Origin of the sequence: Streptomyces sp. NPDC047525 (assembly GCF_040643025.1) — a bacterium.
Classification (GTDB): Bacteria; Actinomycetota; Actinomycetes; order Streptomycetales; family Streptomycetaceae; genus Streptomyces; species Streptomyces durmitorensis.
This window is the reverse complement of the sequence record NZ_JBEYTL010000002.1, coordinates 113,484-574,856: the sequence shown is the minus strand read 5'-3', so window position 1 is coordinate 574,856 and position 461,373 is coordinate 113,484. Positions and strand designations below refer to the sequence as shown.

At 71.1% G+C, this 461,373-nt stretch carries 305 protein-coding genes, 6 pseudogenes and 1 riboswitch (2 of these 312 running past the window's edge); of the genes and pseudogenes, 143 read left to right on the top strand and 168 right to left on the bottom strand.

Features of this window, described 5'->3' with window-relative positions; all coding sequences use genetic code 11:
* The 3 genes from ABZ833_RS07440 to ABZ833_RS07430 all read right to left on the bottom strand — a co-directional run.
* On the bottom strand, window positions 1-339 hold the 5' portion of the coding sequence (locus tag ABZ833_RS07440) for a hypothetical protein (protein ID WP_361042374.1). It extends 21 nt beyond the left edge of the window; only the first 339 of its 360 coding nucleotides appear in the window; it begins with the start codon at window positions 337-339; its stop codon lies beyond the left edge, outside the window.
* Between the two features lie 360 nt (window positions 340-699).
* Window positions 700-4,089 carry a thioester reductase domain-containing protein gene (locus ABZ833_RS07435; RefSeq protein WP_361042371.1) on the bottom strand — a complete coding sequence of 1,130 codons (3,390 nt, stop codon included), beginning with the start codon at window positions 4,087-4,089 and terminating at the stop codon, window positions 700-702.
* Between the two features lie 529 nt (window positions 4,090-4,618).
* The gene (locus ABZ833_RS07430; RefSeq protein WP_361043143.1) at window positions 4,619-6,442 is read right to left on the bottom strand and encodes a non-ribosomal peptide synthetase; all 1,824 of its coding nucleotides are present in this window, start codon (window positions 6,440-6,442) and stop codon (window positions 4,619-4,621) included.
* A 662-nt stretch (window positions 6,443-7,104) separates the two neighbouring features.
* Between ABZ833_RS07430 and ABZ833_RS07425 the strand changes: the two genes are divergently transcribed.
* Entirely contained in the window at window positions 7,105-8,316 is a 1,212-nt protein-coding gene (locus tag ABZ833_RS07425) for a cytochrome P450 (RefSeq protein ID WP_361042369.1), read from the top strand.
* 516 nt (window positions 8,317-8,832) lie between these two features.
* Here ABZ833_RS07425 and ABZ833_RS07420 read toward each other — a convergent pair.
* The 3 genes from ABZ833_RS07420 to ABZ833_RS07410 form a co-directional block, all read right to left on the bottom strand.
* A complete protein-coding gene (locus tag ABZ833_RS07420) occupies window positions 8,833-9,684 on the bottom strand; it encodes an AraC family transcriptional regulator (protein WP_361042367.1) in 852 nt (283 codons plus the stop codon).
* Window positions 9,685-10,252: 568 nt separating this feature from the next.
* The gene (locus tag ABZ833_RS07415) at window positions 10,253-10,774 is read right to left on the bottom strand and encodes a DUF4232 domain-containing protein (RefSeq protein ID WP_361042364.1); all 522 of its coding nucleotides are present in this window, start codon (window positions 10,772-10,774) and stop codon (window positions 10,253-10,255) included.
* Window positions 10,775-11,563: 789 nt separating this feature from the next.
* Window positions 11,564-11,899, bottom strand: coding sequence for a hypothetical protein (locus tag ABZ833_RS07410; protein ID WP_361042361.1), 336 nt, complete (start codon window positions 11,897-11,899; stop codon window positions 11,564-11,566).
* Between the two features lie 898 nt (window positions 11,900-12,797).
* On the opposite strand from ABZ833_RS07410, the gene ABZ833_RS07405 reads away from it, so the two are divergent.
* Complete coding sequence (locus tag ABZ833_RS07405) at window positions 12,798-13,799, top strand: AraC family transcriptional regulator (protein ID WP_361042359.1); 1,002 nt, start codon at window positions 12,798-12,800, stop codon at window positions 13,797-13,799.
* Window positions 13,800-14,277: 478 nt separating this feature from the next.
* Here the strand turns inward: ABZ833_RS07405 and ABZ833_RS07400 are convergent, their stop codons facing one another.
* From ABZ833_RS07400 to ABZ833_RS07390, 3 genes and pseudogenes are all read right to left on the bottom strand, one after another.
* A complete protein-coding gene (locus tag ABZ833_RS07400) occupies window positions 14,278-15,909 on the bottom strand; it encodes a M4 family metallopeptidase (protein WP_361042356.1) in 1,632 nt (543 codons plus the stop codon).
* Window positions 15,910-16,238: 329 nt separating this feature from the next.
* Window positions 16,239-16,432: pseudogene (locus tag ABZ833_RS07395) on the bottom strand (proprotein convertase P-domain-containing protein); the annotation flags it as partial.
* Window positions 16,433-16,534: 102 nt separating this feature from the next.
* On the bottom strand, window positions 16,535-19,078 hold the full coding sequence (locus ABZ833_RS07390; RefSeq protein ID WP_361042353.1) for a discoidin domain-containing protein: 2,544 nt from the start codon (window positions 19,076-19,078) through the stop codon (window positions 16,535-16,537).
* A gap of 620 nt (window positions 19,079-19,698) precedes the next feature.
* Between ABZ833_RS07390 and ABZ833_RS07385 the strand changes: the two genes are divergently transcribed.
* Window positions 19,699-21,903 (top strand): Ig-like domain-containing protein, encoded by a 2,205-nt coding sequence (locus tag ABZ833_RS07385; protein ID WP_361042350.1) that lies wholly within the window; start codon window positions 19,699-19,701, stop codon window positions 21,901-21,903.
* Window positions 21,904-22,335: 432 nt separating this feature from the next.
* On the opposite strand, the gene ABZ833_RS07380 is transcribed toward ABZ833_RS07385, so the two are convergent.
* On the bottom strand, window positions 22,336-22,575 hold the full coding sequence (locus ABZ833_RS07380) for a hypothetical protein (protein ID WP_361042346.1): 240 nt from the start codon (window positions 22,573-22,575) through the stop codon (window positions 22,336-22,338).
* A gap of 61 nt (window positions 22,576-22,636) precedes the next feature.
* Window positions 22,637-23,536 carry a hypothetical protein gene (locus ABZ833_RS07375; protein ID WP_361042343.1) on the bottom strand — a complete coding sequence of 300 codons (900 nt, stop codon included), beginning with the start codon at window positions 23,534-23,536 and terminating at the stop codon, window positions 22,637-22,639.
* A gap of 118 nt (window positions 23,537-23,654) precedes the next feature.
* Here ABZ833_RS07375 and ABZ833_RS07370 point away from each other — a divergent pair, with 118 nt between their 5' ends.
* From ABZ833_RS07370 to ABZ833_RS07320, 11 genes are read left to right on the top strand one after another with little or no spacing between them, the layout of a single operon-like run.
* Window positions 23,655-24,248, top strand: coding sequence for a DUF4255 domain-containing protein (locus ABZ833_RS07370; protein ID WP_361042341.1), 594 nt, complete (start codon window positions 23,655-23,657; stop codon window positions 24,246-24,248).
* On the top strand, window positions 24,245-25,189 hold the full coding sequence (locus ABZ833_RS07365; protein ID WP_361042339.1) for a hypothetical protein: 945 nt from the start codon (window positions 24,245-24,247) through the stop codon (window positions 25,187-25,189). The genes ABZ833_RS07370 and ABZ833_RS07365 overlap by 4 nt, the downstream gene beginning before the upstream one ends.
* A 46-nt stretch (window positions 25,190-25,235) precedes the next feature.
* On the top strand, window positions 25,236-27,098 hold the full coding sequence (locus tag ABZ833_RS07360) for a phage tail sheath subtilisin-like domain-containing protein (RefSeq protein ID WP_361042337.1): 1,863 nt from the start codon (window positions 25,236-25,238) through the stop codon (window positions 27,096-27,098).
* 32 nt (window positions 27,099-27,130) lie between these two features.
* Entirely contained in the window at window positions 27,131-27,592 is a 462-nt protein-coding gene (locus ABZ833_RS07355; protein ID WP_361042334.1) for a phage tail protein, read from the top strand.
* Window positions 27,589-29,538, top strand: a complete 1,950-nt coding sequence (locus ABZ833_RS07350) for a phage tail sheath C-terminal domain-containing protein (RefSeq protein WP_361042331.1) — start codon at window positions 27,589-27,591, stop codon at window positions 29,536-29,538. The genes ABZ833_RS07355 and ABZ833_RS07350 overlap by 4 nt, the downstream gene beginning before the upstream one ends.
* On the top strand, window positions 29,525-30,034 hold the full coding sequence (locus tag ABZ833_RS07345; RefSeq protein WP_361042329.1) for a phage tail protein: 510 nt from the start codon (window positions 29,525-29,527) through the stop codon (window positions 30,032-30,034). Before ABZ833_RS07350 ends, ABZ833_RS07345 begins: the two co-directional genes overlap by 14 nt.
* Entirely contained in the window at window positions 30,034-31,395 is a 1,362-nt protein-coding gene (locus ABZ833_RS07340) for a hypothetical protein (protein ID WP_361042327.1), read from the top strand. Before ABZ833_RS07345 ends, ABZ833_RS07340 begins: the two co-directional genes overlap by 1 nt.
* Window positions 31,392-31,565: a hypothetical protein gene (locus ABZ833_RS07335; protein WP_361042324.1), complete on the top strand. Its 174-nt coding sequence runs from the start codon at window positions 31,392-31,394 to the stop codon at window positions 31,563-31,565. Before ABZ833_RS07340 ends, ABZ833_RS07335 begins: the two co-directional genes overlap by 4 nt.
* Window positions 31,558-32,643, top strand: coding sequence for a contractile injection system protein, VgrG/Pvc8 family (locus ABZ833_RS07330; RefSeq protein WP_361042322.1), 1,086 nt, complete (start codon window positions 31,558-31,560; stop codon window positions 32,641-32,643). Before ABZ833_RS07335 ends, ABZ833_RS07330 begins: the two co-directional genes overlap by 8 nt.
* Window positions 32,643-33,317: a phage baseplate assembly protein V gene (locus tag ABZ833_RS07325; RefSeq protein ID WP_361042319.1), complete on the top strand. Its 675-nt coding sequence runs from the start codon at window positions 32,643-32,645 to the stop codon at window positions 33,315-33,317. Before ABZ833_RS07330 ends, ABZ833_RS07325 begins: the two co-directional genes overlap by 1 nt.
* 7 nt (window positions 33,318-33,324) lie before the next feature.
* Window positions 33,325-34,920, top strand: a complete 1,596-nt coding sequence (locus tag ABZ833_RS07320; protein WP_361042316.1) for a hypothetical protein — start codon at window positions 33,325-33,327, stop codon at window positions 34,918-34,920.
* Between the two features lie 233 nt (window positions 34,921-35,153).
* Here ABZ833_RS07320 and ABZ833_RS07315 read toward each other — a convergent pair whose 3' ends face one another.
* Entirely contained in the window at window positions 35,154-39,026 is a 3,873-nt protein-coding gene (locus ABZ833_RS07315) for a DUF4157 domain-containing protein (RefSeq protein WP_361042314.1), read from the bottom strand.
* Window positions 39,027-39,319: 293 nt separating this feature from the next.
* Between ABZ833_RS07315 and ABZ833_RS07310 the strand changes: the two genes are divergently transcribed.
* From ABZ833_RS07310 to ABZ833_RS07275, 8 genes are read left to right on the top strand one after another with little or no spacing between them, the layout of a single operon-like run.
* Entirely contained in the window at window positions 39,320-39,976 is a 657-nt protein-coding gene (locus tag ABZ833_RS07310; protein ID WP_361042312.1) for a hypothetical protein, read from the top strand.
* Window positions 39,973-40,359, top strand: coding sequence for a GPW/gp25 family protein (locus ABZ833_RS07305; RefSeq protein ID WP_361042310.1), 387 nt, complete (start codon window positions 39,973-39,975; stop codon window positions 40,357-40,359). The genes ABZ833_RS07310 and ABZ833_RS07305 overlap by 4 nt, the downstream gene beginning before the upstream one ends.
* Window positions 40,360-40,373: 14 nt before the next feature.
* A complete protein-coding gene (locus ABZ833_RS07300; protein WP_361042307.1) occupies window positions 40,374-42,581 on the top strand; it encodes a putative baseplate assembly protein in 2,208 nt (735 codons plus the stop codon).
* Window positions 42,581-44,818: a phage tail protein gene (locus tag ABZ833_RS07295; protein WP_361042305.1), complete on the top strand. Its 2,238-nt coding sequence runs from the start codon at window positions 42,581-42,583 to the stop codon at window positions 44,816-44,818. The genes ABZ833_RS07300 and ABZ833_RS07295 overlap by 1 nt, the downstream gene beginning before the upstream one ends.
* The gene (locus tag ABZ833_RS07290) at window positions 44,815-46,521 is read left to right on the top strand and encodes a hypothetical protein (RefSeq protein ID WP_361042302.1); all 1,707 of its coding nucleotides are present in this window, start codon (window positions 44,815-44,817) and stop codon (window positions 46,519-46,521) included. Before ABZ833_RS07295 ends, ABZ833_RS07290 begins: the two co-directional genes overlap by 4 nt.
* Window positions 46,514-48,508 carry an AAA family ATPase gene (locus ABZ833_RS07285; protein WP_361042300.1) on the top strand — a complete coding sequence of 665 codons (1,995 nt, stop codon included), beginning with the start codon at window positions 46,514-46,516 and terminating at the stop codon, window positions 48,506-48,508. The genes ABZ833_RS07290 and ABZ833_RS07285 overlap by 8 nt, the downstream gene beginning before the upstream one ends.
* Entirely contained in the window at window positions 48,492-49,730 is a 1,239-nt protein-coding gene (locus ABZ833_RS07280) for a hypothetical protein (protein WP_361042297.1), read from the top strand. Before ABZ833_RS07285 ends, ABZ833_RS07280 begins: the two co-directional genes overlap by 17 nt.
* On the top strand, window positions 49,727-51,427 hold the full coding sequence (locus tag ABZ833_RS07275) for a hypothetical protein (protein WP_361042295.1): 1,701 nt from the start codon (window positions 49,727-49,729) through the stop codon (window positions 51,425-51,427). Before ABZ833_RS07280 ends, ABZ833_RS07275 begins: the two co-directional genes overlap by 4 nt.
* A 31-nt stretch (window positions 51,428-51,458) precedes the next feature.
* On the opposite strand, the gene ABZ833_RS07270 is transcribed toward ABZ833_RS07275, so the two are convergent.
* Window positions 51,459-52,274 (bottom strand): BTAD domain-containing putative transcriptional regulator, encoded by an 816-nt coding sequence (locus ABZ833_RS07270; RefSeq protein WP_361042293.1) that lies wholly within the window; start codon window positions 52,272-52,274, stop codon window positions 51,459-51,461.
* 60 nt (window positions 52,275-52,334) lie between these two features.
* Window positions 52,335-52,541 carry a hypothetical protein gene (locus ABZ833_RS07265; protein WP_361042291.1) on the bottom strand — a complete coding sequence of 69 codons (207 nt, stop codon included), beginning with the start codon at window positions 52,539-52,541 and terminating at the stop codon, window positions 52,335-52,337.
* A gap of 451 nt (window positions 52,542-52,992) precedes the next feature.
* Between ABZ833_RS07265 and ABZ833_RS07260 the strand changes: the two genes are divergently transcribed.
* The 6 genes from ABZ833_RS07260 to ABZ833_RS07235 all read left to right on the top strand — a co-directional run bounded on the left by ABZ833_RS07260 (window position 52,993) and on the right by ABZ833_RS07235 (window position 58,109).
* Window positions 52,993-53,349, top strand: coding sequence for a patatin-like phospholipase family protein (locus tag ABZ833_RS07260; protein WP_361042289.1), 357 nt, complete (start codon window positions 52,993-52,995; stop codon window positions 53,347-53,349).
* 232 nt (window positions 53,350-53,581) lie between these two features.
* A complete protein-coding gene (locus ABZ833_RS07255) occupies window positions 53,582-53,725 on the top strand; it encodes a hypothetical protein (RefSeq protein ID WP_361042286.1) in 144 nt (47 codons plus the stop codon).
* Between the two features lie 306 nt (window positions 53,726-54,031).
* On the top strand, window positions 54,032-54,916 hold the full coding sequence (locus ABZ833_RS07250) for a hypothetical protein (protein ID WP_361042283.1): 885 nt from the start codon (window positions 54,032-54,034) through the stop codon (window positions 54,914-54,916).
* A 1,192-nt stretch (window positions 54,917-56,108) separates the two neighbouring features.
* A complete protein-coding gene (locus ABZ833_RS07245; protein WP_361042280.1) occupies window positions 56,109-56,573 on the top strand; it encodes a cyclic nucleotide-binding domain-containing protein in 465 nt (154 codons plus the stop codon).
* Between the two features lie 42 nt (window positions 56,574-56,615).
* Complete coding sequence (locus ABZ833_RS07240) at window positions 56,616-57,278, top strand: CBS domain-containing protein (protein WP_361042277.1); 663 nt, start codon at window positions 56,616-56,618, stop codon at window positions 57,276-57,278.
* 129 nt (window positions 57,279-57,407) lie between these two features.
* Entirely contained in the window at window positions 57,408-58,109 is a 702-nt protein-coding gene (locus ABZ833_RS07235) for a response regulator transcription factor (RefSeq protein WP_361042274.1), read from the top strand.
* Between the two features lie 57 nt (window positions 58,110-58,166).
* Here the strand turns inward: ABZ833_RS07235 and ABZ833_RS07230 are convergent, their stop codons facing one another.
* The 5 genes from ABZ833_RS07230 to ABZ833_RS07210 all read right to left on the bottom strand — a co-directional run bounded on the left by ABZ833_RS07230 (window position 58,167) and on the right by ABZ833_RS07210 (window position 64,425).
* Window positions 58,167-59,912 carry a GAF domain-containing protein gene (locus ABZ833_RS07230; RefSeq protein ID WP_361042272.1) on the bottom strand — a complete coding sequence of 582 codons (1,746 nt, stop codon included), beginning with the start codon at window positions 59,910-59,912 and terminating at the stop codon, window positions 58,167-58,169.
* Window positions 59,913-60,039: 127 nt separating this feature from the next.
* Window positions 60,040-60,549 carry a flavodoxin domain-containing protein gene (locus ABZ833_RS07225; RefSeq protein WP_361042269.1) on the bottom strand — a complete coding sequence of 170 codons (510 nt, stop codon included), beginning with the start codon at window positions 60,547-60,549 and terminating at the stop codon, window positions 60,040-60,042.
* A 121-nt stretch (window positions 60,550-60,670) separates the two neighbouring features.
* A complete protein-coding gene (locus tag ABZ833_RS07220) occupies window positions 60,671-63,364 on the bottom strand; it encodes a GNAT family N-acetyltransferase (protein WP_361042266.1) in 2,694 nt (897 codons plus the stop codon).
* 291 nt (window positions 63,365-63,655) lie between these two features.
* Window positions 63,656-63,844, bottom strand: coding sequence for a hypothetical protein (locus ABZ833_RS07215; protein ID WP_361042264.1), 189 nt, complete (start codon window positions 63,842-63,844; stop codon window positions 63,656-63,658).
* A 5-nt stretch (window positions 63,845-63,849) separates the two neighbouring features.
* Window positions 63,850-64,425 carry a DUF5994 family protein gene (locus tag ABZ833_RS07210; protein ID WP_361042261.1) on the bottom strand — a complete coding sequence of 192 codons (576 nt, stop codon included), beginning with the start codon at window positions 64,423-64,425 and terminating at the stop codon, window positions 63,850-63,852.
* A 296-nt stretch (window positions 64,426-64,721) separates the two neighbouring features.
* Here ABZ833_RS07210 and ABZ833_RS07205 point away from each other — a divergent pair, with 296 nt between their 5' ends.
* Window positions 64,722-65,207 (top strand): DUF5994 family protein, encoded by a 486-nt coding sequence (locus tag ABZ833_RS07205; RefSeq protein ID WP_361042258.1) that lies wholly within the window; start codon window positions 64,722-64,724, stop codon window positions 65,205-65,207.
* A 117-nt stretch (window positions 65,208-65,324) separates the two neighbouring features.
* Here the strand turns inward: ABZ833_RS07205 and ABZ833_RS07200 are convergent, their stop codons facing one another.
* The 4 genes and pseudogenes from ABZ833_RS07200 to ABZ833_RS07185 form a co-directional block, all read right to left on the bottom strand.
* Window positions 65,325-65,741, bottom strand: a complete 417-nt coding sequence (locus ABZ833_RS07200) for a universal stress protein (RefSeq protein ID WP_361043140.1) — start codon at window positions 65,739-65,741, stop codon at window positions 65,325-65,327.
* Window positions 65,742-65,820: 79 nt separating this feature from the next.
* Window positions 65,821-65,877, bottom strand: a pseudogene (locus ABZ833_RS07195) (hypothetical protein); the annotation flags it as partial.
* Window positions 65,878-65,899: 22 nt separating this feature from the next.
* On the bottom strand, window positions 65,900-68,545 hold the full coding sequence (locus ABZ833_RS07190; RefSeq protein WP_361042256.1) for a cation-translocating P-type ATPase: 2,646 nt from the start codon (window positions 68,543-68,545) through the stop codon (window positions 65,900-65,902).
* 82 nt (window positions 68,546-68,627) lie between these two features.
* Window positions 68,628-71,012, bottom strand: a complete 2,385-nt coding sequence (locus tag ABZ833_RS07185; RefSeq protein WP_361042253.1) for a phosphoketolase family protein — start codon at window positions 71,010-71,012, stop codon at window positions 68,628-68,630.
* A 316-nt stretch (window positions 71,013-71,328) separates the two neighbouring features.
* Between ABZ833_RS07185 and ABZ833_RS07180 the strand changes: the two genes are divergently transcribed.
* The 7 genes from ABZ833_RS07180 (at window position 71,329) to ABZ833_RS07150 (ending at window position 79,462) form a co-directional block, all read left to right on the top strand.
* On the top strand, window positions 71,329-72,219 hold the full coding sequence (locus ABZ833_RS07180; protein ID WP_361042251.1) for a universal stress protein: 891 nt from the start codon (window positions 71,329-71,331) through the stop codon (window positions 72,217-72,219).
* 350 nt (window positions 72,220-72,569) lie between these two features.
* Window positions 72,570-73,211, top strand: a complete 642-nt coding sequence (locus tag ABZ833_RS07175; protein ID WP_361042249.1) for a hypothetical protein — start codon at window positions 72,570-72,572, stop codon at window positions 73,209-73,211.
* Between the two features lie 249 nt (window positions 73,212-73,460).
* A complete protein-coding gene (locus tag ABZ833_RS07170; RefSeq protein WP_361042247.1) occupies window positions 73,461-74,207 on the top strand; it encodes an HAD-IA family hydrolase in 747 nt (248 codons plus the stop codon).
* Entirely contained in the window at window positions 74,204-76,624 is a 2,421-nt protein-coding gene (locus ABZ833_RS07165; protein WP_361042244.1) for a glycosyl hydrolase family 65 protein, read from the top strand. The genes ABZ833_RS07170 and ABZ833_RS07165 overlap by 4 nt, the downstream gene beginning before the upstream one ends.
* A 189-nt stretch (window positions 76,625-76,813) precedes the next feature.
* On the top strand, window positions 76,814-77,680 hold the full coding sequence (locus tag ABZ833_RS07160; protein ID WP_361042241.1) for a universal stress protein: 867 nt from the start codon (window positions 76,814-76,816) through the stop codon (window positions 77,678-77,680).
* 97 nt (window positions 77,681-77,777) lie between these two features.
* Window positions 77,778-78,506 (top strand): pyridoxamine 5'-phosphate oxidase family protein, encoded by a 729-nt coding sequence (locus ABZ833_RS07155; protein ID WP_361042239.1) that lies wholly within the window; start codon window positions 77,778-77,780, stop codon window positions 78,504-78,506.
* Between the two features lie 569 nt (window positions 78,507-79,075).
* A complete protein-coding gene (locus tag ABZ833_RS07150; protein ID WP_361042236.1) occupies window positions 79,076-79,462 on the top strand; it encodes a VOC family protein in 387 nt (128 codons plus the stop codon).
* 86 nt (window positions 79,463-79,548) lie between these two features.
* Here ABZ833_RS07150 and ABZ833_RS07145 read toward each other — a convergent pair.
* The 6 genes and pseudogenes from ABZ833_RS07145 to ABZ833_RS07120 form a co-directional block, all read right to left on the bottom strand.
* Window positions 79,549-79,893, bottom strand: a pseudogene (locus ABZ833_RS07145) (alpha/beta hydrolase); the annotation flags it as partial.
* A 52-nt stretch (window positions 79,894-79,945) separates the two neighbouring features.
* Complete coding sequence (locus ABZ833_RS07140) at window positions 79,946-81,238, bottom strand: MFS transporter (RefSeq protein ID WP_361042233.1); 1,293 nt, start codon at window positions 81,236-81,238, stop codon at window positions 79,946-79,948.
* On the bottom strand, window positions 81,222-82,103 hold the full coding sequence (locus ABZ833_RS07135) for a TauD/TfdA family dioxygenase (protein ID WP_361042230.1): 882 nt from the start codon (window positions 82,101-82,103) through the stop codon (window positions 81,222-81,224). The genes ABZ833_RS07140 and ABZ833_RS07135 overlap by 17 nt, the downstream gene beginning before the upstream one ends.
* 55 nt (window positions 82,104-82,158) lie before the next feature.
* On the bottom strand, window positions 82,159-83,130 hold the full coding sequence (locus ABZ833_RS07130) for a quinone oxidoreductase (RefSeq protein WP_361042227.1): 972 nt from the start codon (window positions 83,128-83,130) through the stop codon (window positions 82,159-82,161).
* A 79-nt stretch (window positions 83,131-83,209) separates the two neighbouring features.
* On the bottom strand, window positions 83,210-84,268 hold the full coding sequence (locus tag ABZ833_RS07125; protein ID WP_361042225.1) for a 3-keto-5-aminohexanoate cleavage protein: 1,059 nt from the start codon (window positions 84,266-84,268) through the stop codon (window positions 83,210-83,212).
* A 170-nt stretch (window positions 84,269-84,438) separates the two neighbouring features.
* Window positions 84,439-85,458, bottom strand: coding sequence for an AraC family transcriptional regulator (locus tag ABZ833_RS07120; RefSeq protein WP_361042223.1), 1,020 nt, complete (start codon window positions 85,456-85,458; stop codon window positions 84,439-84,441).
* A gap of 283 nt (window positions 85,459-85,741) precedes the next feature.
* Here ABZ833_RS07120 and ABZ833_RS07115 point away from each other — a divergent pair, with 283 nt between their 5' ends.
* Together ABZ833_RS07115 and ABZ833_RS07110 are read left to right on the top strand one after the other, a co-directional pair.
* Window positions 85,742-86,791, top strand: coding sequence for a TauD/TfdA family dioxygenase (locus tag ABZ833_RS07115; RefSeq protein WP_361042221.1), 1,050 nt, complete (start codon window positions 85,742-85,744; stop codon window positions 86,789-86,791).
* Window positions 86,742-88,244: a long-chain fatty acid--CoA ligase gene (locus ABZ833_RS07110; RefSeq protein ID WP_361042218.1), complete on the top strand. Its 1,503-nt coding sequence runs from the start codon at window positions 86,742-86,744 to the stop codon at window positions 88,242-88,244. The genes ABZ833_RS07115 and ABZ833_RS07110 overlap by 50 nt, the downstream gene beginning before the upstream one ends.
* A 285-nt stretch (window positions 88,245-88,529) precedes the next feature.
* On the opposite strand, the gene ABZ833_RS07105 is transcribed toward ABZ833_RS07110, so the two are convergent.
* Window positions 88,530-89,177, bottom strand: a complete 648-nt coding sequence (locus ABZ833_RS07105; RefSeq protein ID WP_361042216.1) for a class I SAM-dependent methyltransferase — start codon at window positions 89,175-89,177, stop codon at window positions 88,530-88,532.
* 255 nt (window positions 89,178-89,432) lie between these two features.
* Between ABZ833_RS07105 and ABZ833_RS07100 the strand changes: the two genes are divergently transcribed.
* On the top strand, window positions 89,433-90,089 hold the full coding sequence (locus ABZ833_RS07100) for a response regulator transcription factor (RefSeq protein ID WP_361042213.1): 657 nt from the start codon (window positions 89,433-89,435) through the stop codon (window positions 90,087-90,089).
* 68 nt (window positions 90,090-90,157) lie between these two features.
* Here ABZ833_RS07100 and ABZ833_RS07095 read toward each other — a convergent pair whose 3' ends face one another.
* The 6 genes from ABZ833_RS07095 to ABZ833_RS07070 all read right to left on the bottom strand — a co-directional run bounded on the left by ABZ833_RS07095 (window position 90,158) and on the right by ABZ833_RS07070 (window position 179,900).
* Window positions 90,158-90,928: an alpha/beta fold hydrolase gene (locus ABZ833_RS07095; RefSeq protein WP_361042211.1), complete on the bottom strand. Its 771-nt coding sequence runs from the start codon at window positions 90,926-90,928 to the stop codon at window positions 90,158-90,160.
* A 94-nt stretch (window positions 90,929-91,022) separates the two neighbouring features.
* Window positions 91,023-102,335, bottom strand: a complete 11,313-nt coding sequence (locus ABZ833_RS07090) for a type I polyketide synthase (protein ID WP_361042208.1) — start codon at window positions 102,333-102,335, stop codon at window positions 91,023-91,025.
* Window positions 102,336-102,386: 51 nt separating this feature from the next.
* A complete protein-coding gene (locus tag ABZ833_RS07085) occupies window positions 102,387-122,468 on the bottom strand; it encodes a type I polyketide synthase (RefSeq protein WP_361042205.1) in 20,082 nt (6,693 codons plus the stop codon).
* A 77-nt stretch (window positions 122,469-122,545) separates the two neighbouring features.
* Window positions 122,546-147,313: a type I polyketide synthase gene (locus ABZ833_RS07080; protein ID WP_361042202.1), complete on the bottom strand. Its 24,768-nt coding sequence runs from the start codon at window positions 147,311-147,313 to the stop codon at window positions 122,546-122,548.
* Window positions 147,314-147,405: 92 nt separating this feature from the next.
* Entirely contained in the window at window positions 147,406-166,707 is a 19,302-nt protein-coding gene (locus tag ABZ833_RS07075) for a type I polyketide synthase (protein ID WP_361042199.1), read from the bottom strand.
* 53 nt (window positions 166,708-166,760) lie between these two features.
* A complete protein-coding gene (locus tag ABZ833_RS07070; protein WP_361042197.1) occupies window positions 166,761-179,900 on the bottom strand; it encodes a type I polyketide synthase in 13,140 nt (4,379 codons plus the stop codon).
* Window positions 179,901-181,531: 1,631 nt separating this feature from the next.
* Between ABZ833_RS07070 and ABZ833_RS07065 the strand changes: the two genes are divergently transcribed.
* From ABZ833_RS07065 to ABZ833_RS07030, 8 genes are all read left to right on the top strand, one after another.
* Window positions 181,532-182,761, top strand: a complete 1,230-nt coding sequence (locus tag ABZ833_RS07065; protein WP_361042195.1) for a hypothetical protein — start codon at window positions 181,532-181,534, stop codon at window positions 182,759-182,761.
* Between the two features lie 60 nt (window positions 182,762-182,821).
* The gene (locus tag ABZ833_RS07060) at window positions 182,822-183,031 is read left to right on the top strand and encodes a hypothetical protein (protein WP_361042193.1); all 210 of its coding nucleotides are present in this window, start codon (window positions 182,822-182,824) and stop codon (window positions 183,029-183,031) included.
* A 354-nt stretch (window positions 183,032-183,385) separates the two neighbouring features.
* Entirely contained in the window at window positions 183,386-184,444 is a 1,059-nt protein-coding gene (locus ABZ833_RS07055) for a beta-ketoacyl-ACP synthase III (protein ID WP_361042190.1), read from the top strand.
* 89 nt (window positions 184,445-184,533) lie between these two features.
* A complete protein-coding gene (locus ABZ833_RS07050; protein WP_361042187.1) occupies window positions 184,534-184,782 on the top strand; it encodes a phosphopantetheine-binding protein in 249 nt (82 codons plus the stop codon).
* A complete protein-coding gene (locus ABZ833_RS07045) occupies window positions 184,779-186,008 on the top strand; it encodes a beta-ketoacyl-[acyl-carrier-protein] synthase family protein (protein ID WP_361042185.1) in 1,230 nt (409 codons plus the stop codon). The genes ABZ833_RS07050 and ABZ833_RS07045 overlap by 4 nt, the downstream gene beginning before the upstream one ends.
* A 63-nt stretch (window positions 186,009-186,071) precedes the next feature.
* Complete coding sequence (locus ABZ833_RS07040) at window positions 186,072-187,067, top strand: 3-oxoacyl-[acyl-carrier-protein] synthase III C-terminal domain-containing protein (protein ID WP_361042183.1); 996 nt, start codon at window positions 186,072-186,074, stop codon at window positions 187,065-187,067.
* Window positions 187,068-187,143: 76 nt separating this feature from the next.
* On the top strand, window positions 187,144-188,055 hold the full coding sequence (locus tag ABZ833_RS07035; protein ID WP_361042180.1) for a ferredoxin: 912 nt from the start codon (window positions 187,144-187,146) through the stop codon (window positions 188,053-188,055).
* Window positions 188,056-188,094: 39 nt separating this feature from the next.
* On the top strand, window positions 188,095-189,309 hold the full coding sequence (locus ABZ833_RS07030) for a cytochrome P450 (protein ID WP_361042178.1): 1,215 nt from the start codon (window positions 188,095-188,097) through the stop codon (window positions 189,307-189,309).
* Between the two features lie 18 nt (window positions 189,310-189,327).
* Here the strand turns inward: ABZ833_RS07030 and ABZ833_RS07025 are convergent, their stop codons facing one another.
* Window positions 189,328-190,491: a TetR family transcriptional regulator gene (locus ABZ833_RS07025; protein WP_361042175.1), complete on the bottom strand. Its 1,164-nt coding sequence runs from the start codon at window positions 190,489-190,491 to the stop codon at window positions 189,328-189,330.
* Between the two features lie 177 nt (window positions 190,492-190,668).
* Between ABZ833_RS07025 and ABZ833_RS07020 the strand changes: the two genes are divergently transcribed.
* From ABZ833_RS07020 to ABZ833_RS06985, 8 genes are all read left to right on the top strand, one after another.
* Window positions 190,669-191,868: a lipid-transfer protein gene (locus tag ABZ833_RS07020; protein ID WP_361042172.1), complete on the top strand. Its 1,200-nt coding sequence runs from the start codon at window positions 190,669-190,671 to the stop codon at window positions 191,866-191,868.
* Window positions 191,865-192,251 carry a MaoC family dehydratase N-terminal domain-containing protein gene (locus ABZ833_RS07015; RefSeq protein ID WP_361042169.1) on the top strand — a complete coding sequence of 129 codons (387 nt, stop codon included), beginning with the start codon at window positions 191,865-191,867 and terminating at the stop codon, window positions 192,249-192,251. The genes ABZ833_RS07020 and ABZ833_RS07015 overlap by 4 nt, the downstream gene beginning before the upstream one ends.
* On the top strand, window positions 192,248-192,613 hold the full coding sequence (locus ABZ833_RS07010) for a MaoC/PaaZ C-terminal domain-containing protein (RefSeq protein WP_361042167.1): 366 nt from the start codon (window positions 192,248-192,250) through the stop codon (window positions 192,611-192,613). Before ABZ833_RS07015 ends, ABZ833_RS07010 begins: the two co-directional genes overlap by 4 nt.
* Window positions 192,610-193,401 (top strand): SDR family oxidoreductase, encoded by a 792-nt coding sequence (locus tag ABZ833_RS07005; protein ID WP_361042164.1) that lies wholly within the window; start codon window positions 192,610-192,612, stop codon window positions 193,399-193,401. Before ABZ833_RS07010 ends, ABZ833_RS07005 begins: the two co-directional genes overlap by 4 nt.
* On the top strand, window positions 193,394-194,491 hold the full coding sequence (locus ABZ833_RS07000) for an acyl-CoA dehydrogenase family protein (protein ID WP_361042162.1): 1,098 nt from the start codon (window positions 193,394-193,396) through the stop codon (window positions 194,489-194,491). The genes ABZ833_RS07005 and ABZ833_RS07000 overlap by 8 nt, the downstream gene beginning before the upstream one ends.
* On the top strand, window positions 194,482-196,020 hold the full coding sequence (locus tag ABZ833_RS06995; protein WP_361042160.1) for a long-chain fatty acid--CoA ligase: 1,539 nt from the start codon (window positions 194,482-194,484) through the stop codon (window positions 196,018-196,020). The genes ABZ833_RS07000 and ABZ833_RS06995 overlap by 10 nt, the downstream gene beginning before the upstream one ends.
* A gap of 105 nt (window positions 196,021-196,125) precedes the next feature.
* Entirely contained in the window at window positions 196,126-198,219 is a 2,094-nt protein-coding gene (locus ABZ833_RS06990; protein ID WP_361042158.1) for a DUF6351 family protein, read from the top strand.
* Window positions 198,220-198,455: 236 nt separating this feature from the next.
* Window positions 198,456-199,970 carry a hypothetical protein gene (locus ABZ833_RS06985; protein WP_361042156.1) on the top strand — a complete coding sequence of 505 codons (1,515 nt, stop codon included), beginning with the start codon at window positions 198,456-198,458 and terminating at the stop codon, window positions 199,968-199,970.
* Between the two features lie 39 nt (window positions 199,971-200,009).
* On the opposite strand, the gene ABZ833_RS06980 is transcribed toward ABZ833_RS06985, so the two are convergent.
* The 6 genes from ABZ833_RS06980 to ABZ833_RS06955 form a co-directional block, all read right to left on the bottom strand.
* Window positions 200,010-200,588 carry a dihydrofolate reductase family protein gene (locus ABZ833_RS06980; protein WP_361042153.1) on the bottom strand — a complete coding sequence of 193 codons (579 nt, stop codon included), beginning with the start codon at window positions 200,586-200,588 and terminating at the stop codon, window positions 200,010-200,012.
* 81 nt (window positions 200,589-200,669) lie between these two features.
* The gene (gene xdhC, locus ABZ833_RS06975) at window positions 200,670-201,479 is read right to left on the bottom strand and encodes a xanthine dehydrogenase accessory protein XdhC (protein ID WP_361042151.1); all 810 of its coding nucleotides are present in this window, start codon (window positions 201,477-201,479) and stop codon (window positions 200,670-200,672) included.
* Window position 201,480: 1 nt separating this feature from the next.
* Complete coding sequence (gene xdhB / locus ABZ833_RS06970; RefSeq protein WP_361042149.1) at window positions 201,481-203,928, bottom strand: xanthine dehydrogenase molybdopterin binding subunit; 2,448 nt, start codon at window positions 203,926-203,928, stop codon at window positions 201,481-201,483.
* The gene (locus ABZ833_RS06965; protein ID WP_361042146.1) at window positions 203,925-205,406 is read right to left on the bottom strand and encodes an FAD binding domain-containing protein; all 1,482 of its coding nucleotides are present in this window, start codon (window positions 205,404-205,406) and stop codon (window positions 203,925-203,927) included. The genes xdhB and ABZ833_RS06965 overlap by 4 nt, the downstream gene beginning before the upstream one ends.
* A 416-nt stretch (window positions 205,407-205,822) precedes the next feature.
* Entirely contained in the window at window positions 205,823-206,359 is a 537-nt protein-coding gene (locus ABZ833_RS06960) for a hypothetical protein (RefSeq protein WP_361042143.1), read from the bottom strand.
* A gap of 91 nt (window positions 206,360-206,450) precedes the next feature.
* On the bottom strand, window positions 206,451-207,029 hold the full coding sequence (locus ABZ833_RS06955) for a helix-turn-helix domain-containing protein (RefSeq protein ID WP_361042140.1): 579 nt from the start codon (window positions 207,027-207,029) through the stop codon (window positions 206,451-206,453).
* A gap of 273 nt (window positions 207,030-207,302) precedes the next feature.
* Here ABZ833_RS06955 and ABZ833_RS06950 point away from each other — a divergent pair, with 273 nt between their 5' ends.
* Window positions 207,303-208,460: an agmatine deiminase family protein gene (locus ABZ833_RS06950; protein WP_361042137.1), complete on the top strand. Its 1,158-nt coding sequence runs from the start codon at window positions 207,303-207,305 to the stop codon at window positions 208,458-208,460.
* A gap of 90 nt (window positions 208,461-208,550) precedes the next feature.
* Window positions 208,551-211,019 carry a SpoIIE family protein phosphatase gene (locus tag ABZ833_RS06945; protein ID WP_361042135.1) on the top strand — a complete coding sequence of 823 codons (2,469 nt, stop codon included), beginning with the start codon at window positions 208,551-208,553 and terminating at the stop codon, window positions 211,017-211,019.
* Between the two features lie 31 nt (window positions 211,020-211,050).
* On the opposite strand, the gene ABZ833_RS06940 is transcribed toward ABZ833_RS06945, so the two are convergent.
* The gene (locus ABZ833_RS06940) at window positions 211,051-211,878 is read right to left on the bottom strand and encodes an aldo/keto reductase (protein ID WP_361042133.1); all 828 of its coding nucleotides are present in this window, start codon (window positions 211,876-211,878) and stop codon (window positions 211,051-211,053) included.
* A 179-nt stretch (window positions 211,879-212,057) separates the two neighbouring features.
* Window positions 212,058-213,512 carry a hypothetical protein gene (locus ABZ833_RS06935; RefSeq protein WP_361043138.1) on the bottom strand — a complete coding sequence of 485 codons (1,455 nt, stop codon included), beginning with the start codon at window positions 213,510-213,512 and terminating at the stop codon, window positions 212,058-212,060.
* 330 nt (window positions 213,513-213,842) lie between these two features.
* Between ABZ833_RS06935 and ABZ833_RS06930 the strand changes: the two genes are divergently transcribed.
* Complete coding sequence (locus ABZ833_RS06930) at window positions 213,843-214,031, top strand: hypothetical protein (RefSeq protein ID WP_361042130.1); 189 nt, start codon at window positions 213,843-213,845, stop codon at window positions 214,029-214,031.
* Between the two features lie 112 nt (window positions 214,032-214,143).
* Here the strand turns inward: ABZ833_RS06930 and ABZ833_RS06925 are convergent, their stop codons facing one another.
* The 3 genes from ABZ833_RS06925 to ABZ833_RS06915 form a co-directional block, all read right to left on the bottom strand.
* Window positions 214,144-217,272, bottom strand: coding sequence for a family 78 glycoside hydrolase catalytic domain (locus ABZ833_RS06925; protein ID WP_361042127.1), 3,129 nt, complete (start codon window positions 217,270-217,272; stop codon window positions 214,144-214,146).
* A 338-nt stretch (window positions 217,273-217,610) separates the two neighbouring features.
* Window positions 217,611-218,714 (bottom strand): serine hydrolase domain-containing protein, encoded by a 1,104-nt coding sequence (locus ABZ833_RS06920; protein ID WP_361043135.1) that lies wholly within the window; start codon window positions 218,712-218,714, stop codon window positions 217,611-217,613.
* A gap of 207 nt (window positions 218,715-218,921) precedes the next feature.
* Window positions 218,922-220,193 (bottom strand): alginate lyase family protein, encoded by a 1,272-nt coding sequence (locus ABZ833_RS06915; RefSeq protein ID WP_361042124.1) that lies wholly within the window; start codon window positions 220,191-220,193, stop codon window positions 218,922-218,924.
* A gap of 238 nt (window positions 220,194-220,431) precedes the next feature.
* On the opposite strand from ABZ833_RS06915, the gene ABZ833_RS06910 reads away from it, so the two are divergent.
* The 6 genes from ABZ833_RS06910 to ABZ833_RS06885 all read left to right on the top strand — a co-directional run bounded on the left by ABZ833_RS06910 (window position 220,432) and on the right by ABZ833_RS06885 (window position 226,269).
* Entirely contained in the window at window positions 220,432-220,989 is a 558-nt protein-coding gene (locus ABZ833_RS06910; protein WP_361042122.1) for a DinB family protein, read from the top strand.
* A 180-nt stretch (window positions 220,990-221,169) separates the two neighbouring features.
* Entirely contained in the window at window positions 221,170-222,690 is a 1,521-nt protein-coding gene (locus tag ABZ833_RS06905; protein ID WP_361043133.1) for a carotenoid oxygenase family protein, read from the top strand.
* A 232-nt stretch (window positions 222,691-222,922) separates the two neighbouring features.
* Window positions 222,923-223,879, top strand: coding sequence for an SDR family NAD(P)-dependent oxidoreductase (locus ABZ833_RS06900; RefSeq protein WP_361042119.1), 957 nt, complete (start codon window positions 222,923-222,925; stop codon window positions 223,877-223,879).
* Between the two features lie 87 nt (window positions 223,880-223,966).
* Window positions 223,967-224,509: a GNAT family N-acetyltransferase gene (locus ABZ833_RS06895; RefSeq protein WP_361042117.1), complete on the top strand. Its 543-nt coding sequence runs from the start codon at window positions 223,967-223,969 to the stop codon at window positions 224,507-224,509.
* A 68-nt stretch (window positions 224,510-224,577) separates the two neighbouring features.
* Window positions 224,578-225,492, top strand: coding sequence for an alpha/beta hydrolase (locus tag ABZ833_RS06890; RefSeq protein WP_361042114.1), 915 nt, complete (start codon window positions 224,578-224,580; stop codon window positions 225,490-225,492).
* Between the two features lie 39 nt (window positions 225,493-225,531).
* Window positions 225,532-226,269, top strand: a complete 738-nt coding sequence (locus tag ABZ833_RS06885; protein WP_361042111.1) for a MerR family transcriptional regulator — start codon at window positions 225,532-225,534, stop codon at window positions 226,267-226,269.
* Window positions 226,270-226,327: 58 nt separating this feature from the next.
* Here the strand turns inward: ABZ833_RS06885 and ABZ833_RS06880 are convergent, their stop codons facing one another.
* The 3 genes from ABZ833_RS06880 to ABZ833_RS06870 all read right to left on the bottom strand — a co-directional run bounded on the left by ABZ833_RS06880 (window position 226,328) and on the right by ABZ833_RS06870 (window position 230,087).
* Complete coding sequence (locus ABZ833_RS06880) at window positions 226,328-227,455, bottom strand: S1 family peptidase (RefSeq protein ID WP_361042108.1); 1,128 nt, start codon at window positions 227,453-227,455, stop codon at window positions 226,328-226,330.
* A 144-nt stretch (window positions 227,456-227,599) separates the two neighbouring features.
* Window positions 227,600-228,892, bottom strand: coding sequence for an alpha-L-fucosidase (locus tag ABZ833_RS06875; RefSeq protein ID WP_361042105.1), 1,293 nt, complete (start codon window positions 228,890-228,892; stop codon window positions 227,600-227,602).
* 196 nt (window positions 228,893-229,088) lie between these two features.
* On the bottom strand, window positions 229,089-230,087 hold the full coding sequence (locus ABZ833_RS06870) for a YafY family protein (RefSeq protein ID WP_361042103.1): 999 nt from the start codon (window positions 230,085-230,087) through the stop codon (window positions 229,089-229,091).
* A 62-nt stretch (window positions 230,088-230,149) separates the two neighbouring features.
* Between ABZ833_RS06870 and ABZ833_RS06865 the strand changes: the two genes are divergently transcribed.
* The 3 genes from ABZ833_RS06865 (at window position 230,150) to ABZ833_RS06855 (ending at window position 231,137) form a co-directional block, all read left to right on the top strand.
* Window positions 230,150-230,362 carry a hypothetical protein gene (locus tag ABZ833_RS06865; RefSeq protein WP_361042100.1) on the top strand — a complete coding sequence of 71 codons (213 nt, stop codon included), beginning with the start codon at window positions 230,150-230,152 and terminating at the stop codon, window positions 230,360-230,362.
* Entirely contained in the window at window positions 230,359-230,820 is a 462-nt protein-coding gene (locus tag ABZ833_RS06860) for a VOC family protein (RefSeq protein ID WP_361042097.1), read from the top strand. The genes ABZ833_RS06865 and ABZ833_RS06860 overlap by 4 nt, the downstream gene beginning before the upstream one ends.
* Window positions 230,821-230,954: 134 nt before the next feature.
* The gene (locus ABZ833_RS06855; protein WP_361042094.1) at window positions 230,955-231,137 is read left to right on the top strand and encodes a CsbD family protein; all 183 of its coding nucleotides are present in this window, start codon (window positions 230,955-230,957) and stop codon (window positions 231,135-231,137) included.
* A 78-nt stretch (window positions 231,138-231,215) separates the two neighbouring features.
* Here ABZ833_RS06855 and ABZ833_RS06850 read toward each other — a convergent pair whose 3' ends face one another.
* The gene (locus ABZ833_RS06850; protein WP_361042091.1) at window positions 231,216-231,998 is read right to left on the bottom strand and encodes a uracil-DNA glycosylase; all 783 of its coding nucleotides are present in this window, start codon (window positions 231,996-231,998) and stop codon (window positions 231,216-231,218) included.
* Between the two features lie 206 nt (window positions 231,999-232,204).
* Here ABZ833_RS06850 and ABZ833_RS06845 point away from each other — a divergent pair, with 206 nt between their 5' ends.
* Entirely contained in the window at window positions 232,205-233,776 is a 1,572-nt protein-coding gene (locus ABZ833_RS06845; protein WP_361042089.1) for a carboxylesterase family protein, read from the top strand.
* A gap of 3 nt (window positions 233,777-233,779) precedes the next feature.
* On the opposite strand, the gene ABZ833_RS06840 is transcribed toward ABZ833_RS06845, so the two are convergent.
* Window positions 233,780-234,307: a YceI family protein gene (locus ABZ833_RS06840; RefSeq protein ID WP_361042086.1), complete on the bottom strand. Its 528-nt coding sequence runs from the start codon at window positions 234,305-234,307 to the stop codon at window positions 233,780-233,782.
* 24 nt (window positions 234,308-234,331) lie between these two features.
* Here ABZ833_RS06840 and ABZ833_RS06835 point away from each other — a divergent pair, with 24 nt between their 5' ends.
* Window positions 234,332-234,604 (top strand): putative leader peptide, encoded by a 273-nt coding sequence (locus tag ABZ833_RS06835; protein ID WP_361042083.1) that lies wholly within the window; start codon window positions 234,332-234,334, stop codon window positions 234,602-234,604.
* A gap of 164 nt (window positions 234,605-234,768) precedes the next feature.
* Window positions 234,769-235,878, top strand: coding sequence for a dimethylsulfone monooxygenase SfnG (gene sfnG, locus ABZ833_RS06830; protein WP_361042080.1), 1,110 nt, complete (start codon window positions 234,769-234,771; stop codon window positions 235,876-235,878).
* Window positions 235,879-235,895: 17 nt separating this feature from the next.
* Here the strand turns inward: sfnG and ABZ833_RS06825 are convergent, their stop codons facing one another.
* Window positions 235,896-237,401 carry a SulP family inorganic anion transporter gene (locus tag ABZ833_RS06825; protein ID WP_361042077.1) on the bottom strand — a complete coding sequence of 502 codons (1,506 nt, stop codon included), beginning with the start codon at window positions 237,399-237,401 and terminating at the stop codon, window positions 235,896-235,898.
* 256 nt (window positions 237,402-237,657) lie between these two features.
* Here ABZ833_RS06825 and ABZ833_RS06820 point away from each other — a divergent pair, with 256 nt between their 5' ends.
* Window positions 237,658-238,086: a MerR family transcriptional regulator gene (locus ABZ833_RS06820; protein ID WP_361042075.1), complete on the top strand. Its 429-nt coding sequence runs from the start codon at window positions 237,658-237,660 to the stop codon at window positions 238,084-238,086.
* Here the strand turns inward: ABZ833_RS06820 and ABZ833_RS06815 are convergent.
* Window positions 238,059-238,829 (bottom strand): annotated as a pseudogene (locus tag ABZ833_RS06815) (FAD-dependent monooxygenase); the annotation flags it as partial. The gene ABZ833_RS06820 and the pseudogene ABZ833_RS06815 overlap by 28 nt on opposite strands.
* 225 nt (window positions 238,830-239,054) lie before the next feature.
* On the opposite strand from ABZ833_RS06815, the gene ABZ833_RS06810 reads away from it, so the two are divergent.
* Together ABZ833_RS06810 and cpt are read left to right on the top strand one after the other, a co-directional pair.
* A complete protein-coding gene (locus ABZ833_RS06810) occupies window positions 239,055-239,465 on the top strand; it encodes a hypothetical protein (protein ID WP_249591962.1) in 411 nt (136 codons plus the stop codon).
* 50 nt (window positions 239,466-239,515) lie between these two features.
* Window positions 239,516-240,058 (top strand): chloramphenicol phosphotransferase CPT, encoded by a 543-nt coding sequence (gene cpt, locus ABZ833_RS06805; RefSeq protein ID WP_361042073.1) that lies wholly within the window; start codon window positions 239,516-239,518, stop codon window positions 240,056-240,058.
* A gap of 161 nt (window positions 240,059-240,219) precedes the next feature.
* On the opposite strand, the gene ABZ833_RS06800 is transcribed toward cpt, so the two are convergent.
* The gene (locus ABZ833_RS06800; protein ID WP_249591960.1) at window positions 240,220-240,570 is read right to left on the bottom strand and encodes a PRC-barrel domain-containing protein; all 351 of its coding nucleotides are present in this window, start codon (window positions 240,568-240,570) and stop codon (window positions 240,220-240,222) included.
* Between the two features lie 424 nt (window positions 240,571-240,994).
* Between ABZ833_RS06800 and ABZ833_RS06795 the strand changes: the two genes are divergently transcribed.
* Genes ABZ833_RS06795 through ABZ833_RS06785 form a run of 3 tightly spaced genes read left to right on the top strand, consistent with a single transcriptional unit; the run spans window position 240,995 to window position 243,108 of the window.
* Entirely contained in the window at window positions 240,995-241,711 is a 717-nt protein-coding gene (locus ABZ833_RS06795) for a HemK2/MTQ2 family protein methyltransferase (RefSeq protein ID WP_361042071.1), read from the top strand.
* The gene (locus ABZ833_RS06790) at window positions 241,695-241,991 is read left to right on the top strand and encodes a CDGSH iron-sulfur domain-containing protein (RefSeq protein ID WP_361042069.1); all 297 of its coding nucleotides are present in this window, start codon (window positions 241,695-241,697) and stop codon (window positions 241,989-241,991) included. Before ABZ833_RS06795 ends, ABZ833_RS06790 begins: the two co-directional genes overlap by 17 nt.
* A gap of 13 nt (window positions 241,992-242,004) precedes the next feature.
* Window positions 242,005-243,108 (top strand): iron-containing redox enzyme family protein, encoded by a 1,104-nt coding sequence (locus ABZ833_RS06785; protein ID WP_361042067.1) that lies wholly within the window; start codon window positions 242,005-242,007, stop codon window positions 243,106-243,108.
* On the opposite strand, the gene ABZ833_RS06780 is transcribed toward ABZ833_RS06785, so the two are convergent.
* On the bottom strand, window positions 243,074-244,096 hold the full coding sequence (locus ABZ833_RS06780) for a MerR family transcriptional regulator (protein ID WP_361042064.1): 1,023 nt from the start codon (window positions 244,094-244,096) through the stop codon (window positions 243,074-243,076). The two genes, ABZ833_RS06785 and ABZ833_RS06780, sit on opposite strands and share 35 nt — an antisense overlap.
* 154 nt (window positions 244,097-244,250) lie before the next feature.
* On the opposite strand from ABZ833_RS06780, the gene ABZ833_RS06775 reads away from it, so the two are divergent.
* Window positions 244,251-244,841: a sigma-70 family RNA polymerase sigma factor gene (locus tag ABZ833_RS06775; protein ID WP_361042062.1), complete on the top strand. Its 591-nt coding sequence runs from the start codon at window positions 244,251-244,253 to the stop codon at window positions 244,839-244,841.
* A 242-nt stretch (window positions 244,842-245,083) separates the two neighbouring features.
* Here ABZ833_RS06775 and ABZ833_RS06770 read toward each other — a convergent pair whose 3' ends face one another.
* The 4 genes from ABZ833_RS06770 to ABZ833_RS06755 all read right to left on the bottom strand — a co-directional run bounded on the left by ABZ833_RS06770 (window position 245,084) and on the right by ABZ833_RS06755 (window position 248,407).
* Window positions 245,084-245,794, bottom strand: coding sequence for a C39 family peptidase (locus ABZ833_RS06770; protein WP_361042059.1), 711 nt, complete (start codon window positions 245,792-245,794; stop codon window positions 245,084-245,086).
* Between the two features lie 66 nt (window positions 245,795-245,860).
* Window positions 245,861-246,544, bottom strand: a complete 684-nt coding sequence (locus ABZ833_RS06765; RefSeq protein ID WP_361042056.1) for a peptidoglycan-binding protein — start codon at window positions 246,542-246,544, stop codon at window positions 245,861-245,863.
* A gap of 184 nt (window positions 246,545-246,728) precedes the next feature.
* Window positions 246,729-247,712 (bottom strand): winged helix-turn-helix domain-containing protein, encoded by a 984-nt coding sequence (locus tag ABZ833_RS06760; RefSeq protein ID WP_361043130.1) that lies wholly within the window; start codon window positions 247,710-247,712, stop codon window positions 246,729-246,731.
* Window positions 247,713-247,840: 128 nt separating this feature from the next.
* Window positions 247,841-248,407 (bottom strand): hypothetical protein, encoded by a 567-nt coding sequence (locus ABZ833_RS06755; RefSeq protein ID WP_361042054.1) that lies wholly within the window; start codon window positions 248,405-248,407, stop codon window positions 247,841-247,843.
* Between the two features lie 144 nt (window positions 248,408-248,551).
* On the opposite strand from ABZ833_RS06755, the gene ABZ833_RS06750 reads away from it, so the two are divergent.
* Window positions 248,552-249,142, top strand: a complete 591-nt coding sequence (locus ABZ833_RS06750; protein WP_361042051.1) for a TIGR04222 domain-containing membrane protein — start codon at window positions 248,552-248,554, stop codon at window positions 249,140-249,142.
* Window positions 249,143-249,223: 81 nt separating this feature from the next.
* Here the strand turns inward: ABZ833_RS06750 and ABZ833_RS06745 are convergent, their stop codons facing one another.
* The 3 genes and pseudogenes from ABZ833_RS06745 to ABZ833_RS06735 all read right to left on the bottom strand — a co-directional run bounded on the left by ABZ833_RS06745 (window position 249,224) and on the right by ABZ833_RS06735 (window position 252,643).
* A complete protein-coding gene (locus ABZ833_RS06745) occupies window positions 249,224-250,747 on the bottom strand; it encodes an FG-GAP-like repeat-containing protein (RefSeq protein WP_361042049.1) in 1,524 nt (507 codons plus the stop codon).
* A gap of 174 nt (window positions 250,748-250,921) precedes the next feature.
* Window positions 250,922-251,488: pseudogene (locus tag ABZ833_RS06740) on the bottom strand (dioxygenase); the annotation flags it as partial.
* Window positions 251,489-251,671: 183 nt separating this feature from the next.
* Window positions 251,672-252,643 (bottom strand): AraC family transcriptional regulator, encoded by a 972-nt coding sequence (locus ABZ833_RS06735; protein WP_361042046.1) that lies wholly within the window; start codon window positions 252,641-252,643, stop codon window positions 251,672-251,674.
* Between the two features lie 178 nt (window positions 252,644-252,821).
* Between ABZ833_RS06735 and ABZ833_RS06730 the strand changes: the two genes are divergently transcribed.
* Window positions 252,822-253,580 carry a PP2C family serine/threonine-protein phosphatase gene (locus ABZ833_RS06730; protein ID WP_361042044.1) on the top strand — a complete coding sequence of 253 codons (759 nt, stop codon included), beginning with the start codon at window positions 252,822-252,824 and terminating at the stop codon, window positions 253,578-253,580.
* Window positions 253,581-253,645: 65 nt separating this feature from the next.
* Entirely contained in the window at window positions 253,646-254,266 is a 621-nt protein-coding gene (locus ABZ833_RS06725; RefSeq protein ID WP_249591949.1) for an L-threonylcarbamoyladenylate synthase, read from the top strand.
* A gap of 48 nt (window positions 254,267-254,314) precedes the next feature.
* Here ABZ833_RS06725 and ABZ833_RS06720 read toward each other — a convergent pair whose 3' ends face one another.
* The 8 genes from ABZ833_RS06720 to ABZ833_RS06685 form a co-directional block, all read right to left on the bottom strand.
* Entirely contained in the window at window positions 254,315-254,974 is a 660-nt protein-coding gene (locus tag ABZ833_RS06720) for an alpha-ketoglutarate-dependent dioxygenase AlkB (RefSeq protein ID WP_361042041.1), read from the bottom strand.
* A complete protein-coding gene (locus ABZ833_RS06715) occupies window positions 254,971-255,534 on the bottom strand; it encodes a hypothetical protein (protein ID WP_361042039.1) in 564 nt (187 codons plus the stop codon). Before ABZ833_RS06715 ends, ABZ833_RS06720 begins: the two co-directional genes overlap by 4 nt.
* Complete coding sequence (locus ABZ833_RS06710; RefSeq protein ID WP_361042036.1) at window positions 255,531-255,833, bottom strand: metal-binding protein; 303 nt, start codon at window positions 255,831-255,833, stop codon at window positions 255,531-255,533. Before ABZ833_RS06710 ends, ABZ833_RS06715 begins: the two co-directional genes overlap by 4 nt.
* The gene (locus ABZ833_RS06705) at window positions 255,830-256,564 is read right to left on the bottom strand and encodes a 2OG-Fe(II) oxygenase (RefSeq protein ID WP_361042034.1); all 735 of its coding nucleotides are present in this window, start codon (window positions 256,562-256,564) and stop codon (window positions 255,830-255,832) included. Before ABZ833_RS06705 ends, ABZ833_RS06710 begins: the two co-directional genes overlap by 4 nt.
* Before the next feature lie 28 nt (window positions 256,565-256,592).
* A complete protein-coding gene (locus tag ABZ833_RS06700) occupies window positions 256,593-257,096 on the bottom strand; it encodes a methylated-DNA--[protein]-cysteine S-methyltransferase (protein WP_361042031.1) in 504 nt (167 codons plus the stop codon).
* A gap of 169 nt (window positions 257,097-257,265) precedes the next feature.
* The gene (locus tag ABZ833_RS06695; RefSeq protein WP_361042028.1) at window positions 257,266-258,171 is read right to left on the bottom strand and encodes a PhzF family phenazine biosynthesis isomerase; all 906 of its coding nucleotides are present in this window, start codon (window positions 258,169-258,171) and stop codon (window positions 257,266-257,268) included.
* Window positions 258,172-258,208: 37 nt separating this feature from the next.
* Complete coding sequence (locus ABZ833_RS06690; RefSeq protein WP_361042026.1) at window positions 258,209-259,705, bottom strand: leucyl aminopeptidase; 1,497 nt, start codon at window positions 259,703-259,705, stop codon at window positions 258,209-258,211.
* Window positions 259,702-260,682, bottom strand: a complete 981-nt coding sequence (locus tag ABZ833_RS06685; protein ID WP_361042024.1) for a DMT family transporter — start codon at window positions 260,680-260,682, stop codon at window positions 259,702-259,704. Before ABZ833_RS06685 ends, ABZ833_RS06690 begins: the two co-directional genes overlap by 4 nt.
* A 144-nt stretch (window positions 260,683-260,826) precedes the next feature.
* A riboswitch (ZMP/ZTP riboswitch) is annotated at window positions 260,827-260,912 on the top strand.
* A gap of 21 nt (window positions 260,913-260,933) precedes the next feature.
* On the opposite strand from ABZ833_RS06685, the gene ABZ833_RS06680 reads away from it, so the two are divergent.
* Window positions 260,934-261,794, top strand: coding sequence for a tetrahydrofolate dehydrogenase/cyclohydrolase catalytic domain-containing protein (locus ABZ833_RS06680; RefSeq protein ID WP_361042022.1), 861 nt, complete (start codon window positions 260,934-260,936; stop codon window positions 261,792-261,794).
* Window positions 261,795-261,820: 26 nt separating this feature from the next.
* Here the strand turns inward: ABZ833_RS06680 and ABZ833_RS06675 are convergent, their stop codons facing one another.
* The gene (locus tag ABZ833_RS06675; protein WP_361042019.1) at window positions 261,821-262,705 is read right to left on the bottom strand and encodes an EamA family transporter; all 885 of its coding nucleotides are present in this window, start codon (window positions 262,703-262,705) and stop codon (window positions 261,821-261,823) included.
* A gap of 103 nt (window positions 262,706-262,808) precedes the next feature.
* Between ABZ833_RS06675 and ABZ833_RS06670 the strand changes: the two genes are divergently transcribed.
* The gene (locus ABZ833_RS06670) at window positions 262,809-263,660 is read left to right on the top strand and encodes a LysR family transcriptional regulator (protein ID WP_361042016.1); all 852 of its coding nucleotides are present in this window, start codon (window positions 262,809-262,811) and stop codon (window positions 263,658-263,660) included.
* 113 nt (window positions 263,661-263,773) lie between these two features.
* Here the strand turns inward: ABZ833_RS06670 and ABZ833_RS06665 are convergent.
* From ABZ833_RS06665 to ABZ833_RS06635, 7 genes and pseudogenes are all read right to left on the bottom strand, one after another.
* A pseudogene (locus ABZ833_RS06665) lies at window positions 263,774-264,205 on the bottom strand (PPOX class F420-dependent oxidoreductase); the annotation flags it as partial.
* Between the two features lie 142 nt (window positions 264,206-264,347).
* Complete coding sequence (locus ABZ833_RS06660; RefSeq protein ID WP_361043127.1) at window positions 264,348-265,520, bottom strand: ABC transporter permease; 1,173 nt, start codon at window positions 265,518-265,520, stop codon at window positions 264,348-264,350.
* Window positions 265,521-265,612: 92 nt separating this feature from the next.
* On the bottom strand, window positions 265,613-266,347 hold the full coding sequence (locus ABZ833_RS06655) for an ABC transporter ATP-binding protein (RefSeq protein ID WP_361042013.1): 735 nt from the start codon (window positions 266,345-266,347) through the stop codon (window positions 265,613-265,615).
* Complete coding sequence (locus ABZ833_RS06650) at window positions 266,344-267,741, bottom strand: peptidoglycan-binding protein (protein WP_361042010.1); 1,398 nt, start codon at window positions 267,739-267,741, stop codon at window positions 266,344-266,346. The genes ABZ833_RS06655 and ABZ833_RS06650 overlap by 4 nt, the downstream gene beginning before the upstream one ends.
* A complete protein-coding gene (locus tag ABZ833_RS06645; protein WP_361042008.1) occupies window positions 267,741-268,313 on the bottom strand; it encodes a hypothetical protein in 573 nt (190 codons plus the stop codon). Before ABZ833_RS06645 ends, ABZ833_RS06650 begins: the two co-directional genes overlap by 1 nt.
* A gap of 124 nt (window positions 268,314-268,437) precedes the next feature.
* Window positions 268,438-269,412: a prephenate dehydrogenase gene (locus ABZ833_RS06640; protein WP_361042006.1), complete on the bottom strand. Its 975-nt coding sequence runs from the start codon at window positions 269,410-269,412 to the stop codon at window positions 268,438-268,440.
* Entirely contained in the window at window positions 269,409-270,782 is a 1,374-nt protein-coding gene (locus tag ABZ833_RS06635; protein ID WP_361042003.1) for a PLP-dependent aminotransferase family protein, read from the bottom strand. Before ABZ833_RS06635 ends, ABZ833_RS06640 begins: the two co-directional genes overlap by 4 nt.
* Window positions 270,783-270,992: 210 nt before the next feature.
* Between ABZ833_RS06635 and hppD the strand changes: the two genes are divergently transcribed.
* Together hppD and ABZ833_RS06625 are read left to right on the top strand one after the other, a co-directional pair.
* Window positions 270,993-272,096, top strand: a complete 1,104-nt coding sequence (gene hppD / locus ABZ833_RS06630; RefSeq protein ID WP_361042000.1) for a 4-hydroxyphenylpyruvate dioxygenase — start codon at window positions 270,993-270,995, stop codon at window positions 272,094-272,096.
* Window positions 272,083-273,195 (top strand): alpha-hydroxy acid oxidase, encoded by a 1,113-nt coding sequence (locus tag ABZ833_RS06625; protein ID WP_361041998.1) that lies wholly within the window; start codon window positions 272,083-272,085, stop codon window positions 273,193-273,195. The genes hppD and ABZ833_RS06625 overlap by 14 nt, the downstream gene beginning before the upstream one ends.
* Window positions 273,196-273,226: 31 nt before the next feature.
* Here the strand turns inward: ABZ833_RS06625 and ABZ833_RS06620 are convergent, their stop codons facing one another.
* From ABZ833_RS06620 to ABZ833_RS06545, 16 genes are all read right to left on the bottom strand, one after another.
* On the bottom strand, window positions 273,227-273,439 hold the full coding sequence (locus ABZ833_RS06620) for a ferredoxin (RefSeq protein ID WP_361041995.1): 213 nt from the start codon (window positions 273,437-273,439) through the stop codon (window positions 273,227-273,229).
* Between the two features lie 23 nt (window positions 273,440-273,462).
* On the bottom strand, window positions 273,463-274,680 hold the full coding sequence (locus ABZ833_RS06615) for a cytochrome P450 (protein ID WP_361041992.1): 1,218 nt from the start codon (window positions 274,678-274,680) through the stop codon (window positions 273,463-273,465).
* A 66-nt stretch (window positions 274,681-274,746) separates the two neighbouring features.
* Window positions 274,747-275,919: a cytochrome P450 gene (locus ABZ833_RS06610; protein WP_361041989.1), complete on the bottom strand. Its 1,173-nt coding sequence runs from the start codon at window positions 275,917-275,919 to the stop codon at window positions 274,747-274,749.
* A 14-nt stretch (window positions 275,920-275,933) separates the two neighbouring features.
* Complete coding sequence (locus ABZ833_RS06605; RefSeq protein WP_361041986.1) at window positions 275,934-277,445, bottom strand: tryptophan 7-halogenase; 1,512 nt, start codon at window positions 277,443-277,445, stop codon at window positions 275,934-275,936.
* 107 nt (window positions 277,446-277,552) lie between these two features.
* Complete coding sequence (locus ABZ833_RS06600) at window positions 277,553-278,839, bottom strand: cation:proton antiporter (RefSeq protein ID WP_361041984.1); 1,287 nt, start codon at window positions 278,837-278,839, stop codon at window positions 277,553-277,555.
* Window positions 278,840-279,067: an MbtH family protein gene (locus ABZ833_RS06595; protein ID WP_249591926.1), complete on the bottom strand. Its 228-nt coding sequence runs from the start codon at window positions 279,065-279,067 to the stop codon at window positions 278,840-278,842. It abuts the gene before it with no gap.
* Window positions 279,068-279,070: 3 nt separating this feature from the next.
* On the bottom strand, window positions 279,071-285,640 hold the full coding sequence (locus ABZ833_RS06590) for an amino acid adenylation domain-containing protein (RefSeq protein ID WP_361041981.1): 6,570 nt from the start codon (window positions 285,638-285,640) through the stop codon (window positions 279,071-279,073).
* A gap of 35 nt (window positions 285,641-285,675) precedes the next feature.
* A complete protein-coding gene (locus ABZ833_RS06585; protein WP_361041979.1) occupies window positions 285,676-299,691 on the bottom strand; it encodes an amino acid adenylation domain-containing protein in 14,016 nt (4,671 codons plus the stop codon).
* A 90-nt stretch (window positions 299,692-299,781) separates the two neighbouring features.
* Window positions 299,782-304,407 carry an amino acid adenylation domain-containing protein gene (locus ABZ833_RS06580; protein ID WP_361041976.1) on the bottom strand — a complete coding sequence of 1,542 codons (4,626 nt, stop codon included), beginning with the start codon at window positions 304,405-304,407 and terminating at the stop codon, window positions 299,782-299,784.
* Window positions 304,404-311,012: an amino acid adenylation domain-containing protein gene (locus tag ABZ833_RS06575; RefSeq protein ID WP_361041973.1), complete on the bottom strand. Its 6,609-nt coding sequence runs from the start codon at window positions 311,010-311,012 to the stop codon at window positions 304,404-304,406. Before ABZ833_RS06575 ends, ABZ833_RS06580 begins: the two co-directional genes overlap by 4 nt.
* Window positions 311,013-311,035: 23 nt before the next feature.
* On the bottom strand, window positions 311,036-312,982 hold the full coding sequence (locus tag ABZ833_RS06570; protein ID WP_361041971.1) for an ABC transporter ATP-binding protein: 1,947 nt from the start codon (window positions 312,980-312,982) through the stop codon (window positions 311,036-311,038).
* A gap of 418 nt (window positions 312,983-313,400) precedes the next feature.
* Window positions 313,401-314,348, bottom strand: a complete 948-nt coding sequence (locus ABZ833_RS06565; protein WP_361041968.1) for a ParB/RepB/Spo0J family partition protein — start codon at window positions 314,346-314,348, stop codon at window positions 313,401-313,403.
* A gap of 422 nt (window positions 314,349-314,770) precedes the next feature.
* Window positions 314,771-315,826 carry a 3-deoxy-7-phosphoheptulonate synthase gene (gene aroF, locus ABZ833_RS06560; RefSeq protein WP_361041966.1) on the bottom strand — a complete coding sequence of 352 codons (1,056 nt, stop codon included), beginning with the start codon at window positions 315,824-315,826 and terminating at the stop codon, window positions 314,771-314,773.
* 105 nt (window positions 315,827-315,931) lie between these two features.
* Window positions 315,932-317,215, bottom strand: a complete 1,284-nt coding sequence (locus tag ABZ833_RS06555; RefSeq protein WP_361041963.1) for an ATP-binding protein — start codon at window positions 317,213-317,215, stop codon at window positions 315,932-315,934.
* Window positions 317,216-317,222: 7 nt separating this feature from the next.
* Window positions 317,223-317,876 (bottom strand): response regulator transcription factor, encoded by a 654-nt coding sequence (locus ABZ833_RS06550; RefSeq protein WP_361041961.1) that lies wholly within the window; start codon window positions 317,874-317,876, stop codon window positions 317,223-317,225.
* A 355-nt stretch (window positions 317,877-318,231) separates the two neighbouring features.
* Window positions 318,232-321,141: an AAA family ATPase gene (locus tag ABZ833_RS06545; protein WP_361041958.1), complete on the bottom strand. Its 2,910-nt coding sequence runs from the start codon at window positions 321,139-321,141 to the stop codon at window positions 318,232-318,234.
* Window positions 321,142-321,620: 479 nt separating this feature from the next.
* Between ABZ833_RS06545 and ABZ833_RS06540 the strand changes: the two genes are divergently transcribed.
* The gene (locus tag ABZ833_RS06540) at window positions 321,621-322,406 is read left to right on the top strand and encodes an SAM-dependent methyltransferase (protein WP_361041955.1); all 786 of its coding nucleotides are present in this window, start codon (window positions 321,621-321,623) and stop codon (window positions 322,404-322,406) included.
* A gap of 3 nt (window positions 322,407-322,409) precedes the next feature.
* Here the strand turns inward: ABZ833_RS06540 and ABZ833_RS06535 are convergent, their stop codons facing one another.
* Window positions 322,410-322,811 carry a helix-turn-helix domain-containing protein gene (locus ABZ833_RS06535; protein WP_361043125.1) on the bottom strand — a complete coding sequence of 134 codons (402 nt, stop codon included), beginning with the start codon at window positions 322,809-322,811 and terminating at the stop codon, window positions 322,410-322,412.
* Between the two features lie 144 nt (window positions 322,812-322,955).
* Here ABZ833_RS06535 and ABZ833_RS06530 point away from each other — a divergent pair, with 144 nt between their 5' ends.
* Window positions 322,956-323,840 carry an alpha/beta hydrolase gene (locus ABZ833_RS06530; RefSeq protein ID WP_361041953.1) on the top strand — a complete coding sequence of 295 codons (885 nt, stop codon included), beginning with the start codon at window positions 322,956-322,958 and terminating at the stop codon, window positions 323,838-323,840.
* On the opposite strand, the gene ABZ833_RS06525 is transcribed toward ABZ833_RS06530, so the two are convergent.
* Together ABZ833_RS06525 and ABZ833_RS06520 are read right to left on the bottom strand one after the other, a co-directional pair.
* Window positions 323,837-324,994: an NAD(P)/FAD-dependent oxidoreductase gene (locus ABZ833_RS06525; protein ID WP_361041950.1), complete on the bottom strand. Its 1,158-nt coding sequence runs from the start codon at window positions 324,992-324,994 to the stop codon at window positions 323,837-323,839. The genes ABZ833_RS06530 and ABZ833_RS06525 overlap by 4 nt on opposite strands.
* 44 nt (window positions 324,995-325,038) lie before the next feature.
* On the bottom strand, window positions 325,039-325,737 hold the full coding sequence (locus tag ABZ833_RS06520) for a TetR/AcrR family transcriptional regulator (RefSeq protein WP_361041947.1): 699 nt from the start codon (window positions 325,735-325,737) through the stop codon (window positions 325,039-325,041).
* A gap of 249 nt (window positions 325,738-325,986) precedes the next feature.
* On the opposite strand from ABZ833_RS06520, the gene ABZ833_RS06515 reads away from it, so the two are divergent.
* The 6 genes from ABZ833_RS06515 (at window position 325,987) to ABZ833_RS06490 (ending at window position 329,940) form a co-directional block, all read left to right on the top strand.
* On the top strand, window positions 325,987-326,403 hold the full coding sequence (locus ABZ833_RS06515; protein ID WP_249591911.1) for an ATP-binding protein: 417 nt from the start codon (window positions 325,987-325,989) through the stop codon (window positions 326,401-326,403).
* Between the two features lie 7 nt (window positions 326,404-326,410).
* Window positions 326,411-326,545, top strand: coding sequence for a hypothetical protein (locus tag ABZ833_RS06510; protein ID WP_361041944.1), 135 nt, complete (start codon window positions 326,411-326,413; stop codon window positions 326,543-326,545).
* Between the two features lie 17 nt (window positions 326,546-326,562).
* The gene (locus ABZ833_RS06505; protein WP_249591910.1) at window positions 326,563-326,919 is read left to right on the top strand and encodes a DUF779 domain-containing protein; all 357 of its coding nucleotides are present in this window, start codon (window positions 326,563-326,565) and stop codon (window positions 326,917-326,919) included.
* A gap of 100 nt (window positions 326,920-327,019) precedes the next feature.
* Window positions 327,020-328,333: a phosphodiester glycosidase family protein gene (locus tag ABZ833_RS06500; protein WP_361041940.1), complete on the top strand. Its 1,314-nt coding sequence runs from the start codon at window positions 327,020-327,022 to the stop codon at window positions 328,331-328,333.
* 132 nt (window positions 328,334-328,465) lie between these two features.
* Window positions 328,466-329,020, top strand: a complete 555-nt coding sequence (locus ABZ833_RS06495; protein ID WP_361041937.1) for an RNA polymerase sigma factor — start codon at window positions 328,466-328,468, stop codon at window positions 329,018-329,020.
* Window positions 329,017-329,940 (top strand): CU044_5270 family protein, encoded by a 924-nt coding sequence (locus ABZ833_RS06490; RefSeq protein WP_361041935.1) that lies wholly within the window; start codon window positions 329,017-329,019, stop codon window positions 329,938-329,940. Before ABZ833_RS06495 ends, ABZ833_RS06490 begins: the two co-directional genes overlap by 4 nt.
* 29 nt (window positions 329,941-329,969) lie before the next feature.
* Here the strand turns inward: ABZ833_RS06490 and ABZ833_RS06485 are convergent, their stop codons facing one another.
* The 12 genes from ABZ833_RS06485 to ABZ833_RS06430 form a co-directional block, all read right to left on the bottom strand.
* Window positions 329,970-331,550, bottom strand: a complete 1,581-nt coding sequence (locus ABZ833_RS06485) for a hypothetical protein (protein WP_361041932.1) — start codon at window positions 331,548-331,550, stop codon at window positions 329,970-329,972.
* Window positions 331,551-331,620: 70 nt separating this feature from the next.
* On the bottom strand, window positions 331,621-331,815 hold the full coding sequence (locus tag ABZ833_RS06480) for a hypothetical protein (protein WP_160503040.1): 195 nt from the start codon (window positions 331,813-331,815) through the stop codon (window positions 331,621-331,623).
* A 134-nt stretch (window positions 331,816-331,949) separates the two neighbouring features.
* On the bottom strand, window positions 331,950-332,807 hold the full coding sequence (locus tag ABZ833_RS06475) for a phosphatidylinositol-specific phospholipase C/glycerophosphodiester phosphodiesterase family protein (RefSeq protein WP_361041929.1): 858 nt from the start codon (window positions 332,805-332,807) through the stop codon (window positions 331,950-331,952).
* 194 nt (window positions 332,808-333,001) lie between these two features.
* Window positions 333,002-333,673: an ATP-binding cassette domain-containing protein gene (locus ABZ833_RS06470; protein WP_361041926.1), complete on the bottom strand. Its 672-nt coding sequence runs from the start codon at window positions 333,671-333,673 to the stop codon at window positions 333,002-333,004.
* A complete protein-coding gene (locus ABZ833_RS06465) occupies window positions 333,666-334,580 on the bottom strand; it encodes an ABC transporter ATP-binding protein (RefSeq protein WP_361043123.1) in 915 nt (304 codons plus the stop codon). The genes ABZ833_RS06470 and ABZ833_RS06465 overlap by 8 nt, the downstream gene beginning before the upstream one ends.
* 71 nt (window positions 334,581-334,651) lie before the next feature.
* Window positions 334,652-335,530: an ABC transporter permease gene (locus ABZ833_RS06460; protein ID WP_361041923.1), complete on the bottom strand. Its 879-nt coding sequence runs from the start codon at window positions 335,528-335,530 to the stop codon at window positions 334,652-334,654.
* On the bottom strand, window positions 335,523-336,488 hold the full coding sequence (locus tag ABZ833_RS06455) for an ABC transporter permease (RefSeq protein WP_361041920.1): 966 nt from the start codon (window positions 336,486-336,488) through the stop codon (window positions 335,523-335,525). The genes ABZ833_RS06460 and ABZ833_RS06455 overlap by 8 nt, the downstream gene beginning before the upstream one ends.
* A 32-nt stretch (window positions 336,489-336,520) precedes the next feature.
* Complete coding sequence (locus tag ABZ833_RS06450; RefSeq protein WP_361041918.1) at window positions 336,521-338,116, bottom strand: ABC transporter substrate-binding protein; 1,596 nt, start codon at window positions 338,114-338,116, stop codon at window positions 336,521-336,523.
* A 121-nt stretch (window positions 338,117-338,237) separates the two neighbouring features.
* Window positions 338,238-339,365 (bottom strand): acyl-CoA dehydrogenase family protein, encoded by a 1,128-nt coding sequence (locus ABZ833_RS06445; protein WP_361041916.1) that lies wholly within the window; start codon window positions 339,363-339,365, stop codon window positions 338,238-338,240.
* The gene (locus ABZ833_RS06440) at window positions 339,362-340,543 is read right to left on the bottom strand and encodes an acyl-CoA dehydrogenase family protein (RefSeq protein ID WP_361041914.1); all 1,182 of its coding nucleotides are present in this window, start codon (window positions 340,541-340,543) and stop codon (window positions 339,362-339,364) included. The genes ABZ833_RS06445 and ABZ833_RS06440 overlap by 4 nt, the downstream gene beginning before the upstream one ends.
* On the bottom strand, window positions 340,540-341,508 hold the full coding sequence (locus tag ABZ833_RS06435) for an NADPH:quinone oxidoreductase family protein (protein WP_361041912.1): 969 nt from the start codon (window positions 341,506-341,508) through the stop codon (window positions 340,540-340,542). The genes ABZ833_RS06440 and ABZ833_RS06435 overlap by 4 nt, the downstream gene beginning before the upstream one ends.
* Before the next feature lie 79 nt (window positions 341,509-341,587).
* Window positions 341,588-342,247, bottom strand: a complete 660-nt coding sequence (locus tag ABZ833_RS06430) for an XRE family transcriptional regulator (RefSeq protein WP_361041910.1) — start codon at window positions 342,245-342,247, stop codon at window positions 341,588-341,590.
* 77 nt (window positions 342,248-342,324) lie between these two features.
* Here ABZ833_RS06430 and ABZ833_RS06425 point away from each other — a divergent pair, with 77 nt between their 5' ends.
* Together ABZ833_RS06425 and ABZ833_RS06420 are read left to right on the top strand one after the other, a co-directional pair.
* The gene (locus ABZ833_RS06425) at window positions 342,325-343,314 is read left to right on the top strand and encodes an NAD(P)/FAD-dependent oxidoreductase (protein ID WP_361041907.1); all 990 of its coding nucleotides are present in this window, start codon (window positions 342,325-342,327) and stop codon (window positions 343,312-343,314) included.
* Window positions 343,315-343,379: 65 nt separating this feature from the next.
* Complete coding sequence (locus ABZ833_RS06420; protein ID WP_361041904.1) at window positions 343,380-344,321, top strand: SDR family oxidoreductase; 942 nt, start codon at window positions 343,380-343,382, stop codon at window positions 344,319-344,321.
* A gap of 62 nt (window positions 344,322-344,383) precedes the next feature.
* Here the strand turns inward: ABZ833_RS06420 and ABZ833_RS06415 are convergent, their stop codons facing one another.
* From ABZ833_RS06415 to ABZ833_RS06380, 8 genes are all read right to left on the bottom strand, one after another.
* A complete protein-coding gene (locus tag ABZ833_RS06415) occupies window positions 344,384-345,220 on the bottom strand; it encodes an enoyl-CoA hydratase/isomerase family protein (protein ID WP_361041901.1) in 837 nt (278 codons plus the stop codon).
* Window positions 345,221-345,294: 74 nt separating this feature from the next.
* Window positions 345,295-346,047, bottom strand: coding sequence for a PIG-L deacetylase family protein (locus ABZ833_RS06410; RefSeq protein ID WP_361041898.1), 753 nt, complete (start codon window positions 346,045-346,047; stop codon window positions 345,295-345,297).
* 38 nt (window positions 346,048-346,085) lie between these two features.
* A complete protein-coding gene (locus ABZ833_RS06405; RefSeq protein ID WP_361041896.1) occupies window positions 346,086-347,390 on the bottom strand; it encodes an alpha/beta fold hydrolase in 1,305 nt (434 codons plus the stop codon).
* A gap of 66 nt (window positions 347,391-347,456) precedes the next feature.
* Complete coding sequence (locus tag ABZ833_RS06400; RefSeq protein ID WP_249591897.1) at window positions 347,457-348,473, bottom strand: LacI family DNA-binding transcriptional regulator; 1,017 nt, start codon at window positions 348,471-348,473, stop codon at window positions 347,457-347,459.
* A 57-nt stretch (window positions 348,474-348,530) separates the two neighbouring features.
* Window positions 348,531-349,622: a rhamnose ABC transporter substrate-binding protein gene (gene rhaS, locus ABZ833_RS06395; protein ID WP_361041892.1), complete on the bottom strand. Its 1,092-nt coding sequence runs from the start codon at window positions 349,620-349,622 to the stop codon at window positions 348,531-348,533.
* A gap of 38 nt (window positions 349,623-349,660) precedes the next feature.
* On the bottom strand, window positions 349,661-350,677 hold the full coding sequence (locus ABZ833_RS06390) for an ABC transporter permease (protein WP_361041890.1): 1,017 nt from the start codon (window positions 350,675-350,677) through the stop codon (window positions 349,661-349,663).
* Window positions 350,670-351,710: an ABC transporter permease gene (locus ABZ833_RS06385; RefSeq protein ID WP_361041888.1), complete on the bottom strand. Its 1,041-nt coding sequence runs from the start codon at window positions 351,708-351,710 to the stop codon at window positions 350,670-350,672. The genes ABZ833_RS06390 and ABZ833_RS06385 overlap by 8 nt, the downstream gene beginning before the upstream one ends.
* Window positions 351,707-353,203 (bottom strand): sugar ABC transporter ATP-binding protein, encoded by a 1,497-nt coding sequence (locus tag ABZ833_RS06380; protein ID WP_361041886.1) that lies wholly within the window; start codon window positions 353,201-353,203, stop codon window positions 351,707-351,709. The genes ABZ833_RS06385 and ABZ833_RS06380 overlap by 4 nt, the downstream gene beginning before the upstream one ends.
* Window positions 353,204-353,504: 301 nt before the next feature.
* Between ABZ833_RS06380 and ABZ833_RS06375 the strand changes: the two genes are divergently transcribed.
* The 8 genes from ABZ833_RS06375 (at window position 353,505) to ABZ833_RS06340 (ending at window position 366,054) form a co-directional block, all read left to right on the top strand.
* Window positions 353,505-356,702, top strand: coding sequence for an alpha-L-rhamnosidase (locus ABZ833_RS06375; protein ID WP_361041883.1), 3,198 nt, complete (start codon window positions 353,505-353,507; stop codon window positions 356,700-356,702).
* 33 nt (window positions 356,703-356,735) lie between these two features.
* Complete coding sequence (rhaI, locus tag ABZ833_RS06370; RefSeq protein ID WP_361041880.1) at window positions 356,736-357,905, top strand: L-rhamnose isomerase; 1,170 nt, start codon at window positions 356,736-356,738, stop codon at window positions 357,903-357,905.
* A 5-nt stretch (window positions 357,906-357,910) separates the two neighbouring features.
* Window positions 357,911-359,950, top strand: a complete 2,040-nt coding sequence (locus tag ABZ833_RS06365) for a bifunctional aldolase/short-chain dehydrogenase (RefSeq protein ID WP_361043121.1) — start codon at window positions 357,911-357,913, stop codon at window positions 359,948-359,950.
* A 415-nt stretch (window positions 359,951-360,365) separates the two neighbouring features.
* Window positions 360,366-361,853, top strand: a complete 1,488-nt coding sequence (locus tag ABZ833_RS06360) for a rhamnulokinase family protein (RefSeq protein WP_361041877.1) — start codon at window positions 360,366-360,368, stop codon at window positions 361,851-361,853.
* 83 nt (window positions 361,854-361,936) lie between these two features.
* Window positions 361,937-362,698: a (Fe-S)-binding protein gene (locus tag ABZ833_RS06355; protein ID WP_361041874.1), complete on the top strand. Its 762-nt coding sequence runs from the start codon at window positions 361,937-361,939 to the stop codon at window positions 362,696-362,698.
* Window positions 362,695-364,218 (top strand): lactate utilization protein B, encoded by a 1,524-nt coding sequence (locus ABZ833_RS06350; protein WP_361041872.1) that lies wholly within the window; start codon window positions 362,695-362,697, stop codon window positions 364,216-364,218. Before ABZ833_RS06355 ends, ABZ833_RS06350 begins: the two co-directional genes overlap by 4 nt.
* Window positions 364,215-364,868: an LUD domain-containing protein gene (locus ABZ833_RS06345; RefSeq protein WP_361041870.1), complete on the top strand. Its 654-nt coding sequence runs from the start codon at window positions 364,215-364,217 to the stop codon at window positions 364,866-364,868. Before ABZ833_RS06350 ends, ABZ833_RS06345 begins: the two co-directional genes overlap by 4 nt.
* A gap of 22 nt (window positions 364,869-364,890) precedes the next feature.
* Window positions 364,891-366,054 (top strand): betaine/proline/choline family ABC transporter ATP-binding protein, encoded by a 1,164-nt coding sequence (locus tag ABZ833_RS06340; protein ID WP_361041867.1) that lies wholly within the window; start codon window positions 364,891-364,893, stop codon window positions 366,052-366,054.
* A gap of 45 nt (window positions 366,055-366,099) precedes the next feature.
* Here ABZ833_RS06340 and ABZ833_RS06335 read toward each other — a convergent pair whose 3' ends face one another.
* Genes ABZ833_RS06335 through ABZ833_RS06325 form a run of 3 tightly spaced genes read right to left on the bottom strand, consistent with a single transcriptional unit; the run spans window position 366,100 to window position 368,398 of the window.
* A complete protein-coding gene (locus ABZ833_RS06335; RefSeq protein WP_361041864.1) occupies window positions 366,100-367,044 on the bottom strand; it encodes an ABC transporter substrate-binding protein in 945 nt (314 codons plus the stop codon).
* Window positions 367,041-367,721 (bottom strand): ABC transporter permease, encoded by a 681-nt coding sequence (locus ABZ833_RS06330; protein WP_361041862.1) that lies wholly within the window; start codon window positions 367,719-367,721, stop codon window positions 367,041-367,043. The genes ABZ833_RS06335 and ABZ833_RS06330 overlap by 4 nt, the downstream gene beginning before the upstream one ends.
* Window positions 367,718-368,398, bottom strand: a complete 681-nt coding sequence (locus ABZ833_RS06325) for an ABC transporter permease (protein ID WP_249591883.1) — start codon at window positions 368,396-368,398, stop codon at window positions 367,718-367,720. Before ABZ833_RS06325 ends, ABZ833_RS06330 begins: the two co-directional genes overlap by 4 nt.
* A 300-nt stretch (window positions 368,399-368,698) precedes the next feature.
* Here ABZ833_RS06325 and ABZ833_RS06320 point away from each other — a divergent pair, with 300 nt between their 5' ends.
* The 3 genes from ABZ833_RS06320 to ABZ833_RS06310 all read left to right on the top strand — a co-directional run bounded on the left by ABZ833_RS06320 (window position 368,699) and on the right by ABZ833_RS06310 (window position 371,601).
* Window positions 368,699-369,142 carry an NUDIX domain-containing protein gene (locus ABZ833_RS06320; protein ID WP_361041859.1) on the top strand — a complete coding sequence of 148 codons (444 nt, stop codon included), beginning with the start codon at window positions 368,699-368,701 and terminating at the stop codon, window positions 369,140-369,142.
* 122 nt (window positions 369,143-369,264) lie between these two features.
* Window positions 369,265-371,034, top strand: coding sequence for an ABC transporter ATP-binding protein (locus tag ABZ833_RS06315; protein ID WP_361043119.1), 1,770 nt, complete (start codon window positions 369,265-369,267; stop codon window positions 371,032-371,034).
* A gap of 114 nt (window positions 371,035-371,148) precedes the next feature.
* Window positions 371,149-371,601 carry an SPW repeat protein gene (locus ABZ833_RS06310; RefSeq protein WP_361041856.1) on the top strand — a complete coding sequence of 151 codons (453 nt, stop codon included), beginning with the start codon at window positions 371,149-371,151 and terminating at the stop codon, window positions 371,599-371,601.
* 83 nt (window positions 371,602-371,684) lie between these two features.
* On the opposite strand, the gene ABZ833_RS06305 is transcribed toward ABZ833_RS06310, so the two are convergent.
* The 4 genes from ABZ833_RS06305 to ABZ833_RS06290 form a co-directional block, all read right to left on the bottom strand.
* The gene (locus ABZ833_RS06305; protein WP_361041853.1) at window positions 371,685-373,049 is read right to left on the bottom strand and encodes a GH1 family beta-glucosidase; all 1,365 of its coding nucleotides are present in this window, start codon (window positions 373,047-373,049) and stop codon (window positions 371,685-371,687) included.
* Window positions 373,050-373,138: 89 nt separating this feature from the next.
* Window positions 373,139-374,035, bottom strand: coding sequence for a carbohydrate ABC transporter permease (locus tag ABZ833_RS06300; protein WP_249591879.1), 897 nt, complete (start codon window positions 374,033-374,035; stop codon window positions 373,139-373,141).
* Window positions 374,028-374,984, bottom strand: coding sequence for a sugar ABC transporter permease (locus tag ABZ833_RS06295; protein ID WP_361041850.1), 957 nt, complete (start codon window positions 374,982-374,984; stop codon window positions 374,028-374,030). The genes ABZ833_RS06300 and ABZ833_RS06295 overlap by 8 nt, the downstream gene beginning before the upstream one ends.
* A 68-nt stretch (window positions 374,985-375,052) precedes the next feature.
* Entirely contained in the window at window positions 375,053-376,375 is a 1,323-nt protein-coding gene (locus ABZ833_RS06290) for a sugar ABC transporter substrate-binding protein (protein WP_361041848.1), read from the bottom strand.
* 188 nt (window positions 376,376-376,563) lie between these two features.
* On the opposite strand from ABZ833_RS06290, the gene ABZ833_RS06285 reads away from it, so the two are divergent.
* On the top strand, window positions 376,564-377,853 hold the full coding sequence (locus tag ABZ833_RS06285) for an ROK family transcriptional regulator (protein WP_361041846.1): 1,290 nt from the start codon (window positions 376,564-376,566) through the stop codon (window positions 377,851-377,853).
* Window positions 377,854-377,882: 29 nt separating this feature from the next.
* On the opposite strand, the gene ABZ833_RS06280 is transcribed toward ABZ833_RS06285, so the two are convergent.
* On the bottom strand, window positions 377,883-378,797 hold the full coding sequence (locus tag ABZ833_RS06280) for a helix-turn-helix transcriptional regulator (protein WP_361041844.1): 915 nt from the start codon (window positions 378,795-378,797) through the stop codon (window positions 377,883-377,885).
* A gap of 138 nt (window positions 378,798-378,935) precedes the next feature.
* On the opposite strand from ABZ833_RS06280, the gene ABZ833_RS06275 reads away from it, so the two are divergent.
* From ABZ833_RS06275 to ABZ833_RS06265, 3 genes are read left to right on the top strand one after another with little or no spacing between them, the layout of a single operon-like run.
* Window positions 378,936-379,877, top strand: a complete 942-nt coding sequence (locus tag ABZ833_RS06275; RefSeq protein WP_361041841.1) for an MBL fold metallo-hydrolase — start codon at window positions 378,936-378,938, stop codon at window positions 379,875-379,877.
* Window positions 379,874-381,400: a carboxylesterase family protein gene (locus ABZ833_RS06270; protein WP_361041839.1), complete on the top strand. Its 1,527-nt coding sequence runs from the start codon at window positions 379,874-379,876 to the stop codon at window positions 381,398-381,400. Before ABZ833_RS06275 ends, ABZ833_RS06270 begins: the two co-directional genes overlap by 4 nt.
* A 53-nt stretch (window positions 381,401-381,453) precedes the next feature.
* The gene (locus tag ABZ833_RS06265) at window positions 381,454-382,143 is read left to right on the top strand and encodes a YoaK family protein (RefSeq protein WP_361041837.1); all 690 of its coding nucleotides are present in this window, start codon (window positions 381,454-381,456) and stop codon (window positions 382,141-382,143) included.
* 36 nt (window positions 382,144-382,179) lie between these two features.
* Here the strand turns inward: ABZ833_RS06265 and ABZ833_RS06260 are convergent, their stop codons facing one another.
* Both ABZ833_RS06260 and ABZ833_RS06255 read right to left on the bottom strand, forming a co-directional pair.
* The gene (locus tag ABZ833_RS06260) at window positions 382,180-382,641 is read right to left on the bottom strand and encodes an SRPBCC domain-containing protein (protein ID WP_361041835.1); all 462 of its coding nucleotides are present in this window, start codon (window positions 382,639-382,641) and stop codon (window positions 382,180-382,182) included.
* A gap of 29 nt (window positions 382,642-382,670) precedes the next feature.
* Window positions 382,671-383,258, bottom strand: a complete 588-nt coding sequence (locus tag ABZ833_RS06255) for a TetR/AcrR family transcriptional regulator (protein ID WP_361041832.1) — start codon at window positions 383,256-383,258, stop codon at window positions 382,671-382,673.
* Between the two features lie 68 nt (window positions 383,259-383,326).
* Between ABZ833_RS06255 and ABZ833_RS06250 the strand changes: the two genes are divergently transcribed.
* Window positions 383,327-383,512, top strand: a complete 186-nt coding sequence (locus tag ABZ833_RS06250; protein ID WP_361041830.1) for a hypothetical protein — start codon at window positions 383,327-383,329, stop codon at window positions 383,510-383,512.
* A gap of 33 nt (window positions 383,513-383,545) precedes the next feature.
* Here the strand turns inward: ABZ833_RS06250 and ABZ833_RS06245 are convergent, their stop codons facing one another.
* The gene (locus ABZ833_RS06245; protein ID WP_361041827.1) at window positions 383,546-384,106 is read right to left on the bottom strand and encodes an NAD(P)H-dependent oxidoreductase; all 561 of its coding nucleotides are present in this window, start codon (window positions 384,104-384,106) and stop codon (window positions 383,546-383,548) included.
* A 135-nt stretch (window positions 384,107-384,241) separates the two neighbouring features.
* Between ABZ833_RS06245 and ABZ833_RS06240 the strand changes: the two genes are divergently transcribed.
* Entirely contained in the window at window positions 384,242-384,895 is a 654-nt protein-coding gene (locus ABZ833_RS06240; RefSeq protein ID WP_361041825.1) for a TetR/AcrR family transcriptional regulator, read from the top strand.
* 18 nt (window positions 384,896-384,913) lie between these two features.
* Here ABZ833_RS06240 and ABZ833_RS06235 read toward each other — a convergent pair whose 3' ends face one another.
* From ABZ833_RS06235 to ABZ833_RS06225, 3 genes are all read right to left on the bottom strand, one after another.
* Entirely contained in the window at window positions 384,914-385,573 is a 660-nt protein-coding gene (locus ABZ833_RS06235; protein ID WP_361043117.1) for a M15 family metallopeptidase, read from the bottom strand.
* Between the two features lie 67 nt (window positions 385,574-385,640).
* The gene (locus tag ABZ833_RS06230; RefSeq protein ID WP_361041823.1) at window positions 385,641-386,192 is read right to left on the bottom strand and encodes a DinB family protein; all 552 of its coding nucleotides are present in this window, start codon (window positions 386,190-386,192) and stop codon (window positions 385,641-385,643) included.
* Window positions 386,193-386,253: 61 nt separating this feature from the next.
* Window positions 386,254-387,960: an ABC transporter ATP-binding protein gene (locus ABZ833_RS06225; RefSeq protein ID WP_361043115.1), complete on the bottom strand. Its 1,707-nt coding sequence runs from the start codon at window positions 387,958-387,960 to the stop codon at window positions 386,254-386,256.
* 318 nt (window positions 387,961-388,278) lie between these two features.
* Here ABZ833_RS06225 and ABZ833_RS06220 point away from each other — a divergent pair, with 318 nt between their 5' ends.
* From ABZ833_RS06220 to ABZ833_RS06210, 3 genes are all read left to right on the top strand, one after another.
* Window positions 388,279-390,315 (top strand): AAA family ATPase, encoded by a 2,037-nt coding sequence (locus tag ABZ833_RS06220; protein WP_361041821.1) that lies wholly within the window; start codon window positions 388,279-388,281, stop codon window positions 390,313-390,315.
* A 172-nt stretch (window positions 390,316-390,487) separates the two neighbouring features.
* On the top strand, window positions 390,488-391,798 hold the full coding sequence (locus ABZ833_RS06215) for a hypothetical protein (RefSeq protein WP_361043113.1): 1,311 nt from the start codon (window positions 390,488-390,490) through the stop codon (window positions 391,796-391,798).
* A gap of 2 nt (window positions 391,799-391,800) precedes the next feature.
* Window positions 391,801-392,214 carry a hypothetical protein gene (locus ABZ833_RS06210; RefSeq protein ID WP_361041819.1) on the top strand — a complete coding sequence of 138 codons (414 nt, stop codon included), beginning with the start codon at window positions 391,801-391,803 and terminating at the stop codon, window positions 392,212-392,214.
* A 103-nt stretch (window positions 392,215-392,317) separates the two neighbouring features.
* Here ABZ833_RS06210 and ccrA read toward each other — a convergent pair whose 3' ends face one another.
* On the bottom strand, window positions 392,318-393,592 hold the full coding sequence (gene ccrA / locus ABZ833_RS06205) for a crotonyl-CoA carboxylase/reductase (protein ID WP_361041816.1): 1,275 nt from the start codon (window positions 393,590-393,592) through the stop codon (window positions 392,318-392,320).
* Between the two features lie 122 nt (window positions 393,593-393,714).
* Here ccrA and ABZ833_RS06200 point away from each other — a divergent pair, with 122 nt between their 5' ends.
* Window positions 393,715-394,698: a fatty acid desaturase gene (locus tag ABZ833_RS06200; RefSeq protein WP_361041814.1), complete on the top strand. Its 984-nt coding sequence runs from the start codon at window positions 393,715-393,717 to the stop codon at window positions 394,696-394,698.
* On the opposite strand, the gene ABZ833_RS06195 is transcribed toward ABZ833_RS06200, so the two are convergent.
* Genes ABZ833_RS06195 through ABZ833_RS06185 form a run of 3 tightly spaced genes read right to left on the bottom strand, consistent with a single transcriptional unit; the run spans window position 394,640 to window position 401,656 of the window.
* On the bottom strand, window positions 394,640-395,662 hold the full coding sequence (locus ABZ833_RS06195; RefSeq protein WP_361041810.1) for an alpha/beta hydrolase family protein: 1,023 nt from the start codon (window positions 395,660-395,662) through the stop codon (window positions 394,640-394,642). The genes ABZ833_RS06200 and ABZ833_RS06195 overlap by 59 nt on opposite strands.
* Window positions 395,663-395,717: 55 nt before the next feature.
* The gene (locus ABZ833_RS06190; protein ID WP_361041808.1) at window positions 395,718-399,830 is read right to left on the bottom strand and encodes an acyltransferase domain-containing protein; all 4,113 of its coding nucleotides are present in this window, start codon (window positions 399,828-399,830) and stop codon (window positions 395,718-395,720) included.
* On the bottom strand, window positions 399,827-401,656 hold the full coding sequence (locus ABZ833_RS06185; RefSeq protein WP_361041805.1) for a fatty acyl-AMP ligase: 1,830 nt from the start codon (window positions 401,654-401,656) through the stop codon (window positions 399,827-399,829). Before ABZ833_RS06185 ends, ABZ833_RS06190 begins: the two co-directional genes overlap by 4 nt.
* 225 nt (window positions 401,657-401,881) lie before the next feature.
* Here ABZ833_RS06185 and ABZ833_RS06180 point away from each other — a divergent pair, with 225 nt between their 5' ends.
* Window positions 401,882-403,333, top strand: coding sequence for an MFS transporter (locus tag ABZ833_RS06180; protein WP_361041803.1), 1,452 nt, complete (start codon window positions 401,882-401,884; stop codon window positions 403,331-403,333).
* Here ABZ833_RS06180 and ABZ833_RS06175 read toward each other — a convergent pair.
* Window positions 403,299-404,108 (bottom strand): MerR family transcriptional regulator, encoded by an 810-nt coding sequence (locus ABZ833_RS06175; RefSeq protein ID WP_361041801.1) that lies wholly within the window; start codon window positions 404,106-404,108, stop codon window positions 403,299-403,301. The two genes, ABZ833_RS06180 and ABZ833_RS06175, sit on opposite strands and share 35 nt — an antisense overlap.
* Before the next feature lie 122 nt (window positions 404,109-404,230).
* On the opposite strand from ABZ833_RS06175, the gene uvrA reads away from it, so the two are divergent.
* Entirely contained in the window at window positions 404,231-406,801 is a 2,571-nt protein-coding gene (gene uvrA / locus ABZ833_RS06170; protein ID WP_361041798.1) for an excinuclease ABC subunit UvrA, read from the top strand.
* Here the strand turns inward: uvrA and ABZ833_RS06165 are convergent.
* A complete protein-coding gene (locus ABZ833_RS06165; protein WP_361041796.1) occupies window positions 406,769-408,115 on the bottom strand; it encodes an AMP-binding protein in 1,347 nt (448 codons plus the stop codon). The two genes, uvrA and ABZ833_RS06165, sit on opposite strands and share 33 nt — an antisense overlap.
* A 168-nt stretch (window positions 408,116-408,283) precedes the next feature.
* On the opposite strand from ABZ833_RS06165, the gene ABZ833_RS06160 reads away from it, so the two are divergent.
* The 5 genes from ABZ833_RS06160 to ABZ833_RS06140 all read left to right on the top strand — a co-directional run bounded on the left by ABZ833_RS06160 (window position 408,284) and on the right by ABZ833_RS06140 (window position 412,543).
* Complete coding sequence (locus ABZ833_RS06160; RefSeq protein WP_361041794.1) at window positions 408,284-409,597, top strand: lipase family protein; 1,314 nt, start codon at window positions 408,284-408,286, stop codon at window positions 409,595-409,597.
* A 139-nt stretch (window positions 409,598-409,736) separates the two neighbouring features.
* Window positions 409,737-411,017 (top strand): helix-turn-helix domain-containing protein, encoded by a 1,281-nt coding sequence (locus tag ABZ833_RS06155; protein WP_361041791.1) that lies wholly within the window; start codon window positions 409,737-409,739, stop codon window positions 411,015-411,017.
* 122 nt (window positions 411,018-411,139) lie between these two features.
* Complete coding sequence (locus ABZ833_RS06150) at window positions 411,140-411,775, top strand: hypothetical protein (protein WP_361041789.1); 636 nt, start codon at window positions 411,140-411,142, stop codon at window positions 411,773-411,775.
* A gap of 5 nt (window positions 411,776-411,780) precedes the next feature.
* Window positions 411,781-412,227 carry a hypothetical protein gene (locus ABZ833_RS06145; RefSeq protein ID WP_361041786.1) on the top strand — a complete coding sequence of 149 codons (447 nt, stop codon included), beginning with the start codon at window positions 411,781-411,783 and terminating at the stop codon, window positions 412,225-412,227.
* A gap of 124 nt (window positions 412,228-412,351) precedes the next feature.
* Window positions 412,352-412,543, top strand: coding sequence for a DUF5999 family protein (locus tag ABZ833_RS06140; RefSeq protein ID WP_361041783.1), 192 nt, complete (start codon window positions 412,352-412,354; stop codon window positions 412,541-412,543).
* Between the two features lie 14 nt (window positions 412,544-412,557).
* Here the strand turns inward: ABZ833_RS06140 and ABZ833_RS06135 are convergent, their stop codons facing one another.
* Window positions 412,558-413,172, bottom strand: a complete 615-nt coding sequence (locus ABZ833_RS06135; RefSeq protein ID WP_361041781.1) for a DUF2867 domain-containing protein — start codon at window positions 413,170-413,172, stop codon at window positions 412,558-412,560.
* Entirely contained in the window at window positions 413,169-413,810 is a 642-nt protein-coding gene (locus ABZ833_RS06130) for a TetR/AcrR family transcriptional regulator (protein WP_361041779.1), read from the bottom strand. Before ABZ833_RS06130 ends, ABZ833_RS06135 begins: the two co-directional genes overlap by 4 nt.
* A gap of 90 nt (window positions 413,811-413,900) precedes the next feature.
* Here ABZ833_RS06130 and ABZ833_RS06125 point away from each other — a divergent pair, with 90 nt between their 5' ends.
* Entirely contained in the window at window positions 413,901-414,179 is a 279-nt protein-coding gene (locus ABZ833_RS06125; RefSeq protein ID WP_361041776.1) for an antibiotic biosynthesis monooxygenase, read from the top strand.
* 15 nt (window positions 414,180-414,194) lie between these two features.
* Here ABZ833_RS06125 and ABZ833_RS06120 read toward each other — a convergent pair whose 3' ends face one another.
* Window positions 414,195-414,806: a helix-turn-helix domain-containing protein gene (locus ABZ833_RS06120; RefSeq protein ID WP_361041774.1), complete on the bottom strand. Its 612-nt coding sequence runs from the start codon at window positions 414,804-414,806 to the stop codon at window positions 414,195-414,197.
* Between the two features lie 109 nt (window positions 414,807-414,915).
* On the opposite strand from ABZ833_RS06120, the gene ABZ833_RS06115 reads away from it, so the two are divergent.
* Both ABZ833_RS06115 and ABZ833_RS06110 read left to right on the top strand, forming a co-directional pair.
* Complete coding sequence (locus tag ABZ833_RS06115) at window positions 414,916-416,451, top strand: cytochrome P450 (RefSeq protein ID WP_361041771.1); 1,536 nt, start codon at window positions 414,916-414,918, stop codon at window positions 416,449-416,451.
* An 89-nt stretch (window positions 416,452-416,540) separates the two neighbouring features.
* The gene (locus tag ABZ833_RS06110) at window positions 416,541-416,828 is read left to right on the top strand and encodes a hypothetical protein (RefSeq protein WP_361041768.1); all 288 of its coding nucleotides are present in this window, start codon (window positions 416,541-416,543) and stop codon (window positions 416,826-416,828) included.
* Here ABZ833_RS06110 and ABZ833_RS06105 read toward each other — a convergent pair.
* Together ABZ833_RS06105 and ABZ833_RS06100 are read right to left on the bottom strand one after the other, a co-directional pair.
* Window positions 416,803-417,093 carry a hypothetical protein gene (locus ABZ833_RS06105; protein WP_361041765.1) on the bottom strand — a complete coding sequence of 97 codons (291 nt, stop codon included), beginning with the start codon at window positions 417,091-417,093 and terminating at the stop codon, window positions 416,803-416,805. The two genes, ABZ833_RS06110 and ABZ833_RS06105, sit on opposite strands and share 26 nt — an antisense overlap.
* A 65-nt stretch (window positions 417,094-417,158) precedes the next feature.
* Window positions 417,159-417,728, bottom strand: a complete 570-nt coding sequence (locus tag ABZ833_RS06100) for a TetR/AcrR family transcriptional regulator (protein WP_361043110.1) — start codon at window positions 417,726-417,728, stop codon at window positions 417,159-417,161.
* Between the two features lie 214 nt (window positions 417,729-417,942).
* Here ABZ833_RS06100 and ABZ833_RS06095 point away from each other — a divergent pair, with 214 nt between their 5' ends.
* Together ABZ833_RS06095 and ABZ833_RS06090 are read left to right on the top strand one after the other, a co-directional pair.
* Complete coding sequence (locus ABZ833_RS06095; protein WP_361041763.1) at window positions 417,943-419,472, top strand: cytosine permease; 1,530 nt, start codon at window positions 417,943-417,945, stop codon at window positions 419,470-419,472.
* A gap of 64 nt (window positions 419,473-419,536) precedes the next feature.
* Window positions 419,537-421,189 (top strand): amidohydrolase, encoded by a 1,653-nt coding sequence (locus tag ABZ833_RS06090; RefSeq protein WP_361041761.1) that lies wholly within the window; start codon window positions 419,537-419,539, stop codon window positions 421,187-421,189.
* Between the two features lie 38 nt (window positions 421,190-421,227).
* Here the strand turns inward: ABZ833_RS06090 and ABZ833_RS06085 are convergent, their stop codons facing one another.
* The 9 genes from ABZ833_RS06085 to ABZ833_RS06045 all read right to left on the bottom strand — a co-directional run bounded on the left by ABZ833_RS06085 (window position 421,228) and on the right by ABZ833_RS06045 (window position 432,312).
* Entirely contained in the window at window positions 421,228-422,436 is a 1,209-nt protein-coding gene (locus tag ABZ833_RS06085; RefSeq protein WP_361041759.1) for a glycosyltransferase, read from the bottom strand.
* Entirely contained in the window at window positions 422,433-423,221 is a 789-nt protein-coding gene (locus ABZ833_RS06080) for a MerR family transcriptional regulator (RefSeq protein ID WP_361041756.1), read from the bottom strand. Before ABZ833_RS06080 ends, ABZ833_RS06085 begins: the two co-directional genes overlap by 4 nt.
* A gap of 73 nt (window positions 423,222-423,294) precedes the next feature.
* Window positions 423,295-425,178: a DUF2264 domain-containing protein gene (locus tag ABZ833_RS06075; RefSeq protein ID WP_361041754.1), complete on the bottom strand. Its 1,884-nt coding sequence runs from the start codon at window positions 425,176-425,178 to the stop codon at window positions 423,295-423,297.
* Window positions 425,175-426,191, bottom strand: coding sequence for a hydroxyacid dehydrogenase (locus ABZ833_RS06070; RefSeq protein ID WP_361041752.1), 1,017 nt, complete (start codon window positions 426,189-426,191; stop codon window positions 425,175-425,177). The genes ABZ833_RS06075 and ABZ833_RS06070 overlap by 4 nt, the downstream gene beginning before the upstream one ends.
* Before the next feature lie 45 nt (window positions 426,192-426,236).
* Complete coding sequence (locus ABZ833_RS06065; RefSeq protein WP_361041749.1) at window positions 426,237-427,100, bottom strand: carbohydrate ABC transporter permease; 864 nt, start codon at window positions 427,098-427,100, stop codon at window positions 426,237-426,239.
* Complete coding sequence (locus tag ABZ833_RS06060) at window positions 427,097-428,068, bottom strand: sugar ABC transporter permease (protein WP_361041746.1); 972 nt, start codon at window positions 428,066-428,068, stop codon at window positions 427,097-427,099. Before ABZ833_RS06060 ends, ABZ833_RS06065 begins: the two co-directional genes overlap by 4 nt.
* Window positions 428,069-428,172: 104 nt before the next feature.
* A complete protein-coding gene (locus tag ABZ833_RS06055; protein ID WP_361041744.1) occupies window positions 428,173-429,504 on the bottom strand; it encodes an extracellular solute-binding protein in 1,332 nt (443 codons plus the stop codon).
* A gap of 91 nt (window positions 429,505-429,595) precedes the next feature.
* Window positions 429,596-430,690, bottom strand: a complete 1,095-nt coding sequence (locus ABZ833_RS06050; RefSeq protein WP_361041742.1) for a substrate-binding domain-containing protein — start codon at window positions 430,688-430,690, stop codon at window positions 429,596-429,598.
* A 101-nt stretch (window positions 430,691-430,791) separates the two neighbouring features.
* On the bottom strand, window positions 430,792-432,312 hold the full coding sequence (locus ABZ833_RS06045; RefSeq protein WP_361041740.1) for a membrane-associated oxidoreductase: 1,521 nt from the start codon (window positions 432,310-432,312) through the stop codon (window positions 430,792-430,794).
* 167 nt (window positions 432,313-432,479) lie between these two features.
* On the opposite strand from ABZ833_RS06045, the gene rpmF reads away from it, so the two are divergent.
* On the top strand, window positions 432,480-432,650 hold the full coding sequence (gene rpmF, locus ABZ833_RS06040; protein WP_249591829.1) for a 50S ribosomal protein L32: 171 nt from the start codon (window positions 432,480-432,482) through the stop codon (window positions 432,648-432,650).
* Between the two features lie 18 nt (window positions 432,651-432,668).
* On the opposite strand, the gene ABZ833_RS06035 is transcribed toward rpmF, so the two are convergent.
* Window positions 432,669-432,905 (bottom strand): hypothetical protein, encoded by a 237-nt coding sequence (locus ABZ833_RS06035; RefSeq protein WP_361041736.1) that lies wholly within the window; start codon window positions 432,903-432,905, stop codon window positions 432,669-432,671.
* Window positions 432,906-432,912: 7 nt separating this feature from the next.
* Window positions 432,913-433,581: a TNT domain-containing protein gene (locus ABZ833_RS06030; protein ID WP_361043108.1), complete on the bottom strand. Its 669-nt coding sequence runs from the start codon at window positions 433,579-433,581 to the stop codon at window positions 432,913-432,915.
* 298 nt (window positions 433,582-433,879) lie between these two features.
* Between ABZ833_RS06030 and ABZ833_RS06025 the strand changes: the two genes are divergently transcribed.
* Window positions 433,880-435,703 (top strand): choice-of-anchor A family protein, encoded by a 1,824-nt coding sequence (locus ABZ833_RS06025; protein WP_361041733.1) that lies wholly within the window; start codon window positions 433,880-433,882, stop codon window positions 435,701-435,703.
* Between the two features lie 49 nt (window positions 435,704-435,752).
* Here ABZ833_RS06025 and ABZ833_RS06020 read toward each other — a convergent pair whose 3' ends face one another.
* Both ABZ833_RS06020 and ABZ833_RS06015 read right to left on the bottom strand, forming a co-directional pair.
* A complete protein-coding gene (locus tag ABZ833_RS06020) occupies window positions 435,753-436,439 on the bottom strand; it encodes a L,D-transpeptidase (protein ID WP_361041730.1) in 687 nt (228 codons plus the stop codon).
* Window positions 436,440-436,467: 28 nt separating this feature from the next.
* Entirely contained in the window at window positions 436,468-436,854 is a 387-nt protein-coding gene (locus ABZ833_RS06015) for an STAS domain-containing protein (protein WP_361041727.1), read from the bottom strand.
* Between the two features lie 409 nt (window positions 436,855-437,263).
* Here ABZ833_RS06015 and ABZ833_RS06010 point away from each other — a divergent pair, with 409 nt between their 5' ends.
* Window positions 437,264-438,457, top strand: a complete 1,194-nt coding sequence (locus ABZ833_RS06010; RefSeq protein WP_361041724.1) for a lactonase family protein — start codon at window positions 437,264-437,266, stop codon at window positions 438,455-438,457.
* Here ABZ833_RS06010 and ABZ833_RS06005 read toward each other — a convergent pair.
* Complete coding sequence (locus ABZ833_RS06005) at window positions 438,454-439,122, bottom strand: hypothetical protein (RefSeq protein ID WP_361041722.1); 669 nt, start codon at window positions 439,120-439,122, stop codon at window positions 438,454-438,456. The two genes, ABZ833_RS06010 and ABZ833_RS06005, sit on opposite strands and share 4 nt — an antisense overlap.
* 191 nt (window positions 439,123-439,313) lie before the next feature.
* Between ABZ833_RS06005 and ABZ833_RS06000 the strand changes: the two genes are divergently transcribed.
* Genes ABZ833_RS06000 through ABZ833_RS05990 form a run of 3 tightly spaced genes read left to right on the top strand, consistent with a single transcriptional unit; the run spans window position 439,314 to window position 442,455 of the window.
* Entirely contained in the window at window positions 439,314-440,924 is a 1,611-nt protein-coding gene (locus tag ABZ833_RS06000) for an alpha-amylase family glycosyl hydrolase (protein ID WP_361041720.1), read from the top strand.
* Between the two features lie 53 nt (window positions 440,925-440,977).
* A complete protein-coding gene (locus tag ABZ833_RS05995) occupies window positions 440,978-441,652 on the top strand; it encodes a helix-turn-helix domain-containing protein (RefSeq protein ID WP_361041718.1) in 675 nt (224 codons plus the stop codon).
* A 17-nt stretch (window positions 441,653-441,669) separates the two neighbouring features.
* Window positions 441,670-442,455, top strand: coding sequence for an SDR family NAD(P)-dependent oxidoreductase (locus ABZ833_RS05990; protein ID WP_361041715.1), 786 nt, complete (start codon window positions 441,670-441,672; stop codon window positions 442,453-442,455).
* A gap of 18 nt (window positions 442,456-442,473) precedes the next feature.
* On the opposite strand, the gene ABZ833_RS05985 is transcribed toward ABZ833_RS05990, so the two are convergent.
* Together ABZ833_RS05985 and ABZ833_RS05980 are read right to left on the bottom strand one after the other, a co-directional pair.
* A complete protein-coding gene (locus tag ABZ833_RS05985; RefSeq protein ID WP_361041712.1) occupies window positions 442,474-443,055 on the bottom strand; it encodes an isochorismatase family protein in 582 nt (193 codons plus the stop codon).
* The gene (locus tag ABZ833_RS05980; RefSeq protein ID WP_361041709.1) at window positions 443,048-444,247 is read right to left on the bottom strand and encodes an amidohydrolase family protein; all 1,200 of its coding nucleotides are present in this window, start codon (window positions 444,245-444,247) and stop codon (window positions 443,048-443,050) included. Before ABZ833_RS05980 ends, ABZ833_RS05985 begins: the two co-directional genes overlap by 8 nt.
* 195 nt (window positions 444,248-444,442) lie before the next feature.
* On the opposite strand from ABZ833_RS05980, the gene ABZ833_RS05975 reads away from it, so the two are divergent.
* Window positions 444,443-444,733 (top strand): YkvA family protein, encoded by a 291-nt coding sequence (locus ABZ833_RS05975; protein ID WP_361041707.1) that lies wholly within the window; start codon window positions 444,443-444,445, stop codon window positions 444,731-444,733.
* On the opposite strand, the gene ABZ833_RS05970 is transcribed toward ABZ833_RS05975, so the two are convergent.
* The 3 genes from ABZ833_RS05970 to ABZ833_RS05960 all read right to left on the bottom strand — a co-directional run bounded on the left by ABZ833_RS05970 (window position 444,704) and on the right by ABZ833_RS05960 (window position 447,306).
* The gene (locus ABZ833_RS05970) at window positions 444,704-445,423 is read right to left on the bottom strand and encodes a DUF2470 domain-containing protein (protein WP_361041705.1); all 720 of its coding nucleotides are present in this window, start codon (window positions 445,421-445,423) and stop codon (window positions 444,704-444,706) included. The genes ABZ833_RS05975 and ABZ833_RS05970 overlap by 30 nt on opposite strands.
* Before the next feature lie 168 nt (window positions 445,424-445,591).
* Window positions 445,592-446,221 (bottom strand): MBL fold metallo-hydrolase, encoded by a 630-nt coding sequence (locus ABZ833_RS05965; protein WP_361041701.1) that lies wholly within the window; start codon window positions 446,219-446,221, stop codon window positions 445,592-445,594.
* Window positions 446,221-447,306: an S-(hydroxymethyl)mycothiol dehydrogenase gene (locus ABZ833_RS05960; RefSeq protein ID WP_361041698.1), complete on the bottom strand. Its 1,086-nt coding sequence runs from the start codon at window positions 447,304-447,306 to the stop codon at window positions 446,221-446,223. The genes ABZ833_RS05965 and ABZ833_RS05960 overlap by 1 nt, the downstream gene beginning before the upstream one ends.
* Before the next feature lie 150 nt (window positions 447,307-447,456).
* Here ABZ833_RS05960 and ABZ833_RS05955 point away from each other — a divergent pair, with 150 nt between their 5' ends.
* Window positions 447,457-448,257 (top strand): ABC transporter permease, encoded by an 801-nt coding sequence (locus ABZ833_RS05955; RefSeq protein WP_361041696.1) that lies wholly within the window; start codon window positions 447,457-447,459, stop codon window positions 448,255-448,257.
* A gap of 16 nt (window positions 448,258-448,273) precedes the next feature.
* Window positions 448,274-448,765 carry a glutathione peroxidase gene (locus ABZ833_RS05950; RefSeq protein ID WP_361041693.1) on the top strand — a complete coding sequence of 164 codons (492 nt, stop codon included), beginning with the start codon at window positions 448,274-448,276 and terminating at the stop codon, window positions 448,763-448,765.
* Between the two features lie 45 nt (window positions 448,766-448,810).
* On the opposite strand, the gene ABZ833_RS05945 is transcribed toward ABZ833_RS05950, so the two are convergent.
* Window positions 448,811-449,680, bottom strand: coding sequence for a helix-turn-helix domain-containing protein (locus ABZ833_RS05945; RefSeq protein WP_361041690.1), 870 nt, complete (start codon window positions 449,678-449,680; stop codon window positions 448,811-448,813).
* Window positions 449,681-449,777: 97 nt separating this feature from the next.
* On the opposite strand from ABZ833_RS05945, the gene ABZ833_RS05940 reads away from it, so the two are divergent.
* The gene (locus ABZ833_RS05940; RefSeq protein WP_361041688.1) at window positions 449,778-450,572 is read left to right on the top strand and encodes an NAD(P)H-dependent oxidoreductase; all 795 of its coding nucleotides are present in this window, start codon (window positions 449,778-449,780) and stop codon (window positions 450,570-450,572) included.
* 81 nt (window positions 450,573-450,653) lie between these two features.
* Here ABZ833_RS05940 and ABZ833_RS05935 read toward each other — a convergent pair whose 3' ends face one another.
* Window positions 450,654-451,355 carry a restriction endonuclease gene (locus ABZ833_RS05935; protein WP_361041685.1) on the bottom strand — a complete coding sequence of 234 codons (702 nt, stop codon included), beginning with the start codon at window positions 451,353-451,355 and terminating at the stop codon, window positions 450,654-450,656.
* A 150-nt stretch (window positions 451,356-451,505) separates the two neighbouring features.
* On the opposite strand from ABZ833_RS05935, the gene ABZ833_RS05930 reads away from it, so the two are divergent.
* The gene (locus ABZ833_RS05930) at window positions 451,506-452,696 is read left to right on the top strand and encodes a serine hydrolase (RefSeq protein WP_361041682.1); all 1,191 of its coding nucleotides are present in this window, start codon (window positions 451,506-451,508) and stop codon (window positions 452,694-452,696) included.
* On the opposite strand, the gene ABZ833_RS05925 is transcribed toward ABZ833_RS05930, so the two are convergent.
* Window positions 452,672-453,406 (bottom strand): siderophore-interacting protein, encoded by a 735-nt coding sequence (locus ABZ833_RS05925; protein ID WP_361041680.1) that lies wholly within the window; start codon window positions 453,404-453,406, stop codon window positions 452,672-452,674. The two genes, ABZ833_RS05930 and ABZ833_RS05925, sit on opposite strands and share 25 nt — an antisense overlap.
* Window positions 453,407-453,497: 91 nt before the next feature.
* The gene (locus ABZ833_RS05920) at window positions 453,498-453,911 is read right to left on the bottom strand and encodes an SsgA family sporulation/cell division regulator (RefSeq protein WP_361041678.1); all 414 of its coding nucleotides are present in this window, start codon (window positions 453,909-453,911) and stop codon (window positions 453,498-453,500) included.
* Window positions 453,912-454,117: 206 nt separating this feature from the next.
* Here ABZ833_RS05920 and ABZ833_RS05915 point away from each other — a divergent pair, with 206 nt between their 5' ends.
* The 5 genes from ABZ833_RS05915 to ABZ833_RS05895 all read left to right on the top strand — a co-directional run bounded on the left by ABZ833_RS05915 (window position 454,118) and on the right by ABZ833_RS05895 (window position 459,453).
* On the top strand, window positions 454,118-455,587 hold the full coding sequence (locus ABZ833_RS05915; protein ID WP_361041675.1) for a sigma-70 family RNA polymerase sigma factor: 1,470 nt from the start codon (window positions 454,118-454,120) through the stop codon (window positions 455,585-455,587).
* A gap of 162 nt (window positions 455,588-455,749) precedes the next feature.
* On the top strand, window positions 455,750-457,291 hold the full coding sequence (locus tag ABZ833_RS05910) for an ATP-dependent DNA ligase (RefSeq protein WP_361041673.1): 1,542 nt from the start codon (window positions 455,750-455,752) through the stop codon (window positions 457,289-457,291).
* A 108-nt stretch (window positions 457,292-457,399) separates the two neighbouring features.
* On the top strand, window positions 457,400-457,885 hold the full coding sequence (locus tag ABZ833_RS05905; protein WP_361041670.1) for a TrkA C-terminal domain-containing protein: 486 nt from the start codon (window positions 457,400-457,402) through the stop codon (window positions 457,883-457,885).
* 4 nt (window positions 457,886-457,889) lie between these two features.
* Window positions 457,890-459,140 carry a cation:proton antiporter gene (locus ABZ833_RS05900; RefSeq protein ID WP_361041668.1) on the top strand — a complete coding sequence of 417 codons (1,251 nt, stop codon included), beginning with the start codon at window positions 457,890-457,892 and terminating at the stop codon, window positions 459,138-459,140.
* A gap of 130 nt (window positions 459,141-459,270) precedes the next feature.
* Window positions 459,271-459,453: a DUF1272 domain-containing protein gene (locus tag ABZ833_RS05895; RefSeq protein ID WP_249591801.1), complete on the top strand. Its 183-nt coding sequence runs from the start codon at window positions 459,271-459,273 to the stop codon at window positions 459,451-459,453.
* Window positions 459,454-459,532: 79 nt separating this feature from the next.
* On the opposite strand, the gene ABZ833_RS05890 is transcribed toward ABZ833_RS05895, so the two are convergent.
* A protein-coding gene (locus ABZ833_RS05890) for a gamma-glutamyltransferase (protein ID WP_361041666.1) crosses the window boundary here: on the bottom strand, window positions 459,533-461,373 show its 3' portion. 16 nt of this gene lie beyond the right edge of the window; the window shows 1,841 of its 1,857 coding nt (coding positions 17-1,857); its start codon lies off the right edge, out of view; it ends in the stop codon at window positions 459,533-459,535.

Genomic DNA, 461,373 nt, shown 5'->3' with positions numbered 1-461,373 from the left:
GCGTTTCGCGTGGTACGGGGAGGTGTCCAGCTTGGCGAGGACGCCCATGGTGGCGATGTTCGGCAGGATCAACTGGTAGAGCCGCGCCATCTCCTCGGACAGGCCCGGGCTCTCCGGCCGCGCCTCGGTCACCAGTTGCACTCCGGTCCAGGCACCCACGATCAGCCGTGCGATCTCCGCGTGGACCGCGTGCGGCAGCAGCTCGCCGCGCTCCTCGGCCTCCACGAGCAGGTCCTCGAACAGGCTGATCCAGTCCGGCCAGCGCGTGCCGCGCATGCTGCGTGCCTTGGGGTAGACGGACAGCTGGACAGCCGCACGCAGCATCGGTTCCTGGGGCATCCGGTGTGCGAGCGGGAGCCCGAGGTCGACCCATTCCTGGAGCTTGTGCGTCTGCGGAACGAGCCCCTCGGCCCGGTCCGTTCGACGAATGCGGCGATGGTGGCGGCTTCGTACCCGACCTCGATGAACAGGCGCGCCATGGCTTCCATGGATGGCCTCACGCGTACGGATCTCACGCACCTGACGCGCCACTCGGCCGCACCCAGTCTCTCTTGCCCTGCCTGAACATCGAACCGTCGACCATGGGCCCACCGAAGTTTCGGTATGGCACCAAGGCCCTCCGGCCGTCCCGGGGGCTGTACTGCGGGACGCGGAGCCGGGGACGGGGGATGATCCCGGCTCCGCGTCCCGGGCGGCACGTCAGTGGTTGACGTGGCCGCCGTCCATGGGGCGCCCCGCTGTCATCAGGTACTTCAGGTCCCGGGCGTACTTGGCGACGAGGTCGCGCGTGAGGCTCGGGATCTCCCCGTGCCCGGCGATGGCGCCGGCCCGGACTGCGGCGCGGAACCGGTCGGAGGGGATGACGGATCCGGGTACCGGGTCCTCGGGCTCCTTGAAGGAGTGCCGGATGGGCAGCGCCGCGTACTGCCGCTGTGCCTCGGGCAGGGCGCGCATCGCCGCCTCGAACCGCAGGTACCACTCGGCGTAGTCGTCCACCCGCTCGATGGCGTGGCCGTCCTGGGCGAGCCAGTCGACGATGGCATCGAGGGAGACGCCGTCGTCGTGGGGGTTCACGATGCTGAACGTCCGGTATCCGGAAGGGACTTCAGAGGTCACGCGGCCCCCCAGCGCCACCACGGCGGCGGCGGTGAAGTCGACCGGCAGGCCGTCGTAGTGGGCGCGTTCGCCGTCCGCACGGTAGAAGCTGCGCGGCGCGACCCCGGTAGCGAGCACGCTGAACAGGAGGCGACTGAAGACATCGGCGACGTTGAGCTGTCCGCCGTACCGGCTGTGCGCGAGGATCATGCTGGACCGGATGGTCGTGACCGGCAGCCCGCACAGGTCGTGCGCCTCCCGCAGCAGCACTTCGCCGGCCCATTTACTGGTCGCGTACCCGTTGGCGTAGCCACCGTCGACGTTCAGGACCGGTAGGGCGACGCGGACGTCGGTGTCCTCGTCGAGGGCCGGCCGGCAGGAGTCGGCGACCCCGACGCTGGAGATGTAGGTGATCGGCTTCGTCCGGCGGGTGAGGGCCAGCCGGACGAGTTCGGCGGTGCCGACGACGTTGGCGTCGAAGAGGTGCGGGTACGGCAGGAGGTGGTTCACCAGCGCACCGGCGTGGACGATCAGGTCGACCTCGTCGGCCAGCCGGTCCCAGGCCGCCTGGTCCAGGCCGAGCCGCGGTTCCGCCATGTCACCCGCCACGACCTCGAGATGGACCGCGGCCAGTTCCTCGTACGTCCGCACCAGCTCCGGGTCGCCGGCGTCGAAGGCCGCGTCCAGCCGCTGCCGGGCCGCGGCGGCGTCCTTGCCGCGCACCAGGGCGATCAGCCGACCGCCGGCGGGCGCCAGGGTGCGCAGCCATTCCAGGGCGAGGAAGCGGCCGAGGTAGCCGTTCGCGCCGGTCAGCAGCACGGTACGCGGCGCCCGCTCGGCGCGGGGCAGCGCGGGGGCGTCGGCGAGGAGGTGTGCATCGAGGAACTTGTCAAGGGTGAGGTCCTTCGCGTGGACCTCGGTCACGCCCTCGCCGTGCACCGAGGCGAAGGTGGGCCGCCGCACGGCCGCAACTCGGCGAGCAGGGCGCCCGGCGCCCTCGCCGCCTTCCTTGATCTCCAGGATGCGGATCGTCATCTCCTTCAGCGTGACCGGTTCCAGGAACAGCTCGATCGGTACGTCGATGTCCAGCTCGTCGCGGAGCCGTCCGGCCAGATGCACGGACGTCAGCGAGTCGCCGCCCGCCTCGATGTACGTCTTCTCCAGACCGGCGGGCCCGTCGAGATCCAGCGCCTCGATCACCAACTCGGCGACCCTGGCCTCCAGTTCACTCCCCAGTGCGGGCGCCGCGCCTTCGGCCGGCGCCTGAGCGGCCGGGCCGCGCAGCGTCAGGGCGCCGTAGCTCTCGCCCGCGAACGGGTACGACGGGAGCCGTACCCGGCGCACCTCGCCGTCGAGCGCCGGCCAGGCCACCTCCTCTCCGCGCAGCCACGCCTCCCCCGACGGGTCCCGCACCGGATCCGGGTGGCCCTCGGCCAGTGCCATGAGCTTGTCCGACGCTTCCTGCACGCCGGCGGCGACCACGTAGGCACGCACGGGCATCCCGACCCGGCCGGTGCGCAGGGTGTGCGCGACATCGGCGAGGGCGGGGGCGTCGGCCTCGCGCAGACGTGCCACCAACCGCGACGCCACGAGAGCGAGTTGATGCTCGGTGCGGGCCGACAGCGGCAGGACCATCGGGCGGGCGTCGGCCTTCGCGCGCGGCTCGCGTGGCGGTGCCTCCTGCACCACCACGTGCACGTTCGTGCCGCCCATGCCGACCGACGTCACGCCGGCCAGCCGCGGCAGGTCCGGCCTGCGCGGCCAGTGACGGGTCTCGGTCACCAGCCGCAGCGGCGAGTCCCGCAGGGCGGCCATCGGGCTCGTGACGTTCACCGTCGGAGCCAGGGTGGCGTGCTCCAGCATCAGGACCGTCTTGATCAGCGCCGCCACACCGGCCGCCGCGTCGGCGTGCCCGATGTTCGACTTCACCGAACCGAGCGCGATGCCGACGCCACCGTCGAGGCCGGCTCGGGCGGTGAACGCCGCGCTCGCCGCCGCCAGTTCGATCCGGTCGCCCAGCTCGGTCCCGGTCCCGTGCGCCTCTACGTACTGCGCCGCTGACGGCTCCAGCCCCGCCGCAGCCCACGCCTCGGTGATCGCGGCCGTCTGCTGGTCCACGCCCGGAGCGGTGAAGCCGACCTTGCCGGCCCCGTCGTTGGTGACTGCCGTGCCCCGGATCACCGCGCGCACCGGGTCGCCGTCGGCGAGCGCGTCCTCCAGCCGCCGCAGCACCAGCACGCCCACCCCGCTGCCCGCCACCGTGCCGGCCGCCTTCTCGTCGAAGGGGCGGCAGCGGCCGTCGGCGGAGGAGGTCCCGCCCTGGTAGTAGACGTAGCCCTCCTTGCGTGGGGCGCCGATGGCGACGCCGCCCGCGAGCGCGGTGTCGCACTCGCCGAGCAGCAGGGCCTGGACGGCAACATGGACCGCCGTCAGCGAGGACGAGCAGGCCGTCTGCACCATCATGCTCGGCCCGTCCAGGCCCAGCCGGTAGGAGATCCAGGGCGCCAGGAACTCGCGGTCGGTGAGGAGACGCACCTGGATCGCGCCGATCGACGCGGCGAGCGCCGGGTCCGTCTCGGCGGCCAGCGCGTGCTCCGTCGAGCTGCCGCCCATGTAGACGCCGGTGCGGGACGGTGCGTTCAGCGGGGCGTACCCGGCGTCCTCCAGCGCCGACCAGGCGGTCTCCAGGAGCACCCGGTGCTGCGGGTCCAGGGCGGCCGCCTCGGTGCGGTTGAAGCCGAAGAGCTCGGCCTCGAAGCGGTCCGCGTCAGCTAGATGCCCCTGCACCGGGACGAATGCGGGATTGCGCAGCTCGGCCGGGTCCGCCCCGTCGGCGAGCAGTTCCTTCTCGGTGAACTCGGACAGCGAGCAGACGCCGTCGCGCAGGTTGGCCCAGTAGGCGTCGAGGTCGGGGGCGCCGGGGAAGCGTCCACTCATCCCCACGACGGCCACCGTTTGCTCAAGGTCGTGCTGTGCGGCTTCCTCGGTCGTCATCGCGTCGTGCCCTTCCTGGAACGGAGCTTGTGCAGGTCGGGGCGCGCGGAGGGGGGATCGGGCAGCGCAGTATCGTCCACCGTCCCATTCGTCGTCATGGGCATGCGGTCGAGGACAACGATGGCCGACGGTATCAAGTGCGCGGGCACGGAATCAGAAAGTGCCGATCGAATGCCTTCCTGCGTCACACCAGCCCCCGGTTCCCTTTCCTCGTACCCCACTACGGATTTTCCCATGTCAGGGTTACCTCCCTATTAGCCTGCATGAGACGAGTCCTTCCGGCTGGTTATCTTGACGTTGCGGGATTTCCGGATCAGAGCGTATGGAGGTTCTGAATGAAGGTAGAAATGATCTCCCCTCACCAGGTGCTCGAAGAATGCCCCCATGCTTAGCAAGTGCCAGGGTCGGCGGTCCGCATGCTCGTCTTCGTCGCCGACGATTGTGGGAACGGGGCAGTGCAACTGCGGCTCCATGCTGAAGTCATAGGTGTCCAACATCAGGGCATCGCTGCGGACGTAGGGAAGAACCGTCACCGCCGTTCCCCTTCCTCTAAACGCCGGCGCCGTGCTCGCAGCGCGCGAGCGCGCCTGGCCGATGCCGCTCGCCCGACCACAGCCGAACCATCGTCCGAGGGCACGCCGTCACGGATCAGCGTTGCCTGCGCCGCCACCGTGGTACGCGAGAACAGAGCAACAACCGAGAGCCGAACTCCCGTATGCCGCTCAAGGGCGTTCTGCAGCTCAAAGAGCTTGACCGAGTGGCCGCCCAGATCGAAGAAATTCACCTCGATCGGAACGTCTTTCCGCTTCAGTACCTCGGCCCACGCGGCGGACACCCGTCCAGTCGTGTCGTCCGTGGGGGCGGCGGCTACATTCTCTGTCCGGGAGTCCGGATAGGTTTCTGCCAGAGCACCAAGGCGTTTTCGGTCGATTTTGCCGTTGACAGTCACAGGAAACCGATCGAGCACGTGAATCCAGTTCGGAACCATGGCTTGCGGCAGCTTGCGGGCCACATGCTCGCGGATTGGTTCTGGAGAAATGTCAGGAGGCGACAGGACGAACCCGACAAGCTGGGTCTGTTCCGCGTTCGTCACCACGACGGCGTCGCTGACCCCTGGTGCAGTACGCAGATGAGCCTCGACTGCGCCGAGCTCGATCCGATGGCCACGAATCTTGACTTGTTGATCGCGGCGGCCGAGGAATTTCAACTCGCCATCGTCGTTCCACAGGGCGAGGTCCCCCGTGCGGTACATCTTGGCGCCCTCGACGTCGGTGAAAGGGTCGCCGATGAAAGCCTGGGCAGTCGCTTCAGGGCGGCCGAAGTATCCTCGCGCTACCCCTGTGCCGCCGATGAACAGCTCGCCGCGTACACCGCGCGGGACCGGCTCCAGCTCCTCATTCAGCAGGTATAGGCGGACACCAGGCACCGGCCCGCCGATGGATACCGGTCCAGGGGCCTCATAACGGCGGAAGCTGGCCCATACAGTGGCCTCGGTCGGGCCGTACTCATTGACCAGGGCGACTGTGCGGCCGAGCAAGGCGAAATGGCGTTCCACCAATGCCTCAGCCAGCGACTCGCCGGCCACGATCACCGTATCCAGCGCATCCAGCCGCGTGCCCTGCCGTGTCGCCGCGTCCAGCAGTGCGCTGTAGAGGAGCGGTACACAGAGCAGCCGGGTCACCTGCCAGCGTTCCACCAGGCGGGCCAGCCGCTCAGGATCGCGGATTTCATCAGATGCAGCTACGACTAAGCATCCCCCCGCGGTCAAGGTCCCCCACAATCCGGCAACCGAGGAATCGAAGGCCAAGGGGGACACAAGCAAGAAGACTGGAGCGCCGGGATACACCGCGCGGCGTGCCCAAGTGGAAGCGGACAGCTGACTGTGCTCGACCAGGACGCCTTTGGGCTCGCCGGTGCTGCCCGAGGTGTAGATGATGTAAGCGGCGTCATTGGGTGTCACCGCGACTGCCGCCGCCGTGGTCTCTTCTCCTTCTCGGGCGTCCTCCGCTCGAATGACCGGGCATGTGAGCGTGGGCAGTCGGCCAGACGTGCCGTCTGCGACGATCACGGCAGACACGCCCGCGTCAGCGAACACATCGGCGATCCGCTGATCAGGGTGGGCCGGGTCTGCCGGGACGTACGCGGCACCGGCGTAGAGGATTCCGAGCACGGCGGCGATCATCGCGTTCGAAGGTTCAACGAGCACACCGATTCGCTCGCCTCTGCCCGCACCTGCCGCACGGACAGACGCCGCGATGCGCCTGGCCCAAGCGTCGAGCTCGCCGTAGCTCAGCTCGGTGCCCCTGCTCCGAACGGCGACCCTCAGTGGATCACTGCTGGCTATCCGGGCCACGACTGCATGGACTGGGCTGAGCTCCTCGTGTGGAGCGTTCGACACAAAGTTCTGTTCTGGCAAGGTCATCAAAATTCCCACACTAATTCTCGGCTGATGCTGCTCGTTTCATGGCGTGAGACGCTGGTCGAGCTGGCGGGGAAGGAATGTGATCAGCAGTGGATCTCCCCCAACTCGAAGAAGTCGGAGTCGTCACGGAGATCGGTGTGTCCAAGCAGTCCAGTCCACAACCCGGCTAGCGTTGCCAACGGATCAGGTACTACCGGTATCAACTCCCGAAAACAGACTGCATTCCTAAGGACAGAAAGTGGCGGGCGAACATGAGCAGTACACGCTCATCGGAAGGCCACTGAACTCCACTCAGACCGGCGAAGATTCACTCTGGCATCCGTTCACCCCAGCGTCAATGCCGCAAGAAGGGCTGGCGAGGCGGCGCGCAATATGTGTCCAGAAGAACGCAATAACTGTCAGCCGCGCTTTGCTGGCGACACTTGACGTCAACTCGCGGACATGGCTAGCCTGTCTCGATATTCCAATACCGGCGCAGTGCTTAACTCCCGTATATTATTCATGATCCGGCGGGCCCGAATTCTATCGATCTATACCCCCGCTAGAAGCCTCGGGTTTCGACTTCTTCGATGCGGTGGACTGGAGGATCTTCCATGCACACTCCCCCTACGACGAATCTTTCTCACCTGCTCGATCCCGAACATGCGGCGGAGCCATACTCATTCTATGCCGAGTTACGTACAAAATCACCGGTACAGTGGGATGAATGGATGCAGACCTGGGCGGTGTTCGGCCATCCGGAAATACTCGATCTCTCGAAGGACAGACGTCTTTCTGTGGCCAGAATATCGGATTTCTACGAGAGCTTCCCCGAACAGGCCCGTGGCGATGTTGCACTGCTGGCTCGCACACTGTCAGACATGATGCTGTTCAATGATCCGCCGCATCACACCCGGCTACGCCGACTGATCAGGCCGAGCCTTTCTCCCCGCCTCGCCCGGGAACTACGCTTTCATGTCCAGGAGTTGGCCGACGAACTGCTCGACAAGGTCCTGCCGACCGGGCGCATGGACATCATTCACGACTTCTCGGAACCGCTCAGCCGTGGCGTCATCGCGAAACTGGCAGGCGTATCCGACGACGCCACCCACCTTCTGGAGAGCTGGCAGGGGCTGTTGCATGAGTTCTTTACCCAGTCCGACTCCCAGAACGCGCGGATACAGGAACTGAGGGAGTCCTTCGACCGCACTGCCACCGCTCGTCGAAACAGCACGGCCGACGACTTCTTCAGCCGGATGATCAGTCCCCAGCTCCGGGCAGCCGACTACACCGAGGACGAAGTCTTCGCCAACCTCCTGCTGCTCATCGACGCGGGGCAGGCGACTACCACACATCTGATCGGGAACGCGGCCCTCGCCCTGTTGAACAACGACGAGCAAACTCAGCGGCTGCGCAGAGATCCTGAGCTGATTACACCCGCCACGCACGAACTGATGAGATACGACAGTTCGGTCCAGTTCACCACTCGGAAGGCGCTCGCCGACATCGACCTCGGTGAGCACCTGATCCGAGCCGGCCAGTCGGTGACCCTGGTTCTTGGTTCAGGGAATCGTGACCCCCGCCGCTACACCGACCCTGACGTACTGGATGTCTCCCGACCGGCCGCTGATCACCTGTCGTTCGGGCACGGCATCCACTACTGCCTGGGCGCCTCACTAGCTCTCACCGAGATCGACGTCGCACTCCGGGCGCTGCTGCGTCGGACCACCAACTGGAAGTGCGAGGTGGCGCAGCCTGAGTGGCTCGAAAGCATCAACTTCCGCTTCCTTGCATCCCTTCCGATCACCTTTGAGGCAATCGCCTGAATGTGGCATTCGCCTCGGCCGAAGGAGAGCTCCTTGGGACATGATGTCGGCGCATTACCGCTGCCGGAGCAGCAGCTCGCGTTGGTGCGGAGTTGTGAGCTGGGCGACAGCGGGCCGACCCGTTACGCCGTCGGACGGTTGACCTGCGGGCTGCCTCTCTGAGAAGAGAGCATTTCCTCCGCGCCCTCTCCGTCGTTCTTGCCGCGCATCCGGTGTTGCACAGTTCGTTCGAGTTGTCGGCCGAGCTGGCCCCTAACCAGGTGTTCCGCCGTGAGGCGGTGGGCGAGGGATCGCCCCCCTTACCGGTAGTTCGTTAATCCGGCGATGGTGTGGGGTGACGGCTGGTCGTAGGCCGGTGGTAGGAGTCAACTGGCTTGGGGGCTGAAGATGACTGCTCGCCGTCCGTGTCCGCCTGCGCCGGAGCCGTTGGAGGAGTACGGGGCCTCGTCCGGCACGTGTCTGTCATCTCCACCACCGTGTTCGCTGGGGCCATGGTCCGTCGTCACGTGTCGGCGTTCAAGGAGAGGGCGGACACTGCCCTCGCTGCCGGTACTCCGAGGGCGAGCAGCCCATGTGCTTCCTGAACACCCGCGCGAAGTTCTCCGGATTCGGGAAACCACAGAGCCTGCCGACCTGGGATATGGGGTCGCTGCCCGCTGTGAGCAAATGGCGGGCAGCGTCGATGCGTAACCCGGTCAAGTACCGCATGGGCGTCTTTCCCGTGGCGACAGAGAATCGGCGCAGGAAGTGGTACCGGCTGAGACGTGCTTCTCTGGCTAACTGGTCGAGTGTGATGTTCTCGGACAGGTGCATCTCCATGTAGGCCCGCAGTGTGAGCAGTTGTTCCGGGCTGAGACCTCCCGTGCCCGGTGATGCGGAACGGAATGGATGGAGCAGGTATTCGGCCAGGTAGTGGGCTGCACTCAGGGCATAGCTCTCTCCTGCACCTGTCTTTCGGGCGTGAAGTAGCGTTTGCGCCATGGATGCGACATGTGGATCGAAGGCGCGCAGTGTTTGTAATTCCGAAACATCACGGACAGGAGCGGTGGTGTGTGTGTCCTGCGCTCGCTGAAGGAATTCTACGGAAAGCTGGATATAAACGACTTCGAATGGGAGACGTCTGGGCGGTGTCCTGCTGAGCCGGATCAGGTTGTTGGGTGCGACCCGGCAGACCTCTCCAGGCGTGAGCGTGGTACGTCGCCAACCGTGATTGTCTCGACGTTCAATTTGACACACACCTCGTATTGGCGTGACGATGCCGAACCACTGGTCCGACAATTGGTATGTCCAGGTGTCGCTGTCGTGTCCAGCGACTTGCTCTTCCACAACGAGTTTCTGAAAGGATTGGTCTCGCCACGTAATGGGCACGTAGTTTTCCCTTGCGCGGGTCGGGGAAACGAGGAGTTACAGGCACCAGGTTCGTCATAGATTGAACCGGGCTGGAAATAATTACCCTCTGTGTCACGCAACGGTCAGCGACACGTTATTGGAGCTACTGCCCACTCTGGATGGCACTCACAGATGGACGGCAGACAGAGGGAGGGGCGTCATGGCAGGGCGATCCGCCGTGCGCTTACTGGGACGGCGGTGTTTGCCGACGTCACTTGAATTCGTCCCACCACCGGAACCGAACCGAACCTCGAAGAGTTGCTCGCCGGCGAATACGAACGAGGCACCGTCCTTCCCCGCGACATACTCCAGCGCATCCGCCGGAACGGCCGTCTCCGACCCATCGAAGAGGACCGGGAGTGGTGCGCGCGTGAGGTGAAGGGAGGCCGGTGTACGGCTGACGCATCGAGCGGTACGCGTACGTACGCCGACTCCCGCCGGACCGCCGGTTAGGGCCCGTGGGGACGGGAGCCCGCAACGGCTTCTCTGTGCGCAGGCGCCCCCGAGCGGAGGCCGACCGGAGAGGCGGGTCAGTTGGTGAAGAAGGTCAGCTGGAGAAGGGGACGGCGTCGGCGGGGTCGGCGTGCCAGTTGGTGGCGATGGGCTGGTCGACCAGGACGGTGTTGGGGAGGTCGAGGGTGATGGAGTTGACTTCGTCGCCGGCGACGGAGAGGTGGAGCTGGTCGAATTCCCGGCCGAGGTCGTCGTTGGTGATCTTGGGGTTGATGCCGGCGTACACGGTGGTGGAGCCTTCGAGGGTGATGCTCTCGCTGACAGCGTGCTCGGCGGGCGACACGGCAGTGTCGGGCGAGGAGCCGAAGGACGCGGAGGGGAAGACGCCCTCCAGGGTGCAGGAGATACCGGGCTTGGCCTTGGCGGTGAGGAAGAGGTAGCCGCCCGCCTGCGTCTCCTCAGTGACCGTGAAGGTCAGGTCGTCGGTTGCGCAGGCCGGTGCGGCGGTGCGGCGACTGTCGGCCGTGGCGGCGGCCGTCGCGGCGCCGGTGAGGGCCAGCGCGGCGACCGCGGCGAGGGTGAGGCGGGCGGAACGGGCGACAAGGCGCGAACACATCTAGATCTCCATGGTGCTGAAGGGTGCTGAGGGGTGCGGAAGTGGTTCGTCCAGCGGGTTGCTGGGATGACCGCAGCTTGTTCGGTGATCCGTCCCGCCCGACACAGATGACGACCACTACGGGACGCCGGAACGCCGAAACATGCCCTGACCAGCACAGACATCGTGGGCGTGGAACGGGACGTTGGGACGCCGGGACGTTGGGACGCCGGGACGTTGGGACGCCGGGACGCCGGTTGCCGAACGCTCTCTGACAAGCTGCCCCGAACAGCCGGACGACCACCGGTCCGAGGATGACCACGAGGCGAAGGGCATGAGCCGTGGCCGTAGGCGCGGACAAGCGGGTGGATCCGCCTCACTTCGGTACCGAACGCGAGAACTGCCGCTCCGGTCGTCGAGCCCCGGCCGTTGATCTCGTAGTACCCGTTGGTGGTCAGTTGCAGGATGACAAGCCCGAACACCCCCAAGCCGATCAGCGTCCCCACGCCGAGCGCGGCCCCGGCCCCCTCCCGCCCACCTCCGTGGCCGGGCGGCGCTCGGTCCGGCGTACCACCCACCCGTAAACGAGCACCGCGAGCACAGCCGTCAGGACGCCGAGGACGAGCGTGAGGCGCTCGCAGACGCCTCAGGAACGCTGAGGCCCCCTGCCAGGACCTGCCCGGCGGGGGGCCTCAGCGCCCATCACGTGTCACGACAGCCTTATGTCTGTCTCGGAGGCCGGCGGCGCCCTCTTACAGGACCGCGGAGAAGAAGACGGGGAGGCAGGAGAAACGGATACCTCTACCGCAGCTACGTCAGCTTCATGACGATGTCGGCACCCTCGGCGGAGTTGTAGAGGACGGGGTCCCCTGATTCCTCGCCGTAATAGAGCGTGGTGTCACACCCGTCCGAGAAGGCCAGCACTACCGAGGTCGCGCCTGCCACATCCAGAGACTTCCAGGTTCCCTTTCCCGACTTGGTGTGCAGGCCACTGGGCGAGCACGAGTAGTACTGCACCCTGAGGTTTTTGACGGTGAACTTTCCCTTGCCCCGCAGGCCGAGCGTCGCCCCCGTATCGCCGTTCTTCCATTCCCGCACCAGGGCCCGGGGCTTCGCGGCCCCCTTCTCCGGATAAGGGTCGCTCAACGGGGCGCAAGAGGTGCAGATCAGCAAAGCGCCGACAAAGCATGGGGCGAGCAGGAGGATCCGGGCAGATCTACGCTTCCGCGGTGTGAGCCGCGGGCCAGTCCCTGAACGCCCCATGCCCATAGGTCACTCCGATGTCATTCGTTTATGCCGGTCTGCTGATTGTATTGACCTGTCATTGCAGGGGGGCCTCCCATGACGCCGCCTCAGGCGGGGAAGACGGCCCGGAAGCGGCATCTGCTCGTCGCCTACGCGGGCATGGCGACGATGCCGTTGCTGGCGGGACGCCTGGGTGCGGGGTCCGGGCACCCAGAACGCCGGCCGCAGCATGACCGAGCGACGCCCTGTCTGCCAGTACTACGGAAGGGCAGTTGCCCCACTGGAAAGTTAGGCGCTGCTACCTGAGGGCCTGATCCGCTTAACACATGCAGTGATCCTGTAAACGCAGCTGATTGATCGTTGCGGACGAGTTTGGTCAGGGCCTTGGTTGATGGGGCGGCAGACTTCTGCGGATGCCGAACAATTCTGTGCCTGAGGTGTGGTGGGAACGCGTGGCTCCGTTGGGTTTCGCCTCGGCCGTCGCGTCGGCGCTGGTCTGCGGGCGTGCTGCCGACGGAGGGCCGGGCCTCCCGTTACGGGATCGCTGACGTATTGCGTCAGGGGGCGGGGCTGGGCTGACGTGCCGCCCCAACGCATCAGCCGCAGCGGGAGTGGCCCTCGACGTTCACGCGGGTCCGCCGCTCATCAGCCGGCCACCTCGGACGTCCCCCATCAACCCCACCGGCATCACCGACATCACCGACGGAGGCACGGCCTCGGGCCTGCCTCTTGATGGAACGAAGAGCCATGCCCCGGCTGGACAAACAAGCCGCTGGCCCACACAAGAAGCGACGGGAACATGCATCAGGTTTCGCCCCTCCGAGCTGAATTTGCCCAGCCGGTCCGGCTCCGCACCCACGACCTGGACGAGGCCCGCCAAGTCATCCGGCAGAACTTCTACTCCAACGTCGTCGACCTGCTCCAGCCGTCAGCCGTTCTCACCGGGTACTTCACGGTCAGCAGGCTCCGCCGGATGACGCTCGGCACCCTGCAGTTCGGTGCAGACCTGTGCATGCGCTTCGGTGAACTGGGGGCCTACCACGTCGACATGCCGCTGTCCGGGTCCATGGCGTGGCACCAGGGACGCCTCGATCCGCTCCTGGCCACCGTGCACGAAGCCGCCGTCTTCCAGCCTGGCCGCAACACAGTGCTGGACCAGTGGAGCGGCGACTGCCGACTTCTCGCGGTCAAGATCGAACGCCCCGAACTGGAGCTCCAGTTGGAGCGACTCCTCGGCACTCCGATCCGGCTGCCTCTTCGACTGAAACCCGCCATGGACATTTCTCACGGCCCCGGACGCAGCTGGGCCCAACTGGTCCGGATGGCGGCGGAAGATGCGCAGACGTCCCAGGGGCTCATCGGTCAGGAGCTGGTCGCCGAGCGGCTGCACGAGGCAGTGGTGATCGGGCTGCTACTGGCGGCTGATCATCCTTACCGTGAACAACTGGCGCGGCCAGTCCCGCCCAGCCGTCCTGCCCCGGTCAAGCGCGCCATCGACGCCATGGAGGCGCACCCGGAGCATCCGTTCACCGTCACGGCCCTTGCCGAGATCTCAGGGGTGGGCATCCGACAACTGCAGCAGGGGTTCCGCCAGCACGTGGGGATGCCACCCATGGACTACCTGCGCCGGATACGGCTGACCCGTGCCCACAAGGAGCTGCGCTCAAAGGAACCGGGTCAGGTGACCATCACCGATGTCGCCTACCGCTGGGGCTTCACCCACCGCAGCAGGTTCGCCGTCGCCTACCGTCAACGCTACGGCGTGACGCCCTCGGCCACCCTGCACAAGACGCAGTCTTAAGGAGGCCATGGCGGGTGACGCCGCCGCCCGGTAGTCGTGCGGCCGGCTGTTGGTTCCCCGATCTCGCCCTCCAGCATCGCGACGAACTGCGCGCTCGACGCAGCCGACGGCTCCCACCGCCAGCCCGCTCCCCCGGCGGACACGCGCCCAAGCGTCTCGCTCACCTGGCGTCTCTCCTCGGATCGGCAGGTCCGCCGTTGATCGGACACTCCTGCCGCTCCGTCGCACACAGGTTCCCGCGGGGCATCAGCCGGATCCGCCCAGCACGGTCTTCCACACCCGGGTCGCCACCTTCAGGTTGAGCCGGTCCTCGACATTCGGATCCTCCCGGTGCACCGACTCCTCGTCGACGGAGTCGAGTTGAGGCTGGTGGCGGTGCCATTCGAGTGCACGGGAAAGGGGCGCGGGTACTGGTGCGGTGAACGCCTAACGGGCGGCGCCCGTTTCGGACGCCGCCCGTTACGTGACTGACCGGGGGTTACTTGACGTTGACGCCGGTCCAGGCAGCAGCCACACGCTTGTACTCGGCGGAATTCGCGCCGTACAGGTCCTTCGCAGCGCTCAACGTGCCCTTACGGGCCGCCTTGTAGTCGGTGGTCGACGTGAAGTACGTCGTCAGGGCCTTGAACCAGATCTTCTCGGCCTTGCCGCGTCCGATGCCCAGCACCTTGGAGCCGTCGGCGGTCGGCGAGTTGTACTGGACGCCATTGATCCGCTTCTTGCCGCTGCCCTCGGACAGCAGGTAGAAGAAGTGGTTGGCGATGCCGGAGGAGTAGTGGACGTCGACATTGCCCGCGTTGGCGTTCCACTTGTCCAGGGACTGGCCGTCCTTGCTCGGCTTGTCCATGTAACGCAGCGGGGAGCCATCGCCGTTGATGTCGATCTTCTCGCCGATGAGGTAGTCGCCGACGTCCTTGGGGTTCTTGGCCTTGAACTCCACGGCAGTGGCGAAGATGTCGGAGGTGGCCTCGTTGAGGCCGCCGGACTCGCCGCTGTACTCCATGTTGCCGGTCGCCGAGGTGACACCGTGCGTCATCTCGTGGGCCGCGACGTCGATCGAGGTGAGGGGCTTCTTGTCGCCCTCGCCGTCGCCGTACGTCATGCAGAAGCAGCTGTCGTCCCAGAACGCGTTCACGTAGCCGTTGCCGAAGTGGACACGGGAGGTCGCGCCCTTGCCGTCGCCGTTGATGCCCTTGCGGCCGTGCACGGACTTGTAGTAGTCCCAGGTGAGCTGGGCGCCGTAGGCGGCGTCGACGGCGGCGGTCTGCGCGCTCGAAGGCTTGCCGTTGCCCCAGACGTCGTTGGCGTCCTTGAAGAGCGTGCCGCCGCCGCTCTCCGCGTGCTTCAGGTCGAAGGTGCGGTGGCCGCCTCGGGCCTTGTCTGTCAGCTCGTAGCCGCTCGTGCCCTTCTTGGAGCCGACCGTAACCTTGCCGCTGTACTGGCTGTTGCCGGTGCCGTTCTCGATGGCCTGGTACTGGTACAGCTTCTTCCCGCTCGCGGCGTCCGTGATGACGTGGAGCCTGCTGGGCGTGCCGTCCTTCTGCACGCCGGTGACAACGGTCTCGTACGCGAGGACGGGCTCGCCGGAGGCGGCCCAGATCACCTTGCGCGGGGCCTGCGCGTCGGCCTTGGCGGTCTTCGCCTTCGCGGCGGTCGACTCGGCGGACTTGGCGACGGAGGACCTGCCCAGCTTGGCGTCGGTGGAGGCGACCTTCACGGTGGCCTCGGTCGCCTTGGTGACGCCCTTCAGTTCGCCGTTCTTGGCGGTGTGCACGACGAGGTCGCCGCCGAGGACGGGAAGGCCGTCGTAGGTGCGCTCGTAGCGGGTGTGCGTGGTGCCGTCGGCGTCCTTGATGACGTCACGGACGACGAGCTTCTCCTTGGCACCGAGGCCGATCCGCCCGGCGGTCGCCGATCTCTCGACGCTCGCGTCCTGGAGGAGGTCCGCGCGGGCCGACACCGAGAGGGCGACGGGAGAGCCGGACGGCCCGGTCTCCTTGTCCGGCTGGGCGGAGGCGCCGGTGGTCAGTCCGGCGGTGAGCAGCGCCCCGGCGGCCACGGCGGTGGCGATCGCGAGCGTCGAACGCTTACGGGATATATCAGAGATCACGCGGGCTCCATCTGTGGGGGCCCGGGAGGCATGGAGGGCCGCCCGGAGCAGAAAAAGACGCGATGCGGGCGTGCAGCGTGTTGCTGTACGTGCAGCGTGTTGCGGGGGAGCGTGTCACTTCAACCAGGTACATGTCAGTCTTTTGGCTGGATGTTGGCCAGAAATAGTCCGTTGAACGATGGTCGACATACGCAATGCGAACAGATCATGAACGCGGTCGGCATCGGCAACGCGCCAGCCACGCGGCAGAGTTGATTACCCGCGGCGGTGATGTGCCTCGGTGAGGCGGAGCCTCTGTGCGGGGTGAGGATTACGGGGCAAGCCACCCGTCAACACTTGATGTGGCCCGTGCCCTGCGCAGTCCTGTCCTGCACCTTCAGCTTCCAGGTGCCATTGGCGGCTCGGACGAGGCGTTGACCGTGCAGGTCTCCTTGACGTTGGCCGTGGGGCCCGAACTGCTGGTCCGCTTCAGCGGATAGACCGTGCCGTCGGTGACCTCCAGGTCGACTTGGAGGTCACCGCGGCGCTGACGTGAAGAGGACGTCCACGCGACAGCCCGCTGCCGAACAGCGCGCACGACGAAGCCCCCCCCCGTCTGCTCGGCGGGGCTTCGTCGTGCGCGCGGTCAGCCCACGCTGACCATCCGGGCCTTGCTCGGCACCCCGGCCGAGTTGAGCGCGAACAGCAGATAGCTGCCGGGCAGCGCCACCCCGGGGTCGGAGGGGACGTTGAGGGTGTACGACGTCGCGCTGTTGCGGGTGAAGGTGAGGGGTACGCGCCGCTGATCGTTGTCCGTGGAGTGGGTCGCCGCGCCCGCCCGCACCAGGGCGAACGAGGTGACCGCCGAGTCAGTGGTCACGGGGACGGTCGCCCCGTTGGCCACGCGGGCGGGCACGGTACCGGTGATGACGGGCCGGGTGCGCTCGGTGCCGTCGGCGTTGAGCAGGTAGGGCGGCGTGAAGACGGCCCCGTCCGCGTGGTTGGTGGCGCAGTCGCCGCACAGGCCGCCGCCCCCGGAGAAGATGCGCCCGTCGGGCAGCAGGTTGGCCACGCTGTGGTAGTTGCGCGGCACGGCCATACTCGCCATGCGGGTGAACTGCCCCGTCGCCGGGTCCCATACCTCCGGTGTGAGCGAGGAGGTCGCGTCGCTGAACGGCACCGGGTAGGACTGCCCGCCGAACACGGCGACCTTGCCGTCCGGCATGACCACGCTGTTGCTGAAGGAACGGGCGAAGTCCATGTCGCCGGTACGCGCGGCCACCGGGGTTCCGCCCCCGTTGAGGTCGACGGTGTACGCGCGTCGGGTGGCCGTCGTGTTCTCGTAGGTGGTCGCACCGCCGAGCGTGAGGAGTTTGCCGATGTCGTACGCGACGGCGTTGCCGTTCATGGCGTCCGCGCTGTCGGCCCGCGTTCCGGCGGCGGTGACGGAGCCGTCCCCCTGGGTGGAGATCCAGTTCATCTGCTTGCTCGGCCCCAGCTGGAGGACCCGGCCGCCTGAAGTCGCGTGCAGCCACTGGTGGTTGTCGGCCCGGTAAGGGCCCGCCGGGTCGGCTGTCATGGTGTTGGTCACCGGCACGCCGGACAGCTTGCGCCAGGCGCCGGTGGACGGCGACCAGACCTCGCCGTTCTTGCCGCCCTGGCCGCCGCTCCAGGAGCCGCCGAGGACGAAGGCGTCGCCGTTGGAGAGCAGGGTCATGGCCTGGTAGCCACGGGCGATGTTCATGTCGCTGGTCGCCGACCAGGCGTCGGTGGCCGGATCGTAGATACTGGCCCGTTCGGCGTTGCTGCCGCCAGTGACCAGCACCCGGCCGTCCTTCAGGACCGCGATGCCGGGGCAGAACATGTCGTGCCGGGTGTTGTCGACCCGTCGTTGGGTCACGGCTCCGGTGCCGAGATCCATGATCGCGGTCTGTGTGTAGCCGTTGCTTCCCCCGAAGCGGTCGACGCCGTACGCGGACCAGGCGAGCAGCTTGTTGTTCGGCAGCAGGGCGGTGGCCACGGGAACCAGCGGGAATCCGGTGACCCGGCCCCAGGAGCCGGCGGTCGCCGGGTTCGCCGGAGTGCTGAGACGGAGCTCCGCCGCCGAGGACCACGGCCCGCGCCCGCCCGCTTCCGTGGTAGCCGTCAGGCGTACGTAACGCGCGCTGACCATGCGGGAGAAGGTGGCCCCCTTGACGGTGTCGTCGTCCTTCCAGGTGCCGCTCGCGACGGGTGCCCCGAACGTGGTGCCGTCCGTGCTGGTCGTGACGGTGTAGGCGCCGACCCGGCCGTTGGCTCCGGACCTGCGCGGCTGGTAAGTGAGAGCCGAGACGTCGCGTGCGCTCTTCATGTCGATGGTGATGCTGTGCGGCAGGGGCACGGCGGTACCGGAGTACCGGCTGTGCCAGAGGGTGTCCGGATCGCCGTCGAGGACGTTGGCGGCGGGGTTAGCCGAGGCGCTCACCTCCTCGTCGCTCGCCGTCGCCGTCCACCCGGTCCGCGGCAGGTCGACCACGGAGGCGGGTGAGCCGGGGTCGCCGAGGAGGTTGATCTCGGCCGCGGATGACCAGGGGCCGCGGTTGCCGGCCTCGCTCGTCGCGGTGAGCCGCACGTAGCGGGCGCCCTGCGCGGCGAAACTCAGGGTCTTGGCGGTCGCGTCGTCGCCGAGGGTGCCGGAGCCGACGGCGGAACCCCAACTCGTACCGTTGGCGCTCAGGTGGATGACATACGAACCCACCCGGCCGTTGGCGCTGTTGGTGCGCGGCTGGTAGACGAGTGCGGATACGACAGCCGTCCGGTGCATGTCGACGATGAGGGTGTGCGGCAGCGGCGCGGCGGTGCCGCTCCACTTGCTGTGCCAGATGGTGGCGTTGCTGCCATCGAGAACGTTGACGGCGCGTCCGTTCTCGGACGCGGTCTCCTCATCACTCGCGGACACGGTCCAGCTGTCCCTGGGCAGGACGGGGGCGGTGGGTTCCATGGCGTCGGCCGGCACCACGGGCTCGTGCGGGGCCGCCATCGGGTGCCGGGGATCGGGAGCTCCGGCGGCGCCGGATCCGGCGGCCGCGACGACCGGGCTGATGCCGGTCAACGGAAGCAGCGCGGCAACGACGGCGGCGAGCGCGAAGGCTATGAGGCCGGTGGATCTGAGTCTGCCGTGCGGAAAGGATCTGAACAGACGGGTCAGCATGAAGTCCCCCCGGGGATGCGCGACAGGTGCGCAGATGAGGGCATGACCATGCCAATAGGGTGCAGGGATGTAAAGGGCGTTCTCCCGCCAATCGGCTGATCTCCGCAGCCGCGCGGCGAGCGGGTGCACCCCTCGCCGCATTCACCGTCGTGGGCCGCCGTCCATCGAGGCGCCGCGCATGCTCGCGGAAGCGCACAGGCTGACGCGCACTGATACCTCATCAGTAGGGGCCCCACACATAGGTGTCGTGCCCACAGCACTCCAAATGCGCTTGTGGAGGCAGAGGTTCATCGGAACCCAGCAGGTCGCGGGCGTCCACGCGGCAGGCGGGTCGCAGGCCGATCGCGCGCCCGGCGCGGCCGCCGCTTGGACCGCCATGACCAGGGCAGTCATGGGCACGGCAAGGCCCCGGGCGCGGTGACGGGCATTCTCGGTCGGCGCCGACCCAACGGTTGTTCCGGCACCGGTCGCCACGTCACGGGGCGTGTTCCCTGCTCGACTCTCGACGGGAGAAGACCGTGACCGTATTACGCCTTCGCAGACGCAGTCACTCACGGAGCGGACCATCACACCGCGCGGCAGGCTTCCTGCTGGCCCTGTCCCTCATAGGTGTCGTCCTGGTGGCTCCCCCAGAGGCGCGGGCGGACACCACCTTCTCAACGAAGATCGACTTCGGTACCGCCACCACCGTGCCGGTGAGCGGCTACGCACTCGACTACGGGCAGGCTTTCGGCGCCCGTTCCGGCGCCAACCAGGGCACCGGCCTCACCTACGGCTGGGTGGGGCTGACCAACACCACCCCGCTCGACCTGACGGGCAACGGCCGGGACAGAGGCACCGCCGAGCCCGACCGGCTCCTCGCCACCCTCGTGCACATGCAGCTGCCCGCCTCGTCGGCCGGCGTGAAGACCCCGGGCCGGTGGGAGATCGCCGTGCCCAACGGCACCTACACGGTGACGGTCGCCGTGGGCGACGCCACGAGCGTGGACAGCTCCCACGCGCTCCAGGTCGAGAACCAGAACGCGGTCGACGGGTTCGTCCCCACGTCCACCACCAAGTACCAGACCAGGACCGTTCAACCGACCGTGGCGGACGGCCGGTTGACGATCAGCCCGCTCGGGGGCAGCAACACGAAGATCGCGTACGTGACCATCGCCCCGCTCGCCGACTCCGCCGTTCACCCGGAGGTCAGGACGGTGACCCCGGCGAACACGGCGACCGGCGCGGCACCGACCGGCAGCGTCGTCGCGGACCTCCGCCTGGTGGGCCCCGGCGTCGACGCCGCGACCCTCACCGCCAGCACGGTCACCCTCAAGGAGTCGGCGACCGGGACCACCGTGCCCGCCCACGTGATCACCAGCGGCGGCGGCGACGTCATCAACCTGTCGCCGACGACGGGACTCAAGGCGAACACCCGCTACCGCTTCTCGGTCACCAGCGGCGCCCGGGACCTGGACGGGCGGAGCTTCACACCATGGAGCTCGGTGTTCACCACCGGGGCGGGCACCGGCACCGGCACCATCGCGTTCGACAAGGTGGCCACGTCGGCAACGGGTAGAAGTTTCGCCTCCGTGGTGAAGGGCCCAGACGGCAAGCTGTACGCGTCCACGCTCGACGGATACATCGTGCGGTACGCCATCGCCGCCGACGGGACCCTGAGCGGGGCGGAGACGATCTCGACCGTGCGCACGGACGCGACGGCCCGCGGTCTACCCGGAGCGCCCAACCGCTCCGTCATCGGGATGGCGTTCGACCCCTCCTCCACGGCGGCCGCCCCGGTGCTGTGGATCACCTCCAACACCATGTACGCCGGAGGCACCCCGAACGAGCCGGACTGGTCGAGCAGCATCGCCAGGCTGAGCGGTCCAGGGCTCGGCACGTACACCGAGGTGATCAGCCGTCTGCCCCGGTCCGTGAAGGACCACGAGACCAACTCCCTGGCCTTCGGCCCTGACGGCGCCCTCTACGTGACGCAGGGTGCCAACAACGCCATGGGCGCCGCCGACCCGGCGTGGGGCAACCGCCCCGAACACCTGCTCAACGCCGCCGTGCTGCGCCTCGACCCGGCCAAGCTTCCGGCATCCGGTGCCGTCGACGTGCGGACCGAGAGCCCGGGAACATACGACCCGTTCGCCGCCAACGCACCACTGACCCTCTACGCGACGGGCGTACGCAACGCCTACGACTTGGTGTGGCACACCAACGGCCACCTCTACACACCCACCAACGGGTCCGCGGCCGGGGGCAACACGCCCGCCACGCCCACACCGCTGCCCGCCGCCTGCTCCCGCCGGATCGACGCGGCGACGGCCGGGGCCTACACAGGTCCGACCGTGCCGGGGATCACGTCCAACCCCGTGGCGGAGACCGACTACGTCTTCGACGTCAAGAAGAACCGCTACTACGGGCACCCGAACCCGGCGCGCTGCGAGTGGGTGCTGGCCGGGGGCAATCCCACGTCGGGCACGAGTCCCTTCGAGGTCACCGGCTACCCGGTGGGCACCCAGCCGGACCGCAACCTGGACGCGGCCGGCATGTACGACGCCGGACTGCACGCCTCTGCCGACGGGGTCGTCGAGTACCGCGGCAACGCCTTCGGCGGCTCGCTCAAGGGCAAGCTCCTCGTGGTCCGTTACAGCAGCGGCCAGGACATCGAGGTGTTCGGCGTCGACGCGCAGGGGAAGCTGTCGGCGCCCACGACGGGCATCACCGGGTTCACCGGATTCCAGCAGCCGCTGGACGTCACGGAGGACACGGCCAAGGGCACCCTGTACGTCACGGAACTGGGCGCTTCGAAGATCACCCTGCTCAGGCCCAGGGTGTGACGCCGAGAGGCGAGTCGGCCGGGCACTGACCCGGCATACGTGGGGCTGCCATATGCGTGTCCGGCGCATGTGGCACTCGCGGTCGGCAGGGTCCGCGGGCCACGATCCGGGCCAAGCGCGGACAAACTCGGCTCCACAGCAAGTGATTCCGCTCTTTGCCGCAGGTCAAGAGCGAGTTCCAGTGTGTACCACCAGCAGACGAAGAACCTGCTGGTGTCGTACTCGGCACAGAAGCTCGGCTTCTTCTAGGACCAGGAGGGAAGGCGCCTGACCTGGCCCTTTGCCCGTCAGGCGCCTTCAGCTCGATTGGGTCACAGCGTGGCCCTGTATGCGTGGTCCCTCCCAGTTTCCCCCGCCGGTCTCCCAGTCCTGACCAGTAGTTCCGGTCTATTCCCGGTCCAATTTCCAGCTCATCCCGCAGGCCGGTGAGCCCTAGTTGACGCGGTCCCATTCCTGTATGGACCGCTCGATGACGCGGTTAGCCTGCTCCCGGACGCCGTCCAAGAATTTGGCGTAGTGGCGGAAGAGGACCTCGATGCTCTGGCCCGCCCGGCGAGCGCATTCGGCCGGGTCCACACCGGAGTACAGCCAGAAGAAGCTCCCCGCGTGCCGCAGATTGTAGGGGCGCTTGGCCAACCCGGAGGCGCGTTCCGTGCGGGTCAGACGTTTCAACGGCACAGTCGGCCAACTCAGCTCAGCGCTGCCTCTCGCCCATTGATCGCCGGGAACGCCTTCAGGATTGATCGTCGTCCTCGCCGTCACCGCCCTGCTTGAGCAGCTTGGAGTATTCAGCAAGCAGTTCTTCGACGAGGCTCTGCTGAAGTTCCGCGCACCGGTCCTCCGCAGCCTCTTCCTGGCACTCGGCCTTGGCGATCGCGCCCTCGATGACCGCGAGCGCCTGCCACCCCTTGAGTGAGCAAGTGAGCGCCTTGCAGAGGCAGTTGACGTAGTCGTTCGAGCTCGAGAAGCCTCGCCACACATCGATCAGCCACTGCTTTACGACCAGCAGGCGCGCGTACAGCCGGACAAGTGCGTAGCCTTTCTCGCCCTTGCCCATCGCTTCACTGATCTTCGCGAGCTCGTCCTTGATCGCCGTGGTCCGCTTCGTGAGCTCCTCCGGCTCACCGATCAGATCGTCAAAACACTTCTCCGCCTGCGTGGTGTGACGTCCGATGTCAGCACGGCGAGCGTAAAGCTCACTGAGCGCCACACCGGCGGTATTCGCGTCGAAATCACATTCGTCATCAGCGCAACAGCCTCCAGGCGCACCACATTCTTCGAGCTTTGCCTGCACACTCTGGTGGGCACGCTTCATGCGTGTGACGATGCGCTCGTCGTCGATCGTGCATTTCAGCCGCTCCAAGAGCTGGGCGAGCTGGACACCAGACTCCTCCACGACCTTCGCCGCATCCTCACGTGCCTGGGTGTACTTGGCCCTCGCCGCGTCATATTTTGTGCGGCGTTCCGCCAGCTTCGCCGCGGCGGAGGTCGTAACTTCCGCCTGCTTCTTGACGCCCTCGGCATCGCACTTGAGCGTGTCCAGGCCGTTTGGATCGCAGTCCGCGCACGGCTTCGGCTGCGCGTCGCTACTGCGGTGGCCGGGCTTGCGCGGGTCCCCATGGGTGGTGGCCATCACTCCTCCTTCGACCGGTCAGGCGAAGTGTCTGTGCAGCCGCGTCACCTCAGCGTCGCCGAACGGGACATGGACTTCGGCGACGCTGCGGTGACGAGACGTACGGAGTATCGGCGGCATGGCCGGACACCAGGCTCTCGCCGCCGTAGGACGCAGCATCGTCGCGCTGCTCAAACTGCGCTTCGAGGAGGAACTGCCGGGACTACGCCGACCCAACGCTGTGCTGGTCGGCACCGGTGACCTGAGCACCGTGGACACACCTGGCGCGGCGATCCAGTTTCCCGCGGTGTCGGTGTACTGCTATCGACTGTCCGTGGACCGGGAGACCCGTGCCGGCTGGTCCGCGGTCGCCGGAGCCGACGGGGTGCCGCGGCTGCCGCTGCGCATGCACCTGCTGGTCTCCGCGTGGGACGGGAATGTCGAGTTCGAACTGGAGTATCTCGGTCTCGCGGTACGTGTTCTGGAGAGCGAGCCCGTCCTCACCGGCCCGCTACTGCATCCGAGCGGGCTCTGGCGGCCCGGGGACTCGATCCAGGTGGTGCCCGACGAACTCGCCTTGGACTCGATGAGCGAAGCCTTCCAGGCGCTGACCGCCGACTTCCGGCTGTGCCTGCCGTACGTGGCCCGTGTCGTTCTCATCGAAGGGCGCCCCGCGGGCGAGGGCGAGCGGGTCGCCACGGTCTCCGCGGAGATGGCGCAGGTGGTCCCATGACCTCTGGCGGCGAGCTCGTCACTCACACCGTACTGCTGCACCGGCTGGCGCTGGGCGTGGAGACCGTCGACGCCGTCACCGGCCGCGCGGTGGGTACGGCGGTCCGGGTGGGCCGGGAAGTCCCGGATCAGCCGCGCCGACGCCACCGCGGGCAAGGGCTCGACCCCATGCTTCGGCGCACCGACCTTCCACTGGAGGCGAGCAGCACTGGACGGTATCGGCTCCGGCACGAGCTGCGGCGACGCCCGGTCCCGCCCCCGCGCAACGGCGTTCCTCCTGCCCCGGCGCCGGTCGTCGTACGCATCGACGACCCCTCGCGACGGTTCGTACCCCGGAGGTTGGCGGTACCGCTGTGGACACTGGCCGAGGTCGAGGCCGCGGAGGCCGCGGGCGGGCACATTCCGGTGCGCTCCCGGCTGCTGCGCCCCCGGCTACTGCCGGGCAGCGCGTACGTCCTGCCACGGGGCGTCACGGGATTGCGTGGACGCGTCCGCGACGCCGCCGGTCCCCTGCCCTGGGCCCGGGTCGAAGCACGGATCGAGGACCAGCCACCCGACGAAGTCATCGTGGGGCGGGCGCACGGCGACGAGCGCGGTGAGTTCCTGCTGGTCGTGACGACACTCGGCGACGTCGACTTGGCGCTGCGGAGGGAAGTTCTCCTGCGGATCGTCGTCTTCGGCCCGGCGCCGGTACCCGCGTCGGTGCCGGTGCCCGCGCCCTCCCCGGCGGCGGGCGACGAGGACCGGCTGTCCAGGCTACCTGTCGAGCCCGTGCCCCGCGCTGCCGGCGCCCCACCGCCGACCGAAGCTGATCTCGACACCGCTCTGATGCGCGGTGAGACTCCGCCTCCGGGATATCAGCAGTCGTCCGCCGACCGCCGGGTCCGCGTCCCGGTCGGCGGCATGCGATCCGAGCCCACGCCCTTCCTGTTCAGCCCTTGAACGCGACCGAGGAGGTCCGCGCATGCCCGAGTATTTGACCCCCGGCGTGTACGTCGAGGAGACCAGTTTCCGCTCCAAGACGATCGAGGGCGTATCCACGAGTACCTGTGGCATGGCCGGGCTGACGCGCTACGGTCCGGTACCGCACACGCTGACCTTCACCGGCACGGACGGCGACGAGGACATTCGGCCCGTTCTCGCGCCCCCTCCGCCCCTCAGCAGCTTCGCGGACTTCGAGCGCGCATTCGGTGGCCTCGAGGAAGTGTCCGGAGACACCAACTACCTTGCCCTGGCCGTCCGGGCATTCTTCGCCAACGGTGGCCGCCGGCTGTACATCGCCCGCGTCTTCCCGTGGTTCCGGGCCGGGACCGGTGTCGACGCCGACCGGATCGACGAATGCTTCGCCCGTCGTGACGTCGGCACGGGCGCCACGCCGGTGGCACAGTGGCGTGCCCGGTGGCCGGGACAGGCCGGACGCGAGATCAAGGTCGACACCGACTTCCAGCGAGGCAAGAATGCCTTGATCTCCTCGGGGAGTTCACCGGCCCCGAGCCTCACCGGTGTGCGTGTGGGCACCCTCGTCGAACTGGCCCCGCTCGACGCCGGCCGCCCGGTGCAGCTGCCCGACGGCCAACCGCCGCTGCTGGCGAACCTGCGTGTCGTGGTACGGGACCCCGCCGACGGAGAGCTCAGGCTCGAAGGCGGAAGCGGACTGGAACTGCCCGCCGGCCAGGCGGCCTTCCCCATTCGGCTCGCAGTCACGGTGTCGATGGGACAGCGCCGGGTGGACGTCTACAACGACCTCGCGGCCGATCGACGCAGCACCCGTTCCATCAGCAAGGTCCTCGAACTGGTCGACCCGGCCGACGAGTTCTCCCTCGTCTGGCTCCACGTGAACGGACAACCGACGCCCGCACAGCTCTTGGAAGCGCTCCTGCTCCCCGAGAGCAGCGGATTCCTGTCCGGGGGCAGCGACGGCGAGACGGCCCTGCGACCGGCCGATCTCAGGGGAGAAGAAGCCGACCCGGAGAACGCCTCGATCGCGGCAACCGGTCTGCAGGCGCTCGCCAGTATCGACGACATCGCGGTCGTCGCGATGCCCGACACGGTGCGCTTGGAAACCGACGCCGAATCCAAGCAGGTCGTGGACGCGCTGATCGAGCACTGCGAGAGGTTGCGGTACAGGATCGCGATCGTGGATCCGCCGAAGGAGAGCTCGATTTCCGAAGTACGCGAATTCCGTGCCCGATTCGACACCAAATACGGCGCCCTTTACTACCCATGGGTAAAGATCACCGACCCGAACGCAGTGCCCGAACCGGGCACGCCGACACCCATCGTGACACTGCCACCGTCCGGGTTCATCGCAGGGATCTATGCGCGCAGCGACGCCGAACGAGGCGTGTACAAAGCACCGGCCAATGAAGTGGTGCTCGGCATCACCGAGTTCGAGCACAAGGTCAACTACGACCAGCAATCACTGCTCAACCCCGAGGGCATCAATGCGCTCCGGTTCTTCGAAGGTCGCAGCAACCGTGTGTGGGGCGCCCGGACCATGAGTTCCGATCCGGAATGGAAGTACGTCAACGTCCGCCGCCTGTTCATCTATCTGGAGCACTCCATCGAGCGTGCGACCCAGTGGGCGGTGTTCGAGCCGAACAACGAGCGGCTGTGGGCCTCCATCCGGCAGTCCATCGAGGACTTCCTCCTCGTGGTCTGGCGTACCGGGGCGCTGATGGGCACCCGGCCCGAGGAGGCGTACTTCGTGCGCTGCGACCGCACCACCATGTCCCAGAACGATCTCGACAACGGGCGGATGATCTGCCTGATAGGGGTGGCACCGACCTACCCGGCCGAGTTCGTCATCTTCCGCATCGGCCAGTGGACCGCCGACGCGCAACGCAGTTGACCACAGCAGCCGGACAGATCGGAGACGGAGCCATGGCAGTGCGTGCGGAAAGCCCGTACGGGGCGTTCAACTTCCTGGTGAAACTGGGCGACAGCTGGGACGACGCCCAGCTCGTCGGAGGCTTCTCCGACGTGAGCGGGCTCGGCAACGAGATCAAGTACTCCGAATACCGCGGCGGCAACGACAAGGACAACCATGTGCGCAAGGTCGCCAACACCAACACGACGGACGATGTGACGCTCAAACGCGGACTGATCGGCGACACCCGGCTGTTCGAGTGGCTGACGGCCACCCGCGAGGGCCGGTTCGAGCCCCGCACGGTGATCATCTCGCTGCAGGACGAGTCACGCGCCGGCACCATCTGTCGCTGGAAGCTGGAGGCCGCTCAGCCCAAGAAGTGGGTGGGGCCCACCCTGGCGGGCAAGGGCGGCGGCGAGGTGGCGATGGAGGAGCTCCAACTCGTCGCCGAGAGCATTGTGTTCACCTCGCCGTGACCGCCGGACTGCGACTCGGCACTCCCGGGATCTACCGCGTACAGGAGCGGATCGACCGGTCACTGCGGCCGGTCCGGCTCGACGTGGCGGGCTTCGCCGGGGTCGCGCCGCGCGGTCCGGTCGACGAGCCGGTGCTCGTACGGAGCTGGAGCGACTACCAGTTCCGGTTCGGCGGTTTCGAAGGCCCCGGACTGCTGCCGCACGCGGTCTCGGTCTTCTTCGAGCAGGGCGGAGAGCGGGCGTACGTCCTGCGCGTCGGACCACGTGACACCGAGCCGGATGACGGCCGGGCGCGCTATGAACTGGAAACGGTGAAGGACGGCCGGGGCGATCCGGTGCGGTTCACCGCCCGGGACTGGGGGACGTGGGGGAACGGGCTCACGCTGCGGCTGGAGTACGAAGTCACCCTGCGCTTCCGGCCGGTGGCCGACATCACCGACCCGCTGCTGGAACCGGGCGAGGAAGACCTACCGCTTCCGGAGGGGACGGAGGTTCCGCGAGGCACACTACTGCGGCTGCGCGGGCCCGGAATGCCGGTGCCGGGGGAATTCCGGTGGGTGGAGAAGGTGGAGCGACGGCTCACCCGGCTCGGCCGACGGCGCAGGACCGCGACTCTGGACCGGCCGTTGCCGGGCAGAGTCAATGCGGCAGAGGTGGTGACCGCCGTGTTCTTCGTGGACGACGGCGACCGCACCTTCAGGCGCCAAGAACGCCTCAGGGGGCTCGGTCTACATCCCGGTCATCCGCGATTCCTCGGCAGGATCGTGCAGGAGGAGTCCCTATTGGTGGCGTCCGAAATACCGGAGGCACCGCTGGCGCCCCCCGGCTCGCTCCTGCCCACAGTGGCCGCCTGCCTGATACGGGACGGCCGTGACCGCTACGGCGAACTGGCCGGTGACGCCTTCTTCGACGGCCGCCCAGACAATCCCCCCGACGACGACCCTCTGAACGAACGCGAGCACCACGGAGTGGACCGGCTGGCCCGAACGACCGAGATCGGCCTGCTCGCTGTCCCAGACCTGCTCTGGTCCTGGGCCGTCCCGGGCCCCGAACCGGACCCTTGGGCGGACGCCGCGCACGGTCCGTGCGCGACTCCGGTCCCCACCCCATACGTACGGCCACGCCCGGAGATGCGGCTGCTGGACGCCCGTATCCCCAAGGACCTCGATGCGATCACCGAGCGGCAGCTCCGAGTGGTCGCCCTGGCGGAACACCATCGCCGGTTCACCGCGCTCCTGGACGTGCCGCCCGGGCTGGGCACGCGAGCGGTTGCACGCTGGCGGACCGAGTTCGACAGCGCCTACGCCGCCGCGTACCACCCCTGGCTCGCCGTCGTGGATGTGTCCGGGGTACCGGTGCCGGTCCCGGGGTCGGCCTTCGCGGCAGGCATCATCGCGGCCCGGGAACGCGGGCTGGGACTGTCGTGGGGCCCCGCCAACGAACTGGCGCGCGGTGCGGTGCTCGGCGCGGTCCGGGTCGGGGATGCCGAGCATGACGCGCTGTTCGCGCAGGGAATCAACGTCTACCGCGCGGAGCGCGACGGCTTCCGTCTCACTTCGGCCCGCACTCTGTCGTCCGACCCGGAGTACCGGCAACTCAGCGTGCGGCGGCTCATGACGATGCTGCGGCTCGCTCTCGACCGGCAGTCGCAGTGGATCGTGTTCGAGCCCAATACAACTGACCTGCGCGAACGGTTGCGGCACACTCTCGAGATATTCCTGCGCGGCCTGTACGAGGGCGGCGCGTTCGCCGGTGACACCGAGCGGGAGGCCTTCTTCGTACGCACCGGCGACGACGTCAACCCGCCCCAGTCACTCGCACTCGGCCGACTCGTCGCCGAAGTCGGAGTGGCGCCCGCCGAGCCGTTGGAGTTCCTGGTGTTGCGGGTCTCCGGGGACGGGGAGGGCGGCGTACGCGTGGAGGAGGATAGCGATGACCTCTCCTGAGCCCTTGCACACCAGGATCCTCCAGACCTTCCGGTTTGAGGTCACCTTCACCCGAAGCCCCTCCTCGGGCGCCGCCCCAGCCCAGGAGCGGTTCGCCGAAGGCTCGTTCCAAGAATGCTCGGGACTCGAACTGGAGGCCGACATACGGGAGTACCTGGAGGGTGGCCGCAACGATGGGATCATTCGGCGGGTCGGCCGGGTCAAGCTTCAGCCGATCACGCTCAAACGCGGGCTGTTCACCACGGCCGCGGGTCGGACCGCCAATACCGAAATGTGGGACTGGCTGCAGGGAATGGTCGCCGGGGTCCTGCCGGTCCCGCGCTATGACGGGTTCATCACGGTCAAAGATCCTGCCACCGAAGAGCCTCGGGCCACCTGGCGCTTCGAACGCGGCCTGCCGCAGAAGGTATCCGGTCCGACCCTCAACGCGAAGACCGGTGAGATCGCGATCGAGGAGCTGCACATCGTCCATGAAGGCCTTCGGATGGGGCCCTGATGAGCAAACTGGTGCCGGCCACGATTCAGCAGCTGAAGAAGGCGCACGGCGCCAAGGGCTCGGACCCGCCGGGTTACACGCCCGATGGCGAAGCGGTCGAAGTGCAGTTCAATCCCACCTCGCTGCGGATCCAGTACCAGAACACCCGTGACATCGGCGGGAAGACCGTCAAAACGGTGCAACGGCAGTACTTCTCAGTCGCGCCCGCCGTCCTGAGTTTCGACCTGGAGTACGACTCGGCCGAGAAGGTGGAGGTCGGGAACGAGGCCGGAACGAACCAGCCTTACGATGTGCGGCGGTTGACGGCCACAGTGCGCCGCTTCGTCAGGCCCAAAGCGACGGGTCTGAAGGCCCCCCCGGTGCTCCGCTTCAGCTGGGGCAACTTCGCCTTCGACGGCATCGTCACCCAGATCAGCGAGGAACTGGACTACTTCGCCCCCAACGGCACGCCTCTGCGGGCCAAGCTCAGCATCAGCATCACCGAGCAGGACCCCGCATACGAGGGCAACATCATCGGGCCCGGGGGCAGGAACGACAAGGCAGCGTCCGCCCCCGGCAACAAGCAGCCGTCACAGATATCCGACGACACCGGCACGGCCCCGGGCCGCAGTGGAACCGCCAAACCCGAGAAGGTCGAGACAGCCCAGGACGGCGAGAGCGCCCAACAGTTGGCTGCCCGCATCGGCGGCGACCCGGCCGCCTGGCGCTCGCTGATGAACGGGTTGCAGAGTCCGCTCGGGCTACCGGTCGGCGCCCCTGTACAGGTCGGACCAGAGCTGACCACGGACGCGGGCGTCGGCCGCGCCGCGGGCTTCGCCACCGGGGTCGGTTCCTCGGTCACCGAAGGGCTGGCGCAGGCCCTGGGATTGGCCGCACCCATGCCGTCCGGCCCCGCCCCGGCCGGGGCTCCCGGCGCACTGGAGGCCGCCGGGTTCGCGCTGTCCCAGGCCGGCGGGATCGCCCGGGCCGTCCGTACGGTCGCCGCCGAGGCCACCGGTCAGGCCGCGGCGGCCGCCCGGGCAGCCTTCGCCGCGCCCGTGCAGGCGACGGTGAGCATGATGGATGCGGAGGCCGTGGACCCGCGGTCCCTGACCTACGGCCGGGCCGTTCCCCTGCACGCCCGGGTCCACCCACCGACGCTGGCCGACATCGCTGAGGGCGGCCGCCGCAGTCTCGCCGCCCGCGCCCGGCCATACGAGGCCGCCGCGTCCGACGGACTCTCGGGCCCAGCCCCATGGCAGCAACTGCCGCCGGCCACCAACTCCCGCGCGCGGGCGGACCGTGAGCAACGCCGCCGTGACGCCCGGCCGAGCACGATGCGATGGAAACCAACAGCACCGGGAGGGGGGATGACCGGATGAGCGTCCACATCGACGAGCTGCACTCCGACGTCGTACCCACCGGGGCCGGCGACGCACCCCACGAAGCCGAGTCGGGCAACCCATGGGCCGCAGAGGAACGTTGGCAGGAGATCCGCTGCCGGGCCGAATGGCTGGCCGGGCGGGTCTGCGCGGTGGACTTCGATGACTGAACCGAAATACGCCCTGGTGTCACCGGTCTTCTCGGTGGACGACCAGTTGGTCCGGGCCATGGCCCGCGACTGCATCCGGCTGGAGATCAGCGAGGGCTTGGGGGGCCTGCGCACCATGCGGGCGCATCTCCTTGCGGTGATCGGAGGCTCCCCCGGCCCGCCCGGTCCGATGCTCCATCTCGACGGCGCGCACATCGACTTCGGCCGACAGGTGCGGGTCAGCATCGGCCCGGAGGGTGTGCAGCGGTACGTGTTCGACGGCACGTTCTCGGCGATAGAGGCGGTCTTCGGGGACGGCGAGCCACCCCTGGTGGTGGCGTACGCCGAGGACGCGCTGATGCGACTGCGCATGACCCGGCGAATGCGGACCTACCGCAACGCCACCGATGCCGACATAGCCGCCGAGATCGCGGCAGCGCACAACCTCAAGGCCGACACGGACGCGGACGGGCCGCGCTACGACGTCGTACAGCAGTTCAACCAGAACGACTTGGCGTTCCTGAGGGAGCGCGCGCGTCTCGTGCGGGCAGAACTCTGGTGCACCGGGGACGAACTCCACTTCCGCGACCGCGCAAGCCGCGAGGGGACCGAACTCACCCTGGTCCACGGCAACCAGCTCCTGTCGGTACGCGCCTGCGCCGACCTCGCCCACCAGCGCAGCGCCGTCGTCGTCACCGGCTACGACGCGCAGCGCGAGGCCGTCATCGACGAGCAGGCCGGGCCCGACGCCCTCGACGCCGAGGTCACGGGCGGCCGCACCGGCCCCCGCCTGGTCGAACGCGCCTTGGGCACCAGCACTTCCTATCGCGTACGCGAGGCCGCCCTCACCTCCGCCGAGGCCGCCGCCTGGGCCCGCGCCGAAATGCTGCGCCGCGGCCGCCGCTTCGTCACCGTCACGGGCGTGACTCGAGGCTCCCCCGACATGACCGTGGGCAGCCGCCTCGACCTCCGTCACATCGGCGCCCCCTTCGACGGCGGCGGCTACTACGTCACGCGTCTCACGCACACCTTCGACCACACCCACGGCTTCCGCACGCGCTTCGAGGCGGAGCGCCCGACTCTCAACGAGGTGGCCTGATGGCCCTGTCCGCCATACCCACCCCACCCGACGGCTCCGCGCCGTCCTACTTCGGCGTCTATCCCGCCCTCGTCACCCAACTCGTCGACCCCGACCGCCTCGGCCGCATCGAGGTCCGCTTCCCCTGGCTGGGAATGGACGGCGACCGCGATGTCCGCGCCTGGGCAACCCTGTGCAGCCCCTACGCCGACGACAACCAGGGCCTGCAGATTCTTCCGGATGTGGGCAGCCAGGTAGTCGTCGCCTTCGAGGCCGGCAACCTCCGCCGCCCTTACATCGTCGGCGCCACCTGGAACGGCCGCACCGCCCTCCCGGAAACCGCAACTCGAGCCAACAACCTGCGCGTACTACGATCCCGGCGCGGCAGCCGCCTGGAATTCGACGACTCGGCGGCCGCGGCCAAGGTCCGCATCACGATGGAGTCCGGCCACCAGGTCGTCCTGGACAACGCCACCCAGGAGGTGACGATCCGTCACGCGACCGGCTGCACGGTCAAACTCACCGCAACCTCCGTCGACATCACCGGCAACGTCTCGATGAACGTCACAGCGCCCATGGTCAAGGTGGACGCCGCGATGTCGACGTTCAGCGGCATCGTCAAGTGCACGACCCTGATCGCCGAGACGATGGTGATGTCTCCGGCTTACACGCCCGGCGCGGGCAACATCCTGTGAGGCCGTCATGACTCATGACTACGTCCTGCGTACTCCCTGGTACGACCTGGCACGCGACAGCAAGAAGAACCCCTTCGATCCCTCGGCGCAAGCACCGGTCGTCCAGAAGTACGACAGCACTGAATTCATCCAGCGCCTGCTCACTGACCCGCGCGACTCTCTGAAGTTCGACCGCACCGACGACGTCTGGGCGTATCCGGTCTTCATCGGGACCCTTCCGAAGTTCGCCAAGGGTAGAGCGCGCTTCTCCTCGCACGCGTTTGTACGCACAGGCATGCGCAAGCTCTACCAACCGAGCCACGACCGCTTCTACGCCCTGGCCGTCGAGCTGTTCTGTGACGAGCCCGGACTGCCCAGCCCCGGCGACCTCACCGGCGTCGAGGTGCAGTTCGTCGTGCGGAGGGAGCGGACGGTCCTGCGCCCCGACCCCAAGGGCCAGGACGCCAAGGCCATCCATGAACTCGCCCGGAAGGTGATCACCTTCTACAAGGGCACGCCTCCACTCCCGGAAGGCTCGCTGGGGGACAGCGACCTGTCGGATGTACTCGCGGACCCGGACGTCCGGGGTGAATTCGCGGCCGAGTACGAGGCACTCATGTTTTCCATCCAGACCCGCCATGTCGTAGAGGCATGGACCGTGGGCACGGACGGACGCGGGGCCTGGCAGGAGGTCAAAGCCGATACTCCCGACGACCCTCCGGAACTCGCACCGGGCGAACAGGAACTGCCCATGTGGCAGCGGCAGGTGGACCAGGAGGACTGTGCCGCAGCGCAGCACCGGTCGCTCTGGTTCGGCGTCGTCCCGACCTTTTCCGGCGACACGGACGCGGCGGGGCACCCCAAACTGGACGACCGTGCCGTATACACGATGCGCTGCTTCGCCAGGAGGCAGCCCCCCACCGGCCACGAACACTGCCCCGCCAGGATCTGGTGGAGTGGACCGACCCATCGCTACCGCCTGGCCCCGTTCCACGACCCGACCGGCACGAAGAACCGCCATGTCACCATCACGGCACCCGACTTACGGGCCGTCGCAGCGCGAGCGGGACAGCCCCCGGGCCCCGGCGGAGTCGAGATCGTCCGCCCACCCGGATCACAGTTCATGTTCGACCCGAACAACGGCAGCCCCCAAAACGGAAGGGTCGGCGGCACCGCACCGGAAAGCTGCACCTACGCCCTCGAACTCTTCACGATCGTGGCGATGTTCGTCTTCTCCCTCTTCCTACCCATCGTCACCTTCCTCTTCCAGCTCTGGTGGCTACTCGCCCTGCGCTTCTGCACACCGGCTCCGGGAAACGCATTCGCCCTGCTGGACGGGTACTTCGGCGCGGGCGAGACGCTTGCCAAACTGCCGCCGTTCGATCCGCTCCACCCCGATCAGGCGGACACTTCGAAGCTGGACGATGTGTTCGAGATTACCCGTGCTACGGCCGCCCTGGGCACGGCGAAGGACACCAAGACGAACAAGACGATCTTCAGCGACAGTCCTGCGTTGGTGAAGGACTACATCAGCGCCCTGGATCCGGAGGAGGCCAACTCCCCCGCGCCCACCGAAGCCGAGGATCACCCCCGTGACCCGCGCTGCCCGCGTGAGAACGTGTAAAGAATCACTGCCTCCCGGTTCCCTGTGCCGGAAGTGCAGCCCCGTGTCACCGTGAGTATCTACAGTCCCCGCGTGGCGTTGTCAACGACGATCGTTCCAAAACCCCAACCATCATCCAAGTTGGCCCCCTCAGCGCCCCGCAGTGAGCCTCTCTCAAAGCCACCGGTCGACGGATGCTGCTGCCGCGCTGCCATACCCCGCTCGGGCGGAGCCTGACCGCACCGTCATAGCCGTCATCCACCCGGTGTAAGGACTAATGTCGGTGCTTGGGTTTGCAATTGCCCCATTCCCGGCGGTCCGATGGTGATTGATGCTCGGTAGAGAGTTTCCTGGCCGTTCTTGTCCACGACTCGGATCTCGTATGCGGCCGACTTCAGCACGCGCTCAAACTTCCCGCCATGCCGGGCGAGGACACGCAGCAGCTTCTGGTCCCCGCTTGTCAGCATTCCATCGATGAACGATCGCAACTCGCTGCCATCGAACGTCGCATACCGGACCTTGAAGAAGATCTTTTGCTGAGGCCCGCCGACACGGTGGAGCCGTCTCATGAAATCTTCGATCTGAAGGTTGGCGAACTGGTTGGCCGCCTCCGGGGCCAGGAAGATGCGCGTCCGTTCCGAGCCGGTGCCCGGGCCAATGATGTGGTAACGGATGTACTTCACCAGCTTGTACACGGATCCGGCGTACAGCAGCCGCTCGTCGCCTCCTCGGACGATGGCGGCACCGACCTCGACCCAAGCCGTCTCGCTATTCATTCCCCGGTGCTGCACAGCCATCTCATTGGCGTCGAGGCGGCCGCCGTAGAACTTACGGTACGCCGTCGACGTGCCGAGAGTCTTCGCGTCCAGGTGGATGCGCGGGGCGATCTGCACCTTTCCATCGACCACACGCAGCGGGGCCATCGATTGGACAACGTCCCCCGCAACCAAATCGTGCGGCCGGATCACGCTTGTACCAGGCTCGACAGCGTATCCGAGTGATCGCAGACGCTCGATCGTCGCCGGATTCTGCGCGTCGAGACCGTTGATGTGCAGGCTCTCCAGTTGGTCGAGGTTGCTGAACCGGCCGGTGGGCAAGCCCGTGCTGGGATCCAATTCGACGTGCAGCCGTGGTCCACTCCCGGGACCGGCGACGACGACCCAGCGCTGCGCGGCTGTGTCGAAATGGTAGCTGTAGCCGGGCGGAGCGAGTGGGTGACCGTCCGGTGTGCCCAGTTGGGAGATGGTGCCGGTGGCCGCGTCGCCGCGGGCGATCGCTCGACGATGGTCCTCGATCTGGTTGGCGAACGATTCTATGTCGCGTTCGTAGCCCTTGATCTCGACCTCGGTCAGGCCGCGCCCGTTCTCCAGACGGCGCAGCCGGTCCAAGACCCGGTTTTCCAGCTTGGCGAGATCCAGCTGTGCCTGAATTGGCCCGTGAGGACGGCCAGCGAGCTTCGCGCCAAGGCGTTCCATCAGCTCGCGGATCTCGCCGATGAGACCGCTGTAGCGCTGGGCGTAGACGGCGATCTGTTGATGGTGGGCGAGATCGGCGGCCCAGACGTGCGCTGACGAAGCCTTCGGCCGGGGGCCGTGCACTATGCCTATCTCGGAGATCAGACCGACCTTGTTGCGATGCAGTTGAATGGTGATCGTCCCCGGCGCGAGGGTATCGACCAGCTGAGGATCGGTGTTGACGCGAGCCCGGCCAAGTCTGTAGTCGGCTGCGGGCACACTGGGAGGCGCCGGTGGTCCCGCAACCGGGCGGCCCGGCATCCATTGTCCGGGAAGGAGCTCGTCCGTACGAATTGAGCGTTCACGAATGTCCTTTATAGTTCTGCGGATGGCCCAGACCGAGAGGGCGCCTGAAGCAAGACCCATCAGGACGAGCCTCCGGCGGGCTTGGTAGCGCTCATCCTTGGAGAGACCAGCCTGGGACCCAATCGCGACGTACTGCTCGACAAAGGTGTCCGTCATCACGAAGAGCTGAGTGATATCAAGCGCAGCACTGAGCCGGGCGATAGGGGCGTAGAGTCTGCCCGCGAGTCGCGCCCCGTCCGACGCGAACTCGCCGGCCTTTCCTGCACTTGATGCGATCTTTCCCAGACCGATAGTCATCGCCCCTGCGAGATCTACGGCGATCATCAGTCCGGCCCGCGCCCAGTCGCTCTTTGTGGCCATCCCGTGCTCGCGGAGTTCGGCCAGGCCAGCTACCGTGCCCGCGATCCCCACTCCAGCAGCAGCGATCGCCGCGACTCCAGCAGCGGTTCCAGCGCCGGCCGTGAGCAGCGTCAGCGAGATCAACCCAAGAGCGATCGCGGCGAACCCGAGATAGTCGGAGAGACTTCTCGAGGCAGTGGTCTCCAGTACGTAGACGTTCCCCGACGGAAGCTTGAGATGGAGCTCGCCCTTCGGGAAGCGCAATCTTGAGTTCAGTTGTTGCCAGAGCCTTTCCGGCGGATCCTTTCGCTGGTCCTGCCCATGTGTGGTCCGCAGAACGATTTCGATCGCTTCGGCAAGGGTCGGCTCTTCGATATTGACTCGTTTGTCGGCCGCTGTCAGATCTTCGAGGACCCAGTTTGCGCCTTCCTGGTAGAGGTAGAAGAACCAGGGATGGCCGACGGCGGGTGGGGAGCTCTTCGCTCCCATTGGGAGGTCGTCACTCTCCCGCTCGTCCCGAACGTAGAACACGGCCGGGATCTTGATCGCCATTGGGTGTCTGGCGGCCAGGCTGACCTGCCGCTTGTGCATGCCGATGGCTTGCTGAAGTGCCTGCACCTCGGGAGCGCCCTCGGCCGCCATCCTCATGGCCCAGTCGTCCACCAGAGTTGTGGAGCGCGCGAAATCATCGACCACTGTGCTCCATTGAGCGGCGTCCGCCGCCGCCTGGGCACGGGTACGGCGGTTGGTCAACTCAGCCGTAGGCGGACGTGGCGGTTCGGTGTCCGGCGGCGGCCGACGGTCGGCGAATCGACTCCCCGCGATGGGCATCTGGCTCATCTTCCAGACCATGAGCTGGTCGTGCGCAAATCTAACCGCGTAGCGGTAGCGTTTCGTTTCCCACGAACGTAGGCCCCAGTAGAACGCGTTCAGCCGGTCTCGTACGAGGTTCTGCAGGTCTGGTGGAACGTTGGCGGTCCGGTCGGGCCCCAGGATCCCGGAGATCAATTCCACTCCCGCCGCAGCCGCTGCCATGTCCGTCGAGAGACCTGCAGGAAGATCTGCTGCCGCCTTGTCGAGTACACGTTGCCGCGCGCCCACGACCGCGAAATAGCTAGCATCAATGTCCTCGCGCAGGCTCGTCCCCATCGATGCCAGGTCCCCGCCGGACTGGCTCGCGGCCGAAGCGTGCCAAGCTGCGGTTCTCTCCTCGGCCCGGCGCCGCGCCTCCGCCGCGCGCATCCAACGCTCCCGGCGCTCCTCCGGGCCCTCGTACATGTCGAACCTGCGCCTTACCACCTGTGGATCGGAGACACTGGCGGGCCGGTCGCCGGTGGAACGCTCCTCCGGCGCCTGCGGCGAACCCAGCGAAACTCCGCGGGTCAGGTCCACGTCGCGATTCCCGGTCTGAGCGACGTGAGTGAGCTCATGGCGGAGCACGTCCGCATAGGCACCAGCGGGCATCAGCAGATGGCGCCCCACAGCCGCTCCTCGGGCGCTCCAGCCACGGAGCACCCGATCCACGGCTGGACCTTCGTGGACGACAGCGTCAACCTTCGTGTTGGTGCGCGCCTCCACAACATCCCGGTCAGCGGGCGGTGGTGGCGACCCCGGCGAGTCCTTCAGAACGCGGGATATCTGGTCGGCGAGGCCGCCGGGCGCATGATCGGGCGAGTAGTCTTGCCCGTCTCCGCGGGCGTGCTCCGGGGCATGAGCTGCCGCATCAGCGCGATCCTTCCACCCCGATGGTGTGACAATCTCGCGACGCATCACCTCAGGCTGGCCCACCAACGTCACCGCGCCGTTATCCGGCAGGCGTTGTGAGGGGCTGAAGAAGATCCAGTCAGGGTCCGAGGAGATGGGCCAGAGCGGGTGGGGAGCGATCACCTGGCTGGCGATGACCCATGCAGTGGGGGGGAACCGTGCCGAGTCTTGGGCGACGGCTTCGGGACGCGCCGACTTCAGCACATCCCACTCCCGCGTTGCGCAGTTCACGCTGCACGCTCCGGTGGGCCGAGGTAGAAATCGCACCCCGACGGTCGGCCAGCCAATTGCCCGGATCGCGGGCCACTTCCGGCGAGTAGAACGCCGAGCGACAACCCGCGAGTATCTGATCGGGCTGCTGTCCGTGTCGAGCAGAAGAACGGTAGGCGGCTGGCCATACAGGCAAGTCACACACTGCAGTGCGGCGCAACGGCGAACGCTGTGGTGACGCCGATGTAGGAGCCTCACTCAAAACACTGACTGCTGTCGGAGGTCTCATGATGATCGGCCCACTGGTCACGGTAGCGGTCTCTTCGCTCCTTGCCTGGCTGATCGGAACGCAGATCGCCTACCGCTGGGACGATGTGAAGCGGCGGCGCGAGCTCGATCTTGTTGCTGTGACCGAGTTCTACCGGTGCTACGGAGCCTTCCTGCGGACCTGGCGCATGTGGAACGCACACAAACGAAATCTCGACCCCGGAATCGCACCCGGTGGCGTGCAATGGGAGTGCCTGGAGCGTGCCGCGGTGGTTGAGGGCGACTTCGAGGGGATCTTGATCAAGATCGTGTCGGAGCGAAAGCTGAAATCGAGGGATCTTCTCTTGCTGGGTGCTTTCCGGGAGGCGTGCCAGTGTCTGCGCGAACGCATACGCGAGGACAAGGAGCTCCGATGGTTCTCGCGGGAACGACCGGAGGCTATGGCGGAGTTCCGTCAACACCGTGCCTTCAAAGCGCTTGCCATGTATGTGGTCGCTCTGTTGCAGGTGAGGCGCACGACATGGGTGATCGGTCACAGACGCATAGACAGGCCGTCGGAGAGTGAACAGATCGCTGCCCTGCTCACCGTCACGCTGAGGGTCAGACGTCGTGATTGGGTCGAAGTGGCTGAATGCAAGCTGCACCTGCACGAACTCGCCACAGGGGAGAGACGATGACGACCGAGGAGTGGATCGGCAAAGGTCCCCGCTTCCCCCTACGCCCCGGCCCCGCCGGAAACCTGGAATACGTGACCGGCGACGAGCTCATCCGCCAAGCGATCGGAACCATCCTCGACACCGACCCCGGCGAGCGGGTCATGCTCCCCGGCTTCGGCTGCGGCCTCCGCCGCTACATCATGGAGCCGAACACGACCGCCACGCGGGCCGCGATGGAGCGCGACATCGAGGCAGCGTTGACGCGGTGGGAACCCCGGATCGATCTCACTAACGTTGCGGTGACGCCCGGTGAGGAGCCTTCGCTGGTGTGGATCGACATCTCGTATGTGCGGCTGGTGGACCGGCGCGAGGACAACCTGGTCTATCCGTTCTATCTGCGCTGAGGGCGGGGTGACCCATGACGTTGATCGGGCCGATCCTCGACGACCGGACGTACGAGCAGTTGCGGGCCGAGCTGATTCGGCGGATCCCCGTCTACACGGCCGAGTGGACGGACCACAACGAGAGCGATCCTGGGATCGTCCTGCTGGATCTGTTCGCGTTCCTGGGCGAGTCGCTGCTCTACCGGTTCAATCAGATTCCTGACGCGACCAAAGTCGCCTTCCTGAGGTTGCTCGATGTCCAGCCGCTCCCGGCCCAGGCGGCACACGTGCTGGTGGCGGCCGAGACGGAGTCCCCCGGCGGCGTACAGCTGCTCGTCGGCCGGGAGTTGAAGGCCGGGCCGGTGTCGTTCGAGACCGGGAGCGAGGTGTACGCGTGGCCGTTGGAGGTGCTCGGAACGGGCAAGGAGAACGCACCGGCGCCCGACGCGCGGGACACCTACGAGATCGCGCGGCGGGATGAGGCAGCGCGCCGGGCCAGGGGCAGCAGCGGTGCCACGACCCGGGTGAAGTTCTACAGCACCACCGTGCTGCCGACCGACCCTGCCGCACCCGGAGCCCGACCACTGGACGTGAACGGGACCCTCGACCGCGCCCTTTGGGTTGCCCTGCTGGCACGCCCGACCACGGACGTGGATCAACTGCGCGGCCGTACCGTCTTCCTCGGGGTCGCGCTCGACGAGACCGTCGACCGTCCGTTCAGCCTCGACGGCGTCGATGCGGAGGAAGCCCAACGGTATCGGTCGACCGGCCTCGACCAGGCCGGCCCTGGCGTGATGTGGCAGCTCTGGCTGCCTCCTCAGAACTCCCAAGTGCCCGCCGCTGACCCGTTCCTGCCCCTGGAGGTCGTACGCGACACCACGGCCGGCCTCAGCCGGACCGGGGTCGTCGCACTCACCCTCCCCCCACAGCTGCCGCCACGCCCCACCCCGCAGCCGACCGCGGCCGTGACGTCTCCCCCTCGGTTGGACGATCCCGAGCAGGCCGACCGCGTGATCGGCTGGCTACGCGCGACCCGGCCGCCGGAAAGCACGGAGGGCATCCACCGGGTCCAGTGGGTCGGCGTGAACGTCGTGCAGGCCGTACAGGCGCGGACCACGACCGGCGCCGAATTGCTCGGCACCGGCACCGGGGAAGCCGGGCAGGTGTACCGGCTCGCGCAGACCAACGTGCTGCCCGGCACCGTGCGGCTGGAAGTGGAGGAGGACGGGGGCTGGCAGGGCTGGGACGAGGTCGAGGACTTCACCCGCGGCGCAGCCGCCGACGACCGGCCCTTCAGCGTCGAACTCGCGGGCGGGCTGGTTCGGTTCGGGCCCGGCGGGCAGCAGGGCCGGGTGCCGCAGATCGGGCAGCGGATACGGGTGCGCTCGTACCGTTACGGCGGAGGCGCGGCGGGCAATGTCGTCGCCAAGGCGGTGAGCGCGGTGACCGGGGTCGCCGGAGTGACCGTCGCCAACCCGCTGCCCGCGTACGGCGGCCGGGACGCGGAGTCGCTCGACGCGGCGCTCGACCGGATCCCGGGCGAGGTGCACCGGCGCGACCGGGCGGTCGTCGCGGACGACTTCCGGGAACTGGCTCTGCGGCTGCCGGGAGTGGCGCGGGCGGAGACCCTGGCGCTGTTCCACCCGGACCACCCTGAGCAAAAAGCGGCCGGGGTCGTCAGCGTCGTGGTGTTTCCGACCGAGGACGTCCGTGCTCCCGGCGCACCGCTGCCGGACCGGGCTCTGTTGCGCCGAGTTGCCGGGTATCTGGACGAACGCAGGCTGATCACGACCGAGTTGTACGTTCTGCCGCCCGAGTACGTGAAGGTGTCGGTCTCCGTCGGCGTCGCCGTGCGGGACGGCTACCAGGTCGACGCCGTGCGCCGCTGGGTTGAGTTGATCATCCGTCAGTTTCTCGCTCCCGTACCACCGTACGGTCCGGACGGCCTCGGCTGGCCGCTCGGGCGGATGGTCCGCGGGGCCGAACTCGAAGCGGTCGCCGTGCAGGTCGAGGGCGTCGAGTTCCTGGAGGGCGACGGGCTGCGGCTCGCGGTGTGGGACGGCACGCAGGACGACGACCCCTGGCGCAAGGTCCCACGGGTGGAGCTGCGGCGCTGGCAAGTTCCCGAACTGGCGGACATCACGGTCGTCGCCGGAGAGCCACTGAAGCCTGGCGCCGGTTACCAGCCACCACCCGCCCCCTCGGACACCGTCTACGTACCGCTGCCCCGCGAGGTGTGCTGATGGACGGCGACCGCGCGATGAGCCTGCTGGCCGACCCCGATCAGTGGGCCCGCTGCCGGCACGAGGGCACCGCGCTGGTGCCTTGCGGAGGGATCCAGCTCACCTGGGACGACGACGAGCCGGCCACAGACTCCCCCGCCGGCCCGACCACCGGGCTGGCCTTCGACCGTTGGGGGCGCGCCTATCGCTCCCGGCCGGCCGAGGACCGCGTCGAGGTGATACGCGAGGACCGTACGGAGACACTCGGCGGCTGCCCCGGTCTCTTCGACGGGCCGCGCGGTCTTGCGGTGGACACCGAACAGCGGCTGTACGTGGCTGAGGTCCGGGCGGCCCGCGTCACGGTCTACGACATCTGGGCGGACCGCATCCTGCGCCGCGTCTCCGTACGCAGCCGCGCCCACCGCTCCGCACGGCCCGTGGACGTGGCCGCTGTCGGCGAGCGCGCGTACGTGCTGCTGCGCCACCCGGCCGGGATCGTCGCGTTGCACGGCCGCCTGGGCCCGTTACCCGGCCCGCAGCCGTGCCGGCCGCGCTGCCGGGGACGGCTGACTCCGGAGCGGATCGCGGCCCGGCCGGACGGGACACTGCTCGTGCTCTGGCGGCGCCCCGGCGCGCCGTACGCCCTGGTGGCGACGGTGTCCGGCGAGATCGTCGCGGAGGTGCCCGGGGCCACCGACTTCGACGTGACGGCGGAGGACCTTCTGATCGTGGCGCGTGCACCCGAACGTGCAGCCGCTACGCCCGAGCCGGAAGGGACATCCTTACCTGCCTGTACGCGCGCACCGGACCGCGCAGCCGCGCAGCCGTTCCAGCGCCTTCAACAACAGGGCGCGAGCCAGCTGGAGTTGGAGCCGGTCGCCGCGGCCGGCTATGACGGCGGTGCTGCCGCGGCGGCGCCCGACGGCACGTGCGCCTTCACAACTGCCGCAGGGATCGGCCGGGCCGGCGGCCCGGAGGCCCGCCATCGCACCTCCGGGCGCGTCTTCACGTACCGGCTCGACAGCGGGACCTACCGCACCCGCTGGGGACGGTTGTTCCTGGACGCCTGCATTCCGCCGCGCACCGACGTCCACGTCGGGTTCCTCACCAGCGACGACGACGATACTCCCGGCGACGCGCTGCCGTGGCGGCCCGCCGACCGCGGCTCCGGCACCATCCGGCGTCCCGACCTGACCCCGCCGCTGCCCTCGGCCGCGCTGCTGGGCGCCGCCCGCGCGCCGGGCGGCCTGCCACTGCTGCGGCGCCCTACCGGCCGCGAGACACCGTGGGCGCAGATCCCCGCGGACGACCGCTTCGAGACGTACGAAGCGCCCGTACTCGCCGACCCGGGGCGCTATCTGTGGGTCGTCCTGGAACTCACCTCCGCGACCGTCGCTGCCACACCCCGCGTCCGCGCGCTGCGCGTGGAACGGCCCGGTCACCAGATCCTGCGCCAACTGCCCCGTACCTGGTCCCGCGACGAGGGCGACGCCGACTTCCTGCAGCGGTTCCTCGCTCCCGCCGAGGGCATGCTCCACGAACTGGACGAGCGCGCCGCCCGGCGGGAACTCCTGGTCGACCCGGCCGTCGTCCCGCAGGAGGCGATGACCTGGCTCGCCGGTTTCGCCGGGCTGACCCTGGACCGGCGCTGGCCGGAGGATGCCCGGCGGAGCCTCATCGGGTCGGCGTACCGGCTGTTCCGTCACCGCGGGACGCTCGGCTCGCTCACCGAACTGCTGGGCATCTACCTGGGACATGAGCCGGTGATCATCGAGCAGTGGCGGCTGCGCGGCGTTCCCGGCGGCGTCCTGGGCGGTGTCGCGGGACACGCTCCGGACGACGAAGGCGCTCCGGTGCTCGGCCGGTTGCGCGCGGGCGGCACGCCCGGCGACGCAGTACTCGGCGACACGGTGCTCGACGAGGTGCACCTGGGCGATGACGGCTACCGCACCGCCGCGCACCGCTTCAGCGTCCTCGTGCACGCCGGCCTGTCCGCCGAACAACTCGCCGTGATCCGTACGATCCTCGAACTCCACAAGCCCGCCCACACCACCTACGAGATCTGCGAACTGGGCTGCGGCATGCGGGTGGGGCAGCAGCTGCACATCGGCCTCACCTCCGTCGTCGGCCCCGGCGCACAGTGGGGTCCGGCCGTCCTCGGCCAGGTCGCCGTGGGAGGCGACGGCGTCGTCGGGGTGCCCACCACGGGAGCCGTGGTTCATGAGACCTCCGTCGTCGGGGAGGTGCGTGTCGGATGACGACCGACGTGACCGTCCGCCGATTGAGCGTCACCGCGCGCCCGGGCGACGGGTCCCCGGACGCCGGGCGGATCGACCGGCTGCTGCGCGGTGTGGCCGATCACCGGCTGGAGCAGGCGGTACGCGCCGCCGGGCTGCCCTCGGGCATCTGGTGCCTGCGCCGCCTCGACGTTCCGGTACGGCTCGATCCGGCCCGGCCGGACTCCGCACTGGAGGCGGCCTGGGCGGCCGCTCTGGTGGCCGCACTGCGCAGGGCGATGGAGGAGGGCTCGCCGGACGCCGTGCGGTACGCGGACGAGCGCGCCGCCGTGCTCGACCTGGTGTGCTCCACCGCCTGCGGACGCACCGAACGCGGCTGGGCCTGGCGCCAGGTGGGCCTGATCCACGCGGCCGCCCCGGCGCCGGAGCGTGCACCTGGAGCGGCGATCCTCGCCGTACTGCGCCGTTGTGCCGGGCAGGCGCCCGGCATCGTCACGACCGCGGCGGGGCGTGTCGGCCTGCCCGCGCTCCACCGGGCCCTCGGCGCGGTCGGGTGGGAGGACGTGGCCGAGTCGGTGCGGCGCACGCTCGACGCTCCGGCCCTCGCCAACTTCCGTACGACGTCTACGACTTCCGTCGAGGCGGCAGTGCTGGCCGACGCGCTGCTCGTCGGTTCCCGGCTGGCCGGCCACATCGGGCGTTCGGGCCTGCGCCCGGCCGACAGCACCCTCGATGCGTGGGCGCTGCTCGTCGTCGCCGAGACCGACGCCTCGGCGTTGCACCGGTCCACGGCCAAGGAGATCCTCGGTGCGGTCGCCCGCGTCCTCACCGGCTCGCGGAGCCCAGGGCCCCCGGGCGGTGCGCCGGCACCGGACTTGCCTGCCACGGCGGACGGCAAGACTGATCCCGCCGCAGCCGTACGACCGAGCCGCGGGCCGGAGCCGCAGCGCGCGGCCGGAGGGTTCACCGCCGAGGACCCGCCTCTGCTGGAGCCGACATCCACGGCGTCTGTCACTGCCGCTGTGGTCAGCGGGCCGGAATCCGATTCTGGGCCGGGGCAGCCGAACGCCTGGGCAGGACTCTCGGCAGGATCCGCCGCCGACACCCGGTCCCGGGCGGAGCCCGTGTCCGCTATGCCCGTCACGGCTCCGGTGGAAAACGGGGCGGAACCCGATCCGGAGGCGGGGCAGTCGACCGTCTGGGCCGGACTGCTCTTCCTCCTGGCGACCGCGCCGGCCGCCGGGATCCCTGCGGCGGTCCTGGACGATCCCCTCTTCGCCGCCCGGCCACTGCCCTGGGTACTGCAGGGCATCGCGCTGTCGCTGCTGCCGACGGCGTGCACGGACCCTGCCGTGGCGGCGTTCGCGGGTGCGGATCCCGAGGCACGGGCGCCCTGGGAGCGTGGTCCGGTGGCCACGCCCGCGGAGCGGGACCGGATCACCGAACTCGCCGACGGCTGGGCGGCCGTGACCACCACGGCACTGGGCGGGTACGACGCCCCTCCGCGCGAGGCCGTCACTTCGGATGACGGACCCGACCGCGATCCGCGCGACGTCGTCACCGCATTCGCCCGACGCAACGGGCACATCCATTACGCGCCCGGATGGACCGAGGCGCATCTGGCAGCCGACGAGGTCGATGTCTCCGTACGGCGCGCCGGGCTCGACCTCGACCCGGGTTGGGTGCCGTGGCTCGGCACGGTGGTGAGGTTCGTCTATGTCTGAGGAGCGGGTGAGCCGAGCGCTGTCCGCGCGCGCCGCCGAGTTGGCGCAGCGGCTCGCCGCGCTGCTGGAGTCCACATGCAGCCCCGAGTCGGGCGCGCCCGCCGCGGCCGGATTCCTGCGGGATTGGGCCGAGGCCACCATCGGCGCCGCTCCAGGCACAACCGATCATGGCCCGCTGGACGCCCTCGTCGAGCGGTTCGGGCTCTGCGCCGCCGAGCGGGATCTGCTGCTGCTAACCGGGCTCCCGGAGGAACACGAAGGGTTGGCCGGCACCTTCCGTTCCTTGCACCCCCGCTCGGAGCCGTGGCCCACAGTGGGGCTGGCCGCACTGCTGCTCGGCGACAGCGCAGCGGCCGCCGACACGGCACAGGACCGCCCAGGCCTGCGCCGCCTGCTGGCCGAGGGGCGGGCCGTACGGCACGGCCTGCTACGGACCGGCCACGAACCGACCTTCTACGAACGGACTCTCGCCCCGGCCGAACGGCTCTGGGACGCCCTGCACGGCCATGACGCCTGGCCCCCGACCATCGGCCGGGTCACCGTCGACGAGGTCCCGGCCGGGCTCGAGGGCTGGCTCGCGCTGCCCGCCATTGAGAGGGCGGTCCTTGCGCTGCGCTCCGGCGACGACCGTACGCTGCTGCTGTCGACCGCCGACGACGTGATCGCCGGGAGCCGCTGCGCGGCCCTCGCCCGGGCCGCGGGCCGTACGCTCACCGGCGCCCGGGTCGATGCCACGGACCGCGCCGCGATCGCCCTGGTCTCGGCACACGCGGCGGCCCGGTCCGCCGTGCCGCTGCTGGTACTGCCCGCACCGCCCGAGGGCGGCCGGCCGGTGCCCGCTCTCGACACCGCCGACCTGCCCGGTCCTGTCATCGTGTGCGCGCCGTCCGGCGCGGTGCGTCCGGTCGGCCGCCGTCCGGTGCTCGGCGTGCCGCTCGGGCCGGTCAGCCCCGGCAGTCAGCGGGGGGCGTGGCAGGCGGCGCTGCCCGACCTGTCCGATCAGGCGGGGCTACTGACAGCACGCCATCCGCTGGATCCGTCCCTGATCGCGGAGGTCGCGGCCGACGTACGCAGTCTGCGCCTGCTGTCCGCACCGGTCTCCGAGCCCCGGGAGATATCCGATGTCATCCGAGGCCGGGCGGGCATCACTCTGCCTCCCGGGGTCCAGCTCATCACCCCCGGACTGCTCTGGGACCGGCTCGTACTCCCCGATGAGCCGAGAGACCAACTGCGCGACGCGGTCGCCCGGTTGGAGCATGCCTCGCGCGTCCTGGACGACTGGGGCTTCCTCGACGGAGCGCGCGCCGACCGGGGTGTGCGGCTGATGTTCACCGGCCCGCCCGGCACCGGCAAGTCACTGGCCGCCGAGGTCGTCGCCACCGAGATCGGCACCGATCTGCTGATCGTCGATGTGTCGCAAGTGGTGTCGAAGTGGCTGGGCGAGACCGAGAAGAATCTGGCCGCCGTCTTCGACGTCGCCGAACGGACCCAGGCCGTACTGATGCTGGACGAGGCGGATGCCCTGTTCGCCGCCCGTACCGGTATCACCGACTCGCACGACCGGTACGCCAACCTCGAGACCTCCTACCTGCTGCAACGCATGGACCGGTTCGACGGACTGGCGGTGCTGGCCACGAACTTGCGGCAGAACATCGACGCGGCCTTCCTGCGCCGCCTGGACTTCGTCGTCGACTTCCCGCTGCCGGACGAGCCACAGCGCCACGAGCTGTGGAAACTGCACCTGCCCGAACCGACCTGGGCGAACGACGTCTACCTCCCCCGGCTCGCCGCGCTCTACCCGGTGCCGGGCGGATGGATCCGCAACGCCGCCATCGCAGCGGCATTCCTCGCCGCGCCCAGCGGCGGACCGATCTGCCAGGAACACCTCGTCCACGCGATGGCTCGGGAGTATGCGAAGGCGGCCAGGCCGTTCCCCGGCCGTCCGGCCACGGCCAGTAAGGAGACAGCGCATGAGCGCCACACGTGAGCACGGGGCGGAGCGGTCCGCGCGCTTCGAGGACCTGCCGGTCAACCCCTTCGTCGCGCTTCGGGTCGCCTACGGGATGACGCTCGGCGAGGACGACTTCGGCACGCTGCTGGGCAATCCGCGCGGCAAGCAGATGCTGCATGCCTCCTGGCTGCACGGCCCGGGGGTGGTCTGGGGCTTCCCGGTGCAGACCCATGACAACGAGCGGGCACTGTACGTGGGGCCGGGGCTCGCGATCGACGGCCTGGGCCGGGAGCTCTCCGCCCTCGGAGCCGAGCACTGTCTGGCGCTGAAGGATCTGCTGGCGGCCCTCAACGCGCGCGCGGAGGACGCTCCTGGGACGGCCCAGGGGAAATACCGCCTCGTCGCCGTGTTCGACACGTGCCCGGCTGTGCGCGTTCCGGCGCTCGCCTCCCCGTGCGATCCGTCCCCCAAGCACTTCGACCACTCACGAACCGTCGAACGCGTGCGGTTCGAACTGCGTCCGCCCGCGCCCGAGCCCGAAGCCGTCCCGTACCCGCGCCTGAGGCGGTTGTTCGCCACCGACGGGTCCGAACCCGACACCGACCCGGCCGGTTGGCTGCGCGCCTTCCGGGAACTCGCCGCGCTGGATGTCACCGAGCTGGCCCCCGCCGCGGAGGAGGAAGACGACCGCCCGGCCCTGTTCCCGGTCGACGTCGTGGATGCGCCGGTCACGCTGGCCACCGTCGAGATCAGGGGCTCCGGGCAGGAAGCCACAGTCGGCAGCGTCGACCAGACCGTACGGCGTGCCCTGCTGCCGACGGGGCTGCTCCAGGAACTCGTCGGCTCGCTGCGGCCGTCCGCCGACGCGGGGACCGCGCCGCAGGCTCCGCGCGTGGTGGGCGGCTCCCTCCAATGGGCTGACGACTACCGGCGGTTCACGTTCTCCGTGACCGAGTCGCTGCACGTCGGCTCGGTCGGGACGGGCGCGGTGACCGTCAGTTCCGTCGGCGCACGCGCCTGGGACGCGGCGGAAGTCCGACAGGTCACCTACCGGGCCGGCGCGGGCATCGTCACCGTCGTGCTGGACGCCCCTCCCCGGCACGACTTGGTCCGGATCATCATTCACGGCACCGGACCCACTCCGCTCCTCGGCTCCGGCCTCGTACCGTTGGCCGGTCTCGACGGCGGACCACCGGGCACGGCGGCAGACGGCCACGACGCCGTGATCATGCGGAAGTTGGGGAGGGCACAATCATGACCATCGCCCGGCTGAATGCCTTCAACGGGCTCTTCCTGCGAGCCGAGCATCTGGAGCGCATGCAGGAGTACACCCGCTCCCTGGCCTACGCACTCGGCCAGTCGGGGGGCCCTGGTGTGGTCCACGGGTACAGCGCGAAGCTCTCGCCGAACGGCCTCAAGCTGGTGGTCGACCCGGGTCTGGCCATCGGCTCGACCGGCCGTCCCTTTCTCCTCCAGGCATCCGCCGAACTGGATCTGACCAACCCCGAGGTGACCGGGCAGAAGGCCGGGGCCGGAACCCTGCGGATGATCATGGTGACGGGGAAGGACACCCGCTTCGGCAAGGAGAACGTCTACGGAGATCTGTGCGCCGGCGCCTCGGTCGGCAACACCGAGCCCTACATCGCCGAGGAAGCGGTGATTCGTATCGGCGAACTACCGCTGGCGGGCCCCTCGGACACGTCGGACGGGACACTGAGGTCGCTTGTCTCCTCGAAGTGGTTCGCCCATGAACGCGACTTGAGCGGCCCCTGGATAGCCGCAACCGACCAGGCGGACCGCACCGACATCCTCCGTGGTGACTGGGGCAGCGGGTTCGCCCTCCCCGCACCGGCGGACCCCGACGCCGTGCCACTGGGGCTGCTGCTGTGTACCTCCAAGGCGTGGGTGCTCGACGTCTGGACCCTCCGGCGGGAGCGCACCGACCCGCCGCCCCGGCGGGTCCGCCAGGCGCAGCTCGGACTGCGCCCGTGGGACGTCTTCATCGCGCAGGTCCTCCAGTTCCAGGACATGCTCGCGGCCGGGTGGCCCGGGGCCATCGCGCGGCGCAGCGCAGCGGCCACCGCTGATGACATGAACCGGGAAGTGCGCCGCAACGTGGAGGAGGCCAAGAAGCACATCACCTCCAAGCGGGCGCAAGAAAGCCTGGCCGCGGTACTGGAATTGGTGCCCAAAACAGACGCCGCCACGGCTGTGACGGCGGGGCCGCCCAGGCTGACCGACGACCTCGGCATCCTGGAACTGCCGCCCGCCGGCTTCCTGCCGCAGAGCGCAGGCGCGCAGTCCTCGGTACAGGAATGGATCAGCGCCATGTTCCCGCGGGCCGTGCAGCTGAACTTCCGCTCGTGCCCTGCGGACGCCGTGGTCTCCGCGGTCGAGGGCGCCCAGCATCTGCGCCGTATTTCCCTGACGCCCTCCGAGGGCAAGACCGCCGTACCAGTCGACATCCTGGTTCCCGATGGTGTGGAGAGTGCCGACGGGCTCACCACGGAGCGACCCTGGGTGGCCTTCCGCCGGCACGCCGACTGCTGCCTCGATGGGTTGGAGAGCGTGGACCTCCATCTCTACGCGGTCTCGTCGCCGGATGACGGGGAGCGCCTCGTCGCCGGTCTCACCGACGGATCCATCGACCCAACGGCGTCGGAGGCAGCGGAGCATCACGTCGTCCGCTATCCGGTCGGCGGATGGGTGGTGCCCGAGAACCAGTCGGGCGTAGAGCGATGGAAGGAGGGCGGTGGTTCGGTGACCGCGATCGGGCTGGCCGGGTCGGTCGAGAACCGAGTCCTGACCGCCGGGCGCGCCGCCATGTTCCTCGATCTGTTCCCGCATGCTCCCGGCGACGACAACCGCGGTGCCGGAGGCGTCTTCGCGGCCGTGCGGACGGGCCTGACCCGGGACGCGATCGTCCTCGTCAGGCACCCGGAGAGGATCAGCTGACGCCCGGAATCGAGCTGCGGCGCCTGCCGGGTTAAGAGATGACCGTCAGGCGCCGTACGGCCGCCCTCTGCTCGACCCCGTTCTGCCCCGCCAGGCCCCGTGACGGCACGCGGCCGTGCAGCAGGGCGGAGATTTCGGCACCGGGCGCTACGCCTAGCTCGCGGTCGAGTAGCTCGGCGTAGCGGTCCAGGCTCCGCCGTGCCTCCATCCGGTTGCCCTCGGCGAGATGCGCCTCGACCAGGGCGCGCTGTGCGCTCTCTCGGAGCGGGTCCGCACCGATGGCCTGCATCGCGGCCTCCACGGCCTGGCCGAAGCACCCGGCCTCGACAAGCTGGCGGCTCTGCGCTTCGAGGGCATGCAGGAGACGCTGCCGGACCCGTTCTCTCTCCATCAACGCCCAGTCGTCGTACCAGCCGGGGAGCAGCTCAAGCGCATCCATCGTGCTGGGCGTCGCCCTGAGGTCGCCGGGGGTTGCTGACCCTGTCAGCAACCGGGAGGCCCAGGCCGCGACGAGGCGCACATCGAGCAGAACGTCCTCGCACAGGGCCAAACCGTGCTTGTCCACCTGTAGCAGCTCCACGCCCACCTTACTGAGGCGCCACAAGGCGGATCGCAGATTCCCGGCAGCACGGGCGTCGTCACCGATCGGCCACAGGGCGCCAGCCGCGTACCGCCGCTCCACAAGCCCCGGCCGTAGAGCAACAAAGACCAGGAGCCGCTTGCTGCCCTCGGGGATATCCTTCCGTCGGCCGTCGAGTGTCACGAACGGGCCGCCGAACAAGTGCAGTGTCGGCACAAGTTCATGGGACTCCTGCTCGATGAGTACCTGAACAAAGTCGGACGGCATCGCACCCCCCTTTGGACGAAGCCGGTGGCGTGACCGTAGCGGTGGGCCGTCACCAGCCTGTCACGGGCGGCGGCCACCGCCGCTGGCGAATGCGGTGAGGAAGTCACGGACTGCTTCAACGGCCGTCTCGACATCCGTACACGACCTAACACGCTCGGTGGAGGCCTGCTCGATATCCGGGTTCCACCGCATCTTGATGAGGTTGATGTCCCCCTGGTTCTCTATCCGCACCAGGCAGACACCGGTTCTGTTCGAAGCGTCTGGCATGAGCATCACGGTGTCACGACGACTGTCACCGCACCGTGGACAGTGCTTTTCAACCTGCCGCATGGGCATGGGCGTTGAACTGGCAGAGGGGCGAATCCCCTGGTAGGGGGTTCCAACCTGCACCCCTTGAGCCCCAGGGTTCAGAGTTCGACCTCGGCCGCTCCATCGAGAGCGGTTCCATGCACGCAGTGCCCGCACGGTCACCGCGTCAATCGCGCACCGCGACCGCTCAAGGCCACCGCGGGACCCAGCTCGTCCAGGACCCGCAGGCACTCACCGGCGTGCTGCTCTCCGCAGTGGGAGTGGACATGTGTGACATGGAACTGGCGCGTAAGGATTGTCTCGGTGCCGTCGTGGTGGACGTCGTTTGCTTCCCGGAGCATGCTTCAGGAAGCGGGATGGAGCGGGACGTGTTGACGGGGCCCACCCATCAGCTACGGGGGCGATTATCGTGGACGGCAACACTGCAACCGGCGCTTCGGCAAAGACGTACGTGGATGTGGTCCTTGTAGGGCGCGGCTTCAAAGGTAGCGCCCTCTTCGGTGCGCTGAAGGAGTTGTGCGCGGCGTACACCATGCGGCGTGTGGCCGGTACGTCGGCGGGAGCCATCGTCGCGGCACTGCTGGCGGCTGGATACATCGTGGTGGAGCTGGAGCAAGAGTTGCGAAGCCTGGGCTTCGCTTCGTTCCAGGACGGTTCAGCGCGTCATTTCAGCACGGTCGGCGCAGCATTGGCCGTGCTGACACCCGACGGCGCCTTCAAGGCGTTGCCCTGCATGCCTGGATCGAAGAGCGACTGGCGGACATGAAGGTGACGACCTTCGAGCATCTGCGCCGGCGGGAAGCGGGAGACGATACCGGCAGGCCGCCCTACAAGATCGCAGTCGTCGTCAGTGACATCAGCCGGGGGCGTGAGCTGCACCTGCCGGAGGATTACCAGGCGCTGCCCGGAGTGGATCCCGATGACGGTCTGCTGTCCAACTTCCCCATCGGCCTGTTCGATGGACGGGACGCGACTGCGTGCATGTGGATCAGAAGTGCGTGCAGGACCGCACCATCGTCGTCGACACCAGCGAAGTGCGGTCGACCGACTTCCGCATCACCCAGGAGCAGGCCGAGATGCTCAACGCCAACGGCCGCTTTACCGCAGAGCAGTTCCTTGCCAGATGGAGCTTCCGGCGGTGACTGAACCGCTGCCACTCTCCGCACGGCGGGCGGGCGCACCGTCCTGACACGGCGAACGGAACGGGGGAAATCATGAACACAAACAGCCTCCGAGGTTGGTGGCACAGAATCCGCACCCGCCGAGCAGCACCACAACCTGTCTCACAGAATGCCCCGTTGGCATCTGCTGCCACAGGATCTCCTGGGCCCAGGTCCAACACGTGGCTGCATCGTGCGCGCACACGCCTATGTGTACTGCGGTACGAGCTCAAGGCTACGTACGGTCAACCGGATCGCCTGCGTCGAAACGGCGTCCGGAAAGGGGAGATGCAGGCAGGAGCGGAGTGTCTCCTCGACGAGGCCGATCGTCACATGCAACAGGCCGCTGGCGGGAGGATGCATTGGCGGCTCGGCAGTTGGTGGAATGGACAGGCCTACGAGGGCACGTTGGCGTGCCTGCACGCTGCCGAGGTCTCGATCATCGCGCTGTCGCAACCCGTCCGAGCGTGGAGCCGGATCGACGCGGTGCTCGCCCTGGCAGGCCCTCTCTGCCAGCAGGATCCTCGCCTCGCCCTCGTCGAACAGCTGAAGGGCAAAGACAAGCCGCAGGACGAGCGTGTGCCCTGGGCTGTCGCGTCCCTTCTGGAGGCGGCCTACGCGGTGCAGGAGGAGCGAGCCGTACGCAGCCGCAACTTCCGTAATCGACTCATCCGAGCAGGCAGTGTGCTGATGCTGTTGCTCGTGGTGACCGTCGTGGTGGCCTGGCGCGACGCGGGAGCAATCCCCGTCTGCGACGGCTGCCACCGTGCGGCGGGCTCCGGCCTCTGTGACGTCGGTCTGGTCATGCTGCTGGGCATGCTTGGTGCGGCCACTCACGTGGTGGGTCGGCTGCAAAAGATGGGCGGCAGCTGGAATCCCTACAATCTTCCCTTCTACCAGGAACTCATCAAGCTTCCCATCGGGGCACTCACGGCCGTGATCGGGCTGCTTCTGGTGGGCACCAATTGGCTGCCGATGATCCAGGCTCCCGCCACTTGGCGCGACGTCATGGCCTATGCCGTGGTTTTCGGGCTGGCCCAGATCGCCCTCACCCGCAATATCGACCAGCGCGCGGAGAAAATACTTGCATCGGAGCCGGATCAAGAGGAAGCGGAGCAGCTGGAGAAGGTTCCTGACAACAGGGTGCGAACGGCGCCGGAGTTCACGGCATAGGGTCGGAGTCGCCCAATACGAGGGCCAGGCCGCCGCTGACGCGGGTGTCGCGATGGCCAACGCGTCTGCCGCTGCAAGCTCTGAGGCAGGGGCGGAGGCAGGGCACAAGCGAGGGTGCGACGCAAAGACTCAGGATGCTCGCATCCGAACGCTCTGCGGCGTCGGAGTGTGGTGCCTCGAAGCGGTTACCCAGGCCGTGTGGGAAATCCGTCACGGATTAGCGGGCTTCTGATGGATCTCCGTGAGTGAAGGAGCGGCATTCGGTGTGTGCGCTCGGCGTGCGGTGCGAAGGGTCATGTGGCGGAGCCTGTGCCGCTCGAAAAATCATCGCCGCAGGTGAGCGGGGTATCAGTCTGCTGGGATCATGTCCTGGTTACACAAGGTGCCCCGGAAGCTGCTGACGGTTCCATGGGTGCTCGTGCGTCGCGGGACGGCGAAGGACGCGGAACTGATGGTGCTCCGGCACAAGAACGCAGTCCTGCGTCGCCAGTTGGCCGGACCGGTCCGCTACGAGCCAACCGACCAGTTCTGGTCCGCCGCCGCCCTGTCCGGGCTGATACCCCGACGCCACTGGCTCAAGATCTTCCCTGTCACCCCCGGCACCCTGCTTGCCCGGCACCGCGGGTGCATCGCCGCGAAATGGGACAACTCCGCGCGCCATCGCGGCAGACTTCTTTCACATCGACACAGCCCTCGGCAGGCGGTTGTACGCGCTGGTGTTCGTTGACTCACTGCCCATCGCACGGCCCTCTCTCACCACTGACCGCCCAAGGCGCCGGGATCCGTCCGCACATTCTCTCTGCCCGGACGGTCCGCGCGGGCCTGTCAGACAGCTGGCCACCATGCGCCCTTCCCGGGCGCATTCGCCAGGCCTTCCCAAACCGCGCGGAAGTCCGGGAAGGGGGGCGGCGCCTTGCGTGATGCACCAAGGGGGAACCCGTCCCGCAAGGCGCCCGCGACCGCGCACCTCACCCGAGGCGGCTGGGAGCTCAGCCTCCGGCCACGGCCGCCGCCCACACCGCAGCGGCGACGGAGCCCACGCCAAGAGCCTCACCGACCGAGCCATGCCATGCCCTGTCGCCCCGGTCGATGCCATGCGGCCCGGTCTGGGGGCCGAGTGGCCCATGGCGGAAGAGGGGGGACGGGAAGAGATTGGAGTCGGCAGGGTCGCGCTCCAGGAAGAGGCAGGGCCATGAACGCTTTTCCCATTTCCACCATGCTGCGGGCGTTGCCGGTCGAGCACCGAGAGCGGCTGATGGGCCTCGCCCGCGAGGTGTCGTTCCCGCAGGGCACCCGCCTCTTCAAGGAGGGTGGGCGCGCCGACCGGTTCTGGATCATCCGTACCGGCACGATCGCCCTCGACATGCACGTGGCCGGTCGCCGAGCAGCCGTCATCGAGGCACTCGGGCACAACGAACTCGTGGGCTGGTCCTGGCTGTTCGGACCGCACGCCTGGTGTCTGGGTGCCGAGACGACGAGTCCGGTGCGCGCGTACGAGTTCGACGCCGAGGCGGTACGGGTCATGTGCCGGGCCGATCCCGTGCTGGGAATGGCAGTGACCCAGTGGGTGGGAGACATCGTCGCCCGCCGGCTGCGGTCGACGCGGACCCGCTTGCTGGACGTGTATGCGCCCTACGGCAGCGGCAACTCGCGCTGATCCGACCACGATGGAATCGTCGGAATCGACCAAGGAGTCACCGTGCACGGCAGCCCGCACATCGTGAGCGACGTGATGACCCACACCGTCGCCTCCATCGGTCGCAGGGCCGACTTCAAGGAGATCGTGCAGCTGATGGAAGAGTGGAATGTCAGTGCCCTTCCCGTTCTGGAGGGCGAGGGCCGGGTGGTCGGCGTCGTCTCCGAGGCCGACCTGCTGTACAAGGAGGAGTTCCGCGACGCCGACCCCGATGGCTCCACACAGCTGCGGCGATTCTCCGATCTCGCCAAGGCCGGCGCCGTGACCGCCGAGGAGCTGATGACATCGCCGGCCCTGACCGTCCACGCGAACGCGACCCTCGCGCAGGCCGCCCGCATCTTGGCGCGCGCCAAGGTCAAGCGGCTCCCCGTCGTCGACGACACCGGCAGGCTGGAAGGGGTTGTCAGCCGCGGTGATCTCCTGAAGGTGTTCCTGCGGGACGACGAGGAAGTCGCCGAGGAGGTCCGCAGGGAAGTCGTGTCGTATCTGTTCCCTGCGTCGTTCCCGCCTGTCCGTGTACGGGTGAAGGACGGGGTCGTCACACTCGCCGGGCGCGTCAGGGACACCTCTCTGGTGCCCGTGGCCGCACGCCTGGTGCGGGCTGTCGAAGGTGTGGTGGACGTGGAGTGCGAGCTCGCAGGACCGGCTCGCCGCCCGGAGCAATGACCGGCAGCCGCATCCGACGACCATCGGCGGATTGGACCGCTCGGCCCTGGTGCGTCCGCTCCGCAAGGGCGACGATGGTCATCACAGTCGGCATGTGATCCGTAGTCCACCATCGAACGAGGGGACGTCATGGCCGGGGCTCGTACCTTCACGGAAGAGAACCCGATCCGGGTCTTCCTGCTCGATGACCACGAGGTCGTACGACGTGGTCTCACCGACCTGCTGGACTCCGAGCCCGACATCTCGGTGGTCGGCGACGCGGACGGCGCCGAGCACGCGCTGGTGCGCGCACCGGCCCTGCGCCCGGACGTCGCCGTCCTCGACGTACGCCTGCCGGACGGTGACGGGATCAGTGTCTGCCGCGAGCTGCGCAGCCTGATGCCGGAGCTGGCCTGTCTGATGCTGACGTCGTTCGACGACGAAGAGGCCCTGCTCGACGCGATCATGGCCGGGGCGGCGGGCTATGTGCTCAAGCAGATCAAGGGCTCAGACCTGGTCTCGGCGGTCCGCACGGTCGCCTCAGGGCAGTCGATGCTGGACCCCACGACGACTGCCCGTCTGATGCGCTCGCTGCGCGCGGGCCCTGCCGAAGGACCGGCACTCGCACCTGAGCTCGCTGGCCTGTCACCCCGCGAGCGCGACATCCTCACGCTCATCGGAGACGGGCTCACCAACCGCGAGATCGGCAAGAAGCTCTACCTGTCCGAGAAGACGGTGAAGAACCACATCTCCCGGCTGCTGGCCAAGCTCGGCGTCCAACGCCGCGTCCAGGCAGCGGTCCTGGCCAGCCATCTCGAACGGCCCGACTCCACCGGCCGTCCGACGCGATGAGCCCGTCCTGCCCCGCCTCGTCGTCCGGGCCTGCCGCCGGACCGCGCCCTTTCGCGGTCATCCTCCGGCAGCGGCGCCGTCCGCACTCACGGGAACCCGCCACACCAGTCGCGTGCCGCCGCCCTCCGGCCGTTCGTCGAGTGCCAGCGTTCCGCCGAGGGTGACGGCCCGCTCCTCGATGTTCTTCAGCCCGCTGCGCCCGACGCCACCCGGCACCCCGCAGCCGTCGTCCGTCACCGTGAGCGTCAACTCGCCCCTGGCGCACTGAAGTCGGACGTCCACCGCCTGTGCTCCGGAGTGCCGGGCCGTGTTGCTGAGCGCCTCGCCGAGGACCGCGACCGCATGGTCGGCGATGTCGCCGGGGACATCGGTCTCGACGAGCCCCTCGATGCGCAGCGCGGGCTGGAATCCGAGTGACGTGGCCGAGCCCCTCACCGTCTCGGAGACCCGGCCGCGCAAGCCGTCGCTCTCCCGCCCGCCCCCGCCGTGGGTGCGCAGTCCGAAGATCGTGGACCGAATGATCTTGATGGTGTCGTCGAGGTCGTCGACGGTCCGTGTCAGCCGCTCCATGCCCTCGGGGTGCTCCATGAAACGCTGGGTGCTCTGCAGGGTCATGCCGGCCGCGAAGAGCCGCTGGATGGCGATGTCATGGAGGTCGCGGGCGATGCGGTCCCGGTCCTGGAGCAGGGTGATCTGTTCCGCGTCGCGGCGCCGCTCTGCCAGCTCCAGCGCCAGCGCCGCCTGGTCGGCGAATCCGAGCAGCGGCCCGGAGTCCACGTCGCCGAACGGCGTACCGCCCGGCACGCGCCCCAGCAGCAACACGCCCCGCGCTTTCCCGCCGGCGCCGAGGGGCACCGCGACCACGGGTCCGAGGCCGGCCCACTGGGCTTCGCCTTCGCCCGTGCGGGAGTCGTGCTCGATGTCGGCGCTGACCACCGGCTCCATCGCGCCGAGTGCCGCTCCGACGAAACCGCCCCTGGCGGACAGCACCAGACCGCTGCGTTCCTCTCTGCCCAGGCCGACCGCCAGGGCAGGCCGCAGAGTCTCCTCGCCCGGTACGCGCTCCGCGATCAGCCCCATGTCGGCGGAGACTATCTTCCGGGCCTCGTCGACGATCAGTTCCATCACGTCCGCGCTCGGCGCACCGGTCAGGAGCATGCTGGTGACCTTGCCGCTGGCCCGCTGCCAGCGCTCGCGCAGTCTGGTCTCCTCGTACAGCCGTGCGTTCTCGATGGCCACTCCGGCGGCCACTGCCAGCGTCGACAGGACGGACTCGTCCTCTGCGTCGAATTCCCTGGCGCTGCGCTTCTCGGTGAGGTAGAGGTTTCCGAACACCTCGTGGCGTACCCGGATCGGTACGCCGAGGAAGGAGTGCATCGGCGGGTGGTTCGCCGGAAAGCCGTACGACGCCGGGTGCTCCGACAGCTCCGGCAGCCGCAGTGGCGCAGGGTGGCGGATCAGCTCTCCGAGGAGACCGTGCCCGCTGGGCAGCGCCCCGATCTCCGACCGCCCTTCTTCGCCGACGCCGACGGTCAGGAACTCGGACAGGTTCTGGTCACCGCCGATCACGCCCAGCGCTCCGTATTCGGCGTCCACCAGCACCACCGCGGCCTCGACGATGCTGCGCAGCACCTGCGGCAGGTCGAGTTCCCGTCCGACCGAGAGGACGGCCTCCAGGAGGCTGTGCAGGCGGTCCCGGGTGCCGCGGACCGCGTCGATGCGCACCTGCAGCTCGCCCAACAGTTCATCGAGCCGCAGTTTGGGCACGTGCTCCTCGGAACCGCCGCGTCCATCCCCGCTCATGACTTCCTCCGACCGACACAGCAGACAAGGCAGTTCGAACCGGTTCCTCGCTGTTCACCGTACTGTCCCGGGGGCATCGACATCGAGCGGGCCGAAGACAAGCTGCACGGGGCAAGGCCCGCATGGTTCAGCTCCCTTGGGGCTCGGCCGCGAATTCCGTGCCGATCCTCGTGGCCCACGCCTCGATCTGCCCGAAGTCGCGGAAGTCCCCGCCCCTTCCGGAGGAGACGATCTTCCGGGCCATGAATCCTGTCGCTCCCTCTTGGAGGCAGCCCCCGAACGTGATGTGTTCCCTGGCGCCGAGCCGGGCCATGGCGCGCTGCACACCGGGCACGGGCGGGATGTCCCGTTCCGAGGCCGTGGCGTCGAGCGGACCGCTGCTGAAGAACCACAACGGATGCCCTGCCAGCGCGCGGCCGTGGCGGCGGACGAAGCGGCGAGTGTCCCTGTGCCAGTGCCCCGCGTACAGCCCGCCACCCACCACCACGGCGTCGTACGACTCCACGTTCGTCACGGACCGGGCTGGTATCGCCTCGGCCGACACTCCCTCCTTGCGCAGGACTTCGGCGATGGTCTCGGCGATCCGCGCGGTCGAACCGTTCGTCGTTCCGTAGGCGACCAGCACTTTGCTCAGCATGACGGTGCGTCTCCTCTCACAGCTTTCGCAGCCATTGCCCGGTCACACCCTGCGAGGTTCGTCCGGCAGTGGTGTGGTCGGCGCGCACGGTGACCGGCGGCACGCATCAGTCTGTTCCTCCTCAGCGCAGTCGGCGCAGATAAGGGTGCTGAGCCCTGCGCGGCAGCAGGCGGACGCGTGCGTCGAGCACGCTGACGGCATCAGGCGTCGCGAGGACGGGGTTGAAGTCGGCTTCGGCGAGCTGCGGCAGGTCGCCCGCCATGCGGGACAGACGCAGGAGCAGCTGTTCGAGGCCTTCGAGGTCGACGGTTCCGCTGCCGCCCGCCCCGAACAGGAGCGGTGCGCACCGCGGGGCGGTGATCAAGTCGTGTACGTCGAGATCGGTCAGCGGGGCGAGGCGGGCGGCGTGGTCGGCCAGGACCTCGGCCACGGTGCCGCCGAGCCCGAACAGCACGAGCGGGCCGAAGACCTCGTCCTGCACGACTCCCGCGAACAGTTCGGTGCCGCGCGCGGCCAGCGGCTGGACGACCACCCCGGTCATCAAGCCCGCGAACCGTGTCTCGACGTCCCGGAAGGCGGCCCGGACTTGGGCTTCACCTTCGAGGTCGAGGTGCACGGCGTGCTGTTCGCTCTTGTGGAGCAGGCCTTGCCAGTGAGCCTTCAGGACCACTCGGCCGTCGGGGCCGCGCAGCCGTTCGGCTGCGATGACGGCGTCGTCCTCCGTCTGTGCCCAGGACCACGGGAGCTGGGGAATGCCGTAGCAGGTGAGGAGTTCGGCGCAGGTGCGCGGGTCGAGCCAGCCGCCGTCCGGGTGGGTGGCGAGGTACGTTTCGGCGACGGCGCGGGCCCGGGCCGTGTCGACCTGTGCGAGCTCCGGGAGCGTGCCCGCCGCCCTGCTCAGCCACGCCGCGCGGTGAGCGGCGTGGGCCAGCGCGCGTGCTGCCGCACCGGGTTCGGCGTACGAGGGGATCGAACCGCCCTCGGTGGCCGGCAGCAGCCTGACGGGCAGGTCCTGCTCCAGGCGTACGACGGCGACCGGAAGGGCGCGGCGTGCGGGGCCGCTGGTGAGGGCCCGCACGAGGTCGTCGCCGGTCGCGGCCGCGACGGCCGTGGGGACGAGGGTCAGCAGGACGGTGTCGATACCCGGGTGCCGCATGATCCGGTCCACGCAGTTCCCGAGTTGCTCCTCCGTGACGGCGGCGGTGACGTAGACGGGGTTGCCCGCGGTGGCACCGTCGGGCAGTACGGCAGACAGGCTTTCGATCACCGAGGGCGTGAGCGGCGGAAGCGAATGTCCCGCTTCCTCGCAGGCGTCCGCGGCCAGGACACCCGCGCCTCGCGCATTGGTGACGATGGCTACGCGGGTCCCGGCCGGCAGCGGCTGGGAGTGCAACAGGGCGGCGGTTTCGAGCAGTTCGCCCACCGAGCGGGTGGCGGTGATGCCGGACTGGGTGAACAGCGCCTGCCGGGTCATGGTCGGGTTCGCGGCGGCCGCGGTGTGCGAGGCGGCGGCGCGACGGCCGGCGTCGGTGCGGCCCGCGTCGACCGTCAGCACGGGCATGCGGCGGCTCACGCGCCGGGCGGTACGGGAGAACGCCCGCGGATTGCCGAAGGACTCCAGGTGCAGCAGGGCGAGTTCGGTGCGGTTGTCGCTCTCCCACCACTGGAGCATGTCATTGCCGCTGACGTCGTACTTGTCGCCGAGCGAGGCGAAGGACGAGACACCGATGCCGAGCCGGGACAGCCCGTCGAGCAGGGCGATGCCGACGCCGCCGGACTGCACGGCGACGCCCGCCGTGCCGGGGCGCGGATGATCTGCTGCGAAAGTGGCGTCGAGGGAGAGTGCCGGGTCGGTGTTGGTGATGCCGAGGCAGTTGGGTCCGACGAGCCGCATGCCGTAGGTGCGGCATGCGGCCATGAGGGCTTGGGCCTGCTGGCTGTCGAGGCCGGCCGAGACGACGAGCAGCGCCCGGACCCCGGCCTTGCCGCACTCCTCAGCGGTGTCGGGGAGGGCTGTCGCGGGCACCGCGAGGACAGCGAGGTCCGGGACCTTGGGCAGTGCGCTGACCGACGGGTAGGACGTGACGCCGAGGATCGACGTGGCACAGGGGTTCACCGCGAAGAGCCGCCGGGTGAAACCGCCCGCGTGCAGATGGTGCAGGAGAGCCCGCCCCACCGACCCCGGCCTGCGTCCGGCGCCGACCACCACGATCGCGTCCGGTCGCAGCAGCGGCTCCAGGCTGGCCACGTCGGCGGCTCGGCCGCGCGCCTCGACGGCCGAGAGATAGGCGTCGTCCTCGTCCAGTTCGATGGCGCAACGCACCTCCGGACCCTCGAAACGACGGGCGGTGCGCAGGCCCAAGTCCGCGAAGAGCTGAAGCACTGCATGGTTCTCGGAGAGCGCGTCGGCCGTGAACGTGGTGATGCCGTCCGCACGGGCGGCGGAGACGAGGTGCTCGACCAGGAGTGTGCCGACGCCCCGGTGGTGCAGTCCGTCGGCCACCGCGAGGGAGATCTCAGCTGTGGCCGCTTCGTCGCCGACCTCGTACTCGGCCAGGCCGATCACCTGGTCCTTCGACTCGGCCATCAGCGCCCGGTAGCCGGGACGCGGCGGCGTACAGGCCCGATCGGCGGCCATCGTGGCGGAACGCCGGCTCGCCGCGAAGAACCGCAGCCGCAGATTCTCCGCGGACATCTCCTCGTAGAACCCGTGCAATTGCCCGTGATCGCCCGGCCGCACGGGACGTATGCACACGGTGGTGCCGTCCGAGAGCAGGGCATGGGCCGTGGGTCGGCTGCGCGTGTCATGCGTCATCGTGGGTCTCCTCCAGGCCTTTAGCCACTCCGAGCATCCAGCGGATCGGGCAGTGATCCCATGGGCTGTCCGGGGCGCATTGGGGGCCGGTCGGCCCTGGAACCTGGTCCGCACGCGCGATGAGCCCAGGCCGACACCTGGCGGACATCAAAGGTGCGGGCCTGGGCCGGGCAGGGTGACGGTGTCGCCGGTGTACGGGTCGGCGTCCTCAGTCGTCGGCCACCAGCGTGGTCCGGAAGCCGCGTGTGGAGGCGCCCCCATACGCCGCCCAGTCGGAGAAGGGTCTGTTCCTCACCCTTCGGCATCAGCGCTGTGGGCTCGACGACCGGTGTCGTCCGGCAGACCGGGAGGTCTCGGCAAGGGGTCGCTGAAGTGGTGGGCAGCGATCCGTGCGTCGTGCTGGGCGTTGAGCAGGTGGATCAGGCGCATTCCGATGCCGATCGCGAGGACGATCACCGCGATGACGACGAGGGTCTCCACGGAGCTCACCTCCAGCCGTTTACGGACAGCGGGCGGGCGGTTCGCCCCATCGGGTTCCCGAAGGGGGACATGCAGGCCCCGCCTTCGCCCTCCCAGGTGGCTTCCCGGCGGACGGCGTCACTGATGCCACGCCCGATGACGGCGTCGTTGGCCATCAACACGCCCGCGGTGAGGACGCTGCCTGGTATCGCTGCGGCGGCCATCAGCCGGGCAGCAGCAGCGGGTGCGGTCTCGGGCGGGATGACGAGGAGATCCCAGCGCCCCACCGTGTAAGAGAGCAGGATGAGCTTGTCGGGATCCTGTTCCGTGAACCAGCCCACGTGCAGCCTGCGCCCGCCCACGGGCACCGTGTGCGGTACCACGGGCCAGCGGGTGGGGTTGACGGTGACGCGGGTGATGCGCCCCCAGGATTCCTCCAGGGCAGCGGCGAGCGGTGGGAGCTCCGCTTCGAGGTCGCGGGAGCAGGGCCACCAGGCCCCGTCCAGCTGGCCGCGCAAGGTGGTCTTCGGAGTGAGGGACAAGCGAGCCGGGAACTCTGCGTCGAGGTCGCGGGGCGCGGTCCGGTCAAGGGTCGTGGTCATGATGCGGACCTGCCCCCGGGCTGCCCGTCGGCAGCCCGATTCTTAGGCGATCGCCGGAAATGACACCCGCGTGAAAGCCGGTGTACGAAGTACTCCCAGTACTGTCACTGTACGCCCGATCGGTGCACTCTGACCGGGTTGACCAGGTATTTTCCGGCGGGCGATGGAGCGGGAGGCGGGAGTATCGTGAAACGAGGCGGGCTCGTGCACGTCGCCGCCGGGCACCGGCGTGGGCGTGGGCATGGGCGCCGGCTTGCGGCAGCGCACGGCCGCACCCCGTAGACGGGCGGACCGACATGGCTGACTCCGACATCTCCCACACGCCCCCACTGCTCCTGCCGGATGCGATCCACCAGGCGGTCAAACCCGGTACGGCCCTCCTGCGGCTGGAGACCACGCGATCCCGGGAGGGACTCCTCGACGGCGCGTGGTGGCCACGCACGCGCGACATCGAGACCGAGCTGCCCGCGCTGATCAGCGTGTTGACCGGGTACCTCGGGCCGATCACACGGGTGGGCGTGGACGCGTCCGCCTGGAACAGCCTCCCGACCCGCCTGGTCCTCGACGACCGGGTCGTGCACCTCGACTCCGACCCGGTCGGCGACGACACCATCCTCATCACCCGCGGCGACAACGACCACTTCGCCCTGCTGGTAGTTCCCCCGGACACCGCAGCCAACGCCGCCCGCGAAGCGATGGCCCGAGCTGTCCGCGCGGACAACATCACCCAGGCCGCCCAGATCCTCATCGCCACCACGCCCGAACCCGAGGCGTCGCCTTGACCGAGCCCAGGACTGATCCCCCCGGCCCGATTCACCTCCCCTGGGGGAGCCCGAAGAACTCCGGGCAGGCCGACTGCCGGACCCCCTCCCCCGCAACACCCGACGTACCTCGAAAGGTCAGCAGGCGCCCAACCTCGATGGCAGGACCGGGACGAGGACAGCGTGGCAGCGCGCATGGTGCAGGAGCGCATGGGTCACCGGGCCGAGTTGCATCCCCAGCGTGTACTTCCGGCGGTGCGTGGCGATGACCACGGCCTCACCCTTCGCGCCGGCGTCGATCAGTGCCCGAGCGGGGCCGACACGTACCGAGCGGTTGTCCAGTTGCACCAAGGGGTGCTCCTTGTGGAGTGGAGCCACGACCAGCTCGGTCGACGACTCCTCTCGCCGTGCGCGGGACTCGCGGTCGCTGTGCGTGCGGTCGTTCCGTCCGTAGGCCCAAGCGTGCACGACCGACACCCCGGCCTCTCGTGACCTGCACTTCCGGGGCCAGCGCCGCGACGTGCCGGGCGGCTTTCGCCAGGATGTCCGGCGCATCATCGTCCAGGGGCTCATACGCGCCGCCCCAGGGCCAGGCATGGACTATCTCGAGGGGCACCCGGCGGCGGTGCGCCTCCCCGGCCGCCTGTTGGAGTGCATGCGTCGCCGTACGGGATCCGTCCGTGCCGACCACGACGTGACCGTGCGGGCTCTCGCTACGTCGGCTCAATTCCTCTCCTTCTGACCGTGACAGCTGCCGTGGAGGAGTCCCCGGTGCTTTTCGCCAGGCGGCTTTCCGTGCGAGCAGCGGTGAAGGCGATGAGGCCGGCCGCAGCAGTGATGCCGATGTCCTGCCAGGACAGGGCCGAGGTGCCCAGGAGATGAGCGAGGAAGGGTACGTACACGGCAGCGGCGCCCAGAGCTGCCGCGGCCAGCACGGCGACCGGAAGGCTGAGGTTTCGGCGCGTCAGAACCCGCTCGCGCAAACCCAGTGCGACTCCGAGCTGGGCGGCCAGCAAGGACAGGAACAGCACCGTCTGCCAAGGGCCGCCGGTATGCCGGACCCAGAGACTGACGCCGAGACACACAGCCGTGACGAGGATCGACAGCCGCAGGACACGCTGCCACAGGCCGCCGCCGAGGACATGCTGCTGCGGGCGGCGGGGCGGGCGGTGCATCGCGTCGGGAGAGGAGGGTTCGGCTCCCATGGCCACCCCGGTCAGGCCGTGGGTGAGGAGGTTGATCCACAGGATCTGTCCGGCGCGCAGGGGCAGTGCCAGGCCGAACAGGGGGCCCAGGAGCATGATCAGGATCTCTGCCGCGCCTCCTGCCAGGGCATAGAGGAGGAAGCGGCGGATGTTGGCGTAGACCCGGCGTCCTTCTTCGACGGCCGCGACGACCGAGGTGAGTTCGTCGTCGGCGAGGACCAGGTCGGCGGCCTGACGGGCGACTTCGGTGCCCCGGCGGCCCATCGCGACGCCGATGTCGGCCTGGCGCAGTGCCGGGCCGTCGTTGACGCCGTCGCCGGTCATGGCGGTGACCTCGCCGCGTGCCTGCCACGCCCCGACGATGTCCAGCTTCTGCTGGGGCGAGGTCCGGGCGAAGACCCGGACTGCGGTGAGGTCGGGGACCTGCCCTGCCGCCAGTTCCCGGCCCGTCACCACCAGCCCCGGCTGCTCGGCTTCGTCGCGCTGCAGGATTGCGACGCGCACCGCGATGGCGCGGGCTGTCGCCGGATGGTCTCCGGTGATGAGGACGGAGGTGATGCCCGCGCTCCGGCAAGCGAGCACGGTCGCCTCGGCCGCCGCCTTGGGCGGGTCGCTGATGGCCGCAAGGCCCAGCAGTCTCAGGCCGCTTTCGCTCTTCTCCGCGGGGTCGGGCAGAGCGGTGCGGGAGCCCGCTGCCACCGCCAGGACGCGGTAGCCCTCGGCGGACAGGGCGGCCGCCTCCTCGCGTGCCCGCTGCAGCACCTCGGGCTCCTCGTCGAGCAGCGATGGCTCCAGCACGGCTTCCGGTGCGCCCTTGAGGCAGATGTCGATCGTTCCCGCCGGTGTGGTGTGGAGGGTGGTCATGCGCTTGCGGAGACTGTCGAAGGGGACTTCCCCGATCCGGGGCCGGGCGAGGATGAGGCCCTCCCGGGCGCAACCGGCCTTCGCGGCGCCGGTCAGCAGGGCGGCTTCCGTCGGATCGCCGAGGGCTGCCCACGGTGTGGCCGCCTCGGCGGGCGGGACCAGCGAGGCGTCGTTGCACAGCGCCCCCGTCACGAGGACTTCGCGTACGGCGTCAGCCAGGGCGGGAGTCGGAGGCAGACCGGCGTGCAGGAACTCGCCCACAGGTTCGTACCCGGTCCCGGAGACGGTGACGGTACCGAGGGGGGTCCAGACGCGTTCTAGGAGCATCCGGCCCTCGGTGAGAGTGCCGGTCTTGTCGGTCGCCAGGACGGTGACCGACCCCAAGGTCTCGACGGCGGAGAGACGGCGCACCACCGCGTTGCGGGCAGCCATCCGCCGCGCGCCCAGGGCCAGACCGAGGGTGACCACGGCCGGCAGTGACTCCGGGACGGCTGCGACGACAAGACTGATCGCGGTGACGGCCATGAGCTCCAGGGACTGACCGCGCAGCAGTCCGAGACCCAGGGCCAGGAGGCACAGCCCGACAGTGACAAGGGCCAGCACCTTCCCGAGCCCGGCCAGGCGTTTCTGAAGGGGAGTCAGCTGCTGCCCGGGATGCAGCGAGGCGGCGATCACGCCCAGGGCGCTGTGCGCTCCGGTCGCGGTGACCGTGGCCACGGCTCGGCCGCGCACCACTACCGTCCCGGCCTGCAGCCGTGCCGCATCCGGGTCCGTTCCATGGGCGTCCTTGTCGGCCGGGACGGATTCGCCGGTCAGGGTCGATTCGTCGACCAGGAGTGCGGCGGCCTGGCGGAGAGTGGCGTCGGCCGGCACGATGTCGCCCTCGCCGAGCATCAGGACATCGCCCGGAACGACGTCGGCGGAGGCGACTTCCTGCTCCGTGCCATCACGCCGGACGCGCGCGGTGGGGGCGGTCATGGCCAAGAGGGCGGCGACCGCGTTGTCCGCCCGTACCTCCTGCACCACCCCGACGGTGGTGTTGAACAGGACCACCACACTGATGATGATCGCGTCGGCGTAGTCCGCGGTGGCGACGGTCAGTGCCACCGCGGCCAGCAGCACGATGATCAGCGGGTCGCGGAGTTGCGCGGAGACGCGGGACCACAGGGAGATCGCGGCGGGCGGGGCAAGCGTGTTGGGGCCGCACTCGGTCAACAGCCGGGCAGCCCGTTCCCGGCTCAGGCCCGCTTCGTGGGTCGGGTCGGGGTGGACATCGGACGATACGGACACGACGGCTCCGACTGCTCTGGTTCCGGCTCACACGTTCTGTGACGGGGTGCGGTGACGGTGATGCGATATCCGTCCCTGGAGGTCAGTTGGTCCAGGTCCAGTCGCTGACCTCGGGGAGATCGGTGCCGTGTTCGCGGATCCAGGTGTGGTGGCGCAGTCGTATGTCCACCATCTCCTGGCGGACCGAGGCGGCCCGGACGGCGAGTCCGGGGACACGGTCGATGACGTCCATGACCAGCCGGTAGCGGTCGAGGTCGTTGCGCACCACCATGTCGAAGGGCGTGGTCGTCGTGCCCTCCTCCTTGTATCCGCGCACGTGCAGGTTCGCGTGCCCGGTGCGCCGGTAGGTGAGGCGGTGGATGAGCCACGGATAGCCGTGGTAGGCGAAGACGACGGGCTTGTCGGGGGTGAACAGGGCGTCGAAGTCCGCGCCTGACATTCCGTGCGGATGCTCCTCCTGCGGGAGCAGGCGGGCCAGGTCGACCACGTTGACGACCCGGACGGCGAGGTCGGGCAGGTGGTGCCGCAGGAGTTGGGCGGCGGCCACGACTTCCAGGGTGGGGACGTCCCCCGCGCACCCGAGGACGACATCGGGCTCTCCGTCGTGGTTCTCGCTGCCGGCCCAGTCCCAGATTCCCGCGCCGCGGGCACAGTGTCCACGGGCCTCTTCGAGCGTCAGCCAGTCGAAGCAGGGCTGCTTGCCTGCCACGATGACATTGACGTAGTCGCGGGAGCGCAGGACGTGGTCCGCCACGGACAGGAGCGTGTTGGCGTCCGGCGGCAGGTACACCCGTACGACCTCGGGTGACTTGTTGAGGACGTGGTCGATGAAGCCGGGGTCCTGGTGGGAGAAGCCGTTGCTGTCCTGCCGCCACACGTGCGAGGTGAGCAGGTAGTTGAGCGAGGCGATGGGACGCCGCCAGGGCAGACGCCGGGAGGTGCGCAGCCACTTGATGTGCTGGTTGACCATGGAGTCGACGATGTGGACGAACGCTTCGTAGCAGGAGAAGAGGCCGTGCCTGCCGGTGAGGAGGTAGCCCTCGAGCCATCCTTGGCAGGTGTGCTCCGAGAGGATCTCCATCACCCGGCCGTGCGGGTCCAGGTGCTCGTCGGTGTCCAGTGTCTGTGCCTGCCAGGCCTTGCCGCTCGCCCCGTACACGTCCTGGAGGCGGTTGGAGGCGGTCTCGTCCGGTCCCACGAGCCGGAAGTCCCGCCGCTGCGCGGTGTTCTCCATCACCGCTTCCAGGAGGCCGCCCAGGACCCGGGTGGGCTCGTGCAGGGTGGTGCCGGGTTTGTCGACGGGTACGGCGTGCCGGTCCAGCGGCGGGATCGGCAGGTCGTGGACGAGCAGCCCTCCGTTGGTGTGCGGGCTCGCGCCCAGCCGCCGTGTTCCGGCCGGTACGCATTCCAGTACGGCGTCGACGGGCCGTCCGGCCTCGTCGAAGAGTTCCTCGGGCCGGTAGGAGCGCATCCACTGCTCCAACTTGCGCAGGTGGTCGGGGTTTTCGCGCACCTCGCTCAGAGGGACCTGATGGGCGCGCCACGTCCCCTCGACCGGCAGCCCGTCGACCTCGGCCGGTCCGGTCCACCCCTTGGGTGTGCGCAGGACGATCATCGGCCAGCGGACGCGTTCGCTCACGCCTTCTTCGCGGGCTCGCCGCTGCGCGGTCCTGATCCGGTCGAGCGCGGTGTCCATCGCGTGCGCCATGGCGCTGTGTACCCGCAGCGGTTCGTCGCCCTCGACGTGCAAAGGCTCGTGCCCCACGCCCCGTAGGAAGTCGTCGAGTTCTTCCCTGGGCAGGCGTGCGAGGACGGTCGGGTTGGCGATCTTGTAGCCGTTGAGATGCAGGATCGGCAGGACGGCCCCGTCGTGGACGGGATCGAGGAACTTGTTGGAGTGCCACGAGGCCGCCAGCGGCCCGGTCTCTGCCTCGCCGTCGCCGATCACGCATCCGACGAGGAGATCCGGATTGTCCAGGGCCGCACCGTAGGCGTGGGACAGGGCGTACCCCAGCTCGCCGCCCTCGTGGATCGAGCCGGGAGTCTCAGGAGCCACATGGCTCGGCACACCACCGGGGAATGAGAACTGCCGGAACAGGCGGCCCATGCCGGCCTCGTCCCGGCTGACGTCCGGATAGGTCTCGGAGTACGTGCCCTCCAGCCAGGAATTGGCCAGGACGGCAGGGCCGCCGTGGCCGGGCCCCCAGACGCAGACGGTGTCCTGTCCGCGCTCGCGTGCCACGCGGTTGAGGTGCGTGTGCACGAGGTTGAGGCCGGGCGAGGTTCCCCAGTGCCCCAGCAGCCTGGGCTTGATGTGTTCGGGCCGCAGCGGCTCCTTGAGGAGCGGGTTGGACATCAGGTAGATCTGGCCGACGGCCAGGTAGTTCGCGGCCCTCCAGTGTGCGTCCAGCGACGCGAGTGCGGTGTCGTCGAGGTAGCGGGCGTCGTCCCGGGCAGGGCTGTCCATGTCTCGCTCCCTTGGCTGATGGCGAGCCGTTCCGGGCCGTCCGCCCCGCCGGTGGCAGGGGGCCTTTGGCCGGTGACGGTCGCCGCTCACCGCTCGGCCGTGAACGGTCGCCAACCGCGCTGACGACCATGGACGGACTCGCGCTGCCGCCCATCGTGGTCGCCGCGACGGGCGGCGGGAGAGGGGCCGTTCGGCCCCGAGCCGACGCCAGGTGGCCTCTCTTGTGTCACGGCCGCCGGTGCGAGGGTCGAACCGAACGAGCCTGTGCGAACCGAACGAGTCTGTGCAGAGCCACATCCAACAGGAGGCGAGCATCATGCTCCGTCCCGTCATCGTCGGCATCGACGGATCTCCCGAGAGCCTGGCCGCCGCCGGCTGGGCGGCGCGGGAGGCGCAGCGCCGTGACACGGCACTGCGCCTCGTTCACGCCTGGGCATGGTCCCCGCATCCCTCCGCCGCCGTCCCCTCGACGACCAGCCAGCGCCAGTGGGCGCAGCGCATCCTGCGCGAGGCCCGCGATCACCTCGGATCCCTGTATCCGCACCTGCAAGTCGAGGAAGCGCAGATTCCGGGACCCGCTCCGGCCGTACTCCTGGAAGCGTCGTCGCAGGGCGCGCTTCTTGTGCTGGGCTCACGAGGGCTCAACGGCTTCACCGGCTACCTCGCGGGATCGGTGAGCCTGAGCCTCACGGCGCGGTCCGCTACCCCCGTCGCCCTTGTGCGGGCGGGCGAACAGGCTTCGGACGCACACCAGTTGAACGTGGAAGGTCACAGTTCGACGGACACTCCGTACCGCGCTGTGCTGCTCGGAATCGACCTGGCACACCCCGGTGAGGAGGCCATCGCCTTCGCTTTCGAGGCGGCGCAGTCGCGCGGCGCCGCCGTGCAGGTCCTGCACGGCTACCGGCCGCCCTCGATCGCGGCGACGGGCCGGGGCGCCGGGGGTGGCCGCGAGGCGGCCGCAGAGCACGAGTCGGCCCTGGACGCGCTGGTGCAGCCGTGGCGGGCGAAGTACCCCCGCACGGCGGTGACGACCGCAGCGCTCAAGGGCCGTGCGCAGAGCCTGCTGCTGCACGCCGCGTCCGATGCCGGACTCCTCGTCCTCGGCCGGCGCGACCGGCCCCGCTCCGGCCCGTTCACGGGGCCGACGATCCACGCGGCGCTGCACCACGCCCGCTGCCCGATGGTCGTCGTACCGCACGCCTGACGGGGCGATCGTCATTCGGCCGACGCCTCGTCCGACGGGCATGTGCCGATGTCCAACTGCCCTGCACGCCGCGTCGGTCGGCGGACAGGGCGGAGGAGGGGGACATGCGGACGGCATCCGACCGGGCCGCCCGGGCAGCCGCGACCTCGACGTCACGCGCGGGGCGAAGAGAGCGGCCTCGATCGCTCTCGTGCGGGGCCCGTTGCGTTGGACCTGCCCCAACCGGCCCGCCGGGCAGGGACCTTCGGCGGGTGCCCGAGGACCGATCGGACCGGTCCCGGCGCCCGGACCCGGCGGACAGTCTGGACGGACTCACACAGTTCGCGTGACATGAGCAAGGGCGGGACACCATGGCACTGCACCAACGCCCCCGACGACGCACGGGCATCCGCTTTCCCGCTTCCCGCAGGGCCCCGGCGCAGGGTGCGGCGGCTGGCGGAACGGTCGCGCGTCTCGACGAAGCGGCCGCGCCCACCGTCGCTCTCGCACGTACCGCCGCCGTACTGCGCATCCTCACCGCGTTCACCTTCCTCTGGGCGTTCTTCGACAAGACCTTCGGCCTGAGCTACGCGACCGGGCATGGCAAGGGATGGCTCGACGGCGGTTCCCCGACGATGGGCTTCCTGAGCGGCGTCTCGGCCGGGCCGATGGAGGGCACCTTCCATGCCTGGGCCGGTGATGTCTGGGCGGACTGGGCCTTCATGCTCGGCCTGCTGGGCGTCGGCGTCGCGCTGGCCAGCGGTGTCGCGCTACGGCTCGCGGCACTCGCCGGAACGGCCATGATGGCCCTGATGTGGGTGGCGGAATGGCCTCCGGCCCAGCACCTGTCCGACGGCTCGCCCAGCATGTCGACGAATCCGCTCGTCGACTACCACGTGTTGTACGCAGCCGTCCTCGTCCTGCTCGCCGTGGCACTCGCCGGGCGCACCTGGGGGCTCGGTGGCGCATGGGCTCGGCTGCCCCTCGTACGCCGACACCGCTGGCTCCTCTGACCCGCCGCCACCCCGCCGCTCCGCCACCCCGTCGCTCCGCCACCAGCGCTCGATCCCTCGCGTCGCCACCCGCTCCTGCCTCGCGAGCGCCCGGAGCCCGTCGATCACAGGAGAACCGTCATGAGCGCACACCCGCGGACCACAGCGGAGAACCCCCGCGGCAACGCCACCGCCGATCCCGGCCCCGCTGCCGCCGATGGAGGCCACGCGTCCGCTCGAGACCGTTCGCGCCTCCCCGTACTGCGAGACATGAGTGCCGTCGTGTTCGACACCGACGGCGTCATCACCGACTCCGCGCGGCTCCACGCCGCCGCCTGGAAGACCGCCTTCGACGCATGTCTGCGCGCACACCCCTCACGGGGCCCAGGGCCCGAACGGCCCTTCGACCTTCCCGCTGACTACCTGCGCTACGTGGACGGCAGATCGCGGCTCGACGGTGCCGCCTCGTTCCTCGCCTCGCGAGAGCTGCGGCTCCCGGCAGGCAGCCCCGACGACCTCCCGGGAACGGGCACCGTGGGGGCGGTCGCCGCCCGCAAGGAGCAGCTCTTCGTGGAGCGCCTGAGCCAGGGCCGCATCGAGGCGTATCCCGGAACGGTCCGGCTGTTACGGATACTGCACGCCCGCGGCGTGCCGATGGCCGCCGTCTCCGCCTCCCGTCACGCAGGCGAACTGCTGCGGGGCGCCGGGGTGTTCGAGCTCTTCGCGGCCCTGGTGGAAGGCGCGGAGGCGGCCCGGCTTGCGCTGCCGGGCAAGCCGGATCCCGCTCTGTTCCTGGAGGCGGCCCGCAGGCTCGGCACGCCGGTGGAGCACACCGCGGTGGTGGAGGACGCCCTGGCGGGGGTCGAGGCAGGTCGCCGCGGCGGGTTCGGGCTCGTGATCGGCGTGGACCGTACCGCGGGTCCGGGCACGGGCGCCGCGCTGCTGGGACACGGCGCCGACGTCGTGGTCACGGACCTGGCCGAACTGTTCGGCGACGGCGGGGAGACGCGGCCATGACGGGATGGACCTGGGAGTACCACGGGTACGACCCGGCGTCGGAACGCCTGCGCGAGGCACTCTGCACGCTGGGCAACGGATACTTCGCCACCCGCGGTGCCGCGCCCGAGTGCCCGGCCGGCGACGCCCACTACCCCGGCACGTACGCCGCGGGCTGCTACGACCGGCTCACTTCCACGGTGGCCGGCCGGCAGGTCGAGAACGAGGACATCGTCAACCTGCCCAACTGGCTCCCTTTGCGCTTCAGGATCGACGCGGAGAGCGCGGAGAACGCGGAGAACGCGAAAAGCACCGACGCACCCTGGCTCACGCCGGACAGCGCAGCGCTGCTCGACCATCACCAGCGCCTGGACCTGCGCGCGGGGACCCTGGAACGCACCATGCGCTACTCGGTCGGGGGTGAGCGGGTGCTGTCCGTGCGACAGCTGCGGCTCGTCCACATGGCGGACCCGCATCTCGCCGCGCTGCGCACCGAGTTCACCGCTGAGGGATGGGCGGGCAGCGTGGAGGTAGAGGCGGCCCTGGACGGGGCGGTCACCAACCACGGCGTCGCCCGCTACCGGCAGCTCGACGGCCACCACCTCACAGACGTCCGCACCGGGCGCGGCACACCGGACTCCGCCTGGCTGACCTGCCGCACCCGTACGTCCGCGATCCGCGTCGGCATGGCCAGCCGTGTGACCGCCGACGGCCCCGTCGAACGCCGCCACACCGAGCCTCGCGCCCTACGGGTCACCCAGTCCCTGCGCCTCTCCCTCGCGCCCGGCCGTCCGACCACCGTCGACAAGGTCGTGGCTCTGCACACCTCACGCGACCCCGCCATCAGTGATCCACTGCACGCCGCCGTCGACAGGGCAGGCCGGGCACCGGGATTCGAGACGCTCCTCATCTCGCACCGCGCGGCCTGGCTGCGCCTGTGGAACAGCGCAGAGCTGGACGTACCGGGGAAGTCGGGCGGCATCCTGCGCCTGCACCTGTTCCACATCCTGCAGACGCTCTCCCCGCACACGGCCGACCTCGATGTCGGGGTGCCGGCCCGCGGCCTGCACGGGGAGGCCTACCGGGGCCACATCTTCTGGGACGAGCTCTTCGTCCTGCCCTATCTGAACCTGCACTTCCCCCAGATCTCCCGTGCCCTGCTCACCTACCGCCACCGGCGCCTCGAACAGGCACGGAACGCGGCCTCCGACGCCGGCCGGACCGGCGCCCTCTACCCGTGGCAGAGCGGGAGCGACGGTCGCGAGGAAACCCAGCAGGTACATCTCAACCCCCGCTCCGGACGATGGCTGCCCGACCACTCACGACTCCAGCACCATGTCGGATCGGCGATCGCCTACAACGTGTGGCAGTACTGCGAGGCCAGCGGGGACACCGAATTCCTGCACACCAAGGGCGTGGAGATGCTGACGGAGATCGCCCGCTTCTGGGCAGATCTCGCGACCTACGACGACAGCACCGGACGGTACCGGATCCTCGGCGTGGTCGGCCCCGACGAGTACCACGACGCCTGCCCCGGATCCTCGATGCCCGGTCTGGACGACAACGCCTACACGAACGTCACCGCCGCCTGGGTACTCGCCCGCGCGCTCGACGCGGTGCGCGCACTGCCACAGGCGCGCCAGGACGAACTACGCGAGCGAACCGGCCTCCAAGAAGCCGAACTGATCCGGTGGGACAAGGTGTCACGGAAGCTGCGGGTGGCCTTCCACGACGGAGTCATCAGCCAGTTCGAGGGCTACGGAACGCTCGCCGAGCTCGACTGGAGCGCCTACCGGGCGCGTTACGGCGACATCCGCAGGCTCGACCGAATCTTGGAGGCGGAGGGCGACACGGCCAACCGCTACCAGGCCTCCAAACAGGCCGACGTCCTCATGCTCGGCTACCTCTTCTCGCCGTCCGAACTGCGCCAGATCTTCGCCAGGCTGGGCTACGAACTGGACGACGCGCTGTGGGCGAGGACCGTCGACCACTACATGCGGCGTACGAGTCACGGCTCCACCCTCAGCGGTCTTGTGCACGGCTGGGTGCTTGCCCGCCTGCGACGCGAGGACGCCTGGACGTACGTCGAGGAGGTGCTGGCGGGCGATGTCGCGGACGTCCAGGGCGGCACCACGGAAGAGGGCATCCATCTCGGCGCCATGGCCGGCACCCTGGACCTGGTCCAGCGCGGGCTCACCGGCCTCGAGACGCGGGACGGAGCCCTGTGGCTCGACCCCGTCTCGCTGCCGCGACTCTCCGAATACGGCTTCTCCGTGCGCTATCAGGGGCATGAGGGGGTCACCGTGCAGGTACGGGCCGGAGAGCTCTCCATCAGCGCGCCCACCTCTGAGCGATCGCCGATCGACATCAGGCTTCCCACTCGTACGGTGTCCCTCGCCCCGGGCAAGAGCTGCTCGCTGCCGCTGCACGACCGGTGACGCACGCCTTCGACCGGACCCGGCGCACGGCGACGGCCGGGGCCGGGGCCGGGGCCGGGGCCGGGGCCGGGGCCGGGGCCGGGGCCGGGGCCGGTTGGAGACGGTGAGGGACCAACGGCCCCTGCTGCGCGCCCCCATGACGCGGGGAGAGTGGGGACATCCCGAAGTCGACCAACTCAGGAGGCTCCAATGTCCCGCATCGTGATCGCAGGCATCGATGGTTCACGCGAGAGTCTGGCGGCCGCGGAGTGGGCCGCCGGTGAGGCTTCGCGGCGACGACTACCGCTTCGGCTGCTCCACGTCCGGGACCCGTCCCCCGGGGTGCGCGCGACGTTCGCCGGTGCCAAGAGGTCACTCTGGCCTGACGGCGGAGCGCAGTCGGCGGCCGAGGCCCTCCGGATACGGCACCCGGACCTCGATGTGGCGACCGACGACGTGCTCGGCAGGCCCGCCGAAATCCTCTGCACGGCGAAGGACCAGGAACTTCTGGTGCTCGGTTCACGGGGTCTTGGCCGACTGGCTGGCTTCCTCCTCGGCTCCGTGTCACTGGCGGTCATGGCCCGCAGCACCACCCCGGTCGTCCTCGTGCGGGCCGAGGACACGTCGTCCGCGCGGGAGTGGCTGCCGTCCGGCGATATCGTGGTGGGCCTGGACACCGCACAGCCGTCGGACGCCGTGCTGGAATTCGCCTTCGCCCACGCCGAACGGCACGGGGTCACGCTGCGGGCGTTGCACAGTTGGCAGCTGCCCCCCTTGTACGGCGGCGATCCGACGGGCGCAATGCTGTCGGCCCAGTCCGAACTGGCCACGGTGAGGGGCGAGGTCCTCGCGGAGATTCTGGCGCCCTGGCGGGAGAAGTTCCCCACCGTCGCCGTCACCGAGCGGTGCCGGCTCGGTCATCCCGCGCGCGACCTCGTGGAGGCGTCGCGCGATGCCGGTCTCCTCGTCGTGGGCCGCATGGAGCACCGGGCGAACGTCGGCGCGCACATCGGCTCCGTCACGCACGCGGTGCTGCACCACTCGGTGACCGCGGTGGCCGTGGTGCCCCACGCCTGACCAAGCGCGACCGCCGCGCACCCGCACAGCCGACGCCGACGCGAACTCCGCTCCCCTGCCGGAGCAGCCCCTCCGGCCGACGACAGGAGGCTCTCCCATGTCCCCCACCTCAGCGCCCGGTCCCACCGCCCCCGCGTCCCGCCACCGGCAGGGTGACATGGGCCGACGCGTGTCGTGGCGTCGAGAGCAACTCGGTCTGTCCCGCCAGGACGTGGCGGAGCGATGTGGCTCGGTGCCCGGATACATCAGATACGTGGAGGAACAGTCCGTCACGTCACCGGGTATCGGCTTCCTGACCAGCCTCGCCAACGCGCTGGAGACGACGGTTGCCGAACTGGCAGGCGGCACGGCAGACCTCCCACCCGGCACCGCAACAGCGCCCCACCGTCCGCAGTTCACCGAACTGGGTGTCGGGGAGTGCCATCGGCTGCTGGGCACACACGGCATCGGGCGAGTGGGCTTGTCCACGCCCGACGGGCCCGTCATCCTGCCGGTCAACTACATCCTGTCGGAGGATGCCGTCGCTTACCGGACTGCCCCGAACGCCCTTCCCGCGTCCGCCGCGGGAAACCGGGTCGCTTTCGAGGTGGACCGCATGGACGACGCCCTCAGCCAGGCGTGGAGCGTCCTGCTGTCAGGCACGGCACGTGCGGTCACAGACCCCGTCCAGGTGCGTCTGCTGAACGAGAGGGCACATTCCCTGCCGTGGGCGGGGGGCGACCGCGACCTCTGGATCGCGATCACCCCCACCCGGCTCACCGGCCGCCGGATCGCCGCCCGCCACACCTATCTCTCGTCCGCGGTCGCGCGGCCCGAACTGCAGTAGCCCACCCGCGGATCCGGGCCCACACCTGGCTTGCGAGTACGCGCGGGTCGATGCCGGGCAGGGCGATGCCGGCGGCAGAGCGTCCGCTGCTGTGGTCGGTGATCGAGAAGGTGGCGTGCGTACCGTCCGACCTGTCCGCTCCGGCCAGGCAGTCCCTGACAGCAACTGTGCGACTGTTCGACGTGCTCTCGGGACACCTGGTTCTTGGCCGGTACGCGGTCGATGATCCAGATGTTGCGACCCCTGTCGGTCAGGAATGCCCAGAGCGGAAGCAGGAGCGCGCTCGCTGCCACGACGAAAGACACCAGAAGAGCGCCTTCGACGCCGTGAGACTTCGCGAGGCCACCGGACACTGCCTGTCCGCCGGCTGTTCCCAGGGGACCACCGGCGCACAGGATGGTCATGGCGACCGCTGCCCGTTCCGCCGGGGCGAGCCGTTCGGTCAACGCGTACAGGCTGATGGCGAATGACCTCATTGGTGAACGAATCCGTCTGGTCGAGGAGGGCCTGGCCGGTCTCGTCCAGCAATAGGACCCGGCCTGTCCTAGATCCTTAATACCGTCTCGCCCATGAGTCATGAAGACACGTCAGCATCCGGATTCCGCTACTCGGCCGTCACCTTCGACTGCTCTGACCCCGCCGAGCTGGCCCACTTCTACGAAAAGGCCCTCGGCCTGCCCGTGGTCTTCTCCACCGAAGATTTCATCCTGCTCGGCCAAGAGGGAGCTGCCGGACTGGGATTCAACCGGGTCACCGACTACCGCCGCCCCACTTGGCCGGACCCCTCCCAACAGAAGCAGGCCCATATAGAAATAGGCGCAGAAGATTTGGAGGCCGCTGAGGCTCGCCTGCTTGCCCTGGGTGCCGTCAAGCCGGACTTCCAGCCGGACCCTGACCGGTGGCGGGTCCTGCTGGATCCCGCAGGCCACCCGTTCTGTGTCTCCACCCTGGTCTGAGCACGACCGTCCCTCCAACTCTCCATCGTCACAGTTCGGCACAGCCGAAGCGTTGGAGGAACTCCATGGCCGACGCTGGGGAACGGCAGCGCGGTCCGCGGGACCGGCATCCAGCCGTTCTCCCGCAGCGTTTCTGGATCGGGGTAGCCGTCGGGCAGCGGGGTGTCGAAGTCTGGCGGTGTCGCGAGGACGGCACCCCGTACCGGGTGGTGGTGCCGGGCCGCCCAATGGACGGTGGTGAGCACTCCGGCGCTGTGCGCGACGAGCACCACCGGGCCCTCCACTCCCGACAGTACGCCGTTCAGCGCCGTGACCTGCGCGTCTCGGCTGGCCCTGGCGTCCGTCAGGGGCGGCACGGTCACGGCGTCGGCGAGCCGGGCGGCGAGGTCCGTCTGCCAGTGGTCGGGAACGTGGTCGCGCAAGCCGGGCACGAGCACGACCGTGGGGGGGGTGGGGCAAGCGTGGGGGGGTGGGGTTCATGTGTCATGTCCTGACCTCCGATTTTCTGAAGGGCCCAGCCGTGGCCGAGACGAGCCCCCTGTCGTAGTGGCGTCTGCCGAGGGCGAAGGCCAGGCCCGCCACGATCGAGACGAGTGGGACCACGCACAGTGCGGCGTCCAGGCCCATGCGGTCCGCGAGCAATCCGGTCACCGCGGGGCCCGGTGCAAGGCCCAGCAGGCTGTTGGCGAGGGTGAGCGTGGCCATGGCCGTCGCCGCGACCGCGGTCGGCGTCAGGCTGACCACCATGGCCGCAGCGGGTCCCGCGGTCGCGTTGGACAGCAGCGTTCCGACGCCGACGAGGGCGAGTTGCGCCGCACCGGGCGGGAGTTGGAACCCACCAGTGAGCAAGATCAGCGATCCCACGCTGCACACGATGGCGACGGTCCACTTGAGGTGGGGACTCCTGCGGCCGAGCCGGTCGGAGACCAAGCCGCCGCCGACCATGCCGATCCCCGTGATCAGCGCGAAGACCCCGGCGGCAAGCCCCGCCTTGGCAGGTGCCATCCCGTAGTAGCGGTCGAGAAAGCTGGGCATCCAGGCCAGCAGCGCCATCGCGATGAACATCTGCAGCCCGCTGCCGACATAGGCGCACAGCACGGAGACGGAGGAGAACAGCCGTGGCAGCAACGTGCGCATCGAGCCCTCCGCTCCCGGTGCGGAGGCGGGTCCGATGCCGGCCGACGCCAGTTTCCGCTCCGTGACGACGACGCCGTAGACGGCGGCCAGAACCAGTCCGAGCAGCCCCATCACGCCGAACGTCCAGCGCCAGCCGAGGTGTCCGGCCAGGACACCGCCGATCGACACCCCGAGGACGGATCCGAAGGCGCCGCCCGCGATGAACGCGCCGGAGAGCGTGGCCCGCAGGCCTACCGGGAACACGCTCAGCACCACGGCGATGCCGACGCTTCCGTACGCCGCCTCCCCCACTCCCACCATGAAGCGGCCCAGGAACATCTGGCCGTAGTCGGCCGCGACGGCGCAGCCCAGGGTCGCCAGGCTCCACACGACGGCGGCGAGGACCAGGCTCCTGACCCGGCCCCAGCGGTCCGCGAGCAGCGACAGCGGGAAGGTCAGCACACCGACCATCAGGGCGACGATGCCGCTCAGTGAGCCCAACTGGGAGTCGGAGAGCAGCCATTCGGCCTTCAGCAGCGGGAACACCGCGTTCAGGACCTGCCGCGACATGTAGTCGGACAGCAGCAGGCCGAAGCTGAGGGCGAACACCAGCCACGCGTAGCCGCGGGTCATCGCCCTCGGCTCACGCGGGCCGGTCACCGGCGATACCCGCACGTTCCATCTTGCGGACGGCCGGCCAGTAGTCCTGGACGGCGTAGTGCTGGGTGGAGCGGTTGTCCCAGATGGCGACGCTGTTCTCGGTCCAGCGCCAGCGGACCTGGTACTCGGGGATCGCCGCCTGGCTGATCAGGTAGTTGAGCAGGAGGCCTGCGCCGGGCGTGTGGTCCTGTCCGAACCGTACGTTCTCCGGGATGTGGTGGTTGACGAAGTGGGTGGTGAAGGCGTTGACGAAGAGGATCTTCTCCCCGGTCTCCGGATGGGTGCGGACCACCGGATGTTCCGGATCCGGGTAGCGAGCCTTGAGCTGGTGGCGCTGCTCCATCGGCAGCACCGCGCCGAAGCTGGCCTCGATGCTGTGCCGGGCACGCAGTCCGGCGATCTGCGTGCGGATGTGCTCGGGCAGCCTGCGGTATGCCTCGGCCATGTTCACCCAGATCGTGTCGCCGCCCACCGGGGGCGTCTCGACACAGCGCAGGACGGCCCCCATCGGTGGGCACTCGCGCCAGGTCGCGTCGCAGTGCAGCGCGTTCTCGTAGTGCTCGGGCTTGCTGTCGAGGTCCTTGTAGATGCGGACCAGGCCCGGGTGGTCGGGGTCGCTGCCGAGGACCGGGTGGTCCTCCAGCGGGCCGAGGCGGGAGGCGAAGGCGACATGGTCGGCACGGCTCAGGTTCTGGTCACGCAGGAACAACACCTTGTGGCGGAGCAGGAGTTGCCTGATCTCTGCGAAGAGGGTGTCGTCGTGCGCGGCCTCACCGAGCTGGACGCCGTGCAGTTCGGCTCCGATGGTGCAGGTGAGTGGTTCGACTTCGATGCGCGTACGGGATCGGGTGGCGGTCTCGGTCATGTGCGCTCTCCTGTCGGCGGTGATCAGGTCGGGCGGTGCTGAGGTCGGGTGGCGCTCAGGGAATGAGGACGGACGAGCCGGTCGTGCGGCCCGCCTCCAGCGCGCGGTGCGCCGTCGCGGCGTCGTCGAGGGCGTACCGCTGGTTGATCCGGATCTCGATGCGGCCGGCGGCGACATGGCCGAAGAGTTCACCGGCGAGGTCGTCCCGTTCCGTGGGGTCGGCGATGTAGTCGGCGAGCGCCGGCCGCGTGACGAACAGCGAGCCGTGCAGGACGAGTTGCATTGCGTCGAGTGGCGGCACACCGGACGACGTACCGAAGCAGACGAGCAGCCCGCGGCGGCGCAGCGAGGCCATGGACCCGGCGACCGTGTCCTTGCCGACGCTGTCGAGGACGAGCGGGACGCCGACCCCGTCGGTCAGCTCCCGGACCCGCTTCGCGACGTCCTCGGTGCGGTACTGGATGGTGTGGTCGCAGCCGTGGGCGCGGGCGAGTTCGGCCTTCTCCTCGGTGGAGACGGTGCCGATGACGGTGAGCCCGAGCAGCTTCGCCCACTGGCAGACGATCAGGCCGACGCCGCCCGCGGCGGCGTGCAGGAGGATCGGATCGCCGGGCTTCAGCGGGTGGATCCGACGCAGCAGGTACGCGGCGGTGAGGCCGCGCATCGTCATGGCGGCGGCGGTGTCGAAGGCGATGTCGTCGGGGATCCGGATCAACGAGTCGGCGGGCATGACCCGTTCGGTGCTGTACGCGCCGAGCGGGCTGCCGGTGTACGTCACCCGGTCGCCCTCGGCGACCCGGGTGACGTCCGGGCCGACGGCCTCGACGACGCCGGCCGCCTCGACGCCGAGCCCCGCGGGGAGCGGGGCCGGGTACAGGCCGGTGCGGAAGTAGGTGTCGGCGAAGTTCAGGCCGATGGCCGCGTGCCGGACGCGGACCTGGCCGGGGCCGGGGCCGCCGACGTCGACGCGCTCGCGGCGCAGGACGTCGGGGCCGCCGGTCTCGTGGAAGCGGATGGCGTGTGCCATGGAGAGGCTCTCCTCGTACGGGGGATCAGCGGGGTACGGGGGATCAGCGGAGTGCGGAGGATCAGCGGAGTGCGGAGGATCAGCGGGCGGTGTCGCGCAGCATGAAGCCGCGCTGTCCCGGACGCCGGTTGGGCACCATGCCGAGCCGGGCGAGGGTCTGGTCGGTGTCCGTGTAGTACTCGCCGATGTGGTAGATCTCCTTGGCCTCGGCGCCGCTCGCGACGTCCCGGCCGAGGGTGTCGGCGAGGGCCACCATCTGCTCGACCTGCCGTACGGAGCTCATGGGCTCGCCCTTGCGGGCCCACAGGTTGTCCTCGTTGCCGACGCGTACGTGAACGCCGAGGGCGATGGCGATGGCGTTCATCGGGGCGACGGCGCGCATCGACGACTCGATGGTGAGGACGGCTCCGTCGGGAACGCGGCGGACGAACTCGATCAGGTCGGCCGGGTGGCGTCCGGCGAACCCGCCGCCGATCGCCACGTAGTTGAGGACGAGCGGGCCGGTGTACACGCCGCTGCGGATGAGGCGCTCGACCGTCTCCAGCTGCGCCAGGGTGGCGAGCTGGAAGTGCGGCTGGATGTCATGGGCGTGCAGCCGCTTGAGGTGTTCGAGGTAGAAGTCCGGGCCTGCCTCGACGACCATGTCGCGGTAGGCCTGGTAGTAGTCGGGCTTGGCGATGGAGGTGCCGGCCAGGTCGTCGTCCGCCATGATCTCGACGATGTTCATCTGGCTGGTGTTGATGGCGATGGTCACCTGGTCGGGGCGCGGGCTGAGTTCGGCAAGGAGGTGGCGGGTGTCGTAGCTGAGCCACTTCGCCTCGGAGCCCTCGTCCTCGGGGGCGAACGAGATGGAGCCACCGATCTGCAGGACCATGTCCGGGACGGCTTCGCGCAGCCGGCCGATCAGTTCGTTGAACATCGACATCCGCTTGGAGCCGTGGCCGTCCAGTTCGCGTACGTGGATGTGGAGCACGGTGGCCCCCGCGTTGTGGCAGTCGACCGCCGCCTGAACGTGCTCGTCCATGGTCAGGGGCAGGTCGTCGGCGTCGCCGGGGAGCCATTCCGGGCCGTAGGGCGCGGCCTGGATCACCAGCTTCTCCTGGTTCTCGGGCAGCAGGGAGTCGTCGAGAAAGTGCATGGGTCATCTCCTGGTACGCGAAGCGTCGGGCGGCAGGCCAGACAGCCACACCGGCCCAACTCAGGGCATTCACAAGGGCGTTGGCGGATGAATCCGCGATGTCCCTTGCGGTACGGCCACGTTAGGAGCTGGTTACGTGACGCGCTTTACGCGAGGTGACAGGAGACTTGTCAGTTGGGGACAGGCCCCTCAGCGGACCGCCTCAGGCGCCATTCGCGTGCGCTGGTGCCGAACTGGTCGCGGAACCAGCGGGAGAAGGCACTCGGTGCGGAGAAGCCGAGGAGTCCGGAGATCTCCGTCAGGGAGCGGCGCGGGTTCGCCACCAGTTGCTCGGCGAGCTGGGTGCGTGTGGCGTTGACGAGCGAGGAGAACGTTTCGCCGGACGCGGCCAGATGCCGGTGGACGGTCCTGCGGTCGACGCCGAGGCTGCCCGCGACCTGTTCGATCGAGCAGCGTCCGGTGGGCAGCAGCACCTCGATCAGCTCACGTACCCGGTCCCGTTCGGTGGCGTCCTCGGCCACCGCGAGGGACTCGAAGTACCGGCGGGCGTAGCCGCGCAGCAGAGGGTCCGACATCGTGTTGGGGGTGTCGAGTTCGGCGGCGTAGAAGACGATGCCGTTGAAGTCCCGGTCGAATTCCACCACGGGCCCGAAGTGGCGCCGGTGCGCGGCGATGTCGCGGGGCGCGCCGTGGGTGAAGCACACGGACACCGGCTGCCATCGGGCGCCGAGGAAAACCCGCAGAAAACCGTGGAATGTACCGACGGCCAGCTCGACGGCCTGCCGGGTCTCACGCGCCTCCCCCAGCTCCAGGCTCACCTTCACAGTGGCGAACCCGTTCGCCTCGGTGAGCCGGCTGTGCAGCATCTCGTTGACCATGTGCTCATGGCGCACCAGGAGCGCGATGGCGCTGCGCACATCGGGCTCCTCGCGCAGGACGAGGCTGATGGGCCCGAGGTTCGAGAAGCGGCGGCGCTCGGCCAGGAGCACGCCGAACTCCTCACGGCGCGCGGCCGTGGCGGAGAGTTCCAGGAGCTCGGTCACGGCGGCGCCGGGAATCCACCGGTCCTGAACGGCGAGCCCGACAGGATCGAGACCCACGCTCTTCATCAGACCGCGCGGGTCGATGCCGAGGGACTGACTGAGCTCTACGTAGCTGCTCAGAGCTGCATTGCGGACCAGCGGCTTCATCGGCGCACTCCCAGGGTCTGTCCCACACTGATAAGCCACCTGTCCCGTCAGGTCAAGCGATCCGTCGGGCCGTGACCTAGCGTGTCACCACCGCTGAGCCTTCACGGAGATCCCGCGGGCGTCACCCTGGCAAATCCCCGGCCCGTTGAGAGCGGCTGCCGCGTAGATCACAGACAAAGAGAGGAGCGACCTGATGCGTGGGAATTCAGCAGAGAATCGGCGGCGCCCCTGCACCGGACCGGCCGTGTGGCGGGGCCGGGACCTCGCCAGGTCCCGTGCCTGGGTGCTGCGTCTCGGACCGGCGCAGCTCGACGAAGTCGACGCGGCCGTGCAGTCGGTGCGCGCACGGGGCACGCCGTTGCTGAAGGTGACAGCCGACAGCTTCCCCCTGCCGTCGCTGACGGCCGATCTCGCCCGCGCGGCAGCTGAGCTGGAGTCGGGCCGGGGATTCGTCCTGGTACGTCGCGTACCGGTCGAGCGGTACGACCCCGCGGCAGCCGCCGTTCTCCTCTGGGGACTGGGCCGACACCTCGGCATCCCGGTGTCGCAGAACGCGACGGGGCACATGCTCGGCCACCTGACGCACGACGGGCCAGCGGCCTCGGCGGCCCGGCCGTTGCGCACCGACGATGCCGACACGCTCGCTCTGCTGTGCCTGCGCACATCCCGTACCGCGGGGCACATGCGACTGGCCAGTTCGGCGGCGGTCCACAACACGGTCCTTGCCCGTAGGCCCGAGTTGATCGACGGCCTCTATCGCACGCATTACCTCGACCGTCGCGGAGAACAGTCTCCCGGGCAGCTCCCCTGGCATGCGGTGCCGCTCGTGCACCGTGCCGGGGGAAGGCTCAGCCTGCGCTACGACCGTCGCCGCCTGGAATCAGCCCGGCGCCTGCCCGGAGTGCCGCGCCTGAGTCCGGAGGACGTGGAGCTGTTCGACCTCATCGACAGATCCGCGGCCTGCCCGGACCTCCGTCTCGACGTCGCCCTCTGCCCAGGAGACCTGCTCCTCGTCAACAATCACGCGGTCCTGCATGCCCACACAGGATTCGCAGATGTCCCGGGCACCGAACAGAGCGCGCGGGCACTTCGGTTGTGGCTCACTCCACACCAACCGCGTCACCTGCCAAGGGACTTCTGGGGCGATACGCACTACCCCGACGGAGCTCGCGGCGGGGTCGCACCGCGCGACGTGATCACCCCGCAGTCCCCCGCAACACCCGCGGCTCTCACAACTCCCGCACCCCCAACGACTCCCACCGCTTCCATGGGAAGGAATCCACATGACCGACCTGTCCGCACTGCTGGCCCGAGCCGTCCGACACCACGCTGACCGGACCGCCGTGCGGCAGGGCGCGACCCGGCTCACATACGCCCAGCTGGACGACCTGACCGGCCGACTCGCCGCGCTGCTGCGGACCAAGGGGCTGCGCGCGGGTGACCGGGTCGCGGTGGCCATGCCCAATGTCGCCCAGTTTCCCGTCGTGTACTACGGCGCCCTGCGCGCCGGTGGCGTGGTGGTCCCGATGAATCCCCTGTTGAAGTCGGGCGAGATGGAGTTCGTGCTGCGCGACTGCGGCGCCCGCCTGCTCGTCACCTCCCCCTCCTGCTCCGAAGAGGCCGAAGCCGCGGCGGTCCTGGCCGGAGCGGAGTGCCTGATCGCGGATCCCGCGACGTTCGCCGCGTCGCTCTGTACGGTCCCCCCTCTGGCCGGGACACCCGATGCCGCCGCCAACGACACCGCGGTGATCCTTTACACGTCCGGCACGACGGGGACTCCGAAGGGCGCGGAGCTGACGCACCGCAACCTCGTGAGCAACGCTCTGACGACGGCGCGGACGCTGCTGCGTGCGGGCCCGGACGATGTCCTCTTCGGTGGTCTGCCCTTGTTCCACGCGTTCGGCCAGACCTGCGCCCTGAACACCGCCGTGGCGGCGGGCGCAGGCTTGTCCCTGCTGCCGCGCTTCGACGCCGGCGAGGCACTGGCGACACTGCGCCATGACGAAGTCACCGTCTTCCTGGGCGTCCCCACGATGTACGGCGCGCTGCTCCGCCACGGAATCGAGCGGGAACTGCCGCGACTGCGCCTGGCCGTCTCGGGCGGCGCCTCACTGCCCGTCGAACTGCTGCACGCCGTGGAGCGGGAGCTGGGGGTCACCGTCCTGGAGGGGTACGGCCTCTCGGAGACGTCGCCGGTGGCCTGCTTCAATCCGCCGGACCGACCGCGCAGGCCCGGTTCCATCGGTCTTCCCGTCCGCGGGGTCGAGCTGCGGCTCGTCGCGGACGACGGTTCGGTGGTCGGCCACGGTGAGGTCGGCGAGCTGGCGATCCGCGGCGAGAACGTGATGAAGGGGTACTGGAACCGGCCGGACGCAACCGCGGACGCCTTCCGGGACGGTTGGTTCCTCAGCGGCGATCTGGCGCGGGTAGACGAGCACGGCTACTACTACGTCGTCGACCGCAAAAAGGACCTCGTCATCCGGGGCGGCTACAACGTCTATCCGCGTGAGATCGAGGAGGTCCTGTACGCGCACCCGGACGTCGCGGAGGCCGCGGTGGTCGGGGTGCCCGATCCGGCGCGCGGTGAGGAGGTCGCCGCTGTCGTGGTGCTCAGGGCCGGGGCCCGCGTCACGGCGGACGAGCTGCGTGACTACGTACGACAGCGCGTGGCCGCCTACAAGTACCCGCGGATCGTGCGCTGCGTCGACGCACTCCCGAAGGGGGCGACCGGCAAGATCCTCAAACGGGAGATCGCGGCCGGGCCGCTGATGGCCCCGCCTGTCTGATGGACACGGGCACGATCCGGGTGAGGTGCGGAGCGGTGTCTGGGAAGCCGTGACGGTATGCCGTCCAGCACTCTGCGTGGCTGGTGAGGTGTTGCTGCCAGGCATACCGGGCAGCACTCGACGGACAGACCCGGCTTCAAAGCCTCGACGGCGTGCTCACCAGCGCACCCGCGGCCGCGTCCTGGGGTCCGAACCAGATCGACACGTTCGTCGCGGGTACCAACAGCGCGATGTGACACTGGTGCGCTCATACGTTCGGTCAGACAGCCCCTGCCTGGGCCCCGCCTAATCCTTACGGACCAGCAGCTGAATCGCCTTGAACTGCCGCCGGTCGGTGGGCTGAGGCTCGCGGACCATCCTGGCCACCTCCGCCAATCCCAACTCCCGCAGCATCGCGGCGAGGTGGTCGGGCCACCACCTGTAGGCCGGTGCGACCGCGTGGTCGAAGACCTGTGTCGGGTGCGTCGGATCCTCGCTGCCCGAGAAGCCGACCAGGAGGTGGCCGCCGGGGGCCAGCACGCGGTGGAACTCCGCCAGGACGGCGGGGACTTCCCGCGGCGGTGTGTGGATGATGGACCAACGCGAGAGTACGCCGCCCAGCGCGCCGTCGGCGATGTTCAACGCGGCCATCGAGCCCACCTCGAACCGCAGGCCCGGATAGGCCTGCCGAGCCAGCTCGATCATCGCCGCAGAGGCGTCGACACCGAACGCCGACAGCCCCAACTCGACGAGATGAGCCGTGACATGACCAGGGCCACAGCCCAGGTCCGCGACCTCGCCGGGCCCACTCGCCGTCACGGACTCGGCGAAGGCACCCAGGATCGCGCGGTCCAGAGGGCTATCACGCAGTGAGTCGCGGAACAGCTCCGCATAGGTGGGCGCGGCATCGTCGTAGGCCTCGCGGGTTGCGGTGAGGGCATCGTGTTCGACCATGCTCCCGACAGTAGTTGGTGACCCTCAGGCGGGACGAGGGAGGGGCAGGGGCTGCTGGTACGGGACCGGACGTCAGCGGAACATCAGCAGGACGTGAGCGGTGGGCACGAACCTGGTGATCAGGAACACGTTGAGCCTCCTAGGGCACACACGCAGTAGCTGATTATCTGGTCGACGAGGGGGTAGCGGTGCACGCTCATGTCTGCCGCGCTCGAACCCCCTGGGCCTTCATGGAAGCAGAAGGAGCTCTAGCCCGTGCAGCAGCAGACCGTCGAGATTGTCCCTACGACTGAGCGGGTGCTGTTGTCCGTTCACACATCGGACCCCATTTCCCGGGCCGGAGTGCGCAGCCAGCTCCGCCAGTACGCGGAGATCGAGTTGGTGGACACCACCCAGCAGGACCGCGGCCAGGTCGCCCTGCTCGTCGCCTGCTCCGTGGACGAGACAACTCTGCTGAGCCTGCGCACCCTCGTCCGCGTCAAGGGCGTCCGGGCGGTCCTTGTGGTGGACCGGATGCGGGAGGCCGATCTGTTGGACGTCGCCGGATGTGGCGTCACCTCGATCGTATGGCGACGGGAGGCCACGCCGGCGCGGCTGCTGCGGGCCGTGCTCGCCGCCCACCGAGGTGACGGTGACTTACCGGCCGATTTATTGGGGACCTTCCTCACCCGCATGGGACAGCTCAACAGCAGCACACCAGGTCCGGCCGGACTCCCCACGATGGGCATGACTCCGCGTGAGGTCGAAGTCCTCCAGCTGGTGGCGGAAGGTCTCGACACCGGGCAGATAGCGGTCAAGCTCGCGTATTCCGAACGGACGGTGAAGAACGTCCTGCAGACTCTGACCTCCCGCCTCCAACTGCGCAACCGCACCCACGCGGTGGCCTACGCGGTGCGCGCGGGCTACATCTGAGATCCGCACGCAGTCGCGTACGGCCGCGACGGGGGCTGGACCACCTCCTCGTCCAACCCCCGCCTCCCTTACGCCTGGCCGACGGCTACAGCGCTGCGCAGCCCCTCACGCGTCAGTGAGATCACTTCCGCCGCGCGCGAGCTGAGGAAGAAGTGGCCCCCGCGGAACGTGTGGATCTCGAACGCGGCGGTCGTGTGGGAGCGCCACGCGTCGGCCTCCAGGACCGTCGACTTCGGGTCCGCGTCGCCTATCAGGGCGGTGATCGGGCAGGCGACGGTCGCGGTCACGGACACGGAGCCGTACGTCTCGATGGCGCGGTAGTCGCTGCGGATCGAGGGCAGCACCATCCGCAGCAGTTCCTCGTCACCGAGTACCTGGGCGTCGGTGCCGCTCATGGCCTTCATCTCGGCCACGATCCCGTCGTCGTCCCGCTGATGGACGTTCTCCACGCGCCGCGTCGACGGAGCGCGCCTGCCGGAGGCGAACAGCATCGCGGGCTTGTGGCCCTTCTCCTCCAGCCTGCGCGCGACCTCGAACGCGAGGATCGCGCCCATGCTGTGCCCGAAGAGCACGACGGGCCGGTCGAACAGCGGCTCGAGCACGGGCGCGATCCGGTCGGCGAGCACGCCTATGTCGTCCACGTTCGGCTCGGACCGCCGGTCCTGACGGCCGGGGTACTGCAGGGCCACCACGTCGCAGTCGCTCTGGAGCGCGGCCGAGACCGGGAAGTAGAAGGTCGCCGATCCGCCCGCGTGCGGGAAACACACCAGCCGGACCGGGGCCTCCGGTGCGGGGTGGAACCGGCGGAGCCAGAGGTCACTGCCGTCGGTAACAGTCATGTTGATCGTCCGTTCTGCTGTGGTTGTCGTACGCAGCTCTGCTGTGGTTGTCGTGCGCAGCGTGCTGCTGTCCATGGTGGGTCTTTGGTAGTGCTCAGCGGGAGTTGGCGCCCCGGTCGTCGGCCAGCCAGGCCCGTACGGCGAGTGCCGTCGACTCCGAGTGGTCGTCCATGATCGTGAAGTGGTCGCCGGGGACGTCGGCGTCCTCGTGCGGCAGGGGCCACTGGGGACGCCAGTCGTCCTCGGTCTCCAGTGCCTGCGACTCCCCCGGCGGGAAGGTGGCGTGCACGTACAGCGTCGGTGTGTCGATCGGTTCGGGTTCCCAGTCCCCGAAGATGCGCAAGTAGCCGCCCTGTCCGGTCAGTTGCGCCCCGGACATGAGCTCGAACGCTTCACTGGTGGCCGCGCGTTGCCGCAGTGCCTCCTCGAGGCGGCCCTCGAACGAATTCGTCGCGGTGTACGTGTCGACGAGCACCACCGCCACCGGTGAGGTGCCCTCCTGTTCGAGCAGCGCGGCGACCGCGTTGGCCAGCCAGCCGCCCGACGAGTAGCCGACGAGCACGAACGGCCCTTCGCCTGCCTGCCTCTTGACGGCCTCGGCCTGGAAGCGCACCACCGCTTCCCTGGTCGCGGGCAGTGCCTCCCCCGCCGCGAAGCCGGGGTTGGGCAGCACGGTCACGTCCCGCTCGCCCGCGAACACGGGGGCGAAGCGGCCGAAGTAGTGCGGGCCGGACGGCGCCATCGTCGGCGGGAGGCAAAGGAGCGGGGTTCCAGGACCGGTCGCCAGCGTGACCGGCGGCAGTGCGGGCACCTCGTCCGGCGTCTCGAACACCGGCCGCACTCGCGCGGCGGCGTTCACCATCTGCCATCCCTCCTCGTACAGGCCGAGGTCGCAGGCCTGCCGGTACAGGCCGGTGAGCGTGTCCTCCACCGCCAGGGCCGCGGTCGAGGCGGGGGCGTCGTCGTGCCCGGCTCCCGATGCGAGTTCGCGCCGGAGGTAACCCGCGAGCGCCGGTCCTGTCGGCTGGTCGAACACGACGGTGGTGGGCAGCCGGAGCCCGGTCGCGCCGGCGAGCCGGTTGCGCAGTTGGAGCGCGGTCAAGGAGTCAAGGCCGAGCTGGGTCAGGGCGCCGGAGACGTCGAGCTCCTCCGGCGCGTAGCCGAGCACGGCCGCCGTCTGGTCCCGGACGAGCAGCAGGAGTTCCCGCCCCTGCTCCTCCTCCGTGAGACCGGCGAGCCGCTGCGACAGCGGCTCCTCGCTCGCGGCGGCCGCCTTCGTGGACCGCGGGCGCACGAGGCCGCGCAGCAGCGGAGGCACCTCGTCGGGCCCGCCGCGCAAGGCGCCGATGTCGAGCCGCATCGGCACCACGACCGCGTCGTCCGCCGCGCATCCGAGGTCGAACAACGCGAGGCCCTGCTCCTCGGTGAGACCCCCGACACCGGAGCGGGAAAGGCGCGCCACGTCGGTCTCCGCCATGTCGCCGGTCATCGCGCTCGCCGTCTCCCACAGGCCCCATGCCAGTGACGTCGCGGGGAGTCCGGCGGCCCTGCGGTGGTGGGTGAGCGCGTCGACGAACGCGTTGGCCGCCGCGTAGTTGCCCTGGCCGGGGCCTCCGAGGATGCCCGCCGCCGAGGAGAACAGCACGAACGCGGACAGGTCCAGGTCACGGGTCAGCTCGTGCAGATGCCATGCCGCGTCGACCTTGGGCCGGAACACCCTGTCGACCTGATCCGGAGTCAGCGAGGTGATCGTGCCGTCGTCCAGGACGCCCGCCGAGTGCACCACGCCGGTCAGCGGATGGTCCGCGGGCACCGCGGCGAGGAGTTCCTTCAGCGCGCCGGGGTCGGTGACGTCACAGGCGGCGAGCGTCACGTGCGCGCCCAGACCGGTCAGTTCGGTGCGGAGGTCGTCCGCGCCGGATGCGGCGGCGCCGCTGCGGCTGGCGAGGACGAGATGCCGGACCCCGTGCTCGGCCACGAGGTGCCGGGTGACGAGGCCGCCGATCATGCCGGTGGCGCCCGTCACCAGGACGGTGCCGCCGGGCGCGAACTCGATTCCGGACTCCGCATCGGACGGCCTGACGCGAGCGATCCGCGGCACCAGCACGTCACCTGTGCGCAGAGCCAGTTGCGGCTCCGCAGCCGCGAGGGCAGCGGGCAGCGCGGGCCAGGAGGTGTCGTGCCCGTCCACGTCGACCAGGGTGAACCGGTCGGGGTTCTCGGACTGCGCCGACCGGATCAGTCCCCACACCGTCGCGTCGGCGATGTCGGTCACGTCCTCGTCGGGTCCGGTCGCGGTGGCCCCGCGGGTCACGAAGACGAGGCGCGATGCGAGGAACCGGTCGTCGGCGAGCCACTCCTGGGAAAGGCGCAGCGCGCGCAGGGCGGCGGTGCGGGCCCCGGCAACCGGCTCCGCGTCCTCCTCCGCGCACGGGACGACGACGATCTCCGGCACACCGGCCTCGGCGAGCGCCGTGAGGCTTTCGTGCTCCTCGACGGCGATGCCCGCCGCGGCGAGGCCCGCGCCGACCTTCAGGTCGTCGGGGCCGACGACTGCGCAACCGCGGGCTGGAGCGGGGGTGGCCGCACGGGTCGGTGCGGCCACCCACTCCAGCCGGAACAGTGAATCGCGGTGGCGCGCACCCCATTGGTCGGCGGCGATCGGCCGCAGGACCAGGGATGCGACCGTCGCCAGGGGGTTCCCCTGTACGTCGGTCAGTTCCAGGGAGACGGCGTCGGGTCCGGCCGGTGTGAGCCGTACCCGCGCCGCTGTGGCACCGGTCGCGTGCCATCGGATCCCGCTCCAGGAGAACGGGAGCCGGGGACGACCGGCGTCTTCGACGAGGCCGCCGAGCATGCAGGCGTGCAGCGCGGCGTCGAGCAGCGCCGGGTGGAGGCCGAACGAAGCGGCGTCCCGGTGCTGATCCTCGTCAAGGCTGATCTCGGCGTACACGGCGCCCTCGCCGCGCCATGCCGCCCTGAGGCCCTGGAAGGCGGGCCCATAGGCGAAGCCTGCCCCTTCCAGGCTGTCGTAGAGGCCATCGATGTCGACGGGCTCGGCTCCGACGGGCGGCCACTGCGTGACCGTGGCCGGCTCGACAGGGGTTCCTGTGGTGAGGAACCCGGTGGCGTGCCGGGTCCAGTCGGCTCCGGCGTCGGCGGCCGGATCGTCCGGGCAGGAGTCGATGCTCAGCGCCCGCCGGTCGGAGCCGTCGTCGCCGCCGACCGTCACCCGCAGGCGCACGCCGCCGCGTTCGGGCAGCACGAGCGGTGCGGCAAGCGCCAGTTCCTCCACCTCGTCCAGGCCGAGCCTGCCGCCCGCCGCGAGCGCGATCTCCGCGAAGGCGGTGCCGGGCAGGAGCGTCGTCCGTGCGACGGCGTGGTCGGCGAGCCACGGGTGGGTGTCCGTGCCGAGCCTGCCGGTGCACACCAGGCCCTGCTCGTCGGCGAGTTCCACCGCGGCGCCGAGCAGCGGGTGGTCGGCGTCCGCGAGGCCAAGACCACCGGCCGCTTCGACGAAGCGCAGGTCACGGGGGACGTCAAGCCAGTAGTGCTTGCGCTGGAAGGGGTAGGTGGGCAGGTCGACAGGCCGCCCCACAGGCACCACAGCACGCCAGTCGAACGGCAGGCCCCCTACGTACGCCTCGGCGGCGGAGAGCAGGAACCGGTCGAGGCCGCCCTCGTCCCGGCGCAGCGTGCCCACCATGACGGCGTCGCCACCGGTTGCCTCCACCGTCTCGGACACGCCGATGGTGAGGACGGGGTGCGGGCTGCACTCGACGAAGACGCCGACCCCGTGGTCGAGCAGACCGCGGGTCGCGTCCTCGAACCGGACGGTGTTCCGCAGGTTCTGATACCAGTACTCGGCGCCGACCTCGGTCCCGGTCAGCCACTCCCCCGTCACCGTGGACAGCATCGGCACACTCGCGGGCACCGGCTCGACCCCGACCAGCACGCCCGCCAACGCCTCCTGAATACGCTCCACGTGCGGCGAGTGCGACGCGTAGTCCACGGGCACCCGACGGGCACGCACCTCGTCTGCGGCACAGGACTCCATCAACTCGTCCAGTGCGTCGGCGTCACCCGCCACCACCACCGAACCCGGGCCATTCACAGCAGCGAGCGAGATCCGTCCGTCCCACCGCGCGATCCGCTCCCGCGCGGCATCGGCCGTCACCGCGAGGGACACCATGCCACCCTGACCCGAAAGCGCCAGGATCGCCTTGCTGCGCAACGCGACCACCTTGGCCGCATCCGCCAGCGACAGCGCCCCCGCCACATGCGCGGCGGCGATCTCACCCTGACTGTGCCCCACCACCGCGTCCGGCTCCACACCGTACGAACGCCACAACGCGGCCAACGACACCATCACCGCGAACAACGCGGGCTGAACAACGTCCACCCGCTCCAACTCGGCGCCATCAGCCAGCACCTCATGCAACGACCAGTCCACATACGGAGCAAGCGCATCAGCACACGCGTCGAGGGAAGCGCGGAACACCGGCGAGGACTCCGCCAACTCCGCACCCATCCCCAGCCACTGCGAACCCTGACCCGGGAAGACGAACGCCACCTTGCCCGCACTCCGCGCCACACCGACCGCCACACGAGCGGACTCAGAACCACCGGCCACCGCCGCCAACGCGTCGGAACCGCCCGAGACCACCACCGCCCGGTGATCGAACACCGCGCGCGACAGCAAGGCATCCGCCACATCCACCAGCGCCGAACCCTCCACCGCAGTGGCGAGTTGGGCGGCATGGGCGCGCAGGGCAGCTTCCGTACGCGCGGAGAACACCAGCGGGACCGGGACGGACGCCGACGCGGAAGCGGCCGGGATCTCGTCGGGCGTCGTCACGTCCGGAGTCAACTCCTCCGGCTCCGGGGCCTGTTCCAGGATGGTGTGTGCGTTCGTCCCGCTCACGCCGAACGACGACACACCGGCCCTGCGCGGTCGGCCGACGGCCGGCCACGGGCGGGTCTCCGTGAGTACGTCGACCTCGCCCGCCGACCAGTCCACGTGCGGGGAGCGTTCGTTGACGTGCAGCGACTTCGGCAGTTCGGCGTGGCGCAGCGCCATCACCATCTTGATGACGCCACCGACACCGGCAGCCGCCTGCGTGTGGCCGATGTTGGACTTCAGCGACCCGAGCCACAGGGGCTCTCCGGCACGGTCCTGGCCGTAGGTGGCGAGGAGGGCCTGGGCCTCGATCGGGTCGCCCAGGGTGGTGCCGGTGCCGTGCGCCTCGACCGCGTCCACGTCGGACGGGGTCAGGCCCGCGTTCGCCAGGGCCTGGCGGATGACGCGCTGTTGTGAGGGGCCGTTCGGAGCGGTGAGGCCGTTGGACGCGCCGTCCTGGTTCACCGCGGAACCCCGCACGACCGCGAGGACGCGGTGGCCGTTGCGCCGGGCGTCCGAAAGCCGCTCGAGCACCAGCATGCCGATGCCCTCGCCCCAGCCGGTGCCGTCGGCACTCTCGGAGAACGCCTTGCAGCGCCCGTCCGGAGCAAGGCCGCGCTGCCTGCTGAACTCCACGAAGGTCGCCGGGCTCGCCATCACCGTCACGCCGCCCGCGAGGGCCAGCGTGCACTCACCGGAGCGCAGCGCCTGGGCCGCCAGGTGCATCGCCACCAGCGACGACGAGCACGCCGTGTCCACGGTCACCGCGGGGCCTTCGAGACCGAAGACGTAGGACACGCGGCCGGACGCGACGCTGCCCGAGCTGCCGACGCCGAGCTGGCCCTCGAAGCCTTCCGGAGAGCGGCCGAGCCGGGCGGCGTAGTCGTTGTACATCACGCCCGCGAACACGCCGGTCGCGCTGCCCCGCAGCGACTTGGGGTCGATGCCGGCCCGCTCGAACGCCTCCCAGGAGGTCTCGAGGAGCAGTCGCTGCTGCGGGTCGACCGCGAGGGCCTCGCGCGGCGACATGCCGAAGAACGCGGGGTCGAACTCAGCGGCGTCGTGCAGGAAACCGCCCGACCTGACGGTACTGGTGCCGGTGTTCTCGGGGTCGGGGTCGTAGAGCGCCTCGACGTCCCAGCCCCGGTTGTCGGGGAAGTCGGACACGGCGTCACGGCCCTCGGCGACAAGTCGCCACAGGTCCTCCGACGAGCGCACTCCGCCGGGGTAGCGGCAGCTCATGCCGACGATGGCGATCGGCTCGTCGTCGGCGGCGGCCGTGCGGACGGTCGCCGTCCGCGTCTCGTCGTCGCCGAGCAGCGTGGCGCGCAGGTGCTTGGCGAGGGCCAGAGGCGTCGGGTAGTCGAAGACCAGCGTGGCGGGCAGGCGAAGGCCGGTGGCCGCGTCGAGCCGGTTGCGCAGCTCGACCGCGGTCAGCGAGTCGAACCCGAGCTCGTCGAAGGCCCGCTCCGCCTCCACCGCGGCGCCGGACGCGTGGCCGAGCACGGCGGCGACACAGGTGCGTACGAGGTCGAGCACGGCCGGGAGGCGCTCTTCCAGCGGCAGGGCGGAGATCCGCGCCGCCAGGCCCCCGTCGGCCTTGGCGGCCTCGGGGCGCGCCGTGCGCACGAGCGCGCGGAGCAGGGCGGGTACGGCCTCGGGGCGGGCCCGCAGCGGGGCCAGGTCGAGGCGCATGGGTACGGCCACGGCCGACGGCAGCGCGAGGGCGGCGTCGAAGAGGCGCAGCCCCTCCTCCGCCGAAAGACCGGCGACACCGGCCCGTGCGAGGCGGCCGCGGTCGGTCTCGGCCAGCTCGTCGGTCATGCCGCTCGCGTCCGCCCATAGGCCCCACGCGAGCGACGTCGCGGGCAGGCCCTGCGCTCGCCGGTGCTGGGCGAGCGCGTCCAGGAACGCGTTGGCAGCGGAGTAGTTGGCCTGGCCTGCGTTGCCGAAGGTTCCGGCCGCGGAGGAGAACAGCACGAACGCGGACAGGTCCAGGTCACGGGTCAGCTCGTGCAGGTGCCGGGCGGCATCGACCTTGGGCCGGAACACCGTGTCGATCCGTTCCGGGGTCAGCGACTCGATCACGCCGTCGTCCAGGACACCCGCCACGTGCACGACGGCCGTCACGGGGTGCTCCGCGAGGAGCGCAGCCACCGAGTCCCGGTCCGCCACATCACAGGCGACGGCCGTGACCTCAGCACCCAGGCCCACCAACTCATCATGCAGTGCGCCAACTTGACCGCGCCTGCTCGCAAGGACCAGGCGTCGCACCCCGTGCCGTACGACCAGATGCCGCGCCACAAGGCCGCCCAGCATCCCGCTCGCACCGGTCACAAGAACCGGACCGGCACCGAAGCCCGGACCGTCCTCGTTCGCGGGACGGGCCCGCACGAGCCTCGGCGCCAGCAATTCACCGGCACGCAGGGCCAGTTGAGGCTCACCTGTCGCGACGGCGCCCAACAGAGCGTGGGCCCCGTCCGCCGACCAGTCGGTGTCGGTGTCGGTGTCGACGAGTACGAACCGGCCGGGGTGCTCGGACTGCGCCGCGCGTACGAGGCCCCACACCGGGGCGTTGTCCAGGTCGAGGACATCCTCGTCGTGGCCTGCCGCCACCGCGCCGCCGGTGACGAACACCAGTCGCGCCGAGCCGAACCGGTCGTCGGCGAGCCAGGCACGTACCAGGGCCAGTGCCCGGTACGTGGCCTCCGCAGGGGTCGCTGCCGGGGCCACGGGGGCGAACACGAGGTCCGGCACCTCGTCCTCCGCCAGCGCGGCCAGGTCGCCCTCGTCCCCCAGGACCGCCCAGCGGGACGAGGGCGCGTCGGCGGGCCTCACCTGCGTCCAGTCGACCCGGAACAGCGAGTCGAGGCGGTCGCCGGTGAGGCCGTCCGTCGACAGTGGCCGCAGCGACAGTTCCTCGACCGAGGCGACGGGGGCACCCGTGCCGTCCGTCAGGGCGATCGCGACGCCCGATGCGCCCGCCGGGGACAGCCGCCCCCGCAGCGCGGACGCGCCGCTGCTGTGCAGTCGCACACCGCGCCAGGAGTACGGCAGGTGCAGCCGCTCCGTGTCGGTGACGAAGCCGCCGAGGCCGATGGCGTGCAGGGCGGAGTCGAGCAGCGCGGGGTGCAGTCCGAAGGAGCCCGCGCCGTCCTGGCCGGGCAGCTCCAGCTCCACGAACACCTCGTCGCCCTGCCGCCACGCCGCGCGCAGGCCCCGGAACGCGGGCCCGTAGCCGAGTCCGGACGCGGCGAGGTCGTCGTAGCGGCCCTCGATGTCGATGCGTTCGGCTCCGGTGGGCGGCCAGGTGCTGGTGTCGGCGGCCGGGGCCGCCGCTCCCGACGCCAGCGTGCCGAAGGCGTGCCGCGTCCATGGCTCGTCGTCGGGCGCGTCGTCGGCCCGTGAGTAGACGCTCAGCGCGCGGCGCCCCGACTCGTCCGGGGCCCCGACGGACACCTGGAGCCGTACCGCGCCGTCCACCGGCAGGACCAGCGGCGCCGCCAGCGTCAGCTCCTCCACGTGGTCGAGCCCGACCTGGTCGCCCGCCCTGATCGCCAGCTCCACCAGTGCCGCGCCGGGTACGAGGACCACGCCACCGACGGTGTGGTCGGCCAGCCACGGGTGGGTGGCCAGGGAGAGCCTGCCCGTGAGCAGGGCGCCCTCCTCGTCGGCCAGGGTAACCGCCGCGCCGAGGAGCGGGTGGTCGGCGGGCCGCAGGCCCACCGAGGTCACGTCTCCTATGTGGGCGCCGACGTCCAGCCAGTACCTGGAGCGCTGGAAGGGGTACGTGGGCAGTTCGGTGCGCCGGGCGCCGCGGCCCGCGAACACCGCCTGCCAGTCGAGGGCGACACCCCGCACGTGCAGTGCCGCGACCGCCGAGGTGAGCGTGGCGCCCTCGGGCCGGTTCGCACGTGCCCCCGCGACAAGGAGCGCGCCCTCGTCGGCGCAGTCGCGGCCCGCCGCGGTCAGGACCGCGTCGGGGCCCAGCTCCAGGAAGTTGGTGACTCCCTGCTCGCCCAGGCACCGCACGCCGTCGAGGAACCGCACCGCCTCGCGCACGTGGCGCACCCAGTGCTCCGGGTCGCGTGCCTGTGACGGGGTCAGGACGGCGCCGGTCAGGGTGGACACCACCGGGATCGCCGGAGTTCCGTACGTGATGGTCCGGGCGACGGCGCGGAAGTCGTCGAGTACGGCGTCCACGTGCGGCGAGTGGAACGCGTGACTGACCCGCAGGTAGCGGGTCTTGCCGCCGCGCTCCCGCCATGCGGCGTCGATCGCGGCCACGGCGTCGGCGTCACCCGCGATCACCGTGGACTCGGGGCCGTTGACCGCCGCGACGTCCACCGTGCCGCCGTGCTCGGCGACGAGGCGGCGGACGGTGTCCTCGTCCGCGCGCAGCGACAGCATCACCCCGCCCTCGGGCAGAGCGCCCATCAGCCTGCCGCGGGCGGCGACGAGCGTGCACGCGTCGGCGAGGGAGAACACGCCCGACACGTGCGCCGCCGCGATTTCTCCGATCGAGTGGCCCGCGAGGAACTGCGGGGTGAGACCCCACGCGGTGACGAGGCGGAACAGCGCCACCTCGATCGCGAACAGCGCGGGCTGCGTGTAGGTGGTCTGGTCGAGCAGGGCGGCGGTCTCGGTGCCGGGCTCGGCGAAGACCACGTCCCGCAGCGGCCGGTCCAGGTGCGGGTCCAGGCCCGCGCAGACCTCGTCGAGGGCCTGCGCGAACACGGGGAACTCCCCGTACAGCTCGCGGCCCATGCCCACCCGCTGGCTGCCCTGTCCGCTGAACAGGAATGCGAGCTTGCCGCGCATACCGACCGTGCCGCGCACCAGGTTCGGTGCCTCGCCGCCTGCGGCCAGGGCCTCCAGGCCGCGCAGCAGTTCCGCGCGGTCCGCGCCGACGACGGCGGCGCGGTGCTCGAGGGCGGTCCTGCTCAGGGCGAGCGAGTAGCCGACGTCCACCGGTGTCTCGTCCCGGCCGTCCAGGTGGGACACGAGGGCGGCGGCGCGCTCGCGCAGGGCCGCGGGGTCGTTGCCGGAAAGGACCCACGGCACGGCGTCGGCGAGGACGGGGTCGACGGGGGCTGCGGGCTCCCCCGGCTCGTCGTCGGGGTCATCGGCCGGGGCCTGTTCGAGGACGACGTGGGCGTTGGTTCCGCTGATGCCGAAGGACGACACCGCTGTCCTGCGCGGCTGCCCCGTCTCCGGCCACGGCCGCGCCTCGGTCAGGAGTTCCACGGCGCCCGCCGACCAGTCGACGTGCCGGGAGCGCTCGCCGACGTGCAGGGTCGGCGGCAGTACGCCGTGCCGCATCGCCATGACCGTCTTGATCACGCCCGCGACGCCCGCGGCGGCCTGGGTGTGGCCGATGTTGGACTTCACCGAACCGAGCCACAACGGCCGGTCGGCGATGCGGTCCTGGCCATAGGTCGCGAGGAGCGCCTGGGCCTCGATCGGGTCGCCGAGCGTGGTGCCGGTGCCGTGCGCCTCGACCGCGTCGACCTGGCCGGCGGTCAGTCCGGCACTGTCGAGCGCCTGCCGGATCACGCGCTGCTGCGACGGGCCGTTGGGCGCGGTGAGGCCGTTGGACGCGCCGTCCTGGTTGACCGCCGAACCGCGCACGACCCCAAGGACGGTGTGGCCGTTGCGCCGGGCGTCGGAAAGACGCTCCAGGAGCAGCATGCCCGCGCCCTCACCCCAGCCGGTGCCGTCGGCGTCCTCGGAGAAGGACTTGCACCGGCCGTCCGCGGCGAGGCCGCGCTGCTTGCTGAAGCCGATGAACGTGTCCGGTGTCGCCATCACGGTGACACCGCCCGCGAGGGCGAGCCTGCACTCGCCGGAGCGCAGTGCCTGGGCCGCCAGGTGCAGGGTGACCAGGGAGGACGAGCAGGCGGTGTCCACCGTGACGGCGGGCCCCTCAAGGGCGAACGTGTAGGACACGCGGCCGGAGGCGACGCTGCCGAAGCTGCCGGTGCCGAGGAAGCCCTCCACTCCCTCCGGCACCGACCGCAGACGCGACGTGTAGTCGTGGTACATCACTCCGGCGAACACGCCCGTCCTGCTGCCGCGCAGCGACGACGCGTCGATCCCGGCCCGCTCGAACGCCTCCCAGGAGGTCTCCAGGAGTAACCGCTGCTGCGGGTCCATCGCAAGGGCCTCGCGCGGCGATATCCCGAACACGCCGGGGTCGAACTCGGCCGCGTCGTGCAGGAATCCGCCTTCGGTGCGGAACGCGCGGTCGGGGTCCTCGGGGTCGGACAGTTCGACCTCGCCCCAGCCCCGGTCGTCCGGGAACGCCGTCACGCCGTCGCGGCCGTTCGCGACCAGCTCCCACAGGTCCTCGGGGGAGCGTACGTCGCCGGGGTAGCGGCAGCTCATGCCGATGATCGCCACCGGCTCCTGCTCGCCCTCCTCGACCTCGCGCAGGCGCCTGCGCGTGTCACGCAGGTCCGCGGTGACCCGCTTCAGGAAATAGCGGAGCTTGTCCTCGTTGTCCATCGTTCTCAACTCCAGGCAGTGTTCGTGCAAGTGCGGTGGCCGGGTGGCGGGTCAGGAGATGCCGAACTCCTTGCCGAGCAGGTCGAACACCTCGTCGTCCGTGGCGGCGTCGAGGTCGTCGGACGCCTGCGCGGCGGCGTCGGCACGGCTGTCGCGCCACACGGCGAGGAGCGCCGACAGACGTGCGCCGACCCGGTCGTCCGCGTCGTCGCCGGGCTTGACCGATGCGAGGCCCGCCTCGATGCGGCTCAGCTCGGCGAGCAGCGGCGCCAGCCCGTCGGGTTCGTCGACGGCGAGCGCGTCCTCGATGTGGCCGACCAGGTCGAGCGGGGTCGGGTAGTCGAAGATCGCGGTGGCGGGCAGGCGGAGGCCGGTGGCCGCGCCGAGCCGGTTGCGCAGCTCGACCGCGGTCAGCGAGTCGAAGCCCAGCTCGGTGAACGCGCGCCGCTCGTCGACCGCTCCGGCGCCGGGGAGCGCCAGTACGGCCGCGACGTGCGTGCACACCACGTCCATCAGCGCGGACGTCCGCTCGGTCGCCGGCAGCGCCGCGAGCCGGTCCCGCAGCGCGGCGGCGGGGTCGACCCCGGTCTCCGCGGCCCTGCGGGCCGTCGTCCGCACCAGAGCGCTGAACACCGGCGGAACCACGGGGAGTTCCCGTACGGCCCGCAGGTCGAGCCGCATCGGCACGACGACCGGGTCGGTCCCGAGTGCCGCCGCGTCGAACAGCTCCATGCCTTCCTCGGCGGACAGGCCCGCGGCTCCGGTCTCCGCCATCCGGGCGCCCATGCCGTCCTCTCCGGCCCACAGGCCCCAGGCGAGCGATGTCGCGGGCAGGCCCTGGACGTGCCGGTGCCGGGCGAGCGCGTCCAGGAACGCGTTGGCAGCGGAGTAGTTGGCCTGGCCGGGGTTGCCCAGCGTGCCCGCCGCGGACGAGAACAGCACGAACGCGGACAGGTCCAGGTCGCGGGTCAGCTCGTGCAGATTCCAGGCTGCGTCGACCTTGGGCCGGAACACCGTGTCGATCCGCTCCGGCGTCTGCGACCCGATCACGCCGTCGTCCAGGACACCCGCCACGTGCACGACGGCCGTCACGGGGTGCTCCGCGAGGAGCGCAGCCACCGAGTCCCGGTCCGCCACATCACAGGCGACGGCCGTGACCTCAGCACCCAGACCCACCAACTCATCGTGCAGGTCGCCGACTTGACCGCGCCTGCTCGCAAGGACCAGACGTCGCACCCCGTGCCGTACGACCAGATGCCGCGCCACGAGCCCGCCCAGCATCCCGCTCGCACCGGTCACAAGAACCGGACCGGCACCGAAGTCCCGCCCGTCCTCGATTTCCGGACGGGCCCGCACCAGCCTCGGCACGAACGTCTCACCGGCGCGTACGGCCAGCTCGGGTTCCGCGCCGACGACGGCAGGCTTCCAGCCGTCCTCGTCGTCGACGTCCACCAGGACGAAGCGGCCCGGGTTCTCCGCCTGTGCCGTCCGCAGCAGGCCCCACACCGCGGCCGATGCCAGGTCCGCCACGTCGTCGCCGGCGTCCACCGCCACCGCGCCACTGGTCACGAGCACCAGGCGCGACTGCGCGCACCGGTCGTCGGCCAGCCAGCCCTGCACCAGTTCCAGAGCGGCGTGCACCTGCCGGTGCACGGTGTCCGCGTCCACGTCACCGGGCCGTGCGCACCGCACCACGACGTTCTCCGGCAGCGACTCGTCCGCGACGAGCGCCGACCGTACCGCCGCCCAGTCGGCGAACTCCGCCACCGAGCCGGCACTTCCGGCCGCCGCCGAAGCGGCCACCCAGTCAAGGCGGAACAGCGACTCGTGCCCGCGCGCCGTCCCCAGCGAACCCGGCGACACCGCGCGAAGGACCAGCGAGTCCACGGTCGCGACCGGGGCGCCGGAGCCGTCGGCGACGGCCAGGGCCACCGCGTCGGGGCCCACCGCGGTCAGCCGCACCCGCAGCGTCGTCGCACCCTCGGCGTGCAGGCGGACTCCCGTCCATGTGAACGGCAGCCGTCCGTGCTCGACCGGGGGCAGTACGCCGAACGCCACCGTGTGCAGCACCGCGTCAAGGAGTGCCGGGTGTACGCCGAACCCGGCGACGGCGGTGTCCTCCGGCAGCGCGACTTCGGCGAACACCTCGTCCCCGCTGCGCCACACCGACCGCAGGCCCTGGAACAACGGACCGTAGGCGAACCCGCCGTCGGCCATGCCGTCGTAGAAACCGTCCAGTTCGACGGCCTCCGCGCCCGCCGGCGGCCACGCGCCGAGGTCGGCGGGAGCACCGCCGTCATCGGCAAGGACTCCGCTGGCGTGCCGGGACCACGGCAGGTCGCCGCTCTCGTCCCGCGCGTGGACCGCGATCGGGCGTCGGCCGGACTCGTCCGGCGCGCCGACCCGTACCTGGACCTGCACACCGCCGTGCTCGGGAAGCACCAGCGGTGTCTCAAGGGTCAGCTCCTCCACCGAGGTACAACCGACCTGGTCACCGGCGCGCACCGCAAGCTCGACGAACGCCGTGCCGGGCAGCAGTACCGACCCCATGATCTCGTGCTCGGCGAGCCACGGGTGTGTCCGCAGCGACAGCCTGCCCGTGAACAGGACGGTGTCCTCGTCCGCGAGCGCGACCGCGGTGCCGAGCAGCGGGTGATCGGCCGAGCCGAGCCCGAGCCCGGTCGCGTCGGTGGTGGGCCGCACGCTCGTGTCGGGCCAGAACCGCTGGTACTGGAAGGCGTAGGTCGGCAGGTCGACTCCGTAGCCGCTGCCTTCGAAGTAGGCGGCCCAGTCGACGTGCACGCCTCGCACGTGCAGTTCGGCGAGCGCCGTCATGACGGCGCCGTCCTCCGTGCGGTCGCCGCGCAGCACCGGCACGAACGCCGCGTCCGGCAGCGACTCCTGGCCAAGGGCCGACAGCACGCCACCGGGTCCCATCTCGACGAGGACGTCCGCGTCGATGCCGGCCACGGCGTCGGCGAACCGCACGGGCTCGCGTACGTGCCGCACCCAGTACTCCGCCGAGGTCAGCTCCTCAGCAGTCGCCGACCGGCCCGTCAGCGTGGACACGATCGGGATCGCGGGCGCCTCGTACGACACGCCCTCCAGAACCCGGCGGAACGCATCCAGCATCGGGTCCATCAGCGGCGAGTGGAACGCGTGGCTGACCTTCAGGCGAGACACCTTCCGGCCCGCCTCGCGCCACACCTCGGCGAGTGTTTCCACGTCGGTGCCGACACCGGAAATGACCACCGACGTCGGCCCGTTGACCGCGGCGACACCGACAGTGTCCGGCAGATCCGCCGCGACTTCGGCCTCGGTCGCCTGGATCGCCACCATCGCACCGCCCTCGGGCAGCGCCTGCATCAGCGCGCCCCGCGCGGACACGACCTTCACGGCATCGGCAAGCGACCAGACACCGGCCACATGGGCGGCAGCCAGCTCACCGATCGAGTGCCCGGCCAAGACGTCCGGCCGGATGCCCCACGACTCAAGGAGCCGGAACAGCGCCACCTCGACCGCGAACAGCGCGGGCTGCGTCACACCCGTCTCGTTCAGCGCGTCAGCGTCCTCGCCGAACAGCACTTCGCGAACCGCCGGGTCGCATGCACCCAGTACGGCGTCCAGCGTCTCGGCGAACACCGGGAACCGGTCCGCCAGTTCGCGCCCCATGCCGAGCCGCTGCGACCCCTGCCCCGAGAACAGGAAGCCGACCCGGTGCTCATCGGAGACACCCAGCACGACTCCGCCGCCCGGCCGTCCCTCGACGGCGTCGGTCAGCCCGGCCGTCAGGTCGGCCACGTCCCTGCCGACGACGGCAAGCCGGTGTTCGAACCCGGCCCGCGAGGTCGCGAGTGCGCGGGCGACGTCAGTGGGGTCGAGGTCGGGCCGCTCGGTCAGGTGGTCGCGCAGCCGCGCCGCCTGGTCGCGCAGCGCGCTCTCGGTGCGGCCGGAAAGCAGCCACGGACCGGCCGGCGCCTCGGGGGCGTTCGGCGCGGCGACGTCCGCCGTGGACTCGGTCTCCGGCGACTCGATGATGACGTGCGCGTTGGTGCCGCTGAAGCCGAAGGACGAGACTCCCGCCCGTCGGGGCCGGTCCGCCTGAGGCCACGGCTGCGCCTCGGTCAGCAGCTCCACGGCGCCCGCCGACCAGTCGATGTGCGGCGAGGGCTCGCCGACGTGCAGCGTCTTCGGCAGCACGCCGTGCCGCAGCGACATCACCGTCTTGATGACGCCACCCACACCCGCGGCGGCCTGGGTGTGGCCGATGTTGGACTTCAGCGAGCCCAGCCACAGCGGCTCACCCGCACGGTCCCGTCCGTAGGTGGCGAGCAGTGCCTGGGCCTCGATCGGGTCGCCCAGGGTCGTGCCGGTGCCATGCGCCTCGACCGCGTCCACATCGGACGGGGTCAGGCCCGCGCTTGCCAGAGCCTGGCGGATGACCCGCTGTTGCGAGGGACCGTTCGGCGCGGTCAGGCCGTTCGACGCGCCGTCCTGGTTCACCGCGGAGCCGCGGACCACCGCGAGTACGGGGTGTCCGTTCCTCCGGGCGTCCGAGAGACGTTCCAGTACGAGCATGCCGACGCCCTCACCCCAGCCGGTGCCGTCGGCGTCGGCGGAGAAGGACTTGCACCGGCCGTCGGCGGACAGGCCCTGCTGGCGGCTGAAGTCGACGAACGCGCCGGGCGTCGCCATGACGGTGGCGCCGCCCGCGAGGGCGAGCGAGCACTCCCCCGACCGCAGTGCCTGCGCCGCCAGGTGCAGCGCGACCAGCGACGACGAGCACGCCGTGTCCACGGTCATCGCGGGCCCTTCGAGGCCGAACGTGTAGGACACGCGGCCGGACGCGACGCTGCCCGCGTTGCCCGTACCGAGGAAGCCCTCGCTGCTCTTCGAAACGCCGTGCAGCTGGGAGGCGTAGTCGTGGTACATGACGCCCGCGAACACGCCGGTAGCGCTGCCGCGCAGCGACTTGGGGTCGATGCCGGCCCGCTCGAAGGCCTCCCACGAGGTCTCAAGGAGCAGTCGCTGCTGCGGGTCCATGGCAAGCGCCTCGCGGGGCGAGATCCCGAAGAACGTCGGGTCGAACAGGTCGGCGTCGTGCAGGAAGCCGCCCTCGCGGGTGTAGGAGCTGCCGTCCCGTTCGCCCGACGGGTCGTAGAGCGCCTCCACGTCCCAGCCGCGCTCGGTCGGGAACGGCGTGATGCCGTCGGCGCCGTCGAGGACGAGTCGCCACAGGTCCTCCGGCGTACGGACGCCACCGGGGTAGCGGCAGCTCATGCCGACGATGGCGATCGGCTCGTCGGTGGGGGCCACGACCGTGGCGGGGGGTGCCGCGACGACGGGCGCGCCCGCGAACTCCGTGCCGATGAACTCGGCGAGTGCCGCGGGGGTCGGGTAGTCGAAGACCAGCGTGGCGGGCAGGCGGAGGCCCGTGGCCAGGTTGAGCCGGTTGCGCAGGTCGACGGCTGTCAGCGAGTCGAAGCCCAGCTCGGTGAAGGCCTGGCCGAGCGAGACGGCCTCAGGACCGGCGTGGCCGAGCACCGCGGAGGCCTGGGTGCGGACGAGGTCGAGGAGCACCCGCTCGCGTTCGTCATCGGCCAGCGACGCGAGGCGATCGCGGAGCGCGGCCGCGGGATCGACCCCGGTCTCCGCCGCCCTGCGGGCCGTCGTCCGCACCAGAGTGCTGAACACCGGTGGCACCATGGGGAGTTCCCGTACGGCCCGCAGGTCGAGCCGCATCGGTACGACGACCGGGTCGGCCCCGGAGACCGCGGCGTCGAACAGTGCGACGCCCTCCTCCGCGGACAGGCCGGTCGCGGCGGACTGTGCCACCTTGGCGCCCATGCCGTCGGCCCACAGGCCCCAGGCCAGCGATGTCGCGGGCAGGCCCTGGGCGCGCCTGCGCCGGGCCAGGCCGTCGAGGAACGCGTTGGCGGCCGAGTAGTTGCCCTGGCCGGTCGCGCCCAGGGTGCCCGCCACCGAGGAGAACAGTACGAAGGCGGACAGGTCCAGGTCGCGGGTCAGCTCGTGCAGATTCCAGGCGGCGTCGACCTTGGGCCGGAACACCGTGTCGACCTGATCCGGGGTCAGCGAGCCGATCGTGGCGTCGTCCAGCACACCGGCGGTGTGCACGACAGCGGTCACGGGGTGCTCGGCGAGGAGCGCGGCCAGCGCGTCCCGGTCCGCGACGTCACACACCGCGAACGTCACGTCGGCGCCCTGCGCGACCAGTTCGGCCCGCAGTTCCTCGGCGCCTTCCGCCGCCTGTCCGCGCCTGCTGGCGAGGACGAGGCGCTCGACCCCGTGCCCGCCGACGAGGTGCCGGGCGACGAGACTGCCCAGGGCGCCCGACGCGCCGGTCACCAGGACCGAGCTGTCCGGACCGAAGGCCGGGTCGGTGCCAATCTCCGGCCGTACTCGCACGAGGCGGGCCACGTACACCCGTCCGTCGCGCACGACGACCTGGGACTCCCCGGTCGTCAGAGCCTGCCGCCAGCCGTCATCGTCGTCGACGTCCACCAGGACGAAGCGGCCCGGGTCCTCCAGCTGTGCGGACCGCACCAGACCCCACACCGCGGCCGATGCCAGGTCCGCCACGTCGTCCTCGGCACCCACCGCGACAGCGCCACGCGTCACAAGGACGAGCCGCGACGCCACGCACCGGTCATCGGTCAGCCAGCCCTGTACGAGTTCCAGGGCGTTCAGCGTCTCCCTGCGCACGGCGTCCACGTCCTGGGACTCGGCGCACCGCACCACGACGTGGTCCGGCAGCGACTCGCCCGCGTCGAGCGCCGACCGCACCGCGGCCCAGTCCGCGAACTCCGCCACCGGACCCGCACTCCCGGCCGGTACGGCGGCAGGCACCCAGTCCAGGCGGAACAGCGACTCCCAGCCCTGCCGTGACAGCGTCGCCGTCACCGGCCGAAGGACCAGCGAGTCGATCGTGGCCACCGGAGCACCGGAGCCGTCCGCGACCGCCAACGACACCCCGTCCGATCCCGCGGGCGCCAACCGCACCCGCAGCACCGTCGCGCCCGAGGCGTGCAGCCGCACACCCGACCACGAGAACGGCAGCTTGCCGGGTCCTTCGGGCCCGCCCATCAACCCGATGCCGTGCAGTGCCGCATCGAGCAACGCCGGGTGCAGACCGAAACCGTCCGCTCCCGCGCTGTCCGGCAGCGCGACCTCGGCGAACACCTCGTCGCCCTTGCGCCACGCGGCCCGCAGCCCCTGGAAGAGCGGCCCGTAGCCGAAACCGCCGTCGGCCATACGGTCGTAGAGCCCATCCAGGTCAACGACCTGCGCCCCGGCCGGCGGCCAGGCACCGACCTCGGCCGGCGGCACGTCGGCGCCGGCCACGAGCACACCGCTCGCGTGCCGCACCCACAGGTCACCGTCGTCGTCCCGCGCGTGCACCGTCACCGCACGCCGTCCGGACTCGTCCAACTCACCGACCTGCAACTGCACCCGTACGCCGCCGCGCTCGGGCACCACCAGCGGCGCCTCCAGCGTCAACTCCTCGACCAGGTCGCAGCCGACCTGGTCACCGGCGCGCACCGCCAGCTCGAGGAACGCCGTGCCGGGCAGCAGGATCGAGCCCTGGATGACGTGATCGGCCAGCCACGGGTGGGTCGCCACCGACAACCGGCCGGTGAAGAGCTGCCCGTCCGAGTCGGCCGTGTCGACGAACGCGCCGAGCAGCGGGTGACCGGCCGAGCCGACCCCCGCGGCGTCCAGGTCGCCCGCCGACACACCGGCGTCCAGCCAGTAACGCTGGTGCTGGAACGCGTACGTGGGCAGGCCGACCCGGCGTGCGCCACGACCGGCGAAGAAGGCTTCCCAGTCCACCCGCGTGCCCCACGTGCAGAGCTGGGCCACGGCGGAGACCAGCGCGGCATCCTCCGGGCGGTCGTTCCGCAGCACCGGCACGAACCCGGCGTCCGGCGCGGACTCCTGGCCAAGCGCCGACAGCGTGCCACCCGGGCCGACCTCGACGAACGTCGCCACACCCTCGGCCACGAGCGTGCCGACGGCATCGGCGAACCGTACGGACTCGCGCACGTGCCGCACCCAGTACTCCGCCGACGCCAGCTCTTCGACGGTCGCGCGGACACCGGTCAACGTGGACACGATCGGGATGGCCGGAGCCTCGTACGACACCTCTTCAAGCACCCGGCGGAAATCATCCAGCATCGGGTCCATCAGCGGCGAGTGGAACGCGTGGCTGACCTTCAGGCGAGACACCTTCCGGCCCGCCTCGCGCCAGCGCTCCGCGACTGCTTCAACGTCAGCGGTGACACCGGAAACGACCACTGAATTCGGGCCGTTGACCGCGGCAATGCCCACCGTCTCCGACAGGTCCGACGCGACCTCGGCCTCAGTGGCCTGGATCGCGACCATCGCACCGCCCTCGGGCAGCGCCTGCATCAGTGAGCTCCGCGCCGACACCACCTTTACGGCGTCGGACAGCGACCAGACACCGGCCACGTGGGCCGCGGCCAGCTCGCCGATCGAGTGCCCGGCCAGCATGTCGGGGCGCACACCCCACGACTCAAGGAGCCGGAAGAGCGCCACCTCGACCGCGAACAGCGCGGGCTGCGTCACACCCGTCTCGTTCAGCGCATCGGCGTCCTCACCGAAGAGGACCGCACGCACCTGCGGGTCGAACTCGCCCAGTACGGCGTCCAGGGCATCGGCGAACACCGGGAATCGGGCCGCCAGTTCACGACCCATCCCGAGCCGCTGCGAACCCTGACCCGAGAACAAGAAGCCCACACCGCCCACGGCGACGGAGCCGGTGACCAGGCCCGGGAACGGCCGGCCCTCGGCCAGAGCGTTGAGCCCGTCAAGGAGCACCGCTCGGTCGTCGCCCACGACAACAGCCCTGTGGTCGAAGGCCGATCGCGTCGTCGCCAACGAGTAGGCCACGTCCGGCGCACCGGCCTCCGTCCCACCCGCGACGTGCTCCCGCAGCCGGATTGCCTGGTCACGCAGCGCCTCCGCGCTCCGTGCGGACAGCACCCACGGCAGCACGCCGTCGACGGGGGCCGGAGTGTGGTCCTCGTCCGGCACGTGCTCGATGATGGTGTGCGCGTTCGTGCCGCTCACGCCGAACGACGACACACCGGCGCGACGCCGGCGGCCGGTCTCCGGCCAGGGCTGTGCCGCGGTCAGCAGCTCGACGGCGCCCGCGGACCAGTCCACGTTCGACGAGGGCTCACCGACGTGCAAGGACTGCGGCAGCACACCGTTCCGCATCGCCATGACCATCTTGATCACACCCGCGACGCCCGCGGCGGCCTGGGTGTGGCCGATGTTCGACTTGATCGAGCCGAGCCACAGGGGCTCACCGGTGCGGTCCTGGCCGTAGGTGGCAAGGAGGGCCTGGGCCTCGATCGGGTCACCGAGCGTGGTGCCGGTGCCGTGCGCCTCCACCGCGTCCACGTCGGACGGGGTCAGGCCCGCGCTGGCGAGCGCCTGGCGCATGACGCGCTGCTGCGAGGGACCGTTCGGCGCGGTGAGACCGTTGGACGCACCGTCCTGGTTGACCGCCGAACCACGGATGACGGCAAGGACGGGGTGTCCGTTGCGCCGGGCGTCCGAGAGCCGCTCCACGAGGAGCATGCCGACGCCTTCGCCCCAGCCGGTGCCGTCGGCGTCGTCGGAGAACGACTTGCACCGGCCGTCGGCGGACAGGCCGCGCTGGCGGCTGAAGTCGACGAAGGTCGCCGGGCTCGCCATCACGGCGACACCACCGGCGAGCGCCATCGAGCACTCCCCCTGGCGCAGCGCCTGGATCGCCCAGTGCAGGGCCACCAGGGACGAGGAGCACGCGGTGTCGACGGTGACGGCGGGGCCCTCCAGGCCCAGTGCGTAGGCGACGCGGCCGGAGGCGACGCTGCCCGCTCCGCCCGTGCCGAGGTAGCCCTCGACGTCCTCCGAGACGGAACGCAGCCGCGCCACGTAGTCGTGGTACATCACGCCCGCGAACACCCCGGTCGCGCTGCCTCGCGCGGACTCCGGTGCGATCCCGGCCTGCTCGAACGCCTCCCAGGAGGTCTCCAGGAGCAGTCGCTGCTGCGGGTCCATGGCGAGGGCCTCACGGGGCGAGATCCCGAAGAACGCCGGGTCGAACAGGTCGGCGTCGTGCAGGAAGCCGCCCTCGCGGGTGTACGAGGTCCCCATGTGCTCGGGGTCCGGGTTGTACAGGGCGTCCAGGTCCCAGCCACGGTTGACGGGGAACTCACTGATGGCGTCGGCGCCTTCAAGGACGAGTCGCCACAGGTCCTCGGGCGAGTTGACCCCGCCGGGGTAGCGGCAGCTCATGCCGACGATCGCGATCGGTTCGTCGCTCACGGCGACGGTCGTGCGGGTGGGCGCCACGACGACGGGCGCGCCCGCGAACTCCGTGCCGATGAAAGCGGCGAGTGCCGCGGGGCTCGGGTAGTCGAAGACCAGCGTGGCGGGCAGGCGCAGCTCGGTGGCCGCGTTGAGGTGGTTGCGCAGCTCGACGGAGCTGAGCGAGTCGAAGCCCAGCTCTCGGAACGCGCGGTCGGGTGCGACGGCGTGCGCCGAACTGTGGCCGAGCACCGCTGCGGCGTGGGTACGGACGAGGTCAAGCAGCGCCTTCTCCCGCTCGGCCTCGGTCATCCCGGCGAGAGACTGCGCCAGCGCGGTCCGGGCGGCTGCGGGGTCGACGGTCCTGCGCGCGGTGCCCCGCACCAGGCCGCGCAGGAGGTGCGGCACGGGGTGGGTACGCGCCTGTCGCTGCAGCACGGCCAGGTCGAGGGGAACGGGCGCAAGCAGCGCGCGGCCCGTGGATCCCGCCGCGTCGAACAGCGCAAGGCCCTCGGTCGCGCCGATCGGTATCGCGCCGCCGCTGGTGATCCTTCGTACGTCGGCCTCGTCGAGGCTGCCTGCCATACCGCCGCCCGAGGCCCACAGGCCCCACGCGAGCGAGGTCGCGGCAAGCCCGGCCGCGTGACGGTGCTGGGCGAGCGCGTCCAGGAACGCGTTGGCCGCCGCGTAGTTGCCCTGCCCCGCGCCACCGAAGACACCGGCGGCGGAGGAGAACAGCACGAAGGCGGACAGGTCGAGGTCGCGGGTCAGCTCGTGCAGGTGCCAGGCCGCGTCGACCTTGGGCCGGAAGACGGCGTCGATCCGCTCGTCGGTCAGTGAGCCGATCGTGCCGTCATCCAGCACACCTGCGGTGTGCACCACAGCGGATATCTCGTGCCCGGCGAGCAGCTCCTTGAGAGCCTCGCGGTCGGCCACGTCGCATGCCGCGTACGTCACTTCGGCGCCCTGCGCGGTGAGTTCGTCGCGCAGTGCCTCGGCGCCCTCGGCGGCAGCGCCACGCCTGCTCACCAGGAGCAGGTTGCGCACGCCTCGCTCGGCGACCAAGTGCCGGGCGACAAGACCGCCCAGCGTGCCCGTGGCACCGGTGAGCAACACGGCACCGGAACCGAAGCCGGGGTCGTCGACCACGGACTGCCGGGCCCTGGCCAGACGCGGGGCACTGGCAGCACCCGAGCGCAATGCCAACTGCGGCTCGCCGGTGGCCAGCGCGGACGGCAGTACATCCAGTGAGGCCGACTCGTCGTCGAGGTCGACCAGCACGATCCGGTCCGGGTTCTCCGACTGGGCGGAGCGCACCAGACCCCACACCGCCGCCTGAGCGACATCTCGTACGTCGTCACCGGCCGCGGCGGCGATCGCGCCACGGGTCACGATGACCAGACGCGACGCGTCGAACCGCCCGTCCGCCAACCAGGATTGGACTGTGTCCAGTGCCCAGTGCGCCGCCTCGTGCGCACCGGCCACCGGGTCGGACCCAGAGGTGACCGGGCAGGGCAGAACAACGAAGTCAGGCAGGTCCGCCGACTGTGTCAGCGCCTCCAGGTCGGTCCACTCGACCGTCGGAACACCGCCTCCGGCCAGGGGCACCGACACCCAGTCGACGCCGAACAGCGCGTCATCGCGGTCGTCAGCGGTGACCTGGGCCGGTGCGGCCGGGCGCAGGACCAGTGAATCGATCGTGGCCACCGGTGCGCCGGAGCCGTCCGTGACCGTCAGCGCCACTCCGTCCGCGCCGGTGGGCGACAGCCGCACGCGCAGAGCCGTCGCGCCCGAGGCATGCAGCCGCACACCCGACCACGAGAACGGCAGCTTGCCGGGAGCGTCGGCCTCGCCCATCAGCCCGATGGCTTGCAGCGTCGCGTCCAACAGCGCCGGGTGCAGACCGAATCCCTCAGCCTTCACGCCGTCCGGGAGCGCGACCTCGGCGAACATCTCGTGCCCGCTGCGCCATGCCGACCGCAGCCCCTGGAACACCGGCCCGTAGCCGAAGCCACCCGCGACCATGCGGTCGTAGTAGCCGTCCAGGTCCACGGCCTCCGCGCCTGCGGGCGGCCACTCGGCCAGCGAAGCCCCACCGGAGCGACCTCCTGCTCCCAGCACACCGGTGGCGTGCCGGGTCCACGCACGGCCGTCGTCGGTGTCGCCCAGGCTGGAGTGGAAGCTCAGCTCGCGCCGGCCCGACTCGTCCGCCGCACCGACCCACACCTGAACCCGCACCGAACCCTGCTCGGGCAGAACGAGCGGCGCCTCCAGGGTCAACTCCTCGACCAGGTCGCACCCGACCTGGTCACCGGCACGTACCGCCAGCTCGACGAACGCCGTACCGGGAAGCAGCACCGAACCCATGATCTCGTGATCGGCCAGCCACGGGTGGGTCTGGACCGACAACCGGCCTGTCAGGAGCACACCATCCGTGCCGCCAAGGGTGACGGTCGCGCCGAGGAGCGGGTGCTCGGCGGCACCGAGCCCGGCCGCCGCGACGTTGCCGATCACCGGCTGGACGTCAGGCCAGTAGCGCTCACGCTGGAACGCGTACGTCGGCAGGTCGGCCCACCGCGCACCGCGACCGGTGAAGAACACATCCCAGTCCACTCGGACGCCGCGTACGTGCAGCTGTCCCGCGGCCGTCGTGGCGGCAACCGCCTCCGGGCGGTCGTTCCGCAGCACCGGGACGAACCCGGCATCGGGCGCGGACTCCTGGCCCAGCGCGGACAGCGTCCCGCCGGGGCCTACCTCGACGAACGTCGCCACGCCCTCGTCCACGAGCGTGCTCACGGCGTCGGCGAACCGCACCGACTCGCGCACGTGCCGCACCCAGTACTCCGGCGAGGCCAACTCCTCGGCGAATACGCGGGCGCCGGTCAGCGTCGACACGATCGGGATCGCGGGCGCCTCGTACGACACTGCTTCCAGCACTCGACGGAAGTCGTCAAGCATCGGGTCCATCAGCGGCGAGTGGAACGCGTGACTGACCTTCAGGCGAGACACCTTCCGGCCCGCCTCGCGCCACCGCTCGGCGACAACCTCCACGTCGGCGGCGACACCGGAAATGACCACCGAGTTGGGGCCGTTGACCGCGGCAATGCCCACGGTCTCCGGCAGGTCGGATGCGACCTCGGCCTCGGACGCCTGGATCGCCACCATCGCGCCACCGGACGGCAGCGCCTGCATCAGCCCGGCACGGGCCGACACCACCTTGACCGCGTCGGACAGCGACCAGACACCGGCCACATGGGCCGCGGCCAGCTCGCCGATCGAATGCCCGGCCAGCGTGTCGGGGCGCACACCCCACGACTGCAGGAGCCGGAAGAGAGCGACCTCGACCGCGAACAGCGCGGGCTGCGTCACCCCCGTCTCGTTCAGCGCATCGGCGTCCTCACCGAAGAGGACCGCACGCACCTGCGGGTCGAACTCGCCCAGTACGGCATCCAGGGCATCGGCGAACACCGGGAAACGGGCCGCCAGTTCACGACCCATCCCGAGCCGCTGCGAACCCTGACCCGAGAACAGGAATCCCAGTCGGCCGGGCTCGTCGGCAACTCCCTTGACCACGGCTCCGGTTGCCCGGCCCTCGGCCACGGCCGCCAATGCGGCCAGCAGTTCCGCCCGGTCGGCACCGACCACCACGGCACGGTGCTCAAGCACCGCCCGCGAGGACACCAGCGCGCGACCCACGTCCGCCACACTCAGCTCGGGAGTCGTGTCCGCGAAGGACTTGAGCCGTGCGGCCTGTTCCCGCAGCGCCTCGGGGCTCTTGGCCGACAGCAGCCACGGCACCAGGCCCGCGTCGCCCACCGGCTCCGGTGCCTCCGCCTGCTCCTCCTGCTCGACCACCGGAGCCTGCTCGATGATGGTGTGCGCGTTCGTGCCGCTGAAGCCGAACGACGACACACCTGCGCGCCACGGCCGGTCCACAGCAGGCCACTCACGCTCGTCGGTGAGCAACTCCACCGCTCCCGCTGACCAGTCCACGTGGGGGGACGGCTCGTCCACGTGCAGCGTCTTGGGCAGCACACCGTGCCGCATCGACATGACCATCTTGATCACGCCCGCCACACCGGCAGCCGCCTGCGTGTGGCCAAGGTTCGACTTGATCGAGCCCAGCCACAACGGCCGGTCGGCGGGCCGGTCCTGGCCATATGTGGCAAGGACAGCCTGGGCCTCGATGGGGTCGCCCAGTTTCGTACCGGTGCCGTGCGCCTCGACCACATCCACGTCGGCCGACTCCAGGCCCGCACTGGCGAGCGCCTGGCGGATCACGCGCTGCTGCGAGGGGCCGTTCGGAGCGGTCAGGCCGTTGGACGCACCGTCCTGGTTGACGGCCGAACCCCGCACAACCGCGAGCACCTGGTGGCCGTTGCGCTGCGCGTCCGAGAGCCGCTCGACGAACAGCATGCCGACTCCCTCGCCCCAGCCGGTGCCGTCGGCACCGGCGGCGAACGCCTTGCACCGCCCATCCTCAGCGAGACCACGCTGGCGGCTGAACTCGACGAACGAGGTCGGCGTCGACATCACCGTCACACCGCCGGCAAGGGCCAGTTCGCACTCGCCCCTTTGCAGCGCCTGCACGGCCAGGTGCAGGGCCACCAACGACGACGAGCACGCCGTGTCCACCGTGACGGCCGGGCCCTCAAGGCCGAAGGTGTAGGACAGGCGGCCGGAGGCCACGCTGGCCGCGTTGCCGGTCGCCACGTAACCGCCCATGTCGTCGGCAGCCGCGCCCAGCACCCACCCGTAGTCCTGCATGTTCGACCCTACGAACACGCCGACGCGCTCACCGCGCAGCGAATCCGGGTCGATGCCTGCCCGCTCGAAGGCCTCCCACGAGGTCTCGAGGAGCAGCCGCTGCTGCGGGTCCATGGCGAGGGCCTCGCGGGGCGAGATCCCGAAGAACGCCGGGTCGAACGCGCCCACGTCGGACAGGAAGGCTCCGGAACGCGAATACGAGGTTCCCACCCCGTCCGGGTCGGGGTCGTACAGCGCCTCCAAGTCCCAACCACGATCGGTCGGGAACTCCGACACCGCGTCCTCACCCGCGAGGACCACGTCCCACAGTTCCTCCGGGCTCGACACACCGCCCGGGAACCGGCACGACATCGCCACGATCGCGATCGGCTCATCGGACGCGCTCGACACGGTCACGGAAGCGGAGGCGGTGGGGACCACGCCGGACAGTTCGGTCCGCAGATACGCGGCAAGTACCGCCGCGTTCGGGTAGTCGTAGACCAGCGTCGCCGGAAGCGCGACACCCGTGGCCTCACTCAGCCGGGCACGCAGCTCCACCGCCGTCAGCGAGTCAAAACCCAACTCCCTGAACGCACGAGACGCCGAAAACGCATCCCCCGACACATGGCCGAGCACCGCGGCAGCCTCGTACCGCACCAACTCCGTGAGCTGGCGCTCCTGCTCCGCCTCGTCCAAGCCGGACAGGCGCTGCGCCAGCGCCGACATCTCGTCAGCCGCCGACGATGCCTCGAACGCCGCACGCACCGCAGGCAGTTCACCCAGCAACGGACTCGGCCGCTGCGCCATAAACGTGCCCGCGAACCGCTCCCAGTCCACATCAGCGACGATCACATTGCCGTCACCGCGCTCCAACGCCGTGGCCAGACCCGCAATCGCCACCGCCGGATCCATCGTCGGCAAACCCCTGCGCCGCAAATGCCCCGCCGCATCGCCACCGGCGCCGGCGACCATGCCGCCACCACCCCACGGACCCCACGCAACCGCCGTAGCAGCCAGACCCGCCGCCCTACGATGGCCAGCAAGAGAGTCCAAATAGGCGTTGGCGGCCGCATACGCTCCCTGACCACCACTGCCCCACACACCAGCAATGGACGAGAACAGCACGAACGCGTCCAACTGCCGCTCACCCAGCAGCTCGTGGAGGTTCCGCGCACCATCCACCTTCGCCGACAACACATCAGCGAACCCACCCAGATCAGCCGGATCAAGATCGGCAAGAACAGCCGAACGCTCAATGCCCGCCGCATGCACGACCGCGGTGAGGGACGGGATGCTCTCCAGCAGTTCGGCGACGGACTCCCTGTCCGTCATGTCGCAGGCGGCGAACGTGACGCGTGCGCCCAGCTCGACGAGCTCGGCCTCCAACTCCGCGGCACCATCAGCGGCCGGTCCGCGACGGCTCACCAGCACGACGTGCTCGGCCCCGTGCCCCGCCAACCAGCGGGACACGTGACCACCCAGGGCACCGAGGCCACCGGTCACGAGGACCGTCCCACTCGGCGTCCAGCCGGCGCCGAGGGCATTCGTGCTCATCGGCGCGGGTACCAGCCTGCGCCCGAGGATTCCGCCGCCACGCAGGGCGATCTGGTCCTCGCCGTTCGGGTCGGCGAGGGCGGATGCGAGAAGGTCGCCGGTCGTCTCGTCCTGCGCTTCGGGCAGGTCGACCAGGCCGCCCCAGCGGCCTGGCTGCTCCAGCGCGGCAACTCGGCCAAGGCCCCACAGCATCGACTGCTCGAACCCGGCAACCACATCGTCCGCACCCGCCGACACCGCGCCCGACGTAAGGCACCACAGCGGCACGTCCGCCTCACCGAGTGCCTGCAACAGACCGATCGTGGCCGCGACACCCGCGGGCACAGTCGAATCACCCGCATCGGCGAGCCCGAGCAGCGAGACCACACCACTCAGAGCCGACAGACCGGCCAACTGCTCCGTCCAGTCGGCTGCTTCCGGGTCCACGTGCAGGACCTGGACGTCGTCCGCGCCGTTACGGGTCAGCGACTCACGCACCCAATCGGCACGGTCCTCACCCACCGGCGCGACGACCAGCCAGACACCATCCAGGCGCCCAGACCCGGCAGCCACCGACCGCCACTCGACCCCATACCGCCAGCCGTCCACGGTGGAGCGACCCTGCTGCTCCTTGCGCCACGCGGAAAGCCTCGGCAGCACCGCACTCAGCGGAGCGTCCGACGACACATCCAACGTACGGGCGAGGTCGGCGATGTCGCCGTCCTCCACGACCCCCCAGAACCGCGCCTCCACCGGCGACAGGAGCTCAACCTCCATGTCGGCGGCGGAGGGAGCGTCCAGCCAATAGCGCTCGCGCTGGAAGGCGTACGTCGGCAGGTCCACCCGCCGCGCACTGCGATCGGCGAAGAACACCTCCCAGTCCACTCGGACGCCCCGCACATGCAGGTGCCCCGCGGCGGTCGTGGCGGCCACCGCCTCCGGGCGATCACCACGCAGCACCGGCACGAAGCCCGCATCAGGCGCGGACTGCTGGCCCAGTGCCGACAGCGTCCCGCCCGGACCGACCTCGACGAACGTGGTCACCTCGTCGTCCACGAGCGTGCCGACGGCAGCGGCGAACCGCACCGACTCACGCACATGCCGCACCCAGTACTCCGACGACGCCAACTCCTCGGCGCTCGCGCGGACACCGGTCAACGTCGACACGATCGGAATCGCGGGCGCCTCGTACGACACTGCTTCCAGCACCCGGCGGAAGTCATCGAGCATCGGGTCCATCAGCGGCGAGTGGAACGCGTGGCTGACCTTCAGGCGAGACACCTTCCGGCCCGCCTCGCGCCACCGCTCCGCAACCGCCTCCACGTCACCCGAGACGCCCGAAATCACCACTGACGACGGGCCGTTGACCGCAGCAATCCCGACGGTCTCCGGCAAGTCCGATGCGACCTCGGCCTCGGACGCCTGGATTGCCACCATCGCGCCACCGGACGGCAGCGCCTGCATCAGCGCACCACGCGCCGACACCACCTTGACCGCGTCCTCCAGCGACCACACACCAGCCACGTGGGCCGCGGTCAGCTCGCCGATCGAATGCCCCGCCAGGGCATCGGGCTGCACGCCCCACGACTCAAGCAGCCGGAACAACGCCACCTCGACCGCGAACAACGCAGGCTGCGTCACCCCGGTCTCGTTCAGCGCATCGGCATCCTCACCGAACATCGCCTCACGGACCTCAGGACCGAACTCCGCAAGCACAGCGTCCAGGGAATTGGCGAACACCGGGAAACGGGCCGCCAGTTCACGGCCCATGCCGAGCCGCTGCGAACCCTGCCCCGAGAACAGGAAGGCCAGTCGACCAGGGGCGTCGGCAAGTCCCGTGACCACGGCGCCGTTCGTCCGGCCCTCCGCCACGGCTGCCAAAGCCGCCTGGAACTCGGACCGCTCACCGGCGACCACCACCGCACGGTGCTCAAGCATCGCCCGCGAGGACACCAGCGCACGGCCCACGTCCGCCACGGCCAGATCCGACGCCTCGTCCGCGAAGGACTTGAGCCGTGCCGCCTGCTCCCGCAGCGCCTCGGCGCTCCGCGCCGAAAGCACCCACGGAACCAGGCCCGCGTTGCCCACCGGCTCCGGTGCCTCCGCCTGCTCCGCCTGCGCAACCGCAGGAGCCTGCTCGACGATGACATGCGCGTTCGTGCCGCTCACACCGAACGAAGACACACCCGCCCGCCACGGCTGCCCCGTCTCCGGCCACGGACGCGCCTCCGTCAGCAACTCAACAGCGCCCGCAGACCAATCCACGTGCGACGACGGCTCGTCCACGTGCAGCGTCTTCGGCAGTACCCCCTGCCGCATCGCCATCACCATCTTGATCACACCGGCCACGCCCGCGGCCGCCTGTGTGTGACCGATGTTCGACTTCACCGAGCCCAGCCACAGCGGCCGGTCGGCGGGCCGGTCCTGGCCGTAGGCCGTCAGGAGCGCCTGCGCCTCGATCGGGTCGCCCAGCTTCGTACCCGTACCGTGCGCCTCCACCGCGTCCACCTGTGCCGCGGTGAGCTGTGCGCTCGCCAGCGCCTGGCGGATGACCCGCTGTTGGGAAGGGCCGTTCGGGGCGGTCAGGCCGTTCGACGCGCCGTCCTGGTTCACCGCCGAGCCGCGGATCACTCCAAGGACCTCGTGGCCGTTGCGCTCCGCGTCCGAGAGACGCTCGAGGACCAGCAGGCCGACGCCCTCGCCCCAGCCGGTGCCATCGGCGGCGTCGGCGAACGCCTTGACCCGGCCGTCGGTGGCGAGGCCGCGCTGGCGGCTGAAGTCGATGAACACCCCGGGCGTCGACATCACGGTGACGCCGCCCGCGAGGGCGATCGGGCACTCGCCGTGCCGCAGCGCGTGCACCGCGAGGTGCATGGCGACCAGGGACGACGAGCAGGCGGTGTCGATGGTCAGCGCGGGGCCCTCGAAACCGAAGGTGTAGGACAGCCGGCCGGAGATGACGCTCGCCGCGTTGCCGGTGCCGAGGTAGCCCTCGTAGCCCTCCGGTGCGCCGGTCAGCAGGCGTGCCAGGTAGTCCTGGCCGTTGGTGCCGACGAACACGCCCGACCTGCTGCCCCGCAGCGTGTGCGGGTCGATGCCCGCCCGCTCGAAGGCCTCCCAGGACGTCTCCAGGAGTAAGCGCTGCTGCGGGTCCATCGCCGCGGCCTCACGCGGTGAGATCCCGAAGAAGGCCGGGTCGAAGTCCGGCACGTCGTGGATGAAGGCGCCCTCACGGGTGTAGCAGGTCCCCTGCCGGTCGGGGTCGTCGTCGAAGAGTGCCTCCAGGTCCCATCCACGGTTGGTGGGGAACTCGGAGACGGCGTCCTTGCCGCCCTCCAGGAGTCGCCACAGGTCCTCCGGCGAGCGCACACCACCAGGGAACCGGCAGCTCATGCCGACGATCGCGATCGGCTCGGCCTCGCGCTCCTCGGCCTCCCGCAGCTTGCCGCGTGCCTCCTGGAGGTCCACGGAGGCTCGGCGGAGGTAGTCGAGGTACTTCTCCTCGTTGGACATGTGTTGCGACCCTTCAGGTGAGTTCATCGGCTCAGGACCGACCGAGTGGTGCGTCGAGCAGCGGGAGCGGCTCGTGCTCAGGACTTGCCAAGTTGATCGTCGAGCAGCGCGAGCAGCTCATCCGCCGACGCGGTACGCGCGTCCGTTCCGGACTCGGCGGGTTCTGTGCGGTTGTGCGTTGCGTCCCACTTGGACAGCAGGGCGCGGAGGCGTTCTCCGACGGCCGCGCTCTGTTCGTCGTCCGGCGTGAGGAGGGACAACGTGGACTCCAGACGGTCCAGTTCGGTGTCGATGGTCGGCGTCCCGCCTCCCGGCAACCCGTCGAGCACGTGCGCGGCGAGCGCGGACGGCGTGGGGAAGTCGAAGACGAGCGTCGCGGGCAGGCTCAGGCCGGTGGTGGCGTTGAGGAGGTTGCGGAACTCGACGGCGGTGAGCGAGTCGAAGCCCAGCTCCTGGAACGCCCGGCCCGGTTCCACCAGCTTGGTTCCCTCGTGCCCGAGGACGGCGGCCGCCGCCTCCCGCACCAGGTCGAGGACGGCACGTTCGCGCTCAGCCCCGGACAGCGCGGTGAGCTTGGCCACCATGTCGACCGGCGCCGTCGTCTCGGCGGCGCCCTGGGCGCGGTGCACGCCGGGCAGTTCCTGGAGCAGCGGGCTGGGCCGCACCGACGTGAAGGCCGGGGCGAACACACCCCAGTCGACGTCCGCCACGAGCGCCGTCGGATCGCCCTGTCGGACGGCCCGGTCCAGCGCGGCGACGGCCTGCTCGGGCTCCAGCGGGGCCAGGCCGCGGCGGCGCAGCTGTTCGCCGAGCTGCCCGTCGGCCATTCCACCGCCGCCCCAGGGCCCCCACGCGACCGCGGTGGCGGGCAGGCCGGCGGCCACCCGCTGTTCGGCGAGTGCGTCGAGGTAGGCGTTGGCAGGCGCGTAGTTGCCCTGGGCCGCGGCACCGAACGTGCCCGACACGGAGGAGAACATCACGAAGGCCGACAGGTCCATGTCGCGGGTCAGCTCGTCCAGGTTGGCCGCGGCGCCGGCCTTCGGCCGCAGCACGGCGTCGAGCCGCTCCGGGGTGAGCGAGGACAGTACGCCGTCGTCCAGGGTGCCCGCCGCGTGGACGACCGCGGTGAGCGGGAACTCCGCGGGAACGGATGCCAGCAGGTCCGCGAGCGCGTCGCGGTCGGCGACGTCGCAGGCCGCGATCGTGACACGGGCGCCAAGCGCGGTCAGCTCCGCGTGCAGTTCCTTCGCGCCGTCGGCCTCCAGGCCGCGCCTGCTGGTCAGGAGCAGATGCTCGGCGCCCTTCGCCACCAGCCACCTGGCGACGTGCCCGCCGAGCGAGCCGGTGCCGCCGGTGACGAGGACCGTGCCGGTGGGGTCCCAGTCGCCGAGGCGAGCCGAGGTCACCGGCTGGAGCCGTCGGCCGTACACCCCGCTGGCGCGGAGCGCGACCTGGTCCTCGCCCTGTGTTCCGGACAGGACGCCCGCGAGGCGTGCGCCGCTGCGCTCGTCCAGCGTGCCGGGCAGGTCGACGAGGCCGCCCCAGCGTTCGGGGTGTTCCAGTGCGACGACCCGGCCGAAGCCCCACACCATCGCCTGGTCGGGTGCCGCGGGTGTGTCGGAGCCGCCGATGGCGACACCACCCCGCGTCGCGCACCACAGCGGGGCGGCGATGCCGATGTCGCTGAGGGCCTGGACGAGGGCGAGGGTCGCGTGCAGGCCGCCGGACGGCAGTTCGGGGTCGAGCGCGAGCAGCGAGAGCATGCCCGCGACGGGCTCGCCGGTCGCCGTCCTGGCCTCGGTCGCCATGCGGGCCGCGAGGGATTCCCGGTCCACCGCGTCGCCGGTCCTGACGGGAACCACCTGCGCGCCGTGCCTGCTCAGCGCGTCGGCGACGGCTTCCTCACCGGCGCCGTCCCGGCTGACCACGAGCCAGGTGCCCGTGAGTGCCGCGGTGGGCTCGCTCACCGGCTGCCAGGTCACGCGGTAGCGCAGGCCGTCGACCGCGGAGTTCTCGGCCTGTTCCTGCCGCCACGACGAGAGCCGGGGCAGCACCGCGCTGATCGGGTCGTCGAGGGACACGGCAAGCTCGTCCGCGAGTCCGCCGAGGTCGCCTTCGGCGACAGCCGCCCAGAATCGCGCGTCGACGGCCCCGGAGACCTCGCCCGACGGGGCCTGGGCCAGGGTCGGCCAGTACCTCTGCCGCTGGAAGGCGTAGGTGGGCAGGTCGATGTGCGCGCCGCCGGCGGTCAGGGCGGTCCAGTCGACGGCGACACCGAGCACGTGCAGCCTGCCCGCGGCCGTAGCCAGTTCGAGCGTCTCGGACCGGTCGCCGCGCAGCGCGGGCACGAACGCGGCGTCGGGCGCGGTCTCCTGGCCGAGGGCGGTGAGCACCCCGCCGGGACCGATCTCCAGGAACGCGTCCACGCCCTGGTCCCGCAGCGTGCCGACGGCGTCGGCGAACCGCACCGCATCGCGCACGTGCCGCACCCAGTACTCCGGCGACGTCAGCTCTTCGACGGTCGCCCGCGCGCCGGTCAGCGTGGACACGATCGGGATGGCCGGAGCCTCGTACGACACCTCTTCAAGCACGCGGCGGAAGTCGTCGAGCATCGGCTCCATGAGCGGTGAGTGGAACGCGTGGCTGACGCGGAGCCGCGTCACCTTCCGCCCGGTCTCACGCCAGCGCTCGGCGATGGCCTCGGCATCGGCGGCGACGCCCGAAAGCACCACCGAGGCCGGGCCGTTCACCGCTGCGATGCCCACGGTGTCGGTCAGCTCCGGCAGGATCTCGGCCTCGGTCGCCTGGATCGCGAACATCGCGCCGCCCTCGGGCAGCGCCTGCATGAGGCGACCCCGGCTCGACACCACCGCGGCGGCGTCGGCCAGCGACCAGACACCGGCCACGTGGGCCGCTGCCAGCTCGCCGATGGAGTGCCCGGCAAGCACCTCGGGACGGATGCCCCAGGACTCCACGAGGCGGAACAGCGCTACCTCGACCGCGAACAGCGCGGGCTGCGTCACCGCGGTCTGGTTCAGCGCTTCGGCGTCGTCTCCGAACAGCAGGTCCCGCAGCGGCACGGCGGAGTCGCCCTTGGCGTCGCTGTGGGCATCGATGTGGGCGCAGACCTCGTCGAGCGCGGCCGCGAACACCGGGAAGCGGTCGTACAGTTCGCGTCCCATGCCGAGCCGCTGTGCGCCCTGGCCGGAGAACAGGAACGCCGCCCGGTGCCCCGCCGCGACGCCGGAGACGAGACCGTTCGCGGTCCGCCCCTCGGCGAGCGCGCCGAGGGCCGCGAGCAGCCCGTCGCGGTCCTGCCCGACGACGACCGCCCGGTGATCGAGGGAGGCTCGCGTCTGAGCGAGCGTGGTGGCGGCGTCGAGCAGGTTCAGCTCCGGGTGCGCCACGAGGTGGGCGCGCAGCCGTTCGCCCTGCGCACGCAGCGCGTCGTCGCCCCGAGCCGATACCAGCAGCGGCAGCACGGATGGCTCCGGTGCGGCCTTCGGTACGGCGACCGGGGTGACCGGCGCCTGCTCGATGATGGCGTGTGCGTTGGTTCCGCTGAACCCGAACGACGACACGCCGAACCGGCGCGGCCGGTCGGTCTCCGGCCAGGGGCGGGCCTCGGTGAGGAGCTCGATGTCACCGGCCGACCAGTCGACCTGCGGAGTCGGCTCGGCGACGTGCAGCGTCTTCGGCAGCACGCCGTGCTGCATCGCCATGACCATCTTGATGACGCCGCCGACGCCGGCCGCGCCCTGGGTGTGACCGATGTTCGACTTCAGCGACCCGAGCCACAGCGGCTGTTCGGCGGGCCGGTCCTGGCCGTAGGTGGCAAGGAGCGCCTGCGCCTCGATCGGGTCGCCCAGCTTCGTACCGGTGCCGTGCGCCTCCATGGCATCCACGTCGGCCGACTCCAGGCCCGCGCTGGCGAGCGCCTGCCGGATGACGCGCTGCTGCGAGGGACCGTTCGGGGCGGTCAGGCCGTTGGACGCGCCGTCCTGGTTCACCGCGGTGCCCCGCACGACGGCAAGCACGCGGTGCCCGTTCCGCCGGGCGTCGGAAAGACGCTCCAGTACGAGCATGCCGACGCCCTCGCCCCAGCCGGTGCCTTCGGCGTCCGACGAGAACGGCCTGCACCGACCGTCCACGGAAAGGCCGCGCTGGCGGCTGAAGTCCATGAACGCGCCCGGCGTCGTCATCACCGCCACGCCACCGGCCAGCGCCATCGAGCACTCGCCCGACCGCACCGCCTGCGCGGCCAGGTGCAGGGCCACGAGGGACGAGGAGCACGCCGTGTCGACCGTGACCGCAGGTCCCTCGAGACCGAACGTGTAGGAGAGCCGACCGGACGTGACGCTCGCCGCGTTGCCCGTACCGACGTACCCCTCGACGCTCTCCTCGCCCGCCGCCAGCAGGTTCGCGTAGTCCTGGATGCTGGTGCCGGCGTAGACGCCGATGTCGCGTCCCCGCACCGAGTTCGGGTCGATGCCGGACCGCTCGAATGCCTCCCAGGAGGTCTCGAGCAGCAGCCGGTGCTGCGGGTCCATGGCGAGGGCCTCGCGGGGCGAGATCCCGAAGAACGTCGGGTCGAACAGGTCGGCGTCGTGCAGGAAGCCGCCCTCGCGGGTGTACGTGGTGCCTGCGTGGTCGGGGTCCGGGTGGTAGATCGCGTCCAGGTCCCAGCCGCGGTTTCCGGGGAACTCGCTGATGGCGTCGGCGCCGTCGAGGACGAGTCGCCACAGGTCCTCGGGCGAGTTCACCCCGCCGGGGTAGCGGCAGCTCATGCCGACGATCGCGATCGGCTCGTCGGCCACGGCGGTGGTCGTGCGGGTACGCGCCGCCGCGACGGGCGCGCCCGCGAGTTCGGCGACGAGGTGCGCGACGAGCGCGGCAGGGGTCGGGTAGTCGAAGACCAGCGTGGCGGGCAGGCGCAGCTCGGTGGCCGCGTTGAGCCGGTCGCGGAATTCGACGGCGGTCAGTGAGTCGAACCCGAGCTCCTTGAACGCTCGGTCGGGTACGACGGCGTGCGCCGAACTGTGGCCGAGCACCACGGCCACATGACCGAGCACGAGGTCAAGCAGTGCCTTCTCCCGCTCGGTCTCGGTCAGCCCGGCGAGGGACTGCGCCAGCGCGGACGCGGCGGCCCCGGAATCGGCGGTCCTGCGCACGCTGCCTCGCACCAGGCCGCGCATGAGGTGCGGCACAGGCTGGGAACGCGCCTGCCGCTGCAGCACGGTCAGGTCGAGAGGGATCGGCACGAGCGCGGCACGGCCCGTGGAACCCGCCGCGTCGAACAGCGCCAGGCCTTCGGTCACGCCGATCGGCATCGCGCCGCCGCTGGTGATCCGCCGTACGTCGGCCTCGTCGGGGCTGTCTGCCGTGCCGTTCGTGTCCGCCCAGAGGCCCCAGGCCAAGGATGTGGCAGGCAGTCCTGCGGCGCGGCGGTGCTGGGCGAGCGCGTCCAGGAAGGTGCCGGCCGCCGCGTTGTTGCCCTGGGCCGGGTCGCCGAGGGCGCCCGCCGCCGAGGAGAACAGCACGAAGGCGGACAGGTCGAGGTCGCGGGTCATCTCGTGCAGGTGCCAGGCCGCGTCGGCCTTGGGCCGGAAGACCGTGTCGATCTGGTCCGGGGTCATCGATTCGATCGTGGCGGTGTCCAGCACGCCTGCGGTGTGGATCACGGCGGATATGTCGTGGTCGGCGAGCAGCGCCTTGAGGGCTTCGCGGTCGGCGACGTCGCATGCCGCGTACGTCACTTCGGCGCCCTGCGCGGTGAGTTCGTCACGCAGTTCCTCGGCGCCCTCGGCCCCGGCGCCGCTCCGGCTCACCAGCAGCAGGGTGCGCACGCCTCGCTCGGCGACCAAGTGCCGGGCGACAAGACCGCCCAGCGTGCCCGTGGCACCGGTGACCAGCACCGCACCGGTACCAAAGCCGGGGTCATCCGTCGCGGACTGGCGCACCCTGGCCAAGCGGGGCACACGAACATCGCCGGACCGCAGCGCCAACTGCGGCTCACCGATGGCCAGCGCAGACGGCAGTACATCGAGCGAGGACGCCTCGTCGTCGAGGTCGACCAGCACGATCCGGTCCGGATTCTCCGACTGGGCGGAGCGCACCAGACCCCACACCGCCGCCTGAGCGACATCTCGTACGTCGTCATCAGCCGAGGCGGCAATCGCACCGTTGGTCGCAATGACCAGACGGGACGCGTCGAACCGCCCGTCCGTCAACCAGGATTGGACTGCGTTCAGTGCCCAGTGCGCCGCCTCATGCGCCCCGGTGGCCGGGTCGGACGAGGAAGTGTCCGGGCACGGCAGAACGATGAAGTCGGGCAGCTCCGCCGCCTCCGCCAGCAGCGGCAGGTCGGTCCACTCAATCGTCTCAATCGTCGGTACGTCGCCGTCGGACGAAGGAGCCGCCACCCAGTCGACGCCGAACAGGGACTCCCCGTTCTGCCGCGCCGGCTTCGCCGCCATGGGGCGCAGTACGAGCGAGTCGATCGTGGCCACCGGTGCGCCGGAGCCGTCCGCGACCGTCAGCGCCACTCCGTCCCCGCCGATGGGCGACAGCCGCACCCGCAACGCCGTCGCGCCCGAGGCGTGCAGCCGCACACCCGACCACGAGAACGGCAGGCCGCCGGAGTCACCTTCGCCACCCGCCAGACCGATCGCGTGCAGCGCCGCGTCGAGCAACGCCGGGTGCAGACCGAAGCCGTCCACTCCCACACCGTCCGGGAGCCCGACCTCGGCGAACACCTCGTCGCCCTTGCGCCAGGCCGACCGCAGCCCCTGGAACACCGGCCCGTAGCCGAAGCCACCCGCGACCATGCGGTCGTAGTGGCCGTCCAGATCGACAGCCTCCGCGCCCGTCGGCGGCCACTCCACCAGCGAAACCCCACCGGAGCGGCTGCCCTCGCGCAGTACGCCGGTGGCGTGCCGGGTCCACGCACGGCCGTCGTCGCTGTCACCCACACTGGAGTGGAAGCTCAGCTCACGCCTGCCCGACGAATCCTCGGCGCCGACCCACACCTGCACCCGCACCGATCCGCGCTCGGGCAGAACGAGGGGCGCTTCGAGGGTCAACTCCTCGACCAGGTCACACCCGACCTCGTCCCCCGCACGCACCGCCAGCTCGACGAACGCAGCACCAGGCAGCAGTACCGAACCCTGGACGAGGGAGTCGGCCAGCCACGGGTGGGTCTGGAGCGACAACCGGCCGGTCAGCAGCACACCGTCCGTGCCGCCGAGGGTGACGGTCGCGCCAAGCAGCGGGTGCTCCGCCGCACCGAGCCCGACCGCCGAGACATCGCCCATCGCGGGCAGCACATCGGGCCAGTAGCGCTCGCGCTGGAACGCGTACGTCGGCAGGTCCACCCGCCGCGCACTGCGACCGGCGAAGAACACCTCCCAGTCCACTCGGACGCCACGCACGTGGAGCTGTCCTGCGGCGGTCGTAGCGGCCGCCGCCTCCGGGCGGTCGCCACGCAGCACCGGCACAAAGGTTGCCTCCGGCGCGGACTCACGCCCAAGCGCCGACAGCGTGCCACCCGGGCCGACCTCGACGAACGTACCCACACCCTCGTCCACGAGTGTGCTCACGGCGTCGGCGAACCGCACCGACTCACGCACATGCCGCACCCAGAACTCGGGCGAGGCCAACTCCTCGGCGGTCGCGCGGACACCGGTCAGCGTCGACACGATCGGGATCTGGGGTTCACCGCACTCGACTCCCTCGACCACCGAGCGGAACTTGTCGAGCATGGGGTCCATCAGCGGGGAGTGGAACGCGTGACTCACGCGGAGGGCGGTCGCCTTCCGGCCTGCCTCGCGCCACCGCTCGGCGACAACCTCCACGTCGGCGGCGACACCGGAAATGACAACCGAGTTGGGGCCGTTGACCGCAGCAATCCCGACGGTCTCCGGCAAGTCCGATGCGACCTCGGCCTCGGACGCCTGGATCGCCACCATCGCGCCACCGGACGGCAGCGCCTGCATCAGCCCGGCACGGGCCGACACCACCTTGACCGCGTCGGACAGCGACCAGACACCGGCCACATGGGCCGCGGCCAGCTCGCCGATCGAGTGGCCCGCCAGTACGTCGGGGCGAACACCCCAGGACTCAAGGAGACGGAAGAGGGCGACTTCGACCGCGAACAGCGCGGGCTGCGTCACTCCAGTCTCGTTCAGGGCATCGACGTCCTCACCGAAGAGGACGTCGCGCACCTGCGGGTCGAACTCCGACAGCGCGGCGTCCAGGGCGTCGCCGAACACCGGGAAACGGGCCGCCAGTTCACGGCCCATACCGAGCCGCTGCGACCCCTGCCCCGAGAACAGGAAGGCCAGTCGGCCGGGCTCACCAGCTACGCCCGTGACCACGGCACCGGTCGGCTGCCCCTCGGCCACGGCCGCCAGAGCAGCCAGGAACTCCGATCGGTCGGTGCCAATCACCACGGCACGGTGCTCAAGCACCGCCCGCGAGGACACCAGCGCGCGACCCACGCCCCCCACACTCAGCCCGGGAGTCGTGTCCGCGAAGGACTTGAGCCGCGCCGCCTGCTCCCGCAGCGCCTCGGCACTCCGCGCCGACAGCAGCCACGGAACCAGGCCCGCGTCGCCCACCGGCTCCGGTGCCTCCGCCTGCTCCTCCTGCGCAACCGCAGGAGCCTGCTCGACGATGACATGCGCGTTCGTACCACTCACACCGAACGACGACACACCCGCCCGCCACGGCTGACCCGTCTCCGGCCACGGACGCGCCTCCGTCAGCAACTCAACAGCGCCCGCAGACCAGTCCACATGCGACGACGGCTCATCCACGTGGAGAGTGCGCGGAAGTACTCCGTGCTGCATCGACATGACCATCTTGATCACGCCCGCCACGCCCGCGGCGGCTTGGGTGTGACCGATGTTGGACTTCACCGAACCGAGCCACAACGGCCGGTCGGCGGTGCGGTCCTGGCCATAGGTGGCAAGGAGCGCCTGGGCCTCGATCGGGTCGCCGAGCGTGGTGCCGGTGCCGTGCGCCTCCATGGCATCCACGTCGGCCGACTCCAGGCCCGCGCTCGCCAGCGCCTGGCGGATGACGCGCTGCTGTGACGGACCGTTCGGAGCGGTCAGGCCGTTGGACGCACCGTCCTGATTGACCGCCGAGCCCCGCACGACGGCCAGCACCTGGTGGCCATTGCGCTGGGCATCCGAAAGGCGCTCCACGAGCAGCATGCCAACGCCCTCACCCCAACCAGTGCCATCGGCGGCATCGGCGAACGCCTTGCAGCGTCCGTCCACGGACAGCCCGCGCTGACGGCTGAACTCAATGAACGCACCCGGCGTCGACATCACCGTCACACCACCGACCAGTGCCAACTCGCACTCGCCCTTGTGCAGTGCCTGGCTCGCCCAGTGCAGGGCGACCAGCGACGACGAGCACGCAGTGTCCACGGTGACGGCCGGGCCTTCGAGACCGAACGTGTAGGACAGTCGGCCGGAGATGACGCTTGCCGCATTGCCAGTACCCGCGTAGCCGTCCACGTTCTCCCGCGAGGCCATCAACAAGGCCCCGTAGTCCTGGCCGTTGGTGCCCACGAAGACACCGGAGCGGCTTCCGCGCAGCGAGTTCGGGTCGATGCCCGCCCGCTCGAAGGCCTCCCAGGAGGTCTCAAGGAGCAGCCGCTGCTGCGGGTCCATCGCCAGCGCTTCACGGGGTGAGATCCCGAAGAACGCCGGGTCGAAGTCCGCGACATCGTTCAGGAAGGCGCCCATGCGGCTGTACGTGGTGCCCGACTGCTCGGGGTCGGGGTCGTAGAGCGAGTCGATGTCCCAGCCGCGGTCGGCGGGGAATCCGGCCACCGCGTCCGCACCGGACTCGACAAGTCGCCACAGATCTTCCGGCGACTCGACGCCGCCGGGGAAGCGGCAGCTCATGCCGACGATCACGATCGGCTCATCGGCCACCATCGCAACGGCCTCGTTGGACACGACATCGACCACGCCACCCAGCAACTCGGCTCCGAGATGCGCCGCGAGCGCGGCAGGAGTCGGGTAGTCGAAGACCAGCGTGGCCGGCAACGCCAGCTCGGTCGCCGCGTTCAACCGGTTGCGCAGCTCGACAGAGCTGAGCGAATCGAAGCCGAGCTCCTTGAACGCACGGTCGGGTACGACGGCGTGCGCCGAACTGTGGCCGAGCACCACGGCCACATGGCCGAGCACGAGGTCCAGCAGTGCCTTCTCCCGCTCCGCGACGGGCATCACCGCCAGCGACCGCGCCAACGCAGACCCGGCGACAACGAGGCCAGACTCGACCGTCCTGCGCGCGCTGCCCCGCACCAGGCCGCGCATGATGTGCGGCACCGGTTGGGAACGCGCCTGCCGACGCAACACCGGCAGGTCGAGAGGAATTGGCACCAGGGCGGCACGCCCCGTGGATCCCGCCGCGTCGAACAGCGCCAGGCCCTCGGCCGCACCGATCGGGATCACGCCACTGCGGGTCATCCGCCGTACGTCAGCCTCGTCGAGGCTGCCTGCCATGCCGTCGGTTGAGGCCCACAGGCCCCACGCGAGCGAGGTCGCGGCAAGCCCGGCCGCGTGACGGTGCTGGGCGAGCGCGTCCAGGAACGTGTTGGCGGCCGCGTAGTTGCCCTGGCCAGGTCCACCGAGGATGCCCGCCACCGAGGAGAACAGCACGAAGGCGGACAGGTCGAGGTCGCGGGTCAGCTCGTGCAGGTGCCAGGCCGCGTCGACCTTGGGCCGGAAGACGGCGTCGATCCGCTCGTCGGTCAGTGAGCCGATCGTGCCGTCGTCCAGCACACCTGCGGTGTGCACCACAGCGGATATCTCGTGCCCGGCCAGCAGCGCCTCGAGGGCTTCGCGGTCGGCGACGTCGCATGCCGCGTACGTCACTTCGGCGCCCTGCGCGGTGAGTTCGTCGCGCAGTTCTTCGGCGCCCGAGGCGGCAGCGCCACGCCTGCTCACCAGGAGCAGGTTGCGCACGCCTCGCTCGGCGACCAAGTGCCGGGCGACAAGACCACCCAGCGTGCCCGTGGCACCGGTGACCAGGACGGCACCGGAACCGAAGCCGGGGTCATCCGTCGCGGACTGGCGCACCCTGGCCAAGCGGGGCACACGAACATCTCCGGACCGCAGCGCCAACTGCGGCTCACCGGTGGCCAGCGCAGACGGCAGTACATCGCGCGAGACCGCCTCGTCGTCGAGGTCGACCAGCACGATCCGGTCCGGATTCTCCGACTGGGCGGAGCGCACCAGACCCCACACCGCCGCCTGAGCAACATCTCGTACATCGTCATCAGCCGAGGCGGCAATCGCACCATTGGTCACAATGACCAGACGCGACACGTCGAACCGCCCGTCCGCCAACCAGGATTGGACTGTGTCCAGTGCCCAGTGCGCCGCCTCATGCGCACCGGCCACCGGGTCGGACCCGGAAGTGACCGGGCAGGGCAGAACAACGAAGTCAGGCAGCTCCGCCGCCCCAGCCAGCGCCTCCAGGTCGGTCCACTCGACCGTCGGAACACCGCCTCCGGCCAGGGGCAGCACCGACACCCAGTCGACGCCGAACAGTGCGTCGTCCTGACCGTCGCCGCCGAGCTGATCCAGAGACACCGGACGCAGCACCAGCGAGTCGATCGTCGCTACCGGTGCGCCGGAGCCATCCGCGACCGTCAGCGCCACTCCGTCCGCGCCGATGGGCGACATCCGCACGCGCAGCGCCGTCGCACCCGAGGCGTGCAACCGCACCCCGGACCACGAGAACGGCAAGCCATCGGCATCGCCATCAGTCAGGCCAACCGTGTGCAACGCCGAGTCCAACAGCGCCGGGTGCAGACCAAACCCCTCAGCCTTCACACCCTCCGGCAGCTCAACCTCGGCGAACACCTCATCGCCCTTGCGCCAGGCCGACCGCAGCCCCTGGAACACCGGGCCATAACCCAAGCCCAACTCCGCCAAACCGCCGTAGAACCCCTCCAGGTCCACAACCTCCGCACCCGCCGGCGGCCACTCCACCAGCGAAACCCCACCGGAACGGCTGCCTGCCCCCAGCGCACCCGTGGCGTGCCGAGTCCACGCACGGCCGTCGTCACTGTCACCCACACTGGAGTGGAAGCTCAGCTCACGCCTGCCCGACGAATCCTCGGCGCCGACCCACACCTGAACCCGCACCGAACCCTGCTCGGGCAGAACGAGCGGCGCTTCCAGGGTCAACTCCTCGACCAGGTCACACCCGACCTGGTCACCGGCACGTACCGCCAGCTCGACGAACGCAGCACCGGGCAGCAGCACCGAACCCTGCACCACATAGTCAGCCAGCCACGGATGCGACTGAACCGACAACCGACCGGTCAACAACACACCATCCGTGCCGCCGAGGGTGACGGTCGCGCCAAGCAGCGGGTGCTCGGCCGCACCGAGGCCGGCCGCCGCGACATTGCCGATCGCGGGCAGCACATCGGGCCAGAACTGCTCGCGCTGGAACGCGTACGTCGGCAGATCAATTCGGCGTGCGCCGCGACCGGCGAAGAACGCTTCCCAAGCCACCTGTACACCGCACACGTGCAGCTGTCCTGCGGCGGTCGTGGCGGCAACCGCCTCAGGGCGGTCGCCACGCAGCACCGGCACAAAGGTTGCCTCCGGCGCGGACTCACGCCCAAGCGCCGACAGCGTGCCACCCGGGCCGACCTCGACGAACGTACCCACACCATCCGCGACCAGAGCCCCGACAGCGTCGGCGAACCGCACCGACTCACGCACATGCCGCACCCAGTACTCCGCCGACGCCAACTCCTCGGCGCTCGCCCGGACTCCGGTCAGCGTCGACACGATCGGGATCGCGGGCGCCTCGTACGACACCTCTTCAAGCACCCGGCGGAAGTCCTCGAGCATCGGGTCCATCAACGGCGAGTGGAACGCGTGACTGACCTTCAGGCGAGACACCTTCTGACCCGCCTCACGCCAACGCTCAGCCACCGCCTCCACGTCACCCGCGACACCCGAAATCACCACTGACGACGGGCCGTTGACCGCAGCAATCCCGACGGTCTCCGGCAGATCCGATGCGACCTCGGCCTCGGGCGCCTGGATCGCGACCATCGCGCCACCGGACGGCAGCGCCTGCATCAGCGCACCACGCGCCGACACCACGGCGGCGGCGTCCTCCAGCGACCAGACACCGGCCACGTGGGCCGCGGCCAGCTCGCCGATCGAGTGCCCGGCCAGCATGTCGGGCCGGACACCCCACGACTCAAGCAGCCGGAACAACGCCACCTCGACCGCGAACAGCGCGGGCTGCGTCACACCCGTCTCGTTCAGCGCATCGGCATCCTCACCGAACAACACCTCACGGACCTCAGGACCGAACTCCGCAAGCACAGCGTCCAGAGCCTCGGCGAACACCGGGAAACGGACCGCCAGTTCACGACCCATCCCGAGCCGCTGCGAACCCTGCCCCGAGAACAGGAAACCCACCCGTCCAGGCTCATCAGCCACGCCCGTGACCACCGCACCGGTCGCCCGGCCCTCGGCCACGGCCGACAGACCGGCCAGGAACTCGGACCGGTCAGCGGCCACGAGCACCGCCCGGTGGTCCAACGCCGACCGCGTAGTGGCGAGCGAGAAGCCCACATCAGCGAGTGCGTGGTCGCCCACCACGGACATCAGCCGCTCGGCCTGGCCACGCAAGGCACCCTCGTCACCCGCCGAAAACACCCACGGAACCAAGCCGTCACGTACCGGCTCCGGAGCTTCCTCCTGCTCCTCCTGCTCGACGGCGGGGGCCTGCTCGATGATGGTGTGCGCGTTGGTACCGCTGAACCCGAACGACGACACACCTGCGCGCAACGGCTGACCGGTCTCCGGCCAGGGGCGCGCCTCCGCCAGCAGTTCCACGGCGCCCGCGGACCAGTCGACATGGGGTGACGGCTCATCCACGTGCAGCGTCTGCGGCAATACACCGTTCCGCATCGCCATGACCATCTTGATCACACCCGCCACACCGGCCGCGGCCTGCGTGTGACCAATGTTCGACTTCACCGAACCCAGCAACAGCGGCTCACCGCTGCGGTCCTGGCCATACGTCGCGAGGAGCGCCTGCGCCTCGATCGGGTCGCCCAGCTTCGTACCGGTGCCGTGCGCCTCGACCACATCCACGTCGGCAGGGGTCAGGCCCGCGCTCGCGAGCGCCTGGCGGATCACGCGCTGCTGCGAGGGGCCGTTCGGGGCGGTCAGGCCGTTCGACGCACCGTCCTGATTGACGGCCGAGCCCCGCACAACCGCGAGCACCTGGTGGCCGTTGCGCTGCGCGTCCGAGAGCCGCTCGACGAACAGCATGCCGACGCCCTCGCCCCAGCCGGTGCCGTCGGCACCGGCGGCGAACGCCTTGCACCGCCCGTCCTCGGCAAGGCCACGCTGACGGCTGAACTCGACGAACGCACCCGGCGTCGACATCACGGTGACGCCACCCGCAAGGGCCAGTTCGCACTCGCCGGACCGCAGTGCCTGCACCGCCAGGTGCAGGGCGACCAGCGACGACGAGCACGCCGTGTCCACCGTGACGGCCGGGCCTTCGAAGCCGAATGTGTAGGACAGCCGGCCCGAGGCCACGCTGGCCGCGTTGCCGGTCGCCACATAGCCGCCGACATCCTCAGCGGCCGCGCCCAGCACCAGCCCGTAGTCCTGCACGTTCGAGCCCACGAACACGCCGACGCGCTCACCGCGCAGCGACGCCGGGTCGACCCCGGCCCGCTCGAACGCCTCCCACGAGGTCTCAAGGAGCAGTCGCTGCTGCGGGTCCATCGCCAGGGCCTCGCGCGGCGAGATCCCGAAGAAGTCCGCGTCGAACCCGCCGACATCTGACAGGAAGGCACCCGAGCGCGAGTACGAGGTTCCCACCCCGCCCGGGTCGGGGTCGTACAACGCCTCCAAGTCCCAACCACGGTCCGTCGGGAACTCCGACACCGCGTCCCCACCGGACAGCAGCACCTGCCACAGGTCCTCGGGGCTCGACACACCACCGGGATACCGGCAGGCCATCGCCACGATCGCGACCGGCTCATCGATCACACCAGAGACTGCGGTGGGAGCGGAGGGGACGGCAACGTCCACGCCGGACAGTTCGGTCCGCAGATACGCGGCGAGCACAGCGGCGTTCGGGTAGTCGTAGACCAGCGTCGCCGGAAGCGCGACACCCGTGGCCTCACTCAGCCGGGCACGCAGCTCCACCGCCGTCAGCGAGTCAAAACCCAACTCCCTGAACGCACGAGACGCCGAAAACGCATCCCCCGACACATGGCCGAGCACCGCGGCAGCCTCATACCGCACCAACTCCGTGAGCTGACGCTCCTGCTCCGCCTCGTCCAAGCCGGACAGGCGCTGCGCCAGCGCCGACATCTCGTCAGCCGTCGACGTCGCCTCGAACGCCGCACGCACCGCAGGCAGTTCACCCAGCAACGGACTCGGCCGCTGCGCCATGAACGTGCCCGCGAACCGCTCCCAATCCACATCAGCGACGACGACGTTCCCGTCACCGCGCTCCAATGCCATGGCCAGACCGGCAATCGCCACCTCAGGAGGCATGGTCGGCAGACCCCTGCGACGCAACTGCGCCGCCGCATCGCCACCGGCGCCGGCGACCATGCCGCCACCACCCCACGGACCCCACGCAACGGCCGTAGCAGCCAACCCCGCCGCCCTACGATGGCCAGCAAGAGAGTCCAGATACGCGTTGGCGGCCGCATACGCCGCCTGACCACCACTGCCCCACACACCAGCAATGGACGAGAACAGCACGAACGCGTCCAACTGCCGCTCACCCAGCAGCTCGTGGAGGTTCCGCGCACCATTCACCTTGGCCGACAACACATGAGCGAACTCGCCAAGATCAGTCGGATCAAGGTCGGCCAGAACGGCCGAGCGCTCAATGCCCGCCGCATGCACGACCGCAGTGAGCGGGTACTCGGCGGGAACCGACGCCAGCACATCCGCCAAGGCGTTTCGGTCAGCGACGTCGCAGGCCGCGATCGTGACACGGGCGCCCAACTCGGTCAGCTCCGCGCACAGCTCCTGCGCGCCGTCGGCGTCCAGTCCACGCCTGTTGGTCAAGAGCAGGTGCTCGGCACCCTTCGCCACCAGCCACCTGGCGACGTGCGCACCGAGCGCACCGGTACCACCTGTGACCAGGACCGTCCCACGCGGCGACCAGCCAGCCCCGGACGCCTTGTCCAGCGGCGCGGGCACCAGCCTGCGCCCCAGAACCTCGCCACTGCGCAGCGCGACCTGGTCCTCGCCACTGGTCCCGGCGAGCACCGAAGCCAGCAGATCACCGGCCCGGTCGTCCTGCGCCTCGGGCAGGTCGACCAATCCGCCCCAGCGGCCCGGCTGCTCCAGCGCGGCCACCCGGCCCAGACCCCACAGCATCGACTGCTCAAACCCGGCGACCTCATCGTCAGAGCCCACCGACACCGCGCCCGACGTCAGGCACCACAGCGGGGCGGACACGTCCACGTCACCCAGCGCCTGCAACAGACCCACCGTGGCCGCGACACCGGCGGGCACGGTCGAATCGCCCGCATCAGCGAGCCCAAGCAGCGACACCACGCCGTTCAGATCCGACAGACCAGCCAACTGCTGGACCCAGTCCACCGCTTCCGCGTCCACGTGCAGGACGTACACATCGTCCGCACCATTGCGGGTCAGCGCGTCACCGACCCACTCGGCGCACTCCTCACCGGCCGGCGCGACGACCAGCCAGGCACCGCCCAACTCCCGACCACCGACGGCAACCGACCGCCACTCGATCCGATACCGCCAGCCCTCCACCGTGGAGCGCCCCAACTGCTCCTTGCGCCAAGCGGAAAGCCTCGGCAGCACCTCACTCAGCGGAGCATCCGACGACACATCCAACGTACGGGCGACGTCAGCGAGGTCACCGTCTTCGACGACCTCCCAGAACCGCGTCTCCGCCGGCGACAGCCCCTGGGTGCGATCCTCGGGCGATACGTCCAGCCAGTAGCGCTGGTGCTGGAACGCGTACGTCGGCAGATCCACCCGCCGGGCGCCACTGCCCGCGAAGTACGCGGCCCAATCGACCGTCACACCTCTCGTGTGCAGCGCGGCGACCGTGGTGACCAGCGCGGTCTCCTCGGCCCTGTCCGCACGCAACGCGGGCAGGAACACCGCGTCGGGCGCACTCCCAAGACCCAGAGCGGACAACGTCCCACCCGGACCGACCTCGACGAACACCTCAGCACCCTGCTGCTCGCGCAGCGCCACAACCGCGTCATGGAACCGCACGGACCCACGCACGTGCCGGACCCAGTACTCAGCCGAGGTCAGCTCCTCGGCAGTCGCCAACCGGCCCGTCAGCGTCGAGACGATCGGGATCGCAGGCGCCTCGTACGACACGCCCTCCAGTACACGGCGGAACTCATCCAGCATCGGGTCCATCAAGGGCGAGTGGAACGCATGGCTGACACGGAGCCGCGTCACCTTCCGGTCCTCGGACCGCCACCGCTCCGCAACCGCTTCCACGTCAGCGGCGACGCCGGAAATGACCACCGAGGCGGGGCCGTTGACGGCAGCGATACCCACCGTCTCCGGCAGATCAGCTGCGACCTCGGCCTCGGAGGCCTGGATCGCGACCATCGCGCCACCGGACGGCAGCGCCTGCATCAGCGCACCTCGCGCCGACACCACCTTGACCGCGTCGGACAGTGACCACACGCCCGCCACATGAGCGGCAGCCAACTCGCCAATCGAATGCCCGGCCAACACATCAGGGCGCACACCCCACGACTGCAAGAGCCGGAAGAGAGCGACCTCGACCGCGAACAGCGCGGGCTGCGTCACCCCCGTCTCGTTCAGCGCTTCGGCATCCTCACCGAACAGCACCTCGCGAACTGCCGGGTCGCATTCACCCAGTACGACGTCCAGAGCCTCGGCGAACACCGGGAAACGGGCGGCCAGTTCACGACCCATCCCCAGCCGCTGCGAACCCTGACCCGAGAACAGGAAACCCAGCAGGCCAGTGGCGGCAGAACCCGTCACCACTCCCGCCGCCTGCCTGCCCTCGGCCAACGCGGTAAGAGCGCTCAGCCGGGTCTCCGCGTCGTCCGCGACGACGACCGCGCGCTGCTCCAGCGATGCCCGCGTCGTCGCGAGGGAGAAGCCGACATCCACAGGGTTCAGGTCAACCGTGCCCGAAACCAGCCGTGCCGCCTGCTGCCGCAGCGCCTCGGCACTCCGCGCCGACAGCACCCACGGCACCAGGCCGACCGGCGCAGAAGCCACAGCGGGAGCCGACTCGTCGACCGCCGGTGCCTGCTCGATGATGGTGTGCGCGTTCGTGCCACTGAATCCGAAGGACGACACGCCGAACCGGCGCGGCCGGTCGGTCTCCGGCCAGGGACGGGCCTCGGTGAGGAGCTCGACGTCACCGGCCGACCAGTCGACCTGCGACGACGGCTCGTCCACGTGCAGCGTCTGCGGCAGCACACCGTGCCGCATCGCCATGACCATCTTGATCACACCTGCCACACCGGCAGCCGCCTGCGTGTGACCGATGTTCGACTTCACCGAACCCAGCCACAACGGCCGGTCAGCGGTGCGGTCCTGGCCGTACGTCGCGAGGAGCGCTTGCGCCTCGATCGGGTCGCCGAGCGTGGTGCCGGTGCCGTGCGCCTCCATGGCATCCACGTCGGCCGACTCCAGGCCCGCGCTGGCGAGTGCCTGGCGGATGACGCGCTGCTGCGACGGACCGTTCGGAGCGGTCAGGCCGTTCGACGCGCCGTCCTGGTTGACCGCCGAGCCCCGCACCACGGCCAGCACCTGGTGGCCATTGCGTCGGGCGTCCGAAAGCCGCTCCACGAGCAGCATGCCGACACCCTCACCCCAGCCAGTGCCATCGGCAGCGTCGGCGAACGCCTTGACCCGGCCGTCCACGGCGAGACCGCGCTGACGGCTGAACTCAATGAAGGAGCCCGGCGTCGACATCACCGACACGCCACCGACCAGAGCCAGTTCACACTCACCCTTGTGCAGCGCGTTGACCGCCAAGTGCAGTGCCACCAACGATGACGAGCACGCGGTGTCCACCGTCACCGCAGGGCCCTCAAAGCCGTACGTGTACGACAGGCGGCCGGAGATGACGCTCGCCGAAATGCCGGTACCCGCGTAGCCCTCGACTTCCTTCTGCGCGGCCATCAACAACGCCGCGTAGTCCTGGCCGTTGGTACCGACGAAGACACCGGAACGGCCGCCACGCAGCGAGTTCGGGTCGATGCCCGCCCGCTCGAACGCCTCCCAGGAGGTCTCAAGGAGCAGTCGCTGCTGCGGGTCCATCGCCGCGGCCTCACGCGGCGAGATCCCGAAGAACGCCGGGTCGAAGTCCGCGACATCGTTCAGGAAGGCGCCCATGCGGCTGTACGTGGTGCCCGACTGCTCGGGGTCGGGGTCGTAGAGCGAGTCGATGTCCCAGCCGCGGTCCGTCGGGAACTGCGACACCGCGTCCCCTCCCCCGGCCACCAAGCGCCACAGGTCCTCCGGCGACTCGACGCCACCGGGGAAGCGGCAGCTCATGCCGACGATCACGATCGGCTCATCGGCCACCATCGCAACGGGCTCATTGGTGACGACATCGACCACACCACCCAGCAGTTCGGCGCCAAGATGCGCCGCAAGCGCGGCCGGGGTCGGATAGTCGAAGACCAGCGTGGCCGGCAGCGCCAACTCGGTCGCCGCATTCAAACGGTTGCGCAGCTCGACAGAGCTCAGCGAATCAAAGCCCAACTCCTTGAACGCACGCTCAGGCGCGATGGCCTGCGCCGAGTTGTGCCCGAGCACCATCGCCACGTGGCCGAGCACGAGGTCCAGCAGTGCCTTCTCCCGCTCCGCCGCGGGCAGCACCGCCAGCGACCGCGCCAACGCAGACCCGGCAACCGTCAAACCGGACTCAACAGCCCTACGTGCACTGCCCCGCACCAGGCCGCGCATGATGTGCGCCACTGGCTGGGAACGCGCCTGCCGACGCAACACCGGCAGGTCGAGAGGGATCGGCACCAGCGCGGTACGGCCGGTGGTTCCCGCCGCATCGAACAGCGCGAGCCCTTCGGCCGCACCGATCGGTAGCGCCCCGCCGCTGGTGATCCGCCGTACGTCGGCCTCATCGAGGCTGCCGGCCATGCCATCCGCATCAGCCCACAGGCCCCACGCCAACGACGTGGCGGACAGCCCGGCCGCCCGACGGTGCTGGGCGAGCGCGTCCAGGAACGCGTTGGCAGCCGCGTAGTTGCCCTGCCCCGCGCCGCCGAAGACACCGGCGGCGGACGAGAACAGCACGAACGCCGACAGGTCCAAGTCCCGCGTCAGCTCGTGCAGATGCCAAGCCGCGTCGACCTTCGGCCGGAACACACCGTCGATCCGCTCGTCGGTCAGCGAGCCGATCGTGCCGTCGTCCAGCACACCCGCCGTATGCACCACGGCGGAGACCTCGTGCTCGGCCAGCAGCGCTGCCACCGCATCCCGATCCGCGACGTCACACGCCGCGAACGCCACCTCGGCGCCCTGCGCGACCAGTTGGTCACGCAGTTCCTCGGCACCCTCAGCCGCGGCACCGCGTCGGCTCACCAGCAGCAGGTTGCGCACATCTCGCTCGGCGACCAGGTGCCGGGCGACAAGGCCACCCAGCGTGCCCGTCGCGCCAGTGATCAGCACCGCACCGGTACCAAAGCCCAGGTCGTCGACCACGGCCTGCCGCACCCTGGCCAGACGCGGGGCATTGGCAGCACCCGAACGCAGCGCCAACTGCGGCTCGCCCGTGGCCAGCGCAGACGGCAGTACATCGAGCGAGGACGCCTCGTCGTCGAGGTCGACCAGCACGATCCGGTCCGGATTCTCCGACTGAGCGGAGCGCACCAGACCCCACACCGCCGCCTGCGCGACATCTCGTACATCGTCATCAGCCGTGGCGGCAATCGCGCCACGGGTCACGATGACCAGACGCGACGCGCCGAACCGCTCGTCACTGAGCCACGACTGGACCGCCCGCAGCGCCCAGTGCGCCGCCTCATGCGCACCGGCCACCGGGTCGGACCCGGAAGGGACCGGGCAGGGCAGAGCAATGAAGTCAGGCAGCTCCGCCGCCCCAGCCAGCATCTCCAGGTCAGTCCACTCGACCGTCGGAGCATCGTCCCCGACCAGGGGCACCGACACCCAGTCGACACCGAACAGCGCATCGTCATGGCCATCACCGGCGAACTCTTCCAGCGATATCGGACGCAGCACCAGCGAGTCCACGCTCGCGACCGGGGCACCCGCCCCGTCCGCCACGACCAACGACACTCCGCCCGCGCCGATGGGCGACATCCGCACGCGCAGCGCCGTCGCACCCGACGCATGCAGACGCACCCCGGACCACGAGAACGGCAAGCCATCGACATCGCCATCAGTCAGGCCAACCGTGTGCAACGCCGAGTCCAACAGAGCCGGGTGCAGACCGAATCCCTCAGCCTTCACACCCTCCGCCAGCTCAACCTCGGCGAACACCTCATCACCCTTGCGCCAGGCCGACCGCAGCCCCTGGAACACCGGGCCATAACCCAAGCCCAGCTCCGCCAAACCGCCGTAGAACCCCTCCAGGTCCACGACCTCCGCACCCGCCGGCGGCCACTCCACCAGCGCAACCCCACCGGAACGACTGCCCTCGCGCAGTACGCCGGTGGCGTGCCGGGTCCACGCACGGCCGTCGTCGCTGTCACCCACACTGGAGTGGAAACTCAGCTCGCGCCGGCCCGACGAATCCTCGGCGCCGACCCACACCTGAACCCGCACCGAACCCCGCTCGGGCAGAACAAGCGGCGCCTCCAGCGTCAACTCCTCGACCAGGTCACACCCGACCTGATCCCCCGCACGCACCGCCAGCTCGACAAACGCAGCACCCGGCAACAACACCGAACCCTGCACCACATAATCAGCCAGCCACGGATGCGACTGAACCGACAACCGACCGGTCAACAACACACCATCCGTGCCGCCCACCGTGACAGCAGCACCCAACAACGGATGGTCCGCCGAGCCGAGTCCGGCCGCCGCGACATCGCCGACCGTGGGCAGCACGTCCAGCCAGAAGCGCTCGCGCTGGAACGCGTACGTCGGCAGGTCGACGCGCTGAGCCCCGCTGCCCTCGAAGTAGGCGGCCCAGTCGACGCGAACGCCCCGTACGTGCGCCTCCGCGATCGCGGAGGTCAGTGCCGTCTGCTCCGGGCGGTCGTTCCGCAGCACCGGCACGAACCCGGCGTCCGGCGCGGACTCCTGGCCAAGCGCCGACAGCGTGCCACCCGGGCCGACCTCCACGAACGTGCCCACACCCTCGGCAACCAGAGCGCCGACGGCGTCGGCGAACCGCACCGACTCACGCACATGCCGCACCCAGTACTCCGCCGAGGTCAGCTCCTCGGCAGTCGCCAATCGGCCCGTCAGCGTCGACACCACGGGGATCGCGGGCGCCTCGTACGACACACCCTCAAGCACCCGGCGGAAGTCATCGAGCATCGGGTCCATCAACGGCGAGTGGAACGCATGACTCACCCGCAGCCGGGACACCTTCCGGCCCGCCTCACGCCAGCGCTCAGCCACCGCCTCCACATCGGCATCCACACCCGAAATCACCACCGACGACGGCCCGTTGACCGCAGCAACGCCGACGGTCTCCGGTAGGTCCGACCCAACTTCGGCCTCGGAGGCCTGGATCGCGACCATCGCACCACCGGACGGCAGCGCCTGCATCAGCGCACCACGCGCCGACACCACCTTCACGGCATCAGCCAGCGACCACACACCCGCCACATGCGCGGCAGCCAGCTCACCGATCGAGTGCCCGGCCAGTACATCCGGCCGCACACCCCACGACTCAAGCAGGCGGAACAGCGCCACCTCGACCGCGAACAGCGCGGGCTGCGTCACCCCCGTCTCGTTCAGCGCATCGGCATCCTCGCCGAACAACACCTCACGGACCTCAGGGCCGAACTCCGCAAGCACAGCGTCCAGAGCCTCGGCGAACACCGGGAAACGGGCCGCCAGTTCACGACCCATCCCCAGCCGCTGCGAACCCTGACCCGAGAACAGGAAACCCAGCAGGCCGCCGACGACGGAACCCGTCACCACTCCCGCCGCCTGCCTGCCCTCGGCCAGCGCGGTCAGAGCGGTCAGCCGGGTCTCCGCGTCGTCCGCGATGACGACCGCACGCTGCTCCAGCGACGCCCGCGTCGTCGCGAGGGAGAGGCCGACGTCCACGGGGTCCAGGCCGAGCCCACCCGAGAGCAGCCGCGCCGCCTGCTCCCGCAACGCATCGGCATTCCGCGCCGACAGCACCCAAGGCGCCAGTTCGACCGGCATCGACGCCCGAGCGGGAGTCGACTCCTCGGCTCCCGAGGACTGCTCGTCTTCCGAGGCCTGATCGACGGCGGGGGCCTGCTCGATGATGGTGTGCGCGTTCGTGCCGCTCACGCCGAACGACGACACACCCGCCCGCCACGGCTGCCCCGTCTCCGGCCACGACCGGGTCTCCGTCAGGAGTTCCACCGCGCCCGCGGACCAGTCCACGTGCGACGACGGCTCGTCCACGTGCAGCGTCTTCGGCAGCACACCGTGCCGCATCGACATGACCATCTTGATCACGCCCGCCACACCCGCTGCGGCTTGCGTGTGGCCGATGTTGGACTTCACCGAGCCGAGCCACAGCGGCCGGTCTGCGGGGCGGTCCTGGCCGTAGGTGGCAAGGAGCGCCTGCGCCTCGATCGGGTCGCCCAGCTTCGTGCCCGTACCGTGCGCCTCCATGGCGTCCACGTCGGCCGGGGTCAGGCCCGCGCTCGCCAGGGCCTGGCGGATGACGCGCTGCTGCGAGGGGCCGTTCGGGGCGGTCAGGCCGTTCGACGCACCGTCCTGGTTGACCGCGGAGCCCCGGACCACCGCGAGCACCTGGTGGCCGTTGCGCCGGGCATCCGAAAGGCGCTCCACGAGCAGCATGCCGACGCCCTCGCCCCAGCCGGTGCCGTCGGCGGCGTCGGCGAACGCCTTGACCCGGCCGTCCGGGGCGAGGCCGCGCTGGCGGCTGAACTCGATGAAGGAGCCGGGGGTCGACATCACCGTCACACCGCCGACCAGTGCCAGCTCGCACTCGCCCTTGTGTAATGCCTGCACCGCAAGGTGCAGGGCCACCAGCGACGACGAGCACGCCGTGTCCACCGTCAGCGCCGGGCCCTCAAGACCGAACGTGTACGACAGGCGACCGGAGATGACGCTCGCCGAGATGCCGGTGCCCGCGTAGCCCTCGACTTCCTCCTGCGCGGCCATCAACAACGCCGCGTAGTCCTGGCCGTTCGTGCCGACGAACACGCCCGAGCGGCTGCCGCGCAGCGAGTTCGGGTCGATGCCCGCCCGCTCGAACGCCTCCCAGGAGGTCTCAAGGAGCAGTCGCTGCTGCGGGTCCATCGCCGCGGCCTCACGCGGCGAGATCCCGAAGAAGCCGGGGTCGAACTCCGTCGCGCCGTACAGGAAACCGCCTTCACGGGCATAGGTGGTGCCCGTGTGGTCGGGGTCCTCGTCGTACAGCGACTCCAGGTCCCAGCCGCGGTCGGCGGGGAACCCGGCCACTGCGTCCGCACCGGATTCGACAAGACGCCACAGGTCCTCGGGCGACTCGACCCCGCCGGGGAAGCGGCAGCTCATGCCGACGATCGCGATCGGCTCGCTGTCCTTCTCCTCGACCTCACGGAGACGTTGCTTGGTCTGCCGCAGGTCCGCGGTCAGGCGCTTCAGATAGTCAAGGACCTTGTCGTCGTTCGACATGTGCTTGATACCCCTCTGGGTGAGAGCCCGTACCCCGTGTTGATGAGAGTCCGTACCGGCTGGTCAGGTTGGTCAGAGTCCGTACCGGCTGGTCAGGACTTTCCGAGTTCGTCGTCGATGATGTTGAAGACGTCGTCGAGCGTTGCCGCGGTCAAGTCGTCCGCCGCGGCCTCGGGTTCGCCCTCGTCCCACGTGGACAGGAGCGACCGGAGCCGCAGCCGGATGTCCCCGGCCAGGACGTCGTTCGGGTCGAGCTTGGAGATGGTGACCGTCAGCTTGTTCAGCTCGCTGAGCACCGCGGCGGCGGGTGTGCCGTCGCCGGCGAGCACCGTCGTGCGCAGGTGGGCCGCGAGGGCCGCCGGGTTCGGGTGGTCGAACACCAGGGTGGCGGGCAGTCGCGAGTCGACCTCGGCGTCGAGCCTGTTGCGCAGTTCCACGGCGGTGAGCGAGTCGAAGCCGAGTTCCTTGAAGGCACGGTCCGCCTCTACGGCCTCCGGTCCGGAGAAGCCGAGCACGGCCGCGGTGTGGGTGCGGACGAGCTGTACGAGGGCCCGGTCCTGCTCCGCTTCGGTGAGTCCTGCGAGCCGCTGGGCGAGCGGGACCGCACCGGGGCCGCCGTCGCCGGACCGTGCGGACCTGCGGGCGGGCGTCGGAACCAGGCCGCGCAGCAGCGGCCGTACCTGTTCCGGGTGGGCCCGCAGCGCGGCCAGGTCGATCGCGGCGGGCACCGCGGTCGCGGTGCCGGTCGTGTGCGCCGCGTCGAACAGCGCCATGCCGTCGGCGGAGGACAGCGGGGTCATGCCGCCCCTCGCCATCCGCTGCACGTCGGCGTCGTCGAGGTGCCCTGTGATGCCGCTTGCCTCGGCCCACAGGCCCCAGGCCAGCGAGGTCGCGGGCAGCCCGGCGGCCCTGCGGTGCTGTGCGAGCGCGTCGAGGAAGGCGTTGGCGGCCGCGTAGTTGCCCTGGCCGGGGCCGCCGAAGACACCGGCGGCGGCGGAGAACAGCACGAACGCCGTGAGGTCCTTCTCCCGGGTCAGCTCGTGCAGGTGGAGCGCGGCGTCGGCCTTGGGTCCGAACACCGCGTCGACGTTCTCCGGGGTCAGGGACTCGATCACGCTGTCTTCCAGGACGCCCGCCGTGTGGACGACGGCGGTCACGGGGTGCTCGGCGAGGAGCGCGGCGACCGCGGCGCGGTCGCCGACGTCGCACCGGACGACCGTGACCCGTGCGCCCAGTTCGACCAGTTCCCGGCGCAGGTCGTCCGCGCCCGGTGTGGCCGGGCCGCGCCTTCCGGTCAGTACGAGGTCCCGGACTCCGTGGCGGGTGACGAGGTGCCGTGCGGTCAGGCCGCCGAGCACGCCGAGTCCACCGGTGATCAGCACGGTGCTTTCGGGGGTGAACGCCGTCTGCTCGGGAGCGTCGGCCGGGGTGGTGAGCCGCGCCAGCCTGGCCACCGTGGCGGTGCCGTTCCTGACGGCGATCTGCGGTTCCCCGGTCGCCACGGCGGCGGGCAGCCTGCGCAGCGACTTCTCGTTGGCGTCCACGTCGACGAGCACGAACCGCGCCGGGTGCTCCGACTGTGCCGATCGCACCAGGCCCCATGCGGGAGCCCGCACCAGGTCCGTCACGGCCTCGTCCGGTCCTGCCGGTACCGCGCTGCTCGTCAGGAACACGAGCTGCGTCGCGGCGAACCGGTCGTCCGCGAGCCACTTCTGGAGCAGGTCGAGGGTGTGGTGGGTCGCCTCGCGGGGGGTCGTCGCGCTCTCGCCCGGCGTCACGGCCACGTACCGGGGTACGGGCGCGCCTGCGTCGACGGCCGCGAAGAGTGCGGCCAGGTCGGTGTGCTCATCGACCGGTCCGCCGGCCGCGGTGAGCGCGTGGGCGATGCGGGCGGTGTCGGTGCCGAGGACCGCCCAAGTGCCGCTCTCGGGAGCGGCGTCCGGCATCGGCACCCATTTCACCTCGAACAGCGAGTCCCGGTGGGCGGAGCGTGCGGCGTTGAGTTGGTCGGCCGAGAAGGGGCGCAGGATCAGTTCGTCCACGGCGGCGACCGCCTCGCCGGAGCCGTCGGTGACGAGCACCGCCACGGCGTCCACGCCGACCGGCGTCAGCCGGACCCGCAGCTCCGTCGCGCCGGTCGCGAGGAGCCGCACCCCGGCCCACGAGAACGGGAGCCCGTCCGAGCTCACCCCGAGCCCGACGGCGTGCAGCGCGGCGTCCAGGAGAGCCGGGTGCAGACCGAAGCCCTCGTCGGCGATGCCGTCCGGCAGCGCCACTTCGGCGAGCACCTCGTCGCCCTTGCGCCAGGCGGCGCGCAGGCCCTGGAAAGCGGGGCCGTGGTCGAGGCCGGAGGCGGCGACGGCGGCGTAGTGGCTGTCGACGTCGAGCGGTTCGGCCTCGCTCGGCGGCCATACGACGAGGTCGTCGGTGACGGGGGGTGCGTCGGCCGTCAGGGTGCCGGTGGCGTGGCGGGTCCAGTCACCGCCCTCGTCTCCTCGGGAGTCCACGGTGAACGCCCGCCCGCCGGACGCGTCGGGGCCGTCGAGGCTGAGCCGTATCTGGACGCCGTCCCGTTCGGGCAGCACCAGGGGCGCTTCGATGACCAGGTCGTCCAGGGAAGCGCAGCCGACGTGGTCGCCGGCGCGCAGCGCGAGGTCCACGTAGGCCGCGCCGGGGAGCACGGCGGTGTCCAGGAGTCGGTAGTCGGTGAGCCAGGGGTGGGTGCGCAGCGACAGCCTGCCGCTGAACACGAGGCCCTCGGAGTCGGCGAGTTCGGTGACGGCCGCGAGCAGGGGGTGGTCCACCCGCCCGAGGCCTGCCGAGGTCACGTCGCCGGACGCGGCGTGTGCCGTCGTGGGCCAGAAGCGGCTGCGCTGGAAGGGGTAGGTGGGGAGGTCCACGCGCCGTGCGTCGGGGAGCGGCAGGGCCACCCGGCCGCCGCGCACGAACAGACTGCCGGCCGAGTTCAGGAGTCGGTCCTTGCCGCCGTCGCCGCGCCGCAGCGAGCCGACCACCAGGCCGTCGGGGCCTGCCAGTTCGCCGAGTCCGGCCACCAGGACGGGGTGCGGGCTGACCTCGACGAAGGTGGTGAAGCCCTCCGCCACCAGGGTGGACACGGAGTCCGCGAACTCCACCGTCTGCCGCAGGCTGCGGTACCAGTAGGAGGCGTCCAGGTCACGGGTGTCCAGCCAGCCGCCGGTCAGCGGCGAGTAGTACGGCACGTCGCCGGAGCGCGGCGTCACGTCCGCGAGGCCCTCCAGGATGTCCGTCTCGACCTGCTCGACGTGGTGGGAGTGCGGGGCGTAGTCCGCCTGGACCCGCCGTGCCCATGTCCCCTGCTCGGTGCAGACCTCCATCAGCTCGTCCAGCGCGGCGGCGTCACCGGAGACGACGACGGATGCGGGGCCGTTCACCACGCCGACGGCGAGCTGTCCGTCCCACCGCGCGATGAGTTCCCGTACGTCGTCCACGCCGAGCGCGACCGAGACCATGCCGCCCTGGCCGGACAGGGCGGTCAGTGCCTTGCTCCGCAGGACGGCGAGACGCGTCGCGTCCCGCAGGGACAGGGCGCCCGCGACGCACGCCGCGGCGATCTCGCCCTGTGAGTGCCCCAGTACGGCGCTCGGCTCGACGCCCCAGGAACGCCAGGTGGCGGCGAGGGACACCATCACCGCGAACAGGGCGGGCTGCACGACGTCGAGACGTTCCATCAGGCCGGGGTCCTGGATCGCGTCGATGAGCGACCAGTCGACATGCTCGTCGAGTGCCTCGGCGCACTCCTCCATCCGCGTACGGAACTCCGGCGAGGAGTCGAGGAGTTCCAGGGCCATGCCGACCCACTGCGTGCCGTGGCCGGGGAACACGAACACCGTGCCGGTGCCGCGGTTCTCGGCCGCGCCGGTCACGACGTTCGGCGCCTCGCGGCCGTCGGCCAGGGCGGTGAGACCGGCGAGGAACTCCTGCCGGTCGACGCCCACCACGACGGCCCGGTGGTCGAACACCGAGCGGGACCGCAGCGAGTGGGCGATGTCGGCGACCGACACGGCCGCGTCGGCGCGCTCGATCTCCTCGCCGAGACGGGATGCCTGTTCCCGCAGGGCTTCGGCGGTGCGCGCCGAGAGGACCCACGGCACGACGGTCGGTTCTGTCGGCTCCCCCGGTTCGATGTCGGGGGAAGGTGTCTCGGGGGCCTGCTCGATGATGGTGTGCGCGTTCGTGCCGCTGAAGCCGAAGGACGACACACCGGCGCGCCAGGGCCGGTCCACGGCAGGCCACTCGCGCCGGTCGGTGAGCAGTTCCATGGCTCCTGCCGACCAGTCCACGTGCGACGACGGTTCGGTGACGTGCAGCGTCCGCGGCAGTACGCCGTGCCGCATCGCCATGACCATCTTGATCACGCCCGCGACGCCTGCCGCGGCCTGCGTGTGCCCGATGTTGGACTTCACCGAACCGAGCAACAGCGGCCGGTCGGCGGGGCGCCCCTGACCGTAGGTGGCAAGGAGTGCCTGGGCCTCGATCGGGTCGCCGAGGGTGGTGCCGGTGCCGTGCGCCTCTACCGCGTCCACGTCGGACGGTGCCAGGCCCGCACCGGCGAGCGCCTGGCGGATGACCCGCTGCTGCGAGGGACCGTTCGGAGCGGTGAGGCCGTTGGACGCACCGTCCTGGTTGACGGCGGATCCCCTTACGACGGCAAGGACTTGGTGGCCGTTACGCTGCGCGTCGGACAGCCGCTCGACGATCAGCATGCCGACGCCCTCGCCCCAGCCTGTGCCGTCGGCGCTGTCGGAGAACGCCTTGCAGCGGCCGTCCACGGACAGGCCGCGCTGGCGGCTGAACTCGATGAACGCACCGGGCGTCGACATCACCGTCACACCACCCGCGAGCGCCAGTTCGCACTCCCCCGACCGCAGGGCCTGCGCGGCCAGGTGCAGGGCGACCAGGGACGACGAGCACGCCGTGTCCACCGTCACCGCGGGGCCTTCGAGGCCGAACGTGTACGACAGGCGGCCGGACATGACGCTCGCCGCACTGCCGGTCGCCACGTGCCCGCCCACGTCCTCGACGGCGTCGCCGAGGACAAGCCCGTAGTCCTGGACGTTCGAGCCGACGAACACGCCGACGCGCTCACCGCGGACCGAGTTCGGGTCGATTCCGGCCCGCTCGAACGCCTCCCACGAGGTTTCCAGAAGCAGTCGCTGCTGCGGGTCCATGGCGAGGGCCTCACGGGGCGAGGTCCCGAAGAAGGTCGCGTCGAAGTCCGCCACCTGGTCGAGGAAGGCGCCCCTGCGCGAGTACGTCGTGCCGATGCCCGCGGGGTCCGGGTCGTACAGCGCCTCCAGGTCCCAGCCACGGTCGGCCGGGAAGTCCGTGACCGCGTCCCCGCCCGACAGGAGCACCTGCCACAGGTCCTCGGGGCTTGTGACACCGCCGGGGTACCGGCACGTCATCGCCACGATCGCGATCGGCTCGTCGGTCATGACCGGCCGCGCGGTGTCCGGTGTCAGGGGCGTTTCGCCGTGCGGTTCAAGGACCGCGGACAGCAGGTGGTCGGCGAGCGCCGCCGGGGTGGGGTAGTCGAAGACCACGGTCGCGGGCAGGGTCAGGCCGGATGCGGCCGCGAGACCGTTGCGCAGTTCCACGGCGGTCAGCGAGTCGAAGCCCAGGTCGCGGAAGGCCCGGTCGGGGTCGACGGCGCCGGTCGTGGTGTGCCCCAGGACGGCGGCTGCCTGCGCCACCACCAGGCCGCGCACGAGTTCGTCCCGCTTCGCCTTGTCCAGGCCGGTGAGCCGGTCCCGCAGCTCGGCCCCGTCCCGGCCGGATCCGTCCGGCCCGTCCGCACTGGCGGCTCCGGCGGTCCGGCCCGCGACCGCGTCGCGTGCCTCGGCCAGGTCGGCGAAGAGCGGGCTCGGCCTGCCGATGGTGAACGCGGGGGCGAACCGTTCCCACTCGACGTCCACCACGACCGTGCTCGCCGCGGTGCCGCCGACCGCGTCGGCGATGGCGCCCACCGCGAGTTCGGGTGACAGCGCCAGGAGGCCGCGCCGGGAGAGCTGGCGCTGCGCCTCGTCGTCGGCCATCCCGCCGCCGCCCCAGGGACCCCAGGCCACGGCTGTGCCCGGCAGGCCGTGCGCGGTGCGGTGCTCGGCGAGCGCGTCGAGGTAGGCGTTGGCCGCGCTGTAGCCGACCTGGCCGCCGCTGCCCCAGATGCCGGCGATCGAGGAGTAGGAGAGGAACGTGTCGAGCGGTGTGTCGGCGAGCAGCTCGTGCAGGTGCGCGGCGCCCGCCACCTTGGCGCCGACCACGTCGGCGAACCGCGCGAGGTCGGTCTCCCCGACAGGTGTGCTGTCGTTGAGTCCGGCGGTGTGCACGACGGCGTCGACCTGGTCTCCGGCGGCCGCCAGGCCGTCGAGCAGGGCGGCGAGCCCCTCCCGGTCGGCGATGTCGACGGCGGCGATCGTGACGCGTGCGCCCAGCTCGACGAGCTCGGCCTCCAGCTCGGCGGCGCCATCGGCCTCGGCGCCGCGTCGGCTCACCAGCACGATGTGCTCGGCTCCGTGCGCCGCCGACCACCGGGCGACCCTGGCACCCAGGGCGCCGAGACCGCCGGTCACCAGAACCGTCCCGCGCGGCGTCCAGCCGGATTCCGGGGCGGCCGGGTCGGTCGGGTCGGCCCGGCGAAGGCGACGTGCGAAGACACCGGACCCGCGTACGGCGACCTGGTCCTCCGCCCCGCCGAGCAGCCCGCACAGCCGTGCGGCCACCCGCTGGTCCACCGTTTCCGGCACGTCGGCCAACCCGCCCCAGCGGGCGGGGAGTTCCAGGGCCGCGGCCCGGCCGAGGCCCCACACCATGGACTGCGCGAAGCCTGCGACCGCGTCACCCGCGACCGCCGCCACGGCACCCGACGTCACGCACCACAGCGGCGCCTGTACGTCGGCCTCGCCGAGCGCCTGGACCAGCGCGAGGGTGGCTGCCACGCCGTTCGGCACGGCGGGGTGGTCGGGGTGCGGCGACTCGTCGAACGCCAGCAACGACAGGACTCCGCCGACCTCTTCTCCCCGCGCTAGAACCTGCGCGGCGCCGGAGCGCAGCGCGTGGGCGAGGGCTGTGCGGTCCGTTCGGTATGCGGGGTCCGCCCCTTCGGGCTCGACCACGACGAGGGACAGGCCGCTCTCCGCGAGCAGTTCGCTCAGCGCGGCGGCGCGCTCGTCACCGGTGGGCGCCACGACCAGCCACGTGCCCGAGGGGGGCGTCGTCGCCGGGACACCGACGGACTTCCAGCCGACGGTGTAACGCCACTTGTCCCACGTGGACTTCTCGTGGCTCCGGCGTCGCCACGACGTCAGGAACGGCAGCACGGCGCGGAGCGAATCGGTCGCACCGTCGTCGGTGATGCCCAGGGACGACGCGAGCGCGGACGCCTCCTCGCTGTCCACCGCGGCCCAGAACCGTGCCTCGTCCGCGTTCGGCGCTGCCTCGGCGGCGACGGGCGGAGCGTCCATCCAGTAGCGCTGGTGCTGGAACGCGTACGTCGGCAGGTCCACCCGCCGGGCGCCACTGCCCTCGAAGTACGCGGCCCAATCGACCGTCACACCTCTCGTGTGCAGCGCGGCGACCGTGGTGACCAGCGCGGTCTCCTCGGCCCTGTCCGCACGCAGCGCGGGCAGGAACACCGCGTCGGACGCACTCCCAAGCCCCAGAGCGGACAACGTCCCACCCGGACCGATCTCGACGAACACCTCGGCACCCTGCTCACGCAGCGCCACAACCGCGTCATGGAACCGAACGGATCCGCGTACATGCCGCACCCAGTACTCCGGCGAGGCGAGTTCCTCGGCGGTGGCCGCGCAGCCGGTCAGCGTGGACACGATGGGGATCTCTGGCGCCTCGTACGACACGCCTTCGAGCACCCGGCTGAAGTCGTCAAGGATCGGGTCCATCAACGGCGAGTGGAACGCGTGGCTCACGCGGAGCCGGTTGACCTTGCGGCCGGCCTCGCGCCAGCGCTCAGCGAGGGCCTCCACGTCGGCGGCGACGCCGGAGACGACCACCGAATTCGGGCCGTTGACCGCGGCGATGCCAACGGTCTCCGGGAGTTCCGATGCGACCTCGGCCTCGGTGGCCTGGATCGCGACCATCGCGCCACCGGACGGCAGCGCCTGCATCAGCGCACCTCGCGCCGACACCACCTTGACCGCGTCGGACAGTGACCACACGCCCGCCACATGAGCCGCGGCCAGCTCGCCAATCGAGTGCCCGGCAAGGACATCGGGGCGCACACCCCACGACTGCAAGAGCCGGAAGAGAGCGACCTCAACCGCGAACAGCGCGGGCTGCGTCACCCCCGTCTCGTTCAGAGCGTCGACGTCCTCACCGAAGAGGACCTCGCGTACCTCAGGCCCGAACTCCGCAAGCACGGCGTCCAGGGCGTCAGCGAACACCGGGAAGCGGGCGGCCAGTTCACGACCCATCCCCAGCCGCTGCGACCCCTGGCCCGAGAAGAGGAAAGCCAACCGGCCGGGCTCGCCCGCGACTCCACCGACCACTGCACCCGTCGTTCGGCCATCGGCCACGGCCGTCAAGGCCGCCAGGTACTCGGACCGTTCGGCGGCCACCACCACGGCACGGTGGTCCAGCACCGACCGTGACGTCGCGAGCGAGTAGCCGATGTCGACCGGTGCGTGCTCGTCCAGCAGGGACAGCAGTCGCTCGGCCTGGCCACGCAACGCGCCCTCGTCGCCCGCCGAAAGGACCCACGGGACCAGGCCGCCGTCACGCACCGACTCCGGAGCTTCCTCCTGCTCCTCCTGCTCGACGGCGGGGGCCTGCTCGATGATGGCGTGCGCGTTCGTGCCGCTGAAGCCGAACGACGACACACCGGCGCGCCACGGCCGGTCCACGGCAGGCCACTCGCGCTGGTCGCTGAGCAGTTCCACGGCGCCCGCCGACCAGTCGACGTGCGGTGACGGCTCGTCCGCGTGCAGGGTGCGCGGCAGTACGCCGTTCCGCATCGCCATGACCATCTTGATCACACCCGCGACGCCTGCCGCGGCCTGCGTGTGACCGATGTTGGACTTTACCGAGCCCAGCCACAGCGGCCGGTCGGCGGGACGGTCCTGGCCGTAGGTGGCGAGCAGGGCCTGCGCCTCGATCGGGTCGCCCAGCTTGGTGCCCGTGCCGTGCGCCTCGACCGTGTCCACGTCGGACGCAGTGAGACCCGCGCCGGCGAGCGCCTGGCGGATGACCCGCTGCTGTGACGGGCCGTTCGGGGCGGTCAGGCCGTTGGACGCACCGTCCTGGTTGACCGCGGAACCACGGATGACGGCAAGGACCGGATGCCCGTTGCGCCGGGCGTCCGAAAGGCGCTCGACGAGCAGCATGCCGACGCCCTCGCCCCAGCTGGTGCCGTCGGCGCCTGCCCCGAACGCCTTGCACCGGCCGTCCAACGACAGTCCTCGCTGCCTGCTGAACTCGATGAACGCGCCCGGCGTCGACATCACCGTCACACCGCCGGCCAGCGCCGACGAGCACTCACCGGACCGCAGTGCCTGCACCGCGAGGTGCAGGGCCACCAACGACGACGAGCACGCCGTGTCCACGGTGACGGCCGGGCCTTCGAAGCCGAAGGTGTAGGACAGGCGCCCCGAGGCCACGCTGGCCGCGTTGCCGGTCGCCACATAGCCGCCCACGTCCTCGGCCGCGCCGCCGAGCACGAGGCCGTAGTCCTGGGCATTCGAGCCGACGAACACGCCGACGCGCTCACCGCGCAGCGACGCCGAGTCGACCCCGGCCCGCTCGAGCAGCTCCCAGGAGGTCTCGAGCAGCAGCCGCTGCTGCGGGTCCATCGCGAGGGCCTCGCGCGGCGAGATCCCGAAGAAGCCCGCGTCGAACCCGCTCACGTCCGACATGAACGCGCCGGAGCGCAGGTACGTGGTCCCCACCGAGTCCGGGTCGGGGTCGTACAGCGCCTCGACGTCCCAGCCGCGGTCGGTCGGGAACTCCGTCACCGCGTCCCCGCCCGACAGCAGGACGTCCCACAGGTCCTCCGGGCTCGCCACACCGCCCGGGAACCGGCACGCCATCGACACGATCGCGATCGGCTCGTCGGTCACGCCGGAGACAGCAACAGGGTTGGCGGGGGTGGGCGTTGCGTCCACGCCGGACAGTTCCACGCGCAGATAGGCCGCCAGGGCCGCGGCCGTCGGGTAGTCGAACACCAGGGTCGCGGGCAGGGCGATGCCGGTGGCCTCGCGGAGCCGGGCGCGCAGCTCCACGGCCGTCAGCGAGTCGAAGCCGAGTTCCTTGAACGCACGCGTCGGTGAGAGGGCGTCACCGGACACGTGACCCAGCACCGCGGCAGCCTCGTACCGGACCAGCTCGGTGAGCTGCCGCTCCTGCTCGGCCGCATCGAGGCCCGCGAGCCGCTGTGCGAGTGCCGACGTGCTGCCCTGCTCTGCCGGAGCGGCATCGAACGCGGCGCGCACCTCGGGCAGTTCACCGAGCAGGGCACTGGGGCGCTGCGCCATGAACGTACCCGCGAACCGGATCCAGTCGACGTCGGCGACGACGATGTTCCCGTCCCCGCGCTCCAGGGCCGTGGCCAGGCCGGCGACAGCCACATCCGGATCCATCGTCGCCAGGCCCCAGCGGTGCAACTGCGTGGCCTGCTCGGTGGTCGCGACCATGCCGCCACCGCCCCACGGGCCCCATGCGACGGCCGTGCCGGGCAGACCCGCCGCTCGGCGGTGTCCGGCGAGGGCATCGAGGTACGCGTTGGCAGCCGCGTACGCGCCCTGCCCGCTGCTGCCCCACACCCCGGCGATGGACGAGAACAGCACGAACGCGTCCAACTGCGTGTCGGCGAGGAGTTCGTGCAGATTGCGCGCGCCGTCGACCTTCGCCGTCAGTACGTCGGAGAACTCGGCGAGGTCGCCGAGGTCGAGGTCGGCGAGGGCCGCCGAACGCTCGATGCCCGCCGCATGTACGACCGCGGTGAGCGGGAACTCGGTGGGGACGGACGCGAGGACGTCCGCCAACGCATCGCGATCGGCCGCGTCGCAGGCCACGATCGTGACCCGGGCACCCAACTCGGTCAGCTCGGCGCGCAGTTCCTCCGCGCCATCGGCGTCCAGTCCACGCCTGCTGGTCAGCAGCAGGTGCTCGGCCCCGTGCGTCGCCAGCCAGCGCGCCACGTGTCCGCCCAGGGCGCCGGTGCCGCCGGTGACAAGCACCGTGCCACGCGGTGACCAACCATTTCCGGACGCCTTGCCCACCGGAGCGGTGACCAGCCTGCGGCTGAGGATCTTGCCACCGCGCAGCGCGACCTGGTCCTCGCCACTGGTCCCGGCAAGCACGGCAGCCAGCAGATCACCGGCCCTGTCGTCCTGCGCCTCGGGCAGGTCGACCAATCCGCCCCAGCGGCCCGGCTGCTCCAGCGCGGCCACCCGGCCCAGGCCCCACAGCATCGACTGCTCGAACCCGGCGACCTCATCGTCAGAGCCCACCGAGACCGCGCCCGACGTCAGGCACCACAGCGGGACGGAGACGTCCGCCTCCCCCAGCGCCTGCAACAGACCCACCGTGGCCGCAACACCCGCAGGCACAGTCGAATCGCCCGCATCAGCGAGCCCAAGCAGCGACACCACGCCGTTCAGATCCGACAGACCAGCCAACTGCTGGACCCAGTCCACCGCTTCCGCGTCCACGTGCAGGACGTACACATCGTCCGCACCATTGCGGGTCAGCGCGTCACCGACCCACTCGGCGCACTCCTCACCGGCCGGCGCGACGACCAGCCAGGCACCGCCCAACTCCCGACCACCGGCGGCCACCGACCGCCACTCGACCCCATACCGCCAGCCATCGGCGGTGGACCGCTCCCGCTGCTTCCGACGCCACGCGGACAGATGGGGCAGCACCGCACTCAACGGGTCGTCGGACGACACGCCCAGCGTGTGAGCGAGGTCCGCGATGTCGCCCTCCTCCACGACCTCCCAGAACCGCGCCTCCACCGGCGATATCCGCTCGGCGCCCTTGTCGACGACGTCCGGAGTGTCCAGCCAGAAGCGCTCACGCTGGAACGCGTACGTGGGCAGGTCCACCCGGGTGGCGGCGCCACGACCGGCGAGGAACGCCTCCCAGTCCACCTCGACACCGCGTACGTGCAACTGCCCGACAGCCGTCGTGGCGGCCACCGCCTCCGGGCGGTCGCCGCGCAGCGTCGGTACGAAGGTTGCTTCCGGCGCGGACTCCTGGCCCAGCGCGGACAGCGTGCCGCCGGGGCCGACCTCGACGAACGTTGTCACGCCCTCGTCCCGCAACGCGCTCACGGCGTCGGCAAAGCGCACGGACTCGCGTACGTGCCTCACCCAGTACTCCGGGGAAGCGAGTTCCTCGGCGGTCGCGCGGACGCCGGTCAGCGTGGACACGACGGGGATCTCGGGAACCTCGTACGACACTGCTTCCAGCACCCGGCGGAAGTCATCCAGCATCGGGTCCATCAACGGCGAGTGGAACGCGTGACTGACCTTCAGGCGAGACACCTTCCGGCCCGCTTCACGCCACCGCTCCGCAACCGCCTCCACGTCACCCGCGACACCCGAAATCACCACTGACGACGGGCCGTTGACCGCGGCAACACCGACAGTCTCCGGCAGATCCGCTGCGACCTCGACCTCAGTCGCCTGGATCGCCACCATCGCGCCACCGGACGGCAGCGCCTGCATCAGCGCACCTCGCGCCGACACCACCTTGACCGCGTCCGCCAGCGACCACACACCAGCCACATGCGCGGCAGCCAACTCACCGATGGAGTGTCCGGCAAGGACGTCGGGGCGCACACCCCACGACTGCAGGAGCCGGAACAGCGCCACCTCGACCGCGAACAGCGCGGGCTGCGTCACACCTGTCTCATTCAGCGCATCGGCATCCTCACCGAAGAGGACTTCCCGTACCTCAGGCCCGAACTCCGCAAGCACAGCGTCCAGGGAATCGGCGAACACCGTGAAACGGGCGGCCAGTTCACGACCCATCCCCAGCCGCTGCGACCCCTGACCCGAGAACAAGAAGCCCAGCCGGTGCGGCACCGCCTCACCCACCGCGACACCCGCGCCGCCACGCCCCTCGGCGAGCGCGCTCAGAGCCGACCGGAACTCGGCGGGCTCCGCGGCGACCACCACCGCGCGGTGGTCAAGGACGGCCCTCGAGAACGCCAGCGCACGGGCCACGTCCGCGACGGCCAGGTCAGGCGATCCGTCCACGAAGGACTTGAGCCGTGCGGCCTGCTCCCGCAGCGCCTCGCGGGTGTTGGCCGAGAGCGTCCACGGGACGGCCGTGCCGGCCGGCAGCTGCTCCGGGAGCTCTTCCCGCTCGGTCTCAGGGGCCTGCGGGGCCTGCTCGATGATGGCGTGGGCGTTCGTGCCGCTGAAGCCGAACGACGACACACCGGCCCGCCACGGCTGCCCGGTCTCCGGCCACTGCCGGGACTCCGTCAGCAACTCCACCGCACCCGTGGACCAGTCCACGTGCGGTGACGGTTCGTCCGCGTGCAGGGTGCGCGGCAGCACTCCGTGCCGCATCGCCATGACCATCTTGATCACGCCCGCCACACCGGCCGCCGCCTGTGTGTGGCCGATGTTCGACTTGATCGAGCCGAGCCACAGTGGCTGGTCTGCGGGGCGATCCTGGCCGTACGTCGCGAGGAGCGCCTGCGCCTCGATCGGGTCGCCCAGCTTCGTGCCGGTGCCATGCGCCTCGACCGCGTCGACATCGGACGCCACGAGGCCCGTTGCCTCCAGCGCTGCCCGGATGACCCGCTGCTGCGAAGGGCCGTTCGGGGCGGTCAGGCCGTTGGACGCACCGTCCTGGTTGACGGCGGATCCCCGTACGACCGCGAGGACCTGGTGGCCGTTGCGCTGTGCGTCCGAGAGGCGCTCCACGAGCAGCATGCCGATGCCCTCGCCCCAGCCGGTGCCGTCCGCGTCCGCCCCGAAGGCCTTGCACCGGCCGTCGACCGAAAGCCCGCGCTGGCGGCTGAACTCCACGAACGCGGCCGGCGTGGACATCACCGTCACGCCACCCGCGAGCGCCAGCTCGCACTCACCCTTCCGCAGGGCCTGTACCGCCAGGTGCAGGGCGACCAGGGACGACGAGCACGCCGTGTCCACCGTCACCGCGGGGCCTTCGAGGCCGAACGTGTACGAGAGGCGGCCGGAGATGACACTCGCCGCGCTGCCGGTGCCGAAGTAGCCGTCGACGCTGTCCGGCGCGGCCATCATCAGCGTCGTGTAGTCCTGGCCGTTGGTGCCGACGAACACGCCCGAGCTGCTGCCACGCAGTGAGTTGGGGTCGATGCCCGCCCGCTCGAACGCCTCCCACGAGGTTTCGAGGAGCAGTCGCTGCTGCGGGTCCATGGCGAGGGCTTCGCGCGGCGAGATCCCGAAGAACGTCGGGTCGAAGTCCGCCACGTGGTCGAGGAACGCGCCCATGCGGGAGTACGACGTGCCGATGCTCGCCGCGTCCGGGTCGGGGTTGTACAGCGCCTCGACGTCCCAGCCGCGGTCGGTGGGGAACTCCGTCACCGCGTCGCTGCCCGACAGCAGGACCTGCCACAGGTCCTCCGGGCTCGCCACACCGCCCGGGAACCGGCATGCCATCGACACGATCGCGATGGGCTCATCGGTCACACCGGACACAGCGCTGGGGGCGGAGGCGGTGGGGGCGGAGGCGGTGAGCGCGGTCCCGGACAGTTCCACGCGCAGATAGGCGGCCAGGGCAGCGGCCGTCGGGTAGTCGAACACCACGGCCGCGGGCAGGGCGATGCCGGTGGCCTCGCTGAGCCGGGCGCGCAGTTCCACGGCTGTCAGCGAGTCGAAGCCGAGTTCCCTGAAGGCGCGCGTGGCGGAGAACGCGTCAGGGGACGCATGACCGAGCACCGCTGCCGCCTCGGACCGGACCAGCTCGGTGAGCTGACGCTCCTGCTCGGCCTCGTCAAGGCCCGCGAGCCGCTGCGCGAGAGCCGACGTGCTGCCCTGCTCGGCGGATGCGGAGTCGAACGCGGCGCGCACCTGGGGGAGTTCGCTCAGGAGCGCGCTCGGGCGCTGCGCCATGAAGGTGCCCGCGAACCGGGTCCAGTCGACGTCGGCGACGGTGACCTTGCCGTCGCCGTGGTCGATGGCCGAGCCGAGACCGGCGAGCGCCGCCTCGGGGTCCATCGTGATCAGGCCGAGGCGCTGGAGGTGGGCGGCCTGCCCGGAGTCCTCGACCATGCCGCCGCCGCCCCACGGGCCCCATGCGACGGCTGTGGCGGGCAGACCGGCAGCCCTGCGGTGGTCGGCGAGGGCGTCCAGGTAGGCGTTGGCCGCACCATAGGCTGCCTGGCCGCCGCTGCCCCACACTCCGGCGATGGACGAGAACAGCACGAAAGCGTCCAACTGCGTGTCGGCGAGGAGCTCGTGGAGGTTGCGCGCGCCGTCGACCTTCGCCGCCAGGACCTCGGCGAATCCGGTGAGGTCGTCCGGGTCGAGGTCGGCGAGAGCGGCCGAGCGCTCGACGCCTGCCGTGTGCACGACGGCGGTGAGCGCCGGGACGGTCTCAAGCAGCGCCGCGACGGAGTCCCGGTCGGCCACGTCACAGGTGGCGAACGTGACGCGCGCGCCCAGCTCGACGAGCTCGGCCTCCAGCTCATCCGCTCCTTGGGCGGCCCGGCCGCGACGCGCGGCCAGCACGATGTGCTCGGCTCCGTGCGTCGCCAGCCAGCGCGCCACGTGACCGCCCAGGGCACCGGTACCACCGGTGACGAGCACCGTGCCGCGCGGCGACCAGTTCTCGCCGGAGGTGTCGCCCAGCGGGGCGGGCACCAGTCTGCGGCCGAGGATCTCGTTGCCGCGCAGGGCGACCTGGTCTTCGACGGTCGCCTCGGCGGGACCGGACCTCTCACCCGCACCGAACTGCTCGGCGATGGCGGAGGCGAGGAGGTCTCCGGTCGTCTCGTCCCGCGTCTCGGGCAGATCGACCAATCCGCCCCAGCGGCCGGGGTGTTCCAGCGCGGCCGCCCGGCCCAGGCCCCACAGCATCGACTGCTCGAACCCGGCAACGCTCTCGCCCTCGCCCACCGAGACCGCGCCCGACGTCAGGCACCACAGCGGGGCGGACACGTCCGCGTCACCGAGCGCCCGTAAGAGGCCGATCGTGGCCGCGACACCCGCAGGCACCGACGATGCGCCCGCGTCCGCGAGCCCCAACAGCGAAACGACTCCGCCCAGCGGCGGCAGCCCTGCCAACTGCTCCGCCCAGTCGACGCCCTCCGCCGGGTCCACGTGCAGGACGTGCAGATCGTCCGCGCCGTTCCGCGTCAGCGACTCACGCACCCACTCGGCGCGCTCCTCACCGGTCGGCGCGACAACCAGCCAGGCACCGTTCAGTCGCCGACTCCCCGCGGCGACCGGTCGCCACTCGACCCGATACCGCCAGCCATCGGCGGTGGACCGCTCCCGCTGCTTCCGACGCCACGCGGACAGGCGGGGCAGCACCGCACTCAACGGGTCGTCGGACGACACGCCCAGCGTGCGGGCGAGATCCGCGGGATCGCCCTCCTCCACGACCTCCCAGAAGCGCGCCTCCACCGGCGATATCCGCTCGGCGCTCTCCTCTGCGACCGGCGCGTCCAGCCAGTAGTGCTCGCGCTGGAACGCGTACGTCGGCAGGTCGACCCGGGTGGCGCCGCTGCCGTCGAAGAGGGCATCCAGGTCCACCGGGACACCGCGTACGTGCAGTTGGCCGATGGCGGTGGTCAGTGCGACGAGTTCGGAACGGTCACCACGCAGGGCGGGTACGAAAGCGGCCTCCGGGGCACTGAGCTGCCCGAGACCGGAAAGTACGCCGCCGGGACCGACCTCCAGGAAGACGTCGACGTTTTGCTCACGCAGCCCCAGGACCGCGCCGTGGAACCGCACGGACTCACGCACGTGCCGCACCCAGTACTCCGGCGAACCCAACTCCTCGGCGGTCACGCGGGTGCCGGTCAGCGTGGACACGAGAGGGATCCCGGGCGTCTCGTACGACACGCCTTCCAGAACCCGGCGGAAGTCATCGAGCATCGGGTCCATCAGCGGCGAGTGGAACGCATGGCTGACCTTCAGGCGGGACACCTTCCGACCCGCCTCGCGCCAACGCTCAGCAACCGCCTCCACGTCACCCGCGACACCCGAAATCACCACTGACGACGGACCGTTGACCGCAGCAATCCCGACGGTCTCCGACAGGTCCGACGCGACCTCGGCCTCGGTGGCCTGGATCGCCGCCATCGCACCACCGGAGGGGAGCGCCTGCATCAACCCGGCACGCGCCGACACCACCTTCACGGCGTCGGCAAGCGACCACACACCAGCCACATGAGCCGCAGCCAACTCACCGATCGAGTGCCCGGCCAGTACGTCGGGCCGCACACCCCACGACTCCAACAGCCGGAACAACGCCACCTCAACGGCGAACAACGCAGGCTGCGTCACACCCGTCTCGTTCAGCGCATCGGCATCCTCACCGAACAGCACCTCGCGAACTGCCGGGTCGAATTCGCTCAACACAGCGTCCAGCGCCTCGGCGAACGCCGGTAACCGAGCCGCCAGTTCGCGCCCCATCCCCAGCCGCTGCGACCCCTGACCCGAGAACAAGAAGCCCAGCCGGTGCGGCACCGCCTCACCCACCACGACCCCCGCACCACCACGCCCCTCGGCGAGCGCGGCCAGCCGGTCGGTGGTGGTCGTCCGGTCCTCGGCGAGGAGTACGGCGCGGTGCTCGAACAGGGACCGTGTCGTGGCCAGCGAGAAGCCGATGCCCGCCGGGTCGAAATCAGCCGAGCCCTCCACGGCGGACCGGAGACGGTCGGCCTGCGCGCGCAGCGCGTCGGGGGTGCGGGCGGACAGCACCCACGGCGTGACGGTGGGGGCCGGCAGCCCGGTGGCCGCTGTGGGCTCCGGAGCTTCGGCGTCCGCCGTGGGTGCCGGTTCGGGGGTGGGCGCCTCCTCCAGGATGACGTGGGCGTTCGTGCCGCTCACGCCGAACGAGGACACACCTGCGCGGCGCGGTTCGCCGGACTCCGGCCAGGTCTGACCCTCGGTCAGCAGCTCCACGGTGCCCGCGGACCAGTCGACGTGGCTGCTCGGCTCGTCGACGTGCAGGGTCTTGGGCAGCACGCCGTGCCGCATCGCCATGACCATCTTGATGATGCCGCCGGCCCCGGCCGCCGCCTGGGAGTGGCCGATGTTCGACTTGAGCGAGCCAAGGAACAGCGGCCGGTCGGCTTCCCGCTCCGCGCCGTAGGTCGCGATGAGGGCCTGTGCCTCGATCGGGTCGCCGAGCGTGGTGCCGGTGCCGTGCGCCTCGACCGCGTCGACCTGCGCCGGGGTGAGCCGCGCGCTGGCAAGGGCCTGGTTGATCACGGTCTGCTGGGACGGGCCGTTCGGCGCGGTCAGGCCGTGGGACGCGCCGTCCTGGTTCACCGCCGAGCCGCGGACGACCGCGAGGATGGGGTGCCCGTTGCGCTGGGCGTCGGAGAGGCGCTCCACCAGGAGCATGCCGACGCCCTCGCCCCAGCCGGTGCCGTCGGCGCTGTCGGAGAACGCCTTGCAGCGGCCGTCCACGGACAGGGCGCGCTGGCGGCTGTACTCGACGAACGTACGCGGTGTGGACATGAAGGTGGCACCGCCCGCGAGCGCGAGGGAGCACTCGTCGCGGCGCAGCGCCACCATCGCGAGGTGCAGTGCGACCAGCGACGACGAGCATGCCGTGTCCACCGTCACGGCGGGCCCGACGAGGCCGAGGGTGTAGGCGATCCGGCCGGACGCGATGCTGCCCGCGCTGCCGTTGGCGAGGAAGCCCTCGAACCCTTCGGGTGCCTGCGGGAGACGGGTCGCGTAGTCGTTGTACATGACGCCCGCGAACACGCCGGTCCTGCTGTCCCTGGCCTGCGCCGGGTCGATGCCGGCGCGCTCGAAGGCCTCCCACGACGTCTCGAGGAGCAGCCGCTGCTGGGGGTCCATCGCTGCGGCCTCGCGCGGGCTGACCCCGAAGAACGCCGGGTCGAAGCCCGCGGCACCCTGGAGGAAGCCGCCGTGCCGGGTGATCGAGGTGCCCGCGTGCTCGGGGTCGGGGTCATAGAGCGATTCGACGTCCCAGCCGCGGTCGGCGGGGAACTCGACCACGGCGTCACGGCCCTCGGCCACCAACTGCCAGAGGTCTTCCGGGGACTCGACACCACCGGGGTAGCGGCAGCTCATCCCGATGATCGCGACGGGCTCGTTCTCCCGCTCCTCGACCTCGCGCAGGCGTCGGCGTGCGGTGCGCAGATCGGTGGTGGCCCGCTTGAGGTAATCGCGGAGCTTGTCCTCGTTCTGCATCTGGCGTGTGCTCCTTACAGCGGTGCGGGGGAGATCGTTGCGGTCCGACTCGGTCACGAGGTCTCGAGTTCGTCGTCGAGGTAGCCGAAGAGTTCGTCGTCGGTGGCCGATGTGAGGTCGGACTCGGCGTCCTCGTCGACGTCGTCGGCCCGCGCGTCGCTCCACTTGGCGAGCAGGGCCCGCAGCCGCAGGTCCGCCTTGGTGGCGGTGCCGTCGTCGGTGAGGGCGAGCAGCGCGCTTTCCAGTTGGTCGAGTTGGTCCAGTACGCCGGTCTCCGGCTCGTCCTCGGTGCGCGGGAGCAGCGTAAGTACGTGCCGGGTGATCGCGGCGGCCGACGGGTGGTCGAACACGAGCGTCGACGGCAGTCGGAGCCCGGTGGCCGCGGTGAGCCGGTTGCGCAGTTCCACCGAGGTCAGTGAGTCGAACCCGAGGTCCTGCAGTCCACGGCCGGGATCGACCTGGGTGCCCGTCGCGTGGCCGAGCACCGCGGCGACCTGCGCGCAGACCAGGTCGAGGACCGTCTGCTCGCGGTCCGCGGCGGACTGGCCCGCGATGGTGTCGGTGAACGTCGCGCCCGTGGTGGTCGTCTCCGCCGTGACGCGGCGGGCGGGGGCGCGGACCAGGCCTCGCAGCATCGGGGGCAGCGTTCCGTCCGCCGCCTGTCCGCGCAGTGTCGCGGTGTCGAGGAGGACCGGCACGAGTGCGGCGCGGTCGTCCTGCGCCGCGGTGTCGAAGAGCGCGAGGGCGTCCTCGGTGGGCAGTTCGAGGATGCCGGAGCGGCCGAGCCGGGCCCGGTCGTCGGCGTCAAGACCCGCCGTCATGCCGCTCGCTGCCGCCCACATGCCCCACGCCAGCGAGACGCCGGGCAGGCCGAGCGCCTGGCGGCGGCGCACGAGGGCGTCGAGCGCCGCGTTCGCTGCCGCGTAGCTCGCCTGGCCCGCGCTGCCGAGGATCCCGGCCGCGGAGGAGAACACGACGAACGCGGACAGGTCGGCGTCCCGGGTCAGTTCGTGCAGGTGCAGCAGGCCGTCGACCTTCGGGCCGAAGACGCGGTCGACCCGCTCGGGCGTCAGTGACTCGATGACGCCGTCGTCGACGACTCCGGCGGCGTGCACGACCGCGCCGAGCGGCCGGTCGAGGGAAGCGAGGAGCGCGGCCACCGCGTCGCGGTCGGCCACGTCGCACGCCGCCACGGACACCTGGGCGCCCAGTGCCGTCAGTTCGTCGCGCAGTTCCTGTGCGCCATCGGTCGCAAGGCCCTTGCGTCCCGCGAGGACGAGGTTGCGGGCGCCCCGGTCGGCGACCAGGTGGCGGGCCACCAGCGCGCCGAGCGTGCCGAGGCCGCCGGTGACCAGGACCGGGCGGTCCGGGTCGAGCGGGGCGGGCACGGTCAGGACGACCTTGCCCATGTGCCGGTTCTCGCTGTGGTGGCGCAGCGCCTCGGGTGCGCGGCGGATGTCCCGGGCCCGTACGGGCAGGGGGCTCAGGACGCCTGCGGCGAACAGCGCGAGCACTTCGGCCAGCATGTCCTGGAAGCGGTCGGGGTCCGGCTGTGTCTGGTCGAACGTGGCGTACTTGACGCCGGGCGGCAGGTCGTCGGGTTCGGGCACGTCGCCCTTGCCCAGCTCGATGAACCGCCCGCCGTCGGAGAGCAGTTCCAGGGAGGCCTGCACGAACTCCCGCATTGCCGGGGAGTCGTCGGTGAACTCCGGCAGTCGCAGGGAGCCGTCCGTGGGCTCCGGCTGCTGCCGCGAGGTGTCCACCAACTCCCGTACCGGCGAGTTCAGGACCACGTCCACGCCGCGTCCGCCGGTCTCGGCGGCGAAGTGCGCCGCGAAGCCGGTGTCGAGGCAGGACGCGAGGTGCGCCTCGGGCACGCCCGCCGCCCGTACGGCGTCCCACTCGGCGGGGCTCGCGGTCGCGAAGACCTTTGCGCCCCGGTGCCGCGCGAGCTGCACGGCCGCCATGCCGACATCGCTCGCCGCGTCGTGCACGAGGACGGACTCGCCCCGGCGCAGATCCGCCAGGTCGTGCAGGGCGTGGTAGGCCGTGAGGAACGCCGGCGCTACGGATGCCGCTTGTGCGAAGGACCATCCGGCGGGCACCGGTGCGACCAGCCTGCGGTCGGCGACCGCGAGCGACCCGAAGCCCTTGGTGGCCATGGCCAGCACGCGCTGGCCCACGGCCAGGTCGGTCACCGCCGCGCCGACCTCGGTCACCACGCCCGCGATCTCGCTGGCCGGCCGGACCTCGTCGTGGTGTGCGCCAAGGGCGGCAAGCACATCCCGGAAGTCCAGGCCCGCCGCGCGGACGGCGATGCGTACGTCGCCGGGCGCGAGGGGTGCGGTGGCCTCGGGGTGCGGTACCAGGGCGAGGCCGTCCAGCGAGCCGCGCGCCGTGACGTCGAGGCGCCACGGTCCTTCGGCGGGCGGGGCGAGCAGGTCGCCCGCGGTGGCACGGGCGAGCCGGGGCACGGTCACCAGGCCGGCCCGCACCGCCGACTGGGGCTCACCGGTGGCCAGCGCGGCCGGCAGTGCAAGGGCGGACTCCTCGGCGTCGTCGAGGTCGATCAGGGCGAACCGGCCGGGGTTCTCGGTCTGCGCCGACCGCACGAGTCCCCACACGGCGGCCTGCGCCGGGTCGGGCGTTTCGTCGTCGACCGCGCCGCGGGTCACGAACACCAGGCGGGTGTCCGCCGTCCGCTCGTCGGCGATCCAGTTCTGGGCCAGCTCCAGCGCCCAGGAGACCGCGTCCCGCGCCGCCGCCCCGTCCGCCCCGTCCGGGCCGGTCGGTCGGGGGCAGAGCGCGAGCAGGTCGGTCACGACGTCGAGGGCGCCGAAGTCGGGCACGGTCGGCACGTCGATGCCGAGGTCGCCCGCGGTGAGGCCCTCCGGGCCGACGGAGTGCGCGTCGAGCACGGCGAGCCTGACCGACCTCTCCCCTGTCGCTCCGTCGGCGGGCGTCCACTCCAGGGCGAACAGGGCGTCGGCGGTACGGGATGCGTCCTTGTGGAGCTCCACCGGTCGCATCACGAGCGACTCGACGGTCGCGACGGGCCTGCCGGACGGGTCCGCGACGGCCAGCGACATCTCGTCCTGCCCGTCCTGCCCCTTGGGCGACCAGCGCACCCGCAGCGTCGAGGCGCCGACGGCGTGCAGCCGCACCCCGGTGAAGGCGAACGGCAGCCGGGGGCCGCCGCCCGTCTCCTCCAGGGCGCGCAGCACCGGCGCGTGCAGGGCGGCGTCGAGCAGGGCGGGGTGCACGCTGAAGCCCTCGCCTCCGGTCCCGTCGGGCAGGGACACCTCCACGTACACGTCGGAGCCGAGGCGCCAGGCCGCGCGCAGCGCACGGAACACCGGGCCGTAGCCGTAGCCGAGTTCGGTGAGGCGGTCGTAGACGTCGTCGGCGTCCATCGGTGTCGCGCCCTGCGGCGGCCACACGGCGAGTTCGGTCGCCGGGGCATCGCTCGTGGTGAGCGTGCCGGTGGCGTGTTCGGTCCAGGGCGCGTCCCGGTCGGCGTCCTCGGCGCGTGAGTGCACCCGGACGCCGCGCCTGTCGTCGGTCTCCGCGCCGACCGTCACCCGCAGGACGCGGGCGCCGCGCTCGGGCAGGACCAGCGGGGCGTGCAGGGTCAGTTCCTCCACGGTGTCGAGCCCGCAGTGGCTCGCGGCGTGCAGGGCGAGGTCGAGGAAGCCGGTGCCGGGGAACAGCACCTGGCCACCGACGCCGTGGTCGGCGAGCCACGGCTGGGTCCGCGTGGACAGCCTGCCGGTGAACACGACGCCGTCGGAGTCGGGCAGCGCGACCGCGGCGCGCAGCAGCGGGTGGTCGCCGGTGGCGACTCCGAGTGCCGTCGTCGCCCCGTCGCCCGCGGGGGCGACGGCCGCGGTCAGCCAGTAGCGGTCGTGCTGGAAGGCGTAGGTGGGCAGGTCGACGCGTGTGCCCCGGCCGCCGAGCGCGGCTGCCAGGTCGAGGCGTGCGCCCCGGACGTGGAGCTGCGCGGCGGCGAGGGCCAGCGTGTCGGGTTCGCTCCTGTCGGAGCGCAGCGTGGGCACGAACACGGCGGCGGGCGCGCTGTCCTGGCCCATCGCGGTGAGCACGCTGCCGGGTCCGACCTCCACCATCGTCGTCACGCCCTGGGCGACGAGGGTGGTGACGCCGTCGGCGAACCGTACGGGCCGGCGCACGTGCTGGACCCAGTGGTCCGGTGCGGCGAGTTCCTCGGCGTCGACCGGTGCGCCGGTGAGGGTGGAGACGATCGGCAGCATGGGCGGGTGGGCGGTCGCGCCCGCCACGACGCGGCGGAACTCCGCGAGCATCGGCTCCATCAGCGGTGAGTGGAACGCGTGGCTGACCCGCAGTCCGGTGACCTTGCGCCCCTGCGCCTTGAGGCGGTCGGCGAGCTCACGCACCTCGGGTTCACTGCCGGAAAGGACCAGTGAGTCCGGGCCGTTGATGGCGGCGATGCCGACGTGCTCGGAGCACTCCGGTGCGATCTCGGCCTCGGTGGCCTGCACGGCGACCATGACGCCTCCGGCGGGCAGCGCCTGCATGAGCGCGCCGCGGGCGGCGACGATCGTGCAGGCGTCGGCCAGCGAGAAGACGCCCGCCACGTGCGCGGCGGCCAGTTCGCCGATCGAGTGTCCCGCGAGCGCGTCGGGCTTGAGGCCCCAGGACTCCCACAGCCGGTACAGCGCGACCTCGACCGCGAACAGCGCGGGCTGTGCGTACTCGGTGCGGTCGAGCAGGGCCTGGTCGTCACCGAACACCACGTCGCGCAGCGGCACGTCGAGGAGCGGGTCGAGGTGGGCGAACGCCTCGTCGAGCGCGTCGGCGAACGCGGGGTGGGCCTCGTACAGGCCGCGGCCCATGCCGATGCGCTGGGAGCCCTGGCCGGAGAACAGCACGGCGAGCCTGCCGCCGTCGGGGGCTCCGCGCACCACGCCCGGGGCGTCGGTGCCCTCGGCCAGCGCGTCGAGACCGGCGCGCAGTTCGGGTGTGCCGGTGCCGAGCACGACGGCGCGGTGGTCGAGTGCGGCTCGCCCGGTGGCGAGTGTCGCGGCGATGTCCACCGGCGACAGTTCGGGCCGTGCGTCCACGGTGGCCGCCAGACGGACGGCCTGCTCGCGCAGCGCGGCGGTGTCGCGGGCGGACAGCGCCCACCCGAGGGTGCGTCCCTCGGGCTCCTCGGCGGGGGCCGGGGTAGGGGCCGCGGGGGCGGGTTCGCCCTGTTCGAGGATGACGTGGCCGTTGGTGCCGCTGACGCCGAACGCGGAGACCGCTGCGCGCCTCGGCCGGCCGGCCTCGGGCCACAGCCGCTGATCGGCGAGGAGTTCCACGGCGCCGGTCGTCCAGTCCACGTGGTCGGAGGGGCGGTCGAGGTGGAGGGTGCGCGGCAGTACACCGTGCCGCATCGCCTGCACCATCTTGATGACGCCCGCGATGCCCGAAGCCGCCTGGGTGTGGCCGATGTTGGACTTCAGGGCGCCCAGGAGCAGCGGCCGGTCGGCGGGACGGTCCTGGCCGTACGTGGCGAGGAGCGCCTGTGCCTCGATGGGGTCGCCCAGCTTGGTGCCCGTGCCGTGGCCCTCGACGGCGTCCACGTCCGCGGTGGACAGGCCCGCGTTCGCGAGCGCCGCGCGGATGACCTGCTGCTGCGCGGGGCCGTTCGGCGCGGAGAGGCCGTTCGACGCGCCGTCCTGGTTGGTGGCGGAACCCCGGACGACGGCGAGTACTTCGTGGCCGTTGGCCCGTGCGTCGGAGAGCCGTTCGAGGAGGATCAGGCCCGCGCCCTCGCCCCAGCCGACGCCGTCGGCGGCATCGGCGAAGGGCTTGCACCGGCCGTCGGGGGCAAGGCCGCCCTGGAGGCTGAACTCGGCGAAGGGCGTCGGCGTCACCATGATCGCCGTGCCGCCCGCCAGGGCCATCGAGCACTCCCCCGACCGCAGCGCCTGCACCGCGAGGTGCAGGGCGACCAGCGAGGACGAGCACGCGGTGTCCACGGTGACGGCGGGACCGCGCAGGCCGAGCGAGTAGGCGATGCGGCCGGACACGACGCTCAGCGCGTCGCCGGTGAGCCGGTAGCCGTCCATCTCGGGCGTGGCCTGTTCCAGGGTGCCCGCGTAGCTCTGCGGCGAGGCGCCGACGAACACGCCGGTGAGGCTGTCGCGTACGGAGGCCGGGTCGATGCCCGCCCGCTCGAAGGCCTCCCAGGCCAGTTCGAGCACCTGCCGCTGCTGCGGGTCCATCGCGAGGGCCTCGCGCGGGGCGATGCCGAAGAAGCCCGCGTCGAACCCTCCCGCGTCGTCCATGAAGGCGCCCTCGAACGTACGGCTGCGGCCCTGCTCCTCCGCGTCGGCCGGGTACAGCCGGTCGGGGTCCCAGCCCCGGTCGTCGGGGAACGGCCCGACGGCGTCGTGTCCACCCAGGACGAGCGACCACAGGTCCTCGGGGCCGCGTACGCCGCCGGGGAAGCGGCAGCTCATCGCCACCACCGCGATCGGATCGTCGGCGGCGCGGGCGGCGGCCGGGACCGGGGCGGTGCTCTGCCGCTCGCCGAGGACCACGGAGTACAGGTGGTCGGCCAGCGCGTCCGGCGTCGGGTGGTCGAAGACGACGGTCGCGGGCAGCCGTACGCCGGTGGCGGAGTTCAGGCGCTTGCGGAGCTCGATGGCGGTGAGGGAGTCGAAGCCCAGTTCGCGGAAGGCCCGGTCCGGCGTGACGGTGTCGGGTCCTTCGTGGCCGAGCACCGTCGCCGCGTGACCGCGGACCAGGTCGAGCAGGAGCCGGTGCTGGTCGGCCTCGGCGAGCCCGGTCAGGCGGTCGGCGAGCGCACCGCCGGAGGCCGGCTGTTCCACCGCGTCCTGCGCGGCAAGCGCGACGACGTCGGGTATCTCGCTGATCAGGGGGCGCGAACGGGCCGCCGTGAAGCCGGGGGTGAAGCGAGCCCAGTCGACGTCCGCGACCGTCACGGTCGTCTCGCCCGCCGTGAGGGCGGCGGCGAGCGCGCTGACCGCGAGTTCCGGCCGCATGGGACGCATGCCCCTGCGGCGCAGCTGGTCGTCGAGGTCTCCGGTCACCATGCCACCGCCGGCCCACATGCCCCAGGAGACCGAGGTGGCGGGCAGGCCTTCGGCGTGGCGGCGCTGCGCGAGGCCGTCGAGGAAGGCGTTGGCGGCGCCGTACGCACCCAGTTCGCCGCTGCCCCACACCGCGGACCCGGAGGAGAACAGCACGAACGCGTCGAGATCGCGTCCTGCGCACAGCTCGTCGAGGTGGGCCGCGCCGACGGCCTTCGCCTCCAGGGCGTACGCGAGGTCCGAGGTCTCCGTGTCGGCCAGCGGCAGGGACGGGACGGTGCCCGCCGCGTGGAAGACCGAGCGGATCGGGGTGCCTTCGGCGTCGAGCCGGGCGAACAGGTCGGCGAGCGCGGCACGGTCGGCGGCGTCACAGGCGGCGACGGTGGTCCGGACGCCGAGTCCGGTCAGCTCGGCCGCCAGCTCCTGCGCGCCGGGGGCGTCGGCGCCCCTGCGGCTCGTCAGCACGATGTGCTCGGCGCCGTTGCCCGCGAGCCAGCGGGCCACGTGGCCGCCGATGGCGCCGGTGCCGCCGGTGATCAGTACGGTGCCCGTGGCGCGCCAGGCGGGTGCCGTCGCCGGTGCGGGGGCGGGGGTCAGCCGTCGCGCCGACAACCCGGAGGCACGGATGGCCAGTTGGTCCTCGTCCGCGAGTCCGGCCAGAGCGGCGGCGAGCCGCGTGGCGGTCCTGGCGTCGGGGGTCACGGGCAGGTCGACGATGCCGCCCCAGCGGCCCGGCTGTTCCAGGCCGACGGCGAGGCCAAGTCCCCACACCTGGCTCTGCGTCGGGTGGGTCAGCGGGTCGGACCGGCCGACGGACACCGCGCCCGTCGTCGCCATCCACAGCGGTGCGCCGATCCCGGCGTCACCGAGTGCCCGTACCAGTTCCAGCGTGCCGGACAGTCCCCTCGGGACGGTCGGCGCCGCGGGGTCGGGCCGTTCGTCGAAGGCCAGGAGGGAGAGCACACCGCTGGGTACGAAGTCCACGGCGCGCAGCGCCTCCGCCGATCCTTCGACCTCCAGGACGTCGGCGCCGTGGGCGCGCAGGGCGTCGACCGCCGCCGCATGCCACGGGTGCTCCGCCTCGGACAGCGAGCCGATCACGAGCCAGGTCCCGGACAGGGCCGGGGTGGCGGCGGTGCCGAGCGCCTGCCAAGTGACCCGGTAGCGCCAGGCGTCGACGGTGGAGCGCTCCTGCCTGCGTCGGCGCCAGTCGCCCAGGCTTGCCAGCACGTCGGAGAGCGGCGCGTCGGCGGGCACGTCCAGCGTCGTGGCGAGGTCGCCCCGCTCCACCGAGGACCAGAATTCCTCGAGGGCGGGATCGCCCGCCGTGGACGGGCGGGCGGTCTCGTCGAGCCAGAACCGCCTGCGCTGGAAGGGGTAGGTGGGCAGGTCGACAGGCCGCCCCGCGGGCACCACGGCACGCCAGTCGAACGGCAGGCCCTCCACGTACGCCTCTGCGGCGGAGAGCAGGAACCGGTCGAGGCCGCCGTCGGTCCGGCGCAGCGTGCCCACGACGACGGCGTCAGCGCCGGTCGCGTCGAGCGTCTCGCGCACCCCGAAGGTGAGGACGGGGTGCGGGCTGCACTCGACGAACGCCCCGATGCCCCGGTCGAGCAGACCGCGCGTGGCCTCTTCGAACCGGACGGTGTTCCGCAGGTTCTGGTACCAGTACTCGGCGCCGACCTCGGTCCCGGTCAGCCACTCCCCCGTCACCGTGGACAGCATCGGCACACTCGCGGGCACCGGCTCGACCCCGGCCAGCACGGCGGCCAGTTCTTCCTGGATGCGCTCCACGTGCGGTGAGTGGGACGCGTAGTCGACGGGGACACGACGGGCGCGCACGTCTTCGGCGGCGCAGGATTCCATCAACTCGTCCAGTGCGTCGGCGTCACCCGCCACGACGACCGAACCCGGGCCGTTGACCGCGGCGAGCGAGATCCGTCCGTCCCAGCGCGCGATCCGCTCCCGCGCGGCATCGGCCGTCACAGCGAGCGACACCATGCCGCCCTGACCCGAAAGGGCCAGGATCGCCTTGCTGCGCAACGCGACCACCTTGGCCGCATCCGCCAGCGACAGCGCCCCCGCCACATGCGCGGCGGCGATCTCGCCCTGGCTGTGCCCCACCACCGCGTCCGGCTCCACACCGTACGAACGCCACAGCGCGGCCAACGACACCATCACCGCGAACAACGCGGGCTGAACAACGTCCACCCGCTCCAACTCGGCGCCATCAGCCAGCACCTCATGCAACGACCAGTCCACATACGGAGCAAGCGCATCAGCACACGCGTCGAGGGAAGCGCGGAACACCGGCGAGGACTCCGCCAGTTCCGCGCCCATGCCGAGCCACTGCGAGCCCTGGCCCGGGAAGACGAACGCCACCTTGCCCGCAGGCAGCGCGACACCTATCGCCACGCGGGTGGACTCAGAGCCCGCGGCCACCGCCGCCAACGCGTCGGAACCGCCCGAGACCACCACCGCCCGGTGATCGAACACCGCGCGGGACAGCAGGGCATCCGCCACGTCGGCCGGCGCAAGCGCCTCTGCTGCGGTGGCGAGTTGAGCGGCGTGGGCGCGCAGGGCGTCCTCCGTGCGCGCGGAGAACACCAGCGGGACCGGTCCGGAGGTCGGCAGCGGGTCGATCGGGGTCTCTTCGGGCGCCTGTTCAAGGACGGCGTGGGCGTTGGTGCCGCTGATGCCGAACGAGGACACGGCGGCCCGACGGGGGCGCCCGGCCTCGGGCCACGGCGTGGTCTCGGTGACCAGCGACACGGCGCCCGATGCCCAGTCCACGTGCGGGGTGGGCTCGGTGATGTGCAGGCTCTGGGGCAGTACGCCGTGCCGCAGCGCGAGCACCATCTTGATCAGGCCCGCGACGCCGGAGGCCGCCTGCGTGTGGCCGATGTTGGACTTCACCGAGCCGAGCAGCAGCGGCCGGTCGGCGGGGCGCTCACGGCCGTAGGTGGCAAGAAGGGCGTCCGCCTCGATCGGGTCGCCGAGGCGGGTGCCGGTGCCGTGCGCCTCTACGGCGTCGACCTCGGCGGCGGTGACGCCCGCGTCGGCGAGCGCCTGCCGGATGACCCTGCGCTGCGCGGGGCCGCTGGGGGCGGTGAGGCCGTTGGACGCGCCGTCCTGGTTGATCGCGGTGCCCTTGATCAGCGCGAGTACGGGGTGTCCGTTGCGGCGCGCGTCCGAGAGCCGCTCCAGAAGCACCATGGTGGCGCCCTCGGCGAGGCCGAACCCGTCGGCACTCGCCGAGAACGCCTTGCAGCGCCCGTCGGGGGCAAGCGCGCGCTGCCTGCTGAACTCCACGAACATGCCCGGCGAGGGCATGACCGTGACGCCGCCCGCGAGGGCGAGGGGGCACTCGCCGCGCCGCAGCGACTGCACGGCCAGGTGCAGGGCGGCCAGCGACGAGGAGCATGCCGTGTCGAGGGTGACGGCGGGTCCGTTGAACCCGAACGAGTACGAGAGCCTGCCGGACGCGACGCTCGCGGTGTTGCCGGTGAGCAGATAGCCCTCGAGGTCGGCGGGGGCCTCGTGCAGCCTCGGCCCGTAGTCCATCGTCATCGCGCCCACGAACACGCCGGCCTGACTGCCCCTCAGCCCTGTCGGCTCGATGCCCGCGCGCTCGATCGCCTCCCAGCCGATCTCGAGGAGCAGCCGCTGCTGCGGGTCCATCGCAAGGGCCTCGCGCGGCGAGATCCCGAAGAACTCGGGGTCGAACTGGTCGACGTCGTGCAGGAATCCGGCCTCGCGCTGGTAGTAGCCACCGGCCCGCTCGGCGTCCTCGTCGTAGCGCCCGTCCAGGTCCCAGCCCCGGTCGGTGGGGAACGCGGTGATGCCGTCGCCGCCGGTGGACAGCAGCTCCCACAGGTCCTCGGGGCTGCGCACTCCGCCGGGCAGGCGGCAGCTCATCGCGACGACGGCGATCGGTTCGTCGTCCCCGGCCACCGCGAAGGCCGGCAGTTGGTCGTCGTCGGCCGGTGTGCCGAGCAGGACCCTGTCGATGCGCTCGGCGAGGCCACGGCACGTCGGGGTGTCGAACACCGCTGACACCGGCAGGTTCAGGCCGGTGGCCGCGTTCAGCAGGTTGCGCAGTCGCACCGCGCCCGCCGAGTCGACGCCCAGTTCGAGGAGCGGCGCGTCCGCGTCGGGGGCGGGTCCGGTGTTCCCGACGACGGCGGCCACCTGCGCGCGGACCAGGTCGAGCAGGAAGTCGGTGCGGTCGGCGGCGTCCGCGAGCCGGTCGTCGAAGGACGGGGCGGGGACGGCCCCGGGCTCCGCGTGCAGCGGGTAGGCGGGGAGCGGCACCGCGCGTGCGTCCCGGCCCGCGAACACCGCGTCCCAGTCGGGGAGTACGCCGTGCGCGTGCAGTTCGGCGAGCGCGGCGGTCATCTGGTCGGCGCCGCCACGGTCCCTGCGCAGCGTGCCGACGACGGCGGCCTCCACGGCGGCGTCCTCGGCGGTCTCCTGCACGGCCCGGGTGAGCACGGGGTGGGGGCTCGGCTCGAGCAGCAGTCGGTGCCCGGCGGCCAGGACGGCGCGTGTGGCGCTCTGGAAGTCAGCGGTGCCGCGCACGTTGCGGCACCAGTGGTCCGCGGTGAGCGTGAGCGGGTCGACCCTCGCGCCCGTGGTGGCCGTGTAGATCGGCACGTCCGTCGGGCGGGGCGTGATGGGGCTGAGGTCGGCGCGCAGCATGTCGAGCACGGAGTCGACCTGACGGCCGTGGGCCGCGAGACGGATCGCGATGCCTCTGGCCCTGATGCCGTCCGCGGCCAGGTCGGCGAGGAGTTGGCTGGCCGCGTCCTCGTCGCCGGAGACCAGGACCGACGTGGGCGCGTGCACGGCGGCGAGGTCGAGCCCCTCGTACCGGGTGAGCCGCTCACGTACCTCGTCGGCTGATGCCAGTACGGACAACATCACGCCGCGTTCGAGCAGGTGCACCTGCGCTTGGCTGAACAGGGCCACGGCCCGCGCGCCGTCCTCGACGGACAGTGCGCCCGCGACCGTCGCGGCCGGGATCTCGCCGACGCTGGAGCCGATCACGGCACCGGGCCGCACACCCCAGGAGCGCCACAGCGCGGACAGGGACACCATCATCGCCCAGAGCGCGGGCTGGGCCACGTCCGGCCGGTCGAGGGAAGGCGTGTCCGTCTTGCCGCGCAGCACGTCAAGGACGGGCCAGTCCACGAACGGCGTGAGGGCTTCCGCACAGGCATGCAGTTGCTCGGCGAACACCGGCGACGTGGCGAGGAGTTCGTCGGCCATGCCCAGCCACTGCGGCCCGTGACCGGGGAACACAAAGGCGACGTCGTCTGCCGCGGCTCGCGCCGGTCCTCCGGCCGCGAGCCCCGGCACCGGTATTCGCCCCTCGCTGACGGCGAGCAGCTCCTCGGCGAGCCGGGTGCGGTCCCCGCCGACCAGCACGGCGCGCCGGGCGAGAGCGGGGCGAGTGGTGGCGAGCGAGAAGGCGAGGTCGACGAGCGGCAGGGCCGGCTGGGCCTCGATCAGCGAGTGCAGATCAGCGGCCCGCGCCCGCAGCGCGTCCTGGCTGTGCGCCGACACGGTGATCGGGACGGCGGGCCCGTCCGGTGCGTCGCGGCCGGGCTCGGTCCTGCCCGAGCGCAACGCGGCCTCGACCAGCGCGGGAACGCCGTCGGACCATGCGTGGTCGGTGTCGAGGCGGTAGGCGAAGGTCGCGATCCGTGCGCTGTCCCCACGGGTGAGCACGGCGAAAGCACCGTCCGTCCCGACCAGCGCCAGGTCGCACTCACCGGAACGCACGGCGGCGACGGCATCGGCGAGAGGGTCGTGTCCGGTCCGGCAGGGGCCGTGCAAGCCGAGCACGCGTGCCAACTCGGCCGCATCGTCGGAGCCCTCGGTGCCGGCGGCGGCCAGGTGGACACCGACGCCGGCCCGGTCGTCCGCGCCGATGCCCGCGTCCTCGCAGGCCGTCCACGCCGACTCCAGTTCGTCCGTCCGGCCCGTGGGCAGCGGCACACCGGTCAGCTCGACAAGGACACCGTGATCGCGCTCCGCCCGCACCGGTGCCGCGGACGCGACCCCAATGACGGCGACAGTGCCGGTGTGCAGCCCTTCTGATAAGCGCATGGCAGCCTCTGCCTTCGTCGGTCATCCACTGGAACTGGATACATGCATGGTTGGCCTGAATGGGCTCGATACTTTCTCGGCCACTTCGCCGCGACAACGAGCGCAAGTCAAAGCCAGATATCCAGAAATTGTCAACTGCGGTCTATTTTCGGTCTGTCACAGGCGGAAAACGCTCGTAGGGCTCGCGTAAGCGCCTGTCAGAGCCCCGCCCACTCGCGCGATTTACCGTACGGACTTCCAAAATTTACCTGGCTATCGGCGCACCCAGGAGAGCGGCGGGCCCGCCTGCCGCCCTGTCGCCGAGCGGCTCCTGCCCTATCGTGCAGCGCCTTTTGCCCCATCGCGCAGGGGAGGCTCGCATGCGGGCGGACGGAATTGCCGCAGCGCCCGTTCATCAATAACCCGCCATTCCGACGTCACGATCCGGCCATACGGATCCCGTTAAAATCAAGCCCCCCATGCATGGCCACGCGGAAGCACCGAATGAATAGGGGGCCGGAACCAGCTCGTTGACCGCGCCGTGGTAGCTCGTGGGCCTGCACGGGAACACCGGCGGTACACCCGGAGCCGGAGCCAGGGTGCGGAAGGGACCAGGGAAGCCCTGGCCACGAGGGGGGGGTGGTCGCGTCGTCCCGCAGGGGCGACGCCTGTCACACCACTCAAGACTCCATTGGCCGAGCGGTGGGCTACTGCGGTGGGGGGACGGGTGCGGATACGACTGCGGGGCGCACGGGAGAGCGGCGCACAAACCCCCGGCCGTCTCCGCAAGGACCGGCCGGGATCGAATTCCGCGATGGTCAGGGTTCGCCACGCATCAGTCGAGAGATGCAGTGCGACATAACCCGTTCAGAAACACAGTGAATTGCGTTTGAGTGCAGGAAGAGCACTCCTGGTGTTCACACGCCGGACAAGGCGACACGCCTGCGAGTGCCGGGCCTTGCTTCGTGACCCGCCCATGCTCATCCCCCCTACATATAGGCCCCGAACAGTCGCCGGGATCGATACGGAGGACCACAGGAGCGGCGCTCCGAGAAGACCGGTTCAGTCTGCGGACGAGGGATGCACGGCCGGATCAAACGCGATACCCCTGACCCCTCGCCTGGCCAACAGTATCCGAGCGGGTGTAGCCCGCACCAGACTCTCTTTATGTGGCAAGCGGAAGCAGAACCACACTTCTCGAGTGGCGCTCGAAGCGCCTTACCCGGTGCGGTAAACGCGCCCATGTATATGCCACCGCGAATGCCTGATGCCTCCACCACCTGGCATCAATCGCCGCAGTTCGCGACCGCGACATCTGACTCCTGAGTATCTGACGCACCACACTCCGTGTCCGAGTGGTGGAGCACCACAGGGCGTCCATGCCCGTTTCGCTCTGCTCGCGCTCCGTCTTCTGACCGTTTCGGGCCCACACATGATCACTGTGGTTCACCTCACACGCCCGTACTTCCGGGCAGCGGTCGCCGGCCAGGCGGTCCGGTGCCGCTGCCCTCGACCACGGTCGTGGAACTGTCGTGCAGGGATCCGGGACGCGCGAAACCGTACGCCGACGGGCCCGTTGGGCCGGGGAGAGGTTCATGGAGCAGGGAGAGGTTCCTCCCGCTCCCCCGCCCTCGAAGTGACGGAGTGAGGCCATGACCACGCCCAACGATTCCCTGCTGAGCCTGATCCGGGAAGCGGGCTGGACGTACGAAGCGCTGGCCCGCCGCGTCAACACGGACGCGTGCCGACGCGATCTGGGAACCACCTACGACCGGACGACGGTGGCGCACTGGGTGCGCGGCTCCCGCCCTCGCAGCCCGGTGCCCGAGCTGCTGTGCGGGCTCTTCACGCAACGGCTCGGGCGTCTGATCACGCCGGCGGAGCTGGGGTTCGCCGACAGCCGGGCACCGGCGCTCAAAGGCGCGGCCGCACTCATCGCCGCCATCCCCGGCCTCGATGCCAACAGCGGCCAGGAGCCCGGCAGTGGCGACGGGGCACCCCGTACCCGCGTACCCGAACAGCGCCCCCGCCCCGACAGCGAAGAGCGGAACCATCCCGCCTGGCACGAGCAGGTGTGGCGAGGGGCCGAGCGGTTCTTCGTGGGGCAGACGGCGGCTCTGGGCGGGAGGCACACCGGGCCGGTGCTGCTCGCCTACCTGCAGTCCGCCTTCGGCCCCGGGGGCGGCGCCCCGTTCATGGGGGCGGAGTCGAGGGCGGGCCTTGTGCACGTCGCACGCACCGCCGTCCTCCTGGCCGGCAGTTACGCCGACGCGTGCCGCACCCAGGAGGCGCAGGGTGCGCTGACCGCCGCCGAAGCGCTCGCCGACCATGCCGAGGACAGGGCCGTCCAGGCCATCGCACTGCGGCAGTTGAGCGAGAGCGCCCTGCTGCAGGGCGAGACCGCCCTCGCGACGGGATATCTGAACCGCGCCCTGGAGGTCTCCCGCCACACGTCGAGCCCGGTGCGTGCGTACGTCGCCGCGCAGGCGGCCCGGGTGAGCGCGGCGACCGGGGAGCGGCCGGCCGCACTGAACTGGCTGGAGACCGCGTCCCGGTTACTGCCGCACCACGCCGACGCCGAGGATCCCTTCGCGGTCTATTCGGCGGCGGCCCTGCACTATCAGCAGGCCGCCGTGCTGCATCGCCTCGGTGAGCCGCGTGAGGCCCATGCGGCGCTCACCGCATCGCTCGAAGCGCGGCCCGTGCAGGAAGCGCGCGCGGTCTTGTTGACCCTGCTCGCCAGAGGCTGGCTGCACCACGCCGAGGGCCACAGCGAGGCGATGTCCGCGGCCGCGGATGCCGCGGCGGAGATGAACGCCACCATCGCTTCGGTCAGGGCCGCCAAGGAGATCGCCCGCATCCGCTCGGCGCAACCGGCTTGAGCGGCGCGCCGTGCGACCGCACGACATGCGCGTGCCGAACGCGTCGCCGAGCATGGAGACATGAACGATCCCTTGCTTGTCGCGCAGCTCCTTGCCGTGCACGGTTCGTCCCGGCCGAGCGCCACCGAGGCAGACGCCGCCCGCGGGCGCCCTGCTGGTCACGGCGGCTTGCCACAGGCGGGCGCCGACGTTCCGCCCGCCGAATTCAACACGTTCAACAACATCCCGGTGCCGACATCGACATCGCCGACCGGGCGGGTCGTTGACTGACCGGGACGAGACTGGCCCAGGTGACTCCACCCCCCTCCATCGCCGCTGCCCCCGGCGTCACGCCTGCACCGCAATAGCGGCAAATCTTCACCCCTTGGCGTGACTCCCGTTCGGCGCAGCGGCCGTAACGTTCCTGCATCGGCCCGTGTGAGCTGCGCAATCATCGGCGATTCCCACGCATAGGTCTTTCGTTCGAAGACCACGCCATTCTCGCCAAGATCCTTTGCGCCCATAAGGTCATGCCGATTCCAGCAGGACGCGATCCCGGGTGAGGTGTGGGTGTCTGGCGAACTCTTGTGCTCCGCAGGCGAGTTGAGGCTCGGCGATGCCCCTTGGCGGAGCCGGCGAACGGCTGTGCTCGAGGGCCTCGCGGGCGTCGTGCCGCCGCGGGCGGTGAGCAACCACGAGCTGCCCGCCGCCTGGGGGACCGACGACGCCTGGGTGCGCCGTCGCACCGGCATCGGAATGCGCCACTGGGTCGCCCCCGGGGTGTCGACCGGGGACCTCGCACTCCAGGCCGCGGTCCGCGCGCTCGATGTGGCCGCCGCCGCGCCGCCCGACGGGCTCGACACGGTCACCCCCCACCCCGTCGACGCGGTCATCGTGGCCACGTCCACCCCCGACCGGCCGATGCCCGCCATGGCGCCGCAACTGGCGCACCGGCTCGGCCTCGGCCAGGTCGCGGCCTGGGACGTGGCCGCCGCGTGCAGCGGATTCGTCTACGCGCTCGCCACCGCCGCAGGAGTGATCGGGGCGGGAATCGCCCACCGGGTCCTGGTCGTCGCGGCCGAGGTGTACTCGACACTGATCGCCCCGGACGACCGTGGTGCCGGCGTCGTTTTCGCGGACGGCGCGGGTGCGGTGGTGCTGCGCCGTGGCGAGCACGGTGAGCCGGGCAGCATCCTCGGCTTCGACCTGGGCAGTGACGGCACAGGCCACGACCTGATCGAAGTGCCGGGCGGTGGCGCGCTCGCCCGCTCGGCGCCCGACCGCTACACCCCGGCGGACCTGCACTTCCGGATGCGAGGACGTGACGTGTTCCAACACGCCGTCACCCGCATGACGCACTCCTCACAGGTGCTGCTCAAGAACGTCGGCTGGTCCGTGGACGACGTCGACCGGTTCGTGGCGCACCAGGCCAACGCGCGCATCCTGAGCGCCGTGGCCGACCGCATCCCCCTGCCCGCCGGCCGGCAGATCGCGAACATCGACCGCGTCGGCAACACCGGGGCCGCCTCCATTCCGCTGGCGCTGGCCGACGCAGCCGGAAACAGCCGCCTCCACACCGGGCAGCGCGTCCTGCTCACCTCTTTCGGAGCCGGGCTCACCTGGGGATCCGCCGCCCTGCTGTGGCCCCACCTCGCCCCGGTTCCGTCGGTCCACGGCGTCGGCGACCCAGTGCGCTCCGCCTGAGCGGCAGTTCTCCCGCGCCGCCCGCGCCTCACGCTCCTCTGCCTCTCCCCCTCCCATGTTTCCCGTTCCATCATCTGAAGGGCACAGCCATGTCTTCGATCGACACCGCGATCCACTCCGTACTGACCGGAAAGTTCGAGGTTCCGCAGGACCTCATCCTCCCCGAGGCCACGCTGGAGAGCCTCGACCTGGACTCCCTCGCCCTGGCCGAACTCGCCCTGGCCCTGCAGGAGGAGCTGGCCGTCGAGGTGCAGGAGCACGAGGCGACGAAGAGCACCACGGTCGCCGAGCTCACCGCCGCCCTGGCCGCCAAGCGCACCGCGGCAGGCGCACTGTGACGGCTGACAACCGTGCGGTCGCCGTCACCGGCCTGGGGCTCATCACCCCGGCCGGTGTCGGCCGCGACGCGACCTGGACGGGCGTACTGCGCGGTGAGTCCACGGCGGCCCGCGACCCTCAACTGAAGGAACTTCCGGTCGACTTCTCCTGCCGCATCCCGGAGATGACCCCGGAGCAGGCCAGGATCGGCGGCGGCAAGGCGTGGCGGATGGGCCGGTTCTCGCAGTTCGCCGTGCTCGCGGCGCGTGAGGCGGTGGCCGACGCGGGCCTGGATCCGGTCCACTGGGACGGCGCCCGGGTGGCCGTCGTCATCGGTTCGGGTCTCGCCGGCGCGGCCCACCTGGAGGAGCAGACCCTGCGCATGCAGGCGGGCCCCGACCTGGTGTCCCCCGTCCTGATCCCGATGCTGATCTCGAACATGGCCGCGGGCGAGGTCCTGCTCGACCTGGGCGCACGCGGGCCTTCCCTGGCCACGGAGACCGCCTGCGCATCGGGGGCCAGCGCCCTGGCAGTCGCCCGTGACCTGCTCCTTTCGGGTGCCTGCGACATCGCGGTGGCCGGCGGCACCGAGGCCGCCATCAGCCCGGTCGTCACCGCCGGCTTCCAGCGGATGGGCGCCCTCTCCTCCCGTACGGACGATCCTTCGCGGGCCTCCCGGCCGTTCGCCGCCGACCGTGACGGCTTCGTCATCTCCGAGGGCGCGGCCATCCTCGTACTCGAACGCACCGAGGACGCGAGGGCACGCGGGCAGCAGCAGTACGCCCAGCTCGCCGGCGTCGGTCTGAGCTCGGACGCCCACCACCCCACGGCCCCCGCCCCCGGCGGCACGGTGGCGGAGGCGGCACTGCGTAGCGCCATCGGTGAAGCCGGGCTCGCGCCGGGGGACATCGACCATGTCAACGCCCATGGCACGTCGACCCCGTTGAACGATCAGGCCGAGGCCGAGGTCATCGCACGCGTCCTGCCCCACGGCCCCACCGTGACCTCCGCCAAGGGTGTCCTCGGGCACAGCCTCGGTGCGGCCGGCGCCATCGAGGCGGCCCTGACGGCCCTCACGATCCACCACTCCGCCGTCCCGCCCGTCGCCAACCTCACGACCGACACGCTCGCGTTCCCCCTGGACTGCGTGATGGACCGGCCCCGCCGGCAGACCGTACGGGCCGCCGCCAGTCATTCCTTCGGATTCGGCGGACACAACGTGGCGCTCGTCCTGCGCGCGCCCTGACCCTGCGTCACCTCCCCCGCAGCGCTCCCCGCACCTCTTCACCCTCAGAAAGTCACCTCCCCTGTGACCGTGTACAGCGCGCTCGCCCACGCCAGCGTCCACATTCCTCCCGGCCGGCAGACCGTGGCCGAGGCCGAGGACCGCTTCCGGGCCCACAACCCCGGCATCACCCTGTCCCCCGGTGTCCTGCGGCACATGTACGGGCTCCAGGCGCGCTGCGTCGCGCCCGCCGACGAGCAGCCATCCGATCTCGCCGCACAGGCAGCCCGCACCCTGTTCGACGAGCACGGCACCGAGCCGGGCGACATCGACCTGTTGCTGTTCGCCGGCATCCTCGCCGACATGGAGGAGCCGGCCACGGCCCATGTCGTCGCCGCCAAACTGGGCCTCGGCTGCCCCGTCTTCGATCTGAAGAACGCCTGCAACGGCGTGCTCAACGCTTTGGAGGTCGCCGACGCGTTCATCAGGACCGGGCAGTACCGCCGTGTCCTCGTCACCACCGCCGAGGTCAGCACCCGCGAGAGCCGCTGGTCGGTGGATGACGCCGCCGACGTCCTGCACGCACTGCCGAGCCTGAGCACCGGCGACATGGGTTCCGCCGTCCTGGTCGAGGCCGCCGAGCGGCCCGGCATCCTCGGCAGCCGGTTCTTCGCCAACTCCTGGGGCTGGCAGGCCGCGACCCTGCCCAATCCTTACGCCCAGCACCGCACCCTGGGTCATCTGCGCATCGACTCCGCCGAGTTGGTGGCGTCCTTCGACGGCATGCCCGAGAAGGTGCGCGGCGCCCTGCACGACCTCGGGGTGAAGGCGGGCGACCTGGACCTCGTCTGCATCCACCAGCCGTCGGTGGCCTTCACCAAGGTCGCCTGCGACTGGGTCGGCGTGGATCCCGGCCAGATCCTGGCCACCTTCCCCACCCACGGCAACGTCGCCACCAACACCATTCCCCTCCAGCTGGCCGCCGCGCTGAAGGCAGGCAGGCTGCAACGCGGCGACCTGGTGGGCCTGTTCGGCTTCGCCAGTGGTGCCAGCAGCGGCCTGGTCCTGTGCGAATGGTGAGCCCGCCCGCACCCTCACCCTGTGCCACACCCCGCGCCCTTGGCCGACCGACCCGCCCTGTGTACGGAGCCCCACGATGACCCTCTCCTCCCCCGCCCGGACCCGGCCCCTCGCCGTCGGCACGCCCCACGAGCCCTCCGACAGAGAGCAGCCCCGCATCACCCCCGTACCTCCGGAGCAGTGGCCACCCGCCCTGCACGCGGTCCTCGACGCGTCCCGCAAGGACGGCCCGGGCCGGATCAACCTGTTCGGCACCCTGGCCCATCATCTGCCGGTGGCCGAGGCCTGGTTGGCGCTCGCCCGGGTCCTCACCCACGACGGCACCCTGTCCGCGCGCGATCGCGAACTGACCATCCTGCGCACCGCACACCGCCTCGACTCCGCGTTCGTCCACGACCGCCACACGTCCCAGGCCGGGCCCGCCGGACTGCGCCCCGACGAGACGGCCGCCACCGCCGCACCACTGGAGGCCCACGCCTGGGACCCCGACGACCTGGCGCTGCTCCGGACCGTCGACGCACTGGCCGACCGCGCCGACGTACCGGATGCAGCATGGGAGCGGCTCGCCCGGCGGCTGCGCCCCGACCAGTTGGTCGAACTCCTGGTCCTGGCCGGGCAGTCGGCCATGATGTGCATGACTCTGCGCACCCTGCGTACGCCGCCCGACGGCCCCGGCGCAGCTCCCGGCCGTGCGGACGCCGCTCTCGACAGCCGCGGGGCCACCGATCAGCGGGACCACGCCCCTGCAGATGCCCCTGCCGCACCGGACCAGGTCTACGACGTACGCGTCGACCGCGAACTGTGCTGCAGCTCGGGCCAGTGCGTCACCACCGCACCCGAAGTCTTCGAGCAGAACGACGACGACGGCCTCGTCATGCTCCGCCCCGGACATCGGGATCAGGCATCGGCCTCGGCCGCACAGAACAGCGTCCGGCTCGCCGCCGCGCTGTGCCCCGGTGGGGCGATCACCCTCACTCCCAAGTCGTAAGCCCTCGCCCCCTCCCCCACCCACGGAGAGCCCTGCCCCATGTCACTCACCTCCACGGCACCCGCCCTCACCCTCCCGGCGGCATACGGCAGTTGCCCCTACGACCCGCCGCCCGCCTACCTGGAGGCGGCGGCGGAACGGCCCCTCACCCGCACCGCGCTGCCGGACGGTTCACCGTGCTGGCTGATCACCGGGTACCAGGAGGTCCGCGCCGTCCTGGCCGACGCCCGCTTCAGCGCCGACGCCCGCACCCCCGGCTTCCCCTTCCTCTCCCCGGGACAGCGTGAACTGGCCACCGCCAAACCGAGCTTCATCCGCATGGACGACCCGGAGCACGCCCGGCTGCGCCGCATGGTCACCAAGGACTTCCTGGTGAAGCGCATCGAGGCGCTGCGGCCCGGCATCCAGCGCATCGTCGACGAGGCCGTCGACCGCATGCTCGCCAAGGGCGCGCCCGCCGACCTGGTCGGCGACTTCGCCCTGCCGGTCCCCTCCCTGGTCATCTGCCTGATGCTCGGCGTCCCGTACCAGGACCACGACCTCTTCCAGTCCCTGAGCCGGACCCTTCTCGACAACAGCACCACCCACGAACAGGCGGCCCGCGCCCACCACGAGCTCATGTCCTACCTGGCTCGGCTCGCCGCCGACAAGCAGCGAAAGCCCGGTGACGACATCCTCAGCCGGCTGGTGGCACGCGACGACCTCACCCCGCAGGAGACCGCCTCTCTGGGCTTCCTGCTCCTGGTCACCGGCCACGAGAGCACGGCCAACATGAGCGCCATGTGCACCCTGGCGCTGCTGCGCGACCCGAAGCAGGCCACGCTGCTGCGCGAGCGCCCGGAGCTGATCCCTGCTGCTGTAGAGGAGTTGCTGCGCCACCTCACGATCATCCATCTGGGTCTTGCCCGCGTGGCCAAGGAACCCGTGGAGATCGCAGGAACGTCCCTGGCCGCAGGCGACGCGGTGATCTGCATGCTGTCCACCGCCAACCGGGACGAGGGCCTGTTCGGCCCGGAGGGCTGCACCCACCCCTCACAGCTCGACCTCACGCGCGACGCACGCCGCCATCTGGCCTTCGGCTTCGGTGTCCATCAATGCCTCGGACAGCCCCTGGCGCGCGCCGAGTTGCACATCATCCTGGAGACGCTGCTGCGCAGGCTGCCCGGACTGCGGCTCGCGGTGCCGGAGGAGGAGCTGGAGTTCAGCACGGGGAGCATTGTGTACGGGGTGAAGGCACTGCCCGTTTCCTGGTGAGCCTGCGCCTGGTGTGTGTCAGCGGCCGATCAGGAGCAGGTGGGACAGGCCGGTCAGTTCTTCGGTCAGGCCGGGACGGGTACGGAAGCGTGGGATTCTGAGTACGTCGTTGATCATGCCCAGCACGCCGTGCACGGTCAGCTGGGCGTCCGTCTGGTCCAGTTCCGGGCGGACCCGGGAGAGGAGCTCGACCCACTCGGCCACGAAGTCGTGCTGGATGCGGCGGATCGTGTGGCGCTGGTCGTCGGGCAGGTGCAGCACCTCGGTGACGAGGGCGGCGATCAGGTCGGTGTGTTCGCTGCACATCTCGACGTAGCCGCGCACGAGCCCGTCGAGCGCCTCCTCCGGCGTACGCGCGGTGGACATCGCCCTGGTCACCTCGAGCTGCAGCACCGCCGCACCCCGGTTCAGCATTTCGAAGAGGATCTCGCCCTTGCTGGAGAAGTGCTTGTAGACGCTCGGGCCCGCGATACCCGCGGCCGCGCCGATGTCGTTGAGGCTGACCTGGTGGAAGCCCCGGCTGCCGAACAGCTTGGTGGCCGCGCCGACCAGGGTCTCTCTGCGTGAGGCCAGCGCAAGGCCGCCCCCCGTGCCGGGCGCCGGGGCGGCAGGCTCGTCGTCGTGCACGACGCCGTGGCGGAGCAACGTGACCGACAGCTCCGCGATCCGCTCCTGAAGCCGGCCGGTGGAGCAGGCCACGCCGTGATGGCCGGGGCTTGCGGACACACTGAGCGCTGCCCAGGTCAGCACGTCGGCACCCGCCTCGGAGAGCTCCGGCCGGTCCCGGCGGAGGAGGAGGACGATGCTGTCGCCGAGGTCGCGCATCTGCTGCCGGGTCTCGCCCTTGCGGTCCTCGGGGAGATGGCGCGCCTCCCGCTGCCACAGCACGGCGAGCTCCCTGCGCTCGGCCACGACTTCGGCCAGGCCCCGCATCGCGTCCTCCGCGCTGTCCGCGGCGCCCACCACGACCTGAAGGCGGTCGTACGTATCCGAGAGCACCGTGGCGAGGAGATCGGGCTTGCCGGTGAAGTGCCGGTACAAGGCGGGCGCCGAGATGCCGACCGCAGAGGCGATCTCCGACAGGGAGACGCCGTGGAAGCCCTTCTCGTGAAAGAGCTCAGCAGCCTTCCTGATGATCGTCTCCCTGCGGTCCCGGGGGCGTCTGACAGGGCGGCTGCTCATGCGGCCAGGCTAGCGCAGGTTCACTTGCGGCCCGCACGCATCCCGTCAGCACTCCCCTCGGAACAGTGAAGTTAATTGCTAGTAGCCATTTCGATTCCCGTTGGCAGCCGCCACACCCTTGCTATGCGCATCATGCACCCCTAAGTTAATCGCCGTTAGCCACTGGAAGGAGCACACATGAGTGTGCGGGTGCTCGGCGTGGGCATGGTGCCCTTCGCCAAACCGGGCGCGAGCGACTCCTATGACGTGATGGGTGAGCAAGCCGCGAGGGCCGCCCTCGCCGACGCCGGGATCGGATACGAGCGGGTCCAGCAGGCCTACGCCGGCTATGTGTACGGCGATTCGACCTGCGGCCAGGCCGCCCTGTACGGGATCGGACTGACCGGGATCCCCGTCGTCAACGTCAACAACAACTGCTCCACCGGGTCGAGCGCGCTCTGGCTCGCGCGGCAGGCGGTCGAGAGCGGGGCCGCCGACTGCGTACTGGCCGTCGGCTTCGAGCAGATGCAGAAGGGCGCGCTGAAGAACTTCTGGGACGACCGTCCCGCACCGTTGGCGCGCGGCACCGACACCATGACCGCCATCCAGGGAACGGACGAACGGGCGCCCTTCGCCGCCCAGTTCTTCGGCGGGGCCGGTCGGGCCTACGCCGAGCGTCACGGCACACGGCCCGAGACGTTCGCCCGGATATCGGTCAAGGCCCGCGCGCACGCGGCGCACAATCCCTACGCCGTCTTCCGTGAACAGGTCACGCTGGAGGAGGTGTTGGCATCCCCGCACATCTACGGCCCGCTGACCCGGCTCCAGTGCTGCCCGCCCACCTGCGGCGCGGCGGCGGCCGTGCTGTGCAGCGAGGACTTCGCGCGCCGGTACGGCCTGACCGGGGATGTGGCGATCAGGGCCCAGGCGATGGTCACCGACACGGCCGGCGCGTTCGACACGCTCGACGGCGGCGACATGATCAAGGTCGTCGGACACGACATGTCGAGGAGCGCCGCGGAGTCCGTCTACGAGGCATCCGGCGTGGATCCCCTCGACATCCCGGTGGTCGAGCTGCACGACTGCTTCACCACCAACGAGTTGATCACCTACGAGGCGCTCGGCCTGACCCCGGAAGGCACCGCCGAGAAGTTCGTGCTCGACGGCGACAACACCTACGGCGGCCGGGTCGTCACCAACCCCAGCGGTGGCCTGCTCTCCAAGGGCCACCCTCTGGGCGCCACCGGCCTCGCCCAATGTGCCGAACTGGTCTGGCAGTTGCGCGGTCGAGCGGACGCGCGCCAGGTCGAGGGGGCCGGGCTCGCGTTGCAGCACAACATCGGTCTGGGCGGCGCCTGCGTCGTCACCCTCTACGAAAGGCTCGGGAAGGTTTCATGATCCACCGAAGCGACCTGCTGCTCTTCGCCCGGGCGACCGGCCAGCAGGATCCCGTCTACACCGATGTCGAGGCGGCCAGGAAGGCGGGCCACCGTGACCTCCCGGTGCCGCCCACCTATCTGTTCTGCCAGGAGATGAAGGAAGCGGCCGACCCCCTCGGCCACCTCAGAGCCCTGGGTGTGGACCTGGGCAAGCTGCTGCACGGCGAGCAGAGCTTCGTCTACCACGCCATGGCCTACGCCGGCGACGAGCTGACCTTCAGCTCCGAGATGACCGCCGACTACACCAAGAAGGCGCTGCGCTTCCTGGTGCGCACGACGGAGGTCACCCGGGGCGGCACACCGATCGCGGACCTCAGCGCGACGACGGTGGTGACCTCGTGAAGCTCGAACTGCCGCCGGTCGACCGGACCACGCTCGCCCTGTACGCGGGAGCATCGGGCGATCACAACCCCCTCCACATCGACCTCGACGCCGCCAGGAACGCCGGATTCGACGACGTCTTCACGCACGGCATGCTCTCCATGGCGTATCTCGGGCGGTTGCTGACCGACCTGGTCCCGCAACAGCGCATCCGCTCGTACCAGGTCCGCTTCACCTCGATCACCCCCGTCCTGGCCGAGCCCAGGTGTGAGGCGAGCGTCGCCGAGGTCAAGGACGGTCTGACGCACGTGGACCTCGTGGTGTCGCTCCAGGACGGCACCGTCACCCTGCGCGGCAGCGCGATCATCGAAGGAGAACTGTGAGCAAGCTCAGTGACCGTGCCGCCGTCGTCACCGGATCGGGCCGCGGCATCGGCCGTTCGATCGCGCTGAAACTCGCCGCGGACGGTGCGTCCGTCGTCGTCAACGACCTCGACGCCGGGCCCGCCGAGGAGACCGTGGCCCAGATCAAGGCGGCCGGCGGCCAGGCCGTCGCCTGCCCGGGAAGCGTGAGTGAGAAGGGCTTCGCCGAGCGGGTCGTCGGCGTCTGCACCGAGTCGTTCGGCGCGCTGGACATCATCGTCAACAACGCCGGATACACCTGGGACAACGTCGTACAGAAGATGACCGACGAGCAGTGGGACGCCATCCTCGACGTGCATCTCAAGGCGCCCTTCCGACTGCTGCGCGCCGCGCAGCCGTATCTCAAGGCACATCCGGTCGCCCATCACCGCAAGGTCGTCAACATCTCCTCGATCGCGGGCCTGGGCGGCAACGCCGGGCAGGTGAACTACTCCGCCGCGAAGGCGGGCGTGGTCGGGCTGACCAAGACCATGGCCAAGGAGTGGGGCCGCTACCGAGTCAACGTCAACGCTGTGGCCTTCGGCCTGATCGAGACCCGGTTGACCTCGGGGGACGGGGAGATCGAGGTCGAGGGCAAGGAGATCAAGGTGGGGGTCAACCCCGATCTGCTCGCCGCGATGGCCCGCATGATCCCGCTGGGCCGGGGCGGCACGCCCGAGGAGGCGGCGGGTGCGGTCTATCTGATGTGTCTGCCGGAGTCCGACTACGTCAGCGGACAGGTACTGGTGTGCGGTGGCGGCTATGAGTGAGCTGGCTCTGCTGCGCGAGACCACGCGCAAGTTCCTGGCCGACGAGGTCACGCCGTATCCCGACCGGCTCGTCGATCGCGCGGTGTGGCACAAGGCGGGCAAGCTGGGGCTCCTGTGCTGCTCGATACCCGAGGAGTACGGCGGGGGCGGTGCGGGTTTCGACGCCGACCTTGCGGTCTTCGAGGAGCAGGGCCGGGCCGGTGACACCGGCTGGGGGAACTTCGTGCACAGCGGCATCGTCGCCCACTATCTGCTCGCCTACGGCACCGAGGAGCAGAAGCAGCGCTGGCTGCCGGGCCTGGCCTCCGGTGAACTGGTCGGCGCCATCGCGATGACCGAACCGGGCGCGGGCTCCGACCTGCGGGGCATCCGGACGAGGGCGGTGCGCGACGGCGACGACTACGTACTCACCGGGTCGAAGACGTTCATCACCAACGGAGCCTCCGCCGACCTGGTCATCGTGGCAGCGCACACCGGCGAGGGGCTCTCGCTGATCGTCGTGACGGACGGCATCCGGCGCGGCCAGGTGCTCGACAAGCTCGGCATGCACGCCGCCGACACCTCGGAGTTGTTCTTCGACGGCGTCCGGGTGCCCGCGGCGAACCTGCTGGGCGTCGAGGGCCGCGGGCTTGCCCAGCTCATGCGGCAACTGCCGCAGGAGCGCCTGATCATCGGGGTGATGGCCGTAGTCGCCACCGAGCGGGCGGTGGCCGAGACCGTCGCCCATGTCAAGGAGCGACGTGCCTTCGGTGAACCGCTGATCAAGCTGCAGAACACCCGGTTCGAGCTGGCCGAGTGCGCCACGCTCGCGCGGGTAGGCCGGGTCTTCGCCGACTCGTGCGTCGAGCGCCATCTGCGCGGCGAACTCGACGCCGCCACCGCGTCGATGGCCAAGTGGTACCTCACCGACGTGCAGTGCCAGGTGATCGACCGCTGCCTGCAACTGTTCGGCGGCTACGGCTACATGCGTGAGTACCCCATCGCCCGCATGTACGCCGACGCCCGCGCCCAGAAGATCTACGGCGGCGCGAACGAGGTCATGAAGGAGCTCATCGCGCGCTCACTCGAGGACGGACCGCCATGTACCTGACGCAGGCCCTGCAACGGGCGCTCCAGCAGACCCCCGACGCGCCGTTCACCGTCTTCGGCGACCGGACACGCACGGTGCGCGAATCGGCCGCGCGCATCGCCAGGCTGGCCGGTGCGCTGCGCGAGCTCGGGGTCGAGCCGGGTGACCGCATCGCCATGCTCGCCCTCAACTCCGACCGCTATGTCGAGTATCTGCTGGCCAGTTGGTGGATCGGGGCCGTCGTGAACCCCGTGAACATCCGCTGGGCGGCGCCCGAGATCCGCTACGCCCTCGAGCAGTCGGGCACGCGCGTCCTGCTCGTCGACGACGCCTTCACCCCGCTCGTGGAACAGCTGCGTGACGTCCTGGACATCATGGTGCACTGCGGCGAGCAGCCCACGCCCGACGGCCTGCTGTCGTACGAGGAACTGCTGGAGGGTGCCGATCCGGTGGCGGACGGCCGGCACGGCGGCGACACACTCGCCGGGGTCTTCTACACCGGCGGCACCACGGGCTTCCCCAAGGGCGTCATGCTCAGCCACGCCAACATGATCGTCTCCTCGCTCGGCAGCCAGGCCGGCGGGCACGTCGCGCTGCCCGGCGGCCGGATGTTGCACGCCGCCCCCATGTTCCACCTCGCGGCCCTGGCCGCCTGGAACATGCAGATGCTCGTCGGCGGCGTGCACGTCATCATCCCCGCCTACGAACCGGTGGCCGCGATGCGGGCCATCGAGCAGCACCGGGTCTCCGCCGCCATGCTGCCCCCGGTGATGATCCAGATGCTGGTGGACCACCCGGACCGCGACTCCCATGACCTGTCCAGCTTCCAGCGCTGCCTGTACGGCGCGTCGCCGATGCCCGAGGCGCTGCTCAAGCGCGCCATGGCCGCCCTCCCCTCGGCCGGATTCACCCAGGCGTACGGGATGACGGAGGTGGCCCCCGTCGCCACCCTCCTCACCGGCGCCGACCACCTCACGGGCTCCCGGCTGCGCTCCGCTGGCCGGGCGGCCCCTCACTGCGAGGTCAAGGTCGTCGGTCCCGACGGGGTGGAGCTGCCGCGCGGCGAGGTGGGCGAGGTGGCCGTCAGCGGCGGGCACGTCATGAGCGGCTACTGGGACAAGCCCGAGGAGTCCGCGGCGGCGCTGCGCGGCGGCTGGTTCCACACCGGGGACGGCGCGTACATGGACGACGACGGCTACCTCTACATCGTCGACCGCATCAAGGACATGATCGTCACCGGCGGCGAGAACGTGTACTCGGCCGAGGTCGAGAACGCCCTGGCCCAGCACTCCGCCGTCGCCTCCTGCGCCGTGATCGGCGTCCCGGACGACGCGTACGGCGAGCGGGTCCATGCCGTCGTCATGCTCAAGTCCGGTGCCGTGGCCACCGCCGAGGAGCTGCGCGCGCACTGCAAGACGCTGATCGCCGGCTACAAGGCCCCGCGCACGGCGGAGTTCGTCACCGAGCTCCCGCTCTCGCCCGCGGGCAAGGTACTCAAGCGTGAGCTGCGCAGGCCGTACTGGACGGACAAGGACCGCTCGGTCAACTGAACCGCATGCCAGGCCCCTGATCGATGTCATGCCCTGATGCGTGTCGTGCCCTGATGCATGTCATGCCCTGATCGATGTCATGCCCCTGACGAGAGAGGACCACGTATGCACAGCAGCCTGCGCCGCATGGTGACCTTCACCTGTGCCGTCATGACAGCCGCGATCCTGACGCCGTCGGATGCCGCGGCCGGCGCGGACCGGCCCCCACCCCGTATCGCTCTCGCCTCGACCCCGGATCGCGCGCTCGCCAGCGGCGGGGACGCGCTCTTGCGGATCACGACGACCGGCCAGGACGAGCCGGTGCGGGTGACGGTGAACGGGCGCACGGCCGACGGCTTCGAGCGGCAGCCCGACGGGACCCTGCTCGGCCTGGTCACCGACCTCAAGAACGGCCCCAATCGCGTCACCGCCGAGTCCCGTGGCCGCAAGGCGACCCGCACGGTGACCAACCACCCGGCCACCGGCCCCATCTTCTCCGGGCGGCAGGCCATGCCGTTCTACTGCGAGACGACCGCGTTCGGCCTCGCTCCCGCGAAGCAGCCGTACTGCTCCGCGCCGACCAAGGTCAGCTACAAGTACCGCAGCAAGGCAGGCACGTTCGCTCCGCTCGCGGACCCGGACCAGCGCCCGGCCGACCTTGCCACCGCGACCGTGGGAGGGCGGAAGGTGCCCTACATCGTCCGCGTCGAGACCGGCACCGTCAACCGCGCCGTCTACGAGACCGCCGCGCTCCACGACGGCACCGATCCCACGCCCCTGAGACAGCAGAAGAACTGGAACGGCCGACTCGTCTACAGCTTCGGCGGGGGCTGTTCGGGCGGGCACCACCAGGGTGCGCAGACCGGAGGCGTACTCAACGACACCTTCCTGTCCGAGGGTTACGCGGTCGCCTCCTCCACCCTCAACGTCCTGGAGACCAACTGCAGCATCCCCGTCTCGGCGGAGTCGGCGATGATGGTGAAGGAGCACTTCGTCGAGACCTACGGGCCGGTGAAGCACACCATCGGCTGGGGCGGGTCCGGCGGCGGCATCCAGCAGTTCACGATCGCCGACTCCTACCCGGGCATCCTGGACGGGATCATTCCCATGGTCGGCTTCCCGGACGCGTTCACGGGAGAGAAGACCGTCGCCAGCGACTGCACGCTGCTCGTACGCTACTTCGCCGGGGCCGGGAGCTCGTTCACCCCGAAGCAGCGGGACGCGGTGACCGGACTTCTCGAGTACGGCAACTGCATCGGCGCGGACCAGACCCTCGACCTGCGCACCCCGACCAAGCGCTGCGACAAGGCGATCCCCGTCACGGCACTGTGGAACGCCACGGCCAACCCCGGCGGTGTGAAGTGCACGCTGATGGAGGCGTACGCCACGCAGTTCGGCCGCGACCCGAAGACCGGCTTCGTGCGCAGCACCCTGGACAACGTCGGCGTGCAGTACGGCCTCGAAGCGCTCACGAGCAAACAGATCAGCCCGGCCCAGTTCGTCGCGCTCAACTCCGCCATCGGCGGATTCGACGACAAGGGCGCACCGGTGGCCCGGCGTTCGCAGGCGGACCCGCGGGCGCTGAAGGCGGCCTACCGCGACAACCAGCTCAACAGCATGCGGCTGGGGCTGCGCAGCACGCCGATCATCGACCACCGCATCTACATGGACAAGGTGCCCCTCGACGTCCACACGGCCCAGTGGTCGTACATCACACGGGCGCGGCTTCGCGCGGCCAACGGAACCTCGGCCAACCACGTGATCATCCAGAGCAAGCCCACGCTGAGTGAGGCGCAGACCGCGGACGCCTACGTACTCAAGTCGATGGACCGCTGGCTGACCGGCATCGCAGCCGACGGATCCTCGCGCGACAAGCAGGCCAAGGTCATCGCGAACAAGCCCACCGGACTCTCCGACGGGTGCTACCTGACCCCCGACAAGCGCGTCAACGCTCCGCTGACCTATCCGGCGAGCGGGCCGTGCGCGGACGAGTACCCGATCGGCGCGGACCCGCGGCTGCGGGCAGGCGAGCCGCTGGCCGAGTCCACGCTCAAGTGCGCTCTGCGGCCGTTGGACTTCGCGGACTACCGGGTGCGCTTCGCCAAGACCGAAAGGGCGCAGCTGCGCAAGGCCTTCCCGCAGGGCGTGTGCGACTACACCCGCCCCGGTCCCGGCCAGAACGAGCGGCCGAGCACCTGGATCGACTACAGCCGCCGCTGAGGTGACGCTCCCACTCCACCGTCGAGCAGCGTGTCGGGGATTCGTCTGCTCCTCATGAGCATCAGCAGCGTAGAAACTGCGTACATCCGTGCCGTACCGCGAATGCACCGCACCAGGGTGGGGAACCAGGAGTTCTTCGCCCGGCGGGTCGCGCCCCCAGCGACGGTGCCTCATGCCAACAGGCCCGCTCCGCTCCACCGGACAGCCGCATGAGCGGCGCCTTACGGAAGTGAGTCATGTCGCAACTGAACGCGTTTCACGACTTCGGTGCTCTGCACTTCGGCCGGCGAGCAGAGTTCGAACAGGCCGAGGTGCAGAGAGTGCACGAGGCTGTGCAGGACAGCGGGATACGGGACTTGTACGTGCTGGTGCACGGCGCCCACAACGACGAGGCGGTGGCCGAAGCGGCCGACGACGCGTTTCGCGGGATGCTCGCCGAGGCGTGGGGAGACGATGCGGCCACGGTGGGCTGTCTCACGGTGGGGTGGCCGTCACTGTGTTTCAGGGACGAGGGCATCCCGGGTGTCGCGGAGCACGAGACGAAGCGTGAGCGTGAGGCGTGCCCCGGCATCAGCGAGGCGATGAGCGACGATCTGGTGCGGCATCTGCCCGACAGCGCGTCTCCGTTGGCCGAGATCGCCGAGCTCCTGAACGGCCGGCCCCCGCACGAAGGGGCGTTCGACGACCTCGGGTCGGCGCTGCGTCGGCTTGCGGAGACCCCGCTGCAGGATCCGCTGACCGAGTTCGCCGCCGACACGGAAGGCGAGGTGATGCCGCAGACCGACCCGCTCATGCTGTTCGAGGACACGAAGACGATGTGCCGCGAATTCGCGGGCGCGCTGGGCGACTTGAACGGTTCCGTCGAGGCGACCGGCGCTGCTGACGAGAAGCCGGGCGAACCCGCCCGGCACGAGGCCGGGACCGGCGATTCCGATTCCCCGGTGTCCAGGGCAGGCACCCTGCCCGAGATCCGCGTGGCAGGACACAGGCCGGCCACGCCGCTCAGCGACAGGGTGAGCCGGACGGGCACGGTTGCCGCCGGAGGCCCTGTGGGGCAGGACCGCCGGCATCAGGATTCCGCGGACCTGTGGCGCGGGGCTCATGAGCTGTTCCGCCAGGTGGTGCGCCATGTGCTGCGCCGCCGGGCGGGAGTGGTGGGGCAGGCGGGTCTGGGTCCCTGTCTTGCGGCGCTGGTGGATGCGAGCGAGGCGCGGATCCATCTGGTCGGCCACGGCCTTGGAGGCCGCGTGGCCGGATTCGCGCTGCGCGGCCTGGAGACAAGGGGTTCGGACTCGGTCATGCTCGCGTCCCTGACGCTTCTGCAGGCCGAGATGTCGCACTTCGTCTTCGCCGACAGCCTGCCCCAACAGGTGTCAGGACACGGTGCGTTGTGGAATCAGCGACGCCTGGTCAACGGGCCTTTGATCTGTACTTTCTCCCATCTCGACACGCACCTGGGCGTGATGTATCCGCTGTCGTCCCAGATGGTCGGCGACTCGGCCGAGTCGGCCACCATGAGCCGCAAGTGGGGAGCCCTCGGCTTCGACGGCATCCAGGGCATCGACGGCCCTCCCAACACCACGTTGGACGACACGGAGAAGCAGAATCTGGGCGAGATGCCTTATACGAACGTGGACGCCTCCTCGCTCTTCCGGTCCGACGACGTCCCGATGGGAGGTCACCACCACGTCTTCCACTCCGGGGTGGGCCGACTCCTGCGGAAAGTGGCGGAGAGCTGCGCCGAGAAGTGACGCGCCCCCTCCCGGCCCGGTGGGGGCGCGGGGAGGGGCTCAGGCATGCAGGGTGGGCCGGTAGCTGAGCTCTTGGATGTGGCCGTCGAGCGTGCGGCGCTCGATCAGCTCGAGGTCGAAGTCGGCCGCGCCCTGGAAGATCGGGTCGAGGCCGGTCCGACCGGTGATCACGGGGAAGAGCGTCACCTGGACGCGGTCCACCAGACCGGCGGCCATCAGCGCCCGGTTCATCGACAGGCTGCCGTGCGAGCGCAACGGCACATCGGACTCCTTCTTGAGCCGCGCGACGACGTCGACGGCATCGCCGCTCGCGACGTTCGCGTCCGGCCAGTCGAGGGGTCCTTCCAGCGTGCTCGACACCACCGTCGTCGGCAGGTTCCTCATGCGTGTCACCCATGGATCACGTACCTCGGACTCCTCGGTGCTCTCGGCGAGCATCCGCGCGAACAACCGATACGTGTTGGCCCCGAAGACCATCCGCTGCTCCTCGTCGTACAGGGCGAGGCGGTGATCGAGCAGCTCGGGGCCTTGCTTGCCCCAGTAGCCGGTCCAGTCGCCGCCGGCGCCGCCGAAGCCGTCAAGGCTGGAGAAGACGTCGAACGTATAGGTAGCGGCCATGATGCTCTCCTTGAGTGCGATGGATCGCCCGTCAGGGATAGAGACCGGGAACCATGGCGAAACTCATCGCGAGTCGGAGAGTCAGTTCCCCTCGCTCTCGAACGTGCGCAGCAGATCCGCGGCCACGCTCACGGCAATGGTCGCGGGCTCCTTGCCGGTGATCTCCGCGAGACCGATCGGGGTCTTGATCCGATCGATGGCGGCCTCGTCATGACCACCCTCGGTGACGAGGCGGTTGCGGAACCGCGCCCACTTGGCCGCCGACCCGATCAGACCGATGGAGCCGAGATGAGGGGTGCGCAAGGCGGCGTCGCACAGGGCGGCGTCCTCCGCGTGATCATGGGTCATGATCAGGACGTGGGTGCCGCGCGGCAATTCCCCGAGAACCTCCTCGGGCAGCAGCAGCGTGTGATGTACGTGCACCTGCCCCACCGCGTCCGCCAGAACACCGAGCCGCTCCTCGGTGAGGATCTCGGAGCGGGTGTCGATCAGATGCAGGTCGAGGTCCTGACGTGCCAGGATGCGCGCCAGTTCGAGGCCGACGTGCCCGACGCCGAAAATCGCCACCGCCCGTACCACCGCGAGCGGTTCGAGCAGCACCGAGACCGTGCCGCCGCAGCACTGCACGCCATGCTGGTTGGTCACCTTGTCGTTCAGGGCGAAATCCATCAGCTCCGGCTCCGGCTTGGGCGCGGCCATCAGTTCCCTGGCCCGGTCGATCGCGACGGCCTCGACGTTGCCGCCACCGATCGAGCCCCACGTCTCGGTCTCCCCCACGACGAGTTTCGCGCCGGCGTCGCGCGGGGCATGGCCGCGCACGGTCGCGACGGTCACGAGCACGCCGGGCTCCCTGCGTGCTCGCAACCGGGCGACCGCGGCGACCCACGTCATGTCAGGCACCGCTCAGTGTCGTTGCCTCGGACCGGATCTCGCTCTCGGGGGCGGAGCCGTTGTGGCTGGAGCCGTTGTGGCTGGAGCCCTTGTGGGTGTGGGCAAGGCCGGTCCGGGAGGCATCACCCTGGCGAGCCGCCTCGATCGCCCAGTACACCGCCTCCGGCGTCGCGGGCGACGCCAGCTCGACACTGACCCCGCTCGGCCCGAACGCGGCGGCGGCCTGCCGCAGGGCTTCGCGCACCGAGAACGCCAGCATCAGCGGAGGCTCGCCCACCGCCTTGGACCCGTACACCGCGCCCTCTTCGGTGGCGTTCTCCAGCAGCATGACGTTGAACTCCTCGGGCATCTCCGAGAAGCTCGGCAGCTTGTAGGTGCTCGCGGCCTGGGTCAGCAGCCGGCCGCGGTGGGGCCCGTCACCGGTGTCCCAGCGCAGGTCCTCCAGGGTCAGCCAGCCCGCGCCCTGCACGAAGCCACCCTCGACCTGACCGATGTCGATCATCGGGGACAGGCTGTCGCCGACGTCGTGCACGATGTCCACCCGGCGGATGCGGTACGCGCCGGTGAAGCCGTCCACCTCGACCTCGGCCGCGGCGGCGCCGATGGCGAAGTACTTGAACGGCGAGCCCCGGAAGACCTTCGCGTCCCAGTGCAGGCCCTCCGTCCGGTAGAAACCGGCCGCCGACAGCTGGACCCGCTGGAAGTACGCGGTGCGCACCAGGTCGTCCCAGGCCAGCTCCTTGTCGCTGCCGAGGGTGCGTGCGACGCCCTCGACGATGCGTACGTCCGAGGCATGCGAGCCCAGTTGTGTGGCAGCCACCTGCAGCAGCCGCTCGCGCAGCTGCTGGCAGGCGTTCTTCACCGCCGCTCCGTTGAGATCCGTCCCGGCACTCGCCGCGGTGGCACTGGTGTTGGGGACCTTGTCGGTCCGCGTCGGGGCCAGCCGCACCTTGTGCAGCGGGATGCCCAGTGTGGTCGCGGCCACCTGCAGCATCTTCGTGTGCAGGCCCTGGCCCATCTCGGTGCCGCCGTGGTTGATCAGGACCGAGCCGTCCTTGTAGATGAGGACCAGCGCGCCGCCCTGGTTGAAGGCGGTGAGGTTGAACGAGATCCCGAACTTCACGCCGGTGATCGCGAGTCCCCGCTTGGTGTTCGGGTGCGCGGCGTTGAAGGCGGCGATCTCGCGCCTGCGGTCGGCGATGCCGCCGTTGTCCTTGACCTGCTCCCAGACGGCGGAGATCCGCTCGGGCTGCGTGACCGGCTGTCCGTACGGTGTCGACTGACCCTGCCGGTAGAAGTTGCGCTCCCGCAACTCGGTCGGATCCAGGCCGAGCAGCGGCGCGCACCGGCCCATGATGTCCTCGATCACCAGCATGCCCTGCGGTCCGCCGAAGCCGCGGAATGCGGTGTTGGAGGCCTTGTTGGTCCGGGCGATGCGACCGGCGACGCGCGCGTTGGGAATCCAGTAGGTGTTGTCGATGTGGCACAGCGCGCGGGCCACCACCGGCTCGGAGAGGTCCAGGCTCCAGCCGCCGTCAGCGGTCAGGGTGGCGTCCAGGGCCTGGATGCGCCCTTCGGCGTCGAAGCCGATCTTCCACGTGGCGTTGAACCCGTGCCGCTTGCCGGACATGGTCAGGTCCTGCGTCCGGTTGAGCCGCAGCCGAACCGGTCGACCGGTCAGCTTGGCGCCGAGCGCGGCGACGGCCGCGAACCCGTGCGGCTGCATCTCCTTGCCACCGAAGCCGCCGCCCATCCGCAGGCACTGCACGGTCACCTCGTGGCTGTGCAGGCCGAGTACGTGCGCGACGATCTCCTGGGTCTCCGAAGGGTGCTGGGTGCTGCTCTGGACGAAGACCTGCTCCGCCTCGTCGACCAGGGCGAGCGCCGCGTGCGTCTCCAGGTAGAAGTGTTCCTGGTCGGAGAACTGGAACTCGCCCGTGAACACGTGCGCGGAGTCGGCGAAGCCGGCCTCGACGTCACCGGTCAGCATCTCGGGCCGAGCACCATGAAAGCTGTCGGCTGTGATCGCTTCCTGCAGCGTGATCACGGACGGCAGTTCGTCGAGTTCCACCTCGACGGCCGCCGCACCGATCCTGGCGGCCTCCAGGGTCTCGGCGAGCACCCAGGCGACCGCGTGACCGTAGAACATGACCTCGCCGGGGAACAGCGGTTCGTCGTGCTTCATCCCGGCGTCGTTGACACCGGGCACGTCGGCGACGGTCAGCACGCGGACCACGCCCGGCACGGCGAGCGCGGGCTCGGTGCGCAGCGCGGTGATCCTGCCGTGGGCCTGCGTGGCCTGGACCGGGTAGGCGTGCAGCACGTCCTTGGTGCGGTGGATCAGGTCGTCGGTGTAGAGCGCGGTGCCGGTGACGTGCAGGGCTGCACTCTCGTGCGGCATGGAGACGCCGACGACGGACTTCTCGGGGCGCTCGGACAGTTGGCTCATGACGACACACCCTCGGTGGTTTGTGCGTACAGCTTCAGCAGGCTCTGGCCGAGCATCGCGGAGCGGTAGGCGGCGCTCGCGCGGTGATCGTTCATGGGCGTGCCCTGGGCCCGCAGGGCCTGGGCCGCGGCCTCGACCGTCTCGGGCGCCCACGGCCGGCCCTCCAGGGCCGTCTCGACGGCGAGGGCGCGGATCGGGGTCGCGGCCACGCCGCCGAGCCCGATGCGTGCCTTGCGTACGAGGCCGTCCTCGATGTCGAGCGCGAAGGCGACCGCCACGCTGGAGATGTCGTCGAAGCGCCGCTTGGCGATCTTGTGGAAGGCGACGATCGGTGACAGCGGCAGCGGGATGCGCACCGAGCGGATCAGCTCGCCGGGGCGGCGCACGCTCTGCCGGTAGCCGGTGAAGTAGTCGGACAGGGGGACCACGCGCTCACCGTCGGCGTCGGCGAGTACCACCGATGCATCGAGGGCGAGCAGCGCCGGCGGGCTGTCACCGATGGGAGAGCCGGTACCCAGATTGCCGCCGAGGGTCGCGCTGTTGCGGATGAGCCGGGACGCGAACTGCGGGAACAGCTCGCCCAGGAGCGGGATGCGGCCGTCGAGGCGGCGTTCGATCTCGGTGAGCGTCAGCGCCGCCCCGATCTCGACGTGATCGGACGCGACGCGCAGCTCCCGCAGTTCGGCCAGCCGGTCGACGGCGACCACGCAGTCCGCGCGGCGGGAACGGATGTTCACCTCCACGCCCCAGTCGGTGGAGCCCGCGACCACCACCGCGTCGGGCCGCTCGCGCAGCAGCCGCAGTACGTCCGCCAGGGTGCCCGGCCGCAGGAACGCCCGGTCGCCCTGGGTGTATCGGGTGGCGACGGGTGCGGGCGGAGACTGCTCGCGGCGCTGCGCAAGCCGGTCCTCGTCGGTGGGCGTGCCGACGGCGAACGCGGCGTCGCGAATGGGGCGATAGCCGGTGCAGCGGCACAGGTTTCCGCTCAGCGCGTGCAGATCGAAACCGTTCGGACCGTGCTCGGCATCAATGCCTTCGGTCGACTCGGAGCTGTCGGCCGAGCCCGCGTGCGCGCAGCGGTCGGGCCGGTAGTACTCGGCGGCCATGCTGCAGATGAATCCCGGTGTGCAGTAACCGCATTGGGAGCCGCCGCGGACCGCCATCTCCTCCTGCACCGGGTGCAGCGTGGGCGGCGTGCCGGGTTCGCCGGCCGTGGCGAGACCTTCGGAGGTGATGATCTCCTGACCGTCGAGGGCCGCGGCCGGGACCAGGCAGGCGTTGACCGCCACCCAGTCGGTGGGCTTGTCCACCCCGGGGCGGGCCACCAGGACCGAGCAGGCGCCGCATTCACCCTCGGCGCAGCCCTCCTTGGTGCCGGTGAGGCCACGCTCACGCAGAAAGTCCAGCGTGGTGGTGTGGGGCGCAGCCGGAGAGAGCGGCGCTTCTTTTCCGTTGACGGTGATCCGCGCCGCTGTCATGACAGGCCTTCGTTTCGGTGCACGAGCGGTCGATTCATCATGTTCGCCAATTTCGGGCAGCTTTCTGTGCTCAGAGGCGCCACGTGAGCGGAGCGGGCGCAAGACGGCACACAAGAGTGACGTGCCGGGAGAAGTCAGGAAAAGGGGTTACGGGAAACCCGGAACGTGCCGCGGACGGGCGGGCACGGATGTGCCGCGCACGGGCACATCAGAAAGGCGTGGTCAGGCGCCGTGCGCGATCCGGCCGGGAACCCAGACGGTGCGCTGGGCGAGGCGACCGAGATCAGAGCTGGTGTTCATCCGCTGGTCGCCTCCTTCCGGTGGATACAGGTCGACCGATACAGGTCGACGGCCACCGCAACTTAATGGCAGGGGCCACAGAGGGTCAAGAGGTTCCGACGGGAGCGGGTGCCTGATCAGGCAATGAGACCGCGGATGGTCTCCTCCACCAGACGGGTGCCCTTGGGTGCGTACCACGATGTGAAGGGCGACAGCTCGGCGACCGCAGCGCCCAGCCACCGGGGATCGCCGAGCCGCTCCAGTGCCTTGGCTTCGTCGAGCTGGTCGAACAGGGCCTTCAACACGATGACGTGCCCGCCGGTGTAGCTGCGCTCGTGATGCGTGTACCGCACCGACCAGTGCTCGTAGGGGTGGCGCAGGATGCCCTGCAGGGAACAGCCGTCGCGGCCCATGTCGGCACCGGGGGCGAACGCCCCGGCCAAGCCCCCGAAGCGGGTGAGGTGCCAGTTCTTGCAGCCGGCGCGCACCCCCAGCTCCACGAACTGGGACCACCGGACGGACTCCTGAGGAGACGCCTCCCCGCGCCGGTGCTGCTCAAGGCCCTCCGGGGTCAGTACGACGTACAGACCCTCCTTCCGCGTCGGGTCCCCGATCACCCACTGGCCCTCGGTCAGCTCCAGCGGCCCCAATTGCTGCGGCGTGGTCAGCGGCACGGACTCGTTCCTCACTCCGGGAAGACGGGCGGCGGCTCGACACTCGGAGGCGTGGACAGCCGACGCGCACAGTCTGGCATTAACTGGATTTTCAGTTCCGCAGCAGCGCCAGCTCGGCGTTGATGGCGCCGCGCATCAGGTCACGCGCGTGGTCGATCTGCAGTCCGCCGCTGAGCCAGCGCATGCTGAGCCCTTCGAGCAGGGCGGTGAGCCGTTCGCCCGCGGCGGCCAGGGCGGGCGCCGGGGCCGTCGGCCGCACCTGCCCGAGCAGGGCCGCCACCTCCTGCACCCACACCAGGGTCGCCCTGGCGAGATCGTCCCGCAGCACTTCGTCGAAGACGGCACTGGCACGCAACTCGCCCCAGGCGGAGCTGTTCTCCCTGACGACCGGGGTGTCCTGCAGCTCCAGGAGGAGGACCGCTTCCAGCTCCTCACGCGGAGCGAGAGGCTCGGCTTTCGCAGCGTCAACGGTGGTGTAGCGCTCGGCACGGTCGTTGATGAACTCCAGCGTCTGGCGCAGGATTCCGGTGCGGTCCTTGAAGTGGTAGTAGATCAACCCCGTGGAGACACCCGCCTCGGCGGCGAGCTCCTCGACGCGCAGGCCGCGGACCCCGCGACGGGCGATCAGCCGTGCGGCCGCTTCAAGGATCTGAGTAGAGCGAGGCGCCATGAATCGAAACCCTACCGGGCCACACCTGGCCCGTTGATCTCGGTCGACGGGCGGGTGAACCGCGCGACAGGCCGACCGCACGACCCCGAGCCAGCCACTCTCTTTGACTGAATTTTCAGTTTGTGCCAGAGTCAAGACCGCCAGGGTCGAGCAGGAGAGCGGCTCCGTCCATGTCGCGCCCTTCACGTGTCACGCCCGGCCACGCCCCGCTGGTCGGGCGTCCCACCGTGCCGACGGATAGCTTGATCCCCATCACGATGATCGGAGTTCACCGTGTCTCTCCCCCGCCCCTCCCGCCGTTCGGCCCTCCGCGCATTCGCCGGAATCGGCGCCGTGGTTCTGGGCGCATCGGCGTGCGGCCCCGGCGACGAGCTGGCGGGGGCCGCCAGCACCGCCGGTGACGAGGACACGGCGGCCGAGGGAGTGCGCATGGGTGCCGAGTGGGAGAGCCACGCGCGCACCTTCATGTCCTGGCCCGCCCTGGAGTCGGTGTGGGCGGAGGACCTCCCCCACGTACGCAAGGACATCGCGCGGATCGCCCGCACCATCGCGGAGTACGAGTACGTCGTGATGATGGCGAGGCCCGACCAGCAGGCCGCCGCCCAGAAGGCCTGCGGGCGCGACGTCGAGGTCATCCCGCTGGCCGTCGACGACCTGTGGGCCCGCGACACCGTGCCGGTGTTCGTGGAGCAGGACGGCGACGTCGTCGGAGTCGACTTCAACTTCAACGGCTGGGGCAACAAGCAGGAGCACACGAACGACGCCCGGGTGGGCCGCACCCTCCTGTCGGAGTACGACATCCCCCGCAGGAAGGCCCCCCTGGTCGCCGAGGGCGGATCCTTCGAGACCGACGGCGAGGGCACGCTCCTCATCACCGAGAGCTCGATCGTCAACGACAACCGCAACCGCGGAAAGAGCCAGGACCAGATCGAGGACGAGCTCAAGCGGACCCTGGGCATCGAGAAGGTCATCTGGCTGGCCGGCGTCCGCGGCCAGGACATCACCGACGCCCACGTGGACAGCCTCGTGCGCTTCACCGCCCCCGGTGTGGTGCTCCTGGACAGGGCGCACCCCGACACCCCCGCCGACTCCTGGTCACGCGCGGCCGACCAGGCGAAATCCGTGCTCAGCAAGGCAACGGACGCCAAGGGCCGATCCTTCGAGATCATCGATCTGCCGCAGCCCGACCTGTACGAGATCACCGGCGAGGGCGACGACTTCGTGTCCACCTACGCCAACTTCTACGTGGCCAACGAGTCCGTGTTCATGCCCAGGTTCGGAGACCGGAAGGCCGACAAGCGCGCCCGGAGCATCCTGCAGGAGCACTTCCCCAAGCGCGACATCGTGCCCGTCCAGATCGACACCATCGCTTCCGGTGGCGGCGGCATCCACTGCTCCACCCACGACGAGCCGGGCAAGCCGGTCGACTGACCCCCGGGCCGGTCTTGTGGGCGCACAGCGGTTGTGCCCGCCCCGGGGACGGCGGATTCTGTAGGGGATGAACGGGGCTGGTGTGTCGCCATGACGGCATCGAACGCGGAGCAGAGGGCTGACTTTCGTGGGCCCCTCGACGTCACCAGGGCGGCCACGGCGGTCGTCGACGCCCAGGACACGGTCATCGGATGGAGCCCCGCGGCGGCGCGGCTCCTCGGATATCCGTCGCAGGAGGTCGTCGGCCGGCCCCTGGCCGCCTTCCTGTCGCCCGCACCGACACCCCCTGTTCTCCCTGTCGCGCCCCGGTTCCAGGGGAACGAGCTCCGCGTCGCCCGGCACCGGGACGGACGTGAGCTGATCGTCGCCACCGCGGAGTGTCCCCTGCCCGGCGAGGGCACGGCGGCGCGCGTCATCGTCGCGACGGAGCTGAAGGACCTCCGGATGTGGGAGTCCCAGCTGGCCCTCTTGCACGGCCTCGCCACGCAGTCACCCGTCGGCCTGGGCATCTACGACACCGACCTGCGCCTGACCTGGTGCAACGCGGCGTACGAACGGGAGATCGGCCGACCGTTCGCCGAGTTCCGGGGCCTTCGCGCCGATCAGCTGTACTCCGACGGAAAATTCGTGACCAAGGGGCACCCGCCCACGCTCGAAGCGGTCATGCGTCACGTGATGGACACCGGAGAACCCTTTCTGGACCTCCACTTCCAGGGCCGGCCGCCCAGCGACCCGGAGACGGACCACCTCTGGTCCTGTGCCTACTACCGGCTCCAGGACGCCGACGGACGTGTCATCGGCGTGTGCGAGGACGCCTTCGACATCTCGGATCGCTACAAGGCCCAGCGGCGGCTTGCCCTGCTCGTCGAAGCAGGCCGCGGAATCGGGGCCGCCCTCGATGTGCGGGTCACCGCCGAGAAGATCACCGAGGTGGCGGTGCCGGAGTTCGCCACCACGGTGACGGTCGACCTCGCGCAGGGGGTCCTGGAGGGCGAGGTCCCTGCCACCAGCGGCGCTGCGGCGACCTCCCTGGTGCGGGTCGCCCGCTGCTCGGGCGAGGCCGAGGCCGAGGAAGCCGGCCGGGCAGAGCCGGGAGAGCGGCCTTCTGGCTGCGGGCCCGTTGATCGCGGGGGCGCTGACCGCGGGCGCGTCGCTCCCCGTCCCCCCGTGAACCACCCTCCCGTCGAGTACCCGCCTGGGTCGCCGCAGCACCGCAGCCTCTCCTCGGGCGGGCTGGTGCTCGACGACACGGCACTGGTCGTACCGCTGCGGGCCGGGAACAGCACGCTGGGGCTCGTCACCTTCATTCGCGGGCCCGGGTCGGGTTCGGCCACCTTCGACAGCGGCGAGGTGGCACTGGCCGACGAGCTGGTCGCCCGTACGGCCGTGTCCATCGACAACGCCCGCCGCTTCACCCGTGAGCGCACCGCGTCCCTGGCCCTCCAGCGCCAGCTGCTTCCCCAGCACGTGCCGGAGCAGTCAGCGGTCGACCTGGCCTTCCGCTACCTGCCCACGGACGACGTGACAGGCGTCGGCGGTGACTGGTTCGACGTCATCCCGCTGTCCGGAACCCGGGTCGGGCTCGTGGTCGGGGACGTGGTCGGCCACGGTCTCCAGGCGGCCGCCACCATGGGGCGGCTGCGGACGACCGTGCGCGCGTTCGCCCAGATGGACCTGGACCCCGTCGAACTGCTCTCCCGGCTCGACGATCTGGTGGCGCAGTCGGCGGAGGAGCAGCGGAGCGAGCTGGGGACGCCCGACGGCACCTACGCCGATGTGACCACCGGGGCGACCTGTCTCTACGCGGTCTACGACCCGGTCTCGCGGCGCTGCGTCATGGCCAGGGCCGGACATCTGCCGCCTGCGGTCGTGGACCCGGACGGCCTGCTGTCCTTCCCGGACCTGCCGGCAGGACCGCCGCTTGGACTCGGCGGCCTGCCGTTCGAGTCGATGGAGATCGAACTGCCGGTGGGCAGCCTGCTCGCTCTCTTCACCGACGGGCTCGTCGAGGCCCGCGACCGCGACATCGATCACGGGCTCGACACCCTGGGACGTGTCCTCAGCGACCAGCACGCGTCGCTCGAAGAACTGTGCGACCGGGCGGTGGCGGAGCTCCTGCCGGGCGGCTCGACGGCCGACGACACCGCCCTGCTGCTCGTCCGCACCCGCGAACTCGACACTTCGCAGGTCGCCGAATGGGAACTGCCCCCGGAGCCGGTCGCCGCGGGCCAGGCCCGGGACCTGGCCACCGAGCAGCTGCACCACTGGGGCCTGGAGGAACTGGCGTTCGCGACCGAGCTCGTCGTCAGCGAGCTGGTGACCAACGCGGTCCGGTACGCCGAGGGGCCGATCCAAGTACGCCTCATCCGTGACCGCACCCTCCTGTGCGAGGTCGCGGACAGGGGCCACACCTCGCCGCACCTGCGCCACAGCGGCGAGGAAGACGAAGGCGGGCGCGGCCTGTTCATCGTCGCGCAGCTCGTCCAGAGGTGGGGAACGCGCTACACCCGCTCCGGCAAGACCATCTGGACCGAACAGGCCTTCCCGAAGACGGGCTGAGCGGGCAGGGACGGGCTGACGCGGTCGGTCCTCAGCCGTTGAAGCGTTCCGGGTCGGGGCCGGTCCGCTCGTCGCGGTTCAGTGCGGAGATCTCACCGATGTCGCCCTCGCTGAGCTCGAAGTCGAAGAGGTCGAAGTTCTCCTCGATGCGCTTTTGGGTCACCGACTTCGGGAAGACGATGTCGCCCCGCTGGATGTGCCAGCGCAGGGTCACCTGGGCGGGCGACTTGCCCACCCGCTGCGCGATGCGGTTGATCGTCGGGTCGTCGAGCACCTTGCCCTGCGCGATGGGCGACCAGGCCTCGGTGGCGATGTCGTGCTCGGCGCCGAAGGCCCTGACGTCGTCCTGGGTGAGGTAGGGGTGCACCTCGATCTGGTTGACCGCGGGCACCACGTCGCTGCCCTGCAGCAGCCGACGCAGGTGGTGGGGCTGGAAGTTGGAGACCCCGATGGCCTTGGACCGGCCGGAGCGGTAGATCTCCTCCAGGGCCTTCCAGGTCTCCACGAAGTCGCCCTTGCCGGGCAGCGGCCAGTGGATGAGGAAGAGGTCCAGGTGGTCGAGGCCGAGGTCGTCCATGGTGCGGTCGAACGCCTTGAGGGCGTCGTCGTGCTCATGGGCGCCGTTGTTGAGCTTGCTGGTCACGAAGATGTCGGCGCGGTCGAGACCGGAGTCGCGGACCGCCTGGCCGACCTCCTTCTCGTTGCCGTACATCTGTGCCGTGTCGATGTGCCGGTAGCCGGCCTCCAGCGCGGCCAGCGTCGTCTCGCGGGTCTCCTCCGGCTCGATCTGGTAGGTGCCGAAGCCGAGCTGGGGAATCTGCACGGCGTTGTTGAGGGTGATGGCGGGTACTGCGGTCACGATGGCTCCTTGTACTGATCGTTTCGCGTGCAGAGGGCTGTGTGTCAGGACTGCTCTCCGCTCACTCGCCCGCAAAACACTCGTATGGTCAGCTTTTGTCCCGCTGTCCGCATGCGGTGCGCACGTGGACCAACCGCCGCGTGCGGACGCCCGTCGGGCCCGTCGGGCGGGTCATCCGGTCATCCCTGGTTTCCCGTCCTCGTCGCGGGGCCCACATGGATGCGCAGATCGCCGAACCGGTGGGACGGCCAGCCGCGCGCGTACTCCGGCGGCCCGTCCTTCGCCGTGGCGAGCGCGGCCGTCGGCGTCTGCTGTGCGGTCCGCAGGAGGTCCGCCCGGGTCGTGCTGGCGTTGTGCCCCTGCGTCTGGGCGGAGGAGCACCCGGCGTAGAAGCCGATCGGCAGGGCCTCGAGCCCGGTCACCACGCACGGCGGCCGTACGCCGAGGCGGTGGAGCTCGGACGCCGTGCGGGCCCAGTCCTTGCGGGCGGCGGTGGAGCGGCCCACGGCGTCCTCCAGGACCGCGTACTGCACGGCCACGTGCCCGGCCAGCGCCAGCGCCACCACCGTCGTGGCCACCGGCCGCCACGCCTGGCGAGAGGTGGTGACCAGGTGGATGAGGGCGTCGGCGACCGGGATGGCGAGCAGGGCGTAGAACGGCAGCAGGAAGCGCGGCGCGGCGTAACCGATCATGAACAGGTACGGGATGCCCGCCGTCGTGGCACAGGCCAGCGGCAGAAGGGTGCCCGCGGTGCGCCGGGCCCTGACCGCGACCACGAGCCCCAGCGCGGCGAGCAGCGGCAGGGCGAACCACCACGCGATCAGCTCCGGCGCCGGAACCGAGGCTGTGCACGGGCGGCACAGTGTCTGGCCGCGCAGGCTGCGGAGCTGATCGAGGACGGCGATGTTCCAGCCGAGGCCGCCCTGGATCCGGGAGGCGTCGGCCAGGCGTGCGCCCAGACCGCCGAAACTGACGTACGCCTCGACGACCCACCCGACCGCCCCTGTCCCCAGACCCACGACGAGCGCCGCCAGCAACCGCGGCCGCCGCCACCGGCGGACGCACACCAGCAGCACCAGGAGCGGAAGGATCACCCAGACGGTGTCGGTGGGCCGCATCCACGCCATCAGGGCCGCGCTCGCACCGGCGCCCCACAGCGCGGCCCGGTCGCGGCGGTCCGCCTGGACCCGCAGGAAGCACCCGACGCCCGCAAGGGCGCCGATCGCGACCCAGTAGTTGGGCATGACCTCAGGGCCGTAGAACACGGTCACCCAGAGCGTCGCGAACAGAGCACCCGCGAGGGCCGTCACCCGTACGGGGAACAGGCCGCGCCAGGCGCGCAGTGCCAGGAAGAGGCCGAGGCCGGACAGCAGGGCCAGATAGACCCGCAGGAGTTCGGTGGACGACGACCACGAGGCGATCGGCGCGACCAGCAGGGAGATCCCGCGGGAGCGGGGTGCGCTGAAGAACGCCGCGGGGGCGTGGCCGCTGACCTGGCTGACATACACCGCCTCGTCCCAGCCGAGACCCATTCCGGGTCGTACGAGGGCCAGTTGGGCCAGGGTGAAAGCCACCGCCACGGCGGCCACCCAGCCCTGCCCTCCGGTGCGTCGTGGGGCGCGCACGGCCGACATCGGGCCGCGGTACTCCATTCCGGCGAGCGGGACGCTCAAGGTCTTGGCCATCGCCTGCCTTCCCCCTACACGCTGCAGGGCTCCTCTGCTGACCCGCAGGGCGCAGGGCAGAGAGCATTAATCGGTAGAAACGATGACAAATTATCCCGACCTTTCCGAGGGCGCAGGGCGAAGATCGGAAGGGCCCGGCGGACACTCCCCGGGGCTTGTACGCCGTCCGGGGCCCCTGGGGCCGATGAGGTTTGGGACCGTCAAAAGCGGTCAGGCGCACCGCAGTCGACACAGCAGAGGTCGGCCCACGAGAGGTCGGCACAGCACAGGGGGTGCACGTTGTTTCCCAACCCGGGACAGAGCGGCCAGTGGGTCCGCACGCGCACGGAGGCCGATGCGAAGGCCTTCATCGAGGAGAAGCGCGCCGATCAGGAGCGGGCCCTGCACACGGGCCCCGGCACGCTGATCCTGACGGGCGTCGTCGTGCTGTTCGTCGCCGCCGGGGCCCTCTACAGCTGGCTCAGCTGACTGGCCCCGCCTCCCGCCCCGGCTGGCCGAGCGCCGAGGCGGGAGGATCGCAGCACTTCAGTGGTTCAGCAGTTCAGCGGTTCGGTAATTCAGCAGTCAGTACTTGATGAGCTCAGGGGCGCCCGCTGAACCCCCACGTGCCATGCGGGGCCCGGTACACCGCGTAGCCCGGTTCGGTGCGCACGAACTCAGCGCCCTGCGGCGCCCGCACCTCCTCGCGTGACGCGGCGGGGACATGGACCTCCGCCGTCGCGCCCACCGGCACCCGCACCGTGAGGCGCACGGTCTCGTCGACGCGCGACCAGGACACCTCGGCCGGGCCCCGCACGGTGTGGAACTCCGTGCGTGCCCACGTGACACCCGTGCGCGCGTCGGGCCGCACGGTGAAGGTGCGGTACCCCTCGTCGCCGGGACGCAGCCCCGCCACGTTCTCGTAGAGCCACTGCACCACCGTCCCCTGGAAGTAGTGGTCGCGCGAGCGTGAGTCGAGCGGCCACATCTCCCACATCGTGTCGGCGCCGTGGTCGAACCAGTGGCCCCAGCTCGGGTAGGTCCGCTGGGTGGCGATGGCGTGGGCCACATCGGAGTGGCCCTGCGCGCTCAGACAGCGGAGCAGCACACTGGTGCCGAGGCAGCCGGTGTTGAGGTGGTTGCCCCGCTTCTCGATGTCCGCGAGGAGCGACGCCGTGACGCTCGCCCGTGCGCCGGGCGGAACGAGCCCGAAGGCCAGCGGAATGCAGTTGTTGGTCTGCCGGTACTCGGGGTCCTTGGCCGTGCGGTAGTGGCCCTCCGGGGCGAGGAACGTCGCGTTGAGGCTCTTCTTCATCTCCTCGGCGGTGCTCAGGAAACGCCGGTGGACATCGTTGTCACCTGCGATGCGCGCCATCTCGGCGGTGTCGGTGAGCGCCCGGTGCAGATAAGCGGTCGCCGTGAGCCGGGTGTCCTCGGGCGGGTTGCCTCCGTGGCCGGGCGACAGATAGTCGCCGAGCGCGGTCACCGCCAGGCCGTCCTTCAAGCGGTCGATCTCCCAGTCCAAGTACCGCACCAGGGCGGGCAGATGCTCCTCGACGACGCGCTCGTCGCCATAGACCCGGTACATCTCGCGCACCAGGAAGGGATAGACCGTGGTCCACTCCGGAGACGGTCCCAGGTCCCCGTACCCCCAGCCTCCGCTCGGCACGATCACCGGCAGCTGGCCGTCCTTGTTCTGGCTGTCCCGCAGGTCGCCCAGCCACTTGCCCAGGAACCGGTGCATGCCGAGGGCGTACGTCATGACGGGCGCGCCGACCTGGGCGTCGCCGGTCCAGCCGTTCTTCTCGTACATCGGTGTGTCCGTGGGGATGCCGTGCAGATTGTTCTGGATGGTGCGCCGCATGGCCTGTTCGAGCCGCTCGTAGAAGGGCTCGGAGCACGTGAAGGTGCCGGTGTCGTCGACGGGTGTGTGGACCACGATGCCGGTCACGTCGTCCGGATCGGGCTTGCCGGGCAGCCCGCTGATCTGCACATAGCGGAAGCCCTTGTACGAGAAGCGCGGTTCCCACACCTCGTCGGCCCCGCCACCCGCGCAGATGTACTCGTCGGTCTGGAAACGGCCGGGCACATGACCCGTCTCGGCGTGCACGCTTCCGTCGTCCTTGAGTTTCTCGCCGTGCGCGAGCCGGACGGTCGTTCCGGCGTCGGCCCGCACGCGCAGTCGCGTCCACCCCGCCAGGGTGCGCCCCATGTCGACGATCCAGTCGTCGCCGTGCGCCTTCACCGCCACCGGCCGCACGGTGTCGATGACCTCGATCGCGTCGTGGGGCTGCGCGCGCAGCACTCCCTTCGGCGGGTCCTGCCGCACGGGCCGCCGCCAGTCGCGGTCGTCGAAGCCCGGCTCGGTCCAGCCCTTGCGGTGCTCGCGGGCGTCGTAGGTCTCCCCCGCGTAGAGGGAGTTGGTCCGGGTCGGGCCCTCGGCGATCCGCCATGAGCCGTCCGTCGCGACGGTGGTGCGCGAGCCGTCCGGGTGCTCGACCTCGAGCTGGCCCACGAGTCGGGGTTCCCCGTGCCACGGCGGCTTGTGCCAGTTCCATACGTTGGGTGTCGTCATGCCGTAGAAGCCGCGGCCGAGCGTGACGCCGATGGCATTGGAGCCGCGTCGGATCTGGTCCGTCACGTCGTGCACGGCGTAGAAGACCGTCTCCTCGTAGTCCGTGAAGCCCGGGTCGAGCACTTGGCGGCCGACCTTGCGGCCGTTGATGCGGGCCTCGTAGTAGGCGAGACCACTGATGTAGAGGCGCGCTCGCGTCACGGGCTTGCGTACGGTGAACTCGCGGCGCAGCAGCGGCGCGGGCTGCTCGGCCGCCGGGACCTGGGCGTCACTGCCCCAGGGGCCTTCACCGAACGGCGCGAGCACTTCCGCCTCGGGCCACCCGCTGTCGTCGAAGTCGGCTCGCTGCCAGCCCTCTTGCTCCGACTCCGCGCATCGCCACCCCGCTCCGGTGACCAACTCGTGGGCGCCGCCGCCGGATTGCACCAGCAGACGTACGAGCAGACCGCCGGGGTTGACGGCGGCGCTGCCGCGGTTCGTCGCGCGAGCGGCGACCACCACGCGCCGGCCCGCATCTCGTACGCGCTCGGTCACATCGGCGAGACGAGCGGTGCGCCAGCCGTCGGTCTGCTCCGGGGCGTGCAGCACTTCCTCGCCGTCCAGGTGGAGGGTGAAGTCGTCGTCGGCGGTGGCCACGACCTGGGCCGCGGACACCTCGGTCCCCTCGGGCAGTTCGAGCACGCCCCGGAACCACCTCGCGCCCGCCGGGGCGTCCTGCGCGGTGGAGCCCGGCGACCAGATCCAGGAAGCTCCCTGGAAGCCGGGCGGTTTCGGTGCGGCGTCCGCCCCGATCCAGTGCCCCTGCCAGGCGTCCTTCGCCAGCGCGGTCTCCCACCAGCGCGAGGTGCTCCAGGCGGAGGCCCGTCCGTCGGCGTCCCAGACCCGCACCTGCCAGTGGTAGCGCGTACGGGATTTCAACGCGGGCCCGCCGTACGGGACTCCGAGCGTCCGCGAGGAGGCGACGCGGCCGGAGTCCCACACCGCCTTGGTGCTCTTCTCGCCCGGTCCGAGCGAGACCCTGATCTGATACGCGCTCTGGCGGGCGCCCTGGCCCGGCGCCGACAATTCCCAACTCAGCCTCGGCTTGGCCGCGTCCGTACCGAGGAGTGTCGTCGCGTACTCGACGGTGGTGCGCTCGATTCTCAGTTTCCCCACCCCCTCCCCGAGGTCCCCTCGATCCTCCGCAGCGGCTGCGTCCACGCCCTGGCTCAGCCCGAGGACGCCCACTCCGGCACCGGCCGCGGAAGTCCTCAGAAAGGCCCGGCGGTTCCACGCACTGCCGCGCCTCGTCTCACGCTCTTCGCTCATCACACGTCCCTTGGATGATGAATCCGAGTGTCCACAACGTAAATGAAACGTTTCATTCACGACCCGGTAAGCCTAGGTCGAGCATCGCGGGCAACTCAAGAGGTGTGCGGAGGCCCGGCGGATCTCCCTCTCCCCTCCTGTACCGCAGAGTTGATCGACGTACAGGAGGGGAACGGAGGCGCGGTTCAGCGGCAGAGGGCCTCGTCCACGACCTTCTCGACGCGCTTCATGGTGGCCTTGTCGCTCGGCTGGGTGGTCACCGCGACGTTGGCGGCGCGCCCCGTGCCGGTGACGCCACCCCGGGTCTCGTACCCCGTGGTGCTGCCGCCGTGGCCCCAGTAGACACCGCCGCACGACAGCGGCGTGCTCACGAGCCCCAGTCCGTAACCGGCTCCCGAGGCGAAGGGCTCACCGGCCGGGACGGTGGTGCGCATCTCGTCGAGCTGGGCCTTGGGCAGGAGGCGGCCCGAAAGGAGCGCGGTGAAGAAGCGGTTGAGGTCGGTGTTGGTGGAGATCATCTGGCCTGCCGCCCAGCCCCAGGAGGGGTCCAGTTCCGTGCCGTCGCGCAGAGGCGCGCCCGCCGCTTCCTGGTAATAGCCCTTGGGGTGGGGCTCTCGGATGGTCACGTCACCGGGGGCGGGGAAGTAGGTGTGGCGCAGCCCGACGGGTTTGATGATGCGCCGGTCCAGCTCCTCGGCGAGGGTGCGGCCGGTGATCTTCTCGACGAGCAGGCCCGCAAGCACGTAGTTCGTGTTGCTGTACTCCCACTTCTCCCCGGGGTCGAAGCGGGCCTTGTGCTGGAGGGCTATGTCCAGGAGTTGGCGGGGTTCGTAGCGCCGGACGTCCTCGCCGAGGTAGTTGACGTAGTTGGGAAGTCCGCTGGTGTGCTGCAGGAGGTGGCGGACGGAGATGCGGCTTCCGTCGATCCCCTCTCCGCGTACGAGGCCCGGCAGATAGGTGTCGATCGACGTGTCCAGGCCGATCTTCCCTTCCCCGACCAGTTGCAGCACGAGCACCGCGGTGAACGTCTTGGTGTTGCTGCCGATCCGTACCTGACCGTCCCTGGGCACCTTCGCACCGGTGGCCAGGTCGCCGACCCCCGCGGTGTAGGTGCGGGTGCGGCCGTCACGGTCCTTCACGCTCGCCAGCGCGGCGGGCACTCCGTCGGAGCGCACCAGCGCGTTCAGGCCCTGCCGGACAGTGTCCGGCCCGGCGGTGGCGGACGCCGCGGTCGGCGAAAGGGCGCCGATCGTCATGACGCCGACGGCCACCGCGGCGGCGGCCGGCACGGCTCTGCGCCGACCGCCCTGCTGCCGCCCGGAAGAACGCGACGTCTGCCATACCTGCTCACGCACGAGCCAACTCCTACGGAATCTTGGGGAAACCAGCGGTACTTGCCGGACCCAGCATTTCCGTTGGTGACCATCCGGGACGATCCCGCTAACCGCCCAGCTCCAGGTAGGGGTAACCCCCGCGTCGACCGGGGGATCCGCCGCTCAGCCCGCGATCGAGTCCAGCTGCTCGGCCGCGGGGCGCAGCGCCCACAGGTCCCCGCCGGGCGGCGTCTGAAGCTTCGGGACCGCCTTGCGCGCGGCGGCGTCCCCGGCGTCGGCCGCCGCGTGCACGACGTCGCTCGCCGCGAACCGGTGGAACTCCAGCTCGGGGTGCGGCCACTTCGCCGCACCCGTGGCCGCGGGCAGGAGGTAGTCGACGGCCTTGAACAGGCTCTGTCCGTCGGGGCCTTGGTGCGACCAGAGATCCACGCCCACGTTCCTGCCGATCGCGGCGAGCCGGGTGTAGGCGACGAGGTCGAAGGTCGAGTAGTGCCAGCTCCGCGTCCGGGCCAGCTCCTGCGGCTGGCTTCCGTCGCCCGCGATCTGGGGATCGATGCGCCGGGCACGGGCGTCGAGGACGGTGCGGCGGGCCAGTGTCGTGTCGCCGGTGGCGTAGGCGAGGGCGGCGACCTGGAGGTCGTAGAACGTGCCGTGGTTGTTCTGCGCGGCGCTCTCCTGCTTGCCGAAGTCGCTGTCGACGAGCCAGCCGAGGAAGTCCTTGTTCCACTTCCCCATCGCGGAGCGGTCACCCTTCGACCAGCCGGGTGCGCCCGTGCCGAGGATCGCGATCGCGTCCACGACGCTCGTGTACGACTGCGAGAAGTCGATGATGCCGATGGCCCGGCCGTCGTACTTGCAGGGGATGAACTGCGCGTGGTCCAGGTTCGGGTTCATCCTCGTCGCCGGGTCCAGGAACCAGGTGCGCAGGACGGACGCGGCCTTCTCGGCGTACTTCTTCTTGCCCGTGTAGTACCAGGCGAGCGTGAGGTCGTACGTCGAGTCGAAGACCTTCTCGACGTCCTGGCGGTCGGTCCCGGTGTCGACCTCGGGGTTGCGCTGCCCGTCCCGCTGTTCGTACGGACAGCCCCACGGATTGTCCGCGGTCGGTGTCTGCGTGGGCCACCAGTAGGGCGCCTGGCTCAGATAGTCGTGCACGTCACCGCCGGGCGCGGGTTTCGGCTTGTCGACGACCGTCCAGGGCCCCTGGTCGATCCAGGCGTCGGCGCGGGCTGTCAAGTCCCTTACAGAACGCTTCAGTTCGGGATCTCCGTGGTCCAGGCGGAGCTTGGTCTGCTGGAGCCGTTCGCCGTCGAGCACGGCGGTTCGCGGGGCGCTTTCGTGGGCGGTGGCGTTCGTGGCCGGCATCAGAACGGAGGCGAGGGCTGCCGCCGCGGTGAGCAAGGCGCCGAACCGTACCCGGGATCTTGCGCGCATCACACACTCCAGTCGCAGAGATGAGCCATGAGTCATGAATGTGAACAGTGTTCGCCATGTGGATCGAGTGAGCGTAGAACCAGTGGGGTCGCCCCGGCAACGGGTGTGACGAGAAGCGTTCTTCATCCGGCGCCTCTCCAGTGCCTCATCCAATGCCTCATCTAGGACAATATCTGGCCTATACGACGCATAGCGTCTTCCTTGAACGACGGAGCAGGAACACCGGAAGGCGGAGACCATGACTGCGAACGAGCCGACCACCCGCGACCTGGCCGAGGGCCCGGACGCCACCGGCGAGCGCGCCGAATGGCTGGAGACGCTGGGCAAGCACCGGCACTTCCTGCGCTTCACCGCCCGTGACCTCACGGACGAGCAGGCCGGCCTGCGAACCACCGCGAGCGAGCTGTGCATCGGCGGTCTGATCAAGCACGTCACCGGGGTCGAGCGGACCTGGGCGGACTTCATCCTGAACGGCCCTTCGACCATGCAGGACTTCACATCCATGACCGAGGCCGACTGGGCCCTGCGCAGCGACGAGTTCCGGATGCTGCCGGGCGAGACGCTGGCGGGCGTCCTGGCCGACTACGCCGAAGTGGCTCGCCGTACCGACGAACTGGTCGCCGCTCTCCCCGACTTGGACGTCTCCTGGCCGCTGCCGAAGGCCCCGTGGTTCGAGTCCGGCGCGCGATGGTCGGCTCGCCGGGTGCTGATGCACGTCGTCACCGAGACCGCTCAGCACTCCGGTCACGCGGACATCATCCGGGAGTCCATGGACGGCGCCACGAGCATGGCCTGAGCCCTGACACCCGACGCGGACGACGCTGCCCTCCGCCGCAGGCTGGGGTGGCATCAGCAACACCCCTGGTCCGGGCCCCAGGCCTCCTGACCAGCGGCCCTCATCAGCGCAGGCTTGCTCCCGTAACCACCGAACAGTCCGGCGGTCCCCCGCCGGACACGACGGGAACGGGGCGACATGATGGCCAGTCATACACGGCGGAGGGTTCTCCACGGGGCGGCGCTCGCGGCGGCGGGCAGCGTCGTCGGTGGCCACGCGCTCGGCCACTACGCCCCGGCGGCGCAGGCCGCGACGCTAGGGGCGCGGGCGGGGGCAGCGGTCGGCGGCAAGGAGCCGCTCCCGTTCCTGGAGGGCGCTTTCGCGCCGGTCACCGAGGAGTTGACCGCGTTCGACCTGAAGGTGACCGGCCGCGTCCCGCGCGACCTCGACGGCCGCTTCCTGCGCACAGGCCCGAACGCGCTGGGCCTCGAGGACCCGCGGGCACACCACTGGATGCTGGGCGACGGCATGGTCCACGGGGTACGGCTGCGCGGCGGACGCGCCGAGTGGTACCGCAACCGCTGGGTGCGTTCCTCGCAGGTCGCGAAGAAGCTGGGCGAGACGTATCCGGGCGAGACACCGCCGGACGACTTCGCGTGCAACACGCACGTGATCCCGTACAAGGGGCGGATCCTGGCGCTCCAGGAGGGCGGGCCGCTCCCTTACGAGCTGGACGGCGAGCTCGACACGGTGCGGCCCTACGACTTCCGGTCCTCGCTGCGGGGCGCGTTCACCGCGCACACCAAGTACGACACGGCGGCGGACGAGCTGCACGCGGTGGCGTACTACCCGACCTGGGACCACGTACGGCACATCATGATCGACCGGACCGGGCGGGTGGCGCGGAGCACCGAGATCCCGGTGGCGGACGCGCCGATGATGCACGACTTCGCCCTCACACAGAAGTACGTGGTGATCGTGGACGTCCCGATCACGTTCGACGCGGCGGCCGCCGAGGCCGGGGCGTCGGTGCCGTACATCTGGAACGACCGGCACGCCATGCGCATCGGGGTCATGCCGCGGACCGGGGGCGCCACCCGCTGGTTCGAGATCGACCCCGTCTACTACTCGCACACCCTGAACGCCTACGACCAGGGCGACACGGTGGTGGTGGAGTACACCGGCATGCCCGCTCCGTTCTACGCGGCGGGCCGGGGCAGCGGCGGCCCCTCCGCGACCGGCACGCCGACGCTCGACCGCTGGACCATCGACCTGCGCACGGGCCGGGTCCGCGACACCCGCATCGACGACCTGCCGCAGGAGTTCCCTCGCGTCAACGAATCCCTGGTCTCCCGCAGGCACCGCTACGGGTACACGGCGAGCGCGGCCGAGATGTGGCGCGCGTACGAGACGGTCGACGGGGTCGTGCCGGACGAGAAGTTCACCAACTGCCTGGTGAAACATGACATGTTGCGCGACAGCAAGCAGGTGGTGCGCTTCCCGAGGGGCGCGGCGGCGAACGAGCCGGTGTTCGTGCCGCGCCGGGGCGCGCGGGACGAGGACGACGGCTACATCCTGTCCTACGTGCACGACCCCGACCGCGGCGCGACCGACCTGGTGATCCTCGCGGCACAGGACCTCACCGGCCACCCGCTGGCCCGCGTCCACCTGCCCGGCCGGGTGCCGCTGGGCTTCCACGGGAGCTGGGTGGGGGATCTGTAGCCGGTCGCGAGGGGCCGGCGCGGGCGCGGGTCATTCCGACGGAGGTGAACGCGCTGCCGCCAGCGTGGCGGCAGCGGCGAACGCGCCCGCCTCCGCGTCGGCGGGATGTCGGCCGCCCAGCGGGACTGGCGGTGGTCTGTAGCCGATGTGTCGGTGGCCGGTGGAAATGTGGGGGTCGAGCTGATCCGCTGCACAGCGGCAGCCGCGTTCACCGCAAGGGAGACCCGCCACCATGTCATCCACGTCCCCCGCCCCGCCCTGGAGTGTCGAACGACTGCCGCGTGCCGACGGCCGGACCTTCCTGGTCACCGGCGGCAACGCCGGTATCGGGTACTTCGTCGCGGAGCAGTTGTCCACCACCGGAGCCACCGTCGTGCTGGGCAGCCGGAATCCCGCGAAGGCCGACGTGGCGAGGGCCTCGATCCGCGCGCGTGTCCCCGGCGCACAGGTGCGGACCCTCCAGCTGGACCTCGCGGACCTCTCGTCGCTCGAAGCAGCCGTGGAAGCACTGGACGTGGATCGCCTCGACGCGGTGGTCCACAACGCCGGTGTCGCGCTCGACGACCCGCCGCGCAGGGAGACCGGGGACGGTCACGAGCTCATGTTCGGCACGAACCACCTGGGGCACTTCGCGCTGACTCACTGGCTGATGCCGCTGCTGTCGGCCGCGCCTGCGGCCCGGATCGTGACCACGGGCAGCTTCGCGGCGAAGACCGAGCGGCTGGACCTTGACGACCTGCAATCGCGCGAGGACTACCGGCCCAAGCGCACGTACGGACGCTCCAAGCTGGCGCAGATGCACTTCGGCCTCGAACTCGACCGCCGCCTGCGTGCCGCGGGCAGCACGGTGACCAGTGTGGTGGTCCACCCCGGCGGCGCGCTGGACTCCCTCACCCCGTCACGGCCGCCGGTCCATGTGCGGACCACCGGCGCGCTGATCCTCAAGGCACCGGCCGGACTTCTCCTCCAGGGCAAGCATGCCGGTGCGTGGCCCGCGGTCCGTGCCGTGCTCGACCCTGCGGTGCGGGGAGGCGAGCTGTGGGGACCGCGCGTCTTCGGCCTGCGCGGCAGGCCCCGACGCGAACCGGTGTGGAGTCATCTCACCGACGCCTCCGCCGCGGCGCGGTTGTGGGACGCGACCTGTGACATGACGGGCGTCGACCTCGGCCTTGGCGTCGGCCTCGGATAGCCCGAGCGCGTCACTCACCAGGCGGGTGGGCGGGCAGGCAGGCAGGCAGGCAGCGGGACTGTCAGTGGCGGGTGCCATCATCTCGGGATGACCGCCGACGCCCTCACCTTTCAGCAGTTCTCCTCGCCCGGCGACATCGACTCCCGACTCCGGCGTGCCCTCGCCGAGTGCTGGGTCGAGGTCACCAATGCGGGTGGCGCGGCCGGTTTTCCCTTCCCCCCTGTCGACGTCGGCACGGTGACTCCGTCTCTCGATCGCATCGTCGACCTGCTGTCCCCTGACACCAGTCGGCTCCTCACGGCGACCGTGAACGGGGAACTCGCGGGCTGGCTCAACGTGCGTCGGGACTCCTTCGAGCTGATCGCGCACTGGGGAACCGTCCACCACGTCCAGACCCGCACCGCCGTTCGCGGGCGCGGTGTCGGCCGTGCCCTCATGCAGGAAGTGCGCAGGGTGGCCAGGGACGAGATGGGCCTGGAACAGCTGCGCCTCGCCGCCCGCGGTGGCGTCGGCCTTGAGGACTTCTACGGGCGGCTCGGCTGGAAGGAGGTCGGCCGGTGGCCCGGCGCCCTCCGGCTCGCCGCAGGTGACGATCGCGACGAGGCCCTCATGATCCTTGCCCCGCTCTGAGCCGCGTCCGGGGTGCGGTGACGGAGAGGGTTGACCCTGACCCTGCGTCAGGGTTGGAACCTCCTCGCATGACGAACTACAGCACTTCCCCGGCTCGGCACGCCCCGCCGGTCGGAGGGTTCCAGGAGATCGACGGCCGCCGCGTTTTCGTGCACCGGGCGGGCAGCGGCGGGCCCGCCGTGGTGTTCCTGCCGGGTGCCGGCGCGGTCGGCCTTGACTACTTCGGTGTTCAGCAGGGCGTTTCGCAGTTCACCACCGCCGTGACGTACGACCGCGGCGGCACGGGCTACAGCGATCCCCTCCCGCTGCCGCGCACCGCCGCCGCGGTCGCCGCGGAGCTGCGTGAGCTGCTGCGCGCCCAGAACATCCCCGCCCCGTACGTGCTGGTGCCGCACTCCCTCGGCGGCTTCTACGCCCATCGGTTCGCGCAGCTGTACCCGCAGGACGTGGCCGGTCTCGTCTGGCTGGACGCCTTCCACCGTGACTGGGACGACTTCATGCCTGCCGAGGCGAGCCTGGCCGCGGTCGAGCGGATGGCACCTGATCAGGAGCAGCTCGACGAGATGCTCCCGGCCCTGCGCGCGACGTATGCCGAGTTGCGCGCGGACTACCCACAGGACATCGGGCAGGCGTTGACCGAGGCCAAGGTGAGCGACGCATGGATCCGGGTCGGCATCGCCGAGCGCACCCAGCTGGCCGGACTCGCCGCCGAACTGCGGGCAGGGCCGAACGTTCCCGACGTCCCGGTGGTCGCCCTCACCGTGGTCGGCACCGACCCCGCCCAGCAGGCGCTGACGTCGGAGCGGACCCTGCGGGAGATGCACGACGGCCACACGCGCATGGACGCGGCCCTGGTGAGCTCGGTGTCGTACGGCGAACAACGCGTCCTCTCGGACACCGTCCACCACCGGCTCTGCTTCGACCGCCCCGATGCCGTGGTCCAGGCGATCCGCGACGTCATCGACCGGGCGGCCCGCCGCTAGGCTCGGCGCCACCCCCTTCACGAAGATCTCAGGAGAACGGTGCTCACGATCGGCCAACTCGCGGCGACCGCAGGGGTGAGCGTGCGCACCGTTCGCCATTACCACCACATCGGCCTGTTGCCCGAGCCCGAGCGCGATGCCTCCGGCTACCGCCGCTACAGCGCGCAAGCGGCCGTGGATCTCATCCGGATCAGGACCCTCGCCGACGCCGGTGTTCCGCTGGCCCGCATCGACGCGCTGCTGCACGCGCAGCCGGCCGAATTCGCAGCGGCCGTCACCGACATCGACGCCGCGCTTCAGCGCAAGATCGACCAGCTCACCGAATACCGCTGGAGGATCGCCGAACTGGCCGGCGGCGAAAGGCTCGTCCTGCCTCCCGAGGTGGTCGCCGTCCTGGACCGGATGCGCGGTCTTGGGATCAGCGAACAGAGGGTGCTCCTTGAGCGCGACTCGTGGATCCTGATGCAGGCGTTGGACCCGCACGTCATGCCGCAGCGGGTGCGGGACAAGAACGCCGGTCTGGACGACCCCGAGACGGTGCGCCTGCTTCTCGCCTGTGATCAGTCGGTTGACTGGGATCCGCACGATCCACGCCTTGACCGGCTCATCGACGACCTGGACGCATGGGAGATCAAGCACGAACAGGACGGCAATCGGCCCGGGTATCTCAAGCTGGTCTCCGCCCGGATCTCCGAGGCGTCACCGGCTTGGCAACGCATCATCGACGCGCTCGCACACCGCGCCAAGCAGCGCCGGACCGCCGTGCGGGACGGCTGAGTCCTTGGCCGGCCGACCGCCGTCGGCCGGCCAAGGACTCTCTGGATCCGCGCGGACCTCAGTTGCCGCCGGCTCCGATCTCGGCGCCGACCGCTTCCAGCGCGGTGGTCACGGGCTGGAAGAACGTCTCGCCGCCCGCCGTGCAGTCGCCGCTGCCGCCCGACGTGAGGCCGATCGCGCTCCCGTCAGCGGTGAACAACGAGCCCCCGCTGTCTCCCGGTTCGGCACAGACATCGGTCTGGATGAGGCCGCTGACCGTGCCTTCCGGATAGTTCACCGTGGCGTTGAGGCCGGTGACCACGCCGTCCTGGAGGCCTGTGGTGCTGCCCATGCGGGACACTTCGAGCCCGACCGCCGCCTCGGCGACCTGCGCGATCTCGACGGTCTGGCCGTCGCCGGTGTTGACCGTGCTCGGGGCCTCGGTGGCCGGGTCGTCGTACGTGACAAGCGCGAAGTCGCCGTCCCCCGGGAACGTCGCGGCCTGGACCGTACCGATGGCCGCGCCGTCCTGGGCATCCGACCAGCTCTCGGCGGCCACCCCGCAGTGTCCCGCGGTGAGGAAGCCCGGGCTGCCGTCCTGGGTCGTCACGTTGAAGCCGAGCGAGCAGCGCGCGCCGCCGCCGAAGATGGCGTCACCGCCCTCGGCGAAGGTCTTGAACTCGCCCGTGGACTTCTGGATGCGGGCCATTCCTGAGCCGAGCGAATCGACGGTCGACTCCAGCTTGTCCCAGCGTTCGCCGGTGACCGTGCGGTCGGCCGTGACCACGATCTGGTTGGTCCTGGGATCTGTGGCCCACGCGGTGCCCGCCATCGTGGCCCGGTTGGCCAACGTCTTGGTGGCCGCGCCCAGTTCACCCGTGCTGTTGTCGACGCTCCGCGCCACCGCTCCGGCTCTCTTCACCTGGACGTTCACCGCGTTGTTGTCGCCCACGACGTTCACGACGAGCTGCTGCTTGTTCTCGTCGTAGTACGCCCCGCCGTAGGCATCGCCGAGCTGCGATGCCAGCGGCTGGACGAGCTTCGTCGCCGATGCCGCGCTGAGCCTCTTGGCAGCGGACTCTGAGGCGCTCTCCGTCCCGGACTGCGAGGCGTTGGCCTGCTGCAGCAGGACGGCCGTCGCGACCATGCCCATCACCGCCGCCCCGGCCAGAACGGCCTTTCGCTTGGGTATTCGCTTGTGCCTCAACTCGTCGCCTCCTGTGCGGATACCGAATTCGACCACCGGCCGAAGCCGGAGACATGTTCGGCCCTAGATACGGGTGAGACGAGAGTCGCGTTCACCGACGACTCCTGTGAGCCATGCAACGGCGGTCAGGATCCGGGTACGGCTTCAGCCGGTGGCCGGGGTGTCCAGGTACAGCTCGATGACGGGCACGGGTGTGTCGGGCCGCTGGACCGGGAGTTGAAGGGTGAGGGTGCCTGCGGGCTGCCCGCCCAGCTCGGTGCTGAGTGAGGATTCGCCGGGGGCGATCTCGATGCGGGTGATCTCGGAGGCGTCGCCGAGGAGTTGGGCGTAGCGCACCCGGCCTGCGAGTCCCGGCAGATGCAGATGGCGCAGCGGCCAGGCGAACAGGTGGACGTAGAGCCGGTCGCCGCGCTGGGTGTAGCGGCAGTCGGCGGGAGCGGTGTACGGGGACGGGCCGCAGCCGCGGACCGACCGTTCGTGCAGGTCCGTCCACCGGCCGAGGTCGCCGAGCACGGCGACGGCGCGCGGGTCGAGGTCGCCGCGGCCGGTCGGGCCGACGTTGAGCAGCAGGTTGCCGCCCTTGGACACGCCGTCGACGAGCATGCGGATCAGCAGGTCGGCGCTCTTGTGGTCGAGGTTGTCGCGGTCGTAGCCCCAGCTGCCGTTGAGCGTCTGACACGCCTCCCAGACCACGGGCCGCCCGTCCTTGGTCATCGGCCCCGCGGGCTGGTACTGCTCGGGGGTGACGAAGTCGCCGGGAAGGCCGGTCCTGTCGTTGACGAGGACGTGCGGCTGGAGTTCGCGGATCATGTCGAGGAGCTTCGGTGAGTCCCAGTCGTCGGGGCCTTTGCCGCCCCACCAGTGGCCGCCCGCGTACGAGAAGTCGAAGAAGAGGTAGTCGACGCGTCCGAAGTCCGTGAGCAGCTCGCGGACCTGGCCGTGCAGGTAGCGCCGGTAGTCGCGGATGTCGCGGTCGGCGGTGACGGCCTTGAACTCCTCGTCGTCGCGCTGCGGGTGGGTGCCGTCCACGGGGAAGGACGGGTGGTGCCAGTCGATCAGCGAGTAGTAGAAGCCGACCTTGAGCCCCTCGGCGCGGCACGCCTCGACGAACGGCTCGACGAGGTCGCGGCCGTACGGGGTGTTGGTGACCTTGTAGTCGGTGAGGTCGCTGTCCCACAGGCAGAAACCGTCGTGGTGCTTGGTGGTCAGGACGACGTACCGCATGCCGGCCGCCTTCGCCGTCCTCGCCCACTGGACCGGGTCGTAGCGGTCGGGGTCGAAGTGGTCGAAGTAGACCTGGTACTGCTCGTCGGACTGCTTCTCCCGGGTCTTGACCCACTCGTGCCGGGCGGCCAGGGAGTACAGGCCCCAGTGGACGAACATACCGAACCGGTCGGTGGTGAACCAGGTCGTGTCGGGGGCGGCGGCCGGGCTCATGAGGTCTCGCTCCTTGTCGTGGGCGGGCTTGCCGGGGACGCTAACGGGGCATCAAATCCCGGGTCAATACTCCGATGAATGCAAACCACCCGGCTTCACCGCATGCTCGTACGCCGCTAACACCCCGCCAGGATCGACCAGTCGTCCGATGTGTGGCCGCCCGCGAGAGACGAAGAGCCGAGATTCGCTCTCCCGGTCAAGGCTCTTGCTTGTCCGGCACCGGGGCAGGCGGCGCTCCGGCGGCCAGCAATCTCTCCGCCAGTTCGCGGCAGCGCTCCCCCAGCTCCGGAGGGTCGAGCACCTCGAAGGCGTGCCCCAGCAGGAGCACGTGCATCAGCACGGCGTCGAGGCGTTCGGCCCCGCTGAGCACCTCGCAGCGCCCGCTCCCCCGCGGTCGTACGACGGCCGCCGACGCCGGGATCTGTGCGCGTACCGTCTCGGCCGGCGCGTGCACGAGGAAGCGCGCCTGGTGGGAGTAGACCCGGCTCGCCACGCCCTCCTGCACGTACGTCGCGGCGTCGGGCGCCTCGCGCGGGCGAAAGCGCCAGGTCCGCGCGGACGCGTCGGTCATCCGGTCGACGCGGAAGGTGCGCCAGTCGTCGCGATCGAGGTCGTAGGCGAGGAGGTACCAGCGCCGGTCGGAGGCGACCAGGCGGTAGGGCTCGACACGCCGGCTTTGCACCTCGCCCCCGGAGGGATAGTCGAAGCCGGCCTCGACCTCGTCGCGGCAGGCCCTGGCCAGCTTCATGAGCACCTCGGGGTCGACCGGCGTGCGGCCCTGGCCGAAGAACTCCACCGAGCCGGAGAGCGCGCGCACCTCGTGCCGAAGCCGGGCGGGCAGCACCTGGTCGAGCTTGGCCAGCGCCTGGAGTGCGGCGTCGCCCGCACCGGCGACCGCGCCTCCCGCACCGGCGAGCAGCGAGACCGCGGTGGCGATCGCCTCCTGGTCGTCGAGGAGCAGCGGCGGCAGCTCCTGCCCCGGGCCGAGCCGGTAGCCGCCGCCGACGCCCTGGCCCGCGTGCACCGGATAGCCGAGCGTGCGCAGCCGCTCGACGTCGCGCCGCACTGTGCGAGGCGTGACCCCGAGCCGCTCGGCGAGCCCGGGGCCGGTCCAGACCCGGCGCCGCTGCAGCAGCCCGAGCAGGGTGAGCACCCGCTCCGTCGTCCCCAGCTCCTCGTCGCGCACCCCGTCCATGGCGCCCACCCTGCCAGAGATGGCGGACCGATCCTGTCCGCCATGGGTGTCACGGTGGCTCCATGAACGCAGACCGCGTGCTCACCGCACGCAACGCGGCACACTTCGGCGCGGCGGCGTCGTACGGGAGCTGGGATCATGCCGACAGCGCGGCCACCGCGCTCGAACAGCCCGAGACCCGGCTCGACGTCGTGATCCACCACCTGTCCGAGGTGTGTCTGCTGCGCGACCTCTACCCGCACACGCATCCCGCTACGAACGGAGCAGTCCGATGAGCCGCGACATCCAGATCACCTTCGACGCCCACGACCCGCGGGCACTGTCGTCCTTCTGGAGCGACGTACTCGGCTACGTCATCCCCGGCCCGCCCGGTGTCGACCTGCCCGAGGGCGCCGACGCACTGGCGGCATGGGACGACTTCCTCGCGCGGATCGGAGTACCGGAGGACCAGCGCAACTCGAAATCGGCCATCGAGGACCCGTCCGGGCACGGACCGCGCGTCTTCTTCCAGCAGGTGCCGGAGGACAAGGTCGCCAAGAACCGCGTGCACCTCGACGTCCGCGCGGCTCCCGGGCTCGAAGGAGAGGAGCGGATGGCCGCGCTGGAGGCCGAGTGCGCCCGCCTGGTCGCCCTGGGGGCCGAGCGGGTACGCCGCGACGAGCCCGCTCCCCCGCTGAGCAGCGGCTACATCGTGATGACCGATCCCGAGGGCAACGAGTTCTGCCTGGACTGACTCCCCCCACGCCGTGCGCCGTGACGGTGCGTGACGGCTGGACGAGCAGGGTCTCCATGTCCCGCTTACGTTGAACGCAGAGGCCCACACCGTGTGTGAAGACCGGTGGGCGCTGTACCGACAAAGGAGTGGTCATGGCTGACAAGGGCGGCATGGACAAGATGAAGGGCAAGGCCAAGGAGATGACCGGCAAGGTCACGGGTGACCGCGGCAAACAGGCCGAGGGCAAGATGGACCAGGCGAAGGGCGAGGCCAAGAAGGCCATGGGCGACGCCCGCGACCGCGCCCAGGAGCCCCTCAAGCGCCGCGACACCTGACCGGCTCCGCCGAAGCCCCCGCCCGTTCGCGTGCGGGGGCTTCGGTCGTTCCCGTCATGCCGGGCGGTGCATCTCCGCTCACCGCCACCCGCTCTCCGGCGCGTACGGCGGGATGTCCGCATCGCCCGCGGCCTCCCGCAGGACGTCCTTGAGCATGTCCGGAGTCAGCCGGCCCGTGAACGTGTTGCGCTGGCTGACGTGGAAACAGCCGTACAGGGTGACCGGGCCCGGTCCGCCGGATTCCCCGGGGGCGGCGGATGTTGAGGAGTCTCCGGGTGCTGGCATGCTCTCGCGCTCCAGCGTCACCCGCGTGCCGTGCGCGAACCGCGGCCGTGGCTTCGGCACGCGCCACCCCGCCGCCGCGAACGCCGGCAGCGCCGCCTGCCACCCGAACGCCCCCAGGATCACCGCCGAGCGCAGACGCGGCCCCAGCAACTCCAGCTCCCGCACGAGCCAGGGCCTGCACGTGTCCCGCTCACCCGGGGTCGGCTTGTTGTCGGGCGGGGCGCAGTGCACCGGCGACGTCACGCGCACCCCGCGCAACGTCAGGCCGTCGTCCAGGGACACCGCCAGCGGGCTCGAGGCTAGACCCAGCTCGTACATCGCCTTGTACAGGACGTCTCCGGAACGGTCCCCCGTGAACATCCGGCCCGTCCTGTTCCCTCCGTGCGCCGCGGGCGCGAGCCCGATGACGAGCATCGAGGCGTCCGCGGGACCGAATCCGGGCACGGGCCGGGCCCAGTACGTCCAGTCCTGGTAGGCGGCCCGTTTGACCCGCCCCACCTCCTCCCGCCACGCGACGAGGCGCGGGCAGGCGCCGCACCCCGCGATACGCGCGTCCAGCTCGGAGAGCGGGTTCATGCGGGCCCGAACCGAGGCGTCTTCACAGCCATGCCCCGAGTCCATCACGCGCGTCACGCGGATGCACGGACGCCCCGCCCGTCCCTAAATCGCTGGCGCGGCGTCCGGACGCGGCGGGATGCTCCCCAGTGTCCGGAGCCGCATCCGCTTCCGTGTCTGCGGGAAGCCTGCGATCGCGTTCCCGCCCGGCCACAGAGGGAGTTGTGATGACCGATGTCGCGTCGGAGCCGTCCGGGCCCGACCCCGAGGTCCGCGCGGTGGCCGGAGCGCTGCGCGGCACGCGGGAGGCGGGGGTGGCGGTCTTCCGTGGCATCCCCTTCGCCGACCCACCGGTCGGCCCTCTGCGTTTCGCCGCGCCGCGGCCTGTGCGGGGATGGGACGGCGTTCGTGCGGCGAGGTCGTACGGGCCGCCGCCCCCGCAGGGCGACCACTTCGGGATGGCCGCGCTGGCGCAGGAAGTGGCGGGCGACGACTGGCTGACGGTGAATGTCTGGTCACCCGCGCCGGACCCGAGCTCGAGCGCGGACCCGGGCTCGAGCGCGGACCGGGACGCGAGGCTGCCGGTGATGGTGTGGATCCAGGGCGGCGCCTACACGATCGGCATGTCCGGTCTTCCCGAGTACGACGGCTGCCGCCTCGCGCGCGAAGGCGGAGTCGTCGTGGTGACGTTCAACTACCGGGTGGGACTTGAGGGGTTCGGGCAGATCGAGGGGGCGCCCGCCAACCGGGGGCTGCTCGACCAGGTCGCCGCTCTGGAGTGGGTGCGTGACAACATCCGGGCCTTCGGCGGCGACCCGGCCCGCGTCACGGTCTTCGGCCAGTCGGCGGGCGCCGGGTCGGTCGCCGCGCTCCTCGCGATGCCGTGTGCCGCCGGGCTCTTCGGCCGGGCCGTCGCGCAGAGTGCGCAGGGCACGTTCTTCTCGCCGGAGCTCGCCGCCGACATCGCGTCCGCCTGCGCCGCCGAGCTGGGGCTGAGGCCTACGGTGGCCGACCTGTCCGCGGTGGACCCGGTCCTGCTGTCGGCCGCCGGTGACGCGGTGGGCGCCAAGATGGGCCAGTGGGCGGAGTGTTGGGGGCTGCCGGCGCACAGGTCGATCGTGTTCTCACCGGTCGTCGTCGAGGGCGGTGCGCTGCCGGTCACTCCTTGGCAGGCCCTCGCCGACGGCGCAGGCCGCGGCATCGAGCTCCTCGTCGGCCACACCCGCGACGAACAGCGGCTGCTCACCGCCCTCGACGGTCTGCTCGGCCAGGTGACGCAGGAGCAGGCGGAGACCGCGCTGCGCGTCTTTAGCCCCGGTCAGGACGGCGCGCGCCGCTACCGCGACGGCTTCCCGGCCGCGGGCCCGGACGAGTTGCACGAACTGGTCCAGTCCGACTTCCTGTTCCGTATGCCGAGCCTCCACCTCGCCCAGGCCCAGACCGCCGCCGGTGGTCGCGCCCACGTCTACGAACTGACCTGGCCCGCCCCGGGCATGGACGGCGTCCTCGGCGCCTGCCACGGCCTCGATGTGCCCCTGGTCTTCGGCAACCTGGACCGCGGCCGGCCTGCCGCCCTGATCGGTGAGGGTCCGCCCGCGGAGGCAGAGGCGCTGTCCGCCCGCATGCGCGCCGCCTGGACGTCGTTCGCGGCGAACGGCGATCCCGGCTGGCCCGCGTACGACAGCGGGCAACGCCTCGTGCAGCTCTTCGACACCCGGCCTGCTGTGACCACGTACCCGGAGGAATCCTCCCGCAGGATCTGGCAGGACCACATCTTCCCCGTCCTGCCCCTGCGTTGACCGTCAGCCGACGGCGACCGCCACGACGGCGAGGTGGATCTCCAGGCGCCGGCCGGTCACGCCCTTCGCCGTGGTCACGCCGAACGCGTACCTGTCGACGGTGGCCGTGCCCTCGGCGGTCAGCCGCTCGCCGTCCGGCACGACCGCGCCGATGGTGACGGCGACGGATTGCGTGATGCCTCGCACCGTCAACTCCCCTTGCAGCACTGCCGTTCCCGTCTCGGATTGCGCCACCCGCAGGCCGCGGAACGCGATCTGCGGATACGTGGCCGCGTCGAGATAGTCGGCGGACGCGACGTGCCGGTCACGGCGCCCCAGACCCGAGTCGAAGCTGTCCGCCCGGATCGTCACCTCCGCCGAGGACTTCTCGACGGGATCGGCCACGGTGATCTGCCCCCGGCCGATGCCGAAGGTGCCCCGCACCGGGAAGAGGCCGAACACCGTGCGCGTCCGGAACCGCACCGTCGAAGCCTTCTCGTCGATCTCGTACGTGCCGCTCTCCGGCACCTTCTGATCCCTTTGAGTCTTCACAACACCCATCGTTCCCGCGGGGCGATGCGGAGTGCAGATCCGGATGTCGCCGATCCCCCGGTACAAATGTCATCGGTCCCGGCGCCGGGTGAAAGGGGTGCCCTATCAGCCCCTCGACAATGCCGAATCGACCCCGCGCGGCATCGCTCGCTACCGTGTGAGCAGCCCGAGGTCTCCGCACCGTCCGCTGTGCGGGATCCGGCCTTGTCCAGCGAGGAGTTGATCGATATGCGCAGGCTCACCCAGCGCCGCCACATCGACCTCGGACGTCTCGCCGGCGCCTTCTGTCGCCGCTGACCTCCGGCCTCCGCTCGGCCCTTCCCTTCAGCAGCGCCGCGTGATCAACGCTGCGTGATCCACGCGCCCTGACGTACGCCGCTTCGGCCCTCTCTGCCGTCTCGTCCTGCCGTCTCGTCCTGCCCTGCCGTCTCGTCCTGCCCCGCGCCCCCCAGGAGCTCCCCATGCCCTTCCCCCTTGCCTCCCCCGAGCCCGCGCGCTTCGCGTACTGGGTGCCCAACGTCAGCGGTGGCCTCGTCACCAGCAAGATCGAGCAGCGCACCGACTGGGGCTACGACTACAACCGCGAACTGGCCGTACTCGCCGAGAACAACGGCTTCGAGTACGCCCTCAGCCAGGTGCGCTACATGGCGAGCTACGGCGCCGAGTTCCAGCACGAGTCGACGAGTTTCAGCCTCGCCCTGCTGCTCGCCACCGAGCGCCTCAAGGTGATCGCCGCCGTCCATCCGGGCCTGTGGCACCCGGGGGTGCTCGCCAAGCTCGGCGCGACCGCGGACCAGCTGTCGGGCGGGCGCTTCGCCGTCAACGTGGTCAGCGGCTGGTTCAAGGACGAGTTCACCGCACTCGGTGAGCCCTGGCTGGAGCACGACGAGCGCTACCGCCGCTCGGAGGAGTTCATCCGGGCGCTGCGCGCGGTCTGGACCGAGGACCACGCCGAGCTGGCCGGTGACTTCTACCGGATCCGCGACTTCTCTCTCAAGCCCAAGCCCCTCAACACCCCCGAGCGCCCGCACCCGGAGATCTTCCAGGGCGGCAACTCCACCGCCGCCCGCTCCATGGCGGGCCGCGTCTCCGACTGGTACTTCTCCAACGGCAAGGACTTCGACGGCGTCACCGAGCAGATCCAGGACGTACGTTCTTCGGCCACCGCCGCGGGACGCGCGGCGCCCCGGTTCGGCCTCAACGGCTTCCTCATCGCCCGCGACACCGAGGCCGAGGCCCGCGAGACGCTCCGCGAGATCGTCGCCAAGGCCGATTCAGATGCGGTGGAGGGCTTCGGCGCCGCCGTCAGGCAGGCAGGCCGGTCCGCCGCCGACGGCAAGGGCATGTGGCAGGACTCCGGCTTCGAGGACCTCGTCCAGTACAACGACGGGTTCCGTACGGGTCTGATCGGCACCCCGGAGCAGATCGCGGAGCGCATCGTCGCCTACAAGCGCCTGGGCGTGGACCTCTTCCTCCTTGGCTTCCTGCACTACCTCGAAGAGGTCGAGTACTTCGGCAAGAAGGTGCTCCCGATCGTCCGCGAACTCGAGGCCGCATCGGCCGCCCGCTGACACAGCCTCAGGGACGGTCAGTGGCCGCCGGTGAGTTCGCCGCTGAGCTTCTCGTGGATCTGGGCGCTCGGCTTGTTCAGGCCGATGATCTCCACCGTCTTGCCGCGCTGGGCGTACTTGGTCTCGATCGCGTCCAGGGCGGCGACGGAGGAGGCGTCCCAGATGTGGGCGGCGGTCAGGTCGACGACGACCTTGTCGGGGTCGCCCGCGTAGTCGAACCGTCCGACGAGGTCGTTGGCGGAGGCGAAGAACAGCTCGCCGGTGACGGAGTAGGTCACGCTGCCGTCGGCATGGTCGGTGACGGCCGTGACCTCGGCGACGTGGGCGACGCGCTTGGCGAAGATGACCATCGCCGTGACGGATCCCGCGACCACGCCGACGGCGAGGTTGTGCGTGGCGACCACGCACGCCACGGTGACGACCATGACCGTGATCTCGCCGGCGGGCAGCCGCCGGAGCGTCTTCGGCGCGATGGAGTGCCAGTCGAAGGTCGCGAAGCAGACCATCACCATCACGGCGACCAGGGCGGCCATCGGGATGTCGGAGACGACGGGTCCGAAGACGATGCACAGGACCATCAGGAAGGCGCCCGCGAGGAAGGTGGACAGGCGGGTGCGGGCCCCTGACACCTTCACGTTGATCATCGTCTGGCCGATCATGGCGCAGCCGCCCATGCCGCCGAAGAAGCCGGTGACGATGTTGGCGATGCCCTGGCCGATGGACTCGCGGGTCTTGGAGGAGCGGGTGTCGGTGATGTCGTCGACGAGCTTGGCGGTCATCAGGGACTCCATCAGGCCGACCAGCGCCATGGCGAGCGCGTAGGGCGCGACGGTCGTCAACGTGTCCATGGTGAAGGGCACATCGGGCAGGCCGGGCACCGGCAGGGAGGACGGCAGTTCGCCCTTGTCGCCGACGGTCGGCACCGCGATCCCGGCGGCCACGGTGATCGCGGTGAGGACGACGATGGAGACGAGAGGGGCCGGGATCACCTTGGTGACCTTCGGGAAGAACACCATGAGGCCGAGACCGGCCGCGATCAGCGGGTAGACGGGCCAGGGCACGTCGTGCATCTCGGGGACCTGCGCCATGAAGATCAGGATGGCGAGGGAGTTCACGAAGCCGACCATCACGCTGCGGGGCACGAACCGCATCAGCTTGGCCACGCCGAGCGCGCCGAGCGCGATCTGGAAGACACCGGCCAGGATCACGGCCGCGACGAGATACCCGAAGCCGTGCTCGCGGTTGAGCGGCGCGATGACCAGGGCCACGGCGCCGGTCGCCGCCGAGATCATCGCGCGGCGGCCGCCGACGACGGAGATGGTCACGGCCATCGTGAAGGACGCGAACAGACCGATCGCGGGGTCGACCCCGGCGATGATGGAGAACGAGATCGCCTCGGGGATGAGCGCGAGCGCGACCACCAGACCAGCGAGCACCTCGGTGCGCCAGACCTTCGGGTCGGACAGCCAGTCGGGGCGCAGGCCACGCAGCCGGGCGGCCGGGGACGGTGCGGACGTGGACAAAAGAGGTACCTGTCGTGCTCGGGCAGCGCCTGGCATCACCCTGGGCGTGCGGAAAGGGGCCGGAAGCGCTGCGATCGGCGGCTGCGACACGGCTGAGGTCGCGGAAGGTGTGTCCCGCACCATGGAGCGGGGGCGGCACGCGAGCCGATCCCGGCACCCGCAGACCCTACCCTAACGTTACGGTAGAGATCGAAGGCGGTCCGCCAGGGCCGCGACGAGCAACGGGCAAGCAACGAACGACAAGGAAGGCAGCCGCGTGGGCAGCGAGCACATGCAGATCGGTGAGGTCGCCGCACGGACCGAGCTGTCGCTGCGCACCATCCGTCATTACGAGGACACCGGCCTGGTCATCCCGTCCGCCCGCTCCCAGGGCGGTTTCCGCCTCTATACCGAGGCCGACGTCGCCCGTCTGATGGTCATCCGCCGGATGAAGCCGCTCGGCTTCACGCTGGACGAGATGCGCGATCTGCTCGCCACCACCGACCGCCTGGACTCCGGCGACGAGTTGTCGGCCGAGCAGCGCGAGGAGCTCGTGGAGCGGATGCGCGGCTTCGAGCAGGCCACACAGCAGCGGGTGCGTGACCTGCGTACGCAGTTGGCGCGGGCCGAGGAGTTCGCCGCCACGCTGCGCGAACACCTCCCCCGCGACGCAGAGCCTCAGTTGCCGGCGCCCTTCCCGATGTAGAGCTCGGCGAACGCGGCCGCGGCGGCCGGCGAGCGGAGGATCCTGCGCAGCCGGGCGGCCGCGGTGCCCGCCTTGAACGGGTCACCGGACGACGTCCCGTGCAGCAGTTCCGAGAGCCACTGGGAGAACTCCTGGTACTGCCACACCCGCGGCAGACAGGCCTCCGAGTAGCCGTTCAGCTCGGCGTCGTCGCCTTGTGCGCAGTGGGCGACGAGTGCGTCGCCGAGCAGCAGCGCGTCGTGCAGCGCCAGGTTCATGCCCTTCGCGGCGATCGGGGCGGCGAGGTGGGCGGCGTCGCCCGCGAGGTACAGCCGCCCGTGGGACATGGGCTCCAGGACGTAGTTGTGCATGTCGAGGACGCGCTTTTCGATCAGTCGCCCCTCGGTGAGCGGCGGCGCCCCCGCCACCGAGAGGCGGGCGTGCAGCTCGGACCAGACACGCTCGTGCGGCCAGTTCTCGGGGTCGTCGCCGGGCGGGCACTCGAGGTAGTAGCGGGTGACCTCGGGGCTTCGGGCCATGTGGGCGGCGAAGCCGCGCGGATGGAGGCCGAAGACGACGCAGTCCGATGACGGCGGCGCCTCGGCGAGGAGAGCGAGCCAGCCGATGCCGTAGTCGTGCCGGGCGACGGTGGCCCGCTCCGCACCCAGGTAGGCGCGCGTCACGCCGCGCGCGCCGTCGCAGCCCGCGATCGCGTCGCAGTCGATGCGGACGCGCTCGCCCGTCTCCGGGTCCGTGTACGCCACCCGGGAAGCGCCCGGGAAGCCATCCGCACGGTCCGCGCACGAAGGGGCACGTGGGGGCGGCTGCGCCTGGCCGGACCGCGTGCGCCTGATGTGGTGCGACAATCTGCCCGGGACCACGCCCCGTGCCCGATCTCCGGCGCGTCGGTCTCGTTGCGGGAGGCGCCGGTCACGGACGTCCCCGGGGCAGCGGCGCCCCGGCGGACCGGCGGTGGGGAGGAATCGACGGTGGTGGAGTGGCGATACATCGCCAAAGGCGTGCGGGTCGTTCCCGAACCAGTGGCCACGCCCTTCATCTGGACGGGCGCGTACGCGGGCGCCTTCGCACTGGTGACGGTGCTCGATCTGCTCGGCGCGCTCGACCGCACGGGGCTCGCGCTCGCGGCCCTCTCGGTTCTCGCCGCGCTGCTCGGAGTGCGGGGCCGATATGTCGCGGCACCCGGGACGGCCCTGTTGTGCTGGATGCTCCTGAACTTCTTCGCCGCCCATCCCATAGGGGAGATCTCCTGGGCCGGGCACCGGGATCCCGAGTGGATGGCCTGCCTGCTGGCCGCGGCCCTCATCGGCACGACGGCGGGCCGCGTCCTGCACGCGCGCGCCGCGTACCGCCGCATCAGCCCGTACGACGGAACGGGCTGACCCGCCGATATCCGTTTCCCGTGGTGCGCTGATGCTCCTACTGTGGCGCGGTGACGACTCAAGTGATCGTTCTCAATGGTGGTTCAAGCTCGGGGAAGTCCGGCATCGCGCGCTGCCTGCAGGCGGTGCTGCCGGATCCGTGGCTGGCCTTCGGATGCGACACCCTGGTCGACGCGATGCCCGCTTCGATGCAGAGCGCGTCGGAGGGAATCGACTTCGCCGAGGACGGCTCGGTGAGCGTCGGCCCGGAGTTCCGGACGCTGGAGGCGGCGTGGATCGAGGGGATCGCGGCCATGGCCCGCGCCGGAGCCCGGGTCATCGTCGACGAGGTCTTCCTCGGCGGCCCGGCGTCTCAGGAGCGGTGGCGGAAGTCCCTCGGTGATCTGGAAGTGCTGTGGGTCGGTGTCCGCTGTGACGGCGCGGTGGCCGCGGGCCGGGAGACGGCACGGGGCGACCGGGTCGCCGGAATGGCCGCTTCCCAGGCCGAACTGGTCCACCGCGGCGTGCTCTACGACATGGAGGTGGACACGACGCACACCGAGTCCCTGGAGTGCGCGCGGGCCATCGCCGCCCGCGTCTCCTCGGCGGGGTAGCGGCCGCAAGGCCTGACAGATGCCGATCGAGGAAAGCCAATTCCCCGAAAGGGCGGAGCCGTGCCGGAATGCCGGATGGCGTCCGAGGCACCTCGTGCCTCGGACGCCATCGGATTCAGTGCAGCATTCAGCGCACCGGCCTGGTCAGGCCTGCGCGGGGATCAGTGGCCCGGACCGCTGTAGTAGCCGCCGAGCTGATCGCGGTAGGCGGGGTCGCCCAGGTGCTTCTCCTTGTCGAACTCGGGCGCGTTCTTGATCTGCTCCTTGGTGCGCGAGACCAGGATCTTCCGCTCTTCGTGGTCGATGGCGGTGACGGTGCTTGCGGGCAGCAGCACCTCCTTGCCGAAGATCCACACTCCGGTGTCGACGACGATGTACTGGTTGGCGACCTCGCTCGAGTGCTTGTCGACCTTGCCGATGTGCCCGTCCGCGGCCTCGACCTTGTAGCCCGTCAGGTCGTTGTCCGGGCCGTGCCCGGCAGTGGGGCCGTAGCTCCAGATTTCGTTGCTCATCGAGAACTCCTCAATTGGCTTTCCCTGAAAAGCAGGGATTCACATACGGGAGGGGATGATCAACCTCCAACGCACCGGGTGCCCGGCCCGAAAGGGGCCAAACAGAGACTTCCGGCCTCATCTCCGCGGCGCATCCCGCCGGTCGCCCTCGTACCCGTCCAGGGTGGCGTCCGCCCGAAGTGGCCCTCCATGCGCAGCACGCGTACGTCACGGTTCGCCGGGCACATGGGACGACGCCAGTCGCGGGAGCGAGCCCCGAGGACCGAAGGAATCCATGAGGCCAGAGGTGCACCCAGCCGGACCGACGCGTCGCTCTGCGTCATCACCCAAGTGGTGGCGGGTACCGGAACGGCGGAGTGTGGTGAGTGGGCATCGGGGGGAACGGGTTCCGCCCCGTGGGGCCCACAACGACCGGAGGTGCGTGATGGCCGCCGATACTGCCGCACCGGCGGCCTCGGGCCACCTGATGACCTTGCCCGGGGTCTACGCACCGCAGGACGACACGGGCCTCCTGGCGCGCGCACTGTGCCGCGAGGCCATCGGTCCGGGCACGGATGTACTCGACCTCGGTACCGGCAGCGGCGCGCTGGCCGTCCACGCCGCGCGGCTCGGAGCCAGGGTGACGGCCGTGGACATCGCCTGGCGTGCCGTCCTGACCGCCCGCTTCAACGCGAGGCTGAAGCGGCAGCGCATCACCGTCCTGCGGGGCGACCTCACGGCCGCTGTCCCCGGCAGGTCCTACGACTTCGTGGCGAGCAACCCCCCGTATGTGCCCTCCCCCTCCGCCCGGCTGCCGCGGCGCGGCGCGGCGCGCTCCTGGGACGCGGGACGGGACGGCCGCGCGGTGGTCGACCGCATCTGCGACGCGGCCCCCCGAGCGCTGCGCCCCGGAGGCGTGCTGCTCATGGTCCACTCCGCGCTGTGCGACACCGAAGCCACGCTGCGCCGTCTCTCGAAGGCCGGTCTGGAGACCACGGTCGCCGACCGCGCCCTCGTACCGTTCGGCCCCGTCCTGCGCTCGCGCAGGACATTCCTGCGCCGGCAGGGGCTGCTGGGCGACGAAAGCGACGAGAGCGACGAGAGCGACGAGAGCGACGACAACATGGAAGAGCTGGTGGTCATCCGTGCCGAACGCACCTGATCCCGCGCCGAACGCACGGGACCAGCGCCCCCGCCGCGTCACGATCGCCCCCGAAGGTCCCCTGCTCGTCGAGGGGCCCGTCGAAGTGGTCGGGGACGACGGGCGGATCATCGCTTCCCGGCGCTTCAACGCCGCGATCTGCACCTGTCGCCGCAGCCGGACCTACCCGTGGTGCGACACCAGTCACCGCCGACGCGGCAAGCCCGAGGACGAGCCCCCGGCCGACGCCGGGCCGGAGACCGACACCGAGAACCAGGACGAGAGCGGCGAGAACACCTAGGGGGAAGCACCCGATGTCCACCCAGAACCAGAGGCCCTCCCCCGACGACGCTCCCCGTGAGTCGCGCCGCACGAGTCCCGCCCTGCCCGAGCCCCGCGGCGTGCTGTCCCGCCTCGTGGTCACCACCCTGCGCGGCGGGGGGAGTTCGGGGCCGCTGCCCCTCGACACCCACGACGCCGACCCTTACGGAGACGACCTCCAGCTCGCGCTCTACACGCTCTACGAACTGCACTACCAGGGCTTCGACCGCGTCCGCGAGGACCTCGAATGGGACCCGGAGCTGCTCGGCCTGCGCCGCGCGCTCGAAGGGCGCTTTCTCGGCGCCCTGCGCGCCAACTGCCGTTCCACGGACAGCGCCGAACGCGCCCTGGCCGACCTGCTGGTGGAGCCCATCGGCGACAGCCGCACCAGTGTCAGCCACCATCTCCAGCGCGACGGCGAACTGTGGCAGCTGCGTGAGTACGCGGCGGCGCGCTCGCTGTACCACCTCAAGGAGGCCGACCCGCACGCCTGGGTCATCCCCCGGCTGCACGGCCGTGCCAAGGCGGGCATGGTGGCCGTCGAGTTCGACGAGTTCGGTGCCGGGCGCGCCGAGGACATCCATGCCCGGCTGTTCGCCGACCTCATGGAGGACCTCGCGCTGGAGACCGCGTACGGGTACTACCTCGACGCCGCCCCTGGCGAGGTGCTCGCGACGGTCAATCTGATGTCCCTGCTCGGCCTGCACCGGGCGCTGCGCGGTGCGCTGGTGGGGCACTTCGCCGCCGTCGAGGTGACCTCGTCCCCAGGCTCGCGGCGATTGGCCAAGGCCATGCGCAGGAGCGGGGCCGGACCGGCGGCCGAGCGGTTCTACGACGAGCATGTGGAGGCCGACGCCGTGCACGAGCAGGTGGTGCGCCGAGAGGTGATCGGCGGCCTCCTGGCGAGCGAACCCGGCCTCGAGTCCGACGTGGTCTTCGGCATCGAGGCCACGAGCTTCCTCGAGGACCGCCTCGGGGCACGGTTCCTGGCCGCGTGGCATGACGAACGCAGTGCTCTGCGCGCGCCGTTGCCGACGGCTGACCGGCACGGCCACCGAGGCGTCAAGCGGGCGTGCTCTCCCCGCGCACCCGGCTGATCTGGGCCAGCGCCTCCCGCAGGCTGGTGGGCCGCAGCGCACCGCGCACCGCGGGGCCCGCCCAGCCGGGGCCGCCCAGCATGACCACGGAACGGTTCCGGGCGCCCCGTACCCCCCAGCGGGTGTCGGCGATGTGCCGGGCCAGCGGGACGCTCGCGGTGGAGCGGGCCTGCGCCCACAGGACGACGACGGCCGGGCCGGTCCTGCGCACGGCCGCCGACACCGCCTCGACCGGCACGGCCGCGCCGAACATCCGCTGCGGGACGCCGAGTTCGCCCAGCGCCGCGCTGAGCGCCTCCAGCGGAAGGGAGTGCTGTTCACCCGGCACGCAGGCCAGGACGAGGGGTGCGCTCGCGGCAGGGGAGCTCGGCGGGACGGAGGCGACCGGTGCGGTGGCGCTGCGGTGCAGGGTGCGGGAGACCTGCCAGGACAGCAGGTGCTCGACCTCCACATAACGGTCACCGGCCTCCTCCCACCTGCGGCCCACCGCGTGCAGCGTCGGCACCATCACCTCTTGCCACGCGGTGACCAGACTGTGGCTCTCCACCGCGTCGGTCAGCAGGTCCTGCATGGTGGGGGCGTCGAGCCGTACGGCGGCGCGCGACAGGCCGCGCCGCCGGCGGACGAACGTGTCGGGTGACGGCACCGGAGCGGCGCGTGCGGGCCCCCTCTGCCGCGGGACGGCGGCCGGTTCGGGGGCAGGGCGGGAAGCGCCCCCGGGGTCGAGCAGCTTGAGCGCCTGGTGGGCGGCCTCGGCCGGCGGCACCCCCGCGGTGGTGAGACGGCCCATCTCCTCCACCATCGCGACGTCCCGCTCGGACCAGCGACGGTGGTGACCGGGATCGCGCCGGGCGGGTCCCAGGCCGTACCTGCGGTCCCATGTGCGCAACGTCGTCGGTGACACCCCGAGGCGTCGCGCCAGGGCGCCCGTCGTGACGCCTGTACCTGCCGACTCACTGCCCTGACCGCGGTGTTGCCCCTCGCTCATCCGGCCACGATACGACGCACAACCGATGCGAGTTGCGGTCCGCGAGCCACTGTTTCCAGGATGACCGGATCGCGGCCACAGCCACGCCGCGACTGCCCTTTTTCGTTCGGTCGTACGGCGATTGTGATCACCACGAGGAGCTGACGAAGCGTCGATGAGCACACTGGTGCCACAGCCGGTGCGGGCCCCCGTCGGGGAGCGGACCACAGATCTGGCCAGGGGCCCTGCCGGCAGAGACGAAGCGCGCCTCACGGCGGTGTACCGCCGGTGGGGGCCTCTTGTGCAGGCCCTGGCCCAGCGCGCGCTCGGTGACAGCCGTGAGGCGGAGGACATCACGCAGCAGGTGTTCCTCGCCGCCTGGCGCGGCCGGTCCGGCTACCGCCCCGAACTGGGCAGCCCGGCGGCCTGGTTGATCGGCATCACGCGGCACAGGATCGCGGACGCGCTGGCGGCGCGCACCCGCAGGGCGGCGCTCGTCGAGGGTGCCGGGGAGCAGTACGCCGCCATGGATCACCGCGCCCAGGAGGGGATGGACCCGACGGTCGACCGGGCGCTGATGACGGTGGAGTTGGCGAGACTCCCGATGCCGCAGCGGACGGTACTGCGTCTGGCGTACTACGAGGACCTCACCCATCCGCAGATCTCCGAGCGCACCGGTTGGCCGCTGGGCACGGTCAAGAGCCATGCGCGGCGCGGTATCCGCAGTCTGCGCCTCCGCCTGGAGGACGTGCGGGACGGCCGCTGAGAAATTCTTGGACCCCGGTGCATCCGCGCACCCGATCCGGGCGGAAGCAAGGGGTAGTTAGCTCCATATGACCCTGAGGTCGGCGGGATCGCCCGGACCCTGCCTCCTGTTCGGCCTCAGCGGAGTCGGTGCCGCTGAGGCTGTCGTCGTTGCCCCCGGAACGGCGACCGAGCGGGCCGTGGGTGACGCACGTGGTCGTGCGGCGCCACCCACGGCCACCGCTGGCGTCCCGGGGCTCCGGCTCAGGCCGCGTAGCCCTTCGGCGGGATCAGGGTGGCGAGCTGGTCGAAGGAGAGCCAGTAGATCTGGTTGCCGCCGAAGGAGGCGGGGTCGGCGATGAGGACGGTGCGGTTCGCGTCGTCGTAGCCGATGACCGTGAAGTAGTGGTAGATCGTCTGGTCCGACGGGTAGCCGGGCGGCTGATTGCCGGGCGGGGCCACGATGTTGGTCACCAGTGGGTAGTTGTTGTCGATGTCCAGGACGATGTCGTTCCACAGCAGGTCCTTCTGGGCCTGGCTGGGCGGGTCGTTCGGCATCTCCTTGGTCTCGTACCAGCCCGTGCCGAGGTTCGCGTTGAGTACGCCGGTCACCTGGCTGATGTGGTCGGTGCCCGCCTCGGTGGTGCCGAGTTGCGCGGCCAGCGCGCCCTGGCTCGGCGGGGCGATCCGTGCGGACAGGGCGATGCGGGTGGCGGCGGGTCCGCACCAGTAGCCGGTCTCCTGGACCTGGTAGTCGACCGGGAGCGTGTGGGCGCTCTTCGTCCGCGCACCGCCGACGCTCAGTCGGGTGCCGGGTTCGTTCTGTCCGCTGACGACCGCGGTCCCGGCCTTCGAGCCGTGGCCGAGCACGGAAACGCTCTGCGGGTGCGCGGGTTCCGCCTGGGCGGCGGCCGGGGTGACGAGGGCGCCCACCGCGGCTACGGCGATCGCTGTGGAGACAAGTCTCTTGCGCATACGGGCTCCTGGGGTGAGGGGTGAAGCGTGCAGGGGCGTGCGAGATGCGAGGACCGGCGCCTGGGGTCAGGGGATCGGCGGGACCGTGGGCCCTTCCTGGGCGAGCAGGTCGCGGGCGAACTGCTCCCACTGGGCGTAGCGGTCGGGATAGGCCGACACCTGGACGGCCTGGCAGACGTCGCCCGGGGGCATCGTCTGCCAGCCGTCGATCTGGATCAGTCCCGGGTTGCTGCCGAAGGGGGCCACTCCGTAGAAGGACTTGGACGACGTCGCGACGTCGGTGATCTGCTCGGGAGTGCCCCAGCCGGTGCTGGGGCGCTGCTGGAAGATCCCCAGGGAGTCGTGGTCGACCGGCGTCAGGTAGTTGACGAACTTCGACTCCTGCATGGCTGTCATCAGCGCGATGACCAGGCCCTGTTCGGGAATCTGCGCGCCCTTGCCGACACCGATGACGGTGCGCGCGTTGGCGAGTTCCTCGGGCCCGAGGTCGGCCGCGGTCCGGAAGGTCTTGTGCAGTTCGGCATCGGGAGCCTGTCGCAGGGCTCTGGCGGTCGCGCCGTCGACCGAGCCGGTCCGGGGCAGCCCGTGGCGCTCCTGGAACCACTTCAGGCCGTGCCCGGAGGACGCTGCGGAGGCCGTGGGGGCCTCGGCGGCCTGGGCGACGCCTGGCACGGCGCAGAGGGTGCCGACGACGGCGAGTGAGGCGGCCACGGCCGCGCGGCGGGTGAGGATACGAGTAGTAGTGCGCAACGCCACTCCTTCATCGGATCGTCGATGCGTCCCTCGTGCCGCGCCCCGAAGTTCTCAGGTGGACGCGCGTTGAACGCGCGCAGGGCGGGGTGTCGGGACGCAACGCGGTGGGGGGATGCGTGTGCAACTGCCCGGTCAGCTTCCTTGCATGGTCATGCCAGACGCAATGAATGAAAGCCCAGACTTACGACCCGCTGCTGTGCAGCAGCGCACGCCCTTCCGCCGTGGCGACATGGAGGGACCGCCCCGCCCTGCGGACCGTGGTCACCAGGCCCGCCGCGCGCAGCACTTTGACGTGCTGGCTTATCGCCGGGTGGGTGACCGCGAGGAGACGGGCGAGTTCGACCGTGGACGCCCCGGTGCGGACCGCCTTGAGGACGGCGGCGCGCGTGTGCCCGATGAGCGGCCCCAGGGCGCCGTCGTCGGCCGGACGGTCGGGGGGCGTGGGGTGGGTCCAGTCCATCGCGTGGTCGATGGGATACACCAGGACAGGGGGCAGTTCGCCGTCGGCGAGCGTGACGGGCGTGGGCCAGCAGAAGAAGGAGGGCTGCAGGGTGAGCCCCCTGCCGTCGAGCCGCAGGTCCTGCTCCACGGGATAGTCGACCTCCAACACCGGCTGACGCCAGCGCAGTTGAGGCCCCAGACCCGCGAGCAGTCCATCGGTCCCGCCGTCCAGGAGGCTGTGCAGCCGGATGATGCGGTCGGCGTCGATCTGGGCGTGGATGCGCGGCCAGAAGGGCGCGAGCGCCTCCAGGTGGTACGTGTGCAGCGCGTGCCCCAACTGCCGCAGAGCCGCGACGTCACCGCGCGCCAGTGACTCCGTCCAGCCCGGGAGGCGACGCGAGGCGGCCACCCGCGTCAGGTCGGTGCGCAGCCGCATCCGGGGAGTGCGCACGAGGGTGTCGACCGCCGCGTGGAGCGTCTCACCTGCTCCGTGGGTGGGGGTGAGGAAGTCGGGAGAGCAGCCGTGCGGCGGCAGGAGCGGCGAAAGGAGCCGGCAGCTGTCCGAGAGCCGGGGCCTCGCCCAGCGCCGCCACTCCCCGAACACCCTTGCCCCGTCCCGCCGTTGCAGCGTCTGCACGCTGTTGCTGATCTCCCAGAGGAAGTCCGGCCCCGAGGCGACCCGCACCCGCGCCAGGTCCTCGGCCGTGAAGTGCACCCGCAGCATCGCCTGCCTCTCCCCCGTGTGTCCCGGCGCCGCCGCGCGGCAGGGCACCAGGCGATCGTCGCGAGGCGGTCGCTGTCAAGACACCTGAGGACTCTCGGGAGTTGAGGGACCTCCGGACCGCGTGCCCGTCAGTCGTAGTCGCCGGACGGCAGCGGCCAGGTCCGCGCGCCCGTCGTGAAGGACGCCGCGGGGCACACCCTGCTCCACGCCTCCTGGAAGCGTGCGCGCCGCCGTGTGTCCATGCCCGCGAAACGGCACCGGTAGCGGCGTCCCTGACGGGTGCGCAGATGCAGCACGGCCGTCCCGTCCCCAGGGGTATCGGGCTCCTGAAACGGCGTGGTCACCAGATGCACGCGGCTGACCGAGCCCGCCGGAACGTCCACGGTCCCGCCGACGGCCCTCCGCAGCCGTAGGACCGACCGGTCACCGCCTACCGCGTCCACCTCGACGACGGCACGGCTGTCGCGCAGCCAGTGGAAGGCCACGGGCAGCCCGACGAGCAGAACGCAGCCCATGATCACGGCAGCGACGCCCTGCTCGCCTGAGGCGAACACCAGCCCACCGAAACCGAGCCCCACCACCACCGTGCCCCCGGCGCGCAGCACCCGGCTCCGCAGATGCGCATCTGTGTCCGCGGCGCGCCACAGGACCTCGCCGTCGGCGCCCGCAGCATCGACATCCACACTTTTCCGCATGCCGTCATGATGACCGCGGGACCGGACGGCACCAATGGGGCCGGGACCCTCAAGTTTTGCTCTGAAGGAGCGAGGGAGAGGGATGTGCGCTCCTGCCGTCGGGCACCACAGCCGAAAGACGGGGTGTCCGAAGGGGGTGGGGGCATGCGGATGCACTTCAGGCGGGCCACGGCGGCGGTGGAAGCGCGACAGGCCCTGGGTGTGTACGACGTGGCGTATCTGGCCGGTGGGCCGCGGCGGGTGGTGGAGTGCGCGGTGATCGCGCTGGCCGAGGCCGGATTGCTCAGGCTCAGGGCGTCGCGAGTGCGGTCCGTGGGCGGGGAGTTGCCCGAGCACCCCGTCGAGCGCGCCCTGGTCACGGCGTGCCCGCAGAGCCGCGGCACGGAGTCCGTGTGCGGTCGGTTGCGGGAGTCTCCCGAGGTGGAGGAGATCGGTGACCGGCTCGCGGACCGGGGCCTGGTGACCAGGGCCAGGCACCAGTTGACCCGGGCCGGGAGGCAGCGGCTGCGGGCGGCCGAGCAGGAAGGAAGTCTGCCCGCCTACGTGTTCGGCGGCCCCGAAGTCCTCCCGAAGGGGACGGTACGACGCGGCGTCATGGAGGCGCAGTTGATTCCGTCCGGACTCGGCCGGGCGATGGTCCGGTTGGGCAAGGCCCTTGACCACGATTCGGGCTCCGACCACTCGGACTCCGGCTTCGGCTGCGGAGGCGGCGGAGGCGGAGGCGGCAGCGACTGAGGTGGAACGGCACGGGCCCGCGCGCAGGAGCGACGATCCGTCGTCCCCCACCCACGGGCCCGTACGTGAGCCGCTTCGTTCCTAGCGCAGGGTGCTGCCGAAGAGCGCCGCGGCTTCCGGCGCCCCGACGTCCTTGGGGCCGAAGGCGACGGAGTCCGTGGCGGTCAGGCCCGTGGTGGTGCCGCGCAGCGACCAGAGGGCGCCCGCCTGGGCGTTCTCCCTGGCGGATGACACCGCGAGGTCGCGGTGACCGTCGCCCGTGACGTCGAGCAGCGCGGCGGCCGCACCGAACTGGTCGTCCGCCTCGGCGACTCCCGGTACGCCCGCCGTGTCCTGGTGGAAGGCCTGGGCGCCGGTGCCGGTCACGCCGTTCGCGCTGCCGTGCACGAGGACGACGGCGCCCGCGTCGCTCACGGTCCTGACGTCCTCGCCGACGACGCCGAGCGCGATGTCCGCGTAGCCGTCACCCGTCACGTCGCCGACGGAGACGGAGCTGCCGAAGCGGTCGCCCTCCTCCTGAACGCCGGGAATGCCGGGCAGGTCCTGGTCGAACTCCTGGAGGTCCGGCTTCAGGCCGTCCGCCGAGCCGTAGGCGACCCTGACCTTGGTCTCGGACTCGTCGTGGTCGCTGTCGCCGACAACCAGGTCGTCGTAGCCGTCGCCGTTGATGTCGCCGAGGCCCAGCGCCCCCCTGCTCCCCGTCCCGTCACCGCGCTTGAAGCCGGTGGGGCTGCCGTACAGGATGCTGTTGGTCCAGCCGCCGTCGCCGGTGTAGTCGTTGATGGCGATGTCGGAGCGGCCGTCGCCGTTCACGTCACCGACGGCCTGCGGGACCACTCCGCCCTGCACGGAGAGCGGTCCGTCGACACAGACCTCGGGCTTCTCGCGGCACGCGGGGTAGGGGTACTCGTCGCTCTCATAGCTCCACCACTGCGACTTGTCCATGAAGTCGAGGGTGGCGGCCGGGCTGCCGGTGCGTGCGATGGGTCCCTTCCACAGCCGGGCCGGCTGGGCGGACGGATCGTCGCCGTGCACGGCCATCAGGTCGAACAGGGCCAGATCAGTGGTGCCGTCACCGTCGAAGTCCCCTGCCTGCGGGGCGAATCCGAAGCCGCTGACGCCTGTGCCGCCGGTCGGTCCGCTCGCGGATCCCCACAGGATCACCGAGCCACCGGCACGGACACCGGTCCCGATGACCAGGTCCCCGTACCCGTCCTGGTCCAGGTCGGCCTTGGTGACGTGCCTGCCGAACTCCTGCTTGGCGGTGGCCGCGCCGGGCACCCCGCTCGTGGAGCGGCTGATGATCTTCTTCTTGGCCGGGTCGAGACCGTCCTTGGAGCCGTAGGTCACCACGACGTACCCGGCCTTGGCCTTGCCGGAGACGGTGCCGCCCGGGGCCCCGACGACGAGGTCGGCGTAGCCGTCGCCGTTCAGGTCGTCCGTCGCCTTCGCCGCGGCGGCGCTCGCGCGGCCCGCGTCGGCGGCCGGTGCGGCCGCCTGGGCGCTGCCCGCCCCCAGGGCCAGGGCCGAGAGGCCGCTGCCGACGAGCAGCGAGGCGGCCATCAGGGGCAGGGTGCGACGGGCTGTGCGGCTGGCTCGCGACATACGGGTTCCCTTGGTTCAGAGTTCGGTGGGGCGGCTGCCCGGTGGAGTTCACCACCGGTTCAGGCCGGCCGATCACTTGACCCTCCGCGGTCACCAAAGGTTGTACGCGCCCCTTGCCGCTCGGCCGCCTCACCGGGATGCCGAGCGGCTGGCCGGCTCTACGGGTCAGGGCTACTGCGGCACGTTCAGGACGAAGTCGAAGTCGGCCTCCTTCGTGTTCCCGACGGTGCGTACGTTCATGAGCAGCCGGGCGTCGAAGATCGGGTCCGTGTTGTTGCGCGGTTCACCGGGGAAGTACAGCTGGGTCGTGAGGACCGGGCGCCCCGGGGCCTGCACTTTGACGTGCAGGTGCCGGGTGCGGCCCGGATAGAGGCCTGGCACGACCGTGGTGAGCCTGAACGCGCCGTTGGCGTCGGTGAATTGGTGCCCCCGGAAGCGGAATCCCGTGTTGTCGTACGTGCCGTAGGTGTCGGCCTGCCAGAAGTCCATCAGGACCCGGGGAATCGGCCGGCATGCACGCCCGAAGACGTAGCCGGTGACGGTGAGCCGTACGCCCGGTGTGCCGGGCTGCAGGAGCGAGGTGCGCTGGGGGGAGTTGGGTTTGAAGTACGGGCCCTCCATCTGCGGGGGCGTCGGATCGTCGCCGTCGTCGCAGGCCGGGGTCGCCTCCGGCACCACGCCGCGCTCCCCCGCGGTCCGGGCAAGGGCGGGGACTCCCATGAGGGCCACGGGCAGGGCCATGCCCACCGCGGCGGCCGCTCTCAGGACGGTCTTGCGGCTGGGGCCGCCGCCCTGGTGCGCCTTCGGTTCACTGGTCCCGCCGCTGTCGGCGGCGCCGTCGCGTATGCCGTCTCCGGTCGTGCCGATCTCGTGCTCCATCGCTCCTCCTGAGGGGGTGGGGTGGGTTCCGGATCGGCTCCGAAGCTATGCGGACGGCCGGGTGCGGGCGATGGACTCAAGTCGGTGGTCGTGGTGAATATCGCCACCGCCGCGCCGGAAGTCCCCCGGGCTCGTGCCGGTCTCCCTGCGGAAGAAGCGACAGAAGTAGGCCGGGTCGCCGAAGCCGACCCGGAGCGCAATCTGACGGACCGACAACTCCGTACGCAGCAGGAGGCGTTTGGCCTCGTGCACCCGGGCCTGCCGGATCAGTTCGCCGGGTGTGCGGCCGGTGGACGCCTTCACCGCCTCGCCCAGATAGCTCACGGAGACTCCCAGGTGCTGCGCGCACGCCCGGACGGAGCGCCGGGCACCCTCCGGGGTGCCGAGCAGGGTCATCAACTCCGCGGCGACCGAGCCGGGCCGCGAGCGCGGCGCGGGCGGCGGCTCCGTCGGCTGATGTGCGGGCAGCCGCGCCGCCCGCACCACCAGGACGTGCAGCAGGGCCCGCAGCACGCCCTGGAATCCTTCGGCACCCGCCTGGTACTCGCCGTCCAGCTCGGCGACGAGGCGCGCGGTCGGCTCGGCCGCCTCGTCGGGCAGTTCGAGCCAGGAGCGCCTCCCGAGCCCTCGCAGTGCGTGGCGATCCGCGGGGTGGTCCAGGAGGAAGTCGTCGGTGAAGAGGATGACGCGCCCGTCAAGGCCGGTGACGTCCTCCCAGTGGTGGACCTGGCCCGGTGCGATGAAGCACAGGTTCGGCGGACTCAGCGCGAAGCGGGTCAGATCGACGACGTGGCCGCCGGTGCCGCCGGTGACGTGGACGATCTCGTGGAAGGTGTGCCGGTGCGGGAACGACGCACGGGACATCGGCCCGATGGTGTCGAACGTGCCGATGGCGAACGGCAGCGCGTTGGGCATGGGCACTTCCAGGCGATGCGTCGGCATGCCGTCGTCGCCGGGTGGCCCGCTCCCCGGTAATCCGCTGTTCCCCTCGCCGGGCAAGACCGTTGTACCGCGCATGCGTACGCTCCTCACCACGACCGGATGCTGGTCCAGACCAGCCGGATCCTCACCATGGCACGGCGTGGTCACCGCAGGGCAGAGGGTGGCCGCGGTCCGCCACTGAGCCGAGGGAGGCTCCCGGCGTGACAATGGTGGTGCGGAGCACGCCTGGCCGTTGCGGAGAGGCGGGACAGGGATGCCGTACATCACGGTCACCGCGCTGAGCCACCCCGGGCTCGTGCGCGATCACAACGAGGACAGTCTGGCCGTCGGCCCATGGACGCTGTGCGGGACCATGACCGAGAACCCGCAGACCCTGGGGTTCCCGCTCGGCAATCCCCTGGTCGTCGCGGTCGCCGACGGCATCGGCGGGCAGCCCGGCGGCGAGGTGGCCAGCGGTCTCGTCGTACGGCAGCTGGCGGAGGTCGGCTCGTCGCTCGACGGCGAGCAGGCCGTGCATGACGCGCTGAACGCCTGCAATCGCGCCGTGTACGCGGCCGCCGAGCACGATCCGGAGCTGGCCACCATGGGGACGACGGTCGCCGGTGTCGTGGTCCTCGGCGAGGAACTGCTGGTGTTCAACGTCGGTGACAGCCGAGTGCTCGACGTCGGTCGCAGCGGCACACCCGGGACGCTGCGCCAGGTGAGCGTCGACGACAGCCCGCCGCCCGCACCGGGCAGGCGCACCACGTCGATCGTCACGCAGGCGCTCGGCGGTGCGCTCCGGTTCAGCGCGGTCACACCGCATGTCAGCACGTTGCCGATCGTCGGGGGTGAACGCTATCTGGTGTGCTCCGACGGCCTGACCGACCCCGTGCCCGAGGACACTCTCGACGACATCCTCGCGGCCCACGACGGCGGCCGTGCGGTCTTCGAGCTGTGGAAGGCCGCCATCGACGCAGGCGGCCCCGACAACATCACGCTCGCGCTGATCAGCGTGGTCGACGACGACTAGCCGCGTGCGGCCATGCGACCGCTGAGAAACCAGGGACTGCTGATGCGATCCCGTAGGCTCGGCGGATGGCGAAGTATTTTGACGTGCACCCCGAGAACCCCCAGCCGCGCAGCATCAGCACCGTGGCCGACAGCATCCGCTCCGGGGCGCTCATCGCGTATCCGACGGACTCCTGTTTCGCGCTGGGATGCCAGCTGGGCAACCGCGACGGCCTCGACCGGATCCGCAAGATCCGGAACCTGGACGACCGCCACCACTTCACCCTGGTCTGCGAGAACTTCGCGCAGCTGGGTCAGTTCGTGCAGATCGACAACGACGTGTTCCGTGCGATCAAGGCAGCGACGCCGGGCAGCTACACCTTCATCCTGCCCGCGACGAAGGAGGTGCCGCGCCAGCTCCTGCACCCGAAGAAGAAGACCGTCGGCGTCCGGATCCCCGACCATGTCGTCACGCAGGCCCTGCTGACCGAGCTCGGTGAGCCGCTGCTCTCCAGCACGCTGCTCCTGCCCGACGAGGAGGAGCCGCTGACGCAGGGCTGGGAGATCAAGGAGCGGCTCGACCACGTGGTGGACGCCGTGGTCGACTCGGGCGACTGCGGCACGAGCCCGACCACGGTCATCGACTTCTCCGGCGGCGAGGCCGAGATCGTGCGCCGAGGGGCGGGCGACACCTCGCGGTTCGAGTAGCCGTTCCGCACGACAGCTCCGAGCAGCCGTGTGGCTCGGGGCACCTGGTCAGCCGGTGAGGCCGGTGACCCGCATCGTGATGTTCAGGCGGCCCGAGGTCAGGCCGGTGGCGGGGTCCGCGGTGCCCTCGTGGACCTTGGGCACGCCGTGGAAGACGTAGCGCGAGGGGCCGCCGAAGACGAACAGGTCGCCGGAGGACAGTTCGATGTCGGTGTAGGGCTTGGTGCGGGTCTCGGTGTTGCCCACGCGGAAGACGCAGGTGTCGCCGATGGACAGCGAGACCACCGGGGCCGACGACCGCTCGTCCTTGTCCTGGTGCATGCCCATCCTGGCCTGCCCGTCATAGAAGTTGATCAGCGCCGTGTCCGGGGTGTAGTCGGCGGTGGCCGACTCCTCGCCGTACGCCGCCGTCAGCGCTCTGCGGCCCAGCTCGACCATCCAGTCCGGGAACGCGGCGACCCGCCGGCCGTTCACGTCACCGGCGGTGCGGGTGTACCGGTACGGCTGCCAGTGCCATCCGAGGCACACCGTCTGCACGGACATGACCCCGCCGCGCGGCAGTTGCGTGTGACGGATCGGCACCGGCCCGGTGGCCCAGCCGCGGCAGGCCGTGACGAGTTCGCGCTGCTGCTCCAGGGTGAGCCACTGGGGCACGTGCACCGCGCCGGGGGCGACCTCCCTGGTGGGGCGGGGGATCAGGGCGCTCACGCGCCCACCTCGGCGGGCAGGTGGGTGGTGACCCAGCGGTGGCGCACGTCCCAGGTGTCGCCGTCGGCGGTGGCGCCCCGCAGGCCGTGGAGCACGTCGTCTCCGGCGAGCGCGGGGACGCGGGAGTCCTTGAGGGAGGCGAAGGCGTAGGTGCGGGCCGGGTCCCAGTCGGTGGAGTGGCGCAGACGGCGGGCCAGCTGGGCGAGGCCGAGAGGGGCCGCGGCCATGACCCAGGCGTCCGGGATCTCCGCGGTCAGGCGGTGCGCGGGGCGCAGCCAGGACGCGGCCGTCTCGGGCCAGCTCACCGTGGTGAGGACCGTGCCGCCGCGGGCCGTCCACGCGGCGGCGAAGGCTTCGGCGGCGGCCCGGGAGGCCGCGTCGCGGCTGTGCCCGACGGCGACGGTCTCGATCCGCGCCTTCGGGAGCGTCAACAGGCCGATGAGGGCGGTGAGTTCAGCTTCGGTGTGCGGGGCGGGCGCGGGCAGGTCGGCGTGCGCGACCGGCGCGGGGGCGCCGATGAGGGGCGAGCGGAAGGACTCCCGCTCCGTCAGGATGCTCATGGTGTGCCGGTGCTTTCTGGGTCTGCTTTCCAGCGAGCGTACTGAGCGGGCAGGCAGACCGCACAGGGGCGGTGGCCGGCCGCGATCGCGGTGGCCTCGTCGGGGAAGAACACCCGGTGGGTGGCGTAGGGGCCGCGGGCGACGGCCCGCAGCGCGGAGGGGCAGTCGAGGCGGCCGTACAGGCGCCCGCGGCGGTGTCCGCCCAGGGTGCCCGGCGTGCTGCTGGGGTACGGCTTCCCGTCCGGGCCGCACAGCGTGTACGTGGGCGGGTCCTGCCGCCCGGCCGCGGCGGGGTTCACGCCGCGTCGTGGAAGACCAGGCCGAGCGTGTGCCGTCGCCCGGAGCGGACGGTGCTCACGCCGTGCCGCATCGGCCCGTTCGACCAGCCTCGCCTGGAGGCCACGGGCCGGTCGCGGGTCGTGAAGATGAGCCCGTGGCCTTGCGGCAGGGTGGTCGACGATCCGCGCGACTGGGCGCGGGGGCGCTGCTCGGTCATGATGAACTCGCCGCCGGTGAAGTCGGTTCTGGGGGCGTCGAGACCGACGACGACCTGGAGCGGGAAGAGCATGTCCCCGAAGACGTCGCGGTGCAGGGCGTTCCAGTCACCGGGCCCGTAACGGAGCAGGATCTGCGCGGACTTGGCCTGTCCGGCGGCGTGGCACATCTCCAGCCACTCCCCCAGGGTGTCGGGCCACGGGGCGGGCTTCTCGAGCTTCGCGGCCCAGTCACGGGCGACGGGAAGCAGCCGGGGGTAGAACGCCTCACGCAACTCCCGCACGACATCGGGCAGTTCGTGGGTGAAGTAGCGGTACTGGCCGGAGCCGAAGCGGTAGCGGGCCATGTCGATGGTGGTGCGGAAGCGGTCGGTCTCGTCGTACAGGGCGGAGATGTCGCGGCAGGCTTCGGGGGTCAGGAGCTGACCGGTGAGGGCGTTGCCGTGCTCGTCCAGCTCGGCGGTCAGCGCGTCCCAGTCCCCGGCGGCCACGCGTTCGCCGACGCGGGCGTCCACCGGACGAGTGGTGTCGGTCATGATGAGGGGTCCTTCGTGGTCGTGCGGGTCAGATCAGGGCGGGCTGCAGGGCGCCCTCATGGGTGAGGAGCTGGACCTTGCGCTCCACGCCGCCCGCGTACCCGCGCATGGAGCCGTCCGCGCCGATCACGCGGTGACAGGGGCGCACGAGGAGCAGCGGGTTCGCGCCGATGGCGGCACCCAGGGCCTGGACGCGCCCGCGTTCGACGCCGAGGCGCTCGGCGAGCCCTCCGTAGGTGGTCGTCGTGCCGTACGGGATCTCCTCCACGGCGCTCCAGACGCGCCGCTGGAAGTCGGTGCCGCTCGGGGTGAACTCGATGTCGAACGCGGTGAGTTCACCGGCGAAGTAGGCGTCCAACTGCCGGGAGATCTCCATGAAGGGGGCGGGGTCGCGAACCCAACCGCTCTGCACGGCAGGGGCGTTCTTCTGTCCGGGCATGGACAGTGAGGTGAGCGAGACGCCGCCCGATGTCGGCTCTCCCGCCAGCAGCAGTTCACCGAGCGGGCTGGTGAGGATCGTGTGGACAGTCATCGTGATGACCTCCCTCTTTGCTTTCCTTGGCTCTGCTTCCACCCTCAACACTGAGGTGTCGCGATCGCGCGTGCTGGCGGGATTCGGACGTGGCGTTCATGAACTCCAGGCGGGAACGTCAGGCGTGAACGTCAGGCGTGAACGTCAGGCGTGAACGTCAGACAGGCGTTCACGCGTCCAGTCGCGTGCGGAACGCCGTCACCGCGTCCCCCTGGATGGACACCAGGAGGGTGCCGTCGGGCTGCGCCTCGACCCGCACCGCGACCTCGCCGGGCCGCCCCATGGCCACGCCCTGGCGTCCGGTGAAGGCAAGCGTGCCGTCGGGCGCCGGGACGATGCCGTGGTGCACGAGGTAGGCGCCGAGCGGGCCGTGGCCGTTGCCGGTCACCGGGTCCTCGGCGATGCCGATCGCGGGCGCGAACATCCTTGCCCAGGTGAGGAGTTCGGGACCGGCTTCGGCGGTGTCCCGGGTGAAGACGAAGAATCCGTTGCTGCCCACCTCGCGGCTGAGCGCGGTCAGCGCGGCCGGGTCGGGGCGCAGTCCGTCCACCACGGCGCGGGCGCGCAGCTCCACGAGGACCTTGGAGTGCCCGGTGGACACGACCTGGACCGGGCCGACGTCCGCCAGGTCTCCGGCCGCCACGCCCAGCGCACGCAGCAGCCGGTCCACCTGCGTGCCGTCCAGCTCGGGCCCGAACATGGCCGCCCCTTGCCGCATGCCGATGCGCACCCGGTCACCGTCACGGTGGATCTCCACTCGCTGCCGCAGCCCGCTGCCCGTCTTCTGCACCAGCTCAGCGGACGGCAGGCCGTACTCGACGGCCCTCGCGAAGTGCGCCCCCACGGTGGCGTGTCCGCAGGTCGGAACCTCCGTCGTAGGGGTGAAGAAGCGGACGCGCACGTCGTGGTCGGCTCCGTCGGCGGGCAGCACGAACGCCGTCTCGGAGTTGTTGAGTTCGCGGGCGACGGCGAGCATGTCGCCCTCCGTCATGCCCTCCGCGTCGAGGATCACGCCCGCCGGGTTGCCGGTGAAGGGTGTCGTGGTGAAGGAATCGACTTGGTAGAGGGTGCGCATCAATCCGCCCTCCCGTCGGCGGCCTCCGCGACGGACATCAGGAGCGCGCCTCATCTGCGGCATCTTCCGCCAGGCGTACGAGGGTTCGGACCGCGGACCCGGTGCCGCCCTGCGGGGTGTAGCCGTAGGGGGTGCCCTCGTGGAAGGCGGGTCCCGCGATGTCGAGGTGCGCCCAGGGGATGCCGTCCGGCGCGAACTCCTTGAGGAACAGACCGGCGACGAGCCCGCCGCCCATCCGTTCCCCCTGGTTGGCGATGTCGGCCACCGAGGAGTCCAGGCTCTCGCGCAGCTCGGCGGGCAGCGGCATCGGCCAGGCCTGTTCGCCTGCCCTTCCCGCGGCGTCCACCACTCGCTGGCGGAAGGCGTCGTCGGTGGACATCACGCCGAAGACGCGATTACCGAGGCCGAGCCGCATCGCACCGGTCAGCGTGGCCACGTCCACGACGGCATCCGGCTCCTCCTCGCCCGCGCGCACCAAGGCGTCCGCGAGGACGAGGCGTCCCTCGGCGTCGGTGTTCAGCACCTCGACGGTCTTGCCGCCGTACATCCGCAGCACGTCCCCCGGGCGGGCGGCGGAGCCGGACGGCATGTTCTCCGCGAGCGCGAGCCAACCGGTGACATTCACCCGCAGACCGAGCCGCGCGACGGCCGTGACCGCGGCGAACACCGCCGCCGCACCCGACATGTCGCGTTTCATGATCTCGTTGAAGCCGACCGGCTTCAGTGAGATGCCTCCCGAGTCGTAGGTGATGCCCTTGCCGACGAAGGCGAGGTCCGTCCGCGCATCGGGATGGGTGTGGGCGATCTTCACGAGCCGCGGCGGTCGGGCCGAGCCCTGTCCGACGCCGAGGATGCCGCCGAAGGACTGCTCGGCCAGCTCCCTCTCGTCCAGCACCTCGACCGCGAGTCCGTGCTCCGCGCCGACCGCCCGCACGGTGGCGGCGAATGTCTCCGGATACAGGTCGTTCGCCGGTGTGTTGACGAGATCCCGGGAGCGGTTCAGCTCCTGGCCGACCACCGTGGCGCGGCGCACCGCCGCTTCCGCGTCCTTGAGGCCGGTGAGGATCGCGAGCTCGCCGACGGGCGGCTTGTCGTGGCCCCCGGTGCGGTAGGCGGTGAAGGCGTACGCACCCAGCAGACCGCCCAGCGCCACCGCTTCCACGGCATCGGCCGTGCCCGCAGGCAGGGCAAGCACCGCCCGCGCCCTGCCGGCCAGCGTCCGGGCCGCCACACCGGCGGCGCGGCGCAGCGCCTCGGCGTCGTGCCCGCCGGTGCCGTCGGCTTCGCCGAGCCCGACCGCGAGCACCAGGGCGGCGCCGAGGCCCTTCGGCGCGGGGACGGCGACTGCCTCGCCCGCGGCGCCGGTCATGCCGAGTGCGTCGAGGGTCTCGGCCGGCGTCCCGGCGAACGCCTCGGCCACGGCCTGTGCTTCGGGTGTCGGCAGCGGCCCTTTGGGGCCTTGGGCGACACCGATCACGTACGCGTCCGCGGGCTGTGTCGTCACCAAAGAGGTGGTCACGGTCACTTCGGTCACTTGAGTGCGTCCTGTTCTTTCTCGGCCGCCGGGACAGCCACGGCTTCCGTGGCCGATCGATCCGCCCCGGCTTCCGTGGCCAATGGATCCGGCTTCCGCTTCTGCCGACGTGTCATGCCGACCCCGACGAGGACGACCGCCATGCCCGCGGCCACCCGGAAGCTGAAGGCCTCGTCGAGCACGATGGCGCCCAACGCCACGGAGACCACCGGCAGCAGGTAGCCGACCGTCGCCGCGTTGGTCGCACCCTCGTCCGCGATGATCCGGTAGGTGAGGTGGAAGGTGATGCCGGTGGCGAAGATCCCCAGGATGACGACGGCGATGAGAGCCGTGCTGTCCACGTGGATGGTCTCCAGGCCGCCGACCGGCAGGGCAAGGGCCGTCAGACCCGTCGCCGCCATGAGCTGGGCCGCGGAGAGGGACAGGGTGGGCATGCCCTTCCCGACGAGGTGGTGACCCATGTACGCGAAGCCGACGGCATAGCTCGCCGCCGCGCCCACGATCGCGAGGGCACCCCAACTCGTCAGTCCTGACTGCTGCCACGGGGCGAAGATCAACGACGTACCGGCGAAGCCGAGCAGGAGCCCGGCGAGGCGGACGGGGCGCAGTCCTCGTTCCGTGCCGATGGCGAGGCCGATCAGGACGGACCACAGCGGAGTCGTCGCGTTCAGCGCGCCGGCCACCCCGGAGTCGACCGTCTGCTGGCCGACGCTGAAGAGGCCGAAGGGCAGGGCATTGCAGAAGAAGGCGGCGACGAAGATGTGCTTCCACACCGCACGGCCCTGCGGAAGACGGTTGCGCGTGCTGAAGAGCAGGACCGTCAAGGTCGCCGCCCCGAGGGTGCAGCGCAGGAGCGTGACCTGCACGGGTGACAGACCCTCCAGGGCCAGTTTGATCCAGAGGAAGGTGGATCCCCAGAGGAGGGCGAGCACACCCACCCTCGCCGCTGCCCACGTTCTCCCCGGGACGCCGTTCACTGTTGTTCTCCTCGCTCTGGCCGTTGTCAGTGAACGATGCCGTCACCGACCAGGAAGGACAAGCAAAGAGTTTTGAATCTCTTTTAAGCTCAGCTACATCCACGGCGCCCGCGTCCTCCGGCCCCGCACCGTCCTTTAGGGTGAGAGGCGGGCCGTAACTGGCGCTGAGGTGGAGTACCACCGGGGAGCGGCCTGACATCGTGTCGATGCCGCGCGCCTGGGCGACTCACCCTGAACTCCAGGAGTGGCACATGCCCCAGACGCAGACGGCTCGCCTGATGGACGGCACCGGCCTCGCCCGCCAGATCGTCGAAACCACCTCCGCGAGCGCGGCGGACATCCTCCGGCGCACCGGGCAGCGCCCCTGCCTGGCGACCGTCCTGGTCGGCGAGGACCCCGCATCAGTGACCTACGTACGCATGAAGCGCGCCCGCTGCGAGAAGGCCGGCATCGAGTCGCGCCACGTGGCCCTGCCCGCCTCGGTCGGCACCGAGGAACTGGTCGCGACGATCACCGGTCTCTCCCAGGACCCGACCGTGCACGGCATCCTGCTGCAGCACCCCGTCGGGCCCCACATCGACGAGCGCGCCGCCTTCGAGGCGATCGCGCCGGCCAAGGACGTCGACGGCGTCACCATGCACTCGTTCGCGGCGATGGGCTTCGGCCTGCCCGGCTTCGTGTCCTGCACGCCCGGCGGCATCATGCGCCTGCTCGACGCGTACGACGTCGATCTCACCGGCAAGCACGCCGTCGTCGTGGGCCGCAGCGCCATCCTCGGCAAGCCCGCGGGCATGCTGCTCCTGGGCAGGGACGCGACGGTCACGTACTGCCACTCGCGCACCGCCGACCTGACCTCGATCGTGCGGCAGGCCGATGTCCTGATCGCGGCGGTCGGCAAGCCGCGCTTCATCTCCGGCGCGGACATCAAGCCCGGGGCCGTGGTGATCGACGCGGGCTACAACGCGGGCAATGTGGGTGACGTCGACTTCGACTCCGCCCTGGAGCGCGCGAGCCTGATCACTCCCGTGCCCGGCGGAGTCGGCCCCATGACCATCGCCGTCCTCCTCGCCCAGACGGTCGACGCGGCGACACGGCAGCTCGGTCTCGGCTGAGCGCGGCCGTCTCGGGGATCAGGCGGTCACCTCAGGACGCTGACCCCGTTCGCCGTCACGATCGCCGCGATGGCCGTCCACTCCACCCAGTCCAGGGACTGACCGAGGACGACCATGCCCACCAGCGCCGCGAGAACCGGGTTGACGCTCATGAAGATCCCGAAGAAGCGGGCCTCGACCCGGCGCAGGGCGAGCAGGTCGGCGAGGAACGGGACCGCGGAGGAGAGGATGCCCGCGGTGGCCGCGCAGGCCAGGGCGGTGGCCGTCGGCGGGCGGTGGGCGAGAACCGCGATGCCGACGGGCAGGTAGAGGAGCCCGGAGACTCCCGCGGCGGCGGCCGATCCCTCGACGCCCGGGAGGCGGGCGCCGACCGTGCGGTTGAGCAGGATGTACGAGGCCCAGCAGACCGCGGCGAGCAGGCCGAGCGCGATGCCCGCGTAGTCCGTGCTGGGCTGCGGGCGGGCCAGGGCGACCACCGCCGCCCCCGCCACGACCGCGCAGCCGAGGTCCACCGCACGGCGGGAGGCCGCGAGCGCGACCGCGAGCGGGCCCAGGAACTCCAGCGTCACCGCGAGGCCGAGACCCACACGGTCGATCGCGGTGTACAGGGAGAGGTTCATGGTGGCGAAGACCGCGGCCAGGCACAGCAGCGGCCACCACTGGCGCCAGGTGAAGGCGCGCACCTTGGGCCTGCCCACGGCCAGGAGCACGGCTCCCGCGACCCATTGCCGCACGGCGACGACACCGGCAGGACCGATCACACCGAACGCCAGGGCGCCTGTGGCGGCGCCGACTTGGTTGGACAGGCCGCTGCCGAACATCATCGCCATGCCGGGGAAGCGGCCTCGTGGACCCGCCTCCCGATCGCCGGGGACGACAGCGGGCACGGCGGGGCTCTGGGACGTTCGCATGCACCGCAGGATGCGTCACCCGCGAGCATACGAAAAATGCATGCGAGCACTCATCCATACGCTCTGGTCATCCATGAGTTCCGGTCGCCCGTACGCTGTGGTGATGGATCTGGAACTGCGGCATCTGCGCTGCCTGGTCGCCATCGTCGACACCGGCGGTTTCACCGATGCCGCCGCCGAGTTGGGTGTCTCCCAGGCCGCCGTCTCGCGAACCCTCGGCGGGCTCGAGGACGTGCTCGGGGTGCGCCTCCTGCACCGTACGAGCCGGAGCGTCACGCCCACGACGGCGGGCGTGCAGGTACTGGCACGGGCCCGGCATCTGCTCGCGGAGGCCGACGACCTCATCCGCGAGGCCACCACCGGACACACCCGGCTGCGCATCGGCCACGCCTGGTCCGCGATGGGCCGCCACACGGCGGAGTTCCAGCGCCGCTGGGCAGCCGGACACCCCGACGTCGAGCTGTACTTGATCCGGACGAACTCCGCGACCGGCGGCCTCGCCGAGGGCCTGTGCGACCTCGCCGTCGTCCGCACCGACTTCAACGAGGCACGGTTCGCCAGCGCCGTCGTCGGTCACGAGCGCCGCTTCTGCGCCCTGGCGAGCGACGACCCGTGGGCCAGGAGGCGATCCATCCCGCTGGCCGACATACGGGACCGGACGCTCCTCATCGACCGGCGCACCGGCACCACCACCGCCGAGCTGTGGCCCGAAGAGGCCCGCCCCCCGGTGGAGTACACCCAGGACATCGACGACTGGCTGGCCGTCGTCGCGTCGGGCCGCTGCGTCGGCCTCACCCCGGAGAGCACCGCCAACCAGTACCGCCGCGACGGCGTCGTGTTCCGGCCGCTGCGCGACGCCGGCCCCATCGCCGTGCATCTCATCTGGCGCCGCCACGACCCGCACCCGATGACGCACGCGGCCGTGGCGCTCCTGACGGACCTCTACCGCATGTGAGGCGGCGGCTCTCCCGTGCCCAGCTGCAGACCGGGCCGCCCCGCCACCGCGCCCACCGGCGCCGCGCCGGGTCCCTTGGGCCCGCTGCCCGCGAGGATCCGCTTCCCTGCGGCTCCGTAGAGGTGCTTGACGTGCAGCCGGATCACCAGGCGCCGCTCCTTCACCATCGCGGCGCGGAACCCCTCCCAGTCCGGGTGCTCGCCCTGGAACCCCCGGAAGACCAGGGCCAGTTCATCGGCGACCGCGTCATGCGGGTCGGTCACGACCGGCGTGAGCTCGGCGTCGCCCTCGGCGATCATGTACGAGAAACCGGCGCCGTCGGTGACGAGGAAGCTCGCGCGCGGATCACGGCGCAGATTGCGGGTCTTGGCGCGGCTGTCGGTCACCATGAGGCGGATGACGCGCTCCTGCGGGTCGAAGGCATAGCCGACGTTCGAGAGCTGCGGGCGGCCGTCGCGTTTGAGGGTGACGAGCGTGCCGATGCGCTGCTCCTGGAGCAGATCGAGCAGGGCGGTTTCGTCGACTTTCCCTAAGTGCTCAGTCATGTGGCGAGAATACGAGAGGGGGCGACCGTCCAGGCAGCGGAACGGTTCTGGGAGTTGCCCGGCACAAAGCGATGCCCTCGTCGCCCGCGGGGGATTTGGGCTGACGAAGGCACCGCGTCTGTTGGGTGACGGATTGAGGGGGTCAGGTCGTGGCGAGCGCCTCCGTGGGAGGCAGCCGCGCCGCGCGGACCGCGGGATAGAAGCCGGCGAGTCCGCCGATGACCAGGGTCGCGCCGACACCGCCCGCCATCGCCCAGACCGGCACCACCGAGGGCCAGCCCTGGTAGGTGGAGTAGCCGGAGGTGACGGCGATACCGAGCAGGACACCGCCGACGCCGCCGAGCGCCGAAAGCAGCAGGGCCTCGCAGAGGAACTGCGTACGGATCTGGCCGCGTGTGGCGCCCAGCGAGCGGCGCAGGCCTATCTCCGAGCGGCGTTCAAGGACCGAGATGACCATGGTGTTGGCGACGCCGACCCCGCCGACCAGCAGGGCGACCGCGCCAAGGCCGAGCAGCAGTCCGCTGAGGGTGTCGTCGGTGGCCTCCTTGGCCTCCAGGACGTCGGAGGGGCGGGAGACGTTGGCCTCGCTGGGGTTCTCCGGGTTGGCGGTGGCGCCGAGCACGGACTGGACGTCGCTCACGGCGGATTCCTCGGCGCGGGTGTAGACCGTCGTCGGGTAGCCGTCGAAGTCCAGCTCCTTCTCCGCGACGGGCCAGCCGACCAGCGCGGCCGAGTCCAGGTCGGGGACGAGCTCGTTGGGCGCGAGGATCCCCACGACGGTGAACCACTGTCCGCCCAGCCACACCTTGGTGTCGGGTCCGGCCCGGAAGACGCCCAGTTGTTCGGCGGCCTTGGGGCCGAGCACGACGGCCGGGTAGCGCTGGTTCGCGGCGTTGAGCCAGCGGCCGTCGACGACCTCCGCGCCCGCGGTCCTCGGCAGATCCGTGCGGGCCGCGTAGACGTTGAGGCCGCCGGTCTCCTCCTTCTTGATGTGGTCGTTGCGGTAGACCTTGGCGCTCGTCTTGCCGATGGCGGAGACCGACTCGACGTCCTTGATGTTGCCGATCATGTCGACGGAGGAGTCGGGCAGATGGGCCGCGTCACCGGCGAAGGACTGGCCCGGCGAGACGGTCAGGAGGTTCGTGCCGAGCGCGGCGAGCCGCCGGTTGAGGTCCTCGCTGCTTGAGGTGGAGATGCCCACCACGCCGACCATCGCGGCGATGCCGATGGCGATGCCGAGCGCCGAGAGGAACACCCGCATGGGGCGCGAGCGCAGCCCCGATCCGCCGACCCGCAGCACGTCGGCCGGGCCCATCCGGGCCGGCTTGGGGCGCGGCGGCGGCGCGGGACGGGTCAGCTCGCGCGCCGTGCCCCGCTCCCCTGTCGTACTCAACTCCTTGGTCGGGCTCATCGCAGGGCCTCCTCGGGGAGCAGGCCGGCCGCGTCGGTGGAACCGGTCGCGTCGGTCGCGTCTTCTTCGATGCGGCCGTCCTTGATGCGGACCTCGCGCGGCAGGGAGCCCGCGATGTCCCGGTCATGGGTGATGACCACGACCGTGGTCCCCGCCCGGTGCAGTTCGTGCAGGAGCTCGATCACCACCGCGCCGGAACGCGAGTCGAGGGCGCCGGTCGGCTCGTCGGCGAGGAGCAGCGGCGGGTCGCCCAGGACCGCGCGCGCGATGGCCACGCGCTGCTTCTCGCCGCCGGAGAGCTGATGCGGCTCGTGGTAGAGGCGGTGGCCGAGGCCGACCCGGCGCAGGGCACGCTCGGCGAGTCTGCGCCGCTCGCCCCGCGGCCTGCCGCTGTACAGCAGCCCGTTCGCGACGCTGTCCAGCGCCGGGACGCCGGGGGCGAGATGGAACTGCTGGAAGACGAAGCCGATCGTCCCCGCCCGCAGCGCGGAGAGCTCCCGGTCGCTGAGCCGGTCGATGTCGTGCCCGTCGATGTGCACGGTGCCGGTGGTGGGGCGGTCGAGGGTGCCCATGATGTTGAGCATCGTGGACTTGCCCGAGCCGGAAGGGCCGACGACGGCGAGCAGTTCCCCGCGCCGGATGACGAGATCGGCGCCCTTGAGCGCCTCGACCTCTCCGTACGTCTTGGAGACTCCGGCCAGTTCGACCACCGGGTGCGCAGCGGTGGTCACTTGGGGACCCCCACGACCGTGCCGTCGGTGATGCCGGCCCCGGACACCTCCACCATGCTGTCGGCGAACATGCCGACCTTGACCGTCCGCGCCTTCACCTCGCCGTCCGCTCCGACGACCTCCACGGCGTAACCGCCTCCGCGCTGCGCCACCAGGGCGTTGACCGGGACGACGAGCACGTCCTTGCGCGTCTCCGCCTTGAGGGAGATCTCCACGGCGGCCGCCTGGTAGCGGCCCAGGCCCTTCTGGTTCTCGACCTTCAGCTCCACGGGCAGGGTGGGCTTGTCGTCGCCGCCCGACTGGCCGCCCGAGCCCTCCGACCCCGCGTCCTGAGAAGGCGTGGAGGGGGTGCCGATATCGGTGACCTCGGCCTGGACCGTGCTGTCGTCGGGAAGGGTGACCGTCGCCTTGGTGCCCTTCTCGACCATGTCCTCGTACTGCACGTCGAGGTCGACGGTGACGGTGCGTTCGGTGCCGGTCCAGGTGAGGACCGGCCCGTTCGACGGGGCGCCTGCCGTGGCCTTCACCTCGGCGACGCGCCGGGCGCCGGGGGCGACCACGGCGTCCGACGGCTGCACCGTCCCGGTCTCCGCCCGGCCCAGGTCGTCCTGCCAGTCCCTCACGGCCTCGGCGGTTGCGGCGTCGTACGTGTCGTCGACGGTGAAGCCGGTGTAGCCGAGGGCGGAGAGGTTCTTCTCCAGGATCTCGACGTCCCTGCCCTCGCTGCCCGTCTTCAGCGGGCGGTAGAAGGGGGTGGAGCCGTAGAGCAGCGGGACCTTCTGCTCCTCCACCTTGTAGGCACTCCCGCCTCGCTTGATGGTGTCGCCGTCGCCGGGCACCCAGGTGATGATCCCGGCGCCCGCCTTGCCGGCGGGCGGGGCCGGTACGGCCGTCGTGTCGCCGTAGCCGAGGTTCCCGTCCACGGTCTCCGTGCGCGTCAGCGTGGTCCGCTCGACCTTGGCGGTCTTCGGCGGCGCCGAGGGGGCGTCGCCCGCCGATCCGGAGCCGTCGTCCCCGAAGACGCCGGTGGTGGCGGCCCCCGCGGCGGCGACCACGGCGATCGCGACGACGACGATCAGCGACATCCGCAGCGGGCGGCGCCTGCGGCGGTCTCCCGGGCGGGGCGTTGTCGTCTCTCCGCCGTCGTCGTCGCCCCCTGCGGAGGAGGTCTTTTCGAGGGCGGTCTCCTCAAGCGCGGTTTCCTCGTGCTCGGGTGCCAGGCCGTCGGGAGTGCGTTCGGACACCTCCCCCGGCGTGTGCAGTTCCAGGGCTCCGGAGACCTCGCCCGAGCCGCGGACAGGCTCCACGGGGCTCTCCGACCCGGGCTCCTCGAACTCCCCTGTCTCCGCGTCCCGTTCCCTCTCGCGCTCACGTGTCTCGTCCGGTGCGGTCATCAGGCGCCGCCGCCCGAGCCGGTGAGGCCGCCGCCGGGCCACTTGTCCTGGCAGGCGATCCGGGCCTTCTGGAACTCGTCGCTGCCGGGGTCGATGCCGCTCGCGCCGAAGTCGAGCGACATGTTGCCGCCGTTGATCTCCGGGTCGGGCAGCTTGGGCAAGCCGTTCTCGCGCATGCACTTGGCCCAGGCCGAGACCTTGGCCGAGTCCAGCGGTTCGCCGCCGCCTCCGCCCCCGCCGAGCTGACCGCCCTGGGGCATCTTGTCGCGGCAGGCCTCGGTGGCGGACTGGAACTCCGCGGAGTTCGGGTCGACGTCGCCGCCCGGGGTGAGCGCGATGCCGCCGCCCGCGTCCTTCTGCGGGTCGGGGAATCCGGTCACGCCGTTCTCGCGCATGCACTCGGAGAAGGCGAGGGCCTGTTCGAAGGGGCTGGTGGGTGAGGCGTCCGGCTTTTTGGGGTCGTCCTTCGACGCGGCCGACGAGTCACCGGAGCAGCCGGTGAGGAAGACGCCGGCGACGAGCGCCGTCGCCGCGATCAGTGTCTGTGCGGTTCGCTTGTGTGTGGTGGACATGGGGCCAAGTTCTACGCGGGCACCGGTCACACGGCGGATACAAGCGGCGCCGTCCCTACAGGCTCGTCCGGCCCTGGGGCGCCGTCGCGTACGGCACCCCAACTCACCTGCGAAGACGCCGACTTCACCGCGGAGGACAAGGGACGGCCTGTCCAGGCATGCGCCCAGGAACACGCCCGGGAGCGTGTCCGGGAACCTCTGCGGGAACCTCTCCACGCAGCGGCCCGCCGAGGCGTGGCCCTTCCAGCTCCCCCACTCCGGCCGCACCCCGGTCGAGGAGGTCCACCAGGGTGTGCCTGCTCTTGCCGGAGAGCTCCCTGCCCCGCTCGGGGTCGGCGAGGTCGTACAGGGCGGCGACGATGCTGGCGAGGTCCTCCTGAAGCCGGGTGAGGATGTCGGCGACCGCCGCCGCGTTGGACTCGACGATGTCGCTCCACAGCCGGGAGTCGCCGCGGGCGATCCGCGTGGTGTCGCGCAGCCCCTGCCCCGCCAGATGGGCCGCCTCGGCAGGCCCCTCTCCCAGGCGCGCCGCCATCAGGCTGGCCACCAGGTGCGGCGCGTGGGAGGTCAGCGCCACCGCGTCGTCGTGGGCGCGGGCCCGCATCACGCGCGGCACCGCGCCGCACAGCGCGATCAGGTCCAGGGCGCGGCCGAAGGCGGCCCTGGAGGTGAGGCGGGTCGGGGTGAGGACCCAGGGGCGGCCCTGGAACAGCTCCGCGCGGGCCGCCAGCGGGCCGGAACGCTCACGGCCCGCAAGGGGGTGGCCGCCGATGTAGCGGGACGGGTCGGGGGCGGTGTCCAGGATCTCGCTCTCGGCGTGCGCCTTCACGCTCGCCACGTCGGTGTAGCTCAACGCGAGGCCCCGCGCCTGCAGTTCGGCGAGGACCGGGGCGATCTGGCTCGGCGGCACCGCGAGCACGGCCAGGTCGACGGGTTCCTGCGGGGCCTCCGGCCGCCCGGCCCCGAGCACCGCGGCGGCGCGCACGGCGGACTCGTCCCGGTCGGAGAGGTAGACGGTCACGTCTCGCAGGCGGGCCGCGAGGGCCACGGAGGTGCCGATCAGGCCGGTGCCGACGACGGCCAGGGTGCGGAGCGTCACGCGACCTCACCCGGGAGCGGCTCCCCGGTCCCCTCCCGCGCACCGGGCGCGTCGAACTCCCCGAGCCGCTCGCCGATCAGCGCGGCGAGGCGGTCAAGGCCCTGCTCGATGCGGTCGCCCGTCAACGTACTGATCGACAGGCGGAGTTGGCGGAACCCGGCCGAAGCGCCGTAGAAGTGGTGCATGGGCGTGAACAGCACGCCGTGGCGGCGCGCCGCGTGCTTCAGGAGGGCGTCGTCGACGGTGAACGGCACGGTGAGCACGATGAAGAACCCGCCGGTCGGCACGTTCCAGGTGACGGAGGCGCGGTCGCCGAGGCGCCGGTCGAGGCCGTCGAGCACCTGACGCAGATTGCGCCGGTAGACCTCCGTCTCCTGGCGGTTGGCGGCGACCAGGCTGCAGTCGTGGGCGAGGAGTTTGCCGCCGATCACGGCCTGGGCGATCGGCGAGGTGTTCACGGTGAGCATGCTCTTGAGCTTGGACAACTCGTCGGCGAACAGCGTGTCGCCGCCGCCGGCGCCTGCCACCCGCTGGTCGGCGACCACGTAGCCCACGCGGGCGCCCGGCATCCCGGTCTTGGCGAACGACCCCAGATAGACGACGCGTCGGTGGCGGTCGAGGGCCTTCAGCGTGGGCGGACGGTCGGCCGCGCTGTTCAGGAGGCCGTACGCGTTGTCCTCCAGGAGCAGGAGGTCCTCGTCGGCGGCGATGTCCAGGAGGCGGTGTCTGTCGGCGAGCGGCAGACTGACGCCCACCGGGTTGGCGAAGTCGGGCGTCACGTAGCAGGCGCGGACCCGCCGTCCGTCGGCGCGCGCCCGGCGCAGCTGGACCAGGAGGTCGTCGAGGTCGATGCCGTCCGCTCCGGTGCGCACCGGGAGTACGGGCATGTCGGCGAGCAACGCGGCCCCCGTCAGGCCGACATAGGTCGGGCTCGGGGCGAGGACGGCATCGCGGTCGTCGGCGCGCAGCGCGCGAAGGAGCAGGAACATCGCCTCCTGGCAGCCGACGGTGACGACCACGGAGGCGGGGTCGGCGTCGATGCCCTCGTCCACGGCGAGGCTGCGGGCCACGAGGTCGCCGATGATCCCTTTCGTCGCGCCGTACTGGAACAGCGTGCGGGCGGTCTCCGCCTCGCTCAGGCCGAGGCGGGTGCGGAGGTGGTCGCAGAAGACCTGGAGGTATTCGTGGATCTGGGTCACGTCGTAGAAGCCCTCGTAGGGGCGTCCCGCCGCGAACGAGATCGCGTCCGGATAGGTGTCGGCGACCTGGTTGAGGAGGTTCATGGACTCCATCGACACATCGCCGAGCGACGCGTGCAGCGTGGCCGCGTTCAACTCGGCGACGGCGATTTCCGTTTGCAGGATTTCCATCGCTTCAGCGTCTCCTGACAGCAGATCCACAGCAATGCTTTGACAGATGCGGCAACCACGAAGGCGGTCGTACCATCGGGGCCGCAAAGAGAATTCTGCCTCGCGGCCCGGCGGCAATGTCGTGGATTTCCGCAGCACCTTTCGCGGTCCGGCATTCCGCGATCCGGCGCGAGGGCATGAATCCGCATTCTTCTTCCCACGAGGACTCCAATGACGGATTTACCCGCAACGGCACCGAACAATGATCTGGCGGATCTCGCGATCGACCATGTCGAGATGTACGTCGACGGCCTGGAGGAGGCGGTGTTCGCCTGGGTCGACAAGTACGCCTTCACGGTCGTCGGCACCGGCGGCAGCGCCGACCACCGCAGCGTCGCCCTGCGCCAGGGGCGGATGACCCTGGTGCTCACCGAGGCGACGGCGGAGCGGCACCCCGCCACCACGTACGTCACCACCCACGGCAACGGCGTCGCCGACATCGCCCTGCGCACGGCGGACGTGTCCGCGGCCTTCGCCGCCGCGGTGGCGGGCGGCGCGCGTCCGGTGCGCAAGCCCACACGGCACGCGGGGGAAGGCCCCGCGGTCACGGCGGCCGTCTCGGGCTTCGGCGACGTGGTGCACACGCTGGTCGAGCGGTCCCCGGGAGAAGGCCCGGGGCTTCCGCCCGGATTCGTGCCGGCGCTCGGCTCGCGCGAGGCGCGCACCAGTGAGGTGGGGCTCCTCGACATCGACCACATCGCCGTGTGCCTGAACGCCGGAGATCTCGAATCGACGGCCCGCTTCTATCAACAGGCCCTCGGTTTCCGCGAGGTGTTCAAGGAGCACATCGTCGTCGGCGCCCAGGCAATGGACTCCAAGGTCGTGCAGAGCGCGACCGGAGCGGTGACGCTGACGCTCATAGAGCCCGATCCGCTGGCGCAGCCCGGTCAGATCGACGAATTCCTCAAGAGCCATCACGGAGCGGGCGTGCAGCATCTGGCCTTCTCCAGCAGGGACGCCGTCCGCTCGGTGCGCACGCTGTCCGCGCGCGGTGTCGGATTCCTCCAGACCCCGTCGACGTACTACGACCTGCTTTCCGAACGGATCGGGCTCAAGTCCCACACCCTGAACGAACTGCGCGCGACGAACCTCCTCGTCGACGAGGACCACGACGGCCAGCTGTTCCAGATCTTCACCGCGTCGACGCACCCGCGGGGCACGATCTTCTTCGAGGTCATCGAGCGCCAGGGCGCGCAGACCTTCGGAAGTTCCAACATCAAGGCGCTGTACGAGGCCGTGGAGCTGGAACGGACCGGGCAGCGTGCGGCGCGCTGACCCCGCGGCCGTGCGTGATCTGGGCGACGTCGAGAGGGCCGCGGCCGCGGCCCTGCCACCCGAGGTGTGGGACTTCATCGCGGGTGGCAGCGGCCGTGAGCGGTCCCTCGAGGCGAACCGGGAGGCGTTCGACCGCATCTTCGTCGCCTCCCGGGTGCTCAGGGACGTCTCGGGGTGCACCACGGACACGACGCTCCTGAAGCGTCCGGTGCGGATGCCGGTGGCGGTCGCCCCGGTCGCGTACCACCGACTGGTGCACCCCGACGGCGAGTTGGCCACCGCGCGGGCGGCGAAGACGGCGGGCGTGCCGTTCACGGTGGCCACCTTGAGCAGCGTTCCCGTCGAGGAGATCACGGCGGTCGGCGGCACGGTGTGGTTCCAGCTGTACTGGCTGCGCGAGCGGCGGCGCACCCTGGACCTGGCCCGCCGGGCCGAGGACGCGGGGTGCGAGGCGCTGATGCTCACCGTCGACGTGCCCTGGATGGGCCGCCGTCTGCGGGACGTCCGCAACGGCTTCGCGCTGCCGGGCCATGTGCGGGCCGCGCATCTGGACGGCGGTGCGGCATCGGCGGCGCACCGCTCCGGCGGGAACGGCTCGGCGGTGGCGGCCCACACGGCCGAGGCGTTCTCGCCCTCGGTCACCTGGTCGTGCGTGGAGGAGCTGCGGGCGGCCACCCGGCTGCCGCTGGTGGTGAAGGGCGTGCTCGCCGCCGAGGACGCGGTGCGGGCGGCGGAACTGGGCGCGGACGCCGTCGTGGTGTCGAACCACGGTGGACGTCAGCTCGACGGCGCGCTGCCCGGCATCGACGCCCTCCCCGAGGTGGCCGACGCGGTCGGCGACCGGTGCGAGGTCATGGTGGACGGCGGGGTGCGCGGCGGCACGGACGTGCTCAAGGCGCTGGCGTCGGGGGCCGACGGGGTCCTGGTGGGGCGGCCGCCGGTGTGGGGGCTCGCCGCAGGCGGTGAGGCCGGAGTGCGGCAGGTCCTCGATCTGCTGGCCGACGAGTTGCGCGACGCGCTGGGGCTCGCGGGCTGCGCCGGTGTCGGGGCGGCCGGGGAGCTGCGTACGGTGCGGCTGCCGCAGGGCGGCCGTGCGTGAGTGAGCGCCTGCGTGGGCGCGTGCCGGGGCTTCAGTGGCCGGCGGTGTCGTGTTCGTGCAGCGTGATCGCGCCGGACGGGCACCGCGCGGCGGCCAGGCGCACGGCGGCGGCCAGCTCGGGCGCGGGGGCCGGTGCGTTGAGCAGGACCTTGCCGTCCTCGTCCGACTGGTCGAAGACGGCGGGGACCTGGGCCATGCAGAGCCCGGAACCCGCGCAGCGGTGGCGATCGACCCGTAACTCCATCTGCTCCTCCTTGGCCTTCTCTTTCACCAGGTGACCGGCAGCCGGTCCACGCCGTGGGCGAGCGCGTGCACGCGGAACGGCACCTCCTGCTCAGGCACGGCCAGGCGCAGGCCGGGGAAGCGTCGCAGCAGCGCCGGGTAGGCGATCCGCAGTTCCATCCGGGCCAGTGCCGCGCCCAGGCAGTGGTGGATGCCGTGGCCGAAGGCGACATGGGCCGCGGGCTCGCGCGTGATGTCGAACCGGTCGGGCTCGGCGAGCAGCGCGGGATCGCGGTTGGCCATCGGCAGCGAGCACAGGACGTGTTCGCCCGCCCTGATGAGCTGCTTCCCGACGGTGACGTCCTCCAGGGCGGTGCGGGGTGTCGGGGCGTGCGGCACCGACAGATGGCGCAGCAGTTCCTCGACCGCGCGGTCCACCGCCTGGGGGTCGTCGCGCACCGCGGCGAGCTGGTCGGGGTGGCCGAGCAGCAGCAGGGTGCCAAGGCCCAGCATGCCGGAGATGTTGTCGAGGCCCGCGAGCACCAACAGGACGCACACGCCCCGCAGTTCCTTGTCCGTGACCTCGTCGCCGTGGTCGCGGACCAGCATCCCCAGGAAGCCTTCGTCGGGGTCCGTGCGCTGCCGGGCCACCATCGCGGCGACGTACCGCGAGAGCAGTTCCCCGGCCGCCGCACGCCGCTGCCGTCCCCGGCCCGGCGCGAGGAAGGCGTGGCAGCGGCGCAGGAAGTCGCCGCGGTCGTCGCGCGGTACGCCGATCAGCTCGCACAGGGCCGCGCCGGGGACCGGCGAGGCGAACGCCCCGACGAGTTCGGCGGGCGGGCCGGTGCGTTCCATGGCGTCGAGGTGCTCGGTGACGATGCCGGTGATGCCCGGCTCGATCCTGCGCATCCGGCGCAGGGTGAACTCTGGCGTGAGGATCTGCCGCAGCCGGGTGTGCTCGGGCGGGTCGTAGTCCATGAGCTGCCCGATCAGTTCGTCGGGCCGCGGTCCCTCGCCCCGGCCCGCCGAAGAAGGCGGCCCGAAGCGGCGCCGAGTGGAGAACCGCCGGTGGTCGCCGAGCACTTGGCGCACCTCGGCGTGGCCCGTCACCAGCCAGACGGGCACCCCGTCGGTTCCCGGACCCACGTCGATCCGGGTGACGGGCCGCCCCGCGGACAGCCGCCGCAGCTCTTCGGCCGGGCCGAAGCGTTCGCGGCGGGTGTGGACGAGGCCGGATCCGGCCGTGGATGTCGTCACTGTCATCGCTCCCCTGCCCATCGCTCCCCTGCCCATCGCTCCCCTGCCCATCGGCCCCCTGGCCCTCGCTCCCTACCAGGTGACCGGCAGTGTCTCCACGCCGTACGGCGCCTGTGTCCGGAAGCGGATCTCCTCCGGCGGCACGGCGGAGCGCAGCTCGGGAAAGCGGCGCAGCACCGCCAGGTAGGCGCTCTTGAGCTCCATCCGCACCAGGGAAGCCCCGATGCAGTAATGGATGCCGTGGCCGAGCCCCACATGGGCGGTGGCCTCACGGGTGATGTCGAGGTCGTCCGGCGGCGCGCCGGGCGGCCGGACGCGGTTGGCGGCCAGCAGCGAACAGGCCACCTGGTCCCCTGCCTTGATCACCTCGCCCGCGAGGCGCACGTCCTCGCGGGCGGTCCTCGGCGATGCCGTCGGGATGATCGACAGGTAGCGGATGAACTCCTCCACCGCCTGGTCGATCAGGTGCGGGCACTGCCTGAGCAGGTTCAGCTGGTCGGGGTGTTCGAGAAGGGCCAGGATGCCGAGGCCCAGCATGCTCGCCATGTTCTCCACGCCGGAGCCCATCACGAACGCGGTGAGGCCGACGAGTTCGTCGTCGTCGATGTCGTCGCCGTGCGCGCGCACCAGCCTGCCGAGCAGATCGTCGCCCGGTGCGCGCCGGTTCCTGGCCACGAGCTGGTCGACGTACGCGAGATAGGCGGCGCCCGCGGTCATCTGGAGCTGCCGGCCCCGGAAGGCGGGCCTGCTGACCTTGAGCAGCCGCGCCAGCTCCGCCCGGTCGTCGCGCTCCACGCCGAACAGCTCGCACATGACGAGGCCGGGCACGGGCCAGGCGACGTGCCGCATGAAGTCAGCGGGCTGCCCGGCTTTCTCCAGGGAGTCCAGGCAGTCCGCGACGACCGCTTCGACCGCTGGCTCGAGGCCGCGCATCCGGCGGACCGTGAACTCGGGTGTCAGCAGCAGCCGGAGCCGGGAGTGGTCGGGCGGGTCGTACTGGATGAGGTTGCCCGCCTGGACCGGCCGGGTGCCGCCCGCGGGCGGGGCCGTGCTGAACCGCTCCGCGTCACCGAGGACCGCGCGCACCTCGTCGTGGCCCGTCACGAGCCAGCCCGTCGACGAGCCTGGTCCCTCGCCGAGTTCGACCTCGGACAGCGGTGCCCGCTCGCTGAGTTCGCTGAGCTCGGGCAGTGGGTCGAGGCGGTCCCTGCGGTTGTGCATGGAGAGGTCTGACGGCCGCGCCATGCGCGGACCTCCTTCTACTCGGCCGGGCTCTTGGCGGAGACGGGCTGCTGCCAGAACATGCCGTCCTGCGACGGCACAAGACCCCCGCTGAACAAGGGGGATTCGGCTTCGGCGTCCTCCCCGAGCAGGGCGCGCATCTGGACCTGGCCGCCCTCCTGCATGACTTCGCGCACCACCGAGGACTTGAACAGCGGCACCATGCTTCCGTCGTCACTGCCGGCCAGTTCGTCGACCGCGGCGGCGAACTCCGCCGAGCCCGACGAGAAGCGCTTGGCGAGGATCTCGGCGTCCGTCAGTACACGTTCGCCTGAGGAGACACCGCCGATGAGCTCGACGAACGACTGGAGTTCGGGCCGCTCGGTCCGGGTGACCTTCTTGGCCTGCCAGAAGTAGGAGTCCTCGTCGTGGTGCATCTCGTAGAAGGACAGGAGGAATTCGTAGAAGACGCCGTACTCGCGGCGGTAGCGGGCCTCGAACTCCTTCAACGCCCTTTCCTCGTCGACGCGTTCGGACAGGACGCTGTTGATGGAGCGTGCCGCGAGCAGCGCGCTGTAGGTCGCCAGGTGGACGCCCGATGAGAACACCGGGTCGACGAAGCACGCCGCGTCGCCGATGAGGACGAGGCCGGGGCGGGAGAAGGTCGTCTGGTGGTACGAGTAGTCCTTGCGGACGCGCAGTTGTCCGTACTGGCCTGTGGTGACCCGCTCGGCGTTCGCGAGGTACTCGCCGATCAGGGGGCACTCGTCGACGAGTGCCATGAGCGCCTTCTCGCGGTCGCCCTGGATCTTCTCGGCCATCTCGCGCCGCACCACGGCGCCGACGCTCGTCAGGGTGTCGCTCAGCGGGATGTACCAGAACCAGCCGCTCGGGAACGCGACCGACAGGATGTTGCCCGAGTTGGGTTCCGGCAGCCGCTTGCCGCCTTCGAAGTAGCCGAACAGGGCGAGGCTGCGGAAGAACTCCGAGTACTCGCGCTTGCCTCCCACCCGCTGGTGCAGGCGGCTCATGTTGCCCGAGGCGTCCACGACGAACGTGGCGAGCGCCCGGCGCTCCTTGCCGTCGGCGTCGGTGTACGTGACGCCCCGGACCCGCTCGTCGTCGGCGACGACGTCGAGCACCGCGCACCCTTCGCGCACCTCGGCGCCCACCTTGCGGGCGTGCTTGAGCAGGATGTCGTCGAACTTGGACCGCTCCACCTGGTAGGCGAACGACGTCGGCCCGCTCATGCGCGGGGAGACGGAGAAGGAGAAGGTCCAGGGGTCCGGGTTGGCCCCCCACCGGAAGGTGCCGCCGCGCTTGCGCGGGAAGCCCGCCTTGGCCAGTTCGTCCGCGACACCGGTCAGCCTGCACACGCCGTGCACCGTGGACGGCAGCAGCGACTCGCCGATCTGGTGGCGCGGGAAGAACTCCTTCTCCAGGACAAGCACCCGCCTGCCCTGCATGGCCACCAGAGCGGCCAATGTCGATCCGGCGGGACCTCCGCCGACCACCACCACGTCGAATTCCTCGGAATCCGGCAAGGTCATCCCTCCTCCCCATATTCTCCCGGCCGGGCTGCCGCATTGCGTAAAGCGCGGTACCCGCCCCGGGAGCCCCATTGCTCAATTGAGTCTGAAATCGCCCTGCCCGGGCGTCAAGTTCGTCCATCCGTCAGCGCGGGAACGACCTTCTTTTCCTGCCTGCGCGGAGTTTCCCGCTTGTGCCTGCGCGCCGTCAGAGACAACAAAGGCCCCGTCATGAAGGTGGTGACCAAGGCCATGAGTACGAGAACGGTGAAAAGCGCGGGGCCGATGATGCCGGCGTCCAACGCGACGTTCAGGACGATCAGTTCCGTGAGCCCGCGGGTGTTCACCAGCACGGCGACGGTCGCCGACCGGTGCGTGTCCATGCCGCTGATCCGCGAAGCCGCGTACGCCGGTCCCAGCTTTCCCAGAATGGCGATGGCGAGGATCAGCAGGAGCAGGAGACCGCCGTCGCCGTCCAGCGAGCCGATGTTGAAGGACAGCCCCGTCGTCACGAAGAACAGCGGGAGCAGCAGATCGGACGTCTGCTCCATCGGCCGCAGCACATCGGCGTCCGGCACCCCGTCCCTGCGGGGCATCGTGAGGCCGGCGAGCAGCCCGCCGAACACGGGGTGCAGACCGAGCTCGGCGGTCACCCAGGCGCTGCCCAGGGCGAGGCCGAGCGCGATCGTGAGCTGGTTGGCCGGCACCGCCCTGGACCGCCGGAGCCACCGTCCGAGCACCGGACGCACCACCAGGAACATGGCCGCCACGAACAGGGAGATCAGGAGCAGCGTCAGCTGCCACGACCGCCCGGTGGCGTGTCCGGTGCCGGCGAGAGCGGCGGCGAGGACCAGCCACGCCACGACATCCATGAGCCCGGCGGCAGTGGTGGCCACCGTGCCCTCGGGGCTGCCCGCGAGCCCTCGCTCACGGACGATGGCCGCGAGCACGGGCAGCGCCGTGACGGAGACGGCCACGGCCATGAACAGCCAGAACGTCCTGCCGTCCGCGTGCCCCGGCTGGACCGCGTCGAACGCCCCGTGGAATACGCCCACCGCGCCCACACCGAGCCCCGCGGGAACCAGGAACGCGCACAGCGCCACGGTGGCCGCCGCTCTGCCTCCCTGGCGCAGCTGCCGCCCGTCCATCTCGTACCCCACGACGAACATGAAGATCACGATGGCGATCTGCGAGAGCACCGTCAGGAACGGCAGCACCTCCGGCGGGAAGAGCCGCGAGGTCGGGTCTCCGGGCAGCCGGCCGAGGAGCGTCGGGCCAAGCGCGATACCGGCGACGATCTGGCCGATGACCACCGGCTGTCCGCAGCGGCGGGCCAGCGCGCCGAGGAGACGGGAGACGATGACGATGACGGCCACATCACCGATCGCCACCGTCACCAGTGCTTCGGTGTCCACCTAGGGCACCGCCGTCTCGTTCCTGCTCATGTCCGCGACGAGGCTCTTGGGGCGCATGTCCGTCCAGTTCTCCTCGATGTACGCGAGGCATTCCTGCCGGGTCCCTTCGCCGTGCGCGGTGGTCCAGCCCTCCGGTATCTCGGCGAATGCGGGCCACAGGGAGTGCTGTCCCTCGTCGTTGACGAGAACCAGGAAAGTGCCGTCTTCGTTGTCGAACGGATTGGTCATCGTTCAGTCCTTTTCGGTTGCTGTCCGCTGTTCCGGATTCTCTTCCTTCGCCTTTCCCGTCGTGGCGCCGAGTTTCCGAGCGACGACGGGCGCGATGCGCGTCAAGGCCTCGGCCTTGAGCATGTCGTAATGGCCTACGGGTACTTCGTGCGCTTCGATGTCGCCGCCGACAAAGGGCTGCCAGCGCGCGGTGGCGTCCGGCACGGGCCGTTCCGTGGCCGCGTCGGCGGCCGCCACGAAGAGCAGCAGGTCGCCGCGGGTGGGGCGGGGCGTGTGGTCCGGCGCGAACCCCGACATGTTGCGCACGACCGTCTCCAGGTTCGACAGGGCCTGCTCGCTCATGCCCGACGAGCGGTAGAGGGCGGCCACGTCGGCGCCCTGGCCCAGCTGCCCCTGCCCTCCCTGCTGCTCCTGCTGCCCTTGCTGCCCTTGCTGCAGCACGCTGTAGCCGTCCGTCTCCTGTCCCTCCTCGCCGCGGAACCGCGACTTGGGGGCGGCGCCGCTGCCGGGATAGGCGTCGAGCAGCGCCAGGAGCGAGACCTCTTCGCCCAGTTCCTCCAGGCGGGCGGCGACGGCTTGGGCGATGGTTCCGCCGACGGACCAGCCCAGGAGCTGGTAGGGGCCGACGGGCTGGACCGTGCGGATCTCGTCCGCGTAGTCCGCCGCCATCTCCTCGATGCTGCCCGGCAGTTGCCCGGCCCGCGCGATCCCGCGCGCCTGCACGCCGTACACCGGGAGATCCTGCGGGAGGTGCGGCAGGAGAGCGGCGTACGTCCAGCTCAGGCCCATGCCGGTGTGCACGCAGAACAGCGGGGGTCGGGTGCCTTCCGGCCGCAGGGGCAGCAGCACGCCCAGGTCGCCGCGGTTCCTGCCCATCCGCCGCCCTGTTCCGGTGTCCCGGCTGCGTCGCTGGTCCTCGGGCTGTACGGCGATCCGGCCGGCGTTGGTCCTCTTCGCCCGTTCGCCGGTACGGAACATGCGCTCACCCGCAGGACCGAAGGGGCACGCGACGAACCGTTCGCCCGTGCGCCCCGGGCGGCCCGCGTAGCCGCGCGCGAGCGAGGCGCCCGCGACGTACAGGTCGCCGGGGACACCCGGCGGCACCGGGCGCAGGCGTTCGTCGAGCACGAGGGCGCGGGTGTTCAGGACCGGGCCGCCGGTCCTGGGTTCCCACGCCTCGGCCGCGTCGGAGTCCGTCCGGTGCTCCAGCCAGGCTCCGCCCGTCTCCGGCGATCCGTAGCCGCTCACCAGCGGGATCGAGGGGTGGCTCTCTTGCCATCCGCGCACTTGGTCCACGGCCTGCGGATCGCCCGTCAGGTCCACGACCAGGGCATCGGACGCGGACTCCAGGAGCTCCGGGGTGGTGACCACCAGCGTCCCGCTCTCCCCCGCCGCCAGATCCTGGCCGGGTGTGCCGAGCCGCACGCTCCCTCCCGCGCACAGCGCCGCGAGCAGCGGCGTCACAAGCGCCGCGAACGGCGCCCTGGCATCCAGCAACGGAGCCGCGCCCAGAGCCGGGGAGGCATGCATGCGGTACGTCGTGTGGGAGGTGAGCGTGCGGTGTTCCATGACGGCGCCCGCGAGGACGAGCGCCGGATGCCCCGGGAGGGCGGGGTGAAGTGAACCGGCCTTCCCCGACGCCCTGTTCGTCTCGTCCGGCGTCAGGCCGTCGAGCACCACGACCGGAATCCCGGCGCCCTCGGGCACCGACGCGACGGACTCCTCGGAGCAGACCAGGATCTCGCAGGACGCGAGGTCGATGCCCTCCAGAGGCCGCGCGGGATCTTCGGCGAACCAGCAGGCCGCACCGGATTTCAGCACCCCGAGCAGCGCGACGACCCACGCGTTGCCGGTCGGCTGCGCCACGGCGACGACACTCTCCGGGCCTGCCCCGTGCTCCGTCAGCCGACGGGCGAGCCGCTCCGCAGCGGCGTCCAGCGCCCCGTACGTCAGCGAGCCGTGGAGATCCGTGACGGCGACCGCGTCCGGCGTACGTGCCGCCTGCCCGGCAAGGAGTTCCACCACGGTGCGCGCGGGATGTTCCGCCTCCGTGTCGTTCCCGCCCGCCACGAGCCGATGGGCCTCGTCGGCGTCGAGCAGCACGTCGACATCGCTCAGGCGCAGCTCCGGATCCGCCGTCACCTGTTCCAGCACGCGGACGAACCGCTGCGCGAGCGCCTCCGCAGTCGTCCGGTCGAACAGATCGGTCGCGTAACGGAGTTGACCGTCGATGCCGCCCAGGTCGCCGTCGGGTTCGTACCGTTCGGTCAGGCTGAACGACAGGTCCAGCTCGGTGGCTTCGGCCCCGAGGTCCATGCGGGTGGTGCGCAGGCCGGGCAGCTCCCAGGGGTCCCACGGCTCGTCCACGCTGTCGTCGACCTCCAGGAGGACCTGGAAGACCGGGTGGCGTGCGAGCGAGGGCGGCAGCTCCAGGGCGTCCACCAGGCGTTCGAACGGTACGTCCCGGTGCTCGCGTGCCTCCTGGTTCGCCGCACGGACCCGGCCGAGCAGCTCGCTGAACGTGGGGTCGCCGGACGCGTCCGTACGCAGCGCGAGCGCCCCGGCGAAGGGGCCCACCAGCGTTTCGAGGCCGGACTCGTCCCGGCGGGGGATCCGCGTGCCGATGGTGACGTCGGTGCCCGCGCCGAGCCGGGCGAGCAGGGTCACCAGGGCCGCCTGCACCACCATGAACGACGTCGTCGCGTCGCCCTCGGCCAGATCGGCCAGATCGGCGAGGCGGCCGTGGGCCTCCGCGTCGAGACGCAGCGGGACGGTCGCGGCCCGGTGCGAGGCGACGGACGGCCTCGGCCGGTCCGCAGGAAGCTCGATCTCGGGCTCGATGCCCGCCAAGGCGTCCTGCCAGTAGGCGAGTTGGTCGTTGACCAGGCTCTCGGGTTCCTGCTCGCCCTGGAGCAGCGTCTGTTCCCAAAGGGCGTAGTCGGCGAACTGGAGTGGCAACGGGGCCCGTTCGGGCACCCGGCCCTCGCGGCGCGCGCCGTACGCGGTCGCCAGGTCCCGGACCAGGACGTCCAGCGAGGTCTCGTCGGCGGCGATTCGGTGGACGACCAGAAGCAGCACGTACTCGGTGTCCGAGACGCGGAGGAGCGCCTGCGTCCACGGCGTCTCCCGGTCGAGGGCGAACGCGTGCCTGGTGCGGCCGGCCAGCAGTCCGGGCAGCTCCGCCTCGGTCGTCCGCACCACGGCCGGTTCCGGGCGGGACGCGGCGGCGTCCAGGACGCGCTGGCGCATGTCACCACCCCGCGCTCCAACGAAAGTGGTGCGCAGGATCTCGTGCCGGGCTGCGACATCACCGAGAGCGGCCCGCAGCGCCTCCTGGTCGAGATCGCCGCTGAGCCGCAGCGCGACCGGGATGCGGTCGTATCCCGCCTCGTCGTCGAGCCGGGACATCAGCCACGTGCGGAACTGCCCTGCTGTGAACGGGATGTCATCGCGGTGCCCGGCCGGTTGCAGCACGGGCCGCGCCTTCGTGGCGAGCAGCCGGGCCACTCCGACCGGTGTCGGCGAGCCGAAGAACTGCCGGATGCCGAGCTCGGCGTCGAACTCCTCGCGGATCCGTCCCGCCAGGCGCATCGCGAGCCCCGAGTCGCCGCCCAGGTCGAAGAAGCTGTCGTCGGGCCCGACCCGCTCCAGGTCGAGCACCTCGGCGAACAGACGGCACAGCGTCTCCTCGGCCGCGGTCTGGGGCTTGCGACCGGAGACGCGTTCGGCGAAGTCGGGGGCGGGCAGGGCCTTGCGGTCGACCTTGCCGTTGCGAGTCACCGGGAGGGCGCCCAGGGCCAGTACGGCGGCCGGGACCATGTAGTCGGGCAGGGTCCTGGCCATGTCCGCGCGGACGAGCTGGGGGTCGATGGGGTCTGTCCCCTCGGGGACGACGTAGCCGACGAGGCGGCGCTCGCCGGGACCGTCGTCGCGGGCGACGACCACGGCCTGGGAGACGGAAGGGTGGGAGGCCAGGGCGGCCTCCACCTCGCCCAGCTCCACGCGGAAGCCACGGATCTTGACCTGGGCGTCCGTACGGCCGACGAAGAGCAGTTCACCGTCCTCGGTCCACCGCACCAGGTCGCCGGTTCGGTACATCCGCTCGCCGGGCGCGTACGGGCAGGCCACGAACCGCTCGGCGGTCAGACCCTGCCCGTTCCAGTAGCCCTGCGCCAACCCCGCACCCGCGACATAGAGTTCGCCGGTCACACCCGGCGGCAAAGGCTTGAGGAACGCGTCCAGGACGAAAGCCTGCCGGTGCGGCAGCGGACGCCCGATCGGCAGTACGGAACTCATCACCTCGCCCGGGTTCAGTACGTGCCAGGTCGCGCAGAGCGTCGTCTCCGTCGGGCCGTACAAGTGGCGGACCGCCACGTCCGGGCAGGCCTCTCGCACTCGGGCCACCGCTTCGGAGGGGACGACATCCCCTCCGGTCAGCACCTCACGCAGTCCCGCGAAGCAGTCGGGCGACTCGTCGGCGAGGACCCGGAACGAACCGGCGGTCAGATGCACCGCGCTCACGCCTGCCTTCACGTGCTCACGCACCTGCTGGGCATCCACCACACCGGGCTCGGCGATCACCACCCGACCGCCCGCGACCAACGGGACCCACACCTCGAACAGCGACGCGTCGAAGGCGTGCGGGGCATGCATCAGGACCGCGTCCGCCGGGCCGACCCCCCAGTCCCGCTCCCCCACCAGCGCCGCCACACTTCCGTGCGGCACCGCCACGCCCTTGGGCACACCCGTCGAACCCGACGTGTACATCACGTACGCCACGTCATGCGCCGCCACCGGCACGATCGGCCGGTCGGCCCCGCACGCCTCCAGCGCCGCCCGCGTCTGCGGGTCGTCAAGGACCAACAGCCGCGCGGCAATTCGCTCCGGCACCGCGCCCCTGCTCTCGGACGTGCACACCACCCTCAGCGGAGCCGCGTCCTTCAGGACGAACGCGACCCGCTCCAGGGGCCAGCCCGCATCCACCGACACGTAGGCGGCGCCCGCCCGCCAGATACCCAGGAGCAACGCCACCAAGTCCGGCGACCGCTCCATCACCACCGCGACACGAGCGCCTCGCCCCACACCCAGCCCGGCCAGATGCGACGCCCATCGACCCGACTCCGCCCACAACTCCCCGTACGACAGGGACCGTTCACCCTCGACGGCCACCGCACCCGGCGTCGACACCACTCGCCCCGCGATCAGCTCGGGCACCACCTCGCGCGGCGGCGCGACAGCCGCCCCTCGTCCGGCCGCGGCCATCGCCCCGACGCGCCCCACCGTCACCGCGGGGTCGGCGACCACCCCCTCCAGCACGCCCGCGAGCGCGTCGAGCGCCGATGCGGCGACACCGCGCGCGAACAGGTCAGGCCGGTACTCGAGCTTCAGGTGCATGCGTTCGCCGGGGCCGACCACCAGCGTCAGCGGATAGTGCGCCGCCTCTCGGGTGAACCCCGCCGGCCTGAGCGAAAGGCTCTCGCGGTCCGGCGGCGCGGAGCCGGCGGGGGGTTGAGGGAAGCTCTCGTACACCAGGAGCGTGTCGAAGCGCGCTCCCGGGCCCGCGGCCTTCTGGATCTGCGGGAGGCCCAGGTGCTGATGAGCCATCAGTGCCGACTGGCGCTCCTGCAAGGCACGGAACATGTCCAACACCGGCTGCGCACCGTCCAGTTGCACCCGGACCGGCAGCGTGTTGATGAGGAGTCCCACCATCGATTCCACGCCCGGCAGCTCGGGAGGCCGCCCCGCCACCGTCGCGCCGAACACGACGTCCGTGCGCCCGGCGAGCCGCGCGAGGACCAGCGCCCAGGCGCCCTGCACCACGGTGTTCACGGTGAGGCCGTTGGCGCGGGCCAGCTCCACCACACGGCGCGTGGCATCCTCCGGGAGGTCTCCGCTCACGTTCTCGGGGAAGACCGGGAGCCGGTCCGGGACGGCCGGTGCCACCAGCGTCGGCTCGTCCGTGCCCGCGAGCTCCGTCTGCCAGGCGGCCTCTGCGGCCTCCCTGTCCTGACGGCCGAGCCACTTCAGGTACGCGCCGTAAGAGGTCGTGCGCCCCAGACCGGAGGCGTCGCCCCCCGCCGCGTAGATCGCGGAGAGTTCACCGATGAGGATCGGGGCCGACCAGCCGTCCATGAGGATGTGGTGGCTGGTGATGACCAGGCGGTGCCGGTGCTCGCCGACGCGGATCAGGAGCAGGCGCAGCAGGGGCGGCGCCGCCAGGTCGAAGGGCTCCACCCGCTCGCTCTGCGCCAGCCGTTCCAGTGCGGCGGGCATCTCCGGCTCGGCCAGGTCCGACACGTCCTCCGTGCGCCACGGCAGCACCACGTCCCGCGCGACGACCTGCACCATCTGCGCCCCGCTCACCTGCCGGAAGCAGGCGCGCAGCGCGGCGTGCCGGGCGAGGAGCGCCTCCCACGACGCCCGCAACCGGTCCGCGGCCACGGGGCCTTCGATGTCGAGCGCGGACTGCACGGTGTACACGTCCGGACCCTGGTCGTCGAAGGCGGCGTGGAAGAGCAGTCCTTCCTGCAGCGGCGACAGCGGCCACACGTCCTCGACTGTGGATCGGGTCATCACTTCTCTCCTCGGAGCCTCGGAGTCTCAGGGCTTCAGAGCGGGTTGAATCCGGCTTCGAGCTCCTCGATCTGGCTCTGCGCGAGGCCGAGGAGGGGGAAGTCGGAAGGGGTGTGTCCACCGGCCGTGGGATCGGTGGTGTGGGCGGCGAGGCCGCCGAGCATGTCCAGCCAGAGCCGGCCGATGCGTTCCGCCGCGGCACTGTCGACGACCTGGCCCGCCCAGCTGAGCGAGATGGTCAGCGCGGGCCCGTCAGCAGTGTCCACGATGGCCGCGCCCGCTTCCAGGGCGTGCATGGACGGCATGTCCGGGTCGGCCGAGCCGCCGATCGCCGCGTCTCCGGCCATCTGCCAGGCGGCCACTGTGCCGCTGTCGGTCGGGGCACCGTCGGTCGGGGCGCCCGCCGTGAACCGGCCCAGGTAGTTGAAGCCGATCTGCGGGCCGGGCAGTGCCGCGAGGGCCTGGCCCGTCTCAGGGTTCAGGTGGCGCAGCAGGCCGTATCCGAGGCCGTCGCCCGGGACCGCCCGCGCCTGTTCCTTGACCGCCTTCAGGAGTGTTCCGGCCGCCGGACCGCCGTCCGCCGCTTCGGTCAGGTCCACGTCGGCGACGTCGAGCCGGAGGGGGTGGGTGCTGGTGAACCAGCCCATGGTGCGCGAGAGTTCGGCGCCATCGACCGGTTCACGGCCGTGGCCCTCCACATCGAGCAGTACGTGTCCGCCCTCGCTCCGTCCGTGCGTGATCTCTCCTCGTCCGTACGTGACCTCGCCTCGCCAGCGCGTGACGGCGCCCGCGAGCGTCGACAGGAGTACCTCGTGGACCCCGCAGTGGAACAGCGCGGGCGTCCGGCCCGCCAGCGTGGCCGCTTCTTCCCGTGGGACCTGCCAGGACGCACGGCGTGTGGTCTCGGCGGTGTCGGCCGCCGGGTCGAGCGCACGCCTGCCGATGAGCGGTTCCGTGCCGTCGAGCAGGGCCGTCCACGCGTCGAGCTCCGCCGCTCGGTCCGACCCCTTCGCCTGTGCGGACAGGAGATTCGCCCAGCGCCTGAACGACGTCCCCACGGGGTCGAGCACGGGTTCCTGCCCCGCCGCCGCGGCCCCGCAGGCGAGGGCCAGGTCGGGCACCAGGATCCGCCAGGACATTCCGTCCACGGCGAGGTGGTGGACCATCAGGACCAGCCTGCCGACCCGCGCCGGGCCCGCGTCCACCCAGACGACCTGGAACATCGCGCCCGCCGACGGGTCGAGACGCCCGGCGGCCTCCTTCGCCGCGCGTTCCGCGGTCTCGTCCAGCGCTTCGGCCGCCGTGTCCTCGGCAGCCACCCGGGTGACCAGGCCCGCGGGGTCCACGGATCCTCGTTCGCCGACGACCAGGCGTGGCTCGGTGCCGCTGCCTCCGTCGTCCGCCGTGACCACGCGTGCGCGCAGCATGTCGTGGGTGTCGAGGACGGCGGCCACACCGGCCAGGAGTACGTCACGTCCGAGGCCGGCCGGAGCGCCGACGACGGCCCACTGCGCGAACCTCGGGCGGCGCGCGGGCTCGCCGAGCTCGCGCATCACCGGGGTCCAGGGCACCTCGCCCACTCCGATGTCCTCGACGGCACGCTGCCCTGCGCCGTCGACCGCCTCCGCCACCGTCGCGAGGCGCTCGGGGGTCTTCTCCTCGAAGACCTGCCGGGGCGTCACCACGAGTCCGGCGCGACGCGTGCGGGACGCCAGTTGCATCGAGGAGATCGAGTCGCCGCCCAGCTCGAAGAAGCTGTCCGTGACGCCGACCCGTTCCAGGCCGAGCACCTCGGCGAACAGGGCGCACAGCAGCGCCTCGGTCTCCGTGCGCGGCTCCCGTCCCGAGACCTTCCCCGCGAAGTCGGGGGCGGGCAGGGCACGCCGGTCCACCTTCCCGTTCGCCGTGAGGGGCAGCCGGTCCAGCGGGACGAACGCCGAAGGGACCATGGACGCGGGCAGCCGCTCTGCCGCCACGTCGCGCAAGGCGGTGAGGAGTTGATCGGTGCGCCAGGCCTCCGACAGGTCGGCGACGACGTACGCGACGAGCTGATGCTCGCCTGCGCGCCGGTCGTCGCGCGCCACGACCACCACCTGGGCGACCCCGGGATGCGCGCCGAGTACCGCTTCGACCTCGCCCGGTTCGATCCGGTGGCCCCGCACCTTCACCTGCGCGTCCGCGCGGCCGATGAAGACGAGTTCCCCGTCGTCGGTCCAGCGCACCAGGTCACCGGTGCGGTACATCCGCTCGCCGGGCGCGTACGGGCACGCCACGAACCGCTCGGCGGTCAGACCGGGCCGCGCCCAGTATCCGCGGGCCACTCCCGCGCCCGCGACGTACAGCTCGCCCGGCGTGCCCGGCGGGACGGGCTGGAGGAAGCGGTCAAGGACGAACACCTTGACGTTGGCCATCGGGCGCCCGATCGGCACCGCGTCCCGGCCTGCCGGCCCGCCGGCCTCATCACCTGTCCCCGCACCCGCCGACAGGGGCTCGCTCATGGCCGCGCACACCGTCAGCTCGGTGGGTCCGTACGCGTTCACCATCCGCCGCCCCGCCGACCACCGGTCCACGAGCGCCGGGGGACACGTCTCTCCGGCCACCACCAACGTCCCCAGCTCCGCAGGCAGTTCCTCCTCCACGGCGAGCACGCTCGGCGGCACCGTGACGTGGGTCGCGCCCCAAACGCGGACCGCCTGCCCGAGCGGCACCTGCGGCGGCAGTGCGTCCGCGCCCGGCAGCACGAGCGCGCCTCCCGAGAGCAAGGCCATGCACAGTTCGGAGACCGCCGCGTCGAAGCTCAGCGAGGCGAACTGGAGCACCCGCGCGTCCGGCCCCACCGCGAACCGCTCGATCTGCGCCCGCGCCAGATTGCCGAGCCCCACGTGCGGCACGACCACGCCCTTCGGCGTTCCGGTCGACCCCGATGTGTAGATCACGTACGCCGCGTTGTCCGCGCCGAGCGGACCGGTCCGCTCCGTGTGGCCGATGGGTCCCGCCGCCTTCCCTGCGACCTCCGCGGAGACGTCCGGATCGTCGAGGACGATCAGACGGCCCGCGAATCCCTCCGGCCCCTCCGGCACCACGGCCCGCGTCTCCCGTGTGCAGAGCACGACGGCCGGGTCCGCGTCCGCGAGCACGAACGCCACCCGCTCCGGCGGGTGTCCCGGGTCGACCGGCACGAAGACCCCGCCCGCCATGGACACCGCGAGGACGGCGATCACCGCCGCCGCGGATCCCGGCGCGAGGACGGCCACCCGTTGCTCAGGACCGACTCCGGCCGCGATGAGGCAGCGCGCCCAGCGTCCGGCCTCGGCCTCCAGTTCCGCGTACGACAGCGACCGCTCGCCCGAGACCAGGGCGACGGCATCCCGCGACAGCTCCACCTGCCGCCGTAGCAGTTCGGGCAACGTCTCGGCGGCCACCGGCACCCGCGTGTGGTTCCACTCGCCCACGACGCGCTCGCGCCGCGCACCGCCCAGTGCACCCACCCGTGCCACGGGCGCCGACGGATCGGCTGCCATCCCTTCGAGCACGCAGCCCAGCGACGCCACCATCTCCTCGGCCCACGCACGGTGGAACACGCCGGGGCGGTAGATGAACTCGCCGTGCAGGCGCTCGCCGGGCACCGCGATCAGCGTCAGCGGGTAGTGGCCCGTGTCCTCCGGTGTGCCGCCGGGGCGGATGGAGAGGGTGTCGGGCGAGGGCTCCCTGAGGGGCGGGCGCGGGTAGTTCTCGTACACGACGAGCGTGTCGAAGGCGGCGCCGGGACCCGCGAGCCTGCGGATTTCGGACAGGCCGATGTGCTGGTGGGACATGAGCGCGACCTGCCGCTCCTGAAGGCCGGTCAGCATCGCGGCGACCGACTGCTCCGCCCGCAGATCGACCCGTACGGGCAGGGTGTTGATGAACAGGCCGACCATCGACTCCACGCGCGGCAGCTCGGCGGGCCGGCCCGCCGCCGTCGCGCCGAACACCACGTCCGTGCGCCCGACGATCCGGGCGAGGAGCAGCGCCCAGGCGCCCTGCACGACCGTATTGACCGTCAGGCCGTGCCCGCGCGCCAAGTCGACGACGCTGCGGGTGAGTTCCTCGCCGAACTCGAAGGGCACGCGTTCGGGTACGGCGGGCGCGGCGGACGGATCGTCGGGCACCGCCAGCGTGGGCTCGTCCGCGCCCGCGAACTCCGCGCGCCAGGCCTCACGCGCCGCCTCTTTGTCCTGGCCCTCCAGCCAGGCCAGGTACTCCCGGTAGGACGTCGCGGCGGGCAGGGCACGCCCGTCGCCGCCTGCCACGTAGATCGCGGACATCTCGGCGATGAGGACGGGCAGCGACCAGCCGTCCGTGACGATGTGGTGGTTGATGACCACTTGTGCATGACGGTTCTCGCCGAGCCGGACCAGGAGCAGGCGCAGCAGCGGGGCCGCCGTCACGTCGAGGCGGCGGGCACGCTCGTCCTCGACGATGCGGTCCAGTTCGGCGCGCGCCTCGGCCGCCGCGAGCATCGACAAGTCGACCTCGCGCCAGGGCAGTTCCGCCTCCCGTGTGATGACCTGCACCGCCTGACCCGACGCACGCCGGTGGAAGCTCGCCCGCAGGATCGGGTGCCGGGCGAGAATCGCCGCCCATGAAGCCCGCAGCCGGTCCACGTCCAGTGGCCCGTCCAGGTCGAGCACCCGCAGCCCTTCGTAGAGGTCCGGCCCCTGCTCGTCGAATCCTGCGTGGAACAGCAGCCCTTCCTGCAACGGCGAGAGCGGCCATACGTCGGCCACATCGGGCACGGCTGCTTCGAGTTCGTCGACTTCGTGCTGCGTGAGGGCGAGGAGAGGGAAGTCGGAGGGGGTGTGTCCGCCCACGGTGGGGCCGGTGGTGGAGCCGGTGGCGGTGAACCCGGTGGTGTGGCTGGCCAGACCGGCGAGCAGGTCGAGCCAGGTCCGGGCGAGGCGCTCCGCATCGGCCTCGTCCAGGACTCCGGTGGCCCACGTCAGCGTGACGGTCAGCTCCGGCCCTTCGGGGGTGTCCTGCACCGCGGCGCCCGCTTCCAGGGCGTGCAGTGCGGGCATGTCGGGGTCGACCGAGCCGCCGATCGCCTCGCCGCCGGCGAGCTGCCAGGAGGTGACCGGGCCGTCCGTCGTCTCCGCCGTGAAACGGCCCAGGTAGTTGAAGCCGATCTGCGGGGTCGGCAGAGCCGCCAGGGCCGGTGCGGTGTCGGGATTGAGCTGACTCAGGAGACCGAAGCCGAGCCCGTCGCCCGGTATCGCCCGTGCCTGCTCCTTGACCGTCTTCAGCAGCAACCCGGCCGCCGGACCGCCGGTGCGTGCGTCGCCCAGGTCGATTCCGGCGACGTCCAGACGAACCGGATGCTGAGTGGTGAACCACCCGACCGTGCGCGAGAGTTCGGCGTCCGCGAGCGGCTCCCTGCCGTGTCCTTCCATGTCCAGCAGCAGGTGCTGCCTGCCCCCCTCGCCCCGCCGCCAGTGCGTGACCGCACCCGCGAACGTCGACAGGAGCACCTCGTGCACCCCGCAGTGGAAGAGCGCCGGCGTCCGGCCCGCCAGCATGGCCGCCAGGCGCGTCGGCACGGTCCAGGAGCGGCGGAGCACGGTGGCCGCGGTGTCCAGCGCCGGGTCCAATTCCCGTTGGCCGAGCGGGGGTTCGGGCGAGCCGAGGAGCTCGGTCCAGTCCGTGAGCTCGGCGGTCCGGCTGCCGCTGATGGCCTGCTGCACCAAGACATCCGTCCACTGCTTGAACGACGTGCCCACGGGGTCCGGCTCCGGCTCTCGTCCGGCGGCCAGCGCCTCGCAGGCGGCCCGCAGATCCGGGACGAGGATGCGCCACGACAGCCCGTCGACCACCAAGTGATGGACAACGAGGGCCAGTCGGCCGGTCCGCTCCGGCCCGGCATCCACCCACACGGCCTGGAGCACCACACCCGCCGAGGGGTTCAGGCGCTCGGTGGCCTCGCGGGCCGCCTCGTCCGCCAGGGTGTCCAGCGAGTCGGCGGGTGCATGTGTCGCGTCGACGCGCGTGACCAGGGCCGCGGCATCGACCGAACCGCGCTGCCCCACGGACAGCTTGAGCCCGTCCCCGGCGCCCTCTCCGGTCGTGGCGCGGGCCCGCAGCATGTCGTGCGCGTCGAGAACGGCGGCCACACCGCCCACCAGCACATCCCGGCCGAGGTCTGCCGGGGCGCCGACGATCATCCACTGAGCAAACCTGCCGCGCAGACCTCGCTCGCCGAGCGCCCGCATCACGGGCGTCGGGGGCACGTCACCGATGCCCGATTCCGCCGCGCCCGTCTCCACGCCCACGGGCCGGGCCACGGCCGCGAGGCCCGCGGGCGTCTCGTGCTCGAAGACGTCCTGCGCCTTGAGGATCAGGTTCGCGCGGCGGGCACGGGCGACCAACTGCATCGACATGATCGAGTCGCCGCCCAGCTCGAAGAAGCTGTCATCTGGCCCGACACGTTCCAGGCCCAGCAACTCGGCGATCAGCGCGCACAGGACCGCCTCGGCCTCCGTGCGCGGCGCCCGCTCGGTGGCCCTCCCCGCGAAGTCGGGGGCGGGCAGCGCGTCGCGGTCGATCTTGCCGTTGCGGGTCACCGGGAGGGTGTCCAGGGTGAGTACGGCGGTGGGGACCATGTAGTCGGGCAGCGTCCTGGCCACATGGGCGCGGATGAGTTCGGGGTCGGGCGGCGTGCCGTCCGGGACCACGTAGCCGACGAGACGGCGTTCCGCCTCCCGGTCCTCGCGGGCGATGACGACCGCTTGAGCCACGGAGGGGTGGGCGGCCAGGGCCGTCTCCACCTCGCCCAGCTCCACGCGGAAGCCACGGATCTTGACCTGGGCGTCCGCACGGCCGACGAAGAGCAGCTCACCGTCCTCGGTCCACCGCACCAGGTCGCCGGTGCGGTACATCCGCTCGCCGGGCGCGTACGGGCACGCCACGAACCGCTCAGCGGTCAGACCCTGCCCGTTCCAGTAACCCTGCGCCAACCCCGCACCCGTGACATACAGCTCACCGGTCACACCCGGCGGCAAGGGCTTGAGGAACGCGTCCAGGACGAAAGCCTGCCGGTGCGGCAGCGGACGCCCGATCGGCAGTACGGAACCCATCACCTCGCCCGGCTCCAGCACATGCCAGGTCGCACACAGGGTCACCTCGGTCGGCCCGTACATGTGGCGCACGGTGACGTCCGGGCAGGCCTCCCGCAGCCGGGCCACCGACCCCGCCGGGACGACGTCCCCGCCGGTCAGCACCTCACGCAACCCGGAGAAGCAGTCGGGTGTCTCCTCCGTCAGTGCCCGGAACTGACCGGCCGTGGCATGGACGGACGTCACGCCGCTCTTCACGTGCTCGCGCATCCCCTGGGCGTCCACCAGGCCGCTTTCGGCGATGACCACGCGGCCACCGGCGACCAGCGGCACCCACAACTCGTACAGCGATACGTCGAAGGCGTGCGGGGCATGCATCAGGACCGCGTCCGCCCGCCCGACACCCCAGTCCCGCTCCCCCACCAGCGCCCCCACACTTCCGTGCGGCACCGCCACACCCTTGGGCACACCCGTCGAACCCGACGTGTACATCACGTACGCCACGTCATGCGCCGCCACCGGCACGATCGGCCGGTCGGTCCCGCACGCATCCAGCGCCGCCCGCGTCTGCGGGTCATCAAGGACCACGACGTGAGCGGCAGCTCCGTCCGGCACCGCACTTCGGCTCTCCGACGTGCACACCATCGCCGCCGGAGCCGCGTCCTTCAGGACGTACGCGACCCGCTCCTGGGGCCAGCCCACATCCACCGGCACATAGGCGGCGCCCGCCCGCCAGACGCCCAGGAGCAACGCCACCAAGTCCGGCGACCGCTCCATCACCACCGCGACACGAGCGCCTCGCCCCACACCCAGCCCGGCCAGATGCGCCGCCCATCGACCCGACTCCGCCCACAACTCCCCGTACGACAGGGCCCGTTCACCCTCGACGGCCACCGCACCCGGCGACGACTCCGCCCACCCGGTGATCAATTCGGGCACGGTCCCGCCAGGGACCTGCGCCCCTGTGGCGTTCCACTCCTCCACGACCGATGCGCGGTCCACGGGATCGAGCGCGTCCACCCGGGCCACCGACACCGAGGGGTCCGCCACCAGTTGCTCTAGGACCCGTACGACCTGACGTGCCGTCCTGAGGGAGCTCTCCCGCTCGATGAGATCGGGCCGGTACGTCACAAGGACGCGCAGCTGGTCGGCGGGGATGACTCCCACGGCCAGCGGGTAGTGCGTCCCCGCCAGGGTGTTCAGCTGCGTGATCGTGACCTCGCCGTCCGCCGGTCCGGGCAGGGTGGACGAGTCACGCGGGTAGTTCTCGAACATCAGCATGGTGTCGAAGGACGCGCCCGGACCGGCGAGTTGCTGGATCTCCGACAGGCCCAGGTGCTGGTGGGCGATGAGTGCCGACTGGTGTTCCTGGAGTTCGGCGAGCATCTTCAGGACCGGCCGTCCGGGATCCAGCCGCACGCGTACGGGCAGCGTGTTGATGAAGAGGCCGATCATCGACTCCGCGTCGGGCAGCTCCGGAGGCCGCCCGGCCACGGTGCCGCCGAACACGACGTCCGTGCGCCCGGCGAGACGCGCGAGGACCAGCGCCCAGGCGCCCTGCACCACCGTGTTGACCGTCAGGCCGTGGGTGCGGGCCAGTTCGGTCAGCGCCCGGGTCGTCTCCCGGGAGAGCTCCGCCGAGCTGACTTCCGGCATCACCGGCGGCCGGCCCGGATCCGCCGGAGCCACCAGCGTCGATTCGTCGGCGCCGGTCAGTTCCGTCTGCCAGGCGGCCCGTGCGGCCTCCTTGTCCTGCCGCTCCAGCCAGGTCAGGTACTCGCGATAGGAGGCGGTCGGCTTCAGGTGCGCCGCGTCGACGTGCACCCCCTCGCCGCCCGCCGCGTCACCACGCACCCCCTCGCCGCTCGCCGCGTACAGCGCGGACACCTCGTTGAGGATGACCGGCATGGACCAGCCGTCCACCAGGATGTGGTGGCTGGTGACGGCGAGGCGGTGGCGGTTCTCGCCGAAGCGGACGAGCAGCAGGCGCAGCAGCGGCGCCCGCGTCAGGTCGAAGCGCTCCGCCATCTCGCGCTCGGCCAGTCGCTCGGCCTCGGCCTGCGCGTCGGCCTCAGCCAGGTCCGACAAGTCGGCCTCGCGCCAGGGGAGTTCCACCTCCCGCGCGACGACCTGCACCGCCTCGCCCGACTCGGGCCGGTGGAAGCTCGCCCGCAGTGCCGCGTGCCGGGCGATGAGCGCCTCCCAGGCGGCGCGCAGCCTGTCCACGTCGAGCGGCCCGTCCAGCGCCATCAGGCGCTGGCTCTGGTAGACGTCCGGCCCTTCCTCGTCGAATGTGGCGTGGAACAGCATCCCTTCCTGCAACGGCGACAGCGGCCATGCGTCCGCCAACTCCGGCACGGATGACTCCAGTTCCGTGACGGTCTGCTGGGTGAGGTCGAGGAGAGGGAAGTCGGACGGTGTGTGTCCGCCTGCGGCGGGCTCTGCGGTGTGCGCGGCCAGACCGCCGAGCACCTGCTCCCAGGCACGGCCGATCTCTGCCGCATCGGCGTCGTCGAGAAGCCCGGAGGGCCAGCTCAAGGTGAGGGTCAGCTCAGGCCCTTGCGGAGTGTCCTGCACGGCGGCGCTCGCTTCGAGGGTGTGCAGGGCCGGTGTGTCCGGGTCGATCGATCCGCCGATCGCCTCGCTCCCGGACAGCTGCCAGGGGGTCGCCACGCCCTGGGTCGCGTCCGCCGCGAACCGGCCCAGGTAGTTGAAGCCGATCTGCGGGCGCGGCAGGGACGCCAGTGTCGGTGCGGTGGCGGGGTTGAGATGACGTAGCAGACCGAAGCCCTGTCCGTCGCCGCCCGGTATCGCCCGCGCCTGCTCCTTGACCGTCTTCAGCAGCGCCCCGGCCGCCGGGCCACCGGCCACCGCCTCGTTCACGTCGACGGCGCCGACATCCAGCCTGACGGGGTGGACGCTGGTGAACCAGCCGACCGTGCGCGACAGTTCCGCGCCCGAGACCTGCTGACGGCCGTGGCCCTCCACGTCCACCAGCACCCCCGGGACGCCCTCCCGCCGCCAGTGGGCGACCGCTCCGGCCAGGGATGCGAGGAGCACCTCGTGCACACCGCAGTGAAAGACCGTCGGCGTGCTGCCCACCAACGTGGCGGCGTCCTGTGCCGTCACTGTCCATGACCGGCGGCGCATGGTCGCGGCGGTGTCGAGTTCCGGCGCCAACTCCCTTGCCCCGAGCAGTGGTTCCTTCTGGCCGAGCAGCTCGCTCCACCGGGCGAGTTCGGCCATACGGCGCTCGCCGCTCGCCTCCTCGGTCAGGGCGTCGGCCCACTTCTTGAACGGGGTCGCCACCGGGTCGAGCCGCGGCTCCCGACCGGCCGCGATCGCCTCGCAGGCATCCCGCAGGTCCGGCAGCAGGATCCGCCACGAGACTCCGTCCACCACCAGGTGATGCACCACAAGAGCCAGTCGCCCCGCCCGCCCCGGCCCGGCGTCCACCCACACGGCCTGGACCATCACGCCCGCTGCGGGGTCAAGCCGGTCCGCCCCCTCGCGTGCCGCCGTCGCCGCCACGCCATCCAGCGAGTCGGCCGACACGTCCTCGGCGTCGACACGGACGACCAGGCCGTCGGCAGCCACCGAACCCCGCGGCCCGACCGTCAGCTTGGGCCCGTCGGCGCCGGCCACCACACGTGCCCGCAGCATGTCGTGCGCGTCGAGAACCGCGCCCACACCGCCCACCAGCACATCCCGGCCGAGCCCCGCCGGTGCGCCGACGGTCATCCACTGCGCGAACGTGCTCCGCAGACCGCCTTCGCCCAGCTCTCGCATCACGGGTGTCCAGGGCACATCGCCCACACCCGCGTCCCGGTCCGTGCCCGCACCACGTGTGCCGTCGGCCGCCTCCGTGACGCGTGCGAGCCGCTCCGGGGTCTTCTCGTCGAAGACCTGCCGGGGCGTCATCACCAGTCCGGCACGGCGTGCTCGCGCGACCAGTTGCATCGACATGATCGAGTCGCCGCCGAGCTCGAAGAAGCTGTCCTCGACGCCGACCCGCTCCAGGCCGAGCACCTCGGCGAACAGGCCGCACAGGGCCGACTCGGTCTCCGTGCGCGGTGCGCGCCCGGTGGCCCTCGCCGCGAAGTCCGGTGCGGGCAGGGCCTTGTGGTCGACCTTGCCGTTGCGGGTGACGGGCAGTTCGTTCAGGGGGAGCACGACGGCCGGGACCATGTAGTCGGGCAGTGTCCCGGCCACGTACGCGCGGACCAGCGCGGGGTCGAAGCCCTCCGGAACCTCGGGGACGACGTAGCCGACCAGGCGGCGTTCGCCCGGACCGTCCTCGCGGGCGACCACGACCGCCTGCGCCACCGCCGGATGCGCGGCGAGCGCCGACTCCACCTCGCCGAGCTCCACCCGGAAGCCGCGCACCTTGACCTGCGCGTCGGCGCGGCCGACGAAGAGCAGTTCACCGGTGTCGGACCAGCGCACCAGGTCCCCGGTGCGGTACATGCGCCCGCCGGGCACGAACGGGCAGGCCACGAAGCGTTCCGCCGTCAGCTCCGCCCGGCCCCAGTACCCCTGCGCCAGGCCGTCGCCCGCCACGTACAGCTCCCCGGTCACGCCCGAAGGCACCGGCTGGAGGAACGCGTCCAGGACGAACACCCGCCGGTTGCCCAGGGGGCGTCCGATGGGCAGCACCGACCCGACCTCATCACGCGGCCCCCAGACCCGCCAGGTCGCGCACAGGGTCACCTCAGTCGGCCCGTACAAGTGGCGTACGACCACGTCGGGGCAGGCCTCGCGCACCCGCGCCACCGCACCGACCGGGACCACGTCACCGCCCGTGAGGACCTCGCGCAGTCCGCCGAAGCACTCGGGCGACTCCCCTGCGAGGACACGGAACGAACCGGCGGTCAGATGCACCGAGGTGACCCCGCGGGCCACGTGCTCCCGCACCTGCTCGGCGTCCACCGCTCCGGGCCCGGCGACGACCACCCGGCCACCGGCGGCCAGCGGGACCCACACCTCGAAGAGGGAGACGTCGAAGGCGTGCGGGGCGTGCATCAGTACGGCGTCGTCCGGGCCGACCGACCAGCCCCGCTCCCCCACGAGCGCCGCGACACTGCCGTGCGACACCGCCACGCCCTTCGGGGTGCCGGTGGAGCCCGAGGTGTACATCACGTAGGCCACGTCGTCCGCGCCCACGAGCACAGGCGAATCGTCGGCGCTGCGTGCGGCGCGCACGGCCCCGCGCACGCGCGGGTCGTCGATCACGAGCGGCTCGGCGCCTTCCGGCACTGCGGCCCGTGTCTTCTCCGTGCACAGCACTGCGACCGGGGCCGCGTCCGCGAGGACGAAGCCCACGCGGGCCGGCGGAGAGCCCGCGTCGACCGGCACATAGGCGGCGCCCGCCCGCCACACTCCGAGCAGCAGCGGCAGCAGGCCCGGCGACCGCTCCATCACGACGGCGACGCGGTCGCCGCGCCGCACGCCGATGTCCGCCAAGTGCCGGGCCCAGCGGCCTGACTCCGCCCACAACTCCCCGTACGTCAGCGTCCGTTCGCCCTCGACGGCCGCCGCGTCCGGCGACGACTCCACGCGCCCGGCGATCAGCTCCGGCACCAGGCCGCCCGGCACCTCGCCCGCCGTGCCGCCCCATCCCTCCACGACCAGGCCGCGCTCGGGCGCCGCCAGCACCCCGACCCGCCCCACGAGGACCGAAGGGTCCGCCACCAGCTGCTCGATGACCCGCACCAGCCACGCGAACACCGACTCGGCGCTCTCGCGGTCGAACAGGTCGGGCCGGTAGTCGAGCTTGCAGAGCATGCGATCGCCGTCGGGCGCCACCACGAGCGTGAACGGATAGTGCGCGGTCTCCTGACCGGCGGCGACACGCACGGTGAAGGTGTCCTGCGACGAGGGTGCGGCGGGCGGGCTCGGATAGTTCTCGTACACCACGAGCGTGTCGAAGACGGCGCCGCCGGAGTCGGCGAGCCCCTGCACCTCGGGGAGCCCAAGGTGCTGATGCGCCATCAGGGACGACTGGCGCTCCTGGAGTTCGGCCAGCATGTGCGCCACCGGCTGCTCGGCATCGAGCCGCACCCGCACCGGCAGTGTGTTGATGAACAGGCCGACCATCGACTCGACGCCCGGCAGCTCCATGGGCCGCCCCGCCACGGTGGCACCGAACACCACGTCCGTGCGCCCGGCGAGCCGTGCGAGGACCAGCGCCCAGGCGCCCTGCACCACCGTGTTGACCGTCAGCCCCTGGCCACGGGCGAACCGCACCAGGCCCTCGGTCAGTTCCGCGGGAATCTCGTTGATCAGGCTTTCCGGGGGCATGGGCGAGCGGCCCGCGTCCGCGGGCGCCACCAGGGTCGGCTCGTCCGCCCCGGCCAGTTCCGCCTGCCAGGCGGCCCGTGCCGCGTCCTTGTCCTGGCTGCCGAGCCAGGCCAGGTACTCGCGGTACGACGTCACCGGCGGGAGCCCGGAGGTGTCGCCGCCCGCCGCGTAGGTCGCCGCGAGTTCGTCGAGCAGCACCGGCATGGACCAGCCGTCCATCAGGACGTGGTGGCTTGTGACCACCAGGCGGTGCCGCTCGGCATCGATCCGGATCAGCAGGAGCCGCAGCAGCGGCGCGGTCGCGAGGTCGAAGCGCTCGGCCCGCTCCCGGGCCGCGAGCCGGTCGGCCTCGGCCCGCGCGTCCGCTTCCGCGAGCCCGGAGAGATCGGCCGCACGCCACGGCAGCTCCACGTCCCGCGCGATGACCTGCACCGCCTCGCCCGACTTGCGCCTGCGGAAGCTCGCCCGCAGCGCCGCGTGCCGGGTCAGGAGCGCCTGCCACGAGGCCCGCAGCCGGTCCGCGTCCAGTGAACCGGTCAGTTCGAGCAGCCGCTGCCCTTGGTAGACGTCGGGACCCTCACTGTCGAAGGCGGCGTGGAAGAGCAGCCCTTCCTGCAGTGGCGACAGCGGCCACACGTCCTCGACCAGGGTTCGGGTCATCGCTTCTCTCCTCAGAGCGAGTTGCTTCGAGCTGATTCAGGACCAGTGCAGGACGGCTCAGGACGACTCAGGACGGCTACGGGTCTTGGGCTAGGGGATGTCGTCGGCGAAACCGGATTCGAGCTCGTCCACCTCGTCCTGCGCGAGGTCCAGGAGCGGGAAGTCGGAGGACGTGTGTCCGCCCGCGGCGGGATCGGCGGTGTGGGCCGCCAGACCGGCGAGCAGGTCGAGCCAGAGCAGGCCGAGGCGTTCGGTCGCCGCCTCGTCCAGGAGCGCGGCGGCCCAGCTCAGCGTGAGGGTCAGCCTGGGTCCCGCGGCCGTCTCGACGATGACCGCGCCCGCCTCGATCGTGTGCGTGGCGGGCATGGCCGGGTCGAGCGAGCCGCCGATCGTGGCGCTCGACGCGTCGGCGGTGAAGCGGCCCAGGTAGTTGAAGCCGATCTGCGGGCGCGGCAGGGCCGCCAGTGTCGCTGCGGTGGCGGGGTTGAGATGACGTAGCAGCCCGAAGCCGAGTCCGTCGCCCGGTATCGCCCGCGCCTGCTCCTTGACCGTCTTCAGCAGTGCTCCGGCCGCCGGACCACCGGCCACCACCTGACTCACGTCGACCGTCCCGAGGTCGAGGCAGACCGGATGGACGTCGGTGAACCAGCCCACCGTGCGCGACAGATCCACGCCTTCGGCCGACACCCGGCCGTGTCCCTCCACGTCCAACAAGACGCCGGGGGCCGCCTCCTGCCGCCAGTGGGCGATCGCTCCCGCCAGGCCGGACAGGAGCACCTCGTGCACACCGCAGTGGAAGACGGTCGGCGTCCGGCTCGTCAACGTCTCGGCCTGCCGGGTCGGCACGGTCCACGAACGGCGGCGCAGGGTGGCCGCGGTGTCCCGGTCCGGATCCAACTCCCTTTTTCCGAGCGGGGGTTCGGCCTTCCCCAGCAGAGCGGTCCACTCGGCGAGTTCCGCGACCCGTGCCTCTCCGGTGGACTGCTCGACCAGCAGCCGCGACCACTGCCTGAAGGACGTGCCCACCGGGTCGAGCCGCGGCTCACGACCGGCCGCCACCGCCTCGCACGCGGCCTTCAGGTCCGGTACCAGAATGCGCCACGAGACCCCGTCGACCGCCAAGTGATGCACCACGAAGGCCAGTCGCCCGACCCGCCCCGGCCCGGCGTCCACCCACGCCACCTGCAGCATCACACCGGCCGATGGATCGAGGCGCTCCGCCGCCTCCTGTGCCGCCTCGTCCGCGATGGCGTCGAGGGTGCCGGCCACCGCGTAGGTCGCGTTCACGCGGGTGACCAGGGTCCCGGCATCCACCGAGCCCTGCTCGCGGACCAGCAGCCGCGGCCCCGTCTCCCCCACGGACACCAGGGAGCGGAGTACGTCATGGGTGTCCACGACCGCGCTCAACGCACCCTCCAGGACATGCCGTTCAAGGCCGGACGGAGCCGCGACGATCGCCCACTGGGCGAACCTCGGGCCCACGGCCCGCTCGCCCAGCTCCCGCATCACGGGCGTCCAGGGCACATCGCCCACTCCCACGTCCGGCGGCACCGACGCCTCGCCCGCGAGGCGGCCCACGGCCGCGAGCCCGGCGGGTGTCTCGTGCTCGAAGACGTCCTGCGCCTTGAAGAGCAGGTTCGCGCGGCGGGCGCGTGCGGCCAGCTGCATCGACATGATCGAGTCGCCGCCCAGCTCGAAGAAGCTGTCCTCGACACCGACGCGCTCAAGCCCCAGCACCTCGGCGAAGAGGAGGCACAGTGTCTCCTCGGCCTCGGTCCTGGGTGCGCGTCCGGAGACGCGTTCGGCGAAGTCGGGTGCGGGCAGGGCCGCGCGGTCGACCTTGCCGTTGCGGGTCACCGGCAGGGCGTCGAGGGCGAGCACGACGCTGGGCACCATGTACTCGGGCAGCGCTCGGGCGACGTCGTCCCGCACGAGTACGGGGTCGACCGCCGGGCCGTCCGGGACGACGTAGCCGACGAGGCGGCGCTCACCTGGACCGTCGTCACGGGCGACGACCACGGCCTGGGCCACGGCGGAGTGGGCGGTCAGGGCCGCCTCGACTTCACCCAACTCGACGCGGAATCCCCGGACTTTGACCTGGCTGTCCGCCCGGCCGACGAAGAGCAGCTCTCCGTTGTCGGTCTCGCGCACCAGGTCGCCGGTGCGGTACATCCGCTCGCCGGGCGCGTACGGGCACGCCACGAACCGGTCCGCCGTCGCGCCAGGGCTGTTCCAGTAGCCCCGCGCCAACCCCGCGCCCGCGACATAGAGTTCGCCGGTCACACCCGGCGGCAAGGGCTTGAGGAACGCGTCCAGGACGAAGGCCTTCCTGTGGGGCAGCGGACGCCCGATGGGCAGTACGGAGTCCATCGCGTCGCCCGGCTCCAGTACGTGCCAGGTCGCGCAGAGCGTCGTCTCCGTCGGGCCGTACAGGTGGCGGACCGTGACCTCGGGGCACGCCTGCCGGACCCTCGCCACCGATGCGGCCGGGACCACGTCCCCTCCGGTCAGCACCTCACGCAGTCCCGCGAGGCATTCCGGGGACTCCTCCGCGAGCACCCGGAAGGAACCGGCGGTCAGATGCACCGCGCTCACGCCTGCCTTCACGTGCTCACGCACCTGCTGGGCATCGACGACACCGGGAGCTGCCATCACCACGCGGCCACCGGCGGCCAGCGGCACCCACATCTCGTACAGCGATACGTCGAAGGCGTGCGGGGCATGCATCAGGACCGCGTCCGCCGGGCCGACCCCCCAGTCCCGCTCCCCCACCAGCGCCGCCACACTTCCGTGCGGCACCGCCACGCCCTTGGGCACACCCGTCGAACCCGACGTGTACATCACGTACGCCACGTCATGCGCCGCCACCGGCGTATCGAGCTCCCTGAACTCCCCGCCCTCAGTGGCCGCCTGCGCCTCCTGGACCCGCGGGTCATCCGCCATCAGCAGCCGCCCGGCGAAGCCCTCCGGCACCACGGGGCGGCTCTGCGACGTGCACACCACCACCGCCGGGGCCGCGTCCCCCAGCACGAAGGCCACTCGCTCCACCGGCGAGCTGACGTCCACCGGCACATGGGCGGCGCCTGCCCGCCACACTCCCAGCAGCACGGCCACCAGGTCCGGCGTCCGTTCCATCAGCACAGCGACACGGTCACCCCGCCGGACCCCGTGTGAGGCCAGGTGCGCCGCCCAGCGCCCTGCCTTGTCCCACAACTCCCTGTAGGACTGCGCTCGTTCGCCTTGGACTGCCACCGCATCCGGTGACGCCTCCACACGCTTCGCGATCAGCTCCGGCACCGGCTCACCCGCTGGAGCCACCGCCGCGCCGGGCGTGAGCAGCGCGCGGGCCACGCCTACGCGTCCCACCGCCACCGACGGATCGGCCACCATCCGTTCCAGGACCCGGGTCAGCAGCCCGGCGAGCGCCTCGCCCACGGCTTCGTCGACCAGGTCGGGCCGGTACGTCACATTCACCTGGAGACGTTCGCCGGGGGCGATGCCGATCGACAGCGGGTAGTGCGTCGCCTGGCGGGACTCCACCGTGGTGATGGAGAGCGCGTCGGGTGCGGTCGCCCTTCCGGGCGGCCGGGGGTAGTTCTCGTACACCAGGAGCGTGTCGAAACCCGCTCCCGGTCCCGCGAGTTGCTGGATCTCCGAGAGGCCCAGGTGCTGGTGGGCGAGGAGCGCCGACTGGCGGTCCTGCAGTTCGCGGAGCATGTCGAGCAGCGGCTGCGAACCATCGAGCCGGACCCGTACCGGGAGTGTGTTGATGAAGAGGCCGATCATGGAATCGGCGCCCGGCAGTTCCGGAGGGCGTCCCGCCACCGTCGCGCCGAACACCACGTCCGTACGTCCGGCGAGGCGGGCAAGGAGCAGCGCCCACGCTCCCTGGACGACGGTGTTCACCGTCAGGCCGTTGGCGCGGGCCAGGGCGGCGAGCGTCTCGGTCGTCTCCTGGGTGAGGTGGGAGGAGCGTTTCTTCGGGGGTGTGTCGCCGTGTGCCGGGTTCGCGGGGCCTGCCACGGCCTGCGTCGGTTCTTCCGCGCCTGCCAGCTCCGCCTTCCAGGCGGCTCGGGCGGCCTCCTTGTCCTGGCGGGAGAGCCAGGCCAGGTAGTCGCGGTAGGACGTCGCGGGCGTGAGGGCCGAGGCGTCGCCGCCCGCCGCGTAGATCTCGGCCAGCTCGTTGAGCAGGAGCGGGGCCGACCAGCCGTCCATGAGGATGTGGTGGCTCGTCATCACCAGGCGGTGACGGCGCTCGCCGGTGCGGATCAGGAGCAGACGCATCAGGGGCGCCGCCGCCGGGTCGATCCGGTCCGCGCGTTCACGTGCGGCAAGGCGCTCCGTCTCGGCCGCCGCTTCGGCCTCGGTGAGGTCCGAGACGTCGGCCTCGCTCCACGGCAGGACGACCTCGCGGGTGATGAGCTGCACGGCCTCGCCGGTCTTGCGCCGCTGGAAGCTCGCCCGCAGCGCCGCGTGCCGGGTCAGGAGCGCCTCCCAGGAAGCGCGGAAGCGGGCCGCGTCCAGTGAGCCTTCGACCGCCAGGATGTTCTGCACGGTGTAGACGTCGGGTCCCTGACCGTTGAAGTCCGCGTGGAACAGGAGCCCTTCTTGCAGGGGCGAGAGCGGCCAGACCTCCGCGAGCGCGGAACCCTTGGCGTGCGGAGCCGGCCGGTGGGCGGCGGGTGCGTGCCCCGTGGCGGGGGTGGGAGTCTTCACAGCGAACGCCCTCCTTCGAGCTCTGCTGCCATCGCTTCGAACTGCTCGACCTCGTCCTGGGCGAGCTCGACGAGAGGGAAGTCGGACGGGGTGTGGCCACCCGCTGTCGGGTCGGTGGTGTGGGCTGCCAGGCCCGCGAGCAGGTCGAGCCAGTGGCGGCCGACGCGTTCCGCCACTGCCTCGTCGAGGACCGCGCCGTGCCAGCTCAGCGAGAGGGTCAGCTCGGGCCCCTCGGCGGCGTCGCGGATGGTGGCACCCGCCTCAAGGGTGTGGGTCGCGGGCATGGCCGCCGCGGTGGAGCTTCCGATCGCCTCTTCACCGGCCATCTGCCAGGGCCGGACATCGCCTGTTCCACCGACCGCGGGGAAGCGGCCCATGTAGTTGAAGCCGACCTGCGGGCCGGGCAGCGCGGCGAGCACCAGGCCGGTCTCGGAGTTCAGGTGGCGCAGCAGGCCGTATCCGAGTCCGTCGCCCGGCACCGCCCGCGCCTGCTCCTTGACCGCCTTCAGGAGCGAGCCGACGTCCGGTCCACCGGCTGCGGCCCCCCTCGTGTCGATGGCGGTCAGGTCGAGGCGGATGGGGTGCACGCTGGTGAACCACCCGACGGTGCGCAGCAGATCGGCGTCCTGGACCGGCTTGCGTCCATGTCCCTCGACGTCGATCAGGACCGTTCCGTGAGTGCCGCGCCGCCCTTGGACCACGGCTCCGGCCAGCGTGGCGAGGAGCACCTCGTGCACTCCGCAGTGGAAGAGGGCCGGTGTGGATCCCGCGAGCGTGGCCGCCTGCTGGGGCGGGACGGTCCAGGACCGGTGGCGCATGCCTGCCGCTGTGTCCCGTGCCGGGTCGAGGGCCCGGTGACCGAGGGGTGGTTCCGCCGTCGCCCTGTCGCCGAGCAGCCTGGTCCAGGCGTCGAGTTCCGCGACGCGGTCGCTGCCGGTTGCCTCCTCGACGAGGAGCCTGGACCAGCGCCTGAAGGACGTGCCGACGGGGTCGAGCCCCGGCTCCCGCCCGGCGGCCGCCGCCTCGCACGCGGCGCGCAGGTCCGGGGCCAGGATCCGCCACGAGACCCCGTCCACCGCCAAGTGGTGCACCACCAGGACCAGTCGGCCGACGCGCTCAGGTCCCGCGTCCAGCCACACCGCCTGGACCATCGCACCGGCGAAGGGATCCAGGCGCAGGACCGCATCGCGCGCGGCACGGCCCGCGAGCCCGTCCAGGCTCTCCGTAGGGACCTCCGCAGCGTCGAGCCGGGTGATCAGGCGGGCGGCATCGACGGATCCGCGCTCGCCCACCACCAGGCGGGGTCCGGTGTCGTCGTCGGCCACCGCGTGGGCGCGCAGCATGTCGTGCGTGTCGAGTACGGCGCCCAGGCCCGCCGCCAGGACTTCGCCGCCGAGACCCGCGGGGGTGCCCATCACGACCCACTGAGTGAATCCGCCACCGAGTGCCCGCTCGCCCAGGGCCCGCATCACGGGTGTCCAGGCGATCTCGCCCTCGCCCACGTCCGGTCCCGACACGCGTCCGGCACCGAGCCTGACCACGCGCGCGAGGCCTTCGGGCGACCCGTGCTCGAACACGTCCTGGGCGCTGAAGAAGGCACCCTCCCTGCGGGCGCGGCTCACCAGCTGCATCGAGCTGATCGAATCCCCGCCGAGCCGGAAGAAGTTGTCGTCGGCGCCGACCCGCTCAAGGCCGAGGACCTCGGCGAACAGGGCGCAGAGGATCTCCTCCGCCTCGCCTTCCGGCGCCCGGCCCGACACATGGTCGGCGAAGTCGGGCGCGGGGAGCGCGGGGACGTCGACCTTGCCGTTCGGGGTGACGGGCAGCGTGTCGAGGGCGAGCACGGCCGCGGGCACCATGTACTCGGGCAGCGCCTTGGCCGCGTGATCGCGCACCGATTGCATGTCCAGGGGCCGTGGGTCCACCCGGCGGTCGGCTCGGGCCTCGGCCTGGACCCGGGATTCGGCTCGGGCGTCGGTGCCCACCACATAGCCGACCAGGCGGCGTTCCCCCTGCCGGTCCTGCCTCAGGATCACCACGGCCCGGTCGACGGCGGGATGCCCCCTGAGGGCCGCCTCGATCTCGCCGAGCTCCACCCGGAATCCGCGCACCTTCACCTGTGCGTCGGCCCGACCCGCGTAGACGAGGTCGCCGGTGCCGGTGCGGCGCACCAGGTCCCCGGTCCTGTACATCCGCTCGCCGTGCGCGAACGGGCTCGCCACGAAGCGCCGCGCCGTCAGCCTCGTCCGCCGCAGGTAGCCGCGTGCCAGGCCCGCGCCCGCCACGTACAGCTCGCCCACCGTGTCCGCGGGCACCGGCTGCAGGAACGCGTCAAGGACGTGGGCGGAGGTGTTGGCGACCGGGCGGCCGATCGACGGCTCGTCGTGGGCGCCGAGAGGGCGGCTCACCGTCGAGGCGACCGTCGCCTCGGTGACCCCGTACTCGCTGTAGATCTCGCGGTTCACCGACCACTGACGGCGCAGCTCGTCGGAGACGGGTTCGCCGCCGATGACCAGGACGCGCAGCGCGGGCAGCTCCTCCGGCGGAAGCTGCGCCAGGAGGGTCGGTGTCATCGCGACGTGCGTCACCCGCTGCGTGCGCATCAGGTGGACCAGTTCCTCGCCGGTCGCGTGCCGCCGCGCGGGCGGTGCGAGGACCAGTCGGCCGCCCGCGCAGAGCACCGGCCAGATGTCCGACATGGAGACGTCGAAGCTCGGCGAGACGAGTTGGAGCACCGCGCTGTCCGCGTCGATGCGGTACCGCGCGATGCGGTCGGCGACAAGGTTGCGCAGGCCCCGGTGGGGGACGACCGCGCCCTTGGGGGTGCCGGTCGACCCGGATGTGTAGATCACGTACGCCGCGTTGGAAGCGGTGAGCGGTGTGCGCCGCTCCGCGTCCTTCATCGGGCCGTCCGCGTGACCGGCGTACCCGGTCTGTACGGTCTGTCCGGCCACTGCCCGGGTGGTCAACGGGGCGTCCAGGAGCACCAGTTGGCCGGTGAACTCCTCCGGTACCGCGTCGCGGGTCTGCTCTGCGCAGACCAGGACCGGCGGGGCCACGTCGTCGAGGAGCAGGCGCAGCCGCGCCGGGGGGAGCCCCGGGTCCACGGGGACGTAGACACCTCCGGCCGCCGCCACCGCGAGGAGGGCCGTCACCAGTTCCGCCGAGCGGTCCGCCATGACGGCCACCCGTGTCTCCGGACCCACTCCCCTGTCCGTCAAGCAGCGCGCCAGTCGCCTGGCGCGGGCGGCCAGTTCGCCGTACGTCAGCGAACGCTCGCCGTCGACCACCGCCACGGCGGCGGGCGTGGCCGCGGCCTGCTCGGCGAAGAGGTCCGGTGCCGTCATGTCGGGCATGGCTGCCCGCGCCGACGCGTTTCGCTCCCCCCGCTGCCGTTCCTGCTCCCGCGCCACGAGCGCGCGTTCGGTCTCGGTGAGGATGTCGAGCCGTCCCACCGGCGACGAAGGATCCGCCACCATCTGCTCGATGACGCGCACCAGCGAGGAGACCACGGCCTGGGCCCGGTCGCGTCCCACCACGTCCGGGCGGTGCACGACGAGCCCCCGCAGCCGGGTGTCAGGGACCACGATCAGCGCCAGCGGATAGTGGCCCCTGTCCTCCGGCTCCCCTACGGGACGGATGGCCAGCTCTGCTGCGGCACCGGTCCCGTCGGGCGTCCGGGGAAGGTTCTCGAACACCACGAGCGTGTCGAACACCGCGCCGGGCCCGGCGATTCGGCGGATCTCGCGGAGCCCCAGATGCTGCCGGGACATCAGCCCGACCTGGCGCTCCCGCAGGTCAGCGAGCATCCCGGCGACCGACTGGTCGGCCGCCAGGCTCACCCGTACGGGCACGGTGTTGAGGAACAGGCCGACCGCCGACTCGACCCCCGGCAGCTCCGCGGGACGGCCCGCCACCGGAGTGCCGAACACCACGTCCGTGCGCCCCACCAGCCGGGCGAGCACCTGGGCCCACGCGCCCTGCACGACCGTGTTGACGGTCACCCCTTGGGACCGGGCCAACTCGGCCACACCGCGGGTGAGTTCCTCGGTCAACTCGAACGGCACCGGTTCCGGCACGACCTGCGGCCCGGCCGGCTCGTCGGGCACCATCAGCGTCGGCTCGTCCGCCCCGGCGAACTCGGCGCGCCAGGCGTCGCGCGCCGCTTCCTTGTCCTGACGGTCGAGCCAGGCCAGGTATGTCCCGTACGACGTCGTCGTGGGCAGTGTCCGGCCGTCGCCGCCCGCCGCGTACAGCTCGGAGAGTTCCGCGAAGATGACGTCGGTGGACCAGCCGTCCACCAGGGAGTGGTGGACGGTGACGATCTGGCGATGCCGGCCGGCGCCGAGGCGTATCAGGAGCAGCCGCAGCAACGGTGCCGCCCGGAGGTCGAACTTCTCGGCACGCTCGGCCTGGGCCAGGCGCGCCACCTCGGCGGGCACATCACCCTCCGGCAGCTCCGAGAGATCGGCCTCGCGCCAGGGCAACTCGGCGCCGTCCGTGATGACTTGCACCGTCTGCCCGGAGTCGCGCTGGTGGAAGCTCGCGCGCAGCACGGCGTGCCGGGCGAGCAGTGTCCGCCACGACGTCCGCAGACGGTCGGCGTCAAGAGGGCCGTCCAGGGCCAGCGTCCGCTGGCTCGCGTACACGTCCGGCCCGTCGTCGTCGAAGGTGGCGTGGAAGAGCATCCCTTCCTGGAGCGGCGACAGCGGCCATACGTCCACCAGCCCTGGCACCGCGGCCCGCAGCCGGTCGGTCTCGTCCTCGCGGAGGTCGCCCATGAGCGAACCGGCGGAGCGGTCGCGCCCGGTCGTCTCCTGCCGCTCCCCGGGCCCGCCCGGCACCCCGGGCCGCTCCCCGGACCCCTCCCCGGACCGGGCGACCGCGGCCAGGGCCGCCGGTGTCGCGTGCTCGAAGACGTCCTCCGCCCTGAAGAACAGGTGCGCGCGCCGGGCGCGGGCGGCCAGTTGCATCGACATGATCGAGTCGCCGCCGAGCTCGAAGAAGCTGTCCGCGACGCCGACGCGTTCCAGGCCGAGCAGCTCCGCCATCAGGGCGCACAGGACCGCCTCGTCCTCGGTGCGCGGCGCGTGGCCCGTGACCTTCGCGGCGAAGTCGGGGGCGGGCAGGGCGTCGCGGTCGACCTTGCCGTTGCGGGTCACGGGGAGGGAGGCGAGGGCCAGTACCGCGGTGGGGACCATGTACTCGGGCAGTGTCCTTGCTACGTCGTCGCGGACGAGCCGGGGGTCCAGTCCCTCCGGCTCCTCCGGGACGACGTAGCCGACCAGGCGGCGTTCACCGTGCCGGTCCTCGCGGGCGACGACCACGGCCTGGGCCACGGCGGGGTGGGCGGCCAGAGCCGCCTCCACCTCGCCCAGCTCCACGCGGAATCCCCGGACTTTGACCTGGCTGTCCACGCGGCCGACGAAGAGCAGCTCTCCGTCATCGGTCTCGCGCACCAGGTCGCCGGTGCGGTACATCCGCTCGCCCGGTGCGTACGGGCACGCCACGAATCGGTCCGCCGTCGGACCGGGGCTGTTCCAGTAGCCCCGCGCCAGGCTCGGCCCCGCCACGTACAGCTCCCCCACCGTGCCGGCGGGCAGCGGCCGCAGCGCCGCGTCCAGGACGAAGGTCCGCCGGCGGGGCAGCGCGCGCCCGATCGGGAGCACGGAGTCCGTCTTGTCGCCCGGCCGCAGCACGTGCCAGGTCGCGCACAGGGTCACCTCGGTCGGGCCGTACAGGTGCCGGACGGTCACGTCCGGGCAGGCCTCGCGCACGCGGGCCACGGAGCCGGGCGGGACCACGTCACCGCCGGTGAGCACCTCGCGCAGTCCGGTGAAGCAGTCCGGGGACTCCTCGGCCATGACGCGGAACGAACCCGCGGTCACGTGCACGGCGCTCACGCCGTTCTTGACGTGCCTGCGCACCTTCTGGCCGTCCACCGCGCCCGGTTCGGCGATCACCACGCGGCCACCGGCGGCGAGCGGCACCCACATCTCGAACAGCGTGACGTCGAAGGCGTGCGGGGCGTGCATCAGGGCCGCGTCGTCAGGGCCGATCGCCCAGCCTTCCTCGCCGACAAGCGCCGCGACGCTTCCGTGCGGCACCGCGACGCCTTTGGGCACCCCGGTCGAACCCGACGTGTACATCACGTACGCCACGTCCCGCCCGTCCACCGGCGCGCGGACGTCGCCGCCGTCGAGGGCTGCCACCGCCGCCCGCACCCGCGCGTCGTCCACCACCTGCACGGCGGCGCTCTGCGGCACCACGCCCCTGCGGTCAGCGGTGCACAGCACCACCGCGGGAGCCGAGTCCTCGACGACGAAGGCGATGCGCTCGGACGGTGAACCCGCGTCGACGGGAACGTAGGCCGCGCCCGCCCGCCACACGCCCAGGAGCACCGTCACCAGCTCCGGCGACCGCTCCATCACCACCGCGACGCGGTCGCCCCGGCCCACTCCGAGTCCGGCCAGATGCGCCGCCCACTGGCCCGACCGCGTCCACAACTCCGCGTACGACAGCGTCCGTTCGCCCTCGACCGCGACCGCGCCGGGCGACGACTCCACCCGTGCGGCGATCAGCTCCGCCACCACCGACGACTCCACCACTTCCCCCTTCAGGCAGGCGCTCAGCGCTCGTCCGGATCGGCACCGAGGCGCAGGATGTGCTCGCCGCCGACCGCCGGCGGCGGACCGCTGCCGCCGAGCACGGGGCCGCTCCCGCCAAGGACGGGTCCGCTCCCGATGACAGGTCCCTGCAGCACGGGCTCCTTGCGGGCAACCGGCCCCGCTCCGTTGGTGCTGGGGCGGTTGAACTGCGTGTGGTAGAGCTCGGAGTAGAGGCCTCCTGCCGCGAGGAGTTCCTCGTGTGTCCCGCTCTCACGGACGACGCCCTCGTCGATGACGAGGATCTGGTCCGCCTCACGGATGGTGGACAGACGGTGGGCGATCACCAGCGAGGTCCTGTCCCGCAACGCGGTGGTCAGCGCCAGCTGGATGGCCGCCTCGGACTCGGAGTCCAGGTGCGCGGTGGCCTCGTCGAGCACCACGATGGAAGGCGCCTTCAGGAGAAGCCTGGCGAGGGCGAGGCGTTGCTTCTCGCCGCCGGAGAGCCGGAAGCCGCGGTCGCCGACCACGGTGTCGAGGCCGCTCGGCAGGGATCGGATCAGGTCGCCGATCTGGGCCGCGTCGCAGGCTCGGAGCAGATCGCGCTGGGTCGCGTCGGGGCGTGCGTAGGACAGGTTCACGCGGATCGTGTCGTGGTAGAAGTGCGCGTCCTGGCTGACCACGCCGACGACGTCGCGCAGCGAGTCGAGGCTGACGTCGCGCAGGTCGTGGCCGTCGATGCGGACACTGCCCGAGGTCGGGTCGTAGAGGCGGGACACCAGATGGGTGGCGGTGGTCTTGCCGCCGCCCGACGGGCCGACAAGGGCGGTGAGTTTGCCGGACGGCACCCGGAAGGTCATCCCGTGGAGCACCTCTGCCGTCTCCTTGGCCCGTTCGACCGCGGACAGGGCGTTGGACTCGAGCGAGGCCAGCGACACGTCACTGGCGCGCGGGTACCGGAAGGACACCTGGTCGAACTCGATCTCCGGTGCGGGGCCGCTGCCCGGAGCGGCGAGGGCGACCGGGTCCGGCTTCTCCTCGATGAGGGGCTTGAGGTCGAGCACCTCGAAGATCCGGTCGAAGCTGACCATCGCGGTCAGCGCGTTGGACTGCAGGCTGGACAGCTGCGTGATGGGCCCGTAGAGCCGGCCGAGCAGCGCGGCGAGGGCCACCAGCGTTCCGATGCGGAACACGTCGTTGAGCACCAGGCCGCCGCCGACGCCGTACACGAGGGCGGTCGCCAGGGACGCGAGCAGGGCCATGAAGACGAAGGAAAGCCTGCTGTACACCGTCCAGATGATCCCGACCTGGCGCACCTCGCCCGCTCGCGCCTCGAACGCGGCCGCCTCCTCGCGGGGGCGCCCGAAGAGCTTGGCGAGCATCGCCCCGCCCACGTTGAAGCGCTCGTTGATGATGCCGCCGAGCTCGCCGTTGGCCTGCATCTGCGCCCTGGAGTAGTGCTGCAGGCGCCGCCCCACGTAGATGCCGGGGATGATGAACAGGGGCAGCATGGCGATGGCGATCAGGCTGATGATCCAGGACAGATAGAACATCTCGGCCAGGACGAGCGCCACGGTCAGCACGCTGGTCGCGGAGACCAGCATCGTGGTGAGGGCCTGCTGGGCCAGCATGACGTCGCCGTTGAGGCGGCTCGCGAGCAGGCCCGTCTGGGTCCGCGTGAAGAACGCCATCGGCTGTCGCTGTACGTGCTTGAAGACCTCGACCCGCAGATCGTGGCTGACGCCCTGCCCGATGCGCCCGGAGAAGTAGCTCTGCACGAGCTGCGCCACCGCGTCGACGACGGCGAGTCCTGCCACGACGAGGGCGACGGTCGTGATGACCCCCGCGTCGTCCTTGAGTATTCCCTCATCGATGATCACTTTGAGGAGCAAAGGGGTCGACACGATGATGAGGGAATCCACCACGGTGGTGAGCAGCAGAAAGGCGAACGCGGGTTTGTGCGACTTCATGTAGGACATCGCCCGGCGCACTGATCCCGGCCGGAGTGATTGCTTCTGGGCCCCGGATTGCGGCCCTCCGACGGTAGGTCCACCAGGTCCTTGGGTGATCAACACGCGACGGAATCCTCCTGCCTCGGCATTACGGAATGGTGCTCGCTGACATGACACGCAATGTGCTCACCGGCAGGACGATACCTTTCTGCATTCCCGTCCGTATTTCCGTCGTCCGGGCCCTCAATTGGGCATGGAAATACCGGCGTTGGAGCAGAGCGACACTCCCTGCGGGACGCATTGCGGAACTCGCGGAACTCGTGGAACTCGCAGGACTCGCAGAACTCGCGGAACTGTCCATGGCCGTGGAAGAGTCCAGGGCCGGCGAGACCGGCGTCCAACCGGGCAGTCTGCCCACTTGGACGCCCGGGGCGTCCTAGGCCGTCTCGGCGACCTTGCGCTGGACGCGCACCGCGACCTCCGCCCACATCTCCGCGCACTCGTTGGCCAGGTAGGCCACGATCCGGCCGCAGTGCGGCGGGGCCTTGTCGATGATCTCGTCCCACTCCTCCGCGCTGATCGTGTGGATGTTGAGCAGTCGCAGCAGGGTGCGGCCGGTCTCGCTGAAGCGCAGTGCCGGGTCCGCGTTGAGGCGTTTGAGGACCGCGGTGCGGTCCTGGCCCGCGTCACGTTCGGGCACGACGGTGGGCCCGGTGCCACCGCTCGGGGCGCTTGCGATGCCCTCGCCGCCGCCCCGTTTCCCGCGCTGTGGCAGCGGGTCCTCGCCGCGCATCATCCGGTTGCGCACGTCGCGGACCGTCTCCGGGGAGATGGACGCGACGCGCGCGATCTGACGCAGGGACAACTGGGGGTTCTCGGCGATGAGTTCGCTCGCCACCCTGCGTCCCTCGGTGCCGTTGAGCGGGCGCACCCGGCCGTCGTGGCCGACCCTGCCCGCTGTGCCGGCCTGCTCGGCCGGGGCCCGTCTGCGGATCTCCGCGACGGTTCCCGGGGCGATACCGCTGACCGAGGCGATCATCCGGTCCGACCACTGCGGGTGCGATGCGATGATGCGCCCCGCGGCGCGCTTCCTGTCCGCCGTGGTCAGCGGCAGACCGTGCGTGACGTTGGACTCGACGGCCAGGACGAAGGCGTCGGCCGTGTCCCCGTCGAAGAACTTCACCGCGATCTTGCGTTGCCCCCGCAGTTCGGCGGCCCGCAAGCGGTGCAGTCCGTCGATGACGCGCATGGTCGATCGGTGCACCGTGATGGGCGGCAACGGGCTCTGCACCACAGCCAGCGCCTCGACGTGTTCCTGGTCTATTCCGGAGATTCGCGGTGAGTCGGCCGTCGACAGCGAAGTGATCTCGACTTCGACGACCATAAGTTGGTCGATCTGCGCATGCCCAGGTATTACCAACTCAAGTCCCCCTAGTGATCTGATGTCGCCCGTGCGCGCATGACCGCCCGCCGGTCAGAATCGGCGCAGCATCCGGGAGAGATCGACCATGAAGTGAAAAGTGGTGCGCGTTCAGAAGACCGGTTCGCCCGATGTCCGGGCGAAGAACGAGGTGCGCGAAAATACGTCACCGCCATCGCGGTGACGAGCCCGAGCCGCACATCTCTCGTCGATTCGCAGAACTACACCCGCACTCGGCGCCACTTCCCCTCCGTCGGGATTCCGCCCCGGTCCTGAATGGAGGCGGAAGCCCGCTGGCCGAACCACGCTCACCCTAACAACGCGCTTTCCGGCCTGGTACCCCTCACTAGCAGAATTGATCTAGGGCTGGAAACCCCTATTCACCCCTATCGGGTGCCCGGACCGACCCCGGCTCGCGTTGGCGGCCGCGTGAGCGTGCGGCCCATCAGCGGCGAAAGGACCGCGACGATGTTCGCGAGGTCGTCGATCTCCGGCCGGGTCACGGCCTGATCGCCGTCGCACAGCGCCGTCCTGGGATCGGGATGTACGTCGATCATGACGCCGTCCGCGCCGACGGCGAGGGCGGCACGGGTGAGGGGGACGACGAGGTCGCGGCGGCCGCCCGAGTGCGAGGGGTCGACGATCACCGGCAGGTGGGAGAGGCGCTGAACCACCGGCACGGCGCTGATGTCCAGGGTGTTGCGGGTGGCGGTCTCGAACGTACGGATGCCGCGTTCGCAGAGCACGATGTCGAGGTTGCCCCGCTGCGCGATGTACTCCGCCGCCATCAGCCACTCCTCGATGGTGGCGCCGAAGCCGCGCTTGAGCAGCACGGGCCTGCCGGCCGCGCCGACGGCCTGGAGGAGCGCGAAGTTGTGCATATTGCGGGTGCCGATCTGCAGCATGTCCGCGTACGGGGCGACCAGTTCGACGCTGGCCGGGTCGATGACCTCGGTGACCACCGGAAGGCCCGTCTCGTTCCTGACGTCGGCGAGGATCCGCAGCCCCCGCTCGCCGAGCCCTTGGTAGGCGTACGGCGACGTGCGCGGTTTGAAGGCCCCGCCGCGCAGCAGCGAGGCACCGGCCGCCTTGGCCATGTGCGCGGCGGCCAAGGTCTGTTCGGGGCTCTCCACCGCGCACGGTCCCGCGATCACGGTCAGGGTGTCGGGGCCGATGGGCACGCCCCCGACCCTGATCACGGACCGGTCGGGGTGGTGCTCCCGGCTGACCAGCTTGTACGGCACCGAGATCCGCACGACGTCGAGGACGCCGCGGCGGTTGGACAGATTGAGGGCGTCGAACGCGTCCACGTCTCCCACCAGGCCGACGATGGTGCGGGTCACACCGCGGCTGACGAACGCGTCACCGCCCGCCGCCCGCACCAGTTCCACGACCGCGTCCACGTCCTGCTGTGTGGCCTCGGGGGCCATCACGACCACCATGGGTTCCTCCCGTTGCTCGAGACGGCTTCGCCGGGTTCGGCGGCACATGCGGACGGGGGGATCCATCAGGCGCCGCGACAACGGTAGGAGTTCCCGGCCCGCCCCTCAACGGATGGCCGGGCCATCGTCCAACTGCTCAATGTGCGTTGCCCGTTGGAGCGGATCCGTCCGCGGCGGGAAGGAGACCTCCACCACGAGTCCGCCGCCCGGCCTGGCGCGTGCGCCGATCACGGCGTCGTGGGCGACACCGATGGCGCGGACGATCGAGAGGCCGAGCCCGTGATGGCCGTCGCCCGCGGTGCGTCCGAGCCGCTGGAAGGGTTCGAAGAGCCGCTCCACATGCTCCGGCGGCACCTCGGGTCCGGTGTTGGCCACGGCGACGACGGCCCGCCCCGCGTGCGTACGGGTGGTGATCTCCACGTGCCCGCCGGGGGTGTTGTAGCCCATCGCGTTGTCGACGAGGTTGGCCACCAGGCGTTGCACGAGCGCCGAGTCGCCCGACGCCGTCGCGGGCTCGATGGCGGTCTCGATGCGCAGTCCCCGCCGCCGCGTCTCCGGGCGCGAGGCCTCCACGACCTCCTCGGTGATCTCCGCGAGGTCGAGCGGTTCGCGGTGGTCGAGGCCGCGCTCGCTGCTGGACAGGGTGAGCAGCGACTCCAGCAGGCGCGCCTGCTGCTTGCTGATCTCGAGCAGCCGCTCGAAGTTCGACCGGAACGACTCGCGGGTGGCGTCGCGGTCGATGAGGGATTCCTCGAGGAGCGCGTGCTCCAGGGTGAGCGGCGTACGCAGCTCGTGCGCGGCGTTGGCGACGAAGCGTTTGTGGGAGTCGAGGGCCGTCTCCAGGCGGCCGAGGAGTCCGTCGACGGTGTCGGCGAGGTCCTTCAGCTCGTCGGCCGGGCCGACGACGGCGAGCCTCTCGTGCATGTTGCGGGCCGAGATGCGCTGGATGGTGCCCGTCATCGTGCGCAGCGGACGCAGGACGCGCCCGGCGACCACCCAGCCGAGCACGATCGCGATCACGGCCATGATCGCCAGTGCGATGCCCGACTGGACAAGGAGGTGGTCCATCTCGATCTCGTGCTGACGCAGCGCCTGGTCGCGCAGTTGCTGGGTGATGTCGTTGAGCTGCACGGAGGAGTTGGCCTCGGGATAGCCGAGGTAGAGGCGGCCGTCGGCGCCCGGCGCGAGCACGGGCTCGCCGCCCCGGTTCTTGACGAGGACGAGGTTCGCCGGAGTGCGGGCGACGAGCAGGTTGGTGATGGCGAGCAGCACCACGCCCGAGGCGACGAACAGCACTCCGTACAGGAGCGTCAGGCGTACGCGCACGCGCCGTGGCAGCAGCCTGCGGACGATCCACGGTGACAGGGCGAAGGACGTGGGCAGACGCATGGGCATCTCAAATCCGGTAGCCGCCCCGGGGAACGGTCTCGATCACGGGCGGGTCGCCGAGCTTCGGGCGCAGACGGTTGATGGTCGCCTTGACGGTCGTGGTGAACGGGTCGGCGGCCTCGTCCCACACCCGCTCCAGGAGCTCCTCCGCCGACACCACCCGGCCCTGGGCGGCGAGCAGGTACTCGAGCACCGCGAATTCCTTGGGCGTCAGCGCCAGGCGCACCCCGGCACGGGATGCGATGCGCTGCGCCGGGTCGAGCCGCAGGTCGCCCTGGACGAGGACCGGGGGCAGCGCGGGCTGCGAGCGCCGGGCCAGCGCGCGGATGCGGGCGACGAGTTCGGCGTACGCGAAGGGCTTGGGGAGGTAGTCGTCCGCGCCGAGGCTGAACCCCTCCACCCGGTGGGCGATCGTGCCGGACGCGGTGAGCATCAGGACCCGGGCGTGCATCGGCTGGGTGGCCAGCGCGCTGCAGACCTGGTCGCCGTGGACTCCGGGGAGGTCCCGGTCGAGCACGACCACGTCGTAGTCGACGACCGTCGTGCGTTCCAGCGCGTCCGAGCCGTCGTAGACGACGTCGACCGCCATCCCCTCGCGGCGGAGCACGCGCGCCACCGAATGCGCGAGCTCGGCGTGGTCCTCGACCACCAGTACCCTCATCGCCCACCCCTCGATCGGCACGTCTGATGCGGAGGGGACGAGTGGCGGGAAACGCCGCCGCGGCAGAGGCTGATCATGCGGCACCACGTTGCCCGATCCCACGTCACACACCGGTCACAGCTCCGGTGACGGCCCCCCGTCGACGCGCTCTCGTGTTCGACCTGCTGCTCCCGAAAGCGTACCGCCGCGGTGGTGGATCCTCCGGTCACAGATTCGCGGACCGCAGTGTGACCGGCCGCCGCGTAGAAACGGTGACGCACACGGAAACCCATCAGGAACGCCCGCACGTGGTCCGAGAGAGGAGATGCAGGCCGTGGTCACCAATCCGCGTGGCGACCTGCACCTCCCGCAGCCTCTACACCACGCGAAGACGGTCGCGCGCCCCGCCGTCCTTCCTCCCCTCGTGGCGCCCTTCCCGGTGCCCCTCCCTCCTGCCGGAGCCCGCGACGGGCACGGGAACGGGGCTGAGTTTCGCCGCCAGGTCCGCCCGGCGCTGGACGGCGAGCTTGCGGTACGCGCGCGTCAGGTGCTGCTCGACGGTGCTGATCGTGATGAACAGCTTGTCGGCGATCTGCCGGTTGGTGTGGCCGCGGGCCGCGAGCGTCGCCACGCGCAGCTCCGCGTCGCTGAGCTCGTCGGCCCCGCGCCGGGCTCCGGACGGCCACGGCTGCTCGGCGGGAAGGGAGTTGCCGGTGTCGGCCACCGGCGACACCCTGGGGACGGGAACCCCGCACTCCCGCCCCAGCTGCTGCGCCTTGCGGGCGAGAGCACGGGCCCGGCCGCCGTTGCCGAGCTCGCGATGGGCGCGGGCCAGCTCGTCCGTCGCGCGGGCCAGCTCCACGCGGTGGCCGCGCTCCCGCAGGGTGTCGATGGCTTCGCCCAGGAGGGAGAGCCTGCGCCCGGGGTGGAGCGCACTGGCGAGGACCCGCAGCGAGACGCCGCGCGTCCAGGCGGCCCCCGCGTTCGGCCCGCCGGTCAGGGCCAGTTGCTCCTGAGCGAGCGTCCGGGCCCGGTCGTCGTCACCGAGCAGCAGGTGGGCCTCGGCCGCGTCGGTCCGCCACGGGACGAGCGCGGGCAGATCGAACTCCCAGCGGGTCATGAGGTCGCCGCACGCGTGGAAGTCGTCGAGCGCCGCATAGGGGCGTCCGGCGGCGAGGTAGTAGTGACCGCGCGCCCGGAGGTAGAGCAGTCCGTCGGGGGTGTGGAACGCCGACTCCGGTACGGGGATCGCGAGTTGGGCCGCCGCCTCGTCGAGCCGGCCCATGGCGGTCTTGGCGTACACGGAGGTGGCGACCGGCGAGGCGATGGCCACGCCCCATCCCTCGGGCGGGACCAGCGTGACCGCGAGGCGCGCCGACTGCTCGGCGGCGGCGAGTCCGCCGAGCCTGAGTTCGATGCGCGCCCTGACCGCGGCGAGGAGAGCCTGCCACATGGGTGCGCCGCGCTCGGCGGCTTCCTTGGACAGCGTCTCGCACCAGAGGGCCGCGGTGTCCAGACGGTCGGCCAGGACAAGGGAGTTGAGGGCGACGACGAGCGCGGTGAGCGTGCCGTCGTCGAGGCGGGTGCTCTGCAGTATCTGCTCGGCCCTGACCACCACGTCGTCGCCCGCCCCGTCGAGGACCGCCTTCATCAGGGTCGCCGCGCGCTGATGGGGACTGCGCGCCGGCGTCCGCCCGCGCCGCTCGTCGTCGCCGTGCCGGGCACGGGCGCGGGCGGAGCCGGGGAGACCTGGATATTCGTACGCCATCCAGGACCGTACGCAGTCGAGCCGGCGCGAGGCCTGTGCCGCCGGCTGCCCGGGGGCCTCGGGTCCCGCGCCGCCCCGCTCGGCGGCGTCGAGGATCTCCAGGACCGAGTCCGCCTGGCCGAACCAGAGGAGATGGCCGACGAGTTCGACCGTGTGCCGGGCCCCGAGGCCGCCGTCGAGCGCGTCCGCCGTGAGCTCGGGCAGGTGCCGGGCCGCGGTGGCCGGGTTGAGCCGCCATCCGGCCCGGGTCAGCTCGGCCCTGATGGCCACGGACTGCCGGGCGTCGGTGCAGGTGTCGCGGGCGGCGCGCAGGCAGGTGAGGGCCAGTTCCACCTCGTCGTCGGCCAGCGCGCGCTCGGCCGCCTCAAGGAGCGTGCTGAGCGCCCACGGGGCGTCGATGGGCTCGGCCGCGATCAGATGTTGCACCACCACGGTCGCCGCCTCGCCGTGCTCGTGCAGCACTTGGGCGACGCGGGCCTCGAGGCGGGCGCGGTGTGCGGGCTCCATGCTCCGCAGGACCGCGGTCCGTCCCGCTTCGTGGCGGAACCAGCCGGAGTCGAGCAGCCCCGCGTCGTTCAGGGCGCGCAGGCTGCGGTGGACCGACTCCCGGCTGGTTCCCAGGACTTCCACCAGCTCGGCGAGCGGCACGTCGGGTCCGACCACCGCCAGCGCCCACGCGGTGTTCCGCGTCGACATGTCACTGCGGAACAGGCCCGTGGTCACGGCCTGTGCGAAGGCCTCGCCCGGCAGGAGAGCGGCCGAGCCGCACCCGCCGCCGTCCGCCGTACGGCGGTCCTCGATCAACGCCCTGGTGAGGAGCGGGTTTCCGCCGCCCGTCCGATGGAGATCCGAGACGAGCTGGCGCGTCCCCCACCCCTCGTCTCCGAATCCGGAGATCATTTCGGCCACTCCGCGCCGCTCGAGCGGTCCGAGCCTGATATTGCGGCAGCCCGGCAGACGCAGCAAGTCGACGTGTAATCGCGTATTTCCGGCCAGAAATCCGTTGTTCTCGCCCAGGACCACCAGAATGCGGCTGGTGTCGAGTCGGCGGGCCAGGTAGAGGACGCATTCCAGGGAGTGGCCGTCGGCGTGGTGCACGTCGTCGATGCTGAGCACCACCGGCCTTTCCCTGGCCTGTTCCAGGACAATCCCGCAGAGCTTGGGAATCTCATTCATCACGACGGCGGGCAGCACCCCCTCGGCCCGCCGAATCTGCGCGGCCACCGCCATCAGGTCCACAAGGCGGGCCGCGCGCTTGGCGTCGGCCCCCGGCAGATCCGCGCCGAGCAGCAACTGCCCCATCACGCCAAGGGGCAGGTCACTCTCCGCCTCTGACGCTGTGGCCTGCAGGAACAACGCGCCCGCGGCGCTTGCGCGTTCACCGAACGCGCGCAACAGCGCGGTTTTCCCGCTGGCCACCGCGCCGCTTACCAATAACACTCCGCCATGCCCCGCCATACAGGCGTTGAGCATGCCATCCATGATCGAGAATTCTTCCCCACGGTCCACCAAGTTCATGAGCCGACTTCTCCCCCGCGCCTGACGGCTGATCCTAGAGCGGCCGGACGGTCAGCCGGATCTCACCTTTCGACTTGCCCGGCCACTTGCTTGAAGACTCTGCCATATCTGAAAATCAACCACCAGCGTTATTTGACTCAATGATGTCGAATAACCGTCGTGAACGCGCCACTTGGCCGAAGACCGGACTTCCCTGTTCCATATCTCCGGGAAACTCCTGTGGTATTGCCGGGAGTACGGAAACCAATGGAATTTTGGAAGGTTCTCCGGGACTCGCGCAAAGAGACAGCAGATGCGGCAGAGAACACCCGTGACGACTGAGCCGGCAGGACGAATGGCGCGAACGGCACGGCCCGGCCGCACGAGGTGTGACTTATTCATCGCCCATTCGTACGCAGCCCCAACACCCCATGCTCAAGACGATGTTGCTGTGGCAGACTGCGGCGATCCAGCCTCTCGCAGCAGCAACGGAGTACGTCATGACCGCAGGTGTGCCAAGGCCGACGATCGACACCAGCAATCCGCACCCCGCGCGCGTCTACGACTGGCTGCTCGGCGGCAAGGACAACTACCCCGTGGACGAGGCTGTGGGCGAGAAGCTGCCGCCCGAGGCGAAGGACGCCGCGCGGCAGAACCGCGCGTTCATGAACCGAGCGGTCGCCTGGCTCGCCTCCCAAGGCGTGGACCAGTTCCTCGACATAGGCACCGGGATCCCCACCGCGCCGAACCTGCACCAGATCGTCCAGGAGGTCGTGCCGTCGGCGCGGGTCGTCTACACCGACAACGACCCCATCGTGCTGCGCCATGCGGAGGCCCTGCTGGTCAGCAGCCCCGAGGGGATCACCGACTACATCCAGGCGGATGTCCGCGAGCCGCTGGAGATCCTCGAACACGCCCGTGGCCTCCTCGACTTCGAGCGCCCGATCGCCCTCTCCCTGATCGCGCTCATGCACTTCCTGCCCGACGACCAGGATCCGTACGGCATCGTGGGCACGCTGATCGGCGCTCTGCCCTCCGGCAGCCACCTGGTCCTTTCGCACGCCTCGTCCGACATCTACCCGGAGCTGGCCGAGCGGGTCACCGCGGAGTACGCGAAGGGCGGCATCCGGCTCGGCTTCCGCACGCGTGCCGAGGTCACTCGCTTCTTCGACGGGCTCGACCTCGTCGAGCCGGGCCTGGTGACGGCCCCTGAGTGGTTCAAGGCCACCGCGCAGCCGGACGCGGAGGGCAGCGGGATCTACGCGGCGGTGGCGCGCATTCCCTGAGCCTCAGCCGCCGTCGAAGCCGTCAGCTGCCGCCGCGCTGCGCTCGTTGGCCCGGTCGATCTCCGCCATGTGCTCCTCGGCCCATGCCCTGACCGCGGCGAGCGGCCCCTCCAGGGAGAGCCCCAGCGCGGTCAGCCGGTAGTGCACGCGCGGCGGCACCGTCGGCTCCACCCGGCGGGCGACCAGGCCGTCGCGCGTCATGGCCTGCAGGGTCGTGGACAGCATCTTCTGCGAGACACCCGGCATACGTCGCCGCAGCTCGGCGAAGCGGACCTCGTGAGGCTCGGCCTCCGCGAGGACCTTGACCGCCATCGAGGTCCACTTCGTACCGATGCGGTCGAGGAGCCGGCGGGTCGGGCAGTCGGGATCGAAGAGATCCCCGCGCGTCGCCTCCTGGGGACTCACCTTGGGACTGCGCTTGGGCTTGGCCTTGGGAGGGGTGGTCACCTCGGGCTCACCACCTGTCGGGAAAGTGCGTTCTTGGCAGGCCAGGGACGGTTACCTAGCCTCATGTGGTCACCAATGGTAACCACCTCGGAGCGACTCACCATGCGCCTCCCCTCAGCCGAACTCACCTCCCCGGGCATCTCCCTGCGGCGGATCACCACCAACGGCATCACGGCCAACGTGGCGATCGCGGGCACCGGCCCCGCCGTCCTGCTGCTCCATGGCTTCCCCCACACCTGGCAGCTCTGGAGCGAGGTCATGCCCCGGCTCGCCCGGCGGCACCGCGTCATCGCCCCGGACCTGCGCGGACTCGGCGCCAGCACCCGGGCTGCCGACGGCTATGACGCCGACAGTCTCGCCACCGACGCCGAAGGACTCCTCGACGCGCTCGGGGAGCGGAGCGCGGCGGTCGTCGGCATCGACGCTGGCACGCCTCCCGCGTTCCTCCTCGCGCTGCGACGCCCCGATCTCGTACGCAGGCTCGTCGTCATGGAGTCGCTCCTGGGGCCCCTGCCCGGCGCGGAGGACTTCCTCGCCGGGGGCCCGCCCTGGTGGTTCGGCTTCCACTCGGTTCCCGGGCTCGCCGAGAGCGTCCTCGCGGGGCACGAGGCCGAGTACGTGGACTGGTTCCTGACCACCGGCACGCACGGCCGCGGTGTCCCCGACCGCGTGCGGGACGCCTTCCGCAGCGCCTACACCGGCAGTGACGCGCTGCGCTGCGCCTTCTCCCACTACCGGGCCATGCCCACCAGCGGACGGCAGATCCAGGCCGCCGCCGCGCACGCCAGGCTCACCATGCCGACGATGACGATCGGCTCCCACCCCGTCGGAACGGCCCTCGAACGGCAGGTCCGCCCCCTCGCCGACGACCTGACGGGCCGTCTCGTCCCGGACTGCGGCCACATCATCCCGCTGGACCGCCCCCGGGCCCTGCTCGACCTCCTCGGCCCTTTCCTCGCCGCCGGTCTCCCTGGCCTGGACGGCTAGTCGCCGCGGGTGAACATGTCGAGCAGGCCCTGCGGCGCGTCCTTGCCGAAGCAGAGGACGAGGCTGTCCGCGGACGCGGCTGCGGCGTTCTCGCTGCGCGGGAACAGCGCCTCTTCGTAGGCGGCGAGCGCCGCTTCGGTGGCGCCGGGATGCGCGGCAACGGCACCGGCGAGTTCGGCTCCGTCGAGCATGGCGAGGTTGGCACCCTCCCCCGCGAAGGGGGACATGACGTGGGCCGCGTCACCGAGCAGCGTGACGCCCGGGACACGGTCCCAGCGGTGGCCGATCGGCAGGGCGTGGATGCGGCGGGGGATCAACACGCCGTCGGCGTCGGCGACCAGCGCCTGAAGGCTCTTGTCCCAGTCGGCGAAGTGCTCAAGCACGGCGGCCTTGGCGAGGTCCGTGGCGTCGGCGGTGAAGTCGACGGAGGAGATCCAGTCCTCGGGTGCCTTGAGCGCGGTGTAGACGTGCAGGCTGCCGTCGGGCTCGCGGTGGGCGAGGAAGCCCTTGTCCTCACCGAGCGCGAAGAGCATGCCGCCGCCCACGACGGCGGCGCTCTCGGGGTGACGGACATCGGCGTCGAGGAGGTCCGCCTCGACGAAGGAGAGGCCGGAGTAGGCGGGAGTGGCCTCCGAGACCAGGGGCCTGATCCGGGACCAGGCTCCATCGGCGCCGATCAGGAGGTCGGTGGTGAACGTGGAGCCGTCGGCGAGGGTCACCTCGTGGCGACCGCCACCGAGCGGACGCGCCCCGGTGACCTTCGCGCCCCAGTGAACGGCGCCGTCCGGCAGCGAGCCGAGCAGGAGGTCGCGCAGCTGGCCGCGCTCGACCTCGGGACGCCCGCCGTCGCCCTCGTCTTCTTCCGCCATACGGACGACGGCGTCCTTGTCCAGGACGCGCGTGGCCTCGCCGCCGGGGTGGACGAGCGCGCGGAACTCCTCGTACAGATCGGCGGCGCGCAGGGCGGCCTGACCTGACTCCTCATGGATGTCGAGCATGCCGCCCTGGCCGCGGGCTGCCGCCGAGGCCTCCAGGTCGTACAGGGCGGCCTCGATGCCGTTGACGTGCAGGACACGGGCGAGGGTGAGGCCTCCGAGGCCCGCGCCGACGATGGCGATGGGGTGGTGCGGGGTGTGCGTGGTGTGCGTGGTCATGGCGACGCTCCTTGGCGTGCTGGCGGCTTGCGAGGTGCCGGTGCTCAGCTCCGGGGGCTTTCGGGCGGGAGAGGCGTACGCAGGATGCCGTCGATCAGCGCGCGCAAGCCCCAGGAGAGACGGGCCTCCGGATCGCCGGACAGGAGCTCGGCGGCGAGCCCGGCGACGTGCGGATGGGTCCGCTCGGGCGCGTCCCGCAGGGCTTCGGCGAGCGCGTCCCACTCCTGCCGGGCGCCCTCGGCCCGGCCGCCCGGGGAGTGCTCGGCGGCGGTCGCGGTGGCGTGCTGCAGCAGCAGGTCGACGCCCCAGGCCGCCTGCCCCGGCGGGACCCCGCCCTCGTCGAGCAGGGCGAGCAGCGTCTCGATGAGACGCAGGTAGTGCTCGCCCCTGGGCCGGGCCACCAGCGCGGCCATGGCGAGGCCGCGGTGACGGAAGAGCACCGCGGTGTAGGAGGTGAGCACCTTCTCCAGGCGCTCGCGCCAGTCACCCCCGTCCGGCGCAGCCTCGACCGTGCCGAGGAGCTCGTCCAGGATCGCCGCGTGCAGCTCGGCGGTGTTGCGGACGTAGACGTACAGGGAGGCGGGCCCGGTGTCGAGCTCCTGGGCGAGCCGGCGCATGGTCACCTTGCCCAGGCCTTCGGCACGCATGATCTCCACCGCGGCGGCCACGATCCCGGCCCGTGTCAGGGCGGGCTTCGCCGGGCGCTCGCGGCGGCTGCGCGGGGCATCGGAATGAGCTGTCATACGACCACCATAGCGAACATGTTCGTTACGAGCACGTTCGGAGCGAACATGTTCGCTCCGATGGACCCCTCGCGAGCACCCGCGCACTGCGACCGGCTGTGACCCACAACGCTTCCAGGGACTTGGTTGGCGATCAGCGAGGGCGGGCATCACCGTTGGGCAGGACGGCCGCGCAAGACATGTCGTGGCCCCGGCCAGCGGAAGTCCTCGCGAGCAGCCGGAAGTCCCAGGGGAGGGAAGTGAGTCGCCATGCGTGCGCACAAGCGCGCCCATCGGCACGTCGCCCGCGTCGAGTACGCACTGCCTCAGGAGGCCGCATCGGCCGGCCGGGCGCGGAGACTGACCTCCGCGTTCCTGACCCGGCCCCGTCGGCACCTGACGGAGGTGGACGCCGAGCGGGTGGACGACGCCACGTTGATCGTGTCCGAACTCGTCACCAACGCCACCCAGCACGGCCACAGCTCCTGCCGGCTGCGCCTCGAGGTGTCCGACGACCACGTGACCGTCGAGGTGCACGACGCGAGCCCCGTCGGCCCGCGTGCGCTGAAGCCGAGCACCGAACGGGAGAGCGGGCGGGGCCTGGCGATGGTGCGTCACCTCGCCGCGCGCCTCGAGGTCGTGGGCAGCGGCCGCCGCGGCAAGGCCGTTCGGGCGGTGCTCGCCTGACGACGCCGTGAGCCAAGCGCACGCGCACGGCCACGCCCACGCCCAGGACCGCGGCATCGGCATCGGCATCGGCATCGGCTGCAACGTCCTCGCAACCTTGCCCGGCGTTGACTGGAGCACCGCCTCGACGGCGGCCCGGTGACCAAGGAGCGGCTGCCCATGACCGATACCCCGCGCGTGGAGCTGACCCCCGCCGCCGCCGATCTGGTGAGGCGGCTGCGGGAGGCCCACGGACCGCTGATGTTCCATCAGTCCGGCGGCTGCTGCGACGGCAGCGCGCCCATGTGCTTCCCGGAGGGCGAGTTCCGGACCGGTGACTCCGATGTGCGGCTGGAGTCGCTGGCCGTGGACGGCGTGGCGGAACCGGTCTCCTTCTGGATGTCGAAGAGCCAGTACGACGTGTGGAGCCATACGCGGCTGATCGTGGACGTGGTGCCGGGCCGTGGCAGCGGCTTCTCCCTGGAAGCCCCGGAAGGCGTACGTTTCCTCATCCGTTCACGATTGGTCGGCACATAGCCACCGACGCGGCACCCGTCCGGCTCTGCCCTCTGGTGCACTTTCTGACCGACCCTCAGACTGAGGCGGTCGGTCGGCCAGTGAGACATCAGGGGGCACGGTGGCAACACGGCGCAAGCACACCTTGGGACGGTTCAGAACGGCGAGAGCGGCGCTCTCGGTACTGACGGCATTCGGCACGCTGGCCGGTGCGGCTCTGATGGGAGCGGCACCGGCCAGCGGCGTGGAGACGACCGGGGCACCGGCCGGCGGCGTGGAGACGACCGGGGATTCAGCCGCGTCGATGATCGCGCCGGGCGTGCAGTACCGGCGGTTCGACGTCGTGGCCTCCCACGGCATGACCCGCGCGCACGTACTCGATGTCGACCTGAGCAACCGGCAGACCAGTGTCGGATTGCTCTATCCGGGTGCAGTTGGCGCCCGATCCGTCGTCTCCGCCCTCGCGGACGGTGCGGGGGCGGTCGGCGGGATCAACGGCGACTTCTTCAACATCTCCGAGACCCAGCATCCGGGCGTCGAGGCCACCGGCGCACCCGTCGGCCCTGCCGTCGCACACGGCCGGGCCCTCAAGGGGGCGGTGCCCAACGGTCAGCGCTTCGGTCCCGCGATGCCTCCCGGGGTGACCACCGAAGCCGTGCTCGGCGTGGGCCTCGACCGCAAGGCCCGCATGGACAACCTCCGGCTGGACGGCGAAGTACGCACCGATCAGAAACGGTTGCCCCTCGGCGGACTCAACCAGTACGCCCTGCCCGTGGGATCCGTCGGCGCGTTCACCAGCGACTGGGGCAGCACGTCGCGGGTGCGCTCCACCTGCGGCACCGACACGAACCGCGGCGCCCCCTGCAGCACGGACACCCATGAGGTGACGGTGCGCGGCGGCCGTGTCGTGGGGTCGGCGGGATCGCCCGGCAGTGGGCCCGTGGCCTCCGGCAGCACGGTCCTCGTCGGCCGCGAGGCGGGTGCGCAGGAGCTGCGCAAGCTGTCGATCGGCGACCGGGTGCAGGTCAAGCACCGCCTGGTGGCGGCCAAGTCGCGCGTCCCGTTCCGCTTCGCGCTCGGCGGCTACCCCATCCTGCGCGGCGGCGCCCCGCTGCCCGGCCTGGACGCCGTCACCCCGGCCGTGCGGACGGCGGCCGGAATCTCCGACGACGGCAGACGCCTCCTGCTCCTCTCCCTCGACGGCTCCCCCGAGTTCCGTACGGGGCTGACCATCGCGGAAGTGGCCCGGACCCTGACGGAGTTGGGCGCCCAGGACGGCTTCAGCCTGGACGGCGGCGGTTCCTCCACACTCGTCTCGTCCGCCACCCTGGTCGCGAAGGCCCCGGGCGCGGAATCCGTCACCGTACGCAATCACCCCAGCGGCGGCGCGGAACGCCCGGTGGCGAACGGCATCGGCGTCTTCTCCCAAGGCTGACCCCAGGACTGATTCCAGGACTGGCCCCAGGGCTGATCCCAGGGCCGACCGGCGCCGGGTGCGAACGCAGGTACGGCTTCCTGACAAGTAGGGGGTGAGACCGCCGACCGGCGGTACGGATACGGAGGTCCCGTGACCACGGACCTGGACGACGAGGAGCTGCTGGCCCGCACCGCGCGGGACCCGGCAGCCTTCGAACCGCTGGTGGTGCGCCACTCGGCGGCTCTCCACGGCTACTTCGCACGCCGGGCGCCCGCTGCCGCCGACGACCTGCTCGCCGAACTCTGGCTCCAGGCGTACGCGGCCCGGCGCGGCTTCGACGCGGCCCGCGGACCCGCGAGGGCCTGGCTGTTCGGCGTGGCCCGCAACGTCCTTTCGGCGCACTGGCGGCGGCTGGCGCAGCAGCGCACAGGGCCGCCCGGCGAAGGCCTCGACGACGACCCGTGGGAGGCGGTGGACGCCCGGCTCGACGCGGCCGCGGTGGCGCCGCAGCTGCGTGATCTGCTCGCCGGACTCCCGCCGGACGAGCGGGAGTTGCTGCTCCTCGTCGCGTGGGAGCAGCTCACGCCCGGCGAGGCCGCCGCGGCCATCGGCATCCCCGCGGGGACGGCTCGCTCCCGGCTGCACCGCGCCCGTACCCGGCTGCGCTCGAACGCGCCCCTCAAGCTGACAGGAGACCTGGCATGACCGAACGCGGTGACCTTCTCGACTTTCCCGGTGCCGAAGAACTGATCGCGGCGGGTGACGTGGCACCGCCCGCGCCCGACGTGGCGGCGGCGGCCCGGACCGCGGTGGCGAGCGCCGCGCTGCGCGAGGCGTCCGTGGTCCCGCTGCGCACCCGCGCCGTCCCGCGCCGCAGGAGGCTTCTGATCGCCGCGGCGGCGGTGGCCGCGATCGCCACCGGCGCCGTGGCGTACCCGGTCCTCGACCTGGGGGGCAAACCGGCGGCCACCGCATCGGCGGCCCAGTTCCTGAACGACATGGCGACCGTCGCGGCGGACTCACCGGCCGCTGCCACATCCCCGTACTGGAAGGTCCGTATGGCGACGGTGAACCAGGACGACGGGGATGCGACGACGACCACCTACTTCGACCGGGCGGGCCGCATCTGGACGGTGGACGCGAACGGCACGGTCCACGGGCCGGGCAAGGGGAGCAAGACCAAGAAGTGGTCCGTGGGCGGTAAGTGGCTGACCTGGCCCGCGCTCGACAAGCTGCCCACGGGTCAGAAGGCGCTCACCGCGCTCTTCCCGAGGGACGCCGAGAGCCGCCGCCACCAGGTGACCGCCCTGCTGGAGGACTCACCCGCGAGCCCCGAACTGCGTGCCGCCCTCTTCCAGATCCTCGCGGACACCCCCGGCGTAAAGCTGATCGGTGACGTCAGGGACAGCAAGGGGCGCCCGGGTGTCGCCTTCGAGATCAGGTGGTCCACCATCGGGTTCTCGACCGGTCCCGGCAAGGACGTGAAGTACCGGATGACGGACCGCTACATCGTCGACCCGGACACCGGCTTCCTCCTGGAGACGACCCACAAGAGCCACGGCAAGGGCGGCTCAGCGGACCGCTACACCTGGCTGGAGGTGGGCCCGGCCGACCGCGTCGGCTGAGCCCTGCCCTCCGTGCGGGCGGAACGCGCTCACTCGGTGTCCCGCACCGCCACCAGGCCGTTGAACACGCCCACGTACGCGGTGCCGTCCGGGCCGAGTGTCACCGGCGCCCAGTTGTTGTCGTAGGCGATGCCCGTACCGGCGAGGCGCTTCCACTTGGTCTCGCCGGTGCGGAAGTCGACGGCCGTCAGATACCAGGCATCGATGCCGAGGCTGCTCGGCTCCTTCGTGTAGAAGTACAACAGCCCGGACGCGGTGGACAGTTTGGGCACGTTCGACGGGGCGCGGACGTCGCTCTCCCAGACGGTGTCGCAGCCGCTGCCGTCCTCGCGTACGTCGATCCTGCTGACACCGCCGACGACGCTGCGCCCGAAGGTGAGCGAGGTGATGTTCTCGTAGCCGTAGTTGTTTTCGACGACGAGGCTGTTGCCCCAGGTGATCAGCGAGTTGTCGGTGGTGGACGCGCCGGAGCCGAAGACGGGGACCTTGCAGACGAGGCGCTTGTCGTCGGCGATGTCGTCGCCTCTGCGGTAGACGAGGACGTTCATGCGGTCGTCGGCGTTGTCGGTAATCGCCACGTAGTCGTCGTCGCCCTGGCCGAAGAGGTCGGGTGTGGTGCCCGAACCCTGGTTCACCGAGCCGGGCTTGGTGCCCGTCCCCCGGTCGTAGGTCTGGCGCCAGACGGCTTTCGGGGTGCCGTCCTTCCCGGCCCGGAAGCTGTAGAGCGCGTGGTCGGAGACGATGGACACGCCGTCCTCGGCGACGGAGAACGAGTTCTGGATCTCCTCGCCCTCAAGCCGGACCGAGCGGATGTCACCGGACTTGGGGTCGACGGTGCCGACGCGCCCCTGCCGGGTCACCCACCAGATGCGGCCCTCCCAGTCGGGCATCACCGAGGTGACCGGGTCACACTCACCGCTCGGGTACAGATTCGACCAGGTCACACAGTCGTGCGGGACGTGCGCCGTCAGGTCCCAGTCCTTGTCGACGACGAACCGCCAACTGCCGTCCGCCGCCTGCTCGTGCGCGAGCCGCACGATGTGCTGCCGGGAGTCGGCGAGGACGAGCCGGTCCTTGTCGTCGAGATACGAGTAGGCACCGCCCGAGGTGTCCTTGAAGATCTTCGAGAAGTCCAGGCGCGTGATGGCCTCGACGGTGGAGGGTCGCTGCGGCAGCTTGTACTCGGCGAGCGTGTCCATCGTCTCCGGGTCGAGCAGCTTGACCAGAAAACCGGTGAACGTGCCGCAGACGGTGACGATGCGGCCGGCCTTGTCGAAGGTGACGGTGGCGCACTCACCGCCGAGCGCCGCCATCTTCTCGCTGCTGACCTCCGGCTTCTTCCCGAGCGGTCCGTTCCAGGGGTACGTCCCGCTGCCCGCCGCGTCCGCGTGCATCCCGCTGCGGCCGTTGGCGGCGAGATACGGGTGCTGGGGCGGCTGTTCGCCGGGCAGCGGGCTGGCTTCGGCGGGCGTGCCGGTGTACTGGTCGACGAGCCGGTGCCCCGGCGCCTTCGGTATGTCGTCCGCCTGGGCGGGATACGCGAAGGACGCGGCCGAGACCGTGAGAGCGGTCAGGGCGAGGGCACTGCTGAGGGTTCTGCGACGCGGCATGGGCCGAAGCTAGAGCCAGAGCCTTGAGGTGTCCATGGAAAGTTGAGACTTGTTCATGAACACGCAACGATCACGGTTGCAGGCCGCTGACGATGTCCGCGGCGGCCGTGACCCCGTTGTGAATGGTCGGCGCCATGCTCGAACTCGCCAGATAGAAGCCGAGCAGCGCACAGACCAGGGCGTGCGAGAACTTCAGTGCGCCGTTGCGCAGAAAGACCACTGCCAGGATCACGAGCAGCAGCACCACGGAGACCGAAATGGCCATGGGGACAACCTCCTCCGCCACGTCAACACCGCGGCTCTGGGCCGAGTGTGGCGCAGCGGAGGGACCGTCCGGGCGACCGGCATGTCCTCCGAACGGGTGTTATGTGCCGGGGCGTTGCTTCGGGCGGGCCGGGGCTACTGCCCGTGGGCGTCGAGGAACGACTCCAGGCCCGCCAGGTCGTCGGTGTTCAAGTGGTCGACACCGGCGGCGAGGAGCTCGCCCCACACGGCGTCGCGCGCCGGGCCCGCGAGGTCGGGCGTCGCCCAGAAGCGGACGCGCTGCCCGCGCTTGTGGGCGGCTCCGACGATGCCGCGCAGCTTGTCGCGCTCGGCGGCGGGGATCGCGCCGACGCCCTGCCAGCTGAAGTTGAGCGTCCAGTTGTCGCTGATCAGCGGGATGAGCGAGGCGGGCGCCGCGCTGCCCAGGTCGGCGAGGCGGCCGTCGTAGAAGGCGCGGCGCACGCGCTGGGCCTCCATCGGCGCGCGGGCGGCCCGGTCGCCGGAGATCACCGCCGTCACGGGGCCACGGCGCACCTTGCCGTACGAGTACGTCGTGAACAGGTGCCGGTAGCGCCGGAGGTGGCGGTCGAGTTCGAGGTACGTCGCCGCACCCTCGGTCTTGATGTCGATCAGGAGCTGGAAGGGGGTGCGGTGGTAACCCCGGTACACGGAACCGTGGTTGGCGCGCACGCGGGCGGCCAGGGGGTCCAGGTAGAGCGATTCGAGGGTGCGGGCGGGGTCGAGGTCGATCGGGTCGTGCGCGACCAGGAGCGCGCCGTCGACGAGGTAGATGTCGGCCTCGACGCTGCCGAAGCGGTGGTCCAGCGCGTCGAACAAGGGCCGGGGGTGCTCGTAGTCGTTGTGCGCGTGGGCGCGGACGAGGGGACGGGGTCCGTGTCCGCGCTCGCTCGCCTGGGCGTACGCGGGAACGGCGGCGGTGCCGGCGAGTGCGGCACCGATGGTGAGGGCTCTACGACGGGTGACGAGTGCCACGGAGACTCCCGGAAGGGGCGAGGGGACGACGGGCGGGCCTCAGTGAGTATGAGGCCATGCTCGCGTCAAGAAACCTCCCCGTGCCCGGAGTTGGCGCTATCGACGCCCTTCGTTCATTCCGGCAAACGCAGGGCGACGCAGGGCCACCTCACGCCACGTCACGCCACATCACGGCGTCTCCTCCCGCGGCTCCGTCACCGCACGTCCAGCGGAGCGCTCAGCTCGTCCCAGTGGACGGTGCGCTCGCACCAGCGCTCGAGAAGGACCCGGTCGTGCCCGACCGCGAGCAGCCCTGCGCCGCTCTCCCGGCGGTACTCCTCCACGGCGTGCACGAGCGCCGCCGTCGTCGAGGCGTCCAGCATCGCCGTCATCTCGTCGCAGATCAGCCAGCGCGGGCGGAGCACCAGGGCGCGGGCCAGGCAGGCGCGCTGCAACTGGCCGTCGCTCACCTCGTGCGGCCTGCGGCCCAGGAGGTCCTCGCCGAGGCCGACCGTGGCCGCCAACTCCCTGACGCGCTCGGTGGCTTCGCCGCCGCGCCCGGCCGCGCGCAGCGGCTCGGCGATCAGGTTCGTGAGGGTGAGCCGCGGGTCGGCCGAGAGGCGGGGCTGCTGGAAGACGACGCCGAAGGCGGTGCGCTGGGCGCGGGGTGCGCGGTGCCGCCACCTTCGGGCCGCCTCACCGTCGATGACGACGCGGCCCGCGTCGGGCTTGTGGAGCAGGGCGGCGACCCGGGCCAGGGTCGACTTGCCGCAGCCGCTGGGGCCGAGAAGGCCGACTGAAGCGCCGGGCGCGAGCGTGAGGTCCACGCCTCTCATGACGGGGGCGCGGCGGTCGTATCCGGCGGTGATGGAACGCAGTTCAAGCACGGGGTGCCTCCAGGACGGCCGCCGCATGGGGGTGGTGGCAGGCGACCCCGTCCACCGGCTCGGGAACGGTCCCGCAGGCCTCGTCCGCCCCGGAGCAGCGCGCCGCGAACGCGCACCCGCCCGGCAGCGCGGACAGTTCGGGCGGCATGCCGGGGATCGGCGTGAACTCGCGCTCCGGGAGGGCGTTCAGGAGGCCGCGCGCATAGGGGTGGCGTGGCCCCGGGGTGCCGAAGAAGTCCTCGGCGTCGGCGAGTTCGACGATGCGGCTGGCGTACATCACGGCGACGCGATCCGCGATGCGCTCGGCGGCGGCCAGGTCGTGGGTGATCAGGAGCAGCGCGCGGTCGTCGCCGACGTGCCGCCGCAGCTCGTCCACCGTGCGGTCGACGAGGTCACGGTCGAGGCCCGTCGTCGGCTCGTCGGCGAGCAGCAGCGGTGCGTCGCCGATGAGGGCTAGCGCGGTGGCGGCGCGCTGGGCGAGTCCGCCGGACAGCTCGTGCGGATAGCGGTCCAGATGCCCGGCGGGGAACGCGGCGCGCTCCGCGGCGGCTTCGGCGGCCTTGCGCAGCTGCGGGCGCCGCACGTCCGCAAGCTCCCGCAGGGTCTCCTCCAGCTGGGCGCGGACCGTGCGCACCGGCGTCAGGTGCGCGGCCGGGCTCTGCGGCACGAGACCGACGCGCCGCCCGCGGACCGTGCGGGCCAGGGTGCGCTCGTCGGCGGTCAGCAGGTCCACGTCGCCGATGAGCGCGGACCCGGCCGTCTCCGCGTTCTGCGGAAGCAGCCCGAGCAGCGCGGAGGCGAGCACGGACTTGCCGCAGCCGCTCTCGCCGACGAGGGCGAGACACTCCCCCGCCGCCAGGTCGAAGTGGGCGTCGGTGACGGCGGACACGAAGGTGTCGCCGCGCATGCGGAACCGTACAGAGAGACCTCGTACGGACAGCACCGGGGACGAGAGGGACGGGGTCGATTCGGGCTCGGTCACAGCATCAGCTCCGATCGGCGCCGGGGATTGATCCGTTCCCGCCAGGCGCCCGCGAGGCCCGCGATCGCCAGGGTGGGCACGATGATGAACAGGCCGGGGAAGAGCGTCGGCCACCAGTCCCCGGCCAGGAGCGAGCCGCGCGCGCTCTGCACGAGAGTGCCCAGGCTCGCCTGGTGGGTGGGGAGTCCGAGGCCGAGGAAGGACAGCGCGGACTCGTGCCAGATGGCGTGCGGCACCATCAGGACGGCGGCGAGTCCGGCCTGCGGGAGCACACCGGGCAGCAGATGGCGCACGGTGACGCGCATCCGCGACGCGCCGCCGGAGATGGCCGCGTCCACGTACGGACGCGACCGCAGCGAGAGCACCTCGGCGCGCACGATGCGGGCCGTGGAGAGCCAGTGCGTGAGCGCGACCGAGACGACCACCGGCCACACGCCGGGGCGGAACATCGCCACGATGAAGATGCCGAGCAGCAGGTGCGGCACGGACGAGAAGACGTCCACGAGCCGCATCACGACCCGGTCCACCCAGCCGCCCGACGCGGCGGCGAGCGCCCCCACGGCCGTGCCGATGACGGTCGCGACGACCGCGGCGACCACGCCCACGAGGAGCGAGACCCGCAGCCCGTACACGCAGCGCAGGAGCAGGTCGCGTCCCACGTCGTCGGTGCCGAAGGGGTGCTCCCAGGAGGGCGGTTGAAGCTTGGCCGCCAGGTTCACGGCCTGTTCGTCGAGGTTGACCAGCGGCGGTACGAGGAGCACGGCGAGCACGATGGCCGCGACGATCACCGCGGAGGAACGCACCCGCCACGCGCGCGTGGAGCGGCTCTTGGGGGCGCCCCCCAGGGAGGCGCGCCAGGTCGTCGTCTCAGCCATCGAATCCCACCCTCGGGTCGGCGAGCCCGTAAAGGAGGTCGGCAAGGAGATTGCCCAGGAGCACCGCAACCGTGGCGAGGACGGTGAGCGCGGCGAGCAGCGGGAAGTCCACTGCGGTCGCCGCCGACACGGTGGCCGCCGCGATGCCGGGCCAGCTGAAGACGGTCTCCACCAGGAGCGCCCCGGTGATCAGTTCGGGCACGCGCGAGCCGATGAGCGTGAGCACCGGCAGCATGCCCGAGCGCAGGGCGTGCCCGAGGAGGACGGTCCGCTCGGCGAGGCCACGCGCGCGTGCGCCCCGGACGGGGTCGTCACCGAGCGCGTCGCCGACCCCTTGGCGTACGTACAGGACGAACCACGGAAGCTGCGAGATGGCCAGGACGGCGGCGGGCAGCACGAGATGGCTCGCGACCTGCCCGGCGGTGACGGCGGTGCTCGCGGTGTCCGTGAGGCCGCCCGACGGCAGCACCCCCAGCTTCAGGGCGAAGAGCCAGACGGCGAGCAGGCCGATCCAGAACGGCGGCGCCGCTTCGAGCGTGTACGCGAGCGAGGTCACGGCGCGGTCGAGCCAGCCGCCGGGGCGGCGCGCGGCGAGCACTCCGAGCGTCGTTCCGACGAGGATCGCGAGCAGGAACGCGGTGGCGGCGAGCAGCACGGACCAGCCGATACGTTCGCCGATGACGTCGGAGACGGGCTGGCGCAGGGTGCTGGAGTCCCCGAGGTCGCCGCTCACGGCCGCCGTCAGCCAGTCCCACCAGCGCTGCGCGAGCGGCTGGTCGACGCCGAGGTTGGCGCGCAGCTGGTCGAGGTTCTCCTGGGACGCGGTGAGCCCGGCCGTGCCCGCGTACGCCTTGACGGGGTCGAAGGGCGACGCGGCGGCGATCGCGAAGACGCCGAAGGTCACGGCGAGCAGGACCGGGACGGCGAACAGGGCCCGCCGTCCCGTCATGCGCGCCATCGGCCCCCAGGGGAGCTTGTGGAGCGCGGATTTCACTGCTTCGGCTGCCAGTCCTCGACGTTCCACCACGGACCCGACGCGAGGCCGTGGTCGTGCGGCTCGATCTGGGTGGTCAGGTCGCCGAAGCGCTGGTCGACGACGTAGAGGTGGTCGATGTGGGTGAGGAAGGTGTAGCCCGGGTTCTTCACCAGCTCGCGCTGGATGGTGTCGTACGCGGCCTGGCGCTCGGCGTGGTCGCCGCTCTCGCGGGCCTCGTCGAGCGCCTTGTCGACCTTGGGGTTGTCGTAGTGCGCCATGTTGTTGAAGCCGTCACCGGCGAGCGAGGACTTCAGGAGCGTGTACTGGTCGAAGTCCGGGTCGGCCGGGGAGCCGCCGCCCGCGAGGACCGCGTCCTTGGGCATGCGCGGCTCGATGACCTCCCAGGTGCCTGCCTGCACCTCGACCTTGATGCCGAGCTTCTTGGCGTCGGAGGCGTAGGCGAGCGCGTGGTCCTGGCGGAGCTTGTCGCCGGAGAGGTACCAGAGCGGGAACGTCGCCCGGACGCCGTCCTTCGCGCGGATGCCGTCCTTGCCGGGCTTCCATCCGGCCTTGTCGAGGGTCTTCTCGGCAGCGGCGAGGTCGTGCTTTCGCTCTGTGCCCTTGGTGAACCAGGGGCTGTCGGTCGGGACGGGCCCGTAGGCCTCCTTGCCCGCGCCGTCCAGGATCGAGTCGACCATGGCCTTGCGGTCGACGCCGGTGTCGAGGGCGCGCCTGATGGCGGTGTCGCCCGTGACCTTGTTGCCGGTGGGCAGGGTCACCACGCGGTAGTCGAAGGTCTTGGCGGCGTACGACTTCTTGTTGCCGTCGCTCTCGTACTTCTTCGCGAGGTTGGGCGGCAGGATCGCGCCGTCGAGCTCACCGGCGTCGAGCCGGGTGGCGCGGATGTCGTCGTCCTTGATGATCGCCATGGTGAAGTTCTTGACCTTCGGCGCTCCGCCCCAGTAGCCGGGGTTCGCCTTGAAGGTGAGCTTCTCGCCCTTGGACCACTTCACGAGCTTGTACGGGCCCGTGCCGACCGGCTTGGTGGTGAACGCGCCGGTGTTCACGTCCTGCTTGCCGGCTATGTGCTCGGGCGCGATCGGCAGGACGGTGCGCTCGGCGAACGGCGCGTAGGGGTACTTGAGGTGGAAGACGACGGTGTCGTCGCCCTTCGCCTCGACGTTCTTGACGGCGTCGAGCTCGGTCTTGGCGGCGTTGTTCGTCTTCTTGTCGAGGATCGTCTCGTAGGTGAAGACGACGTCCTTGGACGTGAAGGGCTTGCCGTCGCTGAACTTGACGCCCTCGCGCAGCTTGAAGGTGTAGGTCTTGCCGTCGTCGCCGACCTTGGGGAGCCCGGCGGCGAGCGCGGGCTTGAGCTTCATGTCGGCGTCGTGCGTGAGCAGACCGTCGAAGATCTTCGAGTTGCCGTCCTTGCCGTAGCCGAGGAGCGGGCTCAGGGTGTCCGGTTCGTACGCGATGCCGACGACCGCGGAGTCCTTGGCGCCGCCCGCGTTCTTGCCGTCGCCCGGCGCCGAACAGGCCGAAGCGGCGACCGCCAGTGAGGCGGCCGCCGCTATCGCGCCCGTACCCCGTATCGATCGGGCCCTCATGCTCCACACCCCTACTGAAGATCAAACGTTATTGCGAACGGGTCGCAATTATGCCTCATGTAATGGGTGGGTAAAACGTACGGGCCGTACCGAAAGGATCACGGGGAGCGGGGCTGCCGGATCAGGGAGCAGGCAGGTTCACGCGTGCGGCCAGCTCCTCCCGGTGGCGCCCCACCGAGCCGAGCGCGAGGGAGTCGGACTTGGCCCGCTTGAGGTAGAGGTGGACGGGGTGTTCCCAGGTCATGCCGATGCCGGCGTGCAGCTGGAGCGCCTCCTCGGCGATGTGCACCGTGGCGGGGGACGCGTAGGCCTGCGCGAGAGCCGCCGCGACATCGGCGTCCGCGCTGGCGGCGGCCAGGGTGTCGGCCGCGTTGCGGGCGGCGGCACGGATGTTGACCACCTCGAGCCAGAGCTGGGCGAGCCGGTGCTTGAGCGCCTGGAAGGAGCCGACGGGCCGGTTGAACTGCGTGCGTTCCTTCGTGTAACGCACGGTCTCGGTCAAGCACCAGTCGGCGAGGCCGAGTTGTTCGGACGCGAGCAGCCCGGCCCCCGCCCGCAGACCCCGCCGTACAGCGGGTCCGGATTCCGGGCCGACGGCACGCGCGCGTGCCCCCTCGAAGGTGACCGTGGCGAGCGGCCGTGTGAGGTCGAGCGAGGTCTGCGGTGCGACGGTGACGCCGTCCTCTGTCGCGTCCACCGCGAAGAGCCCCGCACCCGTCGGCACGAGGAACACGTCGGCGGCGACCGCGTCGGCGACACCGGGGACGCTGCCGTGCAGGGTCCCGTCCTGCGCGCACACGTCGGGCAGGGCGCCGCCCGGGGCAGTGGCGAGCGGCACGGTGAGCACGCCGACCGTGCGTCCGGCGGCGAGCATGCCCAGGAGTTCCCTCGCCGCGTCGCTGTCGCAGGCCAGCAGCGCCTCGGTGGCGATCACGGCACTGGTCAGATAGGGCACGGGCGCGACGGCCCGGCCCAACTCCTCGAGGACGACGGCGGCTTCGCGGTGCGTGGCCCCCTGGCCGCCGAGCTCCTCGGGCACGAGCAGACCCGCGAGGCCCATGCCGTCCGTGAGCGCCTTCCACAGCTCGCGGTCGTGCGGCTCGGCGGACTCGGTGCGTGCGAGCACGGCGGTGGCGTCGCAGTGGTCGGCGAGGAGGCCGCGCACCACCGAGCGCAGCGCCTCTTCCTCCTCGGAGTACAGCAGGTCGCGCTGCGCGGGCTGCGGGCTCTGTGCGGTCTGCGTACTCAACGGGCCAGGTCCTTCCAGGCGACGTCCTTGTCGGTGCGCGGCTCGGACGGCAGCCCGAGGACGCGTTCGGCGACGATGTTGAGCAGCACTTCGCTGGTGCCGCCCTCGATGCTGTTGCCCTTGGCCCGCAGATAGCGGTAGCCCGCGTCACGGCCGACGAAGTCGACCTTCTCGGGCCGCCGCATCGTCCAGTCCTCGTACAACAGCCCTTCCTCGCCCAGGAGTTCCACCTCCAGGCCGCTGATCTCCTGGTTCAGGCGGGCGAACCCGAGCTTCATGCCCGAGCCCTCAGGACCCGGCTGCCCGGCGGCGAGCTGCTGGCGGAGCCGCTCCCCGGTGAGCCGGGCGACCTCCGCCTCGACCCACAGCTTGAGGAGCCGCTGGTGCAGGTCGTGCGTGCGCAGCTCGGGGCGCTCGCGCCAGGCCTCCACGACCGGGCCGATCATGCCGCCCTCGCGCGGGATGCGGGCGCCGCCGATGGACACGCGCTCGTTCATGAGGGTGGTCTGCGCGACCTTCCAGCCGTCGCCGATCTCACCGAGGCGGTGCGCGTCCGGAATGCGTACGTCCGTAAGGAAGACCTCGTTGAACTCGGCCTCGCCGGTGATCTGCCGTAGCGGGCGCACCTCGACGCCAGGGTCGGTCATGTCGCAGACGAAGTACGTGATGCCGCGGTGCTTGGGCACCTCCGGGTCGGTGCGCGCGATGAGGATGGCCCAGCGGGCGGCGTGCGCGCCGGACGTCCACACCTTCTGCCCGTTGACGACCCAGGCGTCGCCATCACGGACGGCGCGCGTGCCCAGAGCGGCGAGGTCGGACCCGGCCCCCGGCTCGCTGAAGAGCTGGCACCACACCTCGTCGCCGACCCACAGCGGCCGCAGGAAGCTGCGCTTCTGCTCCTCGGTGCCGAAGCGCAGGATCGTCGGCGCCGCCATGCCGAGGCCGATGCCGATGCGGCGCGGGTCGTTGTCGGGCGCGCCCGCGGCCTCCAGCTCGGCGTCCACGACGGCCTGCAGGGACCGCGGTGCGCCGAGGCCGCCGAGCCCTTCCGGGTAGTGCACCCAGGCGAGCCCCGCGTCGAAGCGGGCCTTCAGGAACTCCGCGCGCTCGGTGCCGTCCGGCGGATACGCGGCGAGGAACTCCTGCGCGCGGCGGCGCAGTTCGGCTCCGTCCGTCATGCGTCGCCTCCCTCGGGGACCACGGCCACCCGTCCCGTGGTGACGCCGTCGGCCACGCGCTGGACGGCCGCGGCAGCGTCGCTCAGGGGCACGCGCTCGCTGATGAGGGGCTTGATCGCGCCCTTGGCCGCGAGCTGGGTGAGCTCTTCGTGGCAGCGCAGGATCGCCTGCGGGTCCTTGGCGTTGTACAGGCCCCAGTGCAGGCCGAGCACCGCGTAGTTCTTCACCAGCGCGTGGTTGAGGGCAGGCGTCGGGATGACACCGCTCGCGAAGCCGACGACGATGATCCGCCCCTCGAAGGCGACACACTTCGTGGACTGCGTGTACGCGTCGCCGCCGACGGGGTCGTAGATGACATCGGCGCCACGGCCGCCGGTGGCTTCCTTCACGGCGCCGATCACGTTCTCCGTGCGCCGGTCGACGACCACGTCGCAGCCGAGCTCGCGCGCGACCTCGGCCTTCGCCGCGCCGCCGACGACGCCGATGACCCTGGCGCCCGCCGCCTTGCCGAGCTGCACGGCCGCGCTGCCTACACCGCCGGCGGCCGCGTGCACCAGGAGGGTCTCGCCCGCCTGGAGGTGCGCGCGGCGGTGCAGGCCGAACCAGCCGGTCTGGTAGCCGATGTGCAGCGCGGCGGCCTCGGCGTCGTCCAGGGCGTCCGGCGCGGGCAGGACGGCCGCCGCGTCGGCGATCGCGTACTCGGCGAAGCCGCCGTACGGAAGAGCGGGGTTGGCGATCACGCGCCGGCCGTCCTCGGTCTCGCCGCAGATCTCCACGCCCGGTGTGAACGGCAGCGGCGGGGTGACCTGGTACTGCCCGCGGCAGAGCAGGGCGTCGGGGAAGTTGATGTTGGCGGCGCGGACCTTGAGGAGCAGCTGTCCGTCGCCCGGCACCGGCCGGTCCACGTCTTCGAGGCGCATCACCGCGCCCGGCTCGCCGTTCTGGTGCACTTGCCATGCCTGCATGCGGGGCCTCCACGGGGCGTTCGTAGACCAAGCTCCGTCGCATACTAAGCGGTCGCTTGCAGGCAGGGGAACCGTCTCGTCAGTCCGCTTCGCGCTTCTGCCGACCGGCCCGCTGGGTGGGCCGCTGAGTGGGCCGCGCCCGTACGTGCATCCGCTCGCCCTGCGGCCCGAACAGACTGAGGAACTCCGCGGGCCCCTCCCCCGTGGAGCCGAACCAATGCGGAAGGCGGGTGTCGAACTCCGCGGCCTCGCCCGCCGTGAGGATCACGTCGTGATCGGCGAGCACGAGCCGCAGCCGTCCGGACAGGACGTACAGCCACTCGTATCCCTCGTGGGTCTGCGGTTCGGGCTCGATGGAGCGGGAGGGCTCGAACACCTTGTACGCCTGAAGTCCGCCGGGCTGCCGGGTCAGCGGCACCATCGTCCGGCCGTGGCGGACGATCGGCTTGGCCCGCACCCGTGGGTCGCCGACGGGCGGGGCGCCGACGAGCTCGTCCAGGGGGACCTGGTGGGCGCGGGCGATGGGGAGCAGGAGTTCGAGGCTGGGCTTGCGGTTCCCGGACTCCAGGCGGGAGAGCGTGCTCACGGAGATGCCGGTGGCGGCGGCAAGACCCGCGAGCGTCGCGCCGCGCTCCTTGCGGATTCTCCGCAGGCGGGGGCCGACCTCGGCCAGCACGCCGTCCAGATTCGCGCCGTCGTCTTCGTGCTCCGTCTGCTCCACTGCCCTGCTGTCCGTCATGACTCTATTGCAGTATCGGCAAAGTTGATTGTCAATACCGCACCGTCGGTGCGACGGTCTCCGTGGAGGTGGTCACGATGACCCAGGCCGCAGGGAACCGGAAGAACGACAGCACCAGCACCGTGTACGACGTGGTCGTCGTCGGCGGCGGCGCGGCAGGGCTCAGCGCGGGGCTCGTCCTCGGCCGGTCCCGGCGGCGTGTACTGATCGTGGACGCGGGCGAGCCGCGCAACGCGCCCGCCGCGCACATGCAGGGCTATCTGTCGCGGGACGGGATGCCGCCGGCCGAGTTCCTCGCCGTGGGGCGGCGGGAGGTCGAGGCGTACGGCGTGGAGCTCGCCGACGACCGGGTGACGGCCGTGCGGCCCGACGGCGCCGGGGAGTTCGAGGTCGACCTCGCGGGCGGCAGGTCCGCGCACGCCCGCCGCGTCGTCGTGGCCACCGGCCTGGTCGACGAACTGCCGCCGGTACGGGGCCTCGCCGAGCGCTGGGGGCGCGACGTGCTGCACTGCCCGTACTGCCACGGGTGGGAGGTGCGGGACGAGGCCTTCGGCGTGATCGCGTCGCCGGTGACGGGTGTCCATCAGGCACTTCTGGTCACCCAGTGGTCGAAGGACGTGACGCTCTTCCTGCACACGGCGCGGGAGCTGACCGCGGAGGACCGCGAGAGGCTGGACGCCGCCGGCGTGACGGTGGTGGAGGGCGAGGTGACCGCACTCGACGTGACCGACGACCGTCTGACGGGGGTGCGCCTCGCCGACGGCCGGGTGGTCCCGCGCTCGGTGCTGTTCGTGGAGGCGGGGACGACCCCACGCGACGATCTGCTGACCGGCCTTGGCGCGGACACGCAGGACACGCCCTTCGGCCCCTACCCCGCCGTGGACGCGGCCGGCCGCACGAGCGTCCCCGGCGTATGGGCCGTGGGCAACGCGACAGGCCCCAAGGTGCAGGTGATCAGCGCGGCCGCCGCGGGCTACCAGGCCGGGCTCATGATCAACCACGAGCTCGTCCTCGGGGACATCGACGAAACCGTCGCGGCGCGCCGCCGGGCGAAGGGGCGCGCTTGATCTCCTGCTCATTCCTGGCGGGCCGGGCATGGCGATGTGAGGCGTTCCGCGATATCGATGCCGCCATGACGGACCACGCGAGTGAACCGACGCCACCGCCGCACGGACTTCCGGCGCCCGCCCCGGCCGGCGCGAGCGCGCTGCCTGAGGGGACGTACGACGGGACGGTCGTCCTCGTGACCGGCGGTGGGACAGGCCTCGGCAAGGCGATCGCCGCGGAGTTCGCGCGGCTCGGGGCGGATCTGGTGATCGCGAGCCGCAAGGAGGAGCGGCTCAAGGCGGCGCGGGACGAACTGGCGGGCCTCGGCGGGCGCGTGACGTCCGTGCCGTGCGACATCCGGGACCCGGACCGCGTCGCCGAGGTCTTCGACGCGGCGCAGGAGGCGTACGGACTGCCGGACGTCCTGGTCAACAACGCGGCGGCGAACTTCCCCGTGCCCGCCGAGGACATGTCCCCGAACGCGTGGCGCTCGGTCGTGGACATCACACTGACCGGGACGTTCTTCATGACGCGGGAGTTCGGCCGCCGCCATCTCGCGACAGGCACTCCCGGTTCCGTCATCAACATCGGGGCGTCGTACGCGTGGACGGGCGGCCCCGGCTTCGCGCACAGCGCGGCGGCCAAGGCGGGCGTGAAGAGTCTCGTCGAGAGCCTTGCGGTGGAGTGGGGTCCGTACGGGATCCAGGTCAACGGCCTGGTGCCCGGCCTGATGCCGCACGAGGACATGACCGCCGACATCCGTGGCAACCTCGACCGGGCGACGCCTGCTCGGGAACCCGCATCGGGCGACCGGCAGCGGGAGTTGAGCTCCCGCCAGCCCGCCCTCCGCGTCGGCGCCCCGCGCGAACTGGGCTGGGCCGCGACCTTCCTCGCCTCGCCCTACGCCCGCTTCATCACCGGGCACACGCTGGTGGTCGACGGCGCGAACTGGCAGCGGCGCGGCCTGGTGAGCCCGGAGGTGATGACGGTGCGCGAGCAGATGGGGCGAGGCCCCTTCGAGGAGTAGGCCAGCCCTCCACCCGGCGACAGGCCCTTCCCGGGCCCGCTCATCCTCGAAATCCCGAGCGCCTACTTCCCCTCGAAAGTGGCCGCCCTCCGCTCCCCCTTCGCCGCGTATCCGGCACGCGAGTCCTCCGACGTCAGCGTGATCGCCGCGTTCAGCGCGACCCGGTCGAGGGCCGCGTCCATCCCCGCGTCCGCGTACGCGTCGATGCCGCGCTTGATGCCCTGGACGGCCAGCGGGGCGTTCGCCGCGATCTCCGCGGCGACCTCGCGGGCCGTCTTGGTCAACTCATCCACCGGCGTGACGAGTTGCACGAGCCGCAGCCGCTCGGCCGTGGCCGCGTCGATGCGGCGCCCGGTGAGCGAGAGCAGCTTGGCCCAGCCCGCGCCCGCGTCGCGCGCGATGCGCAGGTCACCGCCCGCGTCCACCGCGACGCCGATCTGCGCCTCGGGCAGCGCGAACACCGCGTCGTCGGACACGATCCGCACGTCCGCCATCAGCGCGAGCTCGAAGCCGAACCCGAGGCAGTACCCCTGCACGGCGGCGACGACCGGCTGCGGGAGGCGCGCGAAGGTGCGGAAGCGTTCATGGACCCAGCGCATGCCCTCGTAGTAGTTGCGGGTGCGCTCGGACACCGAACGGCCTTCGATCGCACCGCCGTTGAGCGCGGTGACGTCGATCCCGGCACAGAACGCCCGCCCCTCCGCACGCAGCAGCACCGCCCGGATCGAGTCGTCGAAGCGGATCCGGTCGGCGAAGATGCCGAGCTGGCGCGTGGCCTCCCAGCTCCACGCGTTGAGCTTCTGCGGGTAGCAGAGGGTGAGGATGCCCAGGCCGTCCTCGATGTCGAGGCGCAGCCGCTCCTCACCCTCCGGGATGTCCGTGCCGATGGTGTCGATCATCCAGCACCAGCTCCTGCCTACGTTTCTGACGTCCCGTCAGGTGATTGACGTCCCGTCAGGGTAGTGGCGGCGGCTCAGCGGCTGAAGACCTCGAAGGACACCGCGGGCTTCCCGCCGAAGCGTGGCGCCACCCGCTGGGCGTTGCCGGTGAGGAACTCGCGGCAGTACTTCTCGGGGTCCTCCTGCGTCAACACCTCGATGTACGTGCGGTGTTCGAGGAGCGAGCGCACGGAGCGCTCGAGCCCCGCCGTGGCGTCCACCGCGTGCGTGGGCGACGACGAACCGGCGACGGCCACCCAGCGCACGCCGTTCCAGGGCTCGAGGGCGTCCTCCTCGATCAGCTCGGGGAAGATCCAGCGGTTGCCCGCGTCCCCCACCGCGTCGAGCGTCGCGCGGCCGACGGCGACGTGGTCCGGGGTGTTCCAGGCGACGCCGCCCCACGTGTCGCGGTGGTTGAGCGTGATCACGAGCTCGGGCCGGTGCCTGCGCACCGCGGCGGCGATGTCGCGGCGCAGCGCCGTGCCGTACTCGATCACGCCGTCCTTGTGGTCGAGGAACTCCACGGTCGACACGCCGACGACGGCCGCGCTGGCCCGCTGCTCCCGCTCGCGCAGCGGCCCGCACGTGGCGGGGTCGAGGGTGTCGATGCCCGCCTCGCCACGGCTGGCCAGGAGGTAGGAGACCTCGCGCCCGCCGTCCGTCCATCCGGCGATCGCTGCCGAGCAGCCGTACTCCAGGTCGTCCGGGTGGGCGACGACGGCGAGGGCCCGCTGCCAGTCCTCGGGCATGGGGGTGAGCTGGTCGTTCACGTCCAACGGCTCTGTCATGCCCGCAGCCTAGCTTCGCGGGTCCTGGCGCGGAGGCCTCAGGCCTCGCCCCGGGCGAGGGCGAGGAGCCGGTCGAGGACGCGCGGTGAACCCACCCGCAGCCCGTCGTGCTCGTATTCGTCGGTGACCCAGGTGCGCAGACCGCGGATGGAGCGGGCGGTGTGCAGGGAGTGGTCGGTGTCGACGTACATGTCGTCGTGGTAGATGGCGGCGGCGGCCGGCACCTCGTTCGCGGCGAGGCGTGCCGTGTCGTACAGGGGCGCCCAGCCGGTGTGCGCGGCGAGGATCTCGGCGGTCTCACGCAGCGGCCGCAGGGCCGGGTCGCAGTCGAACTGCCAGCGCTGGACGGCTTCCCCGGTGAACAGCAGCGGCGCGTCACCGGCGAGCGCCTTGCCCGGGTCGAACTGCGGGAACTGGCCGCGCAGCCGCTGTGCCGACCAGTCGGTGGGCCGCTCGCCCTGGCCGTAGATCGACTCGTGCATCAGCGCGAAGAGCGGACGGTTCCTCAGCGAGAGTTCGGCCTGGACGTCTTCCTGGAACGCGTCGGAGAGGGCGGGCCCCGACGGCGTCCGCACGAAGGCGTCCTCGATGAGGTAGTGCAGGCGGTGGCTGCCGTCCTTGGTGCCGAGCAGCATGCCGAGGGACTGGAACGCCTCGACGGTGAGGCGGTAGCCGCCGTTCAGGACCGGCTCGTGCTCGGCGAGGTGGGCGGCGATGCGGCGGGCGCGCTCGACGTCCTGGGGGTAGCGGGCGTAGTGGGCGGCGCTCTTGCGTTCCATGCGCGGGTAGGCGGCGCGGTAGACGTCGTCCGCGTGGCCGTCGAGCGTGGGCAGGCCGCCGGTGATGAGGGCGGTGTGCAGGCCTTCGGGGGCCGCCGACAGGTAGTGGGTGGCGCAGAAGCCGCCGAAGCTCTGGCCGAGCACGGTCCAGGGGGCGCCGGTCAGTTCGCGCCGGATCAGCTCGCAGTCCCGGACGATGGAGTCGGCGCGGAAGTGCATGAGGTAGTCGGCCTGCTCGCGGGGGCCGCCGCGCAGCGGGAGCGTCTGGCGCGTGGCCGGGGTGGAGCTGCCGGTTCCACGCTGGTCGAGGAGCAGCACCCGGTAGTCCTGAAGGGCCCTGCCCAGCCATGCCTCCTTGCCCGCGAACCGGTTGGCCCCGCACCCCGGGCCGCCCTGGAGATAGACCAGCCACGGCAGGTCGGCGCTCTCGTGCTGGCTCGCCACGGCCTCGCGGGCGAAGACCTCGATCCGCTCCCCCGCCGGGTCGTCGTGGTCGAGGGGCACGGAGAAGCGGTGGTCGGTGAGGACCACACCGGGCTGACGGTAGGAGGCAGTGACGGTCAAGGGGGCTCCTGGGCGTGTGCGGAACGGGACACTTCGCCCAGTTCAGCACACTCGCCGTGGGGGCGGTCAGCGGGGTGTCAGGCTGGAGCGCCGTACGACGAGCTCCGGCTGGAGCACCACGCGCCGGTGATCGTGCTCCTCCGGTTCGGCGTCCGACTCGGTCTCCTCCAGGAGAAGTTCCGCGGCCATCGCACCCATCTTGATGGCGGGCTGGCGCACGGAGGTGAGCGGGACGACGGCGGCCGCGGCGAACTCGATGTCGTCGTAGCCGACGATGGCGATGTCCTCGGGCACGCTCACCCCGGCCGCGTACATCGCCTGGAGCACCCCGAGGGCGAGCAGGTCGTTGGCGCAGAAGACGGCGGTCGGCCGCTCGGCGAGACCGAGGACGCGGGCTCCCGCGTCGCGCCCCGCGGCCACGTCGAGACGTTCGGTGGGCAGTTCCCGCAGCGCCGACGCCGGCAGACCGGCCTCGGCCAGAGCCTGCAGCGCTCCCTGCCTGCGGTCCTTGACCTGGTTGAGTCCGGGCGGGCCGCTCACGTACGCGATGCTGCGATGCCCCGTGTCCACCAGATGGCGCACCGCGAGCGCACCGCCCAGCACGTCGTCCACGGAGACGGAGCACTCGGTGGCGCCCTCGGCGACCCGGTCGACCAGGACGAACGGGATGGCGTGCCTGCGGAACGCCTCGATGTTGCGTCCCGTGGCGTCGGCCGGGGTCAGCAGGACGCCCCGGACCCGCTGTTCGGCGAAGAGCGCCAGATATTCGGCCTCTTCGGAGGGGCTCTGTCCGCTGTTGCACATCATGACGCGGAGCCCGGCGTCGCGCGCGGCCCGCTCGGCACCGCGCGCGACGTCCACGAAGAAGGGGTTGCCCATGTCGAGCACGAGCAGCGCCATGATGCGGCTCTGCCCCGCGCGCAGCTGCCGTGCGGACTCGCTGCGGACGTAGCCGAGCCGCTCGATCACGGACTGCACCCGGTGGCGGGTCTCTTCGGAGACCACGTCCGGGCGGTTGATCACATTCGACACGGTGCCCACCGACACGCCGGCGTGCTTCGCCACGTCTTTGATGCCGACCATGCGTCCCCTTGTTCCGTTGCTCGTGCGGCGCCTTGTGCGCCGCCGCCTGCGATCCCCTCAGAATTTGTACTGGTCGATGTTCTTCTTGTCGAAAACGGTCGGTTCGCCGAGATCGACGACCCCCTTGTCGCCGATGGTGAAGCTGCCGAGGTCGCCCGCCTCGAACTTCTCGCCCTTCTTGCCGGTGATCTGGCCGGACTTCAGGGCCACGGCGGTGTGCGCGGCGAGTGCGCCGAGCTTGGCCGGGTCCCACAGCTCGAAGCCCTCGACGGTGCCGTTCTTCACGTACTGGCGCATGTCGTTGGGCGTGCCGAGGCCGGTGAGCTTCACCTTGCCCTTGTACTTCGATCCCGAAAGGTACTGGGCGGCCGCCTTGATGCCGACGGTCGTCGGCGAGATGATCCCGGCCAGCTTCGGGTGCTCCTGGAGGAGGCCCTGGGTCTGCTGGAAGGACTGCTGGGCGTCGTCGTTGCCGTAGGCGGTCTTCACCAGCTTCATGTTCTTGTACTTGGGCTTCTTCAGCTCGTCCTTCATGAAGCCGATCCAGGTGTTCTGGTTCGTCGCGGTCTGGGCCGCGGAGAGGATCGCGATGTCGCCCTTGTAGCCGATCTGCTTGCCGAGCAGCTCCACCTGGGTGCGGCCGAGCGCCTCGGCGCTGGACTGCGAGACGAAGACGTCACGGCAGCCGGGGTTGGTGTCCGAGTCGTAGGTGACGACCTTGATGTCGTTCTTCATGGCCTGCTTGAGGGCGGTGCACAGGGCGCCGGGGTCCTGTGCGGACACGGCCATGGCGTCGACCTGCTGCTGGGTGAGCGTGTTGACGTAGGAGACCTGTCCGCTGGTGTCGGTGGCGCTGTTGGGGCCGGTCTCCTTGTACGTCGACCCGAGCTCCTTGAGCGCCTTCTCGCCACCCTTGTCGGCGACGGTGAAGTACGGGTTGTTGACCTGCTTGGGCAGGAAGGCGACGGTGAGGCCCTTCTTGGTGGCCGCGTCCGGGTCGGCCTTGGCGTTCGAGGCCTTGCCCGCGTCGTCGTTCTTCGAGGACTCCTTGGTGGTGCCGCCGCAGGCGGTGGCGGTGAGGGCGAGCGAGGTGACGGCGGCCAGTGTCACGCAGGCGCGGGTGAGGGCGGAGCGGCGGGGAGAGAGCATCGTTGGTCCCTTTCGGACGTGTCGACGGTACGAGGGGTTCAGCGGGCGGGAGCGGCGGCGCGGCGGCCCGCTCGGGCGACGGCGATCTGCCGGGCCACGCGTGGCCCGAGGACGGACACCACGAGCAGCACGCCGGTGACGACGATCTGCGACTGGGCGGAGACGTTGAGCAGGCTCATCGCGTTCTGCAGGGCGCCGAGCAGGAAGACTCCGGCGATCGCGCCGCCCAGGGTCCCCTTGCCGCCGTCGAAGTCGATGCCGCCGAGCAGTACGGCGGCGACGACGGACAGTTCGAGCCCGGTGGCGTTGTCGTAGCGGGCGCTCGCGTAGTGCAGGGCCCAGAAGACGCCCGTGAGCGAGGCCATGAGGCCCGTGGCGACGAACAGCCACAGCTTGTGCCGCTTGACGCGGACACCGGCGAACCGCGCCGCCTCCTCATTGGCGCCGATCGCGAAGAGCGAGCGCCCGAAGGGAGTGGCGTGCAGGACGACGACGGCGATCGCGAGCAGCACGAGGAAGGGCAGGAAGGCGTACGGCAGGAAGGTGTCGCCGACCTGTCCGGCCGCGAAGTCCAGGTACTGCGAGGGGAAGTCGGTGACGGCGTCCGAGCCGAGGACGATCTGCGCGATGCCCCGGTAGGCGGCCATGGTGCCGATGGTGACGGCCAGCGAGGGCAGCCCGAGACGGGTCACCAGAAGGCCGTTGACCAGGCCGCAGAGGACTCCGATGAGGAGAACGAGCGGAATGATCGTCTCGATGGCCATCCCGGCGTTCCAGAGCGCGCCCATCACGGCTCCGGAGAGCCCCGCCGTCGAGGCCACCGAGAGATCGATCTCTCCGGAGACGACGAGGAGCGTCATCGGAAGGGCGATCAGCGCGATGGGCAGCGTGTTGCCGATGAGGAACGACAGGTTGAGGGCGTTGCCGAAACCGTCGACAAAGGAGAACGACATCAGGAGGAGTACGACAAGGAGAGCGCCGACAACGGTGTCCCAGCGGACGGCGCGCGTGAGCGTGAGCCGGTTGGCGTGGGAGTCAGCCTTGGGGTCAGCCATGGCGGGCGTTCCTCTTCTTCAGGGCCTTGGCGACGCGCAGGGCGACGATCCGGTCGACGGCGATGGCCAGGACGAGCAGCACGCCGTTGATGGCGAGCACCCACACGGAGCTGACGCCGAGCGCGGGAAGCACGCTGTTGATGGAGGTCAGGAGCAGGGCGCCGAGTGCCGCGCCGTAGACGCTTCCGGAGCCGCCGGTGAAGACGACACCGCCGACCACGACGGCGCTGACGACGGTGAGTTCATAGCCGTTGCCGGTGGCCGAGTCGACGTTGCCGAAGCGGGCCAGGTAGAGCGCTCCGGCGAGTCCGGCGAGCGCTCCGCACGCGGTGTAGGCGGCGAGGATGCGCTTGCGTACCGGGATGCCCGCGAGGCGCGCGGCCTCGGGGTTGGAGCCGAGGGCGTAGAGCTCGCGTCCGCCGCCGAAGTGCCGCAGGTAGTAGGCGACGGCGACCAGGACGGCGAGCGCGATGAGGGCCAGATACGGCACGGCCGAGATGCCGCCGGAGCCGAAGTCGACGAAGCCGTCCGGCAGGTCGGACGCGGTGATCTGCCGGGAGCCGACCCAGATGGAGTCGACGCCCCGGATGATGTAGAGGGTGCCGAGCGTCACGACGAGCGCGGGCACCTGGCCGAGGCTGACGAGCGCCCCGTTCAGCAGGCCGCAGCCGACGCCGAGTGCGACCGCCAGGAGGATCGCGACCGTCGAGTCGCCGCCGCCCTGGAGGTAGTTGCCCGCGGCGAAGGCGCTGATCCCCAGCGTGGAGCCGACAGACAGGTCGACGTTGCGGGTGATGACGACGAGGGCCTGTCCCGTCGCGACGAGAACGAGGATGGTCGCGTTGAGGAGCAGGTCCTTGATGCCCTGCTCGGACAGGAACTCGCTGTTGCCGGCCTGGGTGATGCCGATCATCACCAGGAAGACCAGCAGGATGGCCAGTTCGCGCATCTTGAAGACGCGGTCGACGAGCCGGGTCGCCCCGGCCTTCTCCGGATCCACGGCGGGTGCCGGGCTCTGGGTGGTCACGCTCATGCCGTCCTCCCTGTGGCGGCCGCCATCACGGACTCCTCGGTCGCCCGCGCGCGCGGGATCTCGGCGGTGAGCCGCCCTTCGTGCATGACGAGGACCCGGTCGGCCATGCCGAGGATCTCGGGCAGGTCGGAGGAGATCATCAGGACCGCGACGCCCTCGGCGGCGAGTTCGGAAAGGAGACGGTGCACTTCGGCCTTGGTGCCGACGTCGATGCCGCGGGTCGGTTCGTCCACGATCAGCACCTGGGGCCTGGTGGCGAGCCACTTGGCGAGGACGACCTTCTGCTGGTTGCCACCGGACAGGGTGCCGACGGCATCGGCGATGCGCGCGTACTTCACCTGGAGCCGCACTGCCCAGTCGAGCGAGCGGCTGCGTTCGGCGCCGCGGTCCATGAGGCCCGCGCGCACCGTCGTACGCAGTCCGGTGAGCCCGATGTTGCGCTCGATGGACATGTCCATCACCAGGCCCTGGGCGCGCCGGTCCTCGGGGACGAGCGCGAGCCCGGCGGCCATGGCGGTACTCGGTGCGCCGTTGAGCAGCGCCTTCCCCTGCACCTCAACCGTTCCGGCATCCCACTTGTCGACGCCGAAGACGGCCCGCGCGACCTCGCTGCGTCCGGCCCCGACGAGTCCTGCGAGCCCGACGATCTCGCCGCGCCGCACGTCGAACGACACATCGGTGAAGACGCCCTCGCGGGTCAGCCGGCGGACACTGAGGGCGACTTCACCCACCTGGGTGTCCTGCTTCGGGTAGAGCTCATCGAGGTCGCGGCCCACCATGCGGCGCACGAGATCGTCCTCGGTCAGGCCGGCGAGCGGCTCGCTCGCGATCAGGCCGCCGTCCCGCAGTGTGGTGACGCGCTGGCACAGCTCGAAGATCTCCTCGAGGCGGTGCGAGATGAAAAGGACCGCTGCGCCCTGTTCGCGCAGGGTGCGCACGACGCCGAAGAGGCGGGCCACTTCGCTGCCGGTGAGGGCCGCGGTCGGCTCGTCCATGATCAGGACCCGCGCGTCGAAGGAGAGCGCCTTGGCGATCTCGACGATCTGCTGGTCCGCGATGGAGAGCCCGCGCGCGGGCTGATCGGGGTCGAGGTCCACGGCCAAGCGCTTGAAGAGCGCGTCTGCCGCCGCGTGCACGGCCTTGTGGTCGACGCGGCCGAGCGAGCGGCGGGGCTGGCGCCCCATGAAGATGTTCTCCGCGACGGAGAGGTCGGGGAAGAGCGTCGGCTCCTGGTAGATGACGGCGACGCCCGCGTCCCTGGCGTCGCCGGGGCCGTGGAAGACGACCGGGGACCCGTCGAGCGTCAGCTCTCCCGTGTCCGGCCTGTGGACCCCGGCGAGGGTCTTGATGAGGGTGGATTTCCCTGCGCCGTTCTCGCCCGCGAGGGCGTGCGCCTCACCGGCGTACAGCTCCAGGGAGACGTCGTGCAGGGCGCGCACGGCCCCGAAGGACTTGCTCAGGCCCTGCACGGCAAGGACGGGGGGCTCTCTCATAGGTAGCACCGATCGGTCACGAAGGGCATGCGGCTTCTGGCATGGGGGATCAGACATCGGGCGTGAGGCGGGGGCGTCATCAGGAGTCACCCGCCGGACACCCGGCGTGAAAGGTTTCAATCAATTTTCAGGGAAGCTAAACCCGCGCCAACTACGGCGTCAATGGGCGTGCCTTGAAAATCCTGTAGCCACTTGATGCACCAAGGCTGAAGCACTCCAGCCCCCTTGACATCAGCCAGCGCTCTCCCTAGCTTCGCCTCTCGTGAAACGATTCATCGTCGAGTCGTTACGGAGTCAAGTTGTGATCAGCAGAAGACGACTGCTCAGCACCACCGCCACGGCCGCCCTGGGAACGGCGATGGCCGCCGGGGCAGTTCCGACGGCCCACGCCGCCCCCTCCGCGGGGGGCCGGGCCCTGCGCGTGACCAGACCGACCGTCGAGTACGTGAGACACCCACTCGGTCTCGACGTGCCCCGCCCGAGGCTGAGTTGGCCTCTGGCGTCCACCAGGGAAGGCCAGACACAGAGCGCCTACCACGTGCGCGTGGCCACCACCCCGGGACGCCTCACCGAGCCCGACGTCTGGGACAGCGGCAAGGTCGCCTCGAGCGACTCCGTCCTGGTCCCTTACGCGGGCCCCGACCTCAAGTCCCGTACGCGCTACTACTGGTCGGTGCGGGTCTGGGACAGCGCGGGCACGGCCTCCGAGTGGAGTGAGCCCTCCTGGTGGGAGACCGGACTCTCCGGGGAGAAGGACTGGACGGCACGGTGGATCGGCGCACCCGCGTCCCTCGTCGGCGCGCCCGCCCTGGACGACGCCTCGTGGATCTGGTTCCCCGAGGGGGACCCCGCGAACAGCGCTCCGGCGGCCACCCGTTGGTTCCGCGGCCGCGTCGACGTCCCCGAAGGGGTCACTCGCGCGCGCCTCGTCACCACGGCCGACGACGGCTACACCGCGTACGTGAACGGCACGCAGGTGGCGCACGCCGAAGCGGACAGTGCCGCCGACAGCTGGCGCCGCCCCGCGGTCGTCGACGTGACCGCCCAACTGCGCCCCGGCGCGGCGGTCGTCGCCGTCTCGGCCACCAATGCCACGACCGGTCCCGCCGGTCTGCTCGGCCTGCTCGAAGTGACGACCGCGGACGGCGTGCACACCCTCGCCACCGACGGCACCTGGAAGACCACCGACAAGGAGCCCTCGGGCGACTGGCGGTCGGCGGAGTACGACGACGGCTCCTGGTCGGCGTCGAAGGTCCTCGCCGCCTGGGGTTCGGGCCCCTGGGGCAAGGTCGCCCCCCACCACTGTCCCGCCGCCCAGTTGCGCCACGAGTTCCGCCTGCGCCCCGGCAAGACCGTCGCGCGGGCCCGGCTGTACTCCACGGCCCTGGGCCTCTACGACGCCTGGCTGAACGGCGAGCGCGTCGGCGACGACCGCCTGGCACCCGGCTGGACCGACTACAACAAGCGGGTCCAGTACCAGACGTACGACGTGACCAAGCAGCTCAAGTCAGGCGCCAACGCGCTCGGCGTGACGGTCGCGGTCGGCTGGTACGCGGGGAACGTCGGCATGTTCGGCCCGCATCAGTACGGTGAACGCCCCGCGTTCCTGGGTCAGTTGGAGGTCACGTACACCGACGGCTCGACCGACCGCGTGCTGTCGGGCACCGACTGGCGCGCCGCAACGGGCCCGGTGACCGCCGCCGACCTCCTGTCGGGCGAGGACTACGACGCCCGCCTGGAGACAGCGGGCTGGACGCGCGCCGGATTCGACGACTCGGACTGGATCGCGGCCGACGCCGTCGAAAAGGTCAAGGCCGCTGTCGTCGCCCAGATCGACGGGCACACGCGCGTGGAGAGCGAGATCTCCACCCGCAAGGTGAGTGAGCCCAAGCCCGGCGTGTTCGTCTTCGACCTCGGCCAGAACATGGTGGGCGCGGTCCGCCTCACCGTCTCAGGGAAGGCGGGAACGAAGGTCCAGCTGCGCCACGCGGAGGTCCTCAACCCCGACGGCACGATCTACACCACCAACCTGCGGACCGCGCGCGCCACGGACACCTACACGCTCAAGGGCGGCGGCAAGGAGACCTTCGAGCCGCGGTTCACCTTCCACGGCTTCCGCTACGTGGAGGTGACGGGCTACCCGGGCAAGCCACCGCGCGACGCCGTGGTCGGCCGCGTGATTCACACGTCTGCGCCCTTCACGATGGACTTCAAGACGAACGTCCCCATGCTCAACCAGCTGCACAGCAACATCACATGGGGCCAGCGCGGCAACTTCCTGTCCATCCCCACGGACACCCCCGCACGTGACGAGCGGCTCGGCTGGACCGGTGACATCAACGTCTTCGCTCCGACCGCCGCCTACACGATGGAGTCGGCGCGCTTCCTCACCAAGTGGCTCGACGACCTGCGCGACGGGCAGCCCGACGACGGCGCCTTCCCCGATGTGGCCCCGTTCGTCGGCACGGTCGGCAAGGGAGTGGCCGGCTGGGGCGACGCCGGAGTGACCGTCCCCTGGGCGCTGTACCAGGCGTACGGGGACACACGCGTCCTGGAGCAGTCCTGGGCCTCGATGCTGAAGTGGCTCGACTACCTGGAGAAGCACAGCACCGGATACCTGCGCCCCGCCGAGGGCTACGGAGACTGGCTCAACATCCAGGACGAGACCCCCAAGGACGTCATCGGCACGGCCTACTTCGCGCACAGCGCCGACCTGGTCGCGCGGGCCGCCGAAGCACTTGGCAAGGACCCTGCCCCGTACAAGAAGCTCTTCGGCAGCGTCCGTGACGCCTTCCGCGCGGCGTACGTGACCGGCGACGGCCGGGTGAAGGGCGACACGCAGACCGCGTACGTCCTGGCCCTGTCCATGGACCTGCTCGCCGACGGCGACCGTGCACCGGCGGCCGCCCGTCTGGTGGAGCTGATCAAGTCCAAGGAATGGCACCTGTCGACGGGCTTCCTGGGCACCCCGCGGCTGCTTCCCGTCCTGACGGCCACCGGCCACACGGACGTCGCCTACCGCCTCCTCGTCCAGCGGTCCTTCCCCAGCTGGGGCTACCAGATCGACAAGGGCGCCACGACGATGTGGGAGCGCTGGGACTCCATCAAACCGGACGGCAGCTTCCAGGACGCCGGCATGAACTCCTTCAACCACTATGCCTACGGCTCGGTGGGCGAGTGGATGTACGCGAACATCGCGGGCATCGCACCGGCCGACCCGGGCTTCCGCAAGATCCTCGTCCGCCCGCGCCCCGGCGGCGGCGTGACCGAGGCCCAGGGCAGCTTCGACGCGCTCTACGGCCCGGTCACCACCCACTGGAAGACGGACTCCGAGGGCTTCCGCCTCACGCTGACCCTGCCCGCCAACACGACGGCGGAGGTGTGGATCCCCGCCGAAAAACGAACCCAGGTAACCCACGGCACGACGGAGTTCCTGCGGATGGAGGACGGCTGCGCCGTCTTCGCCGCGGCCTCCGGCACACACCGCTTCTCCAACTGACCCACCCCGACCGCTCTTTCGGAAGGCTGCGCGATGACCGCCGGAACCAGCAAGGACGCCGTGAAAGCGGCACTCACCACCCAGGCCCTGGAGACCCCGTCCTGGGCGTACGGCAACTCCGGTACGCGCTTCAAGGTCTTCGCGCAGCCAGGTGTCCCCCGCACGACCCGGGAGAAGCTGGACGACGCCGCCCGGGTGCACGCCCACACGGGCGTGGCGCCCAGGGTGGCCCTGCACATCCCCTGGGACAAGGCCGACGACTACGCGGCGCTCGCGGAGTACGCAACCGACCGCGGCGTGACGCTCGGCGCGATCAACGCCAACGTCTTCCAGGACGACGACTACAAGCTCGGCTCGGTCACCAACCCGGACCCGGCGGTCCGGCGCAAGGCGCTCGACCACCTCCTGGAGTGCGTCGACATCATGGACGCGACGGGTTCACGCGACCTGAAGCTGTGGTTCTCCGACGGCATCAACTACCCGGGCCAGGACGACATCCGCACCCGCCAGGACCGTCTCTCGGAGGCCCTGCGCACCACCTACGACCGCCTCGGCGACGACCAGCGCATGCTCATCGAGTACAAGCTCTTCGAGCCGGCCTTCTACGCGACGGACATCCCCGACTGGGGCACGGCGTACGCGCACTGCCTGAAGCTCGGGCCCAAGGCCCAGGTCGTCGTCGACACCGGCCACCACGCCCCGGGCACCAACATCGAGTTCATCGTCGCCACGCTGCTGCGCGAGGGCCGCCTCGGCGCCTTCGACTTCAACTCGCGCTTCTACGCGGACGACGACCTGATGGCCGGCGCCGCGGACCCCTTCCAGCTCTTCCGGATCATGTACGAGGTCGTCCGCGGCGGAGGCCTGGCCTCCGACATCGCGTTCATGCTCGACCAGTGCCACAACATCGAGGCGAAGATCCCCGCGATCATCCGCTCGGTGATGAACGTGCAGGAGGCCACGGCGAAGGCACTGCTCGTCGACGCCGACGCGCTGGCCGAGGCCCAGCGGACCGGCGACGTCCTGGCCTCCAACGCGGTCCTGATGGACGCCTACAACACGGACGTCCGTCCCCTACTGGCAGAAGTCAGGGAGGACTCGGGGCTCGACCCGGATCCCATGAGGGCCTATCAGCAGTCAGGCTGGCAGGAGCAGATCGTCAAGGACCGCGTGGGCGGCGAGCAGGCCGGATGGGGGGCATGAGCGACATGACACAGCACGCACGGATCAAGGAACTTCTGGACCGCGCCCACCGCTTGGGCGCCGACCCGCGCAACACGAACTACGCGGGCGGCAACGCATCGGCGAAGGGCACGGCCCCCGACCCGGTCACCGGCGCGGACACGGACCTGATGTGGGTCAAGGGCTCGGGCGGCGACCTGGGCACCCTCACCGAGGAGGGCCTGGCGGTCCTGCGCCTGGACCGCCTCCACGCCCTCAAGGAGGTGTACGGGGACGCGGATCACGAGGACGAGATGGTCGCCGCCTTCGACTACTGCCTGCACGGCAAGGGCGGCGCGGCCCCTTCCATCGACACGGCCATGCACGCCCTGGTGGACGCGCCGCACGTGGACCACCTCCACCCGGACTCAGGCATCGCCCTGGCCTGCTCGGCGGACGGCGAGAAGCTGACGGCCGAGTGCTTCGGCTCCACGGTCGCCTGGGTTCCCTGGCGCCGCCCCGGCTTCCAACTGGGCCTGGACATCGCGGCGGTGCAGGCGGCGAACCCCGACGCCATCGGCTGCGTCCTGGGCGGCCACGGCATCACGGCCTGGGGCGCCACGGCGGACGAGTGCGAGCGCAACTCGCTGCACATGATCCACACGGCGGAGGCATTCCTCACCGAACACGGCAAGCCCGCCCCGTTCGGCCGGACACGGGACGACTTCGCCCCGCTCCCCACGGCCGCCCGTCACCGACGCGCGGCCGAACTGGCCCCGTTCATCCGCGCGCTGGCCTCTGAGGACCGCCCCCAGATCGGCCACTTCACCGACACGGACACGGTCCTGGACTTCCTGTCCAGCACGGAGCACCCACGCCTGGCGGCCCTGGGCACCTCCTGCCCGGACCACTTCCTGCGCACGAAGATCAGGCCGCTGGTCCTGGACCTCCCGCCCACCGCACCACTCGCGGAGGCCATCACCCGCCTCAAGGAGCTGCACTCGGCGTACCGAGAGGAGTACGCGGCCTACTACACCCGCCACGCCGACCCGACCTCCCCCGCGATGCGCGGCGCCGACCCGGCCATCGTCCTCGTCCCGGGCGTAGGAATGTTCTCCTTCGGCAAGGACAAACAGACAGCACGCGTGGCAGGCGAGTTCTATGTGAACGCCATCAACGTGATGCGCGGTGCCGAAGCTGTCTCCACCTACGCCCCGATCGACGAGGCGGAGAAGTTCCGCATCGAGTACTGGCCACTGGAGGAAGCCAAGCTCCAACGCCTCCCGCGCCCCAAGCCCCTGGCCACCCGCGTCGCCCTGGTGACCGGCGCGGGCAGCGGCATCGGCAAGGCCATCGCGCACCGCCTGGTGGCGGAGGGTGCCTGCGTCGCGGTGGCGGACCTCAACGCGGCGAACGCCGCGGCCGTGGCGGACGAGCTGGGCGGCCCGGACAAGGCGATCGCCATCCCCATGGACGTCACGTCCGAAGAGCAGATCACCGACGCCTTCACCGCCGCGGCACTCGCCTTCGGCGGAGTCGACCTGGTCGTGAACAACGCGGGCATCTCCATCTCCAAGCCCCTGCTCGACACCACGGCCCGCGACTGGGACCTGCAGCACGACATCATGGCCCGCGGCTCCTTCCTCGTCTCCCGCGAGGCGGCCCGCATCATGCGGGACCAGGCCCTGGGCGGCGACATCATCTACATCACGTCCAAGAACGCGGTCTTCGCCGGCCCGAACAACATCGCGTACTCCGCCACCAAGGCGGACCAGGCCCACCAGGTCCGCCTCCTCGCGGCCGAGCTGGGCGAGTTCGGCATCCGCGTGAACGGCATCAACCCGGACGGAGTGGTCCGCGGCTCGGGGATCTTCGCGGGCGGCTGGGGCGCGCAGCGGGCGGCGACGTACGGAATCGAGGAGGAGAACCTGGGCGCGTTCTACGCCCAACGAACCCTCCTCAAGCGCGAGGTGCTCCCCGAGCACGTGGCCAACGCGGTCTTCGCCCTGACGGCGGGCGACCTGTCCCACACGACAGGCCTCCACATACCCGTGGACGCGGGCGTCGCAGCGGCGTTCCTCAGGTAGCCGACAGCACCCTCCGGTCACGGGTCCGCACGCGACCGGAGGGCAACGCCTGATCCACCCGAGAGGCCCTCCGCCCCGGAACCCCGAATCCACCCCTGCACGAACAAGCTTCCCCTCCCACCCACCCGATTGCCCCGTAGCGGCCCAGCAGGCGGACAAGCGGGGCAGCAGCTCCCGCGCACCCGCAGTCGGGAGCGCACGTGAGGGGACGTGCCGGTATGTCCGCCCGGAGCACGGTTCGCGGCACTCCGGGGCCGAAGCGGCCCGGCGGCCACCGGACGACAGCGAGGACGGACATACCGGCGCGGCCCCGCCCCAAAGAGCACCACACGACCACCGACCACCCGCACCGCACCGCACCGCACCCGCCCGCGCAAGCGCAACCCGCACCCGACCTGCAACCCTGCGAGCCCCCATGACCAACCCCCGCTCACACCACCGCTTCGCCGCGATCGACCTGGGCGCCTCCAGCGGACGCGTCATGGTGGCCCGGACAGGCCCCGACACCCTCACCCTCCAGGAAGCGCACCGCTTCCCCAACCGCCCGGTCCGCACCGCCGGCACCCTGCACTGGGACATCCTCGCCCTCTACACCGGAATCCTGGACGGCCTCCGCGCCGCAGGCTCAGGCTCCGTCCCGCTCACGTCCATCGGCATCGACGGCTGGGCAGTGGACTACGGCCTGCTGGACGCGGACGGCGCCCTCCTCGGCAACCCGGTGCACTACCGGGACACCCGTACCGAGGGCATCGCCGCCAAAGCGTGGGGGACCGTCCCTGCCACCGAGCTGTATGCCGCCACCGGGATCCAGTACGCCCCTTTCAACACCCTGTACCAACTCATGGCATCCCAAGGGACGGCCCAACTGGCCACCGCCAAGCGCCTGCTGCTCATCCCGGACCTCCTGACGTACTGGCTGACCGGCGAGCTCGGCACAGAGCTGACCAACGCCTCCACCACACAGCTCATGGACCCCGCCACGAACACCTGGTCCCACGACGTGGTCACACGCCTCGGCATCGACCTCAGCCTGTTCCCTCCTCTGCGGCGCCCCGGCGATCCAGCGGGTCACCTGCTCCCGCAGGTCCTGGACGACACAGGCCTGATCACGCCCACCCCCGTCACAACGGTCGCCTCGCACGACACCGCGTCAGCCGTGGCCGCCGTCCCGGCAACGACCGAGAACTTCGCCTACATCTGCACCGGCACCTGGTCGCTGGCAGGCCTGGAGCTGACGGCCCCCATCCGCACGGAGGCGAGCCGCGCAGCCAACTTCACCAACGAGCTGGGCATCGACGGCACGGTCCGCTACCTCCGCAACATCATGGGCCTGTGGCTGCTCCAGGAGTGCCTGCGCACCTGGGAGGCGTCCACCGGCGCCCCCGACCTGGAGGCACTTCTCCGCGAGGCGGCCCACGCCCCCGCCCTCCGCTCCCTCGTCGACGCGGCGGACCCCGCCTTCCTGCCCCCCGGCAACATGCCGCACCGCATGGCCCAGGCCTGCGAGGCCACGGGGCAGCCCACCCCCCGCACCCCCGCCGAGACGACGCGCTGCATCCTCGACTCGCTGGCCCTGGCCCACCGCCGAGCCATCGAGGACGCCCAACGCCTCGCGGACCGGGCCGTGGACGTCGTCCACATAGTCGGCGGCGGCGCCCGCAACGCCCTCCTGTGCCAACTGACCGCGGACGCCTGCGGGCTGCCCGTCGTCGCGGGCCCGGCGGAGGCGGCCGCGCTGGGCAACGTACTCGTGCAGGCAAGGGCGCACGGTCTGGTGGGCGACGACCGCCACGCGATGCGCGCCCTGCTGGCCCGCACCCAGCAGTTGACTCGATACGAGCCGACCACCGACCCGGCACGCCGGGCGGCATGGGAGGAGGCGTCGCGACGCGTCCCGGCATGACGCGTCCCCGCACCATGACTCCCGCAAAGCGCGCGCAGCGCATACGCTGCACCCATCCGATGATCGACGAGGAGGAACCCGCGATGCGTGTCGCTCTGTTCCTGACCTGTGTCAACGACACGCTCTATCCCGACACAGGCCGCGCGGTGGTGAAACTGCTGACCAGGCTGGGAGTTGACGTCGACTTCCCGATGGCGCAGACCTGCTGCGGGCAGGCGCACTACAACACGGGATATCGCCACCAGGCAGAGCCGCTCGCCCGTCATTTCTCCGATGTATTCGGCTCGGACGAGTACGACGCCATCGTGACGCCGTCCGGCTCGTGCGGCGCGATGGTCCGCGAGCTGTACCCCCGGATGGGAGAACGGGCTCGCTCCGAGGGCCGGGGCGACGGCCTGGCGACCACGCTGGCACCCGTCGTTCCCAAGACCTATGAACTCACCGAGTTCCTGGTGGACTGCCTCGGTGTGACGGACGTCGGGGCGTACTACCCGCACACGGTGACGTACCACCCGACCTGCCACGGCCTGCGCAGCCTCGGCCTTGGCGACCGTCCCACGCGGCTGCTCCAGGCGGTCAAGGGCCTTGAGCTGCGCGCGCTCCCGGGCGCGGACGAGTGCTGCGGCTTCGGCGGCACCTTCGCGATGAAGAACTCCGATGTCTCCTCGGCGATGGGCACGGACAAGGTGCGCAACGCCGAGTCGACGGGCGCCGACACCCTCTGTGCGGCGGACAACTCCTGCCTGATGCACATCGGGGGCACGCTGACCCGTCTCAAGAGCGGCGTACGCCCGGTCCACATCGCGGAGATCCTGGCGAGCACGGAAGAGGAGCCCCTCGGATGACCAAGACGAGCGGCACGGCTGACACCACTGACACGAGCGGCACGTTCGTGGGCATGCCCTCCTTCCCCACGGCGGCCCGTGAGGCCGTGGGGAACAAGACCCTGCGCGCCAATCTGCGGCACGCGACGCACACGATCCGCGACAAACGGGCCCGCGCCGTCGCCGAGCTGGACGACTGGGACCAGCTCCGCGAGGCGGGCAAGCGGATCAAGGACGAGACGCTGCGCCATCTCGACCGTCATCTGATCCAGTTGGAGGAGTCGGTCACGGCGGCGGGCGGCACCGTGCACTGGGCCGCGGACGCCGACGAGGCGAACCGCATCGTGACCGCGCTGGTCAAGGCCACCGGGGAGACCGAGGTGGTCAAGGTCAAGTCGATGGCCACGCAGGAGATCGGCCTCAACGAAGCGCTGGAGGCCGAGGGCATCCACGCCTACGAGACCGACCTGGCCGAACTCATCGTGCAGCTCGGCAAGGACCGCCCCTCGCACATCCTCGTTCCCGCCATCCACCGCAACCGCGGCGAGATCCGCGAGATCTTCGTGCGCGAGATGAGCGAGTGGGGCCGCCCGGCCCCGGAGGGACTGGCCGACACCCCGGCCGAGCTCGCCGAGGCCGCCCGCCTCCACCTCCGGGAGAAGTTCCTGCGCGCCAAGGTCGGCGTATCGGGGGCGAACTTCATGGTCGCCGAGACGGGCACCATGGTCGTCGTCGAGTCCGAGGGCAACGGCCGCATGTGCCTCACGCTCCCCGAGACGCTGATCTCGGTCGTCGGCATCGAGAAGATCGTGCCGACGTGGCGGGACCTGGAGGTCTTCCTCCAGACGCTCCCCCGCTCCTCGACGGCGGAGCGGATGAACCCCTACACCTCGATGTGGACGGGCCCGTCCCAGGAGGACGGACCGAGCACCTTCCACCTCGTGCTCCTGGACAACGGCCGCACCGACACCCTCGCCGACGAGGTGGGCCGCCAGGCGCTGCGCTGCATCCGCTGCTCGGCCTGTCTCAACGTCTGTCCCGTGTACGAACGGGCGGGAGGCCACGCGTACGGCTCGGTCTACCCCGGCCCCATCGGAGCGATCCTCAGCCCTCAACTCCGCGGCACCCAGAGCGAGATCGACGCCTCGCTCCCGTATGCGTCGTCGCTCTGCGGCGCCTGCTACGAGGTGTGCCCGGTTGCCATCGACATCCCCGAAGTCCTCGTCCACCTGCGGGAGCGCGTGGTCCAGGGCGGCGAGGTGACACGGCACGGCACGAGGGTGACGCTGCGGCCCGCGAAGGGGCACGCCGCGGAGCGGGCGGCGATGCGCGCGGCGGGCTGGGCGTTCGGCCGTCCGGGGGCGCTGCGCGCCGGGCAGCGGCTGGCGTCCGGGACCCGGCGGATCCATCCGCGCACGCTGCCGGGCCCCGGCCGGGCGTGGAGCGCGACGCGGGACCTGCCGAAGGTGCCTGCGGAGCCGTTCCGCGACTGGTGGCGACGTACGAATGGCGGCCGGGCAGAGAAGGGCGACAAGAAGTGAGCAGCAGGGACCAGATCCTGGGCCGCGTGCGGCGAGCGCTGGCGGACGTACGCGACGGCGAGGCGAAGGACGCCCACGACACAGCCGTCCCCCGCGACTACCTGCGCGAGCACGGCGACCGCACCACCGAGCAGACCGTCGACCTGCTCGCGGAGAATCTCGCCGACTACCGCGCGCTCGTGCACCGCTGCGCGGGCGAGGAACTGCCGGAGCTGCTCATGCGCCTGCTCGCGGCACGCGGCGCGCGGACCGTGCTCGTGCCGCCCGGCCTTCCGTCGGCCTGGCTCGCGGCCGCCGACGCGACCCGCGTCCACGACCGCGCCGCGAGCACCCCGCGCGAGCTCGACGAAGTCCACAGCGTCGTCACCGGCTGCGCGGTCGCCGTCGCCGAGACCGGCACCATCGTCCTGGACGGCGGCCCCGACCAGGGCCGCAGGCGCATCACGCTGGTCCCCGATCACCACATCTGTGTCGTACGGGTCCCTGACCAGGTGGTCTCCTCCGTCCCGCAGGCACTCGAACGGCTCGATCCGGCCCGCCCGCTGACCTGGATCTCGGGACCGTCCGCGACCAGCGACATCGAACTGGACCGGGTGGAGGGCGTGCACGGCCCGCGCACTCTGGAGGTGGTGCTGGTGAGCGGAGTCTGAGGGCCCCGGTTAGCGTGAGTGCATGATCCGGTTCGAGCAGGTGAGCAAGCGCTACCCGGACGGCACGATGGCCGTGGACGAGCTGTCCTTCGAGGTCGGCCAGGGTGAACTGGTCACGCTCGTCGGCCCTTCCGGGTGCGGCAAGACGACCACGATGATGATGGTGAACCGCCTCATCGAGCCGACCGCGGGCCGCATCTTCGTCAACGACGAGAACATCGCGGACGTCGACCCGGTCCGCCTGCGCCGCCGTATCGGCTATGTCATCCAGCAGGTGGGGCTCTTCCCGCACCGGACGATCCTCGACAACACGGCGACCGTCCCCGCACTGGTCGGCTGGAAGAAGGCGAAGGCGCGGGCGCGGGCGGCCGAGCTGCTCGACCTGGTGGGCCTCGACCCGAAGACGTACGGCTCCCGCTACCCCGAGCAGCTGTCCGGCGGCCAGCGCCAGCGCGTCGGCGTGGCGCGTGCCCTGGCCGCCGATCCGCCCGTACTCCTCATGGATGAGCCGTTCGGTGCGGTCGACCCGGTGGTGCGCGAGCAGCTGCAGGACGAGTTCCTGCGGATGCAGGCGACGGTCCGCAAGACGGTTCTCCTGGTCACGCACGACATCGAGGAGGCGGTCAGGCTCGGTGACCGGATCGCGGTGTACGGACAGGGGCGCATCGAGCAGTTCGACACGCCGGGGGCGGTGCTCGGCACTCCGGCGACGCCGTACGTCGCCGAGTTCGTGGGCGCCGACCGGGGCCTGAAGCGTCTCTCGGTCACCGACATCCAGGCGGACGACCTGGAGCAGCCGTCGGTGGTCCGCCTCGACGAGCCCGCCGCGCACGCCGCCGCCCGGCTGCGCGAACAGGACGCCCGCTGGGCCGTCGTCCTGGACACGGACGGGGACCTGCACGGCTGGGTGGGGATCGACGAGGTGGCCCTGGCCGGAGAGGGCGGCCGCGTCGGCGATCTGGCCCACCGCATGAAGGCGTGGGTCCCGGTCGGCGCCCCGCTCAAGCAGGCGTTCGGCGTGATGCTCCAGCACGACGCGGGCTGGGTCGCGGTCCTTGACGGGGCGCGCTTCCTGGGCGTCCTGACCCCGGCGAAGCTGCACGAGGCGCTGCGCCGCTCGGTGGACGCGGACGCGCAGGGCGTGCCACGGGACCAGGTGGAGTTCGACTCCGTCGCCGACGCCTGAGCACGCGCGCCCACGCCCGCGCACCCGCGCCCCGCGCGGCGGGCGTCACAGCAGCCCCTTCTCCTCCAGGTAGGTTCGCGCGACGTCCTGCGGCAGCCGTCGCCAGCTGTCCACCTGTTCGTTCATGGACGCCAGGTCCGCCGTCGTCAGCACGGAGTTGAGGCGGCCGAGTGCGTTCGCGACGCCTTCGCTGCCCGCGCGGGAGCGGTTGACGACCGGGACGATGTAGTCGGCGTTCTGGAGATTCTTGTCGTCCTTCAACAGCACGAGGCCGAAGTCGTCGAGCGTGGCGTCCGTCGACGTGGTCAGGACCATCTGGTCCTGCCCGCTCTGCACGGCCTTCTTGGCCTGGGTCGTGCCCACGCCCTTGGGGTCGACGGAGGTGATGTCGATGCCGTAGACCTTCTTCAGGCCGGGTTCGCAGTAGGGGCGTTGCACGCATTCGTCGCCCGCGGCGAGGCGTACCTTCAGGCCGGACTTGCCGAGGTCGCTCAGTGTCTTCAGGCGGTGCTGCTCGGCGAAGGACGCGGTGACGGCGAACGCGTTCTGGTCGACGGCCTTGCCCGGGTCGAGGACGGTGAGGCCACGCGGGGCGGCGAGGCCGCGCAGGGCCTTCATGGTGGCGTCGAGGTCGGGCGAGCCGACCGGCTTGGCGTCCGCGCCGTTCTTCTTGGCGTTCAGCCAGTCCGCGAACGTCGCCGCGTACTCGGGGACGACGTCGATCTGCCCGGACTCCAGGGCGGGTTCGTACAGCTCGCGGTTGGCCACGGAGAGGATTTCGGCGCCGTATCCGGCCTTCGTCAGGAGCAGGGAGTACATCTGGGCGAGCAGATCGCTCTCGGTGAAGCCCGCCGAGCCGACGACCAGGTGATGGCTGTCGCCGGGCGGCGCGGTGACCTCGCCCTGGGTCTCCAGGGACGGCCCCGACGCGCAGCCGGAAAGCATCAGCGCGAGGGCCGCCGTCGCACCCGCTCCCGTGCGTCGCTTCATCCGGTCCGCCCTCTCCCCCGCGCCCACCCGGGGGCGAGCCGTTCGCCGATCTCGAAGAGCCCCTCGACGATCAGCGCGAACACGGCGACAAGGACGGCTCCCGCCACGACCTGCGGGGTGCTTGCGAGGTTGAAGCCCGCCGTGATGATCCGGCCGAGTCCCCCGCCGCCGGCGAGCGCCGCGATCGTGGCGGTGGCCACGAGCTGCACGGCGGCGATCCGCACCCCGCTGAGCACCAGCGGCATCGCGAGCGGCAGTTCGACCCGCCACAGCATCTGCCGTCCCGTCATCCCCATGCCGCGCGCGGCCTGTACGACGCTGCGGTCGACCCCGCGCATGCCGACGTACGCGTTGGTGAGCAGCGGCGGCACGGCGAACAGGACGAGCGCGACGACGGTGGGGCCCTCGCCCCAGTTCCCGATCGGGGTGAGGAGCAGCAGGACGAGCACCGCGAAGGTGGGGACCGCGCGGCCGACGTTGGAGATGTTGACCGCCAGGGCCCCGCCCTTGCCGAGGTGGCCGAGGACGAGCGCGACCGGCAGCGCGATCAGACAGCTCAGGATCAGACACACCACGGTGAGGACGAGGTGCTGGGTGAGCCGGTGCCAGATGCCGTCGTCGCCCGCCCAGTGCGCCGAGTCGGTGAGCCACTGCCAGGCATCGCTGATGGTGTTCATGAGCGGACCGCCCTCGTCCACGGGGTGAGGATGCGCTGCACGCCCAGGAGCAGCAGATCGGCCAGTACGGCGATGACGACGCACAGCACGGACGCGGTCAGTACCTGTGCCTTGAAGTAGGTGTTCATGCCCGCGTAGATGAGGTTGCCGAGCCCGCCGAAGCCGACGATGGCGCCGACCGTGACGAGGGAGACCGCGGAGACGGTGGCGATGCGCAGGCCCGCCATCGCGGCGGGCAGCGCGAGCGGCAGTTCGACGGTGAGCAGGAGCCGGATGGGTCCGTAGCCCATGCCGCGGGCGGCCTGCCGGGTGTCCTCGGGGACGGCGCGAAGACCGGCCAGGATGTTGCGGACGAGCAGCGTCAGTGAGTACAGGACGAGCCCCGCGACCACGAGGGACGCGGAGAGGCCGTACACGGGAAGCAGTAGCGAGAACATGGCGAGCGAGGGGATCGTGTACAGGACCGTGGTCAGCGCCAGGACGGGACCGGCCGCCAGGGCCCAGCGGCGGGCGACGACGGCCAGCGGGACGGCGATGACGAGCGCGATGAGGACGGAGACGGCGGTCAGCTCCAGATGCTGGAGGACCGCGTCGACGATGATCTGGCGGCGCGTGCTCAGATACTCACCGCAGATCCACTCGTTGCGCGCGAGGCAGTCGTCCGGGGGCGCGGTCACGTGTCCATTCCAGCGGGCGGGAACGGGGGTCGGCGCGTTCTGGTCCCCCGTACGGGCGTCGGGGCGATTCGCCCTTACGAGAACCGGGCCAGTCCCGGCAGCGGCAATCCCCGGATCGGGTGGTTCGATCCGGCAGAGTGAATCGAACGCAAGATCACGGCCCTCCGGCCCACCCGTGCGGCCCTCCGGGTGCGGCATCGAACTTTAGGGCGAGTCTTCGCTCCCGCGTCACCGTTACGCATCACTGCTCGGCGGGGTTTTCCGAGCGTCTGTCCGTACCGATGCCGCCAGGGAGCCCCATTGGAACTGCACGCCAACATCGTCGGTGTTCACCTTGTGTTCGAGCGGGCGGGCAGGGTCCTGCTCGGCCTGCGCTCTCCCGACTCCGCCTACGCCCCCGGCACCTGGCACCTTCCGGCCGGTCATCTCGAACGGGAGTCCGCCACGGGATGCGCCGTGCGCGAGGCACAGGAGGAGCTCGGCGTCACCATCCATGAGCAGGATCTCCGGCTCGTCCACATCGTCCACCACCGGGACGGCGACGACGGCAGGGCGCGGATGCAACTGCTCTTCCACGTACTAGCCCACTCCGGCACCCCCGCGATCCGCGAACCCGACCGCTGCACCGCCCTGGAGTGGTGGCCCTACGCCGCGCTTCCGTCCCCCCTCGTCGACTACACCGCGGTCGCCCTGACCGGTATCGCCGCGGGCCGCACGTACACGGAGATGGGGTGGTCGGCGTGACGGAGCCCCTGAAACCCCTGTCACCTGCGACACCCCCGCCCCTGCCCCCGCCGCCCCCGGCAGAGCTCAGGTTCGAGGGGAATCCCGGCAAGAATCCGCTCGGCGAGGCCTCCTTCCGGCAGATGTGCTCGCGGCTGCCGTCGGTCCTGGCCCGGACGACCCGGATGGCGTGGGAGACCGACCGGCGTGCCGTGCTCCTGCTCCTGGTCTGCCAGCTCCTCGTCGGGGCCGGCTCGGCCGTGCAGCTCGCCTTCACCGCCACGGCCATGCAGCCCGTCCTCGGCAACGGTCCGGCCGCCGACCGCCTGCGCGCGGCGCTCCCCGCGCTCGTGGTCATCGCCGTCGCCGCGGCCGTCACGCGCGTCGCCACGGCGCTCTGCTCGTACGCCGACGGACGCATCACCCCGCGCCTGACGACCGGCGCCGACACCGCCCTGGTCGAAGCGGTGTGCCGGGCGGAAGCCGTCGCGTACGCCGAGCCGGGGTTCGCCGACCGGCAGGAAGCGGCCGAGATGGGGGTGACCCGCAGCCGCACGATGGTGCAGGACGCCACGCGGTTCACGGCCGCCCTGGTGCGCATGGTCAGCGCGGGCGGTGTGCTCTCCGTGCTGCATCCGCTGATGTTCCCGCTGCTCGTCCTCGCGGTCGTGCCCGCCGGGGCCGGCGCGGTCCTTTCGGCACGCGTCACCTACGAGACGCACTACGCGAACGTCGGCGACCGCAACGTACGCCAGATGATGCGGTGGTGGTCGACGACCCCGAAGTACAGCGACGAGGTGCGCGCGAACGGCATGACGGGGTACCTGCTGCACTGGTACCGGGCCCTGTCCGCCCGCATCGACCGGCGCACCCTGACGGCCGCGCCCCGGATGCTGCGCATCGTCCTGGCCAGTTCGGCCCTCGGGGGTGTCTTCCTCGTCGGCACCTGGGCCACCCTGGCCTGGCTCGCCGTCACGGGGCGCGTGGATCTCGCCGCGGCGGCCACGGCGGTCGTCGCCGTGCAGACGTCGCTGGCCGCGCTCTCCCAACTGGTGATCCACGGCGCGGCGATGTTCCACACCGGCCTCTACCTCGCCGACATGCGGTCGTTCCTCGACCTGGCCCACGAACTCGCGCCCAAGAGGGGCGAGTTGACGGCACCGGCGCAGGTGGCGGAGATCCGTGTCGACGAAGCGTCGTATCAGTACCCCGGCAAGGACTCCCCGGCCGTCGACCACGTCTCCCTCACCCTCCGCCGCGGCGAGATCGTGGCCGTCGTCGGCGAGAACGGCTCGGGCAAGTCCACCCTCACGCGCCTGATCACCGGCATCTACCTCGCCGACAAGGGCCGGGTGACCTGGGACGGGGTCGATCTCGCCACGGCGGATCCGGACACCGTGTGGGCCCGCACCGGCCTGGTCCCGCAGAACTTCGCCCAGTGGCCGCTGCGGGCCAGGGAGAACGTGACGCTCGGCCAGCCCCGCACGGTCGACGACGGCCCGGTGTGGGACGCCCTCGACACGGTCGGCATGCGCGACGCGATCGAGGCCCTGCCCGGCGGTCTTGACACCCTGCTGGCCCGCGAGCTCTGGGGTGGCTGCGAGCTCTCGGGCGGCCAGTGGCAGCGACTCGCCTGCTCCCGGGCGCTCTACCGGCGCCCGCCCCTCATGATCCTGGACGAGCCGACCTCGCAGATGGACGTCCGCGGTGAGCGCGACGTCCTCGACGCGCTCAAGGCGACCGCCGCGGACCAGATCACCGTCGTCGTGACGCATCAGCTGGAGAACACCAAGGTGGCCGACCGGATCATCGTCATGCGGCACGGCCGTATCACGGAGCAGGGGCCGTACGAGGAGCTTGCCCACGGAGGCGGCCTGTTCGCCGAACTCCTCGCCCTCTCCAAGGACCGATAGACCCAGAAATGCTCCACAACTACACATAAAGAAAAAATAAGAGCAGAATGGATATGCGCGACATCCCGCCGCGCGACGTGATCAGGCCTGCACGAACCAGAGGAGACGAGTCTCATGGCCGACGTCTCACACAGGGGAGACATAGCAGCTCACCCTGACGTATCCGAAATGCGGGATCGCTATGCCCGCGTACTCGGTGGACGCGATGTGGCACTCGTGGACGGGCCCGTGTTCCTCACGGGCCTCTTCTGTGCCATCTCCCCGTGGGTGGTCCACTTCACCGCAAGCCAGCCCGTCCTCGCGACGCACAACCTCATCATGGGCATCGCGATCGGCCTGCTGGGTCTTGGATTCACCGTCGCACCGGCCAGGATGTACAGCCTGAGCTGGGCCATGTGCGCCATGGGCGTCTGGATGATCGTGTCGCCGTGGATCGTCGGCACGAGCCCTGACATGGGCGTCATCCTCACCAACGTCATCATCGGCGGCCTCACCTTCCTGCTCGGCCTCGTGTGCACCGGCGCGGCCGCGAAGGAGGGACGCAACACCGCCCCGAATTCGACCTGACCGAGAAAGGCGGGGCACAAGACGCCGCAGCGACCCCCGGATCGGCGGAGAGCCGGGAGCCGCTGCGGTGCGCGCGGACCGTGTCAGGCGGCGCGGCTCACCCGCCCCTGGTGGCCGCGGATGATGTCGGCGTAGCGCAGACCGCTGCCCTTGACGGTGCGGCGCTGCGTCTCGTAGTCGACGTGGACCAGGCCGAACCGCTTGTCGTAGCCGTAGGCCCACTCGAAGTTGTCAAGGAGCGACCAGGCGTAGTACCCGGCCAGGGGCGCGCCCTTGCGGGCCGCGCTCGCGCAGGCGGCGAGATGGCGGACCAGGTAGTCCGTCCGCTCCGGGTCGTCGATCGTTCCGTCGGGGCGTACGACGTCGGGGTAGGACGAGCCGTTCTCGGTGACGTACAGCTTGCGCGCCCCGTACTCGTTCGTGAGGCGCAGCAGGAGCGTCTCGATGCCGCTCGCGTCGATCTCCCAGTCCATGCCGGTGCGGGGCACTCCCTCGCGGCGCACCTGGTGGGCGTGGGGCGCGGGGCCCGCGGGGTCGTCGGAGACGACGGCCGGGAAGTAGTAGTTCAGGCCCAGCCAGTCGAGCGGCTGCGCGATGGTCGCCAAGTCGCCCGCGCGCTCCGGGAGTTCGACCCCGTAGACCTCCTGCATGTCGGCGGGGAAGCCGCGGCCGTGGACCGGGTCGAGCCACCAGCGGTTGGTGTGGCCGTCCACGCGGCGGGCGGCGGCGACATCCTCGGGGCGGTCGCTCGCGGGCTCGACCGTGGAGAGGTTGTTGACGATGCCGATCTGCGCGCCGGGCGCCGCCGCGCGGATCGCCTGGGTGGCGAGGCCGTGCCCGAGCAGCAGGTGGTACGAGGCGCGCACGGCGGCGTTCAGGTCGGTCAGGCCCGGTGCCATCCGGCCTTCGAGGTGGCCGATCCACGCCGAGCAGAGGGGTTCGTTGAGCGTGGCCCACTGCGTGACGCGGTCGCCGAAGCGCTCGGCGGCGAGGGACGCGTACGCGGCGAAGTGCTCGGCCGTCTCCCGCTCGGGCCAGCCGCCGCGGTCCTGGAGGACCTGCGGCAGGTCCCAGTGGTAGAGGGTCACCGACGGCGTGATGCCCGCTTCGAGCAGCCCGTCGATCAACTGGTCGTAGAAATCGAGGCCCTTGGGGTTCGGCGGGCCGTCGCCGCCGGGCACGATGCGCGGCCAGGCCAGGGACAACCGGTAGGCGTTGGTACCCAGTTGCTTCATCAGCGCGATGTCCTCGCGCCAGCGGTGGTAGTGGTCGCAGGCCACGTCACCGTGATCGTCGTTGTCGATCTTTCCGGGGGTGTGCGAGAAGGTGTCCCAGATCGAGGGGGAACGGCCGTCCTCGGTGACGGCCCCTTCGATCTGGTACGCCGATGTGGCCGTGCCCCACGTGAAGTCGTGCGGGAGTGCGGCAAGGTCGATGAGCTCGGACACAGACGTCCTCTCAGACGTAACGGGATCAGACGCATGGGGATCAGGCGTATGGAGACCAGGCGTATGGGGATCAGGCATGAGGGGGTGGGTCACTTGACGGCTCCGGCGGTGAGGCCGGCGACCAGATAGCGCTGGAGCAGGAGGAAGCCCGCGACCACCGGCACGCTCACGACCAGCGAGGCGGCCATGATCTGGTTCCAGTAGACGTCGTTCTGGGTGGAGTAGCCCTGCAGACCGATGGCGAGGGTGCGGGTGCCCTCGTTCGTCATGACGGAGGCGAAGAGCACTTCTCCCCAGGCGGTCATGAACGCGTAGACGGCGACCGCGACGATGCCGGGGATCGCGGCCGGCACGACGACCCGGAAGAGCGCACCGATCGGCCCGCAGCCGTCGACGAGCGCCGCCTCGTCCAGGTCGCGCGGCACCGAGTCGAAGTACCCGATCAGCATCCAGATCGAGAAGGGCAGCGAGAAGGTCAGATACGTGAGGATGAGCCCGGCCCGCGAGCCGAACAGGGCGATCCCGGTGGCGTTGCCGATGTTGACGTACATCAGGAACAGCGGCAGCAGGAACAGGATGCCGGGGAACATCTGGGTGGACAGGACCGTCACCGTGAAGACGCGCTTGCCGCGGAACTGGTAACGGCTGACGGCGTAGGCCGCGAAGACGGCGATCACCACCGAGCAGACGGTGGCCGCGCCCGCCACGATCAGCGAGTTCATGAAGTACTTCGCCAGCGGGACGGTCTTCCAGATGTCGATGTACGGGCGGATGGTGAGCCCGCTCGGCATCCAGCGGAACTTGCCCGACACGTCTTCCAGGGGCTTGAGCGAGCTGGACACCATCACGAACACCGGAAGCAGCACGAACCCCGTGAGCAGCGTCAGGAAGATCCGCCGTGACCAGAGGAACGAGCGGGGCGCCGCCATCGGCGACCGGGGCTTCGCGGCCCCGCGGGGGCGCACGGCCATGCGGAGGCTAGACATGCACGGACTTCCTCTCGCGCGACGTGACCCACAGATAGACGCCCGTCACCGCGAGCAGGAACAGGAGCAGCAGGACCGACATCGCGGACCCGGTGCCGAAGTTCCAGGTGGCGAACGAGGATTGATAGATGTGGATGGAGATCAGGTCCGCCGCTTCGGGCGCCGACCGGCCGAACAGGACGAACGGCGTGTTGAAGTCGTTGAACGTCCACAGGAACAGGACGAGGACGAGCACCTGGTTGACCGGCCGCAGGGACGGCAGCGTGATGCGGCGGATCTGCTGCCACATCCCCGCGCCGTCGAGCGCGGCCGCCTCGTACATCTCCCTGGGGATGTTCTGCAGCCCGGCCATCATGATGAGGAAGGCGAACGGCCAGCCCTTCCACACCGAGACCGTGAGCAGCGCGACGAAGCTGTTGTCGCCGATGAGCCAGAACGGCGCGCTGTCGGTGAGGCCGAGCTGGTCGTGCAGCACGTGGTTGATCAGGCCGTTGTCACGCTGGAACATGAAGCCCCAGGTGATCACCGCCGCGTACACGGGCAGTGCGTACGGGACGAGGAAGAGCGCCCTGAGGATGCCGCGCCCCTTGAACGTCTCCTGCAGGTAGATCGCCGCGGCCGTCCCGATCAGCCAGCACAGGCCCACCGAGAGGAGCGTGAAGGCACAGGTGACGAAGAACGAGTGCAGCAGCGCCTGGCCCACCGGCGCGTCGAGGTCGACCGCGATCTTGTAGTTGTCCAGGCCCGACCAGGGCGCGGCGCCCCAGTCGCGGATGAAGAACTGGGTGAGCTCCTTGAAGCTCATCACGCCGCCGATGACGATCGGCAGCAGATGGACGAGGATTTCGAGCAGGAGGGCGGGGAGCAGCAGGAGGTACGGGAGGCTGATGCGGCGGAGCCGTCCGGGACGGCGGCGGCGCGGGCCGCGTTCCGTCTCCGGAGTGGTCACGGACGGCTCCTTCGCGTCCTGAACGATGGTCGTGGTCCCAGGGGTCCCAGTGGTCACAGTCGCATCACTCACTGCTGGGACATCTGCTGCTGCGCCTTGACCAGTTCGGCCTTCACCGACGCGGTGGTCACCTCACCGCCGTCCGCGGCCTTCGCGAAGAGGTTCTTGACGGCGGTGCCGACCGCGGTCTCGAACTGCGACTCGTTGGCCACCTGGGGCAGCGGCGCGGCGCTCTTGGCGAGGGTGTCGCGCAGGACCTTCAGCTCGGGACGGTCGAAGGCGGCGTCCTCCTGCGCGGCCTTGACGGGCGGGACGGAGCCGTAGGACTTGCAGAGGATCTTCTGCTCCGCGTCGCTCGTCATGAACTTCACGAACTTCAGGGAGCCGTCGACGTTCTTGGTGTTCTTGAAGACGGCCATGTTGATGCCCGCGACCATCGAGTTGGTCGCCTTGCCCTGCCCCGGAGCTCCGGACCCGACCGGTACAGGCGCCACGCCCCACTCGTCGTCGCTCATGCCCTGCGACTTGAAGGTGGTGGCGGCGGCCTGCCACAGCACCATCGCCGTCTTGTCCTTGGCGAAGTCGCTGAGGGACTGGTTCTGCGCGTACTCGGCGTTGCCCGGGGCGACGATCTTGTCCTTCGCCATCATGTCGACGTACTGCTTCACGGCCGCGACCGCGCCGTCGGAGGTGAAGTCGGCCTTGCCGTCCTCGGTGAAGAAGTCGGCGCCGTGCTGCTTGCCGAGGGCGAAGACCTGGTGGATGTTGTTCGAGAGGTTCGACCCCTCCGCACCCAGGGCCCACTTGCCGCCCTTGGAGATCTTCTTGCCGTCCGCGACCAGCTCGTCCCAGGTGGCGGGCGGCTTGTCTATGCCGGCCTCCTTGAACATCTTTTTGTTGTAGTAGAGGGCGTACGCCATGGAGTACAGCGGGACCGCCGCCGGGTCCTTGTCCGCCGCCCCGGCCGAGCCGAGCGCGGACTCCACGAAGCGGTCCTTGCCGCCGATCTTGGCGAAGTTCTTCTCGTCCCAGGGCAGCAGGGCTCCGCTGGCCTGCAGTGAAGCGGTCCAGGTGTTGCCGATGTTCAGGACGTCGGGGCCCTGGCCCGACGTCGTCGCGGTAAGGATCTTGGTGAGCAGGTCCGACCAGGGGATGACCTCGAGCTTGACCTTGATCCCCGTCTGCTTCTCGAACTTGGCGAGTTCGGGCTTGAGGATCTTCTTGTCCGCCTCGAGATTGGGTCCTTGGTTCGACGCCCAGTAGGTCAGCGTCTTCGGCGAGTCGTTGGACCCCCCGCCGCCCGTCGTCGAACCGCCGCCGCAGGCGGTCGCGGTGAGGGCGAGCGAGAGGGTGGCGGCGCCGACGGAGGCGGCGGCTCGGAATCTGCGCATGGCTCCAGGTGTCCCTTCCGGAGGGAGTCATGGGGCGGATGGCGCAGCGCCGGACCGAACCGGCGCTGTGTTCAACTCTTGAATGACCTCATGACTTAATTTAGGACGTGAGTTAAACCGGCAGGGAAGATACCGTCAAGGGGTCACACAGAACCAACTTCGAGGCAGAGCACGCCGGAAGGAACCACATGGCTGGGCAGCGCAACGGGCGTACGGTGCACGACCTGCGGCGGGAGAACCGCGCCGCCGTACTGCAGCGGCTGTACTTCGAGGGACCGATGAGCCGCTTCACTCTCGGACCCGCCACCGGGCTGAGTTCAGGTTCCATCAGCAATGTCGTGGCCGAGCTGGTGACGGAGGGGTGGGTGGAGGAGGCGGGCAGCGTGGAGTCCGACGGCGGGCGCCCGCGTACGCTGCTTCGGGTCGCGCCGGGCCGCGGTCAGCTGATCGGCGTGGACGTCGGCGAGACCCGCGTACGCGTCGAACTCTTCGACCTCTCCTTGTCCGAACTCGCCAGGGCGGAAAGGCCGTTGACCCTGAAGGGCCATGACGTCGGCGGCATCGCCGAGCACATCCGCGACGGGATCGGCGAGGTGCTCGACGCGGCGGGCGGCGCGGACGAAGGGCTCCTCGGCGTCGGGATCGGCGTACCGGGAATCGTCTCGCGCGACGGCGAGCTCGGCGCCGTCGTGCACGGGCAGACCATCGGCTGGAACGCGGTCCCGCTGGAGTCGCTTCTCCGGGAGACCGGTCAACTTCCCGCCTCCGTGCCGTACTTCATCGACAACGGCGCCAAGACGCTCGGCCAGGCGGAGATGTGGTTCGGCGCCGGGCGTGGCACGCGCAACGCAGTGGTCGTGCTGTTCGGTTCGGGTGTCGGCGCGTGCGTCGTCACCGAGGACGTGGAGCAGGGCCGCGCCGTCGAGTGGGGCCACCTCACCGTGCGGGTGCAGGGCAGACGGTGCCGGTGCGGGGCCCTTGGCTGCCTGGAGGCGTACGCGGGGGCGGAGGCGCTGCTCGAACGGTGGCAGGAGGCGGGCGGACGTCCGCCCGGCGGCATGGACGAGGAGAGCGGGCTCACCGCCATGCTCAACGCCGCCTACCCGGAGAGCGGCGCGGCCGACCCGACGGCACTGCTGGTCCTGGAGGAGACCGCCGAGTACCTGGGAGCGGGGCTCTCCGACCTGATCAACCTCTTCCAGCCGGAGCGGATCCTGGTCGGCGGCTGGGCCGGACTCCAGCTCGGGCAGCGCTTCCTGACCGCGGTGAAGCGCTACATCCCCACCTACGCCCTGTCCTATCCGGCGGGGCGCGTCACCATCGGCCTGGGGCGCCTCGGCCCGGACGCGGTGACGGTCGGCGCGGCGACGCTCCCGCTGGCCGACTTCTTCGCGCGGGGCGGGCGGCGGGCCGCGCCGGTGCGCGAGGCCGAAGTGCCGGGCTGGCAGACCGCGTTGGAGGGGCGGTCGACGTCCTGAGGGCGCGGGTTCCTTGGGGCTCCGGGGGCCTAGGGCTGTCCTGCGGCCACCCTGGAGGCGGTCCGCTCACCATCGGAAGGAGCGCGGCCGTCGGCGGTGGCCGCTTGCGCGAGCAGGCTCATGGCCTGCCGTGACGGTGAGCCCGGCTCCGTGACGGCGAGCACCAGGAGCTGGTCCGCCGCCTGGGGGAGCTGGAGGCTCTGCTGGGTCACGGTGAGGGTGCCGACGAGGGGATGGCGCATCTCATAGCGGGCGAACTCGCAGGGGCGCACCTGGTGACCGGTCCACATGGCGGCGAACTCGGGGCTCTTGACCGTGAGTTCACCGATGAGGGAGGTCAGCAGCGTGTCGTCGGGGTGGCGTCCCGCGACCATCCGCAGGTTCGCGACGACGGCCTTGGCCTTCGCCGTCCAGTCGGCGTACAACGCGCGGGTGTGGGGGTCGAGGAAGAGCATCCTGGCGAGGTTGGGGCGCTCGGTCGCCCGCCGGGGGCTGTCGGGGTCCACGTGCGCCGCGAACAGCGCGTGCCCGAGCCCGTTCCAGGCGAGCACGTCGGCGCGGCGTCCGGTGACCAGGGCCGGAACGCTCTCCAGGGTGCTCAGCAGATGGAGCGTGGTGGTTCCCGCCTGCTCGGGCCGTGGTCGCGCGGCGGGGGCTCGCCTTCTGCCCGCGTCGGCGAGGTCGTGCAGGTGCCGGCGCTCCGACTCGTCGAGGCTCAGGGCCCTGGCGATGGCGTCCAGGATCTCCGGGGACGCCCCGAGCGACTGGCCCTGCTCAAGCCTCGTGTAGTACGAGGCGCTGACACCGGCGAGCAGCGCGAGCTCTTCCCTGCGCAGGCCCGCCACGCGCCGTCGGTCGCCGTAGTCCTTCAGGCCGACGTCCGCGGGACGCAGCTGGGAACGCCGCGCGTACAGGAAGTCGCCGAGCCGTCCTCGTTCACTCATGTCATCCAGTGTGCGTCGGCCCGTGCGCGGCAGCCTGACCCTGTCCGGGATAGGCAGCGGCGGGTCTGGCTGACCTGCGCGGACACGACGACGGTGGTGGTCCGAAGCCAGACAGACACCGGCCATGGAGCACCTCTGATGGAACAGATCGAACTCGGCGGCGTCACCGTCACCCGCGTCAAGGAGTACTACGGCCCCATCGACATGACGCCCGGCCAATTCCTCCCCACCGTCCCGGAGGAGGCCTGGCGCGACAACGCCGCCTGGCACGCGCCCGACTTCCTCGACCCGCGGACGAACATCGTCAACTCCGCGGTCCAGAGCTGGCTGCTGCGCAGCGAGGGGAAGACCATCCTCGTCGACACGGGCGTCGGCAACCACAAGGAGCGGCCGTACTCCCCGGTGTGGAGCCACTTGCGCACCGGCTTCCTCGCCGAACTCGCGCGGGCAGGCGTCGCTCCCGAGGACGTCGACATCGTGATCAACACGCATCTGCACATCGACCACGTCGGCTGGAACACCTGCCTGGACGGCAGGGACTGGGTCCCCACCTTCCCGAACGCCACCTATCTGCTGCCCAAGGACGACTACGACTTCTGGAACCCGGAGAACGGCCACACGTCGGTGCTCGGCCGCGGCAACCAGAACGTCTTCGAGGACAGCGTCGCCCCCGTGCACCGGGCGGGCCAGGTGCACCTGTGGGAAGGAGCCCACCGGATCGACACCAACCTGCTCCTCGAAGCGGCCCCCGGGCACACCCCCGGATCCAGCGTGCTCACCCTCACCGGCGGGAGCGACCGCGCGGTCTTCGTGGGCGATCTGCTGCACGGTCCCGTCCAGCTCGTCGACCCGGACCACAACAGCTGCTTCTGCGAGGACCCCGCAGGCGCCCGCGCCACACGCCGACGGATCCTGGGCTGGGCCGCCGACCACAACGCGCTCGTCGTGCCCGCGCACCTGGGAGGCCACGGCGCTGCCGAGGTCGAGCGCTCGGGCAGCGGGTTCGCCATCAAAGGGTGGGCTTCCTTCACGCCGTATGAGCGTGCGGTGGCAGACGAGGCTCAGGTGGCGAAGGCATGACCGCCGCGCACCGCACCGACACCCGCACCGTGACCACCACGCAGGGAAAGGTCGCGGGCGCCCGGCACGAGGGCGTCGCGGTCTTCCGCGGCATCCCGTACGCCGCGCCCCCGGCCCTCACCGGGCGCTTCGCCGCGCCTCGGCCGCACGCCCCGTGGGACGGCGTCCGGGACTCCACCGTGGCGGGGCCGACCGCGCCGCAGCCCGAGCGGAACCTGGGCGCGATCGACATGTCGCCCTACTTCGGCCCCGGTTGGGTGCCCGGAGAGGACTACCTCACGCTCGACGTGTGGGCCCCCGACGCCATCCACGAGAGCCAGGGACAGGTCCGGCACCAGCCCCTGCCGGTCATGGTCTTCGTGCACGGCGGAGGCTTCGTGGCGGGTTCGACCAGGGCGAGCCTGTACGACGGCACCGCCTTCGCGCGCGACGGCGTCGTCCTGGTGACCGTCAACTACCGCCTCGGCATCGCGGGCTTCCTCGACCTGCCAGGAGCACCGCGCAACCGTGGTCTGCTCGACGCACTCGCCGCCCTGCGCTGGGTACGGGAGAACATCGCCGCGTTCGGAGGGGATCCCGACCAGGTCACGCTCTTCGGCCAGTCCGCCGGTGCCACCCTCACCGGTGCCGTCGTCGCAGCGCCGCAGAGCATGGGTCTCGTCCGGCGCGCCATCGTGCAGAGCGGCAGCGGCCTGGGCGCCTTCTCGCCCGAACAGGCCGCCCGGGTGACGCGGGCGGCGGCGGCCGAGCTGGGCGTCGCGCCGCGGGCCGACGCCTTCGACACCGTCCCCGACGCGCGGCTGGTCGAGGCCACGGCCCGGCTCGGCGGCATCGACCTGCGGACCACCACCGCCTACGACCCGTTGCTCGGGCTCAGCCCCTTCAGCGTGGTCGCGGACCGCCAGCCCGCCGACGCCATCGCCGCCGGGCAGGGCAACGCCGACATCGATCTCCTCATCGGCACCAACACCGAGGAGGGCAACCTCTACCTCGTGCCCTCCGGCGCGTACGCCACATCGACCCCGGCGGACGTACGCGCCACCGCCGAACGCTCCCATCCCGAACCGGACTTGCTCGTCGCCGCCTACCGCGCGGCGCACCCGGAGGCCACCGCCGGGCAACTGCGCTCCGCCGTCATGGGCGACGCGCTGTTCGGCGCGGGGAGCCGGGCCCTGGCCGATGCCCACGCCGACCGGTCTTCCGGCGCCACGTACAGCTATCTGTTCGACTGGCGCTCCCGCGCCTTCGACGGGCTGCTCGGCGCCACCCACACGATGGAACTCCCCTTCGTCTTCGGCCTCGACCCGGCTCAACTGCGCGTCCCTGCCGCTCTGTTCGGCCCTGCCAGCCCTCCACCCGACCTCTCCGGCCGCATGCATGCCGCCTGGGTCGGCTTCGCCCGCACCGGTGACCCCGGGTGGGCGCCGTACGACACCCGCCGCCGGGCGACGGCGGTCATCGGCCGGCGCTGGGCGGTTCGTGAGGACCCCGGAAGCGAGGTGCGCCGGGCCTGGGAGCGATGAGGTGAACCCGGCGGCGGGTCGGGGCGCGGCGCGTCCCTGCCGAAAAGAACGGCATGAACTCATTGCTCGACCGGGCCGCCGCCCGCCTCTTCCCCGAGGCCGATGGCCACCACGGCGTGCTGCCTCCGCTCCTGGTGCTGCTGACCTTCGTCACCGGTCTTGTCGACGCCGTCAGCTATCTCGGCCTCGACCGTGTCTTCGTCGCCAACATGACCGGCAACGTGGTCTTCCTGGGCTTCGCGCTCGCGGGTGACGTGCAGTTGTCGGCGACGGCGTCGCTCCTGGCGGTCGGTGCGTTCGTGGCAGGCGCGTGGGCGGGCGGGCTGATCGCGCCGCGGGTCGCGCAGCCGCTGCGGCTGTTCGCGCTCCTTGTCGCGGCGCACGCCGTGCTTGCGGCGGTCGCTCTGGTGCTCGACCTCGCCGCGGACTTCAGGCATGTCCTGATCGTGCTGCTCGCGCTCGGCATGGGGCTGCAGAACGCCGTGGTCGGCAAGCTCGCCGTACCCGATCTGACCACGACCGTCCTCACCCGCACCCTGACCGGGCTGGCCTCCGACCGGCCCGGTCCGGCGTCGGTGCGCAGATTCGTGTCCGTCGCCGCGATGTTCACCGGCGCCCTCGCGGGCGGACTGCTTCAGCTCCACCACGGCACGGCCGCCGCGCTCGCGCCCGCGATCCTGCTGCTGGCCGCCGTGGCCCTGGCCGCGTTCCTTCGGGGCGCGGCCGAGCTGCGTGCGCGCTGAGCCGCCGAGCTCCGTCTACCGCGCTCCCTCGACGAGCTACCGCGCTCCTTCGACGAGCCGGGCGAGATTCGCCAGCGCCATGCGCGTCCCCGTCTCGTTGTCGGCGGCGGGGATGCTGTCGGGGATCCCCTCGTGCACGACGAGGACGGCGGTTCCGCCGTCCTCGTCGGTGAGCGTGGTCGTCATCGTCATCGTGCCGCGCAGGGCGGGGTCCTCGGTCTCGAACGCGAGCACTTCGACGACCTGCTCGTCCGGTACGAGCTTGGCGAAATGGCCGTGGTACGTGTCGGTGTGCGAGGCCGACTTGCCGGTGCCGGTCTGCGCGTCGTAAGTGAGCGAGACGCGGAACCGCCCGCCTTCGCGGGGGTCGAAGGTGTGCACGTGGCCGCTCATGCCGTCCGGGACGCGCCAGCGCGCGACCGCGTCCGCGTCCAGAAGCGCCTGGTAGACAGCCGTACGCGGGGCATTCACGTGCCCGGACACCTGGGTCGAGTACATGAGGTCAATCTAGTCAACCCATGGGGCGCTCAGCGTGCGGCCCGTGCGAGCAATCCGCTGAGCAGCACTTCGAGTGCCTCGCGGACGAACGAGGTGAAGTCGAGCCGCAGGGCCGCCAGTTCGGGATCGGCTTCGTACGCGGCCAGCATCGCGGCGAACGGCTGCGAGTGCGTCCAGGCGGAGCCCGTCACCATGACGGCGTAGGCGGCGAACCGCATCCCGTCCTCCTCGGCGAGCTCCGGCAGGTGCACGCGCACGAGTCCGACCAGTACGCCGACGCTCGCGATGGCGGCTCGCTTGTACTCCGCAGCGGCCTTCGGGGAGACATTGCGTTCGAGGACCGCGGCCTGCGCGCTGACCAGGTCGCACAGGACGGGCCGTGCCGCCAGCGACGTGGCGATCGTGGCGGACAGCTGGTCGCAGCGCCCGGTGGGGGGCGCGGTGGCGTCGACCGCGGCGGCGAGCTCGCGGTCGAGCTCCTGGAGCCACTTCCCCAGCGCGACGTCGAGCAGTTCGAGCAGCACGGCCTCGCGGGGCTCGAAGTAGCGCAGCACGTTCGACTTCGCGAGGCCGACGCGGCGGCTCAGCTCGTTGAGGCTCAGCTGGGCGACCGACATCTCGGGAGTACCCCGGTTGGGACCTCGCGGACGACATCCGGGACGCCCTTGAGGAGCGGTTCGAGCAGGTGGAGAAGGAGACCGGGTGGGACTACCGCGATGCGGCCTCCTCGCGGACCTGGGCCCCGGCCGAGGACCGCGAGGCGAGGTACGAACACGCCGGGATGGTGTTCGGCGATCTGGGCGGGGTCCACCTCTTCGAGTGGCGCGCCTGCCCTGACCGTCCGAGCGCCCACCGCTTCGACTGCGCCTAGCGGGGCCGAGCCCGGCCCGGCCCCGGGGAAGCGTCAGGCAGCAGCCGGCGTGGCCTGCTCGGTGAGGCGGGCGACGACCTCGGTGAGGGCCGTGGCCACCTCGGTGTCGTCGGCCGGGTGGGTCTCGGCGAAGCGGGTCAGGGAGCCGGGGATGGACAGCTTGGCGTCCTCGATGACCGCGCCGCCTGCGATGCCCGCGGCCTTGCGGGCCTCGTCCTGCGCCCACACGCCGCCGTACTGGCCGAACGCGGTGCCGACGACGGCGACCGGCTTGCCGGAGATCGCACCGGCGCCGTACGGGCGGGACAGCCAGTCGATCGCGTTCTTCAGGACGGCGGGCATGGTGCCGTTGTACTCGGGCGAGAAGAGGAGGAAGGCGTCGGTGCCACCGGCCACCTCGCGCAGGCGGGCCGCGGCGGCCGGGACGCTGCCCTCGACGTCGATGTCCTCGTTGTAGAAGGGCACGTCCGCAAGACCCTCGAACAGCTCGACGTCCACACCCGTGGGCGCGTGCTTGGCCGCGGCCTCGGCGAGCTGGCGGTTGTGGGAGCCGGCGCGGAGGCTGCCGACGAGGGCGAGGATGCGTACAGACATGGCAAAACTCCTGAAAGACGTGCGGACGAAGACTCTTATACGGGAAACGAAGCAAGCGGACCGGGGTCCGTTTAAAGTTGTACCACCTATCCGGACCGCGGTCCACTTATTCGCTCGGGGCGCTACGCTGGATCCATGACCGGCTCCGCTCCCCCGCCCCTTCCCTCGCCCGACGCCCTGGGCGGGGCGACCGAGCTCGCCCTCACGCCTGTCGGCGAACCGCCGTCACTCAGGGCCGACGCGGCGCGCAACCGCACGCGTCTGCTGGAGGCCGCCTCGCAGCTGATGGCCGGGTGCGGGGCCGCGCAGCTGACCATGGACGCGGTGGCCACAGCGGCCGGAGTCGGCAAAGGCACCGTCTTCCGGCGCTTCGGCGACCGCACCGGACTCCTCGTCGCCCTGCTCGACCACCGTGAGCAGCAGCTCCAGGCCGCCTTCCTGTCGGGCCCGGCCCCGCTGGGCCCCGACGCCCCGCCCCTGGAGCGCCTGCACGCGTTCGGTCCCGCCCTCGTCCGCCACGAGCGCGACCACCACGAACTGATCCTGGCCTCGCGGACCGACCCGCTGCGCACCTACGCCGTACCGGCGAACCGGCTGCGCCTCACGCACGTGACGATGCTGCTGCGACAGGCGGGTGCGACGGGCGACACCGAACTGCTCGCGCACGCCCTGCTCGGCTCCATCGACAGCGTCCTGGTCCACCACCTGACCGTCGGGCTCGGCATGCCACTCGACCGCGTGGACGCCGGGTGGCACGACCTCGTCGACCGGCTGGTGCCCGCGCGGTAGGCCTGCCCTGATCCGGCGCTAGGGACGGCTCAGTTCCATCGCCCCGTACAGAGCGTGCGGCGCGCCCGTGGCCAGGGCCCAGTAGCGGTCGCCGCAGGACCAATGCCACCACTCGGTGGGGTAGTTGACGAGGCCCGCGTTCCGCAGGGCCGTGCCGAGGATCTCGCGGTTGCGGCGGGCTCCCGGGGTGATGTTGTCGGCATCGGTGTAGCAGGCGCCCTCGCTCTCCTCCGGGTCGGCGTTCATCCGGGTGCCCAGGTCGAGTTCGCGGCCGTCGGCGTCGGCGAGGGTGAGGTCCACGGCGGAACCCGCGCTGTGCGGTGCGATCTGGGGCGGGGAGACATAGCGGCTCGCCGCCGCGTGGAGGCGCTCGGCGTCCCACGTGGGGTGCAGGGCCCGGAGCTGACCCTCGTACTCCTCGAAATAGCTGCGCTGCAGCCACGGAGGGCGGTAGCCCTCGACGAACAGCAGGCGCAGTCCGCCGGGCAACAGCCCCTGGGCGTGCAGGAGGCGGGCCAGGACGCCTTCGCGCAGCCGGGCGAAGGCGTCATCGGCGTCCTGGGCGCGGGTGTCCACCAGGAGCGCGCCGTCGTCGCGTACGTCCACGAGGGGCTCCCCGCACTCCCGCACCGGTACGGCGGCCACCTTCGGGTCGGACATCAACGTGATCTCTCTCAGACTCATGGAGAGATCATCGCCGTCGCCGCGAGAGCGGGCACAGCCAGCCCACCGCTGCACGTCACCGCTACACGCCGATCGCACCGTCGATCCGCTCGCGGAGCAGGTCGGCGTGGCCGTTGTGCCGGGCGTACTCCTCGACCATGTGGATGAGCACCCAGCGCAGCGACACCGTTCCGCGCCACCCGTCGTGGCCCTCGATGTCGAGGTCGGGCGCCTCCGTGACGAAGCGGTCCGCGAAGGCCGCCTCGGCGCGCCAGGCCTCCCATGCGGCGGTGATCACGGCGGGTTCGGGCACGGCGCCGTCGAAGTCGTGGTCGGGGTGCGTGTCCGTGCCGAAGAGGAGCGGCGCGTCCTGACCGGCCAGCACACGCCGGAACCAGCGGCGCTCCACATCGGCGAGGTGCCGGACCAGACCGAGCAGCGAGAGCGTGGACGGCTCGACGGACCGCAGGGCCAACTCGGTCTCCAGGCCCGCGCACTTCAGCTCCAGCGTCGCGCGCTGGGCGGCGAGGAAGTCGGCGAGCATGTGCCGCTCTTCGCCGGTGGTCCGTGCGTCGAGCCGGCTGTCCCGCTCTTCTTCCACGAACAGTGCCGCTCGTCTGCGTCCGCTGGTCATGGCCGCCATCCAACCGGGAACCCCCCGCGCGGGGCCAGTGGTTATCGGCGGACCCGGGCGATCATGCCGTCGTCGCGAGGAACTGGGTCGCCGCCAGCTCTCCGTACAGGGGATCGGCGGCGACCAGTTCCTCATGGGTGCCGGACGCGCGGACCCGCCCGGCGTCCATCACCACGATCCGGTCGGCCAGCGTCACCGTCGAAAGGCGGTGCGCCACCACGAGGACCGTCACCTCCCGGGACACCTCGGCGACGACGTCGCGCAGGGCCAGTTCGTTCACCGCGTCGAGCTGCGAGGTCGCCTCGTCGAGGAGCAGGAGGCGTGGCTTGCGCAACAGCGCCCTGGCGATGGCCACGCGCTGGCGTTCGCCGCCGGACAGCTGGGAGCCGCGGTGCCCGACCAGCGTCTCCAGGCCGTCCGGCAGCCGTTCGACGAGGGTGTCGAGGCGGGCGCGCACGAGTACGTCCTGGATCTCGTCGCCGGTCGCGCCGGGCGCGCCGAAGAGGAGGTTCTCGCGCAGGGTGCCGGCCAGGACGGGCGCGTCCTGCTCCACGTACCCGATGACGGCGCGGAGTGCGGCGAGCGGCCACTCGCGCACGTCACGGCCGTCGACGAGGACACGTCCGCCCGTCGCATCGTAGAAGCGCTCCAGAAGGCCGAAGACGGTGGTCTTGCCCGCGCCCGAAGGGCCGACGAAGGCGGTCATGCCGGGGCCGGGGATGTCGAAGCTCACGCCGTGGTGGACGTACGGAAGGCCTTCCCGGTAGCGGAAGGTGACGTCCTCGAAGGCGACGGCTGCCGGGCCGTGCTGCCCCGTGGGCTCGCTGGGTTCCGTGACGTCCTCCGTCTCCAGGCGTTCGGCCCGTACGATCCGCGCGATGGCCGCCGAGCCGACCTGGTACTGCGAGACGCCCTCGACGAGCCGGGACACGGGGTCGATCAGGTAGAAGAGGAAGAGCAGGAAGGCCACGAGCGTCGAGACCGAGATCGCGCCGGACGCGACGCGCGCGCCGCCGATGCCCAGGACCGCGAGGAACGAGACCTGCACGGCGAAGCCGACCGAACTCCACGCCACCGCCTGCCACTTGGCCGACCGCACCCCGTGCCGCCAGGCCTCCTGCGCGGCGCCTTGCACGGCGGCGGTCTCGCGCTCCTCGGCGCCGGATGCCTTGAGCGTGCGGAACGCGCCGAACGCCCGCTCGAGCGCGGTCGAGATGGTGCCGACCGCTTCCTGGGCACGCTCCGTCGACCGTGCGATCTTCGGCATCACCAGGGCCACCGCGCCGCCGATGAGCACGATCACGCCGAGGGTGACGCCGAGCAGGACGGCGTCCATGAGGCCCATCATCACGATCGTCGCGATGAAGGTGAGCCCGCCCGCGACGGCGGACACCACGGACTGCGTGGTGACCGCCCGCAGCAGGGTCGTGTCCGAGGTGATCCGGGACATCAGGTCGCCGGGCTGGGTGCGCTCCACCTCCGGCAGGCGCAGCCGCAGCAGCCGCCCGATGAGGGTCCGCCGGGCCGCGAGCACCACGGATTCCGCGGTGCGTTCGAGGACGTAGGCACCGAAGGACTCGATGGCGGTGCCGATCACCACCAGTGCGGTGAGCAGGAGGATGATCCCGGCGATCGAGTCGTCGCTGCCGAGCCGGTCCACCAGGGCTTTCGCGGCGAGGGGCTGGGCGAGGCCGGTCGCCGCGCCGATCAGCGTGCACAGGGCGCCGAGCGCGACGACCCAGCGGTGCGGGCGGAAGTAGCGGTACAGCGCCCGCCAGGTCTCCGCGGCGGAGAGCCGCTCCTGCGCCGGTCTCTGTGGCGCGGTGCTCTCGTGGGTCGACTGGGTCGACTGGGTCGACTGGGTCGGCTTGACCGGCTGACCCGGCTCGTTCTTGGTCACGTCAGGCAGGACGCCGGCAACGGGTGATCTGCCTGACAGGCCGCCCGGCGCTTCGCCCCGTAACCCAGATCGGGACACGGAGTTAGAGGATCTGTCGAATACGTAGCAGTGACGATTCTGCACGGCGAGTGTGGCGAGAGGCGGGCGGCAGGGCTCGCGGCGTGGAAGGGCCCGAGCGTGAAGGGGATGACGGGGCGAGTGCGTGGGCGCGGGGGTGGCCTGGTGGGCCGGGCCGATGAGCTGTCGGGGCTCCGTCGCCTGCTGGCCCAGAGCAGGCTGGTGACGGTGGCGGGCGCTGCGGGCGTCGGCAAGAGCACCCTGGCGGCGCACGCCGCGGCGGCGGTGGGCAGCCAGCTCACGGACGGCGTGGTGATCGTGCGCTGGTGGGACGGCGGCCTCGCGCGGGGGCAGTCGGTGGCGCGGGCGGTGGTCGAGGCCATGGACGGCGAGTCCGGCGGCGAGAAGGACGGGGACCAGGAGGACGGGGGCGAGCAGGACCCGCACGCGGCCGGACCCGGGCAGGGCCCGGTCGAGCGAGGCGGCTTGGGCGAGCGGGAGCTCATCGCAAGGCTCCGGACGCGACGCGTGCTGGTCGTCCTCGACGACTTCGACCCCGTACGTGAGGAGTGCGTACGCATGGTGCAGTCGCTGCTGCAGTCCGCCCCGGGCGTCCGCATTCTCGCCACCGGGCGGCAACCCCTCGGCCTCGGCCCGGAGTTGGTGCTGCATCTCGGGCCGCTCCCGGTCAGCGCTCCGGGGGCGGAGGAGGAACCGGGGCCCGCGGTGCGGCTGTTCATGGAGCGGGCGCGCGGCCTCGGGCGCGGGACGGAAGCGGCCCCCGAGCCGAGCGCCGGGGGCTGCGCGCACTCACCTGCCGCGCCCGACGAAGCCGAACTGCGCGCGGTCAGCGACATCTGCGCCCAGCTGGAGGGCGTACCGCTCGCACTGGAGCTCGCGGCGGCGCAGACCGCCCTGCATCCGCCCGCGCAGCTCGCGCGGATGCTTCGCCCGGCCCAGGGATGGCTCGGCAGGCCCGAAGCGCCTCTGCGGCGGCATCGGTCGCTGCGGGCCGCGGTGGGCGCCAGCTACGCGCTGTGCGGGGAGGCCGAGCGCAGCGTCTGGGCGCGGCTCAGTGTCTTCGCGGGCGAGTTCGACGAGGACGCCGCCGTGTATGTGTGCGCGGGCGGCGGGCTTGCCCCGGCGCGCGTTGCGTCCTGCCTCGCGCGGCTCGTCCTGGCCTCGGTGCTCGAACCGGTGCGTGATCCCGGGGGCGTGCTGCAGCCCCGCTATCGGCTGCCTGCCGCGGCCCGCGGCTTCGGCGCCGAACGCCTCGAATCCGTCGGCGAGTCCGCGGCGGCGGCCACCCGTCACCTCGCCTGGTACCGCGCCGTCGCCTCGACCGCCCACCAGTTGTGGAGCACAGGACGGCACGAGCAGGCGACCCTGCTGCTGCGCGACGAGGAGCCCGATCTGCGGGCCGCGCTCGAGCGGGACCCGGCCACCGCGGACGAGAGCACGACCGCCCTCGGCATGGTGGTGGACCTGTGGTTCTGGTGGGCCGTGTGCGGCCACGCCGCCGAGGGGCGCGAGCATCTGCGGCGGCTGCTGCCCCTCGGACGCGCCGACACCCTCGGCTGCGGGCAGGCCCTCTGGCTGGCCGGCTGGCTCTCGGCGTGCACCGGCGCGCCGGGGGCCGAGGAACTCCTCGGCCAGGCCTGGCGCGTCGCGGTCCTCGCCGGGGACGACGCCACCATCGGCCGGGTCGCGCACGTACAAGGCGTCATCGCGCTGCGCAACGGCGAGACGGAACGTGCCATCGAGCATCTGCGGGAGGCCGCCCACACCGTCCCCGACCATGCTGACCACGGCCCGCCCGCCGCGGTCAGCTGGGCCGGGCTCGCCGTGGCCCAGGCGCTCGTCTCCCCGGCCGACGCGCTGCGCAGTGTCCGCCGTGCGGCGGCCGGAACGCAGGCGCGGCACGACATATGGACGCGCTCCACGACGCAGTACGCGCACGCCCTCGTCGAGCATCTGCGCGGCCGTCACAGCCGCGCCTGGCGCCGGGCGCACAAGGCCCTGGCCGGGGTTGTCTCCGTGACCGGGCCGCTCGGCGCCGCCTCGGTCCATCCGGTCCATCAGCTGATCGCCGCGATCGAACGCGGTCCCGCGCTCGGCGGAGTCGCGTGGGTCCCTCCGTGCGGGTGGGATCCACCAGGGGCTTGAGGCGAGGGCGACCGGCCACCGATGGCCTCCCCGCTGCCCACTGATGGACCATCACCTCACGGCGAATGCACCTTTTGGGTCAAATCCCGTAAAAGACATAAGAACATACGATTCGCTCATCTTCCTGGGGTCTACACATAGTTCGACCAGGAAGCGAGTGAACGGAGTGACTATGCGCTCGGTCGGCCGAAGGCACGCGCTGGGGCTGGGACTTGCGGTGACAGCAGGCGTGGGCCTCGCCGGGTGCGGTGCGAAGGAGCGGGGATCCAAGGATGCGGCGTCCCCGTCGCCGTCCGGACGGACGCAGGGACATGGGCGCGAAGGAGAGGGCGGCCAGCACGGCGCGCAGCAGAAGCAGCCTCCGGCGAAGCTGATCGGTGACGGCTCGACCTCGTACACGGGTGAGCAGCCGCATCAGCCGGTCACCCCTGTCCCCCTGGAGCCGGGTGAGACGCCCCCGCAGTTCGTGATCTTCTCCTGGGACGGTGCGGGCGAGGTCGGCAACGGTCTCTTCCCGCGTTTCCTGAAGCTGGCCGAGGACCACGACGCGAAGATGACGTTCTTCCTCTCCGGGCTCTACCTCCTCCCGGAGTCCAAGAAGCGGCTCTACCGACCGCCGAACAACGCGGTCGGCGCATCCGACATCGGCTATCTCACCGACGGCCACATCAAGGAGACGCTGAAGTACGTCCGCCAGGCCTGGCTCGAAGGCCATGAGATCGGCACGCACTTCAACGGACACTTCTGCACCGGCACCGGAAGCGTCGCCAACTGGACGCCCGCGCAATGGCAGAGCGAGATCGACCAGGCCGCCTCCTTCGTCAAGGAGTGGCGGACGAACACCGGCTGGACGGATCTTCCGTCGCTTCCCTTCGACTACGACAAGGAACTCGTCGGCGGCCGCACCCCCTGCCTCCTCGGCCGGAACAATCTGCTGCCCGTCGCCCGCGAACGGGGCTGGCGCTACGACTCCTCGTCGCCCGGCGGATCGCAGCGGTGGCCGGAGAAGCGCCTGGGGGTCTGGGATCTGCCGCTCCAGCAGATCCCGTTCCCCGGACACCGTTTCGAGGTCCTGTCCATGGACTACAACGTCCTGGCCAACCAGTCGAAGAATTCGACGCGCGCACCCTCGTACAACTATCCCGGCTGGCGCACCCAGGCGACGCAGTCGTACCTCGCCGGTTTCCGCCGTGCGTACGAGACGAACCGTGCACCCTTCTTCATCGGCAACCACTTCGAGGAGTGGAACGGCGGCATCTACATGGATGCCGTCGAGGAGGCACTCAAGGGAATGGCCGGGAAGAAGGACGTGCGCCTGGTCTCCTTCCGGCAGTTCGTCGACTGGCTCGACGTCCAGGACCCGGCCGTCCTCGCCAGGCTGCGCGGACTCGAGGTGGGACAGCGCCCCGACGGCGGCTGGCAGAAATTTCTCGGCAAAGCGACCAAGCGAGAAATCAACAGAGAGATGGAGACAGGGAGTTGACCGTGAACCGGTGGAAGCTGAAGTACGTGTCGGTGGCGGGAATCGCGGCCGTCGCCGTTCTGACGGGCCCCGCGGCGACCGGCGCCGCCGCCGTGAGCCCGCATGCCCCGCACGCACCCGGGGCAGCCGCGACCGCGGCCCCGCGTCCGACACTGACGGCGAAGGCGACCGTGAGCAGCGTGCGCGCCTGGCAGCAGTTCCGCATGTACGGGGTCAGCCACCACATGCGGACCGGCACGCGCGTCACGCTCCAGCAGAAGCAGGGCAAGCGCTGGGTGTCGCTGCCCGCGTCGGTGAACACCACGCGCTCCGCGACGTACAACATGCGGGTCAAGCTCGGTCTCAAGGGCCGCAACGCCCTGCGCATCGTGGGCGGCGGCGCCATCTCGCCCGTCGTCAATGTGACGGTCCGCTGAGCCGTGGCGTGTTCCCGGTCATGTACGCATGGGCCATGACCGGGACGTGATCGCGCCCTCACGGTGCGGACGCGCGCGGCGTCGGCGTCCTTGGGTCAGTGACTCACGCCGCGCCCCGCTTCCCCAGACCGGTCCGTGGCGCGAGCGCCAGTACGCCGACCTTGCCCGTGTGGCGGTTGGACTGGACGAGGCGGGCCGCTTCGGCGGTGTCCTGGAGGTCGTACGTCGCCGACAGGGCGGGCCGGATGTGACCGAGGTCCAGGAGGCGGGCCACCGCGGCCTGTTCCTGGAGGTTGGCTCCGTGGCTGCCGATGACGCGCTTGAGGCGCATCCAGAGGTAGCGGTTGTCGAACTCGTGGAGATAGCCGGTGCTCGATCCGCAGGTGACGACGGTGCCGCCTCGGCGGACCACGAAGACGGAGACCCCGAAGGTCGCCCGGCCGACGTGCTCGAACACGATGTGCGGGTCCTCCCCCACCGCGGCACGGATCCGCTTGCCCAGCTTCTTGCCGACCGCCGTCGGGTCGGCCGGAGCGCTGCCGGTCAGGCCGATCTCGGCGCGGTTGATGACCGCGTGGCAGCCGAAGGCACGGGCGCGCTCCGCCTTCTCCTCGGTGCCGACCACGCCCACCGCGATGCCTCCGCCGTTGCGTACGAGCTGCGCGGCGTACGCGCCGAGTCCGCCCGCCGCGCCCCAGATCAGCACGATGTCGCCCTGCGTCATCCGCGCGCCGCGGTCGCTGACCAGCATGCGGTAGGCGGTGCCCGCGCACAGGGGGTTGCCGGCCGCCTCCTCCCAGGTCAACCGGTCTGATTTGGGGAGGAGTTGATTGGCGCGGGCCACGCAGTAGTGGGCGAGGCCGCCGAAGTTGGTCTCGAAACCCCAGGCCAGCTGGGAGTCGCCGAGCATGCCGTCGGCGTGGGTCGCCGGTTCCTCGTCGTCGACGTAGGCCGGGGTGACCACGACCTCGTCGCCGATGTCCCAGCGGCGCACCCCGGCGCCCGTACGGACCACGACGCCTGCCGCGTCCGAACCGACCACGTGATACGGCTGATCGTGCCGCGCGGCCCAGCCGCCTTTCGCGCCGAAGTGCCGCAGAAAGGAGAACGTGGATATCGGCTCGAACATCGCCGACCACACCGTGTTGTAATTTATCCCGCTCGCCATGACGGCCACCAGGACTTCGTCCGGGGCGAGTTCCGGCATCGGCACGGAACCCACGTGGAGTGTTTTTCGGACGTCTTTGTCCGCCACCCCCACAAAGCTCTCCACATCCTCCCTCCGCAGATGCGCGGCGGTGAATTCATCGGGTAAGGGAAGCCGGCGCAGTTCATCCGCTCCGGCTCCCGCGACGACTGCCTCTGCGAGCACATCCATGACGTTCCTCCTTCGGCACAACTGTCCAATGGGGCAAGGTCTGTTCATCACTTTCCGAGTAGAGACCTCCCTAATTCCGTCGCTAATGTCCGGCTCACCCGTACCGAAAGGTGAGAGAACCCATGGCAGAAGAGAGCGCGAACGCCGCTTGGGGCGAACGCATGGGCACAGCCGACCGGATCGTGGTGGGGGTGTTCGTCGGCATTCCCTTTGTCGCCGTGATCGCGTCCGTCGTCGTGCTGTGGGGCTGGGGCGTCACCTGGCACGATCTGGTGATCGGCGCGGTGATGTACGCCGTCGCCGTGCACGGCATCACCATCGGCTACCACCGCCTGTTCACGCACAAGGCGTTCAAGGCCGCCCGCCCCCTGAAGATCGCCCTCGCGGTGGCCGGGACCATGGCCGTCGAGGGCGACGCGATCACCTGGTGCGCCGATCACCGACGCCACCACCAGTTCGCGGACCAGCCCGGCGACCCGCACTCCCCCTGGCGGTTCGGCACCTCCGTGGGCGCGCTGCTCAAGGGCATGGCGTGGGCGCACGTCGGCTGGACGTTCAACAACGACAGGACCAACCAGCAGAAGTACGTCCCCGACCTCCTCGCCGACCGCGATCTGGCCCTGGTGGCACGGTGGCAGCCGCTGATCGTGCTCTTCTCGTTCGGTGCGCCCGCCGTGGCCGGAGGCCTCTGGGGCGAGGGGAGTTGGGACTCCGGCGCCGCCTGGTCCGCCTTCTTCTGGGCCGGGCTCGTGCGCATCGGTCTGCTCCATCACGTCACCTGGTCGATCAACTCGATCTGTCACATGAGCGGGGACCGGCCCTTCCGGGTCCGGGACCGCTCCGGGAATGTGTGGTGGCTCGCCCCGTTCTCCGGCGGCGAGTCCTGGCACAACCTCCACCACGCCGATCCGACGTCCGCCCGGCACGGCGTGCTGCGCGGCCAGCTCGACTCCAGCGCCCGGCTGATACGCCTCTTCGAGCTGGTCTCGTGGGCGAGCGCCGTGCGGTGGCCGGACGAGCGGAGGCTGGCCCGCCTCTCCGCCGACGTCACGGCGTCGTCGCGGGAAGCCCAAGGCCAGCCGCCAGCGTCGGCCAGGAAGCCTTGAACTCCTGCTGCCAGGAGGGCCAGGCGTGCGAGCCGCCGCGGTAGAAGTGGACCGTCGCCGGGACACCGGCGCGGTCCAACTGCCGGGCGAATCCCCGCGCCTGGCCCCACAGCGTGCCCTCGAGAACCGCCCCTTCGAGATTGCCGAAGTCGCTGCTGGGAATGCCGCTGCCCTGGGAGACGTAGAGCCGGGTTCCGGCGAGCCGCTTGGCCAGGGCGGCCGGGTTGTGGCGGTTCCAGTTCTCGCGGTGCAGGAAGGGACTGCCCCAGAGCGCGGACGGAAGCTGCAGCTCCCTGGCGACGATGGCGTTCATGACCGTCGGCATGCCGAGGGCCGTCGTGTCCAGGACGCCGCTGTACGAGGCCGCCGCACCGAAGGTGCCGGGGTGCCGTGCGGCGAACGCCATGGCGCCGTAGCCGCCGGTGGAGACCCCGGAGACGGCCCGGGTGCCGTTCGCGCGATAGGTGTCGCGCAGGAGAGACGTCAACTCCTCGACCTGGAAGGTCTCGTAGTCGGGGGCGGTGGGGCTGCCGTGGTTCCACCAGTCGGTGGGGATTCCGGTGGGGCCCGACGCCGGGATCACGGTGATGACGTCCTTGTCGGCCAGGAACTCCTCGACGTCCGTCTCGCGGGTCCAGGAGGTGTAGTCGTCGTGGGCTCCCTGGAGGAGGTAGAGCACGGGCCATGTGCGGTCCGGCTGTTCCTTGAAGCGGGTCGGCAGGATGACGCGTACGGGGAGCTGCTTGCCCACCGCGGGCGAGTCGACGGTGAGGTCGACGGTGCGGGAGTCGAGCCACTTCTCGGCGACGACGCGCGGCCCTTGGGCGGCTCCGGCCGCCGCCTGCGACGTGGTGGGTGCCCCCAGGGCGGTGGTGGTGCCCAGGGCGCCTCCGGTGGCGAGGAGGGCGGTGACAGCGGCGAGTGCCGCCAGTTTCGTGCGTGGTCTGCGGTGCTTCTGCGGCATGGGGGTGGTCCTCTTCCAGGAGGGGCGGTCAGCGGTCAGGTGGGTCAGGCATGGGTCAGGCGTGGGGCAGGTCGCGGGTCAGGAGCTCCGCGAGCGTGTCCACGACCGGGGGGTCGAGCAGGGAGAGGTGGTGCCCCGGCAGTGGGGTGACCGTGAGGTCGGTGCAGTGGGCATCCCAGCCGAGGCTTGCGTCGTCCCGTTCGTAGCGGGCGTCGCGCACGGTGTGCGGGGCCGGTTCGGTGGCCCGGTAGAGGAGGGTCCGGCCGGTGTACGGGCCGGGCGTGTGGCGTTCGCCGCTGCGCAGGTCGAGGGCCGAGGTGCGTTGATGGTCGAGGACGGCATGGGGCAGGTCGACGGCCTGCTCGAGCAGCTTCATGACGAGGGCGATCTGCTCGGCGTCGTCCCTGCGCGCCAGCTCCTCGTAGGGCAGGGAGAGGTGGGTGCGGTACGTGCGGCCTACGTACGCGGCGAAATCGGCGTAGCGGCGGTGGACTTCCTCCAGCGGGGTCAGACCTGGAGGTGCGGGCAGGGGCAGCACGGAGTCGAGGAGGACCAGGGCCCTGACGGTGCCGTGCCGCGTGAGGAACCTCGCGGCCTCCTGGGCGAGCAGGCCGCCATAAGACCAACCACCCACGATCCAGGGTCCGTTGGGGCGCACCTCGCGGATGCGCTCCGCGAAGTGCTCCGCTCGGGGCCGGAGGTCCTCCGGAGCGGCCAGCCTGTCGAAGCCGTGGACGGGGCGGGTGCCGGAAAGGCGTTCGGCGAGGCGTGCGTACACCTCCGAGGTGCCGCCCGCGGCGTGCGCCAGGAAGAGCGGGGCCCCGTCGCCCGTGTCGGCGAGGACGCGAAGCGGCCCCTCCGCCGCTCCGCCCCTTCCCTGCCGTGAACGGCGCGGCTCGCCCCCGCGGGAAGCCGCGCGGGACGTGGCGCCCCCGCCCCGCGGCTCGGCCGACTGCCGCTCCGGCAGCAGGTCCGCGACCCCCCTCAGCGTCGCCTGCCGCAGCAGCACCCCCGGTTCCACCTCCACCCCGAACTCCCGCTCCACCGCGGTCCGGATGCGTGCCGCGGTGAGCGAGTCGAGGCCCAGGTCGGTGAGGGGCATGTCGGCGTCGATGCGGTCGGGGGTGTAGCCCATGACGTCGGCCACGCAGCCGCGGAGGCGGTCGAGCGGCCCCGTGGCGCGGCTCGGGGCCGGGGCATGACGTGACGTCTCGTGCGGGCCGGGTTCCTCCCCCGCCCAGAAGCGGCGATGGCGCCAGCGCGGTGCGGGGACGTCGACGATGCGCGCCCCTGGATGCAGGCGCCCGCGAGGCTCGGGGAGCCCGCCCACCCCTCGTACGAGCAGTGAAGCCAGGGACGTACGGAAGGTGAGCGCGTCGTCCGTGTCCCGGCGCAGGGTCGGAAGAATCAGCGAGCCGTCCACGTCCGCGTCCCGCAGCGTCTCGGTCAGCGGATGCAACTGCGTGGGATGCGGGGCCACTTCGACGAACACGCGGTGGCCGTCGTCCGCGGCGGCACGCACCGCCTGAAGGAAGCGGACGGGTCGCCGCAGATTGGCCACCCAGTAGTCGGCATCGCAGGGCGCGGGGTCGCGCGGATCGGCCAGGACGGTGGAGTAGCGGCGGCAGCCGGGCCGCGCGTGCCGCACGGTGCCGAGCTCCCGGGCCAACTCGGCGAGCAGCGGGTCGACATCGGGCGAGTGACCGGCGCCGGTGACGCGCAGGGAACGGGCGAAGCCGCCCTCCCTGGTGACGTGGTCGACGAGTGAGCGCACATCGTCGGCGGAGCCGGTGACCACGCTCTGCGCGGGGGACGCGTGGACGGCGACCTGGAGCGTGCGGAAGTCGGCGGCCAGGGCCTCGATGTGCTCGCCGGGGAGGTCCACCACGGCCATGGCACCGCCCGTGAGCCCGGCGAGGAGCCGCGAACGGACCGCGACGACCCGCGCCCCGGTGGCCTCGTCGAGCGCGCCGCAGGCGACGGCCGCGGCGATCTCCCCCATGGAGTGGCCGATCACGGCCGCGGGCTCGAAGCCGTACGACTTCCACAGCTCGGCGAGGGCGACCTGCATTCCGTAGAGGGCGGGCATGACCACGGCGGGCGAGGTCAGATCGGCGCCCGGATCCATGCAGTCCCGCAGGGAGATACCGGCCTGCTCGTGCAGAAGCGGCTCGAGACGGTCGACAGCGGCAGCGAACTCGGGCTCTGCGGCGAGGAGTTGCCTGCCCATCCCGGCCCACTGCGACCCGTAGCCGGAGAACACCCACACCGCCCCGGGCCCACCCCCGGACACGGGCGCCCCGACCACCACCCGCCCATCGGGCTCACGCCCTGCCAGGCTGTCCAGCGCCGTGGTCAGTTCCTCCCGGCTGCGGGCGACGACCGCCGCCCTGTGGCGGCCCCGTCCCGCGCGGCCCGCCAGTGTCCTGGCCAGGTCCGCCGGGCGGACGGAGCGGCTGTCCGGCCCTGTCAGCCACTGGGCCAGCTCACCCGCGTACGCGCGTACACGGTCCTCGGTGACCCCGTCGAGCAGGGCGACGGCGGGGCCGGTGGCCGCGGGGCGGGCGCCGCGCGGCACGCGGTGCTCCGCAAGGACCACGTGCGCGTTCGTGCCTCCGAAGCCGAACGCCGAGACCCCCGCCCGTGCGGTGCCCGAGTAGCGGGGCCACGGCTCGGGGCCCGTGACGACGCGCAGGCCCAGTGCGTCGAGGTCGGCGTGCGGGCCCGGTGCGGTGAAGTGCAGGTGGGGCGGGATCTCCTCGTGGTGCAGGGACAGGACCGTCTTGATGAGACCCGCGATGCCCGCCGCCGCTTCCAGGTGGCCGATGTTCGTCTTCACCGAGCCGATGAGCAGCGGCTGGTCGGCGGCCCGCCCGCGCCCCGCGCCGAGCGAGGCCGAGAGCGCGAATGCCTCGAGGGGGTCGCCCAGGGCTGTGCCCGTGCCGTGTGCCTCGACGTAGTCCACGGTCTCGGGCCCGGTGGCATGGCACTGCTCCAGGAGCGTGCGCTGGGCCTGCGCGCTCGGCGCCGTGAGGCCGTTCGAGCGGCCGTCCGAGTTGACCGCGGTGGACTCGATGACCGCGAGGACGCGGTCGCCGTCGCGCTCCGCGTCCGCGAGGCGCTTGAGGACGACGACGCCACAGCCCTCCCCGCGCACCATGCCGTCGGCGGACGCGTCGAAGGCCTTGCACCTGCCGTCGGCGGCCAGCGCACCCGCCCGCTGGAAGCCGAGGGTCACCGCGGGGGAAAGGAGCAGGTTCACCCCGGCGGCGAGCGCCATGTCGCTCTCCCCCGCGCCGAGACTGCGCACCGCGTGGTGCACGGCGACGAGCGAGGATGAGCACGCCGTGTCGACCGCCATGCTCGGGCCGCGCAGGTCCATGAGGTAGGAGAGGCGGTTCGCGGCGATGCTGAGGGCCGCGCCCGGTGAGGTCCAGGCGCCGATCGACTCCGGGTCCGCGGTGGTGAGATGGGCGTATTCGTTGCCGCTGATGCCCACGAAGACTCCGGTACGGGTGCCCGCGAGGGACGGCGCGGGCAGCGCCGCGTGGTCGACGGCCTCACGGACGACTTCCAGGAGCATGCGCTGCTGCGGGTCCATGGCGGTGGCCTCGTCCGCGCCGATGCCGAAGAACTCCGCGTCGAACCCCGCCACGCCGTCGATGTCCCCGTCCCCGAGGAACCCGCCGTGCCTGCTGATGTCGTCCGGCAGGCTCTTGCCCTCCCGCAGGAAGGGCGCCCAGCGGTCGTCGCCGACGGTGCCCACGGCGTCGCGGCCCTCGCTCAGGAGCCGCCAGAAGGCGGCGGGCGAGGTGACTCCGCCGGGCAGTCGGCAGCCGATGCCGATGACCGCGACCGGCGCATCGCCGGTCGCAGAAGGGGAGTTGGGGACACCCGCCTCTGACGGCGAACCGCCGTGCTCCGGTTCGCCGCGCGCCACCCGCTGTGCGAGCGCTCCGATCGTCGACGCCTCCCAGAGCAGCGTCGCGGGCAGCCGGATGCCCAAGAGGTCGCTGAGGCGTGCCGTGAGGACGACCGCGTCGCGGGAGGTGAGCCCCAGCTCCGCCAGCGGACGGTCGTCGGCGATCTCCTCGGCGGCGATGCCGTACCAGGCGCTCAGGCTCTCGACGATCTCGGCCCGGATCTCCGCGTGGCCCACGTCCCTCATCGCGTGCCCTCCGCGCCGCCCCGGCCTCCCTCGCCGAAGGCGCCGAGCAGGTAGCGCGCCCGGCCCGCGGCTCTGGCGACCTTGCCGCTGCTCGTCCTGGGCAGCGAGCCCGGCGGGATGAGGAGGAGTTCGGCGAGGCGCAGTCCGTGCCGGGCCGAGACCGCGGCCGTGGCGGTGCGCAGGGCGGCGAGCAGGTCCTGTTCGGTGGGCTGCGCGCCGCGTCGGTGCTCGGCGACCACGACCAGGACGTCGCTCTCCGTACCCGTCCAGGGCACGCGGAACGCGGCGAGCCGGTCGCGGCGCACGAGGTCCACGGCCGACTGCACGGTCTCCTCGATGTCCTGGGGGTAGTGGTTGCGGCCGTCCACGATGATCAGGTCCTTGAGCCGCCCGGTGACGTACAGCAGGCCTTCGTGGAGCGCGCCGAGGTCCCCCGTGCGCAGCCATCCCGCCTCGCCGTCGTGCCCGGTGGCATCGGGTGGGCGGAAGCCGAACACCTCCTCGGAGAGCCCGTTGCGCTTCCAGTAGCAGAGGCCGATGTTGGGCCCGCGCAGCTGGATCTCGCCGACCTCGCCCGAATCCAGGGCCGCGCCGGTCGCCGGGTCGGCGATGCGCAGCTCCTGCCCCGCCGGGGTGCCACAGGCGACCAGGTGGGTCGCTTCCGGCACCGTCGGCTCCCGTAGGTCGAGCCGCCCTTCGGACAGGGCCAGTGGATCGCACGCGAGGACCGTGGGGGGTTCGGCGAAGGTGTCGGTCGTGACGAACACGGTGGCCTCGGCCAGGCCGTACGCCGGGCAGTGGGCCGCGGGCGCGAGTCCCGCGTCGGCGAACGCGTCGCGGAAGCGGTCCACGGTGCCGGGGCGCACGGGTTCGCTGCCGTTGATGAGGACCTTGACGCGGTCGAGGCGCAGCTCGGCGGCCTCCTCCCTGTCGATCCTGCTCGCGCAGTAGTCGTACGCGAAGTTGGGGGCCGCGCTGATCGTCCCGGGGTAGGCGGCGAGCAGCCGCAGCCAGCGCGCCGGGTGCTCCAGGAAGGCCACCGGGTCCATGAGGACCGAGGGGAAGCCGCCGACGACGGGCGCTGCGACGCTCAGGACGAGGCCCATGTCGTGGAAGAGCGGCAGCCACCCGACCGTCGTGCTGCTCGCCGCGTCGGCCGCGAAGGCCTCGATGGCCTGGCGGGCGTTGGCCACCACGTTGGCGTGACTGATCACGACGCCCGCGGGGCTGCGCGTGGAGCCCGAGGTGTACTGGAGGTAGGCGATGTCGTCCGGTTCGATGCGTTCCGGAAGGGCGATCGCGGGCGTCACGCCCGGCCGGTCCACGCCTGGTCGTTCCACGCCCGGCCGTTCCACGCTCGCCCGGTCCACCGGGACCACCGGCACGGACGGCAGTCCCTGCCCGGCCATGAAGCGCCCGACGCCGGCGGCTGTGACCGTATCGGTCAGTACGCACGCGGGCTCGCAGTCGGCGAGCACGGCGGCCAACCGGCCCTCGTGTCCCGGGAGTTCAGGACTGAAGAGCGGTACAGCGATCACGCCCGCGTAGAGGCAGCCGAGGAACGCCGCCGTGTAGTCGAGGCCCTGCGGGAGCAGCAGGGCCGCCCGCTCGCCGGGACCCGCGACCGCGGCGATCCTTGCGGCGGTCGCGCGGGCGCGGACGTCGAGACCCTGCCAGCCGAGGGTGTGGTGCAGGCCGGGCGAGGAGGGCTCGGGGAACTCCACGTAGGTGAAGGCGCGTTGGTGCGGGCGGTTCTCGGCCCAGTGCGCCAAGTGGTCGGTCAGCAGCGGGCCTTCGGGCGGCTGAGGGGACTGCGGTCTTGACATGGCGGCTCCAACTGGAAAGCGCGGGGACCGGGACGAGCGGTGCACCAGGTTCCGCCTGGATGTGACCCGTGAGTAAGACGGGTTGCTGACAGATCGTCTGACACGCTCTGTCACTCAGCTGATAAGCCATGGCCCTGGATTCGGCGCCATGGGCAGCAGCGGCGGCCTGTCGGCGCCCCGGAGAATCCGGCAGCGGAACCGCATCGCGACCGAGGGGAGCCGCACGTGGGCCGGGCCAGGCTGACCGCACTTCTGGCGATGCTCGCCCTGGCCGGCTTCATCACGACCCTTGACAACACCGTCATCAACGTCGCCCTGCCCACGGTCCAGCGCGAACTCGGCCTGACGGTGACCGACTTGGAGTGGGTGGCCACCAGCTACGTACTGAGCTTCGGATCGCTCCTTCCGGCCGGGGGCAGGCTCACGGATCTGCTCGGCCGACGGGTGGTTCTCGCGGCGGGGATCGTCGTCTTCACCGCGGCCTCGCTGGCGGCCGCCCTCGCCGACAGCGGCGGGACGCTCATCGCGGCGCGCACGGTGCAGGGCGTGGGGGCGGCGCTCGTCATCCCCGCCTCGCTCGCGGTGGTCGCCGCCGATCTGCCCGCCCGCAGGCGCGCCATGGCGGTCGGCCTGTGGACGGCGGCGCTCGCGGTCGCACTCGCGCTCGGTCCCGTGGTGGGCGGGTTCGTCACCGAACGGTGGGACTGGAGCTGGGTGTTCCTGCTCAACGTCCCCTTCGGCATCCTCGCCCTGCTCCTGGTGCCCGCTGTCCCGCGGGCCGTCGATCGCGTACGGCACGGCCTGCTGCCGCTCCTGGACCTGCCGGGCGTCGCGCTGTCCACGACCTCGCTCTTCCTCCTCACGTACGGCCTGGTCAGGGGCGGGGAGCACAGCTTCAGCACGCCGCCCGTGCCGCTCTGCCTCTGGCTTTCGGCGGCCACCGGCATCGCGTTCCTCGTCGTCGAGTCGCGGACCTTTCTGCCGCTGGTGGACCTGCGGCTGCTGCGCAACCGTTCGCTGAGCGGGGGTGCGGCGGCTCAGGTGCTGTGGGGCATCGGCGTCAACGGCGTGTTCTTCTTCACCGCGCTCTACCTCCAGCGCGTGCTCGGCTTCTCGCCCACCAAGGCGGGGCTCGCCTTTCTGCCGCTGGCCGGTGCGCTGCTCGTCACGACGCCGTTCGCCGAGCGCGCGGCGAAGGCGGTGGGGGCGCACTGGTCGATCGCCGGGGGTCTCGTGCTTGTCGCGGGCGGGCTCGTGTGGGTGTCGGGGACGGGGCTGCACGCGCAGTACTGGGATCTGCAGCCGGGGCTGCTCCTGATCGGCGCGGGCTCCGCCCTGACCACTCCGCTGACCGTGCGTTCCGTCGCCGACGTCCCCGCGACGCGCACCGGCATGGCTTCGGGGCTCGTCAGCGCGGCCCGCGAGATCTCCGGGGTGTTCGGGGTCGTCCTGGTCGGCGTGGTCCTGACCCGCACGGAACGCACGGCGCTGCGGGACGGCGCCGATCCACGCAGCGCCTTCCTCGACGGCTACGACACGGGACTTCAACTGGCGGCGCTCTGCGTCCTGTTGGGGGCCGTGGTCACCGCCGTCACACTGCGGCGTCCGGCCCGGCACCGGCGTCCGGGGGCGCCTGCCGGGGTCAGGCGGACGCCCCGCCGTCCGGTGCGCCAGTGACGTACTCCTCCTGCTGGTCCGGTGTGTCCGTGACGTACTGATGGAGCCGGCCGGACGCCGCCAGCATGGCGGTCGCGCGCGATGTGACGCCCGCGAGGCGCTGCGCGATGGCCGCCCGCAGCGCGTCGGGGCTGCCCATCTCGCGCAGGCCGTCGAGGACGGCGTGGATCTGGGGCAGGGGGTAGTGGCCCTGCCGGAGGATGCTGACGATGCGGGCGTCGCGTACGTCGGCGGGGCTGAACCAGCGGTAGTGGGTGACCGGTTCGCGCTGGGGCGCCAGGAGGCCCGCCGACTCCCACACCCGCAGCGCCGAGGTGCGCACACCGAGGCGGGCGGCCACCTCGCCGATGCGCAGGCGCGGTGGCGTGGCGGGCGACGGTGAGGTCTGCGGGGTGCGGTCCGGGGCGCTGTCCGGGATGTTGGCCGGGGGCTCCTTCGCGACGGCTTCGAGCGCCTCGCCCGCGGCCCGCAGAGAGAGCCGCTGTTCGTGCAGGGCAGCGTGCCCGGCGTCGATGAGGGTGAGCGCCAGCGGCACGTCGCCCGCGTGGACGGCCCGCATGACCGCCTGGGCGGTGTCGAGGCCGTAGCCCGGGACGAGCGCGCGATAGGTGAGCAGGGCATCGCGGTGGCGGGCGCCGAACCTGCGGTATCCGGCGGGCGTGCGCGGGGTGGGCGGCAGGATGCCCGCGTCGGCGTAGTTGCGGATCTGCTGGGTGGAGACACCGGCCGCACGGGCCAGATCGACGGGGCGCAGTGCCGTCTCGGCTCGGCTCATGAAGGACCTCTCCTGACTGCTGATGAACCCACGAGTTGAAGGTTATCCGCTCCGAGACCCTCCCCTCTGGGCACTCCTCTCAGAAAAGTCTCAACTAGGACTTCAATGGAACACTTGAAGCCATGGATGCCAGCATCGCCACCACCGATTCGATCCGCATCAAGGGCGCGCGCCTTCACAACCTCAAGAACGTCTCGCTCGCCATCCCCAAGAACCAGCTCGTCGTCCTGACCGGACTCTCCGGCTCCGGCAAGTCGACGATCGCCTTCGACACCCTGCACCGGGAGGGTCAGCGACAGTATCTGGAGTCGCTCGGCCTGGTCACCACCTTCGTCAGCAAGCCCGCGGTCGACTCGATCACCGGCCTCTCGCCGTCGATCAGCGTCGACCAGCATCTGACCAACCGCAGTCCCCGGTCGACGGTCGGCACGGTCACCGAGGTCTTCACGTATCTGCGTCTGCTGTGGGCGCGCATCGGCCACCGCCCGTGTCCGGCATGCGGGCAGGACGTCCCGCCCGCGTACCGCGTGAGCGGCGACGAGCTCTGGGACGACGAGCCGTCCGGCACCGAACCCGCCGACGGCGCGTCGCCGGACGACGAACAGCCCGCACTCCCCTGCCCGCACTGCGGGACGCCGGTCCCGGGCATGGTGATGGGGACCTTCTCCTTCAACAAACCCGCCGGTGCCTGTGTGACCTGCACCGGCATCGGCACCGTCTTCCAGGCCGATGTGAAGCGCCTGGTCGACGACGGTCTGAGCGTCGCCGGCGGCGCCGTGCTCGGCTGGCTCCCCGTCCTGACCGTGCGCAACATCCCGATCCTGCGCGCCGCCGGTGAGCACTACGGCTTCGCCTTCGACGCGGACACGCCCGTATGTGAACTGGGCACACCACAAAGGGACTTGCTCCTCCACGGCGTGGAGAGCGAGCACTTCCGCCGCCACTTCCCCGATACCGCACCGCCGTCGACGGTCGCCCGCGGCCGCTTCGAGGGCGTGGTCACGAACATGCTGCGGCGCTACGCCGAGCGCATCGACGACGACGCGTACCGCGAGAAGGCGGAGAAGTTCCTCGTCAACGACGTCTGCCCGGACTGCGAGGGCACCCGCCTTCGTCCGGAGTCCCGACGGGTCACCGTCGCCGGGCTGACCATCGTCGACGCGTCACGCCTGCCGCTCGACGAGCTCGCCGGCTGGATCGACGGACTGCGGGCGCATGTCACGGACGGCGAGGCGTGGCAGGTCACCGAGCCGATCGTGGACGATCTGCGTGAGCGCGTACGCCGTCTCGTCGACGTCGGCGTCGGCTATCTGACCCTGGAGCGTGCCACGCCCAGTCTGTCGGCGGGCGAGACCCAGCGCCTTCGCCTGTCCGCGCTGCTCGGTTCGGGACTCACCGGAGTGCTGTACGTCCTGGACGAACCGACCATCGGTCTGCACCCCGCGGACACCGCCCGCCTGGTCGACGTCCTGCGCCGCCTGCGCGACCTGGGCAACACGGTCCTGGTCATCGAGCACGACCTCGATGTGCTGCGCGCGGCCGACCACGTCGTCGACGTCGGCCCCGGAGCGGGCCGCGACGGCGGGCACATCGTGGCCGCTGGTTCGCCGGACGAGGTGGCGGCGACCACCGGTTCGGTCACCGGCGACTATCTCTCCGGGCGCCTCGCGATGCCGCTCCCCGTGCTCCGGGCGCCCGCGTCCGGAGCCGAGCTGGTCATCCGCGGGGCACGGGCGCACAACCTCAGGAACGTCACGGCGCGACTTCCGCTCGGGCGGCTCGTCGCGGTGAGTGGCCCCTCGGGCTCGGGCAAGTCGTCGCTGGTGCTCGACATCCTGGGGCGTGCCGCACGGCAGCGTTTCCACGGTGCGAGCGACGCGCCGGGCGCCCACGACGGCATCGAGGGCTGGGAGCACATCGACAAGGTCGTGACCATCGACCAGCAGGCGATCAGCCGGGTGCCGCGGTCGAACGCGGCGACGTACTCGGATGCCTTCACACCGATCCGCGAGGCGTTCGCCGCGAGCACCGACGCACGCCAACGGGGCCTCACCGCGGGGCACTTCTCCTTCAACGTGGCGGGGGGCCGCTGCGAACGGTGCACGGGCGCGGGTGTGCTGACGGTGCAGATGCACTTCCTGCCCGATGTGGAGGTGCGCTGCCCCGCCTGCCGCGGCCGTCGCTTCAGGCCCGATGTGCTCGCCGCGCGGTACGGCGGTCACGACATCGCGCAGGTCCTCGGCATGACCGTCGACGAGGCGCTGGCGGTGTTCGCCGCAGTGCCGGGAGCGGCGACGCGGCTCCAGCGGATGTCCGACGTCGGCCTCGGCTACCTCCAGCTGGGCCAGCCGGCCACCACGCTCTCCGGCGGCGAGGCGCAACGCGTCAAGCTCGCGAAGGAGTTGGGCCGCCGTGCCACCGGGCGCACGCTGTACCTCCTGGACGAGCCCACGACCGGCCTGCACGCCGCCGACACGGCGCGCCTGCTCGGCGTCCTGCAGCGCCTGGTCGACGCGGGCAACACCGTCATCACCATCGAGCACAACCTCGACGTCGTCCGCGCCGCGGACTGGGTCGTCGACCTGGGTCCCGAGGGCGGCGCGGCGGGCGGCGAGATCGTGGCCGAGGGCACGCCGAAGGAGATCGCGCGGGCGAGCGCGTCACGGACGGGGGCGTTCCTGGACGGGGTGTGACGCGAAGCCCCGGGTGCCACCGGAGTTGCCCATGTCACTGATGTCGCCGATGACGGTCGCGTAGCCGTCAGGACCGAGTACCGCGAGGGTGCCCGTACGCAGCCACCCGCCCGGCAGCAGCAGCCGCGCCGTCGCCGCGGGGTCGCCCCAGTAGCCCGCGCACACCTGCGGCCCCCGCACCAGGAGTTCACCGGCGTGCCCCGGCGGCAGCTCGGCCTCCGGGGCACCCTCCTGACCGATGCGGACCTCGGTGCCGGGCAGGGGCAGGCCGGACGTGCCGGGGCGGGCATTGGCACCGCGCGGGTTGGCGAGGACGGCGCCGGAGGCCTCCGGGATGCCGTAGCCCTCGACGAGCACCGCGTCGACGGAGTCGCGGATCCGGTCGGCGGTCCCGGCGTCCAGCGTCTCGGTCAGCCAGGTCCGCACGGTGGCGAGGGCCTCAAGCTCGTGGGCCGGGCGCCGGAGAAGGCGCCGGCAGTCGGCGGGTTCGGCCGCCAGGAGGGTCGCCTTCCTGCGGCGTGCCGTGCGCAGGAGTGCCTGCGGCTCGGGGGTCGGCAGGAGCACGGTACGCGCACCGGTGAGCAGTGGGGCGGTCAGGCCGAACAGCATCCCGCGCGGGCGCCACAGGGGTGTGACGGCCAGCGCGGTCTCCTGGCCTTTACGCAACTGCGGGTGCCACAGGGCCAGTTGATGGGCTGCCGCGACCAGGTTCGCGTGCGTGAGCATCGCCGCGGGGCTGCCGGCGGTGGCGTACGCGAGGACGGCCGGATCGCCCGGCCCGGGCCCGCCACCGTCCGGCTGGGACCGGTCCCGCTTGATCCGGACCGGCTTCCGTATACGGCCTCGCCCCGGCCACTCCCCACCGACCGGGACGGCGACGACATCCCGTACGCACGTGTCGCCGCGCACCGCGTCGAGCCGCTCCCCCGCGGAGTCGGCGGCAATCACCAACACCGTTCCCGAGTCAGCCAGTTGGCACCTCAGCGCTTGGGGGGACGCCCCGGGGTCGACGGCCACCACGACGGCGCCGAGCCGCAGCACCGCATGCCACGCCACCGCGAACCACGGGCAGTTGGGCAGGACCAGCGCCACCCGGTCGCCGTGCCGGATGCCCAGCGTCCGCAGCCTTTCGGCGCATACGCCCACTGCGCGGTGCAGCCCCCGGAAGCCGGACCGGCCGCCGTGGCGCCGGACTGCCGCGTCGAGGAGGCCGGGGAGCGTGATGTCGGGGACCGACAGCCGGTGCGGTACCCCGGCGGCGTAGAAGCGGAGCCACGGTCGTGGGTCCTGGGCCGTCACCTGTGGCTCGGTCATGACCTGATCGTGGCGCAGGAGGGCGGGTCGTCACTTGTGCCCCAGGCACAGTTCCGGCGCGGCGGGCTGTGGTTCCACTGACTATCAACGCCTGGTTACTGCTCCGTAACTTCACAGCGTGCACAGCGATTCCCCTCGAAGGTCCCCCCTCGAACCGAAGGAGCACCCGTGCGCAGGCCAAGAGCGAAACGGAAGAAGAGGCTGCTCGCGCTGACCGCGGCCGTCGCCCTGGCGGGCCTGGGCCTCGGCGTGCCGAACCTGACCGCGGGCGCCGCCGCGACGCCGGACGCCTCGGCGGCGTGCGACGCCCCGGACGAACGGATCTACCAGGTGCCCGGCGGCGTGCCGAGCGACCCCGGCAGCGTCATCGCCTGCCGGGCCACCGAACTCCCCCATGTGCCGGGCGACATCCCGATGCACGCCTGGAAGGTCCAGTACAGCTCGAAGGACAACGCGGGCAAGGCGGTCGCGGTCTCCGGCACCGTTGCCGTGCCGGACGCCCAGTGGAAGGGACGCGGCAGCCGTCCCGTCGTGGCCTTCAACCCCGGGACGCTGGGGCTCGGTTCGCAGTGCGCGTTCTCCAAGCAGCTCGCGGGCGCGTTCCAGGACGAGTACGAGGGCGAGAACATCGCGGCGCTCCTGAAGGCCGGATACGCCGTCGCCGCGACGGACGGCGCGGGCTATCTCGACGGCCAGACCCATCCGTACGTCTCCGGCGCCGACGCCGGTCACGCGCTCCTCGACATCGCGCGCACCGCGCCCGAGATCCCCGGCAGCGGCCTCGACCCGAAGACGAAGATCGGCCTGTGGGGCTACTCCGAAGGCGGTGCGGCCAGCCTGTGGGCGGCGCAGCTCGCGGCTTCGTACGCTCCTGAACTCGACGTCGTCGGCAACGCGTCCGGCGGTGTGCCGGGCGACCTGAAGGTGGTCGCCAAGGCGCTCAACGGCGGCCCGTTCGCGGGTTTCATGGTCGACGCCGTGCTCGGCCTGTCCTCCGCGCATCCCCGGATGCCGTTCGACGAGCTCATGAACGACCAGGGCGAGGAGACCCTCAAGAAGGCCAGGTCGCACTGTCTGGCCGGGACGATCTCGACCCTCGCGGGCCAGAAGATCGAGGACAACACCAAGGACCGGCTGAGCTTCGAACAGCTCTACGCGCTCAAGGGCACGGACGGCAGGACGTGGGGCGAGGTCGTCGACGCGCAGAAGCTCGGCGTCGGCATCGGCCGCGCGGGCTCCGGCGCCACGTACGAGATCGACTTCCCCGTCCTGCAGTACCGCGGCGCACTGGAGGAAGTCATCCCGGTCGAGACCGAGGACGCGACGCGCAAGGCGTACTGCAAGGCGAACATCACCACCCAGTGGAAGGTGTATCCGGGCGAGCACCTGACGACTGATCAACTGGCGAAGGACGACGCGGTCAAGTGGCTCGGCGACCGCTTCGAGGGCAAGCCGGAGTTCGACAACTGCCTGCTTGCGTGACCGAGTTCGCACTCGCTGCCTCTTGTCACCACGGTGACGAGAGGCAGCATCATGTCTGTCCGTCCTCGACGGGCCGCCACGCACCCCCGGCGGTATCTTCACCAAACCTTTGTCCCCCCGCGCGCAGAGGGAGCACGCCATGGTGAACGGTTCGGCACTGCCCGCCGGTATACCCCCGGCAGGCGCACCCGCGTCCGCGGGCACCCCGGCCGAGGAGTCGTCCGCCGCGTTCAGAGCCTTTCCCTCGGGCCTCCACGATCACGTGAGACCGTTCCTCGACGACATCACATCGGAGGTGGTGCGGGCCATCCGCACGGAGATACCGGAGTACGCACGCCCGACCGACGACACGTACATGCACGTCGTGAACCGGGGTGTGGAGCAGGCCCTTGAGGGGTTCCTGGCCCGGATGGCGCACCCGGACACCGACTGGGAGTCGGTGAAGGCCACGTACCAGAACATCGGCAGGGGCGAGGCGGACGAGGGCCGCAGCCTGGACTCCTTCCAGTCGGCGCTGCGCCTGGGCGCACGCGTCACCTGGCGCCGGGTCAACGCCCTGGTCGACGCCGACCTGCTGCCCCGGCACGTCCTCGCGGCCTTCGGCGAGGCGCTGTTCCTGCACCTGGACGAGATGGCGGCGGCGACGACCGCGGGCTACACCGAGGCAAGGCTGCACGCGGCGGGCGAGCTGCAGCAGCGCCGGGCCCGCCTCATCGACCTGGTCACCGCCGATCCGCCCGCGTCGGCGGAGGCCATCGCCGATCTCGCGCAGACCGCGCAGTGGCCCATCCCGCGCGAGGTGGCCGTCGTCGTGATCGACCACACCCTCACCCCGGAGACCATCAGGCCCATCGTGCCGCCGGAGTTCCTCGCACGCTTCTCCGAACAGCCCGGCTGCATCGTGGTGCCCGACCCGGAGGGCCCGGGGCGGGCCCGCTCGATCGCCGCCGCCTTACAGGGCCTGCGCGCGGTGATCGGTCCCACCGTCGCGCTGCACGAGGGCGCGCGCTCGCTGCGCTGGGCGCTCGACGCCCTTGAGCTGTCCCGGCGCGGCATCCTGCCCCGCGCGGGCCTGCTGCACTGCGCCGACCATCTGGCGACGCTGGTGCTCTTCCACGACGAGGCGCTGATCGACGCGCTCGCGCAGCGGCATCTGCTGCCGCTCAAGGAGGTGCGCTCACCGCAGCGGGAGCGCCTCGCCGAGACCCTCCTGTGCTGGCTGCGGTGCGGGCACAACGCGAGCGAGGTGGCCACGCGCCTCGCCGTGCACCCGCAGACGGTCCGCTACCGCCTGCGGCAGCTGGACGAGGTGTTCGGCGACCGGCTGCACGATCCGGTGGCGCAGTTCGAGATGCAGCTGGCGCTGCACGCGCTGAGCCTGCGGCCGCCTGCCGCCGGTGAAGCGGTCGCCGTGCGGTGAAGCGGCGCTTCCCCGCTCATCGGGCACGTCACCCGTACGCGCCGCGAGCGCGGCCACCCCCGGCCGTTATCGAGCCGTAATGTCCCCTTCGCCCCAACTCCCAGGCGAAGGAGAGTCCTTACGTGCGTGCCCGTCTCATGGCCGCTTCCGCCGTACCCGCCGTACCCGCCCTCCCGACCACGAAGCGGACTTCCCGGATCCCCCAGCGGATCCTCCCCCGCCTCGTGGTCCTCTTCCTGCTCCCCCTGCTCACCACCCTCAGCGGCACCCTGCTCGCCCCGGCCCACGCCCACGCGGACGCACTGGTGCGGCACACACCGTCCGCCACCACGCTGCTGGCGCCGCCGCCCGCGCCCGACGAGCCGTGCACCAGCAAGGACGCCGCCGTCTGCCTGATCCGGCAGATGAGCCCGGAGGAGCGCGAGCAGGCGCGCGAGGTGCGGCTGCGCTACCACCGGCTGCTGGACACCATGGAGCGCGTGGCGGACCGTATGCACGAGGAAGGCCGCTCCGACGAGGAGATCGCCCGCGTCCTCGTCGACATGCGCAACGAGGCCAAGGACATCACCCGCGCCGGGATGTCCCCCGAAGCGGTACAGGCCTTGGAGGCGCGGAACATGAAGAAGTACGGCAACCCGCTGGGCCCGACCGCGGACCAGCAGTTCGCCAAGTACGGCAGCTGGGCGAAGGTCATCGAGGCGGCGACCCGCACCAGCGCCGCCGTCGACCAGGAACTCGGCATCCCGCCGCGCGTCTGACCTCCATGCTGCTTCAGGATTACGACCGCCACGGCCGGACGTGGGACCTCGACGCCCGAACGGGCCTCCTCTCCCCCGCGTCCGGCCGCTGCCACGGCTTCGTCCACGCGGGCGGGGAGGCCGCAGCGGCGCTGTACGCCGACCCGTCCGACGGCGAACCGGCCCTCTGGCTCCAGTACGGCCGACGCCGCTGGGACTGCGCCGCGGTGACGGTCCATCAGGCTCCGGGACCGAACGGAACCCGGCGCTTCACGGTCGAGGGTGCGCGGGGAACGGCCCTCGAACTCCTCTACCCCGCACCGGATCCCGGCCCCTTCGACCCGGCGTACGACTGGATCGACGCGGAGGGGGACGACTTCTTCCTCTGGGCGGCGGGCCGCCTGACGGACGCCGACGCCACGTCACGTACCACACTCCTGGCGCACTTCCGGGCCGGTTTCCTCCCCGCCTGACGTCACAAGTAGCCTCTCCGAGCGATGAGTTGAGGGCTCCCGCGGAGTCTTCACTCACACAAGGAGAAACCGAGAAGAGACCGGGCCGCGCACAAGGTTCGCGACCCCCACCCGGAGGTACACCATGTGCGCCCACCAGCCCTCGTGCCCGCCCGCCGACAGCCCCGACCACCTCGCGGCCCGCATCACATCGGCCCACCCTGAACAGGGCTGGAGCCTGCTGTGCAACGGCACCATCGTCTTCGACGACACCGGCGAACTGCTGCCGGACGGACGGGTGGTGGCGGTGGCGAGGCCGCCGGCGATGGCGGCCTGAGCGCGGCGCTCACCTCACGGCTGAGGCATACGCACCGGCGTCCGTCCCCCGGCGCCCGGCTTGCGCCACCCGCGCTCGATGGCCCGCATCAGCGCAGGGTACACGATCAGGTACCGGAACGGCTTGATCACGGCCATGTAGGCGGCGCCGAACCTGCCGTTCGGCTTCACCAGGACCGCCATCTGCCCGCGGTATCCGCCGGAGCCGTCCGGGACCCAGCTCAGGTGCATGACCGTGTGCACGGTCTTGTTGGCCAGCTCCGCCGCCCACTCGTCCTTGAGCAGGTACAGCGAAGTGAAGGGGAAGTCGGCGGACTCCGGCCCCTTCGGGGCGGCCCGCAGGTCGTCCGGCATCCGGTCCTTGAGCGAGGGCACGCGCGCGCCGATGCCGGCCTTCGGCCGGTCGAGGCGGAGCACGGCACCGATCTTCCACCGGGCGGCCCAGAGGAAACGGACGATCAGCGGCGCGCCCTCGGGGAAGTCCCCGCCGACGGTCTGCGACACCAGCCTGGGGAGTTCGCCGGGACCGCCCGGCGTGGGCAGCGCCCAGACGTCCTCCACCTGGAAGTCGGGAACGAGTTCGTGGATCCGCCAGGGACGTGACGTGTGCGCGGTCTTCGGCAGCTTCATTCCTGGACCTCCGTGACGGTGCAGGCCTTGGGCGGCAGGCCCAGCAGGCCCCTGACCGCCCTCTCGACCAGTTCGACGTCGTGCGGGACGTGCCCGGCGAGGCTGCTCACCAGGCCTTCGAGGGTGCCGATGTAGGCGAGCGCGACCTCACGGGGCGGTGGCCCGGGTGGGATCGCGCCGCTCTCCTGTGCGGCGGCGATCCGGTCGGCGCACCCAGTGGCGAGCCGATCGATGACTCCGGAGAGCGCCCGGCCGACCGCATGGTCCTGGCCGGAGAACTCGACCGACAGCGCCCGCATCACGCGGGCCACGTCACGGCGGCAGTAGACGGCGTGACCCCGCGCCATCACGAGCAGCGCGTCGACGGGGTCGGCCTCCTCGGCGGCGGGCCCGCCGACCTCGGCGTTCCAGGTCTCCTCGACCCACTCCACCACGGCCAGCGCCAGTTCTTCCTTGTTGGCGAACAGGTGGTAGAGGGCGCCGCGGGTGTAGCCCGCATCGGCCGCCACCCGCTCCAGCGCCACATTTCCGTACCCGTACATGGAGAACCCGCGCGCGGCCGACTCCAGCAGGGCGCTCCTGGTCCGGGCGCGCCGGTCCGCCTGCTTCTCGCGAACACCCTCAGGTCGTGCCGTCATCGCCATCCTGTTTCACATACAGACATGTATGTAGGTTACTTTGAGGCTGCGCAGCACCGCAATACGAGCTGATCTCACAAGGAGAGCCTCATGAAGGTGGGCATGGTCGCGAACCACTATCCGCACGCCGCGTATCAGGAGGAGTTCATCGCGCGCGTCCACCGGGTCGCCGAGGAGTTCCGGCGGACGGCGGGATGCCTCTCGGCCGACTGCTGGGTGTCCGACGACGCGGTGGTCTCGATCGTCCAATGGGAGTCCGAGGACGCCTTCGCGGCGTCGTTCGCCGCCGTCAAGGCCGCCGGGCTCGATCTCGACCACGACGAGCGCGAATCACGCCCCCGCGAGATCCGCCGGCTCACCGCCGCCTGACCCCGAGGGGACACCTCAGGGCGCGATCGCGCCGAGCAGCGCCCTCGCGCACAGGTCACGCACCTGTGCGCGAGGCAGCAGCTCCGGCTCCTCGAGCCACTCCAGGCAGACGGTCACCATGAAGGCGAGCCAGCCACGCACCGCCAGGCGCAGCGTGGGCAGGTCGTGGGTGGTGGCCGCCGTCTCGGGGTCCGCGGCCAGGGCTTGCAGGATCTGGTCCTCGTGGGCCGCCAGGCCTTCGCGGTAGATCCTGCGGACCGTGGCGTCGCCCGTCTCCTCCGCCCGGTGGAAGGCGCGGAAGCCTTCGGCGTGCGATTCGACGTACGCGAGGAACGTGTCGAGGCCCGTGCCGATCTGGTCGCGGACCGGCACTCCGGGCACAGCCGCCGTCAGACGCAGCATGCGATGGCTCTCGCGCTGCACCACGGCGGCGAAGAAATCGCTCTTGGTCGGGAAGTAGTGGTAGAGCAGTCCGCGTGAGACGCCCGCGATCTCGGCCACCCGCTCGACCCACACGTCGTCGTACGGATTCTGCGCGAAGAGCCGCGCCCCTGCCGAGAGAAGCTGCTCCCTGCGCTCCTCGGTGCTGAGTCTGCGGCGCGTGCGCTCCTGCGGGTTCGCGGCCATGTGAGCACCTTACTTGACGTGGATTCAATAGCGGGACCAGACTGGAGGGCCTTATTGAATCCGCGTACAACAGGCTCAACGGGTCTGCGGCACAAGGGAGATGGCACACATGGCGCAGGTGTCGCAGACATCGCAGACGTCGCAGATGACAGAGGGTGCCGGGACGGCCGGGGCTGCTGCGCCTTCCGGGCCTGCCGAGGCTGCTGGGTCTGCTGGGCCCCCCAAAGGGTTCCGCAGCGCCGAGCTCGCGTGGCCGCGCCTCGACCTCATCCCGCATCCGCCGCGCCGCCTGCCCCTGATAGGTGACGTCCTTGGCGCCAACGTCCGTACGCCCGTGCAGGACTCGATGCGCATCGGCAGCAGCCTGGGGCCCATCTTCCGCCGCAAGGCCTTCGGCAAGGAGATCGTCTTCGTCTGGGGCGCCGAGCTCGCGGCCGAGCTGGCCGACGAGTCGCGGTTCGCCAAGCACGTCGGCCTGGGGGTGGCCAATCTGCGGCCGGTGGCCGGTGACGGCCTGTTCACCGCGTACAACCACGAGCCCAACTGGCAGCTGGCGCACGACATCCTCGCGCCGGGCTTCAGCCGCGACGCGATGGCCGGCTACCACCCGCTGATGCTGGACGTCGCCCGGCAGTTGACCGACCGCTGGGACGCGCGGGAGTCGGCGGGCCGGTCCGTGGACGTGCCCGGCGACATGACGAAGCTGACCCTGGAGACGATCGCCCGCACCGGCTTCGGGCACGACTTCGGCTCCTTCGAGCGGTCCAGGCCGCACCCCTTCGTGACGGCCATGGTCGGCACGCTCTCCTACGCCCAGCGCCGCAACGTCGTGCCGCCCGCGCTCGCCCCGCTGCTCCTTCGCGGCGCGACCCGGCGCAACGCCGCCGACATGGCCTACCTCAACCGCACCGTCGACGACGTGGTCGCCGCCCGCCGCGCCGCGTCGGGCCCCGGCGAAGGCGATCTGCTCGACCGGATGCTGGAGGTCGCCCACCCCGACACCGGTGAGCGGCTCTCCGCCGAGAACATCCGCCGCCAGGTCATCACCTTCCTGGTCGCCGGGCACGAGACGACCTCGGGCGCCCTGTCGTTCGCGCTGCACTACCTCGCGCGCTCCCCCGAGGTCCTGGCCCGCGCGCAGGCGGAGGTCGACGCGGTCTGGGGCGACGCGGACGAACCCGCGTACGAGCAAGTCGCCAAGCTCCGTTATCTGCGCCGCGTCCTCGACGAGTCGCTGCGGCTGTGGCCGACCGCGCCCGGCTTCTCCCGCCAGGCCCTGCACGACACCACCATCGGCGGCACCCATCCCGTCCGCGCGGGCGGCTGGGCACTCGTCCTGGCCACGCTGTTGCACCGCGACCCGGCGGCGTGGGGCGAGCGGCCCGAGGAGTTCGATCCCGACCGGTTCGCCCCTTCGGCGGTGCGTGCGCGGCCCGCCCATGTCTTCAAGCCGTTCGGCACGGGCGCGCGGGCCTGCATCGGCCGTCAGTTCGCGCTGCACGAGGCGACGTTGGTCCTCGGTCTGCTCCTGCGCCGCTACGACCTGCACGCCGATCCGGGCTACCGCCTGCGGGTCGCCGAGCGCCTCACCCTCATGCCCGAAGGCCTCACCCTGCGGCTCACCCGCCGCGCCGCGGCCGCGTAGGACACGATTGTCAGACCCGTGCGCAAGAGTGGAGGGTCCACCGGTGCGAACCACCGGCCCTTGTGACCCCGCGCAGAGGAGCTCTCGACATGACCGGCACGCCGACCCCCGAACTGGCCGCCGCCCAGGCCTGCTTGCGGCTGCTGCACACCGCACGCGCCGCGCTGTCCGGCCCTTCACCGGCCGCGGCGGCCTCGCTGCTCGCAGGACCCATGGCGGAGGCGGACGAGGCGCTGCGCCGCGCGGGCCTGACGGGCAACGAGGCCGAGCTCCTGAACAGGATCTACGACCTCGGGCCCGACCACCCCGATCCCCGGGCGCACCCCGATCCCCGGGAGTGCCCCGCTTCGGCTAGTTCGGCTCCGTCACTTCCTTAGGCCGATTGGACCCCTTGGGTTCCGTCGATGCGTTCGGCTTCCAGGTGAACTTGTCGCCGCCCACCCAGCGCACCAGATCCGGATCGTCCACGTCGTGCACGACGACACCCGCCTGAGCGGCCACCTCCAGGACGTCGACGAGTTCCCTGGCCTCGCCGACCACCTCGCCGTCGAGCTCCACGATGCGGAAGGGCGGTCGGCCGGGGTTGACGCCAAGGACCGTGATCCGAGGGTTCGCCATATAGAGGTTCGCGCTTTCGGTCATGTCTGGAGGCTTCCACGCTCCGGCTCCGTCATGACCATCACGACCTGCCCGTTCGGCCGCTCGGGCTACGTACCGGTCGTCTCGGGGCGCCCGACGAGCCGCTCGGCCGCCGAGCGCGCCGAGGCCAGGGCGCCCTTCCGGTCGGCTCCGCGCTGCCCCAGGACGACACGGGTGCTCAGGCCGTCCAGGAGTGCGAGGAGTTCACCGGACCGGCCCGCGGCGTCGTCCACCGCGAAGGCCTCCTGAGCCGTGCCCTGGGTGAGCAGGGCCTCCAGATCGGCCTGCCAGCCGCGGTCGAGGTCGTCCTGGGCCGCGCGGAGCGGTTCATTGGCGCCGGCACGCGCCCACAGCTCGATCCAGAGCATCCAGCGGGGGTCACGCGGCCCCTTGGGAAGGTACATCCGCAGGAACCGGTCGAGCTTGCGGGCGGGGGCCGCACGCCCCGCGAGCAGCGCGCGGCGCTCCTCCGTGAGCGCGGCCTCGCTCCAGCTCAGCGCCTCCAGGAGCAGGCGGTCCTTGCTGCCGAAGTAGTACAGGATGTGGCCGCCGCTGGTGCCGAGACGCTCGGCGAGCGCGGACATGGTGAGCGCGGCGAGGCCGTTCTCAGCGATCGCCGTCATCGCCTCCTCCAGCATCCGGTCCCGCGCGACCTGCCCGTCCCGCCGTCGTGCCACGCCTGCTCCCGTTCCGATCCCCGCGTCCTGCTCCACCCGCCGACCCTATCCCCGGTGTCCGCGGCCGATTTCCCGCAGGGTCTTGACGGCTCCCCGGCCCGTGGCGCATTTTGAATGCCGTTCTAGGTCATAGAACGGCATTCAAAGTCTGGGTGCCGGAGAGTGAGGTGCTCGCATGGCACGACAGACCGCGGATTCCGCCGGGACAGCAGCCGGAACGACAGCAGGGACGACAGCCGGGGCGACAGTGGGACCGGCAGCAGGGACGACCACCGGGCTCGGCACGGGCGTCACCAGCGACGAGGTGTTCCGGGTCGAGACCCACGGCATCGACCCGATCCCGGACGAGGACCGGCACGGCAGCGCCAAGGATCTGTTCTGGCTCTGGTTCGGCTCGAATCTGACCTTCACCTACGTCATCAACGGCGCCCTCGCCGTCAGCTTCGGCCTCAGCTTCTGGCAGGCCACCGCCGTGGTCGTCATCGGCGGGCTCTCCTTCTTCGTCATCAGCGCGGCAGGCCTGAGCGGCATACGCACCGGCACCGCGACCCTGGTCATCTCCCGTGCCGCCTTCGGCGTGCTCGGGAACTTCCCCGCCGGACTGCTCAACTGGGTGGTCTCCATCGGCTACACCATCGTCAACACCGTGGTCGGCACGCTCGCCCTGGAAGCGCTCTTCACCGACCTCGGCTGGGCGGGCGGAGGGGACGCGGCACGCGCACTCGCCCTGACGGTGACCCTCGCGATGACCTTCGCGGTGGCCATGTGGGGGCACGCCACCGTGCAGCTCGCCGAGCGCTGGATGGCGTACGTGCTCGCCGCCGGCTTCGGGGTGCTGCTTGTCTTCGTGCTGCCCGACGCCGACTTCGGTGCGGCATCGGGCGGCGGGGCGGGATTCTCCGGCTGGACGCTCGCGTTCGTGGTGATGCTCGCGGGGCCGTTCTCGTACCTGCCGATGCCCGCCGACTACACCCGCTATCTGCCCCGGGACACCTCGCTGCGCTCGATCACCGTCACCGGCGCGCTCGGCGGTCTCGTCTCGTCCGTGGCGCTCGGTGTGGCGGGCGTCGCGGCCGCCACGCAGACCGACATGACGGATGCGGTCGCGGGGGTGGAGGGACTGCTTCCGGGCTGGTTCCAGGCGGTGTTCCTGCTGCTCGTGCTCGGCGGCTCGGTCACCAACTCGATCCTCACGCTCTACTCCTCAAGCCTCAACCTCCAGGTGCTCGGCATCCCCTGGAGCCGCGCGAAGGCCATCGTCATCAGCGTCGCCGTGACGGCGCTCGGCTCGCTCGGCGCGCTGTTCCTGACCGACTTCACCGAGTCGCTGCTCAGCTTCCTCTCGCTCCTGATCATCGTGTTCGCGCCGTGGGGCGGAGTGTTCCTCGCCGACATGCTGCTGCGCCGCTGCCGTTACGACACCGGGGCGCTGCACACGACCGCACGGGACGGCGCCTACTGGTACCGGGCCGGTTTCCACCCCGCCGGGATGGCCGCCCTCGTCGCCGGGATGGCGTTTGCCGCGCTGACCTGCGACTCGGAGCTGTGGACCGGGCCGCTGGTGGCGCCGCTCGGCGGCGGTGACCTCACCTTGCTGGGCTCCGTCGTCGCCGGGCTCACGTACTGGGCGCTCGTCCGCCGCAGCGTGCCAGCTTCCCTGTCCGCCTCCGCCTCCGCCTCCGCCTCCGCCTCCGCCTCCGCCTGAGGCATCCCCCGCTACACCCATGAACCACTCGAACCACCCGTACCGCCCCAGGAGTTCACCTCTCATGACCAGCACCACCCCCAGGCCCGCGGATCTCGTCCTGCGCAACGCCCGCATCCACACCGTCGACCCTGAACTCCCCTCGGCCGAGGCTCTCGCCGTACTGGACGGGCGCATCGCATGGCTCGGCTCCGACGCGGAGGCGGACTCCTGGACCGGCGAGGGAACCCAGGTCGTCGACGGCGGCGGACGCCTGGTCCTGCCCGGCTTCATCGACGCCCACAACCACGTGCGGCTCGGCTCCGACGACGCGTGCGTCCAGCTCGCCGGTGCCCGCACCCTCGGCGAGATCCACGACCGCATCCGCACCTGGCGCGCCGAGAACCCGGACGCGGACTGGATCGAGGCCGAGGCCTTCGACTACTCCGCGATCCCCGGCGGCCGGATGCCGAACGCCGCCGACCTCGACCCCGTCACCGGCGACACCCCGGCCTTCGTGCTGAGCTACGACGTCCACACCGCCTGGCTCAACACGGCCGCCCTGCGCCGACTCGGCGTCGACCGCGACCGTACGTCGCTGCCGTTCGGCCGCGCCGAGACCGACCCGGCGACGGGCGAACCCACCGGGTTCGTCAAGGACTTCGCGGTCAAGGGGCTCTCGCGAGACGGCCACCGCGCCCTGCGCGAGCTAGGTCTTCCGTGGGCGTCGCCCGACCGCCAGTACGGGCGGCTCGCCAAGAGCCTGGACGACGCGATCGGCTTCGGCATCACCACGGTCGTCGAACCGCAGAACTCCCTGGACGACCTGGAGCTCTTCACCCGCGCCCGCGAGGAGGGGCGGCTGCGTTCGCGCATCGTCGCCGCGCTCTTCCACCCGCGCGGCACGACCGACGCCGACCTGGACGACTTCGCGGCCGCCGCACAGCGGTTCGCGGACGACCGGCTGCGGGTCGGGCCGCTCAAGCTGTACATCGACGACGTCGTGGAGCCGCGCACCGCCGCGCTCCTTGAGCCCTACTCCGGGTGCGGGAAGCATCGGGGCGACACGTTCTACCCCGCGCACGAGTTCGCGGAGCTGCTCGCGAAGCTGGACGCCCGCGGCTTCCAGTGCTTCGTGCACGCCACCGGCGACCGTGGCATCCGCACGGTCCTGGACGCCGTCGAGCACGCCCGCGCACTCAACGGACCGCGCGACGCCCGCCACCAGGTCGTCCACGTCGAGTGCCTGGACCCCGCCGACACCCCGCGCTTCGCCGAACTCGGTGTCGTCGCCTGCATGCAGCCGCGCCACTGCGCCCCCGAGATCGCGGGCCCCGGCCAGGACTGGGCCGAGAACATCGGCGCGGACCGGTGGCACAAGGCCTGGCCGATGCGGAGCCTGCACGAGGCGGGGGCGGTGCTCGCGCTCTCCAGCGACTGGAACGTCGCCGAGATGGACCCGATGGCGGGCATCTACACCGCCCTCACCCGCCGCCCCCTCGGCGGCGGCGAACCCTGGCAGCCCACCGAGACGCTCGACGTCGAGACGGCCGTCCACGGCTACACGATGGGCTCCGCCCACGCCAACTTCCTTGAGGACGAGCGGGGTTCGCTGACCGTGGGCAAGCTGGCCGACTTCGTCGTCCTGTCCCGGGACATCCTGCGCGTACGTCCCGAGGACATCCCGGGGACGAAGGCCGAGGTCGTGGTGGTGGGCGGGGTGGTGACGGTCGGGTAGCCGGCCGCGGGCGGACCGGCCGGGGACGGCCCGGCGGCTCAGCCCAGCCGCTCGACCGCCTTGAGGACCTGACCGGCGCCGTCCTCCGCGCCCATCCGGCGGGAGACGGCACGGGCGGCTTCCTTGTACGCGGCCTCGCGCACCGCACGCCCGAGCTGCTCGGCGAGGCGCTCCGCCGTGAGCTCCTTGAACGGGACGGGTGCGGTGGCCGCGCCGAGTCCGGCGAGCCGCGAGGCCCAGAAGGGCTGGTCCGCCATGACGGGTACGGGGATCGCGGGCACCCCGGCCCGCAGCCCCGCCGCCGTGGTGCCTGCGCCCGCGTGATGGACCACGGCGGCCATCCGCGGGAAGAGCAGCGCGTGGGGCACCTCGTCGACGGTGAGGATGTCGTCGCCCTGCGCCATCAGCGCCGCCCGCCCCTCCTGCAGGACGCCCCGCAGCCCGGCCTTGCGCAGTGCGGAGACGGCCAGCTCGCTCAGTCGCGCGCCCTCCCCCGCGGCCATGCTGCCGAACCCGATGAAGACGGGCGGCGGTCCGGCCCGCAGGAAGTCCTCGTAGGGGGCGGGCAGCGGAGTGTCCGGGTCGTGGTGCGGCCACCAGTTGCCGACGACGTCGAGGCCTGCGCGCCAGTCCGCGGGCCGGGACACCACGGCCGAGCTGAACCCGTGCAGGACCGGCCAACCGGCCTCTTCCTGGCGGCGCCGCAGGGCACTCAGGGCGGCCGGGCGCAGCGAGAGGCGCGCCCGCAGGTCCGCTGCCGCGTCGGCGTAGACACGGTCGGCCATCCGCAGGGAGAAGCGGCCGAGCGCGCGGTTGCCCGGCCCGCCGAGCGACCTGCCGCCGGTCACCACCGGCGCGAACTCCCGTGTGGGATGGGTGGGTTGCAGATAGACGCCCAGGGACGGTACGCCCATGGCCTCGGCAAGGTGCCAGCCGAGGGGCGCCGTGGTCGTCGAGAGCAGCAGCACGTCGGCGCCGGGCTCCGCGGCTTCGACGAGCCCGGCGCCCAGCTCCCGTACGAACGCGGCGGCCGTGCGCATCAACTGCCGCTTTCCTCCTCCTCCGCCGCCCGCGCTCGTATCGGCGGGCAGCAGACGGAAGGTGAGCCCGGCGCCCCGCACGAGCGGCGCGAAGGATTCCTGCGTGGCAAGGGCGACGTCGTGGCCCGCTTCCCGCAGCCGGGCACCGAGGCCGGTGTACGGGGCGACATCGCCGTACGACCCGGCGGCGGCCAGCAGAATCCTCATCGGCCCGCCACCCCGCTCCCGCCCTCTTCCGCGTTGGCCCGCACCGCCGCGTACAGGAACGCGGCAAGGCCGGGCCGCTGCTCCGAAGGCGGTACGACGAGGGCGAAGGCGCGGGGATCGTCGGCGAAGTCGTCGGCGATGCGCAGGTGCATGGCGGGCGGGCAGGGCGTGAACCAGCGGATGATGTGCTGCCGGTGCTCCTCGGCGAGGGCCGTGGCGCGCTTCCCCTCGGCGGGTTCGCCCTCGTCGAACGCCTTGATCAGTTCGGCCCGCCAGTGGGCCGCCTCGCCCATGAGCCGGGCCCAGTCCTCCTTGGAGTGGGCCGCGGCTCGGCTCATCGCCTCCCTGTGCCCCGCGCTGTTCTCCCACTTGAGCCCGGCCTCGGTGGCGTAGCTCAGGTCGAAGGTGATCTCGCCGAACACCTCGAACCGTTCCTGCGGGCTGAGCCGCACGCCGGTCCGCTGCACCTCCATGGCCCGCTCGGCGACCTCCACCAGGCGGCCCAGCTTGCCGATCTGCTCCACCAGCGCCTTGTGCCGGGCGCGCAGCAGGTCGAGCGCGTCGGCCTGCGGGTCCGCGAGGATCTGCGCGATCTCCTCCAGGGCGAAGCCGAGTTCGCGGTAGAAGAGGATCTGCTGGAGGCGGGCCAGATCGGCGTCGCCGTACAGGCGGTACCCGCCCGGGCTGCGCTCGCTGGGCACGAGCAGCCCGGACCGGTCGTAGTGGTGGAGAGTGCGGACGGTGACCCCCGCGAACCCGGAGACCTGCCCGACGGTGTAGCTCATGGACCTCGCCTTTCGTCGCGTACAGCGTGCAGCCTGACGCGACGTGAGGGTCAAGTCGGCCCTGGGCCCACGTTCACCCGTGCTCGACGGTCATCGGCTCGAAGGCGATCCGCGTCAGCGAGCCGTCGTCCGCCCAGCGCACCTCGACGGTGTCCGCCGTGGCGCTCACCACGGTGGCAGCGTCGGCCGAGGACGCGGGTTCCGGCTCCGCGGTGAGCGTGGCCAGAGCCGCGTACACGGCCGTGCCCTCCGCGTCGGCCGTGAGCCGGGGCAGGCGGGCCCACCGCGTGAAGGCAGTGCCCTGGGGTGCGCGTTGTTCGTCCTGCCCGCTCCAGCCGTGCAAGGGGTGCAGCGCGGAGAGCAAGGACTCGTCCGGGCCCGTCGCCCAGCCCGTGTGGGTGACGCGGGCGCCGTGCGGTGCGCCGACGACGCGGTGCACGCGCAGTTCGTGGCGGCCCCTGGCCACGGTGACGCTCTCCACGCGCAGCCCCGGCACCATGGGCGGACCGCTCACGAACGCCGGGGTGTGCCGGGACGCGGCCCAGCCCCAGCCGTCGCCCTGCCCCGCGCCCAGCGGGTGGATTCGGCAGCGGGCGCTGCGCACTCCCGCCACCTCCACGGCGATGTGGTTGTCCGCGGTGTTGCCGCGTGCCGTGGGTCCTGTCCTGGTGGAGTAGGCCTGGCGGGCGTAGAGCGGGTCCTCGTGGGCCGCCGTCTCCGCCTCGTGCGGGCGCGCGTGGTCGCTGCCGTGGTTGTGCAGCCTGACGATCCCGTCGGCGCGGGTGCTCTGCACGAGGAGGCCGGGCGCGGGCAGCGCGAGGACCTGGTCGCGGCTCTCGCTGGGGGCGGGTTCCTCGGTCGCGGTCCACAGGGGGTGGGTGGCCGGTGCCAGGAGACCGACGAACGCCTTCGACGCCCAGTACGGGGACGCGGGGCCCGAGTAGGACTGGAGGGTCGCCTCGTGCGGGCCGTGCCAGCCGAGGCTGAGCAGTCCGTCGGCGCCGACGGAGCCGCGGTCGAGGAAGTAGCGCAGCGATCCGCTGAGGATCCTGCGCGAGGTGCCAGGGGTGAGGGGCGTGTGGCCGGTGAGCGCGCCGAGGGCCACGGAGGCGCCCGCGGCGAAGCGGTAGGTCAGGGAGCGGCCGAAGTGGATCGGGGCGCCGTCGCCGCCGAAGAGGAGCCCGAAGCTCTCCAGGTGCTCGTGCAGGCGGGCGCCATGCCGGGCCAACTGGTCCTCATCGCGCCCTAGTTGGGCGTCGAGGGTCGGGTACAGGTGCAGGGCCCAGCCGTTGTAGTGGTCGAAGGCACGGCCGTCTCCGTCGGCGTACCAGCCCTGGCCGCGGTTCCAGGTCTCCAGGAGTCCCAGGGCCCGCTCGCGCGCCCGTGCCGTCTCCGCGTCGCCGCGGCCCACCGACTCCAGGAATCCGGCCACGGTGTAGGGGAAGAGGTACCAGTTGTTGGGCGCGGGCACGTGGCGGATCGCGCCGCGCAGCCACTGTGCCGCGCGGTCCTGTACGTCGGTGTCGAGCCGGTCCCACAGCCAGGGGCGGGTCAGCCTCAGGCCGAGGGCGACGGACGCGGACTCGACCATCGGCTGGCCCTGGACGTTGTGGTCGAGGATCACCGGCCAGGACTCGGCGTCGTCGCGGCCCGGTGCATGGGTGCCCGCCGCGAGCCCTTCCGCGTACCGGTCGAGCCAGCCGTGCGGGTCCTTGCCCTCGGCGCCCGCCACCCGGAACGCGGCGGCGAGCAGGGTGCGGGCGTATCCCTCGAGGCCGTCCGACCGTACGCCCGACGCGGAGGGCCGCCCCGGCAGGTCGAGGAGTGCGCCGCACGGAGTCGCCCACTGCCAGGCGGCGCTCAGGAGGCCGTCGGCCGCGGCCTCCCAGTGCTCGCGCGTGTAGCCGGTGTGGGGGCTCAACTCCCGGTTTTCTTCGGGCAGTCCGGGGATGCTCATGCGAGGTAGGCCAGCCTTTCGCGTCGTACGGCATGGGCGAAACCGTCGCCCGCGGCCCAGCGGCCGAGCTCGGCGACGGCGAGATCGGCGAGGCGCCCCCACTCGTTGCCCTGCGAACCGGCCAGGTGAGGGGTGATCGTGACGTGGTCGCACTCCCACAACGGGTGGTCGGGGGGCAGGACTTCGGGGTCGGTGACATCGAGGACGGCGCGGACGCGCCCGGCCAGCGCGGCCTCGGTGAGGGCCTCCTGGTCGAGCACCGCGCCGCGGGCCGTGTTGATGAGCACCGCCTCGTGGCGCATGGCGGCGATCAGTTCACGGCCGACCAGACCTCGGGTGGCGGGCAGCAGCGGCGTGTGGACGCTCACCACGTCACTGCTCGCGAACAATTCCCCGATGCCGACCGGCTGCACGCCCAGCGCCTTGGCCTCCTCGGGGGAGACGTAGGGGTCGTGCAGCAGGACCCGCAGGTCGTAGGGGCGCAGGAGTTCGATGACGCGGCGGCCGATCATCGAGGCGGAGAGGATGCCGACGGTACGGCCGTAGTTGCCCACGCCGTGCGAGAGGCCGAGCCAGTCGTCGCGGCGCCGCGTCGCCCTGAACTCCCTGGCCCGCTCCAAGACCCGCTTGCCGGTGAGCAGGATCATCGCGACGGTGTACTCCGCCACGGGCAGGGCGTTGGCCGCGGCGGCCGACGACACCTCGATGCCGCGGTCCCAGCACTCCGGGGTGATGTGGCCGCGTACCGACCCCGCGGTGTGGACGACGGCCCGCAGCCGGGGCGCGGACGCGAGCACGGCCGCGTCGAGGGGCGGGCACCCCCAGCCGGTGACCAGGACCTCCACGTCCCGGAGCACGGAGCGGGCCCGCTCGGTGGTGAAGTCGTCCAGGACGGTGTCCGGTTCCAGGTCGCAGACCCGGCCGAGTGCGGCCAGGGCGTCGGGGCCGAGCACGGCCGTCGCCGCGTCCCGCGCCATGGCGAGCGCGGTGTGCGGACGGTGGCTGCCGTTCATCAACACGTTCCCTTTCACATGACTCACTGGTGGCTCACTGGTGACTCACTTGACCGAGCCCGCGGTCAGACCCGACTTCCAGAACCGCTGCAGCAGAATGAAGGCGAGGATCAGCGGAAGGACCGCGAGGAGCGATCCCATGATGACCACGGGGTAGTACTCGGGCGAGACGGTGGCCGAGCTGTTCCAGGTGTAGAGGCCGAGACTGACCGGGTACAGCTTCTCGTCCGAGAGCATCACCATCGGCAGGAAGAAGTTGTTCCAGATGGCGGTGAGCTGGAAGAGGAACACCGTGACCAGGCCGGGGCCCAGCATCCGCAGGGAGACGCGCACATAGGTGGTGAGCTCCCCCGCACCGTCCACCCGGGCCGCTTCGAGCACCTCGTCGGGCACGTAACCCTGGCTGAAGATCCGCCCCAGATAGACGCCGAACGGGTTGAACAGGACCGGGATGAACACCGCCCAGAAGGTGTCGACGACTCCCGTGGCCGATGCCATCAGATAGAGCGGCAGCGCGAGCACGGTCTGCGGCACCATCACCGCCGCGAGCACCACGCCGAAGGCCTTCTCCTTGTGCCGGAAGCGGTACTTGTCGAAGGCGTAGCCGCAGGCGACGCTCACCAGCGCGCTGATCGCGGCGCCCAGGACGGCGTAGAGCAGGCTGTTGGTGTACCAGCGGCCGTAGAGGCCGCCGTCCATGGCGAACAGGTCGCGCAGGTTCTGTACGAAGGAGAAGTCGGACAGCGAGAAGAAGTTGCTGCTGAACAGGGCGTCCCGGTTCTTGGAGGCGGCGAGCACCAGCCACAGGACGGGCAGCAGGGTGTAGAGCACCGCGATGCCGACCACGGTGTTCACGACGGTGCGGCCCAGGAGGCGGGGGCGGTGCGCGGTGAGGGTGTCGGCGCTCATCGTGCGGCCTCCTTCTGGGAGCGGTTGGTCCAGCGGGTGACGCCGTAGGAAAGGGCGACCGTGCACAGGAGCAGGATCACCGAGGCCGCAGCGGCGAGCCCGTAGTTGTTGCGGGTGAAGGCCGCGTCGTAGATGTACATGCTGGGCGAGAAGCGCGTGTTGATCATCGGGGACGACTGGCTGAGCAGCATCGGCTCGGTGAACAGCTGCATCGCCCAGATCAGGGTGAACATGGCGACCATGACGATCGAGGGGCGTACCAGGGGCGCCTTGACCTGGAGGGCGGTGCGCACCGGTCCCGCGCCGTCGACGACGGCGGCCTCGATCACTTCTCGGGGCACGGCCTGCAGCGCGGCGTAGAAGATCACCATGTTGTAGCCGAGGTTGCTCCACAGGGCGATGTTCACGATCGAAGGGAGCACGGTGTTCACGCCGAGGAAGTCGATGTGGATGTCGCCCTTGGAGAGCACGTCGACGACCGGGCTGAGGCCCGGCGTGTAGAGGTACAGCCAGATGAGGGCCGCGATGATGCCGGGCACCGCGTGCGGCAGGAACAGCCCCAACTGGGCCCAGGCGCGCAGCCGTACGACGCCCGAGTCGAGCAGCAGGGCGAGCGCGAGGGCCCCGATCACCATGAACGGGATGTAGATCAGGCAGTAGAGGGCGACCGTGCCCAGACTGCCCAGGAAGGTCGGGTCGGTGAGGACGGCCGCGTAGCTGCGCAGGCCGACGAAGACCGTCTTCTCCGGTCCGAAGCCGAGACCCGGCTGGTCGTCGCTGAAGAAGCTCAGCCAGACGGCGGTGCCGACGGGTATCAGGAAGACCGCCACCAACAGGATCATGAAGGGGGTCATCAGGACGCCGCACGCCACATGTTCACGGCGCCGCGCACGCGTACGGGCCCGGCGGACGGGGACGGGGACATCGGCGGTGCGGGTGGCGCGGGCCGGGGGCGCGGTCGTGGTCATCGGGGGTCACCTGCCTTTCTGCTGGTGCTCGTCGGCGTACGGGGCTTCTGTCGCGCCGGGGCGTACGGGGGGTTCCGTCGGCGCCGGGGTGTTCGGGCGGCCGGTCATGTGCTGTGCTCGGTGATGGAGAGGCCAAGAGCCTTGAGGTCCGGCATGGTTCCGTCGTGCGCGGCGCGCACGGCGTCGATGAGCGAGCCCTTGCCGCCGCCGGCGCGCGCGAAGCCGTCCTGCAGCACTCGCTGGGTGGCGGTCATGCGCGGGCCCCAGACCCAGCCGTCGCCGATCGTCTCGGCCTGCTCCTCGAAGAGGCGGTAGATGTCCTGGCCCGAGTAGTAGGTGCGGTCGAAGGCCTTGCGGCCCACGGGGACCAGGTCGGGTACGGCCGGGTACTGGCTGCTGGCTCCACTGGAGAGTCGAGCCCGCAGGGCGTCGGGGTGCGAGACCTGCCACTCGATGAACTCCATGGCGGCTTCGGGGTGTCGGCTGTCCTTGGTGACGGCGAAGGTGGAGCCGCCGTGGGTGCCGACGACGGGGTTCTCGGGGTCCCACTGCGGGAGCGGGGCGAGGGCCCACCGGCCCTTCTGGCCCGGTCTTGCGTTCATCTGCGAGCCCGCGTCCCAGGCGCCGGTGAGCCGGGCCAGGATCAGGCCCTCACCGAGCTGCGCGTCGTGGTGCCTGCTCTCGCTGGCGTTGACGAAGAGCAGGTCCTCGTCGATGAGCCCCTGCCAGTACGCCGCGACCTTCCGGGTCGGCCGGTCCGTCAGCGACACGTTCCAGGCGCCGTCGCGGGTGTCGAACCACTGGGCGCCCGCCTGCCACGCCCACGCGGCGAACTGGGTGCCGCCGTCGGTGGGGAAGAGTGCGAGCCGCCGGTCGCGGTCCTTGTCCCGCACGGTGCGGGCGGCCTCGGTGAACTCGTCCCAGGTGCGCGGGACTTCGATCCCGTACGTCTCGAAGAGGTCGGAGCGGTAGTGGAGCACCATCGGCTCGACGTCGAGCGGGACAGCGAAGACCCGCTTCTCGAAGGTGGTGAGGCCAAGGGCCTGCGGCAGCAGCTTGGCGCGCAGCCGGTCGCTCATCAGCGAGGTGATGTCCCGGGCCACGCCGTCGATGGCGAAGCCGGGGACCTGCGGGTACTCGATCGTGGCGACGTCCGGGGCGTTTTTGGCCCGGGCCGCGTTGCTGAGCTTGGCGTATCCGCCCATGGCGCCGGACGGGATCTGCTGGAACTCGACCTGGATGCGGTCGTGGGTCTTGTTGAACGCGTCGACCACTTCCTGGCTTCCGCGCAGTGCGGACCAGAAGGTGACGCGTGTGGTGCCGCCTTTGCTGCGCGACGTGCTGCCCGTGCTGCCCGAACAGGCGCTGAGCGCACCTGCCATGGGAACTGCGGCTGTCACGGCGAGCAGGGACCGGCGGCTCGGTCGACCAGGCATGGGTGCCTCCCGCGGCTCTTGTTCGGGACACCGGAATCCTGATCGCGTGAACGTTGCCGGTCAATAGACCGATCAAAAGAAACTGAAGCGGTCAAACGATCCCGAGGTGTGTCGCGGATCCACGGACCTTGAGCTCCGGCAGAAGCTGCACGCGCTGCGTCGTCCCGGCGCCCGGCCCCGCCAACTCGTCGAGCCTGCGCAGCAGAAGCCCGGCCGCCGTCCGCCCCACCTCGTGCTTCGGCGGGGACACGGCGGTCAGCGGCGTACTGCCGAGCGCGGCCACCACGTCGTCGTACGCCACCACCGAGCAGTCCTGCGGCACCCGCACCCCCCGGTCCATGAGCTGCTGCACGAGCATCAGCGCGTCGACGTCGCCGTGCAGCACGGCCGCCGTCGCCCCGCGCTCGCGGAGCCGCGCCGCCAGGTCCAGTGGTTCACGCACCCGGCCGGGGCCCGCGCCCGCGGCACTGAGCATCACGGACCAGTCCTCGATCTCGGGCCGGGACGCGGCGATCTCGGCGAAGGCCGCACGCAGCGCCCTGGCCGTCGGGCTGTCGTCGCGGGCGGCCAGGACGATCCGCCGGTGGCCGAGCCCGACGAGGTGGTCGACGGCGAGATGGATGCCGTACCAGTGGTCGGTGCAGACCGAGTCCATCGCGTGCAGCGCACTGCCCGCACGCGGCCGCCGCTCCATCAGGACCGTGGGCACGCCCGACGCGGCGAGCCAGGCGTAGTCCGCCTCCTCCTCGGCAGCGGTGCGCCAGCGCGGGGCGATGAGGAGCCCCCGCACTTCCTCGGCCAACACCCGCTCGACCAGCGGCCGTTCGGCGCCCTCCACCTGCGGTGCGATGTGCAGCGCGACCCGCATCCCGGCCTCGTTCAGGACGCCGCGGGCCCCGTGCATCGTCTCGTACAGATAGGTGTGCCGCTCGGGCACCATCAGCGCCACGGCGCCGCCGCTCGCCGGTGGCTCGGCAGGCGCGGAGCTCCTTTCCACCGGCCCGACGGACCGCGCAGTGCCGTGCCCGCGCCGCAACTTGCCCTCCCGGGCGAGGTCTTCGACGTCCCGGCGCACGGTGATCACCGAGACCTCGAGATCGTCGGCGAGATCACTCAGCCGCGCCTCACCACGCGACTCCACGACGGCGAGTATCCGCTGCCGCCTGACATCCCTCGGCTCCCGCATGCTGCCGACCCCCTAGCGACGTACCCATCGGGTGTTCGTTTGAGCGTTTCGCTGGAGGATATCGATCATTGCCCCGTCTGTGTCCAGGTCGGCGATGTTCGTCACTGGCGGCTGAGCGAGCGCGTGATGCCGGCCGCGACCGTGGTCACCAGGACCCAGCCCGTGGCGATCAGCAGATACGAGAGCCACTGGTACCCGCCGTCCGGCGCGAAGGCCGACTCCTGCCCGAAGCCGATGATCGGAAGGAGCAGGTCAAGGGTGTAGAAGACGGGGTTGAAGTGCGGGGCCTCGTCGGACTTCAGCGGGCGCGGATGGTGGAGGGCGAAGGCGACGGCGCCGGTGAGCAGCAACACCAGCAGCCACCCGGCGGCACGCATCGGGCGGAACCCGTAGCCGACCGTCACGTCCTGCAGGTGACCCCAGATCCTGGCGTACGCGGGCAGGGTGCGCCGGTGGCGGCGGAGCTTGGCCAGCTGCACGGTGCGGGCGGCGGCCTCGTCGCCCACCGTGCGGTACGCGGCGGCCAACTGCTCGTAGCCCTGCGGGAGATAGCCGGTCGCCTCACGCTCGAGGAGCGGCAGCCGCTGCTCCGCGGGCAGGTCAGGGGCGAGCCTTCGGTAGCCGAGGCCGTCGAGCTTGACCTGGTCGGGCCACACCTCCGGGGAGACGTACAGGAGGTCCAGCTGGGAGCGGCGCAGGTTCACGGTCCCCTGGATCGGAGCGGCCTCCCGCAGCCACAGCTCCCCGACGACACAGCTGCTGGCGCGCAGCGCCGTCCCGCCGGGGTGGGAGAGGCGGGCGTAGGCCAGATTGACGTGCCGCGGGATTCTGGCGCCGCTCATGTTGACCGTGCCGCGGGCGCGCAGCCGCTTGGCCCGCAGATCGGTGCCGACCGACAGGGTCTCGACGTCCAAGGCGATCTCACCGGGGCCGCCGCCCACTTCGGCTCCGTCGAGGTTGACCTGGCCTCCGACGGTGGCTCCGTTCATCCGGACCTGGCCATGGGCCACCAGGCCGGGGGCCCATACGTCGGCGCCGATCACCGCGTGGTTCAGCTGCAGCACCGCTTCCACCGCGGCTTCGGGGTCCGGCGCGTCCGGCGCCCCGGGATCGTGCGGGGTGCCCAGCTCCGCCCCGTTGGCGAAGAAGGCGCCGGTGATCTGTGCGCCCGCGAGCCGCACGGGGCCCGCTATCCGGCAGCAGGTGATCCGCAGGGCAAGCTCGACCCGGAGGGTGCCCGCCTTCAGCCCCGGCAGAACCGAGTCGCTGAGCGCCAGCGTGCGGACCTGGGCCCCGTACAGGTTCGGCGCCTCCTCGAAGTGGCAGGACCGCAGCCGCACGGGCTGCTCGACCGTCCCGTACATGAGGTCGAGGCACCCGGTGATCCGCGCGCCCGTCAGCTTCATGCCCGCGATCTCGCCGTCCTCCGTCGGCCCATTGAGCAGCAGTGCACGCAGCACCTCGGCACGCACCGTCCGCTCGGGCCCCCAGGACCCACCGGTCCCGGGATCGTCCTCGGGGCTCTCACGGACCTCGGGGCTCTCGCGGAAGTCGACGCCCTCGCCGAGCGGAAACGCCTGCCAGACGCGGCGCTCCGCGGGTGTCAGGTCGGTGATCTCCATCGGCGGGATGCTGTCGCGACCGTGTTCGAGCTGTCAACTCCGGCCCCGCATCGGCCCCTTGGGATCACCTGCCCGTCGGCGCGGAACCCTGAGCGGAGCCTCAATTCGAAATGGGATCCATTTTCATATAGCCTCGGCACCGCACCGCCGAGAGAGGACCCGAGCCCATGGCCGTACCCAAGCGGAAGATGTCCCGCAGCAACACCCGCCACCGCCGAGCCCAGTGGAAGGCCAGCACTCCCCAGCTCGTGCCGGTCACCGTCGACGGCTCCGCCTACCTGGTGCCCCAGCGGCTCGCCAAGGCCTACCAGCGCGGCCTGCTGCGCCCCGAGGGCTGACGGGCACGGCCCGACGCCTCACACCAGCAGGCGCAGCAGCTGCGCGCACGCCTCCCCCTCGTCCGCGTGCCGGGCGAGGGGATGGTGCGTTCCGCGTTCGTACGTTCCGGTCTCCCACGCCTCGCCGTCCTCGGTCCTCCGCAGGTAGACGAAGTCGGGGGGCGTGGGGGCCGGTTCATGGACGCCCTCGATCCAGTAATAGCCGTCGGCGACACCGGCCTCGCGCAGCGCGGTGGGCAGTCCACGGACGTCCATCGGCGCGCTAGTCGTTCGCGGGCTCGAGGTAGCCGTGATCCAGCAGCCACTTCACGTTCAGGCGCTGCCCCTCGCCCGGGTCCAGGAAGACCGGGTCGAGCTTGACCTGCTGGCCGCCGCCGGGCTGCGCGAACCAGGGGGCGATGCCGCCCTGCCAGACGTGGAACGGCTTGCTCACCTCGTAGACGCGGTAGTCGCAGGCGACCGCGGCGTCACGGGTGTTGAGGTTCTGCGGGGGCAGCGCACGCTCGGCGTACGAGTCGCCCGCGGGGGCCAGGAACGAGCCGTACTCCGATCCGAAGCGGTCGAGGAGTTCACCCTCCTCCAGCTCCTCGGGATGCTTGTCGACCTGGCCGTTGACCGTCTCGAAGCCGTCGTTCGGCGGGTACTTCCAGCTGCCCGAGTCGGCGGGCCCTTCCCAGTACTTCTTCAGGAAGGACGACGGCGAGAGGCCACCCGTGCGCTTCCATCCCTTGAGCAGCGGGCCGACCGGCTCCTGCCATTTCTTGGGGAGCCACTTCGGGCCGAGGCGGGCGTCCTTGTGGAACTCACCGGTGCAGGGCTCGTGCCGCGCCGAGGACGACGGCTTCTGCTCCGCCGCCGCCGTCGCGGTGGGTGCCGCCGCCATCGCGGTCGCCACGCCCAGCGCGGCCAGCACAGTACGCATCCGGATCACAGAACTGCGGTCCACTCAGCAACTCCTCGGGTGTCCACGGGAAACGAAAAACAGCTCGCACACCGTATCCGAGCAGTGGCTCTCAGTGGTCAACTTCCGTCACGGCGAGCCAGAACCGGCCATCGCGCCCCGGCGGAGAAGGCGCCGAGCAGACCCTCACCCCACCGGGGGCCGCCGTGAGAGTGGAAGTTCGCCCGCTCCCACCAGGACGCGGCCCTGCCGCGCCGGGCCCGGCGTGAGGCTGTCGCAAGCTGCCGGTAAGGAGCCTTTCCTATCGCCTGAGGAGCTGGTTATCGACATGCCCGGAATGTTCCACACGCATCGTGCCGGACGCCTGCTGACGACCTTGAGCTGCGCGTTCGCCGCCGCGTCCGTTCCGCTGTTCCCCTCCGGGAACGCCTTCGCGTCGGCCGGGGACCCACCCGCCGACCGGGCCGTGGCCGCGCCGCTTCCCGGAGGTCTTGGCCCCTGCGTACCGGGCAACTGTCCTCCGGGCCCGTACCCGCCCATCGACAATGGCTCGATCGTGTTCCGCGACGACGCGATCAACGTCTTCGCGGGCGGCGACTTCCGGGTGCGCGGGAGCGCGGCGGAGGCCGAGGGGCGTGTCGTCGTCCTCGGCGACTTCGACCAGGACAAGGCGGACGGGGTCGGCGGCGCCTACAACGTCGGCGAGGCGGGCGTCGGATCCCGGGTCGCGCCGCCGGTCGGTTCCGACTGGCTCACCACCGGGGGCGGCATCACGGTCGGTGCGGGCGAGCGGCTCCTCGCCGAGCAGGGGGTCGTACGTCACGCGGGCGCGGCGAGCGGCACGATCACGGCCCAGGACGTGACCGAGGACCCGGACGCGGCGGCGCCGTACACCGCGCTGCGCGGTCAGCTCAACGCGGCCAGCCAGTGCTACGCGCACGGGGAGGCCGGTACGCGTACGCCGACCGGTACGGCCGTGCACGGGGGCGGCGAGACCGTGTTCACCGGGGACGGCACATCGGCGCTCCAGGTGTTCAACGTCGACTTCGACCTGGCCGGCGCGTCCGGCGGGCAGGAGGGCATCCGTTTCGTGAACATCCCGGACGGGGCGACGGTCCTGGTCAACGTGCTGGGCACGCAGCGGGTGGTCAACACGTACAGCGGCGGCATCGACGACGCCACGGACCCGCTCAACGGGCTGCGGGAGCGCCTGCTGTGGAACTTCCCCGACGCGACGGACGTGGAGATCAAGGGCACCGGGCAGTTCCAGGGCAGCGTACTGATCGGCCAGAACGCGTCGGACACGACGGTCAGCGTGCCCGGCATCAACGGACGCTTCTTCACGACCGGTTCGCTCACCCACACCAGCGCGAAGAACGGCGGAGGCGGCCAGGAGTTCCACAACTACCCCTTCGTGGGTGACCTGCCCGAGTGCGGGGCCGAGCCGACCGTGACCGGCACGGTCGAGATCGCCAAGAAGGACGCGGCGGGCGGGAAGGCCCTGCCCGGTGCCGTCTTCGAGCTCTGGCAGGAGACCAACGGAGTCCCCGGCGTGCAGACCTCCGGCGACAGCCCCGACACCCAGGTCGGCGCTCCGTGCACCACGGACGCCCAGGGCGAGTGCAACCGGACGGTGCCGCTCGGCACGTACTACTGGGTGGAGACCAAGGCCCCGGACGGGTACGCCCTGCCCTCCCCCGCCTCCTTCGGTCCGCTCGTCGTGACCGCGCAGAACGCGGGCGACGGCGTCAAGGTGACCGCGAAGAACAAGAAGAAGACACCCACCGACGACACCAGGGGCGACCTGCACGTCCGCAAGACGGACCGCACCACCGGCCGCCCGCTGGCCGGGGCCGTGTTCGAGCTGTGGCGCGAGACCAACGGCAAGGACGGTCTGCAGACCGGAGGAGCGGACCCGGACACCCGCAGGGGGCAAGGGTGCGCCACGGACAGCCAGGGCCGCTGCGACTTCACCGACCAGCCGCTCGACTCCTACTACCTCAGGGAGACGGCCGTGCCGGACGGCTACCGTCTGCCCTCCCCCGCGGTCACCGGCCCCTACCGGCTGACGAAGGACAACGCCACCAAGGGCGTCACCGTCCGGCTCAGCAATGTGCGTGACGACACAGGCAAGAAGGGCGGCAGGAGCTGAGCCCCGGGTAAGGCACGGGTGAGGCCAGGCACCGGCAGCCGGCGGTCCGTCAGCCGCCGGTGCCCGGCTTCGTTCCCCACACGTAGATCCGGTCACCCTTGTGCAGCAGCCGGTAGAGCCGCTTCGCGTCCGCCACCGTCAGGTTCACGCAGCCGCCGGACCCGGAGGAGAAGAGGTCGTGCCGGGTGCCGTGCAGGGCCTGGCCGCCGTTGAAGAACTGGGCGTAGGGCATCGGCACCTTGTAGATCGTCGAGAAGTGGTCCCGGTGCTTCCAGAAGATCCGGTGCCAGCCGCGCCGCGTCTCCAGGCCGTCGCGCCCGCTGCGCATCGGCACCGGCGCGAATTCCAGGCGCCGCCCCGCCTGCACCCAGAGGAGCTGCCGGGTCAGGTCCACGCAGACCACTCGGTAGGCCCGGGACGGACAGCCCCGGCGGGCTGCGGGGTCACGCCGCACCTTGTCGGCGACCACCGTCCGGTACGTCCGCAGCGAGGCACGCCCGTCGGCGGGAGAGACGCCGAGCCGCTGCTGCAACCGCCGGATCGCCGCGCAGTCCTGCGGCGACTGGATCCCGTCGACCGGTCTGCGCAACTCTCGCTCCAGCTGGCGCTGGTAGGGGGCGGTCCCTGAGGTGCACGGCGGCTCGGGGCGGGCGGACGCGGCGGCTGCCGGGACGGCGGGCAGGGCGAGGAGCAGGACCGTCGTGGCGAGGAGGGAGCGGGCGAAGGGGTACGTCATGTAATCAGATTTGCCGCTTGCGCCCGTTCTAGGCTGGTCTGTTCAGGTTTCCCTCGCAGCCGTCGGGCGTGTCCAGGTCGGCGGGCATGCCGTCCAGGACGCTGAAACTGCGGTCGAGGCGCGTGATGCGCAGCACCCGCCAGACGCGCGGACTGCTGCGCACCAGCCGCAGGGAGCACCGCCTCGCGACGGCCAGGCCCTTGATGCGCACCAGCAGCCGCAGGCCGCCGGCGTCCAGAAAGGACACCTGCCGCAGGTCCACCACCACGTCAACGCCTGGCGGGTCCAGTAACTCCGCTATGCGCGGAGCGAGTTCCAGGTCAGCCCAGGCGTCCAGTTCGCCGCGGAACGTCAGAACGATCGATCCGTCCACCACACGGTGATGCAGCCCAAAGCCCGGGTCGGGCGTGCCCATGATCCACCCCCCAATTTCCCTACACCCCGCATACGAAGAGTTACGACAACGCGAGCGGCGCGGCCCCGAGGCCGGCGCCCGACGCCGCCGGGGACTGGGGCGGCACCGCGAATGGCATCTACATCTTGCCCGCTCAGGGCCAGTTCATACCTCAGGGTGGCATCCCCGGCCACCGTGCGGCGCATATTCGCGGTTGACCTGCCGCAGTTACTCTCCGTGTTCTACGCGCTGTGCGCGACGCCGATCGCACGCCGCGCCAGAAGGGCGCGGACGCCCGACGCCGGGCCTTCGTCCCTCAGCGATCTCGGCATTGCACAGAATGCAACTCGGGTTGCGCCTCTTGATCGTGGGGGTTCTGGGCATCACTCTGTCTGCCACACGCGTCACTACCGACACTCGAGGAGCGGACATGGCGGCAGAGATGAACAGCGGGTCCGACAGCCGGTCCGAGACAAGCGGCTGGGGGCGGCGCGGATTCATCGGAGCCGTCGCCGCCACGGCTGCCGCCGCCGCTGTCGCCACGCCCGCGTCCGCCTCCGCGTCCGCCCTCTCCCCCGAACGGCCGCCGCGCCGCACACGGCAGCTGTTCCTCGGTACGTACACCAGCCAGTCCGGCGGGGGCACCGGCCTCGGTCTGGCGACGTACGACGACGCGACCGGGCGCATCACCGGCACCGGCACCCTCGCCGGCGTACCCGATCCGTCCTACCTCTGCCTCCACCCTTCGGGCCGGACGCTCTACGCCGTCAACGAGCGGGAGAAGGGCGGCGTGACCGCGATCGCGCTCTCGGCCTCGGGTCCCGAAGTCCTTGGCGCGCGAGACACCGGCGGTGCCGGGCCCTGCCATCTTTCCGTGCACCCGAGCGGGCGCTGGCTGCTCAGCGCGAACTACCTCTCGGGGAGCGTGGCCGTCCATCCGATCCAGAGTTCGGGCGCGCTGGGCGAGTTGACCGACTCGGTCACCCACTCCAGCCCGCCTCCCGGCCCGGGGCAGGACGGGCCGCACGCCCACCAGATCGTGACCAGCCCGGACGGCGGACACCTCCTGGCCGTCGACCTGGGCAACGACGCCGTCTACAGCTACCGCCTCGACACGAAGAAGGGGAGGCTCACCCAGGTCTCGTACGCCACCCTGCGACCGGGCGCGGGACCGCGCCACCTCACCTTCCACCCTTCCGGACGCTTCGCCTATCTGGCGAACGAGGTCGACAACACCGTGGTCGTCTGCGGGTACGACCCCGCGAGCGGGCGGCTGACGCCGGGTGCGCCGCAGTCCACCGGGACGGGCGAAGGCACCAGCTATCCGGCGCAGTTGGCCGTCACCCGCGAGGGCACCTTCGCCTTTCTCGCCAATCGCGGGCACAACAGCCTCACGCGGTACGCGATCGAAGAGGGCGGCGCCAGGCTGCGGCTGCTCGACACCGTCCCCGTCGGCGGGGACTTCCCCCGGCACGTCGCCTTCTCGCCCTCGCAGCGACTGCTGTTCGCGGCGAACCAGAAGTCGAGCTCGGTGAGCGTCTTCCAGGTGGGAAAGGACGGCCGACTGCGCCTGACGGGCGAGCCGTTCGCGGCCCCGCTGGCCGTGTGCGCGCTGCCGCTCTAGGGCGCGTACAGGTGGGAGGCCGTCGACGTGCGCGCTTGTTGCCGGTCAGGGGTGGTGTAGGCGAAGTTCAGCACCGTGCGGCGGGCGCCCGGCCTGCGCAGTGCGGTGACGCGATGGGCCGTGGTGTCGGCCCGCAGGAGGTAGCCGTCGCCGCTCCTGTGGTGCGCCCGGACGGCGGCGGTGCGCAGGGCGTCGAGGGCGCCCGCGCGCGGGGTGTAGTGCAGCAGGCCGCCGTCGGCCGGGTCGTCCGGCGCCTCGATGAAGAGCACCAGGGCCAGGGGATAGTCGTCGGTGTGGGCCCCATGGGTGTCGCCGGGCCGGTGCAGGATGTTCAGGACGTGCCGCTCCAGGGGGTCGGCGACCTCGACCACGGGCAGGGACGCGACCGTGCCGAGCCAGGCCAGGAGTTCGCCGTCACCGTACAGACGCGGGATCAGGACGGATTCCCTGGCGATGGTGTGGCCGCCGAGGGTGGTCATGTGGCGGGGTGAATCGTCCGTCGCCGCCATGGCGAAGTCCCTGCGCACCGCCAGCTTCTCCAGCCGCTCCGCCTCCCGCTTCAGCTCCTCCGACAGATGCGCAGGGATGAGCGACGGCAGTCGCAGATAGCCCTCGGCGGCGAAGTGATCGCTCAGCGGCGGGGCGTGGCCCGGTAAGGAAAGCACCGGGCGGACCTACCCCGGCCCGCGGCGGGACAACCACCGTGCCTCACCGGCACCGCACGCCGACACACGCCGAGGACAGGGAAGGGAGGCGTGCTGGACTCAGGCGCTCATGGCCGTGACGCTGGAGGGGCATACGCCTCAGCCCCGACCGCCTCACCGCACGCACACGAGGGAAAGGCCGCACCCCTTCCATGACTTCGTTCCGTCCCGCCCCCGCCTGGCTCTCCGACGCCGTCTTCTACCAGATCTATCCGCAGTCCTTCGCCGACTCCGACGGCGACGGCATCGGCGATTTCAACGGCATCACCGCACACCTGGACCACCTGGCCTGGCTGGGGGTCAACGCCGTCTGGATCAACCCCTGCTTCACCTCGCCGTTCCGCGACGCCGGGTACGACGTCTCCGACTACCTTTCCCTGGCCCCGCGTTACGGCACGGACGACGACCTGGCCAGGCTGGTGGCGGAGGCGGGGCGGCGCGGGATCCGGGTGCTGCTCGACCTGGTGGCCGGGCACACATCCGACCGGCATCCGTGGTTCACCGCGTCGTCCTGCGACCCGGGCGACCACCGCTACATCTGGGCGCCCGAGGGCCTTGTGGACGGTTTCGTGCCGTCCCCGGGGAGCCGCCCCGGCGCGTATCTGCCGAACTTCTTCGAATCCCAGCCCGCTCTCAACTTCGGTTACGCGCGCAGGGATCCGGCCGAGCCGTGGCGGCAGCCCGTCGACGCCGAGGGGCCGCGCGCCAACCGGGCAGCCCTGCGCGACATCATGGACTACTGGCTGCGCCTGGGCCTCGCCGGATTCCGCGTCGACATGGCGCACTCCCTCGTCAAGGACGACCCGGACCGCAGGGCCACGGCCGAGGTGTGGACCGAGCTGCGCGGCTGGCTGGACACCGCCCACCCGGACGCGGTGCTGCTCTCGGAGTGGGGCGATCCGGCCGTGTCCGTGCCCGCCGGGTTCCACGTCGACTTCTTCCTGCAGTTCGGCGGGCCCACCAACGGCGGTCCCCTGCGCTCGCTGTGGAACAACGGCGAGGGCACCGCATCCGAGGAGTGGGACCCCGTCGACTGCTTCTTCGACCCGAGCGGCAAGGGCTCGGCACGTACGTTCGTCGAGGCGTGGCGGGCGGCCCGCGAGGCCATCGGCGACGCCGGGCACATCTCGCTGCCCACCTCCAACCACGACTTCTCCCGCCTCAACTGCGGCCCGCGCACGGCCGAGCAGCTTCCGGCGGCGTTCGCCTTCCAGCTCACCTGGCCCACGCTCCCGGCGATCTACTACGGCGACGAGATCGGCATGCGCTACATCCCGGGCCTGCCCGACACCGAGGGCAGCGTGCTCGGCCCGCGCTACAACCGTGCGGGCTCGCGCACCCCCATGCAGTGGGACGGCAGCGCGAACGCCGGTTTCTCCACCGCCACGGCCGACCGTCTCTACCTCCCCGTCGACCCCGACCCGCAGCGCCCCGACGTCGCCGCCCAGCTGGCCGACGACACCTCCCTGCTGCACCTCGTGCGCCGCCTGATCGCCCTGCGCAAGGCCTCCCCGGAGCTGGGCCCCGACGGCTCGGTGGAGGTGCTGCACAGCGGCTATCCGTTCGTGTACGTCAGGGGCGGGCGCCATCTCGTGGTGATCAATCCCCGCAGCACACCGGCGGCGTTCACCACCGATGCCGTGGGCCCGACGGCCCCTCGGGCCCTGGAGGCGGACGGCGTGGAGGCCGGGAGCGGCGTCGTCACGGCGCGGGGATTCGGCTACGGCGTCTTCGATCTGTGTGCCGCATCAGCCTCCGATTGAGTCCCGGCGGGACAGATGTCCCATTGGGACATCAGGGGTGTACAGTCGAAGACATGAACAAGGCGACGGAATCCGGCCCAGGAGCCCCGGCCACCGACCGGGGCGGCGAGGACCGCAGGCAGCGCAAGGCCCGGCAGACCCGGGAAGCGCTCGCCGACGCGGCCATCGACCTGATCCTGGAGCACGGCCTCGCGGCCGTCACCGTGGAGGCCGTCGCCGAGCGCGCCGACGTCACGCGCCGCACCTTCAGCCGCCACTTCGGCAGCAAGGAGGCCGCGGCGCTCGACTTCACCCGCGCCGACGGCGACCGCATCAACGCGGCCCTGCGCACCCGCCCCGCCGACGAGCCCCCGCTGGCCGCCTACCGCGCGGCCGTGCGCGACTGGCTCACCGACCCGCAGACCCCGGGCCTGCACCGCCGGGCCCGGACGCGGGCGCTGCTCGCCCTCGTCGACACGGAACCCGCGCTGTTCGCCGCGTACGAACGCGTCCGGGTCGACGCCCAGGACGAGTCCGTCCGGATCATCGCCGACCGGCTCGGCACCGACCCCGTCCGGGACCAGCGCCCGGCCGTCGTCGTCGGTGCCGCCGCCGGAGTGCTGACCGCGGCCCTGCGCAGCTGGGCACGCGGCACGCACGGACACGACGCAGACCTCACCGCACATGTGGAGCGGGCCTACGCCGTCCTGACCCAAGAGGCGGCCCTCGCGGCCTCCCACATCGCATGAGGAAAGTGAAGAGCACCATGAGCACCACCCCCGCCACCACCGTCCCCGACTACGCCACCGAGTTCGCGGGCAAGACCGCCCTGGTCACGGGCGCCGCATCCGGCATCGGTCTGGCCACCGCCCGCCGCCTCGGCCAGGGCGGCGCGAACGTCGTCATCGCCGACTACAACGCCGAGGGCGCCGAGCAGGCCGCCGCGCAGCTCCTGTCGGAGGGCGTGAAGGCCGCCGCGGTCGCCCTGGACGTCACCGAACCCGCGTCGGTCGAGGCCGCCGTGCGGTTCACCGTCGACACGTTCGGCGGGCTCGACCTCGCGGTCAACAACGCGGGCATCGGCGGCGAGAGCAAGCCGACGGGCGCGTACGACATCGACGTCTACAACCGCGTCATCCGCACGAACCTCGACGGCGTCTTCTACTCGATGCGCTATGAACTCCCCGTCCTGGAGGCCGCGGGCGCGGGCGCCATCGTGAACGTCGCCTCGATACTCGGCTCCGTCGGCTTCGCGGGATCCCCCGCCTACGTCGCCGCCAAGCACGGCGTGTTGGGCCTCACCAAGACGGCCGCCGCCGAGTACGCGGCGAAGGGCGTCCGCGTGAACGCGGTCGGCCCCGGCTTCATCGAGACGCCGCTCCTGCAGAACATGGACAAGGAGGCGTACGACGCCCTCGTCGCCCTGCACCCGGCGGGCCGCCTCGGCCACTCCGAGGAGGTCGCCGAGCTGATCGTATTCCTGCTCTCGGAGCGGGCCTCGTTCATCCACGGCAGCTACCACCTGGTGGACGGCGCGTACACCGCCCGCTGACCCTTGCGGCCGCCGGGCCTACGGCTTGGTGAAGTCGACGTCCTGGGCCCTCGCGACGATCTCCACCTCGTCGCCGAGGGCCCATTCGGCCACCCGGGACACCATCGCCGCCGGGACCACGTCGCTGATGCCCTCGGCGGCCGGGATGTCGTACGTCGCGTGCGCGTCGTGCGGCAGGACGACGCGGAAGTCCAGTTCCAGGGCGGTACGCGCGGTCGCCATCACGCACATCTCGGACTGCACCCCGCAGATGGCCAGGTCCCGCACGCCCGACTCGGCGAGCAGGTCCGCGAGTCCGGTCTCCTCGAAGCCGTCGTCGACGGTCTTGCGCAGGATCCTCTCGCCGCGGTCGGCGTCCGCCGGGAGGTGTATCTCCCAGCCCTGGGTGCCGGGTTCGTCGACGGACCCCGGCTCTCCGTCGTTCTGGAGCTGGACGACGAGGGCGCCCGCGGCGCGGGCCCGCGTGATCAGGTCGGTCGTCCGGCCCAGGACGCGGGCCGCTTCGGGCACGGCGCCTTCTCCGGTGACGAAGGCGGTCTGCATGTCGACGACGATCAGTGCTTGGACGGGCTTGGCGGGATGTGCCGATGACTCACTCATGGTCCACCATCTTGCCGTTCGCCATGATCAGGCGTACATCGCCCAGGGCCTGAACGTCCTTGAGCGGATCGCCGTGCACCGCGATCAGGTCGGCGCGGTAGCCCGCGGCCAGGCGCCCGACGTGGTCGGCGATGCCCAGGGCGTCGGCGGCCTCCGTGGTCGCCATGTCGATGACGCGGTCGGGTCCGATGCCCAAGTGCTGGTAGAAACCGAGGCTCTGGGCCAGGCCGTCGCAGCCCGCACGCTGCACTCCCGCGTCCGTCCCGGCGATCAGGCGTGCCCCGTGCTCCGCCATCGTGCGGACCTGGTCGAACATGGCCTCGGCCCGTTCGGCGCCGAAGAACATGGGCAGCATCCGCCAGTTCGGGCTGATGGTGGGGCAGATCCGGATGCCCTTGGCGACGATGGCGTCCAGGACGTCCTCGCGCAGGTCGAACCCCTTGCGCGTCATCCAGGTGCAGTGCTCGATGGTGTCGACGCCCGCCATCACGGCGGCCACGATGCCCGCGGTGCCGTGCCCATGGGCGGCGACCGGCAGACCGGCGCGGTGCGCCTCGCGGACGATCACGCGGATGTCGGGGGCACCGAACTGGGGCTGCCAGGTGGCGGGGCCGCCGCGGGTGAGACCGCCGCCGGTGGCCATGACCTTGATGACGTCCGCGCCCAGTTCGGCGTTGCGCCGCACCAGCGCGCGGATCTCGCTCTCGCCCTCGACCTCACCGCCGAGGAACCAGCAGTGGCCGCCTTTGGTGGTCAGCGGTGTGGTGGCGGCGACGATCCGCGGTCCTGGCACCCGGGACGCGGCGATCTCCTCGCGCAGGCGCAGGGTGAGACGGCCCCGGTCACCCAGATCGCGCACCGTGGTGACACCGCTGCGCAGGAACTGGAGCGCCCGCTCCTCCATCGCCACCATGAGGGTGGTGTCGCTGTGCGCGTCCAGGACCGCGACGGGGTCCTTGCTCGCGTCGAAGACCAGGTGGACATGGGCGTCGATGAGTCCGGGAAGCACCGTGGCGTCGGGCAGCGCGAACCGCTGCGACACGCCGCGCGCCAGGGGCTCGACCTCGGCTCGGGCGCCCACGGCGACGATGTCCGTGCCCTGGGTCAGGACGGCGCCGTCCGTGACGTACTGACCACGCGGGCCGGTCAGAACCCGCCCTGCCGTGAGCAGCGTCTGGCTCGTCTCGCTCATCTCTGCCTTTCCAGGAAGGAGTTGGAGGAGCCGGCGTGATGCCGGTCTCCATCGTCCGTCATGGGAGGGCGGAACGTCCGCCGCGCGACGCGAGCGGGAGGCAATGTTCGCGCGGCGTCCTGCGGGTACCCATAGCCTGGGCCGAGTGCCCGCGCAGGACGTCGCAGGGTGTCGCAGGACGGAGGTCAGGGTCTGATGAGCACGGAAATCAAGGTCCTCCTTGTTGCCGGCGCGATCCTGGTGGCCGCGACACTCGCGGTCGCGATCGCGCTGCTCGTACGTCTGGTCCACGCGCGGCGCACGCTGCGCAGAGCGGGGCTGCCGGTCGAGCGCCAGTGGGTGTTCTGGGGCGCGGTCGCCTATCTCGTCCTGCCGGCCGATCTGCTGCCCGACCCGGTGTTCCTCGATGACATCGGGGTGCTCGTGCTCGCGCTGCGGTCGATGAAGTCGGCGAATTCAGGCATCGGGGGGCGCGGGGCGCAGTAGGGGGCGGCGCAGGTGGCGGGCTTTGGTGAGCAGGATGTGCATGCGCTCGGTCACCTGGGTGACGTCCTCGACGGGCTCGTCGAAGGCGAGCCGGACGTCCGCCTGGCTGCGGGCCTTCTCCAGGCGCAGGGTGAGGGCGTAGCGGTCGATGGCCAGCGGGCGTACGCGCACCACTCCGTGCAGGCTGTCCGCGCAGACGAGCTTGGTCAGCTGCTCGACGGCGTCCTCGTGCGCGTCGGCGAGGTGGGTGAGCAGCCGCGACTCGGCCTCGGCCAGCGGGTCGGGCGCCGCAAGGGCGAGTTCGTCGAGGTCGATGCCGATCCGGCCGCCGGTGGAGTCGTGCAGCACGGCGCAGGTCGGCGCGAAGATGAAGCCCTCCCCGTCGGGCACCAGTGACCCCGAGAGCCACAGCCGGGCCCGGATCCGGTCCCTGACCGGTACGGGGGCGACGTCGGCGAACTCCACCAGCGTGGACGGTTCACCGCGCGGCGCGCAGATCATCGCGGTGGCCAGCGCGCTGTCGGGGGGCGGGGACAGCAGGAGGATGCCCTCCGGCGTGACGCTGTGCGCGCCGACGAGTTCATCCCTGCCGATCTCCGTGGTCACCGCGCAGGACCACGCGGTGGTGAGCAGTGAGCGAGCGCGTGCCGCTGCGGTGGGCACGGACGTGCTGGCGTGACGGACACCCATCCTTGAACCTCCATTAGGTAAGCCTTGCCTAACTTATCGGAGATCGCGGAACAGGGCCAGTACGCGAAAGGCCCCGCGCGGCGAACCACGCGGGGCCAGTCGGGTGCACCGGGCAGGACCCCGGTCGCGTACGTCAGTTGGTGCGGTCAGGGGCCGCAACCGACCTGGTCAGTGACCGCGGGCGATCCACTCCTCCAGGTGCGGCGCCTCCGCGCCCACCGTCGTGCTGTCGCCGTGCCCGGTCCGCACCTGCGTCTGAGGGGGCAGCGTGAGGAGCCGGTCCCTGATCGAGTCGACGATCGTCGGGAAGTCGCTGAACGAGCGGCCCGTCGCTCCCGGACCGCCCGCGAAGAGCGTGTCACCGGTGAAGACCGTGCCGAGCGCGGGCGCGTAGACGCTGACGGCGCCCAGGCAGTGGCCGGGGGTGTGCAGCACCTTCAACTCGATGCCCGCCACGGCGATTTCCTGCCCGTCGGACAGCTCGCCGTCAGGGGCACGGTCGGGATGGGTCTGCTTCCACAGCTCCGCGTCGGCGGGGTGAAGGAGGATCGGCGCGCCGGTGCGGGCCGCGAGGGCGGGGGCCGCGTCGATGTGGTCGTCGTGGGCGTGCGTGCACACGATCGCGACGACCCGGCGCTCCCCGACCGCGGCCGCGATGGCGTCCGCGTCGTGCGCGGCGTCGATGACCACGACCTCGCTGTCGTCCCCCACGATCCATACGTTGTTGTCGACGTCCCAGGTGCCTCCGTCGAGGGAGAACGTGCCCGAGGTGACCAGGTGGTCGATGCGCGCCGCCATCAGAAGACCACCACCGAACGCAGGACGTCCCCGTGGTGCATCCGCTCGAACGCCTTCTCCACGTCCTCGAGCGCGATCGTCTCCGTGACGAACGCGTCCAGGTCGAGCCGCCCCTGCTGGTAGAGGTCGATGAGCATCGGGAAGTCACGTGAGGGCAGGCAGTCGCCGTACCAGCTCGACTTGAGCGCGCCGCCGCGCCCGAAGACGTCCAGGAGCGGCAGGTCGATGCGCATGTCCGGCGTCGGCACACCGACCAGGACGACCGTGCCCGCCAGGTCGCGTGCGTAGAAGGCCTGTTCGTACGTCTCCGGACGGCCGACCGCCTCGATGACCACGTCGGCGCCGTTGCCGCCGGTCAGCTCGCGGACCGCCTCGATCGGGTCCGCGGAGCGGGAGTTGACGGTGTGCGTGGCACCAAGGCCCTTGGCCGTCTGAAGCTTCTTGTCGTCGATGTCGACAGCGATGATCTTCGCGGCTCCGGCGAGCCGCGCGCCCACGACCGCCGCGTTGCCCACTCCGCCGCAGCCGATGACGGCGACCGAGTCGCCGCGGCCCACGTTGCCGGTGTTGATGGCGGCGCCGATACCGGCCATGACACCGCAGCCGAGGAGCCCCGCCGCGGCGGGCGACGCGGCCGGGTCGACCTTGGTGCACTGCCCGGCGGCGACGAGGGTCTTCTCCGCGAAGGCGCCAATCCCGAGCGCGGGCGAGAGCTCCGTGCCGTCCGTGAGGGTCATCTTCTGCTTGGCGTTGTGCGTGTCGAAGCAGTACTGGGGGCGGCCGCGCAGGCAGGCGCGGCACTGGCCGCACACCGCACGCCAGTTGAGGATCACGAAGTCGCCCGGCGCGACCTCCGTGACACCGTCGCCGACCGACTCGACGACGCCCGCCGCCTCGTGGCCGAGGAGGAAGGGGAAGTCGTCGTTGATGCCGCCCTCGCGGTAGTGCAGGTCGGTGTGACAGACACCGCAGGCCTGCACCTTCACCACGGCTTCCCCGGGCCCCGGATCCGGCACGACGATCGTCTCGATCCGTACCGGCTCGCCCTTCGCGCGCGCGATCACGCCCTGTACCTGCTGCGCCATGAGGTCAGCCCCTCTTTCTTCCGGTCCAGCTTCCGGCGTCACTTACGCGTCCGGCATCACATGTACTTCCCGCATCCTCACAGACCGGGCCGCTCCGCGACGACCCCGGGAACCCGGCCTGATCCAAACGAGAGGCCCTAGGGTGGGCGCGTGCGCGATCTCGCTGCTCAAGCCCTGCTTCCGGTCAACGCGACGCTCGGTGTGGCGCTCCTGGTCCTGCTGCTCGCCGCGGCCACGACGGCCGCCCTTTTCCGCCTCTCCCCCGACGGGTCGTACGGCAGGGCGCGGGAGATCCTCGTGGCCGGGGCGCGGGCGGCTCTGCAGCTGGGCGTGGTGTCCCTGGCGATCGGCTGGGTGATCCACCATGTCGTGGCGCTCTTCGCCTTCCTGCTCCTGATGGTCGCCGTCGCCGCGCGCACCGCAGGGCGCCGCATCACCGCCAACGGCAGCTGGTGGTGGGCGGCGCTGCCGATCGCGGGCCCCGTCGTCCCGGTGGTGACCTGCCTGGCCCTGGCCGGGCTCCTTCCGGTGCGCGGCATCGCCATGATCCCCGTGACCGGCATCCTGATCGGCGGCGCGCTCACCGCGACGGTGCTCGGCGGGCGCCGCGCCCTCGATGAGCTCCACTCCCGCAACGGCGAGTACGAGGCGGGCCTCGCCCTCGGCCTGCTCGCCCGGGACGCCCGCATCGAGGTGATCCGCCCCGCCGCGTCGGACGCCCTGCTTCCCGGACTCGACCAGACCCGCACGGTGGGCCTGGTCACGCTGCCGGGCGCGTTCGTCGGCATGCTCCTGGGAGGCGCGTCGCCGGTGCTCGCCGGTGCGGTGCAGCTGTTCGTGCTGATCGCCCTGATGGCGGTCCAGACGATCGCGGTGGCCGCGACCGTCGAGCTGGTCGCCAGCGGGCGCCTGAACCGGGCGGGGACCGGAGTGATCGGCGGGGCCCCGTGAGCGTAGGCTCCGCACCATGTCTGTCTACGAAGATGCAGAGATCGGCGCCCTCCAGGGCGGCTCGGCGAACCTGGGCCAGTACCTCGGCAAGGCCGTTCTGATCGTCAACGTCGCCTCCAAGTGCGGCCTCACCCCGCAGTACGCGGGCCTCGAGCGCCTGCACGAGAAGTACGCGGCCCGTGGCTTCACCGTCCTCGGCGTGCCCTGCAACCAGTTCATGGGCCAGGAGCCCGGTACGTCGGACGAGATCGCCGAGTTCTGTTCGGCGACGTACGGCGTGACGTTCCCGATGACCGAGAAGGTCGACGTGAACGGCGACGACCGGCACGCGCTGTACGCGAACCTCGTGGGCCAGGCGGATGCCGAGGGGCACACCGGCGACATCCGCTGGAACTTCGAGAAGTTCGTGATCAGCGCGGACGGCGACGTGGTGGCCCGGTTCGGCCCGCAGACCGAGCCGGACGCTCCCGAGGTCATCGCCGCGATCGAGGCGAACCTTCCGAAGTAACGCACCGCAGGGGCGCGGAGTCGCCGGACTCGATGGTCTGCCGGCCTAGCCCGGGAGGGGCTGGGCCAGACCCGCGAGGGCGGTGGCCTCCGCGCTGCCCTCGCGCGCGCTGAACACGTGCACCACGAGCCCCGTCTCACCGGGGGCGGCCGGCACGTGCAAGGTCTCGAAGTCCAGGGTGAGCAGCCTGGCCTCCGGGTGCCGCAGCCGCTTGCGGCCCGCCGCGCACATCACGACCTCGCCGCTGTCCCAGATCCGGCGGAACTCGGCGCTGTGCGCGGCCAGTTCGGCGATGAGCGCGGCCAGCTCCGCGTCCTCGGGGTAGCGCCCCGCCGCCACCCGCAGCTGGCCCACGGCCTCCGCCGCCCTGTCGCCCCAGTCGGGGAACACCTCGCGCGACGCGGGGTCGAGGAAGAGGAACCGGGCGTTGTTCCTGTCGCGCCGCCGCGGTTCGGCCAGACCGCCCATCAGCTCGGCGCCGAGGCTGTTCCAGGCCACCACGTCGAGGCGGTGGTCCGTCGCGAAGGCCGGGAAGTCGGCCATGGAGTCCAGGATCCGCCGCAGCAGCGGGCTGACCCGGGCCGTGGGCGCGGGGTCGCGCCGGGCCGCGGCCAGGGTGGCCAGGTGCCCGCGCTCCGCCACGTCGAGGCCGAGCGCCCCGGCGAGCGCGTCGAGCACCTCGGCGGACGGCTGGGTGGCCCTGCCCTGTTCGAGACGTACGTAGTAGTCCACGCTGATCCCGGCGAGCTGGGCCAGCTCCTCGCGGCGAAGCCCGCGCACCCGTCGGCGACGGCCGCCGGCGATGCCCACGTGTTCCGGCGCCACGCGCCCCCGGCGGGCGCGCAGAAATCCGCCGAGTGCCCGGCGGGTGTCGCCGATCCCGTCGCTGTTCTTCATCTGGTCCACGCCGTCCATGGATCAAGTATGCGTGGCCCTCGCAGTACCAGGATCGGCGTTCCGACGGTTGAACAGGGTTCTGGCTGGCCTGTCCCGTCCGGGAGAACGTGGCGTCATGAACGAAGCCACGCCCCAGCAGCCGAAGAAGATCCTCGTCGTCAGCGCCCATCCGGAACCCCGCTCGCTCAACGCGTCGCTGGCCGCCTTCGCGGTCGACGAACTGCGCGCTGCCGGGCACGAGGTGCAGGTCTCCGATCTGTACGCGATGAAGTGGAAGGCGACGGTGGACGCCGACGACTTCCCCGACCACACCGCCGACCGGCGGCTGCACGTCATGGCCGCCTCGGAGCGGGAGACGCTCGCGGGCCGCCTTTCGCCCGACATCGCGGCGGAGCAGGAGAAAGTGCGCCGGGCGGACGCGGTGATCCTGCAGTTCCCGTTGTGGTGGTTCTCCGCGCCCGCGATCCTGAAGGGCTGGATCGACCGCGTGTTCACCGCGGGGTTCGGCTACGGCCCGGCGGTTCCCCCGCCCTACAGCGGGGGCGCGCTCGCGGGGCGGCGGGCTCTGGTGTCGGTGACGGCAGGGGCCCGTGAGTCGTCGCTCTCCGACCGGGGCATCCATGGCCGCCTGACGGACATCCTGCATCCGCTGCAGCACGGCCTGTTCTTCTTCACCGGCATGGAGCCACTCGAACCGTTCGCGGTCTACGCGTCGAACGACCTGCCGGAGGATCAGTTCGCGGCGGCGAAGCGGGCGTACCGGCGTCGGCTCGACGGGCTCTTCACGGATGAGCCCGTGCCGTTCCGGTCGCTCGTCGGCGGCGACTACGACCACGACATGCGGCTGCTGCCCGGCGTGGAGGCGCCCGGGACGAGCGGACCGGATCTCCACCTCCGGCCGCGCGGCTGAGCGGCGGGCCCTTGGAAGGCGGCAGGAGCGAGGGCGCGGTCATGGCGGCGACCGGGCCCATAACTCCCCAGGCGTACGGGGCTATCCGTACGTCTTCTTCCACCGCGCCCGGTGCCGGGTGTCCCCCTGGCCCGCACCGCTCACGCCGAGCAGCGACTCCAGCGAGGCGCCGCTGTTCCACAGGCCCAGGTGGTCACGGTGCACGGCCACGATGCCGTGCCCTGCCGCGAAGGTCTCCGAGGGGCGGCTGAACCGCGTGGTCGTCACGAAGATCGCCACATCGGCCCCGAAGTGCACCCGCGAACCGAGGAGATCGCGCATCTCGCGGCTTGCGACGGTGCTGCTCGGCGCGTAGCGCTTGCACTGGACGACCATGGTCCTGCCGTCCGGGAGCCGCCCGACGACATCGGCGCCGTTGTCCCCCGCCCCGCCCACGCGGCGCACTTCGGTGCACCCGTCCCTGCGGCACAGCCCGGCGACCAGCTCCTCGAACTCGGTGCCGGTCATCGCGTCCGCCTGCGCGAGCGTCCGGTGGCCCGCCCGCACCCCTTCCTCGCGCCGCCACTCGAGGTCACGGCCGCGCGCCATGCGGTCCGTGCGCCACAGCCACCACCCCACGAATCCGAGGCCACCGAGGATCAACACCCCTGCCGCGTAGGGCCAGATGGCCGACCAGAACACCACCACTAGGAGCAGCAGCGCCGCGCCGCCCATCGCACCCGTCCTGCGCCTTGCCTCGCGCCGCCTGCTCGCCGCCGTGCGCCGTCCCCGTCGAGCGGTCATCAGGGCCCCCTCCGCCGTCCTTGCACAGCAGTGTGGGCAGGGACGGCGCGTTCGGGAAGAGCGCACGCACACACGGTCGGCGGCCACCCCGTACATCCAGCCGGACCAAGCTGACCTGCGGGCTTCGGGGCGCGCTCATACGGTGGCTGAATGGTCATCAGGTACCTCCCGCGCTCCTCATCCGTCCGCACCGCGGCCCTCGCGGTCGCCGCTCTGGTCCTCCTGCCCACACCCTTCGCCGCGGCCGCCACAGAAGAGCCCACGCCGCCCAAGCCGGGCCCCGCGTACACCTCGGACCTCCTGGACCGGCCGGGCGTCCAGGCCCGCCCCGGTGCCGGAGCCCCGGCCGTCCCCGCCGACGTCTCCGCGCTCTCCTGGGTGGTGGCCGACGCCCGTTCGGGCGAAGTGCTCGCCGCGCACAACGCGCACCGCCAACTGCCGCCCGCCTCCACCCTGAAGTCGCTCTTCGCCCTCACCGCGCTGCCCCACCTGGACGCCGTCGCCCGGCACAAGGTCACCCAGAGCGAGCTCTCCGAGGTCGGTGAAGGCAGCAGCCTCGTGGGCGTGGAGGCGGGGCGCAGCTACACCATCGCCGACCTGTGGCGTGGCGTGTTCCTCAGCTCGGGCAACGACGCCGTGCACGTGCTGGCCGGGCTCAACGGCGGCTGGCAGCAGACCGTCCGTCAGATGCGCGCCAAGGCACGCTCCCTGGGCGCCCGCGACACCCATGTGGTCTCCCCCGACGGCTACGACGCGGCGGGGCAGGTCTCCTCGGCGTACGACCTTGCGGTGTTCGGCCGGGCGGGGCTCGCGGACCCGCAGTTCGCCCGCTACTGCTCGACGTCGGTCGCCAAGTTCCCGAACGGCAACTGGTCCTACCCCATCCAGAACACCAACCGCCTGCTGACCGGGGCCGACGGCGTGGCCCGCTACCCCGGCCTGCTCGGCATCAAGAACGGCTACACCAGCCACGCGGGCAACACCCTCATCAGCGCGGCGCAGCGCGGCGGCCGCACCCTCGTCGTGTCGGTGATGAACCCTCAGGTGAGCGGCGGACACCGCGTGTACGAAGAGGCCAGGTCGCTCCTCGACTGGGGGTTCAAGGCGGCCGGGCACGTCAGGCCGGTGGGTTCGCTGGTCCCCAAGAGCGAGAGTCAGGGCACGGCGCAGGGTCCCGCGCACGCCGCCGAGCTCGCGGCCCACGGGGTCGAGGCGGACGGCTCGGACTGGACGGCGATCCTGCTCGTCGCCGCGGGTGCGGCGGCCCTGGTGGCGGGTTCGGTGGTGGTGATCCGGCGGCGGCGGACGGCCCGTGCCTACCGCTTCGCGGGGCGCCAGTAGCCGAGCGCGTGCACGCGCTGTCTCGGGATAGAGAGGTCCTTGCGGACGTATGAGGTGAGGGTCCGGGTCGTCGTCGTGTCGCAGGTGATCCACGCGTACACGTCGGCGGGGTCCTCCACCAGCGCGGGCAGGGCGGCCTTGACCTCGTCGACGAAGTGGCTACCGGCGTCGCGTCGCTCCACCCGGTGCAGGTCGTGCAGGGCCGGCTCGAGGCGCAGGTCGAGGTCATGGTCCGAGGTGTGCTGCGTCTCGAGCCAGACAGTGGCCGGCACGTCGGGCATGGCGGTGAGGAGTGAGTTGACGGCCGGAACCGCCGCCGTGTCCCCGATCACCAGGAGCCGTGCGGGCGGCGGCTCCGGCACGTCGAAGCCGGTGCCCTGCAGGGTGGCCTCGATCCTGTCCCCCGGACCGGCCTTGCGCGCCCAGTCGCTCGCGCGGCCGTCGTGCAGGGCGAACTCCAGGCTGAACGTACCGGCGGCGGGATCGGGGTCCACCAGGGTGTAGGCGCGCTGGTGGTGCCTGCCGTCCGCCTGGTCGAACCACAGACGCACCCACATCGTCGGATGCACTCCGGTCTGCGCGAGCATGCCGCCGTCCGTGAGGTGCAGGCGCCGATAGTGCTCGGTGACGTCCTCGGCGCCGGTCACGGTGAACTCGAAGTCCTTGCCGCGGAACAGCTTGAGGACCGCGCCCTCCCAGCCATGCCCCATCGGATTCCCCTCCCCTGAGCGGCCGGAAACCGCCCACCATGATTGAGTTAGGGCAGCCTAACCTAATCACTGCTGGGTACGTGCGCCGCGCTCAGACTCCACCGAGGAGACGGGCGAGATCCTGGTCCAGGTCGAGCCCCGCGACCTCGCGCCCCGCCCCCACGACCGCGTACGTACGCAGCAGGAATCGCCGCAGCACGGCTCTGTCGAACTGGACCAGGGCAAGACCCTGCGGCGCATGGAACTCCAGCACCGTGCGCGCCCGCCCGCACGGCCAGATGTGCACGTCACCGCCGCCCGCCGGGGCACGAAGGCCCTCCTCCAGGAGCTGTCGGGCGAAGATCCAGGTGACTTCCGCACCGTCGAGGGAGGCCTCCGGCGGGAAGGTGATCTGAACGGCCAGGGGGTCGGCCGCCGCGTAGCGCAGGGTCACGGGCAGCGGGCGCTCGCGTCCTTCAGAGGTGACCAGGCGGGCGCGGGCGGGCTGCTCAAGGGTGACGGCCATGATCGGACTCCTCTTCTGGCGCAGCTGCCGCTGCTCGCTCTGCTTTCTTCCGTGACTGTTCGAGTCCGTGGCGAGGGTGTTCATTACGCGACACACGGGCCGATCTCTGTGACCTACGCCACTCCCACACCACAAGTCAGACATTTACCCCTTAGTGTTCGAATTCGTCCGAACCACCCGCAGTGGGACCGGGAGAGTGCTCTGCCATGACCGACGTATCCGCCGACGGGCCCGTCACCACGCCCGCCACGGCCACGTACTCCCGCATCTACGAGGAGGAACAGCCCCGCCTTGTCGCCTACGCGCGCTCGCTGACCGGCAACGCCTGGGTCGCCGACGATCTCGTCGCCGAGGCGCACTTCCGTGTCTGGCGGCGGCTCTCCGCGGGCCACGAGATCGAGAACGTACCGGCGTACCTGATGACGACCGTGCGGAATCTCGCGGTGGCCGTGGGGCGCGATGCCGGGCGCGAGACGCCGCGTGATCCGCATGCCCCGGAGGCCGTCGGCGCGGTGACCAGTGGCGGTGACGACCCCGGTGACCGTGTGTCCTCCGTGGATCTGCTCGGCCGTGTGCTCGGCCAGTTGCCCGAGCGGTGGGTGAAGGCGCTGTGGCTGGCCGAGGCGGAGGGGCAGCCGCTGGAGACGGTCGGCCGCAGGATCGGTGCCGGGCAGGGTGCGACGGCCGTGCTGCTGCACCGGGCCCGCGAAGGGATGCGGCAGGCTTTCCTGCGCGCGCATCCCGGGACGCCCGAGGATCCCGCGTGCGAGCAGCACTGGGACCGCATACCCGGCCACATACGCGGCGAGGCCTCCGCCCGGCAGTCCGAGCAGCTCCTCGCCCATCTCGATGACTGTGCCGACTGCCGGGGCAGGCTCGCACTGCTCGCCCGCGCGAACGACCGGCTGCCCGCGCTGGTCGGACCTGCGCTGCTGATCTTCGTTCTGGGCGGCGCGGGCAAGTTCCTCGTGCCGTTGGCCGCGGGTTCCGCGGGGGTAGCGGGCGCCGCTTCCGCCCCGGGCGGGCACGGCGGTTTGCTGCACGGCGTACGTCACGTCCTCACCGGGGGCGGCAAGCTGCCCGCTGCCGCGGTGGGGGTCGTGGGCGCGTCCGTGGCGGGGGCGGCTGTGGCGGCGGGGCTTGTGCTCGGGGGTTCGGGTGCGGGGGCGGGTGCGGGTTCGGGCCATGCGGTGCCGCCGCAGCGGGCTGCCTCGGTGGAGAGCGGGGCGCCGGAGCGGCCTTCCGCTCCGGCGGGGCCTGTTGCTCGTCCGCCGGAGACTCGTCCGCCGCAAGCACCTCGTCCCGCGGCTCCGGAGCCTGCGGAGCCTGCGGAGCAGAAGCCTGCCGTCGAGGAGGCTCCAGTTCCCGCGAAGCCGGAGGCTCCTGCGAAACCGGAGGCTCCTGAGCCTGAGCCGCCGGTTCAGCCTGAGCAGCAGGGTTCGGCGGAGCCGGTGGCTCCGGTGGCGCCTGCTGAGCCGACGGAACCCGTTGCGCCGCCGGTTCCGACGCCGACGCCTACTCCAACGCCTACGCCTACGCCCACTCCAACGCCTACGCCGCAGACGCCCACCCCGGAACCCACTCCGGTGGACCCGACGCCGGTCGAGCCCGCCCCTCCGCCGGAGCCGGTCTGTGAGCCGTGGGTCGGGCCGATATATATCTGCCACAGCCCGTAAGTACGGGGTTGGGGCAACTGCTTCAGTCCCCCACCCCGCCCCTTCCCGAAAACCCGCTCTGGCGCGGGAGCCTTGCCTACCGTCATCACCGGCTCTGCCGAGTTCGTCCTCAAACGCCGGACGGGCTGAGAACTCCGGGCGGGATCGGGGAACAGACACCGCATGCTCCTAGCCCGCCTCGCCCACGTGTCCGCCGCCGTGGCCACCACCCCCGCCCGTTCCCAGAAGATCGCCCTCCTCGCCGACCTCTTCCGTGCGGCCACCCCCGCCGACGCCCCCATCGTCATTCCCTACCTCGCGGGCCGCCTCCCCCAAGGGAGGCTCGGCATCGGGTGGAGTCTGCTCAAGGAGCCGCCCGCGCCCGCCGTCGAACCCACTCTCACCGTTCAGGCCACGGACAACGCCCTGACCGCCATCGGCGCCCTCTCAGGCCAGGGCTCACAGGCCGGACGCAAGCGGTTGGTCAGGGAGTTGATGGGGGCCGCCACCGGCGAGGAGCAGCGGTTTCTCCTCGGGCTGCTGACCGGTGAGGTCCGGCAGGGTGCGCTCGACGCCATCGCCGTGGAAGGTCTCGCCCGAGCCACCGATGCCCCGCCGGCCGCCGTGCGTCGCGCGGTAATGCTGGCCGGGGCGGTGCCCCCTGTCGCCGAGGCTCTGCTCGCCAGGGGGCCGAGCTCCCTGGACGAGTTCCGGCTCAGCGTCGGCCGGCCCGTGCTCCCGATGCTGGCGCACGGCGCGGGATCCGTGACGGAGGGCGTCGGCAAGCTGGGGGTGCCGTGCGCCGTCGAGGAGAAGCTGGACGGCATCCGGGTCCAGGTGCACCGCGACGGGGACGACGTCCGCGTCTACACCCGCACCCTCGATGACATCACCGACCGGCTTCCCGAACTCACCGCCACAGCAAGGGAGTTGGCCGGGGAAGCCTTCATTCTCGACGGTGAGGTCATCGCGCTCGGCGGTGACGGCAGACCCCGGCCCTTCCAGGAGATCGCCGGACGCGTCGGGTCCCGTGTCGATGTCGCCACCGCCGCCGCCGAACTTCCCGTGTCGCCTGTCTTCTTCGATGTCCTGTACGCCGACGGGCAGGATCTGCTCGACCTGCCGTTCGCCGAGCGGCACAGCCACCTGGCGCGGCTCGTCCCCGAGCCGATGCGGGTGCGGCGCGCCGTCGTCGACGACCCTGCCGACGAGGCTCAACTCCGCGTCGGTGAGGAGTTCTTCGCCGACACGTTGCGCCGCGGCCATGAAGGCGTTGTGCTCAAAGCCCTCGACGCGCCGTACAGTGCCGGTCGCCGTGGTGCGAGCTGGCTGAAGGTCAAGCCGGTGCACACACTGGATCTCGTCGTCCTCGCCGCCGAGTGGGGGCACGGGCGGCGGACCGGCAAGCTGTCCAACCTGCATCTGGGTGCCCGGCGCGCGGACGGCACGTACGCCATGCTCGGGAAGACCTTCAAGGGCATGACCGACGTGATGCTCGCCTGGCAGACCGAACGGCTCCGTGAGCTCGCGGTCAGCGACGACGGATTCGTGGTGACCGTACGTCCCGAGCTCGTCGTCGAGATCGCCTACGACGGGCTGCAGAGGTCCACCCGCTATCCGGCCGGCGTCACGCTGCGCTTCGCCCGGGTCGTCCGCTATCGCGAGGACAAGTCGCCCACGGAAGCCGATTCCGTCGAGACGGTGTTGGCGGAGGGGCAGTCTTAGTCGCGGCGCGGGATCTCTACCACCAAGTTCAGGCAAAGAACGGGCCGATAGGGTGACCTTAACGCCGTATTGACGCCCATCAGCCAATCAGCAACTAGGGGAAGAGCTGTGTCCGCATCACGTCTCAGCCAGACGCCACTCCCAGGCATCGGCATCCGGTACGACCTGACCACCCGAGAACACCGCCAGATCTCGGTCGTCGCGCACCGGGACGGCGCGCGCACCCTCAGCGCCTACCGTGCCGACGACCCCGACGAGTGCGCCCTCTCGCTGCGACTGAGTTCCGGTGAGGCGGACGCGCTGATCGACGCGCTGATGCCCTCGCACCACAGCCCGAACCTCCTGCACACCACCGACCTCGGTCTGGTCGCCGAACGCATCGAGATCTCCGGCACGTCGCACTGGAACGGGCGCGTGCTCGGCGAGACCCAGATGCGCACCGAGACCGGCGCCTCCATCGTCGCGGTCCTGCGCAGGGCCGAGGCCATCCCTTCGCCGACGCCGGACTTCCGGCTCGCGGGCGGGGACACCCTCATCGTGATCGGCACCCGCGAGGGTGTGGAGAGCGCCGCCGCGATACTCGGGCGGGAGTGATTCGATGCACTCCGCTGTCTTCCTGATCGAATTCGGCGCGATCATCCTCGCGCTCGGGCTGCTCGGCAGATTCGCCGGACGGTTCCGCTTCTCCCCCATCCCCCTCTATCTGCTGGCCGGGCTCGCGTTCGGCGAGGGCGGGCTGCTTCCGCTGGGCGCCAGTGAGGAGTTCGTCGCCATCGGCGCCGAGATCGGCGTCATTCTGCTGTTGTTGATGCTGGGGCTCGAATACACCGCGAGCGACCTGGTCAGCAATCTCAAGACCCAGTACCCGGCCGGTCTGGTCGACATGGGGCTCAACGCCGTGCCGGGCGCGATCGCCGCCCTGCTGATGGGCTGGGGTCCCGTCGCCGCCGTGGTCCTCGCGGGCGTCACCTGGATCTCGTCGTCCGGAGTCATCGCGAAGGTCCTGAACGACTTGGGCCGCCTGGGCAACCGCGAGACGCCCGTCATCCTCAGCATCCTGGTCCTCGAAGACCTGGCGATGGCGGTCTATCTGCCCATCATCACCGCCCTGTTGGCCGGTGTGGGCTGGGCCGCGGGCAGTCTCACCCTGGGCATCGCGCTCGGGGCCGCCGGTCTGGTGCTGTTCCTCGCCGTGCGCTACGGCCGCGTCATCTCGCGCTTCGTGTCGAGCGACGACCCCGAGAAGCTGCTCCTGGTCGTCCTCGGTCTGACCATCCTGGTCGCCGGGATCGCGCAGCAGCTCCAGGTCTCCGCCGCCGTGGGGGCGTTCCTGGTCGGCATCGCCCTGTCCGGCGAGGTCGCCGAGGGTGCGCACAGTCTTCTGGCGCCGCTGCGGGACCTGTTCGCCGCCGTGTTCTTCGTCTTCTTCGGCCTGCACACCGATCCGGCGAGCATTCCGCCGGTGCTGCTTCCCGCGCTGGTGCTGGCCGTCGTGACGGCGTGCACGAAGATCGCCACGGGGTACTGGGCGGCCCGCCGCGCCAAGATCTCCGTCAAGGGGCGGTGGCGGGCGGGCGGTGCGCTTGTGGCGCGCGGCGAGTTCTCCATCGTCATCGCGGGACTCGCCGTCACCGCGGGCATCGAACCGTCGCTCGGCCCGCTGGCCACGGCGTACGTCCTGATCCTCGTGATCGTCGGCCCGCTGACCGCGCGGTTCGCGCAGCCGGTGGCCGCACGGCTCTCCCGAAGCCGCAAAGCCACGGTCACGGTGTCTCTGCCGCCTCAGCGGGAGCCGGTCCCGGCCACGGAGGACTCGCTCGACGGGCAGGGCACGGGCGGCCGTTCCTGATTCCGGCGCAGGGTGGGCGCCGAGGCGCGGCCATGGCCCGATCATGTCGAGCATTGGCCGTCCACCCTGCTTCCAAAGCCGAAACCGCCGTCGAAGATGAAGCTCCGAAGAGTCCAGTCCAGGAGGAACGATGGCGTTGGAGATGCGGGACCGTTGCGAGCGCTGCGAGAAGGCGGCCCTGCCTCTCGACGCGCCGGCGCGTATCTGCTCCTACGAGTGCACGTTCTGCGAGCCGTGCGCCGTCGGCATGCAGCATGTCTGCCCGAACTGTGGCGGCGAGCTGGTGCGCCGCCCCACTCGCGCATCGGCCTGAGGGCACCGCAGGGCTGAGGGCACGCGCCCCGGAAAAGGCTCCGGCCGAGCACGGCCGGGGCCTTTTCGCGTCGGGCGTCTCACCGCCCCACGGCGTACCCCTGCATCCCCCGCGGATTGGCCGCCGCCGAGAGCACCCCGGTCCGCGGGTCACGCGCCACCGCGCACAGCCGCCCCTCCGACCAGGGCTCGCCGACCGTCACGTCGTGGCCGCGCCGCCGCAGCTCCTCGATGACCGACGCGTCCATGCGGGACTCGACCGTGACGCTCCCCGGGCGCATGCCGCGCGGGTAGAAGGAGCCGGGGAAACTGTCGTTGTGCCAGTTGGGGGCGTCGATGGCGCCTTGGAGGTCGAGGCCTCCGCGGACGGAACCGCGCAGCGCCACCGCAAGGAAGAAGTGGACCTGCCACTGGTCCTGCTGGTCGCCGCCGGGGGTGCCGAAGGCCATCACCGGTACGCCGTCCTTGAGCGCGAGGGACGGGGTGAGCGTGGTGCGCGGGCGGCGGCCCGGCGTCAGGGAGTTGGGCAGGCCCTCTTCGAGCCACGCCATCTGGAGACGGGTGCCGAGCGGGAAGCCCAGTTCGGGGACGACCGGGTTGGACTGGAGCCAGCCGCCGCTCGGCGTGGCCGCGACCATGTTGCCCCAGCGGTCGACGATGTCCAGGTGGCAGGTGTCGCCGCGGGTCGCGCCGTCCGCCGAGACGTCCGGTTCGCCGGGCACGGGTGAGGTGCCGCTCTTGGCCACGGTCGGCTCGCCGGCGCCCGCTCCGGGCAGGCCGAGCGCGTCGAAGCCGGGCTCGCCCGCGGCGACGGCGCGCGCGTGGTCGGAGATCTTCGCGGTGCGCCCGCCGGGGCTTCCGGGGCGCAGTTCGTGCGAGGCCTTCTCGCCGATGAGCGCCCGCCGCTCCTCGTTGTAGGCGGGGGACAGGAGATCGGCGAGCGGGACCGTACCGGCTCCGTCCGCGTCTCCGTACCAGGCCTCGCGGTCCGCCATGGCGAGCTTGCAGCCCTCGATCAGCAGGTGCACGTAGTCGGCCGAGCCGTACGCGGGCAGGTCCGCGCGTGCGGAGGGCAGCACGGCCAGCTGCTGCAGGAACGCCGGTCCCTGGCTCCAGCCGCCCGCCTTGCACAGGGTCCAGCCGTTCCAGTCGTACGTCGCGGGGGCCTCGTAGGTCGCTTCCCACCCTGCGAGGTCGGCGGCCGTCAGCGTTCCGGTGTGCCGGGAGCCACTGGTGTCCATCGTGGGGACCGCGGCCTGGCGTATCAGCGCATCGGCGATGAAGCCCTCGCTCCAGATCTTCCGCGCGGCCTCGATCTGCTCGGTGCGCGAGCCGTTGCCCGCCTCCTCGATCACGCGGCGCCAGGTCGCGGCGAGCGCCGGGTTGCGCAGGAGTTCGCCGGGGCGTGGGGACTGCCCGCCGGGCAGGTAGACCTCGGCCGACGAGGGCCATTCGGTCTCGAAGAGTTCGCGTACCGTCTCGACGGTCTCGCCGACGCGCTCCACGGGCGCGTGCCCGTCCTCGGCGTACCCGATGGCGTACTTGAGGACGTCGGCGAGGGACTTGGTGCCGTGGTCGCGCAGGAGCACCATCCACGCGTCGAAGGCGCCCGGCACGGCCGCGGCGAGCGGTCCGGTGCCCGGCACGAGGTCGAGGCCGAGCGAGCGGTAGTGGTCCACGGTCGCTCCTGCGGGCGCGACGCCCTGCCCGCACAGGACCCGCACCTCCCCGTCTGCGGGCGCCACGATGATCGGCACCTCGCCCGCCGGGCCGTTGAGGTGCGGCTCGACGACGTGCAGGACGAAACCCGCGGCGACGGCCGCGTCGTAGGCGTTGCCGCCGTCCTCCAGGACGGCCATCGCGGACTGCGAGGCGAGCCAGTGGGTGGAGGACACCATGCCGAAGGTGCCTTGGAGTGTCG

Coding starts and splice junctions, on each gene's coding strand:
- ABZ833_RS07435 (WP_361042371.1), bottom strand. CDS start 4,089: ATGACGACCGAGGAAGCCGCACAGCACGACCTTGAGCAAACGGTGGCC.
- ABZ833_RS07425 (WP_361042369.1), top strand. CDS start 7,105: ATGCACACTCCCCCTACGACGAATCTTTCTCACCTGCTCGATCCCGAA.
- ABZ833_RS07415 (WP_361042364.1), bottom strand. CDS start 10,774: ATGTGTTCGCGCCTTGTCGCCCGTTCCGCCCGCCTCACCCTCGCCGCG.
- ABZ833_RS07405 (WP_361042359.1), top strand. CDS start 12,798: ATGCATCAGGTTTCGCCCCTCCGAGCTGAATTTGCCCAGCCGGTCCGG.
- ABZ833_RS07390 (WP_361042353.1), bottom strand. CDS start 19,078: ATGCTGACCCGTCTGTTCAGATCCTTTCCGCACGGCAGACTCAGATCC.
- ABZ833_RS07375 (WP_361042343.1), bottom strand. CDS start 23,536: ATGGCCACCACCCATGGGGACCCGCGCAAGCCCGGCCACCGCAGTAGC.
- ABZ833_RS07370 (WP_361042341.1), top strand. CDS start 23,655: ATGGCCGGACACCAGGCTCTCGCCGCCGTAGGACGCAGCATCGTCGCG.
- ABZ833_RS07365 (WP_361042339.1), top strand. CDS start 24,245: ATGACCTCTGGCGGCGAGCTCGTCACTCACACCGTACTGCTGCACCGG.
- ABZ833_RS07355 (WP_361042334.1), top strand. CDS start 27,131: ATGGCAGTGCGTGCGGAAAGCCCGTACGGGGCGTTCAACTTCCTGGTG.
- ABZ833_RS07345 (WP_361042329.1), top strand. CDS start 29,525: ATGACCTCTCCTGAGCCCTTGCACACCAGGATCCTCCAGACCTTCCGG.
- ABZ833_RS07340 (WP_361042327.1), top strand. CDS start 30,034: ATGAGCAAACTGGTGCCGGCCACGATTCAGCAGCTGAAGAAGGCGCAC.
- ABZ833_RS07335 (WP_361042324.1), top strand. CDS start 31,392: ATGAGCGTCCACATCGACGAGCTGCACTCCGACGTCGTACCCACCGGG.
- ABZ833_RS07330 (WP_361042322.1), top strand. CDS start 31,558: ATGACTGAACCGAAATACGCCCTGGTGTCACCGGTCTTCTCGGTGGAC.
- ABZ833_RS07325 (WP_361042319.1), top strand. CDS start 32,643: ATGGCCCTGTCCGCCATACCCACCCCACCCGACGGCTCCGCGCCGTCC.
- ABZ833_RS07320 (WP_361042316.1), top strand. CDS start 33,325: ATGACTCATGACTACGTCCTGCGTACTCCCTGGTACGACCTGGCACGC.
- ABZ833_RS07310 (WP_361042312.1), top strand. CDS start 39,320: ATGATGATCGGCCCACTGGTCACGGTAGCGGTCTCTTCGCTCCTTGCC.
- ABZ833_RS07305 (WP_361042310.1), top strand. CDS start 39,973: ATGACGACCGAGGAGTGGATCGGCAAAGGTCCCCGCTTCCCCCTACGC.
- ABZ833_RS07300 (WP_361042307.1), top strand. CDS start 40,374: ATGACGTTGATCGGGCCGATCCTCGACGACCGGACGTACGAGCAGTTG.
- ABZ833_RS07295 (WP_361042305.1), top strand. CDS start 42,581: ATGGACGGCGACCGCGCGATGAGCCTGCTGGCCGACCCCGATCAGTGG.
- ABZ833_RS07290 (WP_361042302.1), top strand. CDS start 44,815: ATGACGACCGACGTGACCGTCCGCCGATTGAGCGTCACCGCGCGCCCG.
- ABZ833_RS07285 (WP_361042300.1), top strand. CDS start 46,514: ATGTCTGAGGAGCGGGTGAGCCGAGCGCTGTCCGCGCGCGCCGCCGAG.
- ABZ833_RS07280 (WP_361042297.1), top strand. CDS start 48,492: ATGAGCGCCACACGTGAGCACGGGGCGGAGCGGTCCGCGCGCTTCGAG.
- ABZ833_RS07275 (WP_361042295.1), top strand. CDS start 49,727: ATGACCATCGCCCGGCTGAATGCCTTCAACGGGCTCTTCCTGCGAGCC.
- ABZ833_RS07270 (WP_361042293.1), bottom strand. CDS start 52,274: ATGCCGTCCGACTTTGTTCAGGTACTCATCGAGCAGGAGTCCCATGAA.
- ABZ833_RS07265 (WP_361042291.1), bottom strand. CDS start 52,541: ATGCCAGACGCTTCGAACAGAACCGGTGTCTGCCTGGTGCGGATAGAG.
- ABZ833_RS07250 (WP_361042283.1), top strand. CDS start 54,032: ATGCAGGCAGGAGCGGAGTGTCTCCTCGACGAGGCCGATCGTCACATG.
- ABZ833_RS07245 (WP_361042280.1), top strand. CDS start 56,109: ATGAACGCTTTTCCCATTTCCACCATGCTGCGGGCGTTGCCGGTCGAG.
- ABZ833_RS07235 (WP_361042274.1), top strand. CDS start 57,408: ATGGCCGGGGCTCGTACCTTCACGGAAGAGAACCCGATCCGGGTCTTC.
- ABZ833_RS07230 (WP_361042272.1), bottom strand. CDS start 59,912: ATGAGCGGGGATGGACGCGGCGGTTCCGAGGAGCACGTGCCCAAACTG.
- ABZ833_RS07225 (WP_361042269.1), bottom strand. CDS start 60,549: ATGCTGAGCAAAGTGCTGGTCGCCTACGGAACGACGAACGGTTCGACC.
- ABZ833_RS07220 (WP_361042266.1), bottom strand. CDS start 63,364: ATGACGCATGACACGCGCAGCCGACCCACGGCCCATGCCCTGCTCTCG.
- ABZ833_RS07210 (WP_361042261.1), bottom strand. CDS start 64,425: ATGACCACGACCCTTGACCGGACCGCGCCCCGCGACCTCGACGCAGAG.
- ABZ833_RS07205 (WP_361042258.1), top strand. CDS start 64,722: ATGGCTGACTCCGACATCTCCCACACGCCCCCACTGCTCCTGCCGGAT.
- ABZ833_RS07200 (WP_361043140.1), bottom strand. CDS start 65,741: ATGCGCCGGACATCCTGGCGAAAGCCGCCCGGCACGTCGCGGCGCTGG.
- ABZ833_RS07185 (WP_361042253.1), bottom strand. CDS start 71,012: ATGGACAGCCCTGCCCGGGACGACGCCCGCTACCTCGACGACACCGCA.
- ABZ833_RS07180 (WP_361042251.1), top strand. CDS start 71,329: ATGCTCCGTCCCGTCATCGTCGGCATCGACGGATCTCCCGAGAGCCTG.
- ABZ833_RS07175 (WP_361042249.1), top strand. CDS start 72,570: ATGGCACTGCACCAACGCCCCCGACGACGCACGGGCATCCGCTTTCCC.
- ABZ833_RS07170 (WP_361042247.1), top strand. CDS start 73,461: ATGAGTGCCGTCGTGTTCGACACCGACGGCGTCATCACCGACTCCGCG.
- ABZ833_RS07165 (WP_361042244.1), top strand. CDS start 74,204: ATGACGGGATGGACCTGGGAGTACCACGGGTACGACCCGGCGTCGGAA.
- ABZ833_RS07160 (WP_361042241.1), top strand. CDS start 76,814: ATGTCCCGCATCGTGATCGCAGGCATCGATGGTTCACGCGAGAGTCTG.
- ABZ833_RS07155 (WP_361042239.1), top strand. CDS start 77,778: ATGTCCCCCACCTCAGCGCCCGGTCCCACCGCCCCCGCGTCCCGCCAC.
- ABZ833_RS07150 (WP_361042236.1), top strand. CDS start 79,076: ATGAGTCATGAAGACACGTCAGCATCCGGATTCCGCTACTCGGCCGTC.
- ABZ833_RS07135 (WP_361042230.1), bottom strand. CDS start 82,103: ATGACCGAGACCGCCACCCGATCCCGTACGCGCATCGAAGTCGAACCA.
- ABZ833_RS07130 (WP_361042227.1), bottom strand. CDS start 83,130: ATGGCACACGCCATCCGCTTCCACGAGACCGGCGGCCCCGACGTCCTG.
- ABZ833_RS07125 (WP_361042225.1), bottom strand. CDS start 84,268: ATGCACTTTCTCGACGACTCCCTGCTGCCCGAGAACCAGGAGAAGCTG.
- ABZ833_RS07120 (WP_361042223.1), bottom strand. CDS start 85,458: ATGAAGCCGCTGGTCCGCAATGCAGCTCTGAGCAGCTACGTAGAGCTC.
- ABZ833_RS07110 (WP_361042218.1), top strand. CDS start 86,742: ATGACCGACCTGTCCGCACTGCTGGCCCGAGCCGTCCGACACCACGCT.
- ABZ833_RS07105 (WP_361042216.1), bottom strand. CDS start 89,177: ATGGTCGAACACGATGCCCTCACCGCAACCCGCGAGGCCTACGACGAT.
- ABZ833_RS07095 (WP_361042211.1), bottom strand. CDS start 90,928: ATGACTGTTACCGACGGCAGTGACCTCTGGCTCCGCCGGTTCCACCCC.
- ABZ833_RS07090 (WP_361042208.1), bottom strand. CDS start 102,335: ATGGACAACGAGGACAAGCTCCGCTATTTCCTGAAGCGGGTCACCGCG.
- ABZ833_RS07085 (WP_361042205.1), bottom strand. CDS start 122,468: ATGTCCAACGAGGAGAAGTACCTCGACTACCTCCGCCGAGCCTCCGTG.
- ABZ833_RS07080 (WP_361042202.1), bottom strand. CDS start 147,313: ATGTCGAACGACGACAAGGTCCTTGACTATCTGAAGCGCCTGACCGCG.
- ABZ833_RS07075 (WP_361042199.1), bottom strand. CDS start 166,707: ATGCAGAACGAGGACAAGCTCCGCGATTACCTCAAGCGGGCCACCACC.
- ABZ833_RS07070 (WP_361042197.1), bottom strand. CDS start 179,900: ATGCGCTTATCAGAAGGGCTGCACACCGGCACTGTCGCCGTCATTGGG.
- ABZ833_RS07065 (WP_361042195.1), top strand. CDS start 181,532: ATGACCACGCCCAACGATTCCCTGCTGAGCCTGATCCGGGAAGCGGGC.
- ABZ833_RS07060 (WP_361042193.1), top strand. CDS start 182,822: ATGAACGATCCCTTGCTTGTCGCGCAGCTCCTTGCCGTGCACGGTTCG.
- ABZ833_RS07050 (WP_361042187.1), top strand. CDS start 184,534: ATGTCTTCGATCGACACCGCGATCCACTCCGTACTGACCGGAAAGTTC.
- ABZ833_RS07035 (WP_361042180.1), top strand. CDS start 187,144: ATGACCCTCTCCTCCCCCGCCCGGACCCGGCCCCTCGCCGTCGGCACG.
- ABZ833_RS07030 (WP_361042178.1), top strand. CDS start 188,095: ATGTCACTCACCTCCACGGCACCCGCCCTCACCCTCCCGGCGGCATAC.
- ABZ833_RS07025 (WP_361042175.1), bottom strand. CDS start 190,491: ATGAGCAGCCGCCCTGTCAGACGCCCCCGGGACCGCAGGGAGACGATC.
- ABZ833_RS07020 (WP_361042172.1), top strand. CDS start 190,669: ATGAGTGTGCGGGTGCTCGGCGTGGGCATGGTGCCCTTCGCCAAACCG.
- ABZ833_RS07015 (WP_361042169.1), top strand. CDS start 191,865: ATGATCCACCGAAGCGACCTGCTGCTCTTCGCCCGGGCGACCGGCCAG.
- ABZ833_RS07000 (WP_361042162.1), top strand. CDS start 193,394: ATGAGTGAGCTGGCTCTGCTGCGCGAGACCACGCGCAAGTTCCTGGCC.
- ABZ833_RS06995 (WP_361042160.1), top strand. CDS start 194,482: ATGTACCTGACGCAGGCCCTGCAACGGGCGCTCCAGCAGACCCCCGAC.
- ABZ833_RS06990 (WP_361042158.1), top strand. CDS start 196,126: ATGCACAGCAGCCTGCGCCGCATGGTGACCTTCACCTGTGCCGTCATG.
- ABZ833_RS06985 (WP_361042156.1), top strand. CDS start 198,456: ATGTCGCAACTGAACGCGTTTCACGACTTCGGTGCTCTGCACTTCGGC.
- ABZ833_RS06980 (WP_361042153.1), bottom strand. CDS start 200,588: ATGGCCGCTACCTATACGTTCGACGTCTTCTCCAGCCTTGACGGCTTC.
- xdhC (WP_361042151.1), bottom strand. CDS start 201,479: ATGACGTGGGTCGCCGCGGTCGCCCGGTTGCGAGCACGCAGGGAGCCC.
- xdhB (WP_361042149.1), bottom strand. CDS start 203,928: ATGAGCCAACTGTCCGAGCGCCCCGAGAAGTCCGTCGTCGGCGTCTCC.
- ABZ833_RS06965 (WP_361042146.1), bottom strand. CDS start 205,406: ATGACAGCGGCGCGGATCACCGTCAACGGAAAAGAAGCGCCGCTCTCT.
- ABZ833_RS06955 (WP_361042140.1), bottom strand. CDS start 207,029: ATGGCGCCTCGCTCTACTCAGATCCTTGAAGCGGCCGCACGGCTGATC.
- ABZ833_RS06945 (WP_361042135.1), top strand. CDS start 208,551: ATGACGGCATCGAACGCGGAGCAGAGGGCTGACTTTCGTGGGCCCCTC.
- ABZ833_RS06935 (WP_361043138.1), bottom strand. CDS start 213,512: ATGTCGGCCGTGCGCGCCCCACGACGCACCGGAGGGCAGGGCTGGGTG.
- ABZ833_RS06915 (WP_361042124.1), bottom strand. CDS start 220,193: ATGCGCGCAAGATCCCGGGTACGGTTCGGCGCCTTGCTCACCGCGGCG.
- ABZ833_RS06910 (WP_361042122.1), top strand. CDS start 220,432: ATGACTGCGAACGAGCCGACCACCCGCGACCTGGCCGAGGGCCCGGAC.
- ABZ833_RS06905 (WP_361043133.1), top strand. CDS start 221,170: ATGGCCAGTCATACACGGCGGAGGGTTCTCCACGGGGCGGCGCTCGCG.
- ABZ833_RS06900 (WP_361042119.1), top strand. CDS start 222,923: ATGTCATCCACGTCCCCCGCCCCGCCCTGGAGTGTCGAACGACTGCCG.
- ABZ833_RS06895 (WP_361042117.1), top strand. CDS start 223,967: ATGACCGCCGACGCCCTCACCTTTCAGCAGTTCTCCTCGCCCGGCGAC.
- ABZ833_RS06890 (WP_361042114.1), top strand. CDS start 224,578: ATGACGAACTACAGCACTTCCCCGGCTCGGCACGCCCCGCCGGTCGGA.
- ABZ833_RS06875 (WP_361042105.1), bottom strand. CDS start 228,892: ATGAGCCCGGCCGCCGCCCCCGACACGACCTGGTTCACCACCGACCGG.
- ABZ833_RS06870 (WP_361042103.1), bottom strand. CDS start 230,087: ATGGACGGGGTGCGCGACGAGGAGCTGGGGACGACGGAGCGGGTGCTC.
- ABZ833_RS06865 (WP_361042100.1), top strand. CDS start 230,150: ATGAACGCAGACCGCGTGCTCACCGCACGCAACGCGGCACACTTCGGC.
- ABZ833_RS06860 (WP_361042097.1), top strand. CDS start 230,359: ATGAGCCGCGACATCCAGATCACCTTCGACGCCCACGACCCGCGGGCA.
- ABZ833_RS06855 (WP_361042094.1), top strand. CDS start 230,955: ATGGCTGACAAGGGCGGCATGGACAAGATGAAGGGCAAGGCCAAGGAG.
- ABZ833_RS06850 (WP_361042091.1), bottom strand. CDS start 231,998: ATGAACCCGCTCTCCGAGCTGGACGCGCGTATCGCGGGGTGCGGCGCC.
- ABZ833_RS06845 (WP_361042089.1), top strand. CDS start 232,205: ATGACCGATGTCGCGTCGGAGCCGTCCGGGCCCGACCCCGAGGTCCGC.
- ABZ833_RS06835 (WP_361042083.1), top strand. CDS start 234,332: ATGCGGAGTGCAGATCCGGATGTCGCCGATCCCCCGGTACAAATGTCA.
- sfnG (WP_361042080.1), top strand. CDS start 234,769: ATGCCCTTCCCCCTTGCCTCCCCCGAGCCCGCGCGCTTCGCGTACTGG.
- ABZ833_RS06800 (WP_249591960.1), bottom strand. CDS start 240,570: ATGAGCAACGAAATCTGGAGCTACGGCCCCACTGCCGGGCACGGCCCG.
- ABZ833_RS06795 (WP_361042071.1), top strand. CDS start 240,995: ATGGCCGCCGATACTGCCGCACCGGCGGCCTCGGGCCACCTGATGACC.
- ABZ833_RS06785 (WP_361042067.1), top strand. CDS start 242,005: ATGTCCACCCAGAACCAGAGGCCCTCCCCCGACGACGCTCCCCGTGAG.
- ABZ833_RS06780 (WP_361042064.1), bottom strand. CDS start 244,096: ATGAGCGAGGGGCAACACCGCGGTCAGGGCAGTGAGTCGGCAGGTACA.
- ABZ833_RS06775 (WP_361042062.1), top strand. CDS start 244,251: ATGAGCACACTGGTGCCACAGCCGGTGCGGGCCCCCGTCGGGGAGCGG.
- ABZ833_RS06770 (WP_361042059.1), bottom strand. CDS start 245,794: ATGCGCAAGAGACTTGTCTCCACAGCGATCGCCGTAGCCGCGGTGGGC.
- ABZ833_RS06760 (WP_361043130.1), bottom strand. CDS start 247,712: ATGCTGCGGGTGCACTTCACGGCCGAGGACCTGGCGCGGGTGCGGGTC.
- ABZ833_RS06755 (WP_361042054.1), bottom strand. CDS start 248,407: ATGCGGAAAAGTGTGGATGTCGATGCTGCGGGCGCCGACGGCGAGGTC.
- ABZ833_RS06750 (WP_361042051.1), top strand. CDS start 248,552: ATGCGGATGCACTTCAGGCGGGCCACGGCGGCGGTGGAAGCGCGACAG.
- ABZ833_RS06745 (WP_361042049.1), bottom strand. CDS start 250,747: ATGTCGCGAGCCAGCCGCACAGCCCGTCGCACCCTGCCCCTGATGGCC.
- ABZ833_RS06735 (WP_361042046.1), bottom strand. CDS start 252,643: ATGCGCGGTACAACGGTCTTGCCCGGCGAGGGGAACAGCGGATTACCG.
- ABZ833_RS06730 (WP_361042044.1), top strand. CDS start 252,822: ATGCCGTACATCACGGTCACCGCGCTGAGCCACCCCGGGCTCGTGCGC.
- ABZ833_RS06725 (WP_249591949.1), top strand. CDS start 253,646: ATGGCGAAGTATTTTGACGTGCACCCCGAGAACCCCCAGCCGCGCAGC.
- ABZ833_RS06715 (WP_361042039.1), bottom strand. CDS start 255,534: ATGAGCATCCTGACGGAGCGGGAGTCCTTCCGCTCGCCCCTCATCGGC.
- ABZ833_RS06705 (WP_361042034.1), bottom strand. CDS start 256,564: ATGACCGACACCACTCGTCCGGTGGACGCCCGCGTCGGCGAACGCGTG.
- ABZ833_RS06700 (WP_361042031.1), bottom strand. CDS start 257,096: ATGACTGTCCACACGATCCTCACCAGCCCGCTCGGTGAACTGCTGCTG.
- ABZ833_RS06695 (WP_361042028.1), bottom strand. CDS start 258,171: ATGCGCACCCTCTACCAAGTCGATTCCTTCACCACGACACCCTTCACC.
- ABZ833_RS06680 (WP_361042022.1), top strand. CDS start 260,934: ATGCCCCAGACGCAGACGGCTCGCCTGATGGACGGCACCGGCCTCGCC.
- ABZ833_RS06675 (WP_361042019.1), bottom strand. CDS start 262,705: ATGCGAACGTCCCAGAGCCCCGCCGTGCCCGCTGTCGTCCCCGGCGAT.
- ABZ833_RS06670 (WP_361042016.1), top strand. CDS start 262,809: ATGGATCTGGAACTGCGGCATCTGCGCTGCCTGGTCGCCATCGTCGAC.
- ABZ833_RS06660 (WP_361043127.1), bottom strand. CDS start 265,520: ATGGGCCCGGCCGACGTGCTGCGGGTCGGCGGATCGGGGCTGCGCTCG.
- ABZ833_RS06650 (WP_361042010.1), bottom strand. CDS start 267,741: ATGACCGCACCGGACGAGACACGTGAGCGCGAGAGGGAACGGGACGCG.
- ABZ833_RS06645 (WP_361042008.1), bottom strand. CDS start 268,313: ATGTCCACCACACACAAGCGAACCGCACAGACACTGATCGCGGCGACG.
- ABZ833_RS06635 (WP_361042003.1), bottom strand. CDS start 270,782: ATGGAAATCCTGCAAACGGAAATCGCCGTCGCCGAGTTGAACGCGGCC.
- hppD (WP_361042000.1), top strand. CDS start 270,993: ATGACGGATTTACCCGCAACGGCACCGAACAATGATCTGGCGGATCTC.
- ABZ833_RS06620 (WP_361041995.1), bottom strand. CDS start 273,439: ATGGAGTTACGGGTCGATCGCCACCGCTGCGCGGGTTCCGGGCTCTGC.
- ABZ833_RS06615 (WP_361041992.1), bottom strand. CDS start 274,680: ATGACAGTGACGACATCCACGGCCGGATCCGGCCTCGTCCACACCCGC.
- ABZ833_RS06610 (WP_361041989.1), bottom strand. CDS start 275,919: ATGGCGCGGCCGTCAGACCTCTCCATGCACAACCGCAGGGACCGCCTC.
- ABZ833_RS06605 (WP_361041986.1), bottom strand. CDS start 277,445: ATGACCTTGCCGGATTCCGAGGAATTCGACGTGGTGGTGGTCGGCGGA.
- ABZ833_RS06595 (WP_249591926.1), bottom strand. CDS start 279,067: ATGACCAATCCGTTCGACAACGAAGACGGCACTTTCCTGGTTCTCGTC.
- ABZ833_RS06590 (WP_361041981.1), bottom strand. CDS start 285,640: ATGACCCGATCCACAGTCGAGGACGTGTGGCCGCTGTCGCCGCTGCAG.
- ABZ833_RS06585 (WP_361041979.1), bottom strand. CDS start 299,691: ATGACCCGAACCCTGGTCGAGGACGTGTGGCCGCTGTCGCCACTGCAG.
- ABZ833_RS06570 (WP_361041971.1), bottom strand. CDS start 312,982: ATGAAGTCGCACAAACCCGCGTTCGCCTTTCTGCTGCTCACCACCGTG.
- ABZ833_RS06565 (WP_361041968.1), bottom strand. CDS start 314,348: ATGGTCGTCGAAGTCGAGATCACTTCGCTGTCGACGGCCGACTCACCG.
- aroF (WP_361041966.1), bottom strand. CDS start 315,826: ATGGTGGTCGTGATGGCCCCCGAGGCCACACAGCAGGACGTGGACGCG.
- ABZ833_RS06555 (WP_361041963.1), bottom strand. CDS start 317,215: ATGCGTCTGCCCACGTCCTTCGCCCTGTCACCGTGGATCGTCCGCAGG.
- ABZ833_RS06550 (WP_361041961.1), bottom strand. CDS start 317,876: ATGAGGGTACTGGTGGTCGAGGACCACGCCGAGCTCGCGCATTCGGTG.
- ABZ833_RS06545 (WP_361041958.1), bottom strand. CDS start 321,141: ATGAACTTGGTGGACCGTGGGGAAGAATTCTCGATCATGGATGGCATG.
- ABZ833_RS06540 (WP_361041955.1), top strand. CDS start 321,621: ATGACCGCAGGTGTGCCAAGGCCGACGATCGACACCAGCAATCCGCAC.
- ABZ833_RS06530 (WP_361041953.1), top strand. CDS start 322,956: ATGCGCCTCCCCTCAGCCGAACTCACCTCCCCGGGCATCTCCCTGCGG.
- ABZ833_RS06525 (WP_361041950.1), bottom strand. CDS start 324,994: ATGACCACGCACACCACGCACACCCCGCACCACCCCATCGCCATCGTC.
- ABZ833_RS06520 (WP_361041947.1), bottom strand. CDS start 325,737: ATGACAGCTCATTCCGATGCCCCGCGCAGCCGCCGCGAGCGCCCGGCG.
- ABZ833_RS06515 (WP_249591911.1), top strand. CDS start 325,987: ATGCGTGCGCACAAGCGCGCCCATCGGCACGTCGCCCGCGTCGAGTAC.
- ABZ833_RS06505 (WP_249591910.1), top strand. CDS start 326,563: ATGACCGATACCCCGCGCGTGGAGCTGACCCCCGCCGCCGCCGATCTG.
- ABZ833_RS06490 (WP_361041935.1), top strand. CDS start 329,017: ATGACCGAACGCGGTGACCTTCTCGACTTTCCCGGTGCCGAAGAACTG.
- ABZ833_RS06485 (WP_361041932.1), bottom strand. CDS start 331,550: ATGCCGCGTCGCAGAACCCTCAGCAGTGCCCTCGCCCTGACCGCTCTC.
- ABZ833_RS06480 (WP_160503040.1), bottom strand. CDS start 331,815: ATGGCCATTTCGGTCTCCGTGGTGCTGCTGCTCGTGATCCTGGCAGTG.
- ABZ833_RS06465 (WP_361043123.1), bottom strand. CDS start 334,580: ATGCGCGGCGACACCTTCGTGTCCGCCGTCACCGACGCCCACTTCGAC.
- ABZ833_RS06460 (WP_361041923.1), bottom strand. CDS start 335,530: ATGGCTGAGACGACGACCTGGCGCGCCTCCCTGGGGGGCGCCCCCAAG.
- ABZ833_RS06455 (WP_361041920.1), bottom strand. CDS start 336,488: ATGGCGCGCATGACGGGACGGCGGGCCCTGTTCGCCGTCCCGGTCCTG.
- ABZ833_RS06450 (WP_361041918.1), bottom strand. CDS start 338,116: ATGAGGGCCCGATCGATACGGGGTACGGGCGCGATAGCGGCGGCCGCC.
- ABZ833_RS06440 (WP_361041914.1), bottom strand. CDS start 340,543: ATGACGGACGGAGCCGAACTGCGCCGCCGCGCGCAGGAGTTCCTCGCC.
- ABZ833_RS06435 (WP_361041912.1), bottom strand. CDS start 341,508: ATGCAGGCATGGCAAGTGCACCAGAACGGCGAGCCGGGCGCGGTGATG.
- ABZ833_RS06430 (WP_361041910.1), bottom strand. CDS start 342,247: ATGACGGACAGCAGGGCAGTGGAGCAGACGGAGCACGAAGACGACGGC.
- ABZ833_RS06425 (WP_361041907.1), top strand. CDS start 342,325: ATGACCCAGGCCGCAGGGAACCGGAAGAACGACAGCACCAGCACCGTG.
- ABZ833_RS06420 (WP_361041904.1), top strand. CDS start 343,380: ATGACGGACCACGCGAGTGAACCGACGCCACCGCCGCACGGACTTCCG.
- ABZ833_RS06415 (WP_361041901.1), bottom strand. CDS start 345,220: ATGATCGACACCATCGGCACGGACATCCCGGAGGGTGAGGAGCGGCTG.
- ABZ833_RS06410 (WP_361041898.1), bottom strand. CDS start 346,047: ATGACAGAGCCGTTGGACGTGAACGACCAGCTCACCCCCATGCCCGAG.
- ABZ833_RS06400 (WP_249591897.1), bottom strand. CDS start 348,473: ATGGTCGGCATCAAAGACGTGGCGAAGCACGCCGGCGTGTCGGTGGGC.
- rhaS (WP_361041892.1), bottom strand. CDS start 349,622: ATGCTCTCTCCCCGCCGCTCCGCCCTCACCCGCGCCTGCGTGACACTG.
- ABZ833_RS06390 (WP_361041890.1), bottom strand. CDS start 350,677: ATGGCTGACCCCAAGGCTGACTCCCACGCCAACCGGCTCACGCTCACG.
- ABZ833_RS06385 (WP_361041888.1), bottom strand. CDS start 351,710: ATGAGCGTGACCACCCAGAGCCCGGCACCCGCCGTGGATCCGGAGAAG.
- ABZ833_RS06380 (WP_361041886.1), bottom strand. CDS start 353,203: ATGAGAGAGCCCCCCGTCCTTGCCGTGCAGGGCCTGAGCAAGTCCTTC.
- rhaI (WP_361041880.1), top strand. CDS start 356,736: ATGACCGCCGGAACCAGCAAGGACGCCGTGAAAGCGGCACTCACCACC.
- ABZ833_RS06365 (WP_361043121.1), top strand. CDS start 357,911: ATGACACAGCACGCACGGATCAAGGAACTTCTGGACCGCGCCCACCGC.
- ABZ833_RS06360 (WP_361041877.1), top strand. CDS start 360,366: ATGACCAACCCCCGCTCACACCACCGCTTCGCCGCGATCGACCTGGGC.
- ABZ833_RS06355 (WP_361041874.1), top strand. CDS start 361,937: ATGCGTGTCGCTCTGTTCCTGACCTGTGTCAACGACACGCTCTATCCC.
- ABZ833_RS06350 (WP_361041872.1), top strand. CDS start 362,695: ATGACCAAGACGAGCGGCACGGCTGACACCACTGACACGAGCGGCACG.
- ABZ833_RS06340 (WP_361041867.1), top strand. CDS start 364,891: ATGATCCGGTTCGAGCAGGTGAGCAAGCGCTACCCGGACGGCACGATG.
- ABZ833_RS06335 (WP_361041864.1), bottom strand. CDS start 367,044: ATGAAGCGACGCACGGGAGCGGGTGCGACGGCGGCCCTCGCGCTGATG.
- ABZ833_RS06330 (WP_361041862.1), bottom strand. CDS start 367,721: ATGAACACCATCAGCGATGCCTGGCAGTGGCTCACCGACTCGGCGCAC.
- ABZ833_RS06315 (WP_361043119.1), top strand. CDS start 369,265: ATGTGCTCGCGGCTGCCGTCGGTCCTGGCCCGGACGACCCGGATGGCG.
- ABZ833_RS06310 (WP_361041856.1), top strand. CDS start 371,149: ATGGCCGACGTCTCACACAGGGGAGACATAGCAGCTCACCCTGACGTA.
- ABZ833_RS06300 (WP_249591879.1), bottom strand. CDS start 374,035: ATGTCTAGCCTCCGCATGGCCGTGCGCCCCCGCGGGGCCGCGAAGCCC.
- ABZ833_RS06290 (WP_361041848.1), bottom strand. CDS start 376,375: ATGCGCAGATTCCGAGCCGCCGCCTCCGTCGGCGCCGCCACCCTCTCG.
- ABZ833_RS06285 (WP_361041846.1), top strand. CDS start 376,564: ATGGCTGGGCAGCGCAACGGGCGTACGGTGCACGACCTGCGGCGGGAG.
- ABZ833_RS06280 (WP_361041844.1), bottom strand. CDS start 378,797: ATGAGTGAACGAGGACGGCTCGGCGACTTCCTGTACGCGCGGCGTTCC.
- ABZ833_RS06275 (WP_361041841.1), top strand. CDS start 378,936: ATGGAACAGATCGAACTCGGCGGCGTCACCGTCACCCGCGTCAAGGAG.
- ABZ833_RS06270 (WP_361041839.1), top strand. CDS start 379,874: ATGACCGCCGCGCACCGCACCGACACCCGCACCGTGACCACCACGCAG.
- ABZ833_RS06265 (WP_361041837.1), top strand. CDS start 381,454: ATGAACTCATTGCTCGACCGGGCCGCCGCCCGCCTCTTCCCCGAGGCC.
- ABZ833_RS06260 (WP_361041835.1), bottom strand. CDS start 382,641: ATGTACTCGACCCAGGTGTCCGGGCACGTGAATGCCCCGCGTACGGCT.
- ABZ833_RS06255 (WP_361041832.1), bottom strand. CDS start 383,258: ATGTCGGTCGCCCAGCTGAGCCTCAACGAGCTGAGCCGCCGCGTCGGC.
- ABZ833_RS06245 (WP_361041827.1), bottom strand. CDS start 384,106: ATGTCTGTACGCATCCTCGCCCTCGTCGGCAGCCTCCGCGCCGGCTCC.
- ABZ833_RS06240 (WP_361041825.1), top strand. CDS start 384,242: ATGACCGGCTCCGCTCCCCCGCCCCTTCCCTCGCCCGACGCCCTGGGC.
- ABZ833_RS06230 (WP_361041823.1), bottom strand. CDS start 386,192: ATGACCAGCGGACGCAGACGAGCGGCACTGTTCGTGGAAGAAGAGCGG.
- ABZ833_RS06220 (WP_361041821.1), top strand. CDS start 388,279: ATGACGGGGCGAGTGCGTGGGCGCGGGGGTGGCCTGGTGGGCCGGGCC.
- ABZ833_RS06215 (WP_361043113.1), top strand. CDS start 390,488: ATGCGCTCGGTCGGCCGAAGGCACGCGCTGGGGCTGGGACTTGCGGTG.
- ccrA (WP_361041816.1), bottom strand. CDS start 393,592: ATGGATGTGCTCGCAGAGGCAGTCGTCGCGGGAGCCGGAGCGGATGAA.
- ABZ833_RS06200 (WP_361041814.1), top strand. CDS start 393,715: ATGGCAGAAGAGAGCGCGAACGCCGCTTGGGGCGAACGCATGGGCACA.
- ABZ833_RS06195 (WP_361041810.1), bottom strand. CDS start 395,662: ATGCCGCAGAAGCACCGCAGACCACGCACGAAACTGGCGGCACTCGCC.
- ABZ833_RS06190 (WP_361041808.1), bottom strand. CDS start 399,830: ATGAGGGACGTGGGCCACGCGGAGATCCGGGCCGAGATCGTCGAGAGC.
- ABZ833_RS06185 (WP_361041805.1), bottom strand. CDS start 401,656: ATGTCAAGACCGCAGTCCCCTCAGCCGCCCGAAGGCCCGCTGCTGACC.
- ABZ833_RS06175 (WP_361041801.1), bottom strand. CDS start 404,108: ATGAGCCGAGCCGAGACGGCACTGCGCCCCGTCGATCTGGCCCGTGCG.
- uvrA (WP_361041798.1), top strand. CDS start 404,231: ATGGATGCCAGCATCGCCACCACCGATTCGATCCGCATCAAGGGCGCG.
- ABZ833_RS06165 (WP_361041796.1), bottom strand. CDS start 408,115: ATGACCGAGCCACAGGTGACGGCCCAGGACCCACGACCGTGGCTCCGC.
- ABZ833_RS06155 (WP_361041791.1), top strand. CDS start 409,737: ATGGTGAACGGTTCGGCACTGCCCGCCGGTATACCCCCGGCAGGCGCA.
- ABZ833_RS06145 (WP_361041786.1), top strand. CDS start 411,781: ATGCTGCTTCAGGATTACGACCGCCACGGCCGGACGTGGGACCTCGAC.
- ABZ833_RS06140 (WP_361041783.1), top strand. CDS start 412,352: ATGTGCGCCCACCAGCCCTCGTGCCCGCCCGCCGACAGCCCCGACCAC.
- ABZ833_RS06135 (WP_361041781.1), bottom strand. CDS start 413,172: ATGAAGCTGCCGAAGACCGCGCACACGTCACGTCCCTGGCGGATCCAC.
- ABZ833_RS06130 (WP_361041779.1), bottom strand. CDS start 413,810: ATGACGGCACGACCTGAGGGTGTTCGCGAGAAGCAGGCGGACCGGCGC.
- ABZ833_RS06125 (WP_361041776.1), top strand. CDS start 413,901: ATGAAGGTGGGCATGGTCGCGAACCACTATCCGCACGCCGCGTATCAG.
- ABZ833_RS06120 (WP_361041774.1), bottom strand. CDS start 414,806: ATGGCCGCGAACCCGCAGGAGCGCACGCGCCGCAGACTCAGCACCGAG.
- ABZ833_RS06115 (WP_361041771.1), top strand. CDS start 414,916: ATGGCGCAGGTGTCGCAGACATCGCAGACGTCGCAGATGACAGAGGGT.
- ABZ833_RS06110 (WP_361041768.1), top strand. CDS start 416,541: ATGACCGGCACGCCGACCCCCGAACTGGCCGCCGCCCAGGCCTGCTTG.
- ABZ833_RS06105 (WP_361041765.1), bottom strand. CDS start 417,093: ATGACCGAAAGCGCGAACCTCTATATGGCGAACCCTCGGATCACGGTC.
- ABZ833_RS06100 (WP_361043110.1), bottom strand. CDS start 417,728: ATGCTGGAGGAGGCGATGACGGCGATCGCTGAGAACGGCCTCGCCGCG.
- ABZ833_RS06095 (WP_361041763.1), top strand. CDS start 417,943: ATGGCACGACAGACCGCGGATTCCGCCGGGACAGCAGCCGGAACGACA.
- ABZ833_RS06090 (WP_361041761.1), top strand. CDS start 419,537: ATGACCAGCACCACCCCCAGGCCCGCGGATCTCGTCCTGCGCAACGCC.
- ABZ833_RS06085 (WP_361041759.1), bottom strand. CDS start 422,436: ATGAGGATTCTGCTGGCCGCCGCCGGGTCGTACGGCGATGTCGCCCCG.
- ABZ833_RS06080 (WP_361041756.1), bottom strand. CDS start 423,221: ATGAGCTACACCGTCGGGCAGGTCTCCGGGTTCGCGGGGGTCACCGTC.
- ABZ833_RS06075 (WP_361041754.1), bottom strand. CDS start 425,178: ATGAGCATCCCCGGACTGCCCGAAGAAAACCGGGAGTTGAGCCCCCAC.
- ABZ833_RS06070 (WP_361041752.1), bottom strand. CDS start 426,191: ATGAACGGCAGCCACCGTCCGCACACCGCGCTCGCCATGGCGCGGGAC.
- ABZ833_RS06065 (WP_361041749.1), bottom strand. CDS start 427,100: ATGAGCGCCGACACCCTCACCGCGCACCGCCCCCGCCTCCTGGGCCGC.
- ABZ833_RS06060 (WP_361041746.1), bottom strand. CDS start 428,068: ATGACCACGACCGCGCCCCCGGCCCGCGCCACCCGCACCGCCGATGTC.
- ABZ833_RS06055 (WP_361041744.1), bottom strand. CDS start 429,504: ATGCCTGGTCGACCGAGCCGCCGGTCCCTGCTCGCCGTGACAGCCGCA.
- ABZ833_RS06050 (WP_361041742.1), bottom strand. CDS start 430,690: ATGCGGGAGCCGAGGGATGTCAGGCGGCAGCGGATACTCGCCGTCGTG.
- ABZ833_RS06045 (WP_361041740.1), bottom strand. CDS start 432,312: ATGGAGATCACCGACCTGACACCCGCGGAGCGCCGCGTCTGGCAGGCG.
- rpmF (WP_249591829.1), top strand. CDS start 432,480: ATGGCCGTACCCAAGCGGAAGATGTCCCGCAGCAACACCCGCCACCGC.
- ABZ833_RS06035 (WP_361041736.1), bottom strand. CDS start 432,905: ATGGACGTCCGTGGACTGCCCACCGCGCTGCGCGAGGCCGGTGTCGCC.
- ABZ833_RS06025 (WP_361041733.1), top strand. CDS start 433,880: ATGCCCGGAATGTTCCACACGCATCGTGCCGGACGCCTGCTGACGACC.
- ABZ833_RS06020 (WP_361041730.1), bottom strand. CDS start 436,439: ATGACGTACCCCTTCGCCCGCTCCCTCCTCGCCACGACGGTCCTGCTC.
- ABZ833_RS06015 (WP_361041727.1), bottom strand. CDS start 436,854: ATGGGCACGCCCGACCCGGGCTTTGGGCTGCATCACCGTGTGGTGGAC.
- ABZ833_RS06010 (WP_361041724.1), top strand. CDS start 437,264: ATGGCGGCAGAGATGAACAGCGGGTCCGACAGCCGGTCCGAGACAAGC.
- ABZ833_RS06000 (WP_361041720.1), top strand. CDS start 439,314: ATGACTTCGTTCCGTCCCGCCCCCGCCTGGCTCTCCGACGCCGTCTTC.
- ABZ833_RS05995 (WP_361041718.1), top strand. CDS start 440,978: ATGAACAAGGCGACGGAATCCGGCCCAGGAGCCCCGGCCACCGACCGG.
- ABZ833_RS05990 (WP_361041715.1), top strand. CDS start 441,670: ATGAGCACCACCCCCGCCACCACCGTCCCCGACTACGCCACCGAGTTC.
- ABZ833_RS05985 (WP_361041712.1), bottom strand. CDS start 443,055: ATGAGTGAGTCATCGGCACATCCCGCCAAGCCCGTCCAAGCACTGATC.
- ABZ833_RS05980 (WP_361041709.1), bottom strand. CDS start 444,247: ATGAGCGAGACGAGCCAGACGCTGCTCACGGCAGGGCGGGTTCTGACC.
- ABZ833_RS05975 (WP_361041707.1), top strand. CDS start 444,443: ATGAGCACGGAAATCAAGGTCCTCCTTGTTGCCGGCGCGATCCTGGTG.
- ABZ833_RS05970 (WP_361041705.1), bottom strand. CDS start 445,423: ATGGGTGTCCGTCACGCCAGCACGTCCGTGCCCACCGCAGCGGCACGC.
- ABZ833_RS05965 (WP_361041701.1), bottom strand. CDS start 446,221: ATGGCGGCGCGCATCGACCACCTGGTCACCTCGGGCACGTTCTCCCTC.
- ABZ833_RS05960 (WP_361041698.1), bottom strand. CDS start 447,306: ATGGCGCAGCAGGTACAGGGCGTGATCGCGCGCGCGAAGGGCGAGCCG.
- ABZ833_RS05950 (WP_361041693.1), top strand. CDS start 448,274: ATGTCTGTCTACGAAGATGCAGAGATCGGCGCCCTCCAGGGCGGCTCG.
- ABZ833_RS05945 (WP_361041690.1), bottom strand. CDS start 449,680: ATGGACGGCGTGGACCAGATGAAGAACAGCGACGGGATCGGCGACACC.
- ABZ833_RS05940 (WP_361041688.1), top strand. CDS start 449,778: ATGAACGAAGCCACGCCCCAGCAGCCGAAGAAGATCCTCGTCGTCAGC.
- ABZ833_RS05935 (WP_361041685.1), bottom strand. CDS start 451,355: ATGACCGCTCGACGGGGACGGCGCACGGCGGCGAGCAGGCGGCGCGAG.
- ABZ833_RS05930 (WP_361041682.1), top strand. CDS start 451,506: ATGGTCATCAGGTACCTCCCGCGCTCCTCATCCGTCCGCACCGCGGCC.
- ABZ833_RS05925 (WP_361041680.1), bottom strand. CDS start 453,406: ATGGGGCATGGCTGGGAGGGCGCGGTCCTCAAGCTGTTCCGCGGCAAG.
- ABZ833_RS05920 (WP_361041678.1), bottom strand. CDS start 453,911: ATGGCCGTCACCCTTGAGCAGCCCGCCCGCGCCCGCCTGGTCACCTCT.
- ABZ833_RS05915 (WP_361041675.1), top strand. CDS start 454,118: ATGACCGACGTATCCGCCGACGGGCCCGTCACCACGCCCGCCACGGCC.
- ABZ833_RS05910 (WP_361041673.1), top strand. CDS start 455,750: ATGCTCCTAGCCCGCCTCGCCCACGTGTCCGCCGCCGTGGCCACCACC.
- ABZ833_RS05900 (WP_361041668.1), top strand. CDS start 457,890: ATGCACTCCGCTGTCTTCCTGATCGAATTCGGCGCGATCATCCTCGCG.
- ABZ833_RS05895 (WP_249591801.1), top strand. CDS start 459,271: ATGGCGTTGGAGATGCGGGACCGTTGCGAGCGCTGCGAGAAGGCGGCC.